The organism is Citrobacter sp. 506 (assembly GCF_050434985.1).
GTDB classification, from domain to species: Bacteria; Pseudomonadota; Gammaproteobacteria; order Enterobacterales; family Enterobacteriaceae; genus Citrobacter; species Citrobacter braakii.
Window position 1 is genome coordinate 57672 of record NZ_JBNDJN010000002.1, and the last position, 461373, is coordinate 519044.

At 52.5% G+C, this 461373-nt stretch carries 435 protein-coding genes, 8 tRNA genes, 1 other RNA gene and 1 riboswitch (2 of these 445 running past the window's edge); of the genes, 171 read left to right on the forward strand and 273 right to left on the reverse strand.

The genetic code is table 11. The features are described from left to right. The 4 genes from poxB to ABIE10_RS10350 form a co-directional block, all read left to right on the forward strand. On the forward strand, positions 1-671 hold the 3' portion of the coding sequence (gene poxB, locus ABIE10_RS10335; RefSeq protein WP_016156946.1) for a ubiquinone-dependent pyruvate dehydrogenase. Its footprint begins 1048 nt before the window's first position; 671 of the gene's 1719 nt are visible here — the last part of the coding sequence; its start codon lies off the left edge, out of view; it ends in the stop codon at positions 669-671. 36 nt (positions 672-707) lie between these two features. Next, complete coding sequence (gene ltaE / locus ABIE10_RS10340) at positions 708-1709, forward strand: low-specificity L-threonine aldolase (RefSeq protein WP_016153662.1); 1002 nt, start codon at positions 708-710, stop codon at positions 1707-1709. Positions 1710-1719: 10 nt separating this feature from the next. Further along, positions 1720-3153 carry an SDR family oxidoreductase gene (locus tag ABIE10_RS10345; RefSeq protein ID WP_016156947.1) on the forward strand — a complete coding sequence of 478 codons (1434 nt, stop codon included), beginning with the start codon at positions 1720-1722 and terminating at the stop codon, positions 3151-3153. A gap of 94 nt (positions 3154-3247) precedes the next feature. Beyond that, on the forward strand, positions 3248-4261 hold the full coding sequence (locus tag ABIE10_RS10350) for an NAD-dependent epimerase/dehydratase family protein (RefSeq protein ID WP_016153664.1): 1014 nt from the start codon (positions 3248-3250) through the stop codon (positions 4259-4261). Here the strand turns inward: ABIE10_RS10350 and ABIE10_RS10355 are convergent. Then, positions 4258-5088 (reverse strand): N-acetylmuramoyl-L-alanine amidase, encoded by an 831-nt coding sequence (locus ABIE10_RS10355; protein ID WP_065554093.1) that lies wholly within the window; start codon positions 5086-5088, stop codon positions 4258-4260. The genes ABIE10_RS10350 and ABIE10_RS10355 overlap by 4 nt on opposite strands. Next, the gene (locus tag ABIE10_RS10360; RefSeq protein WP_001160725.1) at positions 5085-5408 is read right to left on the reverse strand and encodes a heavy metal-binding domain-containing protein; all 324 of its coding nucleotides are present in this window, start codon (positions 5406-5408) and stop codon (positions 5085-5087) included. The genes ABIE10_RS10355 and ABIE10_RS10360 overlap by 4 nt, the downstream gene beginning before the upstream one ends. A gap of 251 nt (positions 5409-5659) precedes the next feature. On the opposite strand from ABIE10_RS10360, the gene ABIE10_RS10365 reads away from it, so the two are divergent. From ABIE10_RS10365 to artJ, 6 genes are all read left to right on the forward strand, one after another. Then, complete coding sequence (locus tag ABIE10_RS10365; protein ID WP_016153666.1) at positions 5660-6175, forward strand: lipoprotein; 516 nt, start codon at positions 5660-5662, stop codon at positions 6173-6175. A gap of 225 nt (positions 6176-6400) precedes the next feature. After that, complete coding sequence (gene artP / locus ABIE10_RS10370; protein ID WP_016156950.1) at positions 6401-7129, forward strand: arginine ABC transporter ATP-binding protein ArtP; 729 nt, start codon at positions 6401-6403, stop codon at positions 7127-7129. Positions 7130-7145: 16 nt separating this feature from the next. After that, complete coding sequence (artI, locus tag ABIE10_RS10375; protein ID WP_003027298.1) at positions 7146-7877, forward strand: arginine ABC transporter substrate-binding protein ArtI; 732 nt, start codon at positions 7146-7148, stop codon at positions 7875-7877. Positions 7878-7883: 6 nt separating this feature from the next. Beyond that, a complete protein-coding gene (artQ, locus tag ABIE10_RS10380; RefSeq protein ID WP_016153668.1) occupies positions 7884-8600 on the forward strand; it encodes an arginine ABC transporter permease ArtQ in 717 nt (238 codons plus the stop codon). Further along, positions 8600-9268: an arginine ABC transporter permease ArtM gene (artM, locus tag ABIE10_RS10385; RefSeq protein ID WP_016153669.1), complete on the forward strand. Its 669-nt coding sequence runs from the start codon at positions 8600-8602 to the stop codon at positions 9266-9268. The genes artQ and artM overlap by 1 nt, the downstream gene beginning before the upstream one ends. A 246-nt stretch (positions 9269-9514) precedes the next feature. After that, the gene (gene artJ, locus ABIE10_RS10390) at positions 9515-10246 is read left to right on the forward strand and encodes an arginine ABC transporter substrate-binding protein ArtJ (protein WP_103766529.1); all 732 of its coding nucleotides are present in this window, start codon (positions 9515-9517) and stop codon (positions 10244-10246) included. Positions 10247-10441: 195 nt separating this feature from the next. Here artJ and ABIE10_RS10395 read toward each other — a convergent pair whose 3' ends face one another. Beyond that, entirely contained in the window at positions 10442-10729 is a 288-nt protein-coding gene (locus ABIE10_RS10395; protein ID WP_279263989.1) for a hypothetical protein, read from the reverse strand. 206 nt (positions 10730-10935) lie between these two features. On the opposite strand from ABIE10_RS10395, the gene yegS reads away from it, so the two are divergent. Beyond that, complete coding sequence (gene yegS, locus ABIE10_RS10400; protein WP_429155568.1) at positions 10936-11835, forward strand: lipid kinase YegS; 900 nt, start codon at positions 10936-10938, stop codon at positions 11833-11835. A 22-nt stretch (positions 11836-11857) separates the two neighbouring features. Here yegS and fbaB read toward each other — a convergent pair whose 3' ends face one another. After that, positions 11858-12910: a class I fructose-bisphosphate aldolase gene (fbaB, locus tag ABIE10_RS10405; protein WP_016153672.1), complete on the reverse strand. Its 1053-nt coding sequence runs from the start codon at positions 12908-12910 to the stop codon at positions 11858-11860. Between the two features lie 252 nt (positions 12911-13162). Between fbaB and ABIE10_RS10410 the strand changes: the two genes are divergently transcribed. The 3 genes from ABIE10_RS10410 to ABIE10_RS10420 are packed head-to-tail and all read left to right on the forward strand — an operon-like array spanning position 13163 to position 16403. Beyond that, positions 13163-14440, forward strand: coding sequence for a nucleoside permease (locus tag ABIE10_RS10410; protein ID WP_016153674.1), 1278 nt, complete (start codon positions 13163-13165; stop codon positions 14438-14440). Continuing rightward, the gene (locus ABIE10_RS10415) at positions 14437-15441 is read left to right on the forward strand and encodes an ADP-ribosylglycohydrolase family protein (protein ID WP_429155572.1); all 1005 of its coding nucleotides are present in this window, start codon (positions 14437-14439) and stop codon (positions 15439-15441) included. The genes ABIE10_RS10410 and ABIE10_RS10415 overlap by 4 nt, the downstream gene beginning before the upstream one ends. Next, the gene (locus ABIE10_RS10420; protein WP_200080100.1) at positions 15438-16403 is read left to right on the forward strand and encodes a PfkB family carbohydrate kinase; all 966 of its coding nucleotides are present in this window, start codon (positions 15438-15440) and stop codon (positions 16401-16403) included. Before ABIE10_RS10415 ends, ABIE10_RS10420 begins: the two co-directional genes overlap by 4 nt. Here the strand turns inward: ABIE10_RS10420 and ABIE10_RS10425 are convergent. The 3 genes from ABIE10_RS10425 to thiM are packed head-to-tail and all read right to left on the reverse strand — an operon-like array spanning position 16377 to position 18750. Next, positions 16377-17123, reverse strand: coding sequence for a GntR family transcriptional regulator (locus ABIE10_RS10425; RefSeq protein ID WP_016153677.1), 747 nt, complete (start codon positions 17121-17123; stop codon positions 16377-16379). The genes ABIE10_RS10420 and ABIE10_RS10425 overlap by 27 nt on opposite strands. A gap of 41 nt (positions 17124-17164) precedes the next feature. Beyond that, positions 17165-17965 (reverse strand): bifunctional hydroxymethylpyrimidine kinase/phosphomethylpyrimidine kinase, encoded by an 801-nt coding sequence (gene thiD, locus ABIE10_RS10430; protein WP_049281969.1) that lies wholly within the window; start codon positions 17963-17965, stop codon positions 17165-17167. Beyond that, on the reverse strand, positions 17962-18750 hold the full coding sequence (thiM, locus tag ABIE10_RS10435) for a hydroxyethylthiazole kinase (protein WP_049281970.1): 789 nt from the start codon (positions 18748-18750) through the stop codon (positions 17962-17964). The genes thiD and thiM overlap by 4 nt, the downstream gene beginning before the upstream one ends. A 31-nt stretch (positions 18751-18781) precedes the next feature. After that, positions 18782-18878, reverse strand: a riboswitch (TPP riboswitch). Positions 18879-19099: 221 nt separating this feature from the next. On the opposite strand from thiM, the gene ABIE10_RS10440 reads away from it, so the two are divergent. Continuing rightward, entirely contained in the window at positions 19100-19432 is a 333-nt protein-coding gene (locus tag ABIE10_RS10440) for an RcnB family protein (protein WP_019077205.1), read from the forward strand. A 314-nt stretch (positions 19433-19746) separates the two neighbouring features. Here ABIE10_RS10440 and apbC read toward each other — a convergent pair whose 3' ends face one another. Further along, positions 19747-20856, reverse strand: a complete 1110-nt coding sequence (apbC, locus tag ABIE10_RS10445) for an iron-sulfur cluster carrier protein ApbC (protein ID WP_016153686.1) — start codon at positions 20854-20856, stop codon at positions 19747-19749. A gap of 164 nt (positions 20857-21020) precedes the next feature. Here apbC and metG point away from each other — a divergent pair, with 164 nt between their 5' ends. Together metG and ABIE10_RS10455 are read left to right on the forward strand one after the other, a co-directional pair. Beyond that, positions 21021-23054: a methionine--tRNA ligase gene (gene metG / locus ABIE10_RS10450; protein ID WP_429155579.1), complete on the forward strand. Its 2034-nt coding sequence runs from the start codon at positions 21021-21023 to the stop codon at positions 23052-23054. Positions 23055-23265: 211 nt separating this feature from the next. Further along, positions 23266-23724, forward strand: coding sequence for a YehR family lipoprotein (locus ABIE10_RS10455; RefSeq protein ID WP_200051541.1), 459 nt, complete (start codon positions 23266-23268; stop codon positions 23722-23724). Between the two features lie 42 nt (positions 23725-23766). Here the strand turns inward: ABIE10_RS10455 and ABIE10_RS10460 are convergent, their stop codons facing one another. From ABIE10_RS10460 to ABIE10_RS10470, 3 genes are read right to left on the reverse strand one after another with little or no spacing between them, the layout of a single operon-like run. Next, complete coding sequence (locus ABIE10_RS10460) at positions 23767-24237, reverse strand: DUF1456 family protein (protein WP_016153689.1); 471 nt, start codon at positions 24235-24237, stop codon at positions 23767-23769. Positions 24238-24283: 46 nt separating this feature from the next. Beyond that, on the reverse strand, positions 24284-25003 hold the full coding sequence (btsR, locus tag ABIE10_RS10465) for a two-component system response regulator BtsR (RefSeq protein ID WP_016153690.1): 720 nt from the start codon (positions 25001-25003) through the stop codon (positions 24284-24286). Further along, a complete protein-coding gene (locus tag ABIE10_RS10470) occupies positions 25000-26685 on the reverse strand; it encodes a sensor histidine kinase (protein ID WP_016153691.1) in 1686 nt (561 codons plus the stop codon). Before ABIE10_RS10470 ends, btsR begins: the two co-directional genes overlap by 4 nt. Before the next feature lie 225 nt (positions 26686-26910). On the opposite strand from ABIE10_RS10470, the gene mlrA reads away from it, so the two are divergent. Beyond that, entirely contained in the window at positions 26911-27642 is a 732-nt protein-coding gene (gene mlrA / locus ABIE10_RS10475) for an HTH-type transcriptional regulator MlrA (protein WP_016153692.1), read from the forward strand. A gap of 74 nt (positions 27643-27716) precedes the next feature. Continuing rightward, the gene (locus ABIE10_RS10480) at positions 27717-27824 is read left to right on the forward strand and encodes a protein YohO (RefSeq protein ID WP_003027354.1); all 108 of its coding nucleotides are present in this window, start codon (positions 27717-27719) and stop codon (positions 27822-27824) included. Here ABIE10_RS10480 and ABIE10_RS10485 read toward each other — a convergent pair. The 5 genes from ABIE10_RS10485 to bglX all read right to left on the reverse strand — a co-directional run bounded on the left by ABIE10_RS10485 (position 27805) and on the right by bglX (position 34078). Then, positions 27805-28536 (reverse strand): ABC transporter permease, encoded by a 732-nt coding sequence (locus ABIE10_RS10485; protein WP_049281973.1) that lies wholly within the window; start codon positions 28534-28536, stop codon positions 27805-27807. The genes ABIE10_RS10480 and ABIE10_RS10485 overlap by 20 nt on opposite strands. Further along, entirely contained in the window at positions 28520-29467 is a 948-nt protein-coding gene (locus tag ABIE10_RS10490) for an ABC transporter ATP-binding protein (protein WP_016153694.1), read from the reverse strand. Before ABIE10_RS10490 ends, ABIE10_RS10485 begins: the two co-directional genes overlap by 17 nt. Next, on the reverse strand, positions 29460-30626 hold the full coding sequence (locus ABIE10_RS10495; RefSeq protein WP_065554172.1) for an ABC transporter permease: 1167 nt from the start codon (positions 30624-30626) through the stop codon (positions 29460-29462). Before ABIE10_RS10495 ends, ABIE10_RS10490 begins: the two co-directional genes overlap by 8 nt. Positions 30627-30641: 15 nt before the next feature. Continuing rightward, positions 30642-31559 (reverse strand): glycine betaine ABC transporter substrate-binding protein OsmF, encoded by a 918-nt coding sequence (osmF, locus tag ABIE10_RS10500; protein WP_047500997.1) that lies wholly within the window; start codon positions 31557-31559, stop codon positions 30642-30644. Between the two features lie 221 nt (positions 31560-31780). Beyond that, a complete protein-coding gene (gene bglX / locus ABIE10_RS10505) occupies positions 31781-34078 on the reverse strand; it encodes a beta-glucosidase BglX (protein ID WP_429155590.1) in 2298 nt (765 codons plus the stop codon). Between the two features lie 232 nt (positions 34079-34310). Here bglX and dld point away from each other — a divergent pair, with 232 nt between their 5' ends. Continuing rightward, positions 34311-36020: a D-lactate dehydrogenase gene (dld, locus tag ABIE10_RS10510; RefSeq protein ID WP_429155592.1), complete on the forward strand. Its 1710-nt coding sequence runs from the start codon at positions 34311-34313 to the stop codon at positions 36018-36020. A gap of 100 nt (positions 36021-36120) precedes the next feature. Here the strand turns inward: dld and pbpG are convergent, their stop codons facing one another. Together pbpG and ABIE10_RS10520 are read right to left on the reverse strand one after the other, a co-directional pair. Further along, complete coding sequence (pbpG, locus tag ABIE10_RS10515; protein WP_016153699.1) at positions 36121-37068, reverse strand: D-alanyl-D-alanine endopeptidase; 948 nt, start codon at positions 37066-37068, stop codon at positions 36121-36123. A 180-nt stretch (positions 37069-37248) separates the two neighbouring features. Next, entirely contained in the window at positions 37249-37836 is a 588-nt protein-coding gene (locus ABIE10_RS10520; RefSeq protein WP_259687077.1) for a Yip1 family protein, read from the reverse strand. A 164-nt stretch (positions 37837-38000) separates the two neighbouring features. On the opposite strand from ABIE10_RS10520, the gene ABIE10_RS10525 reads away from it, so the two are divergent. Then, positions 38001-38573: a DedA family protein gene (locus tag ABIE10_RS10525; RefSeq protein ID WP_016153701.1), complete on the forward strand. Its 573-nt coding sequence runs from the start codon at positions 38001-38003 to the stop codon at positions 38571-38573. Positions 38574-38597: 24 nt separating this feature from the next. On the opposite strand, the gene mdtQ is transcribed toward ABIE10_RS10525, so the two are convergent. After that, positions 38598-40037 (reverse strand): multidrug resistance outer membrane protein MdtQ, encoded by a 1440-nt coding sequence (mdtQ, locus tag ABIE10_RS10530; protein ID WP_235116882.1) that lies wholly within the window; start codon positions 40035-40037, stop codon positions 38598-38600. Positions 40038-40206: 169 nt separating this feature from the next. Here mdtQ and ABIE10_RS10535 point away from each other — a divergent pair, with 169 nt between their 5' ends. Beyond that, complete coding sequence (locus ABIE10_RS10535; RefSeq protein WP_279263983.1) at positions 40207-40941, forward strand: class I SAM-dependent methyltransferase; 735 nt, start codon at positions 40207-40209, stop codon at positions 40939-40941. A 184-nt stretch (positions 40942-41125) separates the two neighbouring features. Here ABIE10_RS10535 and dusC read toward each other — a convergent pair whose 3' ends face one another. The 6 genes from dusC to mhbT form a co-directional block, all read right to left on the reverse strand. Further along, positions 41126-42076, reverse strand: coding sequence for a tRNA dihydrouridine(16) synthase DusC (gene dusC, locus ABIE10_RS10540; protein ID WP_429155597.1), 951 nt, complete (start codon positions 42074-42076; stop codon positions 41126-41128). Positions 42077-42137: 61 nt separating this feature from the next. After that, positions 42138-43331: a 3-hydroxybenzoate 6-monooxygenase gene (locus tag ABIE10_RS10545; protein ID WP_425135119.1), complete on the reverse strand. Its 1194-nt coding sequence runs from the start codon at positions 43329-43331 to the stop codon at positions 42138-42140. Between the two features lie 14 nt (positions 43332-43345). Further along, positions 43346-43990, reverse strand: a complete 645-nt coding sequence (gene maiA / locus ABIE10_RS10550) for a maleylacetoacetate isomerase (protein WP_429155947.1) — start codon at positions 43988-43990, stop codon at positions 43346-43348. Positions 43991-43998: 8 nt separating this feature from the next. Next, entirely contained in the window at positions 43999-44700 is a 702-nt protein-coding gene (locus ABIE10_RS10555; RefSeq protein ID WP_016153707.1) for a fumarylacetoacetate hydrolase family protein, read from the reverse strand. Positions 44701-44715: 15 nt separating this feature from the next. After that, positions 44716-45753 (reverse strand): gentisate 1,2-dioxygenase, encoded by a 1038-nt coding sequence (gtdA, locus tag ABIE10_RS10560; RefSeq protein WP_019077221.1) that lies wholly within the window; start codon positions 45751-45753, stop codon positions 44716-44718. A gap of 11 nt (positions 45754-45764) precedes the next feature. Continuing rightward, a complete protein-coding gene (mhbT, locus tag ABIE10_RS10565) occupies positions 45765-47123 on the reverse strand; it encodes a 3-hydroxybenzoate transporter MhbT (protein ID WP_429155601.1) in 1359 nt (452 codons plus the stop codon). A gap of 126 nt (positions 47124-47249) precedes the next feature. Between mhbT and ABIE10_RS10570 the strand changes: the two genes are divergently transcribed. From ABIE10_RS10570 to preA, 8 genes are all read left to right on the forward strand, one after another. Then, the gene (locus tag ABIE10_RS10570) at positions 47250-48158 is read left to right on the forward strand and encodes a LysR substrate-binding domain-containing protein (RefSeq protein ID WP_429155603.1); all 909 of its coding nucleotides are present in this window, start codon (positions 47250-47252) and stop codon (positions 48156-48158) included. A gap of 131 nt (positions 48159-48289) precedes the next feature. Further along, positions 48290-48688, forward strand: a complete 399-nt coding sequence (locus tag ABIE10_RS10575) for a CidA/LrgA family protein (protein WP_016153711.1) — start codon at positions 48290-48292, stop codon at positions 48686-48688. After that, positions 48685-49380, forward strand: coding sequence for a CidB/LrgB family autolysis modulator (locus tag ABIE10_RS10580; protein ID WP_016153712.1), 696 nt, complete (start codon positions 48685-48687; stop codon positions 49378-49380). Before ABIE10_RS10575 ends, ABIE10_RS10580 begins: the two co-directional genes overlap by 4 nt. A gap of 148 nt (positions 49381-49528) precedes the next feature. Further along, positions 49529-50413: a cytidine deaminase gene (gene cdd, locus ABIE10_RS10585; RefSeq protein ID WP_016153713.1), complete on the forward strand. Its 885-nt coding sequence runs from the start codon at positions 49529-49531 to the stop codon at positions 50411-50413. Positions 50414-50594: 181 nt separating this feature from the next. Next, positions 50595-51314 carry an outer membrane permeability protein SanA gene (gene sanA, locus ABIE10_RS10590; RefSeq protein WP_016153714.1) on the forward strand — a complete coding sequence of 240 codons (720 nt, stop codon included), beginning with the start codon at positions 50595-50597 and terminating at the stop codon, positions 51312-51314. A 2-nt stretch (positions 51315-51316) separates the two neighbouring features. Further along, on the forward strand, positions 51317-51556 hold the full coding sequence (locus ABIE10_RS10595) for a DUF2542 family protein (RefSeq protein WP_016153715.1): 240 nt from the start codon (positions 51317-51319) through the stop codon (positions 51554-51556). Positions 51557-51788: 232 nt separating this feature from the next. Continuing rightward, positions 51789-53030, forward strand: a complete 1242-nt coding sequence (locus ABIE10_RS10600) for an NAD(P)-dependent oxidoreductase (RefSeq protein WP_429155609.1) — start codon at positions 51789-51791, stop codon at positions 53028-53030. Beyond that, on the forward strand, positions 53024-54259 hold the full coding sequence (gene preA, locus ABIE10_RS10605; protein WP_103766543.1) for an NAD-dependent dihydropyrimidine dehydrogenase subunit PreA: 1236 nt from the start codon (positions 53024-53026) through the stop codon (positions 54257-54259). Before ABIE10_RS10600 ends, preA begins: the two co-directional genes overlap by 7 nt. Positions 54260-54316: 57 nt before the next feature. Here the strand turns inward: preA and mglC are convergent, their stop codons facing one another. The 6 genes from mglC to folE form a co-directional block, all read right to left on the reverse strand. After that, positions 54317-55327, reverse strand: a complete 1011-nt coding sequence (gene mglC / locus ABIE10_RS10610; RefSeq protein ID WP_003027393.1) for a galactose/methyl galactoside ABC transporter permease MglC — start codon at positions 55325-55327, stop codon at positions 54317-54319. A gap of 15 nt (positions 55328-55342) precedes the next feature. Further along, positions 55343-56863 carry a galactose/methyl galactoside ABC transporter ATP-binding protein MglA gene (gene mglA, locus ABIE10_RS10615; RefSeq protein WP_016153718.1) on the reverse strand — a complete coding sequence of 507 codons (1521 nt, stop codon included), beginning with the start codon at positions 56861-56863 and terminating at the stop codon, positions 55343-55345. A 71-nt stretch (positions 56864-56934) separates the two neighbouring features. After that, entirely contained in the window at positions 56935-57933 is a 999-nt protein-coding gene (gene mglB, locus ABIE10_RS10620) for a galactose/glucose ABC transporter substrate-binding protein MglB (RefSeq protein WP_429155613.1), read from the reverse strand. Between the two features lie 293 nt (positions 57934-58226). Continuing rightward, on the reverse strand, positions 58227-59252 hold the full coding sequence (galS, locus tag ABIE10_RS10625) for an HTH-type transcriptional regulator GalS (protein WP_016153720.1): 1026 nt from the start codon (positions 59250-59252) through the stop codon (positions 58227-58229). Between the two features lie 144 nt (positions 59253-59396). After that, positions 59397-60554, reverse strand: a complete 1158-nt coding sequence (gene yeiB / locus ABIE10_RS10630; RefSeq protein ID WP_047500983.1) for a DUF418 domain-containing protein YeiB — start codon at positions 60552-60554, stop codon at positions 59397-59399. 14 nt (positions 60555-60568) lie between these two features. After that, positions 60569-61237, reverse strand: coding sequence for a GTP cyclohydrolase I FolE (gene folE, locus ABIE10_RS10635; RefSeq protein WP_003027410.1), 669 nt, complete (start codon positions 61235-61237; stop codon positions 60569-60571). Between the two features lie 321 nt (positions 61238-61558). Here folE and fghA point away from each other — a divergent pair, with 321 nt between their 5' ends. Further along, positions 61559-62395, forward strand: coding sequence for an S-formylglutathione hydrolase (gene fghA / locus ABIE10_RS10640; protein WP_429155617.1), 837 nt, complete (start codon positions 61559-61561; stop codon positions 62393-62395). A 348-nt stretch (positions 62396-62743) separates the two neighbouring features. Next, a complete protein-coding gene (locus tag ABIE10_RS10645; protein WP_016156980.1) occupies positions 62744-64729 on the forward strand; it encodes a ligand-gated channel protein in 1986 nt (661 codons plus the stop codon). 65 nt (positions 64730-64794) lie between these two features. On the opposite strand, the gene lysP is transcribed toward ABIE10_RS10645, so the two are convergent. Both lysP and yieE read right to left on the reverse strand, forming a co-directional pair. After that, complete coding sequence (gene lysP / locus ABIE10_RS10650; protein WP_047500979.1) at positions 64795-66264, reverse strand: lysine-specific permease; 1470 nt, start codon at positions 66262-66264, stop codon at positions 64795-64797. Positions 66265-66467: 203 nt separating this feature from the next. Further along, a complete protein-coding gene (gene yieE / locus ABIE10_RS10655; protein ID WP_047500977.1) occupies positions 66468-67340 on the reverse strand; it encodes a DNA-binding transcriptional regulator YeiE in 873 nt (290 codons plus the stop codon). A gap of 244 nt (positions 67341-67584) precedes the next feature. On the opposite strand from yieE, the gene ABIE10_RS10660 reads away from it, so the two are divergent. From ABIE10_RS10660 to ABIE10_RS10670, 3 genes are all read left to right on the forward strand, one after another. Further along, entirely contained in the window at positions 67585-68634 is a 1050-nt protein-coding gene (locus ABIE10_RS10660) for a YeiH family protein (RefSeq protein WP_429155622.1), read from the forward strand. Positions 68635-68705: 71 nt separating this feature from the next. Then, entirely contained in the window at positions 68706-69563 is an 858-nt protein-coding gene (gene nfo / locus ABIE10_RS10665; protein WP_046275457.1) for a deoxyribonuclease IV, read from the forward strand. Positions 69564-69565: 2 nt separating this feature from the next. Then, positions 69566-70654 (forward strand): sugar kinase, encoded by a 1089-nt coding sequence (locus ABIE10_RS10670; RefSeq protein WP_047416236.1) that lies wholly within the window; start codon positions 69566-69568, stop codon positions 70652-70654. A 43-nt stretch (positions 70655-70697) separates the two neighbouring features. Here ABIE10_RS10670 and ABIE10_RS10675 read toward each other — a convergent pair whose 3' ends face one another. The 4 genes from ABIE10_RS10675 to hypT all read right to left on the reverse strand — a co-directional run bounded on the left by ABIE10_RS10675 (position 70698) and on the right by hypT (position 75124). Further along, positions 70698-71948 carry a NupC/NupG family nucleoside CNT transporter gene (locus ABIE10_RS10675; protein WP_047359178.1) on the reverse strand — a complete coding sequence of 417 codons (1251 nt, stop codon included), beginning with the start codon at positions 71946-71948 and terminating at the stop codon, positions 70698-70700. A 96-nt stretch (positions 71949-72044) separates the two neighbouring features. Then, positions 72045-72980 (reverse strand): pseudouridine-5'-phosphate glycosidase, encoded by a 936-nt coding sequence (locus ABIE10_RS10680; protein WP_016156984.1) that lies wholly within the window; start codon positions 72978-72980, stop codon positions 72045-72047. Beyond that, on the reverse strand, positions 72968-73909 hold the full coding sequence (locus tag ABIE10_RS10685; RefSeq protein WP_181221497.1) for a pseudouridine kinase: 942 nt from the start codon (positions 73907-73909) through the stop codon (positions 72968-72970). Before ABIE10_RS10685 ends, ABIE10_RS10680 begins: the two co-directional genes overlap by 13 nt. A 303-nt stretch (positions 73910-74212) precedes the next feature. Next, positions 74213-75124, reverse strand: a complete 912-nt coding sequence (gene hypT / locus ABIE10_RS10690; protein WP_019077233.1) for a hypochlorite stress DNA-binding transcriptional regulator HypT — start codon at positions 75122-75124, stop codon at positions 74213-74215. A gap of 353 nt (positions 75125-75477) precedes the next feature. On the opposite strand from hypT, the gene ABIE10_RS10695 reads away from it, so the two are divergent. Together ABIE10_RS10695 and ABIE10_RS10700 are read left to right on the forward strand one after the other, a co-directional pair. Next, the gene (locus ABIE10_RS10695; protein WP_141875432.1) at positions 75478-76197 is read left to right on the forward strand and encodes an aspartate/glutamate racemase family protein; all 720 of its coding nucleotides are present in this window, start codon (positions 75478-75480) and stop codon (positions 76195-76197) included. A gap of 76 nt (positions 76198-76273) precedes the next feature. Beyond that, positions 76274-77572: an anaerobic C4-dicarboxylate transporter gene (locus ABIE10_RS10700; protein WP_141875433.1), complete on the forward strand. Its 1299-nt coding sequence runs from the start codon at positions 76274-76276 to the stop codon at positions 77570-77572. Positions 77573-77651: 79 nt separating this feature from the next. Here the strand turns inward: ABIE10_RS10700 and fruA are convergent, their stop codons facing one another. Genes fruA through fruB form a run of 3 tightly spaced genes read right to left on the reverse strand, consistent with a single transcriptional unit; the run spans position 77652 to position 81425 of the window. Then, positions 77652-79340, reverse strand: a complete 1689-nt coding sequence (gene fruA / locus ABIE10_RS10705; RefSeq protein WP_016153736.1) for a PTS fructose transporter subunit IIBC — start codon at positions 79338-79340, stop codon at positions 77652-77654. A gap of 16 nt (positions 79341-79356) precedes the next feature. Beyond that, positions 79357-80295 carry a 1-phosphofructokinase gene (gene fruK / locus ABIE10_RS10710; RefSeq protein ID WP_003834544.1) on the reverse strand — a complete coding sequence of 313 codons (939 nt, stop codon included), beginning with the start codon at positions 80293-80295 and terminating at the stop codon, positions 79357-79359. Then, the gene (fruB, locus tag ABIE10_RS10715) at positions 80295-81425 is read right to left on the reverse strand and encodes a fused PTS fructose transporter subunit IIA/HPr protein (protein ID WP_429155631.1); all 1131 of its coding nucleotides are present in this window, start codon (positions 81423-81425) and stop codon (positions 80295-80297) included. Before fruB ends, fruK begins: the two co-directional genes overlap by 1 nt. 368 nt (positions 81426-81793) lie before the next feature. Between fruB and setB the strand changes: the two genes are divergently transcribed. Continuing rightward, the gene (gene setB / locus ABIE10_RS10720) at positions 81794-82975 is read left to right on the forward strand and encodes a sugar efflux transporter SetB (RefSeq protein ID WP_016153738.1); all 1182 of its coding nucleotides are present in this window, start codon (positions 81794-81796) and stop codon (positions 82973-82975) included. Here setB and ABIE10_RS10725 read toward each other — a convergent pair. Then, the gene (locus ABIE10_RS10725; RefSeq protein ID WP_016153739.1) at positions 82972-83226 is read right to left on the reverse strand and encodes a YkgJ family cysteine cluster protein; all 255 of its coding nucleotides are present in this window, start codon (positions 83224-83226) and stop codon (positions 82972-82974) included. The genes setB and ABIE10_RS10725 overlap by 4 nt on opposite strands. Before the next feature lie 157 nt (positions 83227-83383). On the opposite strand from ABIE10_RS10725, the gene yeiP reads away from it, so the two are divergent. Beyond that, positions 83384-83956: an elongation factor P-like protein YeiP gene (gene yeiP / locus ABIE10_RS10730; RefSeq protein ID WP_016153740.1), complete on the forward strand. Its 573-nt coding sequence runs from the start codon at positions 83384-83386 to the stop codon at positions 83954-83956. A gap of 56 nt (positions 83957-84012) precedes the next feature. Here the strand turns inward: yeiP and torD are convergent, their stop codons facing one another. Genes torD through torC form a run of 3 tightly spaced genes read right to left on the reverse strand, consistent with a single transcriptional unit; the run spans position 84013 to position 88276 of the window. Further along, positions 84013-84645, reverse strand: coding sequence for a molecular chaperone TorD (gene torD / locus ABIE10_RS10735; protein ID WP_429155635.1), 633 nt, complete (start codon positions 84643-84645; stop codon positions 84013-84015). Beyond that, positions 84635-87133, reverse strand: coding sequence for a trimethylamine-N-oxide reductase TorA (gene torA, locus ABIE10_RS10740; RefSeq protein ID WP_429155638.1), 2499 nt, complete (start codon positions 87131-87133; stop codon positions 84635-84637). The genes torD and torA overlap by 11 nt, the downstream gene beginning before the upstream one ends. A gap of 3 nt (positions 87134-87136) precedes the next feature. Further along, complete coding sequence (torC, locus tag ABIE10_RS10745) at positions 87137-88276, reverse strand: pentaheme c-type cytochrome TorC (protein WP_047500963.1); 1140 nt, start codon at positions 88274-88276, stop codon at positions 87137-87139. 165 nt (positions 88277-88441) lie between these two features. Between torC and ABIE10_RS10750 the strand changes: the two genes are divergently transcribed. Next, a complete protein-coding gene (locus ABIE10_RS10750) occupies positions 88442-89914 on the forward strand; it encodes a PLP-dependent aminotransferase family protein (protein ID WP_217124902.1) in 1473 nt (490 codons plus the stop codon). A 45-nt stretch (positions 89915-89959) separates the two neighbouring features. Here ABIE10_RS10750 and uxuA read toward each other — a convergent pair whose 3' ends face one another. Beyond that, positions 89960-91150: a mannonate dehydratase gene (gene uxuA / locus ABIE10_RS10755; protein ID WP_016156994.1), complete on the reverse strand. Its 1191-nt coding sequence runs from the start codon at positions 91148-91150 to the stop codon at positions 89960-89962. Positions 91151-91352: 202 nt separating this feature from the next. Between uxuA and ABIE10_RS10760 the strand changes: the two genes are divergently transcribed. The 9 genes from ABIE10_RS10760 (at position 91353) to yejF (ending at position 103014) form a co-directional block, all read left to right on the forward strand. Further along, the gene (locus ABIE10_RS10760) at positions 91353-92819 is read left to right on the forward strand and encodes a mannitol dehydrogenase family protein (RefSeq protein ID WP_429155642.1); all 1467 of its coding nucleotides are present in this window, start codon (positions 91353-91355) and stop codon (positions 92817-92819) included. A 119-nt stretch (positions 92820-92938) separates the two neighbouring features. Then, the gene (locus ABIE10_RS10765; protein ID WP_016153747.1) at positions 92939-93925 is read left to right on the forward strand and encodes a CobW family GTP-binding protein; all 987 of its coding nucleotides are present in this window, start codon (positions 92939-92941) and stop codon (positions 93923-93925) included. Positions 93926-93960: 35 nt separating this feature from the next. After that, positions 93961-94674 carry a phosphatase PAP2 family protein gene (locus ABIE10_RS10770; protein WP_019077242.1) on the forward strand — a complete coding sequence of 238 codons (714 nt, stop codon included), beginning with the start codon at positions 93961-93963 and terminating at the stop codon, positions 94672-94674. Between the two features lie 413 nt (positions 94675-95087). Further along, positions 95088-95657 carry a bifunctional murein DD-endopeptidase/murein LD-carboxypeptidase gene (mepS, locus tag ABIE10_RS10775; RefSeq protein ID WP_003027474.1) on the forward strand — a complete coding sequence of 190 codons (570 nt, stop codon included), beginning with the start codon at positions 95088-95090 and terminating at the stop codon, positions 95655-95657. 172 nt (positions 95658-95829) lie between these two features. Continuing rightward, on the forward strand, positions 95830-97389 hold the full coding sequence (locus ABIE10_RS10780) for a cyclic di-GMP phosphodiesterase (RefSeq protein ID WP_049282332.1): 1560 nt from the start codon (positions 95830-95832) through the stop codon (positions 97387-97389). A gap of 99 nt (positions 97390-97488) precedes the next feature. Further along, positions 97489-99303, forward strand: a complete 1815-nt coding sequence (locus ABIE10_RS10785; RefSeq protein ID WP_279263977.1) for an extracellular solute-binding protein — start codon at positions 97489-97491, stop codon at positions 99301-99303. Next, a complete protein-coding gene (locus tag ABIE10_RS10790) occupies positions 99304-100398 on the forward strand; it encodes a microcin C ABC transporter permease YejB (RefSeq protein WP_016153751.1) in 1095 nt (364 codons plus the stop codon). Then, positions 100398-101423: an ABC transporter permease gene (locus ABIE10_RS10795; RefSeq protein WP_016153752.1), complete on the forward strand. Its 1026-nt coding sequence runs from the start codon at positions 100398-100400 to the stop codon at positions 101421-101423. The genes ABIE10_RS10790 and ABIE10_RS10795 overlap by 1 nt, the downstream gene beginning before the upstream one ends. Position 101424: 1 nt before the next feature. Continuing rightward, positions 101425-103014, forward strand: a complete 1590-nt coding sequence (gene yejF / locus ABIE10_RS10800) for a microcin C ABC transporter ATP-binding protein YejF (RefSeq protein WP_200051552.1) — start codon at positions 101425-101427, stop codon at positions 103012-103014. Positions 103015-103017: 3 nt separating this feature from the next. Here the strand turns inward: yejF and ABIE10_RS10805 are convergent, their stop codons facing one another. From ABIE10_RS10805 to rsuA, 3 genes are all read right to left on the reverse strand, one after another. Next, positions 103018-103362 (reverse strand): YejG family protein, encoded by a 345-nt coding sequence (locus ABIE10_RS10805; RefSeq protein WP_029139605.1) that lies wholly within the window; start codon positions 103360-103362, stop codon positions 103018-103020. A gap of 333 nt (positions 103363-103695) precedes the next feature. Then, positions 103696-104886 carry a Bcr/CflA family multidrug efflux MFS transporter gene (locus tag ABIE10_RS10810; protein WP_016157000.1) on the reverse strand — a complete coding sequence of 397 codons (1191 nt, stop codon included), beginning with the start codon at positions 104884-104886 and terminating at the stop codon, positions 103696-103698. Between the two features lie 15 nt (positions 104887-104901). Next, positions 104902-105609, reverse strand: coding sequence for a 16S rRNA pseudouridine(516) synthase RsuA (gene rsuA, locus ABIE10_RS10815; protein WP_047359190.1), 708 nt, complete (start codon positions 105607-105609; stop codon positions 104902-104904). Between the two features lie 150 nt (positions 105610-105759). On the opposite strand from rsuA, the gene ABIE10_RS10820 reads away from it, so the two are divergent. Together ABIE10_RS10820 and rplY are read left to right on the forward strand one after the other, a co-directional pair. After that, the gene (locus tag ABIE10_RS10820) at positions 105760-107520 is read left to right on the forward strand and encodes a DEAD/DEAH box helicase (RefSeq protein WP_204551898.1); all 1761 of its coding nucleotides are present in this window, start codon (positions 105760-105762) and stop codon (positions 107518-107520) included. A 124-nt stretch (positions 107521-107644) separates the two neighbouring features. Then, on the forward strand, positions 107645-107929 hold the full coding sequence (rplY, locus tag ABIE10_RS10825) for a 50S ribosomal protein L25 (protein ID WP_016153758.1): 285 nt from the start codon (positions 107645-107647) through the stop codon (positions 107927-107929). A gap of 121 nt (positions 107930-108050) precedes the next feature. On the opposite strand, the gene yejK is transcribed toward rplY, so the two are convergent. Further along, positions 108051-109058 (reverse strand): nucleoid-associated protein YejK, encoded by a 1008-nt coding sequence (gene yejK / locus ABIE10_RS10830; RefSeq protein WP_016157002.1) that lies wholly within the window; start codon positions 109056-109058, stop codon positions 108051-108053. Between the two features lie 134 nt (positions 109059-109192). Here yejK and ABIE10_RS10835 point away from each other — a divergent pair, with 134 nt between their 5' ends. From ABIE10_RS10835 to narP, 4 genes are all read left to right on the forward strand, one after another. After that, on the forward strand, positions 109193-109420 hold the full coding sequence (locus ABIE10_RS10835; RefSeq protein WP_003027506.1) for a YejL family protein: 228 nt from the start codon (positions 109193-109195) through the stop codon (positions 109418-109420). 31 nt (positions 109421-109451) lie between these two features. Continuing rightward, positions 109452-111212, forward strand: coding sequence for an LPS biosynthesis-modulating metalloenzyme YejM (gene yejM / locus ABIE10_RS10840; RefSeq protein WP_016153760.1), 1761 nt, complete (start codon positions 109452-109454; stop codon positions 111210-111212). Positions 111213-111286: 74 nt separating this feature from the next. Continuing rightward, a tRNA-Pro gene (locus ABIE10_RS10845) sits at positions 111287-111363 on the forward strand. Between the two features lie 207 nt (positions 111364-111570). Further along, on the forward strand, positions 111571-112218 hold the full coding sequence (gene narP / locus ABIE10_RS10850; RefSeq protein ID WP_016153764.1) for a nitrate/nitrite response regulator protein NarP: 648 nt from the start codon (positions 111571-111573) through the stop codon (positions 112216-112218). A gap of 49 nt (positions 112219-112267) precedes the next feature. Here narP and ABIE10_RS10855 read toward each other — a convergent pair whose 3' ends face one another. The 15 genes from ABIE10_RS10855 to napF all read right to left on the reverse strand — a co-directional run bounded on the left by ABIE10_RS10855 (position 112268) and on the right by napF (position 124453). Continuing rightward, positions 112268-113317 (reverse strand): cytochrome c-type biogenesis protein CcmH, encoded by a 1050-nt coding sequence (locus tag ABIE10_RS10855; RefSeq protein ID WP_049281462.1) that lies wholly within the window; start codon positions 113315-113317, stop codon positions 112268-112270. Continuing rightward, complete coding sequence (dsbE, locus tag ABIE10_RS10860; protein WP_003834613.1) at positions 113314-113871, reverse strand: thiol:disulfide interchange protein DsbE; 558 nt, start codon at positions 113869-113871, stop codon at positions 113314-113316. Before dsbE ends, ABIE10_RS10855 begins: the two co-directional genes overlap by 4 nt. After that, positions 113868-115823 (reverse strand): heme lyase CcmF/NrfE family subunit, encoded by a 1956-nt coding sequence (locus ABIE10_RS10865; protein WP_016153766.1) that lies wholly within the window; start codon positions 115821-115823, stop codon positions 113868-113870. The genes dsbE and ABIE10_RS10865 overlap by 4 nt, the downstream gene beginning before the upstream one ends. Beyond that, positions 115820-116299 (reverse strand): cytochrome c maturation protein CcmE, encoded by a 480-nt coding sequence (gene ccmE / locus ABIE10_RS10870; RefSeq protein WP_016153767.1) that lies wholly within the window; start codon positions 116297-116299, stop codon positions 115820-115822. Before ccmE ends, ABIE10_RS10865 begins: the two co-directional genes overlap by 4 nt. Then, entirely contained in the window at positions 116296-116508 is a 213-nt protein-coding gene (ccmD, locus tag ABIE10_RS10875) for a heme exporter protein CcmD (protein WP_016157004.1), read from the reverse strand. The genes ccmE and ccmD overlap by 4 nt, the downstream gene beginning before the upstream one ends. Then, positions 116505-117242, reverse strand: a complete 738-nt coding sequence (locus ABIE10_RS10880) for a heme ABC transporter permease (RefSeq protein ID WP_016153769.1) — start codon at positions 117240-117242, stop codon at positions 116505-116507. Before ABIE10_RS10880 ends, ccmD begins: the two co-directional genes overlap by 4 nt. Positions 117243-117318: 76 nt before the next feature. After that, the gene (gene ccmB / locus ABIE10_RS10885; protein WP_003027542.1) at positions 117319-117978 is read right to left on the reverse strand and encodes a heme exporter protein CcmB; all 660 of its coding nucleotides are present in this window, start codon (positions 117976-117978) and stop codon (positions 117319-117321) included. Then, positions 117975-118595, reverse strand: a complete 621-nt coding sequence (gene ccmA, locus ABIE10_RS10890; protein WP_016153771.1) for a cytochrome c biogenesis heme-transporting ATPase CcmA — start codon at positions 118593-118595, stop codon at positions 117975-117977. The genes ccmB and ccmA overlap by 4 nt, the downstream gene beginning before the upstream one ends. A 20-nt stretch (positions 118596-118615) precedes the next feature. After that, a complete protein-coding gene (napC, locus tag ABIE10_RS10895; RefSeq protein WP_003027548.1) occupies positions 118616-119218 on the reverse strand; it encodes a cytochrome c-type protein NapC in 603 nt (200 codons plus the stop codon). A gap of 9 nt (positions 119219-119227) precedes the next feature. Further along, on the reverse strand, positions 119228-119677 hold the full coding sequence (napB, locus tag ABIE10_RS10900) for a nitrate reductase cytochrome c-type subunit (RefSeq protein ID WP_016153772.1): 450 nt from the start codon (positions 119675-119677) through the stop codon (positions 119228-119230). Continuing rightward, positions 119674-120537, reverse strand: a complete 864-nt coding sequence (napH, locus tag ABIE10_RS10905) for a quinol dehydrogenase ferredoxin subunit NapH (protein ID WP_049281464.1) — start codon at positions 120535-120537, stop codon at positions 119674-119676. Before napH ends, napB begins: the two co-directional genes overlap by 4 nt. Next, positions 120524-121219: a ferredoxin-type protein NapG gene (gene napG / locus ABIE10_RS10910; RefSeq protein ID WP_016153774.1), complete on the reverse strand. Its 696-nt coding sequence runs from the start codon at positions 121217-121219 to the stop codon at positions 120524-120526. The genes napH and napG overlap by 14 nt, the downstream gene beginning before the upstream one ends. A 6-nt stretch (positions 121220-121225) precedes the next feature. Beyond that, on the reverse strand, positions 121226-123712 hold the full coding sequence (gene napA / locus ABIE10_RS10915; RefSeq protein WP_016153775.1) for a nitrate reductase catalytic subunit NapA: 2487 nt from the start codon (positions 123710-123712) through the stop codon (positions 121226-121228). Continuing rightward, positions 123709-123972 carry a chaperone NapD gene (gene napD, locus ABIE10_RS10920; RefSeq protein WP_016153776.1) on the reverse strand — a complete coding sequence of 88 codons (264 nt, stop codon included), beginning with the start codon at positions 123970-123972 and terminating at the stop codon, positions 123709-123711. Before napD ends, napA begins: the two co-directional genes overlap by 4 nt. Continuing rightward, positions 123962-124453: a ferredoxin-type protein NapF gene (napF, locus tag ABIE10_RS10925; protein ID WP_131405173.1), complete on the reverse strand. Its 492-nt coding sequence runs from the start codon at positions 124451-124453 to the stop codon at positions 123962-123964. The genes napD and napF overlap by 11 nt, the downstream gene beginning before the upstream one ends. A 413-nt stretch (positions 124454-124866) precedes the next feature. Here napF and eco point away from each other — a divergent pair, with 413 nt between their 5' ends. Then, positions 124867-125364 (forward strand): serine protease inhibitor ecotin, encoded by a 498-nt coding sequence (gene eco, locus ABIE10_RS10930; RefSeq protein WP_029139607.1) that lies wholly within the window; start codon positions 124867-124869, stop codon positions 125362-125364. A 47-nt stretch (positions 125365-125411) separates the two neighbouring features. Here eco and mqo read toward each other — a convergent pair whose 3' ends face one another. Then, entirely contained in the window at positions 125412-127073 is a 1662-nt protein-coding gene (gene mqo / locus ABIE10_RS10935; protein ID WP_016153779.1) for a malate dehydrogenase (quinone), read from the reverse strand. A 278-nt stretch (positions 127074-127351) separates the two neighbouring features. On the opposite strand from mqo, the gene ABIE10_RS10940 reads away from it, so the two are divergent. Continuing rightward, positions 127352-128599 (forward strand): SulP family inorganic anion transporter, encoded by a 1248-nt coding sequence (locus tag ABIE10_RS10940; protein WP_047359199.1) that lies wholly within the window; start codon positions 127352-127354, stop codon positions 128597-128599. On the opposite strand, the gene mgtE is transcribed toward ABIE10_RS10940, so the two are convergent. The 6 genes from mgtE to ABIE10_RS10970 form a co-directional block, all read right to left on the reverse strand. After that, the gene (gene mgtE, locus ABIE10_RS10945) at positions 128562-129998 is read right to left on the reverse strand and encodes a magnesium transporter (protein ID WP_016153782.1); all 1437 of its coding nucleotides are present in this window, start codon (positions 129996-129998) and stop codon (positions 128562-128564) included. The two genes, ABIE10_RS10940 and mgtE, sit on opposite strands and share 38 nt — an antisense overlap. 105 nt (positions 129999-130103) lie before the next feature. Then, positions 130104-131747: a multidrug ABC transporter permease/ATP-binding protein gene (locus tag ABIE10_RS10950; RefSeq protein WP_429155667.1), complete on the reverse strand. Its 1644-nt coding sequence runs from the start codon at positions 131745-131747 to the stop codon at positions 130104-130106. Positions 131748-131822: 75 nt separating this feature from the next. Further along, on the reverse strand, positions 131823-132473 hold the full coding sequence (gene alkB / locus ABIE10_RS10955; RefSeq protein WP_016153784.1) for a DNA oxidative demethylase AlkB: 651 nt from the start codon (positions 132471-132473) through the stop codon (positions 131823-131825). Further along, complete coding sequence (gene ada, locus ABIE10_RS10960) at positions 132473-133537, reverse strand: bifunctional DNA-binding transcriptional regulator/O6-methylguanine-DNA methyltransferase Ada (RefSeq protein WP_016153785.1); 1065 nt, start codon at positions 133535-133537, stop codon at positions 132473-132475. The genes alkB and ada overlap by 1 nt, the downstream gene beginning before the upstream one ends. 79 nt (positions 133538-133616) lie before the next feature. After that, a complete protein-coding gene (apbE, locus tag ABIE10_RS10965; protein WP_181221407.1) occupies positions 133617-134669 on the reverse strand; it encodes an FAD:protein FMN transferase ApbE in 1053 nt (350 codons plus the stop codon). A 115-nt stretch (positions 134670-134784) separates the two neighbouring features. Continuing rightward, the gene (locus ABIE10_RS10970; RefSeq protein WP_016153787.1) at positions 134785-135885 is read right to left on the reverse strand and encodes a porin OmpC; all 1101 of its coding nucleotides are present in this window, start codon (positions 135883-135885) and stop codon (positions 134785-134787) included. Positions 135886-136623: 738 nt separating this feature from the next. On the opposite strand from ABIE10_RS10970, the gene rcsD reads away from it, so the two are divergent. Next, complete coding sequence (rcsD, locus tag ABIE10_RS10975; protein ID WP_016157016.1) at positions 136624-139293, forward strand: phosphotransferase RcsD; 2670 nt, start codon at positions 136624-136626, stop codon at positions 139291-139293. A gap of 16 nt (positions 139294-139309) precedes the next feature. Further along, positions 139310-139960 carry a response regulator transcription factor RcsB gene (gene rcsB, locus ABIE10_RS10980; protein WP_003027592.1) on the forward strand — a complete coding sequence of 217 codons (651 nt, stop codon included), beginning with the start codon at positions 139310-139312 and terminating at the stop codon, positions 139958-139960. A 111-nt stretch (positions 139961-140071) separates the two neighbouring features. On the opposite strand, the gene rcsC is transcribed toward rcsB, so the two are convergent. Next, positions 140072-142918: a two-component system sensor histidine kinase RcsC gene (gene rcsC, locus ABIE10_RS10985; protein ID WP_053389233.1), complete on the reverse strand. Its 2847-nt coding sequence runs from the start codon at positions 142916-142918 to the stop codon at positions 140072-140074. 168 nt (positions 142919-143086) lie between these two features. Here rcsC and atoS point away from each other — a divergent pair, with 168 nt between their 5' ends. The 6 genes from atoS (at position 143087) to ABIE10_RS11015 (ending at position 150353) form a co-directional block, all read left to right on the forward strand. After that, on the forward strand, positions 143087-144925 hold the full coding sequence (gene atoS / locus ABIE10_RS10990; RefSeq protein ID WP_429155674.1) for a two-component system sensor histidine kinase AtoS: 1839 nt from the start codon (positions 143087-143089) through the stop codon (positions 144923-144925). Then, a complete protein-coding gene (atoC, locus tag ABIE10_RS10995) occupies positions 144922-146307 on the forward strand; it encodes an acetoacetate metabolism transcriptional regulator AtoC (protein ID WP_019077262.1) in 1386 nt (461 codons plus the stop codon). Before atoS ends, atoC begins: the two co-directional genes overlap by 4 nt. Positions 146308-146506: 199 nt before the next feature. Next, positions 146507-147166 carry an acetate CoA-transferase subunit alpha gene (atoD, locus tag ABIE10_RS11000; RefSeq protein WP_016153792.1) on the forward strand — a complete coding sequence of 220 codons (660 nt, stop codon included), beginning with the start codon at positions 146507-146509 and terminating at the stop codon, positions 147164-147166. 2 nt (positions 147167-147168) lie between these two features. After that, positions 147169-147819 (forward strand): 3-oxoacid CoA-transferase subunit B, encoded by a 651-nt coding sequence (locus ABIE10_RS11005; RefSeq protein ID WP_016153793.1) that lies wholly within the window; start codon positions 147169-147171, stop codon positions 147817-147819. After that, complete coding sequence (locus tag ABIE10_RS11010) at positions 147816-149138, forward strand: TIGR00366 family protein (protein ID WP_016153794.1); 1323 nt, start codon at positions 147816-147818, stop codon at positions 149136-149138. Before ABIE10_RS11005 ends, ABIE10_RS11010 begins: the two co-directional genes overlap by 4 nt. A gap of 30 nt (positions 149139-149168) precedes the next feature. Continuing rightward, positions 149169-150353 (forward strand): acetyl-CoA C-acetyltransferase, encoded by a 1185-nt coding sequence (locus ABIE10_RS11015; RefSeq protein ID WP_323643054.1) that lies wholly within the window; start codon positions 149169-149171, stop codon positions 150351-150353. 43 nt (positions 150354-150396) lie between these two features. On the opposite strand, the gene gyrA is transcribed toward ABIE10_RS11015, so the two are convergent. Further along, positions 150397-153033 (reverse strand): DNA topoisomerase (ATP-hydrolyzing) subunit A, encoded by a 2637-nt coding sequence (gyrA, locus tag ABIE10_RS11020; protein WP_046275481.1) that lies wholly within the window; start codon positions 153031-153033, stop codon positions 150397-150399. A gap of 158 nt (positions 153034-153191) precedes the next feature. Between gyrA and ubiG the strand changes: the two genes are divergently transcribed. The 4 genes from ubiG (at position 153192) to yfaE (ending at position 158146) form a co-directional block, all read left to right on the forward strand. After that, on the forward strand, positions 153192-153920 hold the full coding sequence (ubiG, locus tag ABIE10_RS11025; protein ID WP_075847744.1) for a bifunctional 2-polyprenyl-6-hydroxyphenol methylase/3-demethylubiquinol 3-O-methyltransferase UbiG: 729 nt from the start codon (positions 153192-153194) through the stop codon (positions 153918-153920). A gap of 443 nt (positions 153921-154363) precedes the next feature. After that, positions 154364-156649: a class 1a ribonucleoside-diphosphate reductase subunit alpha gene (nrdA, locus tag ABIE10_RS11030; RefSeq protein WP_016153798.1), complete on the forward strand. Its 2286-nt coding sequence runs from the start codon at positions 154364-154366 to the stop codon at positions 156647-156649. Between the two features lie 112 nt (positions 156650-156761). After that, positions 156762-157892, forward strand: a complete 1131-nt coding sequence (gene nrdB / locus ABIE10_RS11035) for a class Ia ribonucleoside-diphosphate reductase subunit beta (protein WP_016153799.1) — start codon at positions 156762-156764, stop codon at positions 157890-157892. Then, positions 157892-158146, forward strand: a complete 255-nt coding sequence (gene yfaE / locus ABIE10_RS11040; protein ID WP_016153800.1) for a ferredoxin-like diferric-tyrosyl radical cofactor maintenance protein YfaE — start codon at positions 157892-157894, stop codon at positions 158144-158146. The genes nrdB and yfaE overlap by 1 nt, the downstream gene beginning before the upstream one ends. A gap of 172 nt (positions 158147-158318) precedes the next feature. Here yfaE and glpQ read toward each other — a convergent pair whose 3' ends face one another. Continuing rightward, positions 158319-159386 carry a glycerophosphodiester phosphodiesterase gene (gene glpQ, locus ABIE10_RS11045; protein WP_049281472.1) on the reverse strand — a complete coding sequence of 356 codons (1068 nt, stop codon included), beginning with the start codon at positions 159384-159386 and terminating at the stop codon, positions 158319-158321. Between the two features lie 3 nt (positions 159387-159389). Next, positions 159390-160748: a glycerol-3-phosphate transporter gene (glpT, locus tag ABIE10_RS11050; protein ID WP_016153802.1), complete on the reverse strand. Its 1359-nt coding sequence runs from the start codon at positions 160746-160748 to the stop codon at positions 159390-159392. Between the two features lie 270 nt (positions 160749-161018). Here glpT and glpA point away from each other — a divergent pair, with 270 nt between their 5' ends. From glpA to glpC, 3 genes are read left to right on the forward strand one after another with little or no spacing between them, the layout of a single operon-like run. Further along, positions 161019-162647 (forward strand): anaerobic glycerol-3-phosphate dehydrogenase subunit A, encoded by a 1629-nt coding sequence (gene glpA, locus ABIE10_RS11055; protein WP_429155683.1) that lies wholly within the window; start codon positions 161019-161021, stop codon positions 162645-162647. Further along, positions 162637-163896 (forward strand): glycerol-3-phosphate dehydrogenase subunit GlpB, encoded by a 1260-nt coding sequence (gene glpB / locus ABIE10_RS11060; RefSeq protein ID WP_216403747.1) that lies wholly within the window; start codon positions 162637-162639, stop codon positions 163894-163896. The genes glpA and glpB overlap by 11 nt, the downstream gene beginning before the upstream one ends. Beyond that, positions 163893-165083, forward strand: a complete 1191-nt coding sequence (gene glpC / locus ABIE10_RS11065; protein WP_016153805.1) for an anaerobic glycerol-3-phosphate dehydrogenase subunit GlpC — start codon at positions 163893-163895, stop codon at positions 165081-165083. Before glpB ends, glpC begins: the two co-directional genes overlap by 4 nt. Here the strand turns inward: glpC and ABIE10_RS11070 are convergent. Continuing rightward, complete coding sequence (locus ABIE10_RS11070) at positions 165080-165235, reverse strand: hypothetical protein (protein ID WP_155849793.1); 156 nt, start codon at positions 165233-165235, stop codon at positions 165080-165082. The genes glpC and ABIE10_RS11070 overlap by 4 nt on opposite strands. Before the next feature lie 241 nt (positions 165236-165476). Between ABIE10_RS11070 and ABIE10_RS11075 the strand changes: the two genes are divergently transcribed. Then, positions 165477-165806 (forward strand): type II toxin-antitoxin system RelE/ParE family toxin, encoded by a 330-nt coding sequence (locus ABIE10_RS11075; protein ID WP_019077271.1) that lies wholly within the window; start codon positions 165477-165479, stop codon positions 165804-165806. Beyond that, positions 165787-166068 (forward strand): helix-turn-helix domain-containing protein, encoded by a 282-nt coding sequence (locus ABIE10_RS11080; protein ID WP_019077272.1) that lies wholly within the window; start codon positions 165787-165789, stop codon positions 166066-166068. The genes ABIE10_RS11075 and ABIE10_RS11080 overlap by 20 nt, the downstream gene beginning before the upstream one ends. Positions 166069-166303: 235 nt before the next feature. On the opposite strand, the gene yfaU is transcribed toward ABIE10_RS11080, so the two are convergent. The 6 genes from yfaU to ABIE10_RS11110 all read right to left on the reverse strand — a co-directional run bounded on the left by yfaU (position 166304) and on the right by ABIE10_RS11110 (position 172523). Next, positions 166304-167107: a 2-keto-3-deoxy-L-rhamnonate aldolase gene (gene yfaU / locus ABIE10_RS11085; protein ID WP_153690188.1), complete on the reverse strand. Its 804-nt coding sequence runs from the start codon at positions 167105-167107 to the stop codon at positions 166304-166306. A 25-nt stretch (positions 167108-167132) separates the two neighbouring features. Further along, positions 167133-168422 carry an MFS transporter gene (locus tag ABIE10_RS11090; protein ID WP_047500910.1) on the reverse strand — a complete coding sequence of 430 codons (1290 nt, stop codon included), beginning with the start codon at positions 168420-168422 and terminating at the stop codon, positions 167133-167135. Between the two features lie 56 nt (positions 168423-168478). Continuing rightward, a complete protein-coding gene (gene rhmD, locus ABIE10_RS11095) occupies positions 168479-169684 on the reverse strand; it encodes an L-rhamnonate dehydratase (RefSeq protein ID WP_016153809.1) in 1206 nt (401 codons plus the stop codon). A 13-nt stretch (positions 169685-169697) separates the two neighbouring features. Then, a complete protein-coding gene (locus ABIE10_RS11100; RefSeq protein ID WP_141875450.1) occupies positions 169698-170480 on the reverse strand; it encodes an IclR family transcriptional regulator in 783 nt (260 codons plus the stop codon). Between the two features lie 218 nt (positions 170481-170698). Further along, complete coding sequence (locus ABIE10_RS11105; RefSeq protein ID WP_075847736.1) at positions 170699-171901, reverse strand: nicotinamide mononucleotide deamidase-related protein YfaY; 1203 nt, start codon at positions 171899-171901, stop codon at positions 170699-170701. 79 nt (positions 171902-171980) lie between these two features. Then, positions 171981-172523 carry a YfaZ family outer membrane protein gene (locus tag ABIE10_RS11110; protein ID WP_016153812.1) on the reverse strand — a complete coding sequence of 181 codons (543 nt, stop codon included), beginning with the start codon at positions 172521-172523 and terminating at the stop codon, positions 171981-171983. A gap of 318 nt (positions 172524-172841) precedes the next feature. On the opposite strand from ABIE10_RS11110, the gene nudI reads away from it, so the two are divergent. The 8 genes from nudI (at position 172842) to arnF (ending at position 180934) form a co-directional block, all read left to right on the forward strand. Next, entirely contained in the window at positions 172842-173267 is a 426-nt protein-coding gene (gene nudI / locus ABIE10_RS11115) for a nucleoside triphosphatase NudI (protein WP_016153813.1), read from the forward strand. A gap of 290 nt (positions 173268-173557) precedes the next feature. Further along, on the forward strand, positions 173558-174697 hold the full coding sequence (arnB, locus tag ABIE10_RS11120; RefSeq protein ID WP_429155950.1) for a UDP-4-amino-4-deoxy-L-arabinose aminotransferase: 1140 nt from the start codon (positions 173558-173560) through the stop codon (positions 174695-174697). A gap of 2 nt (positions 174698-174699) precedes the next feature. Further along, the gene (gene arnC, locus ABIE10_RS11125; RefSeq protein WP_049281478.1) at positions 174700-175683 is read left to right on the forward strand and encodes an undecaprenyl-phosphate 4-deoxy-4-formamido-L-arabinose transferase; all 984 of its coding nucleotides are present in this window, start codon (positions 174700-174702) and stop codon (positions 175681-175683) included. Continuing rightward, complete coding sequence (gene arnA / locus ABIE10_RS11130) at positions 175680-177662, forward strand: bifunctional UDP-4-amino-4-deoxy-L-arabinose formyltransferase/UDP-glucuronic acid oxidase ArnA (protein WP_429155695.1); 1983 nt, start codon at positions 175680-175682, stop codon at positions 177660-177662. Before arnC ends, arnA begins: the two co-directional genes overlap by 4 nt. After that, the gene (arnD, locus tag ABIE10_RS11135; RefSeq protein WP_429155697.1) at positions 177659-178561 is read left to right on the forward strand and encodes a 4-deoxy-4-formamido-L-arabinose-phosphoundecaprenol deformylase; all 903 of its coding nucleotides are present in this window, start codon (positions 177659-177661) and stop codon (positions 178559-178561) included. The genes arnA and arnD overlap by 4 nt, the downstream gene beginning before the upstream one ends. Continuing rightward, positions 178558-180216 (forward strand): lipid IV(A) 4-amino-4-deoxy-L-arabinosyltransferase, encoded by a 1659-nt coding sequence (gene arnT / locus ABIE10_RS11140; RefSeq protein ID WP_429155701.1) that lies wholly within the window; start codon positions 178558-178560, stop codon positions 180214-180216. The genes arnD and arnT overlap by 4 nt, the downstream gene beginning before the upstream one ends. Further along, positions 180213-180548 carry a 4-amino-4-deoxy-L-arabinose-phosphoundecaprenol flippase subunit ArnE gene (arnE, locus tag ABIE10_RS11145; protein ID WP_016153819.1) on the forward strand — a complete coding sequence of 112 codons (336 nt, stop codon included), beginning with the start codon at positions 180213-180215 and terminating at the stop codon, positions 180546-180548. Before arnT ends, arnE begins: the two co-directional genes overlap by 4 nt. Then, entirely contained in the window at positions 180548-180934 is a 387-nt protein-coding gene (arnF, locus tag ABIE10_RS11150) for a 4-amino-4-deoxy-L-arabinose-phosphoundecaprenol flippase subunit ArnF (RefSeq protein WP_429155705.1), read from the forward strand. Before arnE ends, arnF begins: the two co-directional genes overlap by 1 nt. A gap of 2 nt (positions 180935-180936) precedes the next feature. Here the strand turns inward: arnF and pmrD are convergent, their stop codons facing one another. The 9 genes from pmrD to ABIE10_RS11195 form a co-directional block, all read right to left on the reverse strand. Next, on the reverse strand, positions 180937-181200 hold the full coding sequence (pmrD, locus tag ABIE10_RS11155) for a signal transduction protein PmrD (protein WP_047416297.1): 264 nt from the start codon (positions 181198-181200) through the stop codon (positions 180937-180939). Positions 181201-181295: 95 nt separating this feature from the next. Next, positions 181296-182720, reverse strand: a complete 1425-nt coding sequence (gene menE / locus ABIE10_RS11160) for an o-succinylbenzoate--CoA ligase (protein WP_286455423.1) — start codon at positions 182718-182720, stop codon at positions 181296-181298. Beyond that, positions 182717-183679, reverse strand: a complete 963-nt coding sequence (gene menC / locus ABIE10_RS11165; RefSeq protein ID WP_279263968.1) for an o-succinylbenzoate synthase — start codon at positions 183677-183679, stop codon at positions 182717-182719. Before menC ends, menE begins: the two co-directional genes overlap by 4 nt. Continuing rightward, complete coding sequence (menB, locus tag ABIE10_RS11170; RefSeq protein WP_003027671.1) at positions 183679-184536, reverse strand: 1,4-dihydroxy-2-naphthoyl-CoA synthase; 858 nt, start codon at positions 184534-184536, stop codon at positions 183679-183681. The genes menC and menB overlap by 1 nt, the downstream gene beginning before the upstream one ends. A 14-nt stretch (positions 184537-184550) precedes the next feature. Continuing rightward, positions 184551-185309 (reverse strand): 2-succinyl-6-hydroxy-2,4-cyclohexadiene-1-carboxylate synthase, encoded by a 759-nt coding sequence (gene menH, locus ABIE10_RS11175; RefSeq protein WP_429155711.1) that lies wholly within the window; start codon positions 185307-185309, stop codon positions 184551-184553. Then, positions 185306-186976 carry a 2-succinyl-5-enolpyruvyl-6-hydroxy-3-cyclohexene-1-carboxylic-acid synthase gene (gene menD / locus ABIE10_RS11180; protein ID WP_016157038.1) on the reverse strand — a complete coding sequence of 557 codons (1671 nt, stop codon included), beginning with the start codon at positions 186974-186976 and terminating at the stop codon, positions 185306-185308. Before menD ends, menH begins: the two co-directional genes overlap by 4 nt. Positions 186977-187060: 84 nt before the next feature. Next, the gene (gene menF / locus ABIE10_RS11185) at positions 187061-188359 is read right to left on the reverse strand and encodes an isochorismate synthase MenF (protein ID WP_429155714.1); all 1299 of its coding nucleotides are present in this window, start codon (positions 188357-188359) and stop codon (positions 187061-187063) included. Positions 188360-188463: 104 nt separating this feature from the next. Beyond that, positions 188464-188769 (reverse strand): stress response protein ElaB, encoded by a 306-nt coding sequence (gene elaB / locus ABIE10_RS11190; RefSeq protein WP_003027683.1) that lies wholly within the window; start codon positions 188767-188769, stop codon positions 188464-188466. 63 nt (positions 188770-188832) lie between these two features. Continuing rightward, positions 188833-189294, reverse strand: coding sequence for a GNAT family N-acetyltransferase (locus ABIE10_RS11195; RefSeq protein ID WP_016153827.1), 462 nt, complete (start codon positions 189292-189294; stop codon positions 188833-188835). A gap of 67 nt (positions 189295-189361) precedes the next feature. On the opposite strand from ABIE10_RS11195, the gene rbn reads away from it, so the two are divergent. After that, the gene (gene rbn, locus ABIE10_RS11200; RefSeq protein ID WP_016157040.1) at positions 189362-190279 is read left to right on the forward strand and encodes a ribonuclease BN; all 918 of its coding nucleotides are present in this window, start codon (positions 189362-189364) and stop codon (positions 190277-190279) included. A 64-nt stretch (positions 190280-190343) separates the two neighbouring features. Beyond that, positions 190344-191348 carry a chemotaxis protein gene (locus ABIE10_RS11205; RefSeq protein ID WP_016157041.1) on the forward strand — a complete coding sequence of 335 codons (1005 nt, stop codon included), beginning with the start codon at positions 190344-190346 and terminating at the stop codon, positions 191346-191348. Positions 191349-191440: 92 nt separating this feature from the next. On the opposite strand, the gene nuoN is transcribed toward ABIE10_RS11205, so the two are convergent. The 14 genes from nuoN to lrhA all read right to left on the reverse strand — a co-directional run bounded on the left by nuoN (position 191441) and on the right by lrhA (position 207964). After that, positions 191441-192898: an NADH-quinone oxidoreductase subunit NuoN gene (gene nuoN / locus ABIE10_RS11210; protein ID WP_016153830.1), complete on the reverse strand. Its 1458-nt coding sequence runs from the start codon at positions 192896-192898 to the stop codon at positions 191441-191443. Between the two features lie 6 nt (positions 192899-192904). Next, positions 192905-194434, reverse strand: coding sequence for an NADH-quinone oxidoreductase subunit M (gene nuoM / locus ABIE10_RS11215; protein WP_016153831.1), 1530 nt, complete (start codon positions 194432-194434; stop codon positions 192905-192907). A 76-nt stretch (positions 194435-194510) separates the two neighbouring features. Beyond that, a complete protein-coding gene (nuoL, locus tag ABIE10_RS11220; RefSeq protein ID WP_016153832.1) occupies positions 194511-196352 on the reverse strand; it encodes an NADH-quinone oxidoreductase subunit L in 1842 nt (613 codons plus the stop codon). Then, complete coding sequence (gene nuoK, locus ABIE10_RS11225) at positions 196349-196651, reverse strand: NADH-quinone oxidoreductase subunit NuoK (protein ID WP_006683663.1); 303 nt, start codon at positions 196649-196651, stop codon at positions 196349-196351. The genes nuoL and nuoK overlap by 4 nt, the downstream gene beginning before the upstream one ends. After that, positions 196648-197202 (reverse strand): NADH-quinone oxidoreductase subunit J, encoded by a 555-nt coding sequence (gene nuoJ / locus ABIE10_RS11230; RefSeq protein ID WP_016153833.1) that lies wholly within the window; start codon positions 197200-197202, stop codon positions 196648-196650. The genes nuoK and nuoJ overlap by 4 nt, the downstream gene beginning before the upstream one ends. A gap of 11 nt (positions 197203-197213) precedes the next feature. Further along, the gene (gene nuoI / locus ABIE10_RS11235) at positions 197214-197756 is read right to left on the reverse strand and encodes an NADH-quinone oxidoreductase subunit NuoI (RefSeq protein WP_005129470.1); all 543 of its coding nucleotides are present in this window, start codon (positions 197754-197756) and stop codon (positions 197214-197216) included. A gap of 14 nt (positions 197757-197770) precedes the next feature. Beyond that, positions 197771-198748 (reverse strand): NADH-quinone oxidoreductase subunit NuoH, encoded by a 978-nt coding sequence (nuoH, locus tag ABIE10_RS11240; RefSeq protein WP_016153834.1) that lies wholly within the window; start codon positions 198746-198748, stop codon positions 197771-197773. Continuing rightward, complete coding sequence (gene nuoG, locus ABIE10_RS11245; RefSeq protein WP_429155721.1) at positions 198745-201471, reverse strand: NADH-quinone oxidoreductase subunit NuoG; 2727 nt, start codon at positions 201469-201471, stop codon at positions 198745-198747. The genes nuoH and nuoG overlap by 4 nt, the downstream gene beginning before the upstream one ends. An 80-nt stretch (positions 201472-201551) precedes the next feature. Further along, complete coding sequence (gene nuoF / locus ABIE10_RS11250) at positions 201552-202889, reverse strand: NADH-quinone oxidoreductase subunit NuoF (RefSeq protein ID WP_016153836.1); 1338 nt, start codon at positions 202887-202889, stop codon at positions 201552-201554. After that, complete coding sequence (gene nuoE / locus ABIE10_RS11255; protein ID WP_003028069.1) at positions 202886-203386, reverse strand: NADH-quinone oxidoreductase subunit NuoE; 501 nt, start codon at positions 203384-203386, stop codon at positions 202886-202888. Before nuoE ends, nuoF begins: the two co-directional genes overlap by 4 nt. 2 nt (positions 203387-203388) lie before the next feature. Continuing rightward, positions 203389-205191 (reverse strand): NADH-quinone oxidoreductase subunit C/D, encoded by a 1803-nt coding sequence (gene nuoC / locus ABIE10_RS11260; RefSeq protein WP_016153837.1) that lies wholly within the window; start codon positions 205189-205191, stop codon positions 203389-203391. 85 nt (positions 205192-205276) lie between these two features. Further along, positions 205277-205939, reverse strand: coding sequence for an NADH-quinone oxidoreductase subunit NuoB (nuoB, locus tag ABIE10_RS11265; RefSeq protein ID WP_003028075.1), 663 nt, complete (start codon positions 205937-205939; stop codon positions 205277-205279). A 15-nt stretch (positions 205940-205954) separates the two neighbouring features. Beyond that, the gene (gene nuoA, locus ABIE10_RS11270; RefSeq protein ID WP_003028077.1) at positions 205955-206398 is read right to left on the reverse strand and encodes an NADH-quinone oxidoreductase subunit NuoA; all 444 of its coding nucleotides are present in this window, start codon (positions 206396-206398) and stop codon (positions 205955-205957) included. A 627-nt stretch (positions 206399-207025) separates the two neighbouring features. Beyond that, positions 207026-207964: a transcriptional regulator LrhA gene (gene lrhA, locus ABIE10_RS11275; protein ID WP_016153838.1), complete on the reverse strand. Its 939-nt coding sequence runs from the start codon at positions 207962-207964 to the stop codon at positions 207026-207028. A 929-nt stretch (positions 207965-208893) separates the two neighbouring features. On the opposite strand from lrhA, the gene alaA reads away from it, so the two are divergent. Further along, positions 208894-210111: an alanine transaminase AlaA gene (gene alaA, locus ABIE10_RS11280; RefSeq protein WP_005129483.1), complete on the forward strand. Its 1218-nt coding sequence runs from the start codon at positions 208894-208896 to the stop codon at positions 210109-210111. 95 nt (positions 210112-210206) lie between these two features. Then, positions 210207-210806: a 5'-deoxynucleotidase gene (yfbR, locus tag ABIE10_RS11285; protein ID WP_003028083.1), complete on the forward strand. Its 600-nt coding sequence runs from the start codon at positions 210207-210209 to the stop codon at positions 210804-210806. 52 nt (positions 210807-210858) lie between these two features. Here the strand turns inward: yfbR and ABIE10_RS11290 are convergent, their stop codons facing one another. The 4 genes from ABIE10_RS11290 to yfbV form a co-directional block, all read right to left on the reverse strand. After that, entirely contained in the window at positions 210859-212691 is a 1833-nt protein-coding gene (locus ABIE10_RS11290) for an SLC13 family permease (protein ID WP_141875457.1), read from the reverse strand. Positions 212692-212768: 77 nt separating this feature from the next. Then, positions 212769-213446, reverse strand: a complete 678-nt coding sequence (locus tag ABIE10_RS11295) for a sugar phosphatase (protein ID WP_153690739.1) — start codon at positions 213444-213446, stop codon at positions 212769-212771. Continuing rightward, a complete protein-coding gene (locus ABIE10_RS11300) occupies positions 213439-213933 on the reverse strand; it encodes a YfbU family protein (protein WP_016153841.1) in 495 nt (164 codons plus the stop codon). The genes ABIE10_RS11295 and ABIE10_RS11300 overlap by 8 nt, the downstream gene beginning before the upstream one ends. 83 nt (positions 213934-214016) lie before the next feature. Continuing rightward, a complete protein-coding gene (gene yfbV, locus ABIE10_RS11305) occupies positions 214017-214472 on the reverse strand; it encodes a terminus macrodomain insulation protein YfbV (RefSeq protein WP_016153842.1) in 456 nt (151 codons plus the stop codon). A gap of 339 nt (positions 214473-214811) precedes the next feature. Here yfbV and ackA point away from each other — a divergent pair, with 339 nt between their 5' ends. The 3 genes from ackA (at position 214812) to yfcC (ending at position 219955) form a co-directional block, all read left to right on the forward strand. Continuing rightward, entirely contained in the window at positions 214812-216014 is a 1203-nt protein-coding gene (gene ackA / locus ABIE10_RS11310) for an acetate kinase (protein WP_047500883.1), read from the forward strand. 75 nt (positions 216015-216089) lie between these two features. Continuing rightward, positions 216090-218234 (forward strand): phosphate acetyltransferase, encoded by a 2145-nt coding sequence (gene pta / locus ABIE10_RS11315; RefSeq protein WP_016153844.1) that lies wholly within the window; start codon positions 216090-216092, stop codon positions 218232-218234. A 200-nt stretch (positions 218235-218434) separates the two neighbouring features. Continuing rightward, positions 218435-219955, forward strand: coding sequence for a putative basic amino acid antiporter YfcC (gene yfcC, locus ABIE10_RS11320; RefSeq protein ID WP_016157044.1), 1521 nt, complete (start codon positions 218435-218437; stop codon positions 219953-219955). 56 nt (positions 219956-220011) lie between these two features. Here yfcC and yfcD read toward each other — a convergent pair whose 3' ends face one another. From yfcD to yfcF, 3 genes are read right to left on the reverse strand one after another with little or no spacing between them, the layout of a single operon-like run. Further along, positions 220012-220566 (reverse strand): NUDIX hydrolase YfcD, encoded by a 555-nt coding sequence (gene yfcD, locus ABIE10_RS11325; RefSeq protein ID WP_006683645.1) that lies wholly within the window; start codon positions 220564-220566, stop codon positions 220012-220014. 56 nt (positions 220567-220622) lie between these two features. Further along, positions 220623-221174 (reverse strand): phosphodiesterase, encoded by a 552-nt coding sequence (gene yfcE / locus ABIE10_RS11330; RefSeq protein ID WP_016153846.1) that lies wholly within the window; start codon positions 221172-221174, stop codon positions 220623-220625. 55 nt (positions 221175-221229) lie between these two features. After that, on the reverse strand, positions 221230-221874 hold the full coding sequence (gene yfcF, locus ABIE10_RS11335) for a glutathione transferase (RefSeq protein ID WP_016153847.1): 645 nt from the start codon (positions 221872-221874) through the stop codon (positions 221230-221232). A gap of 134 nt (positions 221875-222008) precedes the next feature. Here yfcF and yfcG point away from each other — a divergent pair, with 134 nt between their 5' ends. From yfcG to ABIE10_RS11355, 4 genes are all read left to right on the forward strand, one after another. Beyond that, the gene (gene yfcG, locus ABIE10_RS11340) at positions 222009-222644 is read left to right on the forward strand and encodes a GSH-dependent disulfide bond oxidoreductase (RefSeq protein ID WP_016153848.1); all 636 of its coding nucleotides are present in this window, start codon (positions 222009-222011) and stop codon (positions 222642-222644) included. Between the two features lie 54 nt (positions 222645-222698). Continuing rightward, complete coding sequence (gene folX / locus ABIE10_RS11345) at positions 222699-223061, forward strand: dihydroneopterin triphosphate 2'-epimerase (RefSeq protein WP_016153849.1); 363 nt, start codon at positions 222699-222701, stop codon at positions 223059-223061. Positions 223062-223080: 19 nt separating this feature from the next. Beyond that, positions 223081-223974, forward strand: coding sequence for a TIGR01777 family oxidoreductase (locus ABIE10_RS11350; RefSeq protein WP_429155732.1), 894 nt, complete (start codon positions 223081-223083; stop codon positions 223972-223974). Positions 223975-224045: 71 nt separating this feature from the next. Then, positions 224046-224576, forward strand: a complete 531-nt coding sequence (locus ABIE10_RS11355) for a GNAT family N-acetyltransferase (RefSeq protein WP_072034071.1) — start codon at positions 224046-224048, stop codon at positions 224574-224576. 18 nt (positions 224577-224594) lie between these two features. On the opposite strand, the gene hisP is transcribed toward ABIE10_RS11355, so the two are convergent. The 15 genes from hisP to pdxB all read right to left on the reverse strand — a co-directional run bounded on the left by hisP (position 224595) and on the right by pdxB (position 238876). Next, positions 224595-225368, reverse strand: a complete 774-nt coding sequence (gene hisP / locus ABIE10_RS11360) for a histidine ABC transporter ATP-binding protein HisP (protein WP_043017062.1) — start codon at positions 225366-225368, stop codon at positions 224595-224597. 13 nt (positions 225369-225381) lie between these two features. Then, positions 225382-226089 carry a histidine ABC transporter permease HisM gene (gene hisM, locus ABIE10_RS11365; RefSeq protein WP_003028116.1) on the reverse strand — a complete coding sequence of 236 codons (708 nt, stop codon included), beginning with the start codon at positions 226087-226089 and terminating at the stop codon, positions 225382-225384. Further along, positions 226086-226772 carry a histidine ABC transporter permease HisQ gene (locus tag ABIE10_RS11370; protein ID WP_016153853.1) on the reverse strand — a complete coding sequence of 229 codons (687 nt, stop codon included), beginning with the start codon at positions 226770-226772 and terminating at the stop codon, positions 226086-226088. The genes hisM and ABIE10_RS11370 overlap by 4 nt, the downstream gene beginning before the upstream one ends. 186 nt (positions 226773-226958) lie before the next feature. Then, positions 226959-227741, reverse strand: coding sequence for a histidine ABC transporter substrate-binding protein HisJ (gene hisJ, locus ABIE10_RS11375; protein WP_003028120.1), 783 nt, complete (start codon positions 227739-227741; stop codon positions 226959-226961). Positions 227742-227988: 247 nt separating this feature from the next. Continuing rightward, positions 227989-228771, reverse strand: a complete 783-nt coding sequence (gene argT / locus ABIE10_RS11380) for a lysine/arginine/ornithine ABC transporter substrate-binding protein ArgT (protein WP_006683634.1) — start codon at positions 228769-228771, stop codon at positions 227989-227991. Between the two features lie 288 nt (positions 228772-229059). Then, a complete protein-coding gene (locus ABIE10_RS11385; RefSeq protein WP_019077299.1) occupies positions 229060-229629 on the reverse strand; it encodes a UbiX family flavin prenyltransferase in 570 nt (189 codons plus the stop codon). Positions 229630-229724: 95 nt separating this feature from the next. Then, positions 229725-231242 (reverse strand): amidophosphoribosyltransferase, encoded by a 1518-nt coding sequence (gene purF, locus ABIE10_RS11390; protein ID WP_005129677.1) that lies wholly within the window; start codon positions 231240-231242, stop codon positions 229725-229727. 33 nt (positions 231243-231275) lie between these two features. After that, complete coding sequence (cvpA, locus tag ABIE10_RS11395) at positions 231276-231764, reverse strand: colicin V production protein (RefSeq protein WP_005129678.1); 489 nt, start codon at positions 231762-231764, stop codon at positions 231276-231278. Between the two features lie 221 nt (positions 231765-231985). After that, positions 231986-232648: a cell division protein DedD gene (gene dedD, locus ABIE10_RS11400; RefSeq protein WP_016153857.1), complete on the reverse strand. Its 663-nt coding sequence runs from the start codon at positions 232646-232648 to the stop codon at positions 231986-231988. Beyond that, a complete protein-coding gene (gene folC, locus ABIE10_RS11405; RefSeq protein WP_200051570.1) occupies positions 232638-233906 on the reverse strand; it encodes a bifunctional tetrahydrofolate synthase/dihydrofolate synthase in 1269 nt (422 codons plus the stop codon). Before folC ends, dedD begins: the two co-directional genes overlap by 11 nt. 192 nt (positions 233907-234098) lie before the next feature. Then, positions 234099-235013: an acetyl-CoA carboxylase, carboxyltransferase subunit beta gene (gene accD, locus ABIE10_RS11410; RefSeq protein WP_016153859.1), complete on the reverse strand. Its 915-nt coding sequence runs from the start codon at positions 235011-235013 to the stop codon at positions 234099-234101. Positions 235014-235162: 149 nt separating this feature from the next. Further along, positions 235163-235822 carry a DedA family protein gene (locus ABIE10_RS11415; protein WP_016153860.1) on the reverse strand — a complete coding sequence of 220 codons (660 nt, stop codon included), beginning with the start codon at positions 235820-235822 and terminating at the stop codon, positions 235163-235165. 24 nt (positions 235823-235846) lie between these two features. Continuing rightward, entirely contained in the window at positions 235847-236659 is an 813-nt protein-coding gene (truA, locus tag ABIE10_RS11420) for a tRNA pseudouridine(38-40) synthase TruA (protein ID WP_016157050.1), read from the reverse strand. Next, positions 236659-237672 (reverse strand): aspartate-semialdehyde dehydrogenase, encoded by a 1014-nt coding sequence (locus ABIE10_RS11425; protein ID WP_131405184.1) that lies wholly within the window; start codon positions 237670-237672, stop codon positions 236659-236661. The genes truA and ABIE10_RS11425 overlap by 1 nt, the downstream gene beginning before the upstream one ends. A gap of 67 nt (positions 237673-237739) precedes the next feature. After that, positions 237740-238876 (reverse strand): 4-phosphoerythronate dehydrogenase PdxB, encoded by a 1137-nt coding sequence (gene pdxB, locus ABIE10_RS11430; protein ID WP_016153863.1) that lies wholly within the window; start codon positions 238874-238876, stop codon positions 237740-237742. Between the two features lie 108 nt (positions 238877-238984). Here pdxB and flk point away from each other — a divergent pair, with 108 nt between their 5' ends. Then, the gene (gene flk / locus ABIE10_RS11435) at positions 238985-239986 is read left to right on the forward strand and encodes a flagella biosynthesis regulator Flk (protein WP_016153864.1); all 1002 of its coding nucleotides are present in this window, start codon (positions 238985-238987) and stop codon (positions 239984-239986) included. Here the strand turns inward: flk and ABIE10_RS11440 are convergent. Together ABIE10_RS11440 and ABIE10_RS11445 are read right to left on the reverse strand one after the other, a co-directional pair. After that, entirely contained in the window at positions 239983-241161 is a 1179-nt protein-coding gene (locus ABIE10_RS11440) for an MFS transporter (protein WP_016153865.1), read from the reverse strand. The two genes, flk and ABIE10_RS11440, sit on opposite strands and share 4 nt — an antisense overlap. Positions 241162-241340: 179 nt before the next feature. Beyond that, the gene (locus tag ABIE10_RS11445) at positions 241341-241718 is read right to left on the reverse strand and encodes a hypothetical protein (RefSeq protein ID WP_016157053.1); all 378 of its coding nucleotides are present in this window, start codon (positions 241716-241718) and stop codon (positions 241341-241343) included. 173 nt (positions 241719-241891) lie between these two features. Between ABIE10_RS11445 and ABIE10_RS11450 the strand changes: the two genes are divergently transcribed. The 3 genes from ABIE10_RS11450 (at position 241892) to ABIE10_RS11460 (ending at position 243191) form a co-directional block, all read left to right on the forward strand. Continuing rightward, positions 241892-242137 (forward strand): helix-turn-helix domain-containing protein, encoded by a 246-nt coding sequence (locus ABIE10_RS11450; protein WP_141875460.1) that lies wholly within the window; start codon positions 241892-241894, stop codon positions 242135-242137. A gap of 161 nt (positions 242138-242298) precedes the next feature. Continuing rightward, the gene (locus ABIE10_RS11455; protein ID WP_016153868.1) at positions 242299-242667 is read left to right on the forward strand and encodes an NlpC/P60 family protein; all 369 of its coding nucleotides are present in this window, start codon (positions 242299-242301) and stop codon (positions 242665-242667) included. Further along, the gene (locus tag ABIE10_RS11460) at positions 242667-243191 is read left to right on the forward strand and encodes a YbjP/YqhG family protein (RefSeq protein WP_429155740.1); all 525 of its coding nucleotides are present in this window, start codon (positions 242667-242669) and stop codon (positions 243189-243191) included. Before ABIE10_RS11455 ends, ABIE10_RS11460 begins: the two co-directional genes overlap by 1 nt. A 53-nt stretch (positions 243192-243244) precedes the next feature. Here ABIE10_RS11460 and fabB read toward each other — a convergent pair whose 3' ends face one another. Next, the gene (gene fabB, locus ABIE10_RS11465) at positions 243245-244465 is read right to left on the reverse strand and encodes a beta-ketoacyl-ACP synthase I (protein ID WP_141875461.1); all 1221 of its coding nucleotides are present in this window, start codon (positions 244463-244465) and stop codon (positions 243245-243247) included. 159 nt (positions 244466-244624) lie between these two features. On the opposite strand from fabB, the gene mnmC reads away from it, so the two are divergent. Further along, on the forward strand, positions 244625-246625 hold the full coding sequence (mnmC, locus tag ABIE10_RS11470) for a bifunctional tRNA (5-methylaminomethyl-2-thiouridine)(34)-methyltransferase MnmD/FAD-dependent 5-carboxymethylaminomethyl-2-thiouridine(34) oxidoreductase MnmC (protein WP_429155742.1): 2001 nt from the start codon (positions 244625-244627) through the stop codon (positions 246623-246625). A gap of 103 nt (positions 246626-246728) precedes the next feature. On the opposite strand, the gene ABIE10_RS11475 is transcribed toward mnmC, so the two are convergent. The 6 genes from ABIE10_RS11475 to prmB are packed head-to-tail and all read right to left on the reverse strand — an operon-like array spanning position 246729 to position 251282. After that, entirely contained in the window at positions 246729-247007 is a 279-nt protein-coding gene (locus ABIE10_RS11475) for a YfcL family protein (protein ID WP_016157057.1), read from the reverse strand. Positions 247008-247039: 32 nt separating this feature from the next. After that, positions 247040-247588 (reverse strand): elongation factor P hydroxylase, encoded by a 549-nt coding sequence (locus ABIE10_RS11480; protein WP_016153873.1) that lies wholly within the window; start codon positions 247586-247588, stop codon positions 247040-247042. Further along, positions 247588-248397: a sulfite exporter TauE/SafE family protein gene (locus ABIE10_RS11485; protein WP_016153874.1), complete on the reverse strand. Its 810-nt coding sequence runs from the start codon at positions 248395-248397 to the stop codon at positions 247588-247590. The genes ABIE10_RS11480 and ABIE10_RS11485 overlap by 1 nt, the downstream gene beginning before the upstream one ends. Further along, entirely contained in the window at positions 248397-249221 is an 825-nt protein-coding gene (gene mepA / locus ABIE10_RS11490) for a penicillin-insensitive murein endopeptidase (RefSeq protein WP_016153875.1), read from the reverse strand. Before mepA ends, ABIE10_RS11485 begins: the two co-directional genes overlap by 1 nt. A gap of 3 nt (positions 249222-249224) precedes the next feature. After that, positions 249225-250310, reverse strand: coding sequence for a chorismate synthase (gene aroC, locus ABIE10_RS11495; protein WP_003028170.1), 1086 nt, complete (start codon positions 250308-250310; stop codon positions 249225-249227). 39 nt (positions 250311-250349) lie between these two features. Then, positions 250350-251282 carry a 50S ribosomal protein L3 N(5)-glutamine methyltransferase gene (gene prmB, locus ABIE10_RS11500; RefSeq protein WP_003028173.1) on the reverse strand — a complete coding sequence of 311 codons (933 nt, stop codon included), beginning with the start codon at positions 251280-251282 and terminating at the stop codon, positions 250350-250352. A 166-nt stretch (positions 251283-251448) separates the two neighbouring features. On the opposite strand from prmB, the gene smrB reads away from it, so the two are divergent. Then, positions 251449-252000, forward strand: a complete 552-nt coding sequence (gene smrB, locus ABIE10_RS11505) for an endonuclease SmrB (RefSeq protein WP_016153877.1) — start codon at positions 251449-251451, stop codon at positions 251998-252000. An 82-nt stretch (positions 252001-252082) separates the two neighbouring features. Here smrB and sixA read toward each other — a convergent pair whose 3' ends face one another. The 4 genes from sixA to ABIE10_RS11525 all read right to left on the reverse strand — a co-directional run bounded on the left by sixA (position 252083) and on the right by ABIE10_RS11525 (position 256695). Continuing rightward, positions 252083-252568, reverse strand: a complete 486-nt coding sequence (sixA, locus tag ABIE10_RS11510; RefSeq protein WP_003028179.1) for a phosphohistidine phosphatase SixA — start codon at positions 252566-252568, stop codon at positions 252083-252085. A 208-nt stretch (positions 252569-252776) separates the two neighbouring features. Continuing rightward, positions 252777-254924, reverse strand: coding sequence for a fatty acid oxidation complex subunit alpha FadJ (fadJ, locus tag ABIE10_RS11515; protein ID WP_429155746.1), 2148 nt, complete (start codon positions 254922-254924; stop codon positions 252777-252779). Beyond that, positions 254924-256234 carry an acetyl-CoA C-acyltransferase FadI gene (gene fadI, locus ABIE10_RS11520; protein ID WP_016153879.1) on the reverse strand — a complete coding sequence of 437 codons (1311 nt, stop codon included), beginning with the start codon at positions 256232-256234 and terminating at the stop codon, positions 254924-254926. The genes fadJ and fadI overlap by 1 nt, the downstream gene beginning before the upstream one ends. A 176-nt stretch (positions 256235-256410) precedes the next feature. Beyond that, positions 256411-256695: a YfcZ/YiiS family protein gene (locus tag ABIE10_RS11525; RefSeq protein WP_003834838.1), complete on the reverse strand. Its 285-nt coding sequence runs from the start codon at positions 256693-256695 to the stop codon at positions 256411-256413. A 371-nt stretch (positions 256696-257066) separates the two neighbouring features. Here ABIE10_RS11525 and fadL point away from each other — a divergent pair, with 371 nt between their 5' ends. Further along, positions 257067-258347, forward strand: a complete 1281-nt coding sequence (gene fadL / locus ABIE10_RS11530) for a long-chain fatty acid transporter FadL (protein ID WP_016157062.1) — start codon at positions 257067-257069, stop codon at positions 258345-258347. A 59-nt stretch (positions 258348-258406) separates the two neighbouring features. Here fadL and mlaA read toward each other — a convergent pair whose 3' ends face one another. Next, entirely contained in the window at positions 258407-259162 is a 756-nt protein-coding gene (mlaA, locus tag ABIE10_RS11535) for a phospholipid-binding lipoprotein MlaA (RefSeq protein WP_003028190.1), read from the reverse strand. A gap of 288 nt (positions 259163-259450) precedes the next feature. On the opposite strand from mlaA, the gene ABIE10_RS11540 reads away from it, so the two are divergent. The 3 genes from ABIE10_RS11540 to ABIE10_RS11550 all read left to right on the forward strand — a co-directional run bounded on the left by ABIE10_RS11540 (position 259451) and on the right by ABIE10_RS11550 (position 261884). Beyond that, positions 259451-260392, forward strand: coding sequence for a formate/nitrite transporter family protein (locus tag ABIE10_RS11540; protein ID WP_103766587.1), 942 nt, complete (start codon positions 259451-259453; stop codon positions 260390-260392). 75 nt (positions 260393-260467) lie between these two features. Then, positions 260468-260542, forward strand: a tRNA-Arg gene (locus ABIE10_RS11545). Between the two features lie 160 nt (positions 260543-260702). Next, positions 260703-261884: a tyrosine-type recombinase/integrase gene (locus ABIE10_RS11550; protein WP_126487908.1), complete on the forward strand. Its 1182-nt coding sequence runs from the start codon at positions 260703-260705 to the stop codon at positions 261882-261884. A gap of 14 nt (positions 261885-261898) precedes the next feature. On the opposite strand, the gene ABIE10_RS11555 is transcribed toward ABIE10_RS11550, so the two are convergent. The 6 genes from ABIE10_RS11555 to ABIE10_RS11580 form a co-directional block, all read right to left on the reverse strand. Next, positions 261899-263620 carry an AIPR family protein gene (locus tag ABIE10_RS11555; protein WP_126487283.1) on the reverse strand — a complete coding sequence of 574 codons (1722 nt, stop codon included), beginning with the start codon at positions 263618-263620 and terminating at the stop codon, positions 261899-261901. 273 nt (positions 263621-263893) lie between these two features. Further along, positions 263894-265324, reverse strand: a complete 1431-nt coding sequence (locus ABIE10_RS11560) for an arylsulfatase regulator (RefSeq protein WP_126487282.1) — start codon at positions 265322-265324, stop codon at positions 263894-263896. 447 nt (positions 265325-265771) lie between these two features. Continuing rightward, positions 265772-266002, reverse strand: a complete 231-nt coding sequence (locus tag ABIE10_RS11565) for an ogr/Delta-like zinc finger family protein (protein ID WP_288877923.1) — start codon at positions 266000-266002, stop codon at positions 265772-265774. A 168-nt stretch (positions 266003-266170) separates the two neighbouring features. Then, complete coding sequence (locus ABIE10_RS11570; protein ID WP_429155751.1) at positions 266171-267031, reverse strand: hypothetical protein; 861 nt, start codon at positions 267029-267031, stop codon at positions 266171-266173. 17 nt (positions 267032-267048) lie between these two features. Further along, the gene (locus ABIE10_RS11575; protein WP_103928422.1) at positions 267049-267276 is read right to left on the reverse strand and encodes a helix-turn-helix transcriptional regulator; all 228 of its coding nucleotides are present in this window, start codon (positions 267274-267276) and stop codon (positions 267049-267051) included. Positions 267277-267778: 502 nt separating this feature from the next. Next, positions 267779-268405 (reverse strand): DNA-binding protein, encoded by a 627-nt coding sequence (locus tag ABIE10_RS11580; RefSeq protein WP_429155753.1) that lies wholly within the window; start codon positions 268403-268405, stop codon positions 267779-267781. A 317-nt stretch (positions 268406-268722) separates the two neighbouring features. Between ABIE10_RS11580 and ABIE10_RS11585 the strand changes: the two genes are divergently transcribed. Next, on the forward strand, positions 268723-269754 hold the full coding sequence (locus ABIE10_RS11585) for an isoaspartyl peptidase/L-asparaginase family protein (protein ID WP_019077319.1): 1032 nt from the start codon (positions 268723-268725) through the stop codon (positions 269752-269754). A gap of 66 nt (positions 269755-269820) precedes the next feature. Here the strand turns inward: ABIE10_RS11585 and ABIE10_RS11590 are convergent, their stop codons facing one another. Next, positions 269821-271719 carry a methyl-accepting chemotaxis protein gene (locus ABIE10_RS11590; RefSeq protein ID WP_429155756.1) on the reverse strand — a complete coding sequence of 633 codons (1899 nt, stop codon included), beginning with the start codon at positions 271717-271719 and terminating at the stop codon, positions 269821-269823. A gap of 374 nt (positions 271720-272093) precedes the next feature. Here ABIE10_RS11590 and ABIE10_RS11595 point away from each other — a divergent pair, with 374 nt between their 5' ends. After that, a complete protein-coding gene (locus ABIE10_RS11595) occupies positions 272094-272633 on the forward strand; it encodes a DUF2058 domain-containing protein (RefSeq protein WP_016157066.1) in 540 nt (179 codons plus the stop codon). Positions 272634-272737: 104 nt separating this feature from the next. Here the strand turns inward: ABIE10_RS11595 and pgtA are convergent, their stop codons facing one another. From pgtA to pgtC, 3 genes are read right to left on the reverse strand one after another with little or no spacing between them, the layout of a single operon-like run. Next, complete coding sequence (gene pgtA, locus ABIE10_RS11600) at positions 272738-273985, reverse strand: two-component system response regulator PgtA (protein WP_200046896.1); 1248 nt, start codon at positions 273983-273985, stop codon at positions 272738-272740. Then, positions 273975-275969 (reverse strand): two-component system sensor histidine kinase PgtB, encoded by a 1995-nt coding sequence (gene pgtB, locus ABIE10_RS11605; protein WP_170973721.1) that lies wholly within the window; start codon positions 275967-275969, stop codon positions 273975-273977. The genes pgtA and pgtB overlap by 11 nt, the downstream gene beginning before the upstream one ends. Before the next feature lie 11 nt (positions 275970-275980). Next, a complete protein-coding gene (gene pgtC / locus ABIE10_RS11610; protein ID WP_429155954.1) occupies positions 275981-277174 on the reverse strand; it encodes a phosphoglycerate transport regulator PgtC in 1194 nt (397 codons plus the stop codon). Positions 277175-277595: 421 nt separating this feature from the next. Between pgtC and pgtP the strand changes: the two genes are divergently transcribed. Next, entirely contained in the window at positions 277596-278987 is a 1392-nt protein-coding gene (gene pgtP, locus ABIE10_RS11615; RefSeq protein WP_016153890.1) for a phosphoglycerate transporter PgtP, read from the forward strand. An 83-nt stretch (positions 278988-279070) separates the two neighbouring features. Here pgtP and ABIE10_RS11620 read toward each other — a convergent pair whose 3' ends face one another. After that, positions 279071-279313 carry a DUF2545 family protein gene (locus tag ABIE10_RS11620; protein ID WP_016153891.1) on the reverse strand — a complete coding sequence of 81 codons (243 nt, stop codon included), beginning with the start codon at positions 279311-279313 and terminating at the stop codon, positions 279071-279073. A gap of 442 nt (positions 279314-279755) precedes the next feature. Here ABIE10_RS11620 and lpxP point away from each other — a divergent pair, with 442 nt between their 5' ends. Beyond that, positions 279756-280676, forward strand: a complete 921-nt coding sequence (lpxP, locus tag ABIE10_RS11625) for a kdo(2)-lipid IV(A) palmitoleoyltransferase (protein WP_016157070.1) — start codon at positions 279756-279758, stop codon at positions 280674-280676. A 41-nt stretch (positions 280677-280717) separates the two neighbouring features. Here the strand turns inward: lpxP and ABIE10_RS11630 are convergent, their stop codons facing one another. Beyond that, positions 280718-281332 (reverse strand): lysozyme inhibitor LprI family protein, encoded by a 615-nt coding sequence (locus tag ABIE10_RS11630; protein WP_200049324.1) that lies wholly within the window; start codon positions 281330-281332, stop codon positions 280718-280720. Between the two features lie 343 nt (positions 281333-281675). Here ABIE10_RS11630 and ypdK point away from each other — a divergent pair, with 343 nt between their 5' ends. Further along, the gene (gene ypdK, locus ABIE10_RS11635) at positions 281676-281747 is read left to right on the forward strand and encodes a membrane protein YpdK (protein ID WP_010723117.1); all 72 of its coding nucleotides are present in this window, start codon (positions 281676-281678) and stop codon (positions 281745-281747) included. Positions 281748-281812: 65 nt separating this feature from the next. Here ypdK and alaC read toward each other — a convergent pair whose 3' ends face one another. Further along, the gene (gene alaC, locus ABIE10_RS11640; protein ID WP_016153894.1) at positions 281813-283051 is read right to left on the reverse strand and encodes an alanine transaminase; all 1239 of its coding nucleotides are present in this window, start codon (positions 283049-283051) and stop codon (positions 281813-281815) included. A 387-nt stretch (positions 283052-283438) separates the two neighbouring features. Between alaC and ABIE10_RS11645 the strand changes: the two genes are divergently transcribed. The 4 genes from ABIE10_RS11645 (at position 283439) to ABIE10_RS11660 (ending at position 287052) form a co-directional block, all read left to right on the forward strand. Next, positions 283439-285136 carry a sensor histidine kinase gene (locus ABIE10_RS11645; protein WP_029139619.1) on the forward strand — a complete coding sequence of 566 codons (1698 nt, stop codon included), beginning with the start codon at positions 283439-283441 and terminating at the stop codon, positions 285134-285136. A gap of 14 nt (positions 285137-285150) precedes the next feature. Next, positions 285151-285885, forward strand: coding sequence for a two-component system response regulator YpdB (gene ypdB / locus ABIE10_RS11650; protein WP_016153896.1), 735 nt, complete (start codon positions 285151-285153; stop codon positions 285883-285885). Positions 285886-285900: 15 nt separating this feature from the next. Then, a complete protein-coding gene (locus ABIE10_RS11655; RefSeq protein ID WP_429155760.1) occupies positions 285901-286764 on the forward strand; it encodes a helix-turn-helix domain-containing protein in 864 nt (287 codons plus the stop codon). A gap of 99 nt (positions 286765-286863) precedes the next feature. Next, positions 286864-287052 carry a hypothetical protein gene (locus ABIE10_RS11660; RefSeq protein WP_032931709.1) on the forward strand — a complete coding sequence of 63 codons (189 nt, stop codon included), beginning with the start codon at positions 286864-286866 and terminating at the stop codon, positions 287050-287052. 77 nt (positions 287053-287129) lie between these two features. On the opposite strand, the gene ptsP is transcribed toward ABIE10_RS11660, so the two are convergent. The 6 genes from ptsP to glk form a co-directional block, all read right to left on the reverse strand. Beyond that, entirely contained in the window at positions 287130-289625 is a 2496-nt protein-coding gene (gene ptsP, locus ABIE10_RS11665) for a phosphoenolpyruvate--protein phosphotransferase (protein WP_153690169.1), read from the reverse strand. Positions 289626-289648: 23 nt separating this feature from the next. Further along, positions 289649-290689, reverse strand: coding sequence for an aminopeptidase (ypdE, locus tag ABIE10_RS11670; RefSeq protein WP_153690168.1), 1041 nt, complete (start codon positions 290687-290689; stop codon positions 289649-289651). Then, positions 290689-291774 (reverse strand): aminopeptidase, encoded by a 1086-nt coding sequence (gene ypdF / locus ABIE10_RS11675; protein ID WP_429155763.1) that lies wholly within the window; start codon positions 291772-291774, stop codon positions 290689-290691. The genes ypdE and ypdF overlap by 1 nt, the downstream gene beginning before the upstream one ends. A gap of 17 nt (positions 291775-291791) precedes the next feature. After that, a complete protein-coding gene (locus ABIE10_RS11680; protein WP_220222098.1) occupies positions 291792-293039 on the reverse strand; it encodes a PTS fructose transporter subunit IIC in 1248 nt (415 codons plus the stop codon). Between the two features lie 20 nt (positions 293040-293059). Beyond that, a complete protein-coding gene (locus tag ABIE10_RS11685) occupies positions 293060-293386 on the reverse strand; it encodes a PTS fructose transporter subunit IIB (protein WP_003028254.1) in 327 nt (108 codons plus the stop codon). Between the two features lie 221 nt (positions 293387-293607). Continuing rightward, positions 293608-294573, reverse strand: coding sequence for a glucokinase (gene glk / locus ABIE10_RS11690; protein WP_016153902.1), 966 nt, complete (start codon positions 294571-294573; stop codon positions 293608-293610). A 204-nt stretch (positions 294574-294777) separates the two neighbouring features. Here glk and ABIE10_RS11695 point away from each other — a divergent pair, with 204 nt between their 5' ends. Next, a complete protein-coding gene (locus tag ABIE10_RS11695; protein ID WP_053389666.1) occupies positions 294778-296013 on the forward strand; it encodes an ion channel protein in 1236 nt (411 codons plus the stop codon). On the opposite strand, the gene ABIE10_RS11700 is transcribed toward ABIE10_RS11695, so the two are convergent. Continuing rightward, entirely contained in the window at positions 296014-297666 is a 1653-nt protein-coding gene (locus tag ABIE10_RS11700; protein WP_046275538.1) for an alpha-keto acid decarboxylase family protein, read from the reverse strand. It abuts the gene before it with no gap. A 182-nt stretch (positions 297667-297848) separates the two neighbouring features. Between ABIE10_RS11700 and mgrA the strand changes: the two genes are divergently transcribed. From mgrA to ABIE10_RS11725, 5 genes are all read left to right on the forward strand, one after another. After that, the gene (mgrA, locus tag ABIE10_RS11705; protein WP_016153905.1) at positions 297849-298847 is read left to right on the forward strand and encodes an L-glyceraldehyde 3-phosphate reductase; all 999 of its coding nucleotides are present in this window, start codon (positions 297849-297851) and stop codon (positions 298845-298847) included. 128 nt (positions 298848-298975) lie between these two features. After that, the gene (gene ypeC, locus ABIE10_RS11710; protein ID WP_016153906.1) at positions 298976-299305 is read left to right on the forward strand and encodes a DUF2502 domain-containing protein YpeC; all 330 of its coding nucleotides are present in this window, start codon (positions 298976-298978) and stop codon (positions 299303-299305) included. A gap of 402 nt (positions 299306-299707) precedes the next feature. Further along, on the forward strand, positions 299708-301267 hold the full coding sequence (locus ABIE10_RS11715; protein ID WP_016153907.1) for a PTS transporter subunit EIIC: 1560 nt from the start codon (positions 299708-299710) through the stop codon (positions 301265-301267). A 16-nt stretch (positions 301268-301283) separates the two neighbouring features. Beyond that, positions 301284-302636, forward strand: coding sequence for a class-II fumarase/aspartase family protein (locus ABIE10_RS11720; RefSeq protein ID WP_181547166.1), 1353 nt, complete (start codon positions 301284-301286; stop codon positions 302634-302636). Then, positions 302629-303840, forward strand: coding sequence for an N-acetylglucosamine-6-phosphate deacetylase (locus ABIE10_RS11725; RefSeq protein ID WP_200046902.1), 1212 nt, complete (start codon positions 302629-302631; stop codon positions 303838-303840). Before ABIE10_RS11720 ends, ABIE10_RS11725 begins: the two co-directional genes overlap by 8 nt. Here the strand turns inward: ABIE10_RS11725 and ABIE10_RS11730 are convergent. The 3 genes from ABIE10_RS11730 to ABIE10_RS11740 form a co-directional block, all read right to left on the reverse strand. Next, entirely contained in the window at positions 303833-305380 is a 1548-nt protein-coding gene (locus ABIE10_RS11730; protein ID WP_429155768.1) for a hypothetical protein, read from the reverse strand. The genes ABIE10_RS11725 and ABIE10_RS11730 overlap by 8 nt on opposite strands. An 83-nt stretch (positions 305381-305463) precedes the next feature. Beyond that, complete coding sequence (locus ABIE10_RS11735) at positions 305464-306702, reverse strand: Nramp family divalent metal transporter (protein ID WP_016153911.1); 1239 nt, start codon at positions 306700-306702, stop codon at positions 305464-305466. Continuing rightward, entirely contained in the window at positions 306699-306773 is a 75-nt protein-coding gene (locus ABIE10_RS11740) for a hypothetical protein (RefSeq protein ID WP_422651152.1), read from the reverse strand. Before ABIE10_RS11740 ends, ABIE10_RS11735 begins: the two co-directional genes overlap by 4 nt. A gap of 273 nt (positions 306774-307046) precedes the next feature. Between ABIE10_RS11740 and nupC the strand changes: the two genes are divergently transcribed. After that, positions 307047-308249 (forward strand): nucleoside permease NupC, encoded by a 1203-nt coding sequence (gene nupC / locus ABIE10_RS11745; RefSeq protein WP_016153912.1) that lies wholly within the window; start codon positions 307047-307049, stop codon positions 308247-308249. 153 nt (positions 308250-308402) lie between these two features. Here nupC and ABIE10_RS11750 read toward each other — a convergent pair. Both ABIE10_RS11750 and ABIE10_RS11755 read right to left on the reverse strand, forming a co-directional pair. Beyond that, a tRNA-Ala gene (locus ABIE10_RS11750) sits at positions 308403-308478 on the reverse strand. A gap of 42 nt (positions 308479-308520) precedes the next feature. Next, a tRNA-Ala gene (locus ABIE10_RS11755) sits at positions 308521-308596 on the reverse strand. Between the two features lie 221 nt (positions 308597-308817). On the opposite strand from ABIE10_RS11755, the gene ABIE10_RS11760 reads away from it, so the two are divergent. Both ABIE10_RS11760 and ABIE10_RS11765 read left to right on the forward strand, forming a co-directional pair. Next, a complete protein-coding gene (locus ABIE10_RS11760; protein ID WP_429155770.1) occupies positions 308818-309180 on the forward strand; it encodes a YfeC-like transcriptional regulator in 363 nt (120 codons plus the stop codon). Position 309181: 1 nt separating this feature from the next. After that, entirely contained in the window at positions 309182-309574 is a 393-nt protein-coding gene (locus ABIE10_RS11765) for a MerR family transcriptional regulator (protein WP_016153914.1), read from the forward strand. A 56-nt stretch (positions 309575-309630) separates the two neighbouring features. Here ABIE10_RS11765 and gltX read toward each other — a convergent pair whose 3' ends face one another. Next, positions 309631-311046: a glutamate--tRNA ligase gene (gltX, locus tag ABIE10_RS11770; protein ID WP_005130009.1), complete on the reverse strand. Its 1416-nt coding sequence runs from the start codon at positions 311044-311046 to the stop codon at positions 309631-309633. 258 nt (positions 311047-311304) lie between these two features. Here gltX and ABIE10_RS11775 point away from each other — a divergent pair. The 5 genes from ABIE10_RS11775 (at position 311305) to ABIE10_RS11795 (ending at position 311858) form a co-directional block, all read left to right on the forward strand. After that, positions 311305-311380, forward strand: a tRNA-Val gene (locus ABIE10_RS11775). A 46-nt stretch (positions 311381-311426) separates the two neighbouring features. Continuing rightward, a tRNA-Val gene (locus tag ABIE10_RS11780) sits at positions 311427-311502 on the forward strand. 46 nt (positions 311503-311548) lie between these two features. Continuing rightward, a tRNA-Val gene (locus tag ABIE10_RS11785) sits at positions 311549-311624 on the forward strand. Between the two features lie 4 nt (positions 311625-311628). Next, a tRNA-Lys gene (locus ABIE10_RS11790) sits at positions 311629-311704 on the forward strand. A gap of 29 nt (positions 311705-311733) precedes the next feature. Beyond that, positions 311734-311858: non-coding RNA, RtT sRNA (locus tag ABIE10_RS11795), on the forward strand. Between the two features lie 69 nt (positions 311859-311927). On the opposite strand, the gene ABIE10_RS11800 is transcribed toward ABIE10_RS11795, so the two are convergent. Next, the gene (locus ABIE10_RS11800; protein ID WP_016153919.1) at positions 311928-312854 is read right to left on the reverse strand and encodes a LysR family transcriptional regulator; all 927 of its coding nucleotides are present in this window, start codon (positions 312852-312854) and stop codon (positions 311928-311930) included. A gap of 89 nt (positions 312855-312943) precedes the next feature. Between ABIE10_RS11800 and ABIE10_RS11805 the strand changes: the two genes are divergently transcribed. After that, a complete protein-coding gene (locus tag ABIE10_RS11805) occupies positions 312944-313942 on the forward strand; it encodes a bile acid:sodium symporter family protein (RefSeq protein WP_016153920.1) in 999 nt (332 codons plus the stop codon). Here the strand turns inward: ABIE10_RS11805 and ABIE10_RS11810 are convergent. The 3 genes from ABIE10_RS11810 to zipA form a co-directional block, all read right to left on the reverse strand. After that, entirely contained in the window at positions 313939-314157 is a 219-nt protein-coding gene (locus ABIE10_RS11810; RefSeq protein ID WP_200080337.1) for a DUF3820 family protein, read from the reverse strand. The two genes, ABIE10_RS11805 and ABIE10_RS11810, sit on opposite strands and share 4 nt — an antisense overlap. 1 nt (position 314158) lies before the next feature. Continuing rightward, the gene (gene ligA, locus ABIE10_RS11815; protein ID WP_049282268.1) at positions 314159-316174 is read right to left on the reverse strand and encodes an NAD-dependent DNA ligase LigA; all 2016 of its coding nucleotides are present in this window, start codon (positions 316172-316174) and stop codon (positions 314159-314161) included. 71 nt (positions 316175-316245) lie between these two features. Beyond that, positions 316246-317226 (reverse strand): cell division protein ZipA, encoded by a 981-nt coding sequence (zipA, locus tag ABIE10_RS11820; protein WP_429155774.1) that lies wholly within the window; start codon positions 317224-317226, stop codon positions 316246-316248. Positions 317227-317456: 230 nt separating this feature from the next. On the opposite strand from zipA, the gene cysZ reads away from it, so the two are divergent. From cysZ to crr, 5 genes are all read left to right on the forward strand, one after another. After that, positions 317457-318218 (forward strand): sulfate transporter CysZ, encoded by a 762-nt coding sequence (gene cysZ / locus ABIE10_RS11825; protein WP_016153924.1) that lies wholly within the window; start codon positions 317457-317459, stop codon positions 318216-318218. A 163-nt stretch (positions 318219-318381) separates the two neighbouring features. Continuing rightward, the gene (cysK, locus tag ABIE10_RS11830; protein WP_005121957.1) at positions 318382-319353 is read left to right on the forward strand and encodes a cysteine synthase A; all 972 of its coding nucleotides are present in this window, start codon (positions 318382-318384) and stop codon (positions 319351-319353) included. Between the two features lie 383 nt (positions 319354-319736). Beyond that, on the forward strand, positions 319737-319994 hold the full coding sequence (ptsH, locus tag ABIE10_RS11835; protein WP_002913505.1) for a phosphocarrier protein Hpr: 258 nt from the start codon (positions 319737-319739) through the stop codon (positions 319992-319994). Positions 319995-320039: 45 nt separating this feature from the next. After that, a complete protein-coding gene (gene ptsI, locus ABIE10_RS11840) occupies positions 320040-321767 on the forward strand; it encodes a phosphoenolpyruvate-protein phosphotransferase PtsI (RefSeq protein WP_016153925.1) in 1728 nt (575 codons plus the stop codon). 40 nt (positions 321768-321807) lie between these two features. After that, entirely contained in the window at positions 321808-322317 is a 510-nt protein-coding gene (gene crr / locus ABIE10_RS11845; RefSeq protein ID WP_000522253.1) for a PTS glucose transporter subunit IIA, read from the forward strand. A 76-nt stretch (positions 322318-322393) separates the two neighbouring features. On the opposite strand, the gene ABIE10_RS11850 is transcribed toward crr, so the two are convergent. Beyond that, on the reverse strand, positions 322394-322633 hold the full coding sequence (locus ABIE10_RS11850; protein WP_016153926.1) for a hypothetical protein: 240 nt from the start codon (positions 322631-322633) through the stop codon (positions 322394-322396). Continuing rightward, complete coding sequence (gene pdxK / locus ABIE10_RS11855) at positions 322630-323496, reverse strand: pyridoxine/pyridoxal/pyridoxamine kinase (protein ID WP_016153927.1); 867 nt, start codon at positions 323494-323496, stop codon at positions 322630-322632. The genes ABIE10_RS11850 and pdxK overlap by 4 nt, the downstream gene beginning before the upstream one ends. A gap of 82 nt (positions 323497-323578) precedes the next feature. On the opposite strand from pdxK, the gene ptsJ reads away from it, so the two are divergent. Then, positions 323579-324871 (forward strand): transcriptional regulator PtsJ, encoded by a 1293-nt coding sequence (ptsJ, locus tag ABIE10_RS11860; RefSeq protein ID WP_131351107.1) that lies wholly within the window; start codon positions 323579-323581, stop codon positions 324869-324871. A gap of 13 nt (positions 324872-324884) precedes the next feature. Then, entirely contained in the window at positions 324885-325601 is a 717-nt protein-coding gene (locus ABIE10_RS11865; protein WP_429155785.1) for a type 1 glutamine amidotransferase, read from the forward strand. A 91-nt stretch (positions 325602-325692) separates the two neighbouring features. On the opposite strand, the gene cysM is transcribed toward ABIE10_RS11865, so the two are convergent. The 7 genes from cysM to ABIE10_RS11900 form a co-directional block, all read right to left on the reverse strand. Next, positions 325693-326604, reverse strand: a complete 912-nt coding sequence (cysM, locus tag ABIE10_RS11870) for a cysteine synthase CysM (RefSeq protein WP_429155787.1) — start codon at positions 326602-326604, stop codon at positions 325693-325695. Positions 326605-326722: 118 nt separating this feature from the next. After that, positions 326723-327820, reverse strand: coding sequence for a sulfate/thiosulfate ABC transporter ATP-binding protein CysA (cysA, locus tag ABIE10_RS11875; RefSeq protein WP_049282272.1), 1098 nt, complete (start codon positions 327818-327820; stop codon positions 326723-326725). After that, positions 327810-328685, reverse strand: coding sequence for a sulfate/thiosulfate ABC transporter permease CysW (gene cysW / locus ABIE10_RS11880; RefSeq protein ID WP_016153932.1), 876 nt, complete (start codon positions 328683-328685; stop codon positions 327810-327812). Before cysW ends, cysA begins: the two co-directional genes overlap by 11 nt. After that, the gene (cysT, locus tag ABIE10_RS11885; RefSeq protein ID WP_003038061.1) at positions 328685-329518 is read right to left on the reverse strand and encodes a sulfate/thiosulfate ABC transporter permease CysT; all 834 of its coding nucleotides are present in this window, start codon (positions 329516-329518) and stop codon (positions 328685-328687) included. Before cysT ends, cysW begins: the two co-directional genes overlap by 1 nt. Then, positions 329519-330535: a sulfate ABC transporter substrate-binding protein gene (locus ABIE10_RS11890; protein WP_131379744.1), complete on the reverse strand. Its 1017-nt coding sequence runs from the start codon at positions 330533-330535 to the stop codon at positions 329519-329521. It lies immediately after the preceding gene. Between the two features lie 156 nt (positions 330536-330691). After that, on the reverse strand, positions 330692-331483 hold the full coding sequence (gene ucpA / locus ABIE10_RS11895; RefSeq protein ID WP_016153934.1) for an SDR family oxidoreductase UcpA: 792 nt from the start codon (positions 331481-331483) through the stop codon (positions 330692-330694). A gap of 174 nt (positions 331484-331657) precedes the next feature. Next, entirely contained in the window at positions 331658-332314 is a 657-nt protein-coding gene (locus ABIE10_RS11900; protein WP_016153935.1) for a FadR/GntR family transcriptional regulator, read from the reverse strand. A 144-nt stretch (positions 332315-332458) separates the two neighbouring features. Between ABIE10_RS11900 and ABIE10_RS11905 the strand changes: the two genes are divergently transcribed. Beyond that, positions 332459-333775, forward strand: coding sequence for an anaerobic C4-dicarboxylate transporter family protein (locus tag ABIE10_RS11905; protein WP_016153936.1), 1317 nt, complete (start codon positions 332459-332461; stop codon positions 333773-333775). 121 nt (positions 333776-333896) lie between these two features. Here ABIE10_RS11905 and ABIE10_RS11910 read toward each other — a convergent pair whose 3' ends face one another. From ABIE10_RS11910 to ABIE10_RS11935, 6 genes are all read right to left on the reverse strand, one after another. Beyond that, complete coding sequence (locus tag ABIE10_RS11910) at positions 333897-335213, reverse strand: anaerobic C4-dicarboxylate transporter family protein (RefSeq protein ID WP_016153937.1); 1317 nt, start codon at positions 335211-335213, stop codon at positions 333897-333899. A gap of 62 nt (positions 335214-335275) precedes the next feature. After that, complete coding sequence (gene argH / locus ABIE10_RS11915) at positions 335276-336652, reverse strand: argininosuccinate lyase (protein ID WP_141875476.1); 1377 nt, start codon at positions 336650-336652, stop codon at positions 335276-335278. 456 nt (positions 336653-337108) lie between these two features. Continuing rightward, positions 337109-338008, reverse strand: a complete 900-nt coding sequence (gene yfeX / locus ABIE10_RS11920) for a porphyrinogen peroxidase (RefSeq protein ID WP_016153939.1) — start codon at positions 338006-338008, stop codon at positions 337109-337111. A 94-nt stretch (positions 338009-338102) separates the two neighbouring features. Continuing rightward, on the reverse strand, positions 338103-338678 hold the full coding sequence (locus tag ABIE10_RS11925; protein ID WP_429155793.1) for an RpoE-regulated lipoprotein: 576 nt from the start codon (positions 338676-338678) through the stop codon (positions 338103-338105). A 59-nt stretch (positions 338679-338737) separates the two neighbouring features. After that, a complete protein-coding gene (locus ABIE10_RS11930) occupies positions 338738-339187 on the reverse strand; it encodes a DUF2919 domain-containing protein (protein WP_191220898.1) in 450 nt (149 codons plus the stop codon). After that, positions 339174-339599: a GNAT family acetyltransferase gene (locus ABIE10_RS11935; protein ID WP_047501622.1), complete on the reverse strand. Its 426-nt coding sequence runs from the start codon at positions 339597-339599 to the stop codon at positions 339174-339176. Before ABIE10_RS11935 ends, ABIE10_RS11930 begins: the two co-directional genes overlap by 14 nt. 211 nt (positions 339600-339810) lie before the next feature. Here ABIE10_RS11935 and amiA point away from each other — a divergent pair, with 211 nt between their 5' ends. Together amiA and hemF are read left to right on the forward strand one after the other, a co-directional pair. Continuing rightward, positions 339811-340680 (forward strand): N-acetylmuramoyl-L-alanine amidase AmiA, encoded by an 870-nt coding sequence (amiA, locus tag ABIE10_RS11940; protein ID WP_016153942.1) that lies wholly within the window; start codon positions 339811-339813, stop codon positions 340678-340680. Positions 340681-340682: 2 nt separating this feature from the next. Continuing rightward, positions 340683-341582, forward strand: a complete 900-nt coding sequence (gene hemF / locus ABIE10_RS11945; RefSeq protein WP_019077353.1) for an oxygen-dependent coproporphyrinogen oxidase — start codon at positions 340683-340685, stop codon at positions 341580-341582. A 67-nt stretch (positions 341583-341649) separates the two neighbouring features. On the opposite strand, the gene eutR is transcribed toward hemF, so the two are convergent. The 18 genes from eutR to maeB all read right to left on the reverse strand — a co-directional run bounded on the left by eutR (position 341650) and on the right by maeB (position 358863). After that, on the reverse strand, positions 341650-342702 hold the full coding sequence (eutR, locus tag ABIE10_RS11950; protein WP_019077354.1) for an HTH-type transcriptional regulator EutR: 1053 nt from the start codon (positions 342700-342702) through the stop codon (positions 341650-341652). Between the two features lie 48 nt (positions 342703-342750). Further along, on the reverse strand, positions 342751-343281 hold the full coding sequence (gene eutK, locus ABIE10_RS11955) for an ethanolamine utilization microcompartment protein EutK (RefSeq protein WP_016157100.1): 531 nt from the start codon (positions 343279-343281) through the stop codon (positions 342751-342753). Between the two features lie 11 nt (positions 343282-343292). Next, on the reverse strand, positions 343293-343952 hold the full coding sequence (eutL, locus tag ABIE10_RS11960) for an ethanolamine utilization microcompartment protein EutL (RefSeq protein ID WP_016153946.1): 660 nt from the start codon (positions 343950-343952) through the stop codon (positions 343293-343295). A 9-nt stretch (positions 343953-343961) separates the two neighbouring features. Further along, positions 343962-344858: an ethanolamine ammonia-lyase subunit EutC gene (gene eutC, locus ABIE10_RS11965; RefSeq protein ID WP_016153947.1), complete on the reverse strand. Its 897-nt coding sequence runs from the start codon at positions 344856-344858 to the stop codon at positions 343962-343964. A gap of 20 nt (positions 344859-344878) precedes the next feature. Next, the gene (gene eutB, locus ABIE10_RS11970) at positions 344879-346240 is read right to left on the reverse strand and encodes an ethanolamine ammonia-lyase subunit alpha (RefSeq protein ID WP_003038029.1); all 1362 of its coding nucleotides are present in this window, start codon (positions 346238-346240) and stop codon (positions 344879-344881) included. A gap of 11 nt (positions 346241-346251) precedes the next feature. Next, positions 346252-347655 carry an ethanolamine ammonia-lyase reactivating factor EutA gene (gene eutA, locus ABIE10_RS11975; RefSeq protein WP_016153949.1) on the reverse strand — a complete coding sequence of 468 codons (1404 nt, stop codon included), beginning with the start codon at positions 347653-347655 and terminating at the stop codon, positions 346252-346254. Further along, complete coding sequence (gene eutH / locus ABIE10_RS11980; protein ID WP_047501618.1) at positions 347652-348884, reverse strand: ethanolamine utilization protein EutH; 1233 nt, start codon at positions 348882-348884, stop codon at positions 347652-347654. The genes eutA and eutH overlap by 4 nt, the downstream gene beginning before the upstream one ends. Before the next feature lie 27 nt (positions 348885-348911). Continuing rightward, positions 348912-350099 carry an ethanolamine utilization ethanol dehydrogenase EutG gene (eutG, locus tag ABIE10_RS11985; RefSeq protein WP_016153951.1) on the reverse strand — a complete coding sequence of 396 codons (1188 nt, stop codon included), beginning with the start codon at positions 350097-350099 and terminating at the stop codon, positions 348912-348914. Continuing rightward, positions 350089-350928, reverse strand: coding sequence for an ethanolamine utilization protein EutJ (gene eutJ, locus ABIE10_RS11990; RefSeq protein ID WP_016153952.1), 840 nt, complete (start codon positions 350926-350928; stop codon positions 350089-350091). The genes eutG and eutJ overlap by 11 nt, the downstream gene beginning before the upstream one ends. 12 nt (positions 350929-350940) lie before the next feature. Further along, entirely contained in the window at positions 350941-352344 is a 1404-nt protein-coding gene (locus ABIE10_RS11995) for an aldehyde dehydrogenase family protein (RefSeq protein WP_016153953.1), read from the reverse strand. A gap of 11 nt (positions 352345-352355) precedes the next feature. Further along, the gene (eutN, locus tag ABIE10_RS12000) at positions 352356-352643 is read right to left on the reverse strand and encodes an ethanolamine utilization microcompartment protein EutN (RefSeq protein WP_016153954.1); all 288 of its coding nucleotides are present in this window, start codon (positions 352641-352643) and stop codon (positions 352356-352358) included. Positions 352644-352757: 114 nt separating this feature from the next. Continuing rightward, positions 352758-353051 carry an ethanolamine utilization microcompartment protein EutM gene (gene eutM, locus ABIE10_RS12005; RefSeq protein WP_003835054.1) on the reverse strand — a complete coding sequence of 98 codons (294 nt, stop codon included), beginning with the start codon at positions 353049-353051 and terminating at the stop codon, positions 352758-352760. A gap of 36 nt (positions 353052-353087) precedes the next feature. Beyond that, complete coding sequence (gene pta / locus ABIE10_RS12010) at positions 353088-354104, reverse strand: phosphate acetyltransferase (protein WP_016153955.1); 1017 nt, start codon at positions 354102-354104, stop codon at positions 353088-353090. Further along, positions 354101-354904, reverse strand: coding sequence for an ethanolamine utilization cob(I)yrinic acid a,c-diamide adenosyltransferase EutT (eutT, locus tag ABIE10_RS12015; RefSeq protein ID WP_049282277.1), 804 nt, complete (start codon positions 354902-354904; stop codon positions 354101-354103). The genes pta (ABIE10_RS12010) and eutT overlap by 4 nt, the downstream gene beginning before the upstream one ends. Positions 354905-354913: 9 nt before the next feature. Further along, positions 354914-355618, reverse strand: coding sequence for an ethanolamine utilization acetate kinase EutQ (gene eutQ, locus ABIE10_RS12020; protein WP_429155800.1), 705 nt, complete (start codon positions 355616-355618; stop codon positions 354914-354916). Next, a complete protein-coding gene (eutP, locus tag ABIE10_RS12025) occupies positions 355596-356075 on the reverse strand; it encodes an ethanolamine utilization acetate kinase EutP (protein WP_181630103.1) in 480 nt (159 codons plus the stop codon). Before eutP ends, eutQ begins: the two co-directional genes overlap by 23 nt. A 12-nt stretch (positions 356076-356087) precedes the next feature. Continuing rightward, positions 356088-356423 carry an ethanolamine utilization microcompartment protein EutS gene (eutS, locus tag ABIE10_RS12030; RefSeq protein ID WP_003037995.1) on the reverse strand — a complete coding sequence of 112 codons (336 nt, stop codon included), beginning with the start codon at positions 356421-356423 and terminating at the stop codon, positions 356088-356090. A 160-nt stretch (positions 356424-356583) separates the two neighbouring features. Further along, positions 356584-358863: an NADP-dependent oxaloacetate-decarboxylating malate dehydrogenase gene (gene maeB, locus ABIE10_RS12035; protein WP_016153959.1), complete on the reverse strand. Its 2280-nt coding sequence runs from the start codon at positions 358861-358863 to the stop codon at positions 356584-356586. A gap of 280 nt (positions 358864-359143) precedes the next feature. Between maeB and tkt the strand changes: the two genes are divergently transcribed. Next, positions 359144-361138 carry a transketolase gene (tkt, locus tag ABIE10_RS12040; RefSeq protein WP_047416395.1) on the forward strand — a complete coding sequence of 665 codons (1995 nt, stop codon included), beginning with the start codon at positions 359144-359146 and terminating at the stop codon, positions 361136-361138. On the opposite strand, the gene ABIE10_RS12045 is transcribed toward tkt, so the two are convergent. The 3 genes from ABIE10_RS12045 to aegA form a co-directional block, all read right to left on the reverse strand. Next, entirely contained in the window at positions 361128-362171 is a 1044-nt protein-coding gene (locus ABIE10_RS12045) for a DUF1176 domain-containing protein (RefSeq protein WP_141875481.1), read from the reverse strand. The genes tkt and ABIE10_RS12045 overlap by 11 nt on opposite strands. Positions 362172-362294: 123 nt before the next feature. Next, positions 362295-362870: a GDP-mannose pyrophosphatase NudK gene (gene nudK / locus ABIE10_RS12050; RefSeq protein ID WP_047501610.1), complete on the reverse strand. Its 576-nt coding sequence runs from the start codon at positions 362868-362870 to the stop codon at positions 362295-362297. Positions 362871-363027: 157 nt separating this feature from the next. Next, complete coding sequence (gene aegA, locus ABIE10_RS12055) at positions 363028-365007, reverse strand: formate-dependent uric acid utilization protein AegA (protein WP_049270080.1); 1980 nt, start codon at positions 365005-365007, stop codon at positions 363028-363030. Positions 365008-365270: 263 nt separating this feature from the next. Between aegA and narQ the strand changes: the two genes are divergently transcribed. Together narQ and acrD are read left to right on the forward strand one after the other, a co-directional pair. Then, positions 365271-366968 (forward strand): nitrate/nitrite two-component system sensor histidine kinase NarQ, encoded by a 1698-nt coding sequence (gene narQ, locus ABIE10_RS12060; protein WP_047501606.1) that lies wholly within the window; start codon positions 365271-365273, stop codon positions 366966-366968. A gap of 184 nt (positions 366969-367152) precedes the next feature. Continuing rightward, positions 367153-370266, forward strand: coding sequence for a multidrug efflux RND transporter permease AcrD (gene acrD / locus ABIE10_RS12065; RefSeq protein WP_429155803.1), 3114 nt, complete (start codon positions 367153-367155; stop codon positions 370264-370266). Positions 370267-370341: 75 nt separating this feature from the next. Here acrD and ypfM read toward each other — a convergent pair whose 3' ends face one another. Beyond that, positions 370342-370401, reverse strand: a complete 60-nt coding sequence (gene ypfM / locus ABIE10_RS12070) for a protein YpfM (protein ID WP_001386977.1) — start codon at positions 370399-370401, stop codon at positions 370342-370344. A gap of 388 nt (positions 370402-370789) precedes the next feature. Between ypfM and ABIE10_RS12075 the strand changes: the two genes are divergently transcribed. The 3 genes from ABIE10_RS12075 to ABIE10_RS12085 are packed head-to-tail and all read left to right on the forward strand — an operon-like array spanning position 370790 to position 372505. Further along, a complete protein-coding gene (locus tag ABIE10_RS12075; RefSeq protein ID WP_286455495.1) occupies positions 370790-371146 on the forward strand; it encodes an ArsC family reductase in 357 nt (118 codons plus the stop codon). 3 nt (positions 371147-371149) lie between these two features. After that, positions 371150-372277, forward strand: coding sequence for a succinyl-diaminopimelate desuccinylase (gene dapE, locus ABIE10_RS12080; RefSeq protein ID WP_259688833.1), 1128 nt, complete (start codon positions 371150-371152; stop codon positions 372275-372277). Positions 372278-372304: 27 nt separating this feature from the next. Next, positions 372305-372505 carry a YpfN family protein gene (locus tag ABIE10_RS12085; protein WP_003835080.1) on the forward strand — a complete coding sequence of 67 codons (201 nt, stop codon included), beginning with the start codon at positions 372305-372307 and terminating at the stop codon, positions 372503-372505. 48 nt (positions 372506-372553) lie between these two features. Here the strand turns inward: ABIE10_RS12085 and ypfH are convergent, their stop codons facing one another. From ypfH to dapA, 6 genes are all read right to left on the reverse strand, one after another. Further along, positions 372554-373252 (reverse strand): esterase, encoded by a 699-nt coding sequence (ypfH, locus tag ABIE10_RS12090; protein WP_016157110.1) that lies wholly within the window; start codon positions 373250-373252, stop codon positions 372554-372556. Positions 373253-373325: 73 nt separating this feature from the next. Then, positions 373326-375341 carry a tRNA(Met) cytidine acetyltransferase TmcA gene (locus ABIE10_RS12095; RefSeq protein WP_429155806.1) on the reverse strand — a complete coding sequence of 672 codons (2016 nt, stop codon included), beginning with the start codon at positions 375339-375341 and terminating at the stop codon, positions 373326-373328. A 15-nt stretch (positions 375342-375356) separates the two neighbouring features. Continuing rightward, a complete protein-coding gene (gene ypfJ, locus ABIE10_RS12100; protein WP_016153970.1) occupies positions 375357-376223 on the reverse strand; it encodes a KPN_02809 family neutral zinc metallopeptidase in 867 nt (288 codons plus the stop codon). A gap of 128 nt (positions 376224-376351) precedes the next feature. Next, positions 376352-377065 carry a phosphoribosylaminoimidazolesuccinocarboxamide synthase gene (gene purC / locus ABIE10_RS12105; RefSeq protein ID WP_003835086.1) on the reverse strand — a complete coding sequence of 238 codons (714 nt, stop codon included), beginning with the start codon at positions 377063-377065 and terminating at the stop codon, positions 376352-376354. 111 nt (positions 377066-377176) lie between these two features. Next, positions 377177-378211, reverse strand: coding sequence for an outer membrane protein assembly factor BamC (bamC, locus tag ABIE10_RS12110; protein ID WP_016153971.1), 1035 nt, complete (start codon positions 378209-378211; stop codon positions 377177-377179). Between the two features lie 16 nt (positions 378212-378227). Then, positions 378228-379106: a 4-hydroxy-tetrahydrodipicolinate synthase gene (gene dapA, locus ABIE10_RS12115; protein ID WP_016153972.1), complete on the reverse strand. Its 879-nt coding sequence runs from the start codon at positions 379104-379106 to the stop codon at positions 378228-378230. A 145-nt stretch (positions 379107-379251) separates the two neighbouring features. On the opposite strand from dapA, the gene ABIE10_RS12120 reads away from it, so the two are divergent. Continuing rightward, positions 379252-379824 (forward strand): glycine cleavage system transcriptional repressor, encoded by a 573-nt coding sequence (locus ABIE10_RS12120; protein ID WP_019077363.1) that lies wholly within the window; start codon positions 379252-379254, stop codon positions 379822-379824. Then, entirely contained in the window at positions 379824-380294 is a 471-nt protein-coding gene (bcp, locus tag ABIE10_RS12125) for a thioredoxin-dependent thiol peroxidase (protein WP_003835095.1), read from the forward strand. The genes ABIE10_RS12120 and bcp overlap by 1 nt, the downstream gene beginning before the upstream one ends. Before the next feature lie 115 nt (positions 380295-380409). Here the strand turns inward: bcp and iadA are convergent, their stop codons facing one another. The 4 genes from iadA to ABIE10_RS12145 all read right to left on the reverse strand — a co-directional run bounded on the left by iadA (position 380410) and on the right by ABIE10_RS12145 (position 383938). Then, positions 380410-381573 (reverse strand): beta-aspartyl-peptidase, encoded by a 1164-nt coding sequence (gene iadA / locus ABIE10_RS12130; protein ID WP_200080342.1) that lies wholly within the window; start codon positions 381571-381573, stop codon positions 380410-380412. An 11-nt stretch (positions 381574-381584) separates the two neighbouring features. Beyond that, positions 381585-382046, reverse strand: coding sequence for a YjiG family protein (locus tag ABIE10_RS12135; RefSeq protein ID WP_003037948.1), 462 nt, complete (start codon positions 382044-382046; stop codon positions 381585-381587). 1 nt (position 382047) lies between these two features. Continuing rightward, the gene (locus ABIE10_RS12140) at positions 382048-382707 is read right to left on the reverse strand and encodes a nucleoside recognition domain-containing protein (RefSeq protein WP_429155810.1); all 660 of its coding nucleotides are present in this window, start codon (positions 382705-382707) and stop codon (positions 382048-382050) included. Between the two features lie 166 nt (positions 382708-382873). Then, entirely contained in the window at positions 382874-383938 is a 1065-nt protein-coding gene (locus tag ABIE10_RS12145) for an AI-2E family transporter (protein WP_016153975.1), read from the reverse strand. Between the two features lie 226 nt (positions 383939-384164). On the opposite strand from ABIE10_RS12145, the gene bepA reads away from it, so the two are divergent. Continuing rightward, the gene (gene bepA, locus ABIE10_RS12150) at positions 384165-385628 is read left to right on the forward strand and encodes a beta-barrel assembly-enhancing protease (RefSeq protein WP_016157117.1); all 1464 of its coding nucleotides are present in this window, start codon (positions 384165-384167) and stop codon (positions 385626-385628) included. A gap of 87 nt (positions 385629-385715) precedes the next feature. Next, positions 385716-386075, forward strand: a complete 360-nt coding sequence (arsC, locus tag ABIE10_RS12155; RefSeq protein WP_046275209.1) for an arsenate reductase (glutaredoxin) — start codon at positions 385716-385718, stop codon at positions 386073-386075. A 35-nt stretch (positions 386076-386110) separates the two neighbouring features. On the opposite strand, the gene ABIE10_RS12160 is transcribed toward arsC, so the two are convergent. The 4 genes from ABIE10_RS12160 to ABIE10_RS12175 all read right to left on the reverse strand — a co-directional run bounded on the left by ABIE10_RS12160 (position 386111) and on the right by ABIE10_RS12175 (position 390533). Continuing rightward, positions 386111-386812, reverse strand: coding sequence for a DnaA inactivator Hda (locus tag ABIE10_RS12160; protein ID WP_200049399.1), 702 nt, complete (start codon positions 386810-386812; stop codon positions 386111-386113). A 95-nt stretch (positions 386813-386907) separates the two neighbouring features. Then, positions 386908-388197: a uracil permease gene (gene uraA, locus ABIE10_RS12165; protein ID WP_016157119.1), complete on the reverse strand. Its 1290-nt coding sequence runs from the start codon at positions 388195-388197 to the stop codon at positions 386908-386910. 95 nt (positions 388198-388292) lie between these two features. Further along, on the reverse strand, positions 388293-388919 hold the full coding sequence (gene upp, locus ABIE10_RS12170) for a uracil phosphoribosyltransferase (RefSeq protein ID WP_003835110.1): 627 nt from the start codon (positions 388917-388919) through the stop codon (positions 388293-388295). 183 nt (positions 388920-389102) lie between these two features. Beyond that, the gene (locus tag ABIE10_RS12175; RefSeq protein WP_429155814.1) at positions 389103-390533 is read right to left on the reverse strand and encodes a 6-phospho-beta-glucosidase; all 1431 of its coding nucleotides are present in this window, start codon (positions 390531-390533) and stop codon (positions 389103-389105) included. 295 nt (positions 390534-390828) lie between these two features. Between ABIE10_RS12175 and purM the strand changes: the two genes are divergently transcribed. The 4 genes from purM to ppx all read left to right on the forward strand — a co-directional run bounded on the left by purM (position 390829) and on the right by ppx (position 396330). Continuing rightward, positions 390829-391866 (forward strand): phosphoribosylformylglycinamidine cyclo-ligase, encoded by a 1038-nt coding sequence (purM, locus tag ABIE10_RS12180; RefSeq protein ID WP_049041569.1) that lies wholly within the window; start codon positions 390829-390831, stop codon positions 391864-391866. Next, positions 391863-392507 (forward strand): phosphoribosylglycinamide formyltransferase, encoded by a 645-nt coding sequence (purN, locus tag ABIE10_RS12185; protein ID WP_049282287.1) that lies wholly within the window; start codon positions 391863-391865, stop codon positions 392505-392507. Before purM ends, purN begins: the two co-directional genes overlap by 4 nt. 210 nt (positions 392508-392717) lie before the next feature. Further along, positions 392718-394784, forward strand: coding sequence for a polyphosphate kinase 1 (ppk1, locus tag ABIE10_RS12190; RefSeq protein ID WP_003835119.1), 2067 nt, complete (start codon positions 392718-392720; stop codon positions 394782-394784). Positions 394785-394788: 4 nt separating this feature from the next. Further along, a complete protein-coding gene (ppx, locus tag ABIE10_RS12195) occupies positions 394789-396330 on the forward strand; it encodes an exopolyphosphatase (RefSeq protein WP_016153985.1) in 1542 nt (513 codons plus the stop codon). On the opposite strand, the gene ABIE10_RS12200 is transcribed toward ppx, so the two are convergent. Further along, entirely contained in the window at positions 396310-398580 is a 2271-nt protein-coding gene (locus tag ABIE10_RS12200; protein ID WP_429155818.1) for a sensor domain-containing phosphodiesterase, read from the reverse strand. The two genes, ppx and ABIE10_RS12200, sit on opposite strands and share 21 nt — an antisense overlap. A 350-nt stretch (positions 398581-398930) precedes the next feature. Here ABIE10_RS12200 and ABIE10_RS12205 point away from each other — a divergent pair, with 350 nt between their 5' ends. Continuing rightward, positions 398931-399134: a YfgG family protein gene (locus ABIE10_RS12205; RefSeq protein WP_072033354.1), complete on the forward strand. Its 204-nt coding sequence runs from the start codon at positions 398931-398933 to the stop codon at positions 399132-399134. Between the two features lie 622 nt (positions 399135-399756). On the opposite strand, the gene ABIE10_RS12210 is transcribed toward ABIE10_RS12205, so the two are convergent. Genes ABIE10_RS12210 through ABIE10_RS12225 form a run of 4 tightly spaced genes read right to left on the reverse strand, consistent with a single transcriptional unit; the run spans position 399757 to position 401402 of the window. Beyond that, complete coding sequence (locus ABIE10_RS12210) at positions 399757-400239, reverse strand: DUF2514 domain-containing protein (RefSeq protein WP_429155820.1); 483 nt, start codon at positions 400237-400239, stop codon at positions 399757-399759. Further along, positions 400236-400715: a TIGR02594 family protein gene (locus tag ABIE10_RS12215; RefSeq protein ID WP_113073169.1), complete on the reverse strand. Its 480-nt coding sequence runs from the start codon at positions 400713-400715 to the stop codon at positions 400236-400238. Before ABIE10_RS12215 ends, ABIE10_RS12210 begins: the two co-directional genes overlap by 4 nt. Next, positions 400712-401011 (reverse strand): phage holin family protein, encoded by a 300-nt coding sequence (locus tag ABIE10_RS12220; protein ID WP_429155822.1) that lies wholly within the window; start codon positions 401009-401011, stop codon positions 400712-400714. Before ABIE10_RS12220 ends, ABIE10_RS12215 begins: the two co-directional genes overlap by 4 nt. Continuing rightward, positions 400998-401402, reverse strand: a complete 405-nt coding sequence (locus ABIE10_RS12225; RefSeq protein WP_001275998.1) for a putative holin — start codon at positions 401400-401402, stop codon at positions 400998-401000. Before ABIE10_RS12225 ends, ABIE10_RS12220 begins: the two co-directional genes overlap by 14 nt. Positions 401403-401610: 208 nt before the next feature. On the opposite strand from ABIE10_RS12225, the gene ABIE10_RS12230 reads away from it, so the two are divergent. Beyond that, entirely contained in the window at positions 401611-403560 is a 1950-nt protein-coding gene (locus tag ABIE10_RS12230) for an acyltransferase family protein (protein WP_429155824.1), read from the forward strand. 38 nt (positions 403561-403598) lie between these two features. Here ABIE10_RS12230 and ABIE10_RS12235 read toward each other — a convergent pair whose 3' ends face one another. Then, positions 403599-406358, reverse strand: a complete 2760-nt coding sequence (locus tag ABIE10_RS12235) for a hypothetical protein (RefSeq protein WP_429155826.1) — start codon at positions 406356-406358, stop codon at positions 403599-403601. A 197-nt stretch (positions 406359-406555) separates the two neighbouring features. Here ABIE10_RS12235 and ABIE10_RS12240 point away from each other — a divergent pair, with 197 nt between their 5' ends. The 3 genes from ABIE10_RS12240 (at position 406556) to ABIE10_RS12250 (ending at position 408050) form a co-directional block, all read left to right on the forward strand. Then, entirely contained in the window at positions 406556-406816 is a 261-nt protein-coding gene (locus ABIE10_RS12240) for a hypothetical protein (protein ID WP_042306840.1), read from the forward strand. Between the two features lie 318 nt (positions 406817-407134). Next, positions 407135-407830: a BRO-N domain-containing protein gene (locus ABIE10_RS12245; RefSeq protein ID WP_429155829.1), complete on the forward strand. Its 696-nt coding sequence runs from the start codon at positions 407135-407137 to the stop codon at positions 407828-407830. Between the two features lie 67 nt (positions 407831-407897). Continuing rightward, the gene (locus tag ABIE10_RS12250; RefSeq protein ID WP_003838319.1) at positions 407898-408050 is read left to right on the forward strand and encodes a hypothetical protein; all 153 of its coding nucleotides are present in this window, start codon (positions 407898-407900) and stop codon (positions 408048-408050) included. Between the two features lie 35 nt (positions 408051-408085). Here the strand turns inward: ABIE10_RS12250 and ABIE10_RS12255 are convergent, their stop codons facing one another. From ABIE10_RS12255 to ABIE10_RS12335, 17 genes are read right to left on the reverse strand one after another with little or no spacing between them, the layout of a single operon-like run. Beyond that, on the reverse strand, positions 408086-408400 hold the full coding sequence (locus tag ABIE10_RS12255; RefSeq protein WP_429155831.1) for a hypothetical protein: 315 nt from the start codon (positions 408398-408400) through the stop codon (positions 408086-408088). After that, a complete protein-coding gene (locus tag ABIE10_RS12260) occupies positions 408400-411165 on the reverse strand; it encodes a hypothetical protein (RefSeq protein ID WP_429155833.1) in 2766 nt (921 codons plus the stop codon). The genes ABIE10_RS12255 and ABIE10_RS12260 overlap by 1 nt, the downstream gene beginning before the upstream one ends. Further along, the gene (locus tag ABIE10_RS12265) at positions 411165-412730 is read right to left on the reverse strand and encodes a hypothetical protein (RefSeq protein ID WP_429155834.1); all 1566 of its coding nucleotides are present in this window, start codon (positions 412728-412730) and stop codon (positions 411165-411167) included. The genes ABIE10_RS12260 and ABIE10_RS12265 overlap by 1 nt, the downstream gene beginning before the upstream one ends. Beyond that, positions 412730-415258 carry a hypothetical protein gene (locus ABIE10_RS12270; RefSeq protein WP_429155836.1) on the reverse strand — a complete coding sequence of 843 codons (2529 nt, stop codon included), beginning with the start codon at positions 415256-415258 and terminating at the stop codon, positions 412730-412732. The genes ABIE10_RS12265 and ABIE10_RS12270 overlap by 1 nt, the downstream gene beginning before the upstream one ends. 12 nt (positions 415259-415270) lie before the next feature. Next, on the reverse strand, positions 415271-415813 hold the full coding sequence (locus ABIE10_RS12275; protein WP_429155838.1) for a virion core protein, T7 gp14 family: 543 nt from the start codon (positions 415811-415813) through the stop codon (positions 415271-415273). Continuing rightward, the gene (locus ABIE10_RS12280) at positions 415813-416277 is read right to left on the reverse strand and encodes a hypothetical protein (protein WP_429155840.1); all 465 of its coding nucleotides are present in this window, start codon (positions 416275-416277) and stop codon (positions 415813-415815) included. The genes ABIE10_RS12275 and ABIE10_RS12280 overlap by 1 nt, the downstream gene beginning before the upstream one ends. After that, positions 416277-418754 (reverse strand): hypothetical protein, encoded by a 2478-nt coding sequence (locus ABIE10_RS12285; protein ID WP_429155842.1) that lies wholly within the window; start codon positions 418752-418754, stop codon positions 416277-416279. Before ABIE10_RS12285 ends, ABIE10_RS12280 begins: the two co-directional genes overlap by 1 nt. Beyond that, positions 418754-419359 carry a hypothetical protein gene (locus ABIE10_RS12290; protein ID WP_000179045.1) on the reverse strand — a complete coding sequence of 202 codons (606 nt, stop codon included), beginning with the start codon at positions 419357-419359 and terminating at the stop codon, positions 418754-418756. The genes ABIE10_RS12285 and ABIE10_RS12290 overlap by 1 nt, the downstream gene beginning before the upstream one ends. Further along, a complete protein-coding gene (gp10, locus tag ABIE10_RS12295; RefSeq protein WP_429155844.1) occupies positions 419359-419682 on the reverse strand; it encodes a capsid staple protein in 324 nt (107 codons plus the stop codon). The genes ABIE10_RS12290 and gp10 overlap by 1 nt, the downstream gene beginning before the upstream one ends. Positions 419683-419733: 51 nt before the next feature. Beyond that, positions 419734-420114 carry a hypothetical protein gene (locus tag ABIE10_RS12300; protein WP_234975450.1) on the reverse strand — a complete coding sequence of 127 codons (381 nt, stop codon included), beginning with the start codon at positions 420112-420114 and terminating at the stop codon, positions 419734-419736. Between the two features lie 10 nt (positions 420115-420124). Continuing rightward, the gene (locus ABIE10_RS12305) at positions 420125-420565 is read right to left on the reverse strand and encodes a Bbp16 family capsid cement protein (RefSeq protein WP_080160427.1); all 441 of its coding nucleotides are present in this window, start codon (positions 420563-420565) and stop codon (positions 420125-420127) included. A gap of 51 nt (positions 420566-420616) precedes the next feature. Beyond that, the gene (locus ABIE10_RS12310; RefSeq protein WP_429155847.1) at positions 420617-421603 is read right to left on the reverse strand and encodes a major capsid protein; all 987 of its coding nucleotides are present in this window, start codon (positions 421601-421603) and stop codon (positions 420617-420619) included. Between the two features lie 14 nt (positions 421604-421617). Continuing rightward, on the reverse strand, positions 421618-422328 hold the full coding sequence (locus ABIE10_RS12315) for a peptidase (RefSeq protein ID WP_429155849.1): 711 nt from the start codon (positions 422326-422328) through the stop codon (positions 421618-421620). Positions 422329-422339: 11 nt separating this feature from the next. Further along, positions 422340-422663, reverse strand: coding sequence for a phenylalanyl-tRNA synthetase subunit beta (locus ABIE10_RS12320; protein ID WP_429155850.1), 324 nt, complete (start codon positions 422661-422663; stop codon positions 422340-422342). After that, positions 422660-422959, reverse strand: coding sequence for a hypothetical protein (locus ABIE10_RS12325; RefSeq protein ID WP_429155852.1), 300 nt, complete (start codon positions 422957-422959; stop codon positions 422660-422662). The genes ABIE10_RS12320 and ABIE10_RS12325 overlap by 4 nt, the downstream gene beginning before the upstream one ends. After that, the gene (locus ABIE10_RS12330; protein WP_429155854.1) at positions 422956-424626 is read right to left on the reverse strand and encodes a portal protein; all 1671 of its coding nucleotides are present in this window, start codon (positions 424624-424626) and stop codon (positions 422956-422958) included. The genes ABIE10_RS12325 and ABIE10_RS12330 overlap by 4 nt, the downstream gene beginning before the upstream one ends. Before the next feature lie 14 nt (positions 424627-424640). After that, on the reverse strand, positions 424641-424847 hold the full coding sequence (locus ABIE10_RS12335) for a hypothetical protein (RefSeq protein WP_000334867.1): 207 nt from the start codon (positions 424845-424847) through the stop codon (positions 424641-424643). 307 nt (positions 424848-425154) lie between these two features. Here ABIE10_RS12335 and ABIE10_RS12340 point away from each other — a divergent pair, with 307 nt between their 5' ends. Further along, positions 425155-425415, forward strand: a complete 261-nt coding sequence (locus ABIE10_RS12340; protein WP_429155856.1) for a hypothetical protein — start codon at positions 425155-425157, stop codon at positions 425413-425415. A 102-nt stretch (positions 425416-425517) separates the two neighbouring features. Continuing rightward, entirely contained in the window at positions 425518-425865 is a 348-nt protein-coding gene (locus ABIE10_RS12345; RefSeq protein WP_429155858.1) for a hypothetical protein, read from the forward strand. Between the two features lie 200 nt (positions 425866-426065). Here ABIE10_RS12345 and ABIE10_RS12350 read toward each other — a convergent pair whose 3' ends face one another. The 12 genes from ABIE10_RS12350 to ABIE10_RS12405 all read right to left on the reverse strand — a co-directional run bounded on the left by ABIE10_RS12350 (position 426066) and on the right by ABIE10_RS12405 (position 433937). Next, positions 426066-427547, reverse strand: a complete 1482-nt coding sequence (locus ABIE10_RS12350; protein ID WP_429155860.1) for a terminase — start codon at positions 427545-427547, stop codon at positions 426066-426068. Continuing rightward, the gene (locus ABIE10_RS12355) at positions 427544-428221 is read right to left on the reverse strand and encodes a terminase small subunit (RefSeq protein WP_429155965.1); all 678 of its coding nucleotides are present in this window, start codon (positions 428219-428221) and stop codon (positions 427544-427546) included. Before ABIE10_RS12355 ends, ABIE10_RS12350 begins: the two co-directional genes overlap by 4 nt. Positions 428222-428243: 22 nt before the next feature. Beyond that, positions 428244-428582: a hypothetical protein gene (locus ABIE10_RS12360; protein WP_429155862.1), complete on the reverse strand. Its 339-nt coding sequence runs from the start codon at positions 428580-428582 to the stop codon at positions 428244-428246. After that, positions 428575-429351: a hypothetical protein gene (locus tag ABIE10_RS12365; RefSeq protein WP_429155864.1), complete on the reverse strand. Its 777-nt coding sequence runs from the start codon at positions 429349-429351 to the stop codon at positions 428575-428577. The genes ABIE10_RS12360 and ABIE10_RS12365 overlap by 8 nt, the downstream gene beginning before the upstream one ends. Beyond that, positions 429348-430178 (reverse strand): hypothetical protein, encoded by an 831-nt coding sequence (locus ABIE10_RS12370; RefSeq protein ID WP_429155866.1) that lies wholly within the window; start codon positions 430176-430178, stop codon positions 429348-429350. The genes ABIE10_RS12365 and ABIE10_RS12370 overlap by 4 nt, the downstream gene beginning before the upstream one ends. A 1-nt stretch (position 430179) precedes the next feature. Beyond that, positions 430180-430518: an ead/Ea22-like family protein gene (locus ABIE10_RS12375; RefSeq protein WP_429155868.1), complete on the reverse strand. Its 339-nt coding sequence runs from the start codon at positions 430516-430518 to the stop codon at positions 430180-430182. Beyond that, the gene (locus tag ABIE10_RS12380; protein WP_429155870.1) at positions 430515-430835 is read right to left on the reverse strand and encodes a hypothetical protein; all 321 of its coding nucleotides are present in this window, start codon (positions 430833-430835) and stop codon (positions 430515-430517) included. The genes ABIE10_RS12375 and ABIE10_RS12380 overlap by 4 nt, the downstream gene beginning before the upstream one ends. Continuing rightward, positions 430832-431359, reverse strand: coding sequence for a hypothetical protein (locus ABIE10_RS12385; protein WP_429155872.1), 528 nt, complete (start codon positions 431357-431359; stop codon positions 430832-430834). Before ABIE10_RS12385 ends, ABIE10_RS12380 begins: the two co-directional genes overlap by 4 nt. A gap of 61 nt (positions 431360-431420) precedes the next feature. Then, on the reverse strand, positions 431421-431765 hold the full coding sequence (locus tag ABIE10_RS12390; protein ID WP_191648462.1) for a DUF1064 domain-containing protein: 345 nt from the start codon (positions 431763-431765) through the stop codon (positions 431421-431423). Positions 431766-431885: 120 nt separating this feature from the next. Continuing rightward, positions 431886-432701, reverse strand: a complete 816-nt coding sequence (locus ABIE10_RS12395; protein WP_429155967.1) for a DnaT-like ssDNA-binding domain-containing protein — start codon at positions 432699-432701, stop codon at positions 431886-431888. After that, a complete protein-coding gene (locus tag ABIE10_RS12400) occupies positions 432691-433365 on the reverse strand; it encodes a metallophosphoesterase (protein WP_429155874.1) in 675 nt (224 codons plus the stop codon). Before ABIE10_RS12400 ends, ABIE10_RS12395 begins: the two co-directional genes overlap by 11 nt. A gap of 338 nt (positions 433366-433703) precedes the next feature. Further along, positions 433704-433937: a hypothetical protein gene (locus tag ABIE10_RS12405; protein WP_001278768.1), complete on the reverse strand. Its 234-nt coding sequence runs from the start codon at positions 433935-433937 to the stop codon at positions 433704-433706. A 155-nt stretch (positions 433938-434092) separates the two neighbouring features. Between ABIE10_RS12405 and ABIE10_RS12410 the strand changes: the two genes are divergently transcribed. From ABIE10_RS12410 to ABIE10_RS12465, 12 genes are all read left to right on the forward strand, one after another. Next, positions 434093-434689 (forward strand): helix-turn-helix domain-containing protein, encoded by a 597-nt coding sequence (locus ABIE10_RS12410; protein WP_429155876.1) that lies wholly within the window; start codon positions 434093-434095, stop codon positions 434687-434689. A gap of 224 nt (positions 434690-434913) precedes the next feature. Continuing rightward, a complete protein-coding gene (locus ABIE10_RS12415) occupies positions 434914-435063 on the forward strand; it encodes a hypothetical protein (protein ID WP_001198622.1) in 150 nt (49 codons plus the stop codon). Beyond that, positions 435060-435362 (forward strand): hypothetical protein, encoded by a 303-nt coding sequence (locus tag ABIE10_RS12420; RefSeq protein WP_429155878.1) that lies wholly within the window; start codon positions 435060-435062, stop codon positions 435360-435362. The genes ABIE10_RS12415 and ABIE10_RS12420 overlap by 4 nt, the downstream gene beginning before the upstream one ends. After that, positions 435359-435565 carry a MarR family transcriptional regulator gene (locus ABIE10_RS12425; protein ID WP_052904554.1) on the forward strand — a complete coding sequence of 69 codons (207 nt, stop codon included), beginning with the start codon at positions 435359-435361 and terminating at the stop codon, positions 435563-435565. The genes ABIE10_RS12420 and ABIE10_RS12425 overlap by 4 nt, the downstream gene beginning before the upstream one ends. Further along, entirely contained in the window at positions 435562-436383 is an 822-nt protein-coding gene (locus ABIE10_RS12430; RefSeq protein WP_003037794.1) for a PD-(D/E)XK nuclease-like domain-containing protein, read from the forward strand. Before ABIE10_RS12425 ends, ABIE10_RS12430 begins: the two co-directional genes overlap by 4 nt. After that, entirely contained in the window at positions 436380-437261 is an 882-nt protein-coding gene (locus tag ABIE10_RS12435; RefSeq protein ID WP_071650650.1) for a RecT family recombinase, read from the forward strand. The genes ABIE10_RS12430 and ABIE10_RS12435 overlap by 4 nt, the downstream gene beginning before the upstream one ends. A 46-nt stretch (positions 437262-437307) precedes the next feature. After that, positions 437308-437556, forward strand: a complete 249-nt coding sequence (locus ABIE10_RS12440; RefSeq protein ID WP_000816432.1) for a helix-turn-helix transcriptional regulator — start codon at positions 437308-437310, stop codon at positions 437554-437556. Positions 437557-437665: 109 nt separating this feature from the next. Then, entirely contained in the window at positions 437666-437965 is a 300-nt protein-coding gene (locus ABIE10_RS12445; RefSeq protein WP_042306773.1) for a PerC family transcriptional regulator, read from the forward strand. Then, the gene (locus tag ABIE10_RS12450; RefSeq protein WP_221693961.1) at positions 437958-438116 is read left to right on the forward strand and encodes a DUF1317 family protein; all 159 of its coding nucleotides are present in this window, start codon (positions 437958-437960) and stop codon (positions 438114-438116) included. Before ABIE10_RS12445 ends, ABIE10_RS12450 begins: the two co-directional genes overlap by 8 nt. Next, positions 438113-438304: a DUF1382 family protein gene (locus tag ABIE10_RS12455; protein ID WP_139935676.1), complete on the forward strand. Its 192-nt coding sequence runs from the start codon at positions 438113-438115 to the stop codon at positions 438302-438304. Before ABIE10_RS12450 ends, ABIE10_RS12455 begins: the two co-directional genes overlap by 4 nt. Then, a complete protein-coding gene (locus ABIE10_RS12460; protein ID WP_429155881.1) occupies positions 438301-438948 on the forward strand; it encodes an MT-A70 family methyltransferase in 648 nt (215 codons plus the stop codon). Before ABIE10_RS12455 ends, ABIE10_RS12460 begins: the two co-directional genes overlap by 4 nt. Then, on the forward strand, positions 438945-439196 hold the full coding sequence (locus ABIE10_RS12465; RefSeq protein WP_429155883.1) for a hypothetical protein: 252 nt from the start codon (positions 438945-438947) through the stop codon (positions 439194-439196). Before ABIE10_RS12460 ends, ABIE10_RS12465 begins: the two co-directional genes overlap by 4 nt. Here ABIE10_RS12465 and ABIE10_RS12470 read toward each other — a convergent pair. The 3 genes from ABIE10_RS12470 to guaB all read right to left on the reverse strand — a co-directional run bounded on the left by ABIE10_RS12470 (position 439193) and on the right by guaB (position 443746). Then, complete coding sequence (locus tag ABIE10_RS12470; protein WP_429155885.1) at positions 439193-440446, reverse strand: tyrosine-type recombinase/integrase; 1254 nt, start codon at positions 440444-440446, stop codon at positions 439193-439195. The two genes, ABIE10_RS12465 and ABIE10_RS12470, sit on opposite strands and share 4 nt — an antisense overlap. A 192-nt stretch (positions 440447-440638) precedes the next feature. Further along, on the reverse strand, positions 440639-442216 hold the full coding sequence (gene guaA / locus ABIE10_RS12475) for a glutamine-hydrolyzing GMP synthase (RefSeq protein WP_016153990.1): 1578 nt from the start codon (positions 442214-442216) through the stop codon (positions 440639-440641). A 63-nt stretch (positions 442217-442279) separates the two neighbouring features. Then, positions 442280-443746, reverse strand: a complete 1467-nt coding sequence (guaB, locus tag ABIE10_RS12480) for an IMP dehydrogenase (protein WP_019077375.1) — start codon at positions 443744-443746, stop codon at positions 442280-442282. Positions 443747-443906: 160 nt separating this feature from the next. Here guaB and xseA point away from each other — a divergent pair, with 160 nt between their 5' ends. Next, on the forward strand, positions 443907-445280 hold the full coding sequence (xseA, locus tag ABIE10_RS12485) for an exodeoxyribonuclease VII large subunit (RefSeq protein WP_080860045.1): 1374 nt from the start codon (positions 443907-443909) through the stop codon (positions 445278-445280). On the opposite strand, the gene ABIE10_RS12490 is transcribed toward xseA, so the two are convergent. From ABIE10_RS12490 to ABIE10_RS12550, 13 genes are all read right to left on the reverse strand, one after another. Then, a complete protein-coding gene (locus ABIE10_RS12490) occupies positions 445277-445492 on the reverse strand; it encodes a zinc ribbon domain-containing protein (protein WP_016157125.1) in 216 nt (71 codons plus the stop codon). The genes xseA and ABIE10_RS12490 overlap by 4 nt on opposite strands. 51 nt (positions 445493-445543) lie before the next feature. Next, entirely contained in the window at positions 445544-446626 is a 1083-nt protein-coding gene (locus tag ABIE10_RS12495; RefSeq protein ID WP_153690145.1) for a Gfo/Idh/MocA family oxidoreductase, read from the reverse strand. A gap of 63 nt (positions 446627-446689) precedes the next feature. Then, positions 446690-448231: a peptide MFS transporter gene (locus ABIE10_RS12500; protein WP_235116935.1), complete on the reverse strand. Its 1542-nt coding sequence runs from the start codon at positions 448229-448231 to the stop codon at positions 446690-446692. Positions 448232-448531: 300 nt separating this feature from the next. Further along, a complete protein-coding gene (gene der, locus ABIE10_RS12505; RefSeq protein WP_016153996.1) occupies positions 448532-450004 on the reverse strand; it encodes a ribosome biogenesis GTPase Der in 1473 nt (490 codons plus the stop codon). A gap of 118 nt (positions 450005-450122) precedes the next feature. Beyond that, on the reverse strand, positions 450123-451301 hold the full coding sequence (gene bamB, locus ABIE10_RS12510; RefSeq protein WP_153690144.1) for an outer membrane protein assembly factor BamB: 1179 nt from the start codon (positions 451299-451301) through the stop codon (positions 450123-450125). Between the two features lie 10 nt (positions 451302-451311). Continuing rightward, the gene (locus ABIE10_RS12515) at positions 451312-451932 is read right to left on the reverse strand and encodes a YfgM family protein (RefSeq protein ID WP_016157128.1); all 621 of its coding nucleotides are present in this window, start codon (positions 451930-451932) and stop codon (positions 451312-451314) included. 13 nt (positions 451933-451945) lie between these two features. Further along, a complete protein-coding gene (hisS, locus tag ABIE10_RS12520) occupies positions 451946-453220 on the reverse strand; it encodes a histidine--tRNA ligase (protein ID WP_429155890.1) in 1275 nt (424 codons plus the stop codon). Positions 453221-453330: 110 nt separating this feature from the next. Continuing rightward, positions 453331-454449, reverse strand: coding sequence for a flavodoxin-dependent (E)-4-hydroxy-3-methylbut-2-enyl-diphosphate synthase (ispG, locus tag ABIE10_RS12525; protein ID WP_016154000.1), 1119 nt, complete (start codon positions 454447-454449; stop codon positions 453331-453333). A gap of 26 nt (positions 454450-454475) precedes the next feature. Then, complete coding sequence (gene rodZ, locus ABIE10_RS12530; protein WP_016154001.1) at positions 454476-455465, reverse strand: cytoskeleton protein RodZ; 990 nt, start codon at positions 455463-455465, stop codon at positions 454476-454478. A 284-nt stretch (positions 455466-455749) separates the two neighbouring features. Continuing rightward, a complete protein-coding gene (locus ABIE10_RS12535) occupies positions 455750-456916 on the reverse strand; it encodes a bifunctional tRNA (adenosine(37)-C2)-methyltransferase TrmG/ribosomal RNA large subunit methyltransferase RlmN (RefSeq protein WP_016154002.1) in 1167 nt (388 codons plus the stop codon). A 256-nt stretch (positions 456917-457172) separates the two neighbouring features. Next, positions 457173-457604: a nucleoside-diphosphate kinase gene (ndk, locus tag ABIE10_RS12540; RefSeq protein ID WP_003037710.1), complete on the reverse strand. Its 432-nt coding sequence runs from the start codon at positions 457602-457604 to the stop codon at positions 457173-457175. 136 nt (positions 457605-457740) lie between these two features. Next, a complete protein-coding gene (gene pbpC, locus ABIE10_RS12545; RefSeq protein ID WP_429155894.1) occupies positions 457741-460053 on the reverse strand; it encodes a peptidoglycan glycosyltransferase PbpC in 2313 nt (770 codons plus the stop codon). Next, positions 460054-461373, reverse strand: the end of a protein-coding gene (locus ABIE10_RS12550; protein WP_429155896.1) for an alpha-2-macroglobulin family protein. 3615 nt of this gene lie beyond the right edge of the window; 1320 of the gene's 4935 nt are visible here — the last part of the coding sequence; its start codon lies beyond the right edge, outside the window; it ends in the stop codon at positions 460054-460056. It abuts the gene before it with no gap.

The window sequence follows — 461373 nt, forward strand, 5'->3', positions numbered from 1 at the left end:
CCAAACCCAGCGATAAAGCCATTCATCCGCAGTATCTGGCGCAGCAGATCAGCCATTTTGCCGCTGACGACGCCATCTTCACCTGCGACGTTGGCACGCCAACGGTGTGGGCGGCACGTTATCTGAAAATGAACGGTAAACGCCGTCTGATCGGTTCGTTTAACCACGGGTCGATGGCCAATGCCATGCCGCAGGCGCTCGGCGCGCAAGCGACCGAACCGGGACGTCAGGTTGTCGCAATGTGCGGTGACGGCGGTTTTAGCATGCTGATGGGCGACTTTCTGTCGGTTGTGCAAATGAAGCTGCCGGTGAAGATTATTGTCTTCAACAACAGCGTGTTGGGGTTTGTGGCGATGGAGATGAAAGCTGGCGGTTATCTGACCGACGGCACCGAACTGCACGATACAAATTTCGCACGGATTGCCGAGGCTTGCGGCATTACGGGCATTCGCGTGGAGAAATCCTCAGAGGTTGATGAAGCGCTGCAAAGGGCGATGTCGATTGACGGTCCGGTGCTGGTCGATGTGGTCGTCGCGAAAGAAGAATTGGCGATCCCGCCGCAGATCAAACTCGAACAAGCTAAAGGTTTTAGCCTGTATATGCTGCGCGCAATCATCAGCGGGCGCGGTGATGAAGTGATCGAACTGGCGAAAACTAACTGGCTCAGGTAAAACAGAGGGCATTACCTCACTTAAAAAGGAATGCCCGTGATTGATTTACGCAGTGATACCGTCACCCGGCCAAGTCGCGCCATGCTCGAAGAGATGATGGCCGCCCCGGTCGGGGACGACGTCTACGGTGATGACCCTACCGTTAATGCCCTCCAGCAATACGCAGCCGAGCTTGCTGGCAAAGAAGCCGCAATTTTCTTACCCACAGGCACTCAGGCGAACCTGGTGGCTCTCCTCAGCCATTGTCAGCGCGGAGAAGAGTATATCGCCGGTCAGGGCGCACATAACTATCTCTACGAAGCGGGTGGCGCAGCGGTGCTCGGCAGCATTCAACCGCAACCTATCGACGCCATGCCGGATGGCTCTTTGCCGCTGGACAAAGTGGCGGCAAAAATCAAAGCGGACGATATCCATTTTGCCCGCACGCGTTTGCTCAGCCTGGAAAACACCCACAACGGCAAAGTGCTACCACGCGAGTATCTGAAAGAGGCCTGGGAATTCACCCGTGAGCGCAATCTTGCGCTGCATGTCGACGGCGCGCGTATTTTTAACGCCATCGTCGCCTATGGCTGTGAGTTAAAAGATGTCACGCAATACTGCGATTCGTTCACCATTTGTCTCTCCAAAGGTTTAGGAACGCCGGTAGGCTCACTGCTGGTCGGCAGCCACGAGTACATCAAGCGCGCCATTCGCTGGCGTAAAATGACCGGCGGCGGAATGCGTCAGGCCGGTATTCTGGCGGCGGCGGGACTGTATGCGCTGAAAAATAACGTGTCGCGTTTACAAGAAGACCATGACAACGCCGCCTGGATGGCGGAACAACTGCGCGAAGCAGGAGCGGACGTCATGCGCCACGACACCAACATGCTGTTTGTCCGCGTTGGCGAAGAACACGCTGCGGCACTGGGCGAGTACATGAAAGCGCAAGGCGTGCTGATTAACGCCTCGCCGATTGTGCGTCTGGTGATGCATCTGGACGTATCGCGTGAACAGCTTGCTGAAGTCGTCGCCCACTGGCGCGCTTTTTTAACCCGCTAAGGAGATGGGCGTGCCGCAACGGATTTTGGTTCTTGGCGCCAGTGGCTACATTGGTCAGCATCTGGTACAGGCGCTCAGTCAGCAAGGGCATCAGGTGCTGGCTGCGGCACGCCGCATCGAGCGGCTGGAAAAGCAGCAGTTGGCCAACGTCAGTTGCCATAAGGTCGATTTGAATTGGCCAGATAACCTAACGCCGCTGCTGACCGGCGTTGATACGGTCTATTACCTGGTCCATGGCATGGGAGAAGGCGGTGATTTTATCGCCCATGAGCGCCAGGTAGCAATGAACGTGCGCGATGCGCTACGTGATACGCCAGTCAAACAGCTTATTTTCCTGAGCTCATTACAGGCTCCCCGGCATGAACAATCCGATCATCTGCGTGCGCGACAGATAACCGCGGACACCCTGCGCGAATCAGGCGTGCCGATGACCGAATTACGCGCTGGTATTATCGTAGGGGCAGGTTCTGCCGCCTTTGAAGTGATGCGCGACATGGTCTACAACCTGCCGGTACTCACCCCTCCGCGCTGGGTGCGCTCGCGTACCACGCCTATCGCGCTGGAGAATTTAATGTACTACCTGGTGGCGTTGTTGGACCATCCTACACGCCAACACCGCGTGCTCGAAGCCGCCGGGCCGCAGGTATTGAGCTATCAGGAGCAGTTCGAGCATTTTATGGCGGTCAGCGGTAAACATCGCCTGCTCATCCCTGTCCCCTTTCCTACCCGCTGGATTTCGGTCTGGTTTTTGAACGTCATAACGTCAGTGCCGCCGACCACGGCCAAAGCGCTGATACAGGGGTTAAAACACGACCTGCTGGCCGATGACACCGAATTACGCACGCTGATCCCGCAAAAGCTGATTGCCTTTGATGACGCGGTGCGCAGCACGTTGAAAGAAGAAGAGAAGCTGGTTAATTCCAGCGACTGGGGTTACGACGCGCAGGCATTTGCCCGCTGGCGCCCCGAATATGGCTATTTCGCTAAACAAGCTGGCTTTAGCGTTGAAACCTCCGCCAGTCGGCAGGCGCTGTGGCAGGTGGTGAATCGCCTCGGCGGCAAAGAAGGCTATTTCTTTGGCAATATTTTATGGAAAACGCGCGCGGCGTTGGACCTGCTGGTCGGCCATAAGCTGGCGAAAGGCAGACCGCAACACTCTCTGTTGCAGGTTGGCGATACCGTTGATAGCTGGAAAGTGATCATCGTTGAGCCAGAAAAACAGCTGACGCTGCTGTTTGGGATGAAAGCGCCAGGATTGGGTCGTCTGAGCTTCACGTTGGAAGATAAAGGCGACCACCGACGCATTGATGTCCGCGCCTGGTGGCATCCGCATGGCATGCCAGGCCTCTTCTATTGGCTGCTGATGATCCCGGCGCATCTGTTCATTTTCAGAGGGATGGCGAAGCGTATTGCTAAACTTGCAGAACAAATCACAGACTCATGATAAAAAGAGCCTGTATTCTTTCATGTTTCCCATTGCATACAGACGAAATTCACGGAAGAATGCGCACGACGTTTTTTAAACACAGTGGATTGATATGAAGGTACTGGTTACCGGAGCCACCAGCGGCTTAGGCCGAAACGCGGTTGAGTTTTTATGCAGCAAAGGCGTCAGCGTCAGAGCTACCGGTCGCAACGAAGCGATGGGCAAGCTGCTGGAGAAAATGGGCGCAGAGTTTGTGCATGCCGATTTGACCGAGCTGGTCTCTTCGCAGGCAAAAGTGATGCTCGCCGGTATCGATACGCTGTGGCACTGCTCCAGTTTTACCTCACCATGGGGAACTCAGGAAGCCTTCGATCTGGCCAACGTTCGCGCAACCCGCCGTCTAGGCGAGTGGGCCGTGGCCTGGGGCGTTCGTAACTTCATTCATATCTCATCACCGTCGCTCTATTTTGATTATCACCACCATCGCGATATCAAAGAGGACTTCCGCCCCCAACGCTTCGCCAATGAATTCGCCCGCAGTAAAGCGGCTGGCGAAGATGTGATTGCGTTGCTGACACAGGCCAACCCGCAAACCCGTTTTACGGTATTGCGTCCGCAAAGCTTGTTCGGACCACACGATAAAGTCTTTATCCCGCGCCTGGCCCATATGATGTACCACTACGGCAGCATTCTGTTGCCGCACGGCGGAAGTGCGCTGGTGGATATGACCTACTACGAGAATGCGGTGCACGCGATGTGGCTGGCAAGTCAGCAAGCCTGCGATAATCTGCCTTCGGGTCGCGCGTACAACATTACCAACGGCGAGCATCGCACCCTGCGCAGTATTGTGCAGAAACTTATCGACGAGCTAAATATTGATTGCCGTATCCGCTCCGTGCCCTACCCGATGCTGGACATGATTGCCCGCAGCATGGAGCGGTTAGGCAATAAATCGGCGAAAGAGCCAAAGCTTACGCATTACGGCGTCTCGAAGCTGAATTTTGACTTTACGCTGGATACCACCCGGGCTCAGGAAGAATTAGGCTATCAGCCCGTTGTGACGCTGGATGAAGGGATTGAGCGTACCGCGGCCTGGCTGCGTGACCACGGCAAGCTGCCGCGTTAACCCTGCCCGTATTTCTCCAGTAACGCTTCGGCAATCGCCTGAGTTTCAGCATCCGCCACGCCGTTCCACAACGTCGGGCGGAAGTGCATCTGGAAGGCCATAATCACCCGCCGCTGTTCACGCGGCGTCATTTCAGGTTTTACCTCATAACCATAGCGCGACAGCAGATCGAGCAATGATGAGGTTTCTACCGGTGCATCGGGCGCTCGTCCGGCAAGATAAAACGCCACCCGCTGAGCATCCGGCCACGCGCCAATTCCTTGCGCAGCCAGTTCTTCCCATGGAAACAGTGGACCTGGATCGTCCTTGCGCTGCGGTGCGACATCCGCATGGGCCACCACGTTCTGCGGTTTTATGTCATAGCGGGCAATAATATCTTTCGCCAAGGGGATTAACGCCTGAATTTGCGCGGGTTCAAACGGCGCAAAATACTTGCTGCCCGCCGATTTTTGCCAGCCACGGTTTTCCAGCTCAATGCCGATCGAGGTATCGTTAATTCGCGTAGCGCCGCGCCAAAAGCTAATCCCCGCATGCCAGGCCAGATCTTTTTCCGCTACCAGTTGCCAGATACGCGGTTTGCCGTGGTAGAGCGGCGGCACTGCCGGGATCAGATAGTGCGAGCTGACGTTTTTATCGGTCAGCGTAGCCAGAGAAGAGTCGAAATCATCGGCCGTGTAATGGATAACCAGCACTTTAATGCGCGGGTAAGCAGCCTGCGCCTGACGACGGGTATCTAACTGATACCCGTCTTTGTCGACAATCCCTTTTTCGCCAGCACATCCTACCAGCAGCAGTGTTAATGCCAGCAGAGACAACAAACGCTTCATCGGCGAGTTTTCACCGCGGTGCCGCTGACGCTCACCATCAGCATGCTACCGTCTTTGCCCACGGTTTCGTAATCGATATCGATACCGACTACCGCATCAGCACCGAGCGCTTTTGCCTGTTCACCAAGCTCCTGAAAAGCAATTTCACGCGCTTTACGCAGCTCTTTTTCATACGCGCCGGAGCGACCGCCGACGATATCGCGAATGCCGGCGAAGAAATCGCGGAAGATATTCGCGCCTAAAATGGCTTCGCCAGTCACAACACCGCAGTATTCCACGATGCTCTGCCCTTCCAGCGTAGGGGTAGTCGAAAACTGCATGGTTAATCTCCTTTTTGCGCTAAGAGCACGATCTCAAAAGCATTATCGAACCGATCCACTATCATTGAAAGGATATATTCTTTACACAAAATAATTCGAGTTGCAGGAAGGCGGCAAGAGAGTGAATCCCCAGGAGCATAGATAACTATGTGACTGGGGTGAACGCACGTAGCCAACGCACAAGCAACTTGAAGTATGACATGTAAATCAACGTAGAACACTAATAGTAGAAAGCTAATAAGGAAATCATTATGCGCTACTCGAAACTCTCTCTGCTGGTTCCATGTGCACTACTTCTCAGCGCCTGTACTACCGTAACGCCGGCCTACAAAGATAACGGCACGCGTAGCGGCTCATGCGTAGAAGGCGGGCCAGACAGCGTGGCTCAACAATTCTATGATTACCGTATTCAGCACCGAAACAATGACATTACCCCCCTTCGTCCGTACCTCAGCGACAACCTGGCGAAACTGCTGAACGATGCCAGCCGTGATAACGCGCATCGCGATCTGTTTAACAGCGATCCGTTCTCTAGTCGCGCTACGTTACCGGACAGTGCCAGCGTCGCCAGCGCATCGACCATTCCGAATAGTGATGCACGCAACATTCCGCTGCGCGTAGAGCTTAAACAGGGTGACCAAAGCTGGCGTGATGAAGTGCTGATGATCCGCGAAGGCCAGTGCTGGGTAGTTGACGATGTCCGCTATCTGGGCGGCAGCGTACACGCGCCAGCCGGGACGCTGCGCCAGTCTGTCGAAAACCGCTAACCGCCCCATTCACCCGCCTGAACCATAACCCCCATAAATTGTCTGGCATTCTGCATAGAATGCCGACAATTATTCTTGCCCACTGGTGGCCCCGCTATTTTGTGCTATGTTTAGATAAGAATGCGGTTTGCATTTAACTTTTAACGCATAAATATTGCATAACTATTCTGTCAAAGGTAGTATCTGCGGCTTCAATAGCTATCAGACTGCCAGTATCGAGTGTCAATGAGTATTCAATTAAACGGCATTAACTGCTTCTACGGCGCACATCAGGCGCTGTTCGATATCACGCTGGATTGCCCTCAGGGTGAAACACTGGTGTTACTTGGCCCAAGTGGAGCCGGGAAAAGCTCGCTGCTGCGCGTACTCAACCTGCTTGAGATGCCGCGCTCGGGCACGCTCTCTATTGCGGGTAACCGTTTCGACTTCACGAAGACCCCGTCAGACAAAGCCATTCGGGAGCTGCGTCAGAACGTGGGCATGGTCTTCCAGCAATACAACCTTTGGCCGCATCTCACGGTTGTGCAGAATCTGATTGAAGCGCCCTGCCGCGTACTGGGTCTGACAAAAGATCAAGCGCTGGCACGCGCCGAAAAATTGCTGGAACGTCTGCGCCTGAAGCCGTACAGCGATCGCTACCCACTGCATCTCTCCGGCGGCCAGCAACAGCGTGTGGCCATTGCCCGCGCGTTGATGATGGAGCCGCAGGTGCTGCTGTTTGATGAACCTACCGCAGCGCTTGATCCGGAAATTACTGCCCAAATCGTCAGCATCATTCGTGAACTGGCGGAAACCAACATTACTCAGGTGATCGTCACCCACGAAGTGGAAGTTGCACGTAAAACGGCCAGCCGTGTGGTGTATATGGAAAACGGTCATATCGTCGAGTTTGGGGATGCGAGCTGCTTTGCCAACCCGCAAACCGAAGCGTTTAAAAACTATCTCTCTCACTAAGATTCGGGACAATACAATGAAAAAAGTTCTGATTGCCGCGCTAATCGCAGGTTTTAGCCTTTCCGCTACCGCAGCCCAAACCATTCGTTTCGCCACCGAAGCGTCTTATCCTCCGTTTGAATCTATTGATGCGAATAACAAAATCGTAGGGTTTGACGTTGATCTGGCGAATGCGCTGTGTAAAGAGATTGACGCGACCTGTACCTTCACCAATCAGGCCTTCGACAGCCTGATCCCGAGCCTGAAATTCCGTCGTTTTGACGCGGTGATGGCCGGTATGGACATCACGCCAGAGCGTGAAAAACAGGTTCTGTTCACCACCCCGTATTACGACAACTCTGCCCTGTTTGTTGGCCAACAGGGTAAATACACCAGCATTGACCAGCTGAAAGGCAAAAAAGTCGGTGTACAAAACGGTACTACGCACCAGAAATTCATCATGGATAAACATCCGGAAGTGACCACCGTACCGTATGACAGCTACCAGAATGCCAAACTCGATCTGCAAAATGGTCGTATTGACGGCGTATTTGGTGATACCGCAGTGGTGACCGAATGGCTGAAAGACAATCCAAAGCTGGCCGCAGTTGGCGACAAAGTGACGGATAAAGATTACTTCGGTACGGGTCTGGGCATCGCTGTGCGCCAGGGCAATACCGAGCTGCAGCAGAAATTTAACGCTGCGCTGGAAAAAGTGAAGAAAGATGGGACTTACGAGACCATCTACAACAAATGGTTCCAGAAGTAATACTTGATGAATGAATTTTTTCCTTTAGCAAGCGCCGCCGGGATGACCGTCGGCCTTGCCGTTTGTGCGCTGATTATTGGCCTCGCGCTCGCCATGTTTTTTGCCGTCTGGGAGTCAGTAAAATGGCGTCCGGTAGCATGGACGGGCTCAGCTCTGGTCACCATCCTGCGTGGTCTGCCGGAAATTCTGGTGGTTCTGTTCATCTATTTCGGCTCTTCACAGCTGCTGCTGACGCTGGCCGATGGCTTTACGATCAATCTCGGGTTTGTACAAATCCCGGTTCAGATGCAGATCGAAAACTTCGACGTCAGCCCGTTCCTGTGCGGTGTAATTGCGCTGTCATTGCTGTATGCGGCTTACGCGTCGCAAACGCTGCGTGGCGCGCTGAAGGCCGTACCACTCGGACAATGGGAATCAGGTCAGGCGTTGGGTTTGTCTAAAGCCGCGATCTTCTTCCGCCTGGTGATGCCGCAGATGTGGCGCCACGCTCTGCCGGGACTGGGTAACCAGTGGCTGGTATTGCTGAAAGATACCGCGCTGGTCAGCCTTATCAGCGTGAACGATCTGATGCTGCAAACCAAGAGCATTGCCACCCGTACCCAGGAGCCGTTTACCTGGTACATTGTGGCGGCGGCTATTTACCTGGTGATTACGCTGGTGAGTCAGTACATTCTTAAACGCATTGACCTGCGCGCGACACGATTTGAGCGGAGACCAGGCTAATGCTTGAGTATTTACCTGAATTGTTAAAAGGGCTGCATACCAGCCTGACGCTGACGGTCGCCTCCATCGTGGTTGCTCTGGTGCTGGCGCTGGTTTTCACCGTCATCCTGACGCTAAAAACGCCGATTGTGGTCTGGTTGGTGCGCGCCTATATCACGTTGTTTACCGGTACTCCGCTGCTGGTGCAAATCTTCCTCATCTACTACGGGCCAGGGCAGTTCCCGACGCTACAGGAGTATCCGGTACTGTGGCACCTGCTCTCTGAACCGTGGCTGTGCGCCTTAATTGCGCTATCGTTAAACAGTGCGGCTTATACCACTCAACTGTTCTACGGTGCTATCCGCGCAATCCCGGAAGGCCAGTGGCAGTCCTGTGGAGCGTTGGGGATGAGTAAGAAGGATACGCTGGCGATTCTGTTGCCGTACGCCTTTAAACGCGCCCTCTCCTCGTATTCCAACGAAGTGGTGCTGGTGTTTAAAAGTACCTCACTGGCATACACCATCACGCTGATGGAAGTCATGGGCTATAGTCAGCTGCTGTATGGTCGCACTTATGACGTCATGGTTTTCGGCGCGGCGGGTGTGATTTACCTGATCGTCAACGGTTTGCTGACGCTGATGATGCGCTTGATCGAACGTAAAGCGCTGGCGTTTGAACACCGGAATTAAATCGGTTTTTATGTCTGATGGCGCTACGCTTATCAGGCTACGATTCATCTTCCGTTGTACACTCTCCGGTGAATATGCATAAAGCCAAAATAAAAAAGACGGACAACAACCTAAATTGTCCGTCTTTTTTTATATCAGAGAAAATATTTAATCATTTTTATTGCATATAAATTCATTAAATGGCATTGTTAATTCACGCCGCAGACACGGTAAATAATCATAAGATTGACAGACGGGAGTTCCACCATGAAAAAGTTAGTACTGGCCACATTACTTGCTACTTTCGCCGCAGGCGCCTCAGCTGCTGATAAAATTAGTTTCGGTGTATCAGCGACTTATCCGCCATTTGAGTCACTGGATGCAAGCAATAAAATTGTCGGTTTTGACATCGACCTGGCAACGGCACTGTGTAAACAAATGCAGGCTGACTGTACTTTCACCAATCATGCTTTTGATAGCTTGATTCCCGCGCTGAAATTCAAAAAATATGATGCGGTGATTTCCGGAATGGACATCACGCCTGAGCGTAGCAAGCAGGTGGCATTTACTCAGCCTTACTATGCAAACTCCGCGCTGGTGATTGCGAAAAAAGACACCTATAAAACCTTTGCCGACCTGAAAGGGAAACGCATTGGCATGGAAAACGGTACCACGCACCAGAAATACCTGCAGGATAAACACCCTGAAGTGAAAACCGTGGCCTACGACAGCTATCAGAATGCGATTATCGACCTGAAAAATGGTCGTATTGATGGCGTATTTGGCGATACCGCCGTGGTTAACGAGTGGCTGAAAACCAACCCGCAGTTAGGTGTAGCCACTGACAAAGTGACCGACCCACAATACTTCGGTACTGGTCTTGGCATTGCGGTTCGCCCGGATAACAAAGCCCTGCTGGAAAAACTGAATAGCGCGCTGGCCGCAATCAAAGCTGACGGCACGTACCAAAAAATCAGCGATCAGTGGTTCCCACAGTAACGTCCACCCAATCTGAAAAGCCGCATTCTGCGTAATGCGGTTCAGTTAACGCCTCTGTATCAGAAAGCATCACCTGTGTTGGCAGAAGTTATGAATATGCTATCTCACGGTAAGGGTTCCGTTCACCTCATGTGCATCGTTTCTCTGAAACACCGGTTCCTGTGAACGTGTAAAGGGCGTTCTCCGCCACGCCCTTTACAATCCCGGCTCCCTGCGTTTTTTATCTGAACAGCAAAACAGAGTTAACTGGAAGTCAGTGCGTTGCAGCGATGACCCCGGTCCGGCTGAAAATCGATGAGGCGTTGACGGCTGACCGGGTCTGCCCGCAGGGATGCGGGCAGAGGGGACGGCCTGCAGGGACGCAGGCCCGGTCCCGACCCGACAGGCAGACGGCATAAGACGAATGAATCGCGCAGCGACGATTTTCCCGCCGGGAGCCTGGGTTGCAAGGGAGGCGGCGGTGAGCCTCACTTGCTCGTTCATGGGTGTCTGAGCCTCAGAGAATTGCTACCGCCGAGGTGAACGAAACCCTGAGCAAGAATCACATGTTCTCCATACATGCTTAACAGAACAGTATTGCGCATTCTGCGGTTTTTTTTATCTCTTCGCCTTCGCTTTCAGTCAGTTCTTACGCCATAAACCCATTCCTGGCGTACACTTGTTAAAACGAAAAAAAGTGAGGCAAACGGATGATAGCGTTCCCTGCCAGTTTACTGATCCTCAATGGAAAAAGTGCTGATAATCTCCCCCTGCGTGATGTCATTGCAGAGCTACGCGATGAAGGCGTGGAAATCCATGTTCGCGTTACCTGGGAAAAAGGCGACGCCCAACGCTACGTTGATGAAGCTCGCCAGTTAGGCGTTGCAACGGTGATTGCCGGCGGCGGCGACGGCACAATTAACGAAGTCTCGACGGCGCTGATCCAGTCACAGGGCGGCAATATCCCGGCGCTCGGTATTTTACCGTTGGGAACGGCGAATGATTTTGCAACCAGCGTAGGCATACCCGACGCCCTTGATAAGGCGTTAAAACTGGCTATCGCCGGAAATGCGACTGATATCGATATGGTTCAGGTCAATGATAAAACTTGTTTTATCAATATGGCGACCGGCGGCTTCGGCACACGCATCACCAGCGAGACGCCAGAAAAACTCAAGGCCGCATTAGGTGGCGTATCGTACTTTATTCACGGATTAATGCGCATGGATACGCTCAAACCCGACATCTGCGACATTCGTGGGGAAGATTTTCACTGGCAGGGTAAGGCGCTGATCATTGGTATCGGTAATGGTCGTCAGGCCGGTGGTGGGCAACAGCTTTGCCCGACGGCGCTGATCAACGATGGTCTGCTGCAACTGCGTATTTTTACCGGCGAAGAGCTGCTGCCAGGGCTGCTTTCGGCGTTAACGCAATCCGAAGACAACCCTAACATCATCGAAGGCGCATCATCGTGGTTTGATATCCGCGCCCCGCACGAAATTACGTTTAATCTCGATGGCGAACCGCTTAGCGGACAAGAATTTCATATTGAAATCCTGCCCGCAGCGCTACGTTGCAGACTGCCGCCGGGTTGTCCACTACTGCGTTAACACGACGACACCCCAACTGGGATCAGGCAATGGTGACTTTGCTGTCCAGATAAACATCCTGCACGGCGTTAATCAGCTTAACGCCGTCAGCCATGGTTTTCTTGAATGCTTTTCGTCCAAGAATCAGCCCCATGCCGCCAGCACGTTTGTTAATCACTGCCGTACGTACCGCATCGCTCAGATCGGTTTCGCCGCCAGCCGCACCGCCAGAGTTAATTAATCCGGCGCGCCCCATATAGCAGTTCGCCAGCTGATAACGCACCAGATCAATTGGGTTGTCGCTGGTCAGCTTGCTGTATACGCGATCGTCGGTATAGCCAAAGTTGACTGCTTTATACCCGCCGTTATTTTCCGCCATTTTCTGCTTAACGATATCCGCCCCGATAGTGGCTGCCAGATGGTTAGCCTGCCCGGTGAGATCGGCGGAAACATGGTAATCCACGCCATCTTTTTTAAACGCGGAGTTACGCAGATACGCCCACAGCACGGTGACCATGCCCAGTTCATGAGCACGCTCGAACGCCGCAGAAATCTCTTCAATCTGGCGACGGGACTCCTCTGAACCGAAATAGATGGTTGCCCCTACCGCAACCGCGCCCATATTGAATGCCTGTTCTACGCTGGCATACAGCGTCTGGTCAAACGTATTGGGGTAGCTCAGCGTTTCGTTGTGGTTAATTTTTACAAGAAACGGAATGCGGTGCGCGTAGCGACGGGAGACGGAAGCCAGCACGCCATAGGTCGATGCCACGCAGTTACACCCTGCTTCGATAGCCAGTTCCACAATATTCTTCGGATCAAAGTACAGCGGGTTAGCCGCAAACGATGCCCCCGCGGAGTGTTCCACGCCCTGATCCACCGGTAGAATCGACAGATAACCTGTCCCGGCCAGTCGGCCCGTGTTATACAGCGTTTGCATATTACGCAGCACCGCTGGCGGACGGTTGTTATCCACCATCACGCGATCGACGTAATCATGTCCAGGCAGGTAAAGTTGGTCAGAAGGAATGGTCATACAACGATGCTGTAAAAGGTTGTCGGCATCTTTGCCAAGCAACTGCGCAATATCAGTCATAGCTATGCTCCCGTAAGTTCCGATTTGAAACCGGAATGTGGATTGTCCTGACCCGCTTTGTTGCGGGCAGCAATAAGCCTGGTACCGACTGCGTTTTTTTTCCATCTTTAGCGCACTTTTCAGCAACTTCTGCTGGCTCGATTCAGGAAGAAATAATGTTAAGGCGGTCAAATTTAGACCTTAAAGGTATTTTAAAGGTATTATCGAATGGTACTATCAGTGCGTACCTTACCTGTCATGAAGGATTTAAAGATGAAAACTACAGTTAAGCTGTCGTTCATGATGTTTGTAGAGTGGTTTATCTGGGGCGCCTGGTTTGTACCGCTGTGGCTGTGGCTGAGTAAAAGTGGCTTTAGCGCCGGGGAGATCGGCTGGTCCTACGCCTGTACCGCAATTGCCGCGATCCTGTCGCCCATCCTGGTCGGTTCTGTCACTGACCGTTTTTTCTCCGCGCAAAAAGTGCTGGCGGTGCTGATGTTCGTCGGCGCTATATTGATGTACTTCGCCGCCCAGCAAACCACCTTCAGCGGATTTTTCCCGCTGTTACTGGCCTATTCGTTGACCTATATGCCGACGATTGCGCTGACCAACAGTATCGCTTTTGCCAACGTCAGTGACGTTGAGCGTGATTTCCCGCGCATCCGTGTGATGGGGACCATTGGCTGGATCGCCTCTGGTTTGGCCTGCGGTTTCTTACCGCAAATGCTTGGCTATAGTGACATCTCCCCTACCAATATTCCTCTGCTTATCACTGCCGGAAGCTCCGCTCTGTTAGGCGTCTTTGCGTTCTTTTTACCGGATACGCCGCCGAAAAGTACCGGCAAAATGGATTTCAAGGTCATGCTGGGTCTGGATGCGCTGATCCTGCTGCGGGATAAGAACTTCCTCGTCTTTTTCTTTTGCTCTTTTCTGTTCGCGATGCCGCTGGCGTTCTATTACATCTTTGCCAACGGTTATCTGACAGAAGTCGGGATGAAAAACGCCACCGGCTGGATGACGCTGGGCCAGTTCTCTGAAATCTTCTTTATGCTGGCGCTACCGTTTTTCACCAAACGCTTTGGCATTAAAAAGGTATTGCTGCTTGGTCTTATTACTGCAGCTATCCGCTACGGATTTTTCGTTTACGGCGGCGCGGAAGAATATTTCACTTACGCTCTGCTGTTTCTCGGCATTCTGCTGCACGGCGTCAGTTACGACTTCTACTACGTCACAGCCTACATTTATGTCGATAAAAAAGCGCCCGTACATATGCGCACCGCGGCGCAAGGGCTTATCACCCTCTGCTGTCAGGGATTCGGTAGCCTGCTCGGTTATCGTCTGGGCGGCGTGATGATGGAAAAAATGTTTGCTTATCAGGAACCGGTGAATGGTCTTACCTTTAACTGGGCTGGCATGTGGGGATTTGGCGCGGTCATGATCGCCGTCATTGCCGTAATGTTTATGATTTTCTTTCGCGAGTCAGATAAAGAAATCACCGCCATTAAGGTGGACGATCGCGATGTAGCGTTGAAACAAGGGGAAGTAAAATGAAAGCAGAACGTATTCTCGGTGCTCTTTATGGGCAGGCGTTAGGGGATGCGATGGGTATGCCGTCGGAACTGTGGCCAAGAACCCGGGTTAAAGCCCATTTCGGTTGGATCGACCGTTTTTTACCCGGCCCTGCGGAGAATAATGCCGCCTGCTATTTTAACCAGGCGGAGTTCACTGATGACACCTCCATGGCGCTGTGTCTGGCTGATGCCCTGCTTGAGTGCGACGGAGAGATTGTACCCTACGTTATTGGCCGCAATATTCTGGCCTGGGCCGAACGTTTTGATGCTTTTAATAAAAACGTGCTCGGCCCGACCTCAAAAATTGCGCTAAAAGCCATTCGCGACGGCAAACCTGTCGCCGAACTGGAAAATAACGGCGTTACCAACGGAGCGGCAATGCGCGTTTCACCGCTGGGATGCCTGCTCCCCGCGCGCGATCTCGATGCCTTTATCGATGATGTGGCATTAGCCTCCAGCCCGACACATAAATCGGATTTGGCTATCGCTGGCGCAGTGGTGGTCGCGTGGGCGGTATCACGCGCTATCGACGGCGGAAAATGGTCAGAGATTGTCGACGCGCTGCCAGCCATTGCCCGGCATGCGCAGCAAAAAAGGATCACTACCTTTAGCGCATCGCTCTCTGCACGCCTTGAACTGGCGCTGAAAATTGTCCGTAACGCTGACGGCATTGAGTCTGCCTGCGAGCAGTTGTATCAGGTTGTAGGGGCCGGAACCAGTACCATTGAATCCGTGCCATGCGCCATCGCTATGGTTGAGCTGGCGCAGACCGATCCTAACCGCTGCGCCATTCTGTGCGCGAACCTCGGGGGCGATACCGACACCATCGGGGCGATGGCAACTGCCATTTGTGGCGCGCTCCACGGCGTAAGTGCGATTAATCCGGCATTGAAACATGAGCTCGATGCGGTAAATCAGCTGGACTTTATCCGCTACGCCAGTGGATTGATGCGACTGCGCGAGCAGCGGGAGGCACTATGAGCACCACGCGTCTGCAACAACTTCTCCCGCAGTTACGCACACAGCGACCCGTTACGGTGGTGGGTGCGGCGGTGATTGATGTCATTGCCGATGCGTATGCCCTTCCCTGGCGCGGATGTGACATTGAACTCAAACAGCAAGGGGTGAACGTTGGCGGCTGTGCGCTCAATATTGCCGTAGCACTCAAGCGGTTAGGTATCGACGCCAGTAATGCTTTACCGCTGGGTCAGGGGGTGTGGGCCGATATTATCCGCAACCGGATGGCAAAAGAGGGACTGCACAGCCTGATCGATAACGCCGCAGGCGATAACGGCTGGTGTCTGGCTCTGGTCGAGCCGGATGGCGAACGTACCTTTATGTCATTTAGTGGCGTCGAAAATCAGTGGAACGCTGACTGGCTGGCACAACTGGAGATCCCACGTCACAGCCTGGTTTATCTCTCGGGCTATCAGTTAGCCTCTCCGTGTGGTGAGTTGCTGGTGCATTGGCTGGAAGGGCTGGAGGAAGTGACGCCGTTTATCGATTTTGGCCCACGCATCGGCGACATTCCCGAGCCCTTACTGGCAAGAATTATGGCCTGCCGTCCACTGGTATCGCTCAATCGGCAGGAGGCGGAAATTGCCGCCGAGCGGTTTGCATTAAGCCAGGATGTAGAAGGTTTTGGCGCACAATGGGTGCAACGTTTTGCCACACCGGTGGTGGTACGCCACGATAAAGACGGTGCGTGGTATTTCAGCACGCAAACTTCCGGTTGCATACCGGCATTTGCGACAGCGGTCGTTGATACCATTGGCGCTGGTGACAGCCACGCTGGCGGCATGCTGGCGGGACTGGCGTCTGGCTGGTCGCTGGCTGACGCGGTACTGCTTGGAAACGCCGTGGCGTCCTGGGTGGTAGGGCATCGCGGCGGCGATTGCGCCCCTACGCGCGAGGCGTTACTCCTCGCACACAAACACGTATAGATCGCTTCGACAATAGCTGATGCTGTATTCAATGGGCCGTTGCTGCTGGTCAAGCGCTACCTGCTTGATCACCAGCACCGGCACTTTGCTGTCCATTTGAATGTGCGCCTGGAACTCTGCGTCAGGCATTCGGGCACTGACACGTGAGCGAGTGCGCTGCGGGAAAATATGCTGGCTGCGAAAATAGTCATACAGTGAAACGCCGATGGCATCCACGTCATGGATTAGATGGGCAGGAACCCATGACTCTTCAATAGAAACCGCATCTTCATCTACGTAGCGAATGCGCTTGAGCAGGAAGACGTCACTCCCCGTGGCAACAGCCAGCTGCTGCGCTACCTCTTCCGGGCAAGGCACAATCCGCTTGTTAACCCACAGCGTATCTGGTTTTTTACCGCGCAACACCACCTGCTGTGAAAAACCACGCGCTTCTTTTAGCGAATACTCGAAGATATTGTTGATTTGCGTCCCGTAACCGCGGGCGCGCGTCACGACGCCTTCTTCTTCCAAAGCCTGCATCGCCTTACGAACCGTAATTCGCGAAACGCCAGTCAATTGGCTGAGATCGCGCTCGCCGGGCAGGATATTTCCATGTTCCAGAATCCCGCTGCGCACAGCGTTTTTCACCGTTTGCGCAAATTTCATATACAGCGGCGTGTTATCTGCCGCGGAAATGCGTTCATTCAGTTGCGCGATAAGCTGGGTATGCGCTTGTTCCATTTATCTTTTTCCTGCAGCCGTTTCTGCAGCCAGTATACTCATTACCACCACGCGTGGAAATGATGCACCGGACCAATTCCCTCACCGACTTCCAGGGTGTCGGCCTGCGCCAATGCCGCTGAAAGCCACAACTTAGCTTCCTGCACTGTCTGTGCCCAGTTGTCATGGCGCGGACGCAGCGCCGCCAGCGCCGCCGATAGCGTACAGCCAGTACCGTGGGTATTTTTGGTCATCACCCTTGGCGCGGTAAAACGCTGTTCGCCATCACGGGTAAAGAGCCAGTCGGGGCTTTGCGCATTCTCCAGATGACCGCCTTTCATCAACACCGCCTCGCAGCCCAGCGCCCGCAGCGCCCTTCCCTGTTCTAACATCTCCTGCTCAGTCTGCGCATGGGGAGCCCCGAGCAGCGCCGCTGCTTCGGGTAAATTTGGGGTGATAATCGAAACCTGCGGCAGCAAATGGGTACGCAGCGTTTCAACCGCCGAAGGAGACAGCAACGGATCGCCGCTTTTCGCCAGCATCACGGTATCCAGCACGACATTTTGCACCCGATGGCGACGCAAGCGTTCGGCGACCGCTTCAACAATATCCGTTTCCGCCAGCATACCGATTTTAGTGGTGTCGATACGCACATCACTGAACACCGAATCCAGTTGTGCGGCGACAAAGTCAGGTTCAATGCGATACACCGACTGCACCCCGCGCGTATTTTGCGCCACCAACGCCGTGATAACCGAGCAGCCGTAAGCGCCAAGCGCCGAGAACGTTTTTAAATCGGCCTGAATACCTGCGCCACCGCTAGGATCGGTTCCGGCAATGGTTAATGCGTTAATCCGTTTCATAGTTGCTCCCGCGCGTTCAGGTTATAGAGGGCGTCGATAAATGCCGGGACAAAACTGCCCGGTCCGGTTGATTGTTGAGTGGCTATTTGTCCGGCCTGTTTCATCCAGCTACAGGCAGAGGCGACGTTATCAAGCCGGTCACCGTGCAGGGCGCAGCTGGCTGCAACGACCGCCGACAGCGCGCATCCGGTGCCCACCACGCGCGTCATCAACGGATCACCGCCGTTCACGCAGACGGTACGCTGACCATCGGTGACATAGTCAATTTCGCCGGTAACCACGACAATGGTCCCAACCTGACGAGCCAGTGCCTGCGCTGCAGGAAGCGCAGCGGCTGCCGTATCGGTCGTATCCACGCCGCGTCCCCCACCGTTCATACCCGCCAGAGCCAGTATTTCCGAAGCGTTGCCGCGGATAGCCGCAGGCTGTAGCGCCAACAAATCCAGACAGAAGCGACGACGAAACTCCAGCGCCCCCACGGCAACGGGATCGAGCGTCCACGGGGTTTTAGCAAGTTGTGCCCGCTCAACTGCGGCGCGCATCGCCGTAGCCCGTTCCCGGGTTAAGGTGCCGACGTTAATCAGTAATGCACTGGCAATAGCCGCGAACTGACTGGCTTCCTCGGGCTCGATTACCATTGCAGGTGATGCGCCCAGCGCCAGCAGCGTATTGGCCGTAAAGCTTTGCACGACCTCGTTGGTCATGCAGTGTGTGAGAGGGGAAAGCGTTCTAAATTGGTGTAAGGTGTGAGCCGCGAGTGTGCGGCTGTGCAGGTCAGGCTGCATGGTTCAGCTCCTGCCCGCGCGAAGAAGGGACACGAGCAGTGTCAGACTTCCCTACGCTGGCATTATCCAGATCAGGTGGTACGGGTATTTCTCAGCCTTCACCAGGAAGGGCACCCCGAGTCGTTGAAACACAAGTTTCGGTAACAGAATACTGCCTACGCTTGATGATGTAAATTAGCGCAGCACCATGGCCCTCCACGAAATTACGGGGTAAGGTTGCAGCTATTCTGTACATTCATTTACACTTTTTACGAAATGACTGGCGCGATCACAAAAAAGTTCTTGTCAGATGCCCTATAAGCCAGGAATGATACACGACTGATGTTGATGACCCGAACAGGTAAAGAGGATGGGTATGAAGAATAAAATGTTGCTGGGTGCACTCCTGCTTGCAAGCAGCGTCGTCTGGGCCGCGCCGGCCGCAACAGCTGCTCCCACCGGAATTGATAAGTATGAGTTGAGCGGTTTCATCGCCGACTTTACCCATTTTAAACCTGGTGACACGGTCCCACCGCTGTACCGTACTGACGAATATGCGATTAAGCAATGGAACCAACGCAACCTGCCAGCCCCTACCGCCGGTACCCACTGGACCTACATGGGTGGTGCGTACGTCCTAATCAACGATGCTGACGGTAAGATCATTAAAGCCTACGACGGCGAGATTTTTTATCATCGTTAATAGAAAAAACACGTACTTTCAGCAAGAAAGTACGTGAAATACCCGCAAGTCAATTAGTCATAAGATACTGCAAATATCACTTAATGTTGTCAGAAGTACTCGATAAATTCACGAGATTAACTGCCTCGCTAAAACTAATTAGCATTATAGATTAATATGAGCAATTTAATCAGTTTAAATGATATATTGAAGATATTTATTCAGGAAAAGACATAAATTATACAGTCTGAATAAATAATAACGTTAAATTTTGACCCAACATATTCACCACATCAATTAATTATTGATGCAGTGAATATTTTTAACGCTATTAATTACACCGCGCGGAAAGCAATTTCACCCGGAATCACTTCCCCTTGCCAGTAGAGCTGGGCAGCGACACGTCCTGCCAGGTCGCGGTAAATGGCGGTAAATTCGCTGTCAGGACGGCTGATGACCGTCGGCGTACCACGATCCAGGTCTTCACGCAGAGAAATATGCAGCGGCATCTGTCCCAGCAGTTGGGTGTGATACTGCTCAGCCAGTTTCTGCGCGCCACCGGTGCCGAAGATTGGCTCGTGATGACCACAGTTGCTGCAAATATGCATACTCATATTCTCAACAATACCCAGCACTGGCACTTCGACTTTTTCGAACATCACGATGCCTTTTTTCGCATCGATCAGCGCGATGTCCTGCGGAGTGGTCACCACAACCGCACCCGTGACCGGAATGTTTTGCGCCAGCGTCAACTGGATATCACCCGTACCCGGCGGCATATCCAGTACCAGGTAATCAAGATCCGGCCATAAGGTTTCTTGCAGCATCTGCAGCAGGGCTTTGCTGGCCATCGGGCCACGCCACACCATCGCATTATCGTCAGTAACCAGATAACCAATAGAGTTTGTCGCCAGGCCGTGAGACATGATCGGCGCCATATGGGTACCGTCTGGAGAGGTTGGACGCTGGTTTTCCGCACCGAGCATCGTCGGGATTGACGGGCCATAAATATCGGCGTCCAGTATCCCTACCTTCGCCCCTTCCGCAGCCAGCGCCAGCGCCAGGTTCACGGCAGTAGAGGATTTACCCACGCCACCTTTACCCGAACTGACGGCGATGATGTTTTTTACACCATTAATGCCCGGCTGGTTTTTCACGCGTTTCAGGGTCGCAATGTTATGCGACAGTTTCCAGTCGATCGCTTTCGCACCAGTAATACGCAGCAGATCGGCGCTACATTGCTCTTTTAAGTCCTCAAACGCGCTCTGCCAGACAAACGGCATGACCAGCTCAACGTGCAACGTGTCATCCATCCAGGCGACGTGATGCAACGCTTTAAGCGTCGTCAGATTATGCTTCAGGGTTGAATGCTGAAAATTCGCCAGCGTCCCGGCAACCATCGCGCGCAGGGTCTCTGGTGATTTGGCCTGGGATTGTGCGTTCATCCCGACTCCTTTTTGTTGTTCTGAAAATACAATAGTCACCAGGTAGTTTACTCCAACCGCAACAATTATTCATTTACGGATAAATGCCCTTATCGCTTGGCGCAGTAATTACCATTTTGGTACTATCAAGGCCCTTTTCACTACAAAAGAAGTAATTGCCCACTATGACTCAAGTCGCGAAGAAAATTCTGGTAACGTGCGCGCTGCCGTACGCCAACGGCTCTATCCACCTCGGCCATATGCTGGAGCACATCCAGGCTGATGTCTGGGTCCGTTACCAGCGAATGCGCGGCCACCAGGTTAACTTCATCTGCGCGGACGACGCACACGGTACGCCAATCATGCTGAAAGCACAGCAGCTTGGGATCACGCCAGAGCAGATGATCGGTGAAATGAGTCAGGAGCATCAGACTGATTTTGCGGGTTTTGACATCAGCTATGACAACTACCACTCTACGCACAGCGAAGAGAACCGTGAGCTGTCTGAGCTGATTTACACGCGCCTGAAGGAGAACGGTTTTATTAAGAACCGTACTATCTCCCAGCTTTACGATCCGGAAAAAGGCATGTTCCTGCCGGACCGTTTCGTTAAAGGCACCTGCCCGAAATGTAAATCTCCGGATCAGTACGGCGATAACTGTGAAGTCTGCGGCGCAACCTACAGCCCGACCGAACTTATCGAGCCGAAATCCGTCGTTTCTGGCGCGACGCCGGTAATGCGCGACTCCGAACACTTCTTCTTTGACCTGCCGTCATTCAGCGAGATGCTGCAGGCCTGGACACGCAGCGGCGCGTTGCAGGAGCAGGTCGCCAACAAAATGCAGGAATGGTTCGAATCCGGCCTGCAGCAGTGGGATATTTCCCGCGATGCCCCATACTTCGGTTTTGAAATCCCGGATGCGCCAGGCAAGTACTTCTACGTCTGGCTGGACGCACCAATTGGCTATATGGGTTCGTTCAAAAACCTGTGCGATAAGCGCGGCGACACGACCAGTTTTGATGAGTATTGGAAGAAAGATTCCGACGCCGAGCTGTATCACTTCATCGGTAAAGACATCGTCTACTTCCATAGCCTGTTCTGGCCAGCGATGCTGGAAGGCAGCAACTTCCGTAAGCCGACCAACCTGTTTGTACACGGTTATGTGACGGTAAACGGTGCGAAGATGTCCAAATCTCGCGGTACCTTCATTAAGGCCAGCACCTGGCTGAAGCACTTTGACGCCGACAGCCTGCGTTACTACTACACGGCGAAGCTTTCTTCGCGCATTGATGACATCGACCTGAACCTGGAAGACTTTGTCCAGCGTGTAAACGCCGATATCGTCAACAAAGTAGTCAACCTGGCATCACGTAACGCAGGCTTTATCAGCAAGCGTTTTGACGGCGTACTGGCGGCTGAACTGGCCGACCCGGCGTTGTATAAAACCTTCACTGACGCTGCTGCGGTGATTGGCGAAGCATGGGAAAGTCGTGAATTTGGTAAAGCTATCCGTGAAATCATGGCGCTGGCCGATGTGGCAAACCGCTACGTTGACGAACAGGCTCCGTGGGTCGTTGCTAAACAGGAAGGCCGCGATGCCGACCTGCAGGCGATCTGCTCCATGGGTATCAACCTGTTCCGCGTCCTGATGACTTACCTGAAACCGGTTCTGCCAACGCTTGCTGAACGTGTAGAAGCTTTCCTGAACAGCGAGCTGAGCTGGGATGCTATTAAGCAACCGCTGCTCGGTCACAAGGTCAACACCTTTAAGGCGCTCTACAATCGCATCGACATGAAACAGGTTGAAGCGCTGGTGGAAGCGTCGCAAGAAGAAGTGAAGGCCGCTGCCGCACCAGTAACCGGCCCGCTGGCGGATGACCCGATTCAGGAAACCATTACCTTTGACGATTTCGCCAAAGTTGACCTGCGTGTGGCATTGATTGAAAACGCCGAGTTTGTGGAAGGTTCTGACAAACTGCTGCGTCTGACGCTGGATCTCGGTGGCGAGAAGCGTAACGTCTTCTCTGGTATTCGTTCTGCCTATCCGGATCCGCAGACCCTGATTGGACGTCAGACCATTATGGTTGCTAACCTGGCACCTCGTAAGATGCGCTTCGGCATTTCTGAAGGGATGGTCATGGCGGCAGGTCCTGGCGGGAAAGATATCTTCCTGTTAAGCCCGGACGAAGGCGCAAAACCTGGCCAACAGGTGAAATAAATCAGACATCTCGAGCGCTGCAACTGCAGCGCTTTTTTTTTGCTGAGGGATTTACCTTTAATCTTAAACACACTCCCCCACTCCATTTTCGGACTGCTTAGCCATCGCTATTAGATTTATTCTATACTGCTCTGCTATTAAGGCCGCCCGGCCCCATCATATTCATTAGAATTATTATTTAGCATTCGATATTCATAAAATGGAGTTTTACATGACAGCGTTACAAAAATTAGTTTCTCTCGCCGTGGCATCGGTTGTGGTTTTTTCCCTGGCGGGTTGTGGTGAAAAAGAAGAGACGAAAACATTCAATGCCAATCTTAACGGTTCGGATATCACCGTCTCTTACACCTATAAAGGTGACAAAGTTCTGAAACAAAGCTCCGAAAGTAAAATCAGCTATGCGTCTGTCGGCGCCAGCAATAAAGAGGAAGCCGCAAAAGTATTCGACGCGTTAAGCGCTAAATATCAAAATATTGCAGGCGTAGAAGAAAAGCTCACCTATACAGATACCTACGCGCAGGAAAATGTCACTATCGATATGGAAAAAGTCGATATAAAAGCGTTACAGGCAATTTCCGGGATGAAGCTTTCTGAGAAAGCCGATAAAAATATCAGCATGAAGCAAATGCAAACGGTAATGGAATCGGCAGGTTTTAAAGAGGTGAAATAACATCCTGGCGACCCGAAATTCATCGCGGTCGCCAGCGTCGTTTTACGCTTTCGTTTTGTGCACTCGCGACGTCAAACCCCGCAGGAAATAACGCAGAAACTGATCGCCGCATTCGCGATAGTTCTTATGGTCCGGCGCGCGCATCATGGCGGTAATTTCCGGCATCGACACACGAAACTTCTGCTCGGTCATAATGGCCAGAATATCATCGGTTTTCAGCGAAAAGGCGATACGCAGCTTTTTCAGCACCGTATTGTTGTTAACACGACGCTCAAGCGCCAGTTCCGGCGCAGAATCGTCTTTACCACGCAGATGATAAATCAGACCGTTTAAAAATCCGGAGAGAATGATATCCGGGCAGCGAATAAACCCGGCTTCATCTTCTTTTGTCATCCAGGTATCAAAACCTGCGGAGGTGGATTCCATGTCAGCAAGCGCAAGAATACGCACCATGTCGTTATTGTTCGCTTTCAGGGTGTAGCGCAGGCTACGAAGAATATCGTTACTTAGCATAGAGCCTTCAACTGTCGGTGATGCAATGGCGCGCAGTGTATCAGTTTTACAGTCCAATCGCCTCTTTTAGACTTTTAAGATAACGGCGACTTACCGGAACTGTCAGCCCGTTGCGTAAAATCAGTTCGGCCTGACCGTTTTCTTCCAGACGGATCTCCCGCAATTGCGCCATATTCACCAGATACTGCCGATGGCAGCGCAGCAAAGGTGTACGGCTTTCCAGCGTTCTGAGCGTCAGTTCGGTGAAACCTTCTTTACCATCGCTGCTGGTCACATACACGCCGCTCATGCGGCTGCTGATAAACGCCACGTCATCCATTTGCAGCAGATAGATTCGGCTGTGGCCGCTGCACGGAATAAACTTCAGCGCCTGCTGATTCTCCGGCAGTAGCGATACATCCTGCTTCGTGCGCTCCTGACGCAAACGGCTCAGCGTTTTTTCCAGTCGCGCCTCTTCAATCGGTTTGAGAAGATAATCAAACGCGTGTTCTTCAAAAGCTTTCACCGCATATTCATCAAAGGCAGTAAGGAAAACAATATACGGACGATGCTCAGGATCAAGCATGCCAACCATTTCCAGACCGCTGATACGCGGCATCTGAATATCAAGGAACAGGACATCCGGACGCAGTTTATGTACCGCACCGATGGCTTCCACCGCATTCGAACATTCGCCGACGATCTCGATGTCGCTTTGCGCCTGCAACAGGATCCGCAGATTCTCCCGCGCTAACGGTTCGTCATCGACAATCAGCACTTTGATCATGCCAGTTCCTCCAGAGGAAGTCGTAAAGTGATTCGGGTAAAGCGGTCAGGTTCACACGCTACGCTGATGCCAAAATCGTCGCCAAACCGCTCGCGCAGTCGTTTATCAACCAGATTCATACCCAATCCGCTGGCCTCAGACGTTGGCTGATACAACCCGGCGTTATCTTCAATATCCAGCATCAGATACTGCCCTTCGCGGCGGGCGGTAATCGACACTTCGCCGGTATCCAGTAGCTGAGAGGTACCGTGCTTAATGGCATTCTCCACAATAGGTTGTAGGGTAAAGGCAGGTAATTGCTGATACGAAAGCGCATCAGGCACCGTTAAAGTCACCTGCAGGCGCGACTGAAATCGCGCCTTTTCAATTTGCAGATAGGCATTAACGTGCTCAATTTCATCAGCCAGCGTCACAATCTCCGACGGACGTTTTAAGTTTTTGCGAAAGAACGTCGACAGATACTGCACCAGTTGGCTGGCCTGCTCGCTATCGCGTCGGATCACGGCTTTGATGGTGTTGAGCGCATTAAACAAAAAATGGGGGTTCACCTGTGCATGCAGGAGTTTGATTTCCGACTGCGTGAGCATCGCTTTTTGCCGCTCATACTGCCCGGCCAGAATCTGCGCCGAAAGCAGTTGAGCGATCCCTTCCCCCAGCGTGCGGTTGATCGAGCTAAAGAGGCGGTTTTTGGCTTCATACAGTTTGATGGTCCCCATCACCCGCTGGTTTTCCCCCCGCAAAGGGATCACCAGCGTCGAGCCTAATTTGCATTGCGGGTGCAAAGAGCAGCGGTAAGGGACTTCATTCCCATCGGCATACACCACCTCTCCGGTTTCTATCGCCCGTTGGGTGTACGACGACGAAATAGGTTTTCCGGGTAGATGGTGATCGTCACCAATGCCGGTAAATGCCAGTAGCTTCTCGCGGTCGGTAATTGCCACAGCACCGATATCCAGCTCTTCATACAGCACCTGAGCGACCTTCATGCTGTTAACCTCGTTAAACCCCTGGCGCAAAATCCCCTCCGTTGAGGCGGCAACTTTGAGCGCAGTGGCGGAAAAAGCAGAGGTATATTTTTCAAACATCGCCCGTTTATCGAGCAAAATACGCATAAATAAAGCTGCGCCCACGGTATTCGTCACCATCATCGGCGCGGCGATATTACTGACCAGCCGAAACGCATCGTCAAACGGCCGGGCGATTAACAAGATGATCAGCATCTGCACCAGTTCGGCGACAAAAGTAATGGCTCCCGCGGTCAGTGGGCTAAAGACTTTATCGGTACGGCCACGACGGGTGAGCACGCTGTGCACCAGCCCGCCGAGCAAACCTTCCACAATGGTCGAAATCATGCAACTGAGCGCCGTCATTCCGCCCATTGAATAACGATGTAAGCCACCGGTTAGGCCGACCAAACCGCCGACCACTGGGCCGCCAAGCAGCCCGCCCATCACCGCGCCGATAGCGCGGGTATTAGCAATAGAATCATCAATGTGCAGCCCGAAATAGGTGCCCAAAATGCAGAAAATGGAAAAGGTAACGTAGCAAAGCAGCTTGTGCGGGAGCCGAATCGTGACCTGCATCAGCGGGATAAACAAACGCGTTTTGCTCATGAGCCACGCGATAACGAGAAACACACACATCTGCTGAAGCAGCAGCAACACCAGATTAAACTCGTACATACCTGCCAACCACACATCACTTAAAAGCGCGTAACATACATGGGCTGCGCGTAACTTTCTTTGAAGTGTTGCAAAAAAAAAGGAATTTGTGAGAACGATCACTCGAAAGCGCGAGCATGACTACAAATTCACCCATTTGTTGATCAAAAAACAGACAAAACTACCTGGTTCGCAAAAGAGCGTCTAAAGTAAAACTGGGACCTCGCGAGCATAAGTGAGACGACGATGGCGCTTTACACAATAGGTGAAGTGGCTTTGCTTTGTGATATCAACCCTGTCACTTTACGCGCGTGGCAGAGGCGTTACGGATTACTGAAACCGCAGCGAACAGACGGCGGGCATCGCCTGTTTAACGACGCGGATATCGACCGGATCCGTGAGATAAAACGCTGGATAAATAACGGCGTTCAGGTCAGTAAGGTAAAAATGTTGCTCAGCAATGAGAACATTGATGTGCATAACGGCTGGCGCGAACAGCAAGAGACGCTGTTGAGCTATTTGCAAAGTAATAATCTGCATAGCCTCAGGATGTGGATCAAAGAGCGCGGTCAGGATTATCCCGCACAAACGCTCAACACCCATTTGTTCATTCCGTTACGCCGCCGCCTGCAATGTCAGCAGCCGATCCTGCAGGCGTTACTGGGGATCCTCGACGGTGTCCTCATCAACTACATCGCGATTTGTCTGGCCTCGGCGCGCAAGAAACAGGGTAAAGATGCCCTGGTTGTCGGCTGGAACATTCATGATACCACTCGCTTATGGCTGGAGGGTTGGGTAGCCAGCCAGCAGGGATGGCGCGTTGACGTCCTCGCCCACTCGCTAAACCAATTGCGACCGGAACTGTTTGAAGGCCGAACCTTACTGGTCTGGTGCGGCGAAAGCCAAACGCCCGCTCAGCAGCAACAACTAAACGAATGGCGCGCGTTAGGTCACGATATTTATCCACTCGGTATTTAAAGCCAACCAGGATCGGCTCTTAATATTCTGTTAACAAACGTGTACAATCCTTAGATTCACATAAGGAGTGCATAATGAGCGCAGCTAAAATCGGTGTCATTACCCTCTTCCTGCTGATGGCCATCGGCGGTATCGGCGGCGTCATGCTGGCAGGCTACACATTCATTTTACGTGCCGGGTAAGGTGGCTCGCTAATCGCTCAAACCCGCGGTCAACGATCACCGCAGCCAGCGCGACCAGCAGCGCCCCCTGAATCACATAGGCGGTATTGAACCCGCTCAGGCCGATGATAATCGGCGTGCCCAACGTGTTCGCCCCGACGGTTGAGGCGATCGTAGCGGTGCCAATATTAATAATCACCGACGTGCGAATTCCCGCCAGAATAACCGGTGCCGCCAGCGGCAACTCCACTTTCCGCAGCCGCTGGCCCTGACTCATGCCCATTCCGCTGGCGATATCCATCACGCTGGGAGAAATTCCGCCGAGTCCCGCCAGAGTTGCCTGCAAGATTGGTAACACGCCATACAAAATCAGCGCGATAATCGCGGGTTCAAGCCCAAACCCCATCACCGGTACGGCGATCGCCAGCACGGCGACCGGAGGAAATGTCTGCCCCACGGCGGCAATCGTTTCCACCATCGGCCTGAATTCCGCGCCCCAGGGCCGGGTTACCGCTATTCCCGCTCCGGTGCCAATGATGACGGCAATAAGGCTTGAAATCCCCACCAACGCAAAATGGCTCAACGCCAACGCCGTAAAACTTTCCTGCTGATATACGGGACGCGGCAGCGTCGGAAATAGCGAACTAAACAGGGCCTGACTGTGAGGCAACCCCATCAACAGGATCAGAAACAGCGCAACAAGCCATAGCAATGGATCAGCAAGACGTTTCACGGGTCGGCGTCTCCGAAAGCAAATCGCGAAAATGAAGCGTCCCGCAGGGCAACCCCTGCGGCGTCACGACCGGCAAGACGTCGCAGCCACGCGCCACGAACACCGACAATGCATCACGTAGCGTCATCTCATCCACCAGCGGCTCGCCGTCTGAGTGTTCACCGCGACGGATAAAATCCCCTACCGTACGCAGCGACAACAGCCTTACGCCCAGTTCACTGCGGCCAAAAAAAGTTTGCACGAAATCATTCGCTGGCGCAGTAAGCATCGACAGCGGCGTACCTTGCTTCACAACTTTTCCCGCATCCATCAAAATCAGATGCTCCGCCAGTCTCAGCGCCTCGTCGATATCATGCGTCACCAGCACAATGGTACGACCCAATAAACGATGGATACGCGTCATCTCCTGCTGCAGCGCGCCGCGGGTGACCGGGTCCAGCGCGCCAAAAGGCTCATCCATCAGTAGCACCTGTGGATCTGCGGCCAACGCACGCGCAACTCCAACCCGCTGCTGTTGTCCGCCGGAAAGCTGATGCGGATAACGGTGACGTAAACTCGCCTCGAGGCCCAGCAGCGCCATTAGTTCATCTGTTCGGTCATCAATACGTGAACGTGACCACTTTTGCAGCTGCGGTACGGTGGCAATATTCTGCGCGACGGTCCAGTGGGGAAACAAACCAATAGACTGAATCGCGTACCCCATGCGCCGTCGTAACTCCAGCACCGGCAGGCTGCGGATCTCCTCCCCGGCGAAACGGATCTGCCCGCTGTCATGTTCAACCAGCCGGTTGATCATCTTTAGCGTGGTAGACTTGCCCGAACCTGACGTGCCAATTAATACCGAAAAGCTGCCCTCTCCTAACTGCAGGTTAAGGTCGTCGACAGCTTTTTGTTGGCCATAGGTTTTACTGACATGGCGAAATTCAATCATTATTCGATACCTTTAGCAGCGCGATCCCTAAATCAAACAGCGCATCAATCAACACAGCCAGCACAACGACCGGGATCACGCCCAACAGCACTAAATCAACGGCGCTACTGAGCAATCCCTGAAAGACCAGCGCGCCAAATCCCCCTGCACCAATCAGCGCGGCTATCACCGCCATCCCCACCGTCTGGACCATCACCACTCGCAAACTGCGCAAGAAGACCGGCAGCGCCAGTGGAAACTGCACCGAGATAAACCGCTGACGCGCGCTCATCCCCATCGCCCGGGCGCTTTCAAGTACATCGCGTGGAACCTGATTCAATCCAGCCACTACGCCGCGAACCAGCGGTAAAAGCGCATACAGCACCAACGCAATAAGCGCAGGCGTCAGACCGGTTCCCGCTACGCCAAGCGAACCCAGCAAGGGAAAGTGCTTCACCAGTCCGGCAAGCGGCGCAATTAACAGGCCAAACAGCGCGACGGAGGGAATAGTCTGGATGATGTTCAGTACCGCGAATACTGGCCCCTGACGGGAGACAGAAAAAGTACACCAGACGCCCAGCGGCACGCCAATGAGCAGCGCGGGCACCACGGTAGCGAACAGAATCGTCAGATGCTGCGCCAGCGCGTCGTTAAAGACATCCTGGCGATTGGCATATTCTTTAAGCAGAGAAAGATCGTTAAACGTACCGGAGAGCAGTAACACCAGCGGCAAAATGAATATTTGTGCGTGCAATAACCAACGCCACGACGCCCGTTCGGTGATGCGACGAATGGCGTCACTGGCTGCCAGCAGCATCAGTCCCAGCCCTAACCAGAACCCGCTGCCCAGGCTGGTTCTGGCCAGCGGGCTACCCGTCTGAGCCAGATACGTTGCCGTTGTGCCGGCGATGACCAGTGCCGCAATCACCAACAGTTGGCTAATGATAAGCGTCAATATATTGCCGGATTTTCCCGGTACAAAGCACAGAAGAAACAGCAGCACACAGGCCGCCGCTAATCCCCACGCCATGTCGGGTTGGATATCCCAGAGTTGACGCCCTTCACCGGAAACCAGGCGATTGGGAGCATAGCTAATGAAAGGAAGCGCTGCCGCCGCGATGGTAAGAAACACCAGCAGCAACAGCACCCGATTTACTGAAATATTCGACAAAACACCCACCTGCTGCAAACTCCGTTACTTCACCCATCCTTTTTGCTTCAGGTAGTCTGCTGCGACTTTTTTCGCATCCAGCCCCTCCACGGCGATACTGGCATTCAGCCGTTGCAGCGTTTTTTCATCCAGGCTGGCAAATACCGGTTGTAGCCATTCTGCCATTTGCGGGTAGTCCTGCAGCACCGATTCACGCACAACGGGCGCTGGCGCATAAATGGGCTGTACGCCTTGCGGATCGCTTAATGTTTGCAGACCGAGCGCCGCAACCGGACCGTCGGTACCGTAGGCCATCGCCGCATTGACCCCAGAGGTCTGCTGCGCCGCTGCTTTAATCGTCACCGCGGTATCCCCCCCCGCCAGCGACAACAGCTGATTCTGATTCAGTTTGAAACCATAGGTTTTTTCAAAGGCAGGCAGCGCGTCAGCCCGTTCGATAAATTCCGCAGAGGCGGCAAGTTTGAACGTCCCCCCGTCTTTCAGATAACGGCCTAAATCGGCAAGGGACTCAAGCTTATTCTTTTGCGCGACATCCTGGCGAACCGCAATGGTCCAGGTGTTGTTGGCGGGCGCAGGCGTTAGCCAGATCAGCTTATTTTGCTCTGCGTCCAGCTTTTTCACTTTGTCATAACCGGCCTGCGCATTTTTCCACGCAGGATCATTCTCATCTTTAAAAAAGAATGCGCCATTGCCGGTATATTCCGGATAAATATCCAGTTCACCGGAGGTAATTGCCCCACGCACCACCGGAGTGGTACCCAGCTGTACTTTATTAACGGTTTTCACGCCGTGACTTTCGAGCACCTGCAAAATAATGTTGCCGAGCAGCGCCCCTTCGGTATCTATTTTTGAACCGACCGTGACGGGTGACGCGGCCTGTAAGGGCAAGCTGATCGCGGCTAACAACGCCAGCGAACCCACCCAAACTTTTGAAATTATCATGCTGCACTCCTCATTCTTTTACGGCCCTTTTCAGAGACTTGAGGAAAAAGCATAGTCGAAAAATCAAGCCTTAACCTGGCAATTGGGTAGTAACACTGAGAGTTACTCGCGGTAAGGCGATAATACAATAAAAAAAATCCGGCAAACCCAAAGTGAGTTTACCGGATGGTACGATTTCGCAGGCCTGATAAGCGTCACGCTATCAGGCATGATATCAATTACTACAGCAGTTCAAATTCGCCCTGCTTCACTCTGGCAGAATCCACGCCGATAAAGACGTTGAACTTGCCCGGTTCGGCATCGTATTGCATACGCTGGTTCCAGAATTTCAGCGCTTCAACATCAATTGGGAAGCTAACGGTTTGGGTTTCACCCGGCTTAAGATTCACCTTCTCAAAACCTTTCAGCTGTTTTACCGGACGACTCATTGAAGCGGTAACATCCTGCAAATACATCTGAATCACCGTCGCACCTTCGCGTTTGCCGGTGTTGGTCACCTGCACGCTGGCCGTCACGGTCCCGTCACGCTTCATCGTCGGAGAAGAGAGTTTCAGATCAGAAACCGTGAATGTGGTGTAGCTCAGGCCATAGCCAAAGGGATACAACGGACCGTTCGCTTCGTCAAAGTAGCGCGACGTGTACTTATTCGGCTTATCGGCATTATACGGGCGACCGGTATTGAGATGGCTGTAATAGACCGGGATCTGTCCGACAGAGCGCGGGAAAGACATCGGCAACTTGCCTGACGGGTTGTAATCGCCAAACAGCACATCGGCGATGGCGTTACCGCCTTCCGTTCCGGCAAACCAGGTTTCGAGGATCGCATCGGCCTGTTGATCTTCCTTAACCAGCGCCAGCGGACGACCGTTCATCAGTACCAGAACCAGCGGTTTACCCGTGGCTTTCAGCGCGGTAATCAGGTCACGCTGACTCTGCGGAATGGTGATATCGGTGCGGCTGGAGGCTTCATGCGCCATTCCCTGCGCTTCACCAACTACCGCGACGACTACGTCAGACTGCTTCGCGGCGTTAACGGCTTCATCAATCATCGCCTGCGGCGAACGCGGGTCAACCTTCACCGCCTCTTCATACTGGTTGAGGAAGTCGACAATGCCTTTGTCGTTGGTGATGTTCGCCCCTTTGGCGTATACCACTTTGCCCTGCTCGCCGATGGCATTTTTAATCCCCGTCAGCACCGTTACTGACTGATCGGCAACCCCGGCAGCAGACCAACTGCCCATCACATCACGCTTGCTGTCGGCCAGCGGACCGACAACCGCTACGGTGGCGGATTTTTTCAGCGGCAATGTTTCCAGACGGTTTTTCAGCAGCACCAGGCTTTCACGCGCCACTTCACGCGCCTCTTTGCGGTGCAAACGGCTTTCCGCGTTGGTGTCCTGCGGGTCAGATTCTTTGGCCCCCAGATGGCTGTACGGATCGTTAAACAGCCCCATATCATATTTCACGTTCAGCACATGACGCGCAGCGTCGTCCAGCTCCGCCATCGTCACCTTACCTGACTTAATCAACCCCGGCAGGTATTTGCTGTAATACTCATCGCTCATGCTCATGTTGATGCCGGACTTGATCGCCACACGCACCGCATCTTCAGGATCGGCGGCGGTACCGTGCTTAATCAGTTCCTTAATCGCACCGTGATCGGAAACGGTAATGCCCTTAAAGCCCCACTCATCGCGCAGCACGTCTTTTAACAGCCATGCATCCGAAGTCGCCGGCGTACCGTTCAGCGAATTAAGCCCCACCATCACCGCACCGCTACCGGCGTCCAGTCCGGCTTTGTACGGTGGCATATAGTCGTTGAACAAACGCTGCGGGCTCATATCGACAGTGTTGTATTCCTTGCCGCCTTCAACCGCGCCATAGGCGGCATAGTGCTTGACGCTGGTCATCACCGAATAGCGATCGGCCGGGCTTTTACCCTGCATCGCTTCCACCATGGTTTTGCCCATCGTGGCGGTCAAATACGTATCTTCGCCAAACCCTTCCGAGGCGCGGCCCCAGCGCGGATCGCGCGAGACATCGACCATCGGCGCCCAGGTCATATTCAGACCATCATCGGCGGCTTCATACGCAGACACTCGACCAACGGTTCTGACCGCATCAAGATTAAAGGAGGACGCCAGACCGAGGCTTATCGGGAATACGGTACGCTGACCGTGCAATACGTCGTAGGCAAAAAAGAGAGGGATTTTCAGGCGGCTGAGATCCATCACCTGATCCTGCATTTTGCGGATATCCTGGCGCGTGACGGTGTTAAAAATTGCCCCAACCTGCCCGTCTTTGATCATCTCGCGGATGGCTTCTTTCGGGTTATCAGGCCCGACGCTTATCAAACGCAGTTGCCCAATCTTCTCATCTACGGTCATCTGCTTGAGTAAATCGGTAACGAAGGCATCCCGCGCCTCTGGCGTCAGTGGATGGTTACCAAACAGAGTGTCCGCCAACGCTGGTTGCAATGCCAGACTCACCGCGACACCTACAGAACATAGCCATTTCATGTTGATTCTCTCTTTATTTTTTCCCGACGAGGCAGCGAAAATATAACAAAAACCGCAGTTTGCCGTAAGACTAAACGGGAGCGATAAAGAAAGCTAAGGTTATTCTCCTAATTTTCGAAACCAGCGCGAATCAGTAAAAGACGAACCAGAGACAATATGAATGAGAAAGCGTATTGTCATACAAAGCGCTATGCTTGTTCCCGATATTGAGTCCCACCACAAGGAGTGGAGAATGTCTTCCATTACAACAGATAATAAAGCTTTCCTGAATGAACTGACCCGTCTGGTGGGTCATTCACACCTGCTGACAGAACCTGCTAAAACCGCCCGCTATCGCAAGGGATTCCGCTCCGGCCAGGGCGATGCGCTTGCCGTCGTGTTCCCCGGGTCGCTTTTAGAACTGTGGCGCGTTTTGAGCGCCTGCGTCGCCGCGGATAAAATTATCCTGATGCAGGCCGCTAACACCGGCCTGACCGAAGGGTCTACGCCGAGCGGTAATGATTACGACCGCGAGATTGTCATTATCAGCACCCTGCGTCTTGATAAGCTGCACGTCATCGGCAAAGGTGAACAGGTTCTGGCCTATCCAGGAACCACGCTCTATTCGCTGGAAAAAGCGCTCAAACCGTTTGGCCGTGAACCGCATTCGGTAATCGGATCTTCCTGTATCGGCGCTTCGGTTATCGGTGGCATTTGCAACAACTCCGGCGGCTCGCTGGTACAGCGCGGCCCGGCATACACGGAGATGTCGCTGTTTGCGCGTATTGACGAACAGGGAAAATTACAGCTGGTTAACCATCTGGGTATTGAGCTGGGCCAGACCCCGGAGCAGATCCTGAGCAAACTGGATGACGAGCGTATTAGAGATGACGATGTTCGCCACGACGGGCGTCACGCGCACGATCACGACTACGTTACCCGTGTCAGAGATATCGACGCGGACACGCCCGCACGCTATAACGCCGACCCGGATCGCTTGTTTGAATCGTCCGGTTGTGCAGGCAAGCTCGCGGTCTTTGCCGTGCGTCTGGACACCTTCGAAGCCGAAAAAAACCAGCAGGTCTTTTACATCGGCACCAGCCAGCCAGAGGTGCTGACGGAGATCCGCCGTCATATTCTGGCAAAATTCGAGCATCTGCCGGTCGCCGGTGAATATATGCACCGCGATATTTACGACATCGCTGAGCAATACGGCAAAGATACGTTTCTGATGATCGACAAGCTCGGCACCGACAAAATGCCGTTCTTCTTCACCCTGAAAGGCCGCACCGATGCGATGCTGGAAAAAGTGAAAATTTTCCGTCCTCACTTCACCGACCGGGCAATGCAGAAATTTGGTCATTTGTTCCCCAGCCACTTACCGGCGCGCATGAAAAGCTGGCGCGATAAGTACGAGCATCACCTGCTGTTAAAAATGGCCGGTGGCGGCGTGGCTGAAGCCCAAAACTGGCTAAGCGAGTATTTCAAAACCGCTGAAGGCGACTTCTTTGCCTGTACGGCGGAAGAAGGCAGCAAGGCGTTCTTGCACCGCTTCGCGGCGGCTGGCGCGGCTATTCGTTATCAGGCCGTACATGCGGATGAGGTGGAAGATATTCTGGCGCTGGATATCGCGCTGCGCCGTAACGACACCGAATGGTACGAGCATCTGCCTCCAGAGATCGACAGTCAACTGGTGCACAAACTCTATTACGGTCACTTTATGTGTTACGTCTTCCATCAGGATTACATCGTGAAAAAAGGCGTGGATGCGCATGCGCTCAAAGAGCAGATGCTGGAACTCCTGCGCGAGCGTGGGGCGCAGTATCCGGCAGAGCATAACGTCGGGCATCTGTATCAGGCGCCGGAAACCTTGACCCGTTTTTACCGTGAGAATGACCCCACCAACAGTATGAATCCGGGTATTGGGAAAACGAGTAAGCAGAAGTTCTGGAAAGAATCGTAAACCTGAAAAAGATAAGCGCTACCGGGCATGTTGCCGGGGCGCTTCGCTTGCCCGGCCTACTGCTACATTCGCTATGCGTAGGCCGGATAAGACATCTTATTTAATCGTTCTGCGCGGTTTGCTCGCCCTTCGCCGAACCTGCCGCCGCCATCTGCGCAGCTTTTTGCTTTTTATAGCTCAGCGCCGCCGCCGGAACCGGCATCACCTTGCCCGTTTCAATCCAGGTACGTAAACGGCTGGCATCGGCAAAGTGAGTATATTTACCAAAGGCATCCATCACCACCAGCGCCACCGGTTTGTTGTTAATCACCGTGCGCATCACCAGACAGTGGCCTGCCGCATTGGTAAACCCGGTTTTCGTTAACTGAATATTCCAGTTATCGCGGTATACCAGATGGTTGGTGTTACGAAACGGCAGCGTATACGCAGGGTTGGCAAACGTCGCCATATCTTCACGCGTGGTACTTAGCTGGCCGATCAGCGGATACTGTTTGCTGGCGATCAGCAGCTTGGTTAAGTCACGGGCGGTCGAGACGTTATGAATCGACAAGCCAGTGGGTTCCACAAAGCGTGTCTGAGTCATGCCGAGCGCTTTCGCTTTGGCATTCATGGCTTTGATAAACGCGTTGTATCCGCCCGGGTAATGATGCGCCAGGCTCGCCGCCGCACGGTTTTCTGATGACATCAGCGCCAGCAGTAACATGTCTTTACGGCTGATTTCACTGTTCAGTCGTACGCGAGAGTAAATGCCTTTCATCTCCGGCGTCTGGCTAATATCGACTTTCAGCTTTTCATTCAGCGGCAGTCGTGCATCAAGCACCACCATCGCCGTCATTAATTTGGTAATCGACGCAATCGGACGCACAAGGTCCGGGTGGTTCGAATAGATAACTTTGTTGGTATTCAGATCAACGATCATCGCGCTACCGGACGCTATCTCTGGTTGAGAAGCCGCTGCGGTAGTTGCCGTTTTCGCCACGGCTTGGGGTGCAAAAGGAACGGCCAGCACCAGGGCAAGGCTTAATAATGAAACTCGGAATTTCAGCATGATGAGATTTCTGATAATGGTTCACGCACGTCACAACGCACACCGCCAGAGATTAAGTTTTATCTCAAGCTAGCTCAGGCATCATAGCGATCCGGCAGGTTTGCTGCCACAGGAGAATCGTCTCGAAATGCTGCGTTGCTGACTTTTACGTCAACAACGCAGCGTAGACAGGTTTATCCGTCAGAATAACCGATAGCCGTAACCCCACAGGATTACCGTAATAGCCAGCAGAACCTCCAGTACCAGCACACCGATCGCCAGCGTCGAACTGGAAAAACTCAACCCTTCCTCACGAGTGATATTCAGGAACGTCGGAATGCCGAGATAAAGTAAATAGCCGGTGTAAAACAGCGCGAGAGTCCCGACTAATGCGCACAGCCAGACCAGCGGATAAAGTGCGACCAGCCCGCTTAAAAACAGCGGCGTCGCGACATATCCGGCAAACACCATACAATGCGCCAGCGACGGACGCTGCTGGTAGTTACGCGCCATCCACCAGATAACCCGGCCCATGACGGCAACGCCCGCCAGCATCACCCCGTAAAACAGAATCGCCATTGCAAATCCGGTCAACAGGGATAATTTCAGGATATTGCCATCGCCAAAATTCCAGCCGATTTGTGTGGTACCGATGAACGCACAAACAACCGGGATTGCCGCCATCAGCAGTACATGGTGGGTGTAGTGATGCGAAACGCTTTCGTTTTCGCTGTTGATCACATGCATTTCACGATCGGGATGGGAAAACAGCCCCCAGACATGGTTCATACCGCCCCCTTCTTGTCAGCTCCGGACCTCAACAGTTCAAGTATAATTCAGCTTTGGATTAATTTTTGTACAACAACAAAAATGACGAACCGCTAATTCAGCGCTTTTAAACCCCACGATGATTCACAGGGTGTATGCTTAACGTCGGGAGGTCATCCAGACATATGGATATAAACAGTCTTATTGCACATTACGGTTACGCCGCATTGGTCATTGGCAGTTTGGCCGAAGGTGAAACCATTACCCTGCTGGGCGGCGTGGCGGCACATCAGGGATTACTTAAATTTCCTCTGGTGGTTATCTCTGTGGCCCTGGGCGGGATGATTGGCGATCAATTGCTGTATCTGCTTGGGCGTCGTTACGGTGGAAAAATTTTGCGTCGTTTCTCAAAACATCGCGACAAAATCCGCCGGGCGCAGAAAATGATCCAGCGCCGTCCTTATCTGTTCGTGATTGGCACCCGTTTTATGTATGGTTTTCGCGTGATCGGCCCGTTGCTGATTGGCGCAAGCCATTTGCCGCCTAAAATTTTCCTGCCGTTGAATATCCTGGGGGCGCTGGCGTGGGCGCTGATATTTACCACGCTGGGCTATGTGGGGGGAGAAGTCATTGCGCCGTGGCTACACAATCTCGACCAGCATATTAAGCACTGGATATGGCTGGCTCTGGTGATTGTGCTGGTGCCAGGCGTTCGGTGGTGGTTAAAAAAACGCAGCAGCAAAAGTACGGCCCGGTAGCGCGATGTCTACCGGGCGGGTGCGTTACGAAGCGTGGTAGCCGCCCCCCAGCGCGCGGTTCAACTGGATTGAGGCATCCAGCCATTGTCCTTGTAAAAGCAGAGCGTTGCACCGTTCACGTAATGCCGGGATCTTTGCCTCACTGACCCGGGAGCCCGCAATAATTCCGGCATTGAAGCGCGCCTGCGCCAGACCCACTACGCGCAGTGCATCATGCTCAATCTGCTGCTGATGCTGATTCTTCTGCGCCAGTGTTTCTACCTGCGATGCTGCACGCGCCACGTCATTCACCGCATCCACCACGGCTTTGTTGTAATTCGCCACCGTCAGGTTGCTTTGCGCTTGAGTAATGTCGAGATTCGCGTTCAGCCTGCCGCTATCAAAGATAGGCAGCGTCAGCCCGGCCGTTACGCCCATTTGCTGCGCGGAATGGCGAAACAAGTCGCTCAGATGTAACGCATCCTGTTGTAAAAATGCCATCAGATTTACATCGGGATAAAACGCCGCTTTCGCCGCATCAATGCTGCTCAGCGATGACTCAATGTACCAGTGCGCCGCCTGCAAATCCGGTCGGCGGGCCAGCAGCGAATAACCTAGCTGGGACGGGAGCTGGCTTTCCACCGCGGGCAGCGGGGTCGAATGGAGTTTCAGGGCTGTGGACTGCGAGTTGGTCAGCGCGCTCAACCGCGCTTCAATCACCTTCATTTTACCGCTGACATCGTTCAGCTGCTGCTCTGTTTTGCTGGAATCGATATCGGTTTCAACACCTTCCACCGAAGAAGTAAGACCATTTTGATACAGTTGACGATCAACGTTAATGACGTTCTGCTGCTCGGTTTCTATTTGCGTCAACACGGTTTTCAGCCCGGCCTGCGTTTGCCATTCCCAGTAAAGACGAGCCACACCGCTCGCCAGCACCTGTCGCGTTTGCTCGCGCTCGGCTTCACGCGCCTTAACGGCCCCAATACGTGCCGTCACTTCGGCCCGATTTTTACCCCACAGATCCAGATTCCAGCCAGCAGTTAAACCAAAGGTGCCGTTGGTGTACCACGGCCCGGTCGTCCCGGCGGCCGGATCGGTAATGGCAAACGGACCCATCAGCCCTTCGGCTGACATTCTCTGACGCTCCACATCTGCAGAGAAATCGATCTCCGGGCCATCCTGCGCCTCCACAGCCTTAGCCTGCGCCTCCGCCAGTTGAATGCGCTGTTCCGCGACCTGCATATCAGGGGAGTTGCGTAACGTGCTGTCAATCAGCGCATTAAGCTGGGGGTCATGGAATGCCTTCCACCATTGGCTGTCCGGCCAGCCATTTTTTAACGCCGCAGGCAATGTGGTATCGACATTCGCAGCGGGGGTCTGCTGTGACAGAGACTGGCGGTCATCATGCATCGGCGCGCAACCTGACATCAAAATAAAAAGCGGCAACAATGCCGTCGTGACAAAAGCAGAATTACGATTCATGGAGAGACACAGGTAAGAAAAGATGTGCTGAGATTACGACTTGTCGCGTTTCCTTTTTTAGTTACGCGTGGCAATACACCTTTGGCAATAAAAATATATAATCGGCAAAATATACACCCAACAAATAATTTAGATTAATTAATTTTAATAATTTATGGATGGAGACATTATGTCACAGAATATCTATGACGATCCCGAGTTCTTTGCCGGATATGCCACGCTGGACCGTTCAGTAAAAGGGCTCGACGGTGCGCCAGAATGGCCGACAATACAAGCGATGCTCCCCGCTCTACAGGGAAAAAATATCCTCGATTTGGGTTGCGGATATGGCTGGTTTTGCCGCTACGCGCGCGATAACCAGGCGGCCAGCGTAGTGGGACTGGATATTTCACAAAAGATGTTAACCCAGGCGCACAGCATGACGCAGGGTAATGGCATCGTTTATCGCCGTGAAGATCTCGAAACGCTTTCCCTGTCGCCAAATTCCTTTGACCTGGTTTACAGCTCACTTGCCCTGCACTATTTGCGCGATATCGCGCGATTATTCGTAACGATTTACCAGTCGTTAACACCGGGAGGCATGTTGGTATTCTCTGCCGAGCATCCCATTTATACTGCACCGCTTAACCAGGGTTGGATAAAAGATAAAACCGGGCAACAGTCCTGGCCGGTCAATCATTATCAGCAGGAAGGCACACGCATCAGTAACTGGTTCGCGGAGGGTGTCAAAAAACAGCACCGTAAGCTGGCGACCTGGATTAATGCGCTGATAGCCGCCGGATTCGAAATCGTTTGTGTCGATGAATGGGGACCGTCCGCTGAACAGATTACTGAAAACCCGGCGCTGGATGAAGAAAAAGAGCGGCCAATGGTGTTTCTGCTCAGCGCACGTAAACCGGAGTAAGGTCATTACAGGAAGATTTTCAGAGGCTTTCCTATACTTAACCTGAACTCACCAAAAAAGGAACGCTGATGAAAATCTTACTGTGGATTATTTTAGTTATTTTTCTGATTGGGTTATTGGTGGTAACTGGCGTGTTTAAGATGATTTTTTGAAACAAAGGCCACTCCGGTGGCCGATTAATGTGTTAATGCAATTTAGCGATATCAATGGCCTGAATCGCGCGCGCGATATCCGGTGAATTGTTTAATGCGCGAATTTCCTGAAACAGCGCGGTTGCCTCTGAGTATTCTTTACGCAAATACCCTAACCATTGTTTAATCCGCGCCACATGGTACAGCCCGGTATCACCCTGCTTTTCAAGACGGGTATATTTTTGCAATAGCATCACGACATCAGGCCACGGCATACGCGGCTCGTTGTATTTCACCACACGGCTCAGGTTCGGAATATTTAATGCCCCACGGCCAATCATCACCGCATCGCATCCGCTGATAGCCACACAGTCCTGGGCGCTTTGCCAGTCCCAGATTTCGCCATTCGCGATAACCGGAATGGTAAGCCGCTGGCGGATCTCACCGATCGCCTGCCAGTTGATATGTTCGGCCTTATAGCCCTGTTCCTTGGTTCGGCCATGCACCGCCAGCTCGCTGGCGCCCGCCTGCTGAACGGCATCAGCAATTTCAAACTGCCTGTCGCTGTTGTCCCAGCCCAGACGCACTTTCACCGTCACGGGGAGATGAGCCGGAACCGCCTCGCGCATGGCTTTTGCGCCCCGGTAGATGAGTTCAGGATCTTTTAATAACGTTGCGCCACCGCCGCTGCCGTTGACCAGCTTCGACGGGCAGCCACAGTTCAGATCGACACCAAACGAGCCCAGTTCTACCGCGCGCGCCGCGTTCTCCGCCAGCCACTGCGGATACTGCCCCAGCAACTGTATGCGCACCCGCGTGCCGGATGGCGTCCGGCTATTGTTATACAGTTCCGGGCAGAGCCGATGGAATACTTTTGCCGGCAGGAGCTGATCCACCACGCGCACAAACTCGGTGATGCACAGATCGTAATCATTCACTTCAGTCAGCAGCTCGCGCACCAGTGAGTCGAGCACGCCTTCCATCGGCGCCAGTAAAACACGCATATCGTCACCCGCAAAAAAAGAGGCGCTATGGTAGCGCCTCCGTTCGGGAGATTAAAGAGGCTCAGCGCGGCAACAGGCAGTTATCTTCTTTCCAGCCGTACAGCCATTCCATACCACGATAAAATTCCGCCTGAGATTTGCCTTTCCACAGCAGATTACGCACCTGGCGCTCGACGCCTGCGGCGTGGTACACACGTCCCATTTCGCGCGTCGACCAGACGATGCGCGCAGTACGCGGAATACGCACCGACTCATACAAGGCAAAGGCATCAGCCGCATCGCCGTCACACTGCTGTAACGCCTTACCGAGAGTGACAGCATCTTCAAGCGCCATACAGGCGCCCTGCGCCATATATTGTGCCACCGGATGCGCAGCATCACCCACCAGCGTAATGCGGTCGGTCCCCCATTTCTCTACCGGTTCGCGGTCAGCGGTGGACCAGCGACGCCATGACGTCGGCTTATCCAGCATCTGACGCGGACGCGCATGAATACCGGCAAAATAGGAGAGCACTTCCTCTTTACTGCCATCCTTCACCCCCCACTCCTCCTGCTGACGGCTGTGGAAAGTCACCACCAGGTTATACTGCTTGCCGCCACGCAATGGATAGTGCACCAGGTGGCAGTGCGGTCCGGCCCACAGCACCGGCGCGTTAATGCGCAAATCTTCCGGCATATCATCGCAATCAATCACCGCACGATAGACCACGTGCCCGGTCACGCGTGGCGCATCGCCAATCAGAGACTGACGCACAACCGACTTCACACCGTCACAGCCCACCAAAATATCCGCTGTCCAGCTGTTACCGTGCTCATCAATTACCGTCACATCATCTTCTGTCTGGCGAATATCAACCACGTTAGTTGAAGTGCGATACTCAACGTTGGGATGAACCAGTGCCGCCTCCCAGACAGAAGCATGAATATCAACCCGATGGATAACCGCATAAGGACCGCCAAAGTGATCGCGGAACGCCTGCCCGGTTTCAATATGTACAACCTCTTTCGCGTTTACCGCATCCATCATGGTGATGTGATCGGTAAAAACGGCGCGCTTGCGAGCGACGTCACCCACGCCAAGGCTGTCCAGAGCAGAAAACGCGTTCGGCCCGAGCTGAATGCCCGCACCAATCTCACCAATCTCGTGCGCTTTCTCCAGCAACATCACTTTAATGCCTTGACGGGCCAGCGATAGCGCGGTCGCCGCGCCGCCAATCCCGCCACCCACGATAATTGCGCGTGTCACTTTAGCCATTGTCGTTCTCCTTATCAGGCTGGAATTTTGTCTTGTTGATTCTCGGGCGCGGCGGCGATAAACGCCGGAAGCTGGGTACAGGCATCGTATACCGCCTTACAGCGCGGATACCCGCTCAGATCACAGCCCATACGTAACGCGTTCGCCCACTGCGGGATCAGACAGCAATCCGCCAGCGTCGGCGCATCCCCCACGCAGAACGTCCCCGAGTGACTCTGGCGCAGCATCTGTTCAACCGCACTTAACCCTTGCTGGATCCAGTGCGCATACCAGCGTTTTTTATCCTCTTCACTGACCTTTAGCTCTTCGCTCAGGTAGCGCAGTACCCGCATGTTATTCACGGGATGGATATCACAAGCGATGGCATAAACAATTTCCAGCACCCGGCTGCGCGTCGGGAAGTCGGCTGGCAGCAGCGGCGACTGCGGAAAGTGACCATCCAGCCAGTCGGTTATCGCCAGCGACTGCCCGAGTGATTCTCCCTCATCAGTGACCAGCGTCGGTACAAGCCCTACCGGGTTCATCCGCCGGTAAGCCAGCTCGTTCTGCTGACCGATGCGGATGTTGATGCCCACCGTCTGGTAATCAAGCCCCTTTAGCGCCAGCGCAATGCGTACGCGATATGACGCGGAGCTGTTAAAGAAACTGTACAGCTTCATCATCCACCTCAGACAATCTTCACAGCGATGGGGGTTAAACCGTCTACATTGCCGGTGATCACATCCCCTTTCACCACTGCGCCCACGCCCTCTGGCGTGCCTGTGTAGATCAAATCGCCCGGCTGTAGTTCGAAAAAGCCGGACAGATAGCTAATGGTTTCATTAACGGACCAGATGAGGTGGCGAATATCGCTACGCTGATGATCGTCGCCGTTGACCTGCAACCAGATAGGCGCGTTGTTAACATCTGCACTTTCGCTGGCTTTATGCAGCGGCGCGATGGGGGCTGAGAGATCAAATGCTTTGCCGATTTCCCACGGACGCCCCATCTGGCGCATCTCCATCTGCCTGTCGCGGCGGGTCATATCCAGACCAGTGGCATAGCCCCAGATATATTCGTGCGCTTTTTCCAGGGGTATATCGCTGCCCTTTTTACCGATCGCCACCACCAGCTCTATCTCATAGTGATAGTTATCAGTCTGCGACGGGTATGGCAGCTCGAGGGTTTGACCGGCCGCCACCGGGACCACCGCATCGGCAGGTTTACAGAAGAAGAACGGCGGTTCGCGATCCGGATCAAAACCCATTTCACGCGCATGAGCGGCATAGTTGCGGCCCACGCAGTAAACGCGACGCACGGGAAACTGTTCATTACTGCCAACGACCGGAACGGTAACAGGCGCTTGTGGTTCGAATACGTATTGCGTCATTTTCTCTCTCCCAAATTAATAACGTGCTTCACGGAACAACCCCAGCGCTTCCTGAACCGGTCTGTCCGAAAAACTAAATAAGACGGCATCTTCGTGGGCCTGGAATGACACGCCGTGCCAGGTTGGCACCACGAAGATATCTTTTGGCGAAAAATTGAAGATCTCGGTGCCGATGGTGACCTGCCCGCTTCCTTCCACCACGTGATAGATAGTGCTGTCGGTGGTACGCGCCATCCGCGAGGAAAAGCCCTTCGGCAACAGTTGTAAAAAGGTCCCCATTGAAGGCATGGGATAACCACCGGTCACCGGGTTGACGTAACGCATCTTGTAACCGTCCCACTCATCGGCGTCACCCATGCGGGTCAGGTCATGCAGCGCTTCACGGCTGCGATCGTAGCGATAGTTGAAAATTGGCGATGAGTTACCCTTCTGATGACGCAGCGGCAGCATATTGGCCGCGTAGCGTGGTAAGTAATCCCCTTCCTTGCGCGTGACTGGTTGCTGATCCTCCGGGTAATCTTCCGCAAAGCCGCAACCCAGCAGATTCACCAGTGGCAGATCCAGGCCGTCCAGCCACACCACCGGTTCACTGCCTGGGTTGCCGTGGTCGTGCCAGCGCCACTGTGGCGTCAGAATAAAATCCCCTTCATGCATTTGGGTGCGCTCGCCATCCACCGCGGTAAATGCCCCTTTCCCTTCGACAATAAAGCGCAGCGCAGACTGATTATGCCGGTGACTCGGGGCAACCTCGCCCGGCATGATTAACTGCAATCCGGCGTACAGCGTTGGGGTGATTGAAGACTGTCCGCGCAGCATGGGGTTTTCCAGCACCAGTACGCGACGAATCGCCTCTTTCGCGCCAATCAGATCGCCGCTTTCCAGCAGCAGCGGGCGGATCTCCTGGTAGTTCCAGTACGCAGGAGCACAATGTGCGTTCGGCGTTGGCGGTACCAGGCGGTGCAGCGACTCCCACAGAGGGGTCAGATTCTGCCCGGAAATATGCTGGTAAAACTGCTGACGGCTGTTCTTAACATCCTGATTAAGTTCTGACATAGAGATTCTCCTTATTTGTTCACGATGCCTACGCGTGACAACGCGTCAGGGACAGAGGCCGACTGGCGGATAACAGCCGTCAGCAGCATAAGCATCACCGCGCTGATGGCCGCCGGAACGGCAATAATGAAAAACAGGTTATCGAATGAGAAATTCATCGCCATCATCACGCCGCCGGAGAGCGAGCCGACAATCGCGCCGCAGCGGCCAATCGCATTAGACCAGCTGACGCCCGTGGCCCGGCTCTGCGTCGGATAAAGCGTGGCGGTTAAGGCATTCAGGCCCACCTGCGAACCGCTGATGCCGATGCCGGTGCCAAAAATGGCCAGCGCCATCAGCCACAGGCCGTTCTCGCTCAGGCCAATCATGACAATACACACCGCACCCAACGCATAGCTCACTGCCAGCACGCGGAAAGGGTTGTATTTATCCATCAGCACTCCCAGCACCAGCGCACCGAGCGTACCGCCAATCTGAAAGGCAGCGGTCACCCATGAGGCATGCTGCAGGTCAATTCCACTATGGTTAAGCAGCGTTGGCATCCAGCTGGAGAGCAGATAAATAATCAGCAGGCTCATAAAGAACACCACCCATAACATCAGGGTAATGGGCAACTGTTGCCCGACGAACAGCTGGCGAATGCTGCCTTTGGCAATCGCGGCGCCCTCGTTGAGATAAAATTGGGTATTGTCATAACGTTCCCGGGTGATGGCGCTGACGGTTCTGGCAATCACGTTTTGCGGCAACTGACGACGAACCTGCCAGCGCGGTGATTCCGGCAGCGCAAACAGCAGAGCCACAAACAGCATCAGCGGTAGCACGCCTCCCAGCACCAGGATGCCGTGCCAGCCAATAACCGGCACCAGCTGTGCGCTGACAATCCCGCCCATCGCCGAGCCCAGGGTAAAACCGCAGAACATCATGGTGACCAGTGCGCCACGCCGACGCGCTGGCAGGTATTCTGAGGTCATAGTGATAGTATTTGGCATCGCGCCGCCCAGGCCTAACCCGGTAAGGAAGCGCAAAATGACCAGCGTTTGTAGATCGGGGGAAAAAGCCGAGATCAGGCTCAGTGCGCCGAACAGCGCCACGCAGAGTTCAATCACCCGTTTGCGGCCAAAACGATCCGATAGCGGACCGCAGAGCAGTGCGCCAGCGGTCAGACCCAGCAGGCCTGCGCCAAACAGCGGCGCCAGATCTCCGGCCGTCAGTTGCCAGTGGGTGCGAATGTCGGGCGCGATAAAACCAATAGCCGCGGTATCAAAACCGTCGAGCATGACGACCAAAAAACAGCAAATGATAACGCGCCACTGGGTCTTACCGACGGGGGCGGAATCGATCAGTGCTTGTAGATCACGTTGTTGAGTCATAGTGAATGCCTCAGTGCAGGTAGAGTAGATGTCTGTTTTGTTTTAGGTATGTTGCGACTTTGTATGTTTGGAGATGAAATGTACAATGGCTTTTCATGCAGAGGCATAACCTGGAGGTTATAGCAAATGGCTAACTGGGCGCAGAAACTTAAGTTACACCACCTGCAAACGCTTATTGCGCTGGGCGAACAGGGGAATTTGACTCACGTCGCCCGAATGATGAATATCACCCAGCCAGCGTTGTCAAAATGGTTATCGCAGCTCGAAGATGAGATGGGTATCACACTCTTTGAACGTCATAGCAAAGGCTTACGCCCTTCAGAAGGCGGCAAGCTGCTACTGCAGCATGCCCAACGCCTGATCAATGATATGGAACGTTCACAGTATGAAATCGCCCGTTTTAAGCAGGGAGGCCTGGTAGGGAGTCTGAAGATTGGCTGCTCGCCGGTGGCGACGGACTGCGTTTCACAGGCGATACTGGGTTTGCTCACAGAGCTGCCGACCTTGCATCTTAATATTGAAGAGAAGGTGATGACCCCGCTGTTGCACGATCTGCTCGCGGGTTCGGTGGATGTGGTGGTCGGACGCGTCGGTGGCCGGGCGCTTCAGTTGCCGCTCAATTACCAGGTGCTGTATACCGAGCCGGTCTGTTTCGTCGCGCGCCCCAACCATCCGCTGGCAAAATATCCCCTGCTCACCTGGCATGATCTGGCTAACTGGCGCTGGATTGTCTGGCCGACGGGAACGCCCATCCGGATAAGCATTGACAACGCGCTGGTAGATAACGGCGTCATGCTACCGGAAAACATCATTGAGTCGGCGTCGATAAACGTCAGCACCAACCTGCTGCAAAGTAGCGACATGATCTCTATTCTTTCTCTACGCCTGGCGCAGCGTTATGCCGCCCAGGGACAGCTGGCTATCCTGAATCTGCCGAAGATTGAACAAAAAGGCAGCGTAGGCGTGTTCTGGCGCAACAATGAAACGCCCACGACCGCCCTGAATCGTTTTCTGTATTACCTGGCACAGGTTTAACGTGAACAGTTAGGGCCATCGCCCGATGTTCCAGATATCTATTTCTTCTATGCTTAGAATTCATGATGTGATCGGTAGCACGTTTTGAAGTTTAATTGTATGATGAATCAGTCTCGTCAAGGGTTTCAATTATGAGCAAAGCACTGAACATTATCTGGCAATATTTGCGCGCATTCGTCCTGATTTATGCCTGCCTCTATGCAGGTATTTTTCTTGCATCGCTACTCCCCATCACCATTCCGGGCAGCATTATCGGCATGCTGATTCTGTTTGTCTTACTGGCTTTGCAGGTGCTACCGGCAAAATGGGTTAACCCCGGCTGCTATGTGCTGATTCGCTATATGGCCCTGCTGTTTGTCCCGATTGGCGTGGGGATCATGCAGTACTTTGATCTGCTCCGTGCGCAATTTGGTCCGGTGGTGGTGTCCTGTACCATCAGTACGCTGGTCGTTTTCCTGGTGGTGAGCTGGAGTTCTCACATTGTGCACGGTGAGCGCAAAATCGTTGGGCAAAAAGGGTCTAAAGAATGATGTCGTATATCTGGTGGTCGTTACCCCTTACGCTGGCGGTATTTTTTGGCGCACGTAAGCTGGCTGCACGATTTAAAATGCCTCTATTGAACCCGCTACTGGTCGCCATGGTGGTGATCATTCCCATTCTGATGCTGACCGGAATTCCCTACGATCACTATTTCAAAGGCAGTGAGGTGCTGAACGATTTGCTGCAACCTGCCGTGGTTGCGCTGGCCTATCCGTTATACGAACAGCTGCACCAGATTCGCGCTCGCTGGAAATCAATTATTGCCATCTGCTTTGCGGGGAGCGTTGTGGCGATGGTTACAGGTACAACAATCGCCTTGTTGATGGGCGCATCGCCGCAAATTGCTGCGTCAATCATGCCGAAATCGGTAACCACGCCTATCGCTATGGCAGTGGGAGGCAGTATTGGTGGTATTCCGGCCATCAGCGCCGTGTGCGTCATTTTTGTTGGTATCCTCGGGGCTGTGTTTGGTCATACTTTGCTCAATGCGATGCGTATTCGCACCAAAGCCGCACGTGGACTGGCTATGGGTACCGCTTCGCACGCCCTGGGTACCGCACGCTGTGCAGAGCTGGACTATCAGGAAGGCGCGTTTAGCTCTCTGGCGCTGGTTATTTGCGGCATTATCACCTCCTTGGTCGCCCCATTCCTGTTCCCGATTATTCTGGCCCTGGTCGGTTAACCTTCAATTTTTGGCTAATTATTTGCGATGCGTTGCACATTTTTAATTTAAGTTTCATAAGTTGCATACATAATGAGATTTGGATCACATATAAAGCCGTAACAGGCCCGTAGACTACGATTCCATTACATTGTTATGAGGCATCGCCATGCATCCACGTTTTCAAACTGCTTTTGCCCAACTCGCGGATAACTTGCAATCAGCCCTGGCGCCTGTTCTGGCGGATGCGCATTTCCCCGCCATGCTGACTGCTGAGCAGGTCTCTTTGCTGAAACGCGAATCGGGACTGGACGAAGACGCGCTGGCATTCGCTCTACTGCCGCTGGCTGCGGCCTGCGCGCGTACTCCGCTGTCCAACTTCAACGTTGGGGCAATTTCTCGCGGCATCAGCGGCACCTGGTACTTCGGTGGGAACATGGAGTTCCTGGGGGCGACCATGCAGCAAACCGTTCATGCCGAGCAAAGCGCCATTAGCCATGCCTGGCTGCGCGGTGAAAAAGGGCTCGCCGCCATCACCGTCAACTACACGCCGTGCGGCCACTGTCGCCAGTTTATGAACGAACTGAACAGTGGACTGGATTTACGTATTCATCTGCCGGGACGTGCGCCACACGTGCTGCGCGATTACCTACCAGACGCCTTCGGACCGAAAGATCTGGAGATTAAAACACTGCTGATGGACGATCAGGATCACGGCTTCGCGCTGCAGGGCGATGCGTTGACCCAAGCGGCTATCACCGCCGCTAACAGATGTCATATGCCGTACAGCAACTCCCCAAGCGGCGTGGCGCTGGAATGTAAAGATGGTCGAATTTTTAGCGGTAGCTATGCGGAAAATGCCGCCTTCAACCCGACCCTGCCGCCGCTGCAAGGCGCGTTAAACCTGTTGAACCTTAACGGTTATGACTACCCGGATATCCAGCGTGCTGTGCTGGCTGAAAAAGCCGATGCGCCGTTGATTCAGTGGGATGCGACCTCCGCTACCCTGAAAGCGCTGGGCTGCAATAATATTGAGCGCGTGCTGCTCGGTTAATTGCCTGGCGCTACGCTTATCTGGCCTGCAATCGCTCGAGGTTGTCGGCCAGATTTGCTGTTGCTACCATCCAATAGGGCCGTTTTGCTGAAAATCCCCTCAATCAGATTGCTGTTTCTTGCGCTACGTCTTCCGGTACAGTAGCCTGATTGAAATTCCATCCAAATAACGAGTTTTCTGCATGTTAAAGCGCGTGTTTTACAGCCTGTTAGTCCTGGTAGGCTTGCTGCTTTTGACTGTGCTTGGGCTCGACAGGTGGATGAGCTGGAAGACCGCTCCCTACATCTACGACGAATTGCAGGATTTACCCTACCGCCAGGTCGGTGTGGTCCTGGGCACGGCGAAATACTATCGCACCGGCGTCATCAACCAGTATTACCGCTACCGCATTCAGGGCGCATTGAACGCCTATAACAGTGGAAAGGTAAACTATCTGCTGCTGAGCGGCGACAACGCACAGCAAAGCTACAACGAACCCATGACGATGCGTAAAGATCTGATTGCCGCCGGTGTCGATCCCGCTGACATCGTGCTTGATTACGCCGGGTTCCGGACGCTCGATTCAATTGTACGAACCCGCAAGGTGTTCGATACCAACGATTTCATCATTATTACTCAGCGATTCCACTGTGAGCGCGCCTTGTTTATTGCGCTGCATATGGGCATCCAGGCCCAGTGCTATGCGGTGCCCTCACCAAAGGATATGCTCACCGTACGGGTACGTGAATTTGGCGCCCGCTTTGGCGCACTGGCCGATCTCTATATTTTCAAACGTGAACCCCGCTTTTTAGGCCCGCTGGTGCCCATCCCTACCATGCATCAGGTACCGGACGATGCACAGGGATATCCGGCGGTCACGCCTGAACAACTGCTCGAATTACAAAAGAAACAAGGAAAATAAGCATGGATGTACAAACCCTTTTCGTCGTGTTGGCCTTTCTGCTCATTCCCGTATTTTGTTTTCGCGAAGCATGGAAAGGCTGGCGCTCTGGGGCCGTAGATAAAATTAAAAAGAATGCGCGCGAACCGGTTTACGCTTATCGCAATCAAGAACCCCTGCAATTTTGGTCTTATGTGCTGGTTTATGCCGGGTGCGGATGTTTATCCTTCGGGATGGTTATTTACTTAGTCTTTTATCGCTAAAGAATTTTCCTTTATATTAGCATTTGAGAATAGCTAATATTTTGATAATAGTTACCATTTCAATGTAAGGGATTAATGCTGCCCGCCAGCATTTCCCTCAGACTATCTTCTATTTGTGAATCCTTTCACAGAATACTCTTCCTGCAGTGCTTAGCCTTAAGAATAGCCTTCACTTTTTATATTTTGTTATTAACGGTTTGCCTTAATTTACTCAAGCATTAAGGAAGAAAATATGCCACAACAAAATTATCTGGATGAGCTCACGCCTGCTTTTACCCCATTATTAGCAATAAAAGAGGCTTCCCGCTGTTTATTATGTCACGACGCCCCCTGTAGTCAGGATTGCCCGGCGCAAACAGACCCAGGGAAATTTATTCGCTCTATTTATTTTCGTAATTTTAAAGGCGCTGCCGAAACTATCCGCGAAAATAATGCGCTCGGTGCGGTGTGCGCCCGGGTTTGCCCAACCGAAAAATTATGCCAGCGCGGATGTACGCGCTCAGGAATTGATAAACCTATCGATATTGCACGTCTGCAACGCTTTATTACCGATTTTGAACAGCAGACCGCAATGAAAATCTATCAGCCAGCAACAAAAACGCTCGGCAAGGTAGCTATCATCGGGGCGGGTCCGGCAGGGTTACAGGCCAGCGTAACGCTAAGTAATCTTGGTTATGATGTGACAATCTTCGAAAAACAGGCCCAGCCAGGTGGCTGGTTGCGTTATGGCATTCCAGAGTTTCGTCTGCCGCAGGCAGTTTTGGATCTTGAAATTGCCCGTATCGTTGAAATGGGTGTGACCATCAAGTGCAATTGTGAAGTCGGCAATGCCCTTTCCGTTGAGCAACTCAAAGCAGAATACCGCGCCGTACTGGTTACCGTAGGGATGTCTTACGGTTCAACGTTGCCTCTGTTTGAGAGGGCGAATCACGTCGAAATCGCCGTCGATTTTCTGCAACGAGCCCGCCAATCCAACGGCGATATTACCGTCGCACAAAGTGCATTAATCATCGGCGGTGGCGACGTGGCGATGGATGTCGCCAGTACGTTGAAGCTGCTGGGCTGCCCGTCAGTCACCTGTGTCGCGCGTGAAGAACTCGCCGACTTCCCGGCCAGCGACAAAGAATTCAGCAGCACACAGGCTTTAGGGGTGTCGATAATTGACGGCTTCACGCCCGTGGCGGTTAGCGGAAATCGAGTCACCTTTAAGCACGTACGCCTGCCAGGAGAACTCACGCTTGAAGCCGAACAGATTATTCTCGCCGTCGGCCAACATGCTCAGCTTGATAATTTCGCCGCGTTAAAGCCACAGCGCAATCTTATCGATACGCACAATTATCAAACCGCCGATCCGGCTCTGTTTGCTGCGGGCGATATTGTTAAAGGCGATAAAACCGTTGTTTACGCCGTGAAAACAGGAAAAGAAGCCGCTCAGGCCATTCATCACTATTTAGAGGGAGCTTGCTCATGTTAACGAAAGATCTTTCTATTACTTTTTGCGGCGTCAAATTCCCCAACCCGTTCTGCCTCTCTTCCTCTCCGGTGGGCAACTGCTATGAAATGTGCGCCAAAGCCTATGATAGCGGCTGGGGTGGCATTGTTTTTAAAACGATCGGGTTCTTTATTGCTAATGAAGTCTCCCCTCGTTTTGACCATCTCACCAAAGAAGATACCGGCTTTATTGGCTTCAAAAACATGGAACAAATTGCCGAGCATCCGCTGGAGGAGAATCTGGCCGCAATTCGCCGACTGAAACAGGACTACCCGGACAAAGTCCTGATTGCGTCGATTATGGGGGAAAATGAGCAGCAATGGCAGGAACTGGCCCGCCTGGTTGAAGACGCGGGTGCAGACATGATCGAGTGTAACTTCTCGTGCCCGCAAATGACCTCACATGCCATGGGTAGCGATGTCGGGCAAAGCCCTGAGCTGGTTGAAAAGTATTGTCGGGCCGTTAAACGCGGCTCGTCCCTGCCGATGCTGGCGAAAATGACACCGAACATTGGTGATATGTGTGAAGTGGCTCTGGCAGCAAAACACGGAGGTGCCGACGGTATCGCGACCATCAATACGGTTAAATCCATCACGAATATCGATCTGAATCGAAAAATCGGGATGCCGGTCGTCAACGGTAAATCCAGTATTTCCGGCTACTCCGGCAAGGCCGTTAAACCTATTGCTTTGCGATTTATCCAACAACTGCGCATGCACCCTGAACTGCGCGATTTCCCGATTAGCGGCATCGGGGGAATTGAGACCTGGGAAGATGCCGCCGAGTTTTTACTGTTAGGCGCGGCCACGCTGCAGGTGACCACCGGGATCATGCAGTATGGCTACCGGATTGTGGAGGATATGACCAGCGGGCTGTCACATTACCTCGCCGATCAAGGGTTTGACTCACTGGAGGAGATGGTTGGTCTTGCCAATGCCAATATCATCCCCGCGGAGGATCTTGACCGTAGCTACATCGTCTACCCGTACATCCATCTTGATAAATGCGTTGGCTGTGGCCGCTGCTACATCTCCTGTTATGACGGTGGACATCAGGCGATGGAATGGAACGAGGAAACCCGCACACCGTACTGCAACACAGAAAAATGTGTGGGATGCCTGCTGTGTGGTCACGTTTGCCCGGTAGCCTGTATTGAGCTGGGTGAGGTGAAATTTAAATCTGGTGAGAAAGAGCATGCGTTAACGTTGTAACGCTGACAAAAAAGCCCGGTACAGATTACGCTGCACCGGGCTTTTTGCAGTATACGATTACTTCTTACGCGCGTACTTCAGTGAGTCCAGCGCGACCGCGAAGATGATAATGCCGCCCTTGATAATGTACTGCCAGTAAGGGTTCACGCCAATGTAGGTCAGACCGTAGTTGATGACGGTGAAGATAATCACACCGGTCACCACGCCAAACACGGTCCCTACCCCGCCGCTGAACGACACGCCGCCAACCACGCACGCCGCAATCGCATCCAGCTCATACATAAAGCCGAGGTTGTTAGTCGCCGAGCCGATACGCCCGGCTTCGAGCAAACCACCGAAGGCATAAAACACGCCAGACAACGCATAGATGATCAGCAGGTTCAGCGCAACGTTGACCCCGGACACTTTCGCGGCTTCTGGGTTTCCGCCGATGGCGAAAATGTTTTTACCGAAGCGGGTCTTGTTCCACAGCACCCAGACAAACGCCACCGCAATCAGCGCATAGAAGGTGATGTAGGAGAGGCGGAAACTACCCAGCGCAATAAAGCCCTGCGCGAAGGTGGAGAATCCGCTGTCAAAGCCAGAAATTGGCGATGCGCCGACAAAGTCGTAGTACAGGGAGTTGATCCCGTAAACGATGATCATCGTACCCAGGGTGGTAATAAACGGCGTCACATTCAGATAAGCAATGATAATACCGTTCACCAGACCGATAATGGCGCCAATCACGCAAACAATCAGCACGACTACGATGATTGGCATTGTAGCCATTTCCGGGAACACCTTGTTGGCGTTCTCCATCGACTGTAGCAAGGTTGCCGCCACGACTGCCGCCAGGCCAACCTGACGTCCCGCCGACAGGTCTGTCCCTTGGGTAACAATCAGCCCGGCCACACCCAATGCGATAATTATACGCACCGAGGATTGCGTCAGAATATTACTCAGGTTCAGTAAGCTTAAGAAAGTGGGATCCTGGAAAATAATAATCGCCAGCAAAACCAAAAGAACAACGTAAATTCCGCCTTCTTTCAGATAAGTAAGAAAACTTTTCTTATTTAACGCACTCATGAGGAGCCCCTAATCTTAAAGGTGCAAAGACGCAAGACGGAGGATTTCGTTTTGCGTTGTTGTTTTAGTGTCAACAATTCCGGCAACGAGACCATTGCTCATCACCAGAATACGATCGGTAATACCTAGCAGCTCCGGCATTTCAGAGGAAATAATAATAATCCCCTTATCCTTTTTCGCGAGTTCAGCAATCAGCTGATAAATTTCAAATTTCGCGCCGACATCGATACCACGCGTGGGTTCATCTAACATCAGGATTTCTGGCTGCGTTAATAACCAGCGACCAATAACCACCTTTTGCTGATTACCACCGGACAGTGAACCGATTTGTGTACGATGACCCGGCGTTTTCACCCTCATTGAGTCAATTACCCACTGGGTATCACTCTTCATGCGGGAATTATCCAGCAGACCAACTTTATTTTTATAGTTTTGGATATTGGAGATTAACGAGTTAAAACCAATATCCAGATACGCGTAAATACCGGTTGAGCGGCGCTCTTCCGTGACCAGTGCAAAACCATGGTTAATGGCCTCATTTGCGCTGTGGTTATTAATCTTTTTGCCGTGTAGCGTAATCGTACCCGATGATTTCTCACGAATACCAAAAAGCGTTTCAACGATATCAGTACGTTTTGCGCCGACCAGCCCGGCAATCCCGAGAATTTCCCCTTTGTGCAAATCAAACGAGATATCACGAATCGACGGCTGACGCAGCGAGGTCAGGTTACGTACTTGTAGAATGACTTCACCGGGTTTGTTTTCTTTATCCGGAAAACGTTGGTTCAGTGAACGGCCGACCATCATGGAGATGATCTTATCCATATCCAGCCCTTCCAGCGGCTGGGTCGCGATCCACTGGCCATCGCGCAGCACGGTAATTTCATCGCATAGCTGGAAGATTTCTTCCATCTTGTGAGAAATATAAACAATACCGCATCCACGCTCTTTCAGCTTACGGATAATGGTAAACAGATGATTAACTTCTTTCTCGGTTAACGATGACGTTGGCTCATCCATGATGACGATTTTTGCGTCATAGGAGAACGCTTTCGCAATTTCAATCATCTGCATTTGCGAAACGGATAATGTACCAACGCGCGCACGCGGATCGATATCAATATCCAGCTCATCAAATATCGCTTTGGTATCGCGGTACATTTTGTCCTGATCGACAAACATGCCTTTGGTGGGATAGCGTCCCAGCCACATGTTATCCATCACAGAACGTTGTAATACCAGGTTTAATTCCTGGTGTACCATCGAAATACCATTTTCAAGCGCTTCTTTAGCAGAATGAAAATCGATTTCTTTACCCTGAAATAAAATACTACCGGAATCTTTTTGATAGATACCGAAAAGACATTTCAATAATGTTGATTTCCCCGCGCCATTCTCCCCCATTAAGGCATGAATGGAATGTGGGCGGACTTTTAAATTGACATTATCAAGAGCCTTAACGCCGGGGAAGGACTTGTTGATACCGGTCATTTCCAACAAGTATTCGCCTGACGACTGAGTATGTGTGCTGACCATAATTATACCTTGTTGGCCTTGCAGAGTGCGTTATTAAGGGCGCAATGAGATTGCGCCCAAAGACGGAGTATTTACTTATTGGTAAACTCTGCCAGATTATCTTTATCGACACCTACGTACGGAACGCGAACAATTTTGTTCTCAATTTTCCAGTTAGTGCCATCTGCCGCACCTTTGCCGTCAGCCAGGTTTTTCGCCAGATCGAAGGTGGCTTTCGCCTGGTTGTTGGCGTCGTTCAGCACGGTACCAGCCATTGCGCCAGATTTCACCAGAGCCAGCGCTTCAGGCAGCGCATCCACACCAAATACCGGTACGCTGGTTTTGTTGTGCGCTTTCAACGCTTCAACTGCGCCCATTGCCATCGCATCGTTGTTTGCGATAACCACTTCGATTTTGTTGGCGTTCGGACCGGACATCCACGCATCCATTTTATCTTTTGCCTGAGCGGTATCCCACATTGCAGTATCTAACTGCAGTTGCTCAGTTTTAATGCCTTTATCGTTCAGCTCTTTAATCACGTAAGTGGTACGTGCTTCAGCGTCCGGGTGTCCCGGTTCGCCTTTCAGCAGAACAAACTGAATTTTGCCGTCTTTGTTCAGGTCCCAGTTCGGATTCGCTGCCCAGTGTTTGGCGATCAAATCACCCTGAATAATACCGGACTCTTTAGAGTCGGTACCGACGTAAAACGCTTTGTCATAGCTGTCCAGCGCCTTACGAGAAGGTTCTTTGTTAAAGAACACGATCGGTACGTTCTGCCCGCGTGCCTTTTCAATGACCGTGCCTGCCGCTGCCGGGTCAACCAGGTTAATCGCCAGTGCTTTAACGCCTTTTGCCAGCAGCACGTCGATCTGGTCGTTTTGTTTGGACTGGTCGTTCTGCGAGTCATTCATCAGCAACTGTACATCTGGCACCGCTTTGGCATCTTTTTCAATAGCCTTACGTACTACAGACATAAAGTTATCGTCATACTTATAGATAGTCACACCAATGCGGGTATCAGCAGCGTGCGCAGCCGCGCCGAATAACATGCTTGCCATTACAGCAGACAGGGTCAACACCTTCTTATTCATGGTATCTCCGGTTTTATTATGCAGGGTAGTACTTGAGATAAATGCTCGGCAGTCAGAACGTTACTGAAGTGTTACTGAACGCCGAAGCTCACTTTTAAAAAATATTTCTTCCGTGTCTGGCAACGCTCCAAAAACAGGCTTTAATTTTTGTTTAAGGCACCTTTACCTCGGTGAAAGTGATTATTCACCGTTACATAGTAGTTACAGCGCAACAAACAGTGTCATCATAGCTATCGCATTGTTAATATACTGTGAATTTACTCACATATTGAAAGCGGTTACATCGCGCAACGTTATGAGTTAGTGATCGGTGCCGCATTCTGCCGTAGCGCCACTGAATGGCGACGCACCAGCGTCGGCATAAAGCAATGCGTCGCCTCCGGGTCTAACGTGCCTGCAGCCCCCTGTAGCGCAAGCTCCGTCGCCATTTTTGCCATGGAGGCAATGGGATAGCGTACGGTGGTCAGTTGCGGATCGGTGTAACGCGCGATAGGAATATCATCAAAGCCAATGATAGAAAGGTGTAATGGAATAGCGATGCCGTTGTCTTTTAGCGCGGTCAGCGCGCCGGCAGCCATATTGTCGTTATAGGCGAAAACCGCCGTCAGTTGTAAGTTACGTCCCAGCAGTTCTACCATCGCAGACTCTCCGCCTTGCATATCGGGCGAACCGGTGCCGACCCAACTTTCTGCCGCAACAATCCCCTGCTCTTTCAGGGCTGTTAACCACCCTTCTTTGCGCATGGTGTCATCTTCAATGCGATGGCTTGACGCCAGATAACCGATGCGTTGATGACCATTATTCAGCAGCATTCGGGTCGCCATTTTGGCACCGCTGATGTTATCCAGACAGACGCAGCGGTGGGCGTAACCCGGCACCAGACGGTTGATTAGCACCATACCGGGGATCTGATCCATAAACTCGGCGAGTTCCCGATCGCTCAGTGCTTTAGAGTGTACAATCAGTGCGTTACAGCGCTGACGAATCAACACCTCAATGGCATGACGTTCTTTTTCAGCCTCATGGTAGCTGTTGCCAATCAGGACATACTTCTGATGCTGCTGGGCAACCATATCCACGGCTTTTACCAGCGCGCCAAAAAAGGCGTCTGATACATCCATGACCACAACACCAATCGTGTCGCTCACCTGCGTCGCCAGCGCTTGCGCGTTGGCATTAGGTCGATAGCCCAGCAGAGTAACTGCCTTCATTACCGCTTCACGCGTATCGGGACTCACCAGCGCACTGTTGTTCAGTACGCGGGAAACGGTCGCTACAGAAACGCCAGACTGTCGTGCCACATCACGTATGGTGATCATATTCACTGCCCTGTTTTAGATTGCGGTTGCCCGCAGACACCCCAGGCTGGGTATTTTGTCAGCACAATGAAACGCACTGCGTGAGAGATGTCACAGGAATGAAAGCGCTTACATCCGTTTTGTTAACGAATGTGATCCAGATCGTTATCTGGATGTACGCGGCAATGATGTCCCCGCAGCACGCAGGGTTAATTGACGCCACAGCCATTCCACCGGGCCCTGGCGGTAAAAACGTAGCCATATGACGGAGAAAAGTAGGTTAACGGCCCAAACCGGAATGACGAAATACAGCAGCTCCAGTCGGTCAAATTTCATAAATAAGCCGACCTGGTAAAACAGCGTGGTGCAGATTAAGGTTTGTAACAGATAGTTAGTTAATGCCATGCGCCCCACACAGGCGATGGCAATGACCCATTTTAAGCGGCTAAGCTGCGGCCAGAAGCCGAACATCAGCGCGGCGTAACCAATGGTTTGCAACGGCGCGCCCAGCTCTCGCGGGGCTTGTAGCAAGAAGGCACACCAGCGATATGCCCAGTCCAGATGCCACTGAGCGACGATAGCAGGCAGGTTAATCGCCATCCCTAGAATGACCAGCAGTACACCGGTGCGTCGGTAATGCTGTAAGCTGTACTGCCCTTTTAACCAACCGCTGCGCATCAATGCCGCGCCGAGCAGCATCATCCCCGCCAGTTGCCAGCCGTACTGTGCGCCCAGCGCCAGCAAGCTATTGGACATCATATCCACGCGATTGCTGACGGCTTCCATTCCACCGTTTATTTTCCAGTATTTTTCATACAGCAACGCTGAGGCATCCGGCGTCCAGGCACGACTGGTTTCACTCCCGGAGATTACCCCCAGCAGCAGCAATACGCCAACGCCCACCAGATAAAGCAGTACGCCGGTGTTAAATAAGCTTTTTACCGACGGCGCATCACGGATCAACCGCCAACAAATCAGGCCGATTAAGCCATATGCCAGCAGGATATCGCCATCCCAGAAGAGTAAACCGTGAATAAAACCCAATAGAACCAGCAGCGTAAGCCGCGACTGGATCCAGCGTTTGCCGCGCGGGAGCAGCATTTGCAGACCGGCACCGAACAGCAGCGCAAACAACGTGAGGAATTTTACCTGCGCAAAGAGATCGAGCAGCGCCCAGGTCCAGGCGTCGGATAAGGTGATGTTGCCATACCACGCGGGATTGAGGTATGCCGCCTTTGGCAAGCCAAAGGCGCTAATATTGAGAAGCAGGATACCAAGAATGGCGACGCCACGAATAAAATCCAGCGTGACATTACGCTCCATGGTCCCTGCCCTAATCAGTTGTGATGACGTACTGCGCGCAGGAATTCCTGACGCGTGTTCTGGCTGGACTTAAACAATCCGCCAAGAGAAGTGGTCGTGGTCGCACTGGTCGCATCGCGAATGCCGCGCGCTTTCACACAGTAATGTACCGCATCAATCGACACCGCCACATTATTCGTCCCGAGCAGCGTTTGCAGCGCGGTGAGAATTTGCTGGGTGAGACGTTCCTGAACCTGCGGACGCTGTGCGAAAAACTGCACAATGCGGTTAATCTTCGACAGACCAATGACCGAATCTTTTGGGATATACGCCACCGTCGCTTTGCCATCGATAGTAACAAAGTGGTGTTCGCAGGTGCTGGTCAGCGTGATATCGCGGACCGTGACCATCTCGTCCACCTTCATTTTGTTTTCAATGACGGTAATTTTCGGGAAGTTGGCGTAGTCGAGGCCGGAGAAAATCTCATCGACATACATTTTCGCAATGCGATGCGGAGTTTCCATCAAACTGTCATCGCTCAAATCGAGATTGAGCAACTGCATAATCTCGGTCATATGGCCCGAGATAAGACGTTTGCGCGTTTCGTTATCCATCTCTTGCACGGGCGGGCGTAGTGGCGTTTCAAGACCACGCGCGACCAGCGCTTCATGAACCAGGGCCGCTTCTTTACTGAGTGATGACATTTCTTCTTCTCCTGCAGGTGGGGCGCCTCTGCCCTGCATGGGGCAAAGTTTTTAGGCTGTGTCACAGCCAGAACATTGTGCGTGAGGCGGCGCACATAATCCAGTATTCACCGCGATAATTATTGAAATTGGCACAGCCTTTCAGCGTAGCGATTTCACTTGTCGTTCTACCCGGCGACGTCGAGTGTTAATGTAAAGTTATATAGATGATGAAGTATGTTTGCTCAATGCGGAAGTGAAAGTTGCTCACAGTGCCATGAATAATCTGTATTATGGTGAGTTCGCAAACATATTCAGGTTCAACACAACAAGGAGCCCCGCATGGAAATGCTTGAAGAGCACCGCTGTTTTGAAGGCTGGCAGCAACGCTGGCGTCACGACTCCGCCACGTTAAATTGCACCATGACCTTCAGTATTTTTCTTCCTCCCCCGCGCGATAACACCCCGCCTCCGGTGCTGTACTGGCTGTCGGGTCTGACATGCAATGATGAAAACTTCACGACTAAAGCCGGCGCACAACGCATCGCGGCTGAGCTGGGCATTGTACTGGTGATGCCGGACACCAGTCCGCGCGGCGAACAGGTTGCCAATGATGATGGATACGATTTAGGCCAGGGGGCGGGATTTTACCTCAATGCTACCCAACAGCCATGGGCAACGCATTTTCGCATGTATGACTATCTGCGTGATGAGCTGCCGGCACTGATTCAATCGCAGTTTAACGTCAGCGATCGCTGCGCCATCAGTGGACACTCCATGGGCGGTCACGGCGCATTGATTATGGCGCTGAAAAATCCCGGGAAATACACCAGCATTTCCGCCTTTGCGCCGATCGTAAATCCTTGCCGCGTTCCGTGGGGGGAGAAGGCTTTTAGCGCGTATCTGGGTGAAGATAAATCACAGTGGGCCGAGTGGGACAGCTGCGAGTTAATGTTGGCCAGCAAGCCCGCAGACGCGATTCCGACGCTTATTGATCAGGGAGACAGCGATCAGTTTCTCGCCGATCAGCTGCAACCCGCGGTGCTGGCCGAAACGGCCCGTCAAACCGCATGGCCAATGACGCTACGCATCCAGCCAGGTTACGACCATAGCTATTTCTTTATTGCGTCGTTTATTGAGGATCACCTGCGCTTCCATGCCCAGTATTTGTTGAAGTAACGCCTGAGTGAGGGCGCCAGCCCTCTTCATTTCTCCATCATTCCTTCACTTTTTCTCCTTTTTTCTTTCTCCACTATCCTATTGATTTAAAAAGCATTACCCTCAAAACAAGATCAAACACAAATGATTTCGATTATCATTTGTGTTTACAAACATTCATACTTTTGTACAATCCATTCGCTTCTTTACTGAAAAGAGTCCTTAAAAGACAAATACATACAATTGTCATGGCCTTTCACATGACGCGCTGATCGTTACCCTAAATAATTCGAGTTGTATGAACGCGCGTAGCCACGCATCTGCAACTTGAAGTATGCCGGGTAAATTCATTTAAATGGAATGATACAAATGACTATACCTCACGTTAAGGCTGTAGCTGCCGCAGTATGCGTCGCCAGTCTCCCATCACTCGGGCATGCCGCTGAACAAGACACCGTAGTGGTTACCGCCACCGGCTTCGAACAGAAAATTCAGGACGCTCCCGCTTCGATATCTGTTATTACCAAGCAGCAGATTGAGGACAAAGCCTATCGCGATGTTACCGATGCGCTAAAAGATGTCCCTGGCGTCGTCGTCACCGGCGGGGGTAGCAGCAGCGATATCAGTATTCGTGGTATGGCTTCGCAATACACGCTCTTCCTGGTCAACGGTAAACGCATCAGCACACGCGGCACACGTCCTAACAGCGACAACTCAGGTATTGAGCAAGGTTGGCTGCCGCCGCTGGAATCCATCGAGCGTATCGAGGTAATCCGTGGCCCAATGTCATCTCTGTACGGCTCCGATGCGATGGGCGGCGTCATCAACGTCATCACCAAGAAAGTGTCGAATACCAAAGCCTGGACCGGCTCTCTGCACGGCGATGCCACTTTCCAGGAAGACAGAGACTCCGGCGATATTTATCAGACCAACGCCTATGCGTCTGGGCCCCTGATTGACGGATTACTCGGCGCAAAAGTGACCGGGTTATTCTCTCATCGGGCAGAGGACAAAATCCTCAATGGCTACAATGAACAGCGTATGCGTAACGGGGGCTTAACCCTGAACTTTACGCCAGATGATAAAAATGACATCGACTTCGATTACGCACGTGAACTGCAGGATCGCGACAGTACGCCAGGCAAATCCATGGCTGAGGAAAGCTGCCGCAACGGAAGCTGCAAGCCCAACAGTAAAAGCGAAAACAAGTATGTGCACACAACGTATTCACTAACCCACAGCGGTTATTACGACGACTTCAACTCCACCAGCTATGTCCAGCAGGAAGAGACCGAAAACCCAGGTCGCCAGATGAAGTCCTACAACACGATTTTCAATAACCAGAACCAGGTCTTCCTTGGGGCGCACACCCTGACGTTGGGCGGGCAATACCGTTATGAAAAACTGAGTGATAACGGCAACCAGCTGCAAGCTGCTGATGGACTGAACAAACTGACCCGCTGGAGCTGGGCGCTGTTTGCTGAAGACGAGTGGGCCGTTACCGATACCTTTACGCTGACTGGTGGTCTGCGTATGGATAAAGATGAAAACTACGGCGACAACTGGACGCCGCGCGGTTATGGCGTATGGCATCTGAGCGATCAATGGACCTTAAAAGGCGGCGTTTCAGCGGGCTATCGCGCACCGGATCTGCGCCAGTCGTCTGCCAGTTGGGGACAGGTCACCGGCGGCGGTAGACTGAACGGCATCATTGTCGGCAACCCGGACCTGAAGCCGGAGAAAAGCCTCAGCGAAGAGATCGGTTTACTGTGGGATAACGGCAACGATCTCAACGCGGGCGTCACGCTGTTCAATACTGACTTCAAAGACAAAATCACCGAAGTGCGCCGCTGTAACAGCAGCTCCGATCCGGCCTGTACCATCGGCAATACCCACTATGACTTCGTCAGCGATCGCGTTAACGTCGATAAAGCCAATATGCGCGGCGTAGAATCCACTTTCGGCTGGAAGATGACTTCCGACATCAACTGGACGGCGAACTACACTTACACGGAATCTGAACAGAAAAGCGGTCAGTTCTCCGGTCAGCCATTGAACAAAATGCCAAAGCATATGTTCAACACCACGCTGGACTGGCAGGCCACGCAGGATCTCGGTTTCTGGAGCCGTCTGAATCTGCGCGGGAAAACGTCTGAATACCTGAGCCGTACCTCCATGGCGCAGGGCACCCCGTCCTATACTCAGGTCGATGTTGGTTTGCGCTATTATGCAAACAAAGATCTGCTGATGACCGCTGGCGTGTATAACGTGCTGGATAAGCAAATCGATTACGATACCTACGACACTGTTCTCGATGGTCGTCGTTACACGGTTGGCCTGACTTACAGCTTCTAAGTCTGGCGCAATAAAAAAACCCCGGCACTCATCATGCCGGGGTTTTTGTTATGCTTTTTATACTGTTATTTCTTCACGCGATCCGGGAATTTCATTTCGCTGTAGCGAACAAAATGAGTTCCTTTCGCCAGCTTATAGCCAAACCAGATAATCAGGAACAGCGGGATACCGATATAGGTTGCCATCACGCCGCCCCAGTCAATGCTATCTTTCAGGAACGCTTCGTAGTTCTGGCCCAGAGTGATAATCAGGCACAGCACAAAGGCGAAGATCGGACCCAGCGGGAAGAAGCCAGAACGGTACGGCAGATCCTTCACATCGCGCCCCTGCAGCACATAACCGCGACGGAAACGATAGTGGCTAATCGCAATCCCCAGCCAGGCGATAAAGCCCGTCATCCCGGAGGTGTTCAGCAGCCAGAGGTACACGGTCTGGTTACCAAACATAGAGGTCAGGAAACACAGTCCCGCCACCACAGTCGTCGCATACAGCGCGTTACGCGGAACACCGCCACGAGACAGTTTGCCGAAAATACGCGGCGCTTTACCGTCGCATGCCAGGGTGTAAAGCATACGCGTGGAGGCATACATCCCGGAGTTACCCGCTGACAGTACCGCCGTCAGGATAACCGCGTTCATTACTGCTGCGGCTGACAGCAGACCCGCATGCTGGAATACCAACGTGAACGGGCTAACGCTGATGTCTTTCACATCGTTGCGCAGCAGGCTCGGATCGGTGTACGGGATAATCAGGCTGATAATCAAAATTGCGAACACATAGAACAGCAGGATTCGCCAAAACACCTGACGCACCGCACGTGGAATGTTCTTTTCAGGATCTTCAGATTCGCCTGCCGCGATACCGATCAGCTCAGTTCCCTGGAAAGAGAAGCCGACGATCATCGCCACACCAATCATAGCGGCAAAACCCCCGGCAAACGGTGCATCACCGGTCGTCCAGTTGCTCCAGCCCACTGGCTGAGTGCCTTTGAAGATACCGAAAATCATCATCACGCCAACCACGATGAAGATAATTACAGTGGTAACTTTGATCAGCGAGAACCAGTATTCCGCTTCACCAAATCCGCGAACGGAAATGTAGTTCAGCAGGAAGATAACGCCGAGGAACAGTGCGCTCCAGATCCAGCCCGGCGTGTCCGGGAACCACCAGCTCATCACCAACTGTGCGGCCACCAGGTCAACGGCAATCGTTACCGCCCAGTTGTACCAGTAGTTCCAGCCCAGCGCGAAGCCAAAGCCTTCTTCTACGTAGTTTTGACCGTAAGTGGAGAACGAGCCGGAAACCGGCATATAGGCAGCCAGTTCACCGAGGCTGGTCATCAGGAAGTACACCATCAGACCGATCAGGATATAAGAGAACAACGCGCCGCCAGGACCCGCCGCAGAAATAGTTGCACCAGATGCAACGAAAAGACCTGTACCGATGGAGCCTCCAATGGCAATCATCGTCAGGTGACGCGCCTTCAGTTCACGACGTAGCGTGGGCGCTTCTGTGGTTTTAGTTTCGGAAACCATGTGAAAATGCTATCCATCCAAAAAATGAGGCGCGATTGTAGCAGACGAAATGGCATTCTTCCGGCACAAATGCGCTGTTATAAGAGACCTTCATGACTGGCCGCGGATTATAAGTAAAGCAGAAAACGGGCGGCACAAGGCGGTTAAGACGTAACAGCCATTATGGATAGGGTGGCCTGACGAGAGTTAGCGCGCTATTCGCCCTACTCAACCTGGTCGCTGTAATATAAAAAACGCGTAATGGCATTGGAGATATGTTTTTGCCGGTGATGAACGCGCCAGAGAGTGCGCACTAAACGCGGCAGTGGCACGGTAACTTCGCTCAGCGTCCCTGCCTGTAACTGCTCCGCAATGACCCGACGCGACAAACAGCTGATCCCGAGACCATGGCGCACCGCATGCTTAATGGCCTCGGAGTTCCCCAACTCCATCGCCATCTGAAATCTTGGCAGATGAGACAACAGCAGGTAATCCACCAGTTCACGCGTACCCGATCCTCGCTCACGCAGGATCCACGGCGAAGCAGCCAGCTGTTCCAGCGTAATGGGCCCCTTTGTGAGCGGTGACGACGGTGCCGCAAACACCACCAGTTCGTCCTCCAGCCACGGTTCAGAGATGATTTCCGTACTGTGACACGGCCCTTCAATCAGCCCGATGTCTACCCGAAAATCCAGCACCGCATTGATCACGTCCTGGCTGTTGCCCACGCTAAGTTCCAGCGGCAAATCGGGGAAGTCCTGGCGATAACGGGCGATCATGGCGGGCAGAATATAATTACCGATGGTGCTACTGGCATAGACCCGAATGGCGCCATTATCTTTGCGAAAAAGCTGTTCGATTTCGGTCGTTTGCTCAAGTAACGCCAGCGCGCGCGGATAAAGCAAGCGTCCGTGTTCGTTAACCACCAGCCGTTTGCCGACACGGTCAAACAGTTGCACGCCAAGTTGCCCTTCCAGATCGGTAAGCGCCGCACTCACCGCCGACTGCGACAATGCCAGCATGACAGATGCCTGGGTCGTTGAGCCGCTTTTTAGTACCTCAGCAAACACTTCAAGTTGTCGCAGGGTGATATGCATAGTCGTTTTCCACCGGATAGCCGTTACTTATACCCTAAATAATTCGAGTTGCAGGAAGGCGGCAAGAGAGAGCATCCCCCGGAGCGTACTTAAGTACGTGACTGGGGTAAACGAGCGCAGCCAACGCACATGCAACTTGAAGTATGACGGGTATACCACTTATATAGATTAATTATAAATATATAATCAATTTTATTTTTAAACCACTTCGCCTTACTCTTTTACCCAGATAAAGGAGAAGGATATGACAGAACTCACCTTACAGACTCATCGTCGTACAGCGTGGCATTTTATTCCGGGGCTTGCCCTGAGTGCAGTTATCACTGGGGTCGCCTTATGGGGAGGATCCATTCCCGCCGTCGCAGGTGCCGGGTTCAGCGCCCTCACCTTAGCCATCTTATTGGGGATGATTCTCGGCAACACCGTCTATCCGCACATCTGGAAAAGCTGTGACAGCGGCGTGCTGTTCGCGAAACAACATTTATTACGTCTGGGGATTATCCTCTACGGTTTCCGCCTCACCTTCGCGCAAATTGCTGACGTCGGCGTCAGCGGTATCGTGATTGATGTATTAACGCTAAGCAGCACCTTTATGATTGCCTGTTTCCTGGGGCAGAAAGTATTTGGTCTGGACCGTCACACCAGCTGGCTGATTGGCGCGGGGAGCAGCATTTGTGGTGCCGCCGCCGTGCTGGCAACCGAACCAGTGGTGAAAGCAGAAGCCAGTAAAGTGACCGTCGCTGTCGCCACCGTGGTTATCTTCGGTACTATCGCTATCTTCCTGTATCCGGCGATGTATCCGTTGCTTTCACACTGGTTTAGCCCAGAAACCTACGGCATTTACATTGGCTCCACCATGCATGAAGTTGCACAGGTTGTGGCTGCCGGGCACGCCATTAGCCCGGATGCGGAAAACGCCGCGGTTATTGCCAAAATGCTGCGCGTCATGATGCTGGCACCGTTCCTTATCCTCCTGGCCGCACGCGTTAAACAACTGTCTCCGGCCACGGGCGGTGAGAAGAGCAAAATAACCATTCCATGGTTTGCCATCCTGTTCATTGTGGTCGCAATTTTTAACTCGTTCCACCTGCTGCCACAGTCAGTAGTGAACATGCTGGTAACGCTGGACACCATTTTGCTGGCAATGGCGATGGCTGCCCTGGGGCTGACCACGCACGTTAGCGCGCTGAAAAAAGCCGGTGCCAAACCGTTACTGATGGCCCTGCTGCTGTTTGTCTGGCTGATTGTGGGTGGCGGTGCGATTAACGTCGCTATCCACGCGCTGATGGCATAAACGATCACGACTCACCTCTATTAACCCGCTATACTCTCCCTTTTTGTATTTGAGTATGGCGGGTTAAATTTATGAAATATATCGGAGCGCACGTAAGCGCCGCTGGCGGTCTGGCTAACGCCGCTATTCGAGCCGCAGAAATCGAAGCGACCGCATTCGCCCTGTTCACCAAAAATCAGCGCCAGTGGCGTGCCGCGCCGCTGACCACCGAAATCATTGATGATTTTAAATCTGCCTGCGAGAAGTATCATTATACTGCCGCCCAGATCCTGCCTCACGACAGTTACCTGATTAACCTCGGTCATCCGGTTAGCGATGCGCTGGAAAAATCACGTGATGCGTTTATAGATGAAATGCAGCGCTGTGAACTGCTGGGCTTATCCTTGCTGAACTTTCACCCGGGCAGCCATTTGATGCAGATCCCGGAAGATGAATGTCTGGCCCGCATTGCCGAATCCATCAACATCGCCCTTGCTCAGACCCAGGGCGTTACGGCAGTTATCGAAAATACCGCCGGACAAGGCAGCAACCTTGGATTTAAGTTTGAGCACCTTGCCGCCATTATCGACGGCGTCGAAGACAAGTCCCGCGTCGGCGTCTGTATTGATACCTGCCATGCCTTCGCGGCCGGTTACGATTTGCGCTCCGTCGAGGAATGCGAAAAGACGTTTGCGGAATTTGAACGTATTGTCGGCTTCAGGTACCTACGCGGTATGCACCTGAACGACGCCAAGAGCGCATTTGGCAGTCGCGTTGACCGTCACCACAGCTTAGGTGAAGGCAATATTGGCCACGATGCGTTCCGTTGGATCATGCAGGACAATCGTTTTGACGGCATTCCGCTGGTGCTGGAAACGATTAATCCAGATATCTGGGCAGAAGAGATTGCCTGGCTGAAAGCCCAGCAAACAGAAAAAGCGGTGGCATAATCATGAACGACAGGGAAAAGCAGATCCTTAAGATCCTGCGTCGCAATCCGTTGATTCAGCAGAATGAAATCGCCGATATTTTGCAGATCAGCCGTTCACGCGTTGCTGCGCATATTATGGATTTGATGCGTAAAGGCATGATCAAAGGTAAAGGTTATATCCTTACCGAACAGGATTATTGCGTGGTTGTTGGGGCGATCAATATGGATATTCGTGGTGTTGCTGACATCCACTATCCTCAGGCTGCCTCTAACCCTGGTAGCATTCACTGCTCGGCAGGCGGCGTGGGACGTAACATCGCCCACAACCTGGCGCTGCTGGGCCGTGACGTCCACTTAATTTCCGCTGTTGGCAGTGATTTCTATGGCGAAACATTGCTGGAACAAACGCGTCAGGCCGGTGTTAACGTTTCCAGTTGCATACGCCTGCATGGACATAACACCTCAACTTACCTGTCGATCGCTAATCAGCAGGAAGAGACCGTACTGGCAATTAACGATACCCATATCCTGCAACAATTGACGCCGCAGTTACTGAACAGTTCGCGAGATTTGATCCGCCATTCCGGTGTCGTACTGGCAGATTGCAATCTGACTGCCGAAGCCATTGAGTGGGTCTTTACTATTGCTGATGATATTCCGGTATTCATTGACACCGTTTCAGAGTTCAAAGCGGCAAAAATGAAGACCTGGTTTACGCGTATTCATACGCTAAAACCAACGCAGAAAGAGCTGGCGATTTTGTGGGGTCAACCTATTCATTCAGATGCCGATCGCGTACTGGCCGTTAACAGTCTCCATCAGCAAGGGGTAAAACGAATCTTTGTTTGCCTGGAAGATGAATCCGTTTTTTGCAGCGAAAAGGACGGAGAACAGTTTTTACTGACGCCTCCTGAGCATACGGTTGTAGACAGTTTTGGCGCCGACGATGCTTTTATGGCGGGATTGCTGTACAGCTTTCTGGAAGGTAGTGAATTTCGTGAAAGCGCTCACTTTGCCATGGCCTGCGCGGCATTATCGCGAGCCAGCGTCAGCATCAACAACCCAACTCTCTCAGCAGATAACGCCTTGTATTTGCTGCAAACTGCTTAAATGTAATGCCGGATGGCGCTACGCGTATCCGGCATTATTTTCGCTATGCCAGCCCGATAAAGAAACCGGCTATAGTGGCGCTCATCAGGTTTGACAGCGTTGCTGCTGCCAGCGCGCGCATGCCAAGCTGCGCGATTTCCGGGGCACGCTGTGGCGCTATCGCCGAAAATGCCCCGACGACAACGCCAATCGAACCAAAGTTAGCGAAACCGCACAGCGCGAACGAGATAATCGCAATGGTCTTCACATCCAGCGTTCCACCCGTTTGCAGATACGGCGAGAAGTTGAGATAAGCGACAAACTCATTAATCGCCAGCTTCTGTCCGATCAGGCTGCCTGCCAGCGTCGCATCGCCCCAGTCCACACCCATAATCCACGCCAGCGGGGCTAGCGCATAGCCAAAGATCCCTTCCAGAGTGGCATGACCAAAGCCAAACCACCCACCAATTCCGCCAATAATGCCGTTAATCAGCGCGATAATGGCAACAAATGCCATTACGACCGTCGCCACGCCAGCAGCAATTTTCAGCCCGGTCATCGCTCCGCTCGCCGCTGCTTCGATGATGCTTTTCGGTGGCGTTTCAGTAAATGACAGGTTCTCAAAGGTGACGCGAGATTCTTCAGTTGCCGGACTCAGCATACGCGCGAACAAAATACCGCCAGGGATTGCCATCAACGATGCCGCCAGCAAATAGTCAATCGGAACGCCCATTCCGGCGTAACCGATCATCATTGAGCCAGCAATCGAGGCCATCCCGCTACAAATAGCGGTAAACAGCTCATTGCGATTCAGGCGGTCAATAAACGGCTTCACGATCGCCGGGATCTCGTTTTGCCCGAGGAAAATCGTCGTTACGGCGACAAATGACTCGATCTTACTGATGTTCAGCGCTTTCTGGAAAATACCGCCGAGGATGCGGATCAACAGCCCCATCACGCCAATGTAGTAGAGAAGACTGATCAGTGCGGTCACAAAAATGATGGCCGGTAGCACCCGAAAAGCAAAGATAAACCCGGCTCCGTCAAACAGCACATCCATTTTTGGCCCAACCAGGGAGCCAAAGATAAATGCGCTTCCCGCGTCACTGTATGACATCACCTTGTGGACACCGAGCGCAGCCTGTTCAACCAGCCATTTTCCCGGCGGGAAGTACAGCATAATGCCGCCGATTGCGATTTGCAGTACCAGTGCAGCCCCGACCGTGCGCAGACTGATACGTTTTTTATTTACTGACAGCAGAAACGCGATGGCCAGTAATACCACCATACCCACAACACTTCTCATTATATCCATAATGAAATTCCCTTCATGCCAGGAAACCCGGCGTTATCGCCAGGTTTTGGTAGGTTTGATATTCGCGGGCGACCGCATTCTGCCCGGGAAATTCTGTCAGACGAGGCGCTGATACTCCTTCGCAATTTCACAGGCCAGTACCGCATTGTTGAACACCAGCTGAATATTTGATTTCAGGCTGTCACCACCGGTCAGCTCTGCAACCCGCGCTAACAGGAACGGCGTACTCTCTTTGCCCACAACGCCCTGATCTTCCGCTTCTTTTACCGCCCGATCGATTGCCGCATTAATTTTCTCTTCGGCCATCGCAAACTGCTCTGGGATGGGGTTCGCAACAACCAGACCGCCGTCGAGACCCGTTTGCCATTTCACCGCCATGGCACGGGCAATCTCTTGCGCACTGTCCAGACGGATACTGACCTCAAACGGACTGGTACGGCAGAAAAATGCTGGCAACGCGTTGGTTTGATAACCAATTAACGGCACACCAAAGGTTTCTAAATATTCAGTAGTTAAGCCGAGATCAAGAATAGATTTCGCCCCGGCACAAATTACCGTGACATTGGTATGCGCCAGTTCTTGCAGATCCGCGGAAATATCAAAGGTATGTTCAGCACCACGATGAACTCCACCTATTCCCCCTGTCGCAAATACTTTAATTCCCGCCAGGGCGGCAATAATCATGGTTGAGGCAACAGTCGTTGCACCATTTTTTCCTGCCGCGACCACAAACGGCAAATCACGACGACTTACTTTCGTAACGCTATGACCTTCTCGCCCAAGCAGCTCAATTTCATCTTTGCTTAAACCAACTTTCATTATTCCGCCAATAATGGCAATGGTCGCAGGAACCGCACCGTGTTTACGAATTGTTTCTTCTACTTCAATCGCTGTCTGGGCATTCTGCGGAAATGGCATACCATGAGAAATAATGGTTGATTCAAGTGCAACAATCGGCTTCTTACTGTTTAATGCTTCCTGTACTTCTGGAGATATTTGTAATAATTCAGAGGAAAGAGTTAATTCAGACATTCTGTGTTCTCCACTAATGAGCTTACATTCGCAACAGACAAATCAGGGTTATTGGTATATTCACAGGCTAACGCCATTGATGAACAACCCTGCGCAAATCGAACCGAATCAATAAAGGGCATGCCGTCTACCCAGCAGGAAGCCAGTCCAGCCATCATCGCATCGCCAGCTCCGGTAACATTAATGACGTGAGTTTTAATCGGCAGCGACCAACCACGACTCCCCGCAATATCACTGTAATAAACACCGTCGCCGCCCATGCTGAGCACCAGCCTATTTAAGCCGCGATCATGAAACCAGGCGGCGACTTTACCCACGTCATCACGCCCGGAAAGCGCAATACCGCTTAGCGTTTCGGCTTCAAGCCGGTTGGGTTTAAGAGTGTGAATTTGTGCAAGCCGCTCGCGAATTTTGACGCATTTCCATGCCGATACCGGGTCAACAAACACCGGAACCTCTCCGGCATTTTCCAGCACCCATGCCAGGGCATCTTCGCTGATATTGCAATCGGCGACGATGACTTTCGCCTGCCGAATAAAATCATGATGCTGTGATAAAAAATCTGCTGAAATATGTTCGGTAATGCTCATATCATTAATGGCAACCAACATTTCACCGGTGTTATCAAGCAATGATAAATAACTGGACGTATTCTCTCCGGGAACGATAAGACACTTATCAACATGAACTCCGGATTGATTGGTTTGCGCCAATAACGATTGTCCATAAAAATCATTACCAACCGCCGTCAGTAACCATGAATTTTTCCCCAGCAGCGCGAGATTATGTGCAATGTTACGTCCAACTCCGCCGGGGGTGAATTTTATCTTTCCTGGATTCGAATCCGCATAATTTAGAGAAGCATGCGAATACCCAGCAACATCCATATTGGCCGAGCCAATAGTTACTATGTATTCCTTTTCACGCATAGCACGTCCCCTGGCAATTAACTTGCCACAAATGAGTTCGTTAAAAATAACCAACGCCACACATCAGGCTATTAGAGCACATGTTCACTATCAAACATGTGTTCATAGTAAGCGTGTTTTTGACAAAGTAAATCCATATTCAAGATCTAAACTCAATAGATATGAACAGAATCACAATTTTTTATAGATACAGTCTGTAAAGGAAAGAGAAAATGAGAGGTAGTACACAATTCAAGCAGTCTAAAGAGTTTAACTCCGGCATAACCGGAGATTTTTCAGATGCGCCAGACGATCCGGTTCGTATCAACTGAGCGAAACAAGGTCCTCTGGCATATGGTTGTACAAAATCCGCCAGAAGTGCTCAGCCGTTTTATTCAACCGGGTATCCATTCGGTAAATATAAGCCTGAATAGGCACCATCAGTTCCGGCGTCTGCAGACAAACCAGCCGCTTTTCGCGCAGTTCGTTTACGATTGTCCACGCCGGCAGCCAGGCGATACCATGCCCATCCAATGCCATATTTTTTAATAACTCACTCATCGAAGACATAAACAGCGTTCGGGCTGAAATGCCGCCTACTTCCGCCAGATGACGGTTTACCAATCTTCCCATGTAGGATGTGCTGGTATAGTTCAGAATCGGTGCCTGCGACTGATAGATATCAAACAACGCCTTACCCTGCGCATCTGCAGCACAAACGGGGTACAGTTCAGACTCAAAAACCTTCAAGCCGCAGAAAGGTGACTGCATTAAGTCTTCATCCCGAAAGGAGATAATAAAATCGCTTTTCCCCTCGCGCAGAGTATTCACCGCCTGAACAACATCAATAGCTTCAACGTGATAGACAAACTCCTCCCCCCAGGCCGCCATTGAGTGCACCAATCTGGGCAACATCGTCAGCGACAAAGAATGTGCCGCCGCTATTTTGATATTGGGTACACCCAGTAAATTGTGGCCGCTTAGCTCATCCAGATTACATTCCAGCTGTTGCAACAAACTACGGGTTTGCGAATGAAATAGCTTGCCCTCCTCCGTGAGTTGCAGTGGGCTCGTTGTGCGATCAAAAAGCAGCACACCCACGGCTGATTCGAGCGCCTTGATCCGCCGACTAAATGCCGGTTGGGATATGTTACGCTCCTCAGCTGCCTGGGAAAAATGACGGCATGCCTCCAACGTCAGAAAATCATATAACCATTTTGTCTCAATATTTTTCATGCTTATCACGCGGATATTTAAATATGCCTATTAGCCTTAAAGCATCATGCCTGAATAGTTCCGGAGATGACATTCATCATTAGCGCCCCGTGATTCGTTTTTTGCATCAAGGCTTCATTTTTAACATTAACATACTTCTCTCCCTATCGGTTACGACCGCTTGTCCGCTGCGTAACGCGGAGCCTCTGGCCGAATACCGGCCTGCTGAGGTTACACAATAAACCACAGTCATGCGGTTTTTGCATTAAGCCATACATTATTGCATTTCTCCTCACGTCTCACTGCTGTTAAACATTATCAGCAGACACAACCCGGCTCTGAATATTAATCATCGGTGAATTGAGGTATATATCGTGAAAGGTTTAATTGGCGTGCTTGGTGGTATGGGACCTGCTGCAACGGTCGATCTGTTTAATAAATTCGTCACTTTTACCGCTGCGCAACGTGACCAGGAACATATCCCCTTAATTATTTCATCTATTCCTGACATTCCTGACCGAACCGACGCGTTAATGCATCATGGTCATTCCCCTCTTCCGGCAATGCGCGATTATATGCATAAACTCGAAGATGCTGGCGCCGAGTGTATTGTGATCCCCTGTAACACCGCCCACTTTTGGTTTAATGAATTAAAAGCGTGCTGCCATACAGAGTTGCTCAGTATCGTTGAAACGACCATCAATGAGGTTAAAAACTGCGGGAAATCGCAAGTCGGATTACTCGCCACCAACGCCACTTTATACATGGGCCTCTATCAAAAAGGCATAGAATCTCTTGGGTTAACCTGCATCAGCCCTGACTCATCCAGTCAGGAAAAAGTGATGGAAAGCATTTATTGCTTAAAAGCTGGTGATGCTAAGCGGGCGCAAACGCTGATGAATGAACAGGCTGAAGCACTCTTCTCACGCGGGGCACAAGTCATCGTGCTCGGATGTACTGAAGTTCCTGTCATTCTTGCTGAAGCCGTCAAAAAGTCACCTGAAAAATATATTGATTCAACCGGTTCGTTGGTTCGTGCCGGTATTAAATGGTACGAGAAACGCGTGGGTAAAAATCACCTTTTGGCACAATGAATGTCCCTACCTGTTTAATTGTTGCATTAAATAAAAATCCATTTTAATTACAAATTACTCTCTGGCGGAGGCCATTATGATTTGGCTAGAAATTATCGTAGTGTTGGGCGCAATATTTTTCGGTATCCGCCTTGGCGGAATTGGTATTGGTTTATGTGGCGGGCTGGGGCTGGCTATTTTAACGCTGGGATTTGGGCTGCAAATTGGTTCACCACCCGTTGACGTTATTCTTATTATTATGACGGTGGTGGTGGCGGCATCGGCGCTACAGGCCGCCGGAGGCATGGATTATCTGGTTCGCATTGCCGGTAATTTTATGCGCCGTAACCCTAAATATATCAATATTATTGCGCCGATTATTACCTGGTCGATGACGATTATGGCGGGAACAGGGTTCATCGTCTTTTCTACTCTGCCAGTGATTGCCGAAGTTGCCAAAGAGTCAGGAATTCGCCCTTCCCGTACGCTCGCAGGCTCCGTAGTCGCTTCTCAGGTGGCGATATCCGGTTCGCCGATCAGTGCCGCAATGGCCGCTATGCTGACTATTATGGAAGGCAACGGTATCAGCTTTATTCAGGTCATGGCGGTTTGTCTGCCTGCCTCATTTGTCGCCGCGATGGTCGCCGCTTTTATCGCCTCACGTCAGGGATGTGAGCTACAGGATGATGAAGTCTATCTGGAACGCCTGCAAAAAGGACTGGTGCGTAAATATGCAGGGCAAAACAGCACAACGCCAGGTGCCAGACTGTCAGTCGCCCTGTTTATGCTGGCAACGGTGGTCATCGTTATTCTTGCCGCATGCCCTCAATTGCGCCCTGGATTCGATGCAGGTAACCCCATGAATACCCGGGATATTATCATTATCTGCATGCTAGCTGCCGCGTGTCTGATGGTGGTGCTATGCAAAACATCAACAGACGCCATTGTCCTGACATCCACGTTTCGCGCGGGTATGAGTTCGTTGGCAGTGATTCTGGGGATTGTTACGCTGGGCACAACTTTCATTGATGCCCACTTAACGGAGATAAAGGATATCGCGGGCGATATCCTACGGGCTTATCCGATGCTGTTGGCGCTGGTGCTGTTTGGTACCTGCGCGCTTCTCTATTCGCAGGGAGCCACCACGCCGCTGATTATCCCTCTTGCCGTCGCGCTCGGCGTACCCACATGGGCCATTCTGGCTTCCTATGTCGCAGTGACCGGCGTGTTTGTTCTGCCAACTTATCCGACTTCGCTGGCGGCAATGGAGTTCGACACCACTGGGACAACGCGCGTGGGTAAGTATGTCTTAAACCATCCGTTTATGTTGCCAGGGCTTGGCGGGATCATTGCTGGCGTTGCCTTTGGTTTTATCATCGCGCCAATGATTGCCTGAACCGGTTTAACACTACCAGGCAGATCTTATGGATAAAAAAAGGGGCAGAGAAATCTCTGCCCCGGATGTCAGCGTTAAATCAGGCCGCCTTTGCCACAACCTCTGCTTCCGGGCGTTTCAGCACCGCGTAGGAGAGACCGGCTACCAACGTACCGGCAATAATGGCCAGCAGGTATCCAACCACCGGAGTGATTGCGCCAGGGATTAACAGCACGAACAGACCGCCGTGCGGCGCCATCAGCTTAGCCCCCACCGCCATCGAGATAGCTCCGGTAATCGCGCCGCCAACGATACAGCAAGGCAGAACGCGCATCGGGTCACGGGCAGCAAATGGGATAGCCCCTTCGGTAATAAAGCACAGGCCCAGTACCAGCGCAGCTTTACCGCCTTCCTGCTGCGCTTTGTCGAACTTACGACGCGCCACCAGCGTTGCCAGCCCCAGGGCCAGCGGAGGCACCATACCCGCCGCCATAATCGCCGCCATCGGCGCGTAGGTTTGCGTACTAAGCAGGCCCACACCGAAAGCATACGCCGCTTTGTTAACCGGACCGCCCATATCGGTACACATCATGCCGCCAAGAATCGCTCCAAGCAGCACCGCGTTCGCGGTTCCCATGGTTTGCAGCCAGTGGGTCAGACCTTCCAGAATGCCCGCCACTGGTTTACCGATCAGGTAGATCATGGCCAGACCAACCACCAGGCTTGAGAGCAGCGGAATGATCAGGATCGGTTTCAGCGCTTCCATACTCTGCGGGAGTTTCAGCTTCGTGCTGATGAGCTTCGCCACATAACCGGCAAGGAAACCGGCAATAATCCCGCCAATAAAGCCGGAACCGGTGCTCACCGCCAGCATACCGCCGATAAGACCAGGCGTCAGACCCGGACGGTCAGCGATGGAAAACGCGATGTAGCCCGCCAGAACCGGCACCATCAGCGCGAAAGCTGAACCACCGCCAATCTGCATCAGCGCCGCCGCCAGCGTACCCTGTTCCTTGAACGCTTCGATACCAAAAGCGAATGAGAGTGCAATACACAGACCGCCAGCAACCACCATCGGTAACATGTAGGATACGCCCGTCAGCAGGTGACGATACGCGCCAGCGCTCTCTTTCTTACCTTCAGTGGTTGCAGACTGCGCTTTGCCGGCTGGCTGGTACGGCGTTGCTTCTTCCAGCGCTTTATCCAGCTCCTGCTTCGTTTTCTTCAGCGCAAGGCCAGTAGAAGTACGGTACATTGGTTTTCCGGCAAACTTCGCCAGATCAACTTCAATGTCAGCCGCCACAATCACCAGATCCGCCTGAGCCACCTCTTCCGGCGTAATGGCATTGCCTGCGCCAACAGAACCACGGGTTTCAACCTTCACCCACCAGCCACGTTTTTTCGCTTCCGTTTCAATAGCTTCAGCGGCCATAAACGTATGGGCAACGCCAGTTGGACAAGCCGTCACCGCCACCACGCGTTTTGGACCACTACTGGCCACGGACGCTGTCGCAACCGGAGCGCTATAAGGTTTTGCGTGGCCTTTCGCTTCACTGAGGAAAAGTTCAGGATGCGCAACCGCACGACCAATATCGCCCAGCCAGACTTTTTTGCCGTTCAGCGAACTGTCGGCAGGAAGCGTGTCGCCCAGAACAATTGCCAGTTCGGCATCATTAGGATTATCAATAATTTCCAGATGTGCTTTCTGCGCCGCCGCTCCAAGCAGGGTTTTCGCCATATAAGCGCGAGCCTGGCCGAGATTAGCGTCAATAATCAGCAGCGTTTTCATTATGCCTCTCCTGCTGTCAGTTAAACGGTTTTAAGTCGACACGCGCCATCATTGCGGCCAACTGAGGACGATCGGTAATGCCCACATTGCTTTGGCTTACCGCCAGGGCGGCAACAGCGGTTGCCAGACGCAGGGTGTGTTCACTGGATTCACGCATCAGCAGGCCGTAAATCAGGCCACCAACCATTGAATCACCCGCGCCTACGGTGCTTACCACCTCGACTGACGGCGGTTTAGCAATCCACTCACCCGAAGCGTTAACCCACAGCGCACCTTCCGCGCCAAGTGAAATCACCACGTGAGCAATACCCTGCTCGCGCAACGCATGTGCAGCTTCAATCACATCTTTCATTTCTGGCAGCTTACGGCCTGCCCAGATTTCCAGTTCACGACGGTTTGGTTTCACCAGCCACGGTGCCGCTTTCAGACCGGCCACTAATGCTTCACGACTACTATCAAAGATAATGCAAGGACACTGACTGCGCAGGCGCGTCATCCAGTCGGTGAATGCTTCCGGGCTAACGCCGGTCGGCAAACTGCCGCTGACGCACACCATGTCGAACTGGCCCAGCCAGCTCAGCGAGTCATTCACAAAGCGTTCCCAGTCAGCCGGGGTGACTTCAAAGCCGGAGAAATTGAAATCGGACACTTCGCCGTCTTTTTCGGTCAGCTTAACGTTGATACGCGTACGCCCCTGTACAACCTGAAAACGGTTGGCGATACCCAGCTCGCTGAACAACTGCTGAAAACCATCCTGGTTGTCTTTACCGAGGAAACCGCCCACCGTTACATCGATACCTAAATCTTTCAGAACCTTAGCGACGTTAATCCCTTTCCCTGCCGCATGCAGACCGGTCGTTTTAACCAGGTTCACTTCACCGCGTTCAATTTCCGGGCAGAAACCCACCAGATCGTAGGCTGGGTTAAGGGTGATAGTAGCAACACGTCTGCTCATTACGCGCCCTCCCCAAGACCCGCCGCGATGGCTTCGCCAATCGCTTTCAGCGCCTGTTCAGCATCTTCACCCTGGGCGGTACAGCGCAGGTGATGTCCTTTCTTCACGCCTAATGCCACAACTTTCATCAGACTGCGTCCATTCGCCGGCTTGCCGGTTCCATCAAGATTTGTCACGGTAATTTCACTGTTAAATTGTTTAATCGTATTCACCAGCATGGTGCCCGGGCGGGCGTGTAAACCATGCTCATTGCGCACTATAAATTCGGCGCTCAGTACATCATCAGTTAAGGCATCATCGCTGGTCAGCAGCGCCAGCACCGTTGCCGCATCGGCTTTCAACAAACGGTCAGCTTTATTATTCAGCAGCAGATCGCCAAGGCGCTTCAGCACCGCAACCGGTTGTTCGTCATTCATGGCGACGGTCACCAGCAGGGCTGCCGCTTCGCCTTGTACATCGAACGCTGTTGCTGCGCGGCTGACCGCAACGGCGCTGCGCACATTGCCTTCAGCACAGTCATTCAGCCAGATCCCCTGACCGAGATTCATCGGTTGCTCATTAATGGCTCTGGCCACAAAGGTGGCGTCAACCGCGCCGACCTCTTTCAGCCGTGCGGCGTTGAGCGCCTGCAGCGTGACCAGCGAGTTGGCAACGACGTCCAGCGACAGCGTTTCGTTATCAAGCTTCAGCTGTTCGCTTTGCTTTTCCCCCATCAGCAACGCGCGCAACTCTTCCGCCGTGGTCGCAGATTTCAGCTGTTCAGCGACGGAGTCATCGCTCAGCACATGCGTCAGCTGACGCAGTAAACCGAGGTGCTCATCAGAGCTGGCGGCGATGCCGATTGCCACATAAGCAACCTGCCCTTCACCCCAGATCACACCCTGCGGAAACTGAAACACCTGCACACCGGTTTTCAGCACCCGATCGCGCGTGTCCGTCGTACCGTGAGGAATAGCAATACCGTTGCCGAGGAACGTGGACGTCTGTTGTTCACGCGCCAGCATGCCATCGACGTAGCCTTCCGCTACGTTACCTGCCAGCACTAAGGCAGCGGCAACCTGGCGAATAGCCTCTTCTTTATTCCCGGCCTGTTCGCCCGGGTGAATATCCTGAACAGATAACTGGAACATGGTTCTCCTCTCCCGCTGATTTGAAACGATTCAGCTAACATGAGAAAAAAGGCGTCACCTGACTCCATCAGTTATGGCAAGATGACGCTGAAACGTTTCAAGAAGTCTTGCTCTTTTTTCTTCAGCACACAAGTAAAGTTGACAAATTACTTGCTGAATTTAGAGATAACGCACATTTTTTCCGCGGATGAGAAAAAATTGCTGACGCAAAAACGGCGTCAGCTTGTCAGATTCAGCAGCGTCAGCAAGCAGCATTCTCTGACTGAAATGCTATTTTGATTTTTGATGCCGATTTTGATTTAGCTCCCTGTTTATTTTCTGACAAGCAGCGTAAACTCCGCGTCTCTTCACATTATTGATATCAAAACATGCACAACACCCCCGTAGCCGCCACACCCAAGGCGTTTGATTTAACGTCTTCGGCGTTCCTGCTTGTCGCATTTTTGACGGGTATCGCCGGTGCGTTGCAGACGCCAACGCTCAGCCTTTTTCTGACGGATGAAGTCCATGCCCGTCCCGGCATGGTCGGGTTCTTTTTTACCGGTAGCGCCGTGATCGGCATTTTGGTGAGTCAGTTTCTGGCCGGACGTTCGGATAAAAAAGGCGATCGCAAAAACCTGATTGTGTTTTGCTGCGTGCTGGGGATGTTGGCCTGCGTGCTGTTCGCCTGGAACCGTAACTATTTTATTCTGCTGTTTGTCGGGGTATTCCTCAGCAGTTTTGGTTCGACCGCCAACCCGCAAATGTTTGCTCTCGCCCGCGAGCACGCCGACCGTACGGGTCGGGAAGCCGTCATGTTCAGTTCAATATTACGTGCGCAGGTTTCGCTGGCCTGGGTGATTGGCCCGCCGCTGGCCTACGCGCTCGCCATGGGGTTTAGCTTTACGGTGATGTACCTCAGCGCGGCGGTGGCGTTTGTTGTCTGCGGCGTAATGGTCTGGCTGTTCTTACCCTCGATGAGTAAAAACGTGCCTCTCGCGACAGGCGCGGTAGAAGCCCCGCGCCGCAATCGACGCGACACGCTGCTACTGTTTGTTATCTGCACATTAATGTGGGGGACCAACAGTCTCTATATCATTAATATGCCGTTGTTTATTATCAACGAGCTGCATCTGCCGGAAAAGCTGGCGGGCATCATGATGGGAACTGCCGCGGGGCTGGAAATCCCAACCATGTTGATTGCCGGATACTTCGCGAAGCGTCTGGGCAAACGCCTGTTAATGAGAATCGCCGTTGTCGCCGGATTTTTCTTTTATGCCGGCATGCTGTTAGCCCACTCTCCGGCGATATTACTTGGCTTACAACTGCTGAACGCGATTTACATCGGCATCCTCGGCGGGATTGGCATGCTCTATTTCCAGGATCTGATGCCGGGACAAGCGGGTTCAGCTACAACTCTCTATACAAATACCATTCGCGTGGGCTGGATTATTGCCGGATCGTTGGCGGGTATTGCCGCTGAAATCTGGAACTATCACGCGGTATTCTGGTTTGCGTTGGTGATGATCGTCGCCACCGTCGCGTGTCTGACGCGCATCAAAGACGTTTAAGGTGCGGTCAGCGCCTCAAGCTCGATGAGATAGACCATGGCCTGGTGCGTCGTCTGTCCGCACATTTCCGCACTGGGCTGTAAACCGGCGCACACTTTTGGCCGCAGAGGCGAAGCAAAAATTTTACAACGCAGGGATTCATCCAGCTGAACGCATGGTGTATTAGCGGGCTTGCCATCAGGCATGCCGGGGATGGGACTGGAAATTGAAGGCGCGGTGCAACATGCACCACAATCCGGACGGCATTCCATACAGTACTCTCTTTATCGTAAACCATCGGATTGTGCAGGAAGCGCACAGTAACACCTTTTTTGCACCAGCAAAAGCATCAATTCCGCTTGCCTGAATGCCCCGGCGCGAGTAGTTTTACGCGATATTTTAGACACTCCTCATTACAGGATTTTTTCGATGCCAAGAGCGAACGAAATTAAAAAAGGTATGGTACTGAATTACAACGGCAAACTGCTGATTGTAAAAGATATTGATATTCAATCACCAACCGCACGTGGCGCCGCCACGCTGTACAAAATGCGTTTTTCTGATGTTCGTACCGGTCTGAAAGTTGAAGAGCGCTTCAAAGGTGATGACATCGTTGATACCGTCACCCTGAGCCGTCGTGGCGTTGATTTCTCCTATGTCGATGGCAACGAATATGTCTTCATGGATAAAGAAGACTATACCCCGTATACCTTCACCAAAGACCAGATCGAAGAAGAATTGCTGTTCATCCCGGAAGGCGGAATGCCGGATATGCAGGTACTGACCTGGGACGGCCAGCTGCTGGCGCTTGAACTGCCGCAAACGGTAGACCTGGAAATCGTTGAAACGGCACCAGGCATTAAAGGCGCGTCAGCAAGTGCGCGTAACAAACCAGCGACCATGAGCACCGGTCTGGTTATCCTGGTTCCTGAATATCTGAGTGCAGGTGAAAAAATCCGTATTCATATCGAAGAACGTCGCTACATGGGCCGCGCAGACTAATTTTTCTGCTGCGACACCGGTGAAAAGGGACAGCATTTGCTGTCCCTTTGTTCTTTTCAGCCCTGGCTGCTGAGGTAAAAATCATCCATCAACAGAGATTCCAGATACAGCTCATCCTCACGCATAAAATGCGTTATGACGTTTACCGCCTGAGGATAAACCCCCTCTTCGTCCCGCTGTAAACAACTTTCCCGTAGCAGGGGTGCCCAGCACATAATGTGATGATGCAAAAAGTAATATTGCGCCGATAACGTCTCCTTTTTGGTAACCATTCTCGCCATCAGTGCCAGCTGTACAGCAATATGGTCGGCAGGCTCGTTGTCCTGCGGGGTCAGCCCATACTCGACTAACAGCACATTCATTTCCTTACGTTCTTCAGGCGCGGTCGTATGCGGATAATGCCCCGCATAGGGAGAAACGCCGCCGGGAGGTGCCAGCAAAAACAACGAGGCATAGTCCGCCGCCAGCTCCAGCTGTCGGCTTTCACGGCGCAGCGCCCGAACGAGACTACGTTCCAGGTTTTTGACATCAACGGATAACCCAGGGATAGCCGTCAACGACGCCAGCCACTGTCGGCTTTCCCCACTTTCCAGGCGGATGAGTTGCTCCTCGTCCAGCTCGCGGAACAGCAGTTGCGAAAACCACTGGTACACCGCCGCCCGCTGTCGATGAATATGATTATGCTGCACTTGCCCCCTCCTCTTTCACAACCTCCGGCCCGCCAAAGCCTGTGACCTGCGGGGCATTCTCCTGGTACCGCTCCACCTCGACCAGCACCGTATGCGCCGAAGGCCCCTGCGCCAGTTGCGATGTACCGATATCCGCACTCAGCACATTCGGATCGCCATAAGTGCATAATGTGCCCGCTTTCCCGCCTTCCTGCGGCGAATACCACGCGCCTTCATGAATCCGGACGACGCCAGGCGCGTAATCCGGACTGATCACCACCCCGGCCAGCACCTGGCCTCTGGCGTTAAACACGCGCGCAATATCCCCGGCTTTCAGGCCACGTGCGCGGGCATCCGACTGGCTCATGTACAGCGGCTCTCTTCCTGCCACCGCATAGGTGTTGCGAAACGCCTCGCTTGAGCACAGCTGGGAGTGCAGACGTTTATCAGGATGGCAGGACTGCAGATGCAGCGGATATTTATCTGTTTTGCTGCCATGGGTACGCTCAAAGGGTTCCATCCACACCGGATGCCCCGGGCAGTCCTCGTAGGCAAAGCCCGCGATGGTTTTGCTGTAAATTTCAATCAGACCAGAGGGTGTTCCTAACGGGTTGATATCCGGCTGTTCGCGAAATTCTCCATGACGCACCCACGGCTTCCCGGCAGGATATTCAATGTATCCTTCGCCCTGCCAGAAGCTCTCGAAGTTCGGCATACTCACGCCAAGGGACGCTCCCGTTTTCGCGCCCTCATCATAAATGGCTTTTATCCACTGCATTTCATCCCGCTTTTCGCGGTATGTCTCTTCCTGACCAAAGCGTTTGCACAGACCGGCAAAAACATCAAAGTCATGTCGCGCTTCAAACTGCGGTTTAACCACCTGATGTATCGCCATCAGCCCTTTATTCGAGTGTGTACCGAACTGCTCAATGTCATTACGCTCAAAGCGCGTGGTCACAGGCAGGACGATATCGGCAAAACGACTGGATGCTGTCCACTGATGATCCAGAACGACCACGGTTTCCAGCTTCTTCCACGCTTCGATCATGCGGTTACGATCCTGCTGCGCATGGAACGGATTGGCGGCGCTGAAAATCGCCATTTTGATATCAGGGAAAGTTAATGTTTCACCGTTGAAAGCGATCTTTTTGCCTGGCGCCAGCAGGCAATCGATCATCCGCGAGGTAGGAATATGCTCTGAAGCGCCGCGGAAATCCGCTTTGTATTTCGCGGCCGGAGGATTGTTGATGCTCCCGAGGCCGGACAGGACGGGACCGCCAGAGGTGACCGTCCCGCCGCCGTTATAGTGCCAGCCAAACCCTACTCCGCCGCCCGGCAAGCCAATTTGTCCAACCATGCTGGCCAGCACCACCAGCATCCACGGATACTGCTCGCCATGGTGCATACGCTGCACGCACCAGCCGCCCATAAACTGTGTCCGGCCTTTGACCAGCAGGCGGGCGAAGTCGCGGATCTGCTCCGCCGTCAGGCCGCAGATTTCCGCCGCCCATTCGGCATTTTTCGGCTGCTTGTCGCTTTCCCCAAGCAGATACGGCAAGAACTGTTCAAAGCCCACGGTATAATCGTTAATGAACGCCACGTCATACAGTTTTTCTTCGTACAGGGTATGCGCCAGCGCCAGCAATAACGCGACATCCGTTTGCGGTCGCAGCGCCAGCTGCTCACAGCCAAGATAGTTTTGCGACTTGCTACGCACCGGATCAACGCTGATAACGCGCATCTTACCCTGCGCAACCGCTTCTTTAATCTGCTGCCAATAACCAAACGCATCGTGATCGGGAACCAGGAACTCGATCTGCAGATTCTTGATAGGATCGCAGCCCCACAGCACGATGGTTTGGGTATTTTCGATAACCAGCGGGAGCGACGTTTGCTGCTCGTAAACTTCCAGCGAACCAATCACATGCGGCAAAATCACCTGCGCTGCGGCTGCCGAGTAGTCGCCGACGGTCGTTACATAGCTACCGTGCAAGCCGAGTCCCCGATCCATCGCGCCGCCGGCCTTATGATATTTGCCAACAATTTGCCAGTCCGCCAGCCCGGTAAAGACACCAGAAGATCCGTAGGTCTTTTGTACTCGTTCAAGCTCCTCATAGAACAGATCCAACGCCTGATCCCAGCTCACACGGACAAAGCGATTATCGCCGCGCTGGTTGCGATCTGACTTTTCACGCTTGCGCAGCCAGTCCAGCCGCACCATCGGGTAGCGCACGCGCGATGGGTTGTAGACCACCTCCCGAACGGCATTGAGCATATCGCAGGGGTATTTGTCATGTTTGAAGGGGCGGGTATCGACCCATTCACCGTTCACGACTTTGGCTTCAAAAGCGCCAAAGTGCGAGCCAGACTGGATCCATTGCTCCAGGTTTTCACCCGCTGCCCAGACCTTTGAGATCAGTGGATTTGGCCCTAAAGCGCTGACGGCACCGACTGCCAGCATTCCGCTTAAAAACCGTCGACGTGACGGATTAAAATCATGAATATCCATAAATTATCCTTTTGAATTGTTAGGTTGAGGTATATCGCTGGCGTGAGTCTGGAGATATTTCAACAACGTACGGTCTTCCACCGGATTAAGCCGGTAGTAGGTGGACATGGATTTCAGTCCGGCGATCCAGCCATTCGCGGAATAGCGGGTCGGCGGCGGCGTGCTGTGGCAAGCGCTACAGGTGGATTGCAACATCTGATCGGCGTATTGCCAGAGGGGGTCAATATTGTCGGTAAACCCCTCCGCCGAACTCCAGGCCATCACGCTTACCTGCTGCCACTCCTGATGTGACTCCGGATCAACCTGTGTTTGCTCAACCTTCACATTGCTCATCAGCGAGGCATCTAATACGGCAGCAAAAACGCGTTTACCCATATACTGGGTAATCACCCGTCCACGTCCTTTGCTTTCCCGCCAGCCGGTCAGCTCTATCTGAACGTTTTTCCCTTCTCTTTTCAGCACACGCACTTGCGTTGCCGGGTACAGCATGGCTTTACCTGCCGGGCTCTCTGCTGTCGCAGTCAGTGATTTTTCGCCTAACGAATACAGCGTCGTCGCCGTGGGTAACTGCTCTCCCTGACGCTGCAGCTGCTTGTAACGATCGCGAAAACCGCTGCTCATATCGGGTTTGTGATGGGCAATGCCTTTGTGACAATCGATACAGTTACTGTCTTTTGCCGCCGCCGCGGTCATTTGCGCCGCTGCATTTGCCGATTGCTTGCCGTGATCCATCGCCTCGTAGCTATGGCAGGATTTACACACCGCAGAATTATTCGCGCTCATGCGCGCCCATTCTCGCTGGGCCAACTCCGCCCGCTTTGCGGCAAATTTTTCCGGGGTATCGATCGAAGGAGAGATAAAGGTGTGGTAGAGGTCGTTTAAGGCTTGCGTTTTACGAACCAGCGTTGGGACGATGCCTGGCGGAATATGACAATCCTTACACTCCGCACGCACACCAGAAGCATTACGAAAATGCACGCTGGTTTTATACTCCTCGCCAGATGTGCGCATCGAGTGACACGATAAACAAAACTCGGTAGAACTGGTGTAATGAACGCCTTGCCACGTTCCCCAAATAGCCAGGGCCATTGCTACCGCCCCGGCGAATGCGCACCATAGTGCGTTTTTTCTTATCCACGACATGCTTGCCTCCATTTTTTTAATAGCGACACGCTAAGGGATAATAAAAATCAAAAATAGAGACAGCGAAGGCAGATTATAGGAACAGCATCCACTCTATGAGGTTCGTCAAATAGTAAAGAGCAGAAGTCCGTAATATAATTACCATCTATAAATAAGGAATTTATCATGCTCAAACTGACTCTCGATAGAGAAAGCCGGACTCCGCTGCAGTTGCAGATATTTCAATTTTATTTACAGGCCATTCAGCGGGGTGATTTGCTGTGTGGAGATAAACTCCCCTCTATTCGCGAGCAGGCTCAGGCATTGAACATTGCCAAAATAACGGTAGTGATGGCCTATGATAAGCTGATGGCGGCTGGATTAATTAAGAGCCGACACGGCATTGGCTATGAGGTGATATTCACCACGCCTGTACGTGTAACCCCAGCGCATGTGTCCGTCCCCCAGGGCTCTCCGCCAGTAACACCAAAAGCGGCCGGGGTCTCTACCGATGTTTACGCAGAGCCTGGGCGGGAGTGCTACTGCCGGATGGGCGTCCCCGATCCCAATGCTTTTCCCTGGGCAAGCTGGCGAAAATGGAATAACGCGCCAAGCGTACTTAAAGAGCAATTGTTTACCCGATATCATTCATCAAATGGATTATTTTCACTGCGTGAGCAACTAGCCAGGTACCTTAATTTATCTCGCGGCATTAATACCCGGGCGGAGAACATCATCATTACCAATGGGATTCAGGAAGGATTGTCGCTGCTCAGTCAAATATTTATTGTTCATCATGCCGTCAGTCAGCAAAAAAAGTGCCACGTTGTGACCGAATCCCCTTGTTATTCTGGCGCATGGCATCTGTTTAATTATTACGGTGCAGACATTACGTCAATTGCTGTAGATAACCACGGGCTGCAAACAGATAAATTACCCGAATATGAAACCCAGCTTTGCTATGTGACTCCGGCTCACCAGTATCCAATGGGAAGCGTCCTTTCGCTGGAGCGCCGTCAGTCATTATTGACGTGGGCGCAGCGCGTCGGCGCTTATATCCTTGAAGACGACTACGATGCTGTTTTTACCTATGGCGAGAACCCCCTTCCTGCACTGAAAGCTATGGATTATCACAACCGGGTTATCTACATGGGGACATTTTCCAAAACGCTGGGGCCGGGAACGCGTCTTGGCTATCTCATTTGTCCTGATGAACTGCTCCCGGCAGTAAAGAATATGAAAGCGCTCAACAACAACGGCAGTCAGTGGCTATTGCAGCAATTTTTAGCCGAATTAATGCAAAATCAGGTGTTTTATTCGCACATCAGCAAGCTGGCCTGCAACTATGCGGCGCGCCTCAATCTGTTACGCGATGGCCTTTCTGTTCTGTTTCCGTCAGGGAAAATCGCTGGCGCAACGGCGGGTCTGCACCTCTCGTTACGCGTTGACAGACACCCAGATATGATAGCCAGGCTGCAACAGCGCTGCCTGCTGGCAGGGATCCGCTTTGACACTCTGCCAGATATTGAAAATGGCTCAGGAGCCGCATGGCGTAGGGAGAACAGCGATGCTGTTATGTTTTTCGGGTTTGGCGGATTGCAGATACAGCAGATCAAAAAGGTGCTGTCGGTACTGGAGCAGGCGCTAGCGCAGCCTTGATGAATTTCAGGGATCGCGCCTGCGGCACAATCCCTGTTGTTAACCTTACAGCAGATCGCGGAACTGCGTTTGTTTTAACGCCAGTTCAACGCCGCGAACTTCCGCCAGTCCTTTCAGGCGACCAATCGCGGAGTAGCCTGGGTTGGTTTTCTTGTGCAAGTCGTCAAGCATCTGGTGTCCGTGATCCGGACGCATCGGAATAGGACGCAAATCGCCCGCCTTTTTACGGCGCTGTTCTTCGCTCAGGATGGCAGCAACCACCGATACCATATCCACATCGCCTTGCAGGTGCGCACCTTCGTGGAAGGTTTTCGGGTTATCTTCACGGCAGGTGGAGCGCAGATGCGTGAAGTGGATTCGATCGCCAAAGGTTTCGATCATTTTCACCAGATCGTTATCGGCGCGCACGCCGTAGGAACCGGTGCACATGGTGAAACCGTTATTGATGCTGTCGACGGTTTCTTTCAGCCACTGCATATCTTCGATAGTCGAAACAATGCGCGGCAGGCCGAGGATCGGACGCGGCGGATCGTCAGGGTGGACAGCCAGACGCACGCCGACTTCTTCCGCCACAGGCACAATCGCCCGCAGGAATACCGCCATATTATCGCGCAGATCGTCTTTGCTGATGCCGTCATATTCAGCGAGGCGCGCACGGAACTGATCCAGCGTATAGCCCTCTTCCGCACCGGGCAGGCCGGCAATGATATTGCGGGTCAGCTTTTCGATATCGGCATCGCTCATAGCATTGAAGTAATTCAGCGCCTGGCGTTGTTCTTCTGCGGTGTAATCCGCTGCGGCGCCTGGGCGCTGAAGAATATGCAGTTCGAAGGCTGCAAAAGCAATCTGGTCAAAACGTAGCGCTTTGGAGCCGTCCGGCAGCTGATATTCGAGATCGGTACGCGTCCAGTCGAGGATCGGCATGAAGTTATAGCACACGGTATCGATGCCGCAGGTCGCCAGATTACGGATACTCTGCTGATAATTGGCAATCCACGTTTGGTACTGGCCTGAACGCGTTTTGATATCTTCGTGGACAGGAATACTTTCCACCACCGACCAGGTCAGCCCTTTTTCAGCCAGAATAGCCTGACGCTGTTGAATCTCTTCTACCGGCCACACTTCACCGTTGGGAATGTGGTGCAAGGCGGTCACAACACCCGTTGCGCCAGCCTGACGCACATCATCAAGCGATACCGGATCGTTAGGTCCGTACCAACGCCAGGTTTGTTCCATTGTTTCACCCCACAAGTTGTTATACCAAATTAAACTACCTGAATGACGACTACCATACAGCCATCCCGTAGATGTTCAACAGATGGCCTATCATTGATTGATCCAGCTCACATTCCCCGGATAAATGAGGCACACCAATTCAATTTGCTGTCATATAACTTTATACTGCCATTGTTAATTAATGGTTAATCAGGTGTATTTAATGAAAACTATTGCCTCAGCGCCACTGGCGGAAAATGTCATGATGCCGCAGTACGACCGCCAACAATTAAAAACGCGGATTGTACATTTTGGTTTCGGTGCTTTTCACCGCGCCCATCAGGCGTTATTAACCGACAGGGTGCTGAATGCGCAGGGCGGAGACTGGGGAATTTGCGAGATCAGTCTGTTCAGTGGCGATCGGCTGATGCGTCAGCTTCGCGAACAGGATCATTTATTTACCGTGTTAGAAAAAGGAGCTAACGGCAACCAGCCTATTGTTATCGGTGCCGTTAACGAATGCCTGAACGCCACGCTGGATTCGCTGGCGGCCATTATTGAAAAATTCTGCGAGCCTCAGGTCGCGATTGTCTCGTTAACCATCACGGAAAAAGGCTACTGCATCGATCCGGCAACGGGTTCGTTAGATCTCTCTAATGCGCGTATTATTCACGATCTGCAGACACCGGCTGAACCGCACTCCGCCCCCGGTATAATCGTAGAAGCGCTGCACCGCCGACGTGAACGTGGACTGCAGCCGTTTACCGTCCTTTCCTGCGATAACATCCCGGACAATGGTCATGTGGTAAAAAATGCCGTACTGGGGATGGCGGAAAAACGCTTTCCTGAGCTGGCGCACTGGATCCAGGAACACGTCAGTTTCCCGGGTACTATGGTGGATCGGATTGTTCCCGCCGCCACCGAAGAGTCGCTGGCTGAAATCGCCCACGAGCTGGGCGTTGCCGATCCTTGCGCAATCAGCTGCGAGCCGTTTATTCAGTGGGTGATTGAAGACAACTTTGTCTGTGGTCGTCCGCAATGGGAAACGGCGGGTGTCCAGATGGTTGAAAACGTCTTGCCGTGGGAACAAATGAAACTGCGGATGCTGAACGGCAGCCATTCGTTTCTCGCTTATCTCGGCTATCTGGCCGGATTCCAGCACATCAGCGACTGTATGCAGGATAGCGCATTTCGTGAAGCCGCTTACCGGCTAATGCTCACCGAACAGGCCCCCACGCTGCAAATTACCGATGTTGATTTAAACCAGTATGCCTTAAGCCTGCTGGACCGCTTTGCCAACCCGGCGCTGAAACACAAAACCTGGCAAATCGCGATGGATGGTAGCCAGAAATTACCCCAGCGAATGCTGGAAGGGATCCGCGTGCATTTAGCACGTCAAAGCGAGTGGCCGCTGTTGGCGCTCGGCATCGCAGGCTGGATGCGCTACGTGAGCGGTGTGGATGATTCAGGCGCTACGATTGATATTCGTGACCCGCTCAGTGAGAAAATTGCCTCTCTGGTGGCACAGAGCACTGAATCAGAACGCGTCAGCGCCCTGCTTTCTCTGCATGAGATTTTCGCCGCCGATCTCGTACAGAATCCGCAGTTTGTCGCGGCCATTCAACAGGCCTGGCAACGTATTGCCCAATACGGTGCGCATCAGGCTGTCATTGAAACGTTAAAAAATTAACGATTTCTGCCATTAAACAGGACGAAGCACGTCTTCGTCCCCTCACCCCTTCTCTTTTTCCCCATTTTTCGCCAGGATTGTTAAATGCCATTACGGTAATTTATGATTCTGGAGTAATTGTGACTAAAACCAATCTCATCACTGGTTTTCTCGGCAGTGGCAAAACCACCTCTATTCTTCATCTATTGGCGAACAAGGATCCCGCAGAGAAGTGGGCCGTGCTGGTCAATGAGTTTGGTGAAGTAGGTATTGATGGCGCCCTGTTAGCCGACAGCGGCGCATTGCTAAAAGAGATCCCCGGCGGCTGTATGTGCTGCGTTAACGGTCTACCGATGCAGGTTGGCCTCAATACGCTGCTGCGTCAGGGAAAACCCGATCGATTGCTGATTGAACCCACTGGCCTCGGACACCCTAAACAAATTCTGGATTTACTCACCGCACCGGTTTACGAACCGTGGATCGATCTGCGCGCGACCCTCTGTATTCTTGACCCCCGGCTGTTACTGGATGAAAAAAGCGTCGCCAATGACAATTTCCGCGATCAGCTGGCCGCCGCAGATATCATTGTTGCCAATAAAGCCGACCGCGCCACAGCGGAAAGCGAAAACGCCTTGCAAACCTGGTGGCAACACTACGGCGGTAATCGCCAGTTGGTTCATGCCGACCATGGGCAAATTGACGGGCAGTTACTGGATTTACCCCGACTAAACCTGGCAGAGCTTCCTGCAAGCGCAGAGCACGCCCATAGCCATGCAGACAAAAAGGGACTGGCGGCATTGAGTCTGCCGTCACAGCAGCGCTGGCGGCGCAGCCTGAACAGCGGCCAGGGCCATCAGGCCTGCGGTTGGATTTTTGACGCCGATACGGTGTTCGATACCATCGGTCTGCTGGAATGGTCCCGTCTTGCCCCCGTGGGGCGCGTGAAAGGTGTCATGCGTATAAAGGAAGGGCTGGTGCGCATTAACCGCCAGGGAGACGACTGGCATATTGAGACGCAAAACGTCGCGCCACCGGATAGCCGTATTGAACTCATCGCCGATACTGAGACCGACTGGAATACGCTACAGAGTGCATTGTTGAGACTTCGTTTAGACGCTAACGCGTAAGGTTGCCTTCGTTTTTATAGCAATGGTAAACGATGATGAAAACCCGATACCCTCTTATTCTCCTACTCAATATTGCGGGGCTGGCGCTGTTTCTGTCCTGGTATCTTCCTGCCGGACATGGGATCTGGTCTTCATTGGATACGGGCGTTTTCCGCTTCTTTAACCAGAAACTGGTGGAAAGCCCGCAGTTCTTGTGGATTGTTGCTATTACCAATAACCGGGCATTTGATGGTTGCTCATTGCTGGCAATGGGCGCCTTGATGCTGCATTTTTGGCTGAAAGAGACGTCGGAAGGTCGCCGACGCATTGTCGCTATTGGCCTGGTTATGCTGCTCACCGCAGTGGTATTAAATCAGTTAGGCCAGGCGCTTATTCCCGTTAAACGCGCCAGCCCTACTCTGATGCTGGATAATATTTATCGCGTCAGCGAACTGCTGCATATTCCGACTAAAGATGCGTCCAGAGACAGTTTCCCCGGCGATCACGGTATGATGCTGCTTATTTTTTCCGCATTTATGCTGCGTTATTTCGGAAAAGTCGCCGGAATAATCGGCCTTATTATCGCTGTGGTTTTTGCCTTTCCACGCATAATGATTGGCGCTCACTGGCTCACGGATATCGTGATCGGTTCCATGACTGTCGTCTTGATTGGTCTGCCCTGGTGGCTAATGACACCGTTAAGCGACCGATTAGTCACTCTGTTTGCGAATTATCTGCCCGGTAAAAACAAACATTTTTTAAACAAATAACGCACAGTAATTAACATCATCAGGGAAAACTCTGATTCCCTGATGATGCTTGTCGATATTTCATCATTCTGGCTGTCATTCTCCCGTCATCTTATTCATCTTTAAAATGATTGGGTTGCGTCTTTTTTATCCCGATTGTTCTTAATTTAGGCAATGCCGGTTATTCACTTTCTGTATCAATTTTTCTTATAAGAAATCACGTAAATTCACTCGCAATGACCGGACCGATCGGGTAATCTCGAACTCGTTTTGCCTCGCGGGATAATTATTCTCTTCAGGAATAAATTTGTGCGTTCTGCCACAGATTTGACCTTAAAGAATTGTCTCATCGTGCGATGGTAATTAGTCTCGTCACGTTTGGCATTTTTTATAACGATATTTATCGTTAAGGACTTCAAGGGAAAACAAACAAAATGGTCAAATCTCAACCGATTTTGAGATATATCTTGCGGGGCATACCCGCGATAGCAGTTGCGGTTCTGCTTTCTGCATGTAGCACAACGAACACCGCCAGGAATATGCATTCTGAGACGCATGCTGTGGGCAATGGAGATAACTCTTCACTGCAAGCCTCTCAGGATGAATTTGAAAATATGGTCCGTAATATCGATGTTAAATCACGTATTATGGACCAGTATGCTGACTGGAAAGGCGTGCGTTACCGCCTTGGCGGCAGCACCAAAAAAGGTATTGATTGTTCAAGCTTCGTACAACGTACGTTCCGCGAGCAATTTGGTTTAGAGCTTCCTCGCTCAACCTACGAACAACAGGAAACGGGTAAATCCGTTTCGCGCACTAACCTGCGCACAGGCGATCTGGTTCTGTTCCGTGCTGGCTCCACTGGCCGTCACGTCGGTATTTATATCGGCAACAACCAGTTCGTACACGCCTCGACCAGCAGCGGCGTTATCATTTCCAGCATGAACGAACCTTACTGGAAAAAACGTTACAACGAAGCTCGCCGGGTCCTGAGCCGCAGTTAATTTCGTTTGGCAGCTATCCCTTGGCTATCCTGATGAGACATTTTGAAAAGCACTGCTTCGGCGGTGCTTTTTTTTTGCTTTGTCTTGTGACTAAGAAAAATCTCACAAGGTGAGTCATTTCAGGTTATATTCATACAGAATAAGCGGTTAACTCAGGTAAACATAAGGAACTATGTTTAAACGCTCCTCTTCATCCAATCAGAAAATCCTGCTTTCCTGTATGTTAACGGGGCTTATCGTCGCGCTCCTGGTGAGTACCCTGCAATTTTTCGTGACCTGGCATAAACGAGACATTAAGTACGACACGCTCCTTTCCGATATCCAGAATTATGTCAGCAGCTACTTCGCCGATCTCAAATCCACCACAGATGACCTTCAGCCACTGGTCGCCAACAGTTGCCAACAAGTCGCTGCTCAACTGACCTCCAGCGCAGCCTTTAGCCTCAACGTTCGCGCATTTTTACTGGTCAAAAACGGCATTGCTTTCTGCTCCTCCGCAACGGGCGCAATGTTCACCCCGATTTTAGATCTGGTCCCAAGTCTCGATATCAGCAGAAATATTGATGTGGAATTACTCCCCGGTACGCCCATGATGCCGAACAAGCCGGCGATAATGATTTGGCACCGGAACCCATCGTTCACTGATAGCGGCGTGTTTACCTCACTGAATATTAATCTGGCCCCTTATCTGCTTTATACCGCCCGACAGGATGATTTTAACGGCATTGCCATAGTCGTCGGTGATAACGCGATTTCAACATTTTCATCACGGATTATTGATGCCTCCGCTCTGCCCCACTCTCACTGGCGGCAGGCGACCCTGGAAGGTATTCCGCTACAGATTCGTTTATATGCCGATGAGTGGACCTATACCGATGTCTGGTATTCGATTATGTTGGGATGCATGGCGGGGATTATTGCTGCGCTTCTTCTCTGGTACTACATCTACACCATCCGTTTACGTCCGGGCAAAGATATCCTCAACGCTATAAAACATAACCAGTTTTATGTGGTGTACCAGCCCGTGGTAGAGGTGCAGACACTGGAGGTGAAAGGTGTAGAGGTGTTATTACGCTGGAATCATCCGACAACGGGTGAGATCCCACCGGATGCTTTTATTCACTACGCCGAATCCCAGAAAATGATTGTCCCGCTGACCCAGCATCTCTTTAAGTTGATAGCCCAGGACGCACCGATGCTGCAAAAAGTGTTACCTGCTGGTGCAAAATTGGGGATCAATATCGCGCCAACGCATCTGCACGGCGAGACGTTTAAAGACGACATTCATCACCTGCAGGCCTCGCTTCCCGCAAACCATTTCCAGATGGTGCTGGAAATCACCGAACGGGATATGCTTAATCAACACGAAGCCACAAAGCTTTTTGAATGGCTTCATTCCGCAGGTTTTGAAATTGCCATTGATGATTTTGGCACCGGTCATAGCGCGCTGATTTATCTGGAACGCTTTACCGTTGACTACCTGAAAATCGATCGCGGCTTTATTAACGCCATTGGAACAGAGACCCTGACCTCTCCGGTTCTGGACGCCGTGTTGACACTCTCTAAGCGTCTTAATATGCTGACGGTGGCTGAAGGGGTTGAAACGCCTGAGCAAGCCCGTTGGCTGCGCGATCGTGGAGTGCATTTTTTCCAGGGATACTGGATTAGCCGACCATTAAAACTTGCTGATTTCGTGCGTTGGATGGCGCAGCCCAATAAGCCGACGTGGTGATCGCAGTATGCGAATCATATACTCTCACTCGCCGCCACATCCCTTATCTTTCAGGCATGATGCCCGTCGGGTTGTGGCAGGAAAAGGAAATCGCTTTTAATGATCCCTCGCGTATTGCTGCTGTTTATCGCCCTCATCGGGTTTAGCGCCGAGGCGCAGTCCATCAAAGAAAGCTATGCTTTTGCCGTACTGGGCGAACCGAAGTACGCGTTTAACTTTAATCACTTTGATTACGTCAACCCTGCGGCTCCCAAAGGCGGGCAAATCACCCTCTCCGCCATCGGCACATTCGATAACTTCAACCGCTATGCGATGCGCGGTAATCCCGGAGCACGTACCGAAACGCTTTACGATACGCTGTTTACTACCTCTGACGATGAACCTGGCAGCTATTATCCGCTCATCGCCGACAGCGCACGCTATGCTGATGACTATTCCTGGGTAGAAATCGCCATTAATCCGCGAGCGCGTTTTCACGATGGCTCCCCCATTACCGCCAGCGATGTCGCATTCACCTTCCACAAATTTATGACTGAAGGCGTGCCGCAATTTCGCCTGGTCTACAAGGGAACAACGGTAAAAGCGATCGCGCCATTAACTGTACGTATTGAATTAGCCAAACCGGGTAAAGAGGACATGCTCAGCCTGTTTTCATTACCCGTGATGCCAGAGAAGTACTGGAAAGATCATAAGCTCAGCGATCCCTTATCATCGCCTCCGCTCGCCAGCGGTCCTTATCGCATCACGAAATGGAAGATGGGTCAGTACATTGTCTATTCTCGCGTCAACGATTATTGGGCCGCTAATCTGCCCGTCAACCGTGGCCGCTGGAACTTTGATACCATCCGCTACGACTACTATCTGGATGACAACGTCGCCTTTGAAGCGTTTAAGGCCGGAGCGTTTGACCTGCGTCTTGAAAACGATGCCAAAAACTGGGCGACACGTTATACCGGTAAAAATTTCGCGAATCATTACATCATCAAAGATGAGCAAAAAAACGAATCCGCCCAGGATACGCGTTGGCTGGCGTTTAATATTCAGCGCCCGGTGTTCAGCGACCGACGGGTGCGAGAAGCCATCACCCTGGCCTTTGATTTTGAATGGATGAATAAAGCTCTGTTCTATAACGCCTGGAGTCGGACCAACAGCTATTTTCAGAATACCGAGTATGCCGCTAAAAATTACCCCGATGCGGATGAACTGGTGATACTTGCGCCCTTGAAAAAAGATCTCCCTCCTGAGGTCTTCAGCCAAATTTATCAGCCGCCGAAATCAAAAGGCGATGGCTACGATCGTGACAACCTGTTGAAAGCAGATGCCTTACTGGAGCAGGCCGGATGGGTACTTAAGGGACAACAGCGCGTAAACAGCGCCAACGGTAAACCCCTGAGCTTTGAACTGTTGCTCCCGGCGGGCAGTAACAGCCAGTGGGTTCTGCCGTTCCAGCACAACCTGCAGCGCTTAGGCATTACAATGAACATCCGCCAGGTTGATAATTCACAAATCACAAACCGGCTGCGCAGTCGTGACTATGACATGATGCCGAGATTGTATCGCGCAATGCCGTGGCCAAGTTCGGACCTGCAAATTCTCTGGGCCTCTGAATATATTGACTCCAGCTATAACGCCCCGGGCGTGCAAAGCCCGGTGATTGATAAACTGATCAACCAAATCATCGCGGCGCAAGGTGATAAAGCCAAACTAGTCCCACTCGGTCGGGCACTGGACAGGGTATTAACGTGGAACTACTACATGTTGCCGATGTGGTTTATGGCAGAGGATCGCATCGCCTGGTGGGATAAGTTTTCGCATCCAGCTATTCGCCCCATTTATACCATTGGTCTCGACAACTGGTGGTACGACGTTAACAAAGCGGCGAAACTGCCAGCAGCCAGACGGCAGGGAGAATAAATGGGCGCTTATCTAATTCGACGTCTGCTACTGGTGATCCCAACGCTTTGGGCCATCATCACCATCAACTTTTTTATCGTGCAGATTGCCCCCGGTGGTCCGGTTGAGCAGGCCGTCGCCGCTATTGAGTTCGGACAAAGCGGGGCATTACCCGGCGCGGGTAGTGAAGGCATTCGCGCCAGCCACGCGCAAACCGGCGTCGGCAATATCAGCGACAGTAATTACCGAGGTGGCCGTGGTCTTGACCCGGAAGTGATCGCCGAAATCACTCGCCGTTACGGGTTCGATAAGCCCATTCATGAGCGTTATTTCAAAATGCTCTGGGACTATATTCGTTTCGATTTCGGCGACAGTCTGTTTCGTAGCGCCTCAGTGCTGACGCTTATCAAAGATAGCCTGCCTGTTTCCGTCACACTGGGGCTATGGAGTACGCTCATTATCTATCTGGTGTCGATACCGCTTGGGATCCGCAAAGCCGTTCACAACGGCAGCCGATTTGATGTCTGGAGCAGCGCATTCATTATTATTGGCTATGCCATACCGGCCTTTTTGTTTGCGATTTTACTGATCGTCTTTTTTGCCGGGGGCAGCTATTACGACCTGTTCCCGCTTCGCGGACTGGTTTCCGCCAATTTTGATTCCCTGCCCTGGTATCAGAAAGTGACCGACTACCTTTGGCATATTACCCTGCCAGTGCTGGCGACGGTGGTTGGGGGTTTTGCCGCGCTAACCATGCTGACCAAAAACTCATTTCTGGATGAGGTACGCAAACAGTATGTCGTCACCGCGCGCGCCAAAGGGGTCAGCGAGAAAAACATTCTGTGGAAACATGTGTTTCGCAATGCCATGTTGCTGGTAATCGCTGGCTTCCCGGCAACGTTTATCAGCATGTTTTTTACCGGTTCGCTGCTGATTGAAGTGATGTTTTCGCTTAACGGTCTGGGACTACTGGGTTATGAATCCACCGTATCACGTGACTACCCGGTAATGTTTGGCACGCTCTATATCTTCACCCTGATCGGTCTGCTGCTGAATATCCTCAGCGACATCAGCTACACGCTGGTCGATCCCCGTATTGATTTTGAGGGACGCTAATGTCGCGATTAAGCCCCGTCAATCAGGCCCGCTGGGCGCGTTTTCGCCATAACCGTCGCGGCTATTGGTCGCTGTGGATTTTTCTACTGCTCTTCGGCCTTAGCCTGTGTTCAGAACTGATTGCCAATGATAAGCCGCTACTGGTGCGCTACGACAGTAGCTGGTATTTCCCCCTGTTCAAAAACTACAGTGAAAGCGACTTCGGCGGACCATTGGCGACCCAGGCTGATTATCAGGATCCGTGGTTACAGCAGCGCCTGGAAAACCGGGGCTGGATCCTGTGGGCGCCGATACGCTTTGGAGCCACCAGCATTAACTTTGCCACTGATAAGCCCTTCCCTTCCCCGCCTTCTGCACAAAACTGGCTGGGAACGGACGCCAACGGCGGTGATGTGCTGGCACGGATCCTCTATGGCACACGTATTTCTGTCCTGTTTGGATTAATGCTAACCCTGTGCTCCAGCGTGATGGGGATCATGGCTGGCGCAATCCAGGGCTATTATGGCGGCAAGGTGGATCTGTGGGGGCAACGATTCATTGAGGTTTGGTCAGGTATGCCAACGCTGTTTTTGATCATACTGCTGTCGAGCGTGGTCCAGCCAAACTTCTGGTGGCTACTGGGCATTACCGTGCTGTTTGGCTGGATGAGCCTGGTTGGCGTGGTACGCGCGGAATTTTTACGTACCCGAAACTTTGATTACATTCGTGCCGCTCAGGCGCTTGGCGTGAGCGATCGCAGTATTATTCTGCGCCATATGCTGCCCAATGCGATGGTCGCCGCCCTGACCTTTTTACCGTTTATATTATGCGCCTCGATCACCACTCTGACCTCGCTGGATTTTCTTGGCTTCGGCTTACCGCTTGGCTCGCCATCGCTGGGAGAACTCCTGTTACAGGGTAAAAACAACCTGCAGGCACCGTGGCTTGGCATCACCGCGTTCATCTCCGTTGCCCTGCTATTATCGCTACTGATATTTATTGGTGAAGCGGTACGCGACGCGTTCGATCCCAACAAGGCGATTTAAGATGACACAACCGCTGTTAGCTATTGAAAATTTATCGGTAGGTTTTCGCCAACAGGAGACCGTGCGCACCGTGGTCAATACCCTCTCACTGAGGGTTGAAGCCGGGCAAACTCTGGCGCTGGTGGGCGAGTCCGGTTCGGGTAAAAGCGTGACCGCACTTTCTATTCTACGGTTATTACCGACCCCTCCCGCAGTCTACCTTTCCGGCGACATCCGTTTTCATGGCGAATCATTGCTTCATGCCGATGAGCAGACGCTTCGCGGCGTTCGCGGGAATAAAATCGCCATGATTTTCCAGGAACCAATGGTGTCGCTAAACCCGCTTCACAACCTTGAAAAACAGCTGTATGAAGTGCTGTCGCTGCATCGGGGAATGCGTCGGGAGGCCGCGCGGGCAGAAATACTGACCTGTCTGGATCGGGTCGGCATCCGTCAGGCGGCCAAACGTCTCGCAGACTATCCGCACCAGCTGTCCGGCGGCGAACGCCAGCGCGTGATGATCGCCATGGCGCTGCTTACGCGACCGGAGCTGCTTATTGCCGATGAACCGACCACCGCGCTGGATGTATCCGTACAGGCGCAAATCCTACAGCTGCTGCGGGAGCTACAGCGCGAGCTGAACATGGGATTACTGTTTATCACCCACAACCTCAGCATTGTGAAAAAACTCGCCGATACCGTTGCGGTGATGCAAAACGGCCAGTGCGTTGAGCAAAATCGAGCAGCACAGCTGCTCACTGCGCCAACACATCCCTACACGCAGAAATTGTTAAACAGCGAACCTTCCGGCGATCCGGTGCCTGTACCTGCCGGGCAAGCGCCATTGCTGGAAGTGGAAAAACTCTGCGTCGCCTTCCCCATCCGTAAAGGTATCCTGAAGCGCGTGGTGGACCATAACGTTGTGGTTAACAACGTCAGTTTTTCCCTCCGGCCCGGTGAAACGCTGGGGCTGGTCGGGGAGTCAGGATCGGGGAAAAGCACTACCGGGCTGGCGCTACTGAGGTTAATCACCTCGCAGGGAAGCATTGTGTTCGATGGCCTGGCGCTGCATACCTTAAATCGCCGCCAGCTGTTACCGGTACGTCACCGCATTCAGGTTGTTTTTCAAGATCCCAACTCCTCGCTGAACCCGCGCCTGAGCGTGCTACAGATTATTGAGGAGGGACTGCGCGTTCATCAGCCAACCCTGTCAGCCGAACAGCGCGAAGCGCAGGTGAAAGCGGTAATGGTGGAAGTGGGACTGGATAGCGAAACGCGGCATCGTTACCCAGCGGAGTTTTCCGGCGGTCAACGTCAACGCATAGCCATTGCCAGAGCCTTGATTCTCAAGCCTTCCCTGATCATTCTGGATGAACCAACATCGTCGCTCGACAGAACCGTACAGGCGCAAATCCTGACGTTGTTAAAGTCTTTACAGGAAAAGCATCGCCTGGCTTATATCTTTATCAGCCATGATTTGCACGTAGTACGCGCGTTATGCCATCAGGTTATTGTGCTAAGGCAGGGAGAGGTCGTGGAGCAAGGACAATGCGAGCACGTATTTAACGCGCCACAGCAGGCATATACGCGTCAGTTGCTCGCGCTAAGCTGACGCTCAAAACGGATTGTTATTTGAAAACGGCTCTGCGATGGCCACGCCGAAATTTTTCAGTCTGCAGGTCGCGGCAAATTCATCCTGGCGATTCACAAACAGGCACGGCTCTCCTTCGCATTCCAACACGGAACAAGGTACCTCAATGTCGCTGAGGGCCTGGCTGAGTTTATGCATGACTGACCACGCACTGTCGCCATCAGGGCTAAGCAATTTGAGCGCCACCAGGCTGTTCTCATTGCTCTGACCGTTTTGCGGAATCGGTTCAACCTTTGAACCTGCGAAACCCACCGACCAACGATAGCACTGTGGCAGACGATGAACGATTGAGAGTTGTAATGTCATCACTTTCTTTCCCTGGAAGTACAATCACTTCACAATTATTTTACATCAATATTAACACATCATTGACAATACGTCTTTAAACAGTTCGTAAACGTTTACACCCTGACTTTATGCCACTTTCCGAACCAAATATTTAAATTTATTCAACGGTTCTGGCATATTTCCGCGCTATATGTACTCGTTTCTGCGATCTAACTCAACCTTTTTAACTACAATGATGTGACTTTTTACATAAATTGATTTTACATAAAATAAACATAAGCGGGGAAATTGATAGATTTTCGGTTGATGTACATCAACTCTGGAGGCCCTATCGCCCCCAGGTTGTGTAATAGATCACCGTTTTTTGGCGCGGCTGGCGTAGAGATAGAAGAGAATTGAGCAGGTAGCGCAAAATGCTATCGACCAGATCATCGGCCAGGCCGAGTTAAAAGTCGCCAGTGACAGCAGCGCCCCAACGATGGCGCCAATGCCAAAACGGAACGTCCCTGCCAGCGATGACGCCGTTCCCGCCATATGCGGAAATTCATCCAGAATGACCGCCATGGCGTTGGATGACACCATCGACACGCAGCCAACAAACGCCGCAACGCCCACTACCAGCGCCCAGAAACCAACCCCGAACAGCGCGCTAAAGACCATCCAGCCCGCCATCACGAACTGGATCCACAGGCCAGCACGGAACATATTCAATGCCCCAACCCGACGAACAAAGCGGCTGTTGATGATGGTCATCACGAACAGGAAAACAATGTTCAGCGCGAAGTAATAGCCGAAATGCTGCGGTGAAACGTGGTTGATCTCAATGTAAACAAAAGGTCCGGCGCTCAGGAACGAGAACATCCCGGCAAAACTAAACCCACTGGCCAGCATATAGCTCAGTACACGCTTGTGGCGAAACAGCGAGGCAAAGTTGCCGAGAGTAGTACGCAAGCGAAACGGCTGGCGGCGCTCAACCGGCAAGGTCTCTTTGATCAGCGTAAAGATCATCACCGACGCCAGAATAGCCGCCACGGCGAGGATCCAAAAGATGTAGTGCCAGCTCAGCCATACCAATACCCAGCCGCCCACGATGGGTGCCAGTAAGGGTGCAATTGTCGTGACCAGCATGACAAATGACATCATGCGCGAAAACTCTTCCTTCGGATAGATATCGCGCATCAGGGCGTTGATAACCACGCTCGCCGCTGCCGCAGCCAGACCATGGAAGAAACGCATCACGATCAGTTGATCGATAGTTTGTGCCAGCGCACAGGCAACTGCCGCCGCCGCAAACACCAGCGTCCCGCCCAGAATCACCGGCTTGCGCCCAATGCTGTCAGCCATTGGACCATAGAGTAACTGCCCCACCGCGAACCCAAGAATATAGGTACTGAGGGTCATCTGCGCGCTACCTGCAGGCACACCAAACTGTTCAGAGATAACAGGTAGTGCCGGAAGATACATATCAATCGACAACGGCATCAGCATGGCTAACAAGCCAAGGATAAAGACAATGGCAATTGACGAGTTCTGCCGGGTGGTCACATTTAGCTCCTGAAATTAACGCGGGGTTAAGTTAACGCTGGCGATTTCTTCTTCGGTCAATGGACGGTATTCACCCGGCTCCAGATCCTCATCAAGCTTGATGTCACCAATCCGTTCACGGTGCAGTTCCACAACGTGGTTACCGACGGCGGCAAACATACGTTTAACCTGATGATAGCGCCCTTCGCTGATGGTCAATCGCACCTGAGTTGGCGTAATGACGTCCAGCACGGCCGGTTTGGTCAGGTCTTTCTCATTATGCAGTTGTACGCCATGGGCAAACTGTTCGGCGGTGTCATCTGCCACCGGCGACTCCAGCGTCACCAGATAGGTTTTCTCACAATGGTGACGTGGCGAAGTGATGCGATGCGACCACTGTCCGTCATCGGTCATCAGCACCAGTCCGGTGGTGTCGATATCCAGGCGCCCTGCCGCATGCAGTTTGTAGGCAACCGGCTCATCAAGGAAATAGAGCACTGTCGGGTGATCCGGGTCATCCGTTGAGCAAACATAACCCTGAGGTTTATTCAGCATAAAATAGCGCGGGCCATTTTGTTGAATCAGGGAATTACCGTCATATTCTACGTCGTGTTCTGGCAGCAGCTTAAAGGCACTGTTTTTGACGATTTCACCGTCGACGGTAACGCGGTTAGCACGGATCTCACGCCCGGCAATAGCGCGGCTGACGCCGAGTTGCTGAGCGATAAATTTATCAAGTCGCATGAGTGTGATTTTTGCCTGTAAAAAACAAGAAGCGGGATTGCGCCCGAAAAGTGGGACGATTATCCGCCCAGTATAGCGGCGTTACACCATCCCTCAAGGGAAATGATTCATGGCATACTATACATTGTTGCTGCTTACCTTAATGAGCCCATGATTTTTACTCTTCGCCCGTACCAAAAAGAAGCCGTGGATGCCACGCTCAACCATTTCCGCCACCACCGCACGCCAGCGGTTATCGTCCTGCCAACCGGTGCGGGAAAAAGCCTGGTGATTGCTGAACTGGCCCGCGTGGCGCGTGGTCGCGTGCTGATACTGGCGCACGTTAAAGAACTGGTCGCGCAAAACCATGCCAAATATCGCGCGCTGGGGCTGGAAGCCGATATTTTTGCCGCAGGTCTGAAGCGTAAAGAGAGCCACGGGAAAGTGGTATTTGGCAGCGTACAGTCGGTGGCGCGTAATCTTGACGCCTTTCAGGGAGAGTTCTCGCTGCTTATCGTCGATGAATGTCACCGTATTGGTGATGATGACGAGAGTCAATATCAGCAAATCCTCACTCACCTGACCAAAGTAAATCCCCACTTACGCCTGCTCGGGCTTACTGCCACTCCTTTTCGTTTGGGCAAAGGCTGGATTTATCACTTTCATTATCACGGTATGGTGCGCGGCGATGAAAAAGCGCTGTTTCGTGACTGCATTTATGAATTACCGTTGCGTTACATGATTAAACACGGCTACCTGACGCCGCCAGAACGCCTCGACATGCCGGTAGTGCAGTATGACTTCAGCCGCCTGCAGGCGCAGAGTAACGGCCTGTTTAGCGAAACGGATCTCAATCAGGAACTGAAAAAGCAGCAGCGAATAACGCCGCATATCATCAGCCAGATTGTCGAGTTTGCCCAGACGCGCAAAGGGGTGATGATTTTCGCTGCTACAGTGGAGCACGCCAAAGAAATTCTGGGCCTGCTGCCTGCTGACGATGCCGCGCTAATCACCGGAGACACGCCAGGCGCAGAGCGTGATGTGCTGATTGAAGAGTTCAAAGCCCAGCGCTTTCGCTATCTGGTGAATGTGTCGGTCCTGACCACTGGCTTCGATGCCCCGCACGTCGACCTTATCGCCATTCTGCGCCCGACGGAGTCAGTTAGCCTTTACCAACAAATTGTCGGTCGCGGCCTGCGCCTGGCGCCGGGTAAAACCGACTGTCTGATCCTCGATTATGCCGGTAACCCGCACGATCTTTACGCGCCGGAAGTGGGGGCGCCGAAAGGGAAAAGCGATAACGTTCCGGTGCAGGTGTTCTGTCCCGCCTGCGGGTTTGCAAACACCTTCTGGGGCAAAACAACGGCAGACGGCACGCTGATTGAACACTTTGGCCGCCGCTGTCAGGGGTGGTTTGAAGATGATGACGGCCATCGCGAACAGTGCGATTTTCGTTTTCGTTTTAAAAACTGCCCACAATGCAACGCGGAAAATGATATCGCCGCCCGCCGTTGTCGGGAGTGCGACACGGTGCTGGTTGACCCGGATGACATGCTGAAAGCCGCGCTCAGGCTCAAAGATGCGCTGGTCCTGCGCTGTAGCGGCATGGTGTTACAAAACGGCCAGGATGAAAAAGGCGAATGGCTAAAAATCACCTATTACGATGAAGATGGTGCCGACGTTAGCGAACGCTTTCGCCTGCATACTCCCGCGCAGCGTACGGCTTTCGAGCAACTGTTTATTCGCCCGCACACCCGAACGCCCGGCATTCCCATACGCTGGATAACCGCCGCCGATATCCTCGCCCAGCAGGCGCTGTTACGTCATCCTGATTTCGTGGTGGCGCGCATGAAAGGTCAGTACTGGCAGGTCCGTGAAAAGGTCTTCGATTATGAAGGACGCTATCGTCGGGCACATGAATTACGCGGTTAATCGTACTTTTGATTGATGTACCAGCCGTTTAAGTATAGAATCTCGCCCGCTTTTGCATACGCAAAGCAGATCACTTACCTGTTGCTGGGTCGCCTGTAGCAGGAATTATTAAAGAGAGATTTAAATGTTTACTATCAACGCTGAAGTACGTAAAGAGCAGGGTAAGGGTGCGAGCCGCCGCCTGCGTGCCGCTAACAAGTTCCCGGCAATCATCTATGGTGGCGCAGAAGCCCCGGTTGCTATCGAACTGGATCACGATGCAGTTATGAACATGCAAGCTAAAGCTGAATTCTACAGCGAAGTTCTGACCATCGTTGTTGACGGTAAAGAAGTGAAAGTTAAAGCTCAGGCAGTACAGCGTCACCCGTTCAAGCCGAAGCTGGCACACATCGACTTCGTTCGCGCGTAATCGCTTACAAGTTGAAAGAAAAACCCCGCCTCGGCGGGGTTTTTTTATGGGATTTTGTTGGCGGTAAAGATGAATCACGCAGGCCGGATAAGGCGTTAACGCCCCCATCCGGCAAACGGCTTTATTTCCCGCCCGAAGTACGACGCTGTAGCTGATCGCGCAGGTTCGGCGGCGTACCTTTGATGGTCAAAGTATCTGTGGCTGGATCCCAGAAAATACGCTCACCCAGTAACATGGCGTCGAAGTTGATGGTTAACCCGCCGCCGCTTCCGGCAAATTTGGTTAACTGACGCAGCGTGCTGCGATCTGCCGGGAAGCTCTCTTCCAGTTCGTAGCCTTTATCAGCGGTAAATTCGCTGAAGCTGACTTCACTGACGCCGGAAAGCTCTTTGGACAGCGACTCCAACTCGATCTCTTCACCGGCCTGCAGTTGCTCGTTGCAGTAGCTGTACACCTGCTGACGCACGTTCTGGCGTTCAGCTTTATCGAGTTGCGCCTCGGCAGTAAAGTCATCGACCGCCTGCAACAGGCCGCGGTTTTGCGCTTTGGCGTTAAGCCCCTCGCTGGCACCCAGGAAGTCCATAAAGAAATCGGCGACTTTGCGCCCTACCCGCCCTTTCAGGAACGTCAGATAGCGCGTGGACTCCGGGTTGGTTTCCCACTCGGTTAAATCAATACGCGCCACGATATCCGCATGATTGATATCCAGATAGTGCGTCGGGTTGATATCCAGATTTTCATTGACGCGCATACTGCTTAAATTGTTCAGCACGGCGACCAGCAGATACTCTACCGCCAGATAGCGGTAATGGCAGAACAGGACAATGCCGCCATCGGCAAAAGGATATTTTGCCAGTTCGTCCCGCAAGCGCCCTGTCGCTGCACGACTAAAGGCCAGAAAATCCTCTTCGCCCTGACGCTGTAAACGCAGCGTTTGCGCCAGTTCACTCTCTGCGCTAAACAGGCCATAAGCTTTATTCTTGGCGCTGTATACCCGATGCAACTCAGCCATCATATCGACAACGGTCGCTGTCGGTTCCAGTAATGAATCGCGCAAGACCAGCTCAAGGTTCTGCTCGTCACGTTTGATAAGCTGGTGCAGGGCAATCTGGTTGATATCCAGACTCATGATAAACTCTCCTTTTAGACCGGGCGGTATTCAACCACCTGCCGGGCAGTGACGCAATAGAAGATAAAAAAGCAGAAAAAAAACTGTCTGTACGGTAATATGTTGCCCTTTCATGAACAGACTGATTTCGATTTATGCCACAAATTTCCCGCTATAGTGACGAACACGTTGAACAACTGCTGAATGAGATGCTCAACGTACTGGAAAAACATAAGGCGCCGACCGACCTTTCCCTGATGGTACTGGGAAATATGGTGACTAACCTTATCAATACAAGCATCGCACCGGCCCAGCGCCAGGCGATTGCCAACTCTTTTGCCCGCGCATTGCAGTCTTCGGTAAACGACGACCAAGCGCATTAAGAGCCTGCTCCGGGGAAACGAACAACAGTTTATGGTAACTCATCGTCAACGCTACCGTGAGAAAGTCTCCCAGATGGTTAGCTGGGGGCACTGGTTTGCCTTGTTCAACATTCTGTTGGCCATGGTGCTCGGTAGCCGTTACCTGTTTGTCGCCGACTGGCCGACAACCCTTGCAGGTCGTGTTTATTCCTACCTGAGCGTTGTCGGGCATTTTAGCTTTCTGGTGTTCGCCACCTATCTGCTGATCCTGTTTCCCCTGACGTTTATCGTCATGTCCCAGAGGCTGATGCGATTCTTATCAGCTATTCTGGCGACGGCTGGCATGACGCTGTTGCTAATCGACAGCGAAGTTTTCACCCGCTTCCACCTGCATCTCAATCCGATCGTCTGGGAACTGGTCATCAACCCAGACCAGAATGAAGCGGCGCGTGACTGGCAGCTGATGTTCATCAGCGTACCGGTTATTCTGTTAATTGAAATGCTGTTTGCGACCTGGAGCTGGCAAAAGCTGCGCAGCCTGACGCGTCGTCGCCATTTTGCCAAACCGTTAGCAGCATTCTTCTTCGTTTCCTTTATCGCCTCGCACGTGGTGTATATCTGGGCGGATGCCAATTTCTATCGCCCGATTACCATGCAGCGTGCGAATCTGCCGCTCTCCTACCCGATGACGGCACGTAAATTCCTGGAAAAACATGGCCTGCTGGATGCGCAAGAGTATCAGCGTCGCCTGATCGAACAGGGCAATCCAGAAGCGGTTTCCGTGCAGTACCCGCTCAGCGAACTGCGCTATCGCGATATGGGCACCGGTCAGAACGTGCTGCTGATTACCGTCGACGGTCTGAACTACTCACGCTTTGAAAAACAGATGCCTGCGCTGGCTGAATTCGCCGGGCAGAATATCTCGTTTACGCGTCACATGAGCTCAGGCAACACCACGGATAACGGGATCTTTGGCCTGTTCTATGGTGTCTCGCCAAGCTACATGGACGGCATTTTGTCGACCCGTACGCCTGCGGCGCTGATTACTGCACTGAACCAGCAGGGTTACCAGTTAGGGCTATTCTCCTCGGATGGCTTTACCAGCCCGCTGTATCGCCAGGCGCTGCTGTCAGACTTCTCCATGCCAAGCGTACAAACGCAATCTGACGAACAAACCGCAAGCCAGTGGATTAACTGGCTGGGGCGCTACGCGCAGGAAGATAACCGCTGGTTCTCGTGGGTCTCCTTTAACGGGACGAACCTTGATAACAGCAACCAGAAGAACTTTGCCAAACGCTATGCCAGCGCCGCTCAGGATGTGGATGCCAATATTAACCGTATTCTTAGTGCCCTGCGCGACTCCGGTAAACTGAACAACACGGTGGTGATTATTACCGCAGGTCGGGGCGTGCCGCTGACTCAGGAAGAGAACAATTTTGCCTGGTCGCGTGGTCATCTGCAGGTTCCTCTAGTTATTCACTGGCCGGGAACGCCTGCCCAACGCATCAATAGCCTGACCGATCATACAGACCTGATGACAACGCTCATGCAGCGCCTGCTGCACGTCAGCACGCCTGCTAACGAATACTCGCAGGGGCAGGATCTGTTCAATGCAAACCGCCGCCATTACTGGGTTACCGCCGCCGACGGCAGCACGATGGCCGTTACCACGCCAGAGATGACGCTGGTGCTGAACAACAACGGTAATTATCAGACCTATGATTTACGCGGCGAAAAAATAAAAGATCAGAAACCGCAGCTAAGCCTGCTGCTACAGGTTCTGACGGATGAGAAACGATTTATTGCTAACTGATTAATTATAAATCACTTAGCGATGCTTCCCCTTGCATTCGCAGCGGAAAGCAGTAGTATTAGCAGCCATAGCGTCGGCACGTAGCGCAGCCTGGTAGCGCACCGTCATGGGGTGTCGGGGGTCGGAGGTTCAAATCCTCTCGTGCCGACCAAAAATCCCAGAAAAACCAACCTTCATGGTTGGTTTTTTTATGCCCGCGATTCCACGTTCCTTATTATTACCCCGGCCTTTAGCACAGGTTTTACTACTTACCCATGCACAAATTGGGGTAAAATTTACCCTCTCATCAGCGCGATGAAACTAGACGAGTGATGCGCTGAAAACAATAATGATACTAATAAAAACTCAGGAGAATAGTATGCCTGAAGCAACGCCTTTTCGGGTGCTGATTGTCGACGACCACCCACTAATGCGGCGAGGAATTAGTCAATTATTGCAACTGGATCCCGCATTTAACGTAGTCGCGGAAGCAGGTGACGGTGCCAGCGCTATCGATCTGGCTAACCGTCTGGACCTGGATGTGATCCTGCTGGATCTCAATATGAAAGGCATGAGCGGACTGGACACCCTGAACGCGCTGCGCCGGGATGGCGTCACCGCGCAAATTATTATTCTTACCGTCTCGGATGCAGCCAGCGATGTGTACGCCTTAATTGATGCCGGCGCGGATGGTTATTTACTCAAAGACAGCGATCCTGAAGTCTTGCTGGAGGCCATTCGCAGCGGCGCCAAAGGCGGTAAAGCTTTTAGCACACGCGTCAGCGAATATCTGCGCGAACGCGATCTGTTCGGTGCACAAGAAGATCCCTTCAGCATTCTCACCGAACGTGAACTGGATGTATTGCATGAACTGGCTCAGGGGCTGTCGAACAAACAGATTGCGTCAGTGCTGAATATTTCCGAACAGACAGTGAAAGTGCATATTCGCAACCTGCTGCGCAAACTCAATGTGCGCTCTCGCGTTGCTGCCACCATCCTGTTTTTACAAACGCGCGGAATGCAGTAATCCCGGATAGCCCCGATATGCTAAGCGCTATCGGGGCTATTCTGGATACTTATTTCTCCTGCGGCGTTAGCTGCTCCATCGCCTGCTTAATGCTCCGTTCTATTACCGCCCGACGGGTATCGTTGGCAGGTAATAGTTTCAGCATCATCTCCCACGCCGCAACCGCCTCGCCGAAGCGCTGCTGTTCAAAGGCGTTGAAAGCGTACATGCTGAGAACCCGAACGTTGGCATGTTCGCCACGCACCAGTTGGCGTAGCAGCTCCCCTCCCCGACGGTTATCATCAGGATCGGAAGAACGGGTCAGCGCTTCCGCATAGCCCAGCGCCGCATCGCTGTTTTTAGGATCCAGTCGATAGGCATTGGCATAGGCTTCAGTGGCCGTACTGGCGTTACCGAGAACCATGCCAATGCGTCCAAGCATGATCCAGCCTTCAACATTTGCGGGATCGGCTTGTAAACGCGTGCGCAGCCCCAGCGCCAGACGCGCCATATCTTCTTCATTGAGCGGTTCCGCTTTCGGATCCAACGCCCGCTCCAGCAGCGCCGGAGCCTGAGCGGTGGCCTGCTGCCAGACCTGAACCTGCTTATAGCTGCCGATTTGGTAATAGCTTACTGCGCCAACCACCAGCGCCACCACGATACCAGGCACAAACAACCCGAATCCACCGCGCTTGCCATTCGGAATAACATCGTCAGGAAACGCTTCCTGTTTCACCCGAACGCGTCGGCGAGTACGGGCGAAAATAATCCAGCCCCCCAGACCAATCGCTACCACCGGCATCACCCACAGCAGCACGGTGAGCGGCGTTAACGGCGGATCGTAAGTGACGAAGTTGCCGTAGCGCGCCACCATGTAATCGACAATTTCTTTCTGGCTTTTTCCTTCCTGCATCAGTTCGTACACTTTCTGACGCAGGTCGGTGGCAATCATCGAGTTAGAATCGGCAATGCTGTTGTTCTGGCATTTAGGACAACGCAGTTGTTCAGTAAGCTGGCGGAACTGCTGCTCCTGCGCTTCGTCCTTAAACTGCATCACGTCGATAGTCGCAAGCGCGGATCCCGAGATAACCAGCATTAGCAGGCCCAGTAAAAATCTCATTGCGCAGCCTCCTTACTGTACTTGTCCCATAACGGTTTGATCTCGCTCTCCCACACCCGGGCGTTCAGATCGCCGGCATGGCGATAGCGAATAATGCCTTTGCCGTCGATCAGGAACGTCTCCGGAGCACCGTACACGCCAAGATCCAGACCGAGCATACCGTCGCCGTCAAACAGACTTAATGAGTAAGGATTACCCAGCTCTTTCAGCCAGACAATGGCTTTCTGACGATCATCTTTATAGTTCAGACCCACTACCCGCACGCCTTGCGCAGACAGCTGATTCAGATACTGATGCTCGGCGCGACAGGTCGGGCACCAGGTCGCCCAGACGTTCAGCAATACCGGTTTGCCCTGCGTCAGCACATCGGCCTGATAGTGCTGACCCGGATTTTCCAGTGACTCCAGGCGGAATGTCGGAACAGGTTTGCCGATCAGCGCCGATTCCAGATTAGTGGGATCGTCCCCCTGAGCGTTACGCGCGAGCTGCCACAACAGCGCCGCCGCAATGATGAGAAAAATAATAAACGGAATTAACAGTGCGTTGCGCTTCATACAGCCTCCGACGCATTTTTTTGCACCGCGGCGCGAGGACGCGTCCGCTGGCGATAGCGTGGATCAAACAGGCAGAACAACCCGCCCAGCGCCATCAGCAATCCTCCGGCCCAAATCCAGCGAATAAACGGTTTGTAGTACAGGCGTACAGCCCATGCGCCATTATCCAGTTCTTCACCCAGCGCAGCGTACAGATCGCGCGTGAATCCGCCGTCAATTGCCGCTTCAGTCATCATCGAACTGGTGCTGTTATAGAAGCGTTTTTCCGCATGCAGCGTGGCTTCCGGCTTACCGTCTCGGGTAACGCCAATAATGGCAACGCCGCCCCGGTAGTTTGGCCCGGTAATATCTTTCACTTCGCGGAAAGTGAACTGATAGTTATGGATACTAACGCTATCACCCGCTTTCATGCGCACATCGCGTTCAACGCTGTAGTTCTGGCTAAAGGCAATACCAACAATGGTAATTGCCAGCCCGACGTGACCCGATACCATGCCCCAATAGCTTGGCGTTAGCTTTGTCCCACGGGAAATACGCAGGAACGCTTCGGACATCGCCAGTACGAATATCCAGCACGCCATCGCCAGCCCCACCACTGTCATGGCGGCAATGCGATCCTCTAGCAGCCACGGCAGCAGCAGCGACAGAACAAGGGTGGTGACAAACGCGATAAGCAATAGCGTTTTCAGTTTACGCGGTCGGTCACGGCCCCAGCGCACTAATGGCCCAATCCCCAACAACAGTGCGAACGGCGCCATCAGCCAGGTGAACATGGTGTTGAAAAACGGCTCGCCAATCGAAATGCTGCCCAGCCCCAGCTGTTTGTGCACCAGCGGCAGCAGCGTGCCCAGTAGCACCACCAGCATGGCGGCAATCAGCAGGACGTTATTCCCCAGCAGCAGCGATTCACGCGACCACAGCGCGTTGTTTACCCGTGATCGAACCTTGTGACCGCGCACCGCAAACAGCAGCAGGGAGCCGCCAATTACCAGCACCATAAAGGCCAGAATAAACATTCCGCGCGACGGATCGGAGGCGAAAGCATGCACCGACACCAGTACGCCGGAGCGCACCAGGAAAGTACCTAACAGACAAAGTGAGAATGCGCAGATTGACAGCAACAGCGTCCAGGCTTTAAAGCTGGCGCGCTGTTCGGTTACCGACAACGAGTGCATCAGCGCCGTTCCCACCAGCCATGGCATAAACGAGGCGTTTTCAACCGGATCCCAGAACCACCAGCCGCCCCAGCCCAGCTCGTAATAGGCCCAGGCCGAACCGAGCACAATGCCCAGCGTCAGAAACACCCACGCCGCCAGCGTCCACGGACGCGAAAAACGGGCGAATGTGCTGTCCAGTCGACCGCTCATCAGCGCAGCAATCGCAAATGCAAAGGCGACCGAGAAGCCGACATACCCCATGTACAGCAGCGGCGGATGGAAAATCAGCCCCGGATCCTGCAACAGCGGGTTCAGGTCACGTCCTTCAATCGGGAAGTTCGGCAACGTGCGGGCAAACGGGTTGGAGGTAAACAGAATAAACAGCAGGAAACCGACGCTGACCATTCCCATGACCGCAAGCACGCGGGCGACGATATCCAGCGGCATGCGCTGGCTGAACGCTGCAACGGCGAACGTCCAGCCGCTCATCAGCAGCACCCACAGCAGCAGCGAGCCTTCATGCGCCCCCCACGTCGCCGCCACCCGATACCAGACCGGAAGCTGGGTATTGGAATTGCTGGCGACGTAGGTCACGGTAAAGTCATTAACCACGAAGGCGTTGACCAGAATCAGGAACGCCCCCATCACACAGATAAACAGTACCCAGGCAAAGGGACGCGCGGAGGCCATCATCCGCACGTCGCCGCGCGCTACGCCCCACAGCGGATAGACCGACAGCAGTAATGCAACGCCAAGCGCAAGGCACAACAGCGCATTGCCAATTTCAGGCATCATGACGTTTTATCCTTATAAACACTTTCCGGGCGACGGTGGTTTTCCTGCATCGCTTTTTCGACTTCCGGCGGGGTGTAATTTTCATCATGTTTAGCAAGCACTTCTTTGGCCTGCACATGATTTCCCCCGTCCAGTTCGCCCTGAACGACGACGCCCTGCCCTTCGCGGAACAGATCCGGCAGAATGCCTTCATAGGTGACATCCACCACACCTTCGGCGTCATAGATGCTGAAATTCACCTTCAGCGACTGCGGATCGCGCTTTACGCTGCCAGGCATAACCATACCGCCCACGCGCAGGCGCTGGCCGACTTCAGGCATTTGCTGCGTTTCGCGCTTCCCGTAGAGTATCTCTCCCGGCGTATAGAACAGATCGATATTGGAACGCAGCGCGTAGAGCACCAGCGAAATGGTCAAAGCCAGACCTGCCAGGACCGCGCAGGCTATCCATAACCGATTTTTACGTCGAATATTCACGCCGCCTCCCGTTGCACTTGCGCCGCGCGCATGCGCGCTTCTCTCGCCCGCTGCTGCGCAACACCGCGTAAGATTGCACGATGCTGTAACGCAGAATGCAGCACCAGCGCCACCAGCGGGATAACGCTCATCGCCACAGCCAGCCAGACATACAAGGCGTAACCGCCCATCGCGAAAAAATCACTCCATGATGCAAATGCAGGGGTCATTGGCGGCCTCTTTTTAAGATCAGTTCGCTCACCCACGGGCGGCGTTTTTCCATCATCAAAATCAGATTACGCATGCGCATCAGCGCCAGCGTGACAAACAGTAACAGGTAGCCGACGATCGCCAGACGCAGCGGCGCGCGCATTGCCGGATCGATACTCTGCTGCATACGGGTCGACCCCTGATGCAGCGTATTCCACCACTCGACCGAGTAGTGAATAATCGGCAAGTTGACCACGCCAATCAGCACCAGAATGCCGGCAGCGCGACCAGCCAGACGGCGGTCGTCAAAGGCATGCCACAGCGCTATGGCGCCAACGTAGAGAAACAGCAGCACCAATTCAGAGGTGAGTCGGGCATCCCAGACCCACCAGGTGCCCCACATCGGTTTGCCCCATGCAGAGCCAGTCACCAGCGCAATAAAGGTAAACACGGCACCAATGGGCGCCATCGCGGCCAGCGCCAGATTGGCCATTTTCATCTGCCAGACCAGGCCAATAAACGCGGCAACGGCCATCGATGCATAAATACCCATCGACCAGATTGCCGCCGGAACGTGCAGATAAATAATGCGATAGCTCTGCCCCTGCTGATAATCCGCAGGCGCGAAGCCAAAGCCCCAGATCAATCCGGTTATCAGTACCACCGCGCTGGCAATCGCCAGCCACGGGATAAACCAGCCACAGATCTGATAGAGCCGAGGAGGCATCGCCAATTGATGAAGTGTTTTCCACATAGTTCAGTCACCAGACTCCGTAAATTAATATCCATTGTGCCGGAGCGCCTTGCCCGGCCTGCATATCTCAACTGCGCTACTGCACGCTTATCCGTAACGCCGCAGCTGTGGCAAACGGGCTTAGCGTGGCGCTGCCGACCAGCAACGCGCCCAGAATCGCCATGTACCCTTCAACCGGTAAGTGCATGGAAGCCGCATCCATCGCCGCGGTCGCAAAAATCAGTAAGGGTATGGTGAGCGGGAGTACCAGCACGCTTAACAGCACGCCGCCGCGCTTTAAGCCCACCGTCAACCCCACGCCCGGCGCACCGAGGAAGCCCAGCGTCGGCGTCCCGAGTAACAAGGTCAGCGCCATAATTTTCCAGCCGTACATGTCCATGCCGAGCAGCAACGCCACCAGCGGCGAGAGGATCAGCAGCGGCAGGCCGGTCACGACCCAGTGCGCCATCACTTTCGCCAGCACCACTGCCGGCAGCGGCAGCGGCAACAGCATCAGTTGCTCAAGGCTGCCGTCCTGCAGATCATCACGAAACAGGCGCTCCAGCGCCAGCAACGACGCCAGCAGCGCCGCAACCCAGATGATGCCCGGTGCAATACGCGCCAGCAGTTGCGGCTCCGGCCCAATGCTCAGCGGGAACAGCGTAATAACAATCAGGAAGAACCATAAAGGATTGGCGATTTCCGCACTATGACGAAACGCAACTCGTAGTTCTAAACGGAAGATTCGCCACATCATTGCGTTGCCCTCTCGCTGGTCAGCGCAATACGTCGCACTTTATCGGTCTCGACATTGAGCGGTTGGTGGGTGGTGAGAATAACAATACCGCCCTGCTCCGTATGCTGCGCCATACGCTGAGTCAGTCGCTCAACGCCGTTCACATCAATGGCGGTAAAGGGTTCGTCGAGGATCCACAGCCGGGCGCGGGTCAGCCACAAACGGGCCAGCGCCACGCGCCGCTGTTGTCCGGCGGAGAGTTGATTCACCGGGATATCTTCATATCCGGCAAGCCCCGCCTGCGCCAGCGCAGCCAGACACTGTGCGACGTCGCCGTCATGGTGAAAGAAACGCAGGTTTTCCAACGCCGAAAGCCGGGTTTTTATCCCCGGCTGATGTCCGATCCACAGCAGTTGTTGATGGTAGCTGTCCCGCACGTGATGCAGCGGTTGCTCTTGCCAGCAAACCTCCCCTGCGTCGGGACGCGCCAGCCCGGTAAGTAACCGCAGCAAAGTGGTTTTCCCTGCGCCGTTGCTGCCGGTAATTTGTACCCATTCCCCTGCGTTGACGCGAAATGACAAATCGCTGAACAGTATTCTGTCATCCCGCTCGCAAAGTAATTCTCTGGCTTCAAGCATACCTGGTTATCTACATCCTGTTAAAATCCCGGTTTGACTTCGCGCATATCAGGCAGTTTGTGCGCTATCCCTTTATGACAGTCAATACAGGTTTGCCCGTCTTTCACGGCCTGGTCGTGCATTTTGGCCGCAACGCCTTTCTGGGCGGTTAAATCCATAAACTCGAAGTTGTGACAGTTTCGACACTCTTGCGAATTGTTATCTTTCATACGCCGCCACTCATTTTGCGCCATCGTTAAACGATGGTCTTCAAATTTCTGCGGTGTATCTATCAGCCCCAGTGCTTTCGCGTACAGCTCTTTACTGGCCTTGATCTTACGAATCATTTTCGGACCCCACTCATGTGGGACGTGGCAATCAGGGCAAGTCGCTCGCACACCACTACGGTTGTTGTAGTGTACGGTTTCCATGTATTCCTGGTACACCGTATTGCGCATTTCGTGACAGCTAATGCAGAACTCTTCTGTATTGGCCTTTTCCATACCGGTATTAAAGCCGCCCCAGAAAATAATGCCGCCCACAAAGCCGATTAACAACAGCGTGCCGAGCGCCAGACGGCTGGGGCGACGCCACCATTGCCAGACGCGCTTAATCCAGCCTGGTTTACGGTTAGAATTTTCCATAATGACCTCTTATTTCCCGTAACCTTTCGAGGGGGTGAAGGTATTTTCAACAATCGGCGCGGCGTCAGCCTGCGGAACGTGACATTGCAGGCAGAAATAACGACGCGGCGCGACTTCAGCCAATACCTTACCGTCGCTGTCCATAAAGTGCGTCGGACTGATGCGCGGCGCACCGGTGGTGCGATAGCTTTCCACACCGTGACATTGCAGGCAGCGGTTAGTGTTAGTCGTCACCTGATACCCTTCAACGCTGTGCGGAACCATCGGCGGCTGATTCACATAGTTCAGCGGCATACGCACTTGCTCTTTCGGCATGCGAATCGCCCCTTCTTGTGTCCCTGAGACTTCCGGTGACTGACTCAGATCCACTCCGTTTGCAGCCCAAACGGCCCCACTGACTACCAGGGCCAGCGCAGCCGTCCATTGACTCAGCGCTTTAATCAGGTCATGGCTTTTCATGATTTCGCTCCCGAACTCCATCGTGTTGTTATTGTAAAAACATCCTCAGAACAGACATCCACACAGCGACCGCAGGCCATGCAATCGCGGCTGGTTACCTGCACCGGACTTTGCTCATCCAGCACCGGCGCACGTAGCACATGCGGTTCCGGGCAAACATGAAAACAATCCATACAGCGGTTACATCTGTTACGTTCTTTTGCCGAAACGGTTAATGCACCTTTACTCCCCACCACGCTATACAGCGCACCCAGTGGGCAAAGATGCCCGCACCAGCCATGCTCAACGACCAGTAGATCAAATAAAAACAGCGCGAGGATCAGCAGCGCCCCGCTGCCAAATCCCATGACCAGGCTCCGTCCGAGCAGAGAGACTGGGTTTATCCACTCCCACAGCAGCGTACCGGTCACGGCGGAACCGACCAGGATAACCACCAGCAGGACGTACCGTATATGGCGCGGCAGGGTTGCAGACTGATTCAGGTCAAACCTTCTGCGCAACCAACTGGCTAAATCGGTGACAGGGTTCATGGGACAAACCCAACTGCAAAACAGTCGCTTACCCGCCAGGGCATACAGCACCGTGATGATGACCGCCCCCATTAACGCAACCGTCGCCGGCAGGTGTCCGCTGGCCAGGCTTTGCAGGGTAATCAGCGGATCGGTGAACGGGATGGAGTCCAGCAACAGGCTGCTACTGTAATTGCCATGCAGGATCCAGACGCCAAGCCACGGGCCGCTAAGGAACATCGCCAGTATCAGAAACTGGCTCAGACGACGCAGCACCAGCCAGCGATGACTCTTCCACCATCCTTTTTTTGCCTGCGCTTCACGCCCGGCGTCACGTTTACGATTTGCCATTGTTCCCCTCCAGCCAACCGAAGCGGTAATGGTGTCCTAACTCCCCTTTCGCCAGCGACAGGGGCAGCACTTTTATTGCTGGCTGCTCCAGGACGCAGACTTTTTCGCATTTCCCGCAGCCGGTGCAGGCATCGCTGTGTACGGTCGGAATAAACCGCGCATGCTTGCCGGTACGCATGTTGCGGTCCAGCTCCAGGGTGATAGCCTCATCGATTTTCGGGCATTCGCGATAGCAAACGTCGCAGCGTAATCCCTGATAGTTGAGGCAGTTTTCGTGATCCAGCAGTACCGCCAGCCCCATGCGTGAATCGTCAATAGATTCAATGTCCCTGTCCAACGCGCCGCTGGGGCAAACTTTGGCGCACGGAATGTCTTCACACATTTCGCAGGGAATATCACGCGCGACAAAATACGGCGTACCGGCAGCCAACCCTGAGGCCAGCGTCGCCAGCTTCAGCGTGTCATACGGGCAGGCCTGAACGCACTGACCACAGCGCACGCAGGCACTGGCGAATGCCTCCTCGCTCAGTGCGCCTGGCGGGCGCAGCCGCACGCCGGTTGCACGTGCGGTTTGCTGTTGCAACCCCAGCGCCACGCCAACGACGGCCAGTCCGCCCGCTGCGCGAACCATATCGCGCAGAAAGCGGCGGCGGCCATTTTGGGGTTTTGCTGACCGGGACATAACGCGTTACACCTTCGCCAGTTTCACAGCGCACTTCTTGAAATCCGTCTCTTTGGAGAGCGGATCCGTCGCATCCAGCGTCAGGTTGTTCACCAGCTGTGCGGCGTCGAAGAACGGCATGTAGACCAGCCCCTGCGGTGGACGGTTACGCCCGCGCGTTTCAACTATCGAGATAACTTCACCACGACGGGAAACCACCTTGACTTTGTCGCCACGGCGCAGATCGCGTGCTTTTGCATCCAGCGGATGGATAAACAGCACAGCTTCCGGGAAAGCACGGTGCAGCTCAGGTACGCGACGCGTCATGCTGCCGGTATGCCAGTGCTCCAGCACACGTCCGGTAGACAGCCACAGGTCGTACTCTTTATCCGGCGCTTCTGCGGCAGGTTCAAATGGCAGCGCGAAGATGACCGCTTTGCCGTCCGGCTTACCGTAGAACTTGTAGCTTTCACCCGCTTTCACGTAAGGGTCGTTGCCTTCGCTGTAGCGCCACTGGGTCTCTTTGCCCTCAACGACCGGCCAGCGTAAACCGCGCGCTTTGTGGTAATCGTCAAATGGCGCAAGGTCATGCCCGTGACCGCGACCAAACCAGGCGTACTCTTCGAACAGTCCTTTTTGCAGATAGAAGCCCAGCTCGCGGGATTCATCGTTCAACTGATCTTCAGCCAGTTCAGCCACCGGGAATTTCGTCACTGCAGGCGTGGCAAACAGTACGTCATACAGCGTTTTGCCGCGCAGTTCCGGTTTCTGTGCCAACAGCGCTTCCGGCCACACTTCTTCTGTTTTGAAGCGACGAGAGAACTGCACCAGTTGCCACAGATCCGATTTCGATTCACCCGGCGCTTTAATCTGCTGACGCCAGAACTGTGTACGACGTTCCGCGTTACCGTAAGCACCTTCTTTCTCTACCCACATCGCGGTCGGCAGGATCAGGTCGGCCGACAGAGCGCTGACCGTCGGGTACGGATCGGAGACGATGATGAAGTTGCGCGGATCGCGCCAGCCCGGCATACGCTCTTCGTTGATGTTCGGACCGGCCTGCATGTTGTTGGTACACATCGCCCAGTAGACATTGAGCTTGCCATCTTTCAGCGCACGGTCTTGCGCCACGGCATGCAGACCGATTTTTGCCGGAATGGTCCCCGCCGGAATATTCCAGTGCTTCTCACAGATATCGCGGTGTTTTTCGTTCGTAACCACCATGTCCGCAGGCAGACGGTGGGAGAACGTACCGACTTCACGCGCGGTACCGCAGGCGGAAGGCTGACCGGTCAAAGAGAACGGACCGCAGCCTGGCTGGGAGATTTTACCGGTCAACAGGTGCAGGTTATAGACCAGGTTGTTGGCCCACACGCCACGGGTATGCTGGTTGAAGCCCATCGTCCAGTAGGAGATGACTTTTTTCTTCGGATCGGCATACAGCTGCGCCAGTTGTTCCAGCTGATCTTTCGGTACGCCGGTCATTTCGGCGGTTTTATCCAGCGTGTACTCGGCAACAAAGGCTTTGTAATCCTCAAAGCTCATCGGCTCAGAGGCATCGGATCCCGGGTTTTTCGCCGCTTTTTCCAGCGGATGGGTTGGACGCAGACCGTAGCCAATGTCCGTCACGCCTTTACGCAGATTAACGTGCTTGCTAAAGAAATCCTGGTTGATCGCATTGTTTTGAATGATGTAGTTAGCGATGTAGTTGAGGATCACCAGATCGGTTTGCGGCGTGAAGACCATGCCGTTATCCGCCAGCTCAAAGCTGCGGTGCTGGAAGGTGGAGAGCACCGCGACATTAACATTGGGATCGGACAGACGACGGTTGGTGATGCGCGACCACAGGATCGGGTGCATCTCCGCCATATTCGCGCCCCACAGGACGAAAGCATCTGCATGCTCGATATCGTCATAGCAGCCCATCGGTTCATCCATACCGAAGGTACGCATAAAGCCGACTACCGCTGACGCCATGCAGTGACGCGCGTTCGGGTCGATGTTATTCGAACGAAAACCCGCTTTAAACAATTTGGCAGCGGCATAACCTTCCCAAATCGTCCACTGACCCGAGCCGAACATACCGATAGACTCCGGGCCTTTCTCTTTCAGGGACGTTTTGAATTTCTCTTCCATCACGTCAAAGGCCTGGTCCCAGCTAATCGGGGTGAACTCGCCTTCTTTGTGATACTTACCGTCCTTCATGCGCAGCATCGGCTGCGTTAAACGGTCTTTTCCGTACATGATTTTCGGCAGGAAGTAACCTTTGATGCAGTTAAGCCCACGGTTAACCGGCGCATCCGGATCGCCCTGGCATGCCACAACACGCCCTTGCTGCGTCCCGACCAATACGCCACAGCCCGTCCCGCAAAAACGGCACGGGGCTTTGTCCCATTTGATGGCTTCTTGCTGACCGACTACCGCACGGGCTACGCCCGGCACGCTTAACCCGGCAGCCGCCGCAGCGGCCGCAACGGCGTTAGCTTTCATAAAGCTACGACGACTGAGTTTCATGGTGTTTCCTCACCTTGCTCATCCTGCTGGTGATAAACCAGCGACACCGCCAGCACGCCCGCAACGTTGCGCACTGACTCAATAGTTTTCATTAACGTTTCGCTGTGCTCAGCTTCCACCACCACGATCAGTTGACCGCTTTCCACATCGCTGAGTGCAACTTCGCAACCTGGGAACGAACGCAACTGCGTGGCGATATCATTGATATGCTGACTTTTGGCCTGAACGACCAGGCTGCAGACCTGCCAGTTATTGTCCATGGTTGTACTCCGCGTTAATGGCTGATACCGGGCAGATAGCGACACATGCGCCACATCCGTTACAGTCCTGATTGTCGAGCTGCGGCTGATAAATGCCGGACAGCGTGGGACGAAAGGTTATGGCCATGGGTTCACAGCTATCCTGACAGCGATGACATTCAACGGACTGATATGCGAGACAGTTTTCCCCAATCGTAAAATTCAGATCCCATGCCCTGGTGTGGCGCGGAAGAAAAAGGGATTCAGAACAGGCCTCTGCGCAGGCATAGCAAAAGCTACACTCGCCGTGTTTGAAATTTACGCTCGGGTAACCGCCCTGGCCTCGCTGCAGGATGTCGGTTTCACACGCCTGGATGCAGGCGTCACAACGAAGGCAATGGGCCAGAAAGTGAGAGTCTTCCTTGCTCCAGGGCGGACGGATCCCTGAGTTGGCGTTTCGCCAACTGCCTGTCAACATGCCTCGACGGGATAAATCAACCATGACATTGTCCTTCCATAATGACGCCCTCCGCTGGTGGGTTGAACGCCATAAAAAACTGCACTATTTATGAGTAGTTATTTTTAGTCGTAAGATATTTCAGGATGTGTTAGAGGTGCATACCCCAATCGGGGTAAATGCTGTTGCCGGATCAAAGGAGTGTTGAGTTGGCGGGAAAAAATGCGCTTTTGCTCACATTTCAATGAGTTATATAAAACTGTATATAACGAACAACTCAAAAAGAGAATGATTTTATAATTTAGATTATTCTTAGAATATATCGCTAACACGGAAGGAGAACCATACCAAATACACTTAAAATATAAGTAAATCCAGATTAATCGATTATGTAAATATGTTAACCTGCCCCAGACTCGTTCATAAGACAGAAGAAAGGAAACACTGTGAACAATAAGATGAAAACAATTGTCCCTGCCGTACTTTTCGCCGCCTTTGCCAGCGCCTCTGCATGGGCTGCCAGTAACGATGCCGGCGCTCAGCCGCTGGAAAAAGTCGCCCCTTATCCTAAGGCGGAAAAGGGTATGAAGCGCCAGGTTATCCAGCTTACTCCTGAGAAAGATGAATCTACTCTGAAAGTAGAACTGCTGATCGGACAAACGCTGGAAGTTGACTGCAACCAACACCGCCTGGGCGGAGAACTGGACAGCAAAACGCTGGAAGGTTGGGGATATGACTACTATGTCTTCGACAAAGTGACGTCTCCGGTTTCAACCATGATGGCCTGCCCGGACGGTAAGAAAGAGAAGAAATTTATTACCGCGTATCTGGGTGATGACGGCATGCTGCGCTACAACAGCAAGTTACCGATTGTGGTCTATACGCCGGAGAACGTGGAAGTGAAATACCGTATCTGGAAAGCGGAAGAGAAGATTCAGGACGCAGTCGCGCGATAAGTAAGAATGTGCCGGAGGGCGGCGTACCGCCTTATCCGGCATTTTATTTACAGTGCGATATCCGCTACAGCTTTCTGCTCAGGCTGCGGTTGCGCCTGAGGTTTCAGCTGAGGTTTCGGCGCTTCATCAGCAGCCTGCGGCTTGTCATATTTCAGCCCCAGAACATCACTGGTGTATTGCAGCTCTTGTTCCGTAGCTTCAACGTTACCGTTCAGCTTGGTACCATAAGACGGAATAATGGTTTTCAGTTTCGCCTGCCACTCAGGGCTGGCCACTTTATCTTTAAACACTTTTTCCATCAGATGCAGCATAATCGGCGCCGCGGTTGATGCACCCGGAGAAGCGCCCAGCAGCGCGGCAATGGTGCCCTCTTTATCGCTGACGACTTCGGTACCCAGACGCAGTACACCGCCTTTCTCCGCATCACTTTTAATGATCTGCACACGCTGGCCCGCTTGCCATAAACGCCAGTCTTCTTTTTTCGCCTGCGGATAGTACTCTTGCAGCGCGGCAAAACGGTCGTCATCGCTGAGCATCACCTGGCTTACCAGATATTTCACCAGATCGAAGTTATCCAGACCCACGTTGACCATCGGCATAAAGTTCGAGGTGGTGGTCGAGCTGAGCAGATCCCACAATGAACCGTTTTTCAGGAACTTGGTGGAGAATGTCGCGAATGGCCCAAACAGCACGACGCGCTTGCCATCAAGGATACGGGTATCGATGTGCGGCACGGACATCGGCGGCGCGCCAACGGAGGCCTGACCGTACACTTTCGCCAGGTGGCGATTCACCACGTCCGGATTATCCGCAACCAGGAACTGCCCGCCAACCGGGAATCCGGCATAACCTTTCGCTTCCGGAATGTCGGTTTCCTGCAACAGCTTCAGCGCAGCGCCACCGGCACCGATAAAGACAAACTTCGCCTTAATATCATGTTCCGCTTCGTTATTTTTCAGATCGGCGACCGTGACGGTCCAGCTATTGTCGGCATTGCGTTTAAAGCCACGCACTTCGGTACTCAGCTGCAGCGCAAAGTTGGGCTTTTTCTGCAACGAGGCAATCAGCTGGCGCGTGATTTCGCCGTAGTTTACGTCAGTACCAATCTCGGTACGCGTTGCCGCGACTTTCTGCTTCGGATCGCGGCCTTCCATGACCAGCGGCGCCCACTCTTTAATCTGCGCGTGATCTTCGGAATAACGCATGCCACGGAATAACGTGCTCTGCTGCAGTGCGGTGTAACGGGCACGCAGGAAGTTCACGTTCTCGTCACCCCAGACAAAACTCATGTGCGGAACGGTGGTGATAAATGAGCGTGGTTCATGCATTACGCCATTATTGACCTGATAGGCCCAAAACTGGCGGGAGATCTGGAAGGCTTCGTTGATTTCGACTGCCTTTTCAATGCTGATGCTACCGTCGGCCTTTTTAGGCGTGTAGTTCAGCTCCATCAGTGCGGAGTGGCCTGTTCCGGCGTTATTCCAGCCGTTTGAGCTTTCCTGCGCTACACCATCCAGTCGCTCAACCATGGTCATTGACCATTGCGGTTCCAGCTCCTGTAAATAGGTTCCCAGCGTGGCGCTCATGATGCCGCCGCCAATCAACAGTACATCCGTTTCCTGCTCTTCCGCCGCTTTCGCTTTTGCCGCCATCGAGACAACATTCAGCCCAACGGCCATGGTGAAGAGCATGGCAGTCACTTTTTTCATAATGTTAATGCCTTACTTTTAGTATCGCTTTTTTGCTTTTAATGCAGGTGAAAATCGAGCGGCATCAACGGTAACACTTAAGTAAAAATATTTAAATATTGTTTATAAATTATATTTAATTTTTAAAAATGTTATTAATACGTTGATAGTTTATACGGTTATTGACAATCATTTCTGGAAACCGGTCCGTCAGACAGGTACTATGCTGCGCTTTGCTATTCACCGCACGGATGCCTGTCGGTCTGCTTTACCGGGCCATTTTTGACCTAAGAGTAACGATGTCTGCAACTCAACCCTCCTCTGTCGCAGTAGCGGAGCACGCGACGCGCGCAGTGCTGCGCCAACCCCGTTTACTGGTTCGCGAAACGCTGGCCGGTGTGGTAACCGCCCTGGCGCTGATCCCGGAAGTGATCTCTTTTTCCGTTATCGCCGGCGTCGATCCTAAAGTCAGCCTGATAGCTTCAGTCGTACTGTGCCTGGCAATGTCATTTTTAGGTGGCCGTCCGGCAATGGTTACCGCAGCGGCAGGATCGGTCGCGCTGGTGATTGGCCCGATGGTGCATCAACACGGCGTCCAGTACATCCTGCCTGCGGTGGTGCTGGCCGGGATTATTCAGATCCTGTTTGGCGTATTGGGGATGGCGCGTCTGATGCGATTCATTCCTACAGCCGTCATGACCGGTTTTGTGAACGCGCTGGGTATTTTGATTTTCTTTGCCCAGGTCCCGCATTTCTGGGGTAAAAGCCCGCTAATCTGGGGGCTGTTTGTCCTGACCCTGCTGATTGTGCTGTGGGTTCCGCGGTTTATTAAAGCGATCCCCGCGCCGCTTATCGCCATCGTGCTGCTGACGGTGTTCACTGTCACCAGCGGACAACTATTACCGACCGTCGGTGACGAAGGTTCAATGCGCGGCGGCCTGCCGGGATTCACGCAGTTATTGGTACCGCTCAACCTGCAAACGCTGGCGATTATCTGGCCCTGCGCGCTGAGCATCGCTTTTGTCGGATTAATGGAGTCGCTGTTAACCGCCCGTCTGGTGGATGACCTGACGGTTACGCCATCGAATAAGAATCGCGAGAGCGCCGGGCTGGGGATAGCCAATATTCTGGCCGGTTTTTATGGCGGCATCGCCGGGTGTGCGATGATTGGTCAAACCATCGTTAACGTCGAGATGGGCAAAGGACGCAGCCGCGTCTCGACGGTCGCCGCCGGGCTGGTGCTGTTGTTGCTGGTCACCGCGTTAAGCGAAGTAATGGCGAAAATCCCCATGTCAGTGCTGGCGGGAATTATGGTGATTGTGGCGGTGAAAACCTTCAGTTGGCACAGCATCCAGCCCGCTACGCTGCGGCAACTCCCCGTTACTGAAACGCTGGTGATGCTGATGACCGTCGCGGCAACGGTGTCAACCGGCAACCTGGCGCTTGGCGTGGTTGCCGGGGTGATGACGATGCTCATTTTGCCGCGTATCGTCAGAGGCAAACGTGCGGCTACATCAGAAACAGCGTTGCCAGACCGAGAAAAATAAAGAAACCACCGGTATCGGTGATTGCCGTAATCATGACGCTCGAGCCGACCGCCGGGTCGCGCCCGAGCTTCACCATCGTCATCGGAATAATAACGCCCATCAACGCCGCCATCAGCAAATTGAGCATCATCGCCAGGGTCATCACGCCGCCGAGCGCCATGTCATCGTACAGCCACCAGGTAATGCCGCCCATAATTCCGCCCCACACGAGGCCATTAATCAACGCCACGCCCATTTCGCGCAGGATCAAAAACGTCAGGTTTCCCGGCTGAATATTTTGTAGCGCCAGCGCGCGAACAATCATGGTGATGGTTTGATTCCCAGTGTTGCCGCCGATCCCCGCCACAATCGGCATCAGCGAGGCCAGCGCGACCAGTTGCGAAATTGTATGTTCAAAGCCGTCGATCACTCGCGAAGCGATAAAGGCGGTACAAAGGTTAACGGCCAACCACGCCCAGCGGGTTTTAACCGCTTTCGTGACGGGGGCAAACACATCCTCTCCGGCACTTAAGCCGCCCATTCGACGCAGATCGGTATCGGTTTCTTCATAGACCACATCGACGATCTCATCGATGGTTAAACGGCCCATCAGTTTACCTGAAGAGTCAACGACCGCGGCACTGACCAGGTCGTCACGTTCAAAGGTTCGCGCGGCGTGTTCGGCGATATCTTCCGGAGAAAAGGTGAGCGGATCATCTTCCATCACCTCGCTGACTTTTCGCTGCACGTCATTGAGCAGAATACAGGTGAGCGTCAGTTCCCCGACCAGCACTTTATTGCGGTCGGTCACGAAGAGTTTATCGGTGTTCTCCGGCATTTTACCCAGCCGCCGCAGGTAGCGTTGTACCACTTCCAGCGTCACGTCCGGACGCACGGTGATAACTTCGAACTCCATAATCGCACCGACGCGATTCTTCTCGTAGTGCAGCACCTGGCGGACGCGCGCCCGCTCCTCGGCCGGTAACGTCGCCAGCAGTCGACCCGTGAGGTTACGAGGGAGGTGCTGAACCAGATAAATCTGTTCGTCGATATCAAGGTATTGCAACGCATCCAGCAGCTCACGGTCGCTCATCTCATCGATCAGGTCGTCCCAGACGTTTTCTGACGCCTCAAGCAGGACGTTACCGCGCTTTTCACTTTCGACCAGTCGCCACAGGGCGTGACGCTCTTCAGAAGGTAATGCTTCGAGGGTATCCGCCAGATCGGGCGGCGGCAGGTGGGCGACCAGCGCCCCTACCTCAGCAATATCGTCGGCTAACGTGCCGACGTCATATTGCTCAGCCAGGGTAAGCTTGCCCAATAGCGTTGAAACAACGGCTTTATCAGTGGTCAGCAGCCAGATAAGACGCGCACGCTCTTCATCACGCAGTCTGGCGCTGTTTTTGTTTGTTACAGGCATTAATCATAAATCCATGATATGAAATATCATTAATCATGATGCCGATTTATGTAAATAACAATAAACAGTGCCGCCGGGTGGATAAAAAACCGGCGGCATGTGGGATCACGCAGTGCGGGCCACCGCGTCACGCGAGGCGGCATCACGCTCATCGCCCAGCAGTTCACTCAACTGTCCGTTACGCATTTCCAGCAGACGATCGGCGTGAATAAAATAGTGATCGTCATGGCTAATGGCGAAGATAGTTTTACCCATTTCTTGCATCAGCGGTAACAGGACCTGATAGAACTCACGACGGAAATGGGGATCCTGATCGGCAGCCCATTCATCCAGCAGAATGATGTCGCGCTCCTCCGCCAGAGCCAGCAGCAGCGCCACGCGTTTCTTCTGCCCTTTCGACAGCTTCAGATTGAGGATGCGGCCATCGTTCATCTCCAGCTTGTGACCCATCTTCAGATGTTCCAGCCACTTCGCTACCAGCTGCGGATTGGCTTCTTTACCTTCCGGCCCCAGCAGTTTGTCGAATAGCCAGACGTCGGTAAACACGGCGGAGAACAGCTTGCGATAATCTTCCGGCTTTTCAACGGCCACGGCCTTACCATCAAGCAAAATTTCACCTGACTGCGGCTGGTATAGCCCGGTCAGTAACATCGCCAGCGTAGATTTCCCGCTGCCGTTGCCGCCAATCAGGAAGATCAGTTCACCGCGATGAATCGTCAGATTGAACGGCCCTACGGAAAAGGCATTATCCTGATAGTGGAAAACCACGTTACGCAGTTCCAGCGTTTGCCAGTTTGGAAAAGCGGTTGGGCGCGGGAATTCGGCCTTAAAAGGTGCCAGTGCGAATTTATTCAGCTTGTTGAAAGCCACCTGCGCAGTGAGCAGGGTCGGTAGCGCGCCAACGGCAGAGAGCAGCGGCGTACGCAGGAATAACAGCGTCAGTGAGTAAGTCGCCGCCACGGCGGTATCCGCCCAGCCCAGACTATTCGCCATCCAGAACACCAGGCCAATGGCGCCCAGCATCATAATGTTTGACCAGTTGACCGCGCTCAGGTGGAAGGTATCGGCGCGAATAATATGGTGACGGTACTCTTTGGCATCCGGGACGTACATCTGATTAAAGATATGCTCGGCGCGCTCGCGGTTGAGCGTCAGCTCTTTGCGCCCTTCCAGCACCGTCTGATAATCGTTGTACAACTTGTCTTCGGTTTCGCGCAGGGTAGCCATGTGCTTATACACCCGCGCCACCAGCACAAATCCCCCCCAGATGGTGATTGCCATCCAGATAGCCGTCACCAGCAGCATTTTGGTCGACAGCATCGCCAGATACGCCGCCGATCCGATGGTCAGGATAATCCCCTGCACCAGCTCAGGCAGACGAACAAAGGCGATGGTGATATTGCGAATATCGCTGGTTAAACCGGCCAGCAACGAGGCGCTGCCAAGCTGTTCAATACGCTCGACGTGGGTATCCAGAATACGTTTGATAAATTCGCTACGCAGGCGGTAGACAAAGTGGTGGCCGAGCGTGGTCAACGCCAGCTGAGAGCCGAGAGTGACAACCATCAATAGCAGCAACAGGCCAAGAAACTCCGGCAGCACCATCAGCGTGGTGTCGACCGTTTCAATCAGACGCTGGTTGATAAACGCAATCAGCCCAATCCCCAACGCAGCGCTGGCGAGGCTGAGCGCCATGACGCTGATAAATGGCCAGCGATACTGCCGCCAGACAAGAAGTAAAAGTTCCATGCGAACAACCCGGACAAGTAATAACAGCCCGCAGTTTAAACATCTCTTCGCTGACAGCAATAATAATTCTTATTTTTATTCTTTTTTACCCGCCTGACGAAACGTCAGATTGTAGCGACAGTCTCCGGTCAACGGATGATACCCCGTCTTAAGCGGCTGGATCCCATGATAAAACAGCCGCGAAGTACCGCCCCACACCACCACATCGCCATGTTCCAGCAGCAAACGCTTTAAGGGGTCATTACGGCGCAAGCCGCCAAATTGAAAGATGGCCGGCAATCCTAGCGACACCGAGACAATCGGCGCCCGCAGGTCGGGCTCGTCTTTATCCTGATGTAAGGACAGTTTTGCCCCTGGCGTGTAGCGGTTAATCAGACAGGCATCGGGTTGAAAATCAGCATAGCCCGCCGCCGTCGCTGCCTGTTGGCACAGGTCAGCGAATGCATCCGGCAGCGGAGGCCAGTGCGCGCCGGTTAGCGGATCAAAAGGAGAATAAAGGTAACCATGCTGATCGGTCGTCCAGCCCAGACGACCGCAGTTGGTCATTGCCACCGACATCGTGTAGCCGCCGGGCGTCACCATCTGGCGAAACGGCGACTGTCTGGCGATAGCCGCTATCGCCTGCAGCAGAGACGGTGCGCAGTCAAAAGCGAAGCGTCGCAGAATAACCGCGCCTGACGCCAGCGGCTCCTGCCAGGGTTTCGCATCCGCAAAGAGATCGAGCATTATGTTTCCTCGCCAGTCGTTTCACGTTGCAGTAACTGTGCTTTGCGCGCAATGCCCCACCGGTAGCCCGAAAGTGCGCCATCGCCGCGGATCACCCGGTGACACGGGATGACGATTGCCAGTTTATTCGCCCCACAGGCGCTGGCCACCGCACGCACCGCCTTCGGTTTGCCGATGGCGCTGGCCAGTTGCTGGTAGCTCATCGTTTCGCCGCACGGAATTGCGCGCAACGCCTGCCACACCTGCTGCTGAAATGCGGTTCCGCGGATATCCAGCGGCAGCGATAACGGCGCGTCACGCGCATTGATTGCGGCGATCACTTCGCGCACGCGCTGCTGAAAATCGGCATCTGCTGGCACATCCTGAGCGGCGGGAAACAGCTCATGCAGATCCGCAACCAACGTAGCGTCATCATCACCTAGTAAGATCGCGCAGATACCACGTTCGCTTTCCGCCACCAGACAGCGACCCAGAGAGCAATCTGCCAGGGTATAGCGTACAGAAACGTTGTCGCCACCTTTACGAAATTGCTTTGCGGTCATGCCTAACGTCTGATCCGCTTTTCGGTAGTAGCTGCTGCTGTCGGGAAATCCGGCGTTGAGAATTGCCTGCGTTACCGGAACGCCTTTCGCCAGCGCATCGCGCAGACGGCGAGCGCGCCAGGACTGCTGCCACGCTTTGGGGGTCATGCCCGTTGTGGCTTTGAACAGGCGATGTAAGTGATACGGGCTCATCGCCACCTGCTGCGCCAGCTCGTCCAGCGTGAGGGGAGATTCCTGCTCCAGCAACTGGCAGGCGTGGGCTATTTTCTCCAGCCGATGCTGGTGGGCGCTGTCTTTATCCGGCTGACAACGTTTACAGGGACGAAAACCGGCGGCCAGCGCCTGCCGGGCATCGGCAAAGAAACTGACATTTTTGCGCAGCGCATGTTTCGCCCGACAGGACGGACGGCAGAAAATGCCGGTGGTCTGGACGGCGAAAACAAACTGACCGTCAGCGTCGGCGTCACGATCCACAACGGACTGCCAGCGGTCATCATCAGTTATGTGTAAACGATTTTTCATTATGGACTCCTTTGTTAAGCATAGCGCTTAGCCTCAGTGTGTCCCCATAGCCGGATACAAAAACCCGCAATCTTGCTTTTTAATTTTTTTCGCTGAGCAGGAAGCTTTTAAACTGCGGCGACATCCAGGTTTTAAACCCCTCGCCCTCTTTTATAATCATATAGACCGCGAGTCCTTCACGACGCACCACCTCTTTGGCCTTTTCCGGGCCGAGAACCATCAATCCGGTATCCCAACCGTCAGCCTCCAGCGCCGTTGGTGCGATTACCGTTACAGACACCAGGTTGTGTTCAATCGGACGACCGGTTTGCGGATCAATAACATGGGAAAGGCGCTTACCGTCCAGCTCATAATAGTTACGGTAGCTGCCGGAGGTGCTAATGCCATGCCCGTTAATGTCGACAATCGCCTGCACCGCGTTTTCGCGATCGGTCGGTTTCTGAATCGCGACTCGCCACGAAAGCCCGTCTGCATTCATACCGCGGCTGTTCAATGCTCCACCAACGGATACCAGATAACGGGCGATCCCTTCCTGCTCCATTAATCGTGCCAGATGATCGGCGGCATAACCTTCGCCAACGGTCGAGAGATCCACGTACAGCTCGGGCAAATCTTTTTGCAGGTAGTTCCGATGCGCCTCATTAACAACCTTCAGATGTGAAAGCCCGGTTTGCGCTTTTGCGACGTCAATTTGCGCCTGCGTAGGAATATGCACCGGTTGCTGATCCGGGCCAAAGCCCCACAGATTGACCAACGGACCCACGGTAATATCCATGGCCCCACCGGTTTTTGCGCCAATGCGTAGCGCCGAAGTCACGATATCGGCCATAGCATCATTAACCGGCCATGGCGACAAGCTTTTCGACAGGTTAAAGCGCATTAACGCAGAATCATTTTTATAGGTAGAGAGAAGCTGATCGTCGGCATCCAGCTGAGCCTGGATCTTCGCCTGCAGTTCCCCGGCGCGTTTGGCATCTACGCCCACCGCACTAACCCGCCAGAAAGTGCCCATGGTTTTACCTTCCAGAACGGTGGCAGGTTGTGTGGTCTGGGCAGGTTTCGGGGCTTCATCGCACCCGACAAAAAAGATCGTCACAGCCAGTAGTGCTGCGCGATAGAAATTCACTTCCATACGTAATTATCCTCATGCGAACGGGCGCAAGAGTACACCAAAAATCGTTGTTTGTACGACGAAAAAACGGCATTAAAAAAGGCCCCGCAGGGCCTTTTAACGACATGAGCGCAGATTAGAACTGGTAAACCAGACCCAGCGCTACGATATCATCGGTAGAGATGCGAGCATCACGGGTGAACTGGTTGTCATCCAGCAGGTTGATTTTGTAATCAACATAGGTAGACATGTTTTTGTTGAAGTAGTAGGTCGCGCCAACATCAACATATTTCAGGATATCCTGGTCGCCGTAACCATTGTTCAGGTCTTTACCTTTGGACTGCAGGTAAGCCACGGACGGACGCAGACCGAAGTCGAACTGGTACTGCGCAACAGCTTCAAAGTTCTGTGCTTTGTTAGCCCAGCCCAGGTTGCCCGCACGCGTTGCGTTGTAGGTCTGGGTGTACTGTGCTGCCAGGTAAACGTTATTCGCGTCGTATTTCAGACCGCCAGTGTAGGTTTCAGCACGGTCACCGGTACCGAAGTTCAGACGGTTCTGCTCGTCAGTACGTTTGGAGCTGGTGACTGCAGTACCCAGCGCGAAGCCTTCACCGATATCATAAGTGATAGATCCGCCAACGCCGTCGCCATTCTGACTCAGCGCATCACGACCGTTGCCGGTCACACCAGTCATACCTTCGCCTTCCGGGCTACCGTTTTTACCCTGGTACTGCAGGGCAAAGTTCAGGCCATCAACCAGACCGAAGAAGTCGGTGTTACGATAGGTCGCGAAGCCGTTACCACGCTGCTGCATGAAGTTGTCAGAACCGTAGGTGTCGCCGCCGAATTCCGGCAGAACGTCGGTCCAGGACGTTACGTCGTAAACTACGCCATAGTTACGACCGTAGTCGAAAGATCCTACGTCAGCGAATTTCAGACCAGCAAACGCCACACGGGTCCAGGAGTTGTTTTCGTTTTCAGAGGAGTTACCCTGAATCTGGTATTCCCACTGGCCGTAACCGGTCAGTTGGTCGTTAACCTGGGTTTCGCCTTTGAAGCCGATACGCATATAGGTCTGATCGCCATCTTTAGTGGAGTCATCAGAGAAATAGTGCAGACCGTCTACTTTACCGTACAGGTCTAATTTGTTGCCGTCTTTGTTATAAATTTCAGCCGCATTTGCTGCGCCTGCTACCAGCAGTGCTGGTACCAGGAGGGACAGTACTTTAACTTTCATGTTATTAACCCTCTGTTATATGCCTTTATTGCTTTTTTATGCCACTGCATACTGATTAAGCTCATTAACCAGTCGGCAACTTCATTCTCCGCAAAAACACAGAATAATCCAACACGAATATGATACTAAAACTTTTAAGGTGTTTCATTTATCTGCATAGATGTTTCAAAATATTAATACGAGGGAACTTTTTTAAAATCAAAAAACAGGCAAAATAAGCACAAATAATCAAGAACTATTTTAATTAAATTTAAAATCAATAGGTTACATCGAAAATAGTTATAGCACTGAATGACAAAACAAAATCTTCACTCGCAACTAAAATAGACCCGCTATCATCATTAACTTTATTTATTACCGTCATTCATTCATGAATGTCTGTTTACCCCTATTTCAACCGAATGCTTCGCGTTCGGTTTTTTTTTACCCTTCTTTACACAAAACTTACCGTTCTGTGCTACCGATGCAAAACTATAACAACTATTAACTATCTCATTGCGTCGTATTCAGATATAAATCTGATTAATAATTTCTTGTTATTTAATGCTAAATGTATACATTCCGTACAAATATTTGTACCCGCCTTTATCCACTGTACACCTTTGCATTGTGATGGCTGCAACAGAATGGAGCGTAAAAAATGCGGGCCATCCGGCGTGGTGTAAATGTGGCAATTCATATATTACCCTTTATACTGCCCCATCATCTTTCGCGTCGTTTAACAGGTCATAAACACGAATGAGTCAGTCTGACACAACGGCTTCTACCCGATTCTCCCTGCTACCGGGAAGTATTACCCGTTTCTTCTTATTACTGATCGTTGTGCTGTTGGTGATGATGGGCGTTATGGTCCAGAGCGCCGTCAACACCTGGTTAAAGGATAAGAGCTATCAGATTGTCGATATCACCCATGCCATTCATAAAAGGGTCGATACCTGGCGATACGTGACCTGGCAAATCTATGACAATATTGCCGCCACGGCCAGTTCACCTGGTGCAGAAGGACTGCAGGAAACGCGTCTGAAACAAGACGTCTATTATCTTGAGAAACCGCGCAGAAAGACCGAGGCGTTGATTTTCGGTTCCCATGACAGTTCTACGCTGGAGATGACCCAACGCATCTCAACCTATCTTGATACGCTGTGGGGCGCGGAAAATGTTCCGTGGTCTATGTATTACCTGAATGGTCAGGACAATAGCCTGATCCTTATCTCAACGTTGCCGCTAAAAGATCTGACTTCCGGTTTTAAAGAGTCGACGATTGGTAATATTGTCGATTCACGGCGCGCGGAAATGTTACAACAGGCCAATGCACTGGATGAACGTGAAAGCTTCTCTTCACTGCGCCGTCTGGCATGGCAGAACGGGCATTACTTCACGCTACGCACGACCTTTAATCAGCCTGGACATCTGGCAACGGTTGTCGCCTTTGACCTGCCGATTAATGACTTGATCCCACCCGGCATGCCGCTGGACAGCTTCCATCTGGTTCCAGATGCCACGTCAACAACCGAGCATCTGAATGAAAAAGAGTCGCCTGACAGCGTCAGCATTAATTTCAACAACAGTAAAATTGAGATCTCTTCGGCGCTAAACTCAACGGATATGCGGCTGGTGTGGCAGGTTCCGTTTGGCTCATTGCTGCTCGACACCTTACAAAGCATTCTGCTGCCGCTGTTACTCAACATTGCTTTGTTGGCCCTGGCGCTGTTTGGCTATACCACCTTTCGCCACCTCCCTGCCCGTTCCACCGAAGTGGCACCAAACCTTGCGGCAAATAATGAACTGCGTGTTCTGCGCGCCATCAATGAAGAGATTGTTTCTTTGCTGCCTCTGGGCTTGCTGGTGCACGATCAAGAAGCAAACCGCACGGTTATCAGCAATAAAATTGCCGACCACCTGCTACCGCATTTAAATTTGCAAAACATTACCAGTATGGCGGAGCAGCATCAGGGGGTGATTCAGGCCACCATCAATAATGAGCTGTATGAGATCCGGCTGTTCCGTAGCCAGATCTCATCGAGAACGCAGATCTTTATTATTCGTGACCAGGACCGCGAAGTGCTGGTTAATAAGAAGCTGAAGCAAGCGCAGCGACTGTATGAGAAAAACCAGCAGGCCCGGGCGGCCTTTATGCAGAATATCGGCAGCGCACTGAAAGACCCGGCGAAAACACTTGCCGCTAATGCTGCCGCACTGAATAGCCCGGACAGCCAGAAACTGGCCAATCAGGCAGACGTTCTGGTGCGTATGGTAGATGAAATCCAGTTGGCCAACCTGCTGGAAAGCGACGCCTGGAAAAGTGAATCGACGCTGTTTTCCGTGCAGTCGTTAATTGATGACGTGGTTCCGGAGGTTCTGCCAGCCATTAAACGTAAAGGGCTGCAGCTACTGATTAAAAATCACCTTAGCGCCCATGATGAACGCCGCGGCGACCGCGATGCCCTGCGCCGTATTTTGCTGTTGCTGATCCAATATGCGGTAACCACCACGCAAATTGGCAAAATCACGCTGGAAGTCGACCAGGATGAGTCGGAGACTGAACGCCTGACCTTCCGCATCCTGGATACCGGGCAAGGTGTCACGTTGAATGAAGTTGATAACCTGCACTTCCCGTTCATCAATGACACCCAGGGCGATCGGTATAGCAAGGCCAACCCGCTGACGTTCTGGTTATGCGATCAGCTCGCCCGCAAGCTAGGTGGACACCTGAACATTAAAGCGCGGGAAGAACTTGGAACACGTTATATAGTCCATGTTAAAATGCCGCTGCACGATCAACATGCTGAAAGTGAAGAGCGTTTGTTAGATGACGTCTGCATAATGGTTGATGTCACCTCTAATGACGTACGCAGCATCGTATTACGCCAACTGGAGAACTGGGGAGCAACCTGCATCACGCCTGATGAGCGGTTGAATAGTCAAGAATATGATCTCTTTTTAACAGATAATCCGTCTAATCTTACTGCCTCAGGCCTTCTTTTAAGCGATGATGAGTCTGGCGTGCGGAAAATTGGCCCTGGTCAGCTGCGCGTCAACTTTAATATGAGCAATGCTATGCAGGAAGCTGTCCTCGAGCTGATAGAAGAGCAGCTGGCACAAGAAGAGATCCAGGAACTCCCCCTCGGCGGAGATGAAAACGCCGAACTTCATGCCAGTGGTTACTATGCACTCTTTGTAGACACAGTACCGGATGATGTTAAGAGGTTGTATACTGAGGCAGCAACCAGCGATTTCGCTGCGTTAGCCCAAACGGCCCATCGCCTGAAAGGCGTGTTTGCCATGCTTAATCTGGTACCCGGCAAGCAGTTATGTGAAGCGCTGGAACATCTTATTCAAGAGAAAGATGCTCCAGGTATAGAAAAATACATCAGCGACATTGACGATTACGTCAAGAGCTTGCTGTAGCAAGGTAGCCCAATACATGAACACTATGAACGTAATTATTGCCGATGACCACCCGATTGTACTGTTCGGTATTCGTAAATCACTTGAGCAAATCGAGTGGGTAAACGTTGTCGGCGAATTTGAAGACTCCACTGCACTGATCAACAATTTGCCTAAGTTAGATGCTCATGTGTTGATTACCGACCTCTCCATGCCGGGAGATAAATACGGTGACGGGATCACGTTAATTAAGTATATCAAGCGCCATTTCCCGAGCCTGTCGATTATTGTTCTCACCATGAACAACAACCCGGCAATCCTGAGCGCGGTGCTGGATCTCGATATTGAAGGAATTGTCCTGAAGCAAGGCGCGCCAACAGATCTGCCGAAAGCGCTTGCCGCGCTGCAGAAGGGTAAGAAATTCACCCCAGAAAGCGTTTCTCGTCTGCTGGAAAAAATCAGCGCCAGCGGTTACGGCGACAAACGTCTGTCACCGAAAGAGAGCGAAGTTCTACGCCTGTTTGCCGAAGGTTTCCTGGTTACTGAAATCGCGAAAAAACTCAACCGCAGTATAAAAACCATCAGCAGCCAGAAAAAGTCGGCAATGATGAAACTCGGTGTGGAAAACGATATCGCCCTGTTGAATTACCTTTCTTCCGTCACGCTGAGTCCATCAGACAAAGAGTAATTCTTTTAACATCGACGTGCCTGATGGCACGGCGTTTATCAGGCCTACGAATGACACGATATTGTGCGTGTTACGTAGGCCGGATAAGGCTAACGCCCCATCCGACCTCTTTTATTCCCGCGCCTTTCTCACTCTTTCCGCATAGACCGTCAGCGTTTGCTTCAATACATCTAACGTCACCGGCTTAGACAGACAGCTATCCATACCTGACTCCAGACAACGCTGCTTCTCTTCAGCCAGCGCGTTGGCCGTCACGCCGACAACCGGCAGGGTTAATCCTAACTGGCGAATACGCTGGGTCAGGCGATAACCATCCATGTTCGGCATGTTAACGTCGCTCAGCACGATGTCGATATGGTTTTTACTCAGTACATTGAGTGCGTCCACGCCGTCATTCGCGGTTTTACACTGATACCCCAACGATCCCAACTGATCGGCCAGTAAACGCCTGTTGATAGGATGATCGTCGACCACCAGAATCATCATGTCATCGTTAGTTGCAGCAACTTTATCCGGGGCTGGCAACGCAGTTGAAAGCTCTTCACTGCTCAGCTCAAGGCTGTAGATATGCGCCAACAGCGCGGGCAATTCGTGAGGCGATGCCACGCTGTGCACCCACTCCCCAGGCCCCCTTTCCAGCGGAATACCGATATGACGACGGCAGAAAATCACCGCGGCACGTCCTTGCCACGCCTGGTCCAGCACATCGTCGGCAATCAGCAGGTCATCCGCATCCGGTTGCTGTCCCTCATAGCACTGCACCGTCATCCCGTTACGCGCCAGACTGGATTCAATAAACTGGTACAGCGACGCGTTACGCACCGCCAGCCAGCAACGTTTGCCGACAAGCCCTTCGATACCTTTTTTCAGCGGGTACTGCGCGCCATAAAGCGGAATACGCAGCATAAACTGGCTACCCATTCCCGGTTCAGAATCGACGGAAATATCCCCATCCATCATGCTGATCAGTTTTTCACAGATAGCCAAACCAAGCCCGGTTCCCTGGAAATTACGCTGTACGCCGGTTCCCACCTGGAAGAAAGGATCGAACAAGCGGACGACCTCTTTAGCTGGGATCCCAACCCCGGTATCACGCACGCGAATACTGAGATAGTCTTCGTTACACTGCACGTGCAGCACAATGCAGCCGGTATCGGTAAACTTGATAGCATTACTCAGCAGATTGGAAATCACCTGCTGCAAACGCATCGGATCACCATTGAGCGCCACCGGTACATTCGGGTCGATAAAGCAGTACAACCCCAGCTGTTTGCGAACCACCAGCGGCAAATAGTTAGCCGTAATATGATTCATTACTTCTCGCGGTGAAAACTCGCGCGGTTCAATCTTCAGCTGTTCAGATTCAATTTTCGAGAAATCGAGAATATCGCTGATAATCTTCAACAGCAGGCTTGAAGAGTTGTTCATCGCCGTCACCAGGCGATCCACTCCGTTGGGTAACTCTTTGGTTTGCAACAAATCAAGGTTACCGATAATGCCATACAGCGGCGTACGCAGCTCGTGGCTTACCGTCGCAAGGAACATCGATTTGGACTGGCTCGCCTGCTCCGCCGCCTGCGCCATCTCCTGCAACGACTCTTCCATTTTAACGCGCGCGCTGATGTCAACCAGCACACAAATTGCCACGTTTTCATTACGATAGCGCGAGTGCACAAAGCTGATTTGCAGATTGGTATTGTTGCTGGTCAGCACATCAACAAAATTGACCTGCTGGCCGCAGATAATTTGCGTTAACCGTTGCCGGTCTTCATGCGTTAGCATGTTGAGATAGGTGTGCGCCAGCTCATTACTCAGGATGTTAATGCCATCTATCGTACGCAGAATACAAATCCCAACCGGCGCGGAAGCCACGATTTTACGGTTAAACTGCTCGTGCTCTTCCAGACGCTGGGCATCGCTTTCCGCAGGAATAAAAATGCGCCGCTCATACATGCGCGTGAGCATAAATAACGCCGCGCCAACCAGCACATTCAGCAGAATAGCGTTCAGGATCATCATGCGGATCCGCTCCAGTACCAGGTCAACCGGTACGGAGTACACAATGCTTAGCGATGACGGTGGCAGGTTTTTCTTCAGCACCAGTTCGTGAAAACCCGACGTATAGCCAAACCAGGAGCGCTCCTGCATCCAGCGAGGTTCAGCCTTAATATTACCCTCGGGGCCGGTGAGCGAAATCAGCGCATGACCATTTTCATCAAGGATGGTCACTCCCATCGGCAAACTGCCCGGCGTGAAAAAGTTCTCCATGCGGATAGGCTGTTCCACACCCAACAGCGCCTGCAGGCGATTAGCGAGATAAACCGGCGTCAGCGCATAGAAATAGCCTATCCCCGGCCGCGGCCCCTGGCTAATCCAGAACAGGTTATTACCGTTTTCGTCCTGCGGTGCATTGCGATACTTAATAATGCGCTCATGCAGCGCCTTCAACGCCCCGTCACGTTCGACAGGCATATCACGCAGACCGAAATTGGCCATGCAAAGGTTGTCGCTGCCGATCAGGAACACACGATTCAAATCATAGGCCGCGGAAAAGTTATCCCGCCAGTAGCGCATAAACCACGCCAGCGATTCCAGAGAACCTCGCCAGGCGTTGCCCATCACCGAGCAGTCGGAGTCGGCAAACAGCGGCTCAAAGTTTGGCACGGCCGTTTTATCATCCCGCGCGCGCAACGACATCACGCCGTTTTCCGCCGTTAAGCGATTCTCCGCGATATATTTCAGCTCTTTAATCACATCAGAGGTGCGCTGAATGTAACGTTGGGCCTGATCGGAACTGAGGTTAAGCTCCTGGTGAATCTCGGACTCTCTCTGGTGCAGCGCATTCACGATGTAGAAAACGGAGGCAAATGCGATTAGCCCCCAGATCAGGAGCGCCAACGCCCTGAACAGATAGCGTGAGACTTTTAGCGTTGAATGAACGGAAGCAAGGTATTTCAAAGGGGCGAAGCTCCGCCTCAGGGCATTAATAGAGTGTGGTTAAGGTAGCGGTAAATGTCCGGCGTCGCAATGCCCTCTCTTTACGGGAATATGATACACCGCTCTGAAACCATTGTCTTAACCCGTGATAATCGTCGTTTGCCTGAAAAACACTGCACGGATGTCAGAATGCGCGACCTGAGATGGCTGGCTCGTCGGTTATACCCACGACGATTACGCAACCAAATGATCATGATGGCCATCCTGATGGTCATCATTCCGACGATATCTATAGGTTATATCGTAGAAACTGAAGGCCGTTCAGCAGTCTTATCTGAAAAAGAGAAAAAACTGTCATCGGTGATAACCCTGCTAAACGATGCGCTGGGCGACCGCTTTAGTCACTACCCAAATTTGCCGCGTGAAGCACGCATTCGCGCGCTTAATCAAGAGTTGGCCCCCATCACCGAGCGCATTACGCAAGCGTTTCCCGGCATTGGCGCCGGGTATTATCACAAAGCGCTGGATGCCATTATCACCTACGCCCCCTCCGCGCTTTACCAAGGCAACGTAGGTATCACCATCACCGAGGATCATCCCGGACGCGAAGTGATGAGTAGCAACGCGCCTGTGGTCTATTCCGGCCGACAGGTTCGCGGCGACATACTCAACTCGATGATCCCAATAGCGCGCCAGGGAGAGGTTATTGGGTATATCTGGGCCAATGAGCTCACCGAAGATATCCGCCAGCAGGCCTGGAGAATGGATGTCAGGATTATTGCCGTACTGGTTGCCGGGCTCATCTGTAGCCTGCTGCTCATCGTGCACTTCTCACGTCGACTCAGTGCGAATATCGACATCATCACCGATGGGCTTTCCACGCTGGCACAAAAAACCCCTACCCGATTGCCTGAACTCCCCGGCGAGTTAGGACAAATCAGCCGTAGCGTCAATGCGCTGGCACAAACGCTACGGGAAACCAAAACCCTTAACGATCTGATCATTGAAAATGCCGCAGATGGCGTGATCGCCATCGACAGGCAAGGCGACGTTACCACCATGAACCCGGCGGCAGAACAGATAACAGGCTACACGCTGCATGAGCTGGTCGGACAGCCCTATGCGACGCTCTTTGCCAATACGCAGTTTTATAGCCCGGTACTGGACACCCTTGAGCACGGTACTGAACATGTGGCCCAGGAGATTAGCTTTCCAGGACGTGAACGCACCATTGAGATCAGTGTAACCACCAGTCGGATCCATAACGCACACGGCGAGCTGATTGGTGCGCTGGTTATTTTCTCCGATTTAACCGCCCGTAAAGAGACCCAGCGTCGGCTGGCGCAAACCGAAAGGCTTGCCACCCTGGGTGAGCTGATGGCCGGCGTCGCGCATGAAGTGCGAAACCCGCTGACCGCAATTCGTGGCTACGTCCAGATCATCCGCCAGCAAACCTCGCTGCCGGAACATCAGGAATATTTATCTGTTGTGCTGAATGAAATTGATTCCATCAATAAAGTTATTCAACAACTGTTAGATTTCTCACGACCACGACAAAGCCAGTGGCAACAGATTCGGCTCAATGCGCTCATTGAAGAGACGCTAATCCTGGTGCAAACCGCTGGCCTGCAGGCACGGATCGCCTTTACAACGGAATTAGATCCCAGCCTGCCGCCGATCATCGCCGATCGCGAGCTTCTCAAACAGGTGATCCTCAATATTTTAATCAATGCGGTGCAGGCGATCGCTGCGCGAGGCGAAATTCGCATCCGTACCTGGCAATACTCGGCCTCGCAACAGGCCGTGATGATTGAAGATAATGGCAACGGTATCGATCTCGCCATACAGAAGAAAATATTCGATCCCTTTTTTACGACAAAAGCATCAGGTACCGGTCTTGGACTGGCGCTGAGCCAGCGCATCATCAACGCGCATCAGGGGGATATCCACGTAACCAGCCAGCCTGGCTGCGGGGCGATATTCACTCTGATTTTACCTCTTAACCCGCAGGGAAATCCGTCAGAATGAAAACGACCTATCGTATTCTCATCGTTGATGATGAAGAAAATGTTCGCCGTATGCTTGCCACCGCATTTTCCCTGCAAGGGCATGAGACACATTGCGCCAGCGACGGGAAAGCCGCGCTGAGCCTGTTTAGCGAAACGCAGCCAGACGTGGTGCTGATGGACATTCGCATGCCGGAGATGGACGGTATCGACGCGCTGAAAGTTATGCGCACGCAGCAACCACGGATCCCCGTCATTCTGATGACCGCTTACGCTGAAGTAGAAACCGCAGTAGAAGCTTTACGTAGCGGCGCATTCGACTACGTGATTAAGCCCTTTGATCTCGACGAGCTAAGCATGGTGATTCAACGCGCATTGCAACTGCAGGAGATGAAACAGGAAATCCGCAATCTGCATAAAGCGTTGACCACCAGCTGGCAGTGGGGACATATTCTGACCACCAGCCCGCGTATGATGGATATCTGTAAAGACACGGCGAAAATCGCCCTCTCCCAGGCAAACGTGTTGATTAGCGGTGAAAGCGGCACAGGAAAAGAGCTGATCGCCCGCGCCATTCACTACAACAGCAAACGCGCCAATGGCCCCTTTATCAAAATTAACTGCGCGGCCCTGCCGGAGTCGTTGTTGGAAAGCGAGCTATTTGGTCACGAAAAAGGCGCGTTTACCGGGGCACAGACATTACGCCAGGGATTGTTCGAACGCGCTCATCAGGGAACTTTATTGCTTGATGAAATTGGCGAGATGCCGCTGGTGCTGCAGGCCAAGCTGCTGCGCATTTTGCAGGAGAGGGAGTTTGAACGCATCGGCGGGCACCAGACCATTCGCGTTGACATTCGAATCGTCGCCGCCACCAACCGCTGTCTGCAAACGATGGTGAAGGAAGGAACGTTTCGCGAAGACCTGTTTTACCGGCTCAACGTTATCCATCTGACTTTGCCGCCCTTACGCGAGCGTCGTGAAGATATTGCCTTATTAGCAAACCACTTTTTACAAAAATTCAGCTCTGAAAATCAGCGGGATATTATCGAAATCGACCCGACGGCGATGTCGATCCTCACCGCCTGGCCCTGGCCCGGTAACATTCGCGAACTGTCAAACGTCATCGAACGTGCAGTCGTTATGAATACCGGTGCGGTGATCTTTGCCGACGATCTCCCCGACCCGTTGCGCAACCCGGTTAGCGCCACAACAGAAACAAAACCGACTTACTCCGGGGAACGCAATCTGAAAGAAGAGATTAAACGTGAGGAAAAACGAATTATCCTCGAAGTCCTCGACAATCAGGACGGCAATCGCACCCGCACGGCGCTGATGCTGGGAATTAGCCGTCGCGCTTTAATGTATAAATTACAAGAGTACGGCATCGACCCATCGGGTTCCTGATACGCAAGTTTGCTATGCAGAATTTTGCACACTGCGCAAAATTCTGCATAACCCCTCGTTGTCTCCTTTCACCAAAACCACAAAAATAAACCAATAAATTCAATCAACTAAACATTAATACGTTTCTTTAGTCATTCTGGCACCCTGCTTGCAATTCCCTGAGCGTACCCAAAATGGAGTATGCAAAAAGGGAAACATAATGAAAACAAAACTGATTACCTTACAAGACGCTGCGGGCTTCTTTCGTGACGGCATGACCATCATGGTCGGTGGTTTTATGGGCGTTGGCACACCACCTCGTCTGGTTGAAGCCCTGCTGGAATCCGGCGTCAGAGATCTGACACTGATTGCTAACGATACCGCCTTTGTCGATACCGGTATCGGCCCCCTGATCGTCAATGGGCGGGTGAGCAAAGTGATTGCCTCGCACATTGGTACAAACCCGGAAACCGGTCGTCGCATGATTGCCGGCGAGATGGATGTACAGCTGGTTCCGCAAGGTACCCTGATCGAGCAGATTCGTTGCGGCGGCGCGGGTCTTGGCGGCTTTCTGACCCCCACTGGCGTTGGCACCATCGTGGAAGAAGGCAAGCAAACCATGACGCTTGAGGGTAAAACCTGGCTGCTTGAACGCCCATTACGCGCCGATTTAGCGCTTATTCGCGCCCACCGCTCTGACATGCTTGGCAACCTCACCTACCAGCTCAGCGCCCGTAACTTTAACCCTCTGATTGCCCTCGCCGCTGATATCACGCTGGTCGAACCGGACGAAATGGTTGAAACAGGGGAGCTGCAGCCTGACCAGATTGTGACCCCCGCCGCCGTTATCGACCATATCGTCATTCCACAGGAGAGCTAATCATGGATGCTAAACAACGTATTGCGCGCCGGGTGGCGCAAGAACTTCGCGATGGCGATATCGTCAACTTAGGTATCGGCCTGCCAACGATGGTAGCCAACTACTTACCTGCTGATATTCACATTACGCTGCAATCTGAGAACGGTTTTCTGGGACTGGGCCCAGTCACCACCGCCCATCCTGACCTGGTGAACGCGGGTGGCCAACCGTGCGGTATTTTGCCGGGCGCGGCGATGTTTGATAGCGCCATGTCGTTCGCGTTGATTCGCGGCGGTCATGTTGATGCCTGTGTGCTTGGCGGGTTGCAGGTCGATGAGCAGGCAAACCTCGCCAACTGGGTGGTTCCCGGCAAGATGGTACCCGGCATGGGTGGCGCAATGGATCTGGTGACCGGTGCGCGTAAAGTCATTATCGCCATGGAGCATTGCGCAAAAGACGGCTCCGCAAAAATCCTGCGTCAATGCACCATGCCGCTCACTGCACAGCATGCTGTGCATATGCTGGTCACCGAGCTGGCTGTATTCCGCTTTATAGATGGCAAGATGTGGCTGACTGAAATCATCGAAGGATGCGACATCGCCACGCTATGTGAAAAAACCGAAGCACAGTTTGAAATTGCCGACGATCTGCGCATCCTGCGAGGTGACGCATGATTGGCCGCATCGCTCGCTTTATGACACGGGTAGTCAGCCGCTGGCTGCCCGACCCACTGATTTTCGCCATGTTATTAACGTTGCTGACCTTTGGCATCGCGCTGTGGTTAACGCCGCAGACCCCCATCAGCATGGTGAAATTCTGGGGTGACGGTTTCTGGAACCTGCTGGCGTTTGGTATGCAGATGGCGCTGATCATCGTAACCGGCCATGCGTTAGCCAGTTCCGGGCCGGTGAAAAGCCTGCTGCGTACGGCGGCATCCGCCGCCAAAACCCCCGCTCAGGGCGTCATGCTGGTGACTTTTTTTGGTTCAGTTGCCTGCGTTATTAACTGGGGATTTGGTCTGGTGGTCGGGGCGATGTTCGCCCGCGAAGTTGCTCGTCGGGTACCGGGTTCCGATTATCCGTTACTGATTGCCTGCGCCTACATCGGGTTCCTGACCTGGGGCGGCGGCTTCTCCGGCTCAATGCCTTTGCTGGCGGCAACGCCTGGCAACCCGGTCGAGCACGTAGCGGGCCTCATTCCTGTCGCGGATACCCTGTTCACCGGCTTCAATATTTTCATCACGCTCGGCCTGATTGTGGTGATGCCGTTTATCACCCGGATGATGACGCCAAAACCTTCAGATGTGGTGAGCATCGATCCGAAACTGTTACTGGAAGAAGCTGATTTTCAGAAGAAACTACCGCCAGATGCGCCGCCATCTGAAAAACTGGAAGAGAGCCGCATTCTGGCGCTGATCATCGGTGCATTAGGGATTGCCTATCTGGGTATCTACTTTGCCGAGAAAGGTTTCAACATCACCATCAATACCGTCAACCTGATGTTTATGATTGCCGGTCTGCTGCTGCACAAAACGCCGATGGCCTATATGCGTGCCGTCAGTGCTGCGGCACGCAGCACCGCCGGGATTCTGGTGCAATTCCCCTTCTATGCCGGCATTCAGTTGATGATGGAGCACTCCGGCCTCGGTGGGCTCATTACTGAATTTTTCATCAACGTTGCCAACAAAGATACCTTCCCACTGATGACTTTCTTCAGTTCAGCCCTGATTAACTTTGCCGTGCCATCCGGCGGTGGCCATTGGGTTATTCAGGGACCGTTCGTCATGCCTGCCGCTCAGGCGCTGGGTGCCGATCTTGGCAAATCAGTCATGGCCATCGCCTACGGTGAGCAGTGGATGAACATGGCACAACCGTTCTGGGCGCTACCCGCGCTGGCCATCGCCGGTCTCGGAGTACGCGACATTATGGGGTACTGCATCACCGCCCTGCTCTTCTCCGGCGTCATTTTTGTTATTGGATTGACCTTGTTCTGACGGCAACAACTTAATTAAAGGAACTGAAAAATGAAAAACTGTGTCATCGTCAGCGCGGCACGTACCGCAATCGGCAGTTTTAACGGCGCACTGGCAACTACGGGTGCCGTCGAGCTTGGATCAACCGTCATTAGAGCCGCTCTTGAACGCGCGCACCTTGACCCACAGCGCGTGGACGAGGTGATCATGGGCAACGTGCTGCAGTCAGGACTCGGGCAAAACCCAGCGCGTCAGGCATTATTAAAAAGCGGCCTGTCCGACACCGTTTGCGGCTTTACCGTCAACAAAGTGTGCGGCTCTGGCCTGAAAAGCGTGGCGCTTGCCGCCCTCGCTATCAAGGCCGGACAAGCCCAGGCGATCGTCGCGGGAGGGATGGAAAACATGAGCCTGGCCCCCTACCTGTTAGACGCAAAAGCCCGCTGGGGCTATCGCCTCGGTGACGGGCAATTGTCCGACGTTATTCTGCGCGACGGCCTGATCTGCGCCGAGCATGGTTACCACATGGGGATCACTGCAGAAAATGTTGCCAAAGAGTATGGCATCAGCCGCGAAATGCAGGATGAACTGGCTCTGCAGTCACAGCGTAAAGCCGTTGCCGCAATCGAGTCTGGCGCATTTGAGGCTGAAATCGTGCCCGTCAGCGTGTCATCACGGAAGAAAACCATCATCGTTGAGCGTGACGAATTCCCCAAAGCTGACTCGACGGCAGAAGGCCTCGCCGCATTGCGTCCAGCCTTCGATAAAGCAGGAACCGTCACCGCAGGTAACGCCTCGGGGATCAACGACGGTGCAGCGGCATTAGTGATAATGGAAGAGTCCGCAGCACTGGAGGCTGGGCTGAAGCCATTGGCGCGAATCAAAGCCTGGGCCAGTGGCGGCGTAGCACCGGCTATGATGGGGATGGGGCCGGTTCCCGCCACGCTGAAGGCACTGCAACTGAGCGGCTTACAGCTTTCTGATATCGATCTGATCGAAGCCAACGAGGCATTTGCTGCTCAGTTTCTTGCCGTTGGTAAAACGCTGGGATTTGATCTGCAAAAGGTTAACGTCAACGGTGGGGCAATTGCGCTGGGACACCCTATCGGCGCCAGCGGCGCACGAATACTGGTGACGCTGCTGCATGCGCTACAGGCACGGGATCAAACGCTTGGACTGGCCACACTGTGCATCGGCGGCGGTCAGGGCATTGCGATGATAGTGGAGCGAATGAATTAAAAAAAAGGGCCGGATATTTCCGGCCCTTTTTATCACGTCTTAATTACTCTTCAGCGTCGTCCGCTGCATCGTCATCGCTTTCCGCTTCAGGCGCGATATCCTCGTCCCCTTCAGCAGCGCTACCGTCGATGGAGTCGAGCTCTTCATCATCAACCGGTTCAGCAACGCGTTGCAGACCCACAACGTTTTCATCTTCCGCGGTACGGATGAGGATCACGCCCTGGGTGTTACGTCCTACCACGCTGATTTCCGACACGCGAGTACGCACCAGCGTACCTGCATCGGTGATCATCATGATCTGGTCGGTATCTTCAACCTGCACTGCGCCGACAACGGAACCGTTGCGCTCGGTGACTTTGATGGAGATAACGCCCTGGGTCGCACGAGACTTGGTCGGATACTCTTCCGCCGCCGTACGCTTACCGTAGCCGTTCTGGGTAACGGTCAGGATAGCACCTTCACCGCGCGGAACGATCAGCGATACCACGCTGTCGCTTTCCGCCAGTTTGATACCGCGTACGCCGGTCGCGGTACGTCCCATCGGACGAACAGCCCCCTCTTTGAAGCGCACCACTTTACCGGCAGCAGAGAACAGCATAACTTCGTCACTACCAGACGTCAGGTCAACGCCAATCAGCTCATCGCCTTCGTTCAGGTTAACCGCAATGATACCGGCTGAACGCGGACGGCTGAACTCGGTCAGCGCTGTTTTCTTCACGGTACCGCTGGCGGTTGCCATGAAGACGTTGACGCCTTCTTCGTACTCACGTACTGGCAGAATTGCGGTGATACGTTCGTTAGCTTCCAGTGGCAGCAGGTTGACGATAGGACGTCCACGCGCACCACGGCTTGCTTCCGGCAACTGATAAACCTTCATCCAGTACAAACGACCGCGGCTGGAGAAGCAGAGGATCGTGTCATGGGTGTTAGCCACCAGCAGGCGGTCGATAAAGTCTTCTTCTTTAATTCGTGCTGCAGATTTGCCTTTACCGCCACGACGCTGCGCTTCGTAATCGGTTAACGGCTGATATTTCACGTAGCCCTGATGAGACAAGGTCACGACAACATCTTCCTGGCTAATCAGATCTTCGATGTTGATGTCAGCGCTGTTCGCAGTGATTTCGGTCCGACGTGCGTCGCCGAACTGTTCACGAATCAGCTCCATCTCTTCACGGATGACTTCCATCAGACGATCGGCGCTACCCAGAATGTGCAGCAGTTCAGCGATCTGCTCCAGCAGCTCTTTGTATTCGTCGAGCAGTTTTTCGTGCTCAAGGCCGGTCAGTTTCTGCAAACGCAGATCCAGAATGGCCTGGGCCTGCTGTTCAGTCAGGTAGTACTGACCGTCACGCACGCCAAATTCCGGTTCCAGCCATTCAGGACGCGCGGCATCATCGCCGGCACGTTCCAGCATGGCAGAAACGTTACCCAGCTCCCACGAACGCGCGACCAGCCCTGCTTTCGCTTCTGCCGGGGTCGGCGCACGGCGGATCAGTTCGATGATCGGATCGATGTTCGCCAGCGCAATCGCCAGTGCTTCAAGGATGTGCGCACGGTCGCGGGCTTTACGCAGTTCAAAGATAGTACGGCGGGTTACGACTTCACGGCGGTGACGTACAAACGCAGCAATAATATCTTTCAGGTTCATGATTTTCGGCTGTCCATGGTGCAACGCAACCATGTTGATACCGAAAGAAACCTGCAGTTGGGTCTGGGAGTAGAGGTTATTCAGAACCACTTCCCCGACTGCGTCGCGTTTCACTTCAATCACGATGCGCATACCGTCTTTGTCAGACTCGTCACGCAGCGCGCTGATACCTTCAACGCGTTTGTCTTTTACCAGCTCGGCGATTTTCTCGATCAGGCGCGCTTTGTTCACCTGATACGGAATTTCATGGACGATGATGGTTTCACGGCCAGTTTTGGCATCCGCTTCGACTTCCGCGCGCGCGCGAATGTACACCTTGCCACGGCCGGTACGGTAGGCTTCTTCAATACCACGACGACCGTTGATGATCGCGGCGGTCGGGAAGTCCGGACCAGGAATATGTTCCATCAGCCCTTCAATGCTGATGTCTTCATCGTCAATGTATGCCAGGCAGCCGTTGATCACTTCCGTCAGGTTGTGCGGCGGAATGTTGGTTGCCATACCTACCGCGATACCGGACGAGCCGTTCACCAGCAGGTTAGGAATTTTGGTTGGCATGACGTCAGGAATTTGTTCGGTGCCGTCGTAGTTATCGACGAAATCCACCGTTTCTTTTTCCAGGTCAGCCATCAGCTCATGGGCGATTTTCGACATACGGATTTCCGTATAACGCATCGCCGCTGCGGAGTCGCCATCGACAGAACCAAAGTTACCCTGACCATCTACCAGCATGTAACGCAAGGAGAATGGCTGCGCCATACGAACAATGGTGTCGTAAACGGCGGTATCACCATGAGGGTGGTATTTACCGATTACGTCACCAACGACACGGGCAGATTTTTTATAGGCTTTATTCCAGTCGTTGCCCAATACGTTCATGGCGTAAAGTACGCGACGGTGAACCGGCTTCAGGCCATCTCGGACGTCCGGCAGCGCACGGCCAACAATGACCGACATCGCATAATCCAGATAGGAGCTCTTCAGCTCTTCCTCAATGTTGACCGGTGTAATTTCTCTCGCAAGGTCGCTCATCTAACCGCTATCCCTCTACTGTATCCCGGATTCAAAGGTCGCAAATTATAACACATCCGTGCAGATTCAGGTAAATGGATTCCCCCTGACAGAGGCTTTATTCATCCCGTCAGGCTGATATACTCATTTGCATCGCAAATTTAGGAGTAGAAGCCCCAATGAATGCCGAAAAACCTCCGGTAACTCACAACGTTGATCAGGAAGAAATTGCCAAGTTTGAAGCAGTCGCGTCACGCTGGTGGGATCTTGAGGGTGAATTTAAGCCACTGCACCGTATTAACCCGCTGCGCCTGGGCTATATCACGGAGCGCTCAGGCGGCCTGTTTGGTAAAAAGGTACTCGACGTCGGCTGCGGCGGCGGCATTCTGGCGGAAAGCATGGCGCGCGAGGGCGCAACCGTCACCGGGCTGGACATGGGCTTTGAACCGTTACAGGTAGCAAAACTGCATGCGCTGGAGAGTGGCATCCAGGTGGAATACGTTCAAGAAACGGTTGAAGAACATGCGGAAAAACATGCGCATCAGTATGACGTTGTGACCTGCATGGAAATGCTGGAGCACGTACCGGACCCGCAGTCGGTGGTCAGGGCCTGCGCCAGACTGGTCAAACCGGGCGGCGAAGTGTTTTTCTCCACGCTTAATCGCAACGGCAAATCCTGGCTAATGGCGGTGGTCGGCGCGGAATATATTTTGCGTATGGTGCCGAAAGGCACGCATGATGTGAAAAAATTCATTAAGCCGGCTGAACTGTTAGAGTGGGTTGACCAGACCGTGCTGAAAGAGCGTCATATGACCGGCCTGCACTACAACCCGATCACCAACAGTTTTAAACTCGGCCCCGGCGTTGATGTGAACTATATGGTACACACTACCGCGCAAGCAGATTAACCTCCTCCACCCGGCCGGATAAGGCGTGCAACGCCGCAATCCGGCACCGTGCCCGATAGTGCGCAGCTTTCGGGCCTGCGCATCGCCTACCAATCCTGAGTAGGATCGTCAGGGCAATTTTTGCGCCAGGTCATAAGAACTTACCTTGCCTTAGATGAAGAAATCAGCACTCGATCAAATTTTCTATTTTTTTTCTCAATTATTGACATCCTCGCCAGGCCTTATAAGACGCGCACTTAGCGATTATTACCCTTTTGCAACCTCAATTTAACCTCAAAATCAACTCTTGTACTGAAAAGAATCCCTACTAGAATACTCACCATATAGCGTCTACTTTATCAAACAACCCCTACATATAGTATTTATCCACAGACTTAGTCACAACATGACTTTGTGGATAATATGGGGGATATTTTTTCTTTCACGGACAGGTAAAAAACCACATGAATCAGAGTCTGCTGGTGACAAAGCGTGATGGTAGTACAGAGCGCATCAATCTCGACAAAATCCACCGAGTTCTGGATTGGGCGGCAGAAGGACTGAATAACGTATCGATTTCTCAGGTCGAGTTGCGCTCCCACATTCAGTTTTATGACGGTATCAAGACATCCGATATCCATGAAACAATCATCAAAGCTGCCGCCGACCTGATCTCCCGCGAGGCACCGGATTATCAGTACCTGGCTGCTCGCCTGGCGATTTTCCATCTGCGCAAAAAAGCCTACGGCGAGTTTGAACCGCCGAAACTGTTCGACCATGTCGTAAAAATGGTTGAAATGGGCAAATACGACAATCATCTGCTGGAAGACTACACGGAAGAAGAGTTCAAGCAGATGGACTCGTTCATCGTACACGACCGCGATATGACCTTCTCCTACGCTGCGGTGAAGCAGTTAGAAGGTAAATACCTGGTACAAAACCGTGTTACCGGTGAGATTTATGAAAGCGCGCAGTTCCTCTACATTCTGGTAGCGGCCTGCCTGTTCTCTAACTATCCGCGTGAAACGCGTCTGCAATACGTAAAACGTTTCTACGACGCCGTTTCTACGTTTAAAATTTCGCTGCCGACGCCGATTATGTCCGGCGTGCGCACCCCTACCCGTCAGTTCAGCTCCTGCGTACTGATCGAGTGCGGCGACAGCCTGGACTCCATCAACGCCACCTCCAGCGCGATTGTGAAATACGTTTCCCAGCGCGCCGGCATCGGTATCAACGCCGGTCGCATCCGTGCGCTGGGTAGCCCGATCCGCGGCGGAGAAGCGTTCCACACCGGTTGTATTCCGTTCTACAAGCACTTCCAGACCGCGGTAAAATCCTGCTCCCAGGGCGGCGTACGCGGCGGTGCTGCAACGCTGTTCTACCCAATGTGGCACCTGGAAGTTGAAAGCCTGCTGGTCCTGAAAAACAACCGTGGCGTCGAAGGCAACCGCGTGCGTCACATGGACTACGGCGTACAGATCAACAAACTGATGTACACCCGTCTGCTGAAGGGCGGCGACATCACGCTGTTCAGCCCGTCCGACGTCCCGGGCCTGTATGATGCATTCTTCGCCGACCAGGACGAATTCGAACGTCTGTACACCAAATATGAAAACGACGACAGTATCCGCAAGCAACGCGTGAAAGCCGTTGAGCTGTTCTCACTGATGATGCAGGAACGTGCCTCTACCGGGCGTATCTATATTCAGAACGTTGACCACTGCAACACCCATAGCCCGTTTGATCCCATTGTCGCTCCGGTGCGCCAGTCTAACCTGTGCCTGGAAATCGCCCTGCCGACCAAACCGCTGACCGACGTTAACGACGAAAACGGCGAAATTGCGCTGTGTACGCTGTCCGCATTTAACCTCGGTGCTATCAACAGCCTGGACGAGCTGGAAGAGCTGGCCGAATTGGCGGTGCGCGCGCTGGATGCGCTGCTCGATTATCAGGATTATCCGATTCCTGCCGCCAAACGCGGCGCGATGGGTCGCCGTACGCTGGGTATTGGCGTGATCAACTACGCCTACTGGCTGGCGAAAAACGGTAAGCGTTATTCTGACGGCAGCGCGAACAACCTGACTCACAAAACCTTTGAAGCCATTCAGTATTACCTGATGAAAGCCTCTAACGAGCTGGCGAAAGAGCAAGGCGCGTGCCCGTGGTTTAACGAAACGACTTACTCCAAAGGTATTCTGCCGATCGATACCTATAAAAAAGATCTCGATGCTATTGTCAACGAGCCGCTGCATCTGGACTGGGAACAACTGCGCGAATCCATCAAAACGCACGGTCTGCGTAACTCCACGCTGTCAGCCCTGATGCCATCGGAGACCTCTTCGCAGATCTCTAACGCCACCAACGGTATTGAACCACCGCGCGGCTATGTGAGCATCAAAGCGTCGAAAGACGGTATTCTGCGCCAGGTCGTGCCGGACTACGAACACCTGCACGACGCGTACGAACTGCTGTGGGAAATGCCGAACAACGATGGCTATTTGCAGCTGGTTGGTATCATGCAGAAATTTATCGATCAGTCGATTTCCGCCAACACCAACTATGATCCGTCGCGCTTCCCATCCGGAAAAGTACCGATGCAGCAGTTGCTGAAAGACCTGCTCACCGCCTACAAATTTGGTGTCAAAACGCTGTATTATCAAAACACCCGTGACGGTGCGGAAGATTCTCAGGACGATCTGGTGCCGTCCATTCAGGACGATGGCTGCGAAAGCGGCGCATGTAAGATCTGATGAACGATGCCGGGTGGCACCAGGCTCACCCGGCCTACAGTAGCTTGGTTTGTAGGCCGGAAAGGGTGCTTGTAACGCCATCCGGCACTCATCCCACAAAGGATTCACATCAATGGCATACACCACTTTTTCACAGACGAAAAATAACCAACTTCTGGAACCGATGTTCTTCGGCCAGCCGGTGAACGTCGCCCGCTACGATCAGCAAAAATATGACATCTTCGAAAAACTGATCGAAAAGCAGCTCTCTTTCTTCTGGCGTCCGGAAGAAGTTGATGTTTCTCGCGATCGCATCGACTTCCAGGCGCTGCCGGAACATGAAAAGCATATCTTCATCAGCAACCTGAAGTATCAAACGCTGCTGGACTCCATTCAGGGACGTAGCCCGAACGTGGCGCTGCTGCCGTTAATCTCGATCCCTGAGCTGGAAACCTGGGTGGAAACATGGGCGTTTTCAGAAACGATCCACTCCCGTTCCTACACCCACATCATTCGTAACATCGTGAACGATCCGGCGGTGGTGTTTGATGACATCGTCACCAACGAGCAGATCCAGAAACGCGCGGAAGGCATTTCCAGCTATTACGACGAATTGATTGAGATGACCAGCTACTGGCATTTGCTGGGCGAAGGCACGCATACCGTTAACGGTAAAACGGTTGTCGTAAGCCTGCGTGAACTGAAGAAGAAGCTGTATCTGTGCCTGATGAGCGTGAACGCGCTGGAAGCGATCCGCTTCTACGTCAGCTTCGCCTGCTCCTTCGCCTTCGCCGAACGCGAACTGATGGAAGGCAACGCGAAAATTATTCGCCTGATCGCCCGCGATGAAGCCCTGCATTTGACCGGGACCCAGCATATGCTGAATCTACTGCGCAGCGGTGTGGACGATCCGGAAATGGCGGAAATCGCCGAAGAGTGTAAACAAGAATGTTACGACCTGTTCGTACAGGCCGCGCTGCAGGAAAAAGAGTGGGCGGATTATCTGTTCCGTGACGGCTCAATGATTGGCCTGAATAAAGACATTCTGTGCCAGTACGTTGAGTACATCACCAACATCCGTATGCAGGCTGTCGGACTCGACTTGCCGTTCCAGACCCGCTCTAACCCAATCCCATGGATCAACACCTGGCTGGTGTCTGATAACGTGCAGGTTGCGCCGCAGGAAGTGGAAGTCAGCTCTTACCTGGTCGGCCAGATCGATTCGGAAGTCGATACCGACGACCTGAGTAACTTCCAGCTCTGATGGGCCGCGTTACTCTGCGCATCTCTGGCACACAACTGCTGTGCCAGGATGAACACCCTTCCCTGCTTGCCGCGCTCGAATCGCACAATGTTGAAGTTGAATACCAGTGCCGCGCAGGTTATTGCGGCTCCTGCCGTACCCGTCTGGTAGCGGGACAGGTCGACTGGATTGCCGAACCTCTGGCCTTCATTCAGCCAGGTGAAATTTTGCCCTGCTGCTGTCGGGCAAAAGGCGATATTGAAATAGAGCTGTAACGCGTGGCGGGATAAAAATTAGGACTAAAAAAGAGCCGCCGATGGACGGCAGCTCTTTATTTCTCCTGGAGGCAGGTATGGCCACGTTGACGGCAGACGGCCTTATCTAGCCGTTAATAACGTTTGATCCAACCAGGCCTGTGACCGGAGGTGCATCACAGACCTTGTGCCATTACTCTTTATTCAGGAATGTCACTGCTTTGTCGGGGAAGTCGGTGAACAGCCCGTCAACGCCCGCCTTGTTATACAGAATGTCATACAGCTGATTTACGTCAGTGGTGTAATCCGGCAGCTGATCGGCACGAACGGTATAAGGATGCACCACCATCTTATTCTGATGCGCGTCCTGTACCATACCCGTTAACGAGATATTGCCTTTCTTCGACTTCTCATCAATCAGCATGTGATAGTCCGGCCCAATGCCGTCCGCATACTGCGCAACCTGCTTCATGGCACCCGGTTTAAACATCCAGTCGTAGTTGTAATTAACCCAACTACCGTCCGGCTTTTTCTCCTGAGTTTCATTCCAGTCAGTGTACGCAATCAACTGTACCAGATTGAGATCCATCCCCATCTTCGGTTCCAGTTCATTCTTAATGCGCTTTAACTCTGCGACATCAAAACACTGTAGATAAACCTTGTCGTTCTTGTCGGTGTACCCGTACTTTTTCAGCACTTCCAGCGTCTTAGCCGCAATGTCCTTCCCTTCCTGATGATGGAACCACGGCGCTTTCATTTCCGGGTAAATGCCAATGTTTTTACCGGTTGAATGATTTAATCCCTGAACGAACTCAATCTCTTCTTCGAAAGTGTGCACACGGAAATCAGATTTACCCATCGGGAAACGCCCCGCCCAGGTCTGGACCTTTTTGCCATTTTCGATATCAAAGCCTTCGGTAAATTTCAGCGATTTAATCTCATCCAGCGTAAAGTCGATAGCGTAGTAGCGCCCATCTTTACGCGCACGATCCGGGAAACGCTCGGCAACATCGGTGACGCGGTCAAGGTAGTGGTCATGCAGGACAACCAGATGGTCGTCCTTGGTCATCACCAAATCCTGTTCCAGGTAATCAGCCCCCTGAGCATAAGCCATCGCTTTTGCTGGCAGCGTATGCTCCGGTAGATAACCGCTGGCACCACGGTGCGCAATCACGATTTTTTCTGCGGCAACCGCCGCGCTGCTCACCACAATACCTGTCAGCATTAGCGCCACGCTGAGACTTTTCAATGTGGTTTTCATCTATTAGCCCCCGTTACGCTTCAGTGCGATCTCTTCGTGATGGCGTTTTTCGCCAATCATGACGACCACCAGCAGAATAACCGCCAGCACGCTACCGCCAATCATCACCATAAAGCCGCCGTCCCAACCGAAGAAGTCAACGGTATAGCCAACAATGGCGCTCGCCGCTACGGAACCGCCGAGATAACCAAACAGACCGGTAAAGCCAGCCGCCGTACCCGCCGCTTTTTTCGGTGCCAGTTCCAGCGCATGCAGACCAATCAACATTACCGGACCGTAGATCAGGAAGCCGATGATAATCATACAAGCCATATCCACGTTCGGGTTGCCTGCCGGGTTCATCCAGTAGACGATAGTCGCGATAGTCACCAGCGTCATAAAGAACACGCCGGTCGCACCACGGTTGCCACGGAAGACTTTATCCGACATCCAGCCGCACAGCAGCGTGCCCGGAATACCCGCATATTCATACAGGAAGTAGGCCCAGGATGATTTATCCAGCGCGAAATGTTTCACTTCTTTCAGATAGGTCGGGGACCAGTCCAGGATGCCGTAACGCAGCAGATAAACAAACACGTTGGCGATAGCGATGTACCACAACAGTTTGTTCGGCAGTACGTATTGCATGAAGATCTGCTTCGCAGTCAGCTCTTCTTCCGCTTTCTCGTTGTAATCGTCCGGGTAGTCGTTCTTGTACTCTTCGATAGGCGGCAGGCCACAAGACTGCGGCGTATCACGCATCAGAGCAAAAGCAAACAGCGCGACGACGATCGCACCGAAAGCAGGCATGTACAGCGCCGCTTTCCAGTCATTGAACCAGGCCATACCCAGCAGGAACAACAGAGGAGGCAGACCACCGCCCACGTTGTGCGCACAGTTCCAGACGGAAACAATGCCCCCACGCTCTTTCTGCGACCACCAGTGCACCATGGTACGACCACACGGCGGCCAACCCATTCCCTGGAACCATCCGCAGAGGAACAGCAGCACAAACATAACCGCAATGCTCGAAGTCGCCCACGGCACAAAGCCCATGAACAACATGACAGCGGCGGCCAGAATCAGACCCGCTGGCAGGAAAACGCGCGGATTCGAGCGATCCGAAACGGACCCCATGATGAATTTCGAAAATCCGTAAGCAATGGAGATACCGGATAACGCAAAACCCAGATCGCCACGCGAGAAACCTTGCTCAACCAGATACGGCATCGCAAGGGCAAAGTTCTTACGTACCAGATAGTACGCGGCATAGCCAAAGAAAATCCCCAGAAAGATCTGCCAACGTAATCGACGATATGTCGGGTCGATCTCCGCTGCAGGCAAACGCGCCGTGTGTGACGCTGGTTTAAAAATGCTCAACATAGTGTAGCCTCCGTGGCCGTCTTTCATTCGAAGTAAACACTGCAGTTCGTCATTACTACCCTACCGCTCCCAGTGTGGCCGCGATGTTAAGGAAAGATACATAACAAAAATGTGAAACGCTGCACATATTGTTACAGATTTATGACAAATGTTCATAAAGGCGCACGAAATCACGTTTCATTTTCGAATAATGAGCGATTATGCGCGAAATCAAACAATCCATGTTTTTTATGTGGCTAAATGATAAAAAACGAACTGTGAGGAAAAACAATGAAAATTCGCGACTCGCAAACAAGTGACGTGATTATCATTGGTGGAGGAGCAACAGGTGCAGGGATCGCACGCGATTGTGCGCTGCGCGGGTTGCGCGTCATCTTAGTGGAACGCCACGATATCGCCACAGGGGCGACCGGACGTAACCACGGTCTGCTGCACAGCGGTGCACGCTACGCCGTCACCGACGCTGAATCTGCCCGGGAGTGCATCAGCGAAAACCAAATTCTCAAACGTATCGCCCGTCATTGCGTTGAGCCGACGGACGGTCTGTTTATTACCCTGCCGGAAGATGAACTCTCCTTCCAGGCAACCTTTATTCGCGCCTGTGAAGAGGCCGGTATTCGCGCAGAAGCAATTGACCCTAAGCAGGCGCGCATTATCGAACCTTCCGTCAACCCACAGCTGATTGGCGCGGTAAAAGTGCCGGACGGCACGGTTGATCCTTTCCGCTTAACCGCCGCCAACATGCTGGATGCGCGTGAGCATGGCGCAGTAATTTTAACGGCGCATGAAGTGACGGGACTGATTCGTGAAGGGGCAACGGTTTGCGGCGTGAACGTACGCAATCATCTGACGGGTGAGATACAGTCTCTGCATGCACCGGTAGTCGTCAACGCCGCCGGGATCTGGGGCCAGCGCATTGCGGAATATGCCGATCTGAGCATCCGTATGTTCCCGGCCAAAGGTTCGCTGCTGATTATGGATCACCGCATTAACCAGCATGTCATCAACCGCTGTCGTAAGCCGTCTGACGCCGATATCCTGGTGCCCGGTGATACCATTTCGCTGATTGGCACCACCTCACAGCACATTGATTACGATGATATCGACAGCAACCGCGTCACCGCAGAAGAGGTCGATATACTGCTGCGTGAAGGCGAAAAACTGGCGCCGATTATGGCGAAAACGCGCATTTTACGCGCCTACTCCGGCGTGCGTCCTCTGGTAGCCAGCGACGACGATCCAAGTGGCCGTAACGTCAGCCGTGGGATTGTACTGTTCGATCATGCCCAGCGTGACGGACTGGACGGGTTTATCACCATTACCGGCGGCAAATTGATGACCTACCGCCTGATGGCAGAGTGGGCCACCGATGCCGTTTGCCGTAAGCTGGGCAATACCCAACCTTGCACAACGGCAGACACGGCGCTGCCTGGCTCACAAGAATCGACCGAGCATACGCTCAAACGCGTGATCTCGTTGCCCGCGCCACTGCGCGGCTCAGCGGTCTACCGTCACGGCGATCGCACCCCTGCGTGGCTTAGCGAAGGTCGTCAGCACCGCAGCCTGGTCTGTGAATGCGAAGCGGTCACTGCAGGTGAAGTGCAGTACGCCGTCGAGAATTTGACCGTCAACAGCCTGCTGGATTTGCGTCGCCGTACCCGTGTTGGAATGGGGACCTGCCAGGGCGAATTGTGTGCCTGCCGCGCCGCAGGTTTGCTGCAACGTTTTAATGTCACCACCGCCGCGCAATCTATCACCCAGCTTTCCGATTTCCTCAATGAACGCTGGAAAGGCGTGCAGCCTATCGCCTGGGGAGATGCGCTGCGCGAAAGCGAATTCACACGCTGGGTTTATCAGGGATTGTGCGGTCTGGAAAAGGAGCACCAGGATGAAATTTGATACCGTCATTATCGGCGGCGGTCTGGCCGGACTACTGTGCGGCCTGCAACTGCAAAAAAGCGGTTTACGCTGCACGATTGTCACTCGCGGCCAAAGCGCCCTGCATTTCTCCTCCGGCTCACTGGATTTGCTCAGCAACTTACCCGATGGCCAACCGGTGACGGATATAGAAGCAGGCCTGAATGCGCTGCGCACTCAGGCACCCGCGCACCCGTACAGCACCATCGGAACGCACAACGTCCTGGAGCTGGCCCAGCAGGCGCAAAATCTGCTGGAAGAATGCGGAACGCATTTGCAAGGCAAGGTACATCAGTCACATCAACGCATCACCCCGCTGGGAACGCTGCGCTCAACCTGGTTAAGTTCCCCGGAAGTTCCGGTCTGGCCGCTGTCCGCGCAGCGTATCTGCGTTGTAGGTATTAGCGGTTTACTGGATTTTCAGGCACATCTCGCCGCGGCGTCGCTGCGTCAACGCAATCTCAGCGTCGAGACGGCAGAAATCGATCTGCCTGAGCTGGATGTCCTGCGTGATAACCCGACCGAGTTTCGCGCCGTCAATATTGCGCGCCTGCTGGATAACGAAGATAAATGGTCGCTGCTCTATGACGCTTTACTGCCAGTAGCAAAAACCTGCGACATGATAATTATGCCGGCCTGCTTCGGTCTGGCGGATGAACAGCTCTGGCAATGGCTTAACGAGCGCCTCCCCTGCTCGCTGACGCTGTTACCGACCCTACCGCCTTCGGTACTGGGTATGCGTTTGCATAACAAATTGCAGCGCCAGTTTGTGCGCCAGGGCGGCGTCTGGATGCCGGGTGATGAAGTGAAGAAAATCACCTGTCAGGATGGCGTAGTCAGCAAAATCTGGACCCGTAATCATGCCGATATTCCTTTGCGGCCACGTTTCGCCGTGCTCGCCAGCGGCAGCTTCTTCAGCAGCGGGCTGGTCGCCACGCGTGAGGCCATCTACGAACCTATCCTGGGGCTGGATGTACAGCAAACCGCCACCCGCGCCGAGTGGTATGAGCGTGACGTCTTCGACCCACAACCGTGGCAGCAGTTTGGCGTTACGACCGATGCAGGGCTGCGCCCGTCGCTGGCGGGACAAACGATAGAGAACATGTATGCCATCGGTTCCGTTCTCGGCGGATTCGACCCTATCGCCCAGGGTTGCGGAGGCGGCGTGTGCGCTGTTAGCGCCTTACACGCCGCACATCATATTGCGAAACGTGCAGGAGGCCAGCAATGAGCGACACACGTTTTGAAAGTTGTATCAAATGCACGGTGTGCACCACGGCCTGCCCGGTAAGTCGCGTCAATCCGAACTACCCTGGTCCTAAACAGGCCGGACCGGACGGTGAGCGTCTGCGCCTGAAAGATGGCGCGTTATATGACGATGCGCTGAAATACTGCATCAACTGTAAGCGCTGCGAAGTGGCCTGTCCGTCAGATGTGAAGATTGGCGATATCATCCAACGCGCGCGCGCCAAATACGACACAACGCGTCCGTCGCTGCGTAACTTTGTCTTAAGCCATACCGATTTGATGGGTAGCGTGTCCACACCGTTCGCCCCGATAGTGAATACCGCCACCTCACTCAAACCGGTGCGTCAGCTGCTGGATTACGCGCTAAAAATCGACCATCGCCGTACGTTGCCGAAGTACTCTTTCGGCACCTTCCGCCGCTGGTATCGCAGCGTTGCCGCTCAGCAAGCGCAATATCAGGATCAGGTTGCCTTTTTCCACGGCTGTTTTGTGAATTACAACCATCCGCAGCTCGGCAAAGATCTGATCAAAGTGTTGAATGCGATGGGAACCGGGGTGCAACTGCTGAGCAAAGAGAAATGCTGCGGCGTACCGCTGATTGCCAACGGCTTTACCGATAAAGCGCGTAAGCAGGCGGTGAGCAACGTGGCCTCGCTCAGAGAAGCAATTGACGGCAAAGGCATTCCGGTGATCGCCACCTCATCAACCTGCACCTTTGCGCTGCGTGATGAATATCCGGAAGTGCTGGACGTCGACAACTCAGGTCTACGCGAACACATTGAACTGGCAACCCGCTGGCTGTGGCGCAAGCTGGATGAAGGCAAAACGCTGCCGCTGAAAACGCTGCCACTGAAAGTGGTCTACCACACGCCATGCCACATGGAGAAAATGGGCTGGACGCTCTACACGCTGGAACTGCTACGACAAATTCCAGGGCTGGAGCTAACGGTGCTGGACTCGCAATGTTGCGGGATTGCCGGGACATACGGCTTTAAAAAGGAAAACTACCCGACATCGCAATCCATTGGCGCACCGCTGTTCCGCCAGATTGAAGACAGCGGCGCTGATATCGTCGTCACCGACTGCGAAACCTGTAAATGGCAGATTGAGATGTCTACCAGTAAGCGCTGCGAACACCCCATCACCCTGCTTGCCAAAGCGTTAGGTTAATTCTGTTGCCCGGTGGCGTTGGCTACCGGGCATTTTGCGAATGCCGTTGCACATAACTGAATACGTTGCAACCGGACGTATTTATCTCTGACTCCTCCACGCAAAGAATCAATTCCACGAATGCAGCCCGCGTCATCCGTGGGTACCGTCACGCCATCTTCTTCCTCTGGTGACGGACTACCATGGCTAAATCAGCAACATCAACACCGTACGATGCGGTTTTTAAAAGATGGTTTCTTATCCTGAGAATAATTATGTGAAGCACACAAAACCAATACTGACAGGCTGTAACCAGATTGCTGCGGCAATCGTCAAATAAATTAGCCTTCAGGTTAATTTTAAATGGTTATGAATTAGCCTATGAGCTAACATTTATTTGGAGTGGGCGCCCATATGTTTAGCGTTGTTTATCACCCTGAGGCCAGGGCAGAAGCAACTGCATTACCCGTAAAAATTCGGGTTAAGTTTGACCGGCTCATTGGTAAGCTGGAACATAACGCCCAGTTGTTACGGGAGCCGGATACGAAACCCCTTGGCGATGGACTTTTTGAGATCCGCACGATGGGTACTGATATAGCCAGAGGTATCTGGCTATACCATAAAGGCAACACTATCATCATGCTCCGCGTTTTCATCAAGAAATCACAGAAAACGTCAGCAAAAGAAATCGAACTCGCCAAAAATCGGTTAGCGGAGGTGCTTAATGAAACTGGTAAGCCATAAAGAACTGCATAACGAATGGATGCAGAATGATGAGTTTCGTGCTGCATGGCGGGAAGAAGAACGCAAAGAGATGCTTAGAGAACTGCTTGCAGAATGGCGGAGGCATAACAACCTGACAAAAGCTCAGGTTGCCGAACGTATGGGGGTGACGCCTCCGGTTATTTCCCGCCTTGAAAATAACATTACCAAAGCCAGTATTGAGACATTGACTCGCTACGCCTACGCCTGCGGCATCAAAAAACCAGTCATCGCCCTGTATTGATTAACCCGCTACTCCGGAGCCGGTCTGTTGGAGAAAATCATCTCTGTGCATATTTCGTGGTAAGAATATTATGTGAGTTAATCAAAATCAGACGGCGCACGGGAACTCAAGCTTCATCTGTCAACTTCATATCAGTTTCCGCTGGTGGATATCACGATGGTATCTGACGACGTGACAGAGCATCACCATTAGGAGCTATTTCAGGCCCGATGGCGCTACACCACCGGGCCCGATATTAATAACTACTTTTCAACGTTTGCTTACTCTGGTCTGGCTTAAACATTGCCAGCCTGCGATCCAGCGCTTCGGTATAAAGCATGGTATCCACGCCTACCGCGACAAAATTTGCTCCCCATTGCAGACATTTCTGCGCCATTGCTGGGTCAACAGCGAGGAAACCGGCTGCTTTTCCGGCTGCGCGAATACGGCGAATGCTTTGCTCAATGATCCGCTGCACCTCCGGGTGTCCGGCATTATCCGGATAGCCCAACGACGCAGAAAGATCCGCCGGGCCAATAAAGACACCGTCAATACCGTCAACGTCCAGAATGGCATCCAGATTATCCAGTGCCGCTTTGCTTTCGACCTGTACCAGCAGGCAGAGTGATTCATTAGCCTGGGCCATATAATTGTCGATACGTCCCCAGCGCGCCGCCCGTGCCACGCTGGCGCCGACACCACGCTCGCCGAGCGGTGGATAACGAGTCGCGGAAACCACCTGAAGCGCCTGCTCTGCGCTGTCGACCATCGGGACAAGCAGCGTCTGCGCGCCGATATCCAGCACCTGCTTGATCAACGCTTTACTGCCTTCCACCGGTCGAACCACAGGCTGGCTGGCATAAGGCGCAATCGCCTGCAACTGATGGTAAAGATCCTGCACCGTGTTCGGCGCGTGTTCTCCATCAATCAGCAGCCAGTCATAGCCCGACGTCGCGGCAATCTCCGCCATGTAAGAGGTGGTCGAACTGAGCCACAGGCCGACCTGGACTTCCCCTTTGCGTAATCCTTCTTTGAAGGGATTTGATAACAATGCGTTCATAACGATCCTTACAACGTAGATAAGATTAATGATGCGCAGCGCCTGCTTGTGAAACTGAACGGTTCACACTCAGCGTAAAGATGATTAGCGAGCCAATAATCGCGACGCCCGCGAGGACCAGCAGACCCGCCGCATCGCTGGCAAACACCGTTTCGGCTTTGACGCGCAGAATGGGAGCAATAAAGCCGCCAACGGCACCAAACAGGTTGACGAAGCCGATCCCCGCCGCCAGAGCTGTCCCGGAAAGAAGTTGCGTTGGCATCGTCCAGAACACCGGCTGTACCGCAATGAAACCGACCGCCGCGACGCAGAGCGCCACAATCGCCAGTACCGGTGAAACCAGCCCGGAAAGGCCAATGCCGATTCCTGCCGCCAGCAGCGTCAGCGCGGCAACATTACGCCGGTCGCCGGTGCGATCGGAGTAGCGAGGAATAAGCCATGTACCAAACAGCGCCGCCACCCACGGTATTGCCGCCACGACCGAAGCCGTAAAGCCCACTTTTGTCCCTAACAACGCAGCAACCTGAGTTGGCAGGAAGAAGATCAGGCCATACACCGCCACCTGGATCGTCAGATAGATAATCGCCAGTTGCCAGACACGGCCATTACGCAGCGCATCCGACAGGCGTGAAGTGACCTTTTTTTCCTCTTCACTTGTCAACTGGCTAATGAGCATCGCCTTTTCCTCCGCGCTCAGGAAACGCGCCTGCTGCGGGGTATCATCCAGCCAGAAGAAGGTGAAAACACCCGCGCCTACCGCCAGTAAACCTTCGATAACGAACATCCAGAACCATCCCGGATGCCCCATAAACCCGTGCATCTCCAACAGCGCACCGGAAAGCGGCGATCCCAGGGTTAACGCCAGCGGCGCCCCCATGTAGAACAGCCCCATGATGCTGGCGCGGTTACGCTGGGGGAACCACTGGGACGTCAGGTAGATCATACCGGGGAAGAAGCCCGCCTCTGCCGCCCCCAGCAGAGTACGGATAATCAGGAATTTCGATTCAGTATCCGCCCATGCCATCGCCGCAGAGAGGAATCCCCACAGCAACGTGGTGGTACCAATCCAGGTTCTGGCACCAAATTTACGCATCAACAGGTTGGCAGGAACCCCCAGAAAGGCGTAAACCACAAAGAAAATCCCCGCGCCCAACGCATAAGCTTCGTTGCTCAGACCGGTATCAATCTGATAGGTCTCTTTGGCAAAACCGATGTTCGAGCGGTCAAGAAACGCCAGCACATACAGCGCCAGCATAAAGGGAATCAAACGGGCGCGGTTTTTCTTCACCACACCATCAAGTAACGTGGTACTCATAGCAAGATCCTCAAAGAAATGAGGGCGTTGCCGTGGCATTGGCAACGCACTGGTCATTAGTGGCTATAAGGGCGCTTCAGATTGCAGTCGCGGTTAAGCTCGACGCCAAATCCTGGTTTGTCGAGCACCGACTTATGAATGCGGCCATTGACGGGTACCGGTTCGTCCAGAAGGATCGGATCAAACTGTGGACGCATCGTTGAACAATCCGGGCTGGTCATCAAAAACTCGCTGAACGGGGTATTGGTGAACGTGATTACCGCGTGGTGCGAGTAAACCGAGGAACCATGTGGCACCACCAGCTGTCCGCGCGATTTAGCAATAGCGGCAATTTCCACTAGCGTGGTTAACCCACCGCACCAGCCCACATCCGGCTGCATGATATCGATACCGGTTTCTGAGAGTGTGCGGAAGGACTGCAGCGTCCCGTGGTGTTCACCGCTGGTAACCATCATCCCCGCCGGAGCGTTACGTTTCAGCTCGCGATAACCTTCGTACTGCTGTGGCGGCAGACACTCTTCGATCCACTTCAGATTGGACGGTGCGCAGGCATGGGCCAGTTTGGTGGCATAGTTCACGTCCTGACTCATCCAGCAATCGAGCATCAACCAGAAATCCGGACCGCATTTCTCACGCATGTCGGCTACCATTGCCGCATCTTTGCGGATCCCTGCATCCCCGTCGTGCGGCCCCCAGTGGGTCGGCATTTTGCCGCCAATAAAGCCCATTTCTTTCGCCAGATCAGGGCGCGCACCGGTCGCGTAGAATTGAATTTCGTCGCGTACCGCGCCACCCAACAGTTTGTAGACCGGTAAACCCACCACCTTGCCAAACAGATCCCACAGCGCCAGATCCACGCACGAGATGGTGTTCATCACCAGACCGCCGGAGCCGGAGTAGTACATCGTTGCGCCCAGCATCTGGTCGTGAATGAGTTTGATATCGCTGACGCATTTCCCTTCAATAAAACGATTGAGATGCTTTTCCACAATAAAGCACCCCATCTCCCCTGCCGTGGAAACAGCAAAACCGGTCTGTCCGTTTTCAGCTTCCACTTCAACAATCAGTGTCCCTAATACGTTGATGCCAAAGGACTGGCGCGATTGCTCATATTCACGATATTTGCTCATTGGCGTGGCGATATGATCGTCAATCCAGTGGTTAGCGCCCTGATCGTGATAATCGCCGCCGCCAGCGCCTTTATCCGCCGTAGCACCACCGGTAAACCAGGCACGAACGTGTTTAATTTTAGGTAGGGTCATGGTGTTCTCCTTTTTATGAAGCGAGTGAGTCGAAGGGACTTTTCCATCCCAACAGGCGTGAAATATCCCTGGCGCAGGCAATCGCTTTACCGGCCAGATAATCACGGTTCTCTTCGTTAATTTGCAGACGAGTGCCGACCACTGAAATCGCGGCGGTCAGTTCATTGTTAGCGTTAAAAACAGGCGCTGCGACGCAGCGAACATCGGGATAATCTTCGCCATTATCAAAGCTCCATCCACGCTGTCGAATACGCTCCAGCTCGTCATTCAACTGCTGTGGCCTGGTGATAGTGGTCGGCGTTGCCTGTTCCCATATCAGCTGTTCAATAATGGCTTTTCGTGCGGCTGCCGGTTGCCAGGCCAGCAGGCATTTGCCGATACCCGAGCGATAGAGCGAAAGACTTTTCCCTTCGTGGGAGCGCACGCTGATAGTGGATGACGATTCCACTTTCAGAATGTAATACGCGCTTTCGTGGTCGATGATCCCGAGATGGCAAAGTAACCCTGTCTCATCCATCAGTTGTGTCAGCCGCGGACGCGCCAGTTCACGTAAATCCATCTTGCTCAGCGCATGCCCGGACAACTCAACCAGCTTGGTCCACAGGCAGTAATTTTCCTGATGATCCATGCTGATAAAGCGCTGACGCTTCAGTTCGTTAAGTAACAGGTACGCGGTGCTTTTTGGAATACCCAGCGTCTCTATGATGGTGGCGGCGCTACATGGGCCGATACGCGCAATGAGATTGAGTATTTCGATCGCCCTGGTGAGCGCGGGAACTTTGCTTGATTCCAACATACTGGACTCCAGTCTGAGATACTGGAATCAGTGTGGTAGGTTAAGGGGGTTAAAATTGTGAAGCGCATCAAATCCTCTCGTTCTTCCAGCTGGCTGGAGAAAAAACGAGCACAATTGTGAACTAACGCACGGATTTTTTTACAGAGAGTACAACAGGTTGGACTGATAACGGGAAGGCCAGAATGCCTTCCCATAACAAGCGCGTGAGACAGTGCAAGTCAGGAAGGCAGCGTCAGGGATTCAACCACTTCTATCCAACCGTGTTCGGTGGCAATATCCTGCCCGTTGAGCCAACGGCGCAGCATATTGAGCGCCATCATTGCGCACACTTCCTGACGCACCGACAAACTATAACGATTAGCGTTCAGCCGTACGCGTAAGGCATGCGTTCCATCAGGCGTTGCCAGCGCAAAGTTAATATGTTCGTTTTCGAAAGCCGATACCGCCAGCGCCAGCCCGGCATAATGGTTGCCGCGTCGTTCGGTTATCCAGTGTGCCGTTTGCGCCAGCGTTTCTTCCTGGGGCGGAACCACTTCGCTCGCCAACAGCGGAGCATTCGCGCGCGAAAGCTGCAGCGCCACCAGACCACCGGTGAATTGTTCGCTTAGCGTCAGGCTGTATTGCCGTTCCTGCAACGTACGGGCGATTTGCGCGGGTAAACCTTCCGTACCTTCGAAAATCATATTCTGCCCGGCAACCCGCTTAACTTCTGGCCACAGCGCCAGCATCGCTTCCCGTTGGGAATCCGGCCCGGTCAGCTTTAGTTCGATAATCGGCATTGACGAGCGGTAGCCCATTGTCACTCCCGGAGGCAATTGCAGCGGATCCAGGCTCTGCGCCAGCTCGCTTTCAGAACGACCAAAGGTGGTTAATCGCAGGCATAGCGGGGGTTGAGACAGCGAAAAACGCTCACGCAAACGCGGCAGGATCTCATGCTCAACCATGACTTTAAATTCTGATGGCACTCCTGGGGTAAAGAACATCAGGCAGCGGTTAAGCTTCAGGGCAAACCCACACGCGGTTCCTACGGGATTATTGATGAATTCCGCGCTGGCAGGTAGCTCAGCCTGTTTGCGGTTACTCGGTGCCATCACGCGTCCACGATCGCGGAAATAACGCGTCATCTCGGCGAGCCATGCTTCATGCAGCACCAGCCCTTCACCTTTTGCCGTTGCCGCCGCCAGCGCGCTCAAATCATCGCTGGTTGGTCCCAGACCGCCGTTAACGATCAGTACATCGGCATGTTCGCTACGCTCACGCAAAACGGCGACCAAATCATCAAGATTGTCACCTACCGTGTTGCGACGGGTTAGTGGTAACCCCTGATTAAAGAAAAAATCGGCCAGCCAGGCGGCATTCGTGTCGACGATTTGTCCGTGCAACACTTCATCCCCGGTGGATAGCATCTCCACGTTTAACATCGTGTTCTCCTGCTTTTATGATGAAAACACTATAACGCATGGAGGGGGGAAGGCGCGACTGAACGCCGCGCCGGAAAAATCAGAAACTCGCGTTAACCCCAACGTATGGGCCGTCAGCAATCGCGTTATCGCGGTTACCGTCTTTGCCTGCCAGGTTCAGGTAGCGATAACCGGCTTCAATGCTCAGCGGACGCATAATGGTCAGACGCGCACCTGCATTCGCTTCTTCATAGCTGTCGATACCGCTGGAAAGAGAATCGGGAGAGTAATAATACTCGCCAAACAGGCGGAGGCTGTCGCCAATCGGCCACTGCAAACCGCCACCGACCGCCGCCGCGTAACCCTCGTCACCATCATTCGGGTTAGTATAAATGCCTTTCCCACCGACCGTTGCCAGCAGCGGACCGAGAGGAATATTCAGACCCAGTCCCAGACCGGCCGCATCGCCGTCGTCATCGTTATGCATCCAGTTACCGCTGACGGCCAAACCGGTGGTCTCAGTACCCATACCGAAACCCAGGTTGGTGTAGTCTTCGCCAGCCTGGCCGCTGATGCTAATCGCGCTCGCCGACGCGGAAACAAACAGCATTCCGGCAAAACCCAACATTAAACTTTTTTTCATTTTCTATCCTTTCCAGCAAGAATCAAAACATAGCCCCAAAACCGGTGAATTGTACTGTTAGATCACGAGGAATCAATGCACTAAAAAAGCGATGCAATAACATATTGTAAGCAAATACTACTCACAAGATTTAGATAAGGTTAAATTCTTGTAGCAATTACGCTACTGAGGGCAGCAGAACGCCATTTTCAACAAACATCCTGTTTTCCCTGGCAAAGCGGCGTTATTCGTCGATGAAGCGTTTTTTCTACCGTCAGCAAAAGGTAAGATGCGTGCACGATGGAATTTTCTATACCTCCCCCTACAAGGATTCGACTTATGCGCCAAAGAACAATTGTTTGCCCATTAATTCAAAACGATGGCTGTTATTTACTGTGCAAAATGGCTGACGACCGCGGTGTGTTCCCCGGTCAGTGGGCGCTTTCTGGCGGCGGCGTTGAACCGGGTGAACGTATTGAAGAAGCTTTGCGCCGTGAAGTAAGAGAAGAGCTGGGCGAACAACTGGTGTTATCAGATATTACGCCATGGACCTTCAGTGACGATGTTCGCACCAAAACGTACGCCGATGGCAGTCAGGAAGAGATTTATATGATTTATCTCATCTTCGATTGTGTGGCGGCTAATCGTGAAGTGAAGATTAACGAAGAATTCCAGGCATTCGCCTGGGTTAAAGCGGAAGATCTCGGCTCCTACGATTTAAATATCGCCACGCGTAAAACGTTAACCTTGAAAGGGTTACTGTAAATCATCATTTTAATAACGGCATATAATTAGCATTCTTAATAGCGACATTGCGCTCATCCGTCTGCAGATAACAGCAATGTCGCCCAAACTACTCAAGAAACTACATGATCTTTTTTCATTAAGATAAATAAAAAATACGCTATTCCTCTCTCTTTCCCAAACCTTAAACTCTTAAGGATAAATTAACCTTCCGTCATTACCCTTTGAAGCCTGATGAAATAATTAACGACGCCCCTGTTTATCACTAAAAATAAAATGTCGGTGGCGTTAAATGGCTTGAAGGAATAATGATGTCTGACTTTTTGCCTTTCTCTCGCCCGGCAATGGGGGCTGAAGAACTTGCTGCTGTGAAGACGGTTCTGGACTCTGGATGGATAACCACCGGCCCGAAAAATCAACAGCTGGAAGAAGCCTTCTGCCAGCTCACGGGAAATCAACACGCCGTCGCCGTCTGCTCCGCTACGGCAGGAATGCACATCACGCTGATGGCGCTGGACATCGGTGCAGGCGATGAGATCATTACACCGTCAATGACGTGGGTTTCTACCCTCAACATGATTGTCCTGTTGGGTGCGACGCCAGTCATGATCGACGTCGACCGCGATACGCTCATGGTCACACCGGAGCAAATTGAGGCCGCCATCACCCCGCGAACCAAAGCCATTATTCCGGTACATTACGCAGGCGCCCCCGCCGACCTGGACGCGATTTATGCCATTGGCGAACGCTATGGCATTCCGATTATAGAAGATGCGGCCCACGCCGTAGGGACGTTGTATAAAGGTCGTCATGTCGGCGCGCGCGGCACGGCAATATTCTCGTTTCACGCCATCAAAAATATTACCTGCGCCGAAGGCGGGTTGATCGTTACCGACGACAGCCAGCTTGCCCAACGGCTTCGCAGCCTGAAGTTTCACGGTCTGGGCGTTGATGCCTTTGATCGACAAACCTATGGCCGGGCGCCGCAGGCCGAAGTGCTTGCGCCAGGGTACAAGTACAACCTCACGGATATCAACGCCGCCATTGCGTTGGTACAGCTAAATAAACTGGAACACCTGAACTCACGCCGGGCACAAATTGCCCGCGAGTATCAACAGGCGCTGGCCGATACGCCATTTCAACCACTGAGTCTGCCCCAGTGGGCGCACGTTCACGCCTGGCACCTGTTCATCATTCGCGTTGACGAAGCCCGCTGCGGTCTGAACAGAGATGCCTTAATGGAAGCGTTAAAGGCCAAAAATATCGGCACCGGTCTGCATTTTCGTGCGGCCCATACGCAAAAATATTACCGCGAACGCTTCACTACCCTTTCGCTCCCCAATACAGAATGGAATAGCGCGCGCATTTGCTCACTGCCGTTATTCCCCGATATGACCGCCGATGACACCCAGCGGGTAATTACGGCACTTCGCGAGATTGCAGGACAATAACCATGTTTGAAGCAGCACCGATCAAAAAAGTCTCGGTGGTCATTCCCGTTTTTAATGAACAGGAAAGTTTGCCGGAGTTAATCAGACGCACCAGCGCTGCCTGCGAAAAATTGGGCAAAGACTATGAAATTCTGCTAATTGATGACGGCAGCAGCGACCATTCCGCACAGCTGATGATGGACGCTTCCCAGGCACCGAACAGCCACATTGTTTCTATTTTATTGAATCGCAATTACGGGCAACACTCGGCGATTATGGCCGGTTTCAGTCATGTCACCGGCGACGTGATCATCACACTGGATGCCGATTTGCAAAACCCGCCAGAGGAGATCCCACGGCTGGTCGCCACCGCAGATGAAGGCTTCGATGTGGTCGGCACGGTACGTCAGAACCGTCAGGACAGCGTATTTCGTAAGACCGCATCGCGAATGATTAACCATCTGATTCAGCGCACTACCGGTAAAGCGATGGGCGACTACGGTTGCATGTTACGCGCTTATCGCCGCCACATCGTCGATGCCATGCTGCATTGCCAGGAGCGCAGTACCTTTATCCCGATTCTGGCCAACATTTTTGCCCGGCGCGCTACGGAAATCCCGGTACACCATGCAGAGCGAGAATTTGGTGACTCCAAATACAGCTTTATGCGTCTGATCAACCTGATGTATGACCTGGTGACCTGTCTGACCACAACGCCACTTCGTATGTTGAGCCTGTTGGGCAGCGTAATCGCCGCCACTGGCTTTACCTTGTCTATCCTGCTTGTGGTTCTGCGTCTGACGCTCGGTCCACAGTGGGCCGCGGAAGGGGTATTCATGCTGTTTGCCGTCCTGTTTACCTTTATCGGCGCACAATTTATTGGCATGGGTTTACTCGGCGAATATATCGGTCGCATCTATAACGATGTCCGCGCCCGCCCCCGCTATTTTGTTCAACACGTTATCCGCCCACAAACCACGCAGCCAACCGAGGAAAACCGCGCATGAAAGCCATCGTATTTGCCTATCACGATATGGGATGTCAGGGTGTCCAGGCTTTGTTGGATGCCGGTTATGAAATCGCTGCCATTTTTACGCACACTGATAATCCGGGCGAAAAAGCATTTTTTGGATCGGTTTCCCGCCTTGCCGCCAGCGCCGGAATTCCGGTTTACGCCCCGGACGAGGTCAATCATCCCTTGTGGATTGAACGCATTAGCCAACTGGCGCCGGATGTTATCTTCTCGTTCTACTATCGTCATTTACTGAGCGATGAGATCCTCAGTCTTGCGCCTGCGGGGGCTTTTAATCTGCACGGTTCGTTGCTGCCGAAATACCGTGGTCGCGCGCCGCTGAACTGGGTATTGATCAATGGCGAAACCGAAACCGGCGTCACGCTTCACCGCATGGTCAAACGCGCGGATGCTGGCGCCATTATTGCCCAGCAGCGCGTCGCTATTTCGCCGGATGACGTGGCGTTAACGCTGCACCATAAATTGTGCCAGGCTGCGCGTCACCTGCTGGAACAGGCACTGCCCGCGATTAAAACCGGGGATTATGCAGAACGCCCCCAACAGGAAGCAGATGCTACCAGTTTTGGTCGCCGTACACCGGAAGATAGCTTCCTCGACTGGAACACACCTGCCGCGGAGTTGCATAACCAGGTCCGCGCCGTTAGCGATCCGTGGCCGGGCGCATATAGCTATGTCGGCACACAAAAGTTCACCGTCTGGTCATCGCGCGTTTGCGTAAATAACTCAGCGGCCCAACCGGGTACCGTCATCTCCGTTTCTCCTTTGCTGATCGCCTGTGGCGATGGCACCCTGGAAATTATTACCGGACAAGCTGGCGATGGTATTGCAATGCAAGGGTCACAACTGGCGCAGGTTTTGGGCCTGGTACCAGGTTCTCGCCTGAACAGCCAGTCGGTTGCCACCAGCAAATGCCGTACCCGTGTGCTGATCCTCGGCGTTAATGGCTTCATTGGTAACCATCTGACCGAACGCCTGCTGCAAGAAGATCATTACGAAGTGTATGGGCTCGATATTGGCAGTGACGCCATTGGACGTTTTCTGCAGCATCCGCGATTCCACTTCGTCGAAGGCGACATCAGCATTCACTCCGAATGGATTGAATACCATGTTAAAAAATGCGACGTAGTGCTGCCGCTGGTGGCGATCGCAACGCCAATCGAATATACCCGCAACCCGCTGCGCGTATTTGAGCTCGATTTTGAAGAGAACCTGAAAATCATTCGCTACTGCGTGAAATACCGTAAGCGCATCATTTTCCCGTCAACGTCCGAAGTCTACGGCATGTGTACCGACAAAGTCTTCGATGAGGACAGCTCGAATCTGATCGTCGGTCCGGTGAATAAACCACGCTGGATCTACTCCGTTTCCAAGCAGTTGTTGGACCGCGTAATCTGGGCGTACGGCGAAAAAGAGGGATTGCGCTTCACCCTGTTCCGCCCGTTTAACTGGATGGGGCCGCGTCTGGACAGCCTTAACGCCGCGCGTATCGGCAGCTCACGCGCCATTACCCAACTGATCCTCAATCTGGTGGAAGGTTCACCGATTAAGCTGATTGAAGGCGGCAAGCAAAAACGCTGCTTTACCGACATTCGGGATGGTATCGAAGCCCTGTACCGCATCATTGAAAACGAAGGCGGACGCTGCGACGGTGAGATTATCAACATCGGTAATCCGCAGAACGAAGCGAGTATTCAGGAACTGGCAGAAATGCTGCTTACCTGCTTTGAAAAACATCCATTGCGTAACCACTTCCCGCCGTTTGCTGGTTTCCGTGACGTCGAAAGCAGCAGCTACTATGGTAAAGGTTATCAAGACGTTGAACATCGTAAGCCCAACATCCGCAATGCGAAACGCTGCCTGAACTGGGAGCCCACCATTGAGATGCAGGAAACGGTAGAAGAGACGCTGGACTTCTTCTTACGCAGTGTGAATATCACGGAACACACATCATGACCCAAGTCGGCTTGCGCATAGATGTCGATACTTTCAGGGGGACGCGCGAAGGCGTCCCCCGCCTGCTGGAGACATTGAACCGACATAACGTGCGGGCAAGTTTTTTCTTTAGCGTTGGACCGGACAACATGGGACGCCACCTCTGGCGTCTTGTGAAACCACAATTTCTGTGGAAGATGCTGCGCTCAAACGCCGCATCACTTTACGGATGGGATATATTGCTGGCGGGAACCGCCTGGCCGGGAAAAGAGATCGGCCAGGCCAACGCGGCGATCATTGCGCAAACCGCCCTGCTTCATGAAACCGGTCTGCATGCCTGGGATCACCATGCCTGGCAGGCGCGAAGCGGAAACTGGAATGACAAACAGCTGATTGATGATATTTCACGAGGCATCACGGCCCTTGAAACTCTTATCGGACAACCCGTCACTTGTTCTGCCGTTGCCGGATGGCGTGCCGACGATCGCGTCGTCCACGCCAAAGAAACGTTCCATCTGCGTTATAACAGCGACTGTCGGGGAACGTCGTTATTCCGTCCGGTGCTGACGTCCGGGAAAACAGGTACGCCGCAAATTCCCGTCACGCTACCCACCTGGGATGAAGTGGTTGGTCAGGAAGTCCAGGCGGTGGACTTCAACGCTTACATTCTCTCCCACATCCAGATGAGCAGAGGAACACCGGTGTATACCATTCATGCGGAAGTTGAAGGCATCGCCTTTCAGCAGAATTTTGACGAGCTGCTTACTCGCGCCGAAGACATGGGGATAACATTTTGCCCGCTCGGCGACCTGTTACCGGACGATGTCAGTTCGCTGCCAACAGGGCAGATCGTGCGTGGCAAAATACCCGGCAGAGAGGGATGGGTCGGCCGCCAACAACCGGTGAGTATGGCAAGATGAAATCTACTGTCCGCTACACCCTGGCATTTATCGCTTTTATTGCGCTGTATTTTATTCTCCCCATCAACAGTCGCCTGCTGTGGCAGCCTGATGAAACGCGCTATGCCGAAATCAGTCGGGAAATGCTGACCTCTGGCGACGGGATCGTTCCGCACTTTTTAGGGCTGCGATATTTTGAAAAACCGATTGCCGGATACTGGTTAAACAGCATCGGGCAATGGCTGTTTGGCACCAATAATTTCGGCGTCAGAGCAGGAGCCATCTTTGCCACTTTGCTGACGGCGCTAATGGTAGCCTGGCTAGCCATGCGGTTGTGGCGGGATAAGCGCACCGCCGTACTCTCTTCGGTTATCTTTTTAACGTTTTTTTCGGTTTACAGCATCGGCACCTACGCGGTACTTGATCCCATCATTGCGCTCTGGCTAATGGCGGGCATGTGCTGCTTTTGGGAGGGGATGCAAGCCACCAGCAGAACGCGCAAAATTACCGCCTTTCTGCTGTTAGGGTTAACCTGCGGCATGGGCGTGATGACCAAGGGTTTCCTGGCACTCGCCGTTCCTGTGCTCAGCGTACTGCCGTGGGTTTTCGTACAAAAGCGCTGGAAAGATCTCATTATCTACGGTCTGCTGGCAGTAGTCGGTTGCATCGTGACTGTGCTGCCTTGGGGAATAGCGATTGCCCGGCGTGAGCCGGATTTCTGGCATTACTTCTTCTGGGTCGAGCATATTCAACGCTTCGCGCAGGAGGATGCCCAACATAAGGCCCCCGTCTGGTACTACATTCCGGTATTGGTGGCTGGCGCATTACCGTGGCTCGGGCTGCTCCCCGGCGCGCTGCGTACGGGCTGGCGTGAACGGGATGTTCCGCGCAGCGCACTGTACCTGTTAAGCTGGATTATCATGCCAATCCTGTTTTTCAGCATCGCGAAAGGAAAACTGCCGACCTATATTCTTTCCTGCTTCGCGCCGCTGGCAATATTGACGGCGCGTTTCGGCCTGCAGGCCGCGCAAAAAGGCGCAACCGCGCTGCGCGTGAATGGCTGGATCAACGTTCTGTTCGGTGTAACCGGCATTGTCGCCACGTTTATTGTTTCTACACTGGGTCCATTAAAGACGCCGGTCTGGTCGCATATCGAAACGTATAAAGTGTTTTGTGCGTGGGGCATTTTTATCATCTGGACGCTCTTTGGCTGGTATACGCTAAATAACCGCGAGAAGAACTGGACGTTCGCAGCGCTGTGTCCATTAGGACTGGCACTGTTGTTTGGCTTCTCCATTCCTGACCGGGTGATGGAATCTAAACAGCCACAATTTTTTGTCGAGATGACCAAAGAGTCGCTGGAGTCGAGCCGTTATATTCTCACCGACAGCGTTGGCGTCGCCGCGGGGCTGGCCTGGAGCCTGAAGCGTGACGACATCATAATGTACGGACAAACGGGCGAGTTAAAATATGGCCTTAACTACCCGGATGCCCAGGGGCGTTTTGTCGGTCGGGGGAACTTTGCCGAGTGGTTAGCGCAACATCGTCAGCAAGGAAACATTACGCTCGTGCTCACAATTGATAAGGATGAAGATATTAATCGACTTGCTATCCCTCCCGCTGACTATATCGATAATCAGGGGCGTCTGGTCCTGATTCAGTATCGGCCGAAATGATCTGGATAGCCTTAGTTCTCGCCAGCCTGCTCAGCGTCTGCGGTCAGTTATGTCAGAAGCAGGCGTCGCGACCCGTTCCCGTTCGAGCGCGAAAACGCCACATTACGCTATGGATTGGGCTTGCTCTGGCAAGTCTCGGTCTGGCCATGCTGCTATGGCTGGCGGTGCTGCAGAACATTCCGGTCGGCATCGCCTACCCCATGCTGAGTCTTAATTTTGTATGGGTGACTCTGGCTGCCTGGAAAATCTGGCGCGAACCCGTCACCCCGCGCCACTGGCTGGGAGTGGGGTTAATCATCACCGGCATCTTTATTCTTGGGAGCGCGGTGTAATGGGCATCTTTTGGGGATTATGCAGCGTTATTATCACTTCAGCCGCCCAGTTGAGTCTTGGCTTTGCGATGGATAATCTGCCGCCAATGCTGCAGCCGCAGCAATTCATTTCCGCAGTATTCTCTCTTAGCGTCGGCGCATTTGCTTTGTATGCCGGACTGGCAGGGTATTTACTGTCGGTGATTTGCTGGCATAAAGCGCTGCACCAGCTCGCACTGAGCAAAGCGTATGCCCTGCTCAGCCTGAGCTATGTACTGGTGTGGGTTGCATCAATGATCCTGCCCGGCTGGCAGGGAATATTTTCAGCGAAAGCGCTCGCCGGAGTGCTGTGCATCATGGCAGGGCTACTGACGATTTTTTTACATTCACACCAGCGCCAACCCTGAGATTATTTATCTTCAGACAGTCGTAACAGGCGTTCCCATTCCTCGCACGTGTACTGTCTGGCATCAATTATTTTGATTAACCGTGAGGTATCGCGATTAATGCAATACAGTGCATCTTTCAGCGGTGAAAGGAGGTCTCCTGGCTTAACCCACTCGGAAGAGTGCGCCTCAGCCAGCATTTTTAGCGAACCGCCGCCATCACAAAGTACGATATAGAGCCTGCCTGCTTTTTTGTGACAGCAAGACTTCTTCACATGCCATTCCATAGCGCACCTTTTGTTAAAAAATTTCACAACAGGTTACACATTAGCAGATAAACAAAATGACAATAGCGACTCAATAGCGAAAGTGAGAAATGTAATTACTGTTTGCTTAATTTTAAGAATGAAGCACTTACCCAATCTGACAGCGCACGACGAGAGATTTTAATCCCTCCGGATTTTAGTTCGGGTGGCAATGTCAGCCAGCATACCGGTTGCTGAAAGCGGGCCAGCTTATCTTTCACCCACTCTGCCAGATTGGTGTCACCCGCATTGGTGTCATACTCAACGACCGCCACCGGGCGATGACCAAACTCTTTGTCTTCTATCGGCACAATGAAGGCTTGCAGAACATGCGGATGCGCAGCAATCACGCGTTCCACCTCTTCCGGCTGTATGCCTTCCCCGCCGCTAAAGAACAGATTGTCCATCCGACCGACAATGGTTAACTTGCCGTCCTTCAACACCCCGCGATCGCGGGTGGCAAACCAGCCTTCCGCGTTTACTAAAGGAATCAGCTGCCCGTTACGCCAGTAACCTTGCGCCATGCTGGCGGCACGCAGCCAGACTTCACCATCAACGATTCTGACTTCTCTGCCTGCCAGGGGCGACCCCACATCCGCCAGGCCATCCGCTTCTTTCGCACAGACCGTAGAAGCAAACTCCGTTAAACCGTAACCGCACCAGCAGCGAATCCTTTGCTCGCGCGCCTGTTCCGTCAATTCAACAGGAATTGCCGCGCCACCCAGGAGCACTGCTTTGAGCGTTACCGCCGTTTTGTTGACCAGCAGGCGCCACAACTGCGTGGGCACCAGCGAAGCATGAGTGCATCCAGCCAGCATTTGTTCCAATGGTTGCTTGTCGCGCACGGTCATTCGTGCCCCGGCAAACAACCAACGCCACAAAATACCCTGGCCGGAAACATGAAACAGCGGCAGCGAGAGCAGCCAATCATCTTCAGCGTCAAACGGCATTAATGACAGCACGCCCTGCGCGCTTGCCAGATGAGCCTGACAGGTATGCACCGCCGCCTTTGGCAATCCGGTAGAACCTGAGGTTAACGTCATCGTGCTCAAACGCTGGGGTAACCACGCGGCGGCATGCTTGCCTGGTACTGCCTGCATCTGCAACGGATGGAGTCCCGCGAGAACATTAGCTGCCTCAAGATCCAGCGCAAAACGCAGCGTTAAGCCCGGGACCAGCGCGTCAAGCAGCGATTGAGGCAGCTGTGGGTTCACAGGTAAAACCCGCGCCCCACATTGCAGCAATGCCAGCCAGGCCAGCAAAGCACGTGGATGATTCCAGGCGCGAAGCAGGACGCCATCGCCCTCTTCCACGCCCTGAGCGGCAAAACCGCTGGCCAGATGGTCAACGCGCGTGCAGAGCTCGCTCCAGCTTAATACTTCATCGTTGAGGCGTAGAGCAGGCACCTCTGCACGAACCTGTCGCCAGTGACGCCACGGCCAGTCATCGGGTTGTACCAGGCCCGATATGCTTACGCTATCGGGCATTTCCCGCTGGGTCATAGCAGGCGTTCCAGCGCATCAACATCGATACACGGCAATGCGCTACCCGGCCAGGTGCGTACCTGCTGGCACTGCATCAGGCTCAGGGTATCCAGCCCCGGAATGGTCTGCGGCGTCAGCCAGGCGGCAATTCGCGCCAGTTGGGTTAAGCCCAGGCTCGACTCGATCGACGAACTAATAACAGCGGTGAGACCAAGCGCATGCGCCCCTGCCACCTGTTCGCGCACTTTATCGAGACTGCCCGTCAGCGTAGGTTTGATAACCACTGCCTTGACGCCCTCTTCGGCTTCGAAGAGGAAATCCGCTTCACGCAGGCTTTCATCCCAGGCAATGGCAATGCCGGTTTCACGCGCAAAAGCACGAGAGTCATCGCGGGTTTTGCATGGCTCTTCGAGAAAAGCAATGCGCCCGCGGTACTCTGGATTAACGTACTTCGCGAACTGCTGGGCTTTCAACGGCGTCCAGGCTCGGTTGGCGTCAAGTCGCAAATGCAGCTCCGGGATAGCCTCAAGCAGCAGGTTGGCGACCATACCGTCGCGAACCGCTTCATACAGTCCGACCTTGATCTTCGCTACTTTTTCACCCGGCATGTCCGCCAGTTGCAGTACCAGATCATCAGGATCGCCCGTACACAGCGGTGCTGCACGGTAGTCTGCGTCTTCTGGCAATACGCCAGCCAGTTCGGCCAGTGCACAGCTTGCGCCAAAGGCGACCGAAGGCAGCTGCGGTAAGGAAGAATCTCCCTGTAACCAGCCATTGACCCATGCCAGCAGCTCGGTTTGCGCCTCTTCCCAGCTCTCCTGACTGAAGCCCGGCAGTGGGGAGATCTCTCCCCACCCTTCGCGCTCGCCGTCACAAAGGCGAACGTACAGCCCGTCACGCGTTTTTAACCGCCTGTCGCGCAGAATCACCCCCGCGTCCATGGGGATCTGCCAGCGGTATACCTGCGCGCTACGCATTACGGATTCCGTTTAAATTTGCTGAAATCCGGCTGACGTTTCTGGTTAAAGGCGTTACGGCCTTCCTGACCTTCTTCCGTCATGTAGAACAGCATGGTGGCGTTACCCGCCAGCTCTTGCAGACCAGCCTGACCATCGCAGTCGGCGTTCAGTGCAGCTTTCAGGCAGCGCAACGCCATCGGGCTGTTTTGCAGCATTTCACGACACCAGCGTACGGTCTCTTTTTCCAGATCGGCCAGCGGAACCACGGTGTTTACCAGGCCCATATCCAGCGCTTGCTTCGCATCGTACTGACGGCACAGGAACCAGATTTCACGCGCTTTTTTCTGACCGACAATACGCGCCATGTAAGAGGCACCCCAGCCGCCATCGAAGGAACCAACTTTCGGACCGGTCTGGCCGAAGATGGCGTTTTCAGCCGCAATGGTCAGGTCACACATCATGTGCAGCACATGGCCGCCACCGATGGAAAAGCCTGCAACCATCGCCACTACCGGCTTCGGACAGGTACGAATCTGGCGCTGGAAGTCCAGTACGTTCAGGTGATGCACACCGGAATCATCCTGGTATCCGCCGTAGTCACCGCGCACTTTCTGATCGCCACCTGCGCAGAACGCTTTGTCGCCAGCACCGGTCAGAATAATCACGCCAATGTTGTCATCATAGCGAGCATCCGCCAGCGCCTGGATCATCTCTTTCACGGTGACCGGACGGAAGGCATTGCGTACCTGCGGACGATTAATGGTGATTTTTGCGATACCGTCGGTGGATTTCTCGTAGAGAATGTCGGTGTAGCCTTCAGAGCAATCGTGCCATTCTACCGGTGCGTAAAGCATTGTTTCATCAGGATAGATCATAAAATGTCCTATAGTCAGCGATGCAGAATCTGAGCCAGACAGTCCACCACGCCAGCGGGATTGTCCCGATGCGCGTTGTGTCCGGCATTACGAATCACATGGCTTGGTACGGATATTTCCGCCGCCAGAGCGCGGAATTTATCGTCACGTTCACCACATAAATAATAAAACGGAAATGTGCGCGTAGTGAGTTGCGCACGTAAATCAGGTTGTACGGCTAGCGAGGTGGCCTCCAGCATCGCTGCCAGCGTATGCCCGTTATTCTGGCTACGCAGTGCGACCAGCGCTTCTCTTTGCGCCGCATTCAGCGAGGAAAAAACCGGCTGTTGATACCAGTCAATAAACACCTCGCACAACGGCTCAGCGCGAAAACGCGCAGCCCAGCGACCATCAGAGAGGCGACGCTGAACGCGCGCCTCCTCACTTTGCAAGCCTGGATGTCCACCTTCAACCACCAGACCGCACAGTCCTGGCATCTCCTGACAAGCCGCCATCATCGCGACTCTGCCGCCAAGAGAGTAACCTACCAACCAGTATTTAAGTATGTTGTAACTAAGCAGCGTGTTACGCAGCAAAGCGCTTACGTCGTCGAATCCGCTCACGCTGATGTCAGCGGAGCCACCGTGTCCCGGCAGGTCGATATACAGCCGCGAATAATTCTTAAACGCTTCGCCAACCGTCTGCCATCCCCGACAATCACCGGAAAAACCGTGCAGGAAAACCAGCCAGGGAAATCCCGTCTGGCCCACTTTCGCCTGCGCGTGCAGGATCATAGATGGCTTACCTGCGCCAGCAGTTGCTGCAGGGTTTGCGCCCCATCAGTTTCGTTTACTACCAGCTCAATCACCGTTGCCGCCGGAGTACGCCAGGCGTTAGTCAGCGCGCTCTCCAGTTGCTCCCAATTTTCCGGGCGCTGGTATTTAAGGTTAAACATGGCGGCAGCATGCTCAAAATGCACGTTCTGCGGCATCAGGTAGAACCGTTCGCGTTCGCTTGCTGGCGTCGGCAACAGGGAAAAAATTTGCCCGCCGTTATTATTGACCACTATCAGGACAAACGGCGCGGAAACCTGGCGCAATAACGCCAGCGCATTGAGGTCATACAGCGCAGATAAATCGCCGACGATAGCCAGCGTCGATTTCGCGCTGGCGCGCTGTACGCCAGCTGCCGTTGACAGCAGGCCGTCAATGCCGCTCGCGCCACGGTTGCTATAGACCGGGTAACCCGCCGGAAGCTGCGACAGCGCATCAATCAGGCGCACCACCAGACTGTTGCCCACGAACAGTTGCCCCTGCTCCGGCAAGTATTCGCGGATACGGTGGGCTAATTGCGCTTCACCAAACGCGTCGCGACGGGCTTCTACCGCCTGCCAGGCCAGTTGCGCCAGGCGTGGGATCTCTACGCACCAGGGCTGACGTTTCTCCGCCGGATGCAGCTCCAACCAGTCGCCAACCGTCGCTACCAGTCTGCGCCCACGATGGTGAGCCGGATCGAGGCGGCCTTCGATATTATCGACAATCCAGTATTCCTGCGGATCACAGCTGGCCTGCCATTGCAGGAGCCGTTTTCCGGTCAGGCTACTGCCAAGCTGCACCACAATCTGCGCCTGCTGTAATTCAGTGACCGCTTTCGCATTCCCCAGCCACAGGTCGGCGCACGGCAAAGGTTGTCCGGTTTGTGACAGAACATCGCCAATCAGCGGCCAGCCTAGCATCTGCGCCCACTGCGCAACCTTTTTGCCCTCTTCCGCGCTCATGCGGCCTGCAACAACAACGCCGCGTTTTTGTCGCCAGAAAAACCAGTCACGCTGTTTGTCGCTTTCCAGCCGACGCGACTCACGCAGCCAGGGTTTATCATCCTGCCACCAGTCGCCAAGGCGCTGCTGCCAGTCAATCCCCGTTTCGTCCATGTCGCCATACAGCGGTTCTGCAAATGGGCAATTGATATGAACCGCCCCGCTATGCAGCGCAGCTAAGGCGTTATCAATGGTGGATACCAGCCAACTAGCCGGAATGTTCTGAGTCGGGCGCGGTAAAGAGAGCGTTTGCGATGGATGCGAGGCAAACATTCCGGCCTGACGAATCGCCTGGTTAGCGCCGCAGTCGATAAGCTCTGGAGGTCTGTCAGCCGTGAGTAGAATCAGCTTTTCACCGGTCAGGCCCGCTTCAATCAACGCGGGATACAAATTTGCCACCGCCGTACCGGACGTCACAATCACAGCGACAGGCTGCCGGCTGACTTTTGCCAGACCTAAGGCCAGATGCCCAAGGCCACGCTCATCAAAATGAGTATGGTGAATAAAAGCGGGGTTTTCCGCAGCCGCCAGAGTCAACGGTGTAGAACGAGAGCCAGGGGCAATGCAGACATGCCTGACGCCGTGGCGAGTGAGTGCTTCCAGAATGACCGCCGCCCAGCGTCGGTTAAATGCGCTTACTGACATGAGATTGTCCGGTATCAATATTGCGACACAGTATAAAGAATCGAATAAATGGATTTTTGATATGAGTCGGTAATATACAACTCATTACCCTTCCATCTGTAATAAAGTGCGCAGTCCTGCCGCTTTATTGTCTATTTCTTGCCATTCCTGTTCAGGATCTGAACCACGCACGATCCCTGCCCCGGCATACAGGCGTACCACATTTTCACTAATTTTCGCCGACCGTAATGACACGCAAAACTCGCTTTGGCGCAGAGCAAGGTAACCCGCAGAACCGGCATACCACTCGCGTTCAAACGGTTCATTATGTTGGATAAATTCACGCGCCAGCTCACGCGGAATACCTGCGACTGCCGCCGTGGGCTGGAGCTGCATCAGACAAAGCGTATCATCAGCCTGATTCAGTTCCGTCCAGATACAGCGGCGCAGGTGCTGCACTTTGCGCAGTCTGAGCACCTGCGGCGGCAGCACATCAAGAGTTTGCGTACAGCCTTGCAGACGCTGGCAAATATCTTCGACCACCAGCATATTCTCGCGCTGGTTTTTATCATCTTTCATTAGCCATTCCCCCAACTGCCAGGCCCGATGATCCTCAGGGTGGTTGGCAACGGTTCCCGCCAGCGCCTCGGTGCGCAGCGCCGTGTCACGCCGCCGATACAAACGTTCAGGGGAAGAACCAAGAAACGCACACTTTGCGGAGAACGCCATAAAGAAATGGTAGCAGTTCAGGTTTAGACGACGACTGGAAGCCATCACGGCCGCGGCGTTAACCGACTGAGAAAACTGTAAATCGGTCGCCCGCGCCAGCACGACCTTATCGAGCTGTTCCCCATTGATCGTTTGCGTGGCGAGCTTTATCAGGTCTATCCAGCCAGTTTTATCCGGCCAGTTCTGTTCTCCCGTCAAACGCAGACGCAATGCGGGCAGCGGCTTTACGTTAGCGAGCGATGAGATAAACGCCACCGCCTGCGCGGCGTCTTCACGCAGCGACACGTCGCTAAAGAGATGTAAGCGTAAGCTCGCCACCCCGGCGCAACGTCGCCACTCCAGCCGTGGCAATAACAAATGGCCGCGCTGAGGCTCAAAGGCATTCAGGCCCCAGATACGCAGGTCAGGATTATCATCATGCTGGTGTAAAAAATGCTGGGCTAATTCGAGCGAGGAAAATGTGGCAACAGCGCCCAGTACGGCGGCTTCTTCATCGCCATTACGCTGTTGCCAGTAAAACTGGGGCCAGACAGGTTGACTGGCCAGCCATCCTAAAGCGTCAAACGCATCATTCAGTGGGAAAGGGATATCGTAAATACGAATTCCAGGTGCTGCTGGTATCTCTTGCGACAAATGACGCATCAGACTTTCCAGCGCAGTAGTGATTGAATGCACGCGGACCTCTCCCTGTTAAAAACCTCACATTATACGGGGTACTGAGCAGAAAAAGCAGTACCCCCAGTTAGGGAGTACGTACAAATGCGCTGACGGAATGGAATTTATCGCCGTGCTAACAATAATCCCATCACTAAACCGACCGTGGCACCAACGCCGATTCCGCGCCAGGGTTTTTCATGCACATAATCATCCGCCCGGCAAACGGCTTTCTTCGCGCGGTAATAGTAGCTGTCAGAGGCGTGGCTGACGCGATTTCTCACCTCTTCTAACGCCCGCTCTGCCCGCGCTTTTAACTCAAGGTATTTTTGATCGGCTGGATCGCCGGAAGAACGCAGCACCTCCTCCAGCGTTTCACTCAATAATTCCAGATCGTCATCGATACGTGATTCATAAGAATGAAAAGACATTTTATTCTCCCTTTCTATTGACGTACCCGCTAACTATAGACAATCAGGCGTGTTTGCGCCTGTTTACGCCTGATGTGCTTCCCGCGCCATTCCGACGTGTGGAATACCGTCTTCGTCATAGATATCCGTGACCGGCACAAAGCCAAAGCGCGCATAGAATGATTGCAAATGTGCCTGCGCCCCCAGATACAGCGCCTTGTGCGGCCAATGCTGCGTACAGGAGGCCAGCGTCTGAGTCATTAGCTGTTGCCCCAATTTTTCACCCCGCAGCGCTTCGCTTACGATCACCCGCCCTATGACGACCGGCTCAAGCTCATCATCGCTTTTCAGAATCCTCGCATACGCCACCAGTTCATCGTTATGCCAACCCAGAATGTGCCGGTTTTCACCACTGAGGTCATCACCATCCACATCCTGATACGGACACCGTTGCTCAACAACAAATACCGCACAGCGAAGCTCAAGAATGGCGTACAGCTGCTGTGTATTGAGCTTTGCATGGTGGAGATCTTGCCAGTGAATCATAGTCTGCCCCTTTGTTGTGATAACCTGAACACCCTGCCTTATTGATGGCGAAAAGTGTAACGCGAAGATGGAATTACTATTTTTAGGCACGTCTGCGGGAGTCCCCACGCGCTCACGCAATGTAACGGCAATTTTACTGAATCTGCAACACCCGACTCAGGCGGGGCTGTGGCTTTTCGATTGTGGTGAAGGAACGCAGCATCAGATGCTGACCACACCATTTAACCCTGGAAAACTCGAGCGTATTTTTATCAGCCATCTACACGGCGATCACCTGTTTGGTTTACCGGGGCTGCTGTGCAGTCGCTCAATGGCCGGGAACGTCCAGCCACTGACGCTTTACGGACCAAAGGGATTGCGAGAGTTTACCGAAACGGCTTTGCGTTTGAGCGGCTCCTGGACCGATTATCCGCTGGATATTGTCGAAATCACCGCGGGTGAAATTGTCGATGACGGCCTGCGTAAAGTAACGGCGTACCCGCTGGAGCATCCGCTGGAGTGCTACGGTTTTCGTGTTGAAGAGCACGACAAACCGGGGGCACTTGACGCCAGCGCCTTGAAGGCGGCTGGTGTTAAAGCGGGCCCGTGGTTCCAGGATTTGAAAGCCGGGAAAACCATCGTGCTGGAGGATGGTCGAGCGATTAACGGCGCCGATTTTCTCGGCCCTGCCACCAGAGGAAAATCTGTGGCTATTTTCGGCGACACAGGACCTTGCGCGTCCGCCATTGAACTGGCACGCGGTGTGGATGTGATGGTACATGAAACCACACTGGACTCCTCAATGGAGGAAAAAGCCAACAGCCGCGGTCACAGCTCGACCCGACAAGCCGCCCAGCTGGCGCTTGAGGCCGGAGTGGGACGCCTGATCATGACCCACGTTAGCTCACGCTACGATGAAAAAGGTTGTCAGCGGTTACTCGAAGAGTGCAAAGCGATATTTCCAGACACTGAACTGGCTCACGATTTCGCCATTTTCACCGTTTAATGCTCCATTTTTCCGCCTCAGTGCCGATAACAGTGGAAAGGCTGGCTTTCACACTGAGGACAGGATGAACAATTTCCAGAAAGATATTGATGACAGGACAAACCTAACCCTGTCTAACCGTTTTGAACTGCTGCTGTTTCGCCTTGGCAAATCCGTCGAGGAGCAGAAATCAGAACTGTTTGGCATCAACGTATTCAAACTGCGTGAAATCGTACCGATGCCGACCTTTACGCGTCCCGCAGGTATGAAAGCCCCGTTGCTGGGTATGGTTAACATTCGCGATCAGGTGATCCCGGTGATTGATCTGCCTGCCGTCGCGGGCTGTAAGCCAGAGACCGGACTCAACATCCTGTTGATCACGGAATATGCCCGCAGCGTTCAGGCGTTTGCGGTGGAGTCGGTAGAAAACATTATGCGTCTGGACTGGCAACAGGTGCATACCGCCGAAAAAGCCGTCAATGGTCGCTACATTACCAGTATCGCCTGTCTGGACGACAACAAAGAGACTAACAATCTGGCGCTGGTGCTCGATGTCGAACAGATCCTGTACGACATCGTACCGTCGAACCACGACCTGCGCGCAACAGAGCTGAAAACCAATAAGTTCAACATTACGCCGGGTGCGGTGGCGATTGTGGCTGATGATTCCAAAGTGGCTCGCGCGATGCTGGAAAAAGGGCTTAACGCCATGGAGATCCCACACTTGATGCATGTGACGGGCCAGGATGCGTGGGAAAAGATACAACAGCTATCTGAAGAAGCAGAAGCGGAAGGTAAACCAATCAGCGAGAAGATTGCGCTGGTGCTCACCGATCTGGAAATGCCGGAGATGGACGGTTTTACGCTTACCCGTAAGATAAAAACCGACGAACGCCTGAAGAAGATCCCGGTCGTTATCCACTCCTCACTTTCCGGTAGCGCTAATGAAGATCACGTACGCCGAGTGAAAGCAGATGGTTACGTGGCCAAATTCGAAGTCAATGAGCTGTCTTCAGTAATTCAGGAAGTGATGGATCGCACAGCGAAAGGCATCAGCGGCCCGCTGGTGAGCCGTCAACTTTCGGCCTGACACCCCAGCAACTTGAAGTATGACGAGTATAGACAGGTAAAAAAAAGAGTCTGGACATTGTCCAGACTCTTTTTCGATCACAGCATGATGAATTACATCAGCGGAGCCGCTAACTGCACGATGCTGATCAACGGTTGCGGGTAGATACCCAGCACCAGTACCAGCAGGGCAGAAATCAGCACCACAATACCGCCCGCGCTGTACTGCCAGTTGGACGGCGCATCACGATTTAGCTGCTGCGGTGCGCTCAGGTACAGGCTCACGGCAACGCGCAGGTAGTAGTACAAACCAATCGCGGAACCCACCACCACGGCGGCAACCAGCCACCACAGATTAGCCTGCACACCCACCGCCAGTACGTAGAACTTACCGATAAAGCCCAGCGTCATCGGAATACCCGCCAGAGACAGCATCATCACCGTCATCACCGCCGCGAGGATTGGACGATGCCAGAACAGACCACGGTAGGAGAACAGAGAGTCTGCATCCGGGCCGCGGTACGGGCTGGACATCAGACTGACCACACCGAACGCACCGAGGCTGCTGAACAGATAACCGGCCAGGTAAACGCCAACCGCTTCCATCGACATCTCGCCGCTCTGCAGGGCAATCAGCGCCACCAGCAGGTAACCGAGGTGAGAGATAGAAGAGTAACCAAGCAGACGTTTGATGTTGGTCTGGCTCAGCGCCATCAGGTTACCGAAGATAATAGAAGCAAAGGCAATCACACCCAGCACGATCCGTACCGCTTCGCTATCACCTACCGGTGCGTACAGGAACAGACGCATCACCACGCCGAAGATAGCGATTTTGCTCGCCGTCGCCAGGAAGGTGGAAACCGGAGCCGGAGCGCCCTGGTATACGTCTGGCGTCCACAGGTGGAATGGAACCAGTGAGAGTTTAAAGCCGAGGCCAACAATCATCAGACCGAAGCCCGCCAGCAGCAGCGGTTCTTGCAGCATACCGTCGCCGAGGCTCTTACCGAGCGCGACAAACGACAGGTTGCCAGACTGCGCGTACACCAGCGCCATACCAAACAGCAGGAAGGAAGACGCTGCGGCAGACAGAATGGTGTATTTGATACTGGCTTCCAGCGAACGTTTCTGACGGAACGCATAGCCAACCAGACCAAACAGCGGCAGAGAGATAAGCTCAATACCAAGGAACAGCGCCGCCAGATGGTTAGCGTTAGCCAGCAGAATACCGCCGAGCGCGGCAATCAGCACCAGCAGATAGAACTCTTCCCGGTTGTCGTCGTAGCCTTCCAGCCACGGGTAAGCGAAGGTACAGGTGGCAAGACTCGCCAGCAGCACCAGCCCTGTGTAGAGCATGGCGAAACCGTCAACCCGCATCAGCGGGGTGACGTCCATAGCGCCCGCCTGGCCAACAAACCAGAGCGAAACCAGTGCGGCGTTAAGCCCAATGACCGACAGCGTGGCATTGAGGAAGTGATTGCGTCGCCACGCAATGGAGAGCATCACAACCACCACCGTCAAGCCGACGATCAGCAGCGGTAGCAGCGCAATCAGGTGTTGTGGAGTTATTGTCATGGCGATTTACGGCCTTGTAGTAGTAACGGAATTAACAAACCACTGCTGGATGTTGCTCATCGCAGAATGCGAGGTATCCAGAATCGGCTGCGGATAGAAGCCAAGCAGTACCAGAAGCACGACCAGCAACAGGATGATAAACAGCTCACGCAGCGACATCCCTGGCAGTTCAACACTGGCAATCTGGCTCTTCGCCTTACCAAAGTAAGCGCGATGCAGCATCGCCAGCGAGTAAACAGAAGCAAACACCAGACCAAATGTCGAGATCACGGTAATAACCGGAACCACCTGGTAGCTGCCGAACAGAATCATAAATTCGCCAACGAAGTTACCTGTACCCGGCATACCCAGCGTACACACTGCAAAGAACATTGACAGCGCAGGCAACCATTTCATTTTGCCCCACAGGCCGCCCATCATACGCATATCACGCGTGTGCAGACGTTCGTACAGCTGACCACACAGGATGAACAGACCGGCTGCGGACAGGCCGTGCGCGATCATCTGAATCACCGCACCCTGGTATGCCAACTGGCTGCCGGTGTAGATAGCAATCAGTACGAAGCCCATGTGGGATACGGAGGTGTAAGCAATCAGACGTTTGATGTCGTACTGATTAAAGGCCATCCACGCGCCGTAGAAGATGCCGATGACGCCAAGCCACATTGCGATAGGTGCAAACTCCGCTGACGCATTCGGGAACAGCGGCAGGGAGAAGCGCAGCAGACCGTAGGCTGCGGTTTTCAGCAAGATACCTGCCAGGTCAACGGAACCTGCGGTCGGTGCCTGGGAGTGAGCATCCGGCAACCAGCCGTGCAGCGGAACCACCGGCATTTTCACCGCGAAAGCGATGAAGAAGCCCAGCATCAGCAGGTATTCCACGCCGTGGGACATCGGAGTATTCAGCAATTCTTCATAGTTGAAAGTCCACACGCCGGTCGCTTTGTAGTGCACAAACACCAGCGCCAGGATGGCAATCAACATCACCAGACCACTCGCCTGGGTATAAATGAAGAACTTGGTTGCTGCCGTGATACGCGTTTTACCGTCAGAGGCTTTATGCCCCCAAAGCGCGATCAGGAAGTACATCGGCACCAGCATCATTTCCCAGAAGAAGAAGAACAGGAACATGTCGATGGCAAGGAACACGCCGATTACGCCGCCTAAGATCCACATCAGGTTCAGGTGGAAAAAGCCCTGGTATTTTTCGATTTCATTCCAGGAGCAAAGTACCGCCAGAACACCGAGCAGGCCGGTCAGCACCACCATCAGCAGCGACAGACCGTCGATAGCAAGATGAATCGAGATGCCAAAGCGTGGGATCCACGGCAGGACAAACTCAGACTGCCACTGCGGAATGCCAGTGGATTGCGTCAGTGAATAGCCGCCCTGCAACCAAAGTTGCAGGCCAAGCGCCAGCGTCAGTCCCATGGTAATCAGCGCGATCCAACGCGGCACCTTCACGCCAAAGCGTTCGGTCTGCCAGCACAGGAAGCCACCGATAAAGGGAATCAATATTAGCCAGGGTAGTAACATGGCGATTTTTATTCCTTTTTAAGGCCCCTAATAGAGGCCTGATTTTCAACGAATTTGGATAAAATTCACTTTACGATCAACGCAGTACCATCAACAGAGCCAGCACAACGACGGCACCGATGCTCATTGATGCTACATACCAACGCAGATAGCCGTTCTCGCTTAACAACAGGCCTTTACCTGCAAAGCGGGAAAGGATCGCCGGAATGTTCATCATTGCGTTCAGCGGATCGCGTTTCAGCAGCCATGCAACGCCCAGGAACGGCTTGACGAACACTTTGTCGTACAGCCAGTCGAAGCCCCAGGCGTTATACCACCAGGTACCCAGCAGACGGCCTGGCGCACTGTTGGCAATCGACGTCACCAGAGTACGTTTACCCAGCCACAGCCATGCAGCGATCAGAATGCCTGCAATCGCGACGATACCGGAGGTAATTTCCAGGGTCATCACGCGACCATGCTCAAGCTCGGTCGTCGCAGGCAGTACACCCTGCAGCGGTGGCACAATCAGTGCCCCAACGAAGGTGGACAGGATCATCAGCACAATCAGCGGCAGATGATGTGTAATCCCCTTCCCTGCGTGAGCGTGAATTTGCTCTTTACCGTGGAACACGATGAAAATCATACGGAAGGTGTACAGAGAGGTCATGAACGCACCGACCAGACCTGCAACCATCAGATTAATATGACCGTTCGCCATCGCACCGGCCAGAATCTCATCCTTACTGAAGAAGCCTGCGGTAATCAGCGGCAGAGCCGACAGCGCCGCGCCACCGATCAGGAAGCAGAGATACACCAGCGGAATGGACTTACGCAGGCCGCCCATCTTGAAGATGTTCTGTTCGTGGTGACAGGCCAGGATAACCGAGCCGGATGCCAGGAACAGCAGCGCTTTAAAGAACGCGTGCGTCATCAGGTGGAAAATCGCCGCGTCCCACGCCTGAACCCCGAGAGCCAGGAACATATAACCAATCTGGCTCATGGTGGAGTATGCGAGAACGCGTTTAATGTCGGTCTGTACCAGCGCGGCAAAACCAGCCAGTACCAGAGTGATAGCCCCGATAATCCCCACCAGATGCAGGATTTCCGGCGTCATCAGGAACAGGCCGTGGGTACGTGCAATCAGATAGACACCGGCGGTAACCATCGTCGCGGCGTGGATCAACGCGGAGACAGGCGTCGGACCTGCCATCGCGTCAGCAAGCCATGTCTGCAACGGCAGCTGCGCGGATTTACCCACCGCACCGCCCAGCAGCATCAGGGTTGCCCACATCAGCATGTTGTTACCATCTGCAAAGTGAGCAGGTGCCAGTTCCACCATTTCGCGGAAGTTCAGCGTGCCCAGCTCGTTGTAGAGGATAAACAATGCGAAGGCGAGGAACACGTCACCCACACGGGTCACGACGAAGGCTTTCATTGCCGCAGCGCCATTCTTCGGATCGGTGTAATAGAAACCGATCAGCAGATAGGAGCACAGGCCCACGCCTTCCCAGCCGAGGTACATCAGCAGCAGGTTATCCGCCAGTACCAGAACCACCATGCTGGCGATAAACAGGTTGGTGTAGGCGAAGAAACGGGAGTATCCCTCTTCACCGCGCATATACCAGGAGGCGAACATGTGGATCAGGAAACCCACACCGGTCACCACACTGAGCATGGTCAGCGACAGGCCGTCCAGCACCAGGTTAAAACCGATATTGAAGTCACCGACAGACATCCACGTCCACAGCGGCTGGCTGTAGGCCTGTTGACCATTAGCAAAGAAGTCAACGCCAACAAACGCGGTCACCAGCGCCGCCAGGCCAATCGACCCGACGCCCACGGTCGCGGACAGATTTTCTGACCAACGACCGCGAGAGAACGCCAGTAATACAAAGCCAATAAATGGCAGAATAATGGTTAAGGCAAGCATGTTCATCCACGCATCTCACTTACTGAATCGATGTTCAGGTTCTGGCGACGGCGATGAAGTTGCAGCAACAGCGCAAGTCCAATGCTCGCTTCCGCAGCCGCAAGGCTGATGGCGAGAATATACATCACCTGACCATCGGTCTGGCCCCAGTAGCTTCCGGCGACCACGAAGGCCAGCGCGGAGGCGTTAATCATGATTTCCAGCCCGATCAGCATAAACAGCAGATTGCGGCGGATAACCAGACCGGTTAAGCCCAGTACGAATAAGACAGCCGCGAGGATCAGTCCATGTTGTAAGGGGATCATGCGTGCTCCTCCGTTTTTCTTTTCGCGCGGTCATCGGTGCGATTGCTCAGCACTTCACCAGAACGCTCTTCGCGCCCTACGTGGAAGGCCACAACCAGACCTGCCAGCAGCAGCATCGAAGCCAGCTCGACCGCCAGTACATACGGTCCGAACAGGGAAATACCGACAGCTTTCGCGCTAATTGGCGTCCCGTCGATGCCCTGATCGTTAACACCCAGAATGGCATAAACAATAACCGCCAGCATGATGGCCGACAGAATCGCCGGTCCAATCCACACCTGCGGTTTCAGCCACTGGCGTTCCTGTTCAATTTCAGAACCACCGAGGTTGAGCATCATGACCACGAACACGAACAACACCATGATGGCGCCCGCGTAGACGATTATTTCCAGCGCCCCCGCGAAGTAAGCACCTAACGAGAAGAACACCCCGGAAATCGCCAGCAGCGAAATAATCAGGTACAGCAGTGCGTGTACCGGATTGGTGTGGGTGATCACCCGCAAGGTTGCGAGAATGGCTATCAGGCCACAGATATAAAAAGCGAACTCCATTGCCCCTCTCCTTACGGTAACAGGCTCTTGACGTCGATAGGCTTGGCTTCGTTCTCTGCTTCGCCCTTATCTTTGCCGTCGATTGCCATACCTGCCATCCGGTAGAAGTTATATTCCGGGTATTTACCCGGACCGGAGATCAGCAGATCCTCTTTCTCGTAAACCAGGTCCTGGCGCTTGTACTCACCCAGCTCGAAATCTGGAGTCAGCTGAATAGCCGTTGTCGGACAGGCTTCTTCGCACAGGCCGCAGAAAATGCAGCGTGAGAAGTTAATGCGGAAAAACTCTGGATACCAGCGGCCGTCTTTGGTCTCTGCTTTTTGCAAAGAGATACAGCCTACCGGACACGCTACCGCACACAGGTTACAGGCAACGCAGCGCTCTTCGCCGTCCGGGTCACGGGTCAGAACGATACGACCACGAAAACGGGGCGGTAGATAGACCGGCTCTTCCGGGTACATCTGCGTTTCGCGTTTCGCGAACGCATGCAGGCCGATCATCCAGATACTGCGTACCTGGGTGCCGAAACCTACTAACAATTCTTTTAAGGTCATGGTCTTTGTGTCCCTTATTGCGCCTGCCAGAGAATGACAGCCGCCGTTACCAGCAAGTTGACGAGCGTCAGCGGCAGACAGACTTTCCAGCCGAAGGACATTACCTGGTCATAACGAGGACGCGGTAACGACGCACGAATCAAAATGAACATCATCATGAAGAACGCGGTTTTCAGCGCGAACCAGACGAATGGCGGTAAGAACGGACCATGCCAGCCACCGAAGAACAGGGTAACCATCAGTGCAGAAATGGTGACGATGCCGATGTACTCACCCACGAAGAACAGACCGAATTTCATACCGGAGTATTCAATGTGGTAACCGTCGGCCAGTTCCTGCTCGGCTTCTGGCTGGTCAAACGGGTGACGGTGACACACCGCCACGCCCGCGATGGCAAAGGTGACAAAACCAAAGAACTGCGGAATAACGTTCCAGATATCAGCCTGGTTGTTGACGATGTCGGTCATGTTAAATGAACCGGCCTGCGCCACCACGCCCATCAGGGAAAGTCCGAGGAATACTTCGTAGCTCAGCGTCTGCGCAGACGCGCGCATCGCACCGAGCAGCGAGTATTTGTTGTTACTGGACCAGCCTGCGAACAACACCGCGTATACCGCGAGGCCTGCCATCATCAGGAAGAACAGGATCCCGATGTTCAGGTCAGCAACCACCCAGTTCGGGCTCACCGGCACGATGGCGAAAGCCAGCAGCAGCGAGGTGAAGGCGATCATCGGTGCCAGGGTAAAGATGACGCGATCCGAGAATTTCGGGATCCAGTCTTCTTTAAAGAACATCTTGATCATGTCCGCAACCAGCTGGAGCGAACCGCCCCAGCCAACACGGTTCGGTCCGTAACGGTTCTGGAACAGACCGAGCAGACGACGTTCGCCAAAGCTCATGAATGCCCCGCAGGTGACCACCACCAGCAGAATCACGACCGCTTTGAGAACGCTCAGCAGGATCTCAATCAGATCGGGTGTAATCCAACTCATTGTTGTGCCTCCTGCAGATCCTCAAGACGTGCACCAGCCAGAACCGGCGCGATGCCAGGCATACCCATTGGCAAACCAACCTGCCCTGCCGTTAATCCTTCAGCGATTTCAACCGGCAGCGTAACCGTGTTGCCATCGTAGCTGAAAGAAACGCGCGTACCGGCATTCACACCCAACTTCGCGGCATCAGCCGGGTTGAGTTTGATGTACGGCTGCGGCATACGGGTCTGGAAGACAGGCGCACGCTGGGACATTTCGTCACTACCAAACAGATGATAGTAAGGCGCGACACGCCACTGACCATCCTGAGCCTGGAAGCTCGCCGGAACGGTTGTGAAGTAATCCAGACCATCTGCCGAAGCTTCGATCAGACGCACGCCCGGATCGCCATGACGCAGTTTACCGCCCACTTCATCCTGGAACTTGTTCCACGCCTGTGGGGAGTTCCAGCCCGGAGCCCAGGCAAACGGAATTTGCGAACGCGGCGCAGACGGTTGGTTGTTCCCTTCCATAGAGAAAGCGAACATGGTGTCTTTGTCCTGCGGCTGGCGTGGTTCGTGAACGCTGATGTTGGCGCGCATTGCGGTACGACCACTGTAGCGGTGCGGTTCACGTGCCAGTTTCTGTCCACGGATACGGAAGCTTGCATCCGGCGCGGCATCTTTAATACCCGCCAACTGCGGTAACTTCTCAACGACCGCGTCGATAACATGGTCGAGCTGCGTCCAGTCCACTTCACGACTCTGCACGGTACTGTGCAGCGAGTGCAGCCAGCGCCAGCTTTCCAGCATTACGGTGTTGCTGTCGTAGTAGGATGGGTCATAGACCTGGAAGAAACGCTGGGCGCGACCTTCGTTGTTAATTACCGTACCATCGCTTTCGGCGAAGCTAGCGGCGGAAAGCACCAGATGGGCGTTTTCCATAATAGCCGTGCGCTGATGGTCAACAACCAGTACCAGCGGCGCTTTCGCCAGCGCGGCGTTCACACGCGTTGCTGAAGCATGGCGATGCAGGTCATTTTCCAACACCACAACGGCGTCAGCACGACCGGTTTCCAGCTCGGTCAGCGCGTCGTCGAGGGAACCACCGCCAATCATACCCAGCCCCATGCTGTTAACAGAGCGAGCAATCATGGTGATTCCGACGTCTGCGCCACGGCCTTTCAGCGCCTTCGCCACGTTGGCAGCAGCCTGAATCACGTCGGCGCTACCGGCGTTGGTACCGGAAATAATCAGTGGTTTCTTCGCCCCGGCCAGAGCCTGAACGATGACGTCAATTTTGTTCTGCAGGTCACGGTCGATACCGTCAACCGCCGGTGCGTTGTTATCCAGCGCATGGGCGATCGCGAAACCTAAACGCGCCTGATCTTCAACCGGCGCACGGTAGGTCCATGCCGCGATATCATCCAGACGGGTGTTATCGACGTTGGTAACGAACAGCGGGTGCTTGGCGCGCTGGCCAATATTGAGGATTGCCGCAATCTGCCAGTCGGCCACTTTCTGCGCCGCCGCCATTTCACGCGCTTTACCTTTCACCGCCTGACGCACTGCCAGCGCAACGCGCGCGCCGGTTTGGGTGACATCTTCGCCCAGGACCAGAACCGCATCGTATGACTCGATTTCGCGCAGTGCCGGGGTATGAATACCGCCGTCACGCAGCACGCTCAGAGCCAGTTGCAGACGTTCCTGCTCGCCCTGGGCAATACCGGTATAGAAGTTATCCGCACCGACCAGTTCACGCAGCGCGAAGTTACTTTCAACGCTGGCACGCGGGGAGCCGATACCAATCACTTTCTTCGACTGACGCAGAATATCTGCCGCGCCCTGCATCGCCTGTTCGGCGTTCAGCGTGATCAGGTCATCGCCACGACGCTGTACCGGCTGGCGTGGACGGTCTTTCAGGTTCACGTAACCATAGCCAAAACGACCACGGTCGCAGAGGAAGTAGTGGTTAACGGTACCGTTGTAGCGGTTTTCGATACGACGCAGTTCACCGTAGCGCTCGCCCGGGCTGATGTTACAACCGATAGAACACTGCTGGCAGATGCTCGGCGCAAACTGCATGTCCCATTTACGGTTATAACGCTCGGAGTGCGTTTTATCGGTGAAGACGCCGGTCGGGCAAATTTCCACCAGGTTACCGGAGAATTCGCTTTCGAGCGTACCGTCTTCCGGACGACCAAAGTAGACGTTGTCATGTGCGCCATAGACGCCCAGATCCGCACCATCGGCGTAATCTTTGTAGTAACGTACGCAGCGATAGCAGGCGATGCAGCGGTTCATTTCGTGAGAGATGAACGGCCCCAGGTCCTGGTTGCGGTGAGTACGCTTCGTGAAGCGGTAGCGACGGAAGCTATGACCGGTCATGACGGTCATATCCTGAAGGTGGCAGTTACCGCCCTCTTCACAGACCGGACAGTCGTGCGGGTGGTTAGTCATCAACCACTCCACTACGCTTTCGCGAAACTGCTTCGCTTCTTCGTCATCAATTGAAATAAAGGTGCCTTCGGTGGCCGGTGTCATACAAGACATCACCAGGCGACCACGCGTGTCTTCCGCGTTTTGATATTGCTTCACCGCACACTGGCGGCAAGCACCGACGCTTCCCAGCGCCGGGTGCCAGCAAAAGTACGGAATATCAAGGCCGAGAGACAGACAAGCGTCCAGCAGGTTGTCCGCTCCGTTGACCTCATATTCTTTGCCGTCTACATGAATCGTAGCCATAGTCAGCATGCTTCCAGTTGGCTCGGTCTAAAACCGAGCGTTAATCGAATTTCTGATCGCGATTCAGGGTTACCCTGCTATTACCAGCGCTCTTTCAGCAGGTTCGGCTGAATACCACCAATCTGATGGGTATTGCTGAAGGACTGCTTGATGCCAGCTTCGAATTCTTCGCGGAAATATTTAATGGCGCTCTGCAGCGGCTCCACCGCACCCGGGGCGTGTGCACAGAAGGTTTTACCCGGGCCGAGGAAACGACACAGTTGCTCAAGCGTCTCGATATCCCCAGGCTGGCCTTCGCCACGCTCCAGCGCGCGCAGAATTTTCACACTCCACGGCAGACCGTCACGGCACGGCGTACACCAGCCGCAGGACTCGCGGGCAAAGAACTCTTCCAGGTTACGCACCAGAGGAACCATGCCAATCTCGTGATCGACGGCCATTGCCAGCGCGGTGCCCAAACGGCTACCGGCTTTACCAATGCTCTCGAATTCCATCGGCAGATCGAGGTGCGCTTCAGTCAGGAAGTCAGTACCCGCGCCGCCCGGCTGCCAGGCTTTGAATTTCAGGCCATCACGCATGCCGCCCGCGTAATCTTCGAGGATCTCGCGCGCGGTAGTACCGAAAGGCAGTTCCCACAGGCCAGGGTTCTTCACGCGACCGGAGAAGCCCATCAGCTTGGTGCCCGCGTCTTTGCTCTGCGAAATGTTCTGGTACCACTCCACGCCGTTCGCGAGGATAGCTGGTACGTTACACAGGGTTTCGACGTTGTTAACGCAGGTCGGCTTACCCCAAGCGCCAGAGCTTGCCGGGAACGGCGGCTTAGAGCGTGGGTTAGCACGACGACCTTCAAGGGAGTTAATCAGCGCCGTCTCTTCACCGCAGATATAGCGCCCTGCCCCGGTGTGGACAAACAGTTCGAAGTCGAAACCGGTGCCCATGATGTTTTTGCCAAGCAAGCCGGCTTCGGTTGCTTCGGCAATCGCGCGACGCAGATGCACAGCCGCTTCGATATATTCACCACGCAGGAAGATGTAACCACGGTACGCTTTCAGCGCAAACGCGGAGATCAGCATGCCTTCCACCAGCAGGTGCGGCAGTTGTTCCATCAGCAGACGGTCTTTATAGGTACCCGGCTCCATTTCATCGGCGTTACACAGCAGGTAACGGATGTTCATGGATTCGTCTTTCGGCATCAGGCTCCACTTCAGACCGGTGGAAAAGCCCGCACCGCCGCGCCCTTTCAGGCCAGCGTCTTTTACCTGATTAACGATTTCGTCCGGTGACAGCCCGGTCAGGGCCTTACGCGCACCTTCGTAGCCGTTCTTGCTACGGTATTCGTCCAGCCAGACCGGCTGTTTGTCATCACGCAGACGCCAGGTCAGCGGATGCGTTTCGGGAGTACGGATAATGTCTTTCATTTATACCGCTCCAGCAGTTCGGGAATGCCTTCCGGGGTCAGGTGAGCATGAGTATCCTCATCGATCATCATGTTCGGCCCTTTATCGCAGTTCCCCAGGCAACAGGTCGGGAGCAGCGTAAAACGACCGTCAAAGGTCGTCTGCCCCGGCTTGATGTTGAGTTTTTTCTCAAGCGCAGCCTGGATCCCCTGATAGCCGTTGATATGGCACACCACGCTGTCGCAATAGCGGATCACGTGGCGACCTACCGGCTGGCGGAAGATCTGGCTATAGAACGTGGCAACACCTTCTACGTCGCTTGCCGGGATCCCCAGCACATCAGCGATCGCATAGATCGCCCCATCCGGCACCCAGCCACGCTGTTTCTGAACGATTTTCAGCGCTTCAATGGACGCCGCACGCGGGTCTTCGTAGTGGTGCTTCTCGTGCTCAATCGCTTCACGCTCAGCCGCACTCAGCTCAAAAGCCTCGGTTTGTGGTTGTTGATTCTCGTGCATAATTAGCGGTCCACATCTGACATAACAAAATCGATACTACCCAGGTGGACGATAAGGTCGGACACCAGGCTGCCACGTACCGCTACCGGGATCTGCTGCAGGTGCGCATAGCTCGGGGTACGGATACGGGTACGGTAACTCATGGTGCTGCCATCGCTGGTCAGGTAGTAACTGTTAATACCCTTGGTCGCTTCCACCATCTGGAAGGACTCGTTTGCCGGCATAACCGGTCCCCACGAAACCTGCAGGAAGTGGGTGATCAGGGTTTCGATATGTTGCAACGTGCGCTCTTTCGGCGGCGGCGTAGTCAGCGGGTGATCCGCTTTGAACGGGCCTTCCGGCATGTTGTTGAGGCACTGCTCAAGGATGCGCAGACTCTGGCGCAGCTCTTCAACTTTCAGCATCACGCGGGTATAGCAGTCGGACACGCCGCCGCCAACCGGGACTTCAAAGTCAAAGTTTTCGTAGCCAGAGTATGGACGCGCTTTACGCACGTCAAAATCAATACCGGTCGCACGCAGCGCAGCACCGGTACAACCCCAGTCCAGCGCTTCTTTCTTACCGTAAGCGGCAACGCCTTGCGAACGGCCTTTCAGGATGGTGTTACGCAGTGCGGCTTTCTCGTAGGAATCCAGACGTTTTGGCATCCAGTCGAGGAAGTCACGCAGCAGTTTGTCCCAACCGCGCGGCAGATCGTGTGCCACACCGCCGATACGGAACCAGGCCGGGTGCATACGGAAACCGGTGATCGCTTCCACTACGTCATAGATTTTCTGACGGTCGGTAAAGGCGAAGAAGACCGGCGTCATCGCGCCGACGTCCTGGATGAACGTGGAGATGTACAGCAGGTGGCTGTTGATACGGAACAGTTCAGACAACATAACGCGAATCACGTTGACGCGATCCGGCGTGGTGATGCCAGCCAGTTTCTCAACGGCCAGTACGTAAGGCATTTCGTTAACGCAGCCGCCGAGGTACTCGATACGGTCGGTGTACGGAATGTAGCTATGCCAGGACTGACGTTCACCCATCTTTTCAGCGCCACGGTGGTGGTAGCCGATGTCAGGCACGCAGTCGACGATTTCTTCGCCATCAAGCTGCAGCACAATACGGAACGCACCGTGAGAAGACGGGTGGTTAGGACCGAGGTTGAGGAACATGAAGTCCTCGTTTTCGGAACTACGCTTCATGCCCCATTCTTCTGGTTTGAAGGTCAGTGATTCCATTTCCAGATCCTGTTTGGCTTTGGTCAGCTCAAACGGATCGAATTCGGTCGCACGCGCCGGGTAGTCTTTACGCAGCGGATGACCTTCCCAGGTATGCGGCATCAGCAGACGCGTCAGGTGCGGGTGACCTTCGATGTCGATGCCAAACATTTCCCAGGTTTCACGCTCATACCAGTTGGCGTTCGGGAACAGTTTGGTGAACGTCGGTACACGCAGGTCGTTTTCAGACAATGCCACCTTGAGCATGATATCGCGATTGCGTTCAATGGAGATCAGGTGATAGAAAACGGAAAAATCCGCGGCAGGTAACCCTTCGCGGTGCGTACGCAGACGTTCGTCCATGCCGTGTAAGTCAAACAGCATGACGTAAGGTTTCGGCAGTCTCTTTAAGAAATCGCCAACTTCCAGTAATTGTTCACGCTTGACCCAAACAACAGGTACCCCGGTGCGAGTCGCCTGAACGGTAAAGGCATCCGGCCCAAAACGGTTGCGCAGTTCGCCAATGACCGGGTCATCAAGGTGATCCCGTGTTTGCCATACAGCGTCTTGCGCGGTTAAGTCGGTCATATTGTTCACCATTGCAAATGGTCCGTGGTGGTCGGCAGTGCTTCGCGCTATTTATGTAGTGATAAGCGAAGGAAGTGCTGCTGCCGACAGGCGCAAATTAAATCTCGTCTGGTGTACGAAGATTCGTTACAGCAATACGTTCGCCGCGTTTACGCTCGCGTTCTGACTGCATATTGGCGCGATAAACGCCCTGATCGCCAACCACCCAGGAGAGCGGACGGCGTTCTTTGCCAATGGAATCTTGCAGCAGCATCAGAGCCTGCATATACGCTTCCGGACGCGGCGGGCATCCCGGAATGTACACATCGACCGGAATAAATTTATCAACGCCCTGCACCACAGAATAGATGTCGTACATACCGCCGGAGTTGGCGCATGCGCCCATGGAAATAACCCATTTCGGTTCCAGCATCTGATCGTAGAGGCGCTGAATAACCGGCGCCATTTTAGTAAAGCAGGTTCCGGCGACGACCATCAGGTCAGCCTGACGCGGCGATGCACGCAGTACTTCCGCACCAAAACGGGCCACATCGTGCACGGCGGTAAACGAGGTCACCATCTCAACGTAGCAGCAGGAAAGGCCAAAGTTATATGGCCAAATTGAGTTTTTACGGCCCCAGTTAACCATGTCATGCAGCTTGCCCATGAACACGTTTTTGTTAACTTCTTGCTCCAGGGGGTCGGTTACGATCTCCTGTTTTTGCAGGGGGTAACGGTCGTTCTCACCGTTAGGATCTATGCGGGTGAGCGTATAATCCATCTTAATGCCTCGCGGTTAGCGTTGACGATTAGCGATACTGTTCGTTTCCGGGTTCATACGCTCGCGGCGTGAACGCGCGGGCGTCCAGTCCAGCGCGCCAATACGCACCAGATAAACCAGACCTGCCAGTAACACAAAAATAAAAATTGCAGCTTCCACAAAGCCAATCCAGCCGCTTTCACGGATAGAAGTTGACCATGCGAACAGATACAGCGCTTCAACGTCGAAGATAACGAAGAACATGGCTACCAGATAAAACTTGGCAGACAGGCGCAAGCGGGCGGTGCCGACCGAGTCGATACCTGATTCAAACGGCACGTTTTTAGATCTCGCGCGCGCGCGACCACCTAAAAACCAGCCGCCGACGAGCATCAGGCAGCACAGGCCAATGGCAACAATAAGAAAGATAGCGAATGCCCAGTGATGAGCGATGATTTCAGTGGATGTTGACATACTCATTGCTTACTCATCAAAAGTAGCGCCAAATTCTCTGCTCTTTTCGGCAGATGAACGCCACATCGATTCATGGGGAGGAATAAAAAAAACCTTACAATCACTGTGAAAAACCATTTTATACAGCTAATTGATGGGGTTTTTTACTCCTTTCTATAACCTTTTGTCAACTTTAACAAAAGTTTCCTCACATTATTTTACACCGCTCCAACTTCATTAACATAAAGTGCTATTTAGACCAATTTCGATCGCATCATCGGTCATTTTTAATGTTGTTGAATCGTGTCCGTAGTGAAGTAAAAAAGATAATACTCACCTATTTTGACAGGAATTCACCCAGATGCCTCCCCCTAAATGGGAGTATTTTCTTGATCTGTGACACGCTTTTGTTAATTCACCATAAAAAACAGCAACAATTTCTCTAGTTTTTTAACATGGAAACAATTAGTAACGCTGCTGCTTATTTTTCAGCCAGGTGTCAGGCCGTTTTTTTACCTTCTGATTTTGTTAAGTTTTAGTATAGCAAATGACATAAAGCGGCAATATTTGCATAAAAAAAGAGCCACTGGATGTTTTTTCATCACCAGTGGCTCTTTTTTACACTAACATTTTAAAACGATTTTTTGTGACGGATTACTCAAAGTCGCCTTCAACAATCAGCGAGTCATCTCCCCCTTCCGGGGTAAACTGATTGTATTGCCAAGGATTTTGATACGTTTGCATCGACTTAAAGATAACTTCTGCCAACTCATTTTGCGTGGACGGATCGCAGCACAACAGATACTCAGTATCAGGCAATGGCGGTAATCCGTCGGCGGCGCCCAATACGCGTAAATCTGGACTCATCATTTCAACAGGCCGCGCAGTAACGCCGAGCCCTGCTTTTACCGCCGCGCGAACCGCAGGTAATGTTGAAGCAACATAAGCCAGACGCCACGGGATCTGAGCAGCATTTAATGTCGCCAGCACGATATCGCGAAACGGGCTCGGATCGTCCAGCAGAACCAACGGTACTGGCTCACCTTTTTGCAGAATATATTCGGCAGCACAGTACCAATGCGTTGGCGAGGTACGCAGATTCAGACATTCAAAATCGCCAGGACGGTTGGTAGTCACAACCAAGTCCACTTCTTGCGACTTCAGCATATCCACCATGTAGGCGTTACGCTTGACCCTCACATCCAGCGCAAGCTTCGGATAAACCGAACTTATTCGGTTGAGCAGGAAAGGCAGTATGGTATCGGCTGATTCATCAGAAGCACCGATAGTTAACACTCCCTGAAGATTATTAAACATTAATGATGAGCATGCCTCATCATTAAAGCGCAGTATTTTTCTGGCGTAACCCAACAGTTGTATACCATGTTCGGTCAGTAGTTTGTTGCGTCCATGGCGCGCGAACAACTCTTTCCCCACGAGTTGCTCAAGACGCTGCATTTGCTGACTCACCGCAGACTGAGTTCGACATACCGCAGCTGCCGCAGCCGCAAAGGTATTCAGGTCGGCAACAGCAACGAAGGTTCTCAGCAGATCGAGGTCGAGGTTAATTATCGGACGATTTGCATTTATCATAGTTTTTCACTTACTCGCGGGTCATACCGGGTTAATGCTGTGCATTTGGAATCAAACAACTCCATTTGTAATGTGCCTCCCTCGCAGTTTCGCTTAGTGTAACCAAGTGAAAATAAGGATGTATTTGGTTTAACAAACGAAACAATTCTCTTTCCTGGCTATTTTAATTCCCGTGATATTCATCGGAATATAGCAACGAGAAAGAGCCGAATTTTTAGCTGCTGGATGATTCTGACTTAGGGAAAACATGTAAATTTTGTAAATTTAAAAAAAAAGTTAACGAACAATAATTTACACATTAAAAACTAACTTTTCAGTGTGTTAGGAACAACCAACAAACATTTGAATTATCTTAAAATTCAGACTACTTACCATTTCATGAGACTTATCTTAACCTAAAACCACTATATTTATAAGTGTTATCGTGAATAATTCCAGGCTACCAGGTGTTATGTCAGAGCAGCGGTTTTGCTATTATTGGCCCATTCAATTTAATGTCGTTTAAATATTAAATAATAATTAATTAAGAATTCTTCAATTCATTAATTCTGCTTAACAATGAATTCACACCGTATCACGTACGGATCAGGCCGATAACAGGTCCCGCAGTTAAAACCTCAGTATTTTCGAATTACCTCATCCAGCTTAGACACCCGTGACATTTCGCTTTACAGGCTTAACTTTTTTTGACCAAACAAATCACCACAACCAAACCAATAAAACAAAACATACTACCAACAAAATACATCCAGATAGATTATTATCTCATAATATTTACATTATTTAGTTGTTAACAGTTAATTATCACTTCATAGCTTTTCAAAATCTTCTACTAAAGACCCTTCAAAACTCACCGCCGTGGGAGTACATTGTGCTGGGCTGACTTCCATGGCAGGGAGTGGCATTCACAGCTAAAAAGGTCAACGTTCATGTCCCCCATTGAAAAATCCAGCAAATTAGAAAACGTCTGTTATGACATTCGCGGCCCGGTTCTGAAGGAAGCAAAGCGCCTGGAAGAAGAAGGCAATAAGGTTCTGAAACTGAACATCGGCAACCCGGCGCCATTCGGGTTTGAAGCGCCAGATGAAATACTGGTGGATGTGATCCGCAATTTGCCAACAGCGCAAGGATATTGCGACTCCAAAGGCCTTTATTCCGCCCGTAAAGCGATTATGCAGCATTACCAGGCCCGTGGTATGCGCGACGTAACCGTGGAAGATATTTATATCGGCAACGGCGTTTCTGAATTAATTGTGCAGGCTATGCAGGCATTGCTGAACAGTGGGGACGAAATGCTGGTTCCTGCTCCTGATTATCCGCTGTGGACGGCGGCGGTATCGCTCTCCGGCGGTAATGCCGTGCACTACCTGTGTGACGAATCATCAGACTGGTTCCCGGACCTGGATGATATCCGCGCCAAAATCACGCCGCGTACGCGTGGGATCGTCATCATCAACCCAAACAACCCAACCGGCGCTGTTTACTCTAAAGAGCTGCTGATGGAGATTGTTGAGATTGCTCGCCAGAACAACCTCATCATCTTTGCGGATGAGATTTACGACAAAATTCTCTACGACGATGCTGAACACCACTCCATCGCTGCAATGGCGCCGGATCTGCTGACCATCACCTTCAATGGCCTGTCAAAAACCTATCGCGTTGCCGGTTTCCGTCAGGGCTGGATGGTGCTGAACGGGCCGAAGAAACATGCTAAAGGATATATTGAAGGTCTTGAGATGCTGGCCTCTATGCGCCTGTGTGCCAACGTTCCGGCGCAGCATGCCATTCAGACCGCGCTGGGCGGATACCAGAGCATCAGCGAATTTATCATGCCTGGTGGGCGTCTGTATGAACAACGCAACCGCGCCTGGGAACTGCTCAATGACATTCCTGGTGTCTCCTGCGTAAAACCGCGCGGCGCGCTGTATATGTTCCCGAAAATTGATGCTAAACGCTTCAACATTCATGACGACCAGAAGATGGTGCTCGACTTCCTGCTGCAGGAAAAAGTACTGCTGGTTCAGGGAACAGCATTCAACTGGCCGTGGCCGGATCATTTCCGCATCGTCACGCTGCCGCGTATTGACGATATTGAAATGTCGCTGAGTAAATTTGAGCGTTTCCTGTCAGGGTATCACCAGCTGTAATTAAACAAAGGCTGTCGGATGGATGACGAGTATTTGCATCTGACAGCCTTCTCTGCGCAAAATGACTCTTAGGTTGCCATCATATAAGGGTCGTTATGAAGCAGAGCCATTTTTTTGCCCACCTCTCCCGTCTGAAGCTCATTAATCGCTGGCCGCTGATGCGCAACGTGCGCACCGAAAACGTGTCTGAACACAGTCTGCAGGTTGCCATGGTTGCCCATGCGCTGGCCGCGATCAAAAACCGCAAATTTGGTGGTCAGGTTAATGCTGAGCGTATTGCTCTGTTGGCGATGTATCACGATGCGTCAGAAGTGCTGACCGGTGATCTCCCTACCCCGGTGAAATATTTCAACTCGCAGATTGCGCAGGAATATAAAGCGATAGAGAAAATTGCCCAGCAAAAACTGGTCGATATGGTACCTGATGAACTGCGCGATATTTTTGCGCCGCTCATTGATGAACATGCCTTAAGTGAAGAAGAGAGATCGATTGTTAAACAGGCCGATGCCCTGTGCGCGTATCTGAAGTGTCTGGAGGAACTCTCTGCCGGTAACAACGAATTTCTGCTTGCCAAGACGCGTCTGGAAAAAACGCTCGAGTCGCGACGCAGCGAAGAGATGGACTACTTTATGGACGTGTTTGTCCCGAGTTTTCACCTCTCATTAGATGAAATCAGCCAGGATTCTCCGCTATAAACGCATGACCCGGTGGCGGCGAAGATATCCCCGTCGCCATCCGCCAACAACATCAAAACGGAAACAGCATCGGGATCATCACCACGCACACCGCCATCACAATGATGGTAAACGGTACGCCAATCTTCACGAAATCGCTAAAGCTGTAGTTGCCAGGTCCGAGCACCAGAGTGTTTACCGGCGAAGAGACCGGTGTCATAAAGGCTGCGGATGCCGCCATCGCAATCCCCATCGCAAAAGGATACGGTGAAACGCCCATCGACTTTGCAGCCGCCAGCGCGATTGGCGCCATCAGCACCGCCGTCGCGGTGTTGGAGATAAATAACCCGATAGTCGCACACAGCACGAACAGGCAGCCCAACATCATATACGGGCCATACCCGCCGCCGACATCCATCAGCCCTTTCACCACCAAATCGACACCGCCGGTTTTTTGTAAAGCCAGCGCGAAGGGCATCATCCCGACAATCAAAATAATGCTTGGCCAGTGAATCGCTTTATAGGCACTTTCGGCATCAATACAGCGAAATTTCCCCATCAGCAGACAGGCGATGATCGCAGCCACCGTATTGGGAATTTCATCAGTGAGCATCAGAGCAACCATCAGCACCAGACAGAAAATCGCATGCGGTGCCTGGCTGTGCGCCGGAGAAGCTTCACTGACTTCCTCGGGCATATTCAGCACGACAAAATCACGCCCTTTTTGTCCCAACAGTGTGATGAGCTTCCAGTTGCCCACCACTAATATGATATCGCCCATCAGCAATGGCTCATCCACCACCGCTCCAGCCAGAGCCGCACCATCGCGCTTCAGCCCAACGACATTCAGCCCGTAGCGGGTACGAAAAGCGATTTCCCGTACCGTTTTGCCGATCAATTCCGATTCAGGGATCAGAGAGATCTCAGCCATCCCCACATCAAGCGCCTGCTCGGAGAAGTATTCGCCGCGCAGTACCATTGGTTCCAGAAACTGTTCACTGCAAAATTCACGCAGGTCGACATCGGCCGCGGACATATCAATCAGCAATACGTCACGGGCGCGAAACTCAGAAACCCCGTTAACGTCGACTATTACGCGACGAAAGCGACGCCAGCGTTCCACGCCAATCACGTTTGCCCCGTAGCGCTCACGCAGCTTCAGATCATCCAGACGCTGGCCAATCATAGGAGAACCGGGACGAATCGCCAGGCGACGCGCGCGCCCGGTCAGACGATATTCTTTAATCAGATCGCGAAAGGTCCGGCGTTTCCAGCCGTCTCCCGGCTGCCTGGAATCTTCCCCCTTGAGCATAAAGCGCATCAGCAGCATATAAATTATGCCGAGAACCAGAACCACCAGCCCCAGCGGGGTAACGCTAAAAAAGCTGAACCCGTTGAGTCCTTCACGTAACAGTTCACTGTTGACGACCAGGTTAGGCGGCGTCGCCACCAGCGTCATCATGCCGCTTATCAAGCCGGCAAAGCTCAGCGGCATCATCAGGCGTGAAGGGGAAATTTCCATGCGCATGGAAACGCTTAAGACCACCGGGATAAAGATGGCGACCACGCCGGTCGAACTCATAAACGCCCCGAGTCCGGCAACGGTAATCATCAGCAACACCAGCATTTTGACTTCACTGCTGCCAGCCACCTTCACCAGCCAGGCACCCATTACTGTCGCCACCCCGGTACGCACCAGGCCGTCGCCGATAATGAATAATGCCGCTATCAAAATAACGTTAGGATCGCTGAATCCGGAAAAGGCTTCTGTGATGCTCAATGTTCCGCTCAGAACAAAGGCAATGATGACCAGCAAAGCGACCGCGTCCATACGCACTCTGCCAGTGACAAACAAGACGACGGCAATCGCCAGCAATGAGAGAACCCATGTCAATTCACCGTTCACAACATATCCTTGTTAAATGAGAGGGATGGATCGATTCTGCCATAAAAAAGCCCCAACAATCTGGGGCTAAATCATGTTCAGGTATTTCTTACCACGACCACATTTCCGTTAGGCTGTTTGGTCACAGAAATATGTTCCAGACTGGTCAGCGAAAAATCGACCTCATCCAGACGCGGCGTGTCCACAGGCGCGTTGACCGCTATCACATGACACCCTGCAGCCAGTCCTGAAAGCACCCCAGCGGGCGCATCTTCCACCACCGCGCATTCCTGTGGCGCAAGACCCAGAAGCTGGGCGCCTAACAGATAGGCGTCTGGCTCGGGTTTGCCTCTTTTTACCCGCTCGGCGGTGACAAACACTTCAGGAGAAGGCAGCCCCGCGACACGATGACGCGCTCGTGCGACCGGCATGGATCCGGAGGTCACAATCGCCCATGGAATACCCGCTTTATTGAGGTGGTTGAGTAAATCAACCGCTCCCGGCAGCGCAGTGATCCCCGCGGTTTCCGTCGCTTCGATCTGCTCCAGGCGGGTGAATTCCGCGGCGATCTCAGCCTCAGATTTGCCCACCATAAAGTGTCGCAGGGAGGTAATGGCCTGCTTGCCATGAATAAAGCCGAGCACCTCGGCGTGATCGAGGCCAAAACGATCGGCCCAGTTGCACCACGCGCGTTCTACTGCGGGTAAGGAATCGACCAGCGTTCCATCCAGATCAAACAGAAAACCTTTGCACTGCACGCTCGCCCCCTCAGGCATTAATGATTTGGTTAATTTCATTCGCACTCAGGTGATACTGGCGCGGGCAAGAGTGCCAAACATTCAGCATACGCTGATATTTTTCCCACATCGGGGTCTGGGCGTTGAAGCCATGCGTACCCGCATCAAAGTGGGTATAACGACCTTCTACATTAACCATAAAACGTACGTACCCGAGGTAACGGGCTTCCGTTGCGGCGTCAAAGCCAAGGAAGGTCACGCGGCGCTCATCAATAGCCTGCGCGTCCTTAAGATTAGTCCAGGACACATGTAATGCGTGATACATCTCCATAATATCGATAATCGTACGACAGGTTTCTTCCGTCAGCTCACCAAACTCACGATCCAGCTCGCGCATCTGCAAGCCGTAACCGCGTTCAATAATCGTCTGCAAACGACGATAACGCTCGGCGTTAGTGGGATCGAGCATAGTCATCATTTTGTACTGATTAGACAAAATCAGACGTTGAGCGTTGGTCATTTCCATTTGGGACTCCTGTATCACTACTACTGCGATGAAAAAAAAGAAGGCATCTTGTGCCTTCTTTTATATGCGTAATCAGGGGTCAATTACAAATCATCAAGGAAAGTTTTATCCAGTTGTTTGAAGGCGCGCTTAAGCGTGTCAGCCAGCGCCTGATAATCAGGCTTTCCTTCTACCGGAGTGAGCGCCTGCCCGGCTTCTTGCAATTTACCCCGAACTTCGTAGAACCAGTTGAGTATTGAAGGCGGCAGCGGCGTTACAGAACGTTTACCCAGCCACCACATGCCCTGCATCGGCAGGCTGAGCGCAAACAGCGCAGTCGCCACGGCCGGTCCCAACTGCCCCCCTAACGCAATTTGCCAGCATAAGGTGAAGACGGCGATAGGCGGCATAAAACGGATCGCGTAACGCGTCATGCGGATCACGCGGTTCTCTACAAACACAGGCGCGAGGCGCTTTTCCATTGGCCACGTCTTCGCATAGTGCTGCCCCCGGCGAAACAAGCTAAAAAAATTGACGGAACGATTATCCGGTGTCGACATGGCGGTTACCTCAACTTCACATATAAAAATTAAAAAATTTGTGCAAAACAACAACTACAAGGGACATCGTTCAAAACATTTTGTCTTTGATACCCACATTCAGGTATCCTGTGCCGGCCTGTAAGGCCTTTAGTCCAAAATCATTGAGTCGTCAAATTGACACATAGTATGCCATTGGCTGAAAAATACGCAAAATGACATAGACTCAAAGGTATTTATTCCATCGTGCCCAAAAAGACTATGGCGCATGATGTTAATCATAAACGTCGGTGTCATCATGCGCTACGCTCTATGACTTCCTGACGTTTTTTTAGCCACGTATCATAAATAGGTACTTCCATGTCGAGTAAGTTAGTACTGGTTCTGAACTGCGGTAGCTCCTCACTGAAATTTGCCATCATCGATGCAGTAAACGGTGAAGAATACCTCTCTGGTTTAGCCGAATGTTTCCATCTCCCAGAAGCACGTATCAAGTGGAAAATGGACGGCGGTAAACAAGAAGCGGCTTTAGGTGCAGGCGCCGCTCACAGTGAAGCGCTGAATTTTATCGTTAATACTATTCTGGCACAAAAACCAGAACTGTCTGCTCAGCTGACTGCGATTGGTCACCGTGTTGTTCACGGCGGCGAGAAATACACCGGCTCTGTGGTTATCGACGATTCTGTTATTCAGGGTATCAAAGACGCAGCCTCTTTTGCACCGCTGCATAACCCTGCACACCTGATCGGTATCGCAGAAGCGCTGAAATCCTTCCCGAATCTGAAAGACAAAAACGTGGCTGTGTTCGACACCGCGTTCCATCAGACCATGCCGGAAGAGTCTTACCTCTATGCTCTGCCATACAGCCTGTACAAAGAACACGGTGTTCGTCGTTACGGCGCGCACGGTACCAGCCACTTCTTCGTGACTCAGGAAGCGGCAAAAATTCTGAACAAACCGGTTGATGAGTTGAACATCATCACTTGCCACTTGGGCAACGGCGGTTCTGTTTCTGCTATCCGTAACGGTAAATGTGTTGATACCTCCATGGGCCTGACCCCGCTGGAAGGTCTGGTGATGGGTACGCGTTCCGGTGACATCGACCCGGCGATCATCTTCCACCTGCACGACACCCTGGGCATGAGCGTTGACCAGATCAACAAAATGCTGACCAAAGAGTCCGGCCTGCTGGGTCTGACCGAAGTCACCAGCGACTGCCGTTATGTTGAAGATAACTACGCGACTAAAGAAGACGCTAAACGTGCAATGGACGTTTACTGTCACCGTCTGGCGAAATACATCGGTTCTTACGCTGCGCTGATGGATGGTCGTCTGGATGCAGTTGTCTTCACCGGTGGTATCGGTGAAAACGCAGCGATGGTTCGTGAACTGTCTCTGGGCAAACTGGGCGTTCTGGGCTTTGAAGTTGACCACGAACGTAACCTGGCCGCACGTTTCGGCAAATCTGGTTTCATCAACAAAGAAGGTACCCGTCCTGCGGTGGTTATCCCAACCAACGAAGAACTGGTTATCGCGCAAGACGCGAGCCGTCTGACTGCCTGATTTCACACCGCCAGCCTAGCTGGCGGTGCTGTTTTGTAACCCGTCTACATCGACGGTAACGAAAGAGGATAAACCGTGTCCCGTATTATTATGCTGATCCCTACCGGAACCAGCGTCGGTCTGACCAGCGTCAGCCTTGGCGTGATCCGCGCAATGGAACGCAAAGGCGTTCGTCTGAGCGTCTTCAAGCCGATCTCTCAACCGCGTGCCGGTGGCGATGCGCCAGACCAGACTACCAGCATCGTCCGTGCTAACTCTTCTCTGCCAGCCGCTGAGCCGCTGAAGATGAGCCACGTTGAATCTCTGTTGTCCAGCAATCAGAAAGATGTGCTGATGGAAGAGATCATCGCGAACTACCACGCGAACACTAAAGACGCTGAAGTTGTACTGGTTGAAGGCCTGGTCCCAACCCGCAAACATCAGTTCGCGCAGTCTCTGAACTACGAAATCGCGAAAACGCTGAACGCAGAAATCGTCTTCGTAATGTCTCAGGGTACCGATACCCCGGAACAGCTGAACGAGCGTATTGAACTGACTCGCAGCAGCTTCGGCGGCGCGAAAAACACCAACATCACCGGCGTAATCGTTAACAAACTGAACGCACCGGTTGATGAGCAGGGCCGTACTCGCCCGGATCTGTCCGAGATTTTCGACGACTCTTCCAAAGCAAAAGTGATCAAAGTTGATCCGGCTAAACTGCAAGAATCCAGCCCGCTGCCGGTTCTGGGCGCGGTGCCATGGAGCTTCGATCTGATCGCAACGCGTGCAATCGATATGGCGCGTCATCTGAACGCCACTATCGTTAACGAAGGTGATATCAATACCCGTCGCGTGAAGTCTGTGACTTTCTGCGCACGCAGCATTCCGCACATGCTGGAGCACTTCCGTGCCGGTTCTCTGCTGGTGACTTCCGCCGATCGTCCTGACGTGCTGGTTGCAGCATGCCTGGCAGCCATGAACGGCGTGGAAATCGGTGCCCTGCTGCTGACTGGCGGCTACGAAATGGACGCGCGTATCACTAAACTGTGCGAACGTGCATTTGAAACCGGCCTGCCGGTATTCATGGTGAACACCAACACCTGGCAGACCTCTCTGAGCCTGCAGAGCTTCAACCTGGAAGTTCCGGTTGACGATCACGAACGTATTGAGAAAGTTCAGGAATACGTTGCTAACTACATCAACGCTGACTGGATTGAATCCCTGACCGCGACCTCTGAGCGCAGCCGTCGTCTGTCTCCGCCAGCGTTCCGTTATCAGCTGACCGAGCTGGCACGTAAAGCCGGCAAGCGCGTTGTTCTGCCGGAAGGTGACGAGCCGCGTACCGTTAAAGCGGCGGCTATCTGTGCTGAACGCGGTATCGCAACCTGCGTACTGCTGGGCAACCCGGATGAGATCACCCGCGTTGCGGCCTCTCAGGGCGTTGAGCTGGGTGCTGGCGTAGAAATCGTTGATCCAGATGTGGTTCGCGAAAGCTACGTTGCTCGCCTGGTCGAACTGCGTAAAAACAAAGGTATGACCGAAACCGTTGCCCGCGAACAGCTGGAAGACAACGTGGTTCTCGGTACCCTGATGCTGGAACAGGACGACGTTGACGGTCTGGTTTCTGGTGCAGTTCATACCACCGCGAACACCATCCGTCCGCCGCTGCAGCTGATTAAAACTGCACCGGGTAGTTCCCTGGTGTCTTCCGTGTTCTTCATGCTGCTGCCGGATCAGGTTTACGTATACGGCGACTGCGCGATCAACCCGGATCCGACTGCAGAGCAACTGGCAGAAATCGCGATTCAGTCCGCTGAATCCGCCATTGCCTTCGGTATCGAACCGCGCGTAGCAATGCTCTCCTACTCCACCGGTACTTCTGGTGCAGGTAGCGACGTAGAAAAAGTTCGTGAAGCCACGCGTCTGGCGCAGGAAAAACGTCCTGACCTGATGATCGACGGTCCGCTGCAGTATGACGCCGCCGTTATGGCTGACGTAGCAAAATCCAAAGCGCCGAACTCTCCGGTTGCAGGTCGCGCTACCGTGTTCATCTTCCCGGATCTGAACACCGGTAACACCACCTACAAAGCGGTACAGCGTTCTGCCGACCTGATCTCCATCGGGCCAATGCTGCAGGGTATGCGCAAGCCTGTGAACGACCTGTCTCGTGGCGCGCTGGTTGACGACATCGTCTACACCATCGCTCTGACCGCGATCCAGTCTTCCCAACAGCAGCAGTAATCTGTCGAGTGTGCCGGATGTCTTATCCGGCAACACTTCTGCTTATTAAACCGGAAATAGCTTATATTTCCGGTTTTTTTATACCTGTTTTTCCCGTTGGCATATTCTGAAACATTTGCCAGGATGCGCTGCATCAATGAATAACTATTCTCCTGTTTGCATACTTATCCTCTTTTGCATTGCAACAGGGATAGTCTTTCATGTCAGCAGTAACAGAAACACAGCCAGCTAAAAAATGGGCGATGCCCGATACGTTGGTGATTATTTTTTTCGTTGCCATTTTAACCAGTCTGGCGACATGGGTTGTTCCCGTCGGGATGTTCGACAGTCAGGAAGTGCAGTATCAGGTTGATGGACAAACCAAAACCCGTAAGGTGGTCGACCCCCACTCTTTTCGAATTCTGACCAACGACGCGGGCGAAGAGCAGTATCACCGGGTGCAGTTTTTCACCACCGGTGATGAGCGCCCTGGCCTGATGAATTTTCCGTTTGAAGGGTTAACCTCCGGCTCTAAATTCGGCACTGCCGTCGGCATTATTATGTTTATGCTGGTGATTGGCGGTGCATTCGGCATCGTTATGCGTACCGGAACCATCGATAACGGCATCCTGGCGCTCATCCGCCATACGCGAGGAAACGAAGTCCTGTTTATCCCGGTGCTGTTTGTTCTCTTCTCATTAGGCGGCGCGGTGTTTGGCATGGGAGAAGAGGCGGTCGCCTTTGCCATTATTATCGCACCGTTAATGGTACGGTTAGGCTACGACAGTATCACCACCGTTCTGGTCACCTATATTGCGACTCAAATTGGATTCGCCAGCTCATGGATGAACCCGTTTTGCGTGGTCGTCGCACAGGGGATTGCGGGCGTGCCGGTGCTCTCTGGTTCCGGTCTGCGTATCATTGTGTGGGTGGTTGCGACCCTGATAGGGCTGACCTTCACGCTGGCCTATGCGGCGCGCATCAAAAAGAATCCGCTTTTGTCCCGGGTACATGAATCCGACCGTTTCTTTCGCGAACAGCAGGACGACGTTGTGGAACGACGCTTCACGCTGGGCGACTGGCTGGTGCTGCTGGTGCTGACTGCGGTAATGATTTGGGTTGTCTGGGGCGTGATCGTCAACGCGTGGTTTATTCCTGAGATCGCCAGTCAGTTCTTCACCATGGGCCTGGTAATTGGCATCATCGGCGTGGTCTTTCGTCTCAACGGCATGACGGTCAACATCATGGCCTCCTCATTCACCGAGGGCGCACGAATGATGATTGCCCCTGCCCTGCTGGTCGGTTTTGCCAAGGGCATATTACTGCTGGTCGGTAATGGAGAAGCGGGGGAAGCCAGCGTGTTGAACACGCTGCTGCACAGCATTGCCAACGGCATCAGCGGGCTGGATAACGCCATCGCGGCGTGGTTTATGCTGCTGTTCCAGGCGGTGTTTAATTTCTTCGTGACTTCCGGCTCTGGTCAGGCTGCATTGACCATGCCGTTATTAGCACCCTTAGGCGATCTGGTTGGCGTAAACCGTCAGGTCACCGTACTGGCCTTCCAGTTTGGCGACGGATTCAGTCATATTATCTATCCTACATCGGCATCGCTGATGGCAACGTTAGGCGTGTGTCGGGTGGATTTTCGTAACTGGCTGAAGGTAGGCGCCACGCTGTTGGGACTGCTGTTTATTATGTCCAGCGTGGTGGTAATTGGCGCGCAGATAATGGGTTACCATTAAAAAACGATTGCCCGGCCTACACGATTTCTCGACGCTGTAGGCCGGATGAGCAGATTTTACTCAGCTTCTTCCTGCTTTTCGGCTTTCGCCCCTTCATTCTTAGCGTTGCGGGTCATCCACAGCGCCAGGGCTTTCAGTGAGTCCGGCGTAAATTCGTCGCAGCGCGCGGTAATTTCTTCCGGCGTCAGCCAGCAAACTTCACTAACCTCTTCTTCCTGAAGCGCAAACGGTCCGTGGGAAACACAGCTAAACAGCCCGCCCCATACGCGACAGTTCTGGTCTTCAAAATAAAACTGCCCATGCTCGGCAAACGGCACGCCCGCAATCCCCAGTTCCTCTTCCGCTTCACGGCGCGCTGAATCCAGTAGTTGCTCGTCAGCCTGCACAACACCGCCAGCGGTGGCATCCAGCATGCCGGGCAAAAAATCTTTTGTCTCAGTACGACGCTGAACCAGAATTTTGCCCATACCATCATGCACGACGATATACGTTGCACGATGGCGTAAGCGTTGCGCCCGCATTTGTTCCCGGCTGGATTGTGCAATGACTTCGTTGTCTTCATTCACAATATCCACCCATTCCGTACTTGCCAAACGACGCTGTTCCACCATCAGGAAACCTTCTTTTTTCTTGCGCTCTTACGGCGCGTTTATGTTTGTGGGGTAAATTACGGATTAATCTCGACCTGTGCAATAACACTTTGATCATTGAGTGCCATTACGCTGAGAACATTATCATCCAGAATCCCGTAACTTGCCGCAAAGCCCCCTTTCGGGATGCTTACCGAGCCGGGATTGAAGTGGTAAACATCCCCTTGACGCTCAGCGACGGGCAAATGTGTATGCCCATAAACCAGTACATCTCCCACGTTGAGTGCCGGCATATTTTGCGGGCCAAAAAGATGCCCGTGCGTCAAAAAGAGTCGCTGGTTTTCTGTCAGAATTTGCTGCCACGGCGCGGTCATCGGAAAATGCAGAAGCATCTGATCCACTTCGCTGTCACAATTGCCACGCACCGCGATAATCCGCGCTGCCAGCGCATTCAACCGCTCAGCAACCTGCGCAGGCGCATAGCCTTCCGGGAGCGCATTACGCGGTCCGTGGTTTAAAACATCACCCAATATCACCAGCCATTGCGCACCGCTTGCGGCAAACCGTTCAAGTACGCGTTCCGTGGCTGGCAACGAACCATGAATGTCCGATGCGAACATCAGTTTCATCACTCACTCCTCGTTGAAAAGTACCCTGTAATGATACTGGATTACGCCCCGTTTTTCAGCAGGAACGCTTCGCTGAAAGCGCGATAAAACGCTGGACTGAAGCGCGCTGCCACTGGAAGGCGGCATATTCTGCAAGCGCTTCGGGAACCTCATCGCCGTTAAGGACCAGACGATTCAGCATTAGCGCTAAATCGCAGTCGGCAATACACCATTCGCCAAATAAATTCTGCTTCCCGTGGCTCAATAAATGGCTCGCAGTGGCGAACAATTTCTCCGCACTGACTTTTCCCGCTTCGCTTAACGGACCTTTCTTCACGCCAGCAAAAACTACGTCCGTTGAGCGTTCTTCACGGATAGGCATCAGATCGCTGCGGATCCACGCCTGAACCTGGCGCGCCCGCGCGCGCTTTTGCACATCGTGTGGGTAGATTCGCTCCCACTGCGGCGGCGCAAAACTCTCTTCCAGGAACTCAGTAATCGCTGATGATTCGCTCAGCTCGAAACCGTCGATTTCAAGCACCGGCACGCGCCGCGTTAACGCATACCCTTGCCATGAAGGTTGCAAGTGTTCGCCGCTGTTGAGATCAACGGTTTTCAGCGTAAAAGGCAGTCCTTTCTCTTGCAGAGCGACATAAACAGACAGCACGTAAGGGGAGAAAAAATTGGCATCTGACCACAGCGTAATTGCAGATTTGCTCATAATGTCCTCTGAAATGTATTGGCTTGCCTTCAAAATATAGAGTCTTTCTCTCACTGTCACTTGATGAAAACTCACGCACGCCAACAGGCTCTATACTTGTTATGACCCGGTTCATGACAAAACGGACGCTGAAAATGATCGATCTCTATTACACTCCATCGCCAAACGGTCACAAAATAACGCTGTTTCTTGAAGAGGCGCAGCTGCAATACCGTCTGATTCATGTCGATATCAGCAAAGGTAGCCAGTTTCACCCTGATTTTCTGCAAATCTCACCAAACAATAAAATCCCGGCCATTATCGACAGTGCCCCGGTAGACGGCGGAAAGCCCATCAGCCTGTTTGAGTCCGGAGAAATTTTACTCTATCTGGCAGAAAAGAGCGGTAAGCTGCTGAGCGGTGAGTTACGTGAACGCCACACTACACTGCAGTGGTTGTTCTGGCAGGTCAGCGGCCTCGGCCCCATGCTGGGTCAGAATCATCATTTTAGCCACTACGCCCCACAAACGATTCCCTACGCCATTGAAAGATACCAGGTTGAAACCCAGCGCCTGTACAACGTGATGAATAAACGTCTGGAAACGTCCCCCTGGCTGGGAGGCGATCACTACAGCATTGCCGACATTGCCTGCTGGCCGTGGATCCACGCCCATCAGCGTCAGCGCATCGACCTCGACAACTACCCGGCGGTCAATAACTGGCATGAACGCATCCGTACGCGTCCCGCAACGGAACGCGCCATGCAACAAGCACAAAGTGAGAAGCGGTGACGCGATTCGGTTCTCGTGTATCATGCAAAGGTTCATACATGGAGGAAACCTGCAATGTCACAACCTGACGCAATTATTCGTATAAAAAACCTTCGTCTGCGCACTTTTATCGGCATCAAAGAAGAGGAGATCCTTAACCGCCAGGATATCGTCATCAACATTGCCATTCACTATCCGGCAGACAAAGCCCGTACCAGCGAAGATATCAACGACGCGCTGAATTATCGCACTATCACCAAGAGCATCATTGCCCACGTGGAGGGTAACCGCTTCTCATTGTTAGAAAAATTAACTCAAGATGTGCTCGATATCGCACGCGAACATCACTGGGTCACTTATGCTCAAGTAGAGATAGATAAACTTCACGCATTACGTTACGCCGACTCAGTCTCTATGACGCTGAGCTGGCAGCGCTAAACATAACCCGGGAGGCGACATGCAGATTCTGATTACCGGCGGTACTGGCCTGATTGGACGTCATCTGATCCCCCGCTTGCTGGAACTGGGGCATCAGATAACCGTAGTGACCCGTTCTCCTGATAAGGCGCGTCAGATTCTCGACTCCCGGGTTACGCTGTCCAAAGGGCTGGAAGAGCGGCAAAATCTCAATGACATTGATGCCGTCATTAACCTTGCCGGAGAGCCGATTGCGGACAAGCGCTGGAGTGCCCAGCAAAAGGAACGCCTGTGTCAGAGCCGCTGGGTCATCACGCAGAAGCTGGTCGATTTAATCAATGCCAGCGAGACACCGCCCGCAGTGCTAATTTCCGGTTCCGCTACCGGTTACTACGGCGATTTAGGCGAAGTGGTGGTCACAGAAGAAGAGCCGCCGCATAACGAATTTACCCATAAGCTGTGCGCCCGCTGGGAGCAGATTGCCAGCACCGCGCAAAGCGACAAAACCCGCGTGTGTATGCTGCGCACCGGCGTGGTACTGTCCTCTGCTGGCGGCATTCTGGCGAAAATGGTCCCGCCGTTTCGTCTTGGCTTAGGCGGACCAATTGGCAACGGACGCCAGTATATGGCCTGGATCCATATTGATGATATGGTCAACGGAATTCTCTGGCTGCTGGATAACGATCTGCGCGGTCCCTTCAATATGGTTTCACCGTACCCGGTGCACAATGAGCAGTTTGCCCACGCGCTGGGCCACGCCCTGAACCGTCCTGCCATTCTGCGCGTTCCCGCCACCGCAATGCGGTTGCTGATGGGCGAATCTTCAGTGCTGGTTCTCGGCGGGCAGCGAGCGTTGCCAAAACGCCTGGAAGCCTCCGGTTTCGCGTTTCGCTGGTACGATTTAGAAGAAGCGCTGGCGGATGTCATCCGATAACCCCTAAGCGCTATTCACGGTCGCCGTTGTGGTGGTAAGGTTATAGGCCAGATTTCTGCAATGGCGACGTTATGGCGATAATTTCGACTCCCCGACTTACCCTCTCTTTGTTTCAGTTTTCTGACTGGTCATTTTTCCAGAAACTACGTGAATGTCCTGAAGTCATGCGCTATATGGGCAACATCGCCCCGGCGAAAGATACGCGTCTGTTATTCGCCAGACGCCTTGCCGCACAGCACACTTTTGTCATCCGCGAGCACAACAACCCGACGCCGCTCGGCGATATTGGTCTGCAAATCAGCCATCTCTACCCGCACGAAGCCGACATCGGCTACGCCATCATGCCACAGGCGCAGGGGAAAGGTATTGCCAGCGAAGCCGTACGCGCGGTGTGCCAGTACGCCTTCGAGCACGCGGCGGTCACGGCGATAAATGCTTACGCACTGGCGGATAATAAGGGCTCAATACGGATTCTGGAAAAAACGGGGTTCGTGCGTACGCAGGTGCTGGAAAAGGCGTATGAGATTGATGGTATCGCCTACGACGACTGGGTTTATCGTCTGGAGTGCGACGCGCTAAAATCCCAGGCCCGGAAAGCGTAGCGCCTCCGGGCAGGTGACTTACTTCAACGAACCTTTGAGGAACTGCTGCAAACGCGGACTTTGCGGATTACCAAATACCTGCTCCGGATCGCCCTCTTCTTCAATCTTCCCTTGATGCAGGAAAATCACGTGCGTGGAGACATGACGGGCAAACCCCATTTCGTGGGTCACGACCACCATGGTTTTTCCCTCTTCGGCCAGTTGTTGCATAATGCGCAGCACTTCGCCCACCAGCTCCGGGTCAAGTGCCGACGTGGGTTCATCAAACAGCAACACTTCCGGTTCCATCGCCAGCGCACGAGCAATGGAGACACGCTGCTGCTGACCACCGGACAGATGCACCGGATATTTGCCCTGAGCGCGCTCATCAATACCCACTTTCGCCAGATACTTCACCGCACGTTCGCGAGCTTCCTGCTTGCTCAGCCCCAACACCTGGATCGGCGCTTCCATCACGTTTTCCAGCACCGTCATGTGGCTCCACAGATTAAAGTGCTGAAAGACCATCGTCAGTCGCGTGCGCAGCAAGCGCAGCTGATTTTTGTCTGCAACCTTAAGCTGGCCGTCTTTGTCGCGTACCAGACCAATGTTCTGACCACTCACCACAATCGACCCGGCGCTCGGTTTCTCGAGAAAGTTAATGCAGCGCAGGAAGGTACTTTTACCGGAACCTGACGAGCCAATAATACTGATAACATCACCCGCATTGGCCTGCAGCGATACCCCTTTCAGCACTTCATGTTCGCCGTAGTGCTTATGTAAATCGATAACGTTTAATTTATTTTCAGACATCGTGTTACTCGAATCATTTAGAGGATACATGCTGCAACCAGCGTTTTTCCGCTTTGCGGAACAGACTGATCAGGACATACGAAATAATCAAATACAGAACAGCGGCAATACCGAAGGCGGTAAACGGCTGATACGTTGCCGAGTTGATATCGCGGGCGATTTTCAACAAATCAGGCACCGTTGCGGTAAACGCCAGCGCCGTGGAGTGCAGCATTAAAATAACTTCATTGCTGTAAGCCGGCAGCGCAATACGCAGCGCGGAAGGCAAAATAATGCAGCGATACAGTTTAAATGACGAGAAACCGTAAGCGCGCGCGGCTTCAATCTCACCATGGGGTACGGAACGAATAGCCCCGGCGAAAATCTCCGTGGTATAGGCGCAGGTATTCAGCGTCAGCGCCAGCACGGTGCAATTTAGCCCACTGCGGAAAAACGCGTTGAGGAAGTCCGTGCCTTTGACTATCTCCAGCGTATACATCCCGGAATAAAACACCAGCAACTGGACGTACAGCGGCGTCCCACGAAAAATATAGGTGAACAGCCAGATGGGAAACTGGATAAATTTATTACTGGAAACACGACCAATTGCCAAAAACAGCGCCAGTATCCCACCCATCACCACCGACGAAATCAGAAGCCACAGGGTGATAGCCACGCCGGTGTAGCGATACCCGTCGGTCCACAGCAGGGACTTCCAGTATTCCTGAATAATCTCAATCACAGGTCAGCCCTCTTCACACCCACGGAATAGCGGCGCTCAAGGTACAGCAGCACACCATTAGAAACAGTGGTAAACACCAGATAGATGACCCCGCACACTACGGCAAAATAGAACGGCTCCCAGGTACTTTTTCCGGCAAGCTGAGTGGCTTTCACTACGTCTTCCAGGCCGAGCAACGATACCAACGCTGTGGCCTTAAGAATGACCTGCCAGTTGTTGCCAATTCCCGGTAAGGCATAGCGCATCATCGCCGGGAACATAATACGGCGAAATATTTGTGAACTGGTAAAACCGAATGCCGTCGCGGCTTCAATATGTCCTTTTGGCACGGCCATAAATGCGCCACGAAATGTTTCGGTAAAATAGGCTCCGTAGATAAACCCGAGCGTAATAATACCCGCGACCATCGGATCGATATCAATCTGGCTGATACCAATTGCATCGGTAAGGGTATTCAGCGCGATTTGTAATCCGTAAAAGATGAGCAGCATTAAGACCAGATCGGGCACGCCGCGGATAAGCGTTGTGTACCCTTCGAAAATAAGCGCCAGCGCCCGGCTTTGCGACAGCTTTGCTGCCGCGCCGACAAGGCCTATCAGAACCGCCAGTACCACCGAGCTAAGTGCCAGCTCCAGCGTAACAATTGCGCCCTGTAAAATAACACCTGAAAAGCCATACAACATGCTGCCTGTCCTGTCGTGTGTGGTGGAGTAATAAGCCTCTTTTGATTTCAGACAAATCGTTTAATGCCGGATGGCGGCTTTGCCTTATCCGGCCTACAAAATCGCTGTAGACCGGATACGCGCAGCGCCATCAGGCATAAATTCAACTCGTCCAAAATCTACGGGCTTTATCAGCACCTGCGGTGATTAACCGCCGTAAACATCAAAATCGAAGTACTTTTTCGCCAGCTTCTCGTAAGTACCGTCAGCTCGCATCTCGGCAAAGGCTTTGTTCAGTGCTTCGCGCAGTTCGTTATCATCTTTGCGAAGCCCCATACCGGTACCCACGCCGAATAACTTCTCGTCTTTTACAGATGGGCCGCCGAATTTGTAATCTTTACCGACCGGCTGTTTCAGGAAGCCTTCGCTGGCTGCGACTTCATCCTGGAAAGCAGCATCAATACGCCCGGCAGTCAGGTCAGAATAGATATTGTCTTGCCCCTGATAAGAGACAATTTCAATGCCTTTTGGCGCCCAGTGCTCGTTGCCGAAGGTTTCCTGAGTCGTGCCCTGCAGCACGCCAACACGTTTACCTTTCAGCGACTCAATGGTCGGCTGAATAGCAGAATCTTTAGCGACAACCAGACGCGAGTCGGCTGCATAAAGCTTGTCGGTAAAGGCGATTTCCTGCTGACGTTTTTCAGTGATGGAAAGCGAGGACATAATCGCATCGATTTTCTTCGCTTTTAACGAAGGGATAAGCGCGTCCAGCGGGTTTTCCACGAAGGTACATTGTGTATTGATACGTTTGCACAGCTCTTTAGCCAGATCGATATCAAAACCGACTAATTCACCCTGTGCATTTTTCGATTCGAACGGCGCATAAGTAGGATCGGTACCGATACGAATTTTTTGCGGAATGGCTGCAAATGCTGCGGTAGCACTGGAGAAAGCCAGGACCAGAGAAAGAGACAACACCAGTTTTTTCATAACTATCCTCAACAGACTGTCTTTTATAGGGGATCTTTACAGGACCAGGTGCAGTTATCGTGCCATTAATCGGGCCGACAAGGCAAAGCATTCTACCCTGTCGGCGGTATTTATTTGCATGAAAAGCGCTTAAGTATGCACTCATGCTTATTAAGACAGCGACAAAAGCACCAAAACAGTGCACTGAATTTATTATGCACCGTAATGGTTACCCGCAATGGTGCAGTCCATTCCCCGCTGCGGCGTATTAATCGCCGTAGACATTGAAGTTAAAATACTTGCTCGCCATTTTGTCGTAGGTGCCGTCTTTGCGCAGTTCGCCCAGCGCTTTATCGAAAGCAGCTTTCAGCTCTGCATCATCTTTGCGCAAGCCAATCCCGGTGCCGTCACCAAAGTATTTTTTATCTTTCACCGACGGACCAGCAAAAGCGTAGTCCTTACCGGCAGGCTGCTTCAGGAAGCCTTCGCTGGCCGCGACTTCATCCTGCAACGCCGCGTCCAGACGACCCGCTGTCAGGTCAGAATAGATAAGGTCCTGGTTCGCATAGGCCACCACATCTACGCCTTTGCTGCGCCAGTTGTCATTAGCATAGGCTTCCTGAGTCGAGCCTTGCAGTACGCCAACATGTTTACCTTTGAGGGAATCAAGAGTTGGTTGAATTGGGGAACCTTTCGCGGCGATCAGACGTGAGTCTGCTGCGTAAAGCTTGTCTGAGAACGCAATCTCTTGCTGACGCTTCTCAGTGATTGAAAGCGAGGAGATGATGGCATCAATTTTTTTCGCTTTCAGCGACGGGATCAGCGCGTCAAAGTCGCTGGCTACCCAGGTACATTTAATCTGCATGCGCTTACACATCTCATTTCCCAGATCGATATCAAAGCCGACAAAGTCGCCTTTGGCATCTTTAGAGGAAAAAGGTGCGTACGTTGTATCTGTACCAATACGAACCGTCTGCGGAAGTGCTGCGTAGCTGGCCGCGGTGGCGGAGAGTCCTACCAGCAAAGACAAAGCAAGAACCGTCTTCTTCATACATAACCCTCAAGTGGCGTAATTTTATTATGTTTTACGTTGTGTTGTGTGTTTGCAGACTTTTTCATGCAGGTCTTATGCCATTTTCGCGTCGATGAGGATATTCGACGTTAAATATGTTAATAAAACGTTGCAATAATGTCCTGATTTTGAAGATAGCAGGTCTGACGGTTGAACCGCAGCGTTTCGTTGAGTTTTAACGAATTAAATGTTGAGGATATGATCGCGGTTACAAAATTGCCCTGAAACAGGGCAATGGATGTTTCTTTGCACGCTGATGGAACGGTTTTACGCCCCTTGCCAGCGGGTGAACAGATCCTGTGGAAGGGAGATATCAAACTGGTCGAGTACGCGGTTAACCGTTTGATTAATCACATCATCTAGCGTTTGCGGGCGATGATAGAATGCCGGGACTGGCGGCATAATCACCGCGCCAATTTCTGCCGCCTGCGTCATCAGCCGCAGATGCCCCAGATGCAGCGGCGTTTCACGCACGCACAGCACCAGCGGGCGGCGTTCTTTCAACACCACGTCTGCCGCACGGGTAAGCAGCCCATCGGTGTAACTGTGGACGATGCCTGAAAGCGTTTTGATTGAACAAGGTAATATTACCATTCCGGCGGTCTGAAAAGAGCCGGAAGAGATACTGGCGGCGATATCGCGCGTATCGTGATTTACATTCGCCAGTGCCTGCACGTCGCGTACAGAGAGGTCAGTTTCCAGCGCCAGCGTCTGTCGGGCAGCAGCACTCATCACCAGATGGGTTTCCACATCAGTAACGTCACGCAAAACCTGCAGCAGGCGCACGCCATAAATCGCGCCACTGGCACCGCTAATCCCTACAATGAGTCGTTTCATTTTTTCGCCCTTACTTGCTTCAGGGCTGACTTTGCAGGTTTTTATGCGCAGTTGCAAGTCAGTCCACTCTATGTGTCCTGACCTGCAACAGAACATTACCCTTCGTTATGCATCTCGAGGTTTTCCGCTTCGTTCTGACGCAAAATTGCTTTGGCATCGTCATTACGCAGGGAGTCAAGGAAATCGAGATATTGCTGGTCGACGTCTTTGGTGACGTACACGCCGTTAAACACTGAACATTCAAACTGCTGAATATCCGGGTTCTCAGCGCGGACCGCTTCAATCAGATCGTTCAGATCCTGGAAGATAAGACCGTCTGCACCGATTATCTGGCGAATCTCGTCCACTTCGCGACCATGAGCAATCAGCTCCGTCGCCGTAGGCATATCGATACCATAAACATTCGGGAAGCGAATTTCCGGGGCCGCAGAGGCCAGATACACTTTCTTCGCTCCGGCTTCACGCGCCATCTCGATAATCTGTTCCGAGGTGGTACCGCGCACGATGGAGTCATCCACCAGCAGCACGTTTTTATCACGGAATTCCGCACGGTTGGCGTTCAGCTTACGGCGCACGGATTTACGGCGCAGCTGCTGACCGGGCATGATAAAGGTACGGCCCACGTAGCGGTTTTTCACAAAACCCTGACGGTACGGCTTACCGAGAATACGGGCAATTTCCAGCGCAATATCGCAGGAGGTTTCCGGAATCGGGATCACCACGTCAATATCCAGATCTTCCCACTCGCGAGCAATTTTTTCGCCAAGCTTGGTACCCATATTTACACGGGCGCTGTAAACGGAAATCTTGTCGATAAAGGAGTCAGGACGCGCGAAGTAAACGTATTCAAACAGGCACGGATTGCTGACCGGGTTATCGGCACACTGGCGAGTAAACAGCTGACCTTTTTCGGTGATATACACCGCTTCGCCAGGTGCCACATCGCGCAGGAATTCAAAGCCCAGCGTATCCAGCGCCACGCTCTCGGAGGCCACCATATACTCGGTACGACCATCCCCGATATCGCGTTTACCCAGTACCAGCGGACGGATACCGTTAGGATCGCGGAAGGCAACCATACCGTGGCCAATAATCATCGCCACGCAGGCATAGGCGCCGCGGATCTGGCGGTTGGTTGCCGCAATAGCAGCAAAAATATTATCGGCTTCCAGCGGATAATGGCGGAAGTTATCCAGCTCGCTGGCGAATATATTCAGCAAAATTTCAGAGTCTGAAGTGGTATTGATGTGGCGGCGCTTTTCTTCAAACAGCTTTTTACGCAGCTCATGCGCATTGGTCAGGTTGCCATTATGGGCAAGCGTGATGCCATACGGTGAGTTGACGTAAAAAGGTTGAGCTTCGGAGGCGCTGGAGCTGCCAGCCGTTGGGTAACGCACATGACCGATGCCCATATTGCCCTGCAAACGCTGCATATGGCGCGCTTCAAAAATATCGCTCACCATTCCGTTTGCTTTACGCAAGCGGAAGCAGTTGTTGGCATCAATGGTGATGATGCCTGCGGCATCCTGACCACGATGCTGGAGCACCGTTAACGCGTCATAAATCGACTGGTTTACCGGCATAACACCGGCGATACCGACAATACCGCACATACGTCTTTTCCTCGTTCAGCAACAACCCAAAGTTTATACTTTGGGCAAGAAACTTGACGAGCTTTGCAGATAGTCAAAGAACCATCTGATGATGAAACTGAACTGCGGGATCAGCTGCGACTTGCTCCAGTCTTCACTTTTCGACAGACCGGTAAAGGTATCGAGAAAGAACAGTATGGCGGCGACGATCAGCGCTCCTCGCAGAGCACCAAAGCAGATCCCCAACACCCTGTCGGTACCCGACAGGCCTGTTTTCTCTACCAGTTGGCCTATCACAAAGTTAACGATAGCGCCGACGATAAGTGTCGCGATAAACAGTATCGCGATAGCAATCCCATTTCGAACGAGTTCGTCTTCAAAGCCCGTAAACCAGACAGACAGGTAAGTGTAGTAATGGCTGGCGACAAAGAAAGCACAACCCCAAGTCACCAACGATAATGCTTCACGAACAAAGCCACGGATCAGGCTAACCAGACAGGAAAAACCAATCACCGCGATAATGGCGTAATCAATCCAGACCATAAGTGTCCCACGATTTAACGCCCTGTCGTCCTGTTCGGGGCGCATTCTAACAGAAAAAGAAAACGTTTGCGTAGGGATTTCCTTTCCACGCGTAAATAAAAATGGCGCTGAAAAAATCTTCAACGCCATACCGTTTTATGCCTCTTCGGGCACTGCCGGATAGCGGTAAAAACGCCCTATCCGGCCTGAATTAAGAGCAGCGCCGTGAACAGCGCAATCCCTTAATTAGGGGTGTACCCCATCACTACGCCGCTCAGACCGGAGATCTTCTGCAGCTCGCCCAGCGAGTTCTTCAGCTTATCTTTGGAGGCGTCAGGTCCTACGAGAATACGGGTTATTTTACCCTGCACCGGCGTTGACGGGGAAGTATATACCCGGAAGCCCGCGCCACGAAGTTTACCCACGATCTCATTGACCTTATCCGCATTTTTCAGCGCACCGAGCTGTACAACGTACGCTTTGCCGGTTGGCGCTGGCGGTTCCACCGCGGCCGGTTTCGGCGCTGGAGCCGGTGCTGGCGTCGGAGCGACGGCAACCGGCTGCGGCTTCGGTTTGGGTTTCGGCTGTTCTACAGGCGCGGGGACAGGATCTAACTCCGCGCTGTTTGCCGTCGTCAAACGTGACGGATCCAACGATGGCGCGGCAGCATCACCCGCGCGCACCTCTTCAGCCGCCCCTTCCGGCGGCTGCGTCGGCAGCGCCTGCGTGGCTGCAGGCATCATGTCTGGTTCATCGCGATCGCCGGGTTTCGGCACCAGCGGGATCGCCGCAAACTCATCCTGATAATGCTTTTTCTGCCCGTCAAGCAGCCCGGGGAGCACAATCACCCCCAGCGCGACCAGCACAATTGTGCCGACTAATCGATTCTGAAACTTACTCGCCACCGCTTCTCCCCACGTCTATCACTTCCATGACATGTGCGACAGTGTGAAACGATCCACACACCAACACGGTATCTTCTGGCTTCGCCTCAGCTAGCGCCGCAGACCATGCCTGCGCCACGCTGTCATAGGCGTAGCCTTTGCCCAGATGCTCCAGCAGTTGTTCTGCAGTAGCACCACGCGGCCCTTCCAGGGGCGCACAGTACCAGGCGTCAACCACGCTTTTTAACCAGGCTAACGTACCGGCAATATCTTTATCATGTAGCATACCGATAACCGCAAGTACACGCCCGCTTTTCACTAACTTTTTCAGACGGCCGGTCAGATACTCCGCCGCATGCGGGTTATGGGCAACATCAAAAATCACCCGCGGCGACTCGCTCACAATCTGGAAGCGCCCCGGTAAAATCGCCTGTTCAATACCGTCACGAATGGCCTGCTCGCTGACGTTAAGCCCGCTTGCGCGCAGTGCTGCCAGTGCGGTCGCGGCGTTAGGTTGCGGGACCAGCGGCAACGGCAGGTGCGCCAACGTGCCGTGATCGTCCGTAAAGGACCAGTCGTTCTCCGTGACCGCATAGCGCCAGTCCACGCCGCAGCGTTGCAAAATCGCCCCGCTCTCTTGTGCAACATCGGCGATGGTGTAAGGCATTTCCGGCTCGCCGACGATAGCCGGTTTCTCTGCACGGAAAATTCCCGCCTTCTCACGACCAATGCTTTCGCGATCCGGGCCCAGCCAGTCAGTATGGTCAAGCGCAATGCTGGTGACCACCGCAACATCGGCATCCACGATATTGGTCGCGTCAAGGCGACCGCCTAACCCAACTTCCAGGATGACGACATCCAGTTGGGCCTGTTTAAACAGCCAGAGCGCCGATAACGTGCCGTATTCAAAGTAAGTCAGGGAAATGTCGCCACGCGCGTCTTCAATCTCAGCAAACGAGGCGGTATGCGCTGATTCCGGCAGTTCACGCCCCTGCACGCGTACGCGTTCCGTGTAGCGCACCAGATGCGGCGAACTGTAAACGCCAACTTTATAACCTGCTGCGGTCAGCACAGATTCCAGCGTACGGCAGGTTGTGCCTTTCCCGTTGGTTCCCGCCACCGTAAAAACAAATGGCGCGGGTTTCAACACACCCAGTTTGCGCGCCACCTGACTTACGCGTTCCAGGCCGAGATCGATGGTTTTACTGTGCAGGTTTTCCAGATAAGAAAGCCACGATGCCAGGGGCGACGCGGCTTGAGGAATACGTTTATTGTCCATGATGGCTGTAGATTCTTTACGTTGAGAAAAGCAAAAGGGCAGCACCAACCGGCCTGCCCTTTTTTACACGTTGTTTTTCACGTTGCAGATGCGTTGGCTGTGCTCGCTCACCCGAATCACTTACCTGTGTAAGCTCATCGGGATCAACTCTCTTATCGCCTGCCTGCAACCCGAAACCCATAGAGTAAACTATCAGGCCTCTGATTCCTGATCGGGAACCGGAGGTACCACCTCGCCTTCACGCGGCTCATCCGGATTCGGCGTAGGAAGATTCATCAGCTTCGCCAGAATGCTTGCCAGTTTCAGGCGCATTTCAGGACGGCGGACGATCATATCGATAGCGCCTTTTTCAATCAGGAACTCGCTACGCTGGAATCCCGGCGGCAGTTTCTCACGTACGGTTTGCTCGATAACACGCGGACCAGCAAAGCCGATCAGTGCTTTCGGTTCTGCAATGTTGAGATCGCCCAGCATCGCGAAGCTAGCAGAAACACCGCCCATTGTTGGGTCGGTCAGTACAGAAATATACGGTAAACCGCGTTCCTGCATTTTCGCCAGCGCAGCAGAGGTTTTCGCCATCTGCATCAGAGACATCAGCGCTTCCTGCATACGCGCCCCGCCAGAAGCGGAGAAGCAGATCAGCGGACAGTTATCTTCCAGCGCCTGCTCAACGGCACGGACAAAACGCGCGCCGACCACAGAGCCCATGGAGCCGCCCATAAACGCGAACTCGAATGCAGCAGCAACGACCGGCATACCGTGCAGCGTGCCTTTCATTACCACCAGCGCATCTTTCTCGCCGGTTTCTTTCTGCGCAGAAGCCAGTCTGTCTTTGTACTTTTTGGAGTCACGAAACTTCAGCACATCTTTCGGCTCAAGCTCGCTACCCAGTTCCACAAGAGAACCTTCATCTAACAGGCTATGCAGGCGATTGCGCGCCGACATGCGCATATGATGGTCACACTTCGGACAGACCTCAAGATTACGTTCCAGCTCAGCACGGTATAAAACCTGACCGCAGCTATCACACTTGGTCCACACCCCTTCAGGAATGCTTGCCTTGCGGGTGGGAGTAATGTTGCTTTTAATTCGTTCAATCCAGCTCATTGGTGACCTTTCTGCCTGAACCCTAGTCAGCTTTGTTATAAGGGGCGCATAATGCCATTTTTGCCCCTAACAGACCATGAATGTTGCACATTAAAACATAACAGCCCGAAACTTTGGATAAAAAAGTGGTCGAACCGCTGAGTTACTTTCTATTTTGCAGCCCGTGACGCAGCGCGTTTATGGCGAATCACTTCAATTATGCCCGGCAATACGGAAAGGACGATGATCGCCACAATCAGTAATTTCAGGTTTTCCTGAACGATCGGTAGATCGCCGAACAGATAGCCTGCATAGGTGAACAGCAATACCCACAGCAGCGCGCCTGCGACGTTATACATCGCAAAATGACGGTAGGACATGTGTCCCATACCGGCAACAAACGGTGCAAATGTACGCACAATAGGTACGAAACGCGCGAGGATAATCGTTTTGCCGCCATGACGCTCGTAGAACGCATGGGTTTTATCCAGGTAACTGCGACGGAAAATTTTAGAGTTCGGGTTACTGAAGAGTTTTTCACCGAACAAACGGCCAATCGTGTAGTTCACCGCATCGCCGATAATCGCCGCCACAATCATCAACATCACCATCAGATGAACATTGAGATCGTTAGTTGGCAGCGCAGAAAGCGCGCCAGCGACAAACAGCAGCGAGTCTCCCGGCAGGAACGGCGTCACCACCAGCCCGGTTTCGCAGAACAGGATCAGAAACAGAATCGCGTATACCCAGATACCGTATTCCGCAACCAGCTCCGCCAGATGCACATCAATGTGCAGGATAAAATCGATAAGAAAGTAAATCAGGTCCATAGTTTTGCCTTTATACGACTCAAATTAGTCCGCCAGAAATAGCGGGCCCATAGGCGGTTTTGGCAGGTCGAACCGTTCCGGGTAATCTACTGCAACCAGATACAGCCCTTCCGCTTTCGCCGTTGCCGCTGCCAGCGTTCTGTCCTTCGCCGCTAGCAGTTCTGCTATCCAGCTCTCCGGCTGGTTGTTGGCGCCTACTTCCATCAGGCTGCCGACAATATTCCTGACCATATGATGTACAAAGGCATTCGCTTTAATATCCACCACCACATATGCACCAAAACGTTCAACGTTAATGTGCATCACGTTACGCCACGGTGTGCGCGACTGACACTGCACCGCCCGAAACGAGGTAAAATCATTTTCGCCAATCAAACACTGGGCCGCACGATGCATACGCTCAGCGTCCAGCGGTTCATAGTAATGGGTTACCCCTTTACCTAAAACCGCAGGGCGCAACCGATGATTGTAGATGATGTAGCGATAACGGCGAGCCGTAGCGCTAAATCGGGCATGGAAATCATCGGGTACAGCTTTCACCCAGCGCACAGCAATGTCACCAGGTAAATTCGCATTTACCCCCAGTGTCCAGGCTGCATCTTTACGCTGGGCAGTCGTTTCAAAGTGCACGACCTGCCCTGTGCCATGAACGCCCGCATCCGTGCGTCCCGCACAAAAGACAGTGATGCGTTCATTCGCCACCTGAGAGAGCGCTTTTTCCAGTTTTTCCTGAACGCTACGCACTTCGTTCTGGCGCTGCCAGCCATAATATTTGCTGCCGTCATACTCTATGCCCAGCGCAATTTTATGGGTTGACGGCTGTTGCAGGTCAGACATTAGTACAGGTACTCCTGCACCAGTTTTTCCGCAATTTTCACCGCCATCAACGCACCGCCAAAGCGTACGTTGTCTGCCACAGACCAGAACTGAACCTGTTCCGGCATCCCATAATCGTTATGCACACAGCCAACTGAAAGGTGCGGAGTACCTGACGCATCGCCAACCTGCGTTGGGATATAGGTCTCTTCTGACAACACTACGTCCTCACCGCGTGAAAACGCATCGCGTGCTTCTTCCGCCGCCAACGGACGCAGAGCTTCAAAATTCACCATCTGTGCGTGGCCATAAAATACCGGCGACTGCACGATGCTGGCGGAGATAAGCAGCCCGTCGTCCTGCATAATTTTGCGCACTTCATCGACGATACGGCGCTCTTCGCGCACGCTACCTTCGCGATCCGGCAGCATCGGCAGCATGTTGAACGCCAGCTGACGGCCAAAGAAATCGTCATCGTCAATCGGGATGCCGTTCAGTAGTTTCGCGCTCTGTCCGGCAAGCGCATCTACGGCTTTTTTACCGTGAGCGGAAGCAGAAATAATATTGGTCACCGTAATACGTGACAGCCCGCCGTCATCAATTAGCGGCTTCAGCGCAGACAGCAGTTGGCTGGTCAGGCTGGAAGGGACCGCAATCACATTGCGGTTGCGGTAATCGGCCAGTACGAACGGGTTAACGTCCGGAACCACCAGCGGAACGTCCGGCTCAAGCGCGAACAGGCCACTGCTGTCGATAACCAGGCAACCGGCATTGGTCGCTTCTTCCACCCATGCGGCGGTGGCTTCAGCGCCCGCAACAAAAAATGCCAGTTGCGCCTGCGTCCAGTCAAAGTCTACAACGTCCTGAACAAGGACCGATTTACCGTTAAAACGCAGATGCTCACCCGCGCTTTCATTACGCGCCAGCGCATAAATTTCACCGACCGGGAACTGGCGTTCAGCCAGCGTATCGAGCAGGGCTTCGCCTACGGCGCCCGTTGCGCCCAGAATGGCAATATTCCAGCCTTCAGACATGGTGATTTACTCCAGAAATACGTAAGCGTCCCTGTCGCATTATTCGACAGGGAGCATTAAGAAGACATTAATGTGCCGGGTGATAAACAGCGTTAAAACCCAGCTTACACAGCAAGGCAGCAGCCGTTGCGTCGTCACACATCACGTATAAAGACGACCATTCACGGCGCTCAAGATAATTTTTACGCAGCTTATCAAACTCACCCGGAATTCCAGCGACTTTACGCAGCGGCGCATCATCGCGGCGCACATCATACACTAAATGCACCAGCCTTTTCAGCGTTGGCTGATCTAACGGGCCATGCAGAGTGATACGACCAAATTCCGGCGCAGGTAACAGGGTATTGAGCGCAACGTGTTGTTCGCGACCAATAAACTTGCTAAAAGCCTCAAAGACCTGCGTGGTGCCGCGCGCTTTTCCTTCCAGGGTATACCCGGCAATGTGCGCCGTGCCGATATCGGCTTTCTCCAGCAATGCCACATTGAGATCCGGCTCCCCTTCCCAGACATCCAGCACGACGCTCAGCGACTGCCCGGCATTCAATCGGTTCAGCAATGCCGTATTGTCGATGACTGGCCCGCGGCAGGCGTTGATCACAATGGTGCCCGGCTTCAGCCGGCTAATCAGCGCATCATCTGCCAGGTGCAGCGTTTTGTACGGTCCGTCTTTAAACAGCGGCGTATGGAAAGTCAACACATCGGCTTGCTCTACCAGTTCGTCCAGCGAGCGGAAATCTCCCTCATCACCGCGATCGGCTCGCGGCGGATCGCACAGCAGCGTGCGGATCCCCAGTGCTTCCAGACGTGCCTGCAAACGTCCGCCCACATTGCCCACGCCTACGATGCCTACAGTACGATCGCGTAACGCAAACCCGTCGCGCTCCGCCAGCATCAGCAACGCTGAAAAAACATATTCTACGACCGCAATCGCGTTACAGCCGGGCGCTGCGGAAAAGCCGATCTTCGACTGCGCAAGCCAAGCTTCATCCACATGGTCCGTGCCTGCGGTTGCCGTGCCGACAAATTGAACCGGTTTTCCGCTAAGCAGTGATTCATTTACTTTCGTCACCGAGCGCACCATTAAGGCATCCGCATCATCCAGTTCGGCAACGGGAATCGGGCGACCGGGAACCGCTTTGACCTCCCCCAAACGACTGAACAGTTCGCGGGCATAGGGCATATTTTCATCAACGAGGATTTTCACGTCTTTCGCACCTGTTTGAGAACGAGAGTTAACCGGGCAAGTGTGCCATAATCTCGCCGCCAGGCATACTGCGAGACCTGGTCAGCACAGATTTAAGGAACAGAGATGATGCAGCCCATTTCAGGTACACCCGCACGCCCTCCCGGCGAAGGCCAAAATGCCCCTTCTGCTGCGGGCGAACAACCGTTATCCACACAACAACGTACCGTGCTGGAACGACTGATTACCCGTCTGATTTCACTCACCCAACAGCAAAGCGCCGAGGTGTGGGCCGGAATGAAGCACGATCTGGGCGTCAAAAGTGATACGCCGCTGCAATCACGTCACTTTCCTGCCGCGGAGCAAAACCTGAATCAGCGGCTGGGTGTTGCTCAGCAAAATCATGCTAATCGTCAGGTTCTCTCACAGCTCACTGAATTACTGAGTCAGGGAAATAACCGCCAGGCGGTAAGCGATTTTATCCGTCAGCAGTATGGGCAAACGGCGCTCAGCCAGCTCACGCCTGAGCAGTTGAAGAACGTGCTCACGCTGCTGCAACAAGGGCAGCTTTCTATACCGCAACCGCAACAGCGCCCGGCCACCGATCGTCCGTTGTTACCCGCAGAGCACAATACGCTGAACCAGTTGGTTACCAAACTGGCGGCGGCCACGGGAGAGTCAGGTAAGATGATCTGGCAGTCAATGTTAGAGCTGTCTGGCGTAAAAAGCGGTGAGCTGATCCCCGCCAAACAGTTTACTCATCTGGTCACCTGGCTGCAGGCGCGCCAGACGCTCAGCCTGCAAAGCGCCCCGACGCTACAAACGCTCCAGGCGGCCCTGAAGCTGCCATTAGAGCCGAATGAGCTGACGGCAATAAAAGAGTACGCGCAGCAGACGTATCAGATCCAACCACAAACGATTCTGACCACGGTACAGGTGCAGGACTTGCTGAATCAAATCTTCCTGCGCCGCGTAGAACGGGAACGCGAGCTAAACGATCCGCGCCATCTTCAGCCTATTTACAGCCCGTTCGCGCCGATGATTGAAACGGTAAAATCTCTGTCGGCACGACCGGGACTGCTGTTTGTCGCGTTAATGATCGCATTAGCCATTTTCTGGCTGGTCGCTTAACCTTTGCGCAGCGTAAGCAGCGTCACGACAATCCCCACCACGGCGGATATCGCTCCGGCAAGGAATACCGAGGGATAACCGTACGCGGTGGCCAGCACCCCGGCGACCGGGCCGCTTATGCCGTAGGAGATATCCTGAAACGCGGCGTAACCGCCCAGCGCCGTACCGCGAACCTGCGCGGGCACTCGCTTCACAACCTCTACGCCCAATGCCGGGAAGATAAGCGAACACCCTGCCCCGGTTAGTGCCGCCCCGAGCAGCGCAATCCATGCTGATGGGGCCTGCCACAGCAGAATCAGCCCCGCGGTTTCAACCAGTAAGGAGACAACGGCTACCTTCACGCCTCCGAACCGATCCGGCATCCAGCCAAACAGAATGCGCATCAGCACAAACGCCCCGCCAAACGCGGTCAGGGTGAACCCCGCCATCGTCCAGCCGTTGCTGACAAAATAGAGTGAAATAAACGTACCGATCACCGCAAAGCCAACGCCCTGCAGCGCCAGGCCCAGGCCCGGTTTCCAGATAAGCCCTACCACGCTCCATAACGAAGGGCGCTCTCCTGCATGAGCGGGCACTTTGCGAACGGTGCCGTTGAATGCCCATGCCAGCAGCGGTAATACCATTGTCGTTCCCGCCAGCGCCGCGAAGCCAAAGTGGCTATGGATTAGCAAGCCCAGCGGCGCACCGGCGGCCAGCGCACCGTAAATAGCCATCCCGTTCCACGACATCACCTTACCCGAGCGTGTTGGACCGACCAGCCCAAGCCCCCAGGTCAGCGTTCCGGTGAGCAGTTGGCTTTCGCCAAAACCGAGGATCAAACGCCCGACGATTAACAATGCAAATTTTACAGGGACAGAGACAGGCAATAGCGCGGCTAACAACCACGCCGCGCCCGCCAACCCACAGGCAAACATCCCCTGTAGCGCCGAACGTTTGGCGCCATATTGATCGGCTAAGCGCCCGGCGTAGCCGCGCGTTAATACCGTTGCCAGAAACTGTACGCCTACGGCGATACCAACCATGGTGTTGCCATAGCCCAGCTCCTGATGCACAAACAGAGGAATAACGGGCAAAGGTAGACCGACCGTCATATAGGTCAGGAAAACTGCAAAAGCGATACGAAACAGCGAAAAGTTCGCCGAAGGTGTTTTTTCTTGTTGGGTTACAGCTGTCATGCGTTACTCCAAAATGCAGAGTAAGGCGAGGAATGTCCACGCCCCCTCTACCTGACTTTCAGGATTAAGGTGCGTTGGATAACGTTAAACGCTTACGCATTATCAGATAGATAATGTTGAGTGCGAAGTCTGCCTGTGAGCCACTAAATTTGTCAACTCTGAAATCTCACCAGGTTGGTTCACGGTAAAGACGACTTTTCGTCGAATAAAAAAGGAAATACCGCATCAATTCCTTTTGTGCCAAACAGTCCGGTCACCTGCTTGCGCTGCCCCGGCGTCAGCAGTCTGAACATCATATCCCAGATCTCTTTCGGTTCCGCTTCCTGTACGGAACGGCTCTCTAAGGCCAGCACCTTTTCAGTTTCTTTCAGGTAAGGACGGAGATACAAAGGGAAAATGGAGATATGAAACTCCTCAGCCTTTGATTTAACACGTTTGCGCTTCACGCCCTCTTTGCCTTCACTGTACATGTTTAAACGGGAACGAACCGCAGGCGCGCTTCCTGGAAACCCCGGCAATTCAAGACATTCCTTTACCGTGAACCACTCTTTTGCCATTAGTTTCTTTCCTTTCTGCCTGTGGAATAAAAAATATTTTTTCTTTTGCGCGAAATTTCAGTTTTATTCTGGCAATATTCCAGTGACCAAAAAGAAAGTTACATTCTTTTGTTTCTCTGGTTTATACCCTGAAAAATATCGGCGCCGATAACACATTTCCTTAGGATTACAGAATGGAACACAAAAGCCAAGACTGGCATCGTGCAGATATTAAAAGTGCACTGGAAAAAAAAGGAATCACGCTCAGAGATCTTTCTCGTGCGGCTGGATTATCACCCGATTCACTGCGCAATGTATTTACCCGAAGCTGGCCCAGAGCGGAACAGATCATTGCGCAGGCGCTCGAAACCTCGCCAGACGTGATTTGGCCGTCACGCTATCCACGCCAGCAGCCAGAGGATAAAACAAGTAATACTTAATATTAAATAGATCACTCGTAATTTATCGAGCATATAAATTAATAAATATCCCAGCTTAATATATTGAGAATATTAATAGCACTATTTGCCATTTCCAATTGCGTAAATACTGTTAAAGCATCACGTAATTGCTATTACGTATGTTATTAACAGGAGTCGTTATGAGTTGGGATAAAAAGGTGGCGGTCAATTACGCCAAATCGCACGCGAGTTCACATTCACAAGGGCGCTGTGCGGAATATACCCGCAAAGCTGTTCAGGCAGGCGGCGTTACTCTTGGGCGCACTTACCATGCCAAAGATTATGGTCCGATGCTGAAAAACGCCGGTTTCAGCGCCATTGGCGCGCTTGAAGAGCCGCGCGAAGGGGATGTCATCATCATTCAACCTTATGCTAATGGAAACCCGAGCGGTCACATGGCGATATATGACGGTCATGACTGGTATTCCGACTTCAAACAGCGAGACATGTGGGCCGGTCCAGGTTATCGGACCGCAAAGCCGTCATACACCATTTACAGGAAGAAGTAATGAAAGCCTTTCTACTGATTGTTCTCATCCTGCTGATTTGTGGCTGTACCCCTTCTCACCGTGACAGCACGCAGGATGTGAAACAGTTCTATCTTTCGTGGATGAAGAACTACACTCAGGATCCGGATGCGCCCCGCGAAACATCAGCATTACTGCAACGCTATGTCGCCAAAGAGGTTATCGAGCGTCTGGCGCTAATTGATACGCTTTATGAGCAGGAGATCGTGCAAGCGGACTACTTTATGTATGTGCAGGATTACGCACCGGCATGGATCCCGCTGTTGCGGGTTGGACAGGCGCAGCCATTCCTCGGCGGTGAAAAACTGAACCTGCAGTTAGGCACTGAGTCAGCCCCTATTCAACTGGAGGTTTATACCCGTTGGGAGGAAGGACGGTGGAAAATTTATCGTGTCCGGGACATGGGTCGTCATTACGAGCAGCCCATTTACAATGCCGGAGAGATTACGCGAGCCAGAGCATGGTCGGCTGAGATCGCGCCGGAATACGAAAAAATGCCGAAGTAAACACGGTAAAAAGGGAGCCTGTTGGCTCCCTTTTTTAGTATTCAATCTTAGACTTACGCCTTCAGCTTACGCATAACCAGCGTAGCGTTGGTGCCGCCAAAGCCGAAGCTGTTGGACATCACGGTGGTCAGCGCCTGCTCGGTCGGTTTGGTCACGATGTTCAGACCTGCCGCCTGCTCATCCAGCTCTTCAATGTTGATGCTTGGCGCGATAAAGCCATGTTCCAGCATCAGCAGAGAGTAGATAGCTTCCTGCACGCCAGCCGCGCCCAGTGAATGACCTGTCATCGCTTTGGTTGCGGAGATTGCCGGGCTGTTGTTGCCAAACACTTCGCGGATTGCGCCCAGTTCTTTCACGTCGCCTACCGGAGTTGAGGTACCGTGAGAGTTCAGGTAGTCGATCGGCGTGTCTACACCGTGCATCGCCATCTGCATGCAACGTACTGCGCCTTCGCCAGACGGAGCAACCATGTCTGCGCCATCGGACGTTGCGCCGTAACCGACGATTTCCGCATAGATGTGCGCGCCACGTGCCAGAGCGTGCTCCATTTCTTCAACCACGACCATACCGCCGCCGCCAGCAATAACGAAACCGTCGCGGTTTGCGTCATAGGTACGGGAAGCTTTTGACGGATCGTCGTTGTATTTGGTAGACAGCGCGCCCATTGCATCGAATTCACACGCCATTTCCCAGCACAGCTCTTCGCCGCCGCCAGCAAAAACGATATCCTGTTTGCCCAACTGAATTTGTTCTACCGCGTTGCCGATGCAGTGCGCAGATGTCGCACAGGCAGAACTGATGGAGTAGTTTACGCCGTGGATTTTGAACGGCGTTGCGAGGCAGGCAGAAACGCCGGACGCCATCGCTTTGGTGACCACATACGGGCCAACCGCTTTCAGACCACGTGGGCTACGCATTGCGTCAGCGCCGAACACCTGAAAACGTGGGGAGCCGCCGCCAGAACCTGCAATCAGGCCAACGCGCGGGTTGTTCTGGTAATCTTCTGCAGCCAGGCCGGCATCAGCCACTGCCTGCTCCATTGATAGGAATGCATAGATGGATGCGTCGCTCATGAAGCGCACTACTTTGCGGTCAATGAGGCCAGTGGTATCCAGTTTTACGTTGCCCCAAACGTGGCTACGCATGCCGGAGTCCTTCAGCTCCTGAGAGAAAGTGATCCCTGAACGTCCTTCACGCAGAGATGCCAGGACTTCCTGCTGGTTATTACCGATGCTGGAAACGATGCCCAAGCCAGTAATCACTGCACGTTTCATTCAATACCTCTGTAAGTCGCACTATTTTAAAGTTTCGAGTGGCACAATAGCGTACACTTGTACGCCGAACAAGTCCGATCAGCCATTTTATGTGGAAATTTGCGCAGCCAGGCACTCATCGCTAAGATCGGGGCACAGCCTGTCAGACGAGTAACTTACGTGAAACAATACGCTATACAACCTGCCAACCTTGAATTCAACGCTGAGGGTACACCTGTTTCCCGAGATTTTGACGATGTCTATTTTTCTAATGATAACGGGCTGGAAGAGACACGTTACGTCTTTCTCGGCGGTAACCATCTCGCCCAACGATTCCCTGCGCATTCACGTCCTCTCTTCGTGGTGGCAGAAAGCGGGTTTGGCACCGGACTTAACTTCCTCACGCTCTGGCAGGCATTTGCCGATTTTCGCGATACCCACCCTGAAGCTACCCTGGAAAGATTACATTTCATCAGCTTTGAAAAATATCCGCTGACGCGTGAAGATCTCACCTTAGCCCACCAGCACTGGCCAGAACTTGCCCCGTGGGCCACGGCACTGCAAGAACAATGGCCGCTGCCGCTGGCGGGATGTCATCGCCTGCTGCTTGATGATGGGCGCGTCACGCTGGATCTGTGGTTTGGCGATATAAACGAACTGACCAGTACGCTGGATGACTCTCTGAATCAAAAGGTGGACGCCTGGTTCCTGGACGGTTTCGCACCGGCAAAAAACCCGGATATGTGGACGCCAACGCTGTTTAACGCGATGGCCCGACTGGCTCGTCCCGGCGGGACGCTGGCAACCTTTACATCGGCAGGCTTTGTACGTCGGGGGTTGCAGGAAGCCGGGTTTACAATGCAAAAATGTAAAGGCTTTGGGCGCAAACGCGAAATGCTCTGTGGCGTGATGGAACAGACTCAGGCGCTCACGTCCTCGGCGCCATGGTTTGCGCGTACGGGAACAGATAAGCGCGAAGCCGCCATTATTGGTGGAGGAATTGCCAGCGCATTGCTGTCACTGGCGTTATTGCGCCGCGGCTGGCAGGTCACACTATATTGCGCCGACGATAAACCTGCCGGGGGCGCATCCGGTAATCGCCAGGGGGCGCTCTACCCCCTACTTAGCAAACATGACGCGGCCATTAATCTCTTTTTCCCCACTGCGTTTACCTTTGCACGTCGACTGTATGACACCCTCCCCGTTGAGTTCGCGCATGACTGGTGCGGCGTGACGCAACTCGCGTGGGATGAGAAAAGCCAGCAAAAAATCACCCAGATGCTGTCCCCTGAACTGCCCGCTGCGCTCGCCGTCGGGGTTGACGCGCAGCAGGTTTTACAAACAACAGGGGTGGAAACCGGATGCGGCGGGATTCAGTATCCGGCCGGAGGATGGCTGTACCCGGCGCAGTTAACCGCCGCGGTACTGGACTATGCAACAACCCTGGGATTACGCACCCGCTACCACCATACGCTGACCTCACTGACTCGCCAGACAGCAAGCTGGCAATTGCAGTTTTCCAGTGGAGAAACCGCCTCTCACGCAGCAGTCGTTCTGGCTAACGGTCATCGCATTAGCGGTTTTGAGCAAACGCAGCCGCTACCGGTGTACTCCGTGGGCGGTCAGGTGAGTCATATTCCCACCACACCTGCACTTTCAGCGTTACGTCAGGTGCTGTGCTATGACGGCTACCTCACGCCGCACAACCCGCAAAATCAGCAGCACTGCATTGGCGCCAGCTATCATCGTGGGAGTGAAGAGACAGCGTATCGCGAGGACGATCAGCAACAAAACCGTCAACGCTTAATCGACTGCTTCCCGAACGCTATGTGGGCAAAAGAGGTAGACGTTAGTGACAATGCCGCCCGCTGCGGGGTGCGCTGCGCCACGCGCGATCACATGCCAATGGTCGGCAACGTCGCGGACTATGACGCCACGCTCAGCCAGTACACCACACTTGCTGCAGACAAAGAGCACGCCGTAAGCGCGCCGGTTTATTCCGATTTATTTATGCTGGGCGCGCTGGGATCGCGCGGGCTGTGTACTGCCCCGCTGTGTGCAGAAATTCTGGCTTCGCAAATGAGCAATGAACCGATTCCCATGGATGCCAGCACGCTGGCGGCGCTAAATCCAAATCGTCTGTGGGTCAGGAAGTTATTGAAGGGTAAAGCGGTGAAATAAAAGGATGGCCTGATGACGCTACGCTTATCAGGCCTACAAACACCCCAACAAGGTAGGCCGGATAAGACACCAGAGCGTCGCCATCCGGCACAATTTACCGCAATTATTGTGCAGTAGCCTTCTGGAACAGAGTGTCCCACATTTCTTTCACTAACGCCTGGTCACGCGGCGATAGTTCGCCTGCGCTGATGGCTTTTTCCAGGCTGCTGGTCACATTGGCGTACAATGCCTCAGCGGAATGGTCCTCGCCAGCGTCCAGTTCGGCCACGGCCAGCGTCAGGTGTCCACGCAAATAGCCACTGGCAAACAACTCATCATCGCTGGCGTGCTCTACCATATCGTCGATTAATGCCAGAATGCGTGATTCAAACTCCGCGATCATCTTCTTTCCTCATTGTAAACGTGGCAGCGACTTCAGTTGAGCGCCTCGGGCCACGGGAATTGTTCCGCCTTAAGTTCAGGCGTGTGATAATAATTCTGTAACGCGTTAATGAAGCGCGCCGGACGTTCAGGGATCCCCTTTTCCAGGTACTCCATCACCTGAGCATGGACACGGCGCTGGAATACCACGCGATCCGGTTCAAAGTCCCCTTCAAGGTTGTCGCAACTGACGTTAAACGGGTAACCCGCCGCCATGCAAAACAGCCAGTCAAACGCCTGCGGCTTCACTTCCACGTCTTCAAACTGGCATTGCGTCTTCGCGTCGCGTCCGTCCGGACAGTACCAGTAACCGAAGTCGACCAGTTCACGCCGCGCCTTACCGGCGATGCACCAGTGTGAAATTTCGTGTAACGCGCTGGCGTAATAGCCATGCGCAAAAACAATACGGTGATACGGTAATTCCGCATCCGCAGGAAGATAGATCGGTTCGTCATCGCCTTTAATCAGACGGGTATTAAATTCATCGGCAAAGCAGCCGTTAAAAATCTCAATTAACTGTTCGTAGTGATGGGTATTATTCATTAGTTCATCCCCAGCCAGTGGAGAATCTCCTGTCCATGATTATCATAAAGTAGCTTGGCACTCATCACGGCGGAGACAATGACGATCATTGGCCGAATGAGTTTTTGTCCTTTACTGAGCACCAGCCGTGAACCCATCCGTGCGCCAATAAACTGGCCAATGAGCATCACAAATCCGGTCGCCCAAATCACTTTGCCGCCGAGGGCAAACAGCAACAGCCCGCCGATATTCGATGTGGCATTTAATACTTTGGCGTGGGCCGTCGATTTCGCCAGGTTGTAGCCGCACAGCATGACAAAGGCCAGCGCGTAGAACGACCCCGCAGCCGGACCAAAAAAGCCATCGTAAAAGCCGACGCAGCCCCCGGCCACCAGCGCGAAAGGCAACCCATGCAACCGACGCTGGCGGTCCTCCTCCCCCACTTTCGGCATCAACAGAAAGTAAAGGCCAATACAGATAACCAGAACCGGCAGGATCTGGCGCAGAATATCTGACTGCACGTGCTGAACCAACAGCGCGCCGCTCATTGAGCCGATAAAAGTCATGAAGATATTGAGCTTCTGATCCGCCAGATTAACCACGCCCCGGCGAATAAAATAGAGGGAGGAAGAGATAGATCCTCCACAGGCCTGTAGCTTATTGGTGGCCAGCGCTTGCGCGGGTGGCATCCCGGCCGCCATCAATGCCGGGATAGTGAGTAAACCACCGCCTCCGGCCAGAGAATCAATAAAACCTGCCAGCATCGCCACGAAAAAAAGCACACCTAACAGCAGTGGCGACACCATAAACAGAGAGGCAAAATGATCCATTAGAGTACATGCTCGTCCAGTAGCGCCTGGCAGGAAGGCGGCAACGGCGGCGGTGTCTTCTTCTCAGGCTTGGTGGTTCCAGGTTTCGGAGGTTCGAACCAGCTTTGCAGCTCCGCGCCGCAGCCGTCACCCGGTGGTGGTAACGGTTGATCTTCGCACTCAAGACTGTCGGCAGGACAACGTAACCGTACGTGCATATGCGCACGATGCTGGAACCATGGCCGCACTTTACGCAACCAGTCCCTGTCGGTCCCTGCATCCAGACAAAGTTGCTGCTTAATCGCCGGATTCACGAAAATACGCGTGACTTCATTATCTTTTGCCGCCAGCCTGATCAGGCTGAAAATCTCCGGCTTCCAGAGTGACGGCACGACACGTTTGCCATCCTGTGAGACCAGATCTAACGCCTGCGGCCGCAGCAGTTGCGACTGAGTCCAGCGGGTTTTCGGCAATTGCAGGAAAATATCTACATCCAGTCCCGTCTGGTGGCTGGCGTGACCGCCATTGAATCGCCCACCGGCCGGCATGCCCATATCGCCGATTAACACCGTACCCAGCCCCAGATTGTTGGCCTGATTACTCAGACGCTGGATAAACATCACCAGATCCGGATGGCCAAAGTAACGGCGCTGATCGGTGCGCATCACCTGATAGTGTTCTGACTGTACAGGCAGCGTATCTGCGCCAACAATACAGCCATTGGAGAACGCGCCGATAGACTGCGCGCTGCCTGCAACCGGATGGGTAATTTTCTGCCAGGGCGTCGCCGCCAGACAGGCGGTGCTGGCAAACAGAGCCAGCGCCGCAAGTGCCGTTTTTTTCATCTCTTACCAGCGTGGAATATCGGTCTTCACGTCCGCATTTTGCGCCCGCTGACGCAGCAGGTGATCCATCAACACGATCGCCAGCATCGCTTCGGCGATTGGCACGGCGCGGATCCCAACACACGGATCGTGACGACCTTTGGTGATCATTTCGACTTCTTCACCAAAGCGATTAATAGTGCGCCCTGGAACGGTAATACTGGAGGTCGGTTTCAGCGCCATATGAGCAATGATTTGTTGCCCACTGCTGATCCCACCAAGAATGCCGCCCGCATGATTACTCTGGAAACCTTCTTTGGTGATTTCATCACGGTTCTGGCTGCCGCGCAGTGCAACAACGTCAAAACCGTCGCCAATCTCAACACCTTTAACGGCGTTAATGCTCATCAGCGCGTGAGCGATATCAGCATCCAGGCGGTCAAATACAGGTTCGCCGAGACCCGCTGGTACGCCGCTTGCAACCACGGTCACCTTCGCTCCGATGGAGTCGCCCTCTTTCTTCAGCCCACGCATCAGTTCGTCCAGCGCCTCGAGTTTATCCGGATCTGGACAAAAGAACGGGTTAAGTTCCACCTGGGACCAGTCTTTGATCTCCAGCGGAATATCACCCATCTGCGTCAGACAGCCGCGAATTTCAACGCCGAACTTTTCCGCCAGATATTTTTTGGCAATCGCTCCGGCCGCAACGCGCATCGCCGTTTCACGTGCGGATGAGCGTCCGCCGCCACGGTAGTCACGCAGGCCATATTTCTGCTCATAGGTATAGTCGGCGTGTCCTGGACGAAAAACGTCCTTAATCGCGCCGTAATCCTGTGAACGCTGATCGGTATTTTCGATCAACAGGCCAATGCTGGTGCCGGTGGTAACGCCCTCGAACACACCGGAGAGGATTTTCACCTGATCCGGCTCACGACGCTGCGTAGTGTAGCGCGATGTGCCCGGACGGCGTCTGTCGAGATCGTGCTGCAGGTCAGCTTCTGTCAGAGAAATGCCCGGCGGAACACCATCGACAATACAACCGAGCGCCAGCCCGTGTGATTCACCGAAAGTGGTTACGCGAAAGAGTTGCCCAATTGTGTTTCCTGCCATCACGGCTCCGTTATGAGTGTTGTGTATGTGCGCGTGTATTTAGTCTTTATAAATGCTGAAGTGCTCACGAGCAGCAACTAACTGCTCTTTGGTCAGCATGAATACACCGTCACCGCCGTTGTCGAACTCCAGCCAGGTGAACGGTACATCCGGGTATTGCTCTATCAGATGTACCATGCTGTTTCCGACTTCACAAATCAGAATACCGTTATCTGACAGGTAGTCCGGAGCGTTACCCAGAATGCGACGGGTAAGTTTTAGTCCATCGCTGCCGGACGCCAGACCCAGCTCAGGTTCATGACGATATTCGTTTGGCAGATCGGACATATCTTCCGCATCGACATACGGCGGATTGGTCACAATCAGGTCATACTGGACTTTCAGCAGATCGCGGAACAGATCGGAACGGATCGGCGTAACATGATGGATCAGGCCGTGCTCTTCAATATTGTGTTCGGTCACCGCCAGCGCGTCGGTGGAAATATCCACCGCATCCACTTCGGCCTCCGGGAAAGCATAGGCGCAGGCAATGGCAATACAGCCGCTGCCGGTACACATATCCAGGATATGCTGCGGCTGCTCATTAATAAGGCCCGCAAAGCGGTTATTAATAAGCTCGCCAATCGGCGAACGTGGTACCAGCACGCGTTCATCAACATAAAACTCATGCCCGCAGAACCAGGCTTTGTTGGTCAAATAAGCGACCGGAATGCGCTCGTTGACGCGGCGAATCACGCGTTCAACAATGCGATGGCGCTCACTGGAAGTCAGACGCGCGGTACGCATATCTTCTGGAATATCCAGCGGCAGATAAAGTGACGGCAGCACCAGCTGTACGGCCTCGTCCCATGGGTTATCCGTGCCATGGCCATACCAGATGTTCGCCGCGCTAAAACGGCTGACCGCCCAACGCAACATGTCCTGAATGGTATGCAGTTCACTCACTGCTTCATCGACGAAAATTTTATCCACGTATTCCTCCAGGGCATGCTCGTATTAATTTCGGCGGCTAGTTTGCCACGAAGACGGCGATAAATCAGCATTCACACAGGGCCTGAGCGCGAAAATTGCGTTTTAAGCGATCGGATGCCCGCCGAGTCGGGTTAAACTAACGAAAAATAAAAGATGAGACTCTCGAATGAAAAAGAAAACATCGCTCAGCGAGGAGGATCAGACGCTGTTTCGCCAGCTGATGACCGGCACGCGTAAAATGAAACAGGACACCATTGTTCACCGACCGCTACGTAAAAAAATTACCGAGGTTCCGGTTAAAAGGCTGCTGCAGGAACAAGCTGATGCCAGTCACTATTTCTCGGACGAGTTTCAGCCGCTGCTGAATACGGACGGCCCGGTAAGATATCTGCGTGCCGACGTCAGCCATTTCGAACTGAAGAAAATGCGCCGTGGCGATTACTCCCCGGAGCTGTTTCTCGATCTGCACGGGCTGACCCAGCAGCAGGCCAAACAGGAGTTAGGCGCGCTGATTGCCGCCTGTCGTCGTGAGCATGTGTTTTGCGCCTGCGTGATGCATGGCCACGGAAAACATATTCTTAAGCAGCAAACACCGCTCTGGCTGGCGCAGCATCCGCACGTGATGGCCTTTCATCAAGCGCCAAAAGAGTACGGTGGCGACGCCGCGCTGCTGCTGCTGATTGAAGTGGAAGAGTGGCAACCACCCGAACTTCCCTGATGCAGAAAAACAGAAAGAGCCGCATTTGCGGCTCTTTCTGTTTTTCCGGATGACGGCTGTGCCTTATCCGATTCCAGGCTTTTTAAATCGCTTTTGCCATTTTCAGGTTACACGGGCTCATCTGCCAGTTAAAAGTACCCTTCCCGCTCTCATCAAGCGTTACGCTGGCAATCGCTGATGTGGTAAACATCGGCGGTGTTTCGCCTGGGCAAAGTTCAGACACCAGATACCCCACTAAAGGTAAGTGAGAGATGACCAGCGCCGTGGCGATACCTTCATTGGCCAGAGCCTGTAAATAGGCGCTGACCAGACCGACATCGCCGCAGGGAGTCAGCTCCGGCAAAACATCCACACCGGTTGGCAGGTTCATACACTCCCCCACCACATCCAGCGTTTGTTCGGCTCGTAGGAACGGGCTCACCAGAACACGTTCGATATCCACTTTTTGACCTTTCAGCCAGTTCGCCATCAGGCGAGATTCGTCACAACCACAGGAGGTTAAGGGACGAACCGAATCACTGGCGGCATCGAGGGCTGCGTCGCCGTGACGCATGATAAAAACTTGCATATTGCACCGCTTTTGTTAACCAGAATCACCGACACCTTTATCCACAGCCCCTATTGACCGTGGTAACGATGTGGTGGCCGGCATTGTGCCTTATCCATTCACCGAATGAAACGCTGTTTTTTACCTCAACGGCGTAAGTATAGTCAATCTCTGTTTACATTTTGAGCGCGACCCATACATTCAGTGCGGATTCATCCTACCTTTGACCTCATGAATTCAGGTCAGTTTCCCCATTACTCCAGAATCTTTCACCGCGTTCCGCCATCTGCAATAACTGCTCACACGGCGTAAACTGCGAGCCGTATTGCGTGGTCAGTCGTTGCAGAGCAGCAACCACTTCACCCGCGCCGAGCGAATCCAAATACCGGAATGGGCCGCCGAGGAAGGGCGGAAAACCAATACCAAATACAGCGCCGATATCGCCATCACGCGCGCTGCGGATAATCTTCTCATCAAAACAGCGTGCTGCTTCATTGAGCATTAACATGACGCACCGCTCGGCGATCTGCGCGGCGGTGAGTCGGCCCTGACCCTGGACGCCAATAAGCGTATAAATTGCAGGGTCGACCTGTTTTTTGCTTTTACGCCCTTTCGCTCCATAAAGATAGAAACCCCGACCATTTTTTCTACCTTTGCGATCGTCATTCAAAATTGAAGCAACAACATTTGCAGGCGCGCTAAAACGTTCTCCATATGCAGCCTCAAGCACTGGTATAATTTTAGTGCCCGTATCAATTCCGACCTCATCCAAAAGTTGGATTGGCCCGACCGGAAAACCAAACTTAACCAGCGCGGCGTCAATGGCTTCAACCCGCTCGCCTTCGGTCAGCATACGAATAGCTTCGTTAATGTATGGCGCTAAAATGCGGTTAACATAAAATCCGGCCTTATCTCTGACCACTATCGGCGTTTTGCCCTGCTTTTTCGCCAGTTTAACGGTTGTGGCAATTGTCTGCTCAGAGGTCGTGGCATGCGGGATAACCTCGACCAGCGGCATTTTTTCCACCGGGCTAAAGAAGTGCAAACCAATTACTTGTTGAGGCCTGGCAGCATTCGCCGCAATATCGCCAATCGGCAAAGATGAGGTGTTAGAGGCAAAAATGGTATGAGATGCGCAATTTTGCTCAACTTCTGCCACCATCTGTTGTTTTAACGCCAGATCTTCAAATACGGCTTCAATAACCAGGTCGCGATGAGCGAAGCCACGGTAATCGGTTGATCCCGAAATCAGCGCCAGCTGTTTATCACGCTCGCTGGCTTTGATATGACGGCGGCGAACCTTCGTTTCAAGCTGATCCCAGCTGTACTTCAGCGCGTGGTTGATTCCCTTGGCATTTATATCTTTGATACGCACTGGCAAGCCGCCTTTACAGGCCGTCACATAGGCAATACCGCCCCCCATCAGACCGCCGCCCAAAATGCCTACACTGTTTAGCGGGCCGGGCTTCACATCACTTCCGGGATCCTTTTTCACATCGGTGTTGGCAAAAAAGATGTGCCGCAGCGCCTGAGACTGAGATGTCATCGCCAGTTCGCCAAACGCGCGGGCTTCGGCGTCGTAACCGCTGCTGCTGCCTTGCGCCAGGCCGGTTTCGATGACCTCAAGGATACGTTCTGTTGCAGGGTAGTTGCCCTGCGTTTTTTGCGCCGTCTTTTTACTGGCCATGCGGAATAACAGCGCCCGCCCCAGCGGCCCCGCTAGCACACGCTCTCGCACCGGCAGAGTTCGGTGTGCGGGACTGTCCTTTTTGGCCAGTTCTACGGCCGCTTCCAGCAAAATGGTATGCGGTACAACTTCATCCACTAAACCCACTTTCAGCGCCTGTTTTGCGCGTAGTTGTTTTCCGGTGAGGATCATATCCAGCGCGGTACTGACGCCAATCAGACGGGGCAACCGCTGGGTACCGCCAGAGCCGGGCAGCAGACCAAGCTGCACTTCCGGTAAACCCAGTACGGTTTTAGCATCATCGGTACAAATACGATTGTGGCACGCCAGCGCCATCTCAAGGCCACCGCCGAGACAGGCGCCATGAATAGCGGCGATAACGGGGATCGGCAAGGCGTTTATTTCCGCCATAATCTGCTGCCCCTGGCGTGCCAGCGTTTCAGCTTCCTGCGCGCTGCGACAGCGACCAATCATGTTGATATCCGCCCCGGCAATGAAATTATCGGGTTTCGCCGAAATGAACACCACGCCGCGTAATGCTTTGTTATCGCGAATTTGTTTCAGAATGACCCGAACCTGAGAGGCAAATTCCGCCTTCAGGGTATTCATTTTCTCTCCGGGCACATCAATGGTGACAACAGCGACGTTATCCAGACGTACGTTTAGTGTAAAAGCCGATGTCATTTCCATTATTCCGCCTCCAGAACCATTGCCGCACCCAGACCACCTGCAGCACAGGCTGTCACTAAACCAAAACCACCGCCACGGCGTCGTAACTCATGGAGGGTTTGGGTGATCATGCGAGCACCGGTGGCGGCGAAGGGGTGTCCATAGGCAATCGATCCGCCCAGCACATTAAATTTACTGTCATCGACCTCGCCCGTGGCATGCGCCCTGCCCAGCACTTCGCGGGCAAAACGTTCGCTACCCAGCAGTTGAAGATTCGCCAGCGTTTGTGCGGCAAATGCTTCATGCATATCGATCAGGGTTAAATCAGCCATGGTCAGACCCGCTCTCTCCAGGGCAAGCGGCGTTGACCACGCCGGCCCCAACAGCATGTCCTGCCAGACATCGATGGCGGTAAAGGCAAAACTACGCAGGTATCCCAGCGGCACCAGCCCCAACTCTTTCGCACGCGATTCCGTCATCATAATCACGGCGGCTGCGCCGTCCGTTAGCGGGGTACTGTTCGCCGCGGTAACGGTGCCGTGCTTTCGGTCAAAGGCCGGACGCAGTTTGGCGTAATCGGCCAGCGTAGAGTTACCGCGAATATTGTTATCTTCTGAAAAAGGATCTTTGAAAGGTGGCGCGTAGGTGGTCATCACCTCATCTGCCAGTTTTCCTTCAGACCACGCCTGAGCGGCGCGCTGATGAGAACGGTGCGCCAGGGCATCCTGTTGCTCTCGCGTAATCCCATAAGTTTTGGCCATTTGCTCGGCCGTATCCCCCATGCGTAAACCGGTGGAATACTCGGCGACGGCTGGCGGTACGGGCATCAGGTCACGTAAGCGCAGTCGGGAGAAAAGTTTAAGACGCTGACCGGTGGTCCGGGCCTTATTGACATCCACCAGCACCCGCGCCAACTTTTTGCTAACGCCAATAGGCAGAACTGACGAGGAGTCCGCACCGCCGGCAATTCCTGCGCGAATAGTCCCCGCCATCAGGCTTTCCGCGACATTCGCCACCGCCTGGAAACTGGTGGCGCAGGCTCGGCTTACGCTGTAGGCATCGGTGTGCACATTCATCCCGGTTCCCAGCACGATTTCACGAGCAATATTTGGGGCTTCGGGCATTTGCACCACCTGGCCAAAGACCAGTTGCTCAATCACATCAGCAGAAATTTCGCTGCGCGCCAGCAGCTCGCCAACGACCATTTTCCCCAAATCTACGGCGGGAATGCCATGAAACGCGGTTGCCTGGCGGGCAAATGGCGTACGCAATCCGCTTACGATGGCGATGCGATCGCCCTGGCGGGTAACCAGCGGTAAAGCCTGACTCATAACACTCCCCTGTAAAAAATAAAAATAAGTGGTCTGACCTGATCACAGTCTTAACCAATTTTTTACATTTAGCCAAGCAGGGAGAAAAGAAAGTGGGAGCTAAGACACAGTGAATAATCACTGACAGTGACGAAAAAGCCCTTGCTACTGGGTAACAAGGGCTTTTAAAGAAGGGATTAACGCAGACCCAGTTGGAAGATCAGCGTTTCAGCTTCACAGGCAAAAACAAAGTCGATATCCAGACGCACACCTTCAGACTCTTCAGTAAAGGTCGAGGTGATTTGGCAAGGCTCAGATTCCACGCCACGCGCCTTCTCAGTCAGAGCGGCCAGCGTTTCTTCTGCCTCTGCACGATTCGCGAACACACGGCTGTATGACGCGGTGCAATCGGAGTTGTCCATGATGGTGCCAACATCCATACAGCAGCAAACCGGGGTTTCATCAGCACTGCATTTACTCATTGTAGATTTCCTCTGTATTCGCACCTGTGGTGCCAGATAAACGATGGGGATATTTTACGCTCCCATTATTCGCCTCTCCAGTCGTTAATTGTATGAAATGGGATAAGTGACCGAAATCACACTTAAAAATGATCTAAAACAAAAATCACCCAAACAGGTGAGTGTGCATACCCGCAATTTTGCCAGCTGGATCGCGTTTCTGAGATCAGAATTGAAAATATTTATAAACATACTTGCAACATTTCATCTGGTCAGACCTATACTCTCGGCACTGGTCTGATTTCTAAGTTGTACCTCAGACCCTACACTTCGCGCTCCTGTTACGGTATGTAACATTGTTTGTATAAAAATAAATCAATGAGGTTATGGTCATGAGCCAGAAAACCCTGTTTACAAAGTCTGCTCTCGCAGTCGCAGTGGCAATTATCTCCACACAGGCCTGGTCTGCAGGCTTTCAGTTAAACGAATTTTCTTCCTCTGGCCTTGGCCGGGCATATTCGGGTGAAGGCGCTATTGCAGATGATGCAGGTAACGCCAGTCGTAACCCGGCGCTGATTATGATGTTTGACCGCCCTACTTTTTCAGCGGGTGCGGTGTATATCGATCCAGACGTGAATATTTCCGGTAAATCGCCATACACCGGACGCAGCACCGATGCGGACAACATCGCGCCTACGGCGTGGGTTCCCAATGCTCACTTCGTAATGCCGATCAACGAACAGTTTGGTTGGGGGGCTTCTGTCACGTCAAACTATGGCCTGGCAACCGAATTTAACGATAACTACATCGTCGGCGAATACGGCGGGAAGACCGATCTTAAAACGGTCAACCTGAACCTGAGCGGTGCCTACCGTCTGAATGATAGCTGGAGCTTTGGCGTTGGTTTTAATGCCGTCTATGCCGATGCAAAAATTGAGCGTTATTCCGGTGAACAAACTGCTGCATTGCCAAAAGTCAGCCAGAAAATTGCCAGCCTGAAAGGTGACGAATGGGGTTACGGCTGGAACGCTGGTATTTTGTACGAGCTGGATAAAAATAACCGCTACGGTTTAACGTATCGTTCTGAAGTCAAAATCGACTTCGATGGCGATTACAAGAGCGGCATCCGCACCCAGGCCAACGCGTTACCTGGCGCAGGCACGGCGTTCCCTTGGGGAACCACCAACGCCACTGTCCCAGGTTCTCTGACGCTTAACCTGCCGGAAATGTGGGAACTGTCGGGTTACAACCGCGTTGCACCACAGTGGGCTATTCACTACAGCATGGCTTACACCAGTTGGAGTCAGTTCCAGGAACTGAAAGCAACCGGCACCAACGGGCAGACGCTGTTCTATAAAGAAGAAGGGTTCAAAGATTCTTACCGCATCGCGCTGGGTACGACTTATTACATGGATAAAAGCTGGACCTTCCGTACCGGTATCGCCTATGACGATAGCCCGGTTCCTGCGAGCAAGCGTTCCATCTCCATTCCGGACCAGGATCGTCTGTGGCTGAGTGCGGGTACCACTTACGCCTTCAATGATGACGCGTCCATTGACGTAGGCGTTTCTTATATGCACGGCCAGAAAGTGACCGTCAAAGAAGGCCCGTATACTTTCGATTCTGAAGGTAAAGCCTGGCTGTTCGGTACCAACTTCAACTACGCATTCTGATTTTCTTCAGATATAAAAAAGGTGAGCTTTTTAGCTCACCTTTTTATTTTCATCCTTCCTTACTCAGAATCGATCTCTTTTAAATCGTCCTGAATATCTTTCGCGTTCGGGTTTTCTTCTGGTTTGAGTTTCCCACCGTTCGCAATAAAGTCATGACGCTGGAAGTAAGCTTCTCGCACCATGATGTAAGGGTCGGAAGATTGACGCAGCAGACCGTCGGAATCAAGCAGTTGCGCGCGGGTTTCAATCCCTTCAACCGTCCATTTACCTATCGACAACGGCCAGGTCAGCCAGGACAGTACCGGATACAGCGTATCCACCATGTCGCCGCCATCATCACGCAGCGTGAAGCTGCCGTAGAATGGAAGCTGCATATACGGTCCATAACCAACGTCATAGTGGCCTAACGTACTACCAAAACGGTGTGGTTCAACGCGCTGTAACTTCGGATTAGCCATACCCGCCACGTCGATAAATCCGCCCATACCTAACAGGGTGTTCAGGAAGAAACGGGTGAAGTGCACCATCCCCTGATAGGGGTCGCCTTGCAGAAAGTAGTTGACCATAACGGCCGGCTCTTCAAGGTTGCCGGTAAAATTGCTCAAACCGTTACGCGCCGGCTGCGGGACATAATCACGCCAGGCAACTGCCACCGGTCGAACAACGTATGGATCTAAAACATTAAAGTTGAAGTTGTACATGGTGCGGTTGAACCCTTCAAATGGGTCCGAACGCCCCTGCTGTTCAGTACCAGAGCTCGCACACCCCACCAAAAGTGTGGTTCCCAGCGCAAGCGCCGACAGGCGAAGCTTCATAAGTGTCTCCCTGTGTATTATGGCTATCGCTGATTGCCATCCATGACGGAACGATGACGTATCCGCCTGTTTAGATGTGAGCGATTGTAACAGCACGTCAAATGATGTCTATATACCCTGTGTTACTGATTTGATCATAGCCTGGTAATGCGCACTCCGCGGCGGCTCTATTCTAGCTACCCCAATAAAAACTAACGTTACCATTTTTGCTATCTCAGACTTTCTCCCGCTGATTTTCGGACAAAAGCCGCTACGCTTTAGCAATACGTGCTAATTCAGGATTCGGCTATGAATGACATTGAGAACGAAAAGATTGATCGGCACAGCGACGAACTCCAGGTCGACAGTGACGAAAAGCTAGAGGGTAAAAAGATTGAGGTCGATGAGGACAGACTCCCCTCCCGCGCCATGGCGATCCATGAACATATCCGCCAGGATGGGGAGAAAGAAATGGAGCGCGACGCGATGGCGCTACTGTGGTCAGCCATCGCTGCGGGACTGTCGATGGGCGCCTCGCTACTGGCTAAAGGAATTTTTCATGTGCAACTGGAAGGTGTGCCTGGAGGATTTTTGCTGGAGAACCTCGGTTATACCTTCGGCTTTATAATTGTCATTATGGCTCGCCAGCAACTGTTTACCGAAAATACCGTCACCGCCGTCCTGCCGGTAATGCAAAACCCTACGCTCGGCAATTTTGGCCTGTTGATGCGCCTGTGGAGTGTGGTTCTGCTGGGTAATATTATTGGCACCGGGGTTGCGGCATGGGCGTTTGAGCATATGCCGATTTTTGATGAAGAAACCCGCGATGCTTTTGTCAAAATCGGCATGGATGTGATGAAAAACACGCCAACGGAGATGTTTTCCAACGCCATCATTTCTGGCTGGTTAATTGCCACAATGGTATGGATGTTTCCCGCCGCCGGTGCGGCAAAGATTGTGGTTATTATTCTGATGACCTGGCTGATTGCGCTGGGCGATACCACGCACATCGTCGTCGGCTCGGTGGAAATTCTCTACTTGGTCTTTAATGGTACGCTGCACTGGAGTGATTTCTTCTGGCCCTTTGCGCTACCAACGCTCGCCGGAAATATCTGTGGCGGGACGTTTATCTTCGCGCTGATGAGCCACGCGCAGATCCGCAATGATATGAGCAATAAACGCAAAGAAGAAGCCAGGTTGCAAGCCAGGCGGAATGAGCAAAAGCAGAAAAACCAGAAAAAACAGGCTTGAATGGTGACGGTTTGAGCAGTTGGGCGGCCTGAGGCTTACCGTTGTGAGTAAAAAACGCTATACTCGTGCCGCTTCGTCCCCTTAGTTAAATGGATATAACGAGCCCCTCCTAAGGGCTAGTTGCAGGTTCGATTCCTGCAGGGGACACCATGAATACTTCTCATTAAGTCTAATTAATTCCATAACTCACTGTTTTAACTGTTCCCTTTTCCTTTTATTTGTCCAGCAAAGTGCCATTATTTCTAATGGAATCTATACATCTTTGCGTATAACATTGTGTATAACTGAGTTCGATCTTTTTTCTATACACATGCTGCTATCTGACATCCAAATAAAACGAGCAAAACCGAAGGACAAACCCTATACACTAAACGATGGTATGGGATTATCACTCCTCATCGACACAACGGGCAGCAAAGGCTGGCGTTTTCGCTATCGCTTTGCAGGTAAACCTAAGATGATCTCCTTCGGCGTATATGGCGATGTGTCATTGGCACAAGCACGTGCTAAACGTGATGAAGCGCGTTCGATGTTAGCTAAAGGGATCAACCCAAGTGAAGCCAGAAAAGCAAATAAAATAGCTTTACAGTTCGCGCATGAGAACAGTTTTGAGTCTGTGGCCAGAGAATGGCACTCATCGAAAAAAACCACCTGGTCAGAGGGGTATGCAAAAGAGGTTCTCAACTGCATGGAAAAGGATATTTTCCCTTACATCGGCCAACGCCCAATTGAGCAGATTGAGCCACTAGAGCTGCTCACCGTCCTGCAAAAAATTGAGAAAAGAGGTGCGCTAGAGCAAACCAGCAAGATCCGCCGCCGCTGCGGTGAAGTGCTTCGTTATGCTGTTGCCACTGGTAGAGCAAAGTATAATTTTGCACCCGATTTAGCTATCGCACTCAACAAACCTAAAACTCAACACTTCCCGTTCCTGACTGAAAGCGAGTTACCCGAGTTCGTCAATGCTCTGGATAACTATCAGGGCAGTTTAGTCACTAAATACGCCACCCAGCTATTGATGCTAACAGGCGTGCGAACAATTGAACTACGTGAAGCGGAATGGGTTGAGTTTGATTTAGATAATGCCTTATGGCAGATCCCCAAAGAACGGATGAAGAAACGTCGCCCCCATCTGGTTCCGTTATCCACGCAGGCGATCAGCATCCTGAAAAAGCTGCAAGAAATAACTGGGAACTACAGCCTCGTTTTCCCTGGACGAAATGACGTAAGGAAGCCAATGAGTGAAGCCAGTATAAACAAAGTGATAAAACTACTGGGCTATCATGGTCGGTTAACGGGCCATGGCTTCAGGCATACCATGAGTACTATTTTGCATGAGCTTGGTTTTGAAAGCGCTTGGATTGAGATGCAACTTGCGCATGTTGATAAGAACTCTATTCGAGGAACTTACAATCATGCGCAATATTTAGAAAATCGAAGAAAAATGATGCAAATTTATAGTGACATGTTGCTAAATGAGTTCCCTATTAAATAGGGAACTCACCATTATCATTTATTCAAAAATTTTTCCGCTGCTTCCTTCAACTCAGAAGTATATTTGCCACGTTTAATTTGATCATCAGTCGGCATTTCAATGCTATCTATTATTCGCTGACAAGTTTTGAAGTTTTCAATATACTCTTCATTGAGTAATGTTTTTAGAACTTTGTCACAGTACGCTGTGATTTTTTTAGATGATGGATCTGGTGTTTCTACTTTACCGAAAACGACCCAAGGATATAGCATAGCAATATGCCAACGAAGTCTATTATATTTTGGCGCGTCATTTTTTCGTCCATTAATCAGGGTGTTAAATTTGTAACAAATATAAGCTGCACAATGATAAGCACATTCATTATCCTTATCATCAAAAACAATATCGCTAGTGTTTAATACTTTTTTTACATATCTTGAAGCATCATGGGGTCGTAATTTAAAGACAGAAATAAAGCACCTTGCAAGTTCTTTGATATCGTAAATTTTAGTGGTTTGAATGGATTTATTTCTGTACTCATTCTCTCGTCTTTCGAAGAATAATTTCTCTTTAGCTTCATCATTGCGTTGGATATCAAAAAACTTCTGAATTAGTCTGGCCTTTTCACGTAAAGCATAGAATGCTTCATTTTCCACAGCAGATTGATTATTCGTGGCCGTTACAATCTCTATTGCGACATCAGTATCCTGAGATTCAATAAATTTCACTACAAGTTCAACATTATCATTCAAGTCTGCGTAATGTTCATATAAAGTATTAGTCGTTTGACACCCATTAATTATCTGATAATTTGTCAAATGCATTACTTTTGTATTGGATTGTATTGCTATTTCAGGTGCAATGATTGTCACGCCATTATTAAGAACGGCAAACTGTTTTGACTTTTCGCTATGTAAAGTTTTAGCTATATCTTTATTTACTGGATTATCGTCCCCTAAAAAGGCACGAACGTTTTCGTCAAAAACCTCTTCTCTAATATTCCCCTCATCATCCATGGCAATTTTTTCAAGAAATTCTTTGGCTTTGACTATTGAAATATATGCTTGAGGAATACCCGGCATTTCATTTATACCAATATAGTCAATTAATTGTATTGACGCTTCATTTTTATCAGATATTGAACTCCAGAGTTTCATTAACTCCTTCCGTCCCATTGGAAAAACTTCAATATCATTGAATATATCTGCATTCTCACATGTTTTATTTAATATTTTAAAACTAGCCTCAATTTCCCTCTCGTTGTTATAAACACCACTAGTGCAGAAGAACACCTTAAGATTAGGCATTTTGTTTTTAATTTTTTTTACATTAGCTACAATAACCTTTATAATCTCGATTGCTTGTCCATTATAGATTCCATTAGGAAGTTTGGGTTCCAGACTGAAAAAATCCTGCAATCCTAAATTAAAATTAGAAATATCATCTTTAGAAAAACTCTCACCTGATTTTGCCTGTGTAATGATAATATCCACAGGTAAAGATGTCTTATATGTATCAAAAGCAGTCATTGCATCATCGACGCTTATGATTAATTCGCCGTCAATTATAATCGCTATACCATCTAAAGATGCATCGTCCTCTTGGGTTGTGATATCCATAGGATTAAAGCGCCCCAAGAAATATTTTGATGTAATCACATAGTTGCAAAAATACTCAAAAAGCTTTGACTCGCTTTCATTTTGAATATCAAACTCATGTGATAAGTCCTCAATATACTGTGATAGTATAGCGTGCATAAAGTTTCCCTTATAAATTATTAGTTATGCATTTAACCATGCTAATTTAATTTACCCTATGGGTAGAATTTTGTCACTAACAAGGGAAAGCATTAATCTTATAAAAGTGATGTATCTCAAATATCTGTACTGATAATAGGATTAAGATACAGCAGCAACACATTGAAATGTATGCAATAAAAAACCGAATGCCTATGCCCCACATGTGCCCCCATTTTTAGAAGGCATATGTAAGTCGCTTGCTTAGCTAAGAAGTACTTCTTATCAGATTAACTAATTAAAAAAATTGACAACCCAATTTAACCATATCTTCCATTTTTGGATGTCTATTGCTAGCACAGCTAAAATTATTTGTATTATTACAAACCAAAAAATAATTTTTGAGTTCTTTTTATTATACTTGATGCTATCAAACTGAATTCTGCTTTCTGATAAATGATATAAACCTTCAGTTTTTCTTACTAACTCATCGCACTTCTCAACTTGGTACTTTAGTAAATTATTTACCTTAGTATTCCTTTTTCGTGAGAAAGCCTCCAGCCAACTTTTTATTTTTTTTGATCGCATGTAAAAAATGAAGTAATCATTATGTTTTTGTGTTAGTACATCTCCATGTTCATCAGTTACAACCTCTCCAACCTGCTTAGCCAGGGTTGTTATTCCATTAGAAATCAGCAACCCAAAAGAAATATCCCTGATAAATCCTTTAGAATTTGTAGTCGGATAGAAATCCGGGTACCCATTATTATTTTTTTTATTAACGTTATTATAGATATAAAGGGCATCAAAAGAATATTTAGAGGTATCATGTACGTTTAATAAATACCCGCCTTCATCTTTTATCAAATACGGTGAAGGATAATAATAACCAAACTCAGCGGCTCTTTCAGCATTTTGATTATTTGTCCCAGAAAAGTAATCGACATGCTCTTCAATGCACATTTCAGGAATCGCAACCACACTGTTTTCATGAATTGACATACCTATTGTGTCATTCAACTCCTTCAATACCTTATGTACATCACTAAATACAATATCAAATTTCTCACAAATAATTTCAGATGCTAACCACGATCTATCCCAACATCTAAAACCACTATTTTTTTTACTGTAGAAGTTTAATTTGTCAAATTCTGAATCAAATACAAGCTCATCTACAGTAATATTTTTTATAGCATCAGTTGCCCCCTTCTTCATAAAAACCTCATATGTCATAATAAATAAATCGCTACCATGCTTATGTAAGCTCAACATGATAAAATCAATGTATTTAGTTTTTGACGATAAAGGCTTTAATGAATCACTAATACCTCTATCGTTCCCATTGACACTAATCTTTCCGAAGTTAAAATAGGAGGATCCAAATATATTTGAAACATCATTTATACCTTCATACCTCGAAGCATTAAAAGTGCTTCTAGAATAACGGATAATCCACTTAGCTAATTTATCAAGCTCATTTTTTTCGATGATAAAACTTAATGTCGTTTTATACCAATTAAACTCACCGTTGAGAAAAGAAACAAATTTTGGATTGTCATTATTAATATAATTATTTAAACTGCCAGTTTCCTCATGACGACTATTAACTTCATTTACTAACCAACGAGGAAATAATATAGGGCAATAATAAGCGCAATAAAAAACATATTTAGTATATACCAACTTAAGTCTATTATAATTTCTTTTTTTCTTTACTTGCATCTCTCCACCTACATTTCTATATGTTTTATACGTTCTTCATTGTATTCTAAAATGATTTGATTCTGATTGTTAGAAAAAAATAAAAGTCACAAAAATGGCACTACACCGCACCCGCCTGCGGTTTTCATATCACTAAAATTTTTCAGTTGTGATTTTTTACAAACGATATTGCCAGCCCGCGCCCGTTCTGGGGATGCTCTGCGAGACAGGAACTGAAAAGAATGAAAAGAAATTCAGCTTTTTTCAGTTTTACTGTCCGTAGTATCTATGGCCTGAATACGCAACTCTATGATATTAAATGGATAATTTATTTTAGGTGTGTAATTTTATGAAGGCTCGTAAAACGCGAAAAATATAACCATATGAAAAATAATAACTTTATATCCTAATTAACTGAAATCCTGTGTTCAGGTTTCGGGAATGGATCGGCCATTCCCGACGCATACTTTACCCATTCTTTTGCGCAGCCAGCAGCAACTTTAAAGCCTTTTCCCGTTCCTCGGGTGGAATGGCATCAATTAGCTCTTTAACCCTCCCCTGCCCGTTCAGCGCGCTTGGACTAACGGAATGGGAGAAAGCAACATTCATCACAAACGAGTGACCGCACTCCACATTAGAGCAATAGCAGTATACATCGTACAGTTGTGGGTGTTTCCTGTTTGTTTTACCTACCCGGATTCCAGAATTGAGGTACGCAGTATATTTTCAGTAGGTTCACTTAATGCAAAGCGTCTGTTTGATTCTTCCTGATAGTTAGTGCCAGTGACGAATTTATTATGATAACGACGTGCTGCGTCCGGCCTTTCAGTTTTGAAGGCATACATAGTTTTTCACCCTTTAAAGTATTTAAGACAAGATTTTATTTTTGTACTCAGTAACCCGATTGTATTTCATTACATGCTCAACATAATCCCTGTCACTTACGACTGAACGTAATACATAATTATCTGCTCGATAGTACTCCCTGTAAGCCATAGCTCTTGCCATTCCACCGTTATTTAATACATAACGATCAGTTGGAACGCTACAACGGCTAATAATTTCGCTCACAGAATCAGACAAAGATTTGAGTGCATCTGTAATAAATTTAATATCACGGACAACGTCACCGTCATTAAACACAGAAATAAAATCAGCAGGGATCTGGCCGGATTGAGGAAATATGTTCAGTAAACGCTTCTCAACTCCCTTACCAATGTAGTTAACTTCATCGGCCAGTACGCCCGGTAAAAGCTTGATTGTGCTCAGTCGGCCATGTTGCTCATTCAGCCGGGAAACAGCCAGATGGTAACACCGTTCAGCATCCGCTCGTTCAGCATGCCCAGTTTTATTCGTTTTGGCTTCAGCAATGCTACTGACGCCGTTTTTTGAGAATGTGCTTTTCCATGCAACTTCCGCATTTGTCACTTCACGCTGCCTGAAAGATAACTCTTCCTCTTCCTGACGACACAACTGGGCATAACGGCTCAGGAGCAGGTTGATCTCATTCGCCACAGCTTCCGTATCAGGTACTGTTAACCCCGTAAGTGAATACAGCTTTTCACCTTTAGCACGCAGCTTATTCAGTGAATAGATTTCGATAATACGCACAATACAGGCTGTGTCGCTATAAGTTTCTTTAAATGGACTTACTTTGTAACTGTCTAACACCGACACATGTTGGTTCTTAATTGATACCAATTTTTTCTTAAAAACATTGTCAACCATATAATTGCCACCTCAATTTAGGAGTTTAATTTTCTATTGAGAATATTTTTCTCTATCCATTCATTAACTTCATGCTCCACCCATGCAACAGAACGAGAACCGATAGAAACTTGGTTAGGAAATTCATCATTCTTTATCTTTAGATAAATTGTTGACTTGGGTAAGCCAGTCAAATTAATCACTTCTGATATTCTCAGAAGTCTATAGCTTTTTCGGGGTGCGTTTTCCCGAGGCAATAAGCTCATGGCTATGTCCTTCACATTAGATATTTATACTAAGACTTAATTAGTCTCTATTGGGTGTATATATACTTGCACAGAAGAATTAATACGTAAAGAATGACACTTTCAAACTTATTCAAATAATTTGAATGGTGAATAATGGTGAATAATAGTGAATGTTAGGGAATATTACTGAGTGACAATCTTTGCCAGTGCTTGTTAATCGCTGATAACGATGAAATTTGATGAACAAAGTATGTAACAATTTGTAAATTAACGGACTGGGCTGGGCTGGGCTGGGCTGGGCTGGGCTGGGCTGGGCTGGGCTGGGCTGGGGAAAATACACCCAGTCCATAAAAAAGCACTAATTTTTTCTTATGTGTATAACTAAGTGTATAGAATTTTAATTCAAGTATTTATATTCTCATAAAAATCAATATATTAATTAACTAATCACATTCCTGCAGGGGACACTTTTAATTAAATTCATCCGGCTAAATCCTTTCATTTACCTGTCAGTTCATCCCTAAGCCAGGCGATAAAACGGCACATTCCTCACCGTTGCAGTAAGATTGTCGGACACCATTGTCTGCTCAGTAGCTATCCGCATCCCTGATTTTCTCAGCCTCAGTACGTCAGCAGCAATACGTTGGCTACCAAACCAGAAAAGCCCGTCCAAAGCAGTGACATCAAGGCCTGATTCCAGTGCCAGCTTCAGACGCTCACGCGGTGCTTTCACCGTTTTAGCAATTTGCTGATATGGCGCTTCGCTTGAACCTGCACGATTAATGCGTCGAATACGATGCGACAGGCGGTACTGAAATTCATCCGGTATCCCGCCGAGACTCGCTTTCAGGCTGTAAACACAACCAAAGCGTTTACCGTTAAAGATTACGTTTTTCTGACTAAGTTGCAGCTCTTCACGAACGATGGCAATCAGTTGCGGGGTACGGAGTAATAACAAACGGAAAGGCAGCTCAAAGCTGGTCACATAGTCCACATTCAATAAAGCAATACGCAGACGCTCTTCCGGACCCGCCTTCATTTCCCGACATTCAGCAATAACATCAGCCCACTGGCCAGCCAGACGGGAACTTTCAGTCGCCTCAGTAAAGCTGTATTTTTCAGTCTGATAATCAATACGTTCGGTCACTCGGAATTCCCTTCTGGCCACATCTCGGTATTGGTTGCTCACTTTACCAGCGACAGACTGCAACCGGAAGCCCGCGAGTATGGTCAGTGGAATGATAGAAACTACTGCGGAAACGCTTCATTTTTTGATAAATCAATCATTAAAAATATATTTTGACTAAAATCAATTAACCAAAATTATGATTATTGAAGTATAGCCATGATTAATCTTTAGCCAGTTTGTCAGGAATAAGTTCTCCATAAACAGGCTGATTAATACCGGTAATGAGAAACATTATCGGAAATGATTCATCACTCAGAAAAAAGGAATTTATTCATATGATCAGAATCAAGACCAGTATCGCTACTTTGACCCTTTGTACCTTACTGACAGCTCCCGCATGGGGAGACGCGCAATCGCCGATAAGGCTGGTGATCCATGGTGGTGCCGGTACCATTACAAAAGATACCATCACACCAGAACAGGAAAAGCAGTATACAGAAAAACTCACTGAAGCTCTGAATGCAGGTTATGCGGTTCTGAATAAAGGCGGTAGCAGCCTGGAAGCCGTTCAGAAAGCGATTAATGTGATGGAAGATTCTCCTCTCTTCAATGCAGGTAAAGGTGCCGTGTTTACCCACGATGGCCGCAATGAACTGGATGCGTCCATTATGGATGGGAAAACCCGAAAAGCCGGTGCCGTTGCCGGTGTAACCACGGTTAAAAACCCAATTAATGCGGCGTATGCCGTTATGACTCAAAGCCCGCACGTACTCATGGTCTCGACAGGCGCGGATACCTTTGCAAAAGAACAGGGACTCGCAACCGTTGATCCTGCTTATTTCAAAACAGATTTTCGCTGGCAGCAATTACAGAATGCAATCAAAAAAGAAAAAGTGCTCCTTGATCACGATGGAAAGAGCGCTGCCCTGTTCGCTGACCCAATGATGTATGACTATAAATATGGCACTGTCGGCGCTGTTGCTCTGGATAAAGACGGTAATCTCGCCGCCGGAACGTCTACAGGCGGAATGACCAACAAACGTTACGGACGTGTGGGGGATTCACCTATCATTGGCGCAGGAAATTATGCCGACAATGAAACCGTGGCGGTATCCGCAACCGGCTCAGGAGAAATGTTTATCCGCACGCTGACCGCGTATAACATTGCAGCCCAGGTGAAATACCGCAATACCCCTTTAAAAGACGCAGCGCAGAATGCTCTGGATGAAGTTAAGGCGCTGAATGGCAGCGGTGGAGTAATTGTGCTTGATAAAGCTGGTAATTACACCATGTCCTTCAACTCTGAAGGTATGTACCGGGGAACCATAGGCGATGACGGAAAACCCGTTGTAGCCATTTATCGTTAATACCATTTCCCCGCCAGGGGATGAACCGACCCGGTATGTTGTCCGGGTCGGTTAAACGGCGTCAGGTCAGACAACAAAACGATTGACCAGATCCTTCATGGTGACAGACAGATTGTCCAGGCGCTGGCTGTCGCTTGCGGCCTGAGAAACCAACGCCGCGTTTTGCTGCGTGACCTGCTCCATAGGTCGCAGTGCCAGGTTAATCTGAGTTACCCCTTGCGATTGTTCCGTCGCTACACGAGCGATATCCGCAATATATTGCTTCATGCTGGTGGTATTGTCCGCCGCGGCTTCTAGCGCGGTAGCGGACGCCGTAACCCGCTCAACACCCTCACTAATTTTTACCATATTCTGCGCGACCAGCTCGCGGATCTGATTAGCTTCTTTGGCACAACGCTGCGAAAGATTCCGCACTTCACTGGCGACAACCGCAAACCCCCTGCCCATCTCTCCGGCCCGTGCAGCTTCCACTGCCGCATTCAGCGCCAGCAAGTTAGTCTGAAACGAAATATCGTCAATCGAGGTCACAATATTCGAGATTTTCTCACTGGAAGAGCGAATATCCCCCATGCTTTGATTTGCCGCACTGGCGACGTTACTGGCCTGGCGGACCTCTTTTTCCAGCCTTATTGTCAGATGCTCCGCTTCGCGGGCATTGTCCGCCGTTTGCGTAATCGTCGTGGAGAGCTGTTCCATACTGGCCACCGCTTGTACTATTGATGCTGCCTGTTCATCCGTACGTTGGGCCAGGTCCTGATTACCCGCCGTAATACTGTTGCTGGCATCGGATAAAACCACGGAGCCTTGTTTAATCTCCTGGACGATATGCTGAATACTTTCCAGCATCGTGTTATAGGCGCGATTAAGTGAGGAAAGCTCATCTTTCCCCGGGGTCGCCAGTCGTTGAGTCAGATCGCCGTTCATACCCGCAATCTTGCGGAGCGTGTCACTAAATTGACGATGCATATTGATAGCGATTGCCCCTGCGAACGCCAATGATGCCAGGAGCGCTAACAAGCTGACAATCATATATATTTGCCAGTTTTTTCGTGCATCCTGCGCGAGTTTTTCCGCATTCGCTAACAGAAGATTCGCCGTCACATCTTCTATCTGCCGCATCACTTCAATACGCTGGGTTTGAACCTTGAACCAGACAGTAGGATCGACATCAAATCCACCGTTCGCGGCATGACTAAACGCGGTTTCGCGAAATGAGAGGGCTTTTGACGCTTCTGTGGACTGTAAGCGGCTTTCCAGCATGGCCGCCTGTTCCGGAGGGCTCAGACGCAACGATTGTGCCAGCCAGACGTTCTGTTTACTGACGACATCACTGAGTTGATGTAACTGCCCCTCGGCGAAATGACCGGAGGAAAAGATATTTGACAGCAGCGCGCGTTCAATACCTGCTTGTTCTTTCAAATTCAGCAAATTGTAGTAGGCGGCGAATGCGTTCGCCATCTCGCCTGAATCCGTCAACTGTCCCAACCTGCCCACAAAACTCAGCACATCAGCAATGACATTAGTATAAAACTTAACGACATCTGAGGCCGGAAGCCCCAATCGCGTGACGTTTTCCCGGATGGTGGCAAGCGACAGAATGTTTTTCTTAAACGTGGTGACAGAATTGGCGGCATCCCCTTCTGGTAATGCAGTATCGGACAGTGAACGCACAAAGACCTCGATCTCGCGATCGGTTAAAGCCCGCTGCGCGGTTAACTCATCTTTGAACGTCTTCCCTTCTGCCCCCAGAAATCCGACGCTCATTCCCCGTTCTTTTTGCAGCTCATGCACCACATTTCCGGCACTACGCGCGAGCGCTGTCAGTTGAGCAATATTTTCCATCTGCCGTTCTGTCTCAATGCGTGTCAATATTCCTGAACCAGCAAACCAACATAACGCCAATAATAGTGGTTGTAGCGCGATTATTAACTTCATTTTCATCGGCATTCGATAAACCCACCACATGCCACTCCCCTCCATTGTCCATATTTTCATTATGGTTATCGGCGCAATGAGGCTGCACTTTAAATTTGATCAAGAGACAACTGATTGTTTTTTAGATTAAATACCTGCCAAAATAACTCTATTTGATTATGGCAAACAGGATAAATCACTGGAATATTTATATTTATGATATCTATCCTCAAGTTAGTTAAATCATTCAGCATATTATTTCTTATTAAAAAACGGGTTAACTATCAACACGATTCGGAAAGGGAGTAAGACACAGAACGGTGACGCCTACTGGAGATAACCGTCGTGGCACGGCCATTTTCTGGCATCCCGCCGAACGTTAAGGTTATAATCCTGACAACGATTTTATTGGATTAGAAGCGACGATGACAAAACTTACCCTACAAGAACAGATGCTTAAGGCAGGTCTGGTCAGCAGCAAAAAAGTGGCCAAAGTGCAAAGAACGGCGAAGAAATCGCGCGTTCAGGCTCGCGAAGCCAGAGAAGCGGTTGAAGAGAATAAAAAAGCGCAAATTGAGCGCGACAAGCAGCTCAGCGAACAGCAGAAACAGGCCGCGCTGTCTAAAGAATATAAAGCGCAGATCAAGCAACTGATTGAAATGAATAAAATCACCATTACCCGTGGCGATATTGGTTACAACTTTACTGATAATAATCTGATCAAAAAAGTCTATGTTGATAAGGTGACTCAGTCTCAGCTGATCAAGGGCCGTCTGGCCATTGCCCGACTGACGGCTGAAAGCGGCAACGATAGCGAATACGCCATTATCCCGGCTGTCGTCGCCGACAAGATTGCGCAGCGCGATGCAAGTTATATTGTTTTAAATTGCGAGCTGAGCCAGGAAGCGAAGGACGAAGACGATCCGTATGCTGATTTTGTCATCCCTGATGATTTGATGTGGTAAGAAAAACAACCAGATAATCACCCGGACTTCCGTTGCCTATTTCGGTGAACGCCAACGCCGCCACCGAAATACTCTCGACGTCCCTTCTCCCCCAATTCTGTCGACTAAAACTTATAGTGTTCTTTGCTCAGCCCGTATTTTCTCATGCGTAAATACAATTTTTTACGCGGGATTTGTAAATACTCCGCCACTTCGTTAATGCGCCCCTGATGAATATTTAGCGCTTCAGTAATGATCTGTCGCTCGTACTCTTCAACCCGCCGATCGAGCGGTGTTGGTTCAGGCAGATGCAGCTGCGGATTCGCGGTTTCAGCCAGCGGGAGTAGCCCAACGGCAAAAAGCTCGGCGGCATTCGCCAGTTCCCGAACATTACTTAACCACACGCGACGCCGCATGCCTTTCAGTAACTCCCCTTCAACCTCGGGCACGGGATGGTTCAGGCGCAGACAGGCTTTCTGCAGGTAATGACGAAACAGCGGCTCAATATCATCCGGACGCTGTGACAACGGCTGGCAACCGATTTGCGTCATCGCAAAACAGTAGTAGAGTTCGGCCACAATCTGGTTGGTTGCAGCCAGTTCCACTAACGATGTGTCACCAATGCCTATCAGACGAAACGGACGCCGCTCCAGGCTTTGCAGATGCACCAGATGGTGCTGCTGTTCACGTGTCAGGCACTCAAGATGGCTCAGGACCAGCGTTCCTCCTTGCGCCTGTGCAATAAGGTCATTGAGTAGTCCCGCGTTCCCGGGCGTCAGTTCACCGCGGATAAACGGCCCATCAGCGCTGCGCCCAAGCTGATGCAAATACCGGGCTCCGGTCATACGTCCCGTTCCCGGCTCGCCATAAAACCAGACGGCAATATCCGTTTCCGCCAGGTGTTGCAGACGTTGACGATACTGATTGACCCAGTCACTGTAGCCGAGCAGTTCAACCTGAAGCTTTTGCTGGCAATAATGGCGACGGGCAATCACGGATCGTCTCTGACGCAGCGCATCCTCTACCAGAGACAGCAGTTTGCCGGGGTCGACCGGTTTTTGCAGAAAGTCCCATGCGCCTTTCTTTACTGCCTCCACCGCCATCGGGACATCGCCATGCCCGGTGATTAGCAGGATAGGGAGCTGATTATCATCCTGATGAAACAACGTCATCAGGTCTATTCCATTGCAGCCAGGCATACACACGTCGCTCAGAACAATCCCCGGCCAGTCGGCTTGCAGCCAGTTTCGGGCATCAAAAGGGTTATTGCATGCATAGACACGGTACCCCTCTTGTTCAAGCAACAGAGTGTAAGCGTCGAGAACATCGGCATCATCATCAATCAGCAGAACAGAATAGTCATCACACAACATCGTTTACATCCGTCAGATTAAATTGCAGAACGACGCAGGCATTACGCCCCGGTGTCGACGCCAGGCGCAGTTCGCCGTTCATTTGCCCCATTAACGATACACAAATCGATAAGCCAATACCGAGCCCCACATCCTTACTGGTGGTAAACGGCTTTAATAGTGATGGCAATAACGCCTCCGGCCAGCCGGGGCCGTTATCGCAGACAAAGACGCACAATCGGCTGCCCTCAGCCTGCCAGTGAACCTCTATTTGCGCGCCAGTCGGACTGGCATCCAGCGCATTTGCCAGTACGTTTACCAGCACCTGCTGAATACGCACTTCATCACCTGTCACCCATACACTCTGGGCTGGAAGCGTCAGCGTACCCTGCTGTGGCTTATGCCGCATAGCCAAGAGTTCCCAGGCGGCGCTGAATGTTTGTCGCAGATCGACCGGATGCAAAGGCGCGCCCGGCTCGGCCCGACGTGCAAACTGACGCAGCGAACGGATAATGGCATCAATACGGGTAATCAGCCCCTCCGCTTTGGTTAACGTACTTCTGGCCTGAGCGGATTGTCCTTGTTCAATTGCCCTTCCCGCCGTAAACAGGTACATCGACAGCGCATTCAGCGGTTGGTTAATCTCGTGCGCCAGCGTGGTCATGGTCTGTCCAACCACTGCCAGTTTTGCCGTCTGGATCAGTTCATCCTGCGTTGCCCGGAGATCGGACTCTATCTCCTTGCGCTCTGTCACTTCCTGCTCCAGCTGATTTTTTTGCGCACTCAACTGGCCCAGAGTATGGCGCAGCAATCCTGCGATGCGCCCGAGCTCATCGCGCCCATAAACCGGGATGGTGGCATCCGTTCTGCCAAGACCAATTTGCACCACGGCCTGGTTGAGAGCGGTAAAACGCTTCACCAGACGCGAACGAATAAAGTAATGGTTGAGCCCCCAGGCGAGAAGTAGCGCCAGCAGCGTCGCCAGCAGAATAAGTCCACCGCTGACGCGAACAATTTGTTCCAGCCGCTGGTTAAACATCTGCATTTGCTGATGGCTACTCCCCAACTGTGCCTCAAGCAGTGTTCGAAAGCGCCCGAGCGTTGCCTCTCTGGCATGGTTAGCATCAACGAGCGCTTTTTGCGCGGCGACATAATCGCGCATGGTATCGGGCATTTTATTTTTCATCATCCCGATTTCCAGTAACTCATCAATGGTTTGCCGCAGGGTGATAGTACTGGGCCAGTCATCGAGGGTACGGATATTTTCATCCGCCGTTTTCTTCAGGTTCTCCAGATAGCGGATATGATTCTCCACCAGCATTCCGTCGTCGCTACCCGACTTCAGTTCATTGAGCCTGTCGCGTAAATCATCCACGATCTGATTTTCAATTCTTGCCAGGGTGTAAACCTGCTGCTGCTCGTTTTGTACTTCTCTGGCACGTTTGAGATACTGCGCCGCATCGCCGTTTTTGGCCTCAATTTGATCCAGCAACGTCCCCTGCTGCCAGGTAAAATCCTGCACCAGCGAATTCAGCTCGGTAGTAAAATCATCATGTAGCCAGTCGATGCGCGCGGAGAGTTCACTCACCTTTTCGCGCACGAGGAACATGTTGTAGAGCACCCGGTCCAGCTCCGCCATCAGCGCCCGGCTGTCTTGCAAAATCACCGCCAACTGCTGTTGTTCTGCCGATTGTAATCCCCGGCTCAGCACCTCAATTTTGTCCAGATGAGAAATAATTTGATTGCGCAGTTGCAGCCTCACCGTGGTGTTGGGGGCCAACAGGAATTCATTAAGCTGATCCACAACCAGGTTGAGATTTCCTTCTATCAAAAAAGCGGAATGTACGCGCGGGAAGTAATCATCAAGTGAATAGCGTATCTGCGAGCTCTGCTCATGCCAGGAGTACAAACTGACGCAGCTTACGCTCAACGTCAGTAATGCGCCCGTCAGAAACGCTCCCCGCAGGCTGCTGCTGATGCTGAGCTGGCGCAGGCGTTGCAGTATCGAACCACCTTTCATTTTAACTCTTCCAGTTTGGATATCGCCTGACGCTGATTTTTAAGAAACCAGAGCTGCCACTCCATCATCTGCTGTTCGGCTACGCTTTTATTCTCAAATTGCGCAAGCCAGGCCTCATCTTCACTACTTCTGGCGTCTATCGGGACGCTGGTCAGTAATGCTCTGATTTCGGGTAGCGGGCGTTTCAGGCGCACTTCCGCACTGTATAGCGCCCGCCAGGCATCTTTCAGCTGCGCGAGTCGGAAACTGATGGCGGTATCAAACATCCGCTGCACCAACTGTTGCCGCTTAAGGATCAGCCGATAATTAAGCGCGGGCTGGCTCATCAAAATAGCCTGCTGAGCGGCGCGTGGGTTATCAGGCGCGAGCTGCGTGACCGGATATTTCCCCGTGTTCGCATCCGCAAGGATCCGCTGTCCTTCCGGGCTTAACAGATAGCGGATAAAGCGACGCGCTTCGTTGGGGTGCTGGCTATTCTTGAGTACGGCAACATAGGTGGGTGACACCGCCGAGCGAGGGAAATAGGTAAAAGTAAGGTGCGGATCGTTAAGCAACAGGTTGGCATAGTTATCAATAACCGGCCCCGCCACGCCCAGACCGCTCTTAATTTTGTCGGCCACGCCAAAACTGCGTGATGAAATCGTTACCAGATTACCGGCGCTGGCCAACAACGTCGCCCAGCCCTCTTCCCACCCTTTCTGTTGCAGCAGCGACTCAACCATCAGGTGGTTGGTATCGGAACGCGACGGGCTACTCATCAACAGCGCGTTCTGATATTTAGGCTGCGTTAAATCCCCCCAGTCGGCAGGCGGCGGAAGATGCCGCGCCGCCAGCGCAGAACGATTAATCAACAGGCCAAACCCTGATATCGCCACAGCCACGGAGGTCGAGCGAATCGAGTCTGGCACCAGCCGCTGGCTTTCAGGCAGCGCATTATCGAAAGGTGCCAGCTTCTGGTGCTCCTGAAGATGCTGCAACAGCATGGGTGATGAGGTCAAAATCAGATCGACGTTTTCCGCATTCGCAGTATCCAGCAACTGTTCCAGCGAACCGCTGGTCCGGTTTAACGTGCGAATCATCACTGACCCTGGCTCCGTCTGCCAGCGCTGGATAATCCAGGCCGTGGCCCCTGGGGAAAAGGTGGTCGCCATCACCAGCTCTTTACCCAGGACCTGGCAGCTCGCCGACAGCGACATAAAACAGAGCAAGAATGCCCAAAAACGCCCCCGGCCCAACAGTCTGTTTGTGATCCCGTTCATAAATACCAACATGTACAAAAAATAATATTGAGACAAAACTTACCCGTTTATCACCGCTGGGGGGAAGAATAAGGTTATTCGTAGAATAACCAAACGGAAAGTGACGACATCAGTAAAGAATACCCGAAAATGCAGCCTGAATTTGTTAATACCCGCACACGCCGATGATAAAAATTCCCGTGAAAGAATAGAATTGAAAATCCATTATTAAAAAAGAGTCAAAATCTGCCACGCCACCCGTAAATTGAGTCAATAGTGACACATTTCATCAAGTTGAGTTTCTTTGCCGTCTATTTCACTCTTCACTGCGAAAAATCCTGATATTCACATCAATAAAAAATTAGGTGATGATATGTTATCAATATTTAAGGCAGGACCAGCGGCGAATAAAGTCCCGGCGGAGAAAGTCCAGGCAACTTATGGCCGATACCGCATTCAGGCATTACTCAGCGTATTTCTTGGCTATCTTGCGTACTATATTGTGCGCAATAACTTCACGCTCTCGACTCCATACCTGAAGGAGCACCTGGATCTCAGCGCTACGCAGATTGGTTTACTCAGCAGCTGCATGCTTATTGCCTATGGGATCAGTAAAGGCATTATGAGCAGTCTGGCAGACAAGGCCAGCCCGAAAGTCTTCATGGCATGCGGCCTGATCCTGTGCGCTATCGTCAACGTAGGCCTGGGGTTCAGTACCGGATTCTGGATATTTGCCGCGCTGGTCGTTTTCAACGGTTTGTTTCAGGGGATGGGCGTTGGCCCTTCATTTATTACCATCGCTAACTGGTTTCCACGTAAAGAACGTGGACGCGTTGGCGCATTCTGGAATATCTCACACAACGTTGGCGGTGGTATTGTCGCCCCGATTGTTGGCGCCGCGTTTGCCATTTTGGGGAGCGAACACTGGCAAAGCGCCAGCTATATTGTTCCGGCCTGTGTTGCCGTACTGTTTGCTTTTATTGTGCTGATGCTGGGGAAAGGTTCACCGCGTCAGGAGGGCTTACCGGCTCTGGAACAAATGATGCCGGAAGAAAAAGTCGTATTAAATTCCCGACACGCTGTCCAGGCGCCAGAAAATATGAGTGCCTTCCAGATCTTCTGCACCTATGTATTGCGTAATAAGAATGCCTGGTATGTTTCACTGGTAGACGTCTTTGTCTATATGGTGCGTTTTGGTATGATTAGCTGGCTGCCAATTTATTTATTAACCGAAAAACATTTCTCGAAAGAGCAAATGAGCATAGCTTTTCTGTTTTTCGAATGGGCGGCAATTCCTTCCACATTACTGGCGGGTTGGCTCACCGATAAACTGTTTAAAGGCCGTCGCATGCCGCTGGCCATGATCTGTATGGCGCTGATTTTCGTCTGCCTGATCGGTTACTGGAAAAGTGAATCGCTGCTGATGGTCACTATTTTTGCCGCCATCGTGGGTTGCCTGATTTATGTTCCGCAGTTCCTGGCCTCCGTTCAGACCATGGAAATCGTCCCCAGCTTCGCAGTAGGTTCTGCGGTAGGGTTACGCGGATTCATGAGCTACATTTTTGGCGCATCGCTAGGAACCAGCCTGTTTGGCGTGATGGTCGATAAAATGGGATGGCATGGCGGCTTCTATCTGTTGATGGGCGGGATTGTCTGCTGCATCCTGTTCTGCTACCTCTCCCATCGCGGCGCGCTGGAACTCGAACAACAACGGAAAAACGCTCAGCAAGAGGAAGCGTCACTCCAGTTGGCTGACGCCCGGTAACCGATTTCAGTCTCGCAAAAAGTGCCAGCGACGCTGGCACTTCAATACATTCAGATAAAGAATAAATAGCTCAACGTGATAATTTATTGCTTACCGTAACCCACCATAAAGCGGATGATCAAACCGCATGCTGGGGCAAGAAAAAGGAATAATCCGGTAACCATCTCGTTACCATTGGTCAACTGCATAGTAAAAACGTAAATTAATGCCGTGAGTATGGCCATGCCGATAAAAGCACTTATTGACGCCGCAGCCCCCATAACCTGCCAGATATAGCAACTGACGCTCAGAATGCTCAACGCGAGAAAGATCCAAAAATAGAACATAGCGATACCTCCTGTTTGCCGTAAAAATTTACGTAAGTCCTTACACTCCCTTGAGTTTATATTCTAAGACAATTCCCAATAGTTCGCAATTTAAGCAACATTTTCGTTACAATAATCACTCAATCGCTGACTACTAATTTATTCGACAGCCGTTTATTTAATCGTCATAAAAACAACGCATTATATATCGACTCATTTTTGACCTTAATCGCCGTAAAAACATTTACGCATCTTGAGTAATTATTTCTGGCTGACATTAATATTCGGGTGTACATTGAGCGTCCGATCATTCATGCCCCTTCCTGGTTTTGTCCTGACTCAGTTTTACACTCTTTACAGGAACCAATGTCGTTCATGGCGGCCTAACGATCAGTACAGACTGTAAAGCGGCAGACTAAAGAATCTTCGCGATACACCTATTTCGTATCAACAACAGGTGCTTATGTTCCCCCAATGTAAATTTTCACGCGCGTTTTTGCATCCGCGCTACTGGCTCACATGGTTTGGCGTCGGTGTGCTCTGGTTACTGGTACAGCTTCCCTATCCGGTATTGTGTTTTCTTGGTACCCGTACAGGCACGCTGGCTCGTCCATTTTTAAAGCGCCGTGAATCTATTGCTCATAAAAATCTCGAACTCTGTTTCCCAAATCTGTCGCAAGAAGAAAGAGACAAACTGGTCGATGAGAACTTCCGTTCACTCGGCATGGCCCTGCTTGAAACGGGTATGGCCTGGTTCTGGCCGGATCGCCGGGTACGCAAATGGTTTGATGTAGAAGGGCTGGACAACCTGAAACGCGCACAGATGCAAAACCGTGGCGTGATGGTGGTAGGCGTACACTTTATGTCACTCGAGTTGGGTGGTCGCGTAATGGGACTTTGCCAACCGATGATGGCAACCTATCGCCCGCACAATAATAAGTTGATGGAGTGGATCCAAACCCGCGGTCGTATGCGCTCCAACAAGGCCATGATCGGCAGAAATAATCTGCGCGGTATTGTCGGCGCCCTGAAAAAAGGGGAAGCGGTATGGTTTGCCCCCGATCAGGACTACGGTCGTAAAGGGAGTTCATTCGCCCCCTTCTTCGCAGTCAAAAACGTCGCAACCACCAACGGTACTTACGTGCTGTCACGCTTATCGGGCGCAGCGATGCTGACCGTAACCATGGTGAGAAAAGCAGATAACTCCGGTTACCGCCTGTTCATCACGCCAGAAATGGAAGGTTATCCAACAGATGAAAGCCAGGCAGCGGCGTATATGAACAAAATTATCGAAAAAGAGATCATGCGCGCACCCGAGCAGTATCTCTGGATCCACCGTCGCTTCAAAACTCGCCCGATGGGTGAAGCCTCGTTGTACATCTAAAAAGAAAGGCCGAAAGGCCTTTCTTTTTTTCTGCGCCTGAATTACTTCACGCCCCACTTGTTCTGTAATTCAGTCATTCGCTCATTGTAGTTACGGGCTATACACGCTGGCTTATCCTGCTCTTTCCAGCATTCGTTACGCCCTTTCACCCAGCCGCGTTGCTCTGCTTTGAGCGTCGGGTTATTACTCGATTTAACCAGCGCCTGCTTGTAGGCCCCGTTCAATGCCAAATCCATGGCTGAGAGCGAAGGACTTTGACAGATAACCTCTTCGATACTGCCCTTTGCTACCGCAGAACAGGAAAAAGAAGGCCCGTTGCTGGTCGATTTCTTTGCCCCTGAAAAGTCGATATTGTCTTCAGGCAGGCAAATCCCGTGCTTACGATTAGGCCCGGTCCAGGAAACGTCCGGATTCCCGTCATCTTTACGGGAGATAGACACGGTATTGTTACCGCTTTTTGCTTCCCAGTAATTTTCATTGAAGGCCTTTACCGTCGCCTTAGTGCCATCAATCCAGATATTGCCTTTACCATCACTATTCACACCACCAATACTTGCGCAGCTGAAATTGAATGCCATCGGCGAGGCCGCCATCGACGTCACTGGCGTAAGAACGAGTGCTAACATCATTAATCTGGTCATTTTTAACCTTTTCATAATCTCATTCCGCGAAAAATTAACCGCATTAACATCATGGAGATATGAGAATTCTCCGAGTAAACATTCCGTCGCTCAATAGCAATTTATTACCGATAGAAATTAAACTGTCGCCGAATCACGACACTTGTAAGTTATTAAAATTAAATAAAAAAATGCCTCTTGTCTCACCTCATTTTTAGGCGTACATTAGCGCCGTCTGGAGCATAAAAGCTCAGAATTCTGAGGTGATGCAGACAAGCAAACGAAGGGAATTCTCCATTTCGTTTACGCGTGCATCAGCTCTCTGTCAGGTTAGCATATGTTCATTTAGACGTACCTCAGGTACGCGGAGAGATGAAAAGTGAAATATTTCTTTATGGGCATTTCTTTTATGGTCATCGTTTGGGCCGGTACTTTCGCCCTGATGATCTAAATTAAAAGACGCAGCAAATAAACAGGAGCCTGATGGCTCCTGTTTGCTTTTGGGGAAACGTGTTGTTAGTCGGTACTTTCAGTGGCCGATTTTGCACTGGCAGGCAGTAAGCCATCGGCGCGGAACATTGCTTTGATGCCACGGATCGCCTGGCGGGTACGGTCGCGGTTTTCAATTAACGCAAAGCGCACGTGCGTATCACCATAATCACCAAAACCAATCCCCGGCGAAACGCATACCTTCGCCTCGTTCAGCAGTTTCTTGGCAAATTCAAGTGAGCCCATCGCGGCGTATTGCTCTGGGATTTTCGCCCAAACGTACATCGAGGCCTTGGGCATCTCGACCATCCACCCGGCTTCATGCAGCCCCTTAACCAGCACATCTCGACGACGTTTATATTGCTCAGCAATATCCCGCACGCACTGCTGATCGCCTTCCAGCGCGGCGATTGCTGCAACCTGCAACGGAGTAAAGGTTCCGTAATCGTGATAGCTCTTAATTCGAGCCAGCGCGTTCACCAGCGTTTTGTTACCTACCATAAAACCGATACGCCAGCCCGCCATGTTGTAGCTTTTCGATAGGGTGAAAAACTCCACCGCGACATCACGAGCGCCCGGTACCTCCATAATCGACGGCGCTTTCCAGCCATCGTAGACGATATCGGCATAGGCCAGGTCATGAACCACCAGCACGTCATAGCGTTTAGCCAGGGCCACAACTTTTTCGAAGAACTCCAGCTCGACGCACTGCGCAGTCGGGTTGGAAGGAAAACCTAAGATCATCATCTTCGGTTTCGGGTAGCTTTCGCGAATCGCGCGCTCCAGCTCATTAAAGAAATCGACCCCTTCGACCAGCGGCACTGAACGTACCTGCGCGCCGGCAATCACCGCGCCATAAATATGGATCGGATAGCTCGGGTTCGGTACGAGGACCGTATCGCCGTGATCCAGCGTGGCCAGCATCAGGTGCGCCAATCCTTCTTTCGAGCCAATCGTCACAATCGCTTCGGATTCCGGATCGATCTCAACGTCATAGCGTTCCTGGTACCAACGGGAAATCGCCCGACGCAGACGCGGAATGCCGCGCGAGGTGGAGTAACCGTGCGTATCCGGGCGCTGCGCCACGGTACAGAGTTTTTCGACGATGTGAGGAGGCGTGGCCCCATCCGGGTTCCCCATGCTGAAATCGATAATATCTTCGCCGCGCCGACGCGCAGCCATCTTTAGCTCAGCAGTGATGTTAAAAACGTAAGGGGGAAGGCGATCAATACGCGTAAAGCGACGTTCAGGGCGGGAGTCAGCCATAATATCCTCAGATTAACGTTAGCGCCCGGACCGTCCGAGCGACGCTGCCACGATGGTGGCACGTTTAGAAAATAGCCTGAATAATTTCCTTCTGTCGAGAGGCAAAACAAAATATTTTTTATTGAGGTAAAAGAGGAATATCCAGAAAAAATGAGGAAATAAAATTTTTCACACTCCGCTTAAAATTACCACCATTTAACATTTTATTGTTAAACATATTACTTTGCGCGCTCCGTTGACAGGACAGGCATTGTAAATACAACAATCATGCAACAATCCCCTTTTAATACTAAGGTTTTTCCCCATTAGCCACAGGCTGCGCGGGTGCTGGTCATCCAGCCTCAGGTTACCTATCATAGAGGTTTAACCCTTGCGCAAGAGTCACCCGTGCACGAAATATTCAATATGCTGCTGGCGGTATTCGACCGGGCAGCGCTGATGCTGTTCTGTCTGTTTTTCCTGATTCGTATCCGCCTGTTTCGCGAACTGTTGCACAAGTCAGCCCACTCCCCGAAAGAGCTGCTCGCCGTTACCGCGATTTTCTCAATGTTTGCCCTGTTCAGTACCTGGTCCGGCGTACCGGTTGAAGGCTCACTGGTTAACGTACGTATTATCGCCGTCATGTCAGGGGGAATTCTGTTCGGTCCCTGGGTCGGTATCATTACAGGCCTGATCGCGGGCACCCACCGCTACCTGATCGACATCGGCGGCGTAACCGCCCTGCCCTGCTTTATCACCAGCATTCTGGCAGGCTGCATTGCCGGCTGGATCAACCGTAGGATCCCCAAAGCGCAGCACTGGCGTGCGGGTATTTTAGGCGGAATGCTGTGCGAATCTCTGACCATGATCCTCGTCGTCGCCTGGGCGCCCACCACCGAACTGGGGCTGGATATCGTCTCGAAAATCGGCATCCCAATGATTCTGGGTAGTGTCTGCATTGGTTTTATCGTCATGCTGGTGCAAAGCGTGGAAGGCGAGAAAGAAGCCAGCGCCGCGAAGCAGGCTAAGCTGGCTCTGGATATCGCCAACAAAACTCTGCCGCTTTTTCGCCAGGTCAATAGTGAATCGCTTCGCCAGGTGTGCGAAATTATTCGCCATGATATCCATGCTGATGCCGTCGCTATTACCAACACCCAGCACGTGCTGGCCTACGTTGGCGTGGGTGAGCTTAACTACCGCGATAATGATGATTTCGTCAGTCCGACTACGCAACAGGCGATCAATTACGGAAAAATCATCATTAAAAACAATGATGAAGCGCACCGCACGCCGGAAATACACTCCATGCTGGTGATTCCGCTTTGGGAGAAAGGTGTTGTCACCGGTACGCTAAAAATCTACTACTGTCACGCCCACCAGATAACCTCCTCGCTGCAGGAAATGGCCATCGGCCTGTCGCAAATTATCTCGACTCAGCTGGAAGTCTCCCGGGCGGAGCAGCTACGCGAAATGGCAAATAAGGCAGAGCTGCGTGCGCTACAAAGTAAAATAAATCCCCATTTCCTGTTTAACGCCCTGAACGCAATTTCATCGTCGGTGCGGCTGAATCCAGACACTGCGCGCCAGCTGATTTTTAATTTATCGCGCTATCTTCGCTATAATATTGAATTAAAAGACGATGAGCAGATCGACATCAAAAAAGAGCTATATCAAATCAAGGATTACATCGCCATCGAACAGGCCCGTTTTGGCGACAAGCTGACGGTTATTTATGATATCGATGAAGAGGTAAGCTGTTATATTCCCAGCCTACTGATTCAGCCGCTGGTAGAGAACGCTATCGTCCATGGGATTCAGCCCTGCAAAGGAAAAGGGGTGGTCACCATCAGCGTTGCGGAGTGCGGTAATCGGGTACGGATTGCCGTGCGGGATACGGGCCACGGTATCGATCCAAAAGTGATTGAACGGGTCGAATCCAATGAAATGCCGGGCAATAAAATTGGTCTGTTGAATGTGCATCATCGCGTTAAGCTGCTCTACGGCGAGGGCCTCCATATCCGCCGTCTGGAGCCAGGCACTGAGATTGCCTTTTATGTGCCTAATCAGCACTCGCCCGCAGCCGCACCGGCCACATTGTTGCTTTAACCAGGAGTGAAGTCGTGAAAGTCATCATTGTTGAAGATGAATTCCTGGCCCAACAGGAACTTAGCTGGCTGATAAAAGAGCACAGCCAGATGGAGATTGTCGGCACATTTGACGACGGTCTGGACGTGCTGAAATACCTCCAGCACAACCGCGTTGACGCCATTTTTCTGGATATCAATATTCCCTCGCTGGATGGCGTCCTGTTGGCGCAAAACATCAGCCAGTTCGCGCACAAGCCCTTTATTGTCTTTATTACCGCGTGGAAAGAGCACGCTGTTGAAGCCTTTGAACTGGAGGCCTTTGACTACATCCTGAAGCCGTATCAGGAATCACGCATCGTCGGCATGCTGCAAAAGCTGGAAGCCGCCTGGCAGCAACAGCAAACGGGAACCTCGCCTGCCAGTCCGGTGACCCGCGAAAACGATACGATCAATCTGATCAAAGATGAGCGGATCATCGTGACCCCGATCAACGACATCTACTACGCAGAAGCCCATGAAAAGATGACGTTTGTCTACACCCGGCGCGAATCGTACGTGATGCCGATGAACATCACTGAATTTTGCAGCAAATTGCCTGCTTCGCATTTCTTCCGCTGCCACCGCTCGTTCTGTGTGAATCTGAATAAAATCCGCGAGATCGAACCCTGGTTTAACAACACCTACATTTTGCGCTTAAAAGATCTGGAATTTGAAATCCCGGTGAGTCGGAGTAAAGTGAAAGAGTTCAGGCAGTTAATGCACTTATAGCGCAGAGAAAGAGCGATGAAAGAGCCAGGCCTCCCCGCAGACCAACAGTTTTTCGCCGATCTGTTCAGCGGCCTGGTATTGAACCCGCAGCGTCTTGGCCGCGTGTGGTTCGCGTCCCAGCCCACCACGTTACCGTCCGGCAGTTTGTGTATTGACCTTCCGCGCCTCGATATCGTGCTGCGTGGCGAATACAGTAATCAACTGGAAAAACAGCAGTATAGTCTGCCTGAAGGCGACATGCTGTTTATCCCGGCGAAAGCAGCGAATTTGCCCGGCAGCGATAAACCCGTGATGCTACTGAGTCTGGTGTTTTCTCCGGCCTGGCTGGGGCTCTCTTTTTACGATAATCGAACGGCATCGCTGTTACGTCCGATCCGCCGTATTGAGTTACCACATCCGCAGCGCGGCGAAGGCGAGGCGATGCTCACCGCATTAACCCATTTAAGCCGCTCTTCTCAGGCCCAGGATATTATTCAGCCGCTGGTGCTTAGCCTGCTGCATCTGTGTCGTAGCGTGGTGAATACCCGCCCTGACACAGAGCGTCCGCGCGCTGAATTTCTCTATCACAGTATGTGTAACTGGGTGCAGGATAACTATGCCCAACCGCTGACCCGGGAAAGCGTAGCGCAGTTTTTTAATATCACGCCCAACCACCTGTCAAAAGTGTTTGCCCAGCACGGCACCATGGGGTTCGTCGAGTACCTGCGGTGGGTCAGAATGGCGAAGGCGCGCATCATCTTACAGAAATACCATCTGTCGATTAGCGAAGTCGCACAGCGGTGCGGGTATCAGGACAGTAATTATTTCTGCCGCCTGTTCCGGCGTCAGTTTGGCCTGACGCCGGGAGAGTACAGCGTACGTTTTCAGTCAGCACGTTAAGTGAGACAACACCAACAGGTTAGTAATATCCGTTTGCATCGTTGTAAAATAACGGCATGTAGCTCCCCCTGCAGGCTTACTCAATAAAGTGAATATGCGATGAAAAACAGACGTGCACTCTCCCTGATGTGTTTTCAGATGCTGGAATCAGGTGCGGATCGTCAGACCGTGAAAAGAGCCCTTACCTCCCGCCGTGTTAAAGCTCGCCAGGCGGTAGTTCTGCTCTGTAAGCAAGAAATGACGCTCTTAAGAGCCGGGAAACTGCCGGTGCCAAACGCGCCGCATTGATGATGTCGCTTTCCGGTCGCGTTCATCCAGCCTGCAACCAGATCGTCGCAGGCTGGAGAGCGCTCTTTCAGTGAAGCTTAAAACGTCAGTTCCGCCTCCAGCAACGCGAGAATACTGTCGGCATTTTCAGCGGCAAACAACGACTGGCGGAACGGCTTGTTCACCAGCTTACGCGCCAGCTGCGAGAAGACCTTCACGTGGTTAATGCCTTCATCAGCCCCCAGCGTCAGCATGATAACCAGTTCCACTTCGCCCATCTCTGACTGCCAGTCAACGGGATGAGCAAACCGGGCAATACTGATGCTGGAATGGCGGATCCACTGGGACTTAGTGTGAGGAATAGCCACACCAAAACCGACAGCAGTGGTGACTATCTCTTCGCGCTGCCAGATATCTTCCTCCAGCTCAAACGGATGTTCAGTTCGCCCATTAACACCCAGATTGCCGCACAGAAACTGAATCACCTGCTCTTTGTTACTCAGAGATTCACCAACAAAGATATTCTCCCGCGCCAGCAGCGGACGCACGTCTTTCTGCGGTGCAAACTGGTTGAGCAGATCTTCTATCTCTTGAGCGCTACGGCACTCACAGGCCCGTATGGCGAGTTCACGGCATGCCTGGCCCTCCAGTTGACGAAGCTGACTTTTCACCGCCGGAATACGTGGACTGCTCATGCTCAGCTCGTCGAGTCCTAAGCCCAGTAGCAGCGGTAAATAGCGTCCTTCGCCCCCCAGTTCGCCGCAAATGCCCACCCATTTACCGCGTTCGTGCGCCACGCGGACAATCTGCTGCAACATTCGCAGGAACGACGGCGTAATCGGGTTGTACAACGGCGAAACGCGCGGGTTATTACGATCGACGGCGTACAGGTACTGGGTCATGTCGTTTGAACCAATACTGAAGAAATCCACCTCATCGCAGAAATGGTCGATGATGTAACACACCGACGGCACTTCAACCATAATCCCCAATGAAATTGTCGGAGCATGGCGTAAACCGTCGGCTTTCAGTGCCACCAGCGCTTTTTGCAGTTCGCTTTTTACCCACAAAATCTGGTCAAGGCTGTGCACCATTGGGATCATCAGCTGCGCATTGCCGAAGGTTGCCGCACGTAAGATGGCGCGCAGCTGCGTGCGAAACAGTCCAGCAAACTCTGGATAAATTCGCACCGCGCGGTAGCCCAGGAACGGATTATCTTCCTGCGGAATATTGAGGTAACGGATATTTTTATCCCCCCCAATATCCATGGTGCGAAAGATAACCGGCTTGTCGCCCGCGGCCAATAAGACCTGCTGGTAGGCTTCAAACTGTTCCTGCTCGTCGGGAGCGCTGTCGCGGTCCATAAACAGCATTTCAGTACGAAACAGCCCAATCCCTTCCGCGCCATTGGCAAACGCCCCCGGCGCTTCCAGCGCGGTACCGATATTCGCTGCAACGTCAATACGCTGATTATCCTTGGTCAGCGCGGGCTGAGCGGCATCCAGCGCCTGCCGCCGCTGGCATTCATCGGCCAGCTTCTGCGCAATCGCGTAATAACCGCGAACCGCATCGTCTGGATTGATGGCCAGTACCCCACAGCGGGCATCCAGTACCGCATGCTGCCCTGCATAGCGGCTAATGGCCTCCAGCGGCAAGCCGCTAAGCACCGGTATAGTCGACGCGCGAGCGAGGATCAGGGTATGCGATGTGCGCCCTGTTTTCTCCAGGATCATGCCTGACAGATGCTGCAAATTGAGGCTTAAAAACTGGCTGGGTGTCAAATCCTCAGCGACCAGAATCGTCGGCTTATTCAGCACCAGCGCATTGCGCGGACGTCTTTCAGGCCAGGTGATGTGCAGCAGTTGTTCGCTGATATCACGGATATCGCTAACGCGCTCGCGCAGGTAATCGCTACCGGAGGCCGACAGCTTGTCGCACACCTGCTCCATATTGGCGATAATCGCCGCCCCTAACCCCAGATGCTGCTCCAGCATTAAGCGACGAATATTCCCGGCAAACTCGTCGTCCTGAATCAGAGACAGATGGGCGCTGAGGATGGTTTTACTCTCACCCTCACGCTCGCGCAGTTGCTGATTGAGCTGTTCGGCAAGCGTCGCCAGACTATGCTCCAGCTGGGTATTGTCTTCCGCACTCGGCGCAATCGCGCGATAGCTTTCCAGATTATCGCTCTGCCAAAGCGTGAGCGAACCTGCCCCTACGCCCCCTGCCAGCACGGTGCCATAAAGAAGGTCTGGGTTGAGGCGAATCAGCGAACGCGGCAACGGATGCGCCGCCAGTTCCGCCGGCGTCGGCTGAACGCTGTCGCTGTCAATAAACCGGTGCAGGAGGTACTCCTCCAGCGCTCGTCGGGCCTGTTCTTCATCGCGACCGGTGATGGTTAAGCTACAACTGTCATTAAACAGCGTCCCGGTGCCAATCAGCGCCAGCGAGCTTTTCGCATCTGCCCTGGCGTTCTGGCGATGGTTAAGAAATATCACCTCACTTTGCCACTGGCTGCATTGCTCTTTCAGCTCCCACGCCGGACGCGCATGCAGGCCATTGGGTAACGGGCAAAGAAATTGAATCGTTAGCATAACAACTCCTGTTTAGCGCGAAATCAGCACCTGAAATCCGTCAGATGAACCACGGTTTCGCACGTAAGATGTGAAAGAAGAGTCGACAACAACTGCTGCGTCTGGATGATGTCACGGCAGTCGGCAATCGACGCCGCGCAGTGTCCATGCCGCGTAGCTGGCCCCATGACAACCGTGGGGATCCCCGTGCCGCTTACGTGCACCGCCCCGCCGTCAGTGCCGCCGTTACTGAACATGTCAAGCTGCAGGGTAATACCCGCATCGGTGGCCACGCTTTCAACCCACGCCGTCAGCTTTGGCGAGGCAATCAGCGATTTATCGCTTAACACCAGCATCGGGCCATTACCAATCTGCCGATGGTTGGCCGCACCATGATCAAAGTTTTTGGCCCAGCAGGCGGTATCCAGCACGATCGCCACATCCGGGGCGACCGCACGTGCTGCTGTTTGTCCTCCGCGCAGTCCCACTTCTTCACTGGAACTGGCCACCAGCCAGACCTCGCATGGGAGAATGGCGTTATGCCATTCGCGCAGGAGCGCCACCAGCAAATAACATCCAAGTCGATCATCAAAGGCTTTGCCCATGACTCGCTGGTGCGGCAAAACCTGAAACGTCGTGTCAAAGGTGACGCGATCGCCAGGGCGTACGCCGGCCTGAAGTACCTCTTCATAAGACCGCGCGCCAATGTCCACCTGCAGCGCACTGACGTCATTACCGCTGCGCTCTCCGTCGAGCAGACCGGGAATTTTGCTCTCTTCACGGGTAGTGATCCGCACCGGCTGCAATTGCCTGGCCGCCATACGCACATTTCCCACCGGCAATACATCGATCGCTCCTTCGCTGGAAATACTGCGCACGATAAATCCCACTTCATCCATATGCGCGCAGATCATTACCTTCGGACCGGTTGATTCATTCAGACGGATCAGCACCGATCCCAGGCCGTCAAAGCGCACCTCTTTATCCAGACGATCCGCCTCTTCAAGCAGGATCTGCCGCACTTCCTGTTCTGAAGAGGCGATCGCGTCCGCCTCACTCAGCGCCTTCAGTAGCGATAAGTCCATTACGCTTCTCCCGTGTGTAACAATGTTTTCGCCATGGTGTAGAGCACCTCGCCGCCGTCTGGCGTAACCAGCACCACGTCCTCAATACGCACGCCTCCCTGCCCCGGCAGATAAATACCCGGCTCAACGGTGAGCAGCATGCCAGCCGCCAGAAGCGTCGCGTCGGTGGGGGAAAAACGGGGATTTTCATGCACCTCAATGCCGATAGCGTGTCCGGTATTGTGACCAAACTCATCACCATAGCCCGCCTGCGTAATGACCTGCCTGGCTGCGGCGTCAACCTCATGGCAACGCCGACCTGGTCGAATTGCTGCCACCGCCGCCCGCTGCGCCGCCAGGACAATCTGATACACGGAAAACAGCGGGCTTTCTTGCGCTGGCTGGTTTGCGTCTGGGATGCGAAAGGTTCTCGTCATATCCGAACAATAGCCCTGATACTGCGCACCAAAATCCAGCGTGATGAACTCACCCGCCTCGACACGCTTGTCGCTGGCTTTACCGTGCGGCAGCGCGCCGCGCCAGCCGCTGGCGACAATGGTGTCAAAAGAGGGGTTGTCTGCACCGAGCGTGCGCATGTACCACTCCAGTTCAGCGGCGATTTCGCGCTCACTGAGGCCAGGTTGAATAAAGCGGCGAATATGTTCAGCACTAAGGTCAGCTATCCGGCAGGCTTCGCGAATGCAGGCTATCTCCTGCGCCGTTTTTACCTGCCGGAGCACATCCGGCACGGCACTCACTAGTCGGGCACGCAGTTTGCCCGACCATCCATTCACCGTATTCCAGCTTACCTGCTCGCCTTCAAATCCCACCGTCTGCAGCTTTTCGTCAGCAATAATGTGATTCACCCGTGAATACAGCGTCTGCGCGCCATCAAGTAGATGGATCTGATAGCCCTGAGTACGCGTAGCAACATCGGTGTAGTAACGGGCGTCGACCAGAATATGCGCGCTTTGATGGCTGATAAACACAAACCCTGAACCGCTGGAGATCCCCATATGCGGCTGTTTATTCTGCCGCGATGACAGCAGCATCGCATCGAGATGTTGCGCCGTTAGCCAGTCACGCAGCGAGGCAAGTAAGCTCATGGTCACAATCCTTCTAATCAGAGGCTTTCAATCAGCAATTTGCCTTTGCGGTACATCATGTTGCGCAGGAACACCACCATCAGCGCCGTAATCACCGCACCTAACAGGATCCCCGCCATATAGACGCCGAGGTTAGTGACCAGCGGCCATGCCCAGATGGCCGATTCCGGGAACCACTGCACCGCCCCCAGCCAGACGGCAGCCGTCGATCCGACAATAGCGCCAACCATATAGGATGGAATTGCCGTGATGGGGCTTTCCAGTGCAAACGGGATCGCCCCTTCGCTGATGCCCATAAACGCGAGGAACATTGCCGTTTTCCCTTGCGGGTAGAGCTGTGCGCTGAACAGGCGTTTGCCAGTTAAGCGCCGGTCGAGAAGCGTAGCCAACCCGAGGCCAATTGGAGGAATCACGATGGCAATAGAGCGTGCGGTTACCGGCAGAACGTGATCGGTAGTAAAGCTAAAGGCGACAAATCCTGCGGCTTTATTAATCGGACCGCCGAGGTCAATCGCCGTTGCCGCAGAAATCCCCATCGCGTACATCAGCGTGCCTTTCTCTCCAGCCGCCGTCAGCAGAGAACGAATTCCGCCGTTGATCCACCCGCCAAACGGCGTTATCACGTAATACATCGCCAACATGACGAAGATCGCGGAAAGAATGGGCAGTAAAAAGGTGGTTTTGAATGCCAGCAGGAAATCAGGCAACTGGATTTTTTGGTTCATCCACTTCACCAGATACCCGGCGACAATCGAGATAATCAGCGCGCCAATAAAGGTTGACGGGACGGGGGTACTAGTTGCCCATTGCAGCGTCGCTGGGTCAAAATTCAGTATCTGTGTGGGCTGAGTGGACATCAGTCCACCAATGAACCCCGCCGGAAACGCCAGCTTACCGCCGATAGAGTTGGCGACAAACGCGGCAAACATCGGAATAGCAAAACCAAACAGCACGCCGCCAAAAGATTGCGACAGCCAGGCAAACTTCAGTAATGAGAGATTAAAACCGCTGAATTTTCCGCTGTTCAGTGCATCCATGATGCCGGTGTCTGCAGGTATATCGAGCCAGCTATAGGCGATCAGTTGCGAGAAGGCGAGAATTACCCCGCCCATAATTAACGTCGGTACCATGCGCGAAATACCCGACATCACATGCTGCGGAAGTTCGCCCCAGAAGCTATTGCGGGAGGCCGGTGGATTTTTTATTGCCGCTGCCGCACCAGATGCGCCAGGCACAACGGTTGCACTGCGTTTTTTAATGGCCATACGTAATTCCCTGTCGATGATTATTGTTGTTCAGCGGCAACCATCTCTTCGATCTCTTTGATGATGCCGGCGGCATTTTTTATCGCGTCCTGTAACGTAATTTCGTAGACGTCACGCGACTCAAAACGCTCGTTATCTTCCGGAGTAACGGCAACAGAATGGATGATCAATGTTGCCTCTGCGATATCCTGCGCCGTCAGGCGATTTTGAATTCCGTCCGCACCCTGGGTTTCAATTTTCACTTCATAACCCGCTTCAACCGCGGCTTCTTCCAGCGCCTGAGCCGCCATAAAGGTATGGGCCAGCCCCATTGGGCACGCGCAAACGGCAATCAGTTTTTTGCTCATAATCATTTCCTCGTAATAGTTAACGAGTGAAATTATGGTCCGGGGAAAGTAACGACCGTTATCAGACAAATAATGCTTTTACTGGACAAATAATCCCGCCATTCGGAAATGTGACGAAGGTCGGAAAGGCGGGCGGCAGGCATAAAAAAACCGCGTAATAAACGCGGTTTTGCGGGATATATGTAAGCCGGATAAGCGCTGTGCACCGTCCGGCGTTGGTCTTACAAAATATGGCCCAGCGTCTGGCGCAGGTGCGCACCGGAACCAAGCAGGCCCGGGTTATCATGCACGATCAGATATACCGGAATATCCTGTACGTAGGCTTTAAAACGCCCCTTATCTTCAAAACCACCACGGAAACCCGAAGCTTTAAAGAAGTCGAGGAAGCGCGGTACGATGCCGCCAGCGATGTACACACCGCCAAACGTGCCCAGCGTTAACGCCAGATCGCCGCCAAAACGCCCCATGATGACGCAGAACAGCGACAGCGCGCGACGACAGTCGATACAGGAATCAGCCAGCGCACGCCCGGTGATATCCTTCGGCTGCAGATTTTCCGGCAGGCGCCCGTCTGATTTGACGATGGCGCGATACAGATTAACCAGCCCCGGACCTGACAGTACGCGCTCTGCGGAAACGTGACCAATTTCCGCACGCAGGACCTCAAGGATAATCCCTTCTTCTTCGCTGTTAGGCGCAAAATCCACGTGACCGCCTTCACCAGGCAAGCTCACCCAGCGTTTATCTACATGCACCAAATGCGCCACGCCGAGTCCGGTACCTGCGCCATAGACAGCAATCGGCTTGCCTTCAACAGGCTCCGCACCGCCAAACTGGATCAAATGCTCTTTCTTCAGCATCGGGATCGCCATCGACACGGCGGTGAAATCATTGATGATTTCCAGATGGCTGAAGCCCAGATTTTTTTTCATCTCAGCAATAGAGAATGCCCAGGTATGGTTGGTCATTGCCACCCAGTCACCGGTGATCGGACAGGCAATGGCAATACAACCATCCTCAACGCTGACGCTATGCTCATCCAGGTATACGCGTACTACCGCCTCGAGGCTTGGGTAATCCAGCCCGGAATAGGTTTTTGCCTGCGAAATCTCGCCGCTGGCAATGTCGCACAGAGCAAGACGCGCGTTGGTGCCGCCAACATCACCTACTAAAGCATATTTTGTCATTCTTCCACTGCTCCGCTAAAGTCAGAATAAATCTTTGCCACACTGTAAATTCATGGGGGCATAACAACAACGCCCTGAAGGCTGATGCCCGTGGAAAATCGATCCAGATCACATAATTACTTTATCGTTTCAGCACCATTTGCAGCGATGCGGTTGCGCAGGCTGTGCAAACTATGTCTATGACTCTGTTTTAAGGAATAGAATATGCTTCATCCACGAGCCAGAACGATGCTCTTGCTATCAACTCCTGCGCTAATTATTGGTATTGCCTCCAGCCTGGTGTTGATCGTTGTGATGAAAGTGGCGTCCGTTTTACAGCAATTTTTGTGGGAACGCCTGCCCGTTAGCATCGGTATTGCCCAGGACTCTCCGCTGTGGATTATCGGCATGCTGACGCTCACGGGGATCATGGTCGGGTTAGTTATTCGCTACAGCCAGGGTCACGCGGGACCGGATCCTGCCTGTGAGCCGTTAATTGGAATGCCGGTCCCCACCTCAGCAATTCCGGGCTTGCTGGCAGCGCTCATCCTCGGCCTGGCGGGTGGCGTCAGTTTGGGTCCGGAACACCCGATCATGACCGTGAATATCGCACTGGCTGTGGCGCTCGGCAGCCGTATGTTTCCCCGCATTGCTAAGCTGGACTGGACCATCCTCGCCTCTGCCGGCACCATCGGCGCGCTATTTGGCACCCCCGTTGCCGCCGCGCTGGTCTTTTCACAAACGCTGAATAGCTCGGACAATGTTCCTTTGTGGGATCGCCTGTTTGCACCGTTAATGGCCGCCGCCGCGGGCTCGCTGACCACCAGTCTGTTTTTTCACCCCCATTTTTCACTGCCCATCGCGCACTACACGCAGATGCATGTGATCGATATCCTCAGCGGTGCGGTCGTTGCCGCCATCGCCATTGCCGCCGGGATGGTGGCTGTCTGGTGTCTGCCGCGTTTACACCATTTAATGCATCGATTGAAACACCCGGTCCTGATTCTTGGGGCAGGCGGCTTAATCCTCGGCATTTTAGGCGTTATCGGCGGACCGCTTACCTTGTTTAAAGGACTGGACGAAATGCAGCAAATGGCATTTAGCCAGACGCTGGGAGCATCGGATTATTTCATGCTCGCCGTGATCAAATTGGCGGCATTAGTGGTTGCAGCTGCGAGTGGTTTTCGCGGCGGGCGAATTTTCCCGGCAGTATTCGTTGGGGTCGCGCTTGGCCTGATGCTGCACGCCCACGTTGAAGCGGTGCCAGCGGCCATTACCGTCTCCTGCGCGATTCTTGGACTGGTGCTGGTCGTCACCCGTGACGCCTGGCTGAGCCTGTTTATGGCAGCAGTGGTGGTGCCAGATTCCACCCTGCTGCCGCTACTGTGCATCGTCATGCTGCCCGCCTGGCTGCTGCTGGCGGGCAAACCGATGATGATCGCCGAGCGTACCGATAAGTAGTTAGCCTCCGTTACGCGTTTCCAGCGCACGGGTCACCGTGCGCAATAGCTCAGGAAGATCGGCTTTCGGTAGTACCACCTCAATTAACGACAATCGTTGCGGATGGGACAAACGGGCCAGCACTTCTTCCAGTTGTACCGCCTGCTCCACACGCCAGCACTCCGCCTGACATTCACGACGAAACGCCTGCGGCACCTGCGTCCAGTTCCAGGCGGCGATATCGTTATAGCGCTGATTTGCCCCATGTATAGCCCGCTCCACGGTATAGCCGTCATTATTTAGCAGCAAAATAACGGGAGATTGCCCGTCTCTGAGCATAGAGCCCAGTTCCTGAATGGTGAGCTGCGCCGCACCATCGCCAATAATCAGGATCACCCGGCGGTCCGGGCAGGCGGTTTGCGCGCCGAATGCAGCCGGGAGCGCGTAGCCGATAGACCCCCACAGCGGCTGAACCAGCACCTCCGCTCCACCGGGTAGCATGAGCGCAGCCGCGCCAAATGCAGCGGTCCCCTGGTCGACGAGGATAATGTCATTGGGCGCCAGATACTGCTGCACCGTATGCCAGAAATTTTCCTGCGTCAGAGGTCCCTTCTCAACCTGAATACGTCTAACTGGCGGGCGTTCTGGTGGCAGTGAAAAGGACATCTCCAGACACAGCTCCCGCAAGGTGGTTACCGCCTGCTCCATCGGGACGTTAAACCAACGGTTTCCAATCCGTGAGGCATGTGGCTGCACCTCAATCGTGCGCTCCTGTGGTAACTGTTGCGTAAACCCGGCGGTCAAAGTGTCAACAAATTGTGTGCCAACACACACTATCGTGTCGGCATCTTCTATCGCCTGACGTACATAGTCGCTGCTGGCTCCAGCGCTGTAGGTGCCGACAAACGCCGGATGGCGCTCATCGAATAGCCCTTTGCCCATCAACAACGTGGCGTGGGCCATCGGCGTTTCCGCCATCCAGCGTTGCAATACCGGCTGCAGGCCAAAGCGTTGCGCGAGAACGTCTGCCAGAAGCGCTACGCGCGGGCTGTCCAGTAACCGCTCGCGGGCATGGTAGCGAAACGCTTCTGCCACGCTGCTTTCTGGCTCGCTCAGAGGAACAATCAGGATGTCATTCGGCGGCGTGGTGCGCTGTTTTGCCACATCAGCAGGTAACATCAGATAGCCCGGTCTGCGTTCGATGAGCATTGTTCGCAGCACGCGGTCAATTTCATAACAGGCGTTTTGTTCATCCAGCACTGCGCTGGCCGTCGTCACCGCCTGCTGCATACGATAAAAATGCTGAAAATCACCGTCCCCAAGGGTGTGATGCATCAACTCCCCACGACGTTGAGCACCGCGACAGGGCGCGCCAACAATATGCAAAACAGGAACATATTCCGCATAGCTTCCCGCGATACCGTTAATCGCGCTTAACTCACCCACGCCAAACGTGGTGAGCAGCGCCCCCACCCCGGATACCCGGGCATAGCCATCCGCAGCATAAGCCGCATTCAACTCGTTCGCACACCCGACCCAACGTACGCTGGGATGTTCAATCACGTGGTCAAGAAACTGCAAATTATAATCGCCAGGCACACCAAAGAGATGGCCAACACCACAGCCTGCCAGCCTGTCCAGCAGATAATCAGCAACGGAATACGGGGTTTGCATGACAGCTTTCCTTCTGACGGTAACCTCATGTTGAGTATCGAAGAACTGTGATGACTGTCCAGGAAAGTCGCTGTGAAGGGGGTGGAAAGCAAGATGTACAGTTTTCATCCCTAAATTTAATTGCAGCTGGCCTTGTGTAAACGTATACACTCAAAGTCACACCTTATCTGACAGGAGGCTATATGGCTTATCAGGCTGCTGAAAATCGTTATCAGACAATGGAGTACCGCCGCTGCGGTCAGAGCGGCCTCAAGCTCCCGATTGTATCACTGGGGTTGTGGCACAATTTTGGTGATACCACGCAGGTCGAGAACAGTCGGGCGCTGTTACAGCGTGCATTCGATCTGGGGATCACCCATTTTGATCTGGCGAATAACTATGGTCCACCGCCGGGTTCAGCGGAGCGAAATTTTGGTCGCATCCTGCAGGAAGATTTTTTACCGTGGCGAGATGAGCTGATCATCTCCACCAAAGCGGGTTACACCATGTGGGAAGGCCCTTACGGGGACTGGGGTTCACGCAAATACCTGATTGCCAGCCTCGATCAAAGCCTGAAGCGTCTGGGGCTGGAGTATGTCGATATCTTCTACCACCATCGCCCCGACCCTGAAACACCGCTCAGAGAAACCATGCGCGCACTGGATCATATCGTCCGTCAGGGCAAAGCGCTGTACGTAGGCCTCTCTAACTATCCGGCTGAACTTGCCAGACAAGCGATTGAAATACTCGACGATTTAGGTACGCCATGCCTTATTCATCAGCCCAAATATTCTATGTTTGAGCGTTGGGTCGAAGAGAGCCTGCTGTCGCTTTTACAGGAAAAAGGCGTCGGTAGTATCGCCTTCTCACCGCTGGCTGGCGGGCAGTTAACCGACCGCTATCTGAACGGTATTCCTGCGGATTCTCGCGCCGCAAGCACCAGCCGTTTTCTGAATCCGGACCAGATCACCCCACAAAAACTGGAAAAAGTTCGAGCGCTGAACGCACTGGCAGAGCGACGGGGACAAAAGCTGTCTCAGATGGCGCTCGCGTGGGTTCTTCGGGAAGACAAAGTTACGTCTGTGCTGATTGGCGCCAGTAAACCGGCGCAAATTGAAGATGCCGTCGGCATGCTGGCAAACCGTCACTTTACGCCTGAAGAGTGCGCGGAGATTGATGCCATTCTGAGTCGGTTGAAATAAAGACACATTTATTAACAAAAAGTGCTCTCACTTGCGATTTAAGAGTTGTGGCGATGAAACGGGGCTTTACTGCCCCGTAATATTACGTTAACAGGCCGGCTACGGCTCGATCGTGAAGGAGAGAAAACATGTTCAGGTCACTGATTCTGGCGGCAGTCTTAATGGCTTTTACACCGCTGGCCGCGAACGCTGGCGAAATCACCCTGCTGCCATCAATAAAATTGCAAATTGGCGATCGCGATAATTACGGTAACTACTGGGATGGCGGCCGCTGGCGCGACCGGGATTACTGGCACCATAACTATGAGTGGCGCAAAAATCGCTGGTGGCGTCATGACAACGGCTACCATCGTGGCTGGGATAAACGCAAAGCTTATGAACGCGGCTACCGAGAAGGCTGGAATGACCGTGACGACCATCGCGGTCGTGGGCGCGGCGGTCACGGGCATCGTCATTAAGAAAAGGAACCTGTGGTAACAGAGAATTTTTAACAATGGCAAAGGGTTCCGTTCACCGTATGTTCATTGTTTCTCTGAAACCCTCATTCCCGTAACGGGCAAGGGAGGCTCACCGTCTCCCTTGCCACCCAGGCTTCCGGCAGGAAAAATCGTCACTTCGTGATCCATTCGCCTTATATCGTCTTCCTTCGGATCGCTTCAGTACGCTGACTTTCAGTTCAATCCGTTTCGCTTTAATAAAAAATACCTTTGCGGCTAATCAATCCTTAAGTGACCAGCATTAGCCTGCAGTCTACTTTTTTATGGTCAAATCCTGCGCTTTTTATTTTTCACTATTTGCCCTTGAGCAAAAATCTCCTGAACGTATCTTATCCTCAAGAGAATTCACGTCAGGATTAACTTATGAATGCTAATTTTAAGAATGAAATTCAGACATTTGGTCGATCGCTATTATTACCGATCGCCGTACTGGCGCCTGTGGGGATGGTCATGGGAATTAGCGCTGCGTTAGGGCAGAGCTATATGATTGATAAACTCCCCTTTCTGGGCAATGAAATTTTCAGAGCAATTCTCTCTTCTCTGGGATTAATCAGCAGCGTCGTTTTTAATAATATTCCTTTACTGTTCGCGATGGGTGTCGCCTACGGTATGTCTAAAAAAGAAAAAGGGATTGCTGTATTTGCGTCCGTCGTGGCTTACCTGACTCTGCTTATCGCTATGCATGTGCATCTTAAGCTGGCGGGTACGCTGGCGAAAGAGGATATGGCTTTCGTCGGACAGGGAATGGTATTAGGTATTCAGACGCTGAAAATCGAAGCGCTGGGCGGCATTATTGCCGGGCTGCTGGCAGCTAAAATAACCGACCGTTTTTACCGGCTGCAATTACCTCTCGCTTTCGCCTTTTTCAGCGGTAAAAAATCCGTCGCGATCTTAGCCATTGCTTTTTCCATTCCCGTCGGCTTGATCATTCCTTTTATCTGGGATCTGTTTACCGCAGGTATGCGCGCCATATCAACAATAATGATGGCACCCAACATTGGTGCAGGTATCTATATGACGCTCAATCGCCTGCTGATCCCGTTTGGCCTGCACCACGTTCTCAGTTCCACCGTGCGTTTCACCGCGGCAGGCGGTACGTACCTGATTGACGGGCAGACCTATGTCGGTATTTTGCCCGCTATCAATAAAATCCTGTTTGAGCTTGGTCCCACCCATCCGGCCTGGAAAGAGTATATGCCGACGCTCACCAGCTATCTTGCCTCATCACAAATGCTCACGACGCTGTTCCGCGTTCCGGCGATTGGTCTGGCGATGTACCACATGGCCTATTTCAAGAATAAGAAATTTGCCAAAGGGATGATCCTGACCGTGGTGCTAACCGCCATGCTGGGGAATATTACCGAACCGCTGGAGTTCTCCTTCCTGTTTATCGCGCCAAAACTCTTTATTGTCTATGCGGTACTCTGTGGCTTATTGACCATTCCACTGCAATTACTGGAAGTCTCCATCGGCTATATTCGCGGCACCATTTTTGATTTTGGTATTTTCGGTTTGATGTATGAACACACCCAATGGATTAATTTAATTATCCTCGGCGTGATTAACTTTGTTGTCTTCTATTTCGTCTTCCGCTTCGCGATCGGTAAATTTGATATTAAGACCCCAGGCCGCGAGAGTGAAATCGCTGACAGCACCTTACTGAACAATAAAGAGTACGACAAAGTCGCCGAACTGGTGATTCAGGGGCTGGGCGGGACAGACAATATCAAGCGCGTTGAAAACTGCGTTTCACGGTTACGTATTGATTTGAAAGATCAGAAAAAAATGGACATGGCCATTCTTAAAGAATCTGGCTCGCTGGGAACCTTTATCCCCTCCAGCAACCATGTTCATGTGGTATTCGGCCCACACGTAGAATTTGTCCGTAACGCGGTAGACGACCGCCTCGTCGGTGCGAAATAAATTCAAGGAGATAGTAATGCGTGCACTGTATGATTCAAAAAGCAAAACGATCGACGATCGAGGAATGAAATCTCTCCTCGCGCAGCCAGCACGGGTACAGTCATGGCTCGATGTTGAAGCCGCCCTGGCTCAGGCTCAGGCCGGACACGGCATGATCCCCGCCAGCGCCGCAGTCAATATTACCGCTAACTGCCACGTGGATAAGATTGACCTGACGGAAATGGAACGCCTGCTGCGCGAGATTGGTCACGGCTTCGTTCCGGTCATCAAAGTACTGGTCAAAGCCTGTGACAGTGAAAGCGGAAAATACGTGCATTACGGCGTCACCACGCAGAATATTCAGCAAACCGCACAGCTTTATCTGGCAAAGCAGTTCGATACCATCATGCAGGGTTTTGTGGACGATATTCTGCGTAACCTGGCAAAGATGGCATCTGACCATAAAGCAACGATTATGGCCGGACGTACCCACGGTAAGCACGCGCTGCCCATCACCTGGGGCTATAAAGCCGCCGTGTGGATTGATGAGTTACTGAGCGCCCAGCAGCGCATGCGGGAAGCGGAAAAACGCGTCTTTACCGTGATGATGGGGGGAGCCGTGGGCGCCTTCCACGCAACCGGTGAAACCGGCCGCCGGGTTCAGGATAGCGTTGCCCAAAAGCTGGGAATGCATTCAATGGCGATTCCCTCCCGCAACTCGCGCATTTACCGCACTGAATACATCAGTAATTTGTGCCTGCTGGCGACGACGTTACACAAAATAGCCGAAGAGGTTTATCAGACCTCAAGTGAAGAGTTTGCCGAAGTTTCAGAAGCCTTCACTAAAGGCACCGTTGGCAGCAGCACCATGCCGCAAAAAGTGAATCCTAAACTGGCGAAGGGGATCATCGCCAACGCGCAGAAATTGTACTCAGTATTAACCTCCTGCCTGTATGTCAGCCCACGTCCCTTCGAAGCAGACAGCTCCGCTTACTTTATCTTTGACGGTAATATTCAGGAGAGTATGGAGTTAATGGCTGAGATTGTGATGCGAGCCGAAGAGTTGACGCGGACGCTGGTCATCAATCCTGGTCGTATGCGCCAGAATGTGCAGTTAACGCATGGTCTTATTAATAGCGAAAAAATCATGATGCAGCTGGTGGAAAGGCTGGGCAAAGATGCCGCACATGAACGCGTCTACCAACTGGCAATGCGCAGCACGCATGAAGGCATCCCCTACGCTGATGTGCTGCGCGATGACCCTCTTATTCGCCAGCACTTTAGCGATTCAGAAATTAATACGCTGCTGGATCCTGCTCACTACATCGGCCTTTGCGCAGAAATCGCCGAGGAAACGGCCGCTCGCGTATGGGAGAAAGACAATGGCTGATCCCCTGCTTTCTCTGGCAAGTGAACGCATTGTCACCCCGAATGGAATCGAAAGCGGCTATCTGCATATTGAAAGCGGACGTATTTCTGGCCTCGACAGTACGCCACGTGGAAAAATCGTCGATTATCGCCATGCCATGCTGATGCCCGGTTTTGTGGATATTCACGTTCACGGCTGGGGGAGAGGGTCGTTTGCCTGGAGAGGTGAACGCCGTTCTTTGCAGGCGATGAGCCGGGATCTGGTTAACGCCGGGGTTACCGCGTGGCTTGCAACATCAGCCACCCAGTCGGAAACGTTCTTGCTGGAAAGTCTTTCCACCGCCGCAGACTGGATTGCAGACGCAAAAGCGGAAGATGGTGCCGAAGCGGTGGGTATTCATATGGAAGGCCCCTTTATTAACCCTGCATACAGCGGAATGCAGAGCAAGGACGCGATTCAACCACCCGGTATCGAAGGATTCAAACGCTATCAGCACGCCGCGAGGGGAAATATCCGTCTGATGACGCTCGCCCCCGAACTGCCGGGCGCCCTGGCGCTAATCCGCTATTTACGCCAGTCAGGCGTCACCGTGTCAGCCGGTCATACCGACGCCACCTTTGATGAAACCACCCTCGCTATTGAAGCCGGTTTAACCCACTTTACCCATGCCTTTAGCGCCATGCGCGGGCTGCATCACCGGGAGCCTGGCGTGGTGGGGGCGCTGATGTACCATCAGAATACGTATGCCGAGGTGGCAAAGCAGAGCGGGATTACGTTGCGACCAGAAGTGTTCGACATTCTCTATCGGTTGAAAAAAGATCGCCGGTTGGTCATGGTCAGCGATTGTCTGGGATATGTGGATTTTCCCGAAGGATCTGAATTCCACCATTACCTGCGCCAGGAGACGTTTCGCATTCACAATCATTGTCTTGAAATCACCGACCACAGCGGAAAGACCCGAACGGTTTCACCCACGGAATGGTCCGAAGTGTGCAAACTGGAGATGAGCTTTCTGGACTCCGTGAAAAATGTAGTCGACAGGCTGGAAAAAGGCTGGGTTTCAGCCGCGCAGATTGCCTGCCTTAATCCGGCTATCCTGGCGGGTGTTGACGCGAGAAAAGGCAGCCTGACGTCAGGAAAAGATGCCGATATTCTCGTGTTGGGTGCAGAGTTAAACCTGGAAGCCGTCTGGTGTCGCGGCGTTTCGCAACCTCTGGCTAAATAAAAATATCACTGTAATGCGTATCAAGAAAAATTTTTAACGCCTCCTGGCTCATTCCCTGAACCTGCTGAATAAAGTCCTCAGCAGGTATTTTTTTGCGCGCGGAGGGAAGTCCATTTTCGCGTAATAACAGGAGATCGTCCTGCGTGAGCCAGAAATTCACTTTGACATAATCCAGCCCTGCGTAGCGGAGATGACTCGATATCTTGTTTGTAAAGGTAATCAGCAGGTCGAATTCGAGCTGCTGAAGCCGCGCAATCTCATTGATGTTGATGCAGGCGGGGATTTCAATATGGAAGCGGGAGAAAAGCATCTCTTTAAAATAGCCGACCTTACTCTCTGACGAGTTCGTCACAATAATGACCCGCTTTTTCTTATCGCCAACAACCCGATTTTTGAGCGCATACTTTTTGATAATCAGCACCAGGGTTGCCAGGTGAATAGCAGAAAAGGTCGTTTGCCAGTGATGTTCAATCTCCTTCACCGCATACTGGACATGATCCCATAGCTCAGGATAGCGTCGCTGGACATCATGGAGCTTTTTATCATCGAACCAGAGATGAAATTTATTCTGGATGATGGAGGCATAGATAAAATTATAAATCTCCGCAAACCAGGCGTGCTGATTGTGAATGGTGTTCTCCAGACATCCGGCTAAAGCGTGACAGGTGCGCTTAACGTAAGAGACCAGCCGGGCGTCGTATAATGTGAAGGGGCGATGAGTAAACGTCAGTGAAGCAATCAGCAGATCCAGACAGATATTTTCATCCGCATCAGGCAATACGCCATAAGGAAAGGTCGTCAAAAACTCAGCCGCCGAACTCTCCGTAATTCTGTGTCCCCTGCGGATACGGTGCAGGGCAAGGCTAAGATAGACCAGTAAGTATTTTCTGCCGTTATATCCCAGGGCGATGACCGGACTGATTTTCTCTTCGTAATAGTCTGCCGCCTGGTTTATCTGTGCAGCACACTCATGAAGAAACTGTTCGGCAATCGAACGGCCTGTCGGCTCATTGGCCTGGTGGGCGATAAGTCGGTGATCCTCACCAATTTCGACCGTTTTTAATATCGTCATGCACGCCGCCAGCCGCAGCTGGAACTCATCCCCCGCAAGCCGGGATCCTTTACGCGGGATACTTTGCACAATCAGATCGCGTTCCTGCACCAGGCTCATCATGACGGGATTATCATTTTTTACCGTTCCCGCACTGACATAAAATTTTTTGTAATAATCATTTTTATTCACGACATCGTGCAAACAGAGCGCCACAAAGAGATCCTTCACCCTCTCTTCTGCCGTAGTGATATAGCGATTAAACTGGACGCGCGCTAAAAACTGTCGGTATTCGCTGTAGCCAATCCGGGTGGTAATAAACTGATTATCCTGATGTAGCTGGACATTCTCTGGCAGAAGTTCATTGAGCTCTTTCATTGTCCGTTTTAGCGTGGAGAGCGTTTTACCGAAACGCTCGACAGCCTCTTCAACGGGGAGCGGACTGTTGTCCTGGAGATATTTCAGGAAAGAGAGATCAAAGTGATTCATGAACGCCTGCCAGTTAATTATGCAGGGCACATAATAGAGGAAAAGCTCAATTAAAACCGTGACCCGTCGCGAGTCACGGTTGATTATAGCCCCATCGCCGTGCCTGCCAGTAGCCAGAGATTGAGCGCCACGACCAGTATCACAATGACCCAGCCAATCTGTTTAACGCAACGACGATTGACCAGATCCCCCATCAGCTTACTGTCGCTGGTGAAGATCAGCAGCGGCACCAGCGCCAGCGCGATACCAAAACTGAGCAACACCTGACTCATCACCAGAATACGGGTCGGATCCAATCCCATCAGAATCACAATAAATGATGGCATCATGGTGACGGTACGGCGTACCCATAGCGGAATGTGAAAACGGATAAATCCTTGCATCACCACCTGCCCCGCCAGCGTACCGACCACGGTAGAAGAGAGTCCCGCAGCCACCAGGCTTAAACCAAACACCGTCGCTGCAGCGTGACTCAACAACGGTTCAAGTGTCAGATACGCCTGATCGAGATCGGCAATACCGGTATGCCCGCTAAAATGAAATGCAGCGGCAGCCGTCGCCATCATCGCCAGATTGACAAATCCGGCAATCGTCATGGCGATAGCCACATCCCATTTAGTGGCCGCATAGCGCTGTTGGCGTGTTCCGCCGTGCAAATGCTGAGTTAAGGAAGAGTGCAGATAAATGACGTGCGGCATGATAGTCGCACCGAGTACCCCAGCGGCCAGGAACACCGCTTCGGAATTAGGCAGGCTTGGGATCACCATTCCCTTACTAAGCTGCGCAAAGTTCGGTTGGGAAAAAACCAGCTCCACAATGTAAGCCGCGGCCACAAACAGCAGCAGGCCGCCAATCACCTTTTCCAGCGGTTTTTGACCGCGACGCTGCAGCATCAGAATTAAGAACGTCGCGATACCGGTGAGTACGGCCCCTTGCAATAAGGAAACGCCGAGGATCAGTTTGAAGCCAATCGCAGCGCCAATAAACTCAGCAAGGTCTGTTGCCATAGCGATAATTTCTGCCTGCACCCAGTAGAACCACACCACCGGGCGAGGATAATGATCGCGAATTTGCTCCGCCAGGTTTTTACCCGTAGCAATGCCGAGTTTTGCCGACAGCACCTGAATCAACATCGCCATCAGGTTTGCCCAGACCACCACCCACAGCAATTGATAACCAAAGCTGGCCCCTGCCTGGATATTGGTGGCGAAGTTACCCGGATCGATATAGCCGATCGCCGCGATGAACGCAGGTCCCATTAATGCGAGCTTCAACTTGCGCGCTGCCCGCCCACTGCTACTCTCAACGCGATCGTTAGTCATTTTAGTGCCTCAGAAACATAGCCTTTGCTATATTTCAAGCTACGCCTACTGAGAATGATTATCAAATTCATTTTAATGGGTGACGTTGATTTCTCTGATAGCGTTTGTCTATGGATCGATAAGGATTCTGGAAATACCGGCGAGATGTTTAATTATTGTTATGAGAATAGCACAATGACATAACTTTTCACTTCCATACTAAACATAACGGAAGTGTATCACCGATCACTAATTTTGAATCTCGTCACAGGTCCTTATTATAGTGTGTGTTTGATCTCGTTTTCTTTATGGTTGTTACATAGAATGTGCACGAAAACTAAACCTGCCTCATATTTGGAGCAAATATGGACCGCGTTCTTCATTTTGTCCTGGCCCTTGCCGTGGTTGCGGTACTCGCACTGCTGGTAAGCAGTGACCGTAAAAAAATCCGCATTCGTTATGTTATTCAATTGCTTGTTATCGAAGTGTTACTGGCATGGTTCTTCCTGAACTCTGATGTCGGTCTGGGCTTCGTGAGAGGCTTCTCCGAGATGTTTGAGAAACTGCTCGGGTTTGCTAATGAAGGGACAAACTTTGTCTTCGGTAGCATGAACGATAAAGGCCTGGCATTCTTCTTCCTGAAAGTGCTTTGCCCGATCGTCTTCATCTCCGCCCTGATCGGTATTTTGCAGCATATCCGCGTACTGCCGGTAATCATCCGCGCGATTGGTTTCCTGTTATCCAAAGTAAACGGTATGGGCAAACTGGAATCCTTCAACGCCGTCAGCTCTCTGATCCTGGGTCAGTCTGAGAACTTTATCGCCTATAAAGATATTCTCGGCAAAATGTCTCGCAACCGTATGTACACCATGGCAGCAACGGCGATGTCGACTGTTTCCATGTCTATCGTCGGCGCGTACATGACCATGCTGGAACCGAAGTATGTGGTTGCGGCGCTGGTTCTGAACATGTTCAGCACCTTTATCGTGCTGTCGCTGATCAACCCTTACCGCGTTGATGCCAGCGAAGAAAATATCCAGATGTCTAACCTGCACGAAGGCCAGAGTTTCTTCGAAATGCTGGGTGAATACATTCTGGCTGGTTTCAAAGTGGCAATTATCGTTGCGGCGATGCTGATTGGCTTCATCGCACTGATCGCTGCCCTGAACGCCCTGTTCGCCACCGTGACCGGTTGGTTTGGCTACAGCATCTCCTTCCAGGGCATCCTGGGTTACATCTTCTACCCGGTTGCATGGGTAATGGGTGTGCCGTCCAGCGAAGCGCTGCAGGTAGGCAGTATCATGGCAACTAAACTGGTTTCCAACGAATTCGTTGCGATGATGGATCTGCAGAAAATCGCCGCTACGCTCTCCCCGCGCGCAGAAGGCATCCTGTCCGTGTTCCTGGTTTCCTTCGCTAACTTCTCTTCCATCGGTATTATCGCCGGTGCGATTAAAGGCCTGAACGAAGAGCAAGGTAACGTGGTTTCTCGCTTTGGTCTGAAGCTGGTGTACGGCTCTACGCTGGTGAGCGTACTGTCTGCATCTATCGCCGCACTGGTGCTGTAAGCGTAAGACAACGTCGCAGTGATAAGACCGGGGAGATTCATATTCTCCCCGGTTTTTTTATGCCTGCGATTCAGCAAACCAAAGAGATAAAGAGTAAGAACTGGCAGGATGCAGAAACAAAAAACCCCCGCTTTTCAGCGAGGGTTTAAATTTTGGTGGAGCTAAGCGGGATCGAACCGCTGACCTCTTGCATGCCATGCAAGCGCTCTCCCAGCTGAGCTATAGCCCCACGATGCTTTTACGTACGTACCAAATTCATTGGGATTAAATTTGGTGGAGCTAAGCGGGATCGAACCGCTGACCTCTTGCATGCCATGCAAGCGCTCTCCCAGCTGAGCTATAGCCCCATTACGTAAAGCTTGTCGAGTTGACGGGCGGCATCATATGAATTCCCTTCGCGTGTGTCAACGGCAAAATTAACTCATAGAATTCAATCGCTGAAAAAGCAGTCAAATGAAGAACATTGCGTAACAACTCGCATTCAGTAGTTAAACGCGTCACGGTTTCTACTAAAATGGTGCTATAAAATGAACCACTAATTAACCCCACGACTATTCAGGGAATCGTTATGTTCAAGGAACGGATGACGCCAGAAGAACTTGCTAATCTGACCGGATACAGCCGACAGACCATCAATAAATGGGTACGCAAAGAAGGTTGGGCGACATCACCAAAACCAGGCGTTCAGGGCGGTAAAGCCCGGCTGGTTCACGTCACCGAACAAGTTCGTGAATACATTCGCAGCGCTGAGCGTTCAGCCGAAGGTTTATCAGATAACTTATCGTTATCCGGCGATACCTCTGTTGAAGCGCTGCTGATTAGGCTCGCCAAAGAAATGACGCCGTCAGAACAGAAAATGTTTACCTCACTGATCCTGCGTGAAGGCATTACGGGTTTATTACAGCGTTTAGGGATCCGCGAAAACAAATAATATGAAAAAATTACGCAGCAAAATGACGACCGAAGAGCTGGCGGAATGTCTCGGGGTTGCCAAACAAACCGTCAATCGTTGGATCAGAGAACAAAACTGGACTACCGAAAAGTTTCCCGGCGTTAAAGGTGGTCGTGCAAGACTGATTCATATTGACTCCAGCGTCCGCGCGTTTCTGCTCAATATTCCCGCTTTTCGCAAAGTTCCTGAAGTTTATCAGGCTGAAGAACCGCTGGCAGAATACACCCACGTAGTACGCAGCCACGCGTGTCGCCAGATAATTAGCGCACTGGACAACATGTCCCCAACGGAACAAGAAAAGCTGGCGATGTATATTTCGCGCGAAGGTATTCGCACTTTTCTTACTCGTTTGGGTATTGATGAGTCTGAATAACAGGCAAAAAAAACGGCAGGATACGCTCCTGCCGTTGTTTCATCGGTCAATCAGTCTTATTGCTGGCTTTCACGCTCAGCAATAAACGCCAGCGCTTTATTAATACGCTCAATGCTGCGGGATTTACCAATCGCATGCACCGTAACGTCTAACGCTGGGGACTGACCCGCGCCGGTAACGGCTACGCGCAGCGGCATCCCGACTTTACCCATGCCAACTTCCAGTTCATCAGCCGTTGCCTGAATCGCATGGTGCACGTTTTCTGCCGTCCACTCGCTAATCGCAGCCAGCTTGTCGCGAACCACTTCCAACGGCTGACGTGCAACCGGGCGCAGGTGTTTCTTCGCTGCATCAGCGTCGAACTCGGCAAAGTCTTCGTAGAAGTAGCGGCAGCTCTGCGCCATCTCTTTCAGCGTTTTGCAGCGCTCACCGAGCAGTTTAACCAGCTCTGACAGCTGCGGGCCTACGCGAGTATCGATATTTTCCTGCTCAATGTGCCACTGCAGATGGGTTGCTACATATTCCGGCGCCAGCGCATTAATATAGTGATGGTTCAGCCACTGCAGTTTTTCAGTGTTAAACGCACTCGCAGACTTGCTCACCGCACCGAGGGAGAACAGTTTGATCATCTCTTCACGGGTGAAAATTTCCTGATCGCCACTGGACCAGCCCAGACGCACCAGATAGTTCAGCAGCGCTTCCGGCAGGTAACCGTCGTCGCGGTATTGCATAACGCTGACCGCACCGTGACGTTTGGAGAGTTTTTTACCATCGTCACCGTTGATCATTGATACGTGTGCGTAAACTGGCACCGGCGCATTCAGCGCTTTCAGGATATTGATCTGACGCGGAGTGTTGTTGATATGGTCTTCACCACGAATAACGTGGGTGATTTCCATATCCCAGTCGTCGACAACAACGCAGAAGTTGTAGGTCGGGGAACCGTCGGTACGGCGAATGATCAAATCATCCAGCTCCTGGTTGCTGAATTCGATCGGCCCACGGATCTGGTCGTCAAAAATAACGGAACCGTCCTGCGGGTTGGCAAAACGGACCACGCAAGGTTCATCAGCAGCATGATGCTCGTGGCCGTGGCGGCATCGGCCGTCGTAACGCGGCTTCTCACCGTTCGCCATCTGCTCTTCGCGCAGCGCGTCCAGACGCTCTTTAGAGCAGTAGCATTTATATGCGGTGCCTGCTTCCAGCATTTCATCAATCACCGCATTGTAGCGATCAAAACGTTTGGTCTGGAAGTACGGGCCTTCATCCCATTCCAGATTCAGCCAGTTCATGCCATCCATAATGGCTTCAATAGCTTCCGGAGTGGAGCGTTCGAGATCGGTGTCTTCAATACGCAGCACAAACTCACCGCCATGGTTGCGTGCAAAAAGCCAGGAATAAAGAGCAGTACGCGCACCGCCGACGTGCAGGTAGCCTGTCGGGCTTGGCGCGAAGCGAGTTTTGATTTTCATGAAATGGCCTTACGTTTATAAAGATGCCGACAACCGGCAAATCCAGGGAAGATTATCAGGCTCGTATTCTATCACCGTGGTCTGATTCCTCAATGTTGTTCAGGTTGGAACATTACGCTTTGCCATTTTCGTATACAAATCATGCCGCACGGATTGTTTTGCGATCGTTTTGTTTAAATTTACGACGAACGAACAATTTCTTTAGAAAATGCGTTGACTCATTTTCAACTCTCCCTATAATGCGACTCCACACAGCGGGGGTGATTAGCTCAGCTGGGAGAGCACCTCCCTTACAAGGAGGGGGTCGGCGGTTCGAACCCGTCATCACCCACCAACTACTTTATGTAGTCTCCGCCGTGTAAAACAAGAAATTGAGAAGTGGGTGATTAGCTCAGCTGGGAGAGCACCTCCCTTACAAGGAGGGGGTCGGCGGTTCGATCCCGTCATCACCCACCACTTTCTCGCCAGCTGGATTTCTTGTTAAAATGTGAAGTACCGAAGTGGGTGATTAGCTCAGCTGGGAGAGCACCTCCCTTACAAGGAGGGGGTCGGCGGTTCGATCCCGTCATCACCCACCACTTCGGGTCGTTAGCTCAGTTGGTAGAGCAGTTGACTTTTAATCAATTGGTCGCAGGTTCGAATCCTGCACGACCCACCAATGTAAAAAGGCGCCCTAAAGGCGCCTTTTTGCTATCTGCAATTTATAAGATTCGAACCTGCAGCAGGTCGAGTCGAACGTAGTGAGACAACGGAGCCGTTTACGGCGACGGCCCGAAGGGCGAGCGAAGCGAGTCATCCTGCACGACCCACCATTGTAAAAAGGCGCCTTTTTGCTATGCAGAGAAGAACCATTTCCCCTCTGATAACCACCAGCGTGAGCGTTATAACTGATACAACGGATCGCGGGCGCGGGCTGCGGTTAATTCACTGGCCTGCATACGCACCACATCCCACAGCGCCTGAGCAGCGGTTGATAAAGAGCGGTTTTTACGTCGGGCCAGCATCAGTTGCCGTTCAACAACCGGCGTCAGGCGCTTAACCTGCAAGTGACTGCCCTGCGGTAAGGGGAGCGCCAGCGCGGGCAGCACGCTGATGCCAATCCCCGCCTCAACCATCGGAAACAGCGTGGCGGGATGGCCAATCTCCTGAACGATATTGGCATCAATGGAAAAATGGGCCAGCGCAGCGTCGATCAGCGGTCGACTACCGGAAGCATAATCCTGTAGCACCAGGCGTTCATGATACAAATCCTGCCAGTTCACCCACTCTCGTTGGGCTAACGGATGATCCTGGCGACACAGCAGCAGGAACGGTTCGGACAGCACGGCTTCACACTGCAAATCGGTGACTGCGCCGGGATCAATCACAATGCCAAAATCCACTTCTCCCTGGCGAATACTCTCCAGCACCCATTGCTGTGGCCGGTCGTGCAGCACAAAATCGATAGCCGGATAAAGCTGATTACTCTGGGCAATACACTGCGGAATAAGATGAGCAGAGATCGTCTGGCTGGCGGCAACCCGCACCGTGCCGGTTAACTGCGTTCCTACCTGTCCGGCTTCGCGCAGCGTGCTATGCAATTCATCCAGAATACGTTCCAGCCGCGCCGCCAACTGGTGTCCGGCCTCCGTCAGTACCACTTCCCGCGTCGTTCTGTCCAATAACCGCACACCCGTCTGCCCTTCCAGCTCTTTTACACTATGGCTGACCGCCGACTGGCTTAAGCCGATGATATCCCCCGCCCGGCTAAAGCTTTTGGCCTGAGCGACGGTGACAAAGATACGCAACTGACGCAGAGAGTAATTCATCTATTCGATTCATATATGGATGCAATAAATCAATTTTATTTCTCAAACGGAAAAAAGCAAAATGTTACTACCGAATTTCAGGAGTCTTTATGAAACTTTTTCGTATTCTTGATCCGTTCACGATAACGCTGATAACCGTTGTTTTGCTGGCGTCCTTTTTCCCGGCCGAAGGTGGTTTTGTGCCTTTCTTTGAAGGCTTAACCACCGCCGCCATTGCCCTGCTGTTTTTTATGCACGGGGCGAAACTCTCGCGTGAAGCCATTATTGCCGGTGGTAGCCACTGGCGTTTGCATCTGTGGGTGATGTGCAGCACGTTTGTTGTCTTCCCGGTTCTGGGCGTTCTGTTCGCCTGGTGGGCGCCGGTCAACGTTGACCCGATGCTGTACACCGGTTTCCTGTACCTGTGTATTTTGCCTGCCACTGTGCAGTCGGCCATCGCTTTTACGTCGCTGGCGGGCGGTAACGTTGCCGCCGCCGTTTGTTCTGCTTCGGCCTCCAGCCTACTGGGTATTTTTCTCTCGCCGCTGCTGGTAGGGCTGGTGATGAATATGCACGGCGCAGAAGGCAGCCTGGAGCAGGTGGGTAAAATCATGTTGCAGCTGCTGCTGCCGTTCGTGCTGGGTCACCTTTCACGTCCGTGGATTGGAAACTGGGTTTCTCGACATAAAAAATGGATCGCGAAAACGGATCAATCCTCTATTTTGCTGGTGGTGTACTCCGCCTTCAGTGAAGCCGTCGTTAACGGGATCTGGCACAAAGTGGGGGTGGGTTCACTGCTGTTTATCGTGGTGGTCAGCATCATACTGCTGGCAATCGTGATTGGCATAAATGTCTTTGTTGCGCGCAAATGCGGCTTTAACAAAGCTGATGAAATCACCATTGTATTCTGCGGTTCGAAAAAGAGCCTGGCGAACGGGATCCCAATGGCAAATATTTTGTTCCCGACTTCGGTGATTGGGATGATGGTGCTGCCGTTGATGATCTTCCATCAAATACAGCTAATGGTGTGCGCCGTGCTGGCGCGTCGCTACAAGCAACAGACGGACGCATTGCAGGCGCAACAGAAAAGCCGCGCCGCGAAGGCTTAAAGAGGACGTTTCAGGGGCTGCACCAGTTGCGTCAGCCCCTCAGTTTTAATCAGCAGCGTGGTTTGCATCAGCTCGCCAAGCTTGCCCGGCGGGAATTCATCCTTACGGGCAAACCACAGCAGATACTCTTCCGGGACATCAATCAACCGACGCCCTTTATATTTGCCAAAGGGCATCACAGTATTGGCGATGTCAACCAGCTGCTCTTTTTCCATCTCAGGCACCCAGTAAGCGGATCATTTCAGCTTCATCGATCACGGCAATACCCAGTTCCTGAGCTTTTGCCAGTTTCGAACCCGCCGCTTCACCGGCAATAACCAGATCGGTTTTCTTCGACACGCTACCGGCCACTTTTGCACCTAACTCGGTCAGTCTCGCTTTGGCGTCATCGCGCGACATCAGGCTCAGGCTCCCGGTCAGCACTACCGTTTTACCTGCGAAGGGGCTGTCGATTTCTTCAGCGTTAATGACCACCGGCGCTGGCCAGTGGATCCCCTGCGCCAGCAGTTGAACAATTACCTCGCGGTTGCTCTCTTCGGCGAAGAAATTAAACACGTGCGTCGCCACCACAATGCCGACATCCGGCACTTTTTGCAGCTCTTCAATAGAAGCGGCTTCCAGCGCGTCGAGCGTGCCAAAATACGCCGCCAGACCAGCAGCCGTAGCTTCGCCGACTTCACGAATACCTAGCGCATAGAGGAAACGGGCAAACGTGGTTTCTTTCGCTTTTTCCAGCGCATTGACCACGTTTTGCGCCGACTTCGGCCCCATACGATCTAGCCCCGTCAGTTTACCGGCGGTCAGGGTGAAAAGATCCGCCGGCGTGTGGACATACTCTTTCTCGACCAGTTGATCGATAATTTTGTCGCCCATACCGTCAACGTCGAGCGCGCGGCGGGAAACAAAGTGTTTCAGCGATTCCTTACGCTGTGCTCCACAGATTAAACCGCCGGTGCAGCGAGTGACCGCTTCGCCTTCCACACGTTCAACGTCAGAATTACAAACCGGACAATGCGCTGGAAACACAATTTCGCGGGTATCTTCCGGGCGTTCAGAAAGCACGACGTTCACCACCTGCGGGATGACATCGCCCGCACGGCGAATGACGACTTTATCGCCAATACGCAACCCCAGACGCTCGATTTCATCAGCGTTATGCAGCGTTGCGTTACTGACCAGCACCCCGGCAACCTGGACCGGCTCAAGGCGGGCGACGGGCGTAATCGCCCCGGTACGTCCAACCTGAAACTCAACATCGCGTACGAAAGTCATCTGCTCCTGCGCCGGGAACTTAAAGGCCACAGCCCAGCGCGGCGCGCGGGCAACAAAGCCCAATTGCTCCTGCAACGCCATAGAGTTGACTTTGATCACCACGCCATCGATATCAAATCCCAGCGTTGGTCGGTCTTCTTCAACCTTGTGATAGTAAGCAAGTACTTCCTCCGGGGAGTCGCAAAGCGCCACTCTGTCGCTTACCGGCAGGCCCCACTCTTTAAATTGCAGCAGGCGGCCCAGATGGGTATCTGGCAGCACGCCGCCTTCCAACACACCAACGCCATAGCAGAAGAAAGTAAGCGGTCGCTTCGCTGTGATACGCGGATCAAGCTGGCGCAATGAACCGGCCGCCGCGTTACGCGGGTTAGCAAACACTTTGTTGCCAGTGCGGCGGGCCTCTTCGTTAATTTTTTCAAATCCGGCCTGCGGCAGGAACACTTCACCGCGCACTTCCAGACGTGAAGGGATGTTTTCGCCACGCAGTTTTAACGGGATCGCGCGAATGGTGCGCACGTTAGAGGTAATATCCTCACCCGTGGTGCCATCACCACGCGTTGCGGCGCTGACCAGCACACCGTTTTCATACAGGATACTGACTGCCAGGCCGTCCAGTTTCAGTTCACAGCACCAGGTCAGTTTATCGGTACTCTTTAACCTATCCTGCACGCGCTTGTTGAAGGCGAGAAAACTCTCTTCATCAAACACGTTATCCAGCGACAGCATCGGCACTTCATGGCGAATCTGGCTGAACGCGGTTAACGGCGCGGCGCCAACGCGTTGGGTTGGCGAGTCGGGGGTAACAAGGTCCGGATGCTGCGCTTCCAGTTCGCGCAGTTCGCGCATCAGGCGATCGTATTCCGCATCGGGAATTTCCGGCGCGTCCATCACATGGTAGAGATACTCATGATGGCGAAGCGTGGTTCGCAGTTCTGTCAGTTGTTGTTCGATTGATTCCATATCGCACCATCAATGATAAAAAACCCCCGACAGGCGGGGGTTTAGAAAGGAAATGTCACGCCAGAGGAAAATCAGGCGCGAGATTCTTTAACTTCGCGGATGCGGTCCTGATACTCGCGCAGTTTCTGCGGCGTCATCATGCGACGTTGATCGTCGAGCACCACACCACCCACTTCATCGGCAATGTGCTGTGCAGACTGCAGCATCAGCTTAAAGTTTTGCAGCTCGTCCCCGTAGGACGGAACCTGCATAAAAATAGTCACGCCAGGGGTGCTGAAGTCGCCCGTCATTTCTGGGTCAAACGTTCCCGGATTAACCATATTAGCGAGGCTGAACAGCGACGGACCGCTGCCATCCGGGCTCAAATGACGATGGAAAATATTCATATCGCCAAATTTGAAACCGGCCTGCTGAATGCTGTTGAGCAGCACTTCCCCGTTGAGCTCGCTACCATGATGAGCCGCAACGTTCATAATGATGACCGCTTCTTTACGCTGCGGTTTTTCAGCAACAGGCGCTTCTTCTACTACCGGCTCAGGCTGCGGTTGATGTTCAACAACAGGCTCTGCTGGCTGGAAGGTCTGCGGCGCAGGTTGCGGTGCTTGCTGAGCAGGTTGCTGAACCTGCGGGGCAACAGGTTGCTGCACAGGTGGCTGCTGAACAGGCTGATGTTGCACCGGCTGCTGCTGCTGCTGAACATGCGGCGGCGGTACCGGCGCTTGTGCAGGCTGCTGCGCAGGCTGACGCGGCTGAGCAGACGCATAAGGCGGCTGGTACTGGTGTTGCGGCGACTGAGGAGGAACACCATGTTCCTGCGCATTACCGGGAGCATGATTCACACGATGAACGCGAACTTCGCCCACGCCTTCGTCTTCCTCGACGTTGTCGTCGAACGAATCCTCGTCTTCACGTTTAGACTTCATGCGTTTCAGTGGGCGATCGCGGAATATAGAAGACCGCTCTTTACGGCTAGTCCAAAAACCATGTACCAGTAAAGCGATTATGGCGATCGCGCCAACAATGATTAATATCAGACGCAAATCCTGCATCATTATATTCTCTGTTGTTCTAACACCTTGCCACCACGGCAAACATTTACTCACTAAGAGTATTTGTCGATTACGCCAAGTGCAAGTGTACTCTTGGCTTTCACGGCATAAAGATGAACAAAATTGTGCTTTTTGCTGTTTTTTCGAACATTTCCGAACAGCTTAACGCTCAACAACCCGGTAAGATACGCACAGTTTACCAGAGCTTATATAACAAGGAGTACGTCCTGACCATGGTTTCATCATCTGCAGTTGTACCTCGCAGCGGCCTTTATTACTTTTCTCAGGGATGGAAGCTCATCACCCAACCGGGCATTCGTCGTTTTGTTATTCTGCCTTTGCTGGTGAATATCCTGCTGATGGGCGGCGCATTCTGGTGGTTATTTACGCAGCTCGGTAACTGGGTTCCCGCGCTGATGAGTCACGTCCCTGACTGGCTTCAGTGGCTCAGCTATTTACTGTGGCCGATTGTGACTATTTCCGTGCTGTTGGTGTTCGGCTACCTGTTCTCCACTATCGCCAACTGGATCGCCGCACCGTTTAACGGTCTGCTGGCTGAACAGCTGGAAGCGCGCTTAACGGGCGCAACACCGCCCGACACCGGTATTCTCGGCATTATGAAAGACGTTCCGCGCATTATGAAACGCGAATGGCAAAAGCTGGCGTGGTATCTCCCGCGCGCCTTCGTGTTGCTGATCCTCTATTTTATTCCTGGCATTGGGCAGACCGTCGCCCCGGTCCTGTGGTTCCTGTTCAGCGCGTGGATGCTGGCCATTCAGTACTGCGATTATCCTTTTGATAACCATAAGGTGCCTTTTAAGGAGATGCGCGTCGCGCTGCGCACGCGCAAGGTGACCAATATGCAGTTTGGCGCGTTGACCAGCCTGTTCACCATGATTCCGGTGCTCAATCTGTTCATCATGCCGGTAGCGGTTTGTGGTGCCACGGCGATGTGGGTAGACTGCTATCGTGCTAAACATGCGTTATGGAAGTAATGCAAAAATGTGTAAAAGCGGGCTGGCTTATGCCCGCTCTTATTCCATACTGCTACGCATTATTTCTCATCAGCATATAGATATGCGAATTCCTTACTTCCCCATACTTTCTCAACAGGTATGCTGAAGCGGTATCCCAATTTCATACAGTTAAGGACAGGCCATGAGTAAGATTTTTGAAGATAACTCGCTGACTATCGGTCATACGCCGCTGGTTCGACTGAACCGTATCGGTAACGGACGCATTCTGGCGAAGGTGGAATCACGCAACCCAAGCTTTAGCGTCAAATGCCGTATCGGTGCCAATATGATTTGGGATGCCGAAAAACGTGGTGTACTGAAACCTGGCGTTGAGCTGGTAGAACCGACCAGCGGCAACACGGGGATTGCGCTGGCCTACGTTGCCGCCGCCCGTGGTTACAAACTGACTCTGACCATGCCGGAAACCATGAGCATTGAGCGCCGCAAGCTCTTAAAAGCGCTAGGCGCGAATCTGGTGCTGACTGAAGGCGCAAAAGGTATGAAGGGCGCAATTCAGAAAGCGGAAGAAATCGTAGCCAGCGATCCGGAAAAATTCCTGCTGCTGCAGCAGTTCAGCAACCCGGCGAACCCGGAAATTCACGAAAAAACCACCGGCCCGGAAATCTGGGAAGATACCGATGGCCAGGTTGATGTCTTTATTTCCGGCGTCGGCACCGGCGGAACGCTTACTGGCGTGACCCGTTACATTAAAGGCACTAAAGGCAAAACCGACCTGATCACCGTCGCGGTAGAACCTACTGACTCCCCTGTTATCGCCCAGGCATTGGCGGGTGAAGAACTCAAACCTGGCCCGCATAAAATTCAGGGTATTGGCGCGGGCTTCATTCCTGGCAACCTTGATCTGAAGCTTATCGATAAAGTCGTTGCCATCACCAATGATGAAGCTATTTCTACCGCGCGCCGCCTGATGGAAGAAGAAGGTATTCTGGCGGGGATCTCTTCTGGCGCAGCCGTGGCTGCCGCGCTTAAGCTCCAGGAAGATGAATCCTTTACCAACAAGAATATTGTGGTTATCCTACCGTCATCGGGTGAGCGTTATCTGAGCACTGCACTGTTTGCCGATCTCTTCACAGAGAAAGAACTGCAACAGTAATGCCAGCATGTTAAAAACGCGTAAAAAAGCACCCTTTGGGGTGCTTTTTTGTGGCCTGCTTCAAATTTTCAACTCTCCTGGCATTGATTCAACCCGCCGGAACTGGTATTTAACCAAGCTAATTATTTTGATGCGCGAAATTAATCGTTACAGGAAAAGCGCTAGCTGAATCGATTTTATGATTTGGTTCAACTCTTCCTTTCGCGGCATAATGTTTAATGACGAACGAAACGTCAGCGGCAAGAAGTTGCCAGCAACGGATTGCACCGAACTCCTTTTGTGTCGCGTCCAGTTTACGCCGATGCTAACAATACAGGCTAAAGTTGAACCGCCAGGCTAGACTTTAGTTCCACAACACTAAACCTATAAGTTGGGGAAATATAATGTTCCAGCAAGAAGTTACCATTACCGCTCCGAACGGTCTGCATACTCGCCCTGCTGCTCAGTTTGTTAAAGAAGCAAAAGGCTTTACTTCTGAAATTACTGTGACTTCCAACGGCAAAAGCGCTAGCGCCAAAAGCCTGTTTAAACTGCAGACTCTGGGCCTGACTCAGGGTACCGTTGTCACCCTGTCCGCAGAAGGTGAAGACGAGCAGAAAGCAGTTGAGCATCTGGTTAAACTGATGGCTGAACTCGAGTAAGTTCAACGAGTTCTTTTAAATATCAGTCACAAGTAAGGTAGGGTTATGATTTCAGGCATTTTAGCATCCCCGGGTATCGCTTTCGGTAAAGCATTGCTGCTGAAAGAAGACGAGATCGTCATTGACCGGAAAAAAATTTCTGCCGACAAGGTTGATCAGGAAGTTGAACGTTTTCTGAGCGGTCGTGCCAAGGCATCTGCGCAACTGGAAGCGATCAAAACCAAAGCTGGTGAAACGTTCGGTGAAGAAAAAGAAGCCATCTTTGAAGGGCATATCATGCTGCTCGAAGATGAGGAGCTGGAGCAGGAAATCATAGCCCTGATTAAAGATAAGCACATGACGGCTGATGCAGCTGCGCATGAAGTTATCGAAGGTCAGGCCACAGCCCTTGAAGAGCTGGATGATGAATACCTGAAAGAACGTGCGGCTGACGTACGTGACATCGGTAAACGCCTGCTGCGTAACATCCTGGGTCTGGCTATTATCGACCTGAGCGCTATTCAGGAAGAAGTTATCCTGGTAGCCGCAGACCTGACCCCGTCAGAAACCGCACAGCTGAACCTGAACAAGGTGCTGGGTTTCATCACTGACGCGGGCGGACGGACTTCCCATACTTCTATCATGGCGCGTTCTCTGGAACTGCCAGCCATCGTAGGTACGGGTAGCGTCACCTCTCAGGTTAAAAACGACGACTATCTGATTCTGGATGCCGTAAACAACCAGGTTTACGTCAATCCGACCAACGAAGTTATTGAGCAACTGCGCGCCGTTCAGGAGCAGGTTGCTACTGAGAAAGCGGAACTTGCTAAGCTGAAAGATCTCCCGGCTATCACGCTGGACGGACATCAGGTAGAAGTTTGCGCCAACATCGGTACCGTTCGTGACGTTGAAGGCGCTGAGCGTAATGGCGCCGAGGGTGTTGGTCTGTACCGCACCGAATTCCTGTTCATGGACCGTGAATCGCTGCCGACTGAAGAAGAACAGTTTGCCGCGTATAAAGCCGTTGCTGAAGCCTGTGGCTCTCAGGCGGTCATCGTCCGTACCATGGACATCGGCGGCGATAAAGAGCTGCCGTACATGAACTTCCCGAAAGAAGAGAACCCGTTCCTGGGCTGGCGTGCCGTACGTATCGCCATGGATCGTAAAGAGATCCTGCGGGATCAGGTTCGCGCTATCCTGCGCGCCTCTGCTTTCGGCAAACTGCGCATCATGTTCCCAATGATCATCTCTGTTGAAGAAGTGCGCGCACTACGCAAAGAGATCGAAATCTACAAACAGGAACTGCGCGACGAAGGTAAAGCATTTGACGAAAGCATTGAGATTGGCGTGATGGTGGAAACACCGGCAGCGGCAACAATTGCGCGTCATTTAGCCAAAGAAGTTGATTTCTTTAGTATCGGTACCAATGATTTAACGCAGTACACCCTGGCAGTTGACCGTGGTAATGATATGATTTCACACCTTTACCAACCGATGTCGCCATCTGTGCTTACGCTGATCAAGCAAGTTATTGATGCTTCTCATGCGGAAGGCAAATGGACTGGCATGTGTGGTGAGCTTGCAGGCGACGAACGTGCTACACTTCTGTTGCTGGGGATGGGTCTGGACGAATTCTCTATGAGCGCCATTTCTATCCCGCGCATTAAGAAGATTATCCGTAACACGAACTTCGAAGATGCGAAGGTGTTAGCAGAGCAGGCTCTTGCTCAACCGACAACGGACGAGTTAATGACGCTGGTTAACAAGTTCATTGAAGAAAAAACAATCTGCTAATCCACGAGATGCGGCCCAATTTACTGCTTAGGAGAAGATCATGGGTTTGTTCGATAAACTGAAATCTCTGGTTTCTGATGATAAGAAAGACACCGGAACTATTGAGATTGTTGCTCCGCTCTCTGGCGAGATCGTCAACATCGAAGACGTGCCGGATGTAGTTTTTGCTGAAAAAATCGTTGGTGATGGCATCGCTATCAAACCAACCGGTAACAAAATGGTCGCCCCTGTTGATGGCACCATCGGCAAAATCTTTGAAACCAACCACGCTTTCTCTATCGAATCCGACAGCGGCATTGAGCTGTTTGTTCACTTCGGTATTGATACCGTTGAACTGAAAGGCGAAGGCTTTAAGCGCATCGCTGAAGAAGGTCAGCGCGTCAAAGTGGGCGACCCGGTTATTGAATTCGATCTGCCGCTGCTGGAAGAAAAAGCCAAGTCTACCCTGACTCCGGTTGTTATCTCCAACATGGACGAAATCAAAGAGCTGATCAAACTGTCCGGTAGCGTGACAGTGGGTGAAACTCCGGTTATCCGCATCAAGAAGTAATTCTTGCTGCAGAGAAGAATGGCGCCTGATGGCGCCATTTTTTTATCTGGCAGACCTCAAAATCTGCCGGATAACGCTAAATTTGTGAGGTGACTGGTCGGTAACACGCCTCGCGCATCAGGATTTTCATCCCTTCCGGCCCGCTTTCCAGCATCCGTCGCTCCGAATCCGCCACTAACAGTTCACAATTGTAGCCACCCGCGATGCCAAACATGGCCCGCGCCACACAGATATCTTCCAGCGCCGTTGCCCCGCTGGTGTCAAAATGTCCAACCATACGCCCATTCTGGCGAACCACCAGCCGGTAACTCTTCATCGCGCCTCCCCTGCCGGTGGCAGAATTAACTCATCACAACCGCACAGGTTGGTCCATTTCATCACTTCCAGTACGCGCTGTGCTGCATCGTGCGTCGCGGTTGTCAGCGCTTTACCCAGCACAATACCGCTCACCAGCTCAGCACAAAACAGATCGCCAGTTCCCTTCAGATCCGTTTTAACCCGTGGATGAGCGAACACCTCAACCGTTTCAGCCGTCACCACCGCCACGTTAATAATATCTTCGCTATCCCCCGGCGCGCTGGTGATCACCACCCATTTCAGCGTTTCGGTAAGCAGCGATTGTGCCGCCGTGATGGCTTCATCAAGCGTACGACACGGCTTTCCGCTCAGCATTTGCAGTTCAAACACGTTCGGCGTCAGTCCCTGAGCCAGCGGCAGCAGGTGCTGACGGTAGGCCTGCGGAATTTCAGCTTTTACATACATACCGCTGTCCGTATCGCCAATCACCGGGTCAACCAAAATGCACACTGTCGGATGCGTAGCCCGCACCGTTTCCAGCCACTGTGCTAACAGAGCGATTTGCTCTGCACTGCCCATATAGCCTGTAGTCACCGCCTTCAGCTCGCGTAAAGCATCACGCTCATTCAAGGCGCGGAGATACCCGCTAAACCAGTCGGCCGGAATAACGCCGCCGTAAAATGTTTCATAATGCGGGGTATTACTGAACAGCACCGTTGGCACTGCCGTCACGCGTAATCCCTGCGCTTTAATGGCCGGAACGGCGATGCTGTTGCCTACGCTGCCATAAACCACCTGTGACTGGACGGCGACGATATCGGTCTGTAACGCCCGATGCTTGTCGCCGAAGAGCACTGACTGAATATCACTCCCCTGCTCCATAAATTTCTCCTCTCGCTGGACAGCGGGCTTACGCCTCACTATTATCGTCATATGCTAAAATTCATTTTGTCATAGGTCAATAATGATCGACGGAAAAACCGCTAACGAAATTTTTGACAGTATTCGTCAACATGTCGCTACAGGCACGTTGGCAGCAGGAGAAACGTTGCCGCCGGTGCGTGAACTGGCAACAGCATTGAACGTTAACCGTAATACTGTCGCGGCGGCTTATAAACGCCTGGTCACCTCCGGGCTGGCACAAAGCCAGGGACGTAACGGCACGGTAATCAAGGGGATTTCAGCCCCCGTTGCGCTGGAAGGCGGCAATCCGGATACCGCGCTTATCGATCTTTCCGGCGGTAATCCAGCCCCCGCGCGTCTTCCCGACCTCAGCCGTTATTTCGCGCAAATAAATAAGAATCCTCGTTTGTACGGTGATGCCGCTGTATCACCCGGCCTTAAGGCGTGGGCCGCGCAATGGATGCAAGATGCGATGCCAGCCACGGGAGAAATTGATATCACCAGCGGCGCCATTGATGCCATTGAGCGCCTACTGTGCGCCCATTTACTGCCTGGCGACAGCGTTGTGGTAGAAGATCCATGCTTTTTGAGCAGCATCAACATGCTGCGTTATGCCGGATTCTCCGCCAGTCCGGTCAACGTTGACAGCGAAGGCATGCAGCCAGACATGCTGGAAATCGCGCTACAGAAAGGTGCGCGAGCGGTGATTCTGACGCCGCGCGCCCATAACCCGACAGGATGCAGTCTGAGCGCATCCCGCGCGGCGCAATTGCAGGAAATCCTGGCCCGCTATCCGCAGACGCTGGTGATCGTCGACGACCACTTTGCGCTGCTGTCCGCATGCCGTTGGTATCCGGTGATTGCGAAGGAAACCACGCACTGGGCGATTGTTCGCTCAATGTCGAAAACTTTAGGCCCGGATTTACGCCTGGCCATCGTCGCCAGCGATCCACTCACTTCCGCGAAACTGCGTTTACGGCTCAACGCCGGCAGTCAGTGGGTCAGCCATCTGCTGCAGGATCTGGCCTGCGCCTGCCTGAGTGACGAGACTTATCAACACACGCTGGCGCAAACTCAGCAGTTTTACGCCGCCCAGCAGCAAAAGCTGACAGCGGCTCTGCGGCTTCATGGCATTACGCTGCCCGACTGCGACGGTCTTAATCTGTGGCTGCCGCTAGAAGATAACAGCCAGGCGATCGCTTTTGCGCTGGCAAAGTCCGGCTGGCTGGTACGTGAAGGCGAAGTGTTTGGCGTCAATACGCCTGCGCATGGCTTGCGCATTACGCTGTCAACATTAGCAGACAGCGACATTGATAAGCTGGCGACTGATATCCATCAGGCGCTAAAGCGCTAACAGGAGAGAAAAAGTGCGAGTTCATTTTGTTGTTCATGAGTCTTTCGAATCTGCTGGCGCGTACCTGCCGTGGGCCGAATCACGCGGATATACCATCAGTTGGTCGCGCGTTTACGCCGGAGAAACTGTTCCCGCTAATGCCGATGGCTTCGATATGCTGGTGGTATTTGGTGGGCCGCAGTCACCCCGCACCACGCTCGCAGAGTGCCCATACTTTGACTCTCAGGCAGAGCAACATCTGATAAACCAGGCTATTGCGGCACGTAAAATCGTGGTGGGGATCTGTTTGGGGTCGCAGTTAATCGGCGAAGCACTGGGCGCGAAGGTGTGCCAAAGCCCGGAAAAAGAGATTGGTCACTATCCGATCGCCCTGACCGAGGCAGGCCAACAGCATCCGTTGTTCAGCCATTTCGGCTCACCGCTCAACGTGGGTCACTGGCACAATGACATGCCGGGATTAACCGACCTGGCGACAATTCTTGCCACAAGCGAGGGATGTCCGCGACAAATCGTGCAATACGGTAATTTCGTCTATGGTTTTCAGTGCCATATGGAGTTTACCGCCGAGGCGGTCGAAGGATTAATTCAGCACTCTGAGCAAGAACTGGCCGAAGCGAAAGGGAAACGCTTTATTCGCGCTGTTGAAGAGATGCGCACCTGGGATTACCAGCAGATGAATGAGACGCTGTGGCAATTCCTTGATAAGTTGGTAGAAAAACGTAACGATTGAACAGTGCGGGCCGGAGAAGACGCTTTGCGTCGTCATCCGGCGATCCTGCCGTACGGTTGCCTGCTAGCGCTACGCTTATCAGGCCGACAAATTAAATACCTAATCCCTGGCTGAAATGCTCTTCGCCAAAGACCCCGGTGGAAAGGTAGCGATCGCCGCGATCGCAGATGATCGCCACCACCACCGCCCCCGGTGTCGCGCGCGCCACGCGTAACGCGCCCGCAACCGCGCCGCCAGAACTCACTCCGCAAAAAATCCCTTCGCGAACGGCCAGTTCACGCATGGTGTTTTCCGCATCGTTCTGATGAATATCCAGCACCTCATCCACCAGCGAGGCGTTGAAAATGCCCGGCATATATTCCGCCGGCCAGCGACGAATGCCCGGAATACTACTGCCTTCTTCCGGCTGCAGGCCAACGATGGTGACGGGTTTGTCCTGTTCACGCAGAAAACGCGATACGCCGGTAATGGTGCCTGTCGTCCCCATGCTGGAGACGAAATGGGTAATACGTCCTGACGTCTGCTGCCAGATTTCGGGTCCGGTAGTCGTGTAGTGCGCATACGGGTTATCAGGATTATTAAACTGATCGAGAAGTTTACCTTCTCCGCGCTGCGCCATCTCAAGGGCTAAATCACGCGCCCCTTCCATCCCCTGCTCTTTGATCACCAGAACCAGTTCAGCCCCGTAAGCACGCATCGCCGCACGTCGCTCCTGGCTCATGTTGTCTGGCATCAGGAGCTTCATGCGGTAGCCTTTCAGCGCGGCAATCATCGCCAGCGCAATACCCGTATTACCGCTGGTGGCCTCAATCAGCACGTCGCCTGGCTGAATTTCCCCGCGCTTTTCCGCTTCAACGATCATCGACAACGCCGCGCGGTCTTTCACTGAACCTGCGGGATTATTGCCTTCCAGCTTGACCCAAATTTCACTGCCGTTATCCGCCGTCAGACGTTGTAATTTCACCAGAGGCGTATTGCCAATTGTTTGTTCTAATGTGTTCACGTTTTCAGCTCAATAAAATGCCGGATGGCGCTGCGCTTACCCGGCTTACAGGTCATGCACCACCCGTTAAGCCCGGTAAGCGCAGCGCCACCGGATGATAACTATACGAATTAACCTATCAGGCACTTTGCGCCAGGGCAAGTTCCTCTTCACGCGTTTCAATACGCTGGTCGCCATTATACAAACGCGCATTTTGCAACCCAACAAACAGACGTTCGCCGCGGTTCGGGGAATCATCGCCCTGCATAATCACCGTCAGCGGTTCGTTATACCACCCCAAGGGTTGCACAACTAATTGGGTGTAGTGTCCTTTCGGGCTGGCTTCCAGCACCTGCACCGGCAACGGCGAATCCAGACTGGTACGACGGCTGACGTCCACTTCCCACGGACGCAGGAACAGATCCACCGGACCCTGATAGCCAGGCGTATAGCCCAGCGGCCAACGATGTGCGCCCACGTGGAATTGTCCACCGCGAATCGTCCCTTGCAGGCGGTTAACTTCACCCATAAATTCCAGGACAAAACGGGTAGCCGGTTCGCGCCATACCTGATCGGGCGCATCGGCCTGCTCGATATGACCCTGGCTCATCACCACCACGCGGTCTGCGACTTCCGTCGCTTCTTCCTGATCGTGGGTAACAAACACGCTGGTGAACTTCAGCTCTTCATGCAACTGACGCAGCCAGCGACGCAGCTCTTTACGCACCTGAGCATCGAGCGCGCCAAACGGCTCGTCGAGCAACAAGATCTGCGGCTCTACCGCCAGCGCACGCGCCAACGCCACGCGCTGCTTTTGCCCACCGGAAAGCTGTGCCGGGAAACGGTCCGCCAGATGAGCCAGTTGAACCATCTCCAGCAGTTTGATCACCTTTGCTTTGATCGTCGCCGCATTCGGGCGCTCCCGCCGTGGCAGAACAGTCAGACCAAAAGCGATATTGTCGAAAACGGTCATATGACGAAACAGCGCATAGTGCTGAAACACGAACCCCACCTTACGGTCGCGGGCGTGCAAACGACTGACATCAGTGCCGTGGAAACGGATATGCCCGCTGGACTGATGCTCCAGCCCGGCGATGATGCGCAGCAACGTAGTTTTGCCCGATCCGGAAGGCCCCAACAGAGCGACCATCTGACCTGAAGGAATATCCAGCGAGATATCGTTCAGCACCTGTGTGCGACCAAAAGACTTCTTAATATTGGCAATCTCAATGCTCATGATTTTCCTCCTGCTGCGCGCGTTTCTCCTGGTTTTCCAGGCGCCATTGCAACATGCTCTTCAAAAACAGGGTAATAATCGCCATCAGCGTTAATAGCGCCGCGGCGGTAAAGGAGCCGACTGTGTTGTAGTCCTGCTCCAGTAATTCAATCTGTAACGGCAAAGACAAGGTTTCACCGCGAATCGAGCCAGAAACCACCGATACCGCACCGAACTCGCCAATCGCACGGGCGTTGGTCAGCACCACGCCGTACAGCAATGCCCAACGGATATTCGGCAGCGTAACGCGACGGAACATTTGCCAGCCGGATGCGCCAAGCAGAACCGCCGCCTCATCTTCATGGCTGCCCTGGCTTAACATCACCGGCACCAGTTCGCGCACTACAAACGGACAGGTCACGAACACCGTCACCAGCACCATTCCCGGCCAGGCAAACATAATTTGCAGGTTGTGTTCATCCAGCCATCCGCCAAGCGGGCCGTTAGAGCCGTAAAACAGCAGATAGACCAGGCCAGCGACCACTGGTGAAACGGCAAATGGAATATCCAGTAATGTGAGCAACAACTGGCGTCCAGGGAAGTTAAAGCGGGTCACCAGCCAGGCCAGTAACACGCCAAACACCAGGTTCACCGGCACCGCAATCAGCGCAATCAGCACCGTCAGCCAGATGGCGTGCAGCATGTCCGGATCAGCCAGGTTGTGTAATACCGGCATCAACCCCTTGCTGAACGCCTGCACGAAGATGTAAACCATCGGCACCAGCAAAATAAAGGCGGATACCAGCATGCCCGTGCCGATCAGAAACCATTTTCCCCAGTTGATGCGGGGTGCGCCATAACGTTTCAATTGGGTAATGTCTGCCATCAGTGACCTACCACGCGTCGACCAAAGCGACTTTGCAGGGTGTTAATTGAAAACAGCAGCAGCAACGAAGCCCCGAGGATCACAGATGCAATCGCGCTGGCGGCCGGGTAGTCAAACTCCTGCAAACGAACAAAAATCATCAGCGAGGTCACTTCCGTTTTCCATGCGATGTTTCCGGCGATAAAGATAACCGCGCCAAACTCACCGAGGCTGCGGGTAAACGAGAGCGCAACGCCCGCGACTAGCGCGGGAGACAGCTCCGGCAGTACCACTTTACGAAAGCTCTGCCAGCGCGTAGCGCCGAGCGTTTCCGCCGCTTCTTCATACTCCGGACCTAACTCTTCCAGCACCGGCTGCACGGTACGCACCACGAATGGAATGCTGGTAAAAGCCATCGCCACCGCAATGCCAAGCCAGGTGTAAGTCACTTTAATATCCAGCTTCGCCAGCCACTCGCCGTAGAAACCGTTGACCGAAAAAAGCGATGCCAGCGTCAGACCTGCTACCGCCGTAGGCAGCGCAAACGGCAGATCCATCAGCGCATCCAGCAGCGTACGGCCCGGAAAGCGATAGCGGGTTAAGATCCACGCCATCAGCAAACCAAACACGCCGTTAAAAATCGACGCCACAAACGCCGACAGTAGCGTCACTTTATAAGCCGCCACCACCTGCGGGTTGGTAATCACATCCCAGTATTGCGCCCAGCTCATTTGCGCCAATTGCATCACCAGCGCGCTAAGCGGTAGCAGCAAAATCAGGCAGACAAACAGTAAGCTGGTGCCCAGGCTCAAGGTAAAGCCGGGCAGCACGCGTCGGGAAGAAACAGCAAACATTTACTTACGCCCCGCCGCCAACAGTTTGTCCAACTCACCGCCGCTGACAAAGTGCGTTTTCATTACCTCAGGCCACGAGCCAAACCTGTCTTCCACGCGGAAAAGTTCGGTCTGCGGGAATTTATCCTGCAGTTTGTCCATCACCTGCGGGTTATTCACGCGGTAGTAGAAATCGGTAATGATGGCTTGCGCCTGCGGGCTGTACAGCCAGTTCAGGTACGCTTTTGCCGCTTTTTCAGTACCGTTAGCCTGCACATTTTTATCTACCCAGGCCACCGGGAACTCCGCCAGAATGTTGACCTTCGGCACCACCACTTCGAAGCCCTGGTCTTCATACTGTTTACGGATGTTGTTCACTTCTGATTCAAAGGTGATCAGCACATCGCCCAGGCCGCGTTCCACGAATGTGGTGGTTGCCCCGCGACCGCCGGTATCAAACACTTCCACGTTTTTCAGAAACTGGGTCATGAACTGTTCAGTTTTGGCTTTATCCCCACCATCCGCTTTATCTGCCGCACCCCACGCAGCCAGATAGGTATAACGCGCGTTACCGGAGGTTTTCGGATTCGGGAAAATCAGTTTCACGTCCGGGCGAACCAGGTCGTTCCATTCGTGGATATTCTTCGGGTTACCCTTACGCACCAAAAACGCCATGGTGGAATAGAATGGCGAACTGTTATTCGGCAGACGACTTTGCCAGTCGGCTGGGATCAGCTTGCCTTTGTCATGCAGGATCTGCACATCGGTCACCTGGTTATAGGTCACCACATCGGCTTTCAGCCCCTGCAGAATCGCCAGCGCCTGTTTTGATGACCCGGCATGAGATTGTTTAATCGTCAGTTTGTCACCGCCGTTATCCTTCGCCCATTGCTGTTCAAACGGCGGGTTAAGGGCGGCAAACAGCTCGCGAGAGACATCGTATGAACTGTTCAGCAGCTCCGTTGCCTGCGCCTGACCCACCAGCAACAGCATTGCTGCCAGCGTCAGGGTTCTTTTTTTCAGTAAGTTAACGGCCATTGCGCACCCTTATAAATTTAATGACTTTCTTATGGTCATCATATTTATAACCAGTGCTAAAGGAGTAACGGTTTTATATACCGTTTGATGATTTGAAAGTTGAAAAGAGAATAAGGGTACCTCCTCCCCAGCACACGGGGAGGAGACCGGCATCAATCAGACGCCGACGCTAACGCTTTCAGGCAGGGTGCTGCCGCCATCAATCACGTTTTGCGTGCCAGTCAAGTAACTGGACTCATCCGACGCCAGGAATGCCGCCAGTTCACCAACCTCAAGTGGGCAGGCCAAGCGGCGCATCGGGATCGCTTTTGCCATTTCGACTAATACGGATTCAGGATCCTCCGGATTAGACTGACGAGCGATATTTTCCGCCATCGGCGTACGAACGTAGCCCGGGCAAATAGCATTAACGCGAATGCCGGACTGCGCGTATTCCACCGCCAGAGATTTGGTCAAACCGATGATTGCGGCTTTCGACAGCGCGTAGGCCGTTTCGCCCGGATCGGCAACCATATCGCCGGTCACAGAGGACATCATTACGATGCGCCCGTCTTTGCGCGCAATCATCTCCGGCAGAACGGCTTTCGTCACGTTCCAGACGCCTTTAATGTTGATATCAATGTGGAAATCGCGATCTTCATCGCTCATATCAAGGAAGTTGCCGAGGCGACATACGCCCGCATTGTTGACCAGAATATCGATTTTGCCTTCAATCTTCTTCGCGCGTTTTACCGCTTCCGTGACCGACGCAAAATCTCTGACGTCAGCGTGTACGGCGGTGCAACGGTGCCCGCGCCCAGCCAACTCATCCGCCAGTTTTTCAATCTCATCGGAGATATCCAGCAGGATTAGGTTCGCGCCATGGCGGGCAAATGTTCTGGCGATCCCTTCGCCAATACCCTGAGATGCGCCCGTAATCAATGCTGTTTTGCCCGTGAGTTTTCCCATTTCAATATTCTCCTTTTGAATATGAAGCATTCGCTTCATTCACGCAGAAGATACAGCAATAACAAATAAGTGCTGAGGAATAGCTCACTAAATCAGGTTAATCTCAGGTAAAAAAAATCCCCGGCGTTGCGGGGACCCAACGGTAAACATGCTCTGACCAGATTAACAGAAGACTTACAGCCGTTTTTCCAGCAAATGTGCTCTCATCAACTCCGATGCCATCTGCGCATCCCCTTTTTTAATATGAAGCAGTATTTCCCTCTGTTTTGCCGCCGTATCAAGAAAATACTGACGATCGTTCGCAGGTAACGACTCCCTTGTTTTCTCAAAATAAGTAATGAGGACATCAGAGAAAACCTGCAGCACCCGGTTGCCACTCGCCTGTAGCAAGAGCAAATGAAAATCTCTATCGTGACGATCGGCCACCTGGGGGTTATCCGCATTCTCTTCAATAAGCCTTAGCTCATTTTCAAGTTTGGAGAGCATCGCCGGAAAAATTCTACGCGTTGCCAGAGGGATAATCGCGCACTCAATCAGGATCCTTGCCTCTGTAAATTCTGTGATATCAAACCCAGACAAATCAAACTGCATTAACAACTGGTGATTTATGTTGTGCTGTTCCAAATTCTTCAAGACGCTGCCACGACGAGGAGATCGTTCCAACATTCCCATCTGTACCAGTGTGCTAAGCGCCTGACGAACTTTATATCTTGATGTATTAAAACGAACGGCAAGCTCAGTTTCAGTTTCAATGCGACCATCAGCATTGCGGTTAGCATCATCAAGCAGATAATTTTTAATACTTTCAAACAGTTCGTTTTTGTTATCCATAAACACTCTCGGATTAAAGTGCTGCAAAACTGATGAGTATAAATAATCTAATAAGTTAGATTGCTTAATATACTGTTATGGTAAGATTATAGCCCCTATTATTCAAATTATACCAAGCCATTTGTTAATAAAAAGGAATTAATTATGGTGTTATTCGTAACTCAGTTTGCGATAGTACTTATATGTATCGGTATAGGTGGGCGTTTTGGTGGGATTGGCCTGGGGGCTGCTGGCGGGTTAGGACTCGCTATCCTGACTTTTGGTTTTGGACTCCCTCCCGACTCACCTCCTTTCACTGTTATTTCTATTATCCTTGCGGTTATCACTTGCATCACAATCCTCCAGGCGGCTGGCGGGCTTGATTTATTCGTTACGATGGCAGAACGGATCCTCAGAAAGTGGCCGGGCGCGATCACTTTCCTCGGCCCCGCAGTCGCTTACCTTTTTACTGCTATCTGCGGAACAGGATATGTTGCCTTTTCGGTTTATCCAGTCATTGCTGAAATTGCAGCAGATGCCAGAGTACGGCCAGAGAGAGCCATGTCGATGTCAGTAATCGCTGCCAATTTTGGGCTTATTGCCAGCCCGGTCAGTGCGGTCGTTACAGGGACAATTGCTGTCCTTGCTGGATTACATGTCTCTGCTTTAGATATCTTGTTAGTCACCGTTCCCGGAACGTTCCTTGGCTGCGTTGTCGGCTGCCTGTTCGTCTTTAAAAGAGGTCATGAGCTTAAAAATGATCCGGAATTCCAACGCAGGGTTGCTGAAGGTGAGTTTGAATCAGTAAAAGCTGAAGAGCGAACAGCCAATATAGTGACAAAAGAGGCGAAGAGAGGATTGCTGATTTTCCTTACCGGTATCATTCTGGTCGTACTTATGGGTTCAATTCCTGAATTACGTCCTGAGTGGAATAACGGTACCGGAATGGAGCGTATGAGTATCCCTACCACGCTGCAAATAGTTATGCTGACAACAGCATGTATTATTATGATGGTATGTCGAATTTCTCCGTCAAAACTCGATTCAGGTTCTGTCTTTAAAGCAGGTCTTGTAGGTGTTGTCGCCATATTTGGTCTGTCATGGATGATGAACTCCTTTTTTGAGGCATGGCACGAATTATTTAACACGGCTTTCCACGGTTTCCAGAATCCAGTCTTGTTCGGCATTATTGTTTTTGGTCTTTCAGCCGTAATTTATAGCCCCGCAGCGACTGCTGTCGCGCTACTCCCCGCTGGCGTGTTAATGGGATATCCGGCAGAAACCCTGGTCGCCCTGCTCCCGCTGACTTGTGGATCATTCATTATTCCAGGGGGGGCACAGATTGGCTGTGTGGCGTTTGATCGTACCGGGACAACTCGAATTGGCAAGTATGTGGTTAATCACAGCTACATGCTACCTGGTCTTGTCACCGTTGTAGCATCAACTCTTTTTTGCTTCCTTTTTTCCAAAATGCTGATGTAGTGAGAGAGCAATTTAATTGTGGTAAACCTTTTCTTCATGGCATCCCCCCCGAATGAATTCAGAGAGGATGCCTGTTACTCACTTCTGAATAGCGCCACTGCAATTTTCCATAGAATGTACTTTACAGAACAACCTGAGCAATGAGATAAGCAAAAATTACCTGAGAGATAACCATCACAAAGCCCGGACGAATATAGCTATGGTTGACAACAAAGCGTCCAATCTTTGTGGTACCTGTTCGATCAAATGCAACACAGCCGATTTGATTTGCTCCAGGTATAATAAAGTCACCACAGGTACAAGCAAAAATAGCGATAAGAAACGGGGCTGGAATACCTAAAGTAACACCGAGTGGCATGATGGCAGCTACCGTCGCCGCCGGGCTCATAATGACCAGCGAGAACAAGAATACAACCACACCAAATAGCATTGGTGCATCATTGACAATGCCACCAAAAACTTTAATCAGTTCTGGCTGATAAGCATCAAAAAACGTTGCCGTCATCCATGAAACACCGAGTATTGCTACCACTCCCATCAAACCTGCACGGAAGACTGAGCCGCTATTCAAGGTACTACTTGGTACTTTACTGACAATCATAATAAACAAAGCGGCTGTCAACATGACCATCTGAATAACCATTGGGGTTGACAGTCTTTTTCCATCCCAGGAAGGGAGTAACTCAGTAAAAGAACCTAAAATAAGTACCAGTACCACACCAATCGCAAAGATAACGACACCTTTTTTAGCGCCAGCTGAAGCAACAAATTCTTTTTTCTGCTCAGTATGCATGAACTCATATTCGCCAGCAGCAACTCTCCTCTGGAATTCCGGATCATCCTCCAGCTCTTTTCCGCGTTTATAAACTGAAAAGCTGGTAACAATAGCAGCCATAAAGAATGATGGGAGAGCAATCGTCAGTATTTGCCCAAGGCTAATCCCGGCATATTCATGCAGAATAGCCAGCATCCCCGCGGTTGCCGCACTCATCGGACTGGCAGCAACCGCGACACTGGCCGCAATAACCGTTGCGGACAACGCTCGCTCCGGACGGACCTTTGCTTCAGCAGCTACTTCAGCGACAACCGGATACAAAGAGAAAGCAACGTAAGTAGTTCCACAGAATAGCGTAAATATGGAAGTTAATATGGGGGCAACAAAAGTAATTGCCTGTGGTTTTTTACGGAGTAATTTTTCAGCCACGCGCACAAGATAATCAAGCCCACCAGCGGCCTGTAATACGCTGACAGCGCCAATCACACAAATAATAATTAGCATTGCAGTAATAGATGGTGCGGAGGGTTTAAGTCCAAAACCCAGAACTAATATTGCAACACCAAGTCCTCCACCAGCACCCAGCCCCATTCCGCCATAACGCCCGCCTATACCAATACAGGCGAGTACAATAAATAATTGTATAAAAAATAAAGCATCCATTTTTCACCTCAAAGCGTCTCCCGGATATTGCATCCGGGAGATATTAATTACTATGCTCGGGATTAGTTTAAATATGATTTAGCAATTTCGATCTGTTTTTTAACAGCATCAGTCCCTGTGCCACCATAAGACATTCTTGATTTAATACATGCTTCGAGAGATATACTCTCATAAATATCATTTTCGATTTTATCATCAAATGAGTGGAATTCATCCAGAGTAAGCTCTTCCAACATTTTTCTATGTTTTATACAGTAATTAACAGCACTGCCAACAATATGGTGAGCTTCTCTAAAAGGAATGCCTTTACGAACCAGGTAGTCAGCCATATCGGTTGCGTTTGAAAATCCTCTTGCCGCTGCGCTGCGAGTATTATCTGAAAGAATAACCATTTTTTCGAGCATCGGCGCCATAATTTTCAGACTGGTCTGTAAGGTATCCATAGAGTCATAGACCTGCTCTTTATCCTCACTCATATCAGTATTATAGGCCAGAGGGATACCTTTCATAATGGTCAACATCGCCATTAGATTTCCGTACATACGCCCCCCTTTGCCGCGCATTTTTTCAGCCACGTCGGGGTTTTTCTTCTGTGGCATGATGCTGGAACCGGTACAGAAATCATCTGAAAGCTCAATAAACTTAAAATCCTGACTTGAGAATAAAACCAGTTCTTCTGACAAACGGGTAAGATGCATAAAGCACATAGCAGCGGCGGCAGTGAATTCAACCATATGGTCACGATCGCTGACAGAATCAATACTGTTTTCAGTCGGTTTGTCAAAGCCAAGCTCTTTGGCCGTGAAATCACGATCAATGGGGAAAGTAGTACCGGCAAGGGCTGCTGAACCTAAAGGGCATTCCCCCATGCGTTGATAAAGGTCTGCAAAACGAGTCCAGTCACGGCGTAACATCCAATAATATGCCATTATCCAGTGCGACAGAAGTATAGGCTGACCGGTCTGTAAATGAGTATAGCCAGGCATGATCGCATTAATGTTATTTTCAGCTTTGCTGATAATAACTTTTTGTAGATGAACGATATCCTGCTGAATTTCACGAATAGTCGATCTCATGTGCATTTTCGAATCGACAGTCGTCTGGTCATTACGACTGCGGCCGGTATGTAGCTTCCCGCCTACAGGACCAATTATTTCTGTCATACGTCTTTCTATCGCCATATGAATATCTTCATCAACGGTATCAAAAACGAATTGCCCGTCCTCAATCTCTTTATTAACTTGCCTTAACCCGCCAATAATCGCATTCGCTTCATCCTGCGTGATAATCCCCTGACGGCCCAGCATAGTGGCGTGAGCAATACTCCCCTGAATATCAAAAGGGCAGAGACGTTGTTCCAGCATAATTGTCGCATTATAAGATTCGACCAGTTTATTTGTAGGCATATCAAAACGCCCACCCCATAATTTTGTAGACATAAAACCTCCAATGACCCTTTGTTGCAAAATGGTTAAATATGAATTCCGTTATTTTTCGGTCATTTTCAGATTACAAGACAGTCATTTTAATTGTCAACAAATGAAGGTATTAAATCAATTTATAGCTAAATTAATTACACTTATTATTTATTTTATTTTCATAAATTGCATTAAAAAACCTGATCTTCATCACATTTAAATTGTGATTTAATTCAGATATATTCAGAATTTTTAAAGTAATAAATTGTTATTAATAGTTTATTAATTCTAAATAATTCCATTTAATACCGTTGTCATAACCGAGAAACTGGCAGGTAAATAATAATGAACGTGGGAGGTGATTTTTCAGGATGAGCGTCAACGCGAGTGCATCATCAGCATGGCGGACGTTGGGTGATTCGGGGGAGAGCTATATTGTGCCAGATGGCGGCATCAGCGCCATCTGGCATAAAAAAATTACAGGGCCAGCAAACGATCCAGCGATGGCGCGAAATAATAGCCGCCGGTCACCGGTTTAGTGAAGCGCAGCATCGCGTCGCGCTTGCCGTCAGTGTCGCCAAACATGCTCAGCAGTTGCTGCTCGATGTTGTGCAAACGGGCGCAATAGGCACAGAAATAGAGGCCGTGCGTACCGCTGGCGGTGCCGTATGGCAGGCTCTGGCGCACAATTTTCAGTCCTTTACCGTCTTCTTTGAGATCGACGCGGCTCAGGTGAGAAGTAACCGGACGGTCATCACCGTCGATCTCTTCGTTGGCTTCCTTGGTACGCCCAATCATCATTTCCTGGTCATGAATGCTCATGCGGTTAAGCTGCTTCAGGTTATGTTCCCAACGCTGCACAAACACATAGCTGCCGCCAGCATCCACGCCATCTTTAATAACCGCGACTTCACGGCGCGTTTCAACGCCTGCCGGGTTTTCCGTTCCGTCAACAAAGCCGCTGAGATCGCGCTCTTCAACCCAACGGAAACCGTGGATCTCTTCTTTGACTTCAATACAGTCGCCAAAGGCTTCCATTGCCGCCTGTGCAACGGAGAAATTCACGTCATGACGCAAAGAGAGAATATGAATCAGCACATCATACTGGGTGGCTGGCGCAAGACCTTTACCGTAAGGGATAAAGTCTTTTAACTCTTCTGCGCCAACGCCGCCGCTCAGTGTACGCCAGGTGTTGTTGCCAAAAGCAACAACCGCGCCCAGATGAGCATCCGGGAACTTCGCTTCAAAGGTCGCCAGCTTATCGGCGAAGGTTTTGCTGGCCCCACGCAGGGCCTCAACGTCGCCTTTAACATTGGCTTCAATCCAAATCGCCGCACGGCAATGTTCTGGCAAAATGCCACTCTGAACCTGAGACATTGTTCCTCCTGAAAAAAAAGATGCCACGACATCGTGGCATTGATGGGCGCTATTCTACCTGTTTTTTTAACAAGCCGATTTGTTCAGACGCAAATTAACGCCGCCAGATAATTTTGCTTACTTTCCATGCTTTCAACGTATCGTCAGACGGCATTAAGCCCTCAGGCCCGCTCCACTCACCGGAAAAGACATAGCTAATATGTTGACTTCCCTCAGCTTTGCATTCAACGCCCGCGCTGTCATCGCCAGCCGCCTTCTGACAATTACCAAAGGCTTTAGTGTAAAGGTCGCTAAACGGTGTACCGATTTCGACACCCGCAGAAGAGGGAATATCGCTGTCGACTACATCAATACGGCTAATCGTTCCCTGATTGCCATTGATGACCATCGCCAGCTTGTCATCTTTCATCGCTTCATAAAAGCGCACCACATTACCGTTATCGGTCTTCATCCCGCTACGCAGGCGGTAATCACCGTCCAGCGCATCAGCAATGGTTTTTTCATCCAGCGGCGTAGCGCCAGTCAACGCTCCGACGCCCTGCTCAGTGACCTGCGCTGAAGAACCAAACCAGTTCCACGGATTGGCGGCAGACCAGTTCACCGATGACAACGTTGAACACCCGGTCAATAGCAGCGGCATCGCGCATAAAGTCAAACGCAGTGATTTCATTTCACTTCCTTCCTTATTTATCAACGTTGCTTGGAGTCCGGTTTCGCCAAAAAGTGCCGTTATTCTTTCTCGAGGGAAAAACAGGCGCGCAGACGTTGATTAGTTAACAGCCAGATCAGCGCAACGACATCCGCCACCAGCAGCGCCAGCCCGACGCCGTTGACCGGATCGCCTGCCAGCCACATCACCGGCTGCCAGCACAGCAGCACCAGTTGAGCGAGGATCAGTAACCCGCGCAGCCAGCGCCATAACACAGGAAACGCAAAGCGTCGCCCGCTGAGTAAAAATGCCAATACCGCAGGAACGCCGGGAAGCAAACCCAGCCAGAAAGCGTCGTGATCGGGATAAAACAGATTCAGCAGCGCGTTGCCCTGCTCACGGGAAGAACCGGCAATCACAAACAGAACCCAGGTGCGCGCCTGCAGCAGCAGCACGCACCAGAAGAGAAAAGGCAGGCGCAGACGCCCATGAGCGTCATAGTCGGCCGGATGAAACTCAGTACTCTTCATCTTCGATCAAACGCTTGCCCAGATTGAGTACATCCGCATGTTCATAGCCCAGACGTTCATACATACCCTGTACGACGTCATTATCGTCACGCACCATGATTTGAATCTTCGGACAACCGCGGGCAATGAGCTTTTTCTCCAGCCGGTTGAGCAGCGCATTGGCAATGCCGCGACCGCGAAACTCAGGATGTACGCCCAGGTAATAGGCCGAGCCGCGATGCCCGTCATATCCTCCCATCACCGTACCGACCACCTCGCCATTCACTTCAGCGACCAGGAACAAGCTGACGTCATGATTGAGTTTACGCTCAATGTCCATTTCAGGGTCGTTCCATGGACGCAGCAAATCACAGCGCTCCCAGAGGGTGATCACCTCTTCGAAATCTTCCTGGCGAAAAACGCGTATTTCCATGGTATTGGGTACCTTTTCAGGACGTTAAAAAGCGATTATGGCGCGAACGGCTGATTTAGCCAATATCTGACGCGAAGCGGCGGAAAAAATGGCATAATACGGAATTGTCACGTATTGAAATGAAAAGTAAAACAATTCTTATCCCGATCCGTCGCAACGGACAACGCGATACGATATAACGTTTAGAACCTTTTTTTACAACTCAGGCCGTATGAGCACTTTTAAACCACTAAAAACACTCACATCGCGCCGCCAGGTGTTGAAAGCCGGGCTGGCCGCCCTAACGCTGTCAGGCATGTCGCAAGCCATCGCTAAAGAAGAAGCGCTTAAGACCAGCAATGGACACAGCAAACCGAAAGCGAAAAAAGCCGGCGCTAAGCGCGTTGTTGTCCTTGATCCGGGTCACGGAGGGATTGATACCGGCGCAATTGGTCGCAATGGGTCGAAGGAAAAGCACGTGGTACTGGCGATTGCCAAAAACGTGCGCTCGATTCTACGCAACCAGGGGATTGATGCGCGCCTGACGCGCTCCGGCGATACATTTATTCCGCTTTACGATCGCGTCGAGATCGCTCATAAGCATGGCGCGGACCTGTTCATGTCGATCCACGCCGACGGTTTTACCAATCCGAGCGCTGCAGGTGCGTCGGTCTTTGCGTTGTCCAATCGCGGTGCCAGTAGCGCCATGGCGAAGTATCTGTCCGATCGTGAAAACCGGGCCGATGAAGTGGCCGGGAAGAAGACCACCGATAAAGACCATTTGCTGCAGCAGGTGCTGTTCGATCTGGTACAAACGGATACCATTAAAAACAGCCTGACGTTAGGCTCGCATATTCTCAAGAAGATCAAGCCGGTACACCGTCTTCACAGCCGCAGCACGGAACAAGCCGCCTTCGTGGTGCTAAAATCACCATCAATTCCGTCGGTACTGGTCGAAACCTCGTTCATTACCAACCCGGAAGAAGAACGTCTGCTGGGCACGGCGGCATTTCGCCAGAAAATCGCCACCGCTATCGCCAATGGCATCATCAGCTATTTCCACTGGTTTGATAACCAGAAAGCACACTCGAAGAAACGTTAACCATGAAGCCCGATGCACAGCGCGTAAAACAGTTCCTGCTCAGCCTGCAAGATGATATTTGCCAGCAGTTATCCGCCGTAGACGGCGCCGAGTTTGTTGAGGATAACTGGCAGCGTGAAGCAGGCGGCGGCGGGCGCAGCCGGGTGCTGCGTAACGGCGGTATTTTCGAGCAAGCGGGCGTCAACTTCTCCCACGTTCACGGCGAGGCAATGCCGGCCTCGGCTACCGCACATCGCCCCGAGCTTGCGGGACGCAGCTTTGAGGCCATGGGCGTCTCGCTGGTGGTACATCCGCAGAATCCCTACATTCCGACCAGTCACGCCAACGTGCGATTTTTTATCGCGGAAAAACCGGGCACTGACCCGGTCTGGTGGTTTGGCGGCGGCTTTGACTTAACGCCCTACTACGGCTTTGATGAGGATGCGGTTCACTGGCACCGCACGGCGCGAGATCTGTGCCAGCCGTTCGGCGAAGACGTTTATCCCCGTTACAAGAAGTGGTGCGATGACTACTTCTTCCTCAAGCATCGCAACGAACAGCGCGGCATTGGCGGGCTGTTTTTCGATGATTTGAATACGCCGGATTTCGACCACGGCTTCGCCTTTATGCAGGCGGTAGGTCAAGGCTATACCGAAGCGTATCTGCCCATCGTTGAGCGCCGCAAAGCAATGAGCTGGGGCGAACGTGAACGCAATTTTCAGCTTTACCGTCGCGGACGCTATGTGGAATTTAACCTGGTGTGGGATCGCGGCACGTTATTCGGTCTGCAGACCGGCGGCCGTACGGAATCGATTCTGATGTCGATGCCGCCGCTGGTGCGCTGGGAGTATGACTGGCAGCCGGAAGCGAACAGCCCGGAAGCCGCCCTTAGCGAGTTTATTCAGGTTCGCGACTGGGTGTAACCCCAGACAATACCAGCCCCCAGGCCGGATAAAACGCATTTGCGTCGCATCCGGCACATTCATCGCATCATGCCCACTGGCGCATGCGCTGATGCAGCGTCAATGAAGGTTTTTCCGCAAACAGCTGCTGGTAGTCGGTGGCAAACTGCCCTAAATGCCAGAATCCCCACTGCATGGCGGCGTCTTTCACCGTCGTACTCTGCGACCACGGGCTTATCAGCTCGCGACGTACGGCGTTCAGGCGAATGCGTTTTAACCAGGCATTCGGACCGATACCAAGGATCGCATGAAAGGCGTTTTGCAACGTCCGACGGCTGACGTGCAGTTGATTACACAGATCGAGCACGGTCAGCGGTTCTGACATATTTTCCAGCACATATTCGCGCGCACGCGACAGCAGGCGACGATAGCTCTGATGGCTGATGCTCTCAGCCGTGATAATCGGCTGCGCCTCTTCCAGCATAGTGCCCATCGCCAGCAGCAGGTTATCGCCCAGCACTTTGCGTACCGCAGGTTGATGGAGGTTTTCCGGATTTTCGCTAAACGTCGCCAGCGCCTGCTGCACAAAGCCCCATAACGCGGCTTTGTGTTGTTCTTTCACTTCCAGCGCCGACTGGTTGCGCAGCATATGCAGCACTCTTTCCGGGTTATGCAGGAAGTTGGCCTGACGGGCAATCGCCTCTTCCGAAATGACGACACCCAGAATGGTGTAATCATCCGGCGTACTCAGTTCAAACTCTGTCCCGCCAGGGCGGGTGGCAATTTCAGCGTTCCCCAGACACTGGGTGCCAATAAATCCCTGTTCGCCGCGCGTGGCCGGAATACCAAACCAGAAAGAATTCGGCCAGACAAGACACGACTGACGTAACGCCAGTCCGGTGTATTCACGGAACACCTGAATATCATCGAGCAGGATTTCCGTGAACTCGCCATGAAATTTTCCCGGATGTAACTGGTCGTAGATCTGCTGCCATGCGGTAATCGTCAGCGCATGCTCATACACATCCGTTGTTCGCCGCTGGTGAACGTTGTCCACCTCCACTTTCGGCGTAAGTTTAACGTCTTCGGGTAATGCTTCATGATAAAGATGGTGCAGGTTTGCAGTACGGTTCTTTTTCATGATCTTTTAAGCCGGAAGCTTCAACGAAGCCCCCGGCCCTCCGACAGGTTAATTTTTTAAGCGATAGCGACTACTGCGTTTACGCAACGCTCCGTCAGAAAAGAGCTGTTCCAGCGCCTTTCTGGCTTCATCAAGTGACCAGCCAAAGTGGGCAGCCACTTCCCCTGCCGTCATTCCTTGACGGACCGATGCCAACAGCGTCAGAAGTTGATCAGAGGATTCAGGCGTCAACGGGGCGTCCTGCGTCTTCTGCGTTTTTACATCTGTTTTCACTTCTGGCTTCTGTTCTGGTTTCTTCGGCTGGCGCTTAAAACCGCCGATCAGCCACTGGGTATCATCGTCCGGTCGGCCGATTTCCTTACGGCTGATAACACGGCCTGTACGCGCAGCAGCGGCGCTGCCGGCATCCAGCGCTGCGCGGCACGCCGCCAGATCGCCTTCCACCACCAGCGTCAACCGGCCAGGATCGAGCACTTCGTGGCTAAGCAGGCGCACGTTCGCGGCTTTCAGCATGGCATCCGCCGCATCCACGGCAGCGACCATGCCATCCACTTCCAGTAATCCCAGTGCATTGATCATCACAACCTCTCTTACGCGCGCTGGATTGGGTTACGGGCAATATCCAGAACGGCATCGGCAAAGGCGTTACATGCAGCTTTACAAGCGGCCTGGCTACCGGTCATAAACGCAGCCGAATAGTTGGTTTCTGACGGCGGCGGAACGTAAGTCACCAGTTGTACATCGGCCGATTTCAGCGCAGCATCAATACCAAATGTCGCTTCCAGCGGCGGCGCCACCAGATACGCCATCGGATCGCCAAGCCGGCATCCTGCGGTCGCCGAGAGATACGAGCCGGTACGCGAAACCACATGCGCCAGGAAGGCGGTATCTTCTGCGTCATTCGCCCACTGAAACGCCGCGCCGCTTTCAATATTGGCTACCATCGCGTCCAGACCTGCGCGAACTTCTGCCGGGTTGGGTCCACCGAGCATAATCAGCACTTCACCCGAAGTTGGAGAGGGACTGTGCGCCGCGCCGGCATACAGCGAGCGGCCATAAACCACTTCCACCATTGCCTGTTTTGTCGCTTCGTCTGCGGCAATATACGCCACGTCATCAGAATCTGCTGTGATGAGTCCGAGGCTACGTATATGTGGCGGTAATTTAAGTTCACGGGCAAAACCGTCATTTACCGAGGCAATCACGCGCATTGCGGTGACTGAAGGTCTAATCAAATCTAATGCTGGCATGATGCCTCCTTAACGGGTCATATTGATGCCGGATGCTTTTTGCTCCAGCATGCGCTTGGCCAAATCCACAATGACCGCCGCCGCTTCAACCGGTGGCGTACCGCCCTGGTGAATGTTCGAGATACAGGTACGGTCAGCTTCAACGGTCGTCGCCACACGCGGCGAATAGACGGCGTAGCAAGAAAGGCTTTCCGACTGGCCCAGGCCCGGACGTTCCCCAACCAGCAGGATCACCGCTTTCGCGCCCAGCAGTTCGCCGATCTGATCTTCGATTTTCACGCGACCATAGCGAACAAAGAACGGCGTCCCGACCTTCAATCCGGCCTGTTTTAAGCCAGACAACAGCGGCGGCAGAATCTCTTCGTAGTTAGCGGTGATAGCGTCCGTAGACAGGCCATCAGAGATAATCACCTGCACATCCGGGTTCATTACACACTGTGATTTCAGCGCTTCAATGGCTTCCGCACTCAGACGACGCCCCAGATCCGGACGCGTCAGATACAGGTTTTTGTCACTGATTTCCGAGCGCACTTCCAGCAGCCCCTGGGCTTTTACCCACTCTTCCGGCACTTCTTTCAATACCGTATCTTTCGAACGCGAGTGGTCGGCCAGGAAGCGCAGCAGCGCCTGGGTACGCGGACGTGGACCGGCTCGACCGGTACATACACGCGCCGCAGTGCTGCGACGCAGTTCAGTCAACACCTCTGCGCGGTGTGGATTCTCAACGCCAATCCACGCTTTAGCCTCGGCTGAGCCTAAATCCATCGCACAGCTTTCACCGGTCGGCGCGGCGCACTGGGTGGTGCTGCATTGCGCTTGTACTGCCGGCGCTTGAGCCTGCGGCTGCGACTCACCCATTGACGCCATCACGCTGCGTACAATTTCTTCAATCTGTTTTTGATCCATCGTGTGTCATCCCCGCGTCATCAGAAGAACAGTGACGGATCGCCCGCCCGTTTGGTCAGGCGACCGTTTGCCATAATGCCCATGGTTTCCAGCCAGCGTTCAAACTCCGGCGACGGACGCAGGTTCAGCAGCTGGCGCACGGTCGCGGTGTCGTGGAAGGCGGTGGTCTGATAGTTGAGCATGATGTCGTCACCGAGCGGCATGCCCATGATGTAGTTGCAGCCAGCGGTGGCGAGCAGAATCATCAGGTTTTCGTTGAGGTTCTGGTCAGCATCAGCATGGTTGGTATAGCAGCAGTCGCAGCCCATTGAGATGCCGCTCAGCTTGCCCATAAAGTGATCTTCCAGACCCGCGCGAATAATCTGACGGTCGTTGTAGAGATACTCCGGCCCGATAAAGCCGACAACGGTGTTCACCAGGAACGGATCGTAGTGACGCGCCAGACCGTAGTTACGTGCTTCCATCGTCACCTGATCGGCACCGAAGTTAGCGCCAGCGGAGAGCGCAGACCCTTGTCCGGTTTCGAAGTACAGGCAGTTTTCCCCAGCGATACGGTTAAACTCAGCGCCCACTGCACGCGCTTCATCCAGCATGGCCAGCTCAACGCCAAACTCTTTTAAGCCTTTCTCGCTGCCGCAGATACTCTGGAAAATCAGCCCACCCGGCGCGCCGCGACGAATGGCTTCGATCTGGGTAGTAACGTGCGCCAGGACGCAGCCCTGGGTCGGGATATTGAATTTGTCGATGACGCCGTACACGGTATCAAGTACGCGGCTTAAGTTTTCCACGTCATCTGTTACCGGGTTAACGCCAATCACCGCATCGCCCGCCCCGAAGGACAGCCCTTCGTAGATTTGTGCCGCAATACTCTGCACGTCATCACGGGTGTCGTTCGGCTGTAAACGACAGCTGAAGGTGCCCGGCAGACCAATGGTGGTGTTGGCCTTTTTGATCACCGGCATTTTCTTACCGCCGTAGATCAGGTCCGCGTTAGAGCAAATTTTTGCTACCGCTGCGACCACTTCCGACGTTAATCCTTTGCGCGTAAACGCAATGTCATCAACGGAGGTTTCATCGCTCAGCACGTACTCGCGCAGCTCGCTGATACTCCAGTTTTTGATGCGGTTATAGGCCGTTTCGTTGACGTCGTCCTGAATCAGACGCGTCACGCAGTCCTCTTCATAGGAAATCACCGGGTTGTTGCGGATATCCGCTACCGTCATTTCCGACAGCACCTGTTTGGCCGCCACTCGCTCTTGCGAACTGGTTGCAGCTACCCCTGCCAGCACATCCCCCGAACGCAGTTCGTTGGCTTTTGCCAGCACCTCTTTAACATCCTTAAACTGATAAACATTGCCGAACAATGTGGTCTTTAGTTTCATAAGTCGTTCCCTCAGGAAGGAAATGCGAGTGATTTCACCGTCACCGGCACAACCGATCCGCCAAAAAGAGGCGTACCAATGTCGATATAGTCCCCCGCCCGGACAACCACCTCATCGATGACTGCCAGCGGGTGTTGCTGTAACTGTGGGCGTAACAGCATGCCCAGGGCTTTACCAAAATCCTGCTCGGCTACCACCAGCAGGGGATGCGGATTCGGATGGCGCGCGACAAAGGCCAGTAGCGCATCAATAACCGTTAACAGCGCGGCGTAGCGCACCGGCAGCGAACCGGGCAGCGCCAGCACGTAAGCGTCTGTTTGCGGGTCCAGATCGAGCTGCATCAGCGCTTGTTGCCAGGCGGCCACCAAATCAGCCTCATCAACCGGAATCGCCACCGGCAGATTGCGCAGCGGAAGCGCCACACCTTCCAGCCAGATGGTGCTGCCCGAAAGCGACAGCGTATGCGCACCGGCGCCAATCACCGTGGCGCGCACGGTTTGCGCCGGGAACTGCACGTTCATCTCACGCAGACGCGGATGTTCATGCAGCGCCGTCGCTAACAGCGGCCCAATATCGGAAAAACAGAATGGATCGGCAGGCTGGTTGCGGTAGCACTCGCCCACCCCGCCGGACAACGTAATCACTTCCGGCTTCACACCCGTCGGCAACAGACCGGTTTGCATCAGCGCCTGCGCCAGCGGTGACAGCGTGCCGTCAATCACCTCAACGATCAGCGCCGCCATCCGTCGGGCCACCTGAACAAGCTGCGCCGCATTGAGGGTCCGGGCGTCGGTGCCTGGACCAAATACGTCATCAACAATCATCTGTCCTGGCTGATGCGCATGCACCACCCGCCCCTGACCGTCCGTTTCCAGCAGCCGTCCGCCGACGTTCAGGCAGGCCGAACCGCTGACTTTTCCGGCATCGAACAGGACGTAGTTCGACGTCCCGCCACCGATGTCGATATTCAGTACGCGGCACAACTTCTGCTCTGACAGGGTTTGAGCCCCTGCGCCGTGACCGGCAATCACTGATTCCAGATGCGGACCGGCGCTGGCAACCACGAAGTCCCCCAGCGACTGAGAGAGCGTCATCACCGCAGGTCGCGCGTTGCGGGTTTTGGCACTTTCTCCGGTAATGATGATCGCGCCGGAATCGACGGTCTCAGGCGCAATCCCCGCCGCCTGATACTGGGCGAGGATCAGCGCCTTAAGTTCGGCCTCTTTCAGCCCGCCCTGCTTATCAACGGGGGTAAAGAACACCGGGCTTTGCCAGCTAATTTCGCGTTTGATGAATTCGTAACGCGGCACCTGCGACACTGCCGCACGGTTGACCAGCTCAAGGCGTGAGAAGATCACCTGAGTGGTGGTGGTGCCGATATCGATACCGACGCTGAGTAGCTGGCGAGTATTCACGATTGCGCCTCCGGGTTGGTTTCTGCTGGTGCCGGAATATCTTCGTCTTTCGGTACCAACAGCATAGCCACACCAATCGCCGTCACGCCGCCAATCAGCTTGCCGACAATCATTGGGAAGATCATCGCGTTCATGTTGGCCGCGGCGAAACCTAAGTGGTCACCCAGAGCGAAGGCTGCGGAGACCGCAAAAGCGCAGTTGATCACTTTGCCGCGGGTATCCATATTCTTCATCATGCCGAACATTGGGATGTTGTTCGCCAACGTCGCCACCATGCCCGCAGCCGCAATATTATTGATTTTTAACAGGTTACCGACGCTCATCAGCGGCTTTTCAAACCAGCGGGTCAGAAGCAGTACCATTGGGTACGCACCCAGCAGCACGCAGGAGATAGAACCGATAACTTCGATGGCGCGCATCACTTCACCCGGCTTGTCACCTGGTGCCATGAAGATAGGATCAAGACCCGGAATCAGTTCCCAGCCGAGCAGGAATTTGATCACCGCTGCCGCCAGACCGATGGTGATCAGCGCCACCAGGAATTTCGCGAAGATCTGGAAGCCGTTGATCATTTTTTCCGGGATGAATTTCAGTCCCAGCGCCACCAGCACGGCAACGATCAGCACCGGGATCATGTTCATCAGGATCAGCGCGAAGGTGAACTCCACTGGCTGCCCGTTGATTTCGACACCGGAGTACATCGCGATCAAACCACCCGCAATACAGCCAATCGGAATGGTGACGATCCCAGCCAGCACGCCCAGCGCCAGATAACGACGGTCGGACGGCTCAATAATCCCCAGCGCAACCGGAATAGAGAAGACCAGCGTCGGCCCCATCATCGCCCCGAGGATCAGGCCGGAGTACAGCCACGCCGCAACGTCGCCGCCAGCCAGTTCTTTCGCCAGGAAGAAGCCGCCCATATCGCACGCCAGCAGCGTTCCGGCAAACATCGACGGGTTCGCGCCCAACATTTCGTACAGTGGAATAATCACCGGCCCGAGCACATGCGCCAGTACCGGTGCCAGCGCGGTCATACCGACCATCGCCAGACCCAGCGCGCCCATCGCCATAAAACCTTCTTCAAACTGGCCGCCCGATCCCTCAATACTCTTCCCGAACTTACCGAGGAAGCGTGCCGAACCGCCGAACTGTGACAGGATCCTGTCCACGGCGGCAATCAGCATAAAGAACATCATGATGTACATGATGATTTCGTTAATTCCCATAACCTTCACTCCCTGTCATATGTGTATTTATTGTGCCGCCGCATACAACGCGATAATGTCGGCCTGCGTGGCGGTGCGTGGGTTACTGCGAATACAAATATCCTCCAGCGCGGCGTGAGCCCATGCGCTGTAATGCTCGGGCTTTGCCCCAACGTCAGAGAGTCGTTTGGTCTGGCCCACTTCGCTAATCAGCTCGCTGACGGCGTTGATGGCATCGCGATCGTCCGACTTCTTGTTGGTTAACGCCCGTCCGATATGGCTGAAACGCTCACGACACACCATGCGGTTGAAACCCATTACTGTGGGCAGCAGCATGGCGTTAGCCTGTCCATGTGGGATGTGCAGCGTCGCACCCGGCTGGTGCGCCATCGCGTGACACAGGCCCAGCCCCGCGCTGGAAAACGCCATCCCGGCCATACAGGAAGCCAGTAGCATGCTTTCTCGCGCCGCCAGATCCTGACCATAGCCAACGGCCTTCGGCAGCGATTTACCTATCATCGCAATCGCGCCAATCGCCAGACTGTCGGTAAACGGCGTCGCGTTCAGAGCGCTATACGCTTCAACGGCGTGCGTCAGCGCATCTATCCCGGTCATCGCCGTTACGTGTGCGGGCACACCTTCCGTCAGCGCGGCGTCAAGAATCGCCACATCCGGCATCAGGGTTGCGTGGGCCAGCACTTTTTTAAGCCCGGTCGCAGCGTCGATAATCACCGTGACATTAGTGGTTTCTGAACCCGTTCCGGCGGTAGTCGGTACGGCAATCAGCGGCAGACGCGGGCGTAACGCGCTGCTCTCATCCATGTCTGCCAGCGTCTGGGTGGGATTGGTCACCAGCAACGCCACGGCTTTTGCGGCATCCAATACGGAACCGCCACCAAAGGCCACTACGCCGTCGCACTTCGATTCACGCAGTTGCGCGACCGCCGCGCAGACGTCCGTAATGCACGGTTCGCCCACCGGACATGGCCACAGCGTCATCGCCACGCCTTTCATCGCCAGGCTGCGTTCCAGTGCGGCGGTCATCCCCGCCTGGTGCAGGAAACTGTCGACCATGACGAACATATGCGTCAGGCCGCGCGTTTGTGCTTCCTGTCCGCAGGTACTGAGCGCTCCCAGTCCACACAACGTAACCGGTGGAACGCTAAACGTTTTTACGCGTTGCAGATTCAGGGTATCGAATGCCTGAAAGAGCGCGGTCTGCAATTCAGCTTGCATAGATTCCTTCCGCTTTTTCTTTTCCGCTATTTGCAATCGCCAGCGGGGTCATAAACAGGCTGTGCTGGGGTAAATGCACCTGCAGTTCCGGGAAACGCTTACGAAACAGTTCATCAACGCCCGGCTGCATACAGGAACCACCGGCCAGCCATAAATCTGCCACGCCCTGTCCGGCAATATGGTGAGCCACAATTTCCGCCATTTTTTCGTAGACCGGCTTAACCACCGGCCAGATTTCTTTACCGTTGCTGCGTTTGTACTGCTCCGCCTCTTCCAACTGGATGCGACGGTTCCCGGCAAGCGTCAGAGAAATGTGGTGCCCGCCGGTCGCTTCATCGGCGGAGTAAGTCACCTTGCCTCGCTTCACAATCGCAATCCCGGTGGTACCGCCACCGATATCCACCACGCCAGCGTTATCAAGCTGCAACAGGTCCGCCACCGCGGTCGGTTCGTCGAGCACATGACTGACTTCAAGCCCGGCAGATTCCAGCACGTTGATCGAGATCCGTGGGTCAGTTCCCGGTGGAAACGAGGTTGCCGCGTGGGTAAAGCGGCACCCCAACTGTTGTTCGAGCGTATCGAGATGGCGACGAACGATGGTCACCGCACCGAAGAAATCCCAGACGATGCCATCGCGCACGACGTCGGCCCAGTCCAGGCAAACTGCAACCGGCTGTCCGTCACTGTCGACAACCATCGACACCACATCACACGTCCCCAAATCCACGCCCAGCCACAGCGGTGAATCGCTCTTTACGGGCGTCTGGTTACATAGCGTTGCCGCTTTTAGCAATCTGGGTGTCAGCCAACGTTGTTCGTCGTGCGCCATGTCGTTCACTCCTTATACAATTCTGAAGGCATCCACCAACACACAGCGACGCAGACGCACAAACGTGCGTGCGCTGGTCACCCCTTCCCCGGTTGGCGTGGTAATGGTCATCGTGGTCCAGCCTTCGCCGCCGAGTCCAAGACCGGCAATGCACGGTCCGTTCTTAACGAAAATGCTGGTATCAATGGCGTTTGCCATGCGGTTCATGTTGTCGATATTGCGTGAGTGCATCGCCGCCGTATGGTGACAGCCGCCTTCAAGCTTGACCGCCAGTTCAATGGCCTCATCGACGTTGGCGACCCGCACGACCGGCAGAACCGGCATCATCAGTTCGGTTACGGCAAACGGGTGAGTCGCAGAGGTTTCGACGAACAACAGCCGGGTTTGCTCCGGTACGTTCAGACCAATCGCCGCAGCGATTTTTCCTGCGTCGCGGCCTACCCAGTCACGACTGACCGTGCCTTTACCGCGTTCATCGACATTTTTCAGCAGCACCGGTTGCAGCTGTTCGGCCTGAGCCGTGGTCAGCTTGACTGCATGCTGGCTTTCCATCAGACGCATCAGCTCATCAGCGACGCTATCGACCACGATCAGCACTTTTTCGTCGGCGCAGATAATGTTGTTGTCAAACGAAGCGCCTTTGACGATCGACTGGGCTGCGCGTGCCAGATCAGCCGTTTCATCAACCACCACCGGCGGATTTCCCGCACCGGCGGCAATCAGACGTTTGTTGGTGTGCTTACGCGCGGCATCCACTACGGCTTCACCGCCGGTCACCACCAGCAGGCCGATGCCTGGGTACTTAAACAGACGCTGGGCGGTTTCAATATCCGGATTGGCCACGGTAACCAGCAGGTTTGCCGGTCCGCCTGCTGCAACTACCGCCTGGTTAAGCAGAGTGATAGCGCGCTGAGACACGCCCTTGGCAGCCGGATGCGGTGCGAAGACCACGCTGTTGCCAGCCGCAATCAGGCTGATGGCGTTGTTAATAACGGTCGCAGCCGGGTTGGTGGACGGTGTCACCGAGGCCACCACGCCCCACGGCGCGTTTTCAATCAGCGTCAGGCCGTTATCACCGGTCAGAACCTGTGGAGACAGGCATTCCACGCCCGGCGTGGCGCGTGCCTGCGCCACATTTTTGGCAAATTTATCTTCAACGCGTCCCATGCCGGTTTCTGTGACGGCAAGTTCCGCTAATTCTCGGGCATGTTTTTCGCCCGCCTCACGTAGAGCCGTGATAGCCAGTTGGCGCATGGCAACGCTTTTCAGCCCTTGCTGGGCCAGTTTTGCTGCCGCCACTGCGTCATCCAGGGAGGCAAAAACGCCCATTTCTTGAACGGCACTGACGGGTTGGCTGCTGTCTTTCATTTTCAGCAGTACCGCTTTCACGACCTGTTCAATATCCTGTTGATTCATGATTTTCTGCCTTATTTATGGAAGATCACCTGACCACCTGCCACCACTTCATCAACAATGCCAATCACGCACAGATCGACAGGTGATGATTCGTTACGGTGCGCCTGACGGGCTGAGCTTCCGCTGACCAGCAGCACCCACTCTCCGGTTCCCGCCCCAATGCTGTCGATAGCAACAGCACATTGCCCGTCGGGATTTCCGCAGGCATCAATCATTTCCACCATCAGCAACTTGTCGTGCGCGAGCCCCTGATGGCGTACGGTACAAACAATTTGTCCTGTGACGATTGCCAGTTTCATACGCGCCTCCGTGGCATATTTCAGGTAAAACCTCCCCCTACCCTCCGCAGAAGGTAATGTGAAAAGGAGAGAGGGTGACGCCAGCAATGAAGTCTGTGGCGTCACATGGACGACTTACATGTCGTTGCTGTCGCCTTTAAAGCTGATCGGGAACACTTCTTCCAGATCGCCATGCGGACGCGGGATCACGTGTACGGAAACCAGCTCACCAATACGCTGTGCAGCAGCAGCACCAGCATCCGTTGCGGCTTTACATGCCGCCACGTCGCCACGGACCATTGCAGTAACCAGACCGCCGCCGATCTGCTTCACGCCGACCAGTTTCACGCGTGCCGCTTTAACCATTGCGTCAGAAGCCTCAATCAGTGCAACCAGGCCCCGGGTTTCAATCATTCCTAATGCTTCCATTGTGTTTTCCTCTCATTAAGGGGTCCAGAACGGGACCTAAACAACCAGTGTGTGTGAGGCGTTTTCACGACTCATGTCAGTCTGACGCGGCACTGCTGCCACCAACGCCAGTTCGATAATTTCCTGTACGCTACAGCCGCGAGAGAGGTCATGAAGCGGTGCGGCAAGCCCTTGGATCAACGGACCTACGGCACGATAACCTCCCAGACGCTGGGCGATTTTGTAGCCAATATTGCCTGCCTCCAGCGATGGGAAGACCATCACATTGGCATTGCCCTTTAACGGACTGGCGGGCGCTTTTTGCGCGGCGACATCCGGAACAAAGGCGGCATCAAATTGCAGTTCCCCATCCACGGTAAGCTGCGGGGCACGCTCACGAACGATCTCCGTAGCCTGCTGCACGTTAGCGACGTTGGGATGACGAGCGCTGCCTTGACTTGAAAACGACAGCATGGCCACGCGCGGTTCTTCACCGGTGATCGCCTGCCATGTCTGCGCGCTGGCAATCGCAATATCCGCCAGCTGTGCGGCTGTGGGCTGCGGCACGACGCTGCAATCGGCAAACCCTAATGCCGGCCCGAGGTACTGCGGCAGCATCAGGAAAATTGACGACAGCGTTTTACAGCCTGGCTGTAACCCAATAATGCGTAACCCAGCGCGCAGCACGTTTGCTGTCGACGACAAATTGCCCGCAATACAGACGTCAGCTTTACCCGCGCTAACCATGGCGGCGGCGAACATCAGCGGATCGTTGAGTTTTTCCAGCGCATCTGCAGGCGTTTTATCTCCCGCGCGGGCCAGCCAGCGCAGCGCAAACTCTTCACGCATGGACTGGTTGCTTTGCGGGTCGATAACCTGAATGCCATCCATCGCTACCCGATGGCTGAGGGCAAACTGGCGCAGCGCAAACGGACTGGCGACGAGAACAGGATGTGCCAGACCGTGCTGATGCAGGTAATTTGCCGCTTTCAACACCCGAACATCCAGCGCATCCGGGAACACCACCCGTGCAGGTGAGCGCTGGGCGAGTTGACGAGCACGTTCAATGATCATTGCTTCTCCCCCAGTCGCTGTTGAATTTGGCTAACCGTCAGTGGATGCTTCGCTACGCTCAGAATCATCATCACGTAGACCGTACTGGAAAGGCGATTGAGCGCCTGCATGATGTCCGGTCGCATCACGTCAAAACTACGGGTGATGAATACCTGGGCCGCCACCGTCTCCGTTTCACGGACTTTGGTACGCAGCAGATTAAGCAACGCGCAATCACGGCCATGACTGGCTTCAGGCACCAGATGGTCGTGGTCCAGATAGCGCAGCGGCTGATGCGAAAGCCGGTGTAAATCTTCGTCGCTTAAACCGACAATAGCTTGTGCTGCCAGCGGCTCGTCGATAGCGTCGGCGCGCATAATGTTGCCCAGACGCGAACGGATATCCGCCAGCCACGGCTGCCACGGTTCCGCCAGCTCTATCTGCAACCACACGGCCAGGGCGATGGTGCTGTCCAGCGCGGCGCGAAATCCCAGGCGCGGGTCACTTTTAGCGACCATCTTGTCCGCTGTCAGATGCGTCAGCGTGTCTGCTTTCTTCACCACCGGTTGATGACACAGTTCGCAACTGGCCTGTGGATGCGTATCGCTGCTGGTTAAACCATGCACCGGCTGCGGCTGCTGTTCTTCGTCATCAATAAACAGGCTGCCCTGCTCGTCGATAAACTTAATGCGCAGATGTCGGCTTTCCAGTAATTCCCGGGCAGATGGCGTCAGGCGAGCATCAGCGGGGAGATGAATTTCAGCCCCTTCGCTGAGCGTATGATTCGCTCTGAGCCATGCTTCGGTAATGAAATCCTTCATACATCCGCCTTAGCAGGACTGCCAGTTCGCAGGCCAGGCCACATACAGAAATTTCACCGTCGATGGCGTACCAAATTCGATGCTGGAGCCTTTCGGGATAAACATCACGTCCCCGGCTTTAGCAATCATGGTTTCGCCTTCGTGGCGAACGTGCAGCTCGCCTTCCAGAATCATGTCGATTTCGTCGTAGTTCAGCGTCCATGGGAAAAAAGCGTTATCCCACTGCATGAACCCGGCGGCCATGCTGCTACCGTCCTGGTCGGTCACCAGATCGGTTAAACCCACGCAGTGCGGCTGTGCGCCGTCAAAACGACCAAACTTCACGCTGCTGCCGTCGATGACTTTGACGCCGCCTTTGCCGGTCACCGAGTTAAAGCTCGGCTGCATTCCGCCCTGCTCCAGCGACTGTTTCTCCTTCATGACTTTGTCCATCAGTTGGGCGACCAGGCTTTCGGTAAACTGCCCTTCCGGTAACTGCGCAATGATGGTTTCGCGAATGCGCTGGCTTTCCGTTTTGCCATCATCCACCGCAACCGGTGCGACAGTAGCAGCGGTTGGCGCGGATTCATCGCATTCACTGATGGTGACGCCCAGCAGCTCCGCAACTTCGCGCGCCTCCGGGGTGATGATGCTGGCGCGCAGAACAACCGACATTTCCTGTTCGCCGCGTGCGTGGACCGCACGAATATCGTTAGCTGTGATGAGTTTTTTCACCTGCCCTTTCCTCCTTTTGGCTGAGCTCAGTCAGATAATCCACCAGGTGCTGCACGCTGCGCGGGTCATGGCTGTTGAGTTCGAAAATCGGCTCCTGGAACCCTATCCCGCGAAGTAGTTGTCGCGTTGCGGCGACGTCGGCATCCGGCATGTCCGTTTTGCTGATAACGGCGATTTGTCGTTTACTGACGCCGATATCCAACAGCCCGGCAGGTAAGCGACTTTCTTTATCATTTGCCGCGTGTATATAAATCAACGTATCAACATCCTGCAGCGTGGTAATTAAGGCGTGATACCAGCGCGGATGGCTAAAATATTCTCCTGGCGTGTCGATATCGCCATTTTCATTAAACTCCACGGCCTGTGTTTTTCTGGCGAGGGAATAATTTCCCTGTAGCGCATTAAAGAGCGTTGTTTTCCCCGCCCCCACCGTACCGACAAACGCAATACGTTTCATCGCCGCCTCTGATTAACTTTTTGTCAGGTTGCACAAAGTGAAATTTAATAACCGACCCAGACCGCTTACCGTCTGTAATAACGCTTCTTCTACCGCGCCTACCGAGCCGTAGATGACCAGCGCACCGCTGAATCGATCGAGAAAGCCGATATGTACATCTGCCGCCTTCATAGCTAAGTCACCGGCAATCATCGCGGTTTCGCCTGGCGTCAGCGTCATGATGCCGATAGCGCCCGCTTCGGGAACGCCGATCTTTTTCGCCAGTTCCTCACCAGGGTGCGCAATGAGATGCGCCAGCGTAACCTGTTTCCCCGGCACAAATTCCTGAATAATGCGTTCTTTTTCCATTGCTCACCGCCTCCGCTAAAACTGCCCTCATCGTGGCAATTTTTTGTCAGAGTAAATAACAAAATTCGGCAACCATGTTTAAAAGGTGAAGTGGATCACTAAGAAAGGGGAAATAAAAAGGCGCGGGAGAAACCCGCGCCGGAAATAAATTAAAGTGAAATTACAGCGGCTGAGTTTGGGCTTCTACGACCGCTAGCGCCACCATATTAACGATACGACGAACAGATGCGATCGGCGTTAATACGTGAACCGGTTTCGCAACCCCCATCAGCACCGGGCCGACCGTTACGCCTTCAGAGCTGGAAACGCGTAGTAAGTTGTAACTAATACGGGCAGCTTCCATATTCGGCATCACCAGAATATTCGCTGAGCCTTTCAGCGGACTGTCCGGCATGCGGTCATGACGGATGCTTTCCACCAGCGCGGCATCGCCGTGCATTTCGCCATCAATCATCAACTCTGGCGCACGCGCCTTAATCAGCTCCAGCGCTTCGCGCATTTTGCTGGCCGACGGACAGTTAGATGAGCCAAAGTTGGAGTGCGACAGCAGCGCTACCTTCGGTTCGATACCAAAGCGACGCACGGTTTCTGCCGCCATCACGGCGATTTCCGCCAGTTGCTCCGGCGTAGGATCGTCGTTAACGTAGGTATCGGCGATAAAGGTGTTACCGCTTGGCAGCAGCAAGGCGTTCATCGCCCCGGCAGTATGCACGCCATCGCGATGACCAAACACCTCTTTCACCACGCTGAAGTGCTCATGGTAGTCGCCTATCGTACCGCAGATCATTGCATCCGCTTCGCCGCGCTGCACCATGATCGCGCCGATCACCGTGGTGTTGGCAATTACCGCACGCTGCGCCTGCTCCTGGGTAATACCACGACGTTTCATAATCTGGTAGTACTCGCTCCAGTACTCCTTAAAGCGCGGATCTGACTCATTGTTGACGATCTCAAAATCGACGCCCGCTTTGATCTGCAGACCCAGTTTCTGGATACGCATTTCGATAACGCTCGGACGACCGATCAGGATCGGTTTCGCCAGACCTAAAGTGATTAGCTCCTGCGTGGCATGCAGTACACGCGCCTCTTCCCCTTCAGTCAGCACCACGCGCTTCGGCGCTTTGCGTGCCAGGGAGAAAATCGGCTTCATGAACAGGTTGGTTTTGTAGACGAATTCAGTCAGCTTATCGATGTAAGCGTCAAAGTCGGCAATCGGACGCGTTGCCACACCGGAATCCATCGCTGCCTTCGCCACCGCAGGGGCGATTTTGACGATCAGACGCGGGTCGAACGGTTTCGGAATGATGTATTCCGGCCCGAAGCTCAGGTCCTGGTCGCCATAGGCGGAGGCCACCACTTCGCTCTGCTCGGCGTGCGCCAGCTCAGCAATGGCGTGTACCGCGGCCAGTTTCATCTCTTCGTTGATGGCAGTAGCGCCGACGTCCAGCGCGCCGCGGAAGATGAACGGGAAGCACAGGACGTTGTTAACCTGGTTCGGGTAGTCGGAACGGCCGGTGCAAATGATGGCGTCAGAACGCACCTCTTTCGCCAGCGGCGGCAGGATTTCCGGTTCCGGGTTGGCGAGTGCCAGGATCATTGGCGCACGCGCCATCTTCTTAACCATTTCCTGCGTCAGCACTTTCGGACCAGAGCAACCGAGGAAAATATCCGCGCCGTCAATGACATCATCCAGCGTACGCTTACCGTCATCCACCACTGCGTAAGCCGCTTTGGTTTCCGCCATGTTTGGTTCACGATCTTTGTAAATCACCCCTTTGGAGTCGCAGACCACAATGTTGTGTTTCTGCATCCCCAGCGCCACCAGCAGGTTCATACAGGCAATCGCCGCCGCACCTGCGCCGGACACCACCATGCGCACATCAGAGATATTTTTCTCAACCACCCGCAGACCGTTAAGGATTGCGGCAGTACTGATGATTGCCGTGCCGTGCTGGTCATCATGGAATACCGGAATATTCATGCGCTCACGGAGTTTTTGCTCAATGTAGAAGCACTCCGGCGCTTTGATATCTTCGAGGTTAATGCCGCCAAACGTTGGTTCAAGCGCCGCTACCACGTTGATAAATTTATCCGGATCGAGTTCATCAACTTCGATGTCGAACACGTCAATCCCGGCGAATTTCTTAAACAGAACGCCTTTACCTTCCATCACCGGTTTACCGGCCAGCGCGCCAATATTACCCAGGCCCAGAACCGCAGTACCGTTGGAAATAACCGCAACCAGGTTGCCGCGTGCGGTGTATTTGTAGGCTGCCAGCGGGTCCTTTTCAATTTCAAGACACGGTGCAGCCACGCCCGGCGAGTAGGCCAACGCGAGGTCGCGCTGGGTTGCCAGAGGCTTGGTCGGAGAAACCTGGATTTTACCGGGTACCGGAAATTCGTGGAAATCGAGGGCGCTTTGTTTTAACTGGTCATCCATCTTGTTGTTCCTTTCACGTATCTATCAAAAAAGTGGCGCGGGTAACCATTCTACTGAGCCGCACATTATCACCTCAGTCAACGGCACAAACTTTGAAGGTCCCCATACTCTCACCATTCAAAGAAAGAATTTGTTATCAATTTATAACATCTATGTTACCTGCTTAAGCCAGCAATACCATGCTTGTCTGCTATGCTTTTTGCTGACAACGCCCGCAATTATCTCAAAAGTGTGAATCACAACACGCATCTAACACTTTACTTTTCAAGGAGTATTTCCTATGACCCGTAAAGAGCTTGCCAATGCCATTCGTGCGCTAAGTATGGATGCCGTCCAAAAAGCTAACTCCGGCCACCCTGGAGCACCAATGGGGATGGCCGATATCGCCGAAGTACTGTGGAACGATTTCCTGCGCCATAACCCGTCCGATCCCACCTGGTACGATCGTGACCGGTTTATTTTATCCAATGGCCACGCCTCAATGCTGCTTTACAGCCTGTTGCATCTTTCCGGCTACAACCTGCCGCTCGAAGAGTTAAAGAACTTCCGCCAGCTCCATTCGAAGACGCCAGGACACCCGGAAATTGGCTATACGCCGGGCGTGGAGACCACCACCGGACCGTTGGGTCAGGGTTTAGCCAACGCTGTCGGAATGGCGATTGCAGAACGCACGCTGGCGGCGCAGTTTAACCAGCCAGACCACGAGATTGTTAATCACTATACCTGGGTCTTTATGGGCGACGGCTGTCTGATGGAGGGCATTTCTCACGAAGTGTGCTCGCTGGCGGGCACCCTGGGACTTGGCAAACTCATCGGCTTTTACGATCACAACGGCATCTCAATTGATGGCGAAACCGACGGCTGGTTTACCGACGATACCGCGAAACGCTTTGAGGCCTATCACTGGCATGTAGTGCACGAGATTGACGGCCATGACCCTGAGGCGGTGAAAAAAGCGATTCAGGAAGCAAAGGCCGTTACCGATAAACCGTCGCTGATTATCTGCCGCACGGTGATTGGTTTTGGTTCACCGAATAAAGCCGGGAAAGAGGAAGCGCACGGCGCTGCGCTGGGTGAAGAAGAAGTGGCGCTGACCCGGCAGAAGTTGGGGTGGCATCATCCTGCCTTTGAAATCCCCAAAGAGATTTACCGGGCGTGGGACGCTCGTGAAAAAGGCGAGAAAGCCCAACAGAGCTGGAATGAGAAATTCGCCGCTTATCGACATGCACATCCGGACCTGGCGGCAGAGTTTACCCGCCGGATGAGCGGTGGACTGCCGGAAGAGTGGGAAGAAACGACCCAGAAATATATCACCGAGCTGCAGGCCAATCCGGCCAAAATCGCCACCCGTAAGGCCTCGCAAAATACCCTGAACGCCTACGGGCCGATACTGCCTGAGCTGCTTGGCGGTTCGGCGGATCTGGCGCCCAGCAACCTGACCATCTGGAAAGGCTCCACTTCTCTTAAAGAGGATCATGCAGGAAATTACATCCACTACGGCGTGCGGGAATTTGGCATGACCGCGATTGCCAACGGTATCGCTCACCACGGGGGCTTCGTACCGTACACCGCAACGTTCCTGATGTTTGTCGAATATGCCCGTAATGCCGCACGCATGGCGGCGCTGATGAAAGCCCGACAAATCATGGTTTATACCCACGACTCGATTGGCCTTGGGGAAGATGGTCCCACGCACCAGGCCGTCGAACAGCTCGCCAGCCTGCGTCTGACGCCTAATTTCAGCACCTGGCGACCCTGCGATCAGGTTGAAGCGGCGGTAGGCTGGAAGCTGGCGGTCGAACGCCATGACGGGCCAACGGCGCTGATCCTCTCGCGGCAAAATCTGGCGCAGGTTGAGCGGACGCCTGAGCAAGTGCAGCAGATTGCCCGCGGCGGCTATGTGCTGAAGGATGGCGGCGGTAAGCCGGATGTTATCCTGATTGCTACCGGTTCAGAAATGGAAATCACACTGCTGGCGGCGGAAAAACTGACCGGTGAAGGTCGTAACGTGCGGGTGGTTTCTCTGCCCTCAACCGATATCTTCGACGCCCAGGATGAAGCGTATCGGGAATCGGTCCTCCCCTCAAACGTCAGCGCGCGCGTGGCGGTAGAAGCAGGAATTGCCGACTACTGGTACAAATATGTTGGGCTGAAAGGGGCGATTGTCGGTATGACGGGTTATGGGGAGTCGGCTCCGGCAGACAAGCTGTTCCCGTTCTTCGGCTTTACGGTGGATAACATTGTCGACAAAGCGCATAAGGTGCTTAACGTGTGATCCACAGCGTGGGCCAGGCATCTGGCCCATGCCAGTTATCGCAGCTTGGCTCTTGGGCATAGCGCACCAGACGAAAACGCTGACCGTCGTAGCGCCAGCGAGTCTGGATACCGCAATCTGCCAACCCTCGTCCTTTAGCGAGGGTTACCAGCTCGCGCGACTTCTCATCAAACGTGGCGTTGGTCAGCTCCATATCGCGGCTTTCCGCATCCGTTTTAAAAGGCAGGCTTAGCCGTACCGCCCGTGACGTCAACGGGGTAGTACGTGAAACCACCCACGCCAGATCGATGGTGTTATATGCCCCGGCTTCACAGCCGATCATCAGCAGCGCTTTATCATCCGTTAAGGCCGTGACGCGCATCTCGCGACGCAGCGGATCGATCGAACAGCGAATACCGTTGATCCGCCAGTTACCGTAATCCAGCAATTCACTGCGCTCTTGTTGCGTGAGAGGCGTTGGCGTTGGGTTAATCACAGCCACGCCTTTTAAAGCGGGAGCGGGAGGAACGCTGAGCGGAGGCTCGTCGCCTTTTTCGATCCATGCGGTTTCGCTGCCGACCCGTTTTTGCTGGGCGTCGATAAAAAGCAGCGCGGCTTTTAGCCCGACCAGGGACAGGTTTTGCGCCCCTTTTTGCAGGGTTATCGCCTTCGCGTCCTGTACGGTTGTTAAAAATGCGCTGATGGTGGCCGGATCATCGGTCATCAGTTGCCAGGGGGTAATACGCCAGTGTTCGCCGCGAAGCGGGAGCGACGCGCCATCCAGTAGCAGACGTGGCGCAATATCGCTCTCTTTGGCTGTAGGCGATTCCAGCCCACCCAGTTCAATACGCAACACGGCGTCGGTATGTGCCCCGGCACTGCGGCTCAAGGTCATGACCAGGCCGTGATGTTCTCCGGTATTGCGCGCCACGCAAAAGTTTTGGTTATTGCACGTCACCTGCCAGTCAGAAAACGTCTGTTGCGCGGGCGCGGCCCACAGCAAACGGACGGGTAACAACCCGAGCAGGAAAAGTAAAATAACGCGATAGCGCATGGACGGTACAACCCCGAAGTCAAAACACACAGCCTAAGCGGTATCTTCCTTGCGCGACTGATGTGGCTCAATAAGAATCGTCGGATTGGCCGAAAATTTGTAAAGAAATATAAATCCCGCGCATTAGTCCATGAGATGCGACGACTGCAAATAGTTCAGCAATAGCACCGTCTTACCGTCACGGATCTCACCCGTTTTAATCATTTCCAGCGCCTGGGTGAACGGCAGCTCCAGAACCTCAATATCTTCATCTTCCACCCCTCCGCCCGCATTTGCCCGCTGGCTGTCGCTGTATTGTGCAATAAAGAAATGAATTATCTCCGTCACGCCGCCCGGCGACATATAGAGTTCAAACAGCTTACGCACTTCACCCACTTCAAAGCCGGTCTCTTCAATGGCCTCTTTCCGAATGCACGCTTCCGGTTCGTCGTTATCCAGCAGCCCGGCGCAGGTTTCAATCAGTTGACCGTTTTCATTACCATTGACCCAGGTGGCGACGCGAAACTGGCGGATGAGCACCACCGTTTTCTTCTCCGGGTTATACAGCAGGATAGTGGCGCCGTTGCCGCGATCGTAAACCTCGCGTTTGTGACGAATCACCTCTCCATTGCTACGGGTCAGGTCATAGGTGATATTGCGCAGGATGAAGTAGTTATCGGAAAGGACTTTATCTTTGATGAGGGTAATTTTTTGCGACATACCGGCTCCACAGCAAGAAGTGAGAAATAATACTACGCCGTGAAACCGGGTTTGTCTTGGTGCAATGTCGGCCTGATAAGCGAAGCACCATCAGGCAATTATGCGGCACAGAGCCGGATAGCAACGCTTGCGCGCCTTATCCGGCCTTCTTAGCGACTTAGTGAGATTTGACTGATTTTACGCCCAGCCAGTCGACGATCCCCTGGGCGGCATGCCGTCCTTCCGCCATCGCCGTAACCACCAGATCCGCACCACGTACCGCGTCGCCACCGGCGAAGATTTTCGGGTTACTGGTTTGATAACGGTATGCGCTTTCAACATTGGCGGCTATGCGCCCCCAGTTATCGACCTTAACCCCATGCGTCTCCAGCCACGGCATGCCATGTGGGTGAAAACCAAACGCCATGATCACCGCATCTGCGGGCATGACAAACTCACTCCCGGCGAGGGGAACCGGGCGACGACGCCCCTGCGCGTCCGGCTCGCCAAGCTGGGTACGTAAAAAACGCACGCCGCTGACTCGCCCATCATCATGTAACACCAGCTCAACCGGCTGGACGTTAAACTCGAAGTTCGCCCCCTCTTCCCGGGCGTTCTTCACCTCTTTTTTCGAACCGGGCATGTTGGCTTCATCACGACGATAAGCGCAGGTCACCTGGCGTGCGCCATGACGCAGCGCGGTACGCACGCAGTCCATCGCCGTATCGCCTCCGCCCAGTACAACCACGTTCAGTCCGGCGGTATCGATGAACGGCTCTTCAGGCAGTTCATCCAGCCCCATCACCTGCTTGGTGTTGGCAATCAGGAACGGTAACGCGTCATAAACGCCAGGCGCGTCTTCATTCGGCAGATCCGCCTTCATGGAACGATAGGTTCCTACGCCCACGAACACGGCATCGTAATCCTCCAGCAGCGCCGACAGCGCCACATCCTTACCCACTTCACAGTTAAGTTCGAAATGAATACCCATGGCGCTGAAGATTTCACGGCGGCGGGCCAGCAGCGATTTGTCCAGCTTGAAGGCCGGAATGCCGAACGTCAGCAAACCGCCGATTTCAGGGTGGCGATCGTATACGGTGGCGCTGACTCCGCTGCGCGCCAGCACATCCGCGCAGGCCAGACCCGCCGGACCCGCGCCGATGATAGCAACGCGCTTATCCACTTTCTGCACGTGGCTTAAGTCCGGTCGCCATCCTTTGCTCAGGGCCCGATCAGAGATGTAACGCTCAATATTTCCGATAGTGACCGCCCCATGCTCGCTACGCACCGTGCATGCCCCTTCGCAAAGTCGGTCCTGCGGACATACGCGCCCGGTCACTTCCGGCAGGCAGTTGGTCTGGTGAGAAAGCTCAACCGCCGCGTCGATATTCCCGGCTTTGACCAGTTCAATCCACTGCGGAATATGGTTATGCAATGGGCAGGTCCATTCGCAAATACTGTGGTCGCCGCATTTCAGGCAGCGGGACGCTTCCCGTTCCGCTTGCGCCGTACGAAACGGCAGATAGATCTCCTCAAAGCTGGTTTTACGGGCCTCAATTGCCAGCTTATCCGGCTCACCACGCGCAGGCGTCGCCTGCATTTGCTCACGTTTGGTAATTGCATGCGAAACGAAATCGGTGGCGTTGGCATGCCAGGGCTGGCTTTCCAGACTGGCGGTGCGCAGCCTGCGCGCTTTTGACAGACCAGTAAGCGAATTTTCCGTCACCAGTTGTAACGCCTGCGCCGGACAGTTCTCTACACAGGCAGGTCCTTGTTCGCGTCCCTGACACAAATCGCATTTGTGCGCAGTGGCTTTCACCTTCCCTTTAGCGACAGGAGTGAGTACGATCTGCATCGTGCCGAAAGGACAAGCAACGACGCACGATTTACAGCCAATACACTTTTTCGGGTTCACCTGAACGCTGTCGTTATCATGGCTGATTGCCCCGTTCGGGCAACTTCTGGCGCAGGGCGCATCTTCACAGTGATGGCAGGTTACCGCACTGCGCTGCTGCTGATGCTTGATGACGGTAATTCGGGGCTGGAAATGCCGTTGACTCAGGACATGCTGCTCGCCATTGTGAGCCATGACGCAGGCGACCTCACAGGCATGGCATCCCAGGCACTGCTGGCTATTAACCATAATAAAACGATTCATGGCTTCCTTCTTTTTTGGTTGCAAAAACCTTATTCTTTATATGAGTGTTGTTATTAACCGACACGGAAGGAAGCGGCAATGTTCATTTGCCCAGGAAGCACAACTATTTATCCAGAACCTGTGGCAGATCAATTTATTTCATCGCATATGAAATTGCGTTTCAGTTACCATCCAGTTTCATGGCGTTTTATTAACATTTATCAAATACACCGCATCGTTCGGGCTGTTTTAAGGCGCGACGTGTATTGTGTGAGGATGCACAAGTGACGGTAAAGCGTCCGGTCTCGGCCAGTCTGGCTAAAGCTTTTTTCTACATAGTGCTGTTGTCGATTCTCTCAACGGGTATTGCGCTGCTCACGCTGACCAGCAGCTTACGAGATGCCGAAGCCATCAACGTGGCTGGCTCATTGCGCATGCAAAGTTACCGTCTGGGTTACGATCTGCAAAGCCAAAGTCCGCAGCTTAACGCTCACCGCCAGCTTTTCCAGCAGGCGCTAAACTCGCCAGCACTACAGAACCTGAACGCGTGGTATGTGCCTCAAGCAGTAAAAAGTCGCTATGGGCGTCTACATGCAAACTGGCTGGAAATGAACGCCCGTCTGATCGATGGCGATTTAAATTGGTACCAGAGCAATATCAATAACTATGTCGATCAAATCGATCTCTTCGTGCTGGCGCTGCAACATTATGCCGAACGCAAAGTAATGCTGGTTTTTGGTATTTCACTGGCGGGCGGGATCGGCATATTCACCCTCGTTTTCTTTACCTTGCGGCGTATTCGCCAGCAGGTGGTGCGTCCGCTGAATAAGCTGGTGGTGGCAAGCCAGCACATTGAACACGGTCAGTTTGACATCCCGTCGCTGGATACTGATTTGCCCAACGAACTCGGGTTGTTGGGCAAGACCTTCAGCCAGATGTCGAGTGAATTACACAAGCTGTACCGCTCACTGGAAGCGTCTGTCGCTGAGAAGACCCACGATCTCCACGAAGCTCATCGTCGTCTGGAAGTGTTGTATCAGTGCTCTCAGGCGTTAAATACCAGTCAGATTGATGTGTACTGCTTCCGCCATATTTTACAGATCGTCCGCGAGCATGACGCCGCCTATTTCCTGGAACTCACCGTCGGAGATAACTGGCGAATTAGCGAAGGCGCAAAAAGCCCCGAGCTGCCGATGCAGATCCTGCCGGTCACCATGCAGGAAACCGTCTACGGTGAACTGCACTGGCAAAGCCCGAACGTCAATGCTTCTACCCCGTTGCTTAACAGCGTCTCCTCGATGCTCGGTCGCGGGTTGTACTTCAACCAGGCGCAAAAACATTTTCAGCAGCTGTTGTTAATGGAGGAACGGGCGACGATTGCGCGCGAGCTGCACGACTCGCTGGCGCAAGTGCTCTCTTATTTACGCATTCAGCTCACGCTGCTGAAGCGTTCGATTCCCGAAGATAACGCCCCGGCGCAAAGCATTATGGCGGATTTCTCTCAGGCGCTGAACGATGCCTACCGCCAGCTACGCGAACTGCTCACCACCTTCCGCCTGACTTTACAGCAGGCCGATCTCCCCTCCGCCCTGCATGAAATGCTGGAAACGCTGCAAAATCAGACATCGGCTAAACTGACGCTTGATTGCCGGTTACCGACCCTGGCGCTGGACGCGCAAATGCAGGTGCATCTGCTGCAGATCGTCCGTGAAGCGGTGCTGAACGCGATTAAACATGCCAGCGCAACCGAAATTGCCGTCAGTTGCGTGACCGCGCCGGATGGTAATCACACGGTTTATATTCGCGATAACGGCATCGGCATTGGCGAGCCGCATGAGCCTTCGGGGCACTATGGATTAAATATTATGCGCGAGCGGGCGGAAAGGCTGAGCGGCACGCTGACTTTCTCTCAACCCTCCGGAGGGGGAACGCTGGTGAGCATCAGTTTTCGTTCGGCAGAATCCGACGGTGAGCTAACGTAAAGAACCGCAAAGCGCCGTCGGTTCTCGATCCAGGCCTGACGGCGTTGGCACGAAAGGTATGCTGTAAACGGGCATGATAATTTACATTATCTTCTTTTTTTCTCCACGTTTGCCCCGTACCTTGCCGCTAAAGTGAAGCAATTCACACCCATAACGATACGCAGAAACACGAGGTCCCCTTTTAATGGCGAATTTTTTCATCGATCGCCCCATTTTTGCCTGGGTGTTAGCAATCCTGTTGTGCCTGACAGGAGCCCTGGCTATTTTTTCGCTGCCCGTTGAGCAATATCCCGATCTGGCACCGCCAAACGTGCGGGTAACCGCGAACTACCCTGGCGCGTCCGCACAAACCCTGGAAAATACCGTCACCCAGGTTATCGAGCAGAACATGACTGGTCTCGATAATCTGATGTACATGTCGTCGCAGAGCAGCGGGACAGGCCAGGCGTCGGTTACGCTGAGCTTCCTCGCGGGAACCGATCCTGATGAAGCCGTCCAGCAGGTGCAAAACCAGCTGCAATCGGCAATGCGTAAGCTGCCGCAGGCGGTACAGAATCAAGGGGTCACGGTGCGCAAGACCGGTGACACCAATATTCTGACCATCGCCTTCGTCTCCACCGATGGCTCAATGGATAAGCAGGACATCGCCGACTACGTCGCCAGTAATATCCAGGATCCGCTCAGTCGTATAAACGGCGTGGGCGATATTGACGCCTACGGTTCACAATATTCCATGCGTATCTGGCTCGACCCGGTCAAACTTAACAGCTTCCAGATGACCGCCAAAGATGTGACCGATGCTATCGAATCACAGAATGCGCAGATTGCCGTCGGGCAACTTGGCGGCACGCCTTCGGTGGACAAACAAGCGCTGAATGCGACGATCAACGCCCAGTCGCTGCTGCAGACTCCGGATGAATTCCGCGCGATTACGCTACGCGTCAACCAGGACGGCTCAGAAGTTAAACTGGGTGATGTGGCGATGGTCGAAATGGGTGCGGAAAAGTATGACTATCTCAGCCGCTTCAACGGCCACCCGGCTTCCGGTCTGGGGGTAAAACTGGCCTCCGGTGCTAATGAAATGGCAACGGCGGAGCTGGTTATCGACCGTCTAAATGAGCTCTCACAGTATTTTCCGCACGGGCTGGAATACAAGGTGGCGTATGAAACTACCTCCTTTGTCAAAGCCTCAATTATCGACGTGGTGAAAACGCTGCTGGAAGCGATCGCGCTGGTATTCCTTGTGATGTACCTGTTCCTGCAAAACTTCCGCGCCACGCTGATCCCTACAATCGCCGTTCCCGTCGTCCTGATGGGTACTTTTTCCGTGCTCTACGCTTTTGGCTACAGCGTTAATACCCTGACGATGTTTGCGATGGTGCTGGCGATCGGCCTGCTGGTCGATGATGCCATTGTGGTGGTGGAAAACGTCGAGCGTATTATGAGTGAGGAAGGCCTCACACCGCGGGAAGCGACGCGGAAATCGATGGGGCAAATCCAGGGCGCGCTGGTCGGTATCGCCATGGTGCTGTCGGCGGTGTTTATCCCGATGGCCTTCTTCGGCGGCACTACCGGGGCTATCTACCGCCAGTTCTCGATTACCATCGTCTCCGCAATGGTTCTTTCAGTTCTGGTGGCGATGATCCTCACCCCTGCCCTGTGCGCCACTCTGCTCAAACCGTTACATAAAGGCGAGCATCACGGGCAAACCGGTTTCTTTGGCTGGTTTAACCGGATGTTTAACCGCAACGCCGAACGCTACGAAAAAGGCGTCGCCAGGATCCTGCACCGCAGCCTGCGCTGGATACTGATTTACGGCCTGCTGCTCGGCGGTATGGTTTTCCTGTTCCTGCGCCTGCCAACCTCCTTCCTGCCGCTCGAAGACCGCGGCATGTTTACCACCTCGATACAGTTGCCCAGCGGCTCGACCCAGCAGCAAACATTGAAAGTAGTTGAGGAAGTGGAGAAGTATTACTTCACCCATGAGAAAGACAACATTACGTCGGTCTTTTCCACGGTCGGTTCTGGCCCTGGCGGGAACGGTCAAAACGTGGCGCGGATGTTTGTCCGCTTAAAAGACTGGGATGATCGTGACACCACTACCGGAACCTCTTTCGCCATCATCGAGCGCGCGACCAAAGCCTTTAATAAGATTAAAGAAGCCCGCGTCTTCGCCAGCAGTCCTCCGGCGATTAGCGGTCTCGGGAGCTCTGCCGGTTTCGATATGGAGCTGCAAGATCACGCTGGTGCGGGCCATGATGCGTTAATGGCCGCGCGCGACAAGCTGATTGAGCTGGCCGGGAAAGACGCGTCTCTGACCCGTGTTCGTCATAATGGTCTGGACGACAGCCCGCAGTTGCAAATTGATATCGATCAGCGCAAAGCCCAGGCACTGGGCGTTTCCATTGATGACATCAACGACACCTTGCAAACGGCCTGGGGCTCCAGCTACGTCAATGACTTTATGGACCGGGGTCGTGTGAAGAAGGTTTACGTGCAGGCGGCGGCAAAATATCGCATGCTCCCGGACGACATCAATCTGTGGTACGTCCGCAATAATAGCGGCGGCATGGTGCCTTTCTCGGCCTTTGCCACATCGCGCTGGGAAACGGGTTCACCGCGTCTGGAACGCTATAACGGCTACTCCGCCGTCGAGATTGTTGGCGAAGCCGCCCCAGGCGTCAGTACCGGTACGGCGATGGACATTATGGAATCGCTGGTCCACCAGTTGCCGACCGGATTCGGCCTCGAATGGACCGCGATGTCTTACCAGGAACGGCTGTCGGGCTCTCAGGCGCCAGCTCTGTACGCCATTTCTTTGCTGGTGGTGTTCCTGTGTCTGGCGGCGTTGTACGAAAGCTGGTCGGTTCCCTTCTCCGTCATGCTGGTTGTACCGCTGGGGGTCATTGGCGCGCTGCTCGCTACCTGGATGCGCGGTCTGGAAAACGACGTGTACTTTCAGGTCGGGTTACTCACCGTTATCGGGCTTTCGGCGAAGAACGCAATATTGATTGTTGAATTCGCCAATGAGATGAACGAGAAAGGTCACGACTTGCTCGACGCCACGCTGCATGCCTGTCGCCAACGCTTACGCCCAATTCTGATGACGTCACTGGCGTTTATCTTTGGGGTGTTGCCGATGACCATCAGCAGTGGTGCAGGTTCCGGCGGTCAACATGCGGTGGGGACTGGCGTAATGGGCGGGATGATTTCAGCCACTGTCCTGGCGATTTACTTCGTTCCTCTGTTCTTTGTGCTGGTACGCAGACGCTTCCCATTGAAGCCCCGCCCAGAATAATCGGATACAAAAAAGGCGACTTACGTTGAGTCGCCTTTTATTATCCTTTGCAGGATATGAATTTCTTCCAGAAAATTATTTACGAAGCATCACTTCGATAAAGTCTTTCCAGTTCCCCAGTTCACGTTCAATCATAACAACCTCTCTTATTATTATGGGCATTCTACGAAATCATCATCATAAAAAGAAGATCATTTAACCAATGGTTGCGATTACATCCTCCAGTGCTCGGGGGTATATGTAATCACTATGCGCTAACCCCATAAATTTTATGTGACTTACTGCAATATTTTGAAATATTCATACATCATCTACGACTTTGGCAATTCTGATGGAAAAACAGGCTGATGCAAACAGGCAAATTCTGATTTTCAGTTTCTCATGAATTTTGGAACTTTCAGGAATCATTATTCACCATTCAACAACAATGTTATATTTTTCTATAACGGTTCGATGACATATGTATTATTCATGTTTATAGAACACGAGAATAAATATTCAAATTACGTCAATAAGGATTCAAATGATCATCCTCTACGGCATTAAGAATTGCGATACGATTAAAAAAGCCAGACGCTGGCTGGAAGACAATGGGGTCGACTACCGCTTCCATGATTATCGCGTCGACGGCCTGGACAACGCGTTATTACACGCCTTTATCAGCGAATTAGGTTGGGAGGCGCTGCTCAATACACGTGGAACCACCTGGCGCAAACTGGATGAAGCCACACGTAACCAAATCACCGATGCGTCCTCTGCTGCTGCATTGATGATTGAAATGCCTGCAATTATCAAACGCCCATTGCTCTGCGCGCCGGGTAAGCCTATGCTGCTTGGCTTTAGTGAATCCAGTTATACGCAGTTTTTTAATGAGGTATAGTCTATGTCGTGCCCGGTTATTGAGCTGACACAGCAGCTTATTCGCCGTCCTTCCCTGAGCCCGGATGATGCCGGGTGCCAGGCGTTAATGATTGAACGCCTGCGCGCGGTAGGTTTTACCGTTGAGCATATGGATTTTGGTGACACACAGAATTTTTGGGCATGGCGCGGCAAAGGTGAGACTCTGGCATTTGCCGGTCACACTGACGTAGTGCCTGTCGGCGATGTCGATCGTTGGATTAATCCACCGTTCGAACCGACTATTCGCGATGGCATGTTGTTCGGGCGTGGCGCAGCCGATATGAAAGGCTCACTGGCGGCAATGGTCGTGGCCGCAGAACGTTTTGTCGCCCAGCATCCGAACCATCAGGGTCGTCTGGCGTTTTTGATAACCTCTGACGAAGAGGCCAGCGCCCAAAACGGCACCGTAAAAGTGGTTGAAGCACTTATGGCGCGCAATGAACGACTGGATTATTGTCTGGTTGGCGAGCCGTCCAGCACGGAAATCGTTGGCGACGTGGTGAAAAATGGGCGTCGTGGTTCACTGACCTGCAATCTGACCATTCACGGCGTGCAGGGCCACGTAGCCTACCCGCATCTGGCCGATAACCCGGTACACCGCGCGGCGCCAATGCTTAATGAACTGGTGGCGATTGAGTGGGATCAGGGCAACGAATTCTTCCCGGCGACCAGCATGCAGATTGCCAATATTCAGGCAGGAACCGGCAGCAACAATGTTATTCCCGGCGAACTGTTTATCCAGTTCAACTTCCGTTTCAGCACCGAATTAAACGATGAAATGATTAAGTCCCGGGTGCTGGAACTGCTGGAGAAACATCAGTTGCGTTATACCGTCGACTGGTGGCTTTCCGGTCAGCCGTTCCTGACCGCACGCGGTAAACTGGTGGATGCGGTGGTGAACGCCATTGAGCACTATAATGAGATTAAACCGCAGTTACTGACTACAGGCGGGACGTCCGACGGGCGTTTTATTGCCCGCATGGGGGCACAGGTAGTAGAACTTGGGCCGGTCAACGCCACCATTCATAAAATTAATGAATGTGTTAATGCCGCCGACCTGCAACTGCTTGCCCGTATGTATCAACGTATCATGGAGCAACTCGTCGCCTGATGAGTGTTCCTGTAAGAGGAAATGAGCATGGACTGGCTGGCAAAATACTGGTGGATTCTGGTGTTGGTGTTTCTGGTAGGCGTATTGCTGAACGTGATTAAAGATCTCAAGCGCGTCGACCACAAGAAATTTCTTGCCAATAAGCCGGAGCTTCCCCCGCATCGTGATTTTAACGATAAATGGGATGACGACGACGATTGGCCAAACAAGGATCAACCGAAGAAATAAGCCAACGTAGGCCGAATGGCGGTTTCACATCGCCATCCGGCCTGCGGGTTAAATCATCTCAATCACATCATCATCGTGAGGTTTACCACCGCTCAGCGCTTCATCAAAGTAGTGCTTCGGTACGGTAAAACGCAGGTGGTCGAGCGCAAACTGCATACTGCGTTCATCAATGGCGTGCCCCAGATTTTCGACGATATCCAGCGTCACATCCCCACCGGCACGTATTAACGCCTCCTGTGCGGCAACGGCATGAGATAACTCAATCACCCGGTCTTCACCGCCGTGAATCAAATGCACCGTCGTCGCGGTGGTTGCAACCTCCGGCAACGTGGCATAGCGACCATTAAAGGCGATGACCCGCGACGCCAGCCCTGGCTCAGCTTTAATACTCTCAAGCGACATAATCGAGCCCTGAGAAAAACCAATCAGCGCGGTCGCCTGAGGCGAAACGCCGCTTTGCTTCTGCCAGTAGCGAACGGTTTCGATAAAGACCGGCATAATCGCGTCAATACGCGCCTGGCGGTTCTCTTCCGTTATCCCCTGTACAGAAAACCACTGACGCCCGGAAGTCGTACCATAAGGCTCTGCCCCGCCAATGCTGACGATTAGCGCATCCGGAAACAGCGGCGCAAACCAGGAGCCAATTTCGCCCATGGCAACCGGGTTATCGCCGACGCCATGAAACAGCAACAAGAGCTGTTGAGCGGGTTTATCGGGACTTTGAACAACAAAATGGTCATGTTTCATGGCGATCTCCTTAACTGATGAGAATCATTCTACGCCGCTTAACCGCAATGACCATGCCAGGAAATTGAAGAAGTTAGTGAAAAAATTGCCATTGCATAATGCGATTATGTAGCCGTTGTTCACGCTCAGCATCCAGCTGTTTTAAGGCCTGCGCCGCCTCGGCGCGCTGAACTGCCAACAGCGCTTTGCGACCCGATATTTTCAACTGTTGGCACAATTCAGCATCGCTGCGTTGAGCCTGTATACGCCCGCGCAATGCCGGAAGAGGCAACTCGCTGCGCTCAAGCAAACGACTCAGACAACCTAATGATGTCAGTAATGGTCGATGCGCGAAGGCAAACCCAGCCAGCTCACCCCAGTCATCCTCATTAAGCGTAGTCTCTTTCAGTGGTACCAGCGGAATGCGCTCTGCGTTCCACTGCGCAAGAATCTCCGCATCCCGTCGCAGGCGCTGGTGCGCCCGCCAGGCAAGGCATTTTCCCGCTTCGCTGATGGGCAGCACCGCCATAGCGGTATAACAGCCGCTGCTGGCTTCCCGATGATTGCCCATCCGTACCAGGACAAAACCGCAACGCTGCCAGAAACGCCATAATTCAGTCGTATAACCAAAGCTGACGGACAGATAGTCGCACTGCGTGCAATAGTGCCGGGCCTGCAGAATCAGCTGTTGCCCAATACCTTCTCTTTGACGTGCGGGATGAACCGCAATTCGACTGACCCGCCGCCCGACGAGCGTCGCTGCCAATGGGTCTCCGCCGTGCGCCGCCAGTGACTGCGCAACCAGATTTCCTCTTGGTCGGCGATATCCGGCCCAGACGGCCTGGCTTAATTCTGCGGATAATCCCCCCTCGTCGACCAGCCAGACGGCTCCCGCCACCGAGTCAGCAGCCGAAGCCTGAAGAAAATGCTGACCCGGCGCGTCCATCATTCGCCGCAGATCCAGTGGCGAGGTGCGATAATGCGCACCGGAAAGTAGCTGATATACCGCTAACGGCAGCGCCGGGTTTGTCTGCCATAAGAGTTGATCAAATGCCGAGAAGTTAAGCTCCCCTAAGGGGGCATGCGCAAAGGTTTCGTCGTCAAACACCAGCGCATCGCTGACAATTTTCTCCAGCGGACATCCCTGCGCCCAGCGCACGGGTTGTTGCAACTCATAGCGTCGAAGATGGGGAAAGCGGGCGCAGAATTTCAGCAAAAAGCCTCTGCCGGTACCCTCGTAGCCCTGTACGGTGGTGGTTAACAGCGTACGAGGGAAACGCGCAACCAGTTGGTGCAGCAGCGGCGCGGGGATCGCGGCGGCTTCATCCACAACCAGCCAGTCTGCGGTTGCAGAACTGCTTAACAGCGCATCCGGGGCCATAAAGCGGTAACCCTCTGCGGCAAATTGCGCCAGCACATCCGTTGCCGCTTTAGCAGGCGCGGTGACAATCGCGGTCCCGTTGATACGTGCTATCAGTTGCCCTGCCAGAGCCGATTTACCCCGGCCACGTGCAGCTGTGACCGCAGCCACGCCGGGAGGCATATCCAGCAACTGGGTTAAAATCATCGCCTGTTCAGGCTGAGGGTCACCGGTTGCCGCGTGCCAGACTGCACGAACAGGAAAACACGGGCTGGAAACTGCGTGATGCTGCTGCCAGTGCAGAGCCTGTCCGTCACGGGAAATCACCCGTTTGACATGTTCAACAAAGTGCGGCGTTGGGATAGGTTCAGCACAGTCGCTCCAGCGCAGTGAATCCACGTCCGGATGCGTGTGCCAGGTATGCCAGGGGGGAGTCAGCAAAACCAGCCAGCTCCCGGCGATCAGCGTTCCGCTTAAGGCGGCAAACGCCGCAGCGTCAAATCCCTGCCCGGCGTCAAAAACCGCATGACGAAACTCGCGGCCTAATAACGTTTGCAGCGCCTGTGGCGTACAGTTTGGCTCAGCAGGGGCGGGGGCGCCCACCCATAACCAGTCGCCGGGTAACGTGTCGCGTAGCGCTAATGCCCGCTCCTGACACCAGTTCCCCTCGCCACTGATAATCAGCAGACGACGGATCCCTTCGTGGGCCATCTGTTCGGTTAACGCGCTCAGCGCCGTATTATCAGACATCCCTGCCTCAGTAGCTTAAATGCCTTTACCAAAAGTATTACATTGTCCCGGATCGCCGCTGTCAAAACCGCGTTTGAACCAGCTAAGCCGCTGCTCAGAAGTGCCGTGGGTAAAGCTGTCTGGCACAACGCGTCCTTGTCCCTGCTGCTGCAGGCGATCGTCGCCAATAGCCTGAGCGGCGTTCAGCGCTTCAGCCAGGTCGCCGGACTCCAGCACGCCCTGCTGCTGCATACTGTTGCCCCAGACGCCGGCAAAGCAGTCCGCCTGCAGTTCCATACGTACGGAAAGACGGTTCACCTCAGCCTGTGAGGCATTCTGCTGCATCTGGCGAACTTTCGGTTCAATACCCAGCAGTTTCTGCACGTGGTGGCCCACTTCATGGGCGATAACATAGCCCTGAGCAAAATCACCATCGGCGCCCAGCTTGTTTTTCATGTCATCATAAAATGAGAGGTCGATATACACCGTGCCATCCGCCGGGCAGTAAAACGGCCCCATCACGGACTGACCCGCGCCACAGCCGGTACGCGTCGCTCCGCGATACATTACCAGCTTCGGCTGTTGGTAGGTCCGGCCCATTTTTTCAAACTGCTGCCCCCAGGTATCTTCCGTGGTGGCCAGAATCACCGAGGTAAATTTTGCTGCTTCATCATCATTTGGGCTGATGGAGTGTGATGATTGCTGTTGGGAAACTGGCTGGCCGGTCATTAATCCGGTGAGATCCACGCCATAATATCCCGCCACCAGCACCACAATCAGCAGGATGATGCCGCCTTTACCACTGGGCAAACGAAAACCAGGGCCGCCTATAGAAGGGCCGCCACCGGAGCTATTTCGTCTGTCTTCCACATTGTCACTTTCACGACGCCCTTGCCAGCGCATAATCACCTCAACTTTTTATTCATTATGATGATGATCGTAGGCGGTTCGGAACAGGATTACCATAAGAAACAGTAATCAAAATCGGCGGGATTGATGAGCCGGAGAGCGATCGCCGGCTCAGGGGAGGATTAGTCTAACTTCACACCCAGACGATGCGCGACGGCTTCATAGGCTTCGATCAGGCCGCCCAGGCTCTGGCGGAAGCGATCTTTGTCCATTTTATCCAGCGTTTCTTTGTCCCACAGACGGCTGCCGTCCGGTGAGAACTCATCGCCCAGGACCACTTCACCTTTATACAAACCAAATTCAAGTTTGAAGTCGACCAGAATCAGACCGGCATCATCAAACATCTTTTTCAGCACGTCGTTGGCTTTGTAGGTCAGCTCTTTCATACGCGCCAGATTCTCTTTGCTCACCCAACCAAAAGTTTCGCAATAGGAATCGTTAATCATTGGATCGTGCATAGCATCGTTTTTCAGGAACAGATCAAACAGCGGCGGATTCAGTTCAATACCTTCCTCAACGCCTAAACGCTTAACCAGGGAACCTGCTGCGCGGTTACGAACCACACATTCAACCGGTACCATCTCCAGTTTTTTCACCAGACATTCAGTATCGGAAAGCAGTCGCTCCATCTGGGTAGGAATGCCCGCTTCTTGCAGTTTAGTCATAATGAAATGGTTGAACTTGTTGTTCACCATGCCTTTACGATCAAACTGTTCAATGCGCGCGCCATCCCCTGCTGACGTATCATTGCGGAATTCGAGCACCAACAGGTCCGGGTTTTCCGTGCTGTATACGGTCTTCGCTTTACCACGATACAACTCAGCTTGCTTTTGCATCTTTATTACTCCTGGGTGTGAATTAACGATAAATATTGCGTTTTTCTGCCGACGCACACGTTTGCGTATCATATCAGAAAAAAAGGGCTGGAGTTATCCAGCCCTTTATTTTTACTTACTGAACGCTGCCTGGAAGACGGCGACCAGCGCGTCGTTCTGGCTTTGCGTCAGGGTATGCCCCTTCGGATCGATAAACTGCAAGCTACTGCGGTTGTCTAAATCACCGACCTGCAGTTTGTAGTCGCCGGATACCAGACCCGGATCGCTTGCGCCCAGCTCCTGCCAGTTGCTATCAGACAGTGGTTTGTAGGTCACGGCGATGCTGCCCTGAGAACGGGTGCTGTCGGTCACTTTCATCCCCACTTTCTCAAGCGCTGCCGGCAGACGCTGCCATACCACGTTGAACGGTCCACGTACCACCAGCATCGGTAAACCGGTGTCATCGGCAGCACTCTGAACATCCATGGTGGCGGCAGAGCGGTTCTGCGCGGCATTCGCGGCATCAGTGGCGTTCTTATCCAGACCTGCGGAGATAACGTTCATCATCTCAGCGCTGTAACGCTGCATTGATGCTGGATCAGCTACGGGTTTACCCGCCTGCTCGAGGTTAATCAGTTTCACCGTTACCGCTTGCTGATAGCCCTGCGGTTTAACCGAGATTTGATAACGTCCACGGTACTGCTCGTCTTCATCCAGACGGTTCCAGTTAACCCAGTCGGTGGTCAACGTCTGGCTGGCATCATCACGTTTGGTGATCGTGTAGTTTTTAGACTGAATGACGCTAACGACCTGTGGCCACAGCGTGTTGCCACGACCATTTTCCACCAGTAATGTCGACGTATCACCCGCGATCTGAGTGCGAGCACCGGTGACTAGTGCTAACGGCTGAGCCGGCGGGCGAATGTCCAGCGCTTTACCAACGGCACCGCTGCCGTTGGTGACCGGGATATTATAGTCACCCGACATAACCGGCAGAATCATCCCAGCTGGAGCGTGAAGCTCAGCAAGCGGTGCGGCCTCCAGATAGGATTCATCACCGCTCACCTGGCGCTTATAACGCGAGTCAGAACTACAGGCCGCGAGCAACATAACAAGCGAAACACCCGCAACCTTGGCCAGGCGCGACTTTTGTACTGAGTAAGCCATCAAATCTCCCTAAACTTTACAGCAAACCGGCATGCTTAAGCGCCGCTTTGACGATTTCACGAGCATTATCCGTGATTGGCGTCATCGGCAGACGTAGCGTATCGGTCGCCACAAGTCCCAACTCCTTACACGCCCATTTCACTGGGATAGGATTGGGTTCGACAAATAGTTTGTTGTGTAACGGCATCAGACGCTGGTTAATCACCCGCGCCTCGGCAAAGTTCCCGGCTGCCGCCAGTTTGCACATTTCGGCCATATCGCGTGCCGCAACGTTAGACGTCACGGAAATCACGCCATGACCACCGAGCTGCATAAAATCCAGTCCGGTCGCGTCATCACCGCTGAGCAGAATAAAGTCGTCTGAAACCAGCTCTTTGATCTGGTGAACGCGACTTAAGTTCCCCGTGGCCTCTTTAATAGCGATAATATTTTTTACTTTCGCCAGGCGACCAACGGTTTCCGGCAACATATCGCAGCCGGTACGGGACGGTACATTATACAGAATTTGCGGCAGGTCAGTATGTTCAGCGATGGCTTTGAAATGCTGGAACAAACCTTCCTGGGTTGGGCGGTTGTAGTAAGGCGTCACCGTCAGGCAGCCGACAACACCACTGTCGTTGAAACGCTGCGTCAGACTAATGGCTTCAGCGGTCGCATTAGCGCCGGTTCCGGCAATCACCGGAATACGCCCGTCGGCCAGCTCCAGGGTCATCATCACCACATCGCCATGCTCATCATGACTCAGGGTGGCAGACTCACCGGTGGTGCCAACCGAAACGATCGCCGAGGTGCCGCTGGCGACATGATAATCAATCAGTTTTTTCAGGCTCGACCGGCAGACTTTACCTTTCTCATCCATCGGCGTAACAAGCGCGACAATACTTCCCGTGAACATGGGCCATCCTCTGTGCAAACAAGTGTCTCAATGGTACGTTTGGTACGACAATAAAAGCAAGCGACCAGAGCCGTTCTGATTGTTGTATGCATGTTTTTTTTATGCTTTCCTTATGATTACCTCACCGCTCAAAGGAAGAACAGGTTTGACATCGTCATCGCAACACTATCTGGTCATTACTGCGCTGGGTGCTGACCGCCCGGGAATTGTGAACACCATCACACGTCATGTCAGCAGTTGCGGCTGTAATATCGAAGACAGCCGACTGGCCATGCTGGGTGACGAGTTCACGTTTATCATGTTGCTGTCGGGCACCTGGAATGCCATTACCCTAATTGAATCAACCTTGCCGTTGAAAGGTGCAGAGCTGGATTTACTGATTGTGATGAAGCGCACGACCGCACGCCCCCGTCCGGCGATGCCCGCTACGGTATGGGTGCAGGTCGATGTTCCTGATTCTCCGCATTTGATTGAACGCTTTACCGCCCTGTTTGACAGCCACCAAATGAATATTGCGGAACTGGTTTCACGCACGCAACCGGCTGAGAACGAAAAGGCGGCACAGCTGTTTATTCAAATTACCGCACATAGTCCTGCGTCACATGATTCGGCAAATATTGAAGATGCGTTTAAAGCACTCTGTACAGAACTCAATGCGCAAGGCAGTATTAACGTCGTCAATTACTCACAGCATGATGAACAGGATGGAGTTAAGTAATGAACCCACTGAAAGCCGGTGATATCGCACCGAAATTTAGCTTGCCGGATCAAGACGGAGAACAAGTAAATTTAACCGACTTCCAGGGACAGCGTGTTCTGGTTTATTTTTACCCGAAAGCCATGACACCCGGCTGTACCGTTCAGGCCTGCGGCCTGCGCGATAACATGGATGAGTTAAAAAAAGCAGGTGTTGAAGTGCTGGGAATCAGCACCGATAAACCAGAGAAGCTTTCCCGATTCGCGGAGAAAGAAGTCCTTAACTTCACGCTCCTGTCCGACGAAGATCACCAGGTTTGCGAGCAGTTCGGCGTCTGGGGTGAGAAGTCATTTATGGGCAAAACCTATGATGGCATCCACCGCATCAGCTTCCTGATTGATGCTGAAGGGAAAATTGAGCATGTGTTTGATGACTTCAAAACCAGCAACCACCACGACGTGGTAATGAACTGGCTGAAAGAGAACGCCTGATTTACATTTTGCCGGATAGCGCCTGATGGTGACGCCACGCGTCTTATCAGGCCACCATCCGCATAACTCCGTAGCCGGATAAGGCGTTTACGCCGCCATCCGGCATCAACGTCGTTTATTCAAACGTCCCTTTTACACAGGCTTTTTTCTCTCTGACGACGGCTTTGCCCTTCGCCCACAGGTGATGAACTTCAAGCGCATCATTGAGCACCAGAATGTCGGCATCGCATCCCACCGCCAGACGCCCTTTATGCTCCAGTCCCAAAAATTCTGCGACCGTTCGCGTCAGCGGACACAGCGCCAGTTCCAGCGGTATGGCATGAACCTTCACCAACTGGCGCACTGTTTCAGCCAGTGATTCAAAGCCTGCGACACCGATGCCGGTAAGATTACCGTAGTCATCAAATTCCGGCTGGCTACCGTTGCCGTCTGAACTCAAGGTAATACGCGACAGCGGCACGTTCTGGCGTAGCGCCGTGGCGATAGCCGTGGCCGGGTCGACGGGTTCATCAATGCTGCTGGTAATGTCGATATAACCGCCTTTGCGGGCATACTCCAGCGCCGACTGAAACAGCAGTTCCGCACGATTGACGTGTGTGGGCAGCAGCTTGGTAATCGGTACATCGCAACTGTCGAGGATCTGGTACAACGGCTCCAGCATGCGCGGGCTGTCGCCCATATGGAAGACGCTAATCCCCGGCTTGCGCCCTAACAATCCGCCAACGCGCGACTGCGCCGCCATGTTTGCCAGCGCCGAGGTGTCCGGGGCTGAAGAACGATGGTCCGAAACAGCACATTTCACGCCAATGATTTTATCGATCAGCGCCACATCGCGATCGATACTGCCGGTGATGGTCGGAGAAGGCAGAGAATACGCCCCGGTCAGCATCCATGCGCTGATGCCTTCAAATTCCAGCGCGCGGGTTTTCGCCAGCAGCGATTCAGGGTGACGGGTAATACCATCTGTCCCCAGCAATCCCACCACCGAGGTGACGCCAGCTTCAACCAGCCGCGACAAGCGCACTTCCGGCGTGCGGGTGTGCGGCCCCGCTTCTCCGCCGCCGCCAATCAGATGGACGTGTTGATCGATAAATCCTGGGCACACAATCGCACCGTCAAGATTGATACACTCGCAGCCAGGAAAATCGTCAGGGGAAATCGACGGCGCGATGGCAACAATTTTGCTGTCAGACACCAGTATATCCTGGCGTCCTAAGTCTTCCGGCGCGTACACGTGTCCCTGCTGGAACAACGTCAAATTAAGAATGGAACAGTTCATAACCTTCCTTGTCAGGCAATAACCTGCATAACCCAAATAGAGAGCAGCGCATTAATTACGCATACCGCAATAATAAGCGGGTAATAACGGGGATGGACTCCCGCGGTACCCAGACAGCGTCCCACATTTTGCACCGGATTGCCCATCAGGTAGATAGCCGGTAACAGCACCGTAGCATCATGTCCCGAAAGCGTACCGGCGACAACCAGGCTGGCGCAAACACCGACGCCGCCTCCCATACTCATCACCGCCGCCAGCAGTACGGTAGCAGATTCCCCCGGCAGTCCCCACAGCGCCATTACCGGCTCACATACCCGCCCGACAATCTCGAGCAGTCCCGTCACCTTCAGCGCCTGAATAATCACAAACGCCATTACCACGTTAGGCAACAGGCTGGTTGTTGCAATAGTGAATCCGCGCCGTGCGCCATCGATAAACATATCCATGACGTTTTTACGTACTTGCGTTGTCATCTCACGCCTCCTGCTGCGTACGGCGATTTTCCAGCTGCGCAATCCACAAACGCAGCAGGTTCGCACCCACAAATTTGAAGACAAGGATCACCGCCAGCGGCGTAATCACCGGAACGGTAACCATCGTAAACAGCGCAGCACCCGAGGAAAAATAGTTGGTAATACACGCACTGCCGCTGGTTTGCCAGCAGGCAAAAATGGCACGTTCCTGTTCAGTGATAATGCCCTCTTTCGCCATTTCTTTAGTCATCCCTGCCGCAGCATCGGTATTTTGCAAATTCGCAATCAGCGCCAGCGAGCAAATACCCGGAATACCGAGTAACGGGCGCAGGACTGGCGTCATCAGTTGCTGTGCCGCACGCAACCCTCCCAGCCCTTCGGTGACGGAAATTATCCCGAGTGAAAGAATGACGGAAGGCGCCAGCTCAAGCGCGAATAAGAAGCCGTCTTTTGCGCCCATACCGCCCGTGCCGCGAAAAGAGACCGCCGTGTCCCCCGCCGCATTAATCTGCCCAAACGCACCGTTGAGAACGGTGAAATCAAAGACTCGCCACCATTCGGTACTTTTCGCAAACATGCCGGAAAAAAGAATAATCGTAATAAAAAAAGCGAGATAACCGCCCCATCCCACCTTCTGCTGCGTGTGTGTGTTGTGACCCATTTTGTTCTCCTGTTGGCCTTATTCCTTGCGTGACTTAAAGACATCACGCGGGTCAAGTTAAAGACAAACGCAGAGAAAAACGACACCAGAGGAGATTATTCAGAATGTGTGGATAGAGGTCAGACAAGTTCGGCTCCGGCGACATTGCATCGCCGGAGCAAACAGATTAGGGTTCATCAACGACCTGACCATCCGGCCAGGCATGCATTACCGCTTTGATTAACGTCGCCAGAGGAATCGCAAAGAATACGCCCCAGAATCCCCACAGGCCGCCGAATATCACCACTGAGAGAATAATCACCAGCGGATGCAGATTTACCGCCTCGGAGAACAGCACCGGCACCAGCAAATTACCGTCCAGCGCCTGGATTATCAGGTATACGGCAAAACAGCTCCAGAACTCGGTGCCAAGCCCGAACTGGAACAATGCCACACCGACCACCGGAATAGTGACCACGAAAGCGCCGATATACGGGATCAGCACGGAGAAGCCTACCAGCACCGCAAGCAGCAGCGAATAGTTGAGGCCAAACAGCAGGAAGCCGAGCCAGGTCGCCACGCCGACCACCACCATTTCCAGCACCTTGCCGCGGATATAGTTGGTGATTTGCTGGTTCATCTCTTTCCACACCTGCCCCGCCAGTCCGCGATTACGCGGCAGCACCCGACGCACAGCGTTCAGCATTTGTCCTTTATCTTTGATCAGGAAGAACACCATCAACGGGACGAGAATCAGATACACCGCCAGCGTCAGCAATCCGACCAGTGAAGCCAGCGAATATTTCACCACTGAATCGCCCATGGTGAGCATTCGCGAGCGCATATTCTCCGCCATCGCATCAATAATGCCCGCATCCATCAGCGCCGGATAACGCCGCGGTAAGGTGGCGGCAAAATCAGACAATTTATTGAGCATGCCGGGCATATCGCGGATCAGGTAGATCCCCTGTTGCCATGCAACGGGCATTACCACAAACGCCATCAGCAGCAAAATACCGACAAACACCACCAACACAATCGATGTCGCCCAACGCCGTGAACAACCAATATGTTCCAGCCGTACTGTCGGCCATTCGAGCAGGTACGCCAGCACAATGGCGACCAGCAGCGGCGCCAAAAGACCGCTAAAAAAGAACAGGATGCCAAAACCGGCAACCAGAATAATCAGCAAGGCGATGGCTTCGGGGTCGCTAAAGCGGCGGCGATACCATTGCATCAACATTTCGAGCATAAAACCCTTCCATGAATCCAATAGCGGGATTGCGATCCCGAATTGTATCGAAATGTCACAAAAAAGACTTCGCTTTTTATAGCGGATTACGCAAAGTGAAAAGTCATTTTTCCTGGGTGTTCATCGTCAGGTTTCGCAGTTACACTCCCTAAGCTTGCGGAGTGTGAACGAAACTTCACGGCATTGGTCAAATGGCTATCTCAAAAAAGAATACAGGACAGAGGTTATGTTCAGGCAGTTGAAAAAAAACCTGGTTGCTACCCTCATTGCTGCACTGACCATCGGTCAGGTTGCGCCCGCATTTGCAGAAACCGCGGACACCCTGCCTGATATGGGAACCTCGGCAGGGAGTACGCTTTCCATAGGACAGGAAATGCAGATGGGCGATTATTATGTACGCCAGCTGCGCGGCAGTGCGCCATTAATTAACGATCCGTTGCTGACGCAATACATTAATGCGCTGGGGATGCGTCTGGTCTCGCACGCCGACTCGGTAAAAACGCCCTTCACCTTCTTTTTGATTAACAACGATGAAATCAACGCCTTTGCTTTCTTTGGCGGCAACGTTGTTTTGCACTCCGCACTGTTCCGCTATTCCGATAACGAAAGCCAACTGGCATCGGTTATGGCGCACGAAATTTCCCACGTTACGCAGCGTCACCTGGCGCGCGCAATGGAAGACCAGAAACGCAGCGCGCCGCTAACGTGGGTGGGTGCGTTAGGGTCAATTTTATTGGCGATGGCCAGTCCGCAAGCAGGTATGGCGGCGCTGACCGGGACGCTGGCGGGTACACGCCAGGGGATGATTAGCTTTACGCAGCAAAACGAACAGGAAGCAGACCGCATCGGTATTCAGGTACTGCAACGCTCGGGATTCGATCCCCAGGCCATGCCGACGTTTCTGGAAAAATTGCTCGATCAGGCCCGTTACTCTTCGCGTCCACCAGAAATTTTGCTGACTCACCCCCTGCCAGAAAGCCGTCTGTCGGATGCCCGTAACCGCGCCAACCAAATGCGTCCGGCTGTCGTCCAGTCTTCAGAAGATTTTTATCTGGCCAAAGCACGCACCTTAGGCATGTACAACTCTGGTCGCAACCAGCTGACCGATGACCTGCTGAGTAACTGGTCGAAAGGCAACATACGTGAGCAACGTGCGGCGCAGTATGGCCGGGCATTGCAGGCAATGGAGGCCAGTAAATATGACGAGGCACGTAAAGCACTGCAACCGCTGCTGGCGGCAGATGCTAACAATGCCTGGTATCTCGACCTGGCAACGGATATCGATCTCGGCCAGAAGAAAACCAGCGATGCCATTAATCGGTTGAAAAACGCCCGCGACCTGCGCACCAACCCGGTACTGCAGCTCAACCTGGCAAATGCGTATTTACAGGCCGGGCAAGCCAAAGAGGCGGCGACCATCCTGAATCGCTATACGTTTAACCATAAGGACGACCCTAACGGCTGGGATCTGTTAGCGCAAACGGAAGCCAACCTGAACAACCGCGATCAGGAACTGGCGGCCCGCGCGGAAGGGTATGCCCTCGCAGGACGTCTGGATCAGGCGATTTCGATGCTCAGCAGCGCAAGCTCACAGGTCAAGCTGGGTAGCCAGCAGCAGGCCAGATACGATGCCCGTATCGACCAGCTACGCCAACTGCAAGAGCGCTTTAAACCGTATACGAAAATGTAATTATCGAACCCTTGCCGGATGGCGATATGTAGGCCAGATAAGGTCTTTTGGTCGCCATCCGGCAGGATTGTTATGCAAGGAGAAGTCATGTCAGACGCGATTAAAATCTACCATAACCCACGCTGCTCCAAGAGCCGTGAAACGCTGGAGTTACTGAAGTCTAACGGTGTGGACCCGGAAGTGGTGTTGTATCTGGAAACCCCGGCTGACGCCACAACCCTGCGTGAATTGCTGCAGATGCTGGGCATGTCCAGCGCGCGCGAGCTGATGCGCCAGAAAGAAGATCTCTATAAGTCACTTAATCTGGCGGACGTAAATCTGAGTGAAGATGCGCTGATTCAGGCAATGGTGGAAAACCCGAAATTGATGGAGCGCCCGATTGTGGTTGCCAAAGGCCAGGCGAGAATTGGACGCCCGCCGGAGCAGGTACTGGAAATCATCGGTTAACCTGAAACCTGCCGCAGTCTCTTCGGCTGCGGCGCTTACAGCTTCAGTATCTCTTTTACGAATGGAATGGTCAGCTTACGCTGGGCGGTGATCGATGCATGATCAAGCTGATCCAACGTCATAAACAGCGTACGCATTTCTCGATCCAGACGCTTGAGCAGGAAGCGTCCCACATCTTCCGGCAGTTCAAACCCACGAAGTCTGGCGCGTAATTGCAACGCCTGCAGCTTATCTTCATCGGAAAGCGGCTGCAGCTTGTAGATTTGTCCCCAGTCCAGGCGCGAGGCGAGATCCGGCAACCCCAGATTCAACTGTCTTGGCGGGCGATCGCCTGTGATCAGCAGACGCGTTTTCCCCGACTCCAGGATGCGGTTGTAGAGATCAAAGATCGCCATTTCCCACAGCGAATCCCCGGCCACACATTCGATGTTATCGATGCATACCAGCGATAAATGCTCCATACCGTCGAGCACCTCGGGGACGAACCAGGTACGCTTGTCGAGCGGCACATAGCCTACCGCATCGCCGCGCGCGGACAGTTCCGCACAAGCTGCATGCAGCAAATGACTACGGCCAGCGCCTTCACGCGACCAGAGATAAATATACCCGCTATGGTCCTGACGCAGCACGTTTTGCAGTGCAGCCAGTAAAGAGGAGTTATCCCCCGGCCAGAAACTTGCGAAAGTTTCGTCGTCAGGAAGATAAAGTGGCAAAGAGAGCTGTGCCGGTGTGTTCAGAGATACCTCAACCCAGGATTTCATAAAATCGCGTTGAGTTTAACACAGAAATACGTCGTGATAGAACCGGGCAGCATCGCCACCCGGTAAGAGATTTACTGTTGCGGACTGTCGGCATCTTCCGCGTCAAGCACGACTTCTTCCGGACGCAGCAGGCTGATAACTTTGAAAATCAGGCTCAGACAAACGCCAACAATGGTCGCCAGCGCCATGCCTTTCAGCTCAGCGGCGCCAATGTGAACTTTCGCACCACTCACGCCGATGATCAAAATAACCGAGGTCAGGATCAGGTTTTGCGCTTTGTTGTAGTCAACTTTTGACTCGATCAGTACGCGAATACCAGAAGCACCAATCACGCCGTACAGCAGCAGCGATACGCCACCCATGACCGGCAGTGGAATGATTTGGATCGCCGCAGCCAGTTTGCCCACACAGGAGAGCAGAATGGCAAAAATTGCCGCGCCGCCGATAACCCAGGTACTGTAAACACGGGTAATCGCCATTACGCCAATGTTTTCGCCGTACGTGGTGTTCGGCGTAGAGCCGAAGAAACCAGAGATAACCGTAGACAGGCCGTTGGCAAACATAGAACGATGCAGGCCAGGATCGCGAATCAAATCTTTTTTCACGATATTCGCCGTTACCACCAGGTGTCCAACGTGTTCAGCGATGACCACCAGCGCCGCCGGCAGGATGGTCAGAATGGCAACCCATTCAAAGCGCGGCGTGTAGAACGTTGGCAAAGCAAACCAATGGGCCTGCGCAATCGGCGTGGTGTCCACGACCCCCATCACGAAGGAGAGCGCGTAGCCGGCCAGCACCCCAATCAGAATCGGGATAATCGCCATAAAACCGCGGAACAGTACAGAGCCAAATACCGTAACCGCCAGCGTCACCATTGAGATGATGATGGTTTTTGAATCCGGTAATTGTCCCTCTGCTGGCAGTAACCCCGCCATGCCCGCAGCGACGCCAGCCAGCTCCAGACCGATGACGGCAACGATTGCGCCCATCGCCGCAGGAGGGAACATGACATCCAGCCAGCCGGTTCCTGCTTTCTTAACGATGAAAGAAACCAGACAGAACAGAACGCCGCACATAATGAAACCACCCAGCGCCACTTCATACCCTAACGGCAGCAACAGCAGTACTGGGGAAATAAATGCGAAGCTGGAACCCAGATACGCAGGAATTTTACCTTTACAGATAAAGAGATACAGCAACGTACCAATGCCGTTAAACAGCAGAACGGTAGCCGGGTTGATGTGGAACAGGACTGGCACCAGTACCGTTGCGCCAAACATGGCGAACAGGTGCTGCAAACTAAGCGGGATTGTCTGTAAAAGCGGCGGTCTTTCACTCACCCCGATAGCACGGCGCGTCATAGTGTTTTCCTCTGAGTGTTGTTTGTTATTAGCCTTGGGTTGTTATATTCAAAAAAAAGCCGACTCTTAAAGTCGGCTTCTTTTCACTTATTCGTTTACTTGGTACCAAAAATCTTATCGCCGGCATCGCCGAGCCCCGGAATAATGTATCCGTGCTCGTTCAACCCCTGATCGATGGAGGCCGTGTACAGCTCAACATCCGGGTGCGCTTTTTCCAGTGCCGCGATACCTTCCGGTGCCGCAACCAGGACCAGCACTTTAATGCTGGTGCAGCCTGCATTTTTCAGCAGGTCGATGGTGGCGATAACGGAACCGCCGGTTGCCAGCATCGGGTCAACGATCAGCGCCATACGCTCATCGATGTTAGATACCAGCTTCTGGAAGTACGGAACCGGCTCCAGCGTTTCTTCGTTTCGGTACATACCAACCACGCTGATACGCGCGCTCGGAACGTTTTCCAGTACGCCTTCCATCATGCCCAGGCCCGCACGCAGGATTGGCACAACGGTGATTTTTTTACCTTTGATTTGGTCAACTTCAACCGGACCGTTCCAGCCTTCAATGGTCACCTTTTCGGTTTCCAGACCAGCGGTTGCTTCATAAGTCAGCAGGCTGCCAACTTCCGAGGCGAGTTCACGAAAGCGTTTAGTGCTGATGTCGTTTTCACGCATCAGTCCCAGCTTGTGTTTGACGAGTGGGTGTTTGACTTCCACGATCTTCATACTCTTCTCCTTTCCTCAGACGAGTGGCAACCACAAAAAAAATCGCCGGATTATACCGCTTTTCGTCTCTGGCGCAACACTGGATACGCTTGATATGGATCAACCAAAGTCGTTTGCGTCTGGATGATGAGTATAAAACAAGCCCCGCATTATTGGCGGGGCTGGCTGTCAATACTATGAATTTTATAGATATTCAGCATTGGTCTGGATAACGTTTTGATACCATGAAAAAGATTTCTTCGGCGAGCGTGCTAACGTTCCGCTTCCGTCATTATTTTTATCAACATAGATAAAGCCGTAGCGTTTTTTCATCTCCCCCGTCCCGGCCGAGACTAAATCAATACAGCCCCACGGGGTATAGCCCATCAGGTCCACGCCATCTTCCACTACCGCTTTTTTCATTTCGCTGATATGTGCGGCTATATAGTCAATACGATAGGAATCATCTACCGAGCCGTCGGCCTGCTGCACGTCAATCGCACCAAAGCCGTTTTCGACGATAAACAGCGGCAGTTGGTAATGATCCCAGAACCAGTTCAGCGAATAGCGCAGACCAACGGGATCAATCTGCCAGCCCCAGTCCGATTTCTGCACGTACGGGTTGGAAACCAGACTTTTCGACTCGTCGTAGTCCAGCTGTGGGTTGTCTGCCGTGGCCTGCGTTGCGAAAGACATATAGTAGCTAAAGCCGATGTAATCGACACACCCCTCGGTCAGCGCCTGACGGTCTTCCTCGGTGATATCAAGATCAAAGCCACGCCGGGCAAAGTAGTTGAGAAGATGCTGCGGGTATTTGCCGCGCACATGGACATCGGTAAACCAGTAACGCCGGTGCATGGCGTTCATCGCCATCATCATATCGTCCGGCGCGCAGGTCAGTGGATAGATAGGACACATGGCAATCATGCACCCTATCTGCAATGCCGGGTTAATCTCACGCGCAGCCTTTACCGCCAGCGCGCTTGCCACCAGTTCATAGTGCGCCGCCTGGTACATAACCGGCTCGCGGTCTTCACCGGGCTGATATTTCAGGCCAGAGTTAGTAAAAGGCGCGAAGTCTTCGTGATAATTTGCCTGGTTGTTAATTTCATTAAACGTCATCCAGTACTTCACTTTGTGCTGGTAACGGGTAAAAACCACTGCGGCAAAACGGACAAAGAAATCGATAAGCTTACGGTTACGCCAGCCACCATATTCCGTCACCAGATGGTATGGCATCTCGAAATGCGACAACGTAATCACCGGTTCAATGCCATATTTCAGGCATTCGTCAAACAGGTCATCATAGAACTGCAGGCCAGCCTCATTGGGTTGCACTTCGTCGCCTAAGGGGAAAATACGCGTCCAGGCAATCGAAGTGCGAAAACATTTAAACCCCATTTCGGCAAACAGCTTAATGTCGTCTTTATAGCGGTGATAAAAATCGATGGCGTCGTGGTTAGGGTAGTTTTTACCGGCAATCACACCGTCAGTGATTTCACGCGCCACGCCATGCGCCCCCGCCGTCATGACATCGGCAACGCTAATTCCTTTTCCACCTTCCTGCCAGCCACCTTCCAGTTGATGAGCGGCTACGGCACCACCCCACATGAAATCTGCTTTAAATCCTGACATACCCTTCCCCTCTCGTGATTACTCTGTGCAAAACGCTGTTGATGAGGTCCGCAACAGAAAACAGAAACCGGTTTCAGTACGATACTGTGTATTCAGCAGACAGGTTTCAAGCACAAGACTGTACCCGGTTTCATTTTCGTGGCGCAGTTCAAACAAATAGATAAATGATTGTAAAATGCTGAAAAAATCAGCACATAAAACTTGATGCAGAGCAGGCTCGCAAACGTTTGCTTTCCCTGTTAGAATTGCGCCGAATTTAACTTTTACTGCAAGTAAACATGTGGGGAAGCAGGCAGTGACCGATAAAACCTCTCTTAGCTACAAAGATGCCGGTGTTGATATTGATGCAGGTAATGCTCTGGTTGATCGAATCAAAGGCGTAGTAAAGAAAACTCGTCGTCCGGAAGTTATGGGTGGTCTGGGTGGCTTCGGTGCGCTGTGCGCATTGCCGCAAAAATATCGTGAACCGGTACTGGTTTCCGGCACTGATGGCGTCGGCACAAAACTGCGTCTGGCGATGGATCTGAAACGCCACGACACTATCGGCATTGACCTCGTCGCAATGTGCGTCAACGACCTCGTGGTTCAGGGCGCTGAGCCGCTGTTTTTCCTCGACTACTATGCTACCGGCAAACTGGATGTGGATACCGCAGCCAGCGTCATTAACGGTATTGCCGAAGGCTGTCTGCAGTCTGGCTGTGCGCTTGTCGGCGGTGAAACGGCTGAAATGCCGGGGATGTACCACGGCGAAGATTACGACGTGGCAGGCTTCTGCGTTGGCGTCGTCGAAAAATCTGAGATCATCGACGGTTCAAAAGTGGCTGACGGCGACGTACTGATTGCACTCGGTTCCAGCGGTCCGCACTCCAACGGCTACTCTCTGGTGCGCAAAATTGTTGAAGTCAGCGGTTGTGACCCGGAAATCACCGAGCTTGAAGGCAAGCCGCTGGCCGATCACTTACTGGCCCCGACCCGCATTTATGTCAAATCCATTCTGGAACTGATTGAGAAGGTTGATGTGCATGCCATTGCCCACCTGACCGGCGGTGGTTTCTGGGAAAATATTCCACGCGTTCTGCCAGACAACACGCAGGCTGTGATCGATGAATCTTCATGGCAGTGGCCAGCCGTCTTCAACTGGCTGCAAACGGCGGGTAACGTCAGCCAGCATGAGATGTATCGCACCTTTAACTGCGGCGTAGGCATGGTTATCGCCCTGCCAGCTTCTGAAGTGGACAAAGCCCTTGCTTTGCTCAATGAGAAAGGTGAAAACGCATGGAAAATCGGTATCATCAAAGCTTCTGATTCCGAACAGCGTGTGGTCATTGAATGAAAAACATTGTGGTGCTCATTTCCGGCAACGGAAGCAATTTGCAGGCGATAATGGATGCCTGCGAACAGAATAAAATCAATGGCACCATACGTGCAGTATTCAGTAACAAGGCCGATGCGTTCGGCCTTGAGCGCGCACGCGAAGCGAATATTCCTGCACACTCGCTGGAAGCCGCCCAGTTTGCCAGTCGCGAAGCATTCGACCAGCAACTGATACAAGAGATCGACGCTTATGCCCCCGATGTCGTGGTGCTGGCCGGTTATATGCGCATTCTAAGTCCAGCGTTTGTTGCTCACTATTCTGAACGATTGCTGAATATCCACCCGTCTTTATTGCCGAAGTATCCTGGCCTGCACACGCACCGTCAGGTTCTGGAAAACGGCGATGAAGAGCATGGCACCTCCGTCCATTTCGTCACCGATGAACTGGACGGCGGACCGGTTATTCTCCAGGCCAAGGTTCCGGTATTTGAAGGCGACAGCGAAGATGATGTCACGGCACGAGTCCAGGCCCAGGAACATACCATTTACCCGCTGGTGGTAAGCTGGTTTACTGATGGTCGCCTGAAGATGCGTGATAACGCAGCATGGCTGGACGGCGTTCGTCTGCCGCCACAAGGCTACGCCGCCGACGAAGAATAAAATCAACCTGTAAACCGGATCTCACCATCCGGTTTACAGGCATAAATACCTTTTCCGGTTAACATCTCCGGTATTCATCTACGCTCCCCCTTTCTCTTTGCTATCAGACGGTTTATTGTCATATTTTTCTGGCACTGTTGGACATCTGAGAGCAATGCTCGCCATAATAAATCGGTAGTGTCCCGTGAATGAAACGGAGTAAAAGTGGTAATGGGTCAGGAAAAGCTATACATCGAGAAAGAACTCAGCTGGTTAGCGTTCAACGAACGTGTACTCCAGGAAGCTGCTGATAAGTCAAACCCGTTGATCGAACGGATGCGTTTCTTAGGCATCTATTCCAATAATCTCGACGAGTTTTATAAGGTTCGTTTTGCCGAACTGAAGCGCCGAATCATTATTAGCGAAGAACAGGGTTCAAACTCTCACTCCCGCCATCTGTTAGGTAAAATCCAGGCCCGTGTATTAAAAGCCGATCAGGAATTTGACGGCCTGTACAACGAGTTGCTGCTGGAGATGGCGCGCAACCAGATTTTCCTTATCAATGAACGTCAGTTGTCGGTCAATCAACAGAGCTGGTTACGCCACTACTTCAAACAATATCTTCGCCAGCACATTACACCGATCCTGATCAACCGCGAGACGGATTTAGTTCAGTTTCTGAAAGATGACTACACCTATCTGGCGGTGGAAATTATCCGCGGCGATACGATCCGCTACGCGCTGCTGGAAATCCCTTCCGACAAGGTTCCCCGTTTTGTGAATCTACCGCCGGAAACCCCGCGCCGTCGCAAACCGATGATCCTGCTAGACAACATCTTACGCTACTGCCTTGACGACATTTTCAAAGGGTTCTTTGATTACGATGCGCTGAACGCCTATTCGATGAAAATGACTCGCGATGCCGAATACGATTTGGTGCACGAGATGGAATCGAGCCTGATGGAGCTGATGTCGTCCAGCCTGAAACAGCGTCTGACCGCAGAGCCTGTACGTTTTGTCTATCAGCGCGACATGCCCAATGCGCTGGTCGAGGTACTGCGTGAAAAGCTGACGATTTCTCGCTACGACTCGATTGTTCCCGGCGGGCGTTACCATAACTTCAAAGACTTTATTAATTTCCCCAACGTTGGCAAAGCTAACCTGGTGAACAAACCGCTGCCGCGTTTGCGCCATATCTGGTTCGATAACGAGAAGTTTCGTAACGGCTTTGACGCCGTTCGCGAACGCGACGTGCTGCTATATTATCCGTATCACACTTTTGAGCACGTTCTTGAACTGTTGCGCCAGGCCTCTTTCGACCCGAGCGTGCTGGCGATAAAAATCAACATCTACCGTGTGGCCAAAGACTCGCGCATCATTGATTCGATGATCCATGCTGCGCACAACGGTAAGAAAGTCACCGTGGTGGTAGAATTGCAGGCTCGCTTTGATGAAGAAGCCAACATTCATTGGGCCAAGCGTCTTACCGAGGCAGGCGTTCACGTCATCTTCTCCGCGCCGGGCCTGAAAATTCACGCCAAATTGTTCCTTATCTCGCGTAAAGAAGGTGATGAAGTTGTGCGCTATGCGCATATCGGGACGGGGAACTTCAACGAAAAAACGGCGCGTCTCTATACCGACTATTCGTTACTTACTGCCGACTCACGCATTACCAACGAGGTTCGTCGGGTGTTCAACTTCATCGAGAACCCGTATCGTCCGGTGACGTTCGATTATCTGCTGGTTTCTCCGCAGAACTCGCGCCGTTTGCTGTACGCGATGATTGACAAAGAAATCGCCAACGCGCAGCAAGGACAGCCTTCCGGTATCACCCTAAAACTGAATAACCTGGTCGATAAAGGCCTGGTTGATCGTCTCTATGCGGCCTCAAGCTCAGGCGTGCCAGTCAATTTATTGATTCGCGGTATGTGCTCTTTGATTCCGAACCTGGAAGGCATTAGCGACAATATTCGCGTGATAAGCATAGTTGACCGCTACCTTGAACACGACCGGGTTTATATCTTCGAAAACGGTGGCGACAAGCAGGTATACCTCTCCTCCGCAGACTGGATGACCAGGAATATCGACTATCGCATCGAAGTCGCCACACCGCTGCTGGACCCGCGTCTTAAGCAACGGGTGCTGGATATTATCGATATCCTGTTCAGCGACACGGTGAAGGCTCGCTTCATCGATAAAGAACTCAGTAATCGCTACGTACCACGCGGAAACCGCCGTAAGGTTCAGTCACAATTGGCGATATACGACTACATCAAATCACTCGAGCAACCTGACTAACGCTATGCCAATACACGACAAGACTCCACGACCGCAGGAATTTGCTGCGGTCGACCTTGGTTCAAACAGTTTCCATATGGTCATTGCCCGCGTGGTTGATGGCGCAATGCAGATTATCGGGCGACTGAAACAGCGCGTTCATCTGGCGGATGGCCTCGGCGAAGATAACAAGCTGAGCGAAGAGGCAATGGAGCGCGGATTAAGCTGCCTGTCGCTGTTCGCCGAACGTCTGCAGGGCTTTCCCCCATCAAGTGTATGCATCGTGGGAACCCATACTTTGCGTCAGGCGCTAAATGCGACCGATTTTCTCAAGCGAGCAGAAAAAGTTATCCCCTACCCGATTGAGATTATTTCCGGTAATGAAGAAGCCCGACTGATTTTTATGGGCGTGGAGCACACCCAGCCGGAAAAGGGTCGTAAGCTGGTTATTGATATCGGCGGTGGTTCAACAGAACTGGTGATCGGCGAAGATTTCGAGCCCAAACTGGTGGAAAGCCGTCGTATGGGCTGCGTCAGTTTTGCTCAGATGTATTTCCCGGGCGGCGCTATTAGTCGGGAAAACTTCCAGCGTGCGCGCATGGCGGCAGCGCAAAAGCTTGAAACCTTAACCTGGCAGTTTCGCATTCAGGGCTGGAACGTTGCGCTGGGCGCGTCGGGCACGATTAAAGCGGCACACGAAGTGCTGCTGGAGATGGGTGAGAAAGATGGTTTTATCACCCCTGAACGCCTGGACAAACTGCGAACCGAAGTGCTGAAGCATGCGTCATTCGATGCGCTCAGCCTGCCGGGGCTGTCTGAAGAGCGAAAAGCGGTGTTTGTGCCGGGACTCGCGATTCTGTGCGGCGTTTTTGACGCACTGGCTATCCGCGAACTCCGCCTTTCTGATGGCGCACTACGCGAAGGCGTGCTGTATGAGATGGAAGGTCGTTTTCGCCACCAGGACGTTCGCAGCCGTACCGCGAGCAGCCTGGCGAACCAGTACAACATCGACAGCGAACAGGCCCGGCGCGTACTGGAAACGACGATGCAAATGTACGACCAGTGGCATACGCAGCAGCCAAAGCTGGCCAATCCACAACTGGAAGCGTTGCTGCGCTGGGCGGCGATGCTGCATGAGGTTGGGCTGAACATCAACCACAGCGGTTTACATCGCCACTCGGCGTATATCCTCCAAAACAGCGATTTACCGGGTTTCAATCAGGAACAACAGCTGATGATGGCAACCCTGGTTCGATATCATCGCAAAGCGGTGAAACTGGATGATTTGCCCCGCTTTACGCTGTTCAAGAAAAAACAGTTTCTGCCGTTAATTCAGCTGTTGCGCCTGGGCGTGCTGCTGAATAATCAGCGACAGGCGACCACCACGCCACCGACGCTGACCCTAATTACCGACGACAACCACTGGACCTTACGCTTTCCGCATGACTGGTTTAGCCAGAATGCGCTGGTGCTGCTCGATCTGGAAAAAGAGCAGCAATACTGGGAAGCCGTTACCGGCTGGCGACTAAAAATTGAAGAAGAGAGTTCACCCGATATCGCCGCATAAGCTCTCAGCAGGTGCCAGTTCTTCTGGCACCTGTTCTTCCAGCATTTCATGCAACGGCTGTGGTTTACCAATCAGATACCCCTGCATGTAATCAATCCCCAGCGAAATTACCGCACTGCGTATTTCTTCGCTTTCGACGTACTCCGCAACCACCAGCATTCTTTTCATCCGCGCCAAATGGCAAATAGAGGCCACGATTTGATAGTCGAGGCTATTCGAAACGATGTTGCGAATAAAGCTGCCATCAATTTTCAGGATATCGGCATTCACATTCTTCAGCCGCGCATAGCTGGCATATCCGGTACCAAAATCATCAATCGCAATCTGACAGCCCAATGATTGCAGTTGCAGTAGCGTTGCCTGCGCCTGTTCCGCATTGGTTAAGGCATTGCTTTCCGTTACTTCAAAAATCAGCTGCCACGGTTCAACTTTGTACTTAATCAGCAACTGGTTGATGTCATGCGGAAGCCGGGCATGGCATACCGACGTGGGAGATAAGTTAATAGCAAACCGACGGGCGGGCATTTTTTCCCGATTCTGCGCCATAAACTTCAGCGTATTTTCAATCACCCACAGATCGATGCTGGATGACAATCCAAACTCATGCGCTACCGGTAAGAAGCTGTCAGGACCGATGGTTTTACCATCATCCCCCTCTAGCCGCAGCAGAATTTCGTGATAAACATCGCCGCGCACGCCTGAAATCGGCTGCGCCATCAGGAAAAAGCGATTGTGCTCCAGCGCCAGTTGCAGACGATTCATCATCGCAACCTTATCTTTCAAGTCACGTTGCAGGTGCATCACGCCTCGGCGCTGCAAATTCTCTGGCGCATTGGTCGCCAGAGAAAGCTCGGCGATGGTGCTTAACTCCCCCAGTAACAAGTAGATGTGGTTAACAGGAGAACGGACATAGCAAAAACTAATCCCCACCTGCGGCTGTAAAGGCATGCCATCCCAGATAAAACGAAACTGCTTGATATGCCTGTCCAGCGCTTCAATACGCTCCTGATGCGACTCGGTGTTAAAACGCAGCACTAAATCATTACCCGATAACTGATAGACATGCTCATCTTGTTTCAGCAATGGCTTTACCCACTGGGCAAGTTTTTGCTTGTACTGGATACGCAGCATAATGCCGTAATTTTTCACCAGCAGTTCCATACCCGGAACACTCAAAAAGCAAAGCACTGACCATGGCGCCTTTCTCAAATCCCGGTTCAAAGCGCGCAAATTCGGAATATGCACCATGGGGTCAAAGAAGGCCAGACGATGAGAATGTCTGGCAACAATTCTCTGGCGCGTTGCCAGTACGGCAATAAAATTCACGATGAAGGAGAAAACCAGGTAACTCGATGAGGTAATGGCAAGCTGCACATCGTAACCCGAATACCAGGGCATATAGCGTTGATAATAATGAATTGCTGTAATGAGTACGAGCATCCATATTAACGAAATAAATTTATAACCGTAACGCATTGCTCCCCATAGCATGACGGGCAGCAGCAGTGACAAGGTATAATTCGTGCTAAATATCGAGCTTTGCTCATCTAACGGCATACACAACAATGTCATTAGTATGGTCAATATAATCAGCCAGACCGCAAACTCTGTTTTGGTAACTTTGGTGTCAAACTGCTGCTTTAACTGAGATAAATAGCCTCTGATATACAAAGGATTACGAATCGTGCGAATGATAAAGTAGCACAGTGGAACCCCAACCAGATTCCCGGCCAGCATGGCCTGATAGTTGATCAACGTGCCGGTATTAAGGGGCATAACGCCCACCATGCCGGATTTGCTCTCATAGACGCCCACAAACGCGGCGAAATGGAAGAATAGCAGAAACAGCGTTGCCGGGCAGAAAACCTGCCAAAACATGTGCTGAAACATCAGGTGGGAGTCACCGTAAGAAACGTTATTACGCCGGGGAGCAAAAACTTTATACCCTCCCCAACTAAGCACTATCGTAACTATAAAGTGCGAAATTATTGAGAGCATTTCAAATAACCCAACCTGCGGATATTTGTACCAGATGATGGAAATGATAATTCCTGGTAATGCCGCCCAGCCGAAAAACAACATCAGGCTAACCATTAGCGCTAAAGGCAGGTAGAAAAGAATTACGTTCCCGGTACTAATATGGGCATAGGTGTTAGCAGTGCTCAATATAGGCAACAGCAAAGAAGGCAAGATGAGAGGTAACGCCCACCATCTATCTCTAATACCAATATAATTTTTATTGAGTTTCATAGATGCTCAGTAGAATCCCGCACATCCTGCAGGGGGTATTCGGACAGGCATCCCACCTGACGTTAAAACGATAAAGTTAAATACATTAAAATGACTCATCAATTCTAGTTGTCAGCAAAGGGTGATGCTTGATACATATCAATAAATAAGTCCCTCATTAATCAATTATTACTCTTTTCATGGTTTTTTATCGTTATCTCATTATTAATGCAAATAATAATATTAATTTCCATAACATAAATAGATAAAACAACTGAATCAATTTTACATAACGAAAAATTGACCATTCCCTCACAGTATGCCTTAATGTGACTATCGCCCTCAGTTGGGTACACTACAAGGAACCTTTTGTGAGCCAGGTTACCAGCCTACGCAAACGACACCGATTTAACAGTCGCATGATCCGGATCGTACTGCTTATCAGCTTTCTTTTCTTCTTCGGACGCTTTGTCTACTCCGCCATAGGTGCGTGGCACCACCACCAGAACAAAAAAGAATCTCAGCAGATCACCCAGCCGCAACAGGCATCTCCTGCACAAACTGACGTACGCTGATCGCTCGCGCCGATGATACTCCAGCATTAAGATTCCTTACCGGATGGCTAATCGCCTGACATTTAACCATCCGGTAAGGGATTTGAGTGATGAAACTTCACGCAGTCTTACCCACCCACACGTGCTGATATATCGGATAATCAACCGTTTTTTTCGCACAAATACACAATCTTTTAATCCCACTACACTGCGCTCAAATTGACGCTAATTAATATCTACAGAAAATATCACTGACTAAAACATTCATATTTCACATGAAATTAAATGCTTATTTGAATTGTTACCATTATTAAATTCTACAGGGTAATACCATGAGTATTTTTCATTATTTCCGTAAATAAGAAGCGGTGTTGAATGGATCGCAGACATTAAGTGTGTGATTAACCCTACTATCGAGCTGGACAGTCGCATCGATAAAATTCGCGCAATAAAAAGCCCTCTGTAAACAGAGGGCTTTTACATACTACCGGTTCAGAAACCGCTAAACGGGAGGAATATTATTCCCACTCAATTATTTACGGATAACATAAGCAATTGACTGATAACAACTTTTAAAACAATGAAATTTTTCATACCGTTTTATATACCGTCACCGGAAATCAGTACCATGAAAAATGCCATGTCACCTGGTCAGCGAATCGTACTGCTTTTCACAGACTCGTCCGGCTTCGGATGACCGATCAGCGTACTCTGCCAGTTGTCGGTTTCGCTCGAGAGATTTGCTGAGCACGTCGGCAAGCAAAACCCCGGTGTCTGCGGCTGACGCCCCAGCGCCGAAAGTGGCGTTATACTGCCTGAGCTGATCACGGATGGCAACGAGCTGTTGCTGCAACCTGCCAGCGCGAGCGGCAGCATCAAGAGCATCATTGCGCGCTTGGTCGATCCTCTGCTGCGCTTTACGTTCATTGGTAGCTTTCTCCTGTTCATCGTGCTTACGGGCTTTATCATCAGCCTGTTTCTGGTCTGCCTGCGCCTTCGCATACCCAGCTTCGTACTGCGTTTCACCATGATTAACCCATGCGACACGACAGCCAACCACAAGAGCAGCAAGCATCGTCACGATAAGCAACTGTTTCCAGTATGTTTTCACCAATAACATGATCATGATTCACTCACTGATACCGATCCGGTCATCAAAGGGAGTTGCCGGTTGTCTTTGGCGACGTTCACAGGCCAACGATAACCTGTCACGCGGGAGCGTGAGAATGCACGAATGTTGATAGCATCTGACTGATTACCACCCAGAACCATCAGGTCACCGTTCTGGTGCTGCCCGACCACAAATCCGACATGTCCGCCGCCGTCACGACTGAATACCACCACACAACCGTATGCCGGTTCCCGCAAACCAACACCCCAGTTAAGGTATGATTTTGCTGATTCGAAACGGGTAGATTTTATACCAACTCGTTCCAGCATCGCACCGACAAAGGCAGCGCACCACGGCGTTTCGTCATCCTTAATACCGCCGCGCTTAATGTCTTTCCAGAACTGGAGGATTAACGGATTATGGCGTGGTCCTTTAATCTCCATCTGCCCAATATGTTTACGTGCTTCTGTAATCCAGGCTAACTCACTCATGATGACCTCGATATTTTGAAAATCTGCACGACGTTACCGCGCGTCTTCAGGACGGCGGCAAGCATGACAGCGTTGATGACGACCTCCGATAAATCGGCGGCCATTGGCGTGTGATACCAGATGGCATAGGCAGCGCGGATGGGAATGCTGGCTGATGCCACGATAAGGAAGTAGGCTATCCATCCACCCCATCGGCGGTGTTGCGAACCATTACGCCGGAAGGTTCCGACGCGGATTGCTATCGCAGAACAGATAACCGCATTGGCAATGAGTAAAAGCAGCTCATGAGTTGTCATCGTCTTTTCTCCCCGGGATTAAATCGCGTGGATTGTCGGAACGGTGATAGAGCCAGATACCAATACGTACTGCGACGATTGCTGACACGAACGCGCCAGCAGAGAAGACGATCCCTTTCTCGAATGAATCCTGCGTGATAGTTGGGATCAGGCTGGCTACGCCGATAAGGATTGATGCAGTTGGTTTGTAGAAGAGAAGCCCGCATAGAAAGCTGAGCATCGACAGGAGAACCCGGCGGCGTATTGGATACTCAACGGCTGAGGTAATAAATATTACCGCACCAGATAAAGCACCAAGAGCCACCTCGGGAGGAACTCCGGCGATAACCGCAGCTAGAGACCCCATGCTAAGCCACTGATTTAAAGACTCACTGGTTAGCTGGGCTGACATAATGACCACCGTTTACTGTGCATAAAGACCCCCTTAGTTGGTGATCACATCATACACAATAAACCATATATGGTTTGAATTACCTAGGATAACTCCTACCAAAATTACCTTTTGGGTGATAATATTATAATCTGCATTAGACTTAATCACTTTACTACTTAGGTTTAAATTCTAAAATTATAATAGCTAACGTTTGAATGGGATTAAAATGAATCAAATGAAGTACAGACCTGACATAGATGGTTTGCGCACACTGGCTGTGTTGTTGGTTATCCTATACCATGTTGGAGTGCAGGGGATAAGTGGTGGTTTTGTTGGTGTTGATGTTTTTTTTGTGATTTCTGGGTATCTAATCACTGGAATCATATATCCTAAATTGCAAGACGGGACATTTAGCTATCAAGATTTTTATCTGAGGAGAATAAAAAGAATTTACCCAACTCTACTGTTAGTAGTTGCGGTGACATTCATTGCATCATACTTCTTCATGATGCAAACAGATTTTAAAGAATTCATAAATAGTGCTCTTGCATCGTTGCTTTCTTTAAGCAATTTCTTTTTCATGTTGAACACTGGTGGTTATTTTGATCAGTCTACAGACAATCTCCCGCTTTTACACACATGGTCATTATCTGTTGAAGAGCAGTTTTACATTATTTGGCCGATAATATTAACCATAGCATTTATATTTAAAAAGGGAACAGTTATATTCATAGTTTTCCTTTTGTTATCCATTGGATATTCTCAATACTTAACATTCACCAATCCTTCATTTGCTTACTACATGATACCATCTAGAGCTTTTGAATTGTTAATCGGTGGTATATGCTCAATTTATCTAAAAAATACATTTCCTACAATCAAGATCAGGTCTTTACTTGCATCGTTAGGTGCAATAATCATTATTGCTTCATCATTAATATTGTCAAAGCATTCAAATTTCCCAGGCTTGAATGCGCTGCCTGTATGTATTGGAACTGCAATGATAATAATTGCTGGTAATGGCAATATTTATCCACCAGTTAACAAAATCCTTAGTTTTAAGCCGATTGTTTACATAGGGAAAATATCCTATGCCGCTTACTTGTGGCATTGGCCATTAATTGCCTTTTATAATTATAGGGGCCTGCCTCTAACACCGTTAAATCAATTAACCATTATCATTACCACACTATTGTTATCAAGCATAACATTTCATTTTATTGAAAATAAGTCTAGGTATCTGAATTTTTCATTTCAAAAAACAGTCATAATATTTTTCGTTTTACCTGTCATTGCGTTTACAGGAATCACTATTGCCTCATATAAAACAGATGGATTCGCTTACCGATTCAAAGGTTACATCGATGAACTGAGCGCTGAAAATGATCCTAGCAAAATAAGAAGCGATTGCCATACAAACTATTATAAAAACAATTGGGATATCAAAAAAATAATTCCAGAGTGTAACATTGGTGATACATCAAGACCTGTTGATGGATACCTATGGGGAGACTCTTTTGGGAATGCAAGTGCAGGGTTCTTTGACTCTTACGGGAAGGCTAACGGACTTAATTTTCAAGAAAGAACAATAAGCTGGACCCCACCTATACCAGCAACCTCCTTTGGTCGCCCTAACTTCAAAAATGAATATAAAACCAGCACAGCAAGCTTTACCTCTTGGATATTCAATGAATCTCTAAAATATAAGTACGTTGTATTATCTGCAGACTGGAGACAATATGACAAATGTTCTCGTGATGAAATCACTGGTATACCTCATGAATGCGCTCTGTTTGATTCCAATGGTAACAACATCACTAGAGACTATAGAAACAGAGTTGAATCCATGATTAAAGAATACATCAATCACGGTGTGAATGTGATAATTTTCAACTCTGTTAATGGCATTGATTTCAATAAAATAAAATCAGGAAAAATAAGTGGAAAAGACATTTCCACAAAAGAATACATGAAAAAAGAGGTTATAGGAGATGATGAGTTTATTCATTATCTTGTTAAAAAATACCCACAAATCACTTATATTGATCCTAACAATATCCTCTGCAAAAATGGTTCATGCACAGGTCAAATTAATGGGAAAATAATCTATAGAGACGGCGGACACTTAAACTGGTCTGGTTCAAAGGAACTTGGAAGACTTTTCGTTAAAGAGTAATCGTAGAAGCGGCGCCGTTAAACGGCGCCTGATTTATATTAAACGCTAAGAGTCTGAATTATATCGGTATTGGCTTTATTAACGACTGGATAGTTACATGTTAAAGTTGAGTTTACGGTAAGATTTTCGCCAAACCAAAACTTATTTGATGTGGATACCGATGACGAACCAGCACCATCAATTTTCAAACATGCCAATGCATTTATAAAATTATTTCTGACACATCTAATGGTCTGATAGTGAGATAACCACGATTGGTTTCCATCGTCTCTTAATAATGTAGCAACGCCCTGAGATGTAAATGATTGTGAGGTAATCATGTTGCAAGTTAACTCCATAATACTATTGGAGGAACCAAGGGATATACCTGATGGCAAACTAGCAATAACATTACCACCCCTTAGTATATTTCTATTTACTCGAAGTATCTTTGGAGTATAACCGCTTGCGCTTAAATCAAGAAAAAATGATGAGACGGTCCCTAACTGATTGCCTGATATTTCTACAACACAATCAGAAGAGCATTTAATATTGAATCTATTATATGCACCAGTGAAATTGTTATTTGTTAATGATACTTTTTGATACCCCCCTCCAGAGTTACTCCACATTGCCCCAAAAACTGGCGTAGATGGTAAAGATGTTGACCATCTAAAGTCATTTCTATCAATAAATAACTCTTTACTATAACTTCCGAAACTTAAAGAGCAATTTCTTATTTCATTATCATGAATGAATACACGCTCAAAATTACTAACATGTAAGTTGGCGGTTCCTGATGTTAGCAACCTACCCATAATGTTATTAGTAAGACGCAGGACTGAGTTTGAAATTTCATCTTGATCTACTCCAATTATCATTCCAGTGCTTGTGATATTAATAATATTGTTATCTATCTTCCAGTCTGAGTTTATAACATGCGTATACAAAGTTAAAAATGACGGCGCAGAAAAATAATTGTCAGATATGGATACATTATAAGAATTCATAATGTAATCATTATTTCCAGATATTCCTAAAAGAAGGATTCTATCCTGTGATTGGACTGTATTCCCTGTAATTTCTATACTATTAACCCATCCTGTGTCAAACCACTCAGTACCCCTGTTCGTGTATATCATCATCCAATAGCTGCTTGTTGTAGCAGTATTCCCAGATACTGTTATTTGCCCCCATGGCTGCATAGCATAAACACTACCAACCATCCCATGTCCTGTATCGAAAGCCATGCATCCATCGATACAATCAAATGTATTACCTGTCACATTATATCTGTTGAACCCAAATCGGCCCTTAACCGAACCATTTCCGCGTGTATTTATTCTGTTTCTGAAAGTGTTTCCAGTTACTGTAATATCACCAATTAATATGCCATTTCCCAGATCCGAAAACGCCTGACCAGCACAATAGACTGCATGATCATACCAACCAAGGAAAGAGTTACATGAAACACGCAAATTCCTCGCATTACCAGCTACACAACTACCAGGAGCATCTTTAAAAACCATATCAAAAACGACCAGTCCTGACGTTTTTTTGTCATGGTTATAATATGTCTCCCCAGCAACTGGAATATTACCATCAGGACCATGTACATAAGGAGATGTACCACCTGGTTCAATATCACCATAATAAGTTTGGTCTGGAATTCCTGTAGTGCTGCTGGTTCCCGATGCAGCAACTTCAATTGAACGTGCATTACCATCAATTTGTAACCCATGCACCGACTGAGCACCTACAGCACCGCTCAGGAATCGGAATAATTTCCGTGTATCACGCGCCGGATCAATATCTATCGTCGAGCCATCAACAAAATACGTGCGATACCTACGAGTAATAATTGCACTACCGTCACCCCAAATAGAACGGACGTAAGACCAGACGTTAACAGCGGTATCAAAGCAATATGTACCAGGCGGGAAATACACTGAGCATTTCCTGTTATGGGCCTCATCCATTACCTGTTGGACTTTTGGCTGATGGTTTACTGACAAGTCACCTGACTCCAGTGCTGCCATCTCAGTTTCATCCATATACTTTGTTGCTAACAGGCTTGGAGTATTATCTATGTATTCGTCAAGACTCCCGTACTTAGTACCGATATAACTGGCACCAGTAGGCTTTGCCAGCTCCAGCAGAACATCAGAGGCAGAACCAGATTCCGGTAACAACATGATCGGGTTACCGTCATTATCCATACCAACAATTTTATTCTTGCGGAACTCAACAGGTGGTAATTGCGGGATGCTTTCTCCTGTGCGGATCGTTCTGCTGAACAAAGAATCTGTATAAGATGTGTTTCCTGCGCTTAATGAATCTGCATAATTTTTAGTAGCTGCATCCTGCGGCCTGACAGGGTCGCGCAGGTTACGGATATTATTGCCAAGAGCATCATAATAATTTGCCACGAATGATGGCTTACGAAGAGCAAGGCTTAACCAACTGCGTACCTGCTGAATCAGCATCGTCAGTTTATCAAAAGCATCCTCATGCACTTCTGCGAAGAACTTACCCTGATTTCGGAGATCTGTTTCCTGGGTAACCGGCAACTCTCGTGATATCGAAATCTGATAACCGTCGGCAAGAGGCGATGACAAAACAACATTTCCGCCAGTGTATCCGCCAGCACCAGTTACCGTGTAATCAGTGTCCAGTGTTAATTCAGTGATGTTTTCGCTCAGGTCAACAACCTGCACCACCAGATCAGACTTATGAAAAATTCGGAAGGTATAGGGGAATGATGTCGTGACCCCGTTCCCAGTGTAGTCATTGTGGTCAACTTCGGTTGAAACCGTCATGTCATTTTCTCCAGATTGCTTTTGCGCCCGGCGCGCATGCACTCTGGATCATTCTATTACCCAGAAAACCTTATATGAATCGTTTAGGTATTAATCAGTTGTTTTATTACCTTACAGGTAATTTGCATTTCATGCTGGATAGTCCTGACATCTTCTGATACTGTATATTTATACAGTGATTGCATGGAGAAGAAGAGATGCAACGGCAGTATCACCATCCGATGGAAGAAGGATTTGAGGAAAGAATACACACGCCGGTAGGCGTTAGGTCCCTGGTGGAGGATTCGCATCTTATGAAGTTGCTGCGGGAACTCGATAAAGATGGCTTCAATGTTGATGGGCCACTTGCTGAACTGGTTGCGCTTGTGAATTACGTCACAAGTTCTCAAATGACTATGCAGGATCTGCAAACGCATCTCGATTACTGTGCCGAACAGTTACGAAAACAAACCACATAAGGTTGAAATATCCTACAACATGCGTTTATTATTACCTTTACGGTAAATTTACAACGCAAAATACTTGTGCCATAGTGATCAGGCACTGGCAAAATCCAGTGCCGGGATTGAGACCCCGTTGACTACAAAGGCGCATTTACCGCGCAAGCGGTTTTTTTATGCGTAATGCACAGCGACACCCAAATTATGGTGGGCTGGGCGGGGCAGCCGAAAGGCTGGCCGGGTCCTTTGTAGCCGGTAGTCTCAACCCTGCTCAGTTCACCACCCGCAAGATTGAGACCTTCGGTGGTGATTAACCTGACTACAAAGGTGATCGCTATGACAGCTCAGAAAAACCCCACCCCTGATGCAGTGTTTAAATTCGAATCTTCTACCCCTGTTCGCATGTTTAATATCGATGGTAACCCTTGGTTTGCTGCATCAGACATTTGCAAGGCTCTTGGTCTGACAAACTCACGCATGTCTTTAAAGGCACTTGATGATGATGAGAAGGGAGTAAGTTCAACTTACACCCCTGGAGGAAGCCAGTCAGTTAGCGTCATCAATGAATCAGGCCTCTACACTCTGATCCTTCGCTGCCGCGATGCGGTTACTCCAGGAACTATCCCCTACCGCTTCCGCAAATGGGTAACTGGCGAAGTTCTCCCGCAAATCCGTCGCACCGGGCGCTACGTTTGTGAGGAATTATCTCCGGCAGATAAAGCGCAAAAGGTTGTGGCCAGCTTCATGCCAGCCATTCTGGAAGCGATGAAGACGGGAGAAAAGCAGGAATACAGCGCCCCACTCAAGCCGAACTACCGTGAGCACATCCATTCACCTGAAGGTGTTCTTGGCCTGTCTGAGCACTCCCTGATGATGAACCTGCTGCGCCAGTTAGATAGCGACGGACATGACGTTGAAGGTGCTGTAGCAGAGTTCACGGCGATGGTGAGTTACATCGTTGGTGCCAGTAAATGCCTGCGCGATATCCAGACGCACGCGCAGTACATCAACAGCATGGTCGGTAAGTTCTGAGGACAGAGGCGCAGGGAAGCGCTACAATTCTTCGCCATAATTTAGTGGCCTACACATGGAAAAAGAAATGAAAAAAGCATTAGCAGTGCTGTTTGTTCTGTTGTCTCTGGGTTCTGCTACACAGGCTTTCGCTGGAAACTGCCAGCATGACAGCGATACAGCTTCGGATGGATCACGCTGCGGTGGTCGTTCTGCTGATTCTCGTCCTGGCGGGCGTTGAAAAATTAAGGCCGCTACGGCGGCCTTTGTGACATGTCACATTTTTTTAGTTTTATTTAGCTCTATTATATCAAGGTAAGAACTTTCATAGCTCTTGCCGAATAAAGATAAGCAAATCGTGTCAAGCTCTTTCTTGTGACGCGTTGCTCTATCAAAATTACCACCCCAGCAGCATATAAACCCTCCAAGCAAGGCTGATTCAAAAAGTAGTGATGCTGCACCTATATGCCTGAACCAAAGGTCGATGAGTAATGCTGATAGCATTATCAATGATCCCCATCCGCCTATCTTTTTCCATCTCTCTGCTTCGTACTGAAGAGATGCGATATATTCGATTTTATCTCTCGTCATTAGTTACCCACCGCTTTCCCTAAATCTGGCGCTCTACGCGGAGCTGTCTGGCCAGGCTCCCACCAGCTAGTTGTGTTGAATTCACGCTGTGCGCGGTCCCTTACTCTGTCGTTGTACCCTGGGTTTGCCATCTCCTGAAGCTGTTGCAGGATCAGGTGATTAGTTATTGCTTTAGCATACCAAAGGTTAGCGAAAGGGGTGATCATTCTAGCGGTCTTAAGCGCATCGGCGCCGAATGATGTTTCCTCACCCTGTAGAGCCTTCTGCGGGTTAGTGATCAGTAGCTTGGTTAACTGTTCTGCAAAGCTCAGCACTGGCCCGCCAATGGTAGCCGCAATACTTGAGCCATATTGCGTATGGTCCTGAAAGAGGAAATCGCCGTAGATGCCGAAAGAGCCGCCTTTCAGTAGCGCCTGCACCCATGTCGTTGGCTTGGACATGTCGAGTGGATCATTACCGGTAAGCATGCTGTTCATCTGGTTTGCAAACATCCCGGCCAGTGTCGTACCAGCAATGTAAGACGCTAGGAATTTTATGGCAGGTACCGTATCAAGATCCTTGGAGCGATTTACCAACTGACGAAAACCTGCAAACGGAGTTGTCTTAAAGAGCATAAAGCTCTTAATTAACTGGCCGGCATCGTCGCGGGCGTATGTGTCCAGACCTGTTGCGGTCGTTACGGCGCTGGTCATTTCACCGTGTGTGATACCCAGCAATTTCTGTGCGGATTCAGCGCGGGCATTGCGAACCATGCGCGTGATAGTCTGCTCTGCTTCTGCGTCGAATGCTTCTTTCATCCGTTTCAGACGCTCAGGAGGAAGATCGCCAAGCGCTGCCAGTGCGGCTTCGCTCCCGGCGCGAACCTGTGCAATACGGTCTGCCATGATACCGGTGATGACGTCATCGGACACTGCGTAAATCGCATCAGGAGTCATGCCCATATGCCCGGCGGTTGTCATTGGCTGGAGGTCTGCCGCTGCCATGATAGCCCAGTCCTCATTGCTCCAGCCTTTGTTAGCCAGGATGGTTTTATCTGACCCTTTAACATCGTCCAGCGTCTTATATTTGCGCGTCAGTTCGCCAATGTTTTTGTACATCAACAGGCCGAACGCAGCTTTGTTTGCGCGGTCCATGGCTATCAACCCGGACCACTTCAGGGTCTTCTCAGCAAACCAGCCGGTAATACCGCGAGAAAGGTCAAATCCTCCCATCTTCGATACGACAGCAGCATGCGAATCTACCAGCAAGCCGAGCTCAGCATTCGCCCTTTTCGCGTCACCACTAAAAAGGTTCTTAATGGTGTTGGCTGAAAGGTGCATGCCGTCGCGGGTGAAGCCAAGTGCCTGAGCGTTGGCGCGCATGATGGCCTGATCGCTGGTTGCCGTCAGCACGCTGGTGCCCAGCATGGCGCTGGTCATCAGGTTACGCAGGCCACCGACTGCCGACGTGAATACACTCGATGTAGCCGCACCGTTAAGCCCGGCCATCGAGTTGAACATGCGCTCAACCATCTTACGCTCTTCGTTCATATGCCCTACCGCCTTTCCTCCTGTGACTGCTCGCTGGTACACACGGTCCAGCACAAGGGAAAAGTTTCTGGCAGCGTCAGGTCCGAAGGCTTTAACAACCCCCAGATCGCGAGAAGATGATTGCAGGTGTGACATCATCACGCCAGCCACCGGCTGCTGCGTATAGCGCTCCATATAGGCGAAGTGAGATTGCGCATCCTTGAATGCCATTACCCTACTCTGTGATCCTCGGCTCTTTATTCCGCCGGTTCCCATGAATGCGCCAGGGTCGATTTTGTTGGCCCCGTCAGTAGCTTTAGTTTCAAAGATCGCTTCCAGCGCCTGACGATACTCGATGTCATTCATCGGGCTGCCGTCCGGATTGACGTAGTTGCTACGATCCTGCGTGTTGTAGACATCATCCACCCATGCCTGGCGGGCGAACTCAATTGGGGGCTGACGACCGGATAACTGAGCCTTCACACGCTCAGCAGCAGGGAGTGAAGCCAGCCATTCATCGCGCCCGGCGTTGCGAATAAAATCAGCGTCGTCCACATACGGCAGATGCCAGTCGTCTCGCAGACCGATATCAAAACCGTTGTCGTTCATCTCCTGGCGAGCACGGCTGGTTACGTCATTCCATACTTGTGCAATTTTCTTCGCCTGCGGGTTCCCGGTATCTTCGCCGTACAGCTCTTTCAGGATCTGGAACTGTGCAGACTTTGCAGCCTGCTGGTCGAACAGGCTGCGGAACCTCTGCTCGCCAAGCGCTTTGCTCTGTTCGAAGAATTTTCGGACATCATCACCTGCCTTGAGCAGTTCAGCGCTGAGCTGGCGTGACCAGTCCTGATAAGCTCCAGTAGCCAGTTCTTCGGCAGAGGTCACGTTGATATCTGGATCTTTTCCGAAAATCTTCGTACGCCTCCCAGCGAAGATAAACTGCTGCAAATTGGCGGGGGTTTGCTGTTCTGGCGGGATATTGGTGTCAAGGGTATCTGTAACCCTGCTGATGGCGATCGCGTTTTGAGCTACGCGCTGGCGCTTCTTATAGACATCATGCACAACGCGCTGACTCACAAGATCAGCTGCTTCCATGTATGTTTGCGCATCCGGGATGCCAGTTTTACCTTCCCTGGCATTCTTTTTATGCACCTGACGTACGGCTTCTTTGATACGGTCCTCAATACCTTTTAGCTCATCAGCCTTTGGCTGGCGTCCCAGTGTCTGCGCAATGGCTTCAACACATGCCTGTTTCATTATGGGTTCCTCAGGAAGCACGCGGCGGCAACGGAATATACTTTCGATTCTTTCTGCACGGTCTGGATTTGCTCATCAAATTCAGCCAGTACATCGGAGAGTTTCGCAGGCTGCCCAGTGTCAGGGTGTGTAATTGTCAGATCCGGATTAGTGGTCGCCATATCGCGCGCCGCCATCAGGTCGTAACTGTTGGATGAAATCGCCTGGCCGGTGTCTGGATCCACACTGACCTGTCCGCCTGTTTCGTCTGCTGCCGTGAATGCACTTTCGGCACGCGGCGCCGGAGCTTCTCCAGCCAGTTCTGACGGCGTTTCATACCTGACACCATTCTCTTCGAAAACCTGCTGCATTGCATGGTACTGCTCGTTTGCTGATTCCAGCATGCCTGGTCGCGCAGGACCATCCAGCCCGCGCGCCATCATCCCAACGTTAACAGGCTGCCCATCATTCAGTTGCCGGTACGCTTCATCCATGGCCGCCACATGGCTGTTAATGCTCTCGTTATTGGCATGCAGAACAGGCGACGATTCCAGATCGTAATACAGCCCTTCATTCAGCGTGTGAGCTGCATCGATGTCACTCGGCTTAATGGCATGAATATCTGTAGCTGCGGTAGGTTCTTTCACCGGTGTCTGAGCATCAGATCGCATCGGTTCTCCTGGCGCATCAGTCACTGGCACAGCTTCAGTCGCCGGTGATGGCTCTGCGGTTACTTCAGGTGTGCTATGCACTTCTGCCGCCGGGATCGGTGCTTCAGTATCAGCCGGAGGAGGAACATCAGCATTTCGCGCAGCAAGGTGATGGGCACCACCAAAAGCACCACCCAGCACCGCATCCACCAGCATCGCCTGACCGTCGAATACCCGGTACTGTTTCGCCATCTCGGTATAGCCTTTTTCCTCCAGCGTTTCGCCGACTGAATACCGGTTCAGCCCTCCGAATCCTGTATTGATTGCCACACCTGAAGCGATGCGTGTTGTCAGCGTGGTGCCGATAGCAGCAGGAAGGGCCATGCCAGCCGCGTTGAACAGGCTCTGCTGCGTTGCCAGGTTACGCGCTGTAGGCTCATCTACCCCCTTCCCTTTGAAGTCCTGATAGGACTGTTCATACGTGGAACTGAATGCCGTTGCTGCGCCGACGGTTGGTCCACCGATGATCGTAGCGCCAATGGCAGGGACGAACTGACCAAGACCGTATAGCACCTCTGCCGCGGTCCCCTGGCTCCCAGCATCCGGTTTCACGTACCCTCGTGCATCCTGCAACTGTTTGCCGATCGTGTCGTAGGTATCATTCAGCGCCTTGTCGGCATCTGGAAACATCACTCGGAAGATATTGACGGTAGGCGCAACGTCTGCGGTAAATGCCGGATCGCTTATCAGGCGCTTACTAAATCCGACAGCAGACTGAGCGAGACCGAGAGTACCTTCCGCCACGCCGCGCACTGGTGCAGCGATTGAACCCTGGAAGAAAGTCGGCTCGTAATCTTCTGGTCGTGCCGGGTTGGCTGCTGTTTTATCGTCGGTCCACGCCTGGCCTTCCGGAGCCAGAGAAAATACATCAGCCATTATTCAACCCTCACGACGATAGCTTCATTGGTTTTCGGATCCGTAGCCCAGCGACCGCTGCCACTTACCAGCCGATACTGGTTATTGCCGATATTGACTGGTGTGAAGTTTGATGCGGCGTTGACATTCAGCCCGGCGTTTTTCAGCGCCTGCTGAGCAGATGCGGTGTAGCGGTCCTTAAATGTCGATTTATCCATGCCGAATGGCATTACCACATCACCGCCATTAAACCCCTTGTACACACCCCCCGTGGCGTACTGTGCAGCCTTCTCTACGACATCTGAGTTGGCCGCATCCGTTCTCGTCATGGAAGCGTCTCCGGACTGATAAGCGATTCCGGCGTAAGCGGCTTTAAACAGGTTATAGCTGAGCTGGCGCGCCTGCGGGTTGTTGGCGAACGAGTTGCCTACCTGATCGTCGAATGCTCGCTTCAGCTTATCCTCGCTCGGAAGTTGGACTGGGGTTATTCCCGCATCTTTCATCGCTTTAGTTGGGCTGAGTAACTGATCACCGGCCAGGATTACCTTCGATACATCGTATTTATTCATGGTCGGCTTGTAGCCTATGAACTGGCTATAGGCGATAGACGGCTTGGTGTTATCGTACTGGTTATCAGGAGTTCCAAGCAGCAGCGCAGAATAGGCGGTTGCTGCGTTGTTTGGCGCAATGGCAGAGGCTACCTGTCGCATAGCCGGAGCAGGAAGAGTTTCACCCATGCTCTGCAACAGACTGATGGTCTGGTTTACATCTTTGGTACCGCGTACCTGCTCGGACAGTGCAGCAGCCTCTTCACTAGACAGAATAGGTGCATTGATACCCAGTGCGCGCAGGCTTTCCTGAGACGAGAATCGATTGACAACCTCAGAGGTGATGTCATTCGGGTTGTTACTTGCAATAGGCTTATATGCCCCAATTTCTACCGCGGCATTAAACGGGTTATTCTGGCGCTGGGTGATAACCTTCGTGGCCGCAGCTGTTACCTGATCAAATAACTGAGCACGCGAAGCATAACCTTCCCCAGTTTCTTCAGTACCAGGACGCAACTGCTCTACATATGCAGTAATGCTGCTGATCGGCATATTGCGGAACGAGCCGATGTACTGTCCGGCAATCTGCGTGTTGCGAAACTCGGTATAGCGTAGATTTCCCTCCCGCACGCCGTAGGCGGCGAGGAAGTCGTTCTGCGTAGGAGCATCAGGGAAGTCAACGCCGCGCATGTATGCTGCGCTGGCATCACGCACACGACTGTCGATATTAGTGCGATATTCCGCCTGCTGCTGCTTACGGATCTGGTCAGCCTGGCGAAGGAATGTAGCCTGGGCCTCCGGAGATGCAGCGTCAAATGCCGCGTTTCCCGTGTAACGCTTGGTGCTGGTAGGCAGTTGTGACAGACCGATAGCCGCGCTAACACCGATAGCAAGTTGCTGATCACTGTACGGCTGGCTGCCGTTCTCATGTTGGATAATGGAGGCACACAAAGCCTTTAGCGTATCAGGATTTGATGCGTCAAGCGGCTGGTCTGGCGTTACGCCGAGTTGAGCACATACTGCCTGAATGTAGGCGTCGGTGTCGTTATTGTCAGACGGCGGGGCCCAGCGGTTAATGATGTCGCTGACAGTATCAATGCCTTGTCGCTGGTACGACAGAAGGTTGCGACCAAGCGCCCGAATGCCGTGCTCTGGCGTTTCGAATTTCGCAAAGCGACCATCATCACCGGTCTGGCCTACCCACGGATTGGTTTTGCTGTACTCAAGATTGCCGGGGTTATTGTTGCGAATACCACGAGCGCTATCACCAGAACCACCTTCTGATACTGCACGGCGGGATCCGGTAACTGTATCGCTTAACTCACCATTGCTCTGAATGAACTCGATGGAGTTGTTGGCTGACCACTGTGACAGTGACGCATCAGCAACCTTCTCCTTAAACTCAATCTTTTTGGCCTGTATCTGCTCAGTGCTCCAGCCATGTGCTGCTCCGTAATCTTCGATTTGCTGGAAGGTCTGCTTGTTGTAGAGCACATAGTTGGCATTGTCTCCGTAGGCGGCGGCAGCCAGTTTCCCGTTATTCGCCAGAGTCGCCTGGAACTGACCTTCTTCATATGCATTAAGTTGACTAATCTCATGTCGACCAACCTGGGTAGTGAACTGAATGCGCTGCTGCTGCGCCTGCTGCATAAAACCAGCACGGGCACCTTCCGGAAGTGTCATCGCGATCTGCTCTGCCTGAGCGTCGAACTGCTGAGTATAAGCCTGCCCCTTTCCAAGAGCGTTCTTACCCTGCATGTTGAGAAGACCGGTATCAGGGTTAGTCAGAAGATCGCTGGAAATCTGGCTGAGTTGCAATGAGGCGTCCTGAGCCTGGGCGACATCGGCACGCTGCTTTGCCTGTGCAAAAACATCAAGTGCTTTGCCGCCAACCTGTGTCAGCGCATCACCGATGTTTGGTTGTTCGAAAGCCTGAAACCCAGGAGACTGAAACCCTCTGCTTTCTACCTGGCGTCCGGTAACTGTAGGTACAACTGGCATTTTGATATCTCCTTATCGACCGGTTGGTGTGCCGATAGCAGCGCTTATTGGTGCCGCTTTGCTTTGGGTGAATGGTGACCACGTTCCGCCGCCCATCTGGTAAGCACCGTATGCCTGAAGTGGAGCAGTCAGCAGTGTGGTAAATGCGCCCATATTTCCCTGCTTACGCGAAGCGCTGGCCTGGGCTTTGTAGTTGGCAGCCTGAACTTCATACCCATACGCTTCACGCTGAGCGTTATTAACCGTAGTCAGCGCATCCAGCGCGCCAAACTGAGCCGTATCGCCGAAGATATCCAGTGCTCCACCAGTGGAGAGGTCTGCACCTGTAGCCCCCATGGTCGCCGCCTGAGTGCCGGCGGCCTGCAGATTGCGACGGCGAACCTCATCAGCCTGAGCGTTGCCACGGTTGATAGAATCCTGTGCCTGTGCCGTAGCCACCTCTGCATTTTGCTCGGCAACAGCAGATGAATACTTACCTTGCTGGTACTGGTTGTATGCTGAAACGCCACTTAAAGCGACACTGGCGCCAGCGAGAGCGATAGCCGGGCTGCACATTATTTTCTCTCCATGTGGAAACGGTGAAACGGTAGGCTGTAAATGCCGTATGGCTGGGGTTCATCGATGGTGAATCCCAGCCAGTGAAGCCAGATGCGCGCAGTGTGGTTGCGTGCATCAACATAATTTTCAAGATACGGGTAAACAGTCAGCATTGCATTGACCACTTTTCCGCAGCGGCGAAGGAAGGTGCGCTGGTATTTCTCCAGCGCGTCAGTGCCCACCAGCCATGGTATGCCGCTGCCGCCGATCATTGATGCCGGCGCTACGCCGAAGATGGTCACCACCTCACCGTTTATCAGACCGGCGCAGCAGAATGTTGACGTACGCAGACCGGTTTCCAGGACGCGGCGCGGACTCCATCCATTGGTTGCCAGAAATTCATTGATATCAGCCTGACGAACAAGCGGAATAATGGCTTCGATATGCTCCGCGGTAGCGGGTACGATCTGAGCGTTAATCATCAGAAGTCTCCGACGGTAAGGCGAGGCAATACAGCAAGAACAGAAAGTGGAAGCGGGTCGAGCTGGCGAACCTTAACACGTCCGTTTTTATCCCAGTTGCTGTCGAGTTTTACTTCAACCTTGCCGGTAGCGTCATCAACAGGATCGTCGTAGAACTCAAATTCACGCTGCGGATGTTCATACCAGGTTCCACCAGGAGTTGTTGCCCAGATTCCGCGGCTGGAATTAACAACCATCGTTACAGTAGGAATGACCTGCTTTTTATCCAGCAGCGTTTCCTGACCGTTGATATTGATGTCTAGAGTTTCGAATTCAGCGGTGATAGGCAAACCGATATGAACAACTGCGCCGGGTGATTCCAGCGTGACAGAGCCACCAGTTACAGTTTTTTGCGGCTCAACGCTGGCATCTGACAGGATGTTTACCGTCTGACCTTCAAGGTGTGACAGGCCACCGAACGTCTGGCGCGCCATCTGCCAGTTAGTTGTGGCCACATTGCGAAGTACCGACGGGACGTTACGGTTGAAGCGCACGACTACCGCGGTATTACTGGTCACTGAAATTATGTCGCCACGCAGCTCTTTAGCCACCGGCTCGTTGGTGTCTGGATCCGTTCCGGTATATGGGAACTGAATCTGAGCGCCAACATCCGTACTGACGAAGTAAGCCCCACCACTCACAGTAACCGGATAATCGACCTGATAACTCCATTCGCCGGCGCCACCGCTGATGGTCATTGTGCGGGATGATGTATTGCGCCCGTCGTAGCTCAGGCCACAATCGACAAAGAACGCATCTTCATCACTGGTAAACAGGCGGCTGGACAGGCGCTCAATGTATCGTTTCGTCTGACCGTTGATAGTACGGTTAACCACGAAGTAAACTGCATCCTCGCTGCCTTCACTGATGGAGCAGGTGCTTTCGTACTTCCCGGCGCTGGACTGCGGCGCCCAGGCGAAAACCTGCTGATCGCGCAGATACGTGAGCACCAGCAACTTGCCGTCGTCACGAATGCAGAAAGCGCTGCTGTACGGCACAATGCAGAATGACCAGTCGACAATGCTATGCTTCTGGAAAAGGTGGTTTGCCAGTATGGTCAGGTCAGTTCCCTGATATCCGTCAACGTCGAAAGAGTAGGCCAGATCGCGCACAACGCTGCCTTTCTCCTGGATGAACAACGCGATGTTGGCCACGGCGATAGGTGGCACGTTACTGGAACCGTTATTCCCCTGAGAGCTGAACGAAAACGCCGACGGCGTGAGGACCTTATTCTGGTCCCCGGATATCGTATATTCTCCGCCAGATGTCAGAGCGACTAGGTTACCAACATCAATAAGGTGACGGATCTCATTCACCTGACGCCCGGCGTAGGTGTAGATGATGCGATCGTCATCCTGAATCGGGTTATTCTTGCCGAAGTCTTTATAGTCTCCGGTGCGGCTCGCCCAGATGGTTTGCGGATATGCGGTAGACGCGGCAAAGTAAAGTCTCTGCTGGTAGTAAACAACAGTGCTCGGGTAGCCGTTAACGCTGTTCCACGCGTATTTCGCCCACTTATAACTGCCGTTAGTGGAGCCAACCACCTGAGATGGAATGAATGAAACAACATCGGCGGTTGCTGTCAGCCCATCACCAGCCACTGCTGTAATCTTTGCAATGCCGAAACCGCTGTGCAGGTACTCCCACTGGATCCCGGTATCATCTGAACCAGTTCCGCCCCAGCCATCCCACGACATACCTTCAGTGTGAGACGGTCGAAGTGTTCCTGTCTTGCCCGCAGTATTGGCTCGGTAGTAGTTGCTGTCTGCACGGCGAACGTCGTTGATTGCTGTAGTCTTGCTGGTTTCCCATACCGGGACGGAATCAACCGCAGGCTGCTCGAGATAGAACAGTTTTCCGACCTGCTCAGCACCGAAGATTGCAGAACTGGCCGTCAGCGTAATTGTTCCGGTGCTGGCGCTGGCGTAGACCTTCACAGTATCGTCAACGTTGATATCTTCGAACGGTCCGTTTTTGGTGGTAACGTCGACGATCTGCCAGTTGTCGTGCGCATAGCGGCGCAGTTCTTTCGGCGGGTATGCAGGATGCACCAGCGTCAGAACATCGGCGCTCTGCGTGAATTTAATGCGGAAAAGGTCAGTGTCAGCATACGGCATCGCCAGCTCATAAATCACATTGCTGGTCGTCAGAACATAAGCGCCATCTTTGATAACGCGCATATAGTTGTGCCCGAACTCCAGAGCATAGGTCTGTACGGTCGAGAACTGAAATGGGATTAACCGGCACTTGCGATCAGGATATTTAGCAGGACCAACAAAGCGCGTACCAGGTCTGTTCTCTACACCGCCATATTGGCGAACAATGAAGTTATCGCACTTGCGCAGTGCCACCTGATACTTTGACATATCAATGCGGCCATACAGTGACGGACCAATTTCACCACCGGCAAAGCTCGGTTGAATCCAGCTAAAAGCCATTATGACAACCTCGCTGCTGTGAACTCATCTACAGGTGGTTGTGGCTCCTGCGATTCGTTCTGGCTATGTGAGCCAGCACTCAGGATCACACGGTTGTACATCGTCAGTGCATTGTTACCGAGATCTGCGCTACCGGTCAGCGCCATATTAATGGCAGCAGCCAGACGCCAGGAAAGCGCCTCCATAAAAATGGCATCATACATATTGACGTCAGTAACCCGCGCCACGTACTTCAACCACGCTTTCGGCTGATCGGTGTAAATGAGCTTACCTGTCAGGTCCTCATTGGAACCGACAACATATTCAATGCGCTGAGCAGCGGTAGGATTACGTATGCCGGTAGGCATGATCTCGGTTATACGGACGCAATCAGATGGGTACTGGTAAGCGTACTGCCAGTCCGGAGGCGGATTATTGGTATCAGCCAGCGCCACGCGCTTGGTTGCAAAGTTCCAGTCGAAGTCAGCCAGAGCAGCATCACGACACGCATCGAAATGCAGTGAGCATTGCCCTGCCTCTTTGCTGGCTTCATTCAGGCTGTTAATGCTGCGACTGTTGCCGATATTGCTCAGCGCGCGGTTGCAGATCTCGATAACAGAAGCCATTAATCATCCTCCCCACCATAGAGAGTTTGCGCTGCTGACTTCGGTTGCTCACCGAATACTGGACTGAGCGCCATATCAGTGATCTGCAGACTAGCGTTATGCTGCATTCCATCCTCAGTTTCACGGGTAGAAGTTGAGCGAATGGTTGCCTTTGCTGTGATCATCACTTCAGTTCCGGCAGATTGAGGCGTTGCCTTGAGCTTGGCAAGCGTCTCGTTGTTCAACTCAATGCAAAGGCCCCACGGATAATCATCACGAGTCTGGGTTTTACCATCCTCATCCTGATAGGTGTCTGTGCCGGTTTTGAGGTTTACCAGATCCATAACGGACTCCTGCAATAAAGGGGCCTAAGCCCCTTGTTTGTTTAGCGAGGCTTAGACGCCCAGTTCGGCACGCTTCTCGGCGATCTCTTTTGCCAGCGTTTCAGCCGTTTTATTACCCGGCTTCTTGCCTAGCAAATCTTCATACTGCTGTCGAAGCTGAGTAAGGTCTTCGCTTACCGCACCAGTGCCATCAGATTTCAATTCTTCCACTACTGGATGAACAGCAACGGAAACTGGAGAATTGACAACTGAAGCCGCCGATTTACCTTTACGCTTCTCGGCGATCTCTTTTGCCAATTTCGCCGCATCGTTCAGCGGCTCCAGCGCCGTACCTGGTTCACCCTCATACTCAACTTCAGAACCTTCAGGCCATAGGTTGTTATGAATGTGTGATAAACGCAGGACGCGGTATCTTGCTTTTTCACCTGACATCGCTATCCCCTTAGCCAGTCACTTTTGAACGAGTCGGGTAGTACGGGCTGTTGTTATCAACATCCAGGTTAATACCCGAGGTAAATGCGCCAGCCGTCAGCGGGCCAGTACCTACCGTGTAGTTCACGCGCAGATAACGCTGAACACCAGCCGGAACCTTTGCAGAGAACAGGCGCTTTCCAGCAGTCAACGCAGCCAGAGCCAAAGCGCCGCTGTCGTAGATGGTGGTCCAGGTGGAGTTGTCCGGGCTGGTCTGTAACTGAACGTTCAGAGTCGCAGCACCGGCTGCAGTTGCTGTGGTGTCAACGGTTGCCCAGAATTCCAGAGGATAACCAACGCCGATATCGCGGCGGGTGCCGTCGATAGGGCCGAGGTCAATCACGTCCGTAGAAGCAGCAGAAGCTGTTACCGCCTGCTTCTCGGAGAACATCAACAGTTTGTCGAGGATCATTTTCTTTCTCCATTCATGGGCCTGTTAAGGCCCATCAGTTAATAACAGGCGTTAAACAACGCGCGCTTCTGTTTCCAGAATCGCATCGGTTTCACGGATCGGAATGCCACGGAAAGTGGTCCACCATTCGCCTTCTGTCTCTTTGACGGACAGAGCCAGAGAGGCTTTATCCAGAGATTGCAGGTCGAGAGCCTGGGCAACGGTACGGTTCATATAGAAAGCCGCACGGCCCATCTTCAGGTTAGGAACGCGGTGCAGAGCTTTAACCATCTGAGTGACGATGTTTGCAGCAGAGGCAGGAACAGACAGATCGCTTACATCGATGTTGGCGATACGAACAACGTAGCGCCAGTCACGAAGAGCCAGGCCGTTATCCCACTTATAGTGAGTGCGATAGCCTTCATACTGGCCACCATTAGCATCTTTAAGGGTCTGCTGGCCCTTATCTTCCATATGAAGTCCAGCCTTTTGACCTTTCGGGAAGATGCCGTGAACAGTGTTTTCACCCCATACCACCAGCCAGATAGAAGTGTTATCTGTGCCAGTGCCACCAGCGTCGATAATGTTCTGGCCGTTACCAGCTGATTTGCTGGAATAACGAGACGCCAGCCCCATAAACTGCTGCGGGTTAACACTGGTATCACCATAGAACAAGGTCTGAGCCATCTGCTGGTTCATGGCTTCAATGAATGCGCGGTCTTCAGACAGGCGGAATTCAGCTGTGTTGCCGTTCAGGTCAGCCAGAGACTTATCGATTTCGGCATAGGTTTCCAGCATCCCGCAGGAGTCTGTTACCTGTACAGTGGTGGATTTGCTTGGCTGCACACCATAGTTCAGCAAACGCCAGGTTGCTGACGGCAGTCCTGAGCGGATAGTGGTACGGTGACCGGTAGGAAGGTTACCTTCAACGATCAGCATATCCTGCAGGATCGGGTTAGTTTGTGCGAGAAGTTCGATAATCTTATCGACTTTCCCGTTCTGGTCGATGCGCTTGCCCCAGTCTGCCAGCGTCAGCGCAGTTAAGCCTTTAACAGCCATGGTTATTTCCTCTCTTATTTGCCATAGAGCACTTCGGCAGCACTACGCTGACCGCTTTCTTTCCCGGTTACCATGCCGTCTTCTGACATGGCCTTACCGACTTTGATGAAGGCTTTAACCAGCTCAGGGTGATTACCCAGGCCGGTGCCTTCCAGATATTCTTTCAGTTCAGGTGTGCCGAACTTAGCAAGAGCACGCTGTGCCGCGCTCAGGTTACCGGTGAGATTGTCTCCGCCGATTTCCTTGTCCGCCTTAACGTCAGCAGCCCACTGTTCGGTGGTTTTCTGCCAGGCTTCCGCCTGCTGCTGCTGGACCATTGGCATAATCTTGGTGCCGTACAGGTCAACCATTTTCTGCGCCTGCTCATTGGTCAGGTTCAGTTCACGGGCGATAGGCTCGAATTGTTCCAGCGCTGCGGTGTCGAGTTCCTGCCCTTCAGCTGGTTTGAACTCATACTTCTCAGGCGCGCCTTCCTGCTTCTGCTCTTTGTCTTCACCAGGCTTTTTCTCTTCTGGCTTATCACCATCAGCAGGTTTTTCTTCCTGAGGTTTGTCGGCTTCAGCACCAGGTTGCGGCTTATCGACTTCTGGTTTAGCCTGATCGCCAGCGGGTGCCGGATTATCACCAGTTGATGCTGCGGGTTCAGATGCAGCAGGAGCTGCGCCACCATCAGCAGGTTGCTCATTGCAAAAACGGCGATGCAGAAGACGTTCAAACAAATTCATTGGTTATCTCCTTAAACTGGGATCGTTTTGGCTTTCAGTTGCGCCAGAACTGATGTCAGCGTGGTGCGCAATGCGGCTGTGTCATCCATCAGCGCGTTATATTTCGTAACCAGGTCGTTATGGTCGACGAGCAGACCAGCAACATCTGATGCCGCTGAGGCTGTATCCTTGGTAGCCGTCATTGCGGCTGGGGCCGCGATTGCCGCACCAAGTTTCACGCCGCCGTAATCAGTCGCGGTTGGAGCGCCAATTACTGCCGGGGCAGGATCCGGAACCTCAACTACCTGGTTGGAACCATCGAGGCGCACGACGCTCTGGGTTTGCACCTGTGTCATAAATTGTTCTCTCCTGCCTCTGCGGCCATTTTCAGATACTGATCCGGGCAGTGCGCCATGACACGCTGGAACAATGCCAGCGCCAGGTTGCGCTGCCCCTCGTTGAATGCGGTTAAGTGCGGATCACCAGAGAAGCATGGAGCGAACACCTTACCTTTCTCCAGCAACGACCAGACGACACGGCGGCCTTGCTCGCTTCCCATAACGAACTTGATGTCGTCGATGTCTCGCTGAGCCAGAAGTTGCTGTTTGGCGTCAAGCTCTGCTTTGCGTCCTTCGTCGTCGATATCAGTCATTGCTGCGGCGCTCCTGCTGCATTAGCGATAGCGGTTAATGCGCTCGGGTCACTGGTCTGAGTTTCGCTGAGAGTCTTGGCCCCTTGCGCTGCCGCCTGACCCATAGCCATTGACTGTGCGGCCTGTGCCTGTTTAGCGCGCTCTTCACGAATGCCCTGCACCTGTTCCTGTGGAACAATGACGGTTGGCGATACGCCTGACATTTCAGAGAACGCGTCGATAGCCTGATCCACGTCGAGCTTGTCGAGCGCTTCAGGTTTGAACTGTGCCAGTTGCCCGATAAAGCCAACTGTCTGCGACAGGCTGGTGAGGCCGATAGATTTCTGCGCCTGCGCCATCACGGAGATGTATTCGATACGCAGCGGCATACCCTGAAGAACGTCCGGAGGTTCGGGCAACATGTTCTTGCGAGCCATGATTGAGAACACGCGATCGATAAGCGGGTTTAGTGCTTCGTCGTTCAGGCGCTCCAGTACCGGTCCGAGCATCAGCAGCTTCTCTTCTTTCATCTCGATCACAGCTTCCACCGGCATTGAGCGAGTGTTGATGTTTTGCAGCATCATAAAAAGGTCGACGAAGTAGGCACTGTTGATGGTCTGGCGGGTGTCCTGAATATCAGCCAGCAGATCTGCAGTATTCGGGTTGACCAGGTAAGCAGGTTTGAAACCGTCCTGACCACTCAGTACATCCAGATACGTCACATCGCCAGGCAGCAGGGAAACACGCTGATTCTTGAGCGATGTCGGGGCAACCATCGGCGGGTTAGTGGCTTTATCGATCAGCTGAGCTTTGCGCTTCTGCTCAACCTGAAGGGCTTTAACCTGACCGAGTGCCAACATGCCAGGACAAGATGACGCATAAACGTCTTCACCATTCACTTCCCAGCGCGGAGCCAGGATCGGGAATTCATCAAAACCGGATTCACGCAGCAACTTGTCGGAGTCGCCGCCAGTCTCGAAGTATACGGAGCGATACGGCTTGTTCTTGCTGTCCATCTTCCCGCTGTCGCGGTTGACGTTAGGCGTGATGCAGTGGTTAACCTCCACCCACGTTTCATACGTGCCGTTTTCCCACATGCCTTTTACGGATGTGCTGACGTTATCCAGACCGAATTCCTGCACCATCTGACGCACGGTCATGGAGAACTGGCGAATACAGGTATCAACACTGCCGCGCGGACTGTTAGCCAGGTAGTAACTGCCAATAGGGAAAGGCATTGTGCGGATCACGTCCTGGTCATCTTCCAGAACAGCCATAGCGCCGGTGCCGAAAGTACCCAGGCTTGCGTACATTACAGGCAGTGACTGATACAGATTCGATTTGTTAAACACTTCGTTCATGCGGCGCTGCACGACTTCCAGCCAGATTTTCACCGGGCCATAGTCCATCATGTCAGGGTCAGGCGTTGCCAGTTTGAACCACGGTCGTGCCGGGCTGGTGATGCCTGACATCATGCCGCTGGACAAAATGCGCTGAGCCATTGAGCCAGTGGGGTCAACAATTTTGGTATTACGACGATCATCACGGTTTACATCAGACGTCAGAAAGCGGGAACCACGCGGATTGATGAAGTCACTCAAATCACGCCAGTGCGATTCGAACGATGTACGCTCATTCTTCAACTGTGCGAGCTGCTTCAGCAGGCGCTCTTTTTCGGTTTCCGCCATCTCTGCCTACTCCGTTACTGACCAAGCAGCGTTTTACCGCTGGTGTTTGCAGTTGAGGTGTCACCCTGCGCACCAGTCAGCAGAGTAGAACTGCGGCCTGCTGCTGCACGGCGGCGGCGCTCTTCGTCGTCACGAGAACTGACAACTGCTGCATCCTGCTCCTGTGGCGCAGCCTGTACTTCTGGCGCTGCTGGCACTGATGGCTTGCTGCCGATACACATAGCAATAGCTCCGTACGCAATTAAATTATTACCAATTTAACCACATATGATTTATTTAGCGTAGGCTATTGACACTTATAACATCAGATATTACCTTTTAGGTAATTGATGTTGATGTAACGCAGTGGATGTACGGCATATGGCACATGTGCCGCAGCGGTCCGGATGGGTTCCCTTGATGCTGGCCACCGTCACTTTTACACCAGAACGCCATTGCGATGACGTTGCGCTGTAAACCCGTAACTGCCATGGAAGGCACCCTTGCTTCCAGTTCGCCCACTTCGGTGGGCATTTTTTTAAGGTGAAAATGATGAGCGTATCAGTACAAATGCCTCAGTATCAGTGCCACAAAAAAGTTTGGGCCCTGAAAATCAAACATGTGCATGTCAATCCTGACGGAACAGGGATCATCACTCCAGAAGAAAATGGCTTCGGTAATTTTGATGTTGAAGTTGATTACATCAATAAACACTGTCCTGTTGCTGGCGGGTACTATGTGCAGTATGAAGTAGGCTATGAATCTTACAGCCCGGCAGAAGCATTTGAATCTGGCTATGCGCGCATTTAGATGAGTGACATGTCACTAAATTAAATGCAGGTTTCGAACCATGCATAATGACATGGCATAATATTAATCTTTGATAATCAAAATTAAACTAAGGCGAAAATAATGGTTAAAATCAACAGCCACAGTGGTTCAAGCATCATCATCAACGGGCATGAGTACACTGGACGACAAGTTACAGTCAATAATGGTAGGGTTTTCGTTGATGGGGTTGAGCAAGGAAGCACACAAAACGAACAAGTAATCATAACTATAAACGGTAGCGTGGAAAGCGTAGAAGTTGAAAATGGTTCTATAAATGTTAGCGGAAATGCTCATCAGGTGAAGACTATGTCTGGTGATGTTCGTTGCTCAAGCGTATCGGGAAACGTCAATACAATGTCTGGTGACGTGATTTGCGACACCATCAGTGGCGGAGCAAGCACCATGTCTGGGAATATCATCAAAAAGTAATAGATATCACTTACACAATCAGCCCGCACATCGGCGGGCTTTGTTTTAACCCGCTAAAATTTTCGCTTTCAAGTATATGATTTTGTTCCAAAATGCTAAAAGACACTTTGGAAATTTCATCGATAAAAGCCGGTAATCAGTCCGAACCGATTAACTATCTGGTTAACCAAGCGCAAAATTGCGCCCGTTGATTTTATTGACTATTTCCAAGGGTCATATTCCGTCAGCGCCCTGCCCTGCTGGCTCTGCTGCTGCACATAGTTAAACTGTTTTTTGGTAACAGGCGCGGCATATGTCAGCACGTATGCGTCGGCATCGTTCGGGGATCTGCCGAGCAACTCTTTTACCTCTTCCTTGTCCTGCAAAATCTTCCTGCTGTCCTTCAGCCTGACCTTGTACTCCGGAGCACTCAACTCATCGGCAAGGTTCTGGCTGTCGAGTTGCGCCCCAAGCTTCAGCGCATCGCGGGCTGATTTGTACATCTCACCGCGTTTATTGCCCATCTCGGGATCTGCCGTGCCGCTGCCAAACTGAATCAGGGTCCAGTTACGGCCCCAGTTATCACCGACAGATTTAAGACCTGTGCCATAGCCGTAATCGATAAACACAGCATCGGCCTGGTACTGGTCCTCGAAGTCGGCAATTATTTTGGCAAACAATACGTCGTCAGTGGTCCGCTGCCACTCCCCGAGCTTCTTGCAGTGCAGTCCTTGCCGAAGATAGATAACTGCGGGGTCTTTCCCCTGGTGAGACGGGTCGACGCCAAGAACTACAGCAGCGTGCTGGACCTGTGCCGGAGTAATCACCCTGCCCACGGCTGGCTGCGTCAAGCCTGACGGAATAAACTGATTTTCAGACGCATCAGGGAAGATACCGCGCACGCGGACTTTCACGAAGTCGCTGTCTTCGCCGTAGTCGTCCACCCATTTCTGTAACTGCTGCTTGTTGGTGCCTTCCACGGTGCGGGAATCAATCTGCGCGCACTTCCAGCGGTGTTTATATTTGCGGAAACATTCACGGAAACGCCCGGTGTTACGCGTCGGGTTCCCGAACGCCACCCAGATAATCTCTGTGTCTTCGTCCGTCAGAGCACCTTCTGCTACTTCCCACACCAGATCGGCAATGTTGGATGCTTCGTCGAATACCACGATGATGCGCTTGCGCTCGTTGTGCAGCCCTGCAAATGCCTCGGTGTTGTGCTCGGACCACGGAATAGCGTCAGCTCGCCAGCGTTTATCGTGTCCCGGATCGTTGCTGTACATCGCCGTGGCGGTGCAGGTGAACCACTCTTTGGTGATAGCCAGGTTGGACCATTTGATGATTTCCGGCCACGTCTTTGTGCGCAGCTGGTTGTCGGTGTTGGCGGTCACCACCACCTTGCAATCCTCGCAGGTGGACATACCCCAGTTAATCAGCATCGAGATGAAAGCAGATTTACCGATGCCGTGGCCGGATGCACGAGCCAGCATCAGCGGCTGATGACGCGTCGCGGGGTTCTGGAGATGATCGCGTATCTCGCGGAATGCATCAGCCTGCCATTTGCGCGGGCCAGTGGCGTGCGCCAGTTCTGTGCCATCCTCTCCCCACGGAAACGCATACAGCGCATAGCCCAGCGGGTCATACGTGAATGAGGCGATATCCTCGACGAGCTGCTCTTCCGGCGACATGGCTGCGGCTGTCATTCTTCACCACCAGCCTGCTCTTTAACGCGGCGGCGGGCCTTCGCCATACGGTCGGCAATAGTGACGGTGCCGGAAACCTCCAGGCGCTCTTTGAACGCGTTGACGTCGACGTGCTTACCAATCAGCTCGAGGTTCTTCACCTTGTCCGGCCATTTGATTTTTTTGAGGATGCCAACAAGTTCTTTCTCGTCGCCACGGCCTTCGAACATGTCGGCCAGATCGAAACCGGTAAGATACTGACGCCAGACCTTAGGCCATTCCGAAACCGGCTTGATGCTCATGTCATCGTTCAGGATGTCTATCACATCCATCTGGTCAATTTCCACCAGGCGGAGCAGCACATAATCAGCACTGACGCGCAGGCGTTTGTTGCGTTCCTCCATCAACTCGGCGATCCGTTTCTGGATGCGCTCATCACGCATCATAACACTGGCCTTTACCGCTGCCGTATTAGGCGAGAATCCTGCGTTAATCGCCGCCTGCGTCTGATTCTCAGGGCATTTGGTATATTCCTGCGCGTAAGCCTCCTGCATCGCGGTGAGTGGCTTGTACTGCGTTGATTTGCGCTTTGGCGCTTTTGGTTCTGCGGGCATTGTTACCACCGAAGTAATAATTACCGTTTTGGTAATAGTAACACGCAAAACAAAGCCGCCATAGTCGGCGGCCGTTGCAATTTATTGTCGATATCGTGACATGTCACACTGATAATTTAGTTTCATGCCAGCCACGCGTAACCCAGCATGCCGAATCACCGTCGCACGGACACGACTCAACCGGCAGTGAATCGCCGCACTTTCCACACCGGCTAGCACTGATTGACTTGATACGACCACGAACGCGGGCATCATCCTGCCTGATAAGCAACGCGATGTATTCTGCCATTTCATACGGCGCACGACCAGGGCGACGGGCGGCGCAGTTACGCGCCAGCATTTCCATTTCCTGCTCGTCGAGTTGCAATTCCAGTTTGCGGTTACCGGCTTCTGCCTGGCGGGCCCGCTGCGCGGCTTTGCGTTCTGCTGCGGATTTAGCCATGAGATATAACCTTTCCATTTTCAATAACAACCTCAACAGATGCATCTTTCCCGTTGGCGAGGTCGATACCAATCACCTCCTGCTGCGGTGCTGCTGCGAAATGCTCGACACCTTTAGTCCAAATAGCTTTGATGGTTGTCCAGGTGACAGGAACGGTGATTTCAATTCTTCCGCTGCTGTCGCAGGTTTCGCAATCATCATCACCAAAACACTCTGGGCAGTTTATAAATTTCGTTTCTGAAAACTCACCGGACAACACACCCTTTGCGCCGTTCTCAGCGGTTAGCTTCTTCGGCACTAGTACGTAACCATCCGGAGTTACCGGAGAGTTGCCAGCCTGAAGCATGGCGGCGCGGAAGTGTGCGATACCATTTCTTACCTTATGCCATGCCTCGTGGTCTCGGTCTGAAATGCGCAAAACCTCTTCCATCGACGAGAGAAGTTCATCCGGCACTACCAGCGCAGGCTGAGGGGCGGAAATATTGGCAAACGCAGCTCGCAATCCAATCTTAATTCCCTCCACCTCATCAGCGCCTAACGATGAATCAGATAACGCATGATGGAATGTGTAAGCCATATCGTCGTTGACTGCCACTGGCTTCGCATCAAACGATGCAATCACCCCATTAATCACCTTCACTGCATCAGCCATTGCGTAGCCGAGATTACCGCCGTCGCTTTGTGCTGCTGCTTTGCTGAGTATTTCACGTATCTGGTGCAGGCGATCGAGTGATACAGGACCGTGCGCCGGGTGGTTGTTAGTTGTCATGCTGCACACTCACAGGGTTTGCCATTTTCACCATCAGTGAACAAATCAATTTGCTGATTTTTCACCGCTCTTTTTGCCATGCTCCAGAACCTCCCTGGAGGTATATGCTCAGTTGGCGGGACGCCAGCCCTTTTCATATCAGCAAAGAATTCCTCTTTATCTTCCAGATACACAGGACCATTTGCGTCTTTATGAATGGCATAACCAATTTCAAGTTCTCCAGCCTTCGCAGAATCCCAGATATCGGGACGAGTGCAGTACACAACGTACCAGTGCTGCCATCCAGCTTTCAGACAACCTACGCAATTGGCATGTTTAAACTGGCTATATGTTCCTGGAAGCGCTATTCCAACTTCTTCAACAGAAAGAATGGTACGGTCAGTCCAAATCATCGGATATTCCGTTTTGTACCCACGAGCCCCTAGAATTCCTGCACGTCGCTGTATACGATTTGGTTCAGAAGGCTCAAAGCCGTAGTAATAAATATTCTGTGCATCCGGATCATTTTCTTTAAGCCAGGCATCAAAAGGTGCAGTCTTTAAACGGTTGGTGCAAAGAATTGAACCGTTACCAACTTTCCATGCCCCAGCATCAACACAGACCTCAACTGGCGTTGCTGTATCCCATTTGCCATGATTTGCATAGGTTATTTCCATGCCGAGAAATCCAGCAACCTCATCGCGGAAACGCTTAATATCTGAATCCTCAACGATACCGGTGATACTATGGGTCAGAAGAATCATGTTTTCAGTGCCGTATTTACGCGCAACCTCTATCGCAACCAAAGCTGAAGCATGGCCACCAGAGTGGAGAACTACGTGTTTCATCTCACTCCCCCTTAACCTTGATGCCGGCGTCGCGGATGGCTTCGATAACATCATCAACTTTTAGATATTCACCATCATCTGCGCTGTGTACATACCAATCGTCATATCCATCAGCACCAGGCTGAAGACGCTGAGGAAGAGTAACCGTCCGCGCCTCCAGTTCTGCTATGCGCTTCTCTGCGGCTTCCAGCTCATCCAGCAGCGCCAGCACAGTCAAAGGAGTGACGATGGCAGCGAATCTCTTATTGGCCTCGATGCCTTTCGTGTAACGTTTGATGATGCCAAGTTCATGCGCATCAGTTGCTAATTGGCGCAGCGCCTGTTTGTTGAGTGCTGTCATTGGGCTGACTCCTGCTTGAATCTGCGCACAGAAAGAATCGGGCATTTTGTAATGCCGCCTTCTTTCTCCCACCGGAGAAGCGGGAAACGGTATGCTTCAAATTTCACCCCAGCAGAGTGATCGCTCTGGAAACACCGCTTACCAACAACCCAAACCTTTTCGAAACGCCTTTCAATGCGAACGGCTGAACGCCAGCCGAACATTGAACCAGCCTTGAGCGCTGCCTGTTTTGTTGCAAAAGTTGGAACAGCAGAGCAGATTTCATCGACACGAACGCTGAGAAGGTGATTGTCAATAAAGCTGAGTGGTTTGCTCATAGCGCGGCTCCTTTGCGAAGTAACACCTCCTGAAGAGCTGTCGCACCAATTTCCCGAAGGGCCGCGTCATCGTAACTGATACCGTTAGACTCCATGATGCAATCCCTGTCGAGATACTCAGAGCAATCATCTAGTGCAGATTTGATAGCTTTTCCCCGCACTTCAGCAAGGAAAGCGTCGGTCGCTGGGGTTTCCATCGCGGCTTTCAGCACATCTACGTACCATTCCGAATACCGGTAATCCAGCATTCCATCTTGCTGCTCAATCCACATATCAGGAGCTGTCGCAAACTCTGCAGCAGATTTGATCCCCGCATTCTCCGCCGCCAGCGACATGCACTTGCTCTCGGCGTTAGCGAGTTGTACTGCCTGCGCGTTACCTCGCACCAGTTGTACTTCAAGCTGTGTAGCCAGATCGCTAATCAGTTTCGCCACGCTGCGCACGTCGACAGCACCGCACGATGCTTTCAGTTCAGCCGCGCGCTCATGTCCTAACTTAGCTAACTCAATGATATTGCTTCCCATTATTACCCCCGCTTACCCGCATAAGTTATTGATTAGGTTGATAACTAAAAGGATCATCGATTTAGAATTCTTCGATGTTCCAGCCGCCACCCGCTTTCTTTGGCTTAACCGTTACTCCGATGATGCGAAACGGGTACTGGTCTGCTGCGACTTTGGTTTTCACCCTGGCGTCGTCGGTCCAGAACCCTTTCACCTCGTGCAGTTCCATCTCACCGGTGTTTAGCATCACTGCGAAGTCCGGCGTGTAGAACGTGTTATCAGCCAGTCTCAGCTTGATGCCTTCAAACCGATACCAGGCTATTTCCCCGGCATGCTTACGCAGCTCAAGGTGCTGGCTGTATGCCGATTCGGTTTTATTCATCTGGCCTGTCTTGAGCCTTCCGAGCGCCTGCAACTGCCTTTTCATGATTTACCTCTCAGGTAATTTAAAACCACAAATGAGTTAATTTCAATAGCAATGCGCATATTTTATTACCTTTTTGGTAATTCACCAGATGTAAAAAAATGCGCTACTGCGCTCCCGGTGTTAACCGCGAAATCCAGGAGGTATCTCGCTGTCTGGTTCTGGCACTGCGTTAACGTCACGCTGCTGAGTTCTCGCTGGCTTTGACCTGGAGAGTTGAACACTGCGAGCCAGTTTCTGCTGCCACTGGTCGTGGTGAAATGCTTTCCCCTCGGCTTTCCAGTACGTGATGAAATCCGCAAGTTCAAATTGCGTCACATCAGTTTTCAGGTTTACCCCCCATAGCGCAGCTCGTTTGGTGAAATCAGGATCCGGTGTCCAGCTATCAGGCATGGTGAATTTACCCAGCGAACCAGATCCGCCTGGTGGTGCATATCCATCAGTACCAGAATTTGTTGCATGTGGATCTGGCTCTTCACATCCTGAGTTATCCACAGGCTGATTTTTCTCGTCGCCTATGTGTGGGGTTTTATCTTTTAGATCTTCTCTTCTCTTCTCTTCTCTGGTCCGCTTTTTGTCCGCTTCTGATGCGGACGCTTTGCGGACATTTCTCTTCCTGTCTGCGTCCTGTGCACGACGCTTGGCAGACTGTCCGTTATGGGCTTCAAAGCGCGGCATTACTAGGCTTTCGCCTTCTTCTTCCAGCCATCCTACAGCCATCATTGCACGCGCAAACCCGGGGAATCCGATCAGGTCGTCGAGAGTCTCCGCACTGTATCCGTCAAGAAAACCGTCAACAGAGTGGACATCAAAAAGACACCATGCGGAATGTAGTCCGCCAACTATCCGCAATCTGTCCGCTTTCAATGCGGACGACATGCGGACAACTTTAGGATGCGTGTGCAGGTCGGCACGCATTTTTATCCAGTCACCGGCCATCATTCACCTCGCCTTGTAACTGTACTAATGTCAGGTTTCCACAAAAAACAGCGCCAGTGTCGATGTACATCTGGTTGGCGTATTTCAGTGGTTGACGTGCAGGGGTGTGGCCGAATATGAAAAGGTCAGCTCCGATGATTTCATGATGATATCCGTCCTGCGCATTGGCTATTCGTTCTCTGTTCCAGATAACCATTTCTTCTGGCACTGGCTTGTCGAAAGAATATTCGTTGTACGGGTAGTCAGCGTGGCAGATGACAATTTTACGGTCGCCGGTAACCAGCTCGATGATTAGCGGCAACTCTGCTGCTTTATGGACAAGCGCCTTAGCCAATACCTCTTTTTCGTAGTCGAGATAAAAGAACCATCCACCACCATTTACCAGCCAGTGATTGACGTTTCCATGTTCTGACAGGCCATCAATCATCATCTGCTCATGGTTTCCACGTACGGATCGGAACCATGGCATAGTAATAAGTTCAAGGCATTCAACGTTTTCAGCCCCGCGGTCGACAAGATCACCAACAGAGATAATCAGGTCTTGTGCCGGGTCGAACTTCAGGTCATCCAGCTTTCCCATCAGATTTGTATAGCAACCGTGCAGATCGCCAACTACCCATATATTTCTCCAGTCAGCGCCGTTAATACGTTGATAGATATTCATGTTGCCTCCCGCGCGTTCCTCAACGCAGCAGCGAACTCATCACGGTGACGATGAGCACTATTCATTGCGCACTCAACACATGTTCCGTTCAGAACGTAGCGCTCAGCACGGTGACCATTTCGGCATTCTTTACCGGTATAAAAGCGATTAAGGCCAGCTTTTGCTGCCTCCATTCTGGTGACAATCTTCACAGGAGGTGCCTCCTTTTTGTTATGGATATCGGTAATTTTGCACTAAGACGAAAAAAGATCAACCGTATATGGTTTTTTATTACCAGAAAGGTGTTTTATGCAGGAAGGAGCCGCCAGGGGATGACGGCATTGATGGGTTCAGAAGGATTATCGGTCGTAGAAGAAGAGCACTAATTCAGGTTTAGACTTTGTCCATTCTCGGGAGCGGCACGCTTTAAAAAGACCTTCCATCAGACGCTTACCCGGCATCTTACGGCGGCCAGTCAGGTGCGTCTGGATGTAATGACTGGTGGTTCCGGCTTCAACTGCAAATGCTTCACGCTCATCAGGAGACAGCCCCAGCCAGTGCTTTTTGAAATCAAATTTTTTTTCGTCACTCATATTTTGCTTATCTCAGCCTGTCTATTCATATCTGAATTATTACCTTTCTGGTGAAAAAATCAATGATTATTACCATTATGGTAACTTTACCTTTATGGTAATATTCATTTAAATTTAGAAGGTTAGGTAATAATAAATGGGCAAATACAATAGCTATGAAAAGTATTTATGACATAAGACGCAAAAACCTTAACGAAATCATTCGCAGGGATTTCGATGATACCCAGTTACGCTTTGCAGAACGGGTGAAGCGTTCGCAGAACCTGGTCAACAGGTGGTGTACTGGTATCAAAAATATCGGACCGAATGCCGCGCGTATCATTGAAGAAGCAGCACGCAAGGAAAAGTTCTGGCTCGATGTCGATCACGAACTGGACGCAGTACAGGCTGATATCTTTATTCCGACCACTGAAGATGGCGAATGGACTGTAGAGAAGCAGGCCGCCGCCACGCTCAATGCCTGGATGAGAAAGAACAGTGAAATGACATCCGAAAAGAAAGTTGCTGTTGCAGCTGGCATTGGCCCGGCCACCGTTAACCGCATCATGAAAGCGGAAGTCAGCACAACTATCGGCGTTCTTTCCTCCCTGGCGCGCGCGTTCGGGCATGAAGCATACGAGATGATTATTCCCGTCGGTGCGCCGGGTGTTATCGACTATGACCACCGGATGTATGCAGCTCTGCCACAGGAAGAGAAAAACAAGATCACCTCATTCATCAATTTCGTGTTTGAGCAGAACAAAAGCAAGTAATCCCCCGCCATTCTGACGCTTTACCTGCCCAATGGCGGTAAGCTCACGCCTCACGCAATTACCAAAATGGTAATTTTTTCTCGTCATACCTATTGACACAATCACTTTTTGATCTGATTATTACCCAAAAGGTAATACATGAGCACGTCGCTCAGGCAGAAACCACCACTTCGTGGATTTCCTGCATCTTCAAGTATTACCAAAACGGTAATAGTGAGGTTTATATGCAGTGGAAAATCATCAACGGTTGGTACTGCGTTACAGCTTGCGGGCTGATGAGCTGGAAGTTTCGCACGCTGGGTGAAGCAATGAACTGGGTATTCGTCAGCAAGCTGGCGGTAAAAACGGAAATGGATATGGGGGTGAGCAAGTGAACACACAACAGATTAACAAGCTGAACAATATCGCGGCCATGTTCAGCAATGACTACCAGTTGTCATCTGAACTGTATGACCGCCACGTTGAGCTGATCGAAGTAGTCGCTGGTTGCGAAATGGAAGAGTCATTCAAACGCGCCATTCTCCGTGCCGGTGTTCGTTATGAAGTTCTCGAGGCGGCAATTGAAAGCGATGATTTCGAAGAGCTTATGTCGTCATTCAAACGTGAATTGACTGGCGTCATCGCCCGCCTTGACCTTGCTGACCAGATCGACAGCAAAAGGAATGCGGCATGAAACCAACGCTCCTCTCATTGCTGCGCGGAGGAAAACACAGCATCCGAGACATGGCAAAGATTCTTGGTATTTCAAGATCGAAGGTTTCTTGGTTCATCGCTGAGCTTGAACGTCGCAAATGGGTAGAAGTAACCAGGTGCGCAATATGGTTTCACGATGGAACCCGCTCCAACAAGCAGAACGAATACAAGGTGAAGTTATGAATACCGGTATCTATTTTGACATCAGCAATGAGGACTACCACGCCGGTGACGGCGTGAGTAAGTCACAACTGGATATGGTGGCCAAGAACCCTGCCCTTCTGAAATGGGTCAAGGCAGCGCCGGAAGACGAAGAGAAGAAGTCCGCGCTGGATATGGGTACCGCCCTGCACTGCCTGCTACTGGAGCCGAAGGAATTCGATAAGCGTTTCATCGTGGCGCCACAGTTCAACCGCCGCACAAATCAGGGAAAAGCAGACGAAGAAGCATTCCTGAAAGACGTTGCCGGTATGGGGATGACGGTGATGGATGCCGAACAGGGGCGGAAACTGAAACTGATGCGCGACAGCGCAATGGCCCACCCTGCGGCGAGGTGGATGCTGGAAGCACCAGGCCACTGTGAAGCGTCGATGTACTGGAATGACGAAGAGACTGGCGAGTTGTGCCGAATACGTCCTGATAAGTGGCTGAATGAACACAACGTGATCGTCGACGTGAAAAAGGTTGCAGACATGGATCGCTTTGCACGTCACATCGAGGAATTCCGCTACCACGTTCAGGACGCCATGTACAGAGAAGGCGCATTGAAAGTAACCGGGCAGCCTCACGGATTCTTCTTCCTGGCTGTGAGCGAAACCATCGACTGCGGTCGATACCCGGTCCGCGTATTCGAGCTGGATGCGCCGGACGTTGACGCCGGGCACCAGTTATTCCGCAGGGATCTGAACACCTATCACGAATGCCGCATCAGCGATGAATGGGGCGGCGTGGAAATTATTAAACGCCCTGAATGGGCACGCAAACAGGATATGTACGTATGAGCAACGATATCGCAATCACATCACAGCCAGGCGCTACTGTAGGGACCGCTGCGGCAATCTTCAGTCCTGAAGGTATGAATCAACTGGTGCGCTTCGCTGAGTTGATGGCAGGCAGTAAAGCTACCGTACCTGCTCATCTTGCAGGTAAGCCGTCCGACTGTCTGGCAGTAACCATGCAGGCTGCACAGTGGGGCATGAACCCGTTCGCTGTTGCGCAGAAGACGCACGTTGTAAACGGAACTCTTGGCTATGAAGCACAACTGGTTAACGCCGTCGTGTCGTCTTCAAACCTGCTTTCAACTCGCCTGAATTACCGCTGGGATGGTGACTGGTCAAAGGTGAATGGCAAGAGCGACAAATCTCCATCACTGACTGTAACAGTATCGGCAGTACTGAAAGGCGAAGCAGAGCCGCGCGAGCTTACCATCAGCATGGCTCAGGCAGGTGTCCGTAACTCTCCGCTGTGGGAACAGGATCCGCGCCAGCAGCTTGCTTACCTGTGCGTTAAGCGTTGGGCGCGTCTGCATGCACCTGATGTTCTGCTCGGAGTATACACCCCTGACGAATTGCAGGAGGCAACACCTCGCGTTGAGCGTGATATCACACCTCCGGCGGCAACGGCTCAGGGCATGAATAGCCTGATCAATTCAAAGCCAGAGCAGAAGCAGGAAGAGCGTCAGCAGCATAAAGACGATCGCGGTCCTGAAGAGATTCTGCACGCATTTTCCGGCGCGGCGATGAACTACAACACCCAGGCTGACCTGGACAAAGCATACAAATACGTTGCCCAGAAACTGGCTGGTGATGATGACCTGCTGGCAAAAGCAACTGACGTATACACCATACGCTGCGACGAACTGAACGAAGTACCGATGTAATCACCACTGCGGCGCCACGCGCGCCGCAAATGCAAGAGAGGTAATGATGAAAAGAGCATTTGGCAAAAAGGAACTGATGGCAGTGGTGCCGGTATCGATGAGCACCATTGACCGCATGGAGCGCAATGGCGAGTTCCCGCAGCGCTTCTGGATCACAGATAAACGCTGTGCATGGAACGCTGAAGAGGTTGAAAACTGGCTTGATGAGCGCCAGGCCACCAGCCCGGCAGAGTTCACCGGAAAAAAGCCGCCGGTTGATCAGCGTGTTTACCGCCCAGTAAGTAACGCCGCATGACAGCGCTGATCAGGCACTGGGAAAAATGGTCAGGATGGTACTTATTCCTGACCGCCGTTTCCGCCTGGCTGTATCTGCTGGCGGTAATTTTCAGAGAAGGCTGGATCCGATGAGCAAATTAACCCGTCTTGAAAAGTATCACCTTAACTATGTGTCTCAGCGTCAGGCTTCAAAGGTTGTCGCCGTAACTCCGGCGGCGATGGAGGTAGAAAAGCGCGCTGTTGAGCGTGAATCGAAAGGCCAGTACCGCATCGCGGCCAGACTCTGGTTGCTGTGTATGGATGTAGCGGTAGGTGAAGTGGAGCGCGCCAGAATAGCGATACGCCGTGATCAGTGCATATCGAGAGGTAACGGCCTGCGCCGTGGCGAATACGCAGGAATCGGATGTCGCGGGGTGGTGTATGACTAACCCCCACGACAATATCCGCGTAGGCAGTATCACGTTGGTTTATTCCACATTGCGCCGAGGGTGGTTGGCACCCGGCGGCCAGGTTATCAGAAACCCATTAAAGGCTCAGCGCGTGGCTGAGCTGATGAACAGCAAGAAGGTGGCAGCATGAACAAGGCATCACCAGCAGATTTAAGAAAGTGCCTCGAGGCTGCAAATATGCTCGCCTCGTTCGGCATCCGATTTGTTCCTATGCCAGCAGCCACAGACGCGGAGTACGCAATGCTGTCTGCAATGTTCATGGACAAATTGGAGTCTCTTGCGGTAGAAGCTGAGAAGTCGGAAGGCGGTGCCGCATGACCGGTAAATACACCCTGATTTATGCTGATCCTCCATGGACATACCGCGACAAAGCAGCCGACGGAGAGCGCGGCGCCGGGTTCAAATATCCGGTGATGAACGTGCTGGATATCTGCCGCCTGCCAGTGTGGGATCTTTCCGCAGACGATTGCCTGCTTGCAATGTGGTGGGTTCCGACTCAGCCGGTTGAGGCTTTGAAAGTGGTCGAAGCATGGGGATTCAAGCTGATGACCATGAAGGGATTCACCTGGCACAAGACGAACAAGCACAAAGGAAACAGCGCGATCGGAATGGGACATATGACCAGGGCGAACAGTGAAGACTGTCTGTTTGCGGTGCGCGGTAAACTTCCTGCCCGCATGGATGCTTCAATCTGCCAGCACGTTACGGCGCCTCGCCTGGAGAACTCGCGCAAGCCGGACGTAATCCGGGAAAAACTGGTTCAGTTGCTTGGCGATGTACCTCGCATTGAGCTATTCGCCCGCCAGTCGTCACATGGCTTCGACGTATGGGGTAATCAGTGCGACGGTCCGGCGGTGCAACTTCATCCAGGTTATGCGCTGGATGTTACAGGAATGGCGCTGGCATTCTCAAATGCTCCGCTATCACCATCAGATAATCAGGGGCGGGAGCGTGCAGCATGACCATGTTCAATGAGGCGGAGTTAATCCGCCAACTGGAAGAGCAGCGCGCTGTGATTGTGCAGCGGGATAGCGTGATCCAGCAACTTCACTCTGAAGTTGCTATGCTCACCAAGGCACTGAAAAGCGCGCAACAAAACATCTTACCGTGTGAAAATCAACATCTATGGATTTGCCCATATTGCGGCGATATCCACGATAGCAGGATAGGATGTAAAGAAACAGGGAGCGTAATATTTATCAATCATTAACCTTGTTCACTCATCCACCGTTCAAACTTCGACGGGGAGAACGGCACCAGGTCGGCGTGCTCCCCGCTAATCCAGCCATCAACCATATCCGCCCACTGCTGCAACATGTAGGCGCGCTGCCTGGCGTACTCCGCTTTGTTGTATACCGCACGCACTCCCTTTTGCTCATGCGCCAGCGCCTTTTCTATCCAGTCAGATGGATAACCAGCCTCATGCAACAGCGTGCTGGCTGTGCGGCGCAGGTCGTGCACTGAGAAATCATCCAGATGCCCGCCAGCATCATTTACCGATTCGACAGTGACATTGATCAGTCTGTTCAGTGCTGCATTGGATAACGGCTTGCTGACCGAATAACGCCCTGGCAAAAGGTAATCACTTCCACCAGCGCACATCTGCAGGCCAACCATGAGATCCTGCGCCTGCTTTGGCAGATAGATAACGTGCGCACGGCTTCCCTTCATTCGTTCCGCCGGTATCGTCCATGTCCATTTTTTGAAATCGACTTCTGACCATGTGGCGTGGGTGAACTCGCTTTTGCGAACCAGGGTGAGCAGCACCAGTTTTAATGCCAGTTTCATTGTGGCCATAGCCCCGACATTATCCAGCGCCCGGAAGAATACGCCTATCTCTTCAGGTTGCAGCGTGCGGTCGCGCGGCTTGAACATGGCTATTGATGAAGGCTTGATGTCAGCAGCCGGATTAAACAGACCATGCCCGCGATCATTAGCGTGACGATATACACTGCTGATTATCTCTCTGGCTTGCACTGCCGTCGCCCGGCCGCCACGTTCAACAATGCGATCGCACAGGTCACGCACCATGCCAGTGGTTATCTCGGCCATCATTTTGTTACCCAACACCGGCATGATATCGCGATCGATAACGGCCTGTTTCATCGCCCTGGTACTGTCAGCCAGAATGACGTGCTTCATATAGCTGTCGGTATGTACCGCGAATGTCTCAGCACCACGGATCTTTTTGATACCGTCACGTTTCGCCGCAGCTGGCGACTGACCTGCCTTTAACAGTTTTTTGGCAGCAATGAGTTCTTCTCGTGCTTCTGCCAGGCTGATACCGTCACGACCGTACTGACCGATGACCAGCGTTTCCCGGCGCCCGTTAATGCGGTAGTCGTACCGGAAAGAGACAGAGCCGGAAGTAAGCACCGCAACATACAGCCCGTCACGATCCGAAACCTTATACAGTTTGTCCTGCGGCTTGAGGTTTTTCAGTTTGGTATCAGTAAGCACAATTCACCCGTAAAGCATCCATGGTTTGACGGTATGAAGAGTATACCTTTAGGGTAATACCGTCACCTGTACCGATGAAAAATGTGAGATAGAGTGAATAGATATGATGTGATATAAAGAAAAACCCCCTGTAAAAACAGAGGGTTGATTGCATAACTGAATAGAAATGATTAGCCGTGAGTTAGCTGTACATCATTCCCACTCAATCGTAGCTGGCGGCTTACCGCTGATGTCATACACCACGCGGGAAATACCGTTAACTTCGTTGATAATGCGGTTAGAGACGCGGCCTAAGAAGTCATACGGCAGGTGCGCCCAGTGCGCGGTCATAAAGTCGATGGTTTCAACAGCACGCAGGGAAACAACCCAGTCGTACTTACGGCCATCGCCCATGACGCCAACGGAACGTACCGGCAGGAACACGGTGAACGCCTGGCTCACTTTGTTGTACAGGTCAGCGTTGTGCAGTTCCTCAATGAAGATAGCATCCGCACGGCGCAGCAGGTCGCAGTACTCTTTCTTCACTTCGCCCAGCACGCGTACGCCCAGACCCGGCCCCGGGAATGGGTGACGGTACAGCATGTCGTACGGCAGACCCAGTTCCAGACCAATCTTACGCACTTCGTCTTTGAACAGCTCACGCAGCGGTTCAACCAGACCCATCTTCATCTCTTTCGGCAAACCGCCCACGTTGTGGTGAGATTTGATGACGTGCGCTTTACCGGTGGCAGAAGCCGCGGATTCGATCACGTCCGGATAGATGGTTCCCTGCGCCAGCCACTTAACGTCTTCCAGCTTCAGCGCTTCTTCGTCGAAGACTTCCACGAACACGCGGCCGATGATTTTACGTTTAGCTTCCGGATCGTTCTCGCCTTTCAGCGCGTCCAGGAAACGCTTTTCACCTTCAACATGAATGATGTTCAGGCCGAAATGGTCGCCGAACATATCCATCACCTGCTGAGCTTCGTTGAGACGCAGCAGACCGTTGTCGACGAACACACAGGTCAGGTTTTTGCCAATTGCACGGTGCAGCAGCATCGCGGTGACGGAGGAGTCAACGCCGCCGGAGAGGCCGAGGATCACTTTATCAGTGCCAACCTGCTCACGAATGCGGGCAACGGCGTCATCAATAATTTTTGCCGGGGTCCACAGCGCTTCACACTGGCAGATGTCGCGCACAAAACGCTCCAGCATGCGCATCCCCTGACGGGTGTGGGTAACTTCCGGATGGAACTGTACACCGTAGAAACGTTTTTCCTCGTGCGCCATGATGGCGAACGGGCAGTTGTCGGTGCTGGCAACGGTCACGAAACCTTCCGGAATAGCGGTCACTTTGTCGCCGTGGCTCATCCACACGTCCAGCAGTGGTTTGCCGTCTGCGGTCAGAGAGTCTTCAATACCGCGGATCAGCGCGCTGTCGGTCTGAACTTCAACCTGCGCATAGCCGAATTCACGTTCGTTAGAACCTTCAACATGACCACCGAGCTGCATTGCCATAGTCTGCATGCCGTAGCACACGCCGAACACAGGCACGCCCGCAGTGAAAACGTATTCCGGCGCACGCGGGCTGTTTTCTTCAGTGGTGCTTTCCGGACCACCGGAAAGAATGATACCGCTTGGGTTGAATTCGCGAATTTGTGCTTCCGTAACATCCCACGCCCACAGTTCACAATAGACGCCCAGTTCACGTACGCGACGAGCAACCAGCTGAGTGTACTGAGATCCGAAATCAAGGATGAGAATGCGATGTTTATGAATATTGTCTGTCATTGACGCTAATTCCGAGGCAAGTGAAACAAATTCGCCCGGCATATAGCCGGGCGCGGAAACTTATCAGGAGCCCATGCGGTAGTTAGGGGACTCTTTGGTGATGGTCACATCGTGAACGTGACTTTCCTGAATACCCGCACCGCTGATACGTACAAACTCTGCTTTTGTTCGCAGCGCGTCGATAGTACCACAGCCGGTCAGACCCATACAGGAGCGCAGGCCACCCATCTGCTGGTGAATGATCTCTTTCAGGCGACCTTTATACGCAACGCGACCTTCGATACCTTCCGGGACCAGTTTGTCAGCGGCGTTATCGCTTTGGAAATAACGGTCGGAAGAACCTTTGGACATCGCGCCCAAAGAGCCCATACCACGGTATGATTTGTAAGAACGACCCTGATACAGTTCGATTTCGCCCGGAGATTCTTCAGTCCCCGCCAGCATAGAGCCAACCATCACTGCAGAAGCACCCGCAGCGATCGCTTTTGCGATGTCGCCGGAAAAACGAATACCGCCATCGGCAATAACCGGGATACCAGTGCCTTCCAGCGCTTCAACAGCGTCAGAAACGGCGGTGATCTGCGGTACACCTACGCCGGTAACGATACGGGTAGTACAGATGGAGCCTGGGCCGATACCGACTTTAACAGCGCTGCAGCCGGCTTCCGCCAGCGCGCGAGCGCCTGCACCAGTCGCAACGTTCCCCCCGATGATCTGCAGATCCGGGTATTTAGCACGAGTTTCACGGATACGCTGCAGTACGCCTTCTGAGTGACCGTGAGAGGAGTCAATCAGCAGTACATCAACGCCAGCGGCAACCAGCGCGTCAACACGCTCTTCATTACCCGCACCTGCGCCTACAGCAGCCCCAACGCGCAGACGACCATGCTCGTCTTTACAGGCGTTAGGTTTACGTTCCGCTTTCTGGAAATCTTTAACGGTGATCATGCCGAGCAGATGGAAGCTGTCGTCAACAACCAGCGCTTTCTCGACGCGTTTTTCGTGCATTTTGGCAAAGACAACATCGCGTGCTTCGCCTTCACGAACGGTCACCAGACGCTCTTTCGGCGTCATGTAGACGCTAACCGGCTGATTCAGATCAGTCACAAACCGTACGTCACGACCGGTGATGATGCCGACCAGTTCGTTATCTTCAGTCACTACCGGGTAGCCTGCGAAACCGTTACGCTCGGTCAGTTCTTTTACTTCGCGCAGAGTGGTGGTTGGCAGTACGGTTTGTGGGTCGGTCACGACGCCAGATTCGTGTTTCTTCACGCGACGAACTTCTTCCGCCTGGCGCTCAATAGACATGTTTTTGTGGATAAAACCAATGCCGCCTTCCTGGGCCAGGGCAATTGCCAGGCGCGCTTCCGTCACGGTGTCCATTGCTGCGGAGAGCATAGGAATGTTCAGGCGAATGGTTTTCGTCAACTGGGTGCTGAGATCAGCAGTATTCGGCAGAACGGTAGAATGAGCGGGAACGAGGAGGACGTCGTCAAACGTCAGGGCTTCTTTTGCGATACGTAGCATGGGCAATATCTCACCTGGGAGGTTATTAAATATTGCCGCGGCATTATACAGAACGTAACCGATTGCATCCACACTTTTTTGCAAAAAAACCTTGCGCTCCTCTGTGAGCATGTTACTTTCGACTGAATAACTTGCTGATTTAGAATTTGATCCCGCTCACATGTTATCCTCTCAGACCACCTCAATTTTTACCGTAAGCCGCCTGAATCAGACGGTTCGTTTGCTGCTTGAGCAGGAAATGGGACAAGTGTGGATCAGCGGTGAAATTTCGAATTTCACTCAGCCGTCCTCCGGTCACTGGTATTTCACGCTCAAAGATGACACCGCTCAGGTACGCTGCGCGATGTTTCGCAACAGCAATCGCCGGGTAACGTTCCGACCACAGCACGGTCAGCAGGTACTGGTACGCGCCAACATTACATTGTACGAGCCGCGCGGCGACTATCAGATAATTGTTGAGAGCATGCAGCCAGCGGGCGAAGGTTTGCTGCAGCAAAAATATGAGCAACTCAAGGCCAAACTGCAGGCTGAAGGGCTATTCGATCAGCAGTTCAAAAAAACGCTGCCCTCACCGGCCCACTGCGTCGGGGTAATCACCTCTAAAACCGGCGCCGCGCTGCACGATATCCTCCACGTCCTGAAGCGTCGCGACCCTTCCCTGCCCGTTATTATCTACCCGACCGCAGTCCAGGGCGATGATGCGCCAGGGCAGATCGTTCGGGCCATTGAACTGGCGAACGCGCGGGGCGAGTGCGATGTGCTGATCGTCGGGCGCGGCGGCGGCTCGCTGGAAGATTTGTGGAGCTTTAACGACGAACGTGTAGCACGGGCGATCTTTGCCAGCCGCATTCCAGTCGTCAGCGCCGTCGGCCATGAAACCGATGTCACTATTGCCGATTTTATTGCAGATTTACGGGCACCTACGCCGTCGGCGGCAGCAGAAATTGTCAGCCGTAATCAGCTTGAACTGCTGCGTCAAATTCAGCATGGTCAGCAGCGTCTGGAGATGGCGATGGACTACTACCTCGCCAATCGTACTCGTCGGTTTACCCAGCTTCATCACCGCTTGCAACAGCAGCATCCGCAACTGCGTCTGGCCCGTCAACAGACCGTGCTGGAACGACTGCGTCAGAGAATGAACTTCGCACTTGAGAATAAGATTAAACAGGCAAATCAGCGTCAGCAGCGCATGCTGCAGCGTCTGAATCAGCAAAACCCGCAGCCGCGTATTTACCGTGCGCAAACACGCATTCAGCAACTGGAATACCGCCTGGCGGAAAATATCCGTGCGCGTTTAAGCGAACAGCGCGAGCGTTTTGGCAACGCGGTTACCCATCTTGAGGCAGTCAGCCCACTGGCCACGCTGGCCCGCGGTTATAGCGTGACGACCGCAAAAGAGGGTGAAGTGCTGAAACAGACTAAACAGGTTACAGCAGGTGATGTGCTCACCACCCGCCTGTCTGACGGATGGGTGGAAAGCGAAGTGAGAGCTGTCACGAAGACAAAGAAAACACGCAGGAAAAAACAGGATTAAAGCGGCACAAACGCCACGCGTTTCTTCGAGATAAGGCCATGACCGTTCTGGCAGAAATAATCCACCGCACCACAGGCTTTAAGCACCTGCAGTGGCTGATTGCACTCCGGGCAGTGCGCTTCTAACTGAATATCTTTATTACAGTTATCACAGTGCGCCATACCGTTTTGCGGCTCCAGCTCTGCATGACAATCCGGGCAAATAATAGACATAGCGACTCCAGTACAGGGATCCATTACTGCGCTGAGTTTAACACGATGCGTTTAATGCCGCCCGCGTAACTGCTGCTGTAACGTTAACAGGCACTCCACTTCCTCCAGCCTGCGCTGCGTCGTGCGGCTCACTTCCTGTGGGCTGCGTTCAAACAGACTTTGCGCGCCCAGAATATGCTCCGCCAGACAATGGGCATATACGCTACCAGGCAGACTCCAGCGTTGTACAACATCACCGTCAATCAATTCGAGCACATCCTCGACACCACGGCGATCATGGCTAATGACACGACCATCGCGCAGACAAAGGCGCAGGCCTTTTTGTCCGCCAGCCGGCCCCGCGTATTTATTCAGCCAGATGTCCAGCGGAATGCCGCTAATCTGTCCCTGCAGATGCGCCTCTCCTTCTGCTGTGGTCAGGTCGCCCTCTACAATATTTCGTCCCAGACGGTCTTTAGCGCTCTTCACCTGCAAGGTCATACTGTCATTACCGCCCAGGTAACGCACTGTTTCACGCAGCATTGCCAGTACATGTGTGCCAATGTCCAGAATCACACCGTCCGGATGACGAAGCTCACGGGTATCCGGCTCACCGGTGGCAAAGTTTAGCGCAATAGGTTCTCCAACAGCGTTAAACCCGCTCGGTTCCTGCAAAAAACCGTCGATTTTAGCAATGTGTGAAAAGTGAGAGACAAGTGCCTGTTGCGGATTATCGCCCTGCCACTGCGCTCCGAGTTTGCCCAACGCCAGCTGCATTGCGCCATTGCGTGCCATCCAATGGTCGAGTGCCAGCACGCGGTTGGCAGCATCCGGTTGAGCCAGCAGCGTTTTCAGTTTTTCAATTTGGGAAAGCGTGGCGACAATAGGCTTTTCGACCACGATACGAGCGATGGGAGCCGCCAGCGCCTGTTCAAGCACATCAAGGTGATGCAGGGATGCGGTGGTAATAAACAGGGTATCAAGCGGCATTGCAAGAAGTTCAGCGAGCGACGTACAGCGTGTCACGTCTGCGGGCTGCTTTGCGGGTTGAACATCAAATCCCACACAGCGTAGTGCATCACCGAACATATTACGTAATGCGGGCAAGTATGCCGTTTCAACGACTGCACCAAGCCCAACAAATCCTAACAGCATGCTCTTACCTCGTTAATTGAATAGCCGGGACATAACGTCTGCCCCGGCACAATCGAGGTGTTATCAGGCGCTAGTTGCCGGTTTAGTTTGCGTATTCTCCAGCATGCGACGAATCGGAACAATGAGGATGAGCAGTACCGCAGCACAGATCAGCAGCGCAATCGAGCAGCGTGCGAAGAGATCCGGCAGCATATCCAGTTGGTCAGCCTTCACATGACCGCCAATCAAACCTGCGGCCAGGTTGCCCAGCGCACTGGCGCAGAACCACAGGCCCATCATCTGCCCGCGCATTCTTTCCGGCGCCAGCAGCGTCATTGTCGCCAGACCGATCGGACTCAGGCACAGCTCGCCAAGCGTCAGCATCAGGATACTGCCCACCAGCCAGAATGGAGAAACGCCTGCCCCGCCGTTACTGAGAACGTTTTGCGCCGCCAGCATCATCAGACCGAAGCCTGCCGCCGCAAAGAGGATACCGATAACAAACTTGGTGATGCTACTCGGGCGAATATTCATGCTTGCCAGCTTCGGCCATGCCCAACTGAATACCGGTGCCAGCAGGATAATAAACAGCGCGTTTATCGACTGGAACCAGACCGCCGGGATTTCAAAATCACCGATCATACGGTTAGTGTAGTCGTTGGCGAACAGGTTGAACGAGGTTGGCTTCTGCTCAAACGCGGACCAGAAGAACGCGGCGGAAACCAGCAGGATAAAGCAGACCAGCAGTCTGGCGCGCTCTTTACGGTTCAGACCGGCAAAGATGAACAGGTAGATAAAGTAGAGCGCAACGGAGGCTGCAATCACGTACACCAGCATGCTGGCAACCGCGACCGGATTAATTACAATCACGCCTTGCGCTATCAGCGTAACGATAACCGCCGCACCGACGGCCAGCGCCAACAGCCACGCGCCCACACCGTTACGTTTCACTACCGGGCTATTCCAGGTGGAGTCGAGCCCCACTTCGCTGTCGTAGCGTTTCATTGATGGAACGGCAAATACACGGAAAATGATCAACGCTACCAACATCCCGATACCACCGATGCCAAAGCCCCAGTGCCAGCCGTGGGTTTTAATCAGCCAGCCGGAAATCAGCGGCGCGATAAACGACCCCATGTTGATGCCCATGTAGAACAGCGAGAAACCGCCGTCGCGACGCGCATCGCCTTTTTTGTACAGCGTGCCAACCATGACCGAAATACAGGTCTTAAACAGACCGGAACCGAGCACGATAAACATCAGACCAATAAAGAACAGGTTGTTCCCCATAATGGCGGAGAGCGCAATTGACAGATGGCCGAGGGCAATCAGGATGGAACCGTACCACACCGCTTTCTGTTGGCCGAGCCAGTTATCCGCCAGCCAGCCACCCGGCAGCGCAGCGAGGTACATCGTACCGGCAAAGATACCCACAATCGCCGAAGCATTTTCACGTGCCAGCCCCATGCCGCCGTCATAAACGGTAGCAGCCATAAACAGGATCAGTAACGGGCGAATGCCATAAAACGAGAAGCGCTCCCACATCTCTGTGAAGAACAGCGAGCCGAGCGGATAAGGATGGCCGAAGAAAGTTCGGCTTTCTTTTTGATTAACAGAGGATTGCATAATTCTCCCGAAAGTTATGTCGTCGTGTGTGTAAACACCGCGATGTACGCCAGCCAGTTACGTATCTGACCGATTTTTTACATGCGGCGAAAATTTATTTAACCATTTGATAACCTAAGGCTAGTTTTGTCTAGTACCAGCCCCCGGACTTTAAGACGAAAACTCGACAAATGTCTACTTTCTTAGATTTAAACTTGGTAAAAAATGAATAGTGATTGACATCGCACGGGCTGAGGCTGGCGATGGAACGTCGAAAAAAAACCCGCGACAAGCACGGGCTTTTATCAGCATCAGCAACGGTTACTTGCTTTTTTTGATGTGTTTTATCAAACGCTTACGTTTACGCATCTGCGTCGGCGTCAGCGTATTGCGTTTGTTCGCAAACGGGTTTTCCCCTTCTTTGAACTGAATGCGGATCGGCGTCCCCATCACATCCAAAGACTTACGGAAATAGTTCATCAGATAACGCTTGTAGGAATCTGGCAGGTCTTTAACCTGGTTGCCGTGAATCACCACGATTGGTGGGTTATAACCACCGGCGTGGGCATATTTCAGCTTCACACGACGACCACGCACCAGCGGCGGCTGATGATCTTCTGCCGCCATAGTCATAATACGCGTCAGCATCGCGGTGCTGACGCGACGGGTGGAGCTGTCATACGCTTCGCGGACCGATTCAAACAGATTACCCACGCCGCTGCCGTGCAGCGCAGAGATGAAGTGTACACGCGCAAAATCAATAAAGCCCAGACGGAAGTCCAAAGTCTCTTTGACCTGCTCTTTCACTTCCTGCGTCAGGCCATCCCACTTGTTGACCACAATAACAAGTGAACGCCCACTATTGAGGATAAAGCCCAGCAGCGACAGGTCCTGATCGGAAATACCTTCGCGCGCATCAATCACCAGCATCACCACGTTGGCATCTTCAATCGCCTGCAGCGTTTTGATAACTGAGAATTTTTCTACTGCTTCGGTAATTTTGCCGCGCTTACGCACGCCCGCGGTATCGATGAGCACATATTCGCGCTCATCGCGTTGCATCGGGATATAAATACTGTCACGCGTGGTCCCCGGCATGTCGTAAACCACTACGCGGTCTTCGCCGAGAATACGGTTAGTAAGCGTGGACTTACCTACGTTCGGGCGACCAACAATCGCCAGTTTGATCGGCAGGTCCTGCGGATTGAAGTCGTCTTCAGGCTCCTCTTCGCCGTTCTCTTCGGCTTCCAGTTGCGCCCAATATTCTGCATCTTCATCCACTTCTTCCTGAGGAGCAACGTCATCCATCCACGGCAGCAGAACATGCTCCAGCAGGCTGAGAACGCCACGACCATGGGATGCCGCGATCGGATAAATTTCACCCAGACCCAGCGAGTAGAAATCGACGACCGCCTGATCAGGATCGAGTCCGTCAGTTTTGTTGGCTACCAGGAACGTCGGTTTCTGGCGCGAACGCAGATGTTTCGCAATGGCTTCATCCGCAGGCATCAGGCCAGCACGCGCATCTACCATGAACAGCACAACGTCCGCTTCTTCGATCGCCAACAGCGACTGTTCCGCCATGCGGGTTTCTACACCGTCTTCGGTGCCATCAATACCGCCGGTATCAATACAGATAAACTCGCGGCCTTCAATTTCCGCACGACCGTACTTACGGTCACGAGTCAGACCCGGGAAATCCGCAACCAGCGCATCTCGGGTGCGAGTTAGACGGTTAAATAACGTGGATTTGCCAACGTTAGGGCGCCCGACAAGCGCGACCACAGGTACCATGTTTAAAGCCTCATTTAATAAATCATCAGACAACGGGCACATTTTTTGCGCCGTTGTTAAAAACAGTAAAACGGCCCCTGCACCAGGAGCCGTTTTTCAAAGTGAGCGGCCGGGACGATTAACGCGTAATAGAGTACAGCGTACCGTCTTTCGCCTGGATCAGCAGTTTACCATCAGCAGAGACCGGCTCGGTCAGGAAACCAGAGCTGTCAACTTTCTGCTGGGCGACAAAGCGGCCATCGTCAACGTTAATCCAGTGCAGGTAGCCTTCGCTATCACCCACGACCAGATTGCCGTTATACAATACCGGGGACGTCAGCAGACGGTGCAGCAGATCGCTTTGCGTCCACAGCGTCACGCCGCCATCGGTGGTTAGCGCCAGTACACGGTCGTTCTGGTCAACCAGGTAGATACGGTTACCGTCGACGATGAAATCATTCACTGAGCCCAGTTCACGTTTCCACATGATCTGGCCGCTGCGCAGATCCAGCGCCGTCAGGTTACCATTATAAGCCAGCGCGTAGACAACGCCATTGACGATAACCGGCGTGGTATCAACGTCGCTCAGACGATCGATTTCCGTTGGACCTGTCGCCTGAGAAATACGCTGCTGCCAAATCATCTGGCCCTGCTGCATCAGCACGGCGCTTACGCGGCCGTTATCACCGCCAACGATAGCTGCGCCAAAGGCGGTCGCTGGGGCAGATTCGCCGCGCAGAGACAGAGAAGGCATGTCGAGGTTAACGGTCCATTTGATAGCGCCGTCAGCTTCGTTCAAGGCCTGCAACTGACCGTTACTGGTGTGGATTAATACCACGCCATCGCTCACAACAGGACGAGACAGCGCTTCACCGGCAACTTTCGTCTGCCATGCGGTGGTACCATCGCTGGTGTTCAGCGCATAAACCTGCGCTTTTTCGCTGCCAATGTAAACATGGCCACCGGACACGGTTACACCGCCAGAAAGCTGTGCAGATGCGCGGGAGAACCAGCCGTCTTTCTCACCCAGATTAACAGACCAGACTTCTTTGCCGTCGTCCGCATTCAACGCCTTAACGATGCCGGCGCGATCGGCTGCATAGACAACGTTATCCGCCAGCGCAGGATGAAGATTGGAATAGAAATCACCAATACCGTTACCTACAGAGGTGCTCCAGTCCGTAGACGGAGTAAACTGGTTTTCAACCACCGGTAATGGGGACATCTTAACGACATCTTCTTCGCCACTAAACAGTGAACAGCCGCTCAATAGGGTAACGGAAAGCAGCCCTGGCAGAAGTAATTTACGCAATTGCATCGGGTCCCTCTCAGATGGACAAATTATTGATTTTCATCTGCATCATTTCGCTCAGAGCAGGAGAGGCATCGCTTTTCACGCCCGCTTCCCATGCGCTACGCGCACCTTGTTTATCGCCTTTGCTCAGCAATGCTTCACCGCGCAGGTCGGCAACAATGGCCGTCCACCCTTCACCTTTAATGGTGTCGAGTGTTTTCAGCGCGGTATCAGCCTGTTTAAGCTGAACCTGAACACGAGCCAGACGCAGGTTAATCACCGCTTTGAGATTCTCATCGCTGGTCGCTGCTAAGCCTTGTTGCAGCTGGCTTGCGGCTTTCTCAAGTTCATTTTGGTCAACAAACTGCTGCGCCAGTTCCAGTGAAGCTAACGCGCCGTAGGTATTTTTGTTTTCTGCGGCAAATTTCTCTGCAGCAGGAAGGCTATCCGGTTTACCCGCGCTAACCGCAGTCACCGTATTTTGATATGCCAGAGAAGCAGAGCGTGCGGACTCCGTCTGATGGCTGGTCCAGTAACGCCAGCCAACCAGCGCGCCAACCCCTAAAATGACCCCAACAGCCAGCGCTTTGCCGTTTTCAGCAAAGAAGCGTTTTACTGCATCAATCTGGTCGTTTTCGTTCTCGTAAATTTCCACGCTGTCCTTCTCCTTAGCCCAGTAGAGTGCGCAAATGCGCGGCAACGCTATCCTGCGCTACTGCCGTTTGCTCACCAGAGCGCAAATCCTTCACTACAACAGTACCGTCAGCCACTTCGGACTCGCCCAGTACCAGTGCAACGCGGGCGCCCCACTTGTCGGCGCGGGCGAACTGTTTCTTAAAGTTGCCGCCACCGTGGTTTGTCATCAGTTTCACACCAGGAACTTCATCGCGCAGACGTTCTGCAAGCCGCATTGCAACCGACTGCGTATCCGCCCCCGAAGCGACCAGGTATATATCGACAACAGGATCTGCGTTAAATTCCGGATTAACTGCCTGAACTAACAAAACAAGTCGTTCCAGACCCATGGCAAAGCCCACGGCCGGCGTTGCGCGACCGCCAAGCTGCTCTACCAGACCGTCGTAACGCCCACCGGCACACACGGTACCCTGAGAGCCCAGGCTGCTGGTGACCCACTCAAATACGGTGCGGTTGTAATAATCAAGACCACGAACCAGACGCTGATTGACGGTGTAGGCAATACCTGCGGATTCCAGCAGTTTGCACAGGCCCGCAAAGTGCTCGCGAGAGTCGTCATCAAGATAGTCGCCCAGTGCAGGTGCGTCGTTGAGCAGCGCCTGTACTTCCGGGTTTTTGGAGTCGAGAACGCGCAGCGGGTTAGTGTACATACGGCGCTTGCAATCTTCGTCCAGTTTCTCTTTGTGCTGTTCCAGGTAGGCGACCAGCGCATCACGGTAGTTAGCGCGGGCTTCAAGCGAACCAATTGAGTTCAGCTCAAGTCTGACATGTTGAGAAATACCCAGCGCGCGCCACCAGCGAGCGGTCAGCATAATCAGTTCAGCATCGATGTCCGGGCCTTGCAGGCCAAACACTTCGACACCCAGCTGATGGAATTGACGATAGCGCCCTTTTTGCGGACGTTCGTGGCGGAACATCGGCCCGATATACCACAGACGCTGTTCCTGATTGTACAGGAGACCATGTTCGATGCCGGCGCGTACGCAGCCCGCAGTCCCTTCAGGACGCAACGTCAGGCTGTCGCCATTACGGTCCTCAAAGGTATACATCTCTTTTTCAACCACGTCGGTGACTTCACCGATCGCGCGTTTGAATAACGGGGTCTGCTCTACAATCGGCAAGCGGATTTCACTGTAACCGTAGCTGCCGAGCACGTTTTTGAGAGTGCCTTCAATGCGCTGCCAGATGGCGGTTTCGCCAGGCAGATAATCGTTCATGCCGCGAATGGCTTGAATGTTTTTTGCCACGTTTATTCTCTTTATGAATATAAAAATGAACCCTCAGCGCTAACCCGAACAATGCGGGCGCCATGCGGGTTCAATCATACACGGGAAGCACGCCGCTTCCCATCACGTTGTTATTTTTCAAGCTGCTGCACGTCAATACGACGCGCTTCGTCCAGGATACTCGCTTTGGCGCGAATGCGGGCTTCAAGCTGCGTAATCATATCGTCGTTATCGAGTCGATCCTTACGCACGCCGTCTTCATACAGACCGCTTTTCTTGTTACCGCCCGTGACGCCCAGCGTAGAAACCAGCGCTTCGCCAGGACCGTTCACCACGCAGCCGATGATCGAAACATCCATTGGCGTAATGATATCTTCCAGACGTTGTTCCAGCGCGTTAACCGTACCGATAACGTCGAACTCCTGACGCGAGCAGGTTGGGCAGGCGATAAAGTTGATCCCGCGCGCACGAATGCGCAGCGATTTCAGGATATCGAAGCCAACCTTGATCTCTTCCACCGGATCCGCTGCCAGAGAGACACGCAGCGTATCGCCGATCCCTTCGGACAACAGCAATCCTAAACCGATCGCTGATTTTACCGCCCCGCTGCGTGCGCCACCGGCTTCGGTGATCCCCAAATGCAGCGGTTGATCGATCTGTTTCGCCAGCAGGCGATAGGATTCTACGGCGAGGAAAACGTCAGACGCTTTAACGCTGACTTTGAATTGATCGAAGTTCAGACGATCGAGGTGATCCACATGGCGCATAGCGGATTCCAGCAGCGCCTGCGGCGTCGGTTCACCGTATTTTTCCTGCAGATCTTTTTCCAGCGATCCGGCGTTGACGCCGATACGGATAGGAATATTTTTATCACGAGCGCAGTCCACTACCATGCGGATACGCTCTTCATTACCAATATTGCCTGGGTTGATACGCAGGCAATCGACGCCGTATTCCGCCACCTTCAGCGCGATACGATAGTCGAAGTGAATATCGGCAACCAGCGGGACATTAACCTGCTGTTTGATAAGCTTGAACGCTTCTGCGGCATCCATTGTCGGTACAGAGACACGAACAATATCTGCGCCGACGCGTTCCAGCGCTTTGATCTGATTAACCGTCGCTTCCACATCTGTGGTACGCGTATTGGTCATAGACTGTACGGCGATGGGCGCGCCATCGCCGATCGGCACATTCCCAACGTAAATGCGTGTCGATTTTCTACGTTGAATTGGAGCCTGGTTATGCATTAAAAAATCTCCCGCATTGCCGTCTGTTACTGAGCCGGTGATTGTTCGGCATTAACGGTCAGACGCGCAACCTGGTTAGTTCTGATAAAACGACTCAGATCGACAGGTTTACCCTGGAACTGAATCTGCACTGCCGCCGGAGCGCCAATTTTCAGTTTGTACGGTGCCTGACCCGTCAGATTCAGATTGCCGTCCTTACGCTGCATACCACTGAACAGTTTTTTTCCGGTCGCATCGGTCACTTCCAGCCAGCAATCGGCAGTAAAGTTCATTACCAGTGCGTTAGGATCGGCGGCAGGGGTAGTGACACCCGCCTGGTCAGTCGGCAGCGGCGCCGCGGTAGCTGGCGCAGCAGTTGCGGTATCGACGTTAGCCTGAGAAGGTGCCACAACGGCATTCTGCTGCGCATCAGCGGCAGGTGCCGGGGTTGCAGCAACATCTGGCGTAGGCGCTGCGTCCGCCACCGCGCCATCGTCTGGAGCCGGGGTAGTATCCTGGCCCGCTGCGGCGCTGGTATCTAACGGTACGTTCTGCGCACCATCTTTACCGGCATTCAGCTCAGCGGAGGATTGATCGGCCATGGTGGTGATCTCTTCCTGCTGCGCCTTATGGTTCTGCCACCACCAGGCTCCCGTCAGTCCGACAACGACAAACAGCACCAGCCAGGTAAAGGTCATTAACCAGCCGTCACGTTTCTTACGACGCTTACCGAGCGAGAAGCTCTGCATCGGTGCGACTTTGGCTGGGCGAATCGGAGCCTGTTTTTCCAGCCCTGGCAACAGTTCTTCTTCAGGAATATGCACCAGACGCGCATAAGAACGGATATACCCGCGCAGGAATGTTGAAGCGAGATCGGCTGGCGCCTTATCTTCTTCAATATCACGTACCGTGGAGACCTTCAGGCAAAGTCGCTCCGCGACTGCCTGCTGGCTGAATCCGAGTTGTTCACGGGCATTGCGCAGACGAACGCCGGTGGATAGTGCTTCATTTTTGTCGTGCGTGGCTTCAGTATTCATTCGCTACAGCTGCGTAAATTTGGGTTCTGATGCCGGCGAGCCACAATGCTCACCCACACCGCGAAACATCTGGTCAGTTAACCTTCGTCAGACAGTATAAAACGGTCAGACTATCAAAGACAAAACAACGTAAACCTGAGGGCTAAAGGCTTGTTGCGCCGCTACATACTGCCTTAAAGTCGACAAAAACGCACCGTTATTATTGACCTCACGAAAACAACAAAGAACCTCATTTGGCTTACGTTGCACTACGGTACATGAATTATACCGTAGTGCACTCAACATCAAACGGTCTTGATATCGATAGCGTCGCCCTGCATACGCTTACGCAGGGTACGCTTGGTACGGTCGATAACGTCACCCGCCAGCTGACCGCAGGCTGCATCGATGTCATCGCCACGTGTTTTACGCACGATGGTAGTGAAACCATAGCTCATCAACACTTTAGAGAAACGATCGATACGGCTGTTAGAGCTACGGCCATATGGCGCGCCTGGGAACGGGTTCCACGGGATCAGGTTAATCTTACACGGCGTATCTTTCAGCAACTCTGCCAACTGATGCGCGTGTTCAGTACCATCATTGATGTGATCTAACATCACATACTCAATGGTCACTCGACCCTGGTTAGCGTTGGACTTCTCCAGATAACGACGAACTGCGCCAAGGAATGTTTCGATATTGTACTTTTTGTTGATAGGTACAATTTCGTCACGAATTTCATCGTTCGGCGCATGCAGAGAAATCGCCAGCGCGACATCAATCATATCGCCCAGCTTATCCAGCGCAGGGACAACGCCTGAGGTGGAGAGCGTGACGCGACGCTTGGACAGCCCAAAACCGAAGTCATCCAGCATGATTTCCATCGCTGGCACCACGTTGGTCAGGTTGAGCAGCGGCTCGCCCATCCCCATCATCACTACGTTAGTGATAGGACGCACGCCGGTAGCTTTCACCGCACCGACGATTTTCGCCGCACGCCAGACCTGACCAATGATTTCCGACACCCGCAGGTTACGGTTAAAGCCCTGTTGCGCCGTAGAGCAGAATTTACACTCTAATGCACAACCGACCTGTGAAGAAACACACAGGGTCGCGCGATCGTCTTCCGGGATATACACGGTTTCTACGCGCTGATCGCCAACCGCGATGGCCCATTTGATCGTACCGTCAGAAGAACGCTGCTCTTCCACCACTTCCGGGGCGCGAATTTCAGCCACTTCTTTCAGCTTGTTACGCAGCACCTTATTGATGTCAGTCATGTCATCAAAGTTGTCGCTGCAATAGTGGTACATCCACTTCATGACCTGATCGGCACGAAACGGTTTTTCACCCATATCTTTGAAGAATTCGCGCATTTGCTGACGGTTCAGATCCAGCAGGTTGATTTTTCCATTTTTATTTGGAACCGCAGGAATGACGACTTCAGAGGTGTTAACTAATTCAGACATAATTTTTTCCGGCCTCGTTGTTACACGTTGTGGCCCGTGGAGGGTTAAAAAGAAACGCCCCGGCAAGCGTTCTGCTCTTCCGGGGCGTTGCATTGTACAAAGTCTGGCGCAGGTATGCCACGTTTGCACGAAGCATTAGCGAAAATAATATGTAAATCGCTAATTCCTCTCCAAAGGATTTCGCATCGCAGGAAAGCGGCACGTTCGAGCCTCCCCGAAAGCATAGAAAACGATGCGATGTGAAAGACGCAGGAGATTAGCGCGTGCGCGGGCAAACCTCGCCTTCACCGAAGAAATAGGCGATTTCACGCGCGGCAGATTCAACGGAGTCGGAACCGTGAGTACCGTTCTCAGTGAAGCTATCAGCGTAGTCTGCACGCAGAGTACCCGCCAGCGCATTCGCCGGGTTGGTTGCACCCAGCAGATCACGGTGACGCTGCACGGCATTTTCGCTTTCCAGAACAGAAACAACGATAGGACCGGAGGTCATGAATTCAACCAGACCGTCAAAGAACGGCTTACCATCATGCTCAGCATAGAAGCCACGCGCCTGCTCAACGGTCAGGTGCAGCATTTTAGTACCGACAATTTTGAACCCTGCTGCTTCAAAGCGCGCAAAGATGCTCCCAATAACGTTTTTTGCCACCGCGTTTGGTTTGATGATGGAAAAAGTACGTTCAATAGCCATGATTACCTCTGAAAAAGATGTTTTGTTGTTGTTTACCTGGCGCGGATTATAAAGAGCATCCCGGCAATTGACTATTGACGAAGATAACATTTCTTTAAAATAAGATGAATTTTAGCAACAAAAGTCACCTGGTGGTCTACTGCAACGAAAATCTCACCGTCGCCACCTGTCCGGCGTCATCCATCACCAGCAGTTGATAATCCCCTTTGGTCGCCAGCCGTAGCGTAAGACGGCGTCCGCGTTCATCCAGCCGTTCACCGTTAAGAAACCACCAGCGATCGCCAGTCCCACCGCTGGTTTGTACTGGCAATGAGGCCAGCGCAGAACCGGGTAAACGCTTCACGATCGCGCCATCACGAACCCCTGTCAACTGCAACGGCAGCGAAGCATCCTGCCCCAGCGGCGGACACGTGGCAGAAACCGGCGGTAATCTCGCCCCACGGCGCTCTGACTCCGGCAGCCATGGCTCCAGCGGTAAAGGCCAGACGATTAACGTTTGTTCGCGCGCCTGCGGGCAATCCGCCGCCACACGTTTACCTTCATCGTCCAGCCAGACGGGGAAACGAATGCCACTCACGCCCTCCTGTTCGGGCAATAACAACGTGGGCGGCTGGCTGCCGTCCAGCAGCCAGGTTGCCAGACGGCGTCGACAGTTACTGTCTCCGGGCGCAAGTGACTGCCCGCCCGGCCAGCACACTACGCCGCGGCTAACGGATTCAGGGCGCGGATCCTCCGGCTGATTTGTCCCGCGAGAGAGCAAAAGATTGTTGACCTGATTGAGCAGCGGCACGGCGCTGGCAAAACCAAACTGGCCCACCACCGGCGTACCGTCGGGTCTGCCGGTCCAGATCCCCATCACATAACGGGCGTTAACGCCAATCGCCCACGCATCGCGATAGCCATAACTGGTACCCGTTTTCCACGCCAGCGGAACCACTCTGCTCAGCGCGTTATCCGGCAGCGGTTGCGCTTCGTCAGCCATAATGCGGCGAATAATCCACGCCGCGCCTACCGACATCAACGGACGCTCCAGCAGTGGATCGTCTGGCTGCAGGCGCAGTTTTCCCGCTTTTCCCTGACGGGCAAAGGCACTGTACGCCGCCGCCATGTCTTCCAGTCTGGCCCCTGCCCCGCCCAAAATCAGCGACAGATTCGGTGCGGCACCAGCGGGCAGATACAGCGGTAAGCCAACGTTACGTAACGATGCGGCAAAACGCTTCGGGCCATAGGCTTCAAGTACCTGCACGGCGGGTAAATTCAGCGAGCGCACCAGCGCTTCGCTCATACTGACCGGGCCATGAAAACCACTGTCAAAATTCCCTGGTCGATAATCTCCGGTTCGACGTGGCACATCCTGCAACAATGAAGCAGGATGAATTAATCCGTCATCCAGCGCCAGACCATAGATAAACGGCTTCAGCACCGAGCCCGGCGAGCGGATCGCATTCACCATATCCACATGGCCAAAGCGGGAGTCGTCATTCATATCTACCGACCCCACCCAGCCACGCACGCTCATATCAGTGTGATCGACCACAATCATCGCCAGCGAACTGCGCGCAGGTAAGCGGCCCTTCCAGTTTTGCGCCAGCTCTTCCAGTTGGCGCTGCAATCCGGCGTCAAGGGTGGTCACGATTTTATCGCTCCGGCTTTTTCCCAGCATCATGCGCGAGAATAACGGCGCTAGCTGCGGCATTTGTCTGGGCGCCAGCCAGACCGGTTCTTCGCGTGACTCCTGCACCTGTCTGGCAGGCCAAACGCCCTGCGTCGCCATGCGCTCAAACACTTTATTGCGCGCCGCTTCAGCGCGGTCCGGCCAGCGGTCCGGGCGCAGACGGCTCGGTGCCTGCGGCAACACGGCCAGCAGCGCGGCATCGGAATAACTCAACTGTGCGGGTGATTTACCAAGGTAGGCCCAGCTCGCAGCACCCACGCCCTGCAGCGTGCCGCCAAACGGCGCACGGTTAAGATATAGCGTCAGTATGTCGCGCTTAGAAAGATGCCATTCCAGCTGCAATGCGCGCCAGAGCTGGCGGAACTTGCCGCCGAAAGTTCGCGGGTGGGGATCGAGTAATCGTGCGACCTGCATGGTGAGCGTACTGCCGCCTGAAACGACGCGACCTGAGGAGAGGTCCTGCCATGCCGCGCGCAGCACTGAAAACGGATTGACGCCGGGATGTTTCCAGAACCAGCGGTCTTCGTAGTTGATTAACGCCTCAAGGTAACGGGGGGACACCTCATCAATAGTCACCGGATAACGCCAGATGCCGTCCGCGTCGGCGAAGCGCCATAGCGGCGTACCATCGTAAGCCACCACGACACGTGCCGGATCGACTTCGTGAAGCGGCAGCGGCCAGATTTTATCTGCCGCCCAAACCCACGCTACCAGCAATAGCGCAACGGCTGCCAGCCAGAGCCAGCAGCCGCGTTTCCCCAACCCGCGCATCATTTACGGTCTGACAATCAAAAGCCCCTCTGTCGCACCGGTCGCGCGCCACTGCGGAACATACATTGACTCCACCTGCGGCACAGGAACCTGATAGGTCCCCGGCGTTACCGCCCGCGCCAGATAGACCAGCGTCACAGGCTGCCCTTCGTTGACCGCTACCGCGGCGACAAAGCGATCGTCACGGAACTCAACGTGCTGGATATCCGCCTGCTGCATCTGATTGAGCAAATTCGCTACCTCGCTGCCGCTGTCCTGCAGGCTGGCGCTGCCGTTGGCCAGATTCTGGTTTTCCAGCTCCAGGCCGGCAGGCAGTAAGTCAACCACCAGCGCATCCGGTACGTTCTGGCTGGCTTTCACCTCCAGCCAGACCAGTACCAGCTCGCCGCTGCGCAAAGAATCCAGCGCTTTGCTGTTCCCGTCGAGCCCCAGGATCTGACGCTCAATGTGCAGGACGTTGCTGGCAGGCGTTGGCGAGGTTTGCGGGTAACCACTCACATCCAGACGCAGCCACAGCGGCAGATTACCGGTATTGGTGACGTTCAGCGTAGACAGCGCGTCAGCATCCAGATTACGCGTTTGTGATTTCTCCCCGGCTAACGCCTGTTCAGAGAGTGACGTTTGCGCCAGCCACGAGCCAGGCAAGTCCTGTAACGTACGCGCGGCAAGGAACAGCGCATTGTTTTCCTGAGTAGAGAGCCAGCGCTGCCCAAAGGCCTGTTCTGACAAAGTGTTCAGCAGCGTATTCTGCACGTCAGGTTTAAGCTTGTTCTCTTCCAACAATGCCAGCATCAGCGCGTTGTCACGTAGCTGACTGCCGTAATCCGCCATCCACTGCTGCGCATCGCGACGTGGCGTATTCAGCGCCAGCGTCAACGCTTGTTCACTGCGGTTGGCGTCGCCCATGTTTTTCAGCGCTATCCCCAGTTGCAACAGCGGTAAACCGGAAGCCGCCTGCGTACGACGCTCCCAGATCTCACGCAGCGCGCCGAGCGGGGCTTTCTGCTGACGAGCCAGCACCAGCGCGGCGTAGGCCTGTACAGCAAACCGGCTTGCTGATGCGTCGTCGGTATAGCGAATCGACATCATGCCCGGATCCTGCAAATAGCGCAGCAGCCGCTCGTTACCCCGGTTAATCACCTCTGCCGGAACGCTATAGCCCTGTTCATTCGCGCGAACGAGGAAATCCATCACATACGCGGTCAGCCAGTACTCTTCCGACCCGTTCTTATCCCACAGCGCAAAACCGCCGTTATCACGCTGCATTTGCAGTAAACGAGAGATGCCAATCTCTACTGCCGCACGGCGTTTTTCATCGCTGTC

Coding starts and splice junctions, on each gene's coding strand:
- ABIE10_RS10350 (WP_016153664.1), top strand. CDS start 3,248: ATGAAGGTACTGGTTACCGGAGCCACCAGCGGCTTAGGCCGAAACGCG.
- ABIE10_RS10355 (WP_065554093.1), bottom strand. CDS start 5,088: ATGAAGCGTTTGTTGTCTCTGCTGGCATTAACACTGCTGCTGGTAGGA.
- ABIE10_RS10360 (WP_001160725.1), bottom strand. CDS start 5,408: ATGCAGTTTTCGACTACCCCTACGCTGGAAGGGCAGAGCATCGTGGAA.
- ABIE10_RS10365 (WP_016153666.1), top strand. CDS start 5,660: ATGCGCTACTCGAAACTCTCTCTGCTGGTTCCATGTGCACTACTTCTC.
- artP (WP_016156950.1), top strand. CDS start 6,401: ATGAGTATTCAATTAAACGGCATTAACTGCTTCTACGGCGCACATCAG.
- artI (WP_003027298.1), top strand. CDS start 7,146: ATGAAAAAAGTTCTGATTGCCGCGCTAATCGCAGGTTTTAGCCTTTCC.
- artQ (WP_016153668.1), top strand. CDS start 7,884: ATGAATGAATTTTTTCCTTTAGCAAGCGCCGCCGGGATGACCGTCGGC.
- artM (WP_016153669.1), top strand. CDS start 8,600: ATGCTTGAGTATTTACCTGAATTGTTAAAAGGGCTGCATACCAGCCTG.
- artJ (WP_103766529.1), top strand. CDS start 9,515: ATGAAAAAGTTAGTACTGGCCACATTACTTGCTACTTTCGCCGCAGGC.
- ABIE10_RS10395 (WP_279263989.1), bottom strand. CDS start 10,729: ATGAACGAGCAAGTGAGGCTCACCGCCGCCTCCCTTGCAACCCAGGCT.
- yegS (WP_429155568.1), top strand. CDS start 10,936: ATGATAGCGTTCCCTGCCAGTTTACTGATCCTCAATGGAAAAAGTGCT.
- fbaB (WP_016153672.1), bottom strand. CDS start 12,910: ATGACTGATATTGCGCAGTTGCTTGGCAAAGATGCCGACAACCTTTTA.
- ABIE10_RS10410 (WP_016153674.1), top strand. CDS start 13,163: ATGAAAACTACAGTTAAGCTGTCGTTCATGATGTTTGTAGAGTGGTTT.
- ABIE10_RS10415 (WP_429155572.1), top strand. CDS start 14,437: ATGAAAGCAGAACGTATTCTCGGTGCTCTTTATGGGCAGGCGTTAGGG.
- ABIE10_RS10420 (WP_200080100.1), top strand. CDS start 15,438: ATGAGCACCACGCGTCTGCAACAACTTCTCCCGCAGTTACGCACACAG.
- ABIE10_RS10425 (WP_016153677.1), bottom strand. CDS start 17,123: ATGGAACAAGCGCATACCCAGCTTATCGCGCAACTGAATGAACGCATT.
- thiD (WP_049281969.1), bottom strand. CDS start 17,965: ATGAAACGGATTAACGCATTAACCATTGCCGGAACCGATCCTAGCGGT.
- thiM (WP_049281970.1), bottom strand. CDS start 18,750: ATGCAGCCTGACCTGCACAGCCGCACACTCGCGGCTCACACCTTACAC.
- ABIE10_RS10440 (WP_019077205.1), top strand. CDS start 19,100: ATGGGTATGAAGAATAAAATGTTGCTGGGTGCACTCCTGCTTGCAAGC.
- apbC (WP_016153686.1), bottom strand. CDS start 20,856: ATGAACGCACAATCCCAGGCCAAATCACCAGAGACCCTGCGCGCGATG.
- metG (WP_429155579.1), top strand. CDS start 21,021: ATGACTCAAGTCGCGAAGAAAATTCTGGTAACGTGCGCGCTGCCGTAC.
- ABIE10_RS10455 (WP_200051541.1), top strand. CDS start 23,266: ATGACAGCGTTACAAAAATTAGTTTCTCTCGCCGTGGCATCGGTTGTG.
- ABIE10_RS10460 (WP_016153689.1), bottom strand. CDS start 24,237: ATGCTAAGTAACGATATTCTTCGTAGCCTGCGCTACACCCTGAAAGCG.
- btsR (WP_016153690.1), bottom strand. CDS start 25,003: ATGATCAAAGTGCTGATTGTCGATGACGAACCGTTAGCGCGGGAGAAT.
- ABIE10_RS10470 (WP_016153691.1), bottom strand. CDS start 26,685: ATGTACGAGTTTAATCTGGTGTTGCTGCTGCTTCAGCAGATGTGTGTG.
- mlrA (WP_016153692.1), top strand. CDS start 26,911: ATGGCGCTTTACACAATAGGTGAAGTGGCTTTGCTTTGTGATATCAAC.
- ABIE10_RS10480 (WP_003027354.1), top strand. CDS start 27,717: ATGAGCGCAGCTAAAATCGGTGTCATTACCCTCTTCCTGCTGATGGCC.
- ABIE10_RS10490 (WP_016153694.1), bottom strand. CDS start 29,467: ATGATTGAATTTCGCCATGTCAGTAAAACCTATGGCCAACAAAAAGCT.
- osmF (WP_047500997.1), bottom strand. CDS start 31,559: ATGATAATTTCAAAAGTTTGGGTGGGTTCGCTGGCGTTGTTAGCCGCG.
- bglX (WP_429155590.1), bottom strand. CDS start 34,078: ATGAAATGGCTATGTTCTGTAGGTGTCGCGGTGAGTCTGGCATTGCAA.
- dld (WP_429155592.1), top strand. CDS start 34,311: ATGTCTTCCATTACAACAGATAATAAAGCTTTCCTGAATGAACTGACC.
- pbpG (WP_016153699.1), bottom strand. CDS start 37,068: ATGCTGAAATTCCGAGTTTCATTATTAAGCCTTGCCCTGGTGCTGGCC.
- ABIE10_RS10520 (WP_259687077.1), bottom strand. CDS start 37,836: ATGAACCATGTCTGGGGGCTGTTTTCCCATCCCGATCGTGAAATGCAT.
- ABIE10_RS10525 (WP_016153701.1), top strand. CDS start 38,001: ATGGATATAAACAGTCTTATTGCACATTACGGTTACGCCGCATTGGTC.
- mdtQ (WP_235116882.1), bottom strand. CDS start 40,037: ATGAATCGTAATTCTGCTTTTGTCACGACGGCATTGTTGCCGCTTTTT.
- ABIE10_RS10535 (WP_279263983.1), top strand. CDS start 40,207: ATGTCACAGAATATCTATGACGATCCCGAGTTCTTTGCCGGATATGCC.
- dusC (WP_429155597.1), bottom strand. CDS start 42,076: ATGCGTGTTTTACTGGCGCCGATGGAAGGCGTGCTCGACTCACTGGTG.
- ABIE10_RS10545 (WP_425135119.1), bottom strand. CDS start 43,331: ATGGCTAAAGTGACACGCGCAATTATCGTGGGTGGCGGGATTGGCGGC.
- maiA (WP_429155947.1), bottom strand. CDS start 43,990: ATGAAGCTGTACAGTTTCTTTAACAGCTCCGCGTCATATCGCGTACGC.
- ABIE10_RS10555 (WP_016153707.1), bottom strand. CDS start 44,700: ATGACGCAATACGTATTCGAACCACAAGCGCCTGTTACCGTTCCGGTC.
- gtdA (WP_019077221.1), bottom strand. CDS start 45,753: ATGTCAGAACTTAATCAGGATGTTAAGAACAGCCGTCAGCAGTTTTAC.
- mhbT (WP_429155601.1), bottom strand. CDS start 47,123: ATGACTCAACAACGTGATCTACAAGCACTGATCGATTCCGCCCCCGTC.
- ABIE10_RS10570 (WP_429155603.1), top strand. CDS start 47,250: ATGGCTAACTGGGCGCAGAAACTTAAGTTACACCACCTGCAAACGCTT.
- ABIE10_RS10575 (WP_016153711.1), top strand. CDS start 48,290: ATGAGCAAAGCACTGAACATTATCTGGCAATATTTGCGCGCATTCGTC.
- ABIE10_RS10580 (WP_016153712.1), top strand. CDS start 48,685: ATGATGTCGTATATCTGGTGGTCGTTACCCCTTACGCTGGCGGTATTT.
- cdd (WP_016153713.1), top strand. CDS start 49,529: ATGCATCCACGTTTTCAAACTGCTTTTGCCCAACTCGCGGATAACTTG.
- sanA (WP_016153714.1), top strand. CDS start 50,595: ATGTTAAAGCGCGTGTTTTACAGCCTGTTAGTCCTGGTAGGCTTGCTG.
- ABIE10_RS10595 (WP_016153715.1), top strand. CDS start 51,317: ATGGATGTACAAACCCTTTTCGTCGTGTTGGCCTTTCTGCTCATTCCC.
- ABIE10_RS10600 (WP_429155609.1), top strand. CDS start 51,789: ATGCCACAACAAAATTATCTGGATGAGCTCACGCCTGCTTTTACCCCA.
- preA (WP_103766543.1), top strand. CDS start 53,024: ATGTTAACGAAAGATCTTTCTATTACTTTTTGCGGCGTCAAATTCCCC.
- mglC (WP_003027393.1), bottom strand. CDS start 55,327: ATGAGTGCGTTAAATAAGAAAAGTTTTCTTACTTATCTGAAAGAAGGC.
- mglA (WP_016153718.1), bottom strand. CDS start 56,863: ATGGTCAGCACACATACTCAGTCGTCAGGCGAATACTTGTTGGAAATG.
- mglB (WP_429155613.1), bottom strand. CDS start 57,933: ATGAATAAGAAGGTGTTGACCCTGTCTGCTGTAATGGCAAGCATGTTA.
- galS (WP_016153720.1), bottom strand. CDS start 59,252: ATGATCACCATACGTGATGTGGCACGACAGTCTGGCGTTTCTGTAGCG.
- yeiB (WP_047500983.1), bottom strand. CDS start 60,554: ATGGAGCGTAATGTCACGCTGGATTTTATTCGTGGCGTCGCCATTCTT.
- folE (WP_003027410.1), bottom strand. CDS start 61,237: ATGTCATCACTCAGTAAAGAAGCGGCCCTGGTTCATGAAGCGCTGGTC.
- fghA (WP_429155617.1), top strand. CDS start 61,559: ATGGAAATGCTTGAAGAGCACCGCTGTTTTGAAGGCTGGCAGCAACGC.
- ABIE10_RS10645 (WP_016156980.1), top strand. CDS start 62,744: ATGACTATACCTCACGTTAAGGCTGTAGCTGCCGCAGTATGCGTCGCC.
- lysP (WP_047500979.1), bottom strand. CDS start 66,264: ATGGTTTCCGAAACTAAAACCACAGAAGCGCCCACGCTACGTCGTGAA.
- yieE (WP_047500977.1), bottom strand. CDS start 67,340: ATGCATATCACCCTGCGACAACTTGAAGTGTTTGCTGAGGTACTAAAA.
- ABIE10_RS10660 (WP_429155622.1), top strand. CDS start 67,585: ATGACAGAACTCACCTTACAGACTCATCGTCGTACAGCGTGGCATTTT.
- nfo (WP_046275457.1), top strand. CDS start 68,706: ATGAAATATATCGGAGCGCACGTAAGCGCCGCTGGCGGTCTGGCTAAC.
- ABIE10_RS10670 (WP_047416236.1), top strand. CDS start 69,566: ATGAACGACAGGGAAAAGCAGATCCTTAAGATCCTGCGTCGCAATCCG.
- ABIE10_RS10675 (WP_047359178.1), bottom strand. CDS start 71,948: ATGGATATAATGAGAAGTGTTGTGGGTATGGTGGTATTACTGGCCATC.
- ABIE10_RS10680 (WP_016156984.1), bottom strand. CDS start 72,980: ATGTCTGAATTAACTCTTTCCTCTGAATTATTACAAATATCTCCAGAA.
- ABIE10_RS10685 (WP_181221497.1), bottom strand. CDS start 73,909: ATGCGTGAAAAGGAATACATAGTAACTATTGGCTCGGCCAATATGGAT.
- hypT (WP_019077233.1), bottom strand. CDS start 75,124: ATGAAAAATATTGAGACAAAATGGTTATATGATTTTCTGACGTTGGAG.
- ABIE10_RS10700 (WP_141875433.1), top strand. CDS start 76,274: ATGATTTGGCTAGAAATTATCGTAGTGTTGGGCGCAATATTTTTCGGT.
- fruA (WP_016153736.1), bottom strand. CDS start 79,340: ATGAAAACGCTGCTGATTATTGACGCTAATCTCGGCCAGGCTCGCGCT.
- fruK (WP_003834544.1), bottom strand. CDS start 80,295: ATGAGCAGACGTGTTGCTACTATCACCCTTAACCCAGCCTACGATCTG.
- fruB (WP_429155631.1), bottom strand. CDS start 81,425: ATGTTCCAGTTATCTGTTCAGGATATTCACCCGGGCGAACAGGCCGGG.
- setB (WP_016153738.1), top strand. CDS start 81,794: ATGCACAACACCCCCGTAGCCGCCACACCCAAGGCGTTTGATTTAACG.
- ABIE10_RS10725 (WP_016153739.1), bottom strand. CDS start 83,226: ATGGAATGCCGTCCGGATTGTGGTGCATGTTGCACCGCGCCTTCAATT.
- yeiP (WP_016153740.1), top strand. CDS start 83,384: ATGCCAAGAGCGAACGAAATTAAAAAAGGTATGGTACTGAATTACAAC.
- torA (WP_429155638.1), bottom strand. CDS start 87,133: ATGGATATTCATGATTTTAATCCGTCACGTCGACGGTTTTTAAGCGGA.
- torC (WP_047500963.1), bottom strand. CDS start 88,276: ATGTCGTGGATAAGAAAAAACGCACTATGGTGCGCATTCGCCGGGGCG.
- ABIE10_RS10750 (WP_217124902.1), top strand. CDS start 88,442: ATGCTCAAACTGACTCTCGATAGAGAAAGCCGGACTCCGCTGCAGTTG.
- uxuA (WP_016156994.1), bottom strand. CDS start 91,150: ATGGAACAAACCTGGCGTTGGTACGGACCTAACGATCCGGTATCGCTT.
- ABIE10_RS10760 (WP_429155642.1), top strand. CDS start 91,353: ATGAAAACTATTGCCTCAGCGCCACTGGCGGAAAATGTCATGATGCCG.
- ABIE10_RS10770 (WP_019077242.1), top strand. CDS start 93,961: ATGAAAACCCGATACCCTCTTATTCTCCTACTCAATATTGCGGGGCTG.
- mepS (WP_003027474.1), top strand. CDS start 95,088: ATGGTCAAATCTCAACCGATTTTGAGATATATCTTGCGGGGCATACCC.
- ABIE10_RS10780 (WP_049282332.1), top strand. CDS start 95,830: ATGTTTAAACGCTCCTCTTCATCCAATCAGAAAATCCTGCTTTCCTGT.
- ABIE10_RS10785 (WP_279263977.1), top strand. CDS start 97,489: ATGATCCCTCGCGTATTGCTGCTGTTTATCGCCCTCATCGGGTTTAGC.
- ABIE10_RS10790 (WP_016153751.1), top strand. CDS start 99,304: ATGGGCGCTTATCTAATTCGACGTCTGCTACTGGTGATCCCAACGCTT.
- ABIE10_RS10795 (WP_016153752.1), top strand. CDS start 100,398: ATGTCGCGATTAAGCCCCGTCAATCAGGCCCGCTGGGCGCGTTTTCGC.
- yejF (WP_200051552.1), top strand. CDS start 101,425: ATGACACAACCGCTGTTAGCTATTGAAAATTTATCGGTAGGTTTTCGC.
- rsuA (WP_047359190.1), bottom strand. CDS start 105,609: ATGCGACTTGATAAATTTATCGCTCAGCAACTCGGCGTCAGCCGCGCT.
- ABIE10_RS10820 (WP_204551898.1), top strand. CDS start 105,760: ATGATTTTTACTCTTCGCCCGTACCAAAAAGAAGCCGTGGATGCCACG.
- rplY (WP_016153758.1), top strand. CDS start 107,645: ATGTTTACTATCAACGCTGAAGTACGTAAAGAGCAGGGTAAGGGTGCG.
- yejK (WP_016157002.1), bottom strand. CDS start 109,058: ATGAGTCTGGATATCAACCAGATTGCCCTGCACCAGCTTATCAAACGT.
- ABIE10_RS10835 (WP_003027506.1), top strand. CDS start 109,193: ATGCCACAAATTTCCCGCTATAGTGACGAACACGTTGAACAACTGCTG.
- yejM (WP_016153760.1), top strand. CDS start 109,452: ATGGTAACTCATCGTCAACGCTACCGTGAGAAAGTCTCCCAGATGGTT.
- narP (WP_016153764.1), top strand. CDS start 111,571: ATGCCTGAAGCAACGCCTTTTCGGGTGCTGATTGTCGACGACCACCCA.
- ABIE10_RS10855 (WP_049281462.1), bottom strand. CDS start 113,317: ATGAGATTTTTACTGGGCCTGCTAATGCTGGTTATCTCGGGATCCGCG.
- dsbE (WP_003834613.1), bottom strand. CDS start 113,871: ATGAAGCGCAACGCACTGTTAATTCCGTTTATTATTTTTCTCATCATT.
- ABIE10_RS10865 (WP_016153766.1), bottom strand. CDS start 115,823: ATGATGCCTGAAATTGGCAATGCGCTGTTGTGCCTTGCGCTTGGCGTT.
- ccmD (WP_016157004.1), bottom strand. CDS start 116,508: ATGACCCCTGCATTTGCATCATGGAGTGATTTTTTCGCGATGGGCGGT.
- ABIE10_RS10880 (WP_016153769.1), bottom strand. CDS start 117,242: ATGTGGAAAACACTTCATCAATTGGCGATGCCTCCTCGGCTCTATCAG.
- ccmB (WP_003027542.1), bottom strand. CDS start 117,978: ATGATGTGGCGAATCTTCCGTTTAGAACTACGAGTTGCGTTTCGTCAT.
- ccmA (WP_016153771.1), bottom strand. CDS start 118,595: ATGCTTGAAGCCAGAGAATTACTTTGCGAGCGGGATGACAGAATACTG.
- napC (WP_003027548.1), bottom strand. CDS start 119,218: ATGGAAAATTCTAACCGTAAACCAGGCTGGATTAAGCGCGTCTGGCAA.
- napB (WP_016153772.1), bottom strand. CDS start 119,677: ATGAAAAGCCATGACCTGATTAAAGCGCTGAGTCAATGGACGGCTGCG.
- napH (WP_049281464.1), bottom strand. CDS start 120,537: ATGGCAAATCGTAAACGTGACGCCGGGCGTGAAGCGCAGGCAAAAAAA.
- napG (WP_016153774.1), bottom strand. CDS start 121,219: ATGTCCCGGTCAGCAAAACCCCAAAATGGCCGCCGCCGCTTTCTGCGC.
- napA (WP_016153775.1), bottom strand. CDS start 123,712: ATGAAACTCAGTCGTCGTAGCTTTATGAAAGCTAACGCCGTTGCGGCC.
- napD (WP_016153776.1), bottom strand. CDS start 123,972: ATGGACAATAACTGGCAGGTCTGCAGCCTGGTCGTTCAGGCCAAAAGT.
- napF (WP_131405173.1), bottom strand. CDS start 124,453: ATGGTTGATTTATCCCGTCGAGGCATGTTGACAGGCAGTTGGCGAAAC.
- eco (WP_029139607.1), top strand. CDS start 124,867: ATGAAAACAATTGTCCCTGCCGTACTTTTCGCCGCCTTTGCCAGCGCC.
- mqo (WP_016153779.1), bottom strand. CDS start 127,073: ATGAAAAAAGTGACTGCCATGCTCTTCACCATGGCCGTTGGGCTGAAT.
- ABIE10_RS10940 (WP_047359199.1), top strand. CDS start 127,352: ATGTCTGCAACTCAACCCTCCTCTGTCGCAGTAGCGGAGCACGCGACG.
- mgtE (WP_016153782.1), bottom strand. CDS start 129,998: ATGCCTGTAACAAACAAAAACAGCGCCAGACTGCGTGATGAAGAGCGT.
- ABIE10_RS10950 (WP_429155667.1), bottom strand. CDS start 131,747: ATGGAACTTTTACTTCTTGTCTGGCGGCAGTATCGCTGGCCATTTATC.
- alkB (WP_016153784.1), bottom strand. CDS start 132,473: ATGCTCGATCTCTTTGCGGATGCGAAACCCTGGCAGGAGCCGCTGGCG.
- ada (WP_016153785.1), bottom strand. CDS start 133,537: ATGAAAAATCGTTTACACATAACTGATGATGACCGCTGGCAGTCCGTT.
- apbE (WP_181221407.1), bottom strand. CDS start 134,669: ATGGAAGTGAATTTCTATCGCGCAGCACTACTGGCTGTGACGATCTTT.
- ABIE10_RS10970 (WP_016153787.1), bottom strand. CDS start 135,885: ATGAAAGTTAAAGTACTGTCCCTCCTGGTACCAGCACTGCTGGTAGCA.
- rcsD (WP_016157016.1), top strand. CDS start 136,624: ATGAGTCAGTCTGACACAACGGCTTCTACCCGATTCTCCCTGCTACCG.
- rcsB (WP_003027592.1), top strand. CDS start 139,310: ATGAACACTATGAACGTAATTATTGCCGATGACCACCCGATTGTACTG.
- atoS (WP_429155674.1), top strand. CDS start 143,087: ATGCGCGACCTGAGATGGCTGGCTCGTCGGTTATACCCACGACGATTA.
- atoC (WP_019077262.1), top strand. CDS start 144,922: ATGAAAACGACCTATCGTATTCTCATCGTTGATGATGAAGAAAATGTT.
- atoD (WP_016153792.1), top strand. CDS start 146,507: ATGAAAACAAAACTGATTACCTTACAAGACGCTGCGGGCTTCTTTCGT.
- ABIE10_RS11005 (WP_016153793.1), top strand. CDS start 147,169: ATGGATGCTAAACAACGTATTGCGCGCCGGGTGGCGCAAGAACTTCGC.
- ABIE10_RS11010 (WP_016153794.1), top strand. CDS start 147,816: ATGATTGGCCGCATCGCTCGCTTTATGACACGGGTAGTCAGCCGCTGG.
- ABIE10_RS11015 (WP_323643054.1), top strand. CDS start 149,169: ATGAAAAACTGTGTCATCGTCAGCGCGGCACGTACCGCAATCGGCAGT.
- gyrA (WP_046275481.1), bottom strand. CDS start 153,033: ATGAGCGACCTTGCGAGAGAAATTACACCGGTCAACATTGAGGAAGAG.
- ubiG (WP_075847744.1), top strand. CDS start 153,192: ATGAATGCCGAAAAACCTCCGGTAACTCACAACGTTGATCAGGAAGAA.
- nrdA (WP_016153798.1), top strand. CDS start 154,364: ATGAATCAGAGTCTGCTGGTGACAAAGCGTGATGGTAGTACAGAGCGC.
- nrdB (WP_016153799.1), top strand. CDS start 156,762: ATGGCATACACCACTTTTTCACAGACGAAAAATAACCAACTTCTGGAA.
- yfaE (WP_016153800.1), top strand. CDS start 157,892: ATGGGCCGCGTTACTCTGCGCATCTCTGGCACACAACTGCTGTGCCAG.
- glpQ (WP_049281472.1), bottom strand. CDS start 159,386: ATGAAAACCACATTGAAAAGTCTCAGCGTGGCGCTAATGCTGACAGGT.
- glpT (WP_016153802.1), bottom strand. CDS start 160,748: ATGTTGAGCATTTTTAAACCAGCGTCACACACGGCGCGTTTGCCTGCA.
- glpA (WP_429155683.1), top strand. CDS start 161,019: ATGAAAATTCGCGACTCGCAAACAAGTGACGTGATTATCATTGGTGGA.
- glpB (WP_216403747.1), top strand. CDS start 162,637: ATGAAATTTGATACCGTCATTATCGGCGGCGGTCTGGCCGGACTACTG.
- glpC (WP_016153805.1), top strand. CDS start 163,893: ATGAGCGACACACGTTTTGAAAGTTGTATCAAATGCACGGTGTGCACC.
- ABIE10_RS11075 (WP_019077271.1), top strand. CDS start 165,477: ATGTTTAGCGTTGTTTATCACCCTGAGGCCAGGGCAGAAGCAACTGCA.
- ABIE10_RS11080 (WP_019077272.1), top strand. CDS start 165,787: ATGAAACTGGTAAGCCATAAAGAACTGCATAACGAATGGATGCAGAAT.
- yfaU (WP_153690188.1), bottom strand. CDS start 167,107: ATGAACGCATTGTTATCAAATCCCTTCAAAGAAGGATTACGCAAAGGG.
- ABIE10_RS11090 (WP_047500910.1), bottom strand. CDS start 168,422: ATGAGTACCACGTTACTTGATGGTGTGGTGAAGAAAAACCGCGCCCGT.
- rhmD (WP_016153809.1), bottom strand. CDS start 169,684: ATGACCCTACCTAAAATTAAACACGTTCGTGCCTGGTTTACCGGTGGT.
- ABIE10_RS11100 (WP_141875450.1), bottom strand. CDS start 170,480: ATGTTGGAATCAAGCAAAGTTCCCGCGCTCACCAGGGCGATCGAAATA.
- ABIE10_RS11105 (WP_075847736.1), bottom strand. CDS start 171,901: ATGTTAAACGTGGAGATGCTATCCACCGGGGATGAAGTGTTGCACGGA.
- ABIE10_RS11110 (WP_016153812.1), bottom strand. CDS start 172,523: ATGAAAAAAAGTTTAATGTTGGGTTTTGCCGGAATGCTGTTTGTTTCC.
- nudI (WP_016153813.1), top strand. CDS start 172,842: ATGCGCCAAAGAACAATTGTTTGCCCATTAATTCAAAACGATGGCTGT.
- arnB (WP_429155950.1), top strand. CDS start 173,558: ATGTCTGACTTTTTGCCTTTCTCTCGCCCGGCAATGGGGGCTGAAGAA.
- arnC (WP_049281478.1), top strand. CDS start 174,700: ATGTTTGAAGCAGCACCGATCAAAAAAGTCTCGGTGGTCATTCCCGTT.
- arnA (WP_429155695.1), top strand. CDS start 175,680: ATGAAAGCCATCGTATTTGCCTATCACGATATGGGATGTCAGGGTGTC.
- arnD (WP_429155697.1), top strand. CDS start 177,659: ATGACCCAAGTCGGCTTGCGCATAGATGTCGATACTTTCAGGGGGACG.
- arnT (WP_429155701.1), top strand. CDS start 178,558: ATGAAATCTACTGTCCGCTACACCCTGGCATTTATCGCTTTTATTGCG.
- arnE (WP_016153819.1), top strand. CDS start 180,213: ATGATCTGGATAGCCTTAGTTCTCGCCAGCCTGCTCAGCGTCTGCGGT.
- arnF (WP_429155705.1), top strand. CDS start 180,548: ATGGGCATCTTTTGGGGATTATGCAGCGTTATTATCACTTCAGCCGCC.
- pmrD (WP_047416297.1), bottom strand. CDS start 181,200: ATGGAATGGCATGTGAAGAAGTCTTGCTGTCACAAAAAAGCAGGCAGG.
- menE (WP_286455423.1), bottom strand. CDS start 182,720: ATGACCCAGCGGGAAATGCCCGATAGCGTAAGCATATCGGGCCTGGTA.
- menC (WP_279263968.1), bottom strand. CDS start 183,679: ATGCGTAGCGCGCAGGTATACCGCTGGCAGATCCCCATGGACGCGGGG.
- menB (WP_003027671.1), bottom strand. CDS start 184,536: ATGATCTATCCTGATGAAACAATGCTTTACGCACCGGTAGAATGGCAC.
- menH (WP_429155711.1), bottom strand. CDS start 185,309: ATGATCCTGCACGCGCAGGCGAAAGTGGGCCAGACGGGATTTCCCTGG.
- menD (WP_016157038.1), bottom strand. CDS start 186,976: ATGTCAGTAAGCGCATTTAACCGACGCTGGGCGGCGGTCATTCTGGAA.
- elaB (WP_003027683.1), bottom strand. CDS start 188,769: ATGTCTTTTCATTCTTATGAATCACGTATCGATGACGATCTGGAATTA.
- ABIE10_RS11195 (WP_016153827.1), bottom strand. CDS start 189,294: ATGATTCACTGGCAAGATCTCCACCATGCAAAGCTCAATACACAGCAG.
- rbn (WP_016157040.1), top strand. CDS start 189,362: ATGGAATTACTATTTTTAGGCACGTCTGCGGGAGTCCCCACGCGCTCA.
- ABIE10_RS11205 (WP_016157041.1), top strand. CDS start 190,344: ATGAACAATTTCCAGAAAGATATTGATGACAGGACAAACCTAACCCTG.
- nuoN (WP_016153830.1), bottom strand. CDS start 192,898: ATGACAATAACTCCACAACACCTGATTGCGCTGCTACCGCTGCTGATC.
- nuoM (WP_016153831.1), bottom strand. CDS start 194,434: ATGTTACTACCCTGGCTAATATTGATTCCCTTTATCGGTGGCTTCCTG.
- nuoL (WP_016153832.1), bottom strand. CDS start 196,352: ATGAACATGCTTGCCTTAACCATTATTCTGCCATTTATTGGCTTTGTA.
- nuoK (WP_006683663.1), bottom strand. CDS start 196,651: ATGATCCCCTTACAACATGGACTGATCCTCGCGGCTGTCTTATTCGTA.
- nuoJ (WP_016153833.1), bottom strand. CDS start 197,202: ATGGAGTTCGCTTTTTATATCTGTGGCCTGATAGCCATTCTCGCAACC.
- nuoI (WP_005129470.1), bottom strand. CDS start 197,756: ATGACCTTAAAAGAATTGTTAGTAGGTTTCGGCACCCAGGTACGCAGT.
- nuoH (WP_016153834.1), bottom strand. CDS start 198,748: ATGAGTTGGATTACACCCGATCTGATTGAGATCCTGCTGAGCGTTCTC.
- nuoG (WP_429155721.1), bottom strand. CDS start 201,471: ATGGCTACGATTCATGTAGACGGCAAAGAATATGAGGTCAACGGAGCG.
- nuoF (WP_016153836.1), bottom strand. CDS start 202,889: ATGAAAGACATTATCCGTACTCCCGAAACGCATCCGCTGACCTGGCGT.
- nuoE (WP_003028069.1), bottom strand. CDS start 203,386: ATGCACGAGAATCAACAACCACAAACCGAGGCTTTTGAGCTGAGTGCG.
- nuoC (WP_016153837.1), bottom strand. CDS start 205,191: ATGGTGAACAATATGACCGACTTAACCGCGCAAGACGCTGTATGGCAA.
- nuoB (WP_003028075.1), bottom strand. CDS start 205,939: ATGGATTATACGCTCACCCGCATAGATCCTAACGGTGAGAACGACCGT.
- nuoA (WP_003028077.1), bottom strand. CDS start 206,398: ATGAGTATGTCAACATCCACTGAAATCATCGCTCATCACTGGGCATTC.
- lrhA (WP_016153838.1), bottom strand. CDS start 207,964: ATGATAAATGCAAATCGTCCGATAATTAACCTCGACCTCGATCTGCTG.
- alaA (WP_005129483.1), top strand. CDS start 208,894: ATGTCCCCCATTGAAAAATCCAGCAAATTAGAAAACGTCTGTTATGAC.
- yfbR (WP_003028083.1), top strand. CDS start 210,207: ATGAAGCAGAGCCATTTTTTTGCCCACCTCTCCCGTCTGAAGCTCATT.
- ABIE10_RS11295 (WP_153690739.1), bottom strand. CDS start 213,446: ATGCCTGAGGGGGCGAGCGTGCAGTGCAAAGGTTTTCTGTTTGATCTG.
- ABIE10_RS11300 (WP_016153841.1), bottom strand. CDS start 213,933: ATGGAAATGACCAACGCTCAACGTCTGATTTTGTCTAATCAGTACAAA.
- yfbV (WP_016153842.1), bottom strand. CDS start 214,472: ATGTCGACACCGGATAATCGTTCCGTCAATTTTTTTAGCTTGTTTCGC.
- ackA (WP_047500883.1), top strand. CDS start 214,812: ATGTCGAGTAAGTTAGTACTGGTTCTGAACTGCGGTAGCTCCTCACTG.
- yfcC (WP_016157044.1), top strand. CDS start 218,435: ATGTCAGCAGTAACAGAAACACAGCCAGCTAAAAAATGGGCGATGCCC.
- yfcD (WP_006683645.1), bottom strand. CDS start 220,566: ATGGTGGAACAGCGTCGTTTGGCAAGTACGGAATGGGTGGATATTGTG.
- yfcE (WP_016153846.1), bottom strand. CDS start 221,174: ATGAAACTGATGTTCGCATCGGACATTCATGGTTCGTTGCCAGCCACG.
- yfcF (WP_016153847.1), bottom strand. CDS start 221,874: ATGAGCAAATCTGCAATTACGCTGTGGTCAGATGCCAATTTTTTCTCC.
- yfcG (WP_016153848.1), top strand. CDS start 222,009: ATGATCGATCTCTATTACACTCCATCGCCAAACGGTCACAAAATAACG.
- folX (WP_016153849.1), top strand. CDS start 222,699: ATGTCACAACCTGACGCAATTATTCGTATAAAAAACCTTCGTCTGCGC.
- ABIE10_RS11350 (WP_429155732.1), top strand. CDS start 223,081: ATGCAGATTCTGATTACCGGCGGTACTGGCCTGATTGGACGTCATCTG.
- ABIE10_RS11355 (WP_072034071.1), top strand. CDS start 224,046: ATGGCGATAATTTCGACTCCCCGACTTACCCTCTCTTTGTTTCAGTTT.
- hisP (WP_043017062.1), bottom strand. CDS start 225,368: ATGTCTGAAAATAAATTAAACGTTATCGATTTACATAAGCACTACGGC.
- ABIE10_RS11370 (WP_016153853.1), bottom strand. CDS start 226,772: ATGTTGTATGGCTTTTCAGGTGTTATTTTACAGGGCGCAATTGTTACG.
- hisJ (WP_003028120.1), bottom strand. CDS start 227,741: ATGAAAAAACTGGTGTTGTCTCTTTCTCTGGTCCTGGCTTTCTCCAGT.
- argT (WP_006683634.1), bottom strand. CDS start 228,771: ATGAAGAAGACGGTTCTTGCTTTGTCTTTGCTGGTAGGACTCTCCGCC.
- ABIE10_RS11385 (WP_019077299.1), bottom strand. CDS start 229,629: ATGAAACGACTCATTGTAGGGATTAGCGGTGCCAGTGGCGCGATTTAT.
- purF (WP_005129677.1), bottom strand. CDS start 231,242: ATGTGCGGTATTGTCGGTATCGCCGGTGTTATGCCGGTAAACCAGTCG.
- cvpA (WP_005129678.1), bottom strand. CDS start 231,764: ATGGTCTGGATTGATTACGCCATTATCGCGGTGATTGGTTTTTCCTGT.
- folC (WP_200051570.1), bottom strand. CDS start 233,906: ATGGACAATAAACGTATTCCTCAAGCCGCGTCGCCCCTGGCATCGTGG.
- accD (WP_016153859.1), bottom strand. CDS start 235,013: ATGAGCTGGATTGAACGAATTAAAAGCAACATTACTCCCACCCGCAAG.
- ABIE10_RS11415 (WP_016153860.1), bottom strand. CDS start 235,822: ATGGACCTGATTTACTTTCTTATCGATTTTATCCTGCACATTGATGTG.
- truA (WP_016157050.1), bottom strand. CDS start 236,659: ATGTCTGACCTGCAACAGCCGTCAACCCATAAAATTGCGCTGGGCATA.
- ABIE10_RS11425 (WP_131405184.1), bottom strand. CDS start 237,672: ATGTCTGAAGGCTGGAATATTGCCATTCTGGGCGCAACGGGCGCCGTA.
- flk (WP_016153864.1), top strand. CDS start 238,985: ATGCAGCCCATTTCAGGTACACCCGCACGCCCTCCCGGCGAAGGCCAA.
- ABIE10_RS11440 (WP_016153865.1), bottom strand. CDS start 241,161: ATGACAGCTGTAACCCAACAAGAAAAAACACCTTCGGCGAACTTTTCG.
- ABIE10_RS11445 (WP_016157053.1), bottom strand. CDS start 241,718: ATGGCAAAAGAGTGGTTCACGGTAAAGGAATGTCTTGAATTGCCGGGG.
- ABIE10_RS11450 (WP_141875460.1), top strand. CDS start 241,892: ATGGAACACAAAAGCCAAGACTGGCATCGTGCAGATATTAAAAGTGCA.
- ABIE10_RS11455 (WP_016153868.1), top strand. CDS start 242,299: ATGAGTTGGGATAAAAAGGTGGCGGTCAATTACGCCAAATCGCACGCG.
- ABIE10_RS11460 (WP_429155740.1), top strand. CDS start 242,667: ATGAAAGCCTTTCTACTGATTGTTCTCATCCTGCTGATTTGTGGCTGT.
- fabB (WP_141875461.1), bottom strand. CDS start 244,465: ATGAAACGTGCAGTGATTACTGGCTTGGGCATCGTTTCCAGCATCGGT.
- ABIE10_RS11475 (WP_016157057.1), bottom strand. CDS start 247,007: ATGATCGCGGAGTTTGAATCACGCATTCTGGCATTAATCGACGATATG.
- ABIE10_RS11480 (WP_016153873.1), bottom strand. CDS start 247,588: ATGAATAATACCCATCACTACGAACAGTTAATTGAGATTTTTAACGGC.
- ABIE10_RS11485 (WP_016153874.1), bottom strand. CDS start 248,397: ATGGATCATTTTGCCTCTCTGTTTATGGTGTCGCCACTGCTGTTAGGT.
- mepA (WP_016153875.1), bottom strand. CDS start 249,221: ATGAAAAAAACGGCACTTGCGGCGCTGGCTCTGTTTGCCAGCACCGCC.
- aroC (WP_003028170.1), bottom strand. CDS start 250,310: ATGGCAGGAAACACAATTGGGCAACTCTTTCGCGTAACCACTTTCGGT.
- smrB (WP_016153877.1), top strand. CDS start 251,449: ATGAAAAAGAAAACATCGCTCAGCGAGGAGGATCAGACGCTGTTTCGC.
- sixA (WP_003028179.1), bottom strand. CDS start 252,568: ATGCAAGTTTTTATCATGCGTCACGGCGACGCAGCCCTCGATGCCGCC.
- fadJ (WP_429155746.1), bottom strand. CDS start 254,924: ATGGAAATGACATCGGCTTTTACACTAAACGTACGTCTGGATAACGTC.
- fadI (WP_016153879.1), bottom strand. CDS start 256,234: ATGAGTCAGGCTTTACCGCTGGTTACCCGCCAGGGCGATCGCATCGCC.
- ABIE10_RS11525 (WP_003834838.1), bottom strand. CDS start 256,695: ATGAGTAAATGCAGTGCTGATGAAACCCCGGTTTGCTGCTGTATGGAT.
- fadL (WP_016157062.1), top strand. CDS start 257,067: ATGAGCCAGAAAACCCTGTTTACAAAGTCTGCTCTCGCAGTCGCAGTG.
- mlaA (WP_003028190.1), bottom strand. CDS start 259,162: ATGAAGCTTCGCCTGTCGGCGCTTGCGCTGGGAACCACACTTTTGGTG.
- ABIE10_RS11540 (WP_103766587.1), top strand. CDS start 259,451: ATGAATGACATTGAGAACGAAAAGATTGATCGGCACAGCGACGAACTC.
- ABIE10_RS11550 (WP_126487908.1), top strand. CDS start 260,703: ATGCTGCTATCTGACATCCAAATAAAACGAGCAAAACCGAAGGACAAA.
- ABIE10_RS11555 (WP_126487283.1), bottom strand. CDS start 263,620: ATGCACGCTATACTATCACAGTATATTGAGGACTTATCACATGAGTTT.
- ABIE10_RS11560 (WP_126487282.1), bottom strand. CDS start 265,324: ATGCAAGTAAAGAAAAAAAGAAATTATAATAGACTTAAGTTGGTATAT.
- ABIE10_RS11570 (WP_429155751.1), bottom strand. CDS start 267,031: ATGGTTGACAATGTTTTTAAGAAAAAATTGGTATCAATTAAGAACCAA.
- ABIE10_RS11575 (WP_103928422.1), bottom strand. CDS start 267,276: ATGAGCTTATTGCCTCGGGAAAACGCACCCCGAAAAAGCTATAGACTT.
- ABIE10_RS11585 (WP_019077319.1), top strand. CDS start 268,723: ATGATCAGAATCAAGACCAGTATCGCTACTTTGACCCTTTGTACCTTA.
- ABIE10_RS11590 (WP_429155756.1), bottom strand. CDS start 271,719: ATGTGGTGGGTTTATCGAATGCCGATGAAAATGAAGTTAATAATCGCG.
- ABIE10_RS11595 (WP_016157066.1), top strand. CDS start 272,094: ATGACAAAACTTACCCTACAAGAACAGATGCTTAAGGCAGGTCTGGTC.
- pgtA (WP_200046896.1), bottom strand. CDS start 273,985: ATGTTGTGTGATGACTATTCTGTTCTGCTGATTGATGATGATGCCGAT.
- pgtP (WP_016153890.1), top strand. CDS start 277,596: ATGTTATCAATATTTAAGGCAGGACCAGCGGCGAATAAAGTCCCGGCG.
- ABIE10_RS11620 (WP_016153891.1), bottom strand. CDS start 279,313: ATGTTCTATTTTTGGATCTTTCTCGCGTTGAGCATTCTGAGCGTCAGT.
- lpxP (WP_016157070.1), top strand. CDS start 279,756: ATGTTCCCCCAATGTAAATTTTCACGCGCGTTTTTGCATCCGCGCTAC.
- ABIE10_RS11630 (WP_200049324.1), bottom strand. CDS start 281,332: ATGAAAAGGTTAAAAATGACCAGATTAATGATGTTAGCACTCGTTCTT.
- alaC (WP_016153894.1), bottom strand. CDS start 283,051: ATGGCTGACTCCCGCCCTGAACGTCGCTTTACGCGTATTGATCGCCTT.
- ABIE10_RS11655 (WP_429155760.1), top strand. CDS start 285,901: ATGAAAGAGCCAGGCCTCCCCGCAGACCAACAGTTTTTCGCCGATCTG.
- ABIE10_RS11660 (WP_032931709.1), top strand. CDS start 286,864: ATGAAAAACAGACGTGCACTCTCCCTGATGTGTTTTCAGATGCTGGAA.
- ptsP (WP_153690169.1), bottom strand. CDS start 289,625: ATGCTAACGATTCAATTTCTTTGCCCGTTACCCAATGGCCTGCATGCG.
- ypdE (WP_153690168.1), bottom strand. CDS start 290,689: ATGGACTTATCGCTACTGAAGGCGCTGAGTGAGGCGGACGCGATCGCC.
- ypdF (WP_429155763.1), bottom strand. CDS start 291,774: ATGAGCTTACTTGCCTCGCTGCGTGACTGGCTAACGGCGCAACATCTC.
- ABIE10_RS11680 (WP_220222098.1), bottom strand. CDS start 293,039: ATGGCCATTAAAAAACGCAGTGCAACCGTTGTGCCTGGCGCATCTGGT.
- ABIE10_RS11685 (WP_003028254.1), bottom strand. CDS start 293,386: ATGAGCAAAAAACTGATTGCCGTTTGCGCGTGCCCAATGGGGCTGGCC.
- glk (WP_016153902.1), bottom strand. CDS start 294,573: ATGACAAAATATGCTTTAGTAGGTGATGTTGGCGGCACCAACGCGCGT.
- ABIE10_RS11695 (WP_053389666.1), top strand. CDS start 294,778: ATGCTTCATCCACGAGCCAGAACGATGCTCTTGCTATCAACTCCTGCG.
- ABIE10_RS11700 (WP_046275538.1), bottom strand. CDS start 297,666: ATGCAAACCCCGTATTCCGTTGCTGATTATCTGCTGGACAGGCTGGCA.
- mgrA (WP_016153905.1), top strand. CDS start 297,849: ATGGCTTATCAGGCTGCTGAAAATCGTTATCAGACAATGGAGTACCGC.
- ypeC (WP_016153906.1), top strand. CDS start 298,976: ATGTTCAGGTCACTGATTCTGGCGGCAGTCTTAATGGCTTTTACACCG.
- ABIE10_RS11715 (WP_016153907.1), top strand. CDS start 299,708: ATGAATGCTAATTTTAAGAATGAAATTCAGACATTTGGTCGATCGCTA.
- ABIE10_RS11720 (WP_181547166.1), top strand. CDS start 301,284: ATGCGTGCACTGTATGATTCAAAAAGCAAAACGATCGACGATCGAGGA.
- ABIE10_RS11725 (WP_200046902.1), top strand. CDS start 302,629: ATGGCTGATCCCCTGCTTTCTCTGGCAAGTGAACGCATTGTCACCCCG.
- ABIE10_RS11730 (WP_429155768.1), bottom strand. CDS start 305,380: ATGAATCACTTTGATCTCTCTTTCCTGAAATATCTCCAGGACAACAGT.
- ABIE10_RS11735 (WP_016153911.1), bottom strand. CDS start 306,702: ATGACTAACGATCGCGTTGAGAGTAGCAGTGGGCGGGCAGCGCGCAAG.
- nupC (WP_016153912.1), top strand. CDS start 307,047: ATGGACCGCGTTCTTCATTTTGTCCTGGCCCTTGCCGTGGTTGCGGTA.
- ABIE10_RS11760 (WP_429155770.1), top strand. CDS start 308,818: ATGTTCAAGGAACGGATGACGCCAGAAGAACTTGCTAATCTGACCGGA.
- ABIE10_RS11765 (WP_016153914.1), top strand. CDS start 309,182: ATGAAAAAATTACGCAGCAAAATGACGACCGAAGAGCTGGCGGAATGT.
- gltX (WP_005130009.1), bottom strand. CDS start 311,046: ATGAAAATCAAAACTCGCTTCGCGCCAAGCCCGACAGGCTACCTGCAC.
- ABIE10_RS11800 (WP_016153919.1), bottom strand. CDS start 312,854: ATGAATTACTCTCTGCGTCAGTTGCGTATCTTTGTCACCGTCGCTCAG.
- ABIE10_RS11805 (WP_016153920.1), top strand. CDS start 312,944: ATGAAACTTTTTCGTATTCTTGATCCGTTCACGATAACGCTGATAACC.
- ABIE10_RS11810 (WP_200080337.1), bottom strand. CDS start 314,157: ATGGAAAAAGAGCAGCTGGTTGACATCGCCAATACTGTGATGCCCTTT.
- ligA (WP_049282268.1), bottom strand. CDS start 316,174: ATGGAATCAATCGAACAACAACTGACAGAACTGCGAACCACGCTTCGC.
- zipA (WP_429155774.1), bottom strand. CDS start 317,226: ATGATGCAGGATTTGCGTCTGATATTAATCATTGTTGGCGCGATCGCC.
- cysZ (WP_016153924.1), top strand. CDS start 317,457: ATGGTTTCATCATCTGCAGTTGTACCTCGCAGCGGCCTTTATTACTTT.
- cysK (WP_005121957.1), top strand. CDS start 318,382: ATGAGTAAGATTTTTGAAGATAACTCGCTGACTATCGGTCATACGCCG.
- ptsH (WP_002913505.1), top strand. CDS start 319,737: ATGTTCCAGCAAGAAGTTACCATTACCGCTCCGAACGGTCTGCATACT.
- ptsI (WP_016153925.1), top strand. CDS start 320,040: ATGATTTCAGGCATTTTAGCATCCCCGGGTATCGCTTTCGGTAAAGCA.
- crr (WP_000522253.1), top strand. CDS start 321,808: ATGGGTTTGTTCGATAAACTGAAATCTCTGGTTTCTGATGATAAGAAA.
- ABIE10_RS11850 (WP_016153926.1), bottom strand. CDS start 322,633: ATGAAGAGTTACCGGCTGGTGGTTCGCCAGAATGGGCGTATGGTTGGA.
- pdxK (WP_016153927.1), bottom strand. CDS start 323,496: ATGGAGCAGGGGAGTGATATTCAGTCAGTGCTCTTCGGCGACAAGCAT.
- ptsJ (WP_131351107.1), top strand. CDS start 323,579: ATGATCGACGGAAAAACCGCTAACGAAATTTTTGACAGTATTCGTCAA.
- cysA (WP_049282272.1), bottom strand. CDS start 327,820: ATGAGCATTGAGATTGCCAATATTAAGAAGTCTTTTGGTCGCACACAG.
- cysW (WP_016153932.1), bottom strand. CDS start 328,685: ATGGCAGACATTACCCAATTGAAACGTTATGGCGCACCCCGCATCAAC.
- cysT (WP_003038061.1), bottom strand. CDS start 329,518: ATGTTTGCTGTTTCTTCCCGACGCGTGCTGCCCGGCTTTACCTTGAGC.
- ABIE10_RS11890 (WP_131379744.1), bottom strand. CDS start 330,535: ATGGCCGTTAACTTACTGAAAAAAAGAACCCTGACGCTGGCAGCAATG.
- ucpA (WP_016153934.1), bottom strand. CDS start 331,483: ATGGGAAAACTCACGGGCAAAACAGCATTGATTACGGGCGCATCTCAG.
- ABIE10_RS11900 (WP_016153935.1), bottom strand. CDS start 332,314: ATGGATAACAAAAACGAACTGTTTGAAAGTATTAAAAATTATCTGCTT.
- ABIE10_RS11905 (WP_016153936.1), top strand. CDS start 332,459: ATGGTGTTATTCGTAACTCAGTTTGCGATAGTACTTATATGTATCGGT.
- ABIE10_RS11910 (WP_016153937.1), bottom strand. CDS start 335,213: ATGGATGCTTTATTTTTTATACAATTATTTATTGTACTCGCCTGTATT.
- argH (WP_141875476.1), bottom strand. CDS start 336,652: ATGTCTACAAAATTATGGGGTGGGCGTTTTGATATGCCTACAAATAAA.
- yfeX (WP_016153939.1), bottom strand. CDS start 338,008: ATGTCTCAGGTTCAGAGTGGCATTTTGCCAGAACATTGCCGTGCGGCG.
- ABIE10_RS11925 (WP_429155793.1), bottom strand. CDS start 338,678: ATGAAATCACTGCGTTTGACTTTATGCGCGATGCCGCTGCTATTGACC.
- ABIE10_RS11930 (WP_191220898.1), bottom strand. CDS start 339,187: ATGAAGAGTACTGAGTTTCATCCGGCCGACTATGACGCTCATGGGCGT.
- ABIE10_RS11935 (WP_047501622.1), bottom strand. CDS start 339,599: ATGGAAATACGCGTTTTTCGCCAGGAAGATTTCGAAGAGGTGATCACC.
- amiA (WP_016153942.1), top strand. CDS start 339,811: ATGAGCACTTTTAAACCACTAAAAACACTCACATCGCGCCGCCAGGTG.
- hemF (WP_019077353.1), top strand. CDS start 340,683: ATGAAGCCCGATGCACAGCGCGTAAAACAGTTCCTGCTCAGCCTGCAA.
- eutR (WP_019077354.1), bottom strand. CDS start 342,702: ATGAAAAAGAACCGTACTGCAAACCTGCACCATCTTTATCATGAAGCA.
- eutK (WP_016157100.1), bottom strand. CDS start 343,281: ATGATCAATGCACTGGGATTACTGGAAGTGGATGGCATGGTCGCTGCC.
- eutL (WP_016153946.1), bottom strand. CDS start 343,952: ATGCCAGCATTAGATTTGATTAGACCTTCAGTCACCGCAATGCGCGTG.
- eutC (WP_016153947.1), bottom strand. CDS start 344,858: ATGGATCAAAAACAGATTGAAGAAATTGTACGCAGCGTGATGGCGTCA.
- eutB (WP_003038029.1), bottom strand. CDS start 346,240: ATGAAACTAAAGACCACATTGTTCGGCAATGTTTATCAGTTTAAGGAT.
- eutH (WP_047501618.1), bottom strand. CDS start 348,884: ATGGGAATTAACGAAATCATCATGTACATCATGATGTTCTTTATGCTG.
- eutG (WP_016153951.1), bottom strand. CDS start 350,099: ATGCAAGCTGAATTGCAGACCGCGCTCTTTCAGGCATTCGATACCCTG.
- eutJ (WP_016153952.1), bottom strand. CDS start 350,928: ATGGCGCACGACGAACAACGTTGGCTGACACCCAGATTGCTAAAAGCG.
- ABIE10_RS11995 (WP_016153953.1), bottom strand. CDS start 352,344: ATGAATCAACAGGATATTGAACAGGTCGTGAAAGCGGTACTGCTGAAA.
- eutN (WP_016153954.1), bottom strand. CDS start 352,643: ATGAAACTGGCAATCGTCACAGGACAAATTGTTTGTACCGTACGCCAT.
- eutM (WP_003835054.1), bottom strand. CDS start 353,051: ATGGAAGCATTAGGAATGATTGAAACCCGGGGCCTGGTTGCACTGATT.
- pta (WP_016153955.1), bottom strand. CDS start 354,104: ATGATCATTGAACGTGCTCGTCAACTCGCCCAGCGCTCACCTGCACGG.
- eutT (WP_049282277.1), bottom strand. CDS start 354,904: ATGAAGGATTTCATTACCGAAGCATGGCTCAGAGCGAATCATACGCTC.
- eutP (WP_181630103.1), bottom strand. CDS start 356,075: ATGAAACGTATTGCGTTTGTCGGTACGGTGGGGGCGGGGAAAACAACG.
- eutS (WP_003037995.1), bottom strand. CDS start 356,423: ATGGAAAAAGAACGCATTATTCAGGAATTTGTGCCGGGGAAACAGGTT.
- maeB (WP_016153959.1), bottom strand. CDS start 358,863: ATGGATGACCAGTTAAAACAAAGCGCCCTCGATTTCCACGAATTTCCG.
- tkt (WP_047416395.1), top strand. CDS start 359,144: ATGACCCGTAAAGAGCTTGCCAATGCCATTCGTGCGCTAAGTATGGAT.
- ABIE10_RS12045 (WP_141875481.1), bottom strand. CDS start 362,171: ATGCGCTATCGCGTTATTTTACTTTTCCTGCTCGGGTTGTTACCCGTC.
- nudK (WP_047501610.1), bottom strand. CDS start 362,870: ATGTCGCAAAAAATTACCCTCATCAAAGATAAAGTCCTTTCCGATAAC.
- aegA (WP_049270080.1), bottom strand. CDS start 365,007: ATGAATCGTTTTATTATGGTTAATAGCCAGCAGTGCCTGGGATGCCAT.
- acrD (WP_429155803.1), top strand. CDS start 367,153: ATGGCGAATTTTTTCATCGATCGCCCCATTTTTGCCTGGGTGTTAGCA.
- ABIE10_RS12075 (WP_286455495.1), top strand. CDS start 370,790: ATGATCATCCTCTACGGCATTAAGAATTGCGATACGATTAAAAAAGCC.
- dapE (WP_259688833.1), top strand. CDS start 371,150: ATGTCGTGCCCGGTTATTGAGCTGACACAGCAGCTTATTCGCCGTCCT.
- ABIE10_RS12085 (WP_003835080.1), top strand. CDS start 372,305: ATGGACTGGCTGGCAAAATACTGGTGGATTCTGGTGTTGGTGTTTCTG.
- ypfH (WP_016157110.1), bottom strand. CDS start 373,252: ATGAAACATGACCATTTTGTTGTTCAAAGTCCCGATAAACCCGCTCAA.
- ABIE10_RS12095 (WP_429155806.1), bottom strand. CDS start 375,341: ATGTCTGATAATACGGCGCTGAGCGCGTTAACCGAACAGATGGCCCAC.
- ypfJ (WP_016153970.1), bottom strand. CDS start 376,223: ATGCGCTGGCAAGGGCGTCGTGAAAGTGACAATGTGGAAGACAGACGA.
- purC (WP_003835086.1), bottom strand. CDS start 377,065: ATGCAAAAGCAAGCTGAGTTGTATCGTGGTAAAGCGAAGACCGTATAC.
- bamC (WP_016153971.1), bottom strand. CDS start 378,211: ATGGCTTACTCAGTACAAAAGTCGCGCCTGGCCAAGGTTGCGGGTGTT.
- dapA (WP_016153972.1), bottom strand. CDS start 379,106: ATGTTCACGGGAAGTATTGTCGCGCTTGTTACGCCGATGGATGAGAAA.
- bcp (WP_003835095.1), top strand. CDS start 379,824: ATGAACCCACTGAAAGCCGGTGATATCGCACCGAAATTTAGCTTGCCG.
- iadA (WP_200080342.1), bottom strand. CDS start 381,573: ATGAACTGTTCCATTCTTAATTTGACGTTGTTCCAGCAGGGACACGTG.
- ABIE10_RS12135 (WP_003037948.1), bottom strand. CDS start 382,046: ATGACAACGCAAGTACGTAAAAACGTCATGGATATGTTTATCGATGGC.
- ABIE10_RS12140 (WP_429155810.1), bottom strand. CDS start 382,707: ATGGGTCACAACACACACACGCAGCAGAAGGTGGGATGGGGCGGTTAT.
- ABIE10_RS12145 (WP_016153975.1), bottom strand. CDS start 383,938: ATGCTCGAAATGTTGATGCAATGGTATCGCCGCCGCTTTAGCGACCCC.
- bepA (WP_016157117.1), top strand. CDS start 384,165: ATGTTCAGGCAGTTGAAAAAAAACCTGGTTGCTACCCTCATTGCTGCA.
- arsC (WP_046275209.1), top strand. CDS start 385,716: ATGTCAGACGCGATTAAAATCTACCATAACCCACGCTGCTCCAAGAGC.
- uraA (WP_016157119.1), bottom strand. CDS start 388,197: ATGACGCGCCGTGCTATCGGGGTGAGTGAAAGACCGCCGCTTTTACAG.
- upp (WP_003835110.1), bottom strand. CDS start 388,919: ATGAAGATCGTGGAAGTCAAACACCCACTCGTCAAACACAAGCTGGGA.
- ABIE10_RS12175 (WP_429155814.1), bottom strand. CDS start 390,533: ATGTCAGGATTTAAAGCAGATTTCATGTGGGGTGGTGCCGTAGCCGCT.
- purN (WP_049282287.1), top strand. CDS start 391,863: ATGAAAAACATTGTGGTGCTCATTTCCGGCAACGGAAGCAATTTGCAG.
- ppk1 (WP_003835119.1), top strand. CDS start 392,718: ATGGGTCAGGAAAAGCTATACATCGAGAAAGAACTCAGCTGGTTAGCG.
- ppx (WP_016153985.1), top strand. CDS start 394,789: ATGCCAATACACGACAAGACTCCACGACCGCAGGAATTTGCTGCGGTC.
- ABIE10_RS12200 (WP_429155818.1), bottom strand. CDS start 398,580: ATGAAACTCAATAAAAATTATATTGGTATTAGAGATAGATGGTGGGCG.
- ABIE10_RS12210 (WP_429155820.1), bottom strand. CDS start 400,239: ATGATCATGTTATTGGTGAAAACATACTGGAAACAGTTGCTTATCGTG.
- ABIE10_RS12215 (WP_113073169.1), bottom strand. CDS start 400,715: ATGAGTGAGTTAGCCTGGATTACAGAAGCACGTAAACATATTGGGCAG.
- ABIE10_RS12220 (WP_429155822.1), bottom strand. CDS start 401,011: ATGACAACTCATGAGCTGCTTTTACTCATTGCCAATGCGGTTATCTGT.
- ABIE10_RS12225 (WP_001275998.1), bottom strand. CDS start 401,402: ATGTCAGCCCAGCTAACCAGTGAGTCTTTAAATCAGTGGCTTAGCATG.
- ABIE10_RS12230 (WP_429155824.1), top strand. CDS start 401,611: ATGAATCAAATGAAGTACAGACCTGACATAGATGGTTTGCGCACACTG.
- ABIE10_RS12235 (WP_429155826.1), bottom strand. CDS start 406,358: ATGACGGTTTCAACCGAAGTTGACCACAATGACTACACTGGGAACGGG.
- ABIE10_RS12240 (WP_042306840.1), top strand. CDS start 406,556: ATGCAACGGCAGTATCACCATCCGATGGAAGAAGGATTTGAGGAAAGA.
- ABIE10_RS12245 (WP_429155829.1), top strand. CDS start 407,135: ATGACAGCTCAGAAAAACCCCACCCCTGATGCAGTGTTTAAATTCGAA.
- ABIE10_RS12250 (WP_003838319.1), top strand. CDS start 407,898: ATGAAAAAAGCATTAGCAGTGCTGTTTGTTCTGTTGTCTCTGGGTTCT.
- ABIE10_RS12255 (WP_429155831.1), bottom strand. CDS start 408,400: ATGACGAGAGATAAAATCGAATATATCGCATCTCTTCAGTACGAAGCA.
- ABIE10_RS12260 (WP_429155833.1), bottom strand. CDS start 411,165: ATGAAACAGGCATGTGTTGAAGCCATTGCGCAGACACTGGGACGCCAG.
- ABIE10_RS12265 (WP_429155834.1), bottom strand. CDS start 412,730: ATGGCTGATGTATTTTCTCTGGCTCCGGAAGGCCAGGCGTGGACCGAC.
- ABIE10_RS12270 (WP_429155836.1), bottom strand. CDS start 415,258: ATGCCAGTTGTACCTACAGTTACCGGACGCCAGGTAGAAAGCAGAGGG.
- ABIE10_RS12275 (WP_429155838.1), bottom strand. CDS start 415,813: ATGTGCAGCCCGGCTATCGCTCTCGCTGGCGCCAGTGTCGCTTTAAGT.
- ABIE10_RS12280 (WP_429155840.1), bottom strand. CDS start 416,277: ATGATTAACGCTCAGATCGTACCCGCTACCGCGGAGCATATCGAAGCC.
- ABIE10_RS12285 (WP_429155842.1), bottom strand. CDS start 418,754: ATGGCTTTTAGCTGGATTCAACCGAGCTTTGCCGGTGGTGAAATTGGT.
- ABIE10_RS12290 (WP_000179045.1), bottom strand. CDS start 419,359: ATGGCTTCTGTTATCGAGATCTGCAACCGCGCGCTGAGCAATATCGGC.
- gp10 (WP_429155844.1), bottom strand. CDS start 419,682: ATGGATCTGGTAAACCTCAAAACCGGCACAGACACCTATCAGGATGAG.
- ABIE10_RS12300 (WP_234975450.1), bottom strand. CDS start 420,114: ATGTCAGGTGAAAAAGCAAGATACCGCGTCCTGCGTTTATCACACATT.
- ABIE10_RS12305 (WP_080160427.1), bottom strand. CDS start 420,565: ATGATCCTCGACAAACTGTTGATGTTCTCCGAGAAGCAGGCGGTAACA.
- ABIE10_RS12310 (WP_429155847.1), bottom strand. CDS start 421,603: ATGGCTGTTAAAGGCTTAACTGCGCTGACGCTGGCAGACTGGGGCAAG.
- ABIE10_RS12315 (WP_429155849.1), bottom strand. CDS start 422,328: ATGAATTTGTTTGAACGTCTTCTGCATCGCCGTTTTTGCAATGAGCAA.
- ABIE10_RS12320 (WP_429155850.1), bottom strand. CDS start 422,663: ATGACACAGGTGCAAACCCAGAGCGTCGTGCGCCTCGATGGTTCCAAC.
- ABIE10_RS12325 (WP_429155852.1), bottom strand. CDS start 422,959: ATGACTGATATCGACGACGAAGGACGCAAAGCAGAGCTTGACGCCAAA.
- ABIE10_RS12330 (WP_429155854.1), bottom strand. CDS start 424,626: ATGGCGGAAACCGAAAAAGAGCGCCTGCTGAAGCAGCTCGCACAGTTG.
- ABIE10_RS12335 (WP_000334867.1), bottom strand. CDS start 424,847: ATGTGTATCGGCAGCAAGCCATCAGTGCCAGCAGCGCCAGAAGTACAG.
- ABIE10_RS12340 (WP_429155856.1), top strand. CDS start 425,155: ATGATGAGCGTATCAGTACAAATGCCTCAGTATCAGTGCCACAAAAAA.
- ABIE10_RS12345 (WP_429155858.1), top strand. CDS start 425,518: ATGGTTAAAATCAACAGCCACAGTGGTTCAAGCATCATCATCAACGGG.
- ABIE10_RS12350 (WP_429155860.1), bottom strand. CDS start 427,547: ATGACAGCCGCAGCCATGTCGCCGGAAGAGCAGCTCGTCGAGGATATC.
- ABIE10_RS12360 (WP_429155862.1), bottom strand. CDS start 428,582: ATGGCTAAATCCGCAGCAGAACGCAAAGCCGCGCAGCGGGCCCGCCAG.
- ABIE10_RS12365 (WP_429155864.1), bottom strand. CDS start 429,351: ATGACAACTAACAACCACCCGGCGCACGGTCCTGTATCACTCGATCGC.
- ABIE10_RS12370 (WP_429155866.1), bottom strand. CDS start 430,178: ATGAAACACGTAGTTCTCCACTCTGGTGGCCATGCTTCAGCTTTGGTT.
- ABIE10_RS12375 (WP_429155868.1), bottom strand. CDS start 430,518: ATGACAGCACTCAACAAACAGGCGCTGCGCCAATTAGCAACTGATGCG.
- ABIE10_RS12380 (WP_429155870.1), bottom strand. CDS start 430,835: ATGAGCAAACCACTCAGCTTTATTGACAATCACCTTCTCAGCGTTCGT.
- ABIE10_RS12385 (WP_429155872.1), bottom strand. CDS start 431,359: ATGGGAAGCAATATCATTGAGTTAGCTAAGTTAGGACATGAGCGCGCG.
- ABIE10_RS12390 (WP_191648462.1), bottom strand. CDS start 431,765: ATGAAAAGGCAGTTGCAGGCGCTCGGAAGGCTCAAGACAGGCCAGATG.
- ABIE10_RS12395 (WP_429155967.1), bottom strand. CDS start 432,701: ATGGCCGGTGACTGGATAAAAATGCGTGCCGACCTGCACACGCATCCT.
- ABIE10_RS12400 (WP_429155874.1), bottom strand. CDS start 433,365: ATGAATATCTATCAACGTATTAACGGCGCTGACTGGAGAAATATATGG.
- ABIE10_RS12405 (WP_001278768.1), bottom strand. CDS start 433,937: ATGAGTGACGAAAAAAAATTTGATTTCAAAAAGCACTGGCTGGGGCTG.
- ABIE10_RS12410 (WP_429155876.1), top strand. CDS start 434,093: ATGAAAAGTATTTATGACATAAGACGCAAAAACCTTAACGAAATCATT.
- ABIE10_RS12415 (WP_001198622.1), top strand. CDS start 434,914: ATGCAGTGGAAAATCATCAACGGTTGGTACTGCGTTACAGCTTGCGGG.
- ABIE10_RS12425 (WP_052904554.1), top strand. CDS start 435,359: ATGAAACCAACGCTCCTCTCATTGCTGCGCGGAGGAAAACACAGCATC.
- ABIE10_RS12430 (WP_003037794.1), top strand. CDS start 435,562: ATGAATACCGGTATCTATTTTGACATCAGCAATGAGGACTACCACGCC.
- ABIE10_RS12435 (WP_071650650.1), top strand. CDS start 436,380: ATGAGCAACGATATCGCAATCACATCACAGCCAGGCGCTACTGTAGGG.
- ABIE10_RS12440 (WP_000816432.1), top strand. CDS start 437,308: ATGAAAAGAGCATTTGGCAAAAAGGAACTGATGGCAGTGGTGCCGGTA.
- ABIE10_RS12445 (WP_042306773.1), top strand. CDS start 437,666: ATGAGCAAATTAACCCGTCTTGAAAAGTATCACCTTAACTATGTGTCT.
- ABIE10_RS12450 (WP_221693961.1), top strand. CDS start 437,958: ATGACTAACCCCCACGACAATATCCGCGTAGGCAGTATCACGTTGGTT.
- ABIE10_RS12455 (WP_139935676.1), top strand. CDS start 438,113: ATGAACAAGGCATCACCAGCAGATTTAAGAAAGTGCCTCGAGGCTGCA.
- ABIE10_RS12460 (WP_429155881.1), top strand. CDS start 438,301: ATGACCGGTAAATACACCCTGATTTATGCTGATCCTCCATGGACATAC.
- ABIE10_RS12465 (WP_429155883.1), top strand. CDS start 438,945: ATGACCATGTTCAATGAGGCGGAGTTAATCCGCCAACTGGAAGAGCAG.
- guaA (WP_016153990.1), bottom strand. CDS start 442,216: ATGACAGACAATATTCATAAACATCGCATTCTCATCCTTGATTTCGGA.
- guaB (WP_019077375.1), bottom strand. CDS start 443,746: ATGCTACGTATCGCAAAAGAAGCCCTGACGTTTGACGACGTCCTCCTC.
- xseA (WP_080860045.1), top strand. CDS start 443,907: ATGTTATCCTCTCAGACCACCTCAATTTTTACCGTAAGCCGCCTGAAT.
- ABIE10_RS12490 (WP_016157125.1), bottom strand. CDS start 445,492: ATGTCTATTATTTGCCCGGATTGTCATGCAGAGCTGGAGCCGCAAAAC.
- ABIE10_RS12495 (WP_153690145.1), bottom strand. CDS start 446,626: ATGCTGTTAGGATTTGTTGGGCTTGGTGCAGTCGTTGAAACGGCATAC.
- ABIE10_RS12500 (WP_235116935.1), bottom strand. CDS start 448,231: ATGCAATCCTCTGTTAATCAAAAAGAAAGCCGAACTTTCTTCGGCCAT.
- der (WP_016153996.1), bottom strand. CDS start 450,004: ATGGTACCTGTGGTCGCGCTTGTCGGGCGCCCTAACGTTGGCAAATCC.
- bamB (WP_153690144.1), bottom strand. CDS start 451,301: ATGCAATTGCGTAAATTACTTCTGCCAGGGCTGCTTTCCGTTACCCTA.
- ispG (WP_016154000.1), bottom strand. CDS start 454,449: ATGCATAACCAGGCTCCAATTCAACGTAGAAAATCGACACGCATTTAC.
- rodZ (WP_016154001.1), bottom strand. CDS start 455,465: ATGAATACTGAAGCCACGCACGACAAAAATGAAGCACTATCCACCGGC.
- ABIE10_RS12535 (WP_016154002.1), bottom strand. CDS start 456,916: ATGTCTGAATTAGTTAACACCTCTGAAGTCGTCATTCCTGCGGTTCCA.
- ndk (WP_003037710.1), bottom strand. CDS start 457,604: ATGGCTATTGAACGTACTTTTTCCATCATCAAACCAAACGCGGTGGCA.
- pbpC (WP_429155894.1), bottom strand. CDS start 460,053: ATGATGCGCGGGTTGGGGAAACGCGGCTGCTGGCTCTGGCTGGCAGCC.